Source organism: Methylobacterium sp. Leaf399 (assembly GCF_001424525.1).
Classification (GTDB): domain Bacteria; phylum Pseudomonadota; class Alphaproteobacteria; order Rhizobiales; family Beijerinckiaceae; genus Methylobacterium.
Genome location: NZ_LMQK01000023.1, coordinates 56,301 through 473,809, shown reverse-complemented (window position 1 = coordinate 473,809; position 417,509 = coordinate 56,301). Strand labels below are relative to the sequence as shown.

Here is a 417,509-nt window from a genome sequence, read left to right as displayed (position 1 = left end):
TCCTGGATAGCGTCGATCTCGGTCTGGACCTTGGCGCGGTCGACGCCGGGCTGCAGGGCGGTCTGCAGCTTGGCGCGCATGTTCTGCAGGTCGCCGATGATGCTGTTGAGGCCGTTGTAGGCGGTGTCGACGGCCGAGGAGCCGAGGCCGAGGGAGTCCTTCACGGCGCCCAGCGAGGCGTTGTCGGTGCGCACCGTGGTGGCGATCGACCAGTAGGCGGCGTTGTCGGAGGCGGTGGAGACGCGCTGGCCCGTGGAGACCCGGTTGCTCGTCATGTCGAGCGACTGGTTGATGGACTTCAGAGTCGTCAGGGCGGTCATCGCGGACCGGTTGGTCAACAGGCTGGTCATACGCTCCAGCGTCCTCCCGACGATCCGCGCCGACGTTACGCTCGGCTTGGAATACCCTCCCCGTTAGCCATAGTCGTCAGGTCTTGACCTCCGGTTAAGCCTGCCGCGCGCCCCAACCTCGGGTTGCCGGGGCGGAAGGCCCGGACCTCCCGTGAGCCGAGGGTCCGGTCCGCGGCATGGGCGGACGGCGATCGCGCCGCCGGCCCGTCCGAGACGCGCGCGAAGGCCTTCACGCCAGTCCGAGCTTCTCGGCGAGACCGATGCGCTGGAGCTTGCCGGTGGCGCCCTTGGGAATCTCGTCGAGGAACAGGATCTTGGCGGGCACCTTGAACGGGGCGAGGCGCTCGGCGGCGAAGCTGCGCAGGTCCTTCTCCGTCAGGCTCTCGCCCTCGCGCAGGACCACCGCCGCGCTGACGTCCTCGCCGAGCTTGTCGTGGGGCACCGCGAAGGTCACGCATTGCGACACCGCCGGGTGGTCCATCAGGATCTCGTCGACCTCGCGCGGCGAGATCTTCTCGCCGCCCCGGTTGATGATCTCCTTGAGGCGCCCGGTGATGGTGAGGTAGCCCTCGGGCGAGAGCGTGCCCTGGTCGCCGGTGCGGAACCAGCCCTGCGGCGTGAAGGCGGTGGCGTTGGCCGCCTCGTTGTTCTCGTAGCCCGCCATCACGTTGGCGCCGCGGATCACGATCTCGCCGGTCTCGCCCACGGGCAGCGGCTCGCCGTCGAAATCCACGATGGCGATCTCGGGCCCGGCGGCGAGGCCGACCACGCCCGGATAATGCGGCCGGGGCGGAAGCGGGTTCGAGGCCATCTGGTGGGCGGCTTCCGTCATGCCGTAGGCCTCGATCAGGGGCGCGCCGAACGCTTCCTCGATCTCCTTCATCACCTGCGGCGGCATCGAGGAGGAGGAGGAGCGGATGAACCGCAGCGGGTTGGCCTTGATGACCTCGGCGTTGCGGGCGGCGCGGCCGAGGATCGCCTGGTGCATGGTCGGCACCGCCGTGTACCAGGTCGGGCGCACCTCCCCCATCCAGCCGAAGAACTTGAGGGCGTTGAAGCCCGGGGTGCAGGCGACCTGCCCCCCCGCCGAAAGCGGCGCCAGGATGCCGGCGATCAGCCCGTGGATGTGGAACAGCGGCATGATGTTGAGGCCGCGGTCCTCGGCCGTGAAGGCGAGCGCGGTGCGGATGTTGCCGGCCGAGGCGCAGACGTTGGTCTGGGTGAGCGGCACGATCTTGGGGCGCGAGGTGGTGCCCGAGGTGTGGAGCACCAGGGCGATGTCCGAGGGTTCGGCCGGGCCGCCGGCCGCCGGGGCGGCGTCCGCCATCGGGAAGGCGAGGGTGAAGCTGCCCGCACCCCGGTCCGGGGTCGGCGTCAGGCGCACCACCGGGATGCCAAGCGCCTCGGCCACCGCGACCGCCGGCGAGGTCGAGCCCTCGGCCACCACCAGCACCTTGGCGCCGAGATCGGTGAGGTAGAACTTGAACTCGTCGGCCTTGTAGGCCGGGTTCAGGGGGGCCGAGGTCGTGCCCGCCGCCACGGCGATGAAGGCCGCGGCCATCTCCGGCCCGTTGTCGAGCACGATCGCGACCCGGTCGCCGCGTCCGATCCCGTGGGCGTTGAAGTCGGCGACGGTGCGCGTGGCCAGCGCCCGCAGGGCACCGTGGGTGAGGGGCACGCCGCCGGGGCTCGACAGCGCCGTGGCCTCGTCGGCGCCGGCCTGGATCAGGGCATGGAGGGTTGTGGCGGTCTCGGCCATGGATCTGTCACCGTCCTTAAGCAGGTTTCGCAAAAGTGGCCACCGGTTCTGCGTCAAAAACCTGGGACACATCAAAGACTTAAGCAGGGCGAGGCGCTGGCGCGCCAACCTGGACCCGCCTGAGGGGATCGACCGCGTCCGTCCGGGCCGTGCCCCCTCCCTGAGTGTGGGAGGGGAGGGGGGAGAAGCGTCAGGCCGGCGCGATGGCGAGACGCCCCTGCGCGCGATCGAGGCTCTGGGAGAGCAGGCGCATCAGGGCATAGACCGTGCCGATGTGCGGGGTCGGCGTGCCGGTGAGGCGGCCGAGTTCGATGATCGAGCCCACCAGCGCCTCGAGTTCGATGGGCCGGCCGGCCTCCACGTCCTGCAGCATCGATGTCTTGTGCGCGCCGACCTTCTCGGCGCCCGCGATGCGTTTTTCGATGCCGAGCTTGAACGTGACGCCGAGCGCGTTGGCGATGGTCTGCGCCTCGCGCATCATGTCGGCGGCCAGTGCCCGGGTCTCGGGGAACTGGCAGATGTCCACGAGGGTGGCGTGGGAGAGCGCCGAGATCGGGTTGAAGCTGAGGTTGCCCCACAGCTTGAGCCAGATCTCCGCCCGGATGTCGCTGGTGACCGGCGCGCGGAAACCGGCCTTGATCAGGCGCTGCGCCAGGGACTGCACCCGCGGGCTCATGCTGCCGTCGAGTTCGCCCAAGCCGAAGCGGTGGCCTTCGATGACCTGCACCACGCCGGGCTCGGTGAGCACGGCCGCCGGATAGACCACCGAGCCGATCACGTGCCTGGGGTCGAGGTGTTTCGCGATGAGGCCGCCCGGATCGGCGGTCTCGAGGTGCGTGCCGGCGAGATCGCCACCGTGGCCGCCCGAGAAGTACCACCACGGGATGCCGTTCTGCATCGTCACCACCATCGTCTCAGGGCCGATGAGGTGGTGCAGGTCGGCCGCGATCGGCCCGACCTGGTGCGCCTTGACGGTGAGCAGGACCACGTCGTGCGGGCCCGCCTCCGCCATCGAGGCCGTCGCCTTGAGGTTGGTGACGTGGATCTCGGATCCGTTCTCCTCGATCAGGCGCATGCCGTTCTCGCGGATGGCCGACAGGTTGGCGCCGCGCGCGATGAAGGTGACGTCCTCGCCGGCGTGGGCGAGCCGAACCCCGAGGAATCCGCCGATGGCGCCTGCGCCGACGATGGCGATGCTCATGTCACTGACCTTGCGTTCTGCTGGGCTTGGCGTTCTGCCGGGCTTGAAGACGGCCGGCGCGCGGAGGTTCCCCCGCCCGGGCCAGGCCGAGGGCGGCGGCACGGATATCACCCGCGGCGAGAGATGCCGGCCGTCGGTCGAAGCGCGGGTCCCCTCTCCTGGAAGGAGAGGGACAGGGTGAGGTGAGAGGTCTGTCCGGAGAGGTCGCACACCTCACCCCTACCCTCTCCTTCCAGGAGAGGGAGCCTCGGCGCGCACCCTTTGGTCGTCCACCGAGCGGTGCGCGAATCCGATGGGCGGGGATGGGCCGCGCGGCGGCCGCGGTGACGTTCCTCATGAAAACCGGTTCTCGAGCACGCCGATGCCCTCGATCTCGACCGCCACGGTCGCGCCCTTGGGGATCGGGCCGGCGCCGTTCGAGGTGCCGCAGGCGATGAGGTCGCCCGGCTCCAGGGTCATCCCCTGCGAGACCAGGGAGACGATCTCGGCGGGCTTGAGGATCATGTCGGAGAGCGGATAGCTCTGGCGCTCGCGACCGTTGACCCGGACCCGCACGGTGAGGGTGTCGGAATCGAGCCCGGTGGCGATGACCGGCCCGAACGGGCCGAACCCGTCGAGGCCCTTCGAGCGGGTCCATTGCACGAAGCTCGGGTCGGCCTTGAGAACGTCGAGGGCGGTCACGTCGTTGACGCAGGTGTAGCCGAAGATGTGCCCGGCCGCCGCCTCCACCGTGAGGTCGCGCCCGGCCTTGCCGACGACGATGCCGAGTTCGCCCTCGAACAGGATACGCCCGATCCCCTCGGGGACCGCCACCGCCTCGCCGCTGGCGCGGTAGGTGTTGGGCGGTTTCACGAAGAATAGGGGCGCCGCCGGCCGCTCCAGCCCCTGCTTGTCGGCCATCGCGTGGAAATTGTTCCACAGGGCGATGAGCTTGGAGGGGCGGCAGGGCAGGCCGGGCGTCACCGCCGCGACGGCGAGGGTCTCGCCGGTGGCCGTCGGCGTGCCGAACAGGTCGCCCGTGAACACCGCGATGGTGTCGCCGTCGAGGTGTCCGAAACCGTCCCGGCCCTCGTGCCGGTAGGAGATCCATCGCGCCATCGCCTCAGAGGCTCCGGGCGGGCGCGGAAGCGGGACGCACGGCGTGCATCGTCATGGCGTGCTCTTCCTCGTCGGCGGTGTCGCCAGCGGCGGTTCTAAAGATCCGGATCGTCGATTCAAGGCGCTATAGAGCATCGCGGCAGCATCGACCCTCATAAAAATTTTGTCGACCAAGGACAAAATTCTTTAGACCTGACGAAATCGTGACGTTCGACAGGTCATGCCGCGCCCTGCCCGCTCCTCATCGCTGCGCTGCCGCAAAACCGATCCCCGCAGTCGTCCGGGGAACAATCGGTGCGCTGCACCGTTCCGGTTGCCGACGGTGAGCGGGCACGGTGTGCGACGTCGCCGCCTCCTCAACCAAGGATGGAACGTTTCCCATGAGCAGCACCACGGACAAGATCAAGGGTCTCGCCAACGAAGCCGTCGGCAACATCAAGCAGGGCATCGGTTCGGCCACCGGCAACGAGAAGCTGCAGGCCGAGGGCAAGGCCCAGGAGCTGAAGGGCGAAGCCCAGAAGACCGTCGGCGACGTCAAGGACGGCGCCAAGAGCGCCGCCCAGACCGCGGCCGACGCCGTCAAGAAGATCTGATCGTCCCAAGACGATTAGATCCCCGACGAATCGCCGGACACGACGACCATGGCGCGGGGCGGCCTCGGTGCCGTCCCGCGCGGGACTGGGCCTGACTTCGTCGTACCCACGTTTGAACCACCTACGAACGAAGGATCGTTCAGCATGAACAGAGATCATCTCGAAGGCGGCCTGCGCCACCTCAAGGGCCGCGGCGAGACCGCGATCGGCGCCGTGACGGGCCGCGCCCGCCAGCAGGTCGAGGGCGCCTACGATCAGGTCGCCGGAGCCGCCCAGCACGCCTACGGCGATGCCCGCGACACCGCGCGGAACCTGCAGCGCGACGGCCGCCACCTCGCCGACGAGGCCGCCGACCGCGGCCGCGCCCTGCTCGACGACGTCCAGGACCGGGGCCGCGACCTGCGCGACCGGAGCCGGCACCTGGCCGACGAGGCCACCGACCGCGGCCGCGCGCTCTTCGACGACGTCCAGGACCGGGGCCGTCATCTCCGCCACGAGGCCGCCCGCCGCAGTCGCGCCGTCGCCGACCGCGCCGAGGAGAACAAGGCCGTGACGCTGCTGCTGGTGGCCGCCGCCGCCTTCGGCGCGGGCTGGCTGCTGCGCCGCACCCGCTGACCCGCGAACGACCGGCAGCTCACCGGTGACGAAAGGCGCCACCCGCATGCGCGGGGGCGCCTTTTTCGTCGGCCCGATAGGGCCTATGGCCGGTGGACAGCTTGGTCGCGAGGAGCGTCCCCGATGCCGATGCAGCCCTGGTCCGCCCTCACGACGCAGGAGATGCGTGCGCGCGACATGAGCCGCACGATCGCGGTGCTGCCGGTGGCGGCGGTGGAGCAGCATGGGCCGCACCTGCCGCTCTCCACCGATGTCACCATCGCCGAGGGCTATCTCGCCCGTGTCGCCGCCCTGGTCCCCGACGACCTCGACGTGCTGCTCCTGCCGGTGCAGGCGGTGGGCAAATCCGACGAGCACGACGAGTTCGCCGGCACGCTCACCCTCACCACCGAGACGGCCCTGCGCGCCTGGATCGAGATCGGTGCCTGCGTCCACCGGGCCGGCTGCGGCCGCCTCGTCATCGTCACCTCGCACGGCGGCAACAGCGCCCTCATCGACCTCGTCGCCCTGGAGCTGCGTGGGCGCTGCGGCCTCATCGCCGTCACCACCGCCTGGAGCCGGTTCGGCTATCCCGACGGTCTGTTTCCGGACGCCGAGGTCCGCCACGGCATCCATGCCGGCGGCATCGAGACGGCGCTGATGCTGGCGCTCGCGCCCGAGGTCGTGCGCACCGAGGCCATCGCCGACTTCGTTCCGCGCACCCTCGCCATGGAGCGGGAGTTCACGCATCTGCGCGCCGGCCGGCCGGCGGCCTTCGCCTGGAAGGCGGGGGACCTCAACCCCGCCGGCGCCATCGGCGACGCCCGCCTCGGCACGGCGCAGGCCGGTGCCGTCGCCCTCGACCACGGGGCGCGGGCCTTCGTCGCGCTGTTGCACGACGTCTCCCGCTTCGACCTCGCCCCGGCGACGTAACCGGCCACGGGTGGCGGGCGAACATCGGGCATCCCGTCCCGCGGTTCGAGAAAAGCCCTCTCCCATGCGCGCCCTCCTCCTCGCCCTCGCCGGGCTGACGCTCCTGTCCGCCCCCCTCGCCGCGGCCCAGCGGCCGGTGGTGGTCGAGCTCTTCACCTCGCAGAGCTGCTCGTCCTGCCCGCCGGCCGAGGCGGTGCTGACCGACCTGCGCGACCAGCCCGACGTCCTGGCGCTCGGCTTCCACGTCACCTACTGGAACCGCCTGTCCTGGCGCGACACCGTCTCCCTGCCCGCCGCCACCGACCGGCAGGAGGCCTACGCGCGAACCCTCGGCGAGACGCGCGTCTTCACGCCGCAGATGGTGATCGACGGCCGTCGCAGCGTCCTCGGCTCGCAGCGCGGCGAGGTCGCCGCGGCCATCGCCGAGGCCCGGCGCGCCTCCCCCGTCGCCGCGATGACCCTGGTGCGCAAGGGTGGCGACCTCGTCGTCGGCCTCGGGGCGGGCGCGGGCAGCGGCCGGATCGTCCTCGTCGGGTTCGACCGGGAGGTCCGCACCGCGGTCGCCCGCGGCGAGAACGCGGGGCGCGACCTGGTCCAGTCGAACGTGGTGCGCTCGGTGCGCGACCTCGGCGGCTGGACCGGCGCGGCCAGGACCGTGACCCAGCCTGCCCCGGCCGGGTCCGACGCCGCGGTGCTGCTGCAGGCGGCCGACGGTCGCATCCTCGGGGCCGCGCGCCTGACCGGCGCCGGGTCCTGATGGGGGTGGCATGGCGCGGGTTGGACAAGCGGAGGTGCAACCATGATGATCGCGTCCGTCGATCCGGGGCCGTCCCTGGCGACTGTCATGCGGAGCCGCGACAGGTCCACCATGGTGCTCGACGAGAGGCTGTCGTCCGCGATGGCCGCCGCCCAGGGCGGCGATGCCGCCGCGTATCGCCGCCTGCTCAAGGATTGCCTGCCGGTGATCGCGGGCATGGCACGGGCGCAAGGGGTGCGCCCGGATGCGGTGGACGACGTCGTGCAGGAGACCCTCGTCACCATCCACCGGGCGCGGGCGACCTACGATCCCGCCCGGCCGTTCCTGCCCTGGCTGCGCGCCATCACCCAGCGCCGGGCCATCGACGCGATGCGCCGTACCGGCCGCCGGCCGCAGGAGGTCCACGATCCCATCGCCTACGAGGCCCATGCCGATCTCGGGCCGGCGCCGGGCGCCCGCCTGGAGACCGGGGAGCGCGACCTCGCGCTGGCTCGGGCCGTGGCTGGACTCTCGCCGGGCCAGCGCGAGGCGGTGGAGCACCTGGCGTTCCAGGAGCGGTCCCTGGAGGAGGCCGCGGCCATCACCGGGCGCAGCAAGGGCGCGCTCAAGGTCAACCTGCACCGGGCCTTGAAGGCCCTGCGCGGGACGTTGTCGGGCACCAGAGGAGGGACCGATGTCTGACACGCGGAACATGACCCGCGTCGGTCGGGACGGTCACGACGATCTCGTCGAGGATCTGACCGGCCGGCTCGCGCCTGTCCGGCGCCTGCCCGCCCCGTGGCTGCGGGCGTCGTCCTGGCTCGGCGCGGCACTGGCGGTCGGCCTCGTCCTGATGCCGCTCGCCGACCTCGACGGACTCAGGGTGCGCATGGCGGTGCCGGACCTCGGGCTCGCCGCGCTCGGCGCCCTGCTCACCGCGCTGACGGCGGCCGTCGCCGCCTTCCACACCAGCGTGCCGGGCCGCAACCCCGCATGGGCGCTGCTGCCGCTGGGGCCGGCCGTTGTCTGGATCGGCGCCAGCGGCGTCGGTTGCCTGCGCTCTTGGACGGTGACCGGCATCGAAGTCGCCGACGCCCACGAGATGGGCGGCTGCCTCGTGTTCCTGCTGTGCGCCTCGGCGCCGCTGTCGCTCGCCCTCGTGCTGATGCTGCGCCGGGCCTGCCCGCTGCGGCCCAACCTCACCGCCGCCTTGGGGGGGCTCGCGGCGGCCGCGGCGGCGGCCGTGCTGCTGATCCCGTTCCATCCCCACGACGCGACGCTCACCGACCTCGCCATCCATCTCGTGGTGGTCGGCGCCGTCATCTGCGCCAACACCCTGGCCGGCGGCCGCCTCCTCGCGGGGCGCTGACGCGACGACACCCGGGACCCGCTTGACGGTCCCGGGCGATCGCGCTGCGGCGGATCTTCGCCACAGATCTTCGACATCAGCGCTTCAGTCTTGGAGCTTCAGTCTTGGGGGTTGGTCCTCAGGCGGCGGCGCGGCTGTTGACGCTGCCTTCGGCGAGGGTGGTGAGCACCGTGTCGGTGGCACGCTCCTCGTCCAGGGTCTGCTGCAACAGGCCGACGACCTCGTGGTGGCCGAGCTGCTTGGCGAAGGCGACCAGCGTCCCGTAGCGGGTGATCTCGTAGTGCTCCACCGCCTGCGCGCCGGCGATCAGGGCCGCATCGAGCACCTGCGGATCGTCGACGTCGCCCATGATCTCCTTGGTCTCGGCGATGATGCCGTCGATGGCGGCGCAATCGACGCCCTTGGCCGTCTTGCCGAGCTTGGCGAACACCTGGTCGAGGCGGCCGATCTGGGCTTCCGTCTCGCGCAGGTGGAGCTCGAAGCCGCTCTTGAGCTGCGCGTTGGTGGCCTTGTCGATCATCTTCGGTAGCGACTTGGTGATCTGCTGCTCCGCGTAATAGATGTCCTGCAGCATGTGCGTGAACAAATCGTCGAGCGTCTTGATCGGCTTGGAGAAAATACCCATGGTGTCGACCCTGTATGCTTGAGCTTGATCGGATTTGGATCGCGATCCAGTCCGTATCGTCGCTAGGGCAACGGGGTGGAGATTGCCGGGTTCCTCAGGCGGGCCGCATCTTAACTTGGGCAAAGACGATCAGGCGTCCTCGTCCGGGTCCTCGGTCTCGGGCGTCCGGCCCGGCCAGGTGACGATGCGGTCGAGCAGTTCGTCGGTGGTGAACTCCTCCTCGTTGCCCGAGACCCGGCCGCGCACCGAGATGCCGGCCTCGTGGACGCTGGCGGCCCGGCCGGTGACGAGGGGGTGCCAGTCGTAGAGGTCGCGGCCCTCCCGCAGGAGGCGGTAGGCGCAGGTCGGCGGCAGCCAGGGGATGGTGCGCACCGCCTCCGGCGTCAGGCGCACGCAGTCGGGCACCCGCTTCTGCCGGTTCCTGTAGTCGCTGCAGCGGCAGGCGTGGGCGTCGAGGAGGGTGCAGCCGACGTCGGTGGGGTAGACCTCGCCGGTGTCGTCGTCCTCGAGCTTGAGGAGGCAGCAGCGGCCGCAGCCGTCGCACAGGCTCTCCCATTCGGACGGCGTCATCGCCTCCAGGCTCTTGCGCTTCCAGAACGGCGCGGAGGCCGGATCGCTCGCCTGCCCGGCGGGAGTGGTCTCGGCGCGCGCGGCCGTGCGGATGCGCATCGGCGCCACCTTGAGGGTCACAGGAGGGAGATCGGCGATCGGCCGACTCTCGCCCTCCTGCCGCATGGCGCAGGCCAGAGCAAGCGTTGCCATCGGCGCGGCCGGATCCGTTCGAGGCCCCGGCCGGCGATGGGCGTCGTGGGACGCGGTTGGTGGTGGTCGACCGCCGTGGCATGGTGGGGGCATGCAGATCCCCACACTCCCCGACCACAGCGTGGCCGTCTTCGCATGCCGCAGCGAGAGGGACCGCTTCCGGTGGGCGGTGACGACCGCGGGGTATCACCCCTACCGCTCCGCAAGTTCGTATGCCTCCGCCGCCATCGCTCTGGCGGCGGGCATCTCCCACGCCCACTTCCTCGCGGACCAGCACCCGATCAGGTCGCGGATCAACGACGGGACCTGGATGTAGCCCCGGCACGGGCTCCACCCCAACCGTACCCGCCCAACCGTGCCCGCCCGATGGCGATCACGGCCCGATCGGTCGCCTCGCGCCTGCCGCGGGGCTTGGCTCAGGGCTCGACCGACCCGAACCTCCGAACGAAGCGCGGGCCGTCCCAGAGCTCCAGCACCCGCCCGTCGAGCATGGTGCGCGTGATCCCGAACGCTTCCTCGTCGTCGCCGGCCGCGAACATGCGGACGCGGATGACGTGTCCGCCCATGTCGAGCAGGAGCGCGCGGTAGCGATGCGCCTCCGGCAGCGCCCGCGGGAACGGGTGATCGGGCATGGGCGGGCCTCCGGCAGGAAGGCGGGAGCATCGAGGCTCTCTGTCATCGGCGCCTGACACTGCCAGCCCATGATCGGCGGACGCTAGCCGGTTTCGACCCGAAGTCCTACGCCTCATCGCGGACGGAGCCCGCGCTCCGCCAGGCGGCCCCGCCTGGGAAAGCCACGCCGCCGTCTTTGCCGCGCCCCAATCGCGGATCAATGTTAATGAAAGATTGCCGGGGCGCGGCGATGGACCGGAGCTGCGCCGGTCGCGTTGTTCCGGCATGAATGGTGGGCGGCACGACCCGGTCCGTCGGACCGGGTCGCCGTCGCGGTGACCGAGGACGAGAGACGTCGTGCGCCTGCCCCCTGCCACCGCATTGCTGACCCGGATCAAGCGAGGGGCGCTGGCCTTCGACGCCTGGGTGAACGCCAGCCTCTACGAGAGCGGCCGTTCGGCAGGGGAGGGGTACGAGACCTTCTTCCGGCGCATGAACGTGTTTTCCGTGCGCGGCTGGAAGCGCGGCGTCCTCGATCTCACCAGCGAGGCGATGACCCTTGGCACGGGCGGTGCCATCGCCATGCTCGCCCTGGCGCAGCCGGCCTTCAACCTCACCAGCGACAACTGGCTCAAGACCCAGGACCTCGCCGTCACCTTCCTCGACCGCTACGGCACCGAGGTCGGGCGCCGCGGCATCAAGCACGACGATTCGCTCAAGCTCGACGACTTCCCCGACACGATGATCAAGGCCCTGGTCTCCACCGAGGACCGGCGCTTCTACGAGCATTGGGGCATCGACCCCATCGGCACCGCCCGCGCCCTGGTCTCGAACTCGCGCGGCGGCGGCTCGACGCAGGGCGGCTCCTCGATCACGCAGCAGCTCGCCAAGAACCTGTTCCTGTCGAACGAGCGCTCCCTGGAGCGCAAGATCAACGAGGCGTTCCTGGCGCTCTGGCTCGAATGCCACCTGACCAAGAACGAGATCCTCAAGCTCTACCTCGACCGCGCCTACATGGGTGGCGGCACCTTCGGCGCCGTGGCGGCGGCGGATTATTATTTCGGCAAGCGGCTCAAGGACATCAGCCTCGCCGAGGCCGCGATGCTGGCCGGCCTGTTCAAGGCGCCCACGAAATACGCCCCCCACGTCAACCTGCCCGCCGCCCGCGCGCGGGCCGTCGACGTGCTCCACAACATGGTCGAGGCGGGCTTCCTCACCGAGGGCCAGATCCAGACGGCGCTGCGCAACCCGGCCACCCCGGTGACGCGGACCCGCGACATCACCGCCGACTACTACCTCGATTGGGCCTTCGGCGAGATCAAGGGCATGGCCGACGCGGGCCGCCTGCGCAGCGACCGCGTGCTCACCGTCAAGACGCCCCTCGACCTCGCCATCCAGAAGCGCGCCGACCAGGCGGTGGAGAACACCCTGCGCCAGTACGGCGACCAGTACGAGGTCGAGGAAGCCGCCATGGTCATCCTCGACCCCGACGGCGCCCTGCGGGCGATGGTCGGCGGCTCCGACTACGGCCAGAGCCAGTTCAACCGCGCCACCGACGCGCTGCGCCAGCCCGGCTCGTCGTTCAAGCCCTACGTCTATGCCGCGGGTCTCGCCGCCGGCCTGTACCGGCCCGAGACCCGGGTGGTCGACGCGCCGATCTGCATCGGCAACTGGTGCCCGCAGAACTACGGCCGCTCGTTCTCGGGCGCCACCAACCTCACGGTGGCGGTGGCCAAATCGATCAACACCATCCCGATCCAGATCTCCATCGCGCTGGGCAAGGCGCTTGGCATCAGCCACCAGGCCAACGCGGCCAAGGCCGGGCGCGCCAAGATCATCGATCTCGCCCACCGCATGGGCATCACCACGCCGCTCATCGACACGGTGTCGCTGCCGATCGGCTCGGCCGAGGTCAACGTGATCGACCAGGCCGCGGCCTATGCCGTGTTCGCCAACGGCGGGCGCAAGGCCAAGCCCTACGCGGCGATGGAGGTGAAGAACTCGGCCGGCGAGATCATCTACCGGCACGCCGACGAGAAGCCCGAGCAGATCCTGTCGACCCAGGTGGTGGCCGACATGAACTTCATGCTCAACAAGGTGGTGGAGGAGGGCACCGGCAAGCGCGCCCAGCTCGAGGGCATCAAGGTCGCGGGCAAGTCCGGCACCACCAACGCCTACAAGGACGCCTGGTTCGTGGCCTACACCGGCAACTTCGTCGGCGCGGTCTGGTTCGGCAACGACGATTCCACCTCCACCAACAAGATGACCGGCGGCTCCCTGCCGGCCATGACCTGGCGCGAGGTGATGGAGAGCGCCCACAAGGGCATCGAGCTCAAGCCCCTGCCGGGCGTGAAGGAGCCGGGCCGGCCCGCCCTGCAGGCGAGCGTCGACGCGGCCGCCGCCCCCGTCAACGCCGCGGCCAGTGCCGCCGGCAAGCTGTCGCGGCGCTCGTTCGAGGTCATCGGCGGCCTCAACGGCCTGTTCCGCACCGTGGAGGCGCGGCCCTCGCCCCGCGCCGGCTTCGAGCCGGTGACGCCGCTGGCCGAGGGCGCCCGCCCGGTCTCCGGCCGCATCGGGATGCCGTGACAGCGCCGCCGGACCGGTCCATGAGGGGGCGACCGGGTCGCCGGAGACCCTGGGGACGAGGAAGGCGCCGTTGGTGAGCAGGCTGGCTGAGATGGCCACGATCGCGGGGCGTGGCCGGCCGCTGGCCGAACGCGCCCGCTCCCTCCTGCGCCGGACCTCGAACGTCGGCCTGTTCGTCTACGCCTTGGCGCTGGGGGCGGGGCTGGGCCTTGCCAGCGCCGATTACGCCACCCGCGGCGGCTATCCCTTCGGCGGGGTCGTGGCCGGGTCCTGGACCGCATGGCCCCGGGCCGGGGCGGTGGGCGCCGATCCCTACACCCGGGCGGTGAACGCGCGGCGCGGCGAGATCCCGCTGGGCGTCGGCGAGGGCCTGCTCCTCACCGCCTCGCAGGACGCCGACGGCCGCGCCATCGACGCCGGCTGCACCTACGCCGTGGCCGGCACCACCCCCCCGGCCCGCGCCTGGACGCTGACGGTGGCCGGGCGCGGGCCGAGGCCCGCCGATGCTCCGCTCCTGCGCGAAGGCTTCACCTCCACCGAGATCCTGCGCGAGGCGGACGGCCACTTCGTCATCGCCCTGGCGCCGGAGGTCCAGCCCGGCAACTGGCTGCCGATGCCGCGTGCGAGCGGGCCGGTGCGCCTGGCGCTGCGCCTCTACGACACCCCCGTGGCCGCCAGCGCGGGCACCCTCGACCGGTCGGCCCTGCCCGAGATCCGCCGGACGGGGTGCCGTCCGTGAGCGCGAGAAAGCCCTCCGGGGGCGACACCGGCGAGGATATCGGCGAGGATTTCGGCATGAGCCGGCGCGGCCGCCTGTGGCTCGCCACCGCCTGCGGCCTGGTGCTGGCCGGGCTCGTCCACATCGTCGTGGTGCTGGCGATCCCGAGCCTGTCGGAATCCGACGCGCTGTCGCGGGCGCGTGCCGGCCAGGGCGGCGAGGGCGGCATGCGGATCTTCGCCCTCGCCACCGGCGACACGCCGCCGGCGGCCGAGGCGTGGCTGCCGATCCCCGATCCCGTGGTGGCGGTGGGGCTGTGCCCCTACGACCTCGCCGACGGGCCCCTGCGGGTGGCGGCGCGCACCGGGCCGCTGATGATGTCCGTGGCGGTCCACGGGCGCCGGGGCGCCTTCTATGCCGTCACCGACCAGGCGGCGGTGCGCGGCGCCCTCGACCTCGTGATCCTGACCCGGCGCCAGTTCGACGAGGCCTTGGCCAACGAGGACGAGAACGAGGTCAGCCGCGACGTGCGGGTGGTCGCGCCCAACACCAGGGGGTTCGTCGTGGTCCGGGTGATCGCCGACCTGCCCAGCCAGCGCGCCGCCGCCAACGCCGCCGTCCAGGCGGTGTCCTGCACCGTCGAGGGGGCGGGCGAGGACACCAAGGCCGGCGGTTAGGGGCCTCACAGCCGTCCCGGCAGCCTCCTTCCTGTCCCTCGCGAAGACAATCTTGTTTTTGCCGGTGCCCCGCGAAATCGTTTGCGCCGCTGCGACAACGAGCGCATGATTTTTGCTGATACCGATATTGAATCCGTGCCGGCGAAATCTCGGAATTGACCGCCGAATACACGGATCGCGCCTGGCGGCCATGCCGGGGCTTCAGGCAGGAGGATGTCGGCACGGTCCGGTCCCTTTGCGCCGCGACGCCGGGCCCCGTGACTGGGAGGACCGATCATGCGAGCGAAACGCGCCGACTTGGCCATGGTGCTGGCCATCCTGCTGGCTACCGTCGGCATCCTGGCGGCCTCCACGGCTTCGGCCGCGCCCAACTGCAACGAGGCTCCCTATGGCCAGACCTGCATGCGCTGCTACGGCTGGCAGGGCATGTCGGGCTGGGCCGGCCAGGCCTGCTACCGGGCTTCCAATCCGGGGGTGCGCTTCGCCTGTTCGATCTCCCGATGCGGTGCGGCGCGGCTGGAGTCCCGCGACAGGGACCGGTTCCGGGCGCAGCGACCGTTCGCGCGTCCCGACGGTGGCGCGCGCGACCGCCGCGAGATCTTCGACCGGTGGGGCAACCAGAAGCGCTGAGCGGTCCCGGCCGGGCGAAGGGCGTCAGCAGTCGAGGGTGGTGTCGCGCTCCCACTGGGTCAGGTGGCGGGCGTAGGCCTCCCATTCCTGGGTCTTGAGCTTGACGTAGGACGGCACGAACGGCCCGAGCGCCTCGCACAGGACCGGGTCGGACGCCAGCGCCCGCAGGGCGTCGAGGAGGTTGAGCGGCAGCCGCGCCACCCCCTCCAGGGTATGGCCGTGGGTGTACATGTTGATGTCGAGCGGCGGGCCCGGGTCGCGCGCGCGGCGCATCCCGTCGAGGCCGGCGGCCAGCAGCCCCGCCTGGAGCAGGTAGGGGTTGGCGGCCCCGTCGGCGAGGCGGAACTCGAAGCGGCCGCCGTCGGGGATGCGGATCATGTGGGTGCGGTTGTTGCCGCCGTAGGTCACGGTGTTGGGCGACCAGGTCGAGCCGGAGGTCGTGGTCGCCGCATTCAGCCGCTTGTAGGAATTCACGGTGGGGTTGGTCAGTGCCGCGAGCCCCTGGGCCGCATGCATCACGCCGCCGATGAAGTGGGTGCCCACCTGCGACAGGCCGAGCGCACGGTCCGGATCGGAGAAGACGTTGGTGTCCCCGCGCCAGAGCGAGACATGGGCGTGGCAGCCCGAGCCCGTCAGGTCCGCGAAGGGTTTCGGCATGAAGGTGGCGCGCAGGCCGTGCTTCTCCGCGATGGAGCGGGCCATGAACTTGAAGAAGGCGTGCCGGTCGGCGGTGACGAGGGCGTCGTCGTAGGCCCAGTTCATCTCGAACTGGCCGTTGGCGTCCTCGTGGTCGTTCTGGTAGGGCGCCCAGCCGAGCGACAGCATGGCGTCGCAGATCTCGGTGATGACGTCGTAGCGGCGCATCAGGGCCGATTGGTCGTAGCAGGGCTTGGCCTGGCGGTCGGCGGTGTCGGCGGGCGACAGGCCGTCAGGCGTGATCAGGAAGAACTCGCATTCGACGCCGGTCTTCATGCGCAGGCCGTCCTCGGCCGCCCGGGCGACCAGGGCCTTGAGGAGGTTGCGCGGCCCCTGCGCGACGGCCTCGCCCGCCATGGACAGGTCGGCGGGCAGCCAGCCGACCTCCGGCTTCCAGGGCAGCTGGATCAGCCCGTCCGGGTCGGGCCTCGCGAAGACGTCCGGGTCGGCCGGCGTCATGTCGAGCCAGGAGGCGAAGCCGGCGAACCCCGCCCCGTCCCGCATCATCCCCCCGATGGCGCTGGCCGGCACCAGCTTGGCGCGCTGGGTGCCGAACAGGTCGGTGTAGGAGATCAGGAAATAGCGGATGCCCCGCTCCCGGGCGACGGCTTCGAGGTCCGGCGTCATCGCAATGTCCTCTCCTGATCCAGGCGCATCGACCCTCCCCCGCAGAAGCGGAGGGTTCTAGAACCCCCTGCCCGGCACCCAGTCCGTCCCCGCAAGCGGGACCCGTGCCATCGCCGCCGCTTCGATGGTCAGCGCCACCAGGTCCTCCGGTTCGAGGTTGTGGAGGTGGCTCTTGCCGCAGGCGCGGGCGATGGTCTGGGCCTCCAGCGTCATCACCGCGAGGTAGTTGGCGAGCCGCCGGCCGCCGAGCACCGGGTCGAGGCGGCTGGCGAGCTCGGGGCGCTGCGTCGTGATCCCGGCCGGGTCGTTGCCCTCGTGCCAGTCGTCGTAGGCGCCGGCGGTGGTGCCGAGCGCCCGGTATTCGTCCTCGTAGGCCGGGTCGTTGTCGCCCAGCGCGATGAGGGCGGCGGTGCCGATCGCCACGGCGTCGGCGCCCAGCGCCAGGGCCTTGGCCACGTCCGCGCCCGAGCGGATGCCGCCCGAGACCACGAGCTGCACCGTGCGGTGGAGGCCGAGGTCCTGCAGCGCCTCCACCGCCGGGCGGATGGCGGCGAGGATGGGCAGGCCGACGTTCTCGATGAAGACGTCCTGGGTCGCGGCGGTGCCGCCCTGCATGCCGTCGAGCACCACCACGTCGGCCCCGGCCTTGGCCGCCAGCGCCGTGTCGTAATAGGGCCGGCTCGCGCCGACCTTGACGTAGATCGGCGTCCGCCAGTCGGTGATCTCGCGCAGTTCCTCGATCTTGATGGCGAGATCGTCCGGCCCGGTCCAGTCCGGGTGGCGGCAGGCGGAACGCTGGTCGATGCCCGGCGGCAGGTTGCGCATGCCCGCCACCCGGTCGGTGATCTTCTGGCCGAGCAGCATGCCGCCGCCGCCGGGCTTGGCGCCCTGGCCGATGACGATCTCGATGGCGTCGGCCCGGCGCAGGTCCACCGGGTTCATGCCGTAGCGCGACGGCAGGTACTGGTAGACGAGTGTCTGCGAGTGGCCGCGCTCCTCGTCGGTCATGCCGCCGTCGCCGGTGGTGGTGGTGGTGCCCGCCAGGGTCGCGCCGCGCCCCAAGGCCTCCTTGGCCTGGCCCGAGAGCGAGCCGAAGCTCATGCCGGCGATGGTGATCGGCGTCTTCAGGGTGATGGGGTTCTCGGCGAAACGCGCGCCCATCACCACCTGCGTGTCGCAGCGCTCGCGGTAGCCCTCCAGGGGATAGCGGCTCATGGAGGCGCCGAGGAACAGCAGGTCGTCGAAATGCGGCAGCTTGCGCTTGGCCCCCGCTCCGCGGATGTCGTAGATGCCGGTGGCCGCCGCGCGGCGGATCTCGGCCATCACGTCGGGGGTGAAGGTCGCCGACAGGCGCGGCCGGGTGCGGGGCGGCTCGCTCATCAATAGGCTCCCGCGTTGTCGACGGTGAAGTGGTAGAGGCGCCTGGCCGAGCCGTAGCGGCGGAATTCGGCCGGATCGACCTCGCCCGCGAGCCCCGCCGCGGCCAGCTTTCCGGCGAGCTCCGCCCGGTGCTCGTCGCGCATCGCCTTCTCGATGCAATCGGCCCCGAGGCTCGTCACCGCGCCGCGCACGTAGAGCCGGGCCTCGTAGAGCGAATCGCCCAGCGCCTCGCCCGCGTCCCCCAGCACCGTCAGGGTGCCCGACTGCGCCATGAAGGCCGACATGTGGCCGACCGAGCCCTTCACGACGATGTCGACGCCCTTCATCGAGATGCCGCAGCGGGCCGCGGCGTTGCCGTCCACCACCAGCAGTCCGCCGTGCGCGGTGGCGCCGGCCGCCTGGCTGGCATCGCCGCGCACGTGGACGCGGCCCGACATCATGTTCTCGGCGACCCCGACCCCGGCGTTGCCGTGGACGACCACCTGCGCCAGGGCGTTCATGCCCGCGCAGTAATAGCCGACGTGCCCCTCGATCTCGACGGCGATGGCCCGGTCGAGGCCGGCCGCGACGGCGTGGCGGCCGTCGGGGTGGCGCACGGTCCAATGCGTCTCGTTGGTGTCGGGAGGCAGTGCGTGGAGGCTGCGGTTGAGGTCGCGCAGCGTCGTTTCGCGCAAGTTCACCAGGGGCATCAGAGCAGGATGCCAAAAAGTGAGGCGCGGTTTTTGGGTTCCATCCTGCTCATTCCTCACCCTCGCTCCCAGGCATAGACGGTGGCGGGCTCGGGCTCGAACACGCGGGCGCCCTCGATGCCGGGCAGGCCGACCAACGCCCGGTATTCGGAGCCGAAGGCGACCCAGGCGTCGGTCTCGGCCATGATCGCTGGCTTGCAGGCGATGGGGTCGCGCAGCACCGCGAACCCGTCCTGCGTGCCCACCACGAAGGTGAAGAACCCGTCGAGGTCCGACAGGCTCGCCTCCAGGGCCCCTTTCAGCGAAGCGCCCTCGCGCATCCGCCAGGTCAGATAGCCGGCCGCCACCTCGGAGTCGTTGTCGGTGGCGAAGGTCAGGCCCTCGCGGCGCAGGCTCCGGCGCAGGGCGTTGTGGTTGGAGAGCGAGCCGTTGTGGACGAGGCACTGGTCCGGGCCGGTGGAGAAGGGGTGGGCACCGTTCGTCGTCACCGCGCTCTCGGTGGCCATGCGGGTGTGGCCGATGCCGTGGGTGCCCGCCATCGCCGACAGGGAGAACCGCCGCGCGACCTCGGCCGGCAGGCCGACCTCCTTGTAGATCTCCATGCGTTGCCCCGAGCCGACCACGTCGATGCCCGGATGGGCGGCGAGCCAGGCCCTGATCTCGCCCTCCCGCCCCTCCGGTGCCACCAGCACCGTGTGGGTGTCGCGCGCCTGCGATGCGAGGGTGAGGCCGAGGGCTGCCTGCAGGGCGGCGACAGCCGCCTCCAGGCCGGCGGCATCGGGACCGCGAAGCGTGATCTTGGCGCCCTCCGCCGGGGCGCCGTAGACCGCGAAACCGGCGCTGTCGGGGCCGCGGTCGGTCATGGTGCCGAGCATGCCCGCCATCAGGGCGCCGAGCCGCGGCTCCAGGTCCGGGTCCTTGAGAAAGAGGCCGACGATGCCGCACATCGGGAGGGGGCTTTTTTTTTCGAACACCGGCTCGCTGCCGTCGCCGAAACCCTAAGCCCGCCGGTTGTCGCCGGTCAATCCGAGGAAGGAATATTTCTTCACAGGAAAGTCGTCGCAGGCCGGTTCCGCTCAGTCCCGCCGGATCAGGCAGGCGGCGACCGCATAGGTGACGCTGGCGCCGCCCGCCTCGAAGACCTGCAACACCCTTCGCAAAGCGCCCGGCGAGAGGGCGCGGCGTCCGGCCGGCGTACCGGCGCCGATGGCGCGCAACGACCGCAGGAAGGCGCGGCCGTCCCCATGGGCCTCGACGAGGGGGGCGACGCTCACGCGGGTGGTGCAGCCGGCGAACGACATTGCGCGCAGTTCCGACACCTCGGGATAGGCCGGCGTTCCCGGCACCAGGCCGACCGCCGCATGCGCATCGGCCCACTCGCGAAAGGTGCCGGCGGCCAGCGTCGTCACCGCCAGGAGGCCGCCGGGGGCGAGGAGGCCCGCGAGCCCCGCCAGGGTCGCGGGCAGATCCTCGAACCATTGCGCGGCGAGGTTGGAGGCGACGAGGTCGAAGCCGGGCGAGAGGCACGGCGCTTCGGCGTCCATCACGAGGAAGCGCCCCGCGAACCCCTGGCCCATGCGGGTGCGGCAGCGCGCGACCATGGCGGGGGCGATGTCGGACACCACCATCGCGGCATCCGGCAGCGTTTCCCGCAAGGCCCGCGTCAGGAGGCCGGTGCCGCAGCCGATCTCGAGGACGCGCGGGGCCGGTGCGAGGGTCTCGGCCGCGATGGAGCGGGCGAGGCCGGCGGCGGCCACGGGCTGGATCGCCGCGGCGGATTCGTAGTCCTCGGCGCGGTCGAAGGCCCGGGCGACGGCGCGTTTCCAGGGTGGCATCGGAGATCCGGTCCATCCGGCGAGAGGGGAGGCGCCCCGGCAGCGGGACGCGGGAGGGGTCGATCTATGCCATCCGCCCCGAAAACGGCACCCGCTTCGGGGGGCGGCGCTTGCCTCATCCGGCATCGCGAAAGGCCCGGTCAGCGTCGCGTGCTGTAGGCGAACCAGAGGGCGATCGCGGCGAGCGCGAGGGACAGGGTGCGCCGCAGGACGCGGTTGCGGGCCGGGTCTTCGAGGAACGGCCGGGCGATCCCCGCCAGGGCGACGATGCCGGCGTGGATGGCGGTGGCGATGGCGACATAGACGACGGACAGGACCAGGGTCTGGCGCAGGACCGGTGCGCCTGCGTCGACGAAGCTCGGGAGCACCGCGACGTAGAACACCGCCGCCTTCGGATTGAGGAGGTTCGTCACGAGGCCGCGGCGGAAATAGCGGATGTCCGCCAACGGGGCTTCGGTCTCGACCGCCGAGGTCTCGGCGTCGCGCCAGCCGTCCCAGGCCAGCCACAGCAGGTAGGCGACACCGCCCCAGCGCAGGGCCTCGTAGGCGAGGGGCGAACCGGCGATCAGCGAGGCGAGGCCGAAGGCGGCCGCCGACCCCACCGCCAGGAGCCCCAGGGCGATTCCGGCGGTGGCGGCGAACCCGGCCCGCCGCCCGCTGCCCGCGCTCAGCACGGCGAGATAGGCCATGTTCGGCCCCGGCGTCACCTCGATCAGGAAGCAGGTCCCGGCAAAGGCGAGGAGGGTCTCGGCGGACATGGTGCTCCTTCCCCGGACCGCCCCGCGGTCAGGCGGCCAGCGCCGCCTCGATCATCGCCGCCGCCGACAGCGCCCGGCCGTCGTCGCCGAAGCGGGCTATGACCTGGACGCCGAGCGGCAGGCCCGGCCCCGGCACCGGGACGGTGACGCAGGGCACGCCCATCAGGGTCCAGAGGCGATTGAAGGTGGAGGCGCCGGTGCTGGTCAACCCGGCCGGGGCGCGGCCCGGCGCGGAGAGGGTGAGCAGCACGTCGACCTCGCCGAACACGTCCTTGAGGGCGCGCCGGCCGCGATGGGCGCTGCGGCGGGCCCGGTCGTAGTCGGCGGCGCCGATCCCTTGCGCCGCATCGAGCTGCGGCCCCAGCATCGGCCCCAGGGCGGCGCGATGGTGGGCGTATTCCCAGGCCAGCGCCTGACGCGCCTCGACATCCTGCACGATCCCGTGGGCGGCGAAGGCCTCCGCCAGGACATCCGGCAGGGCCAGGTCGCGCACGCTCGCCCCGGCGGCCTCGGCGGCGCGCACGGCCGCGGCGAGGGCGTCGTAGGCGTCCGCCTCGGCGGTGCCGGCGAACGCCTGGCGCACCACGCCGATGCGCGGCGCGCCGGGGGCTTGCGGGAGATCGATCTCGGGGCGGTCGGCCAGGAGCGCCAAGGCATGGGCGACGTCGCGCACGCCGGCCCCGAACAGGCCGAGCGTATCGAGCGCCCAGGAGAAGGTCTTGACGCCGACCATCGGCAGCAGCCGGAACGACGGCTTGACCGCCGCGATCCCGCAATAGGCGGCCGGGCGGATCACCGAGCCGCCGGTCTGGGTGCCCAGTGCCAGGGGCAGCATGCCGGCGGCCACCGCCGCCGCCGAGCCGGCCGAGGAGCCGCCGGGGGTATGGCGCAGGTCGCGCGGGTTGCGGGTGCCGGTCGGGTCGAGGCCGGCGAAGGGGCAGGTGGTGGTCTTGGCGAGCGGAACGGCGCCGAGCGCGCGCAGCCGCGAGACGATGGCGGCATCGGCCTTGGGCCGCCAGCCGGCGTAGATGGCCGAGCCCATCTCGGTGGGCATGTCGGCGGTGTCGATGATGTCCTTGATCCCCACCGCGATGCCGGCCAGCGGGCCGGAGGCGGCCACCACCGGATCGGGCAGGTGGCGCACCAAAGCGCCGACCTCCGCTTCGCGGGCGGCGATCGCCTCCTGGCACAGGGCGACGGCGGCCTGCGGCGAGAGGGCGCCGGAGGCGATGCGGGTGCGCAGATCGACGAGGGACAGCATGGCCCCTCCCGTGTTGCGCCGCGCACGATCTGTCAACAGCCGTCCACAGGCAGCGCGGCGACCGGCTGTCAGCGTTGACGCCCCGTTTACGCGATCGCTCGCATTGTCTCCGTCATGTGGCGTAGCGTTCTCGCGTTTTCCGCCCTTGCGCTGTCTGGCGCGGGGCTCACCGGCTGTGCGCTCAACAAGTTCGAGCAGCGCGAGCCCTGGCGCGACCAGGCCGAACAGGCCTGCCTCGCCAAGAAGCTCGTGGAACAGACCGAGTTCGTCACCCCCGCCAAGGCGATCGAGGGGCCGGGCACCTGCGGCATGCAGCAGCCGTTCCGGGTGACGCGGCTGGGCAAGGGCTCGGTGGCGCTCAAGCAGCGCATGACGCTGGCCTGCCCGGCGATCGCCGAGGCCGAGGCCTGGCTCGCCGACACCATCCAGCCCGCCGCCAGCCTGTACTTCGGGCAGCCGGTGGCCGAGATCAACGCCGGCTCCTACGCCTGCCGCGGCCGCAACAACCAGGTCGGCGCCAAGCTCTCCGAGCATTCGTTCGGCAATGCGCTCGACATCATGTCGTTCAAGCTCGCCGACGGCTACGTCATCACCGTCAAGGGCGGCTGGCGCGGCACGCAGGCCGAACAGGGGTTCCTGCGCGAGGTCTTCTACGGGGCCTGCCAGCGCTTCTCGACCGTGCTGGCGCCGGGTTCGGACATGTTCCACTACGACCACATCCACGTGGATCTCGCCCGCCACGACCCGCGCGGCCTGCGCCGGGTCTGCAAGCCGATCCTCAAGTTCGAGCCGCAGCTGAGCGCCGACGGCAGCGTCCGCCCCGCCACGCGCCGCCCCGCCCCGGCCTACCAGCCGGCGCCGCCCCAGGGACCGGTCGACCTCGAGGAGGACGACCCCTACGGCGCCAGCCCGATGTCCTCCCGGCAGGCGCCGCGCGCGCCCAACCCGGTCGCCCGCGCGCCCGTGGCTCCGTCGGCCTACGCCGCCGCACCGCCGCGCGCGCCGGCCCCGCGCCGTCCGGCCATCGCCGCCTACGAGGAACCAGCCCCGGGCTTCGCCGAGCCGCTGCCGCTCGCCGCGCCCGGCGCGATGCCGGGGCCGATCTACTAGAGATAAGGCCCTCCAGGCGCGGTTCGGACGGACAATCCGTGCCGATCCCACGGATTCCGGCGATCGGATTGTCCATGCCCCGCTTCGTGCGTTGACGGTGATTCCGTGTTTCAAGCATGGCTGAAGCTTCGAGCAGGAGCTTTGCGATGTTGAAGACGGCAGGCGCCCGGGGACATCGGGTGTCACCTCGGTCGGCCAAGACGGTTGAGTTGGCCAAGACGGTTGAGTTGGCCAAGACGAACCCGACCGGGGCGTCCGGCCGTGTCGCCGCCGCCACCGCCCTCGCCCTGTTCGCCGGCCCGGCGCTGGCGGCGGGCGAAATCCCCTTCGAGAAGGCCGGGGGCTGGGAGATCGAGCGCGCGGCGCGCGGCCCGGCCTGCATGATGAGCAAGTCCTACAAGGACCCGGCCGACGACAACGCCGGGAACGCCTTGGTCTTCGCCCTGGCGGGCGACAAGGTCGTGATGACGTTCGTCTACGAGCACTGGACCTGGGACAAGAACGAGAAGATCCGGGTCCCCCTCGTCCTCGACAAGACGACCGCCATCGCGAAGTCCGCCTGGACGGGCGATGGCCAGACCCTGACCGCGGAGCTGCCGGCCACCATCGTGCCGAACCTCCTGGCCGCCAAGACGATGATCCTGAAGCTGGACGGCGCCGACGCGGACTTCAACCTCGCCGGCTTCCCGCAGGGCTACGAGTCGCTGCGGCGGTGCGACAGCGCGCCGGCGGCGGTCGTCGCGGCTGCGGCGCCACCGGCACCGGCCCCGGCGGGGGCTTCCCCCGCAGCCGCGACCCCCTCCGCCCACGTCGCGCAGGCCATGACCTTCCCGGGCGACGGCGACGTTCCGCCTCAGGCGGTCTTCGCCCGCGATACCCCAAAGATCCTGGTGGCCGTCGAGGTGCGCGGCGTGAAGCCCGGCGACACCCTCACGGCGACCTGGGTCGCGGAGAAGACGGGCGCCGCCGCCCCGCCGAACTTCACGATCGCGTCGGTCGCGATCCCGCTGGGGGCGAGTCCGTTGGTCTCGTCCAGCGTCAGCAAGCCCGACACCGGCTGGCCGCCCGGTCAGTACCGGGTCGATCTGAGCCACAACGGCGGCCCGGTGGAGTTCCGCCAGCGCTTCGCGATCAAGGAATAGCCCCGCTGCCCGGATTCGCGCCCGTCACGGCGATGCCCGGTGGTGCCATGGCCGCACTGTGCCCGCCAAACCCCAGGCCGTCGCCAAAACGCGGTGCCCCGCCGCCGTGCGCTTGACAGCGGGGCGGTAGGGACCATCGTCCCGGGGAACCGAAAAAGCCCTCCAGCGGACGACGCCGGCATGCGCCCGAATCCCCTTCTCACCGCCTTCGCCCTCGGCCTGACCCTGGCCGGCGCGCTCCAGCCGGCCCTCGCCCGCTCGGCCCGCGAGGAGATCACCCCGGCCGAGGAGCGGCTGTTTCCCTTCGACGGCGACATTCCCGGCTGCCAGGACACCGCCGTCCTGGAGAAGGTCGCGACCCAGTTCGCCGAGAAGGAGGCGAAGTTCTGGAACTCCTCGCTCACCATCGTGTCCTACGACCGGGTCGAGCGTACCGCCTGGCGGCCCTGGGGCCTCGACACTTACCCGCGCCGGTTCTGCTCGGCGGTGGCCACCACCTCGGATGGAGTCCGCCGCAAGGTCGATTATTCGGTGCGCGAGGGGCTCGGCCTGATCGGGGCGGGCTTCGGCGTCGAGTTCTGCGTCCACGGCCTCGACCGCAACCTCGCCTTCGCCTACGCCACCGCCTGCCGCGAAGCCCGGCCTTGAGGCGCCTCGTCGCGCTGGCCGCAGCCGTCCTCCTGACGGGGCCGGCGCTGGCGCAGGGGTTCGGCGGCGGCTTCAACGAGGACCGCGGCGGCACGCCGGGCACGTTCGACTTCTATGTCCTCGCCCTGTCGTGGTCGCCGGCCTATTGCGAGGGCACGGGAGGGCGCCGGGACGGCGACGGCCAGTGCCGGCCGGGGCGCGGCCTCGGCTTCGTCGTCCACGGCCTGTGGCCGCAATACGCCCGCGGCTACCCGTCCGATTGTTCGAGCGTGGTGCGCGCGCCGACCCGCCAGGCGATCGAGGCCGCCGGCGAGGTCTATCCCTCGGAGGGGCTGGCCCGGCACGAGTGGCGCAAGCACGGTACCTGCTCGGGCCTCGACCCGACCGCCTACTTCCAGGCGGCGAAGCAGGCGCGCCTGGCCGTCACCATCCCCGACGCCTTCAAGAGCGCCAACGAGGAGCGGCGCGCCGCCCCCATCGAGGTCGCCCGCCAGTTCGTGGCGGCCAACCGCGGCCTGCGCCCGGACATGATGTCCGTCACCTGCACCCGCGGCCGGCTGCAGGAGGTCCGCATCTGCTTCTCGAAGGACCTTCGCGATTTCACGCCGTGCCCCGAGGTCGCCCGCCGGAACTGCCGGGCCGGCGAGGTGACGATCGAGGCGGCGCGGTAGGCGCATGAACTACCGCCACGCCTTCCACGCCGGCAATTTCGCGGATGTGCTCAAGCACCTCGTGCTGACGCGGGTGCTGGTGCATCTCCAGGCCAAATCCACCGCGTTTCGGGCCATCGACACCCATGCGGGGCTGGGCTTCTACGACCTGACCGGCGACGAGGCCGGACGCACCGGCGAGTGGCACGACGGCTGGGGCCGCCTCGACGCGCCGTTCTCAGGCGAGGTCGAGGCCCTGCTCGCCCCCTACCGGGCGGCGGTGGCGGCGGTGAAGGCCCGCCACGGCGGGTCGGTCTATCCCGGCTCGCCCGCCCTGATCCGCGAGTTCCTGCGGCCCGGCGACCAGGGCGTGTTCGTCGAGTTGCACCCCGCCGACGCCGAGGTGCTGCGGGCGCGCTACAACCAGGATTCACGCACCAAGGTGATGCATCTCGACGGCTGGACGGCACTCAACGCCATGGTCCCGCCGCCGGAGCGGCGCGGCGTGGTGCTGATCGACCCGCCCTACGAGGAACTCGGCGAGATCGACCGCCTCGGCGCGGCCCTCCTCAAGGCGGTCGCCAAGTGGCCGACCGGCACCTACCTCGCCTGGTACCCGATCAAGGACGTGGTCCTCGTCGACCGGATGGTCGCCGACCTCCACCGCGCGCTCGCCCGTCCCGCCCTGCGCCTCGACCTGATGGTGTCCGAACCCGACCCGACCCGGCTCAACGGCAACGGGCTCATCGTGATCAACCCGCCCTGGCGCCTGGCGCAGGAGGCCGACCTGTTCCTGCCCGCCCTCGCCGAACGGCTGGCACGGCGCGACTACGGCGCGTTCCGCTGCATTCCGTTCGGCGTGGAGGCGTGAGCGGCCTCGCCCGCCGTCATCCCACCCCCGCTCCCGCCAAGGCCCCGCCGATCACCACCAGCCAGGGCGGCGCCCGCCACACGACGAGGGCGAGGTACGCGCTCGCCGCCAGCGCGACGTCGGCGGGCCCACGGATGCCGCCGGTCCAGACCGGGTCGTAGAGGGCGGCGAGCAGCACGCCCACCACGGCCGCGTTGACGCCTGCCAGGATGCGGCGCGCCAGCGGCCGGGTCCGTAGAGACTCCCAGAAGGGCAGGGCGCCGAACACCAGCAGCACCGCCGGCAGGAAGATCGCGCCGAGGCACAGGAGGCCACCGATCCAGCCGTTGGGCTGCGGCCCCATCGCCGCGCCGAGATAGGCGGCGAACGTGAACAGCGGGCCGGGCACGGCCTGGGCGGCGCCGTAGCCGGCCAGGAAGGTGTCGTTGCTCATCCAGCCCGGCGGCACCACCGCGCCCTGGAGGAGGGGCAGCACCACGTGGCCGCCGCCGAACACCAGGGCGCCGGCCCGGTAGAACGCATCGACGAGGGACAGGCCCTGGCTCGGGACGGCGGCGGCGGCGAGGGGCAGCCCGGCCAGGAGGAGGGCGTAGAGGCCGAGGGAGACAAGCCCGGTGGTCCGGCTCAGGCGCGTCCGGGTCGCTTCCGCAGTGGCCGCCGGCGGCGTGCTAGGCAGGAGGGAGGCGCCGGGCAGGAGAGATGCGCCGGGCAGGAAGAACCCGAGGGCGGCGCCGAGCAGGATGGCGCCGATCTGGCCCGTCGTCCCCGGCAGCGCCAGGGCGAGGATCATGGCCGCCACGGCCAGCGTCGCCCGCGTCCGGTCGGGGGCGAGGGTGCGGGCCATCCCGAGCACGGCCTGGGCCACCACCGCCACGGTCACCGCCTTCAAGCCATGCAGCCAGCCGCCGCCGAGGCCCGCGCCGAGTGCCGTCAGCCCGTAGGCGAAGGCGATCAGCAGCAGCGCCGAGGGGAGGGTGAAGGCGGTGAAGGCCGCCAGCGCCCCGAGCGGGCCGGCGCGCAGGAGGCCGATGGCGAGGCCGACCTGGCTCGAGGCCGGGCCGGGCAGGAACTGGCACAGGGCCACGAGATCGGCATAGGCCGCTTCGTCGAGCCAGCGCCGGCGCTCCACGAACTCGGTGCGGAAGTAGCCCAGATGCGCGATCGGCCCGCCGAAGGCGGTGAGCCCGAGCCTGAGGAACGCCAGGAAGACCTCGCCGCCGCCGCCGGAAAGAGGGGCCGGCCTCACCGTCCACCGCAAATATTGACCATGATGCGCAATCGTCCCCCGCGAAGGGATTTAGCGGATGTCGCACTGCGGCCGGAACGGATAGCCTGCGGAACGATTATCCCCGTCAGAGTGCTCTTCCTTCCCAAGGTGCGCGCTTCGACAGCGGCCGGCGATCAAGTCTCAACAGCTTTCCGATCTCCGTCCCACCACTCGGCCCCGCCACCGGATCGCTCGCGATCCCTTCGCGGGGCCTTTTTCGTTTCCGCTCAGGCCGCGACGCGATTGTCGAGGGGAAACACCTTGGCGGGGTTCATCAGCCAGCGCGGGTCGAACACGTTCTTGACCCGCATCTGCTGGTCGAGGTCGGCCTGGGTGTACTGGAACCGCATCAGGTCGCGCTTCTCGATGCCGACCCCGTGCTCGCCGGTGAGGCAACCGCCGACCTCGACGCAGAGCTTGAGGATCGCGTCGCCCGCGGCCTCCGCCTTCTGGAGTTCGCCGGGCGTGTTGATGTCGAACAGGATCAGCGGGTGCAGGTTGCCGTCGCCGGCATGGAACACGTTGGCGACGCGCAGGCCGTGGCCGGCGCAGATCGCGCCGATCCGCTCGAGCACCAGCGGCAGCTGCCCGGTGGGGATGGTACCGTCCATGCAGATGTAGTCGGAGATCCGGCCGGTGGCGCCGAAGGCGGACTTGCGGCCCTTCCAGATCGCCGCACTCTCGGCCTCGCTCTGCGAGACCTTGAAGCTCGTGGGGTTGAAGCCCCGGGCGATCGCGACGATGCGCGCGAGCATGTCGGTGCACTCGGTGTCCGAGCCCTCGACCTCGATGATCAGCATCGCCTCGGCATCGCGCGGGTAGCCGGCCTGGGCGAAATCCTCGGTGATCAGGATCGCCTCGCGGTCCATGTATTCCATCGCCACCGGGATGATGCCCGCCGCGATGATCGCCGCGGTGCAGGCGCCGGCGTCCTCCACCGAGGAGAAGCCGAACAGGGCCGGGCGGGCGCCCTCGGGCCCGCGCAGGATGCGCACGGTGGCCTCGGTGACGATGCCGAGCTGCCCCTCCGACCCGCACACCAGGCCCAGCAGGTCGTAGCCGGCGGCGTCGAGGTGAGCGCCGCCGATCTCCACCACGGTGCCGTCGTGGGTGACGAGGGTGACGCCCAGCAGGTTGTTGGTGGTGACCCCGTACTTGAGGCAATGCGCCCCGCCCGAGTTCATCGCGATGTTGCCGGCGATGGTGCAGGCGAGCTGGCTCGACGGATCGGGGGCGTAGAAGAAGCCCTCGTGGGAGACCGCACCCGAGATGGCGAGGTTGGTGATGCCCGCCTCCACCCGCGCGGTACGGTCGGCGTAGTCCACATCGAGGATGCGGTTCATCTTGGCCACGCCCAGGATCACCGCGTCGGCCTGCGCGATCGCCCCGCCGGCCAGGGAGGTGCCGGCGCCCCGCGCCACCACCGGTACGCCCTGGGCGTGGCAATAGGCCATCACCGCCGAGACCTCGGCGGTGGTGGAGGGCAGCACCACGGCCAGCGGCATCTGGCGGTAGGCGGTGAGCCCGTCGGTCTCGAAGGCGCGGCGCTCGTCCTCGGTTACGATCAGCGCCTCGGCCGCCACCAGGGGCCGCAGGCCGGTGACGATGGCGTCGCGGCGGGCGAGGATGGCGGCATCGGGAACGGGGAAGGCGATCGTCATCGGGCGTTCTCCTCGGGGGCTCCTCGACGGTCCGTCCTTCAGCATTCGCTCATCATCGCCCGGCTAGAACGGGGCGTCCGAGGGCGAGGCGAAGCCGAACCTTGATCGGCATCCTAAAGCAGGTTGCGCGAAAGTGCGCGGCGGTTTTGCCCCGATCGTCATCGAGAGCGAACCTGTCGGGCGCCAAAGGGTTATCGAGCGGGTGCGGACTTCGGGCGTGGGGCGGCGAGGGCTTCCTTTCGCCGCAGGCGCCGGATCCCGGTGGTCCGCGTTCTCAGTTTCGACCTGTTCCAAACGGGCAAGCTCTGCCATAAGCCGGTCGGCCATAAGCAAGCGGCGGTTGCCGCACATGGAGGAATACATCGATGCGTCATCTCATTCTCGGCGCCGCCTTCGCGCTGCTCCTTCCCCTGTCGGCTCAGGCGCAGGATGCCGCCTCCGGTGAGAAGGCATTCGTGGCCTGCAAGGCTTGCCACGCTTTCGGCAAGAACGGCGTCGGCCCCAACCTCACCGGCGTCGTGGGCCGCAAGGCCGCCTCCGTCGAGGGCTACAGCTATTCGGCCGCTCTCAAGGATTCGGGCCTGACCTGGGACGAGGCCACCCTCAAGGAGTGGCTGATCGGCCCCGCCGCCAACAAGGTGAAGGGCACCAAGATGGTCTATGCCGGCCTCAAGGACGAGAAGAAGGTCGCCGACGTGATCGCCTACCTCGCCACCATGAAGTAAGCGCCGCCCTCGACGCGTCGGCCGGACATTCGATCCGGACCGACGTGCCGAGACCAAGCGTGCAGAGACCGGACGTCGAAGCCGTCTCCGATCGATCGGAGGCGGCTTTTTTCATGGTCCGGGGCGGCGTCCTCAGGGGTCTTCGGACTCGAGGCTGCCGTGCAGGGAGCCGCGCAACCCGACGAGCAGGTCGAGAAGGTCGCGGCGTGCCTCCGGGCTCATCCCGCTCATCCCGCCGGCCTTGGCGGGAATGCAGTCGAGCCGGCCCTCGAGTTCCCTGCCCTTGGCGGTCAGGAAGATGCTGACCTGACGCTCGTCGGTGCGGTCGCGGGCCCGGCGGACGTGGCCGGACGCCTCCATCCGCTTGAGGAGGGGCGTCAGCGTGCCGGAATCGAGGAAGAGGCGGTTGCCGATCTCCTTGACGGTCAGCCCCTCGCTTTCCCACAGCACCATCAGGACGAGGTATTGTGGATACGTGAGGTCGTGGCGCGTCAGCAGGGCGCGATAGGCGCGTCCGAAAGCGTGGGCGGCGGAATAGACCGCAAAGCAGAGCTGCGCGTCGAGCCGCTGGGCATCCCCGGCCGGGGGCGCCTCGGCGGGGGCGTCCTGCGCCGTTGCGATGGTGTGCCGGCCCGTCATGATCCGCCGTTCCGCCGGGCGATGTCGCCGCGATTTTTTGCATTCATTCCGGACCTTAGGGATATCCGGCATGCGGCACAATCCAGGGGCGGGGATCGTTCGGGCCAATCGGGTTCACCCGATCGCCGTTGGGGATCGTGTCAGAGTTCCGAACCCAGCGGACTGTCATCGCGTGCGGCCGAGACGGCCACGCTCCCATCATTCCGGTCTGGGGAGCAGGGCCCGGAATCCAGGACCACCACATGCGTACAAGACGGCTAGCGTCGGCGGCCCCAGGTTCCGGGTTCGCCTGCGCGGCGCCCCGGAAAGACGGGGAGGGTGCGTGACCGGTACGGCTCGCCGTTTCGCTCGGCGCGTCGTCGACCCGGGTTCGGAGTTCCACGGTACCCGTCCCTGGCACGGGCACGCCGTCGCGGTGGAGCGCACGCGCCCCCTTGCAACAAACTCGATTGCGCACAATCTGGTTCTGAGGCAAGGCGGCGGTCGGCGCGTCCGGTCACCGCATCGGCGCGGAACGGCAGGCCGCCCTCGGGCCTTTTACCGACGCCACCGTCCCACGCGACAGCCGGCCCCCGCGCACAACCAGGAGATCGACATGAAGGCTCTCTATACCGCCCACGCCCATGCCACCGGCGGCCGCGAAGGCTCCGCGGCCACCGACAACGGCGCGCTCAGCGTTGGCCTCTCCACTCCGAAGGAGCTCGGCGGCGGCGGCGGCAACGGCACCAACCCCGAGCAGCTGTTCGCGGCCGGCTACGCCGCCTGCTTTCTCGGCGCGATCAAGTTCGTGGCGGCCAAGGACAAGGTGAAGATCTCCGACAACGCCAAGGTCGAGTCCACCGTCGGCATCGGCCAGCGCGACGACGGCGCCGGTTTCGGCCTCGTGGTGACCCTCAAGGCGACCCTGCCCGGCGTCGACCCCGAGGTCGCCGCCGACCTCGTCAAGCGCGCCGACGTGGTCTGCCCCTATTCCCACGCCACCCGCGGCAACATCCAGGTCGACATCTCGGCGGCCTGATACGGTTTCCGCTTGGATCAAAAGCGGGAACCGTATCACCGAGCCCGCGCGGCGCCTGAGCGAAGCCCATTTCCGCATCACGAAGTGATCAACCGGAAATGGGATGAGGCGGCGGCCCGCGCTCAGTTGAGCTGCCAGAGCGCCGCGTTGAGAAGGGTCGCGAAGGCGACCCAGGCGGCGTAGGGCACCAGCAGCCAGGCGGCGATCCGGTCGTAGCGCCAGCTCGCCCGGATCGTCCACAGGATCATCACGAGCAGCGCCACCACCACGACGAGGCCCGCGCCCATGGCGTGGGCCGAAAAGAACACCGGCGTCCAGGTGGCGTTGAGGACGAGTTGCGCCGCGAAGGCGGCGACCGCCAGCCACCAGCCGCGCGAGGTCGGTCCGGTGCGGGGCCGCGCCCCGAGCAGCCGCCAGGCCGAGGCGACGATCATCAGGTCGAGGATCGTCCAGGCGACCGGAAACGCCCAGTTCGGCGGGTTGAAGCTCGGCTTCTGCAGGTGGGCGTACCAGCCCTCGATGTTGGGGGTCGTGGCCATCGACCCGATCACCGCGGTGGCGGTCACCGGCAGGATCGCCAGGGCGAGGCGCGGAAACAGGGGAGGCGGCGCGCTCGGCACCCTCGTGACGGTGGTCATGGAACCGCGGGTTCTCCAGATGGGGCGGGGCGGGCCCGCGCGTCACGCCTGAGCTTGCGATCCCGATCCCGTTCTGCAAGTCCCGATCGACAAGGCCCGATCGACAAGGCCCGATCGACACAGTCCGATCGACACCGCCTCGCCAGGAGCATCGACCATGACGCAGTCCGACCCGCCCGACGAGGCCGGCCGTCCGGTGTGGGCGCGGCGCAGCCTCGCCGCGCAGGCGATGGGCGCCGTCGACCCGGCGACGCGGGCGGTGGTGGCGCCGCTCCACGTCTCCACCACCTTCCTGCGCGATCCCGACAACGGCTACAGCTCGGGCTATTCCTACGCCCGGCCCGACAACGCCACGGTGCGCGACTGCGAAGCCGTGGTCGCGATGCTCGAGGGCGCGCCGGCCGCGATGCTGTTCGGCTCCGGCATGGCCGCGGCCACCGCGGTGTTCGGCGCCCTCGAACCCGGCGACCACGTGGTGGTGCCGCGCGTGATGTACTGGGGCCTGCGCCGCTGGCTCATGGCCGAGGCGCCGCGGCGGGGTCTCGAGATCGACGCCGTCGCCATGGACGATCTCGATGCCCTCAGGGCGGCGATGCGGCCGGGCCGGACCAGGCTCGTCTGGATCGAGACTCCCGGCAATCCGCTCTGGACCATCACCGACATCGCCGCGGCCGCGGCCATCGCGCATGAAGCCGGGGCGCGTCTGGCCATCGATTCCACCGCCGCCTCGCCGATCCACACCCGGCCGCTGGCGCTCGGCGCCGACATCGTGATGCATTCGGCCACCAAGATCCTCAACGGCCATTCCGACGTTGTCGCCGGGGTGCTCGCCACCGCCATCCGCGACGCCACCTGGGAGCGGATCGGGGCGATCCGTTCGGGGGGCGGGGCGATCCTCGGGCCGTTCGAGGCCTACCTGCTGATGCGCTCCCTGCGCACCCTGCCCCTGCGGGTGGCGGCCCAATCGGCCACGGCCGCCGATCTCGCGCAGCGGTTCTCGCGCCATCCCCGCATCACGGGGGTGCTCTATCCGGGCCTGCCCGACGACCCCGGCCACGCCGTCGCCGCCCGGCAGATGCAGGGCGGTTTCGGCTTCATGCTCTCGATCCGGGTGGCGGGCGGCGAGGCGGCGGCCATCGCCGCGGCGGCGCGGGTGCGGCTGTGGAAGCGGGCGACGTCGCTCGGTGGCGTCGAGAGCCTGATCGAGCACCGCGCGTCCGTCGAGGGGCCGGGCACGCCGTGCCCGCCGGACCTGCTGCGGCTCTCGGTGGGGATCGAGGACGGCGACGACCTGTTTTCCGATCTCGACGCGGCGCTGCAATCCTGACGCGATCGAATTCCCCCCTCGCGCGTTGGGGAGGGCCCTTCTCGCGAGACCGCCAGCCCATGACCCTCCACCGCCTCCTGACGAGCGCCGCCGTCCTCGTCGCGCTCGCCCAGCCGCTGCATGCGCAGGGCGCGCCCCCCGACCTCGACCTCGAGGCCACCTGCCGCTCGGCCGGGTCGATCAGCACCGGCACGCAGAAGGAGAGCCGGGACGGCTGTCTGCGCTCCGAGCGGGAGGCGAGGGACGAGGTCAAGCGCCGGTGGGGCGAGTTCACCCCGGCGGCCAAGACCCAATGCGGCAAGCAGGCCCAGCTCGGCGGTTCGCCGGGCTACGTCGAGATGGTCACCTGCCTCGAACTGGCCAGCGGCAACCAGGGCACCGGCACCGACGGCGTCAAGGGCAAGCCGAGCCGGACGACGCCGGTCCAGCCGGCTCCCGAGCAGCGCACCAACCCCATCGACGTCCTGGGCAGGCCCGCCGGGAAGTAGGACGACCGGCGGGTATCAGTGCGGCGAGCCCGCCCGCACCTCCTCCGGCCGCCAGACCGGCTCGCCGGCGCGGGTGGGGCGCCCCGGCTGCCCGCCCGCGGCGGCAGGGGCGCCGCCCCGGCTCTGGGCGAGATCGATGAGCTCGGGCGCCTGGGCGGTGTCGTCGGCGGTGAGGAACAGCCTGCGGGACCGCGCGGCGCGGCCGAGGTCGGCCCGGCTCGTGAGCACGCTCTGGGCGGGGCTCGTGAGAAGGGCGAGGGCGATCGGGCCCAGCCACAGGGCGAGCCAGAGGTCGCCGGCATAGACGAGGAGGCCTGCGAGCACGGCGCCCACCACCAGGGCGTCGGCCTGCAGGCGGCAGGCCTCGCGCCAGGGCACCTGGCGGTCGTCGCGGACCTGGACGTCCCAGCGCACCACCCGGCCGAGGAAGGTGGTGGCCACCGCCCCGGCTGCGAACAGCGTCATCACCGGCCACAGCAGCACCCAGACCACCTGTTCGAGAGCCGCGCTGATCAGCAGCGAGCGGGTGCCGCCGAAGGCCGCCCGGCGCTCGGCCGAGGCCAGGACGTGGCCGAGGCTGAGCAGTTTCGGCAGAGCCATCGTGCCGATGGTCAGGACGGCGAGCGCATGGGCGGCGGGGCCGGTGCCGGTCAGCCCGTAGGCGAGCAGGCCGAGGTCGCCGGTGAGGGCGGCCTGCGTGCCGGCGGCGGCCAGGAAGGCCAGCCACAGCGGGCAGGCGAGGTAGGAGAGGATGCCCACGGCCAGGTGCCAGCGACTGGCGCCGCGCAGGCCCGGCATGCCCACGACTCGCAGGTGCTGCATGTTGCCCTGGCACCAGCGGCGCTCGCGGCCGAGGAGATCGACGAGGTTGGTCGGCATCTCCTCCCAGGTGCCTCCCATCTCCGGCAGGAGGCGCACCTCCCAGCCGGCCCGGCGCAGGAGGGCGCCCTCGACGATGTCGTGGCACAGGATCTCGCCGCCCAGGGGCGCCTTCCCCGGCAGCACCGGCAGCTCGGCGTTCTGCGCGAAGGCCTCGATCCGCAGGATGGCGTTGTGGCCCCAGTAGCTGCCGTCCGGCCCCTGCCAGGTTTCCAGGCAGCGGATGGCCAGCGGCGCGTAGAGCCGCACCGCGAACTGCTGGATGCGGGCGAACAGGGTGTCGCGGCCGGCGGCGTAGCTGACGGTCTGGATCAGGCCGACCGCGGGGGCTTCCTCCATCAGCCGCACGAGGCGGCGCATGGTGGCCCCGGTCATCAGGCTGTCGGCATCGAGCACGATCATGAAGTCGTACTCGGGGCCGTAGGTCTTGCAGAACTCGGTGATGTTGCCGGCCTTGCGGCCGGTGTTGCGCTCGCGGCGGCGGTAGCGGAACCGCGGCAGGCCGGGCCCGTTCTGCGCCGCCCAGGCGGTGATGCGCGCGAACTCGTGTTCCTCCACCGCGGCGATGGCGCCGTCGCGGGTGTCGGACAGGACGAAGAGGTCGATGTCGTCGCCGTGCCCGCCCTCGCGCTGGAGCGAGCGGGCCATGACGCGCAGGGCGGAGAACACCGCCACCGCGTCTTCGGCATGGATCGCCACCACCGCGGCGGTGCGGCTTTCGCCCGAGGCCCGGGTCGGCACGGTGGCCGCGCGCCGTTCCAGCGCCGATTGGGCACGCGCGCCCATTCCCGCGGCGATCAGGCCGTAGAGGTACTGCCAGGCGACGAAGGACTGCCAGGTCATCACGAGGGCGAACAGCGTGAACACGCTCCAGCCGAGGGCGCCCACCGGGCGGCCGTAGGCGGCAAGGGCCAGCCCGGCGATGGCGCCGGCGGTGCCCAGCGTCGCCAGCGCCAGCGCCATCCGGCGGCGGGCCAGGGTCGCGGCGAGGCCGGGCTCGTCCCGGATCTCGGGCGCCTCGACCTCGGGGTGGCGCGCATCGTGTGGCGACCGGAGAAGCGACATGGCGGAACAACAATCGCGAGCGGGACAAGGCGGCTTGCAGCCTGGGGACGACATAGGGGCCGCACGCCTGAATGTCGCCCGAACGAGCGCGAGGGCTCGGCTTCAGGCGCCGGGGCGTCCATAACGCTCCCGACGCAGCGGATGACGAGGGTCCGACGATGGGACGACGAGCGACGGCGGCGGGGCGCCTCCTCCTGTGCGGCGCATTCCTGTGCGGCCCGCTGTCCGTGCCGGTCCGGGCGCAGGTCTCCGTGCCACCGACACCCGCGATGGAGTCGGTCGGCCAGGTCCGCGAAATGCTGGCGCCGGACCGGGCCGGGATCGCCTTGCGGATCGAGGCGACGGGGGCCACCGCCGAGGCGGCGAGCCGAAGCCTCGCGGCCAAGGTGAACCGGGTGCTCGGCGTCGTGACGGCGGCGGGCATCGCGGAGGCCGACACCGAGAGCGACGGCCCCACCGTCCAGGAGCTCTACGAGACGGTGCGCGACGAGCGCGGCCGCGAGCAGATCGAGAAGCGGCGCCGTACCGGATACAGCGCCGCCTACGGATTGACCCTCACCACGTCGAACCTCGCGGGCCTGCCCGAGCTGCTGCCCCGTCTGTCCGAGGCCGAGGGCCTCGTCAGCGGGGTCGAGTTCAGCCTGAGCGACGCGCGCAGCCGCCTCCTCGCCCTCGAGGAGCGCGCCGTGAAGGACGCGCTGGAACGGGCCGGCCGGCTGATCGCGGCCTCGGGCGCCAGGCCCGGCCGCATCCTGGCCATCGCCATCCCCGGCGACGAGGGCATGGACATGCGTCGGGCCGGCAGGCCCATGAAGGCGGCGGCCCCCGCGGCCGACCGCGAAATCCGCCTGCCGATCCGGCCCGGCCGCATCACGATCGAGGCGCGGGTGAGCGTGACGGTGGAGATCGTGGCGCCGTGAAACGATCGTCCGGCGATCGGATCGGTTCTTGCCGGCCGCCCTTGTCCGCACGGGCGGCCCCCGACATGAGACGGTGCGAAGCGTCACAGCCCCACGTTCGTTCGAAGCCTGCACGATCGTTCCGAGAAAGAACCGATGACGGATACCTCCCTCCCGCCCGATCCCGACGCCCTCTCCCGGCGCGGCCTGCTCCAGGCGGGTCTCGCCACGGCCGCCGGGGCGCTGCTGCCCGCCGCCGCCCTCGGCCAGGAGGGCGCGCCGATGACCTTCGAGGGTGTCGTCGCCCAGGCCCGCGCGCTGGCGGAGGCGCCCTACCAGCCCCAGCCCGACGACCTGCCGCCGGCCCTGGCCAAGCTCGACTACGACGCCTATCGCGCCATCATCTTCCGGCCCGAGGCCGCCCCCCGGCTCAACCGCCTGTTCTCGGTGCAGCTGTTCCACCGCGGCTTCCTGCAGAGGAAGCGCGTCGCCCTCTACCTTCAGAGCGACGTCGGGGCGCCGCGCCGGATCGCCTACGCGCCGGGCCTGTTCCAGCTCGGCGACAAACTCGCCGGCCGGAGCTTCTCGACCGAGCTCGGCTTTGCCGGCTTCCGGCTGCACTACGCCTTCGACCCGGCGAATGCCGGCCGCCAGGAGGAGTTCCTGGTTTTCCTCGGGGCCTCGTATTTCCGCTTGCGCGGCAAGGGCCAGGAGTACGGCCTGTCGGCGCGCGCGGCTGCGATCGACACCGCCAACCCCGGCCACCCGGAGGAGTTTCCCGACTTCACCGCCTTCTGGATCTGTGAACCGGAGCCCGAGGCGCGGGCGGTGACGGTGCTGGCGCTGCTCGATTCGCCGAGCCTGTCGGGGGCCTACCGGTTCGACATCGCGCCGGGCGACCCCTCGCGCATCACGGTCACGTCCTCGCTGCACCCGCGCCAGGCGATCGGGCGGCTGGGGATCGCACCCCTCACCAGCATGTTCCTGCACGGCCAGAACGGGCCGGGCGCGCGCAACGCCGTGCCCCTCGACGATTACCGGCCGCAGGTCCACGATTCCGACGGGTTGGTGGTGGCCACACCCGGCGACCGGGCATGGCGGCCGCTCGTCAACGGCCGGGCCGGGCCGCAGGCGTCCCTGTTCCGGGCCGACGACCTCGTGGGCTTCGGGCTTCTGCAGCGCGAGCGCCGCTTTGCCGCCTATCTCGACGTCCAGGCCCGGCAGGAGGCCCGTCCCGGCCTGTGGGTGGCCCCCCAGCAGCCGGGCGGCTTCGGGCCGGGCGCGGTGGAGCTGTTCGAGATCCCCTCCCGGGAGGAATACGCCGACAACATCGTGGCCGCCTTCGTCCCGAACGGACCGGTCGCGCAGGGCGCGCGCCTCTCCTTCGACTACACCCTGACCACGGTGGGCCAGGAGCCCGACCCGGCCATCCCCGGCGACCTGGCGCGGGTGGTCTCGACCCGGGTCGGGTCACCCGACCAGTTGCGCGTGGTCAAGCCGCCGATCCCCGGGCGTCGCCTCTTCGCCATCGACTTCGAGGGCGCGAACCTGCCCGACAGCGCGGAGGCCGACATCACCGCCAGCGTCTCGGCCAGCGCCGGCAAGATGGTCGATCCGGTGATGGAGAAGGTCACGCCCACCGGCGGCTGGCGCCTCTACGTCGAATGGCGTCCCCCGACCCCGCTGCCCCCCGGCGACATCGTGCTGCGCGCCCGCCTGATGTTCGGCGGCAAGCCGGTGAGCGAGACCTGGGACGCGGTGGTGTAGCGGTAGGATCTCGCGCTCAAAGCCTGTTTGATCCGTATTTCCAAGGCTTTCCCTCATCCTGAGGTGCCGCGAAGGCGGCCTCGAAGGAGACCTCCAGGGATCGCGGCGTCCCCTGGAGGTCTCCTTCGAGGCTCCTTGCCAAGGCAAGGAGCGCCTCAGGATGAGGGAAGGAGCCGGGACACGCTGTCTTGGCCCGCGGGGATGAGCTGATATCGTTGGTCGAACAGGCTCAATCCAAACGCCAGTCGATCGGCGCGACGCCGTTCCGCACCAGCCAGTCATTCGCCTTGTCGAAGGGTCGTGAGCCGGCAAAGTCGCGCAGGCGGTTGAGGGGCGAGGGGTGGCCGCTCTCGACGATGCCGTGGCGGTTCGTGTCGATCAGGGCGGCCCGCGCCCTCGCCGGGGCGCCCCACAGCAGGAACACCACCGGGCGGCCCTGGGCGGAGAGGTGGCCCACGACCTCGTCGGTGAGGGCCGACCAGCCGTAGCGCAGGTGCGCGCCGGCCTTGCCGGCCTCCACCGTGAGGGCCGTGTTGAGCAGGAGCACGCCGCGCCGCGCCCAGGGGGAGAGGTCGCCGGTGGGCGGCACCGGCGCGCCGCCGGGGCATTCGGCCAGGATCACCTTGAGGGAGGCCGGAAGCCGGCGCGGGCCGACGTAGGAGAAGGCGAGGCCATGGGCGTCGCCCGGCGTCGGGTAGGGGTCCTGTCCGAGGACCACGGCCTTCACCGCCTCGGGCGGCGTCAGCGCCAGCGCCGCGAAGATGTCGTCCGGGGCGGGCAGCACCGTGGCGCCCTCGGCGATGCGCGCATCGATTCTGGTTGCCACCGCGTCGGCCGCTCCGCCCTTGAAGAACGGCAGTTCCAGCCAGCCCGACCCGCAGGCGCGGAAGCGGGCGAGCGCGGTGGCGACGGGCCCCGTCACCGGATCACGATGCGGCCCTGCGCCTCCACGCCCAGGGGGGCCTTTTCGCGGATGAAGGCCATCACCTCGTTGGCGAGCAGCCTGCCGTCGCTCGGAGAGACCAGGGTGCGGCCTTCCGAGAGGGCGCTGTAGCCGTTGCCGCCGTCGAACAGGAAGCTGTTGGAGGCGACCGTGTAGCTGCGCGATTCGTCGAGGGCGCCGCCGGCGACGCTGATGGCGCTGATGCGCCGGCCCGGCGGCCTGGTGGCATCGACGGTGACGGCGAGACCCGAGACCTGCGGGAAGCGCCCGGCCGGCCGGCCGACCTCGCCGAACCCGGTCTCGAGCAGGCTGCGGATCTGGGCGCCGGTGAGCGAGACCAGCACGGTGGTGTTCCCGAACGGCAGCTCGCTCAGGATGTCGCGGCGGGTCAGCACGGTGCCGGCCGGGTAGAGCTTGTCGCCGCGGATGCCGCCGCCGTTGGTGATCGCGATCTCGGCCTTGTGGGAGGAGCGCAGGGCGTCGGCCACGAGGTTGCCGAAGCTGGACTCGCGGGCCCGCACCGTGGCGATCCGGCTGTCGAGTTCGCCCTCGGTGACGCCGACCGGCACGTCGAGCTCGCGCGACAGCCGCGATTCGAGGCGTGCCACCACCGCGGCGGCCTCCGGGTCCGGCGGCACGGTGCTGGTGTCGTGGATGCGAAAGCTCGGCCGCCACGCGACCTGCCGGGTCTTGCCCTGGCCGGTGACGGTGGCGAAGACGTCGAGGGCGGTGACGAAGCGGGCGTCGAAGCTCGATTCGACCATGGCGCGCTGGCCGTCATAGCGCACCACGAGGTCGTGGTCGTGGCCCGACAGCAGGATGTCGACGAGGCCGGTGGCCAGGATCGCCTCGTCGAGGGCGCGGCCGGTGTGGGCGACGCAGACGACGAGGTCGGCGCCGGCGGCGCGCAGGGCCGGGGCCTCCCGGGCGAGCGCCTGCAACTCGGGCTCGAACACGAGGTCGCCGGGGCTCGATTTCTCGGCGGTGGTGGAGAGGGTGAGGCCGAGGAGGCCGACCTTGACGCCGCCGAGGGTGACGAGAGTGCTGTCGCGCAGGCCGTGCAGCCGCTGGCCCCCGGCATCGCGCAGGTTGGCGGCGAAGACCGGGAAGTTCGCTTCGCCCATGCGCTGGACGAACACCGCCGGGCCGAAGTCGAATTCGTGGTTGCCGGGCACGAAGATGTCCGGCGGCGCGATGTTGAGGAGTTCGACGATGTGGGCGCCGCGGTCGAAGCCGGACATCAGCGAGGGCGACAGCGAATCGCCGGCGTGGGCGTAGAGCATCGGCACGCCGCGTGCCCGCTCGGCCCGCACCACGGCGGTGAGGCGGGGAAAGCCGCCGCGCCCCTCGTGCTCGGCCATCCGGTAGACGTCGTTGACGAGAAGGAGCGTGAAGGTCGGCTCCTGAACCGGCGCCTGAATCGCCGCATGCGCCGGCCCTGCGATGCCCGTCGCGAGGCCCGCTCCGAGACCGAGACCGAACGTCTGGCGGCGGTTGGGAGGGGACATGATGGCGATCGTCTCCGGAACGTGGTTGCGACCACGATGTGGTGAATACCTTATACCAGCGACCTTCGACCGCGTCCGGTCAAGGGCACCCGCACACCGGACGGGACAGGATCGCTGGTGGTGACCGTCGGTCTTAGACCGACGATCATGAAGGTCAGACAACAGCCGGGCGGCGGCTCCCGCGAAAAAACCGGCTCAGCGCGAGGAGAAAGTGTCGCGCACCGCCTTGGCATTGCGCCGCAGCATCGGCAGCACCCAGGCGCCCGAGGCCAGGAAGGCGCCCGGCGCCATCGGTTCGAGGTCCACCGCCAGGCGTTCGGCGAGGCCGGGGTTGGCGAGGGCCGGCATCGGCGCGTCGGTGCGCCGGTAGACCACCGTCGTGTCCTCGCGCCAGAAATCGGGATGCGGCACCAGGCCGGCGCGGCGGGCCGTGAGGTCGAGGGTCTGGCGCACGAAGCCGTGGACGTGGGCGAAGTGGAAGCGCTCGTGGGGCGGTTTGCCGGTGGCGGCCATGTTGGGCACGGCGATGTAGAGCAGCCCGTCCGGCTTGAGCCAGCGCACGAGGCGCAGGGCAACGTCGGCGGGATCGCGCAGGTGCTCGAAGACGTGGTGGGTGGTGATGACGTCGAAGTAGCCGGGCGCGAAGCGGTCGTCCTCGGCGTCGTCGAGGACCTCGATGCCGTGGTGCGTCCGGGCGTAGGCCGCGTAGTCGCGCCCCGGCTCGACGCCCACCGCCTCGCAGCCGAGCCCGCGGGCCGCGGCCAGGAACTCCCCCGAGCCGGACCCGAAATCGAGCACCCGCGCGCCGGGCTTGAGCTTGGGCGCCAGCAGTTCGGCCCGGAACGCCGCCTCGCGGGCGCTGCGCTTGAGATGGTGGCGCGGCGGCCCGCCGGCGAAGGCGAGCTGGTAGTCGGCCCGGTAGGCGTGGGCGTAGTAATGCGCCAATTCGTCGGGCGTCGGCATCGGGTCGGTGCGGATCAGGCCGCATTGGGCGCAGGCGACGGAGCGCAGCGTCTTCAGCCGGCGGTCGCTCTTGGCCACCACCACCGCCTCGGCCGAGCCGCAGAGATTGCAGGCCGTGGCCTCACCCCTGTACGGATAGCCGGTGAACGGCATGAAGTGGTTCAGGAAGTACCGGGGAGACGGCATGTCGCGCCTTGATCGATCGGGGCATCGCTGGCAGGGCCTGTGATCTAGTTAGATATGCACGGGTAGACAACCGTGCCCTATGTGGCCGGTCAGGCCGCCGCCGCGTCGGTGCCCCAGCGGGAAGTGTGATGAACGAACGCGTCGAACCGGCCCAGGTGAATCCGGCCCAACTGCAGCCGGCCCCGATGAAGCAGGCCCAGGTGCATCCGGCCTCGGCGCCGGTGAGCCAGCCCGTCGCCGGCACCCTGCCGCCCGAACATCCGGCCGTGCGTTGGGGCCGCGTCGGCGTGCTCCTGATGAACCTTGGCACGCCCGAGGGCACCAGCTACTGGCCGATGCGCCGCTACCTCAAGGAGTTCCTCTCGGACCGGCGCGTCATCGAGGTGCCGCGCCTGATCTGGTGGCCGCTCCTCAACCTCGTGATCCTGACCAAGCGCCCGGGTCCGAAGGGGCGCGACTACGCCAGCGTCTGGAACAACGAGCGCAACGAGGGCCCCCTCAAGACCATCACGCGCGGCCAATGCGAGCGCCTGCAGGAGATGATGGGCGACCGCGTCGTGGTCGATTGGGCGATGCGCTACGGCAAGCCGGAGGTGTCGCTCCGCCTGCAGGCCCTGCTCGACCAGGGCTGCGACAAGATCCTCCTGGTGCCGCTCTACCCGCAATACGCCGCCGCGACCTCGGCCACCGCCTGCGACCAGGCCTTCAAGGCCCTCATGCAGATGCGCTGGCAGCCCACCGTCCGGGTCTCGGCGCCCTATCACGACGACCCGGTCTACATCGAGGCGATGGCCCAATCGATCCGCGAGGGGCTGGCCAAGCTCGACTTCGACCCGGAGGTGATCCTGACCTCCTTCCACGGGGTGCCCAAGAGCTACCTCCTCAAGGGCGACCCCTACCATTGCCAGTGCGTGAAGACCGGCCGCCTCATCCGCGAGGCGCTGGGGTTCTCGCCCGAGCGCATGCGCACCACCTTCCAGTCGCGCTTCGGCAACGAGGAATGGCTCAGGCCCTACACCGACGAGACCGTGCAGACCCTGGCCAAGGAAGGCGTCAAGCGCATGGCGATCGTGGCGCCGGGCTTCACCGCCGACTGCCTCGAGACGCTGGAGGAACTCGACGGCGAGAACCGCCACTACTTCGAGGACAACGGCGGCGAACGCTTCGCCTATATCCCCTGCCTCAACGACAGCGACCTCGGCATGAAGGTCATCGCCAACGTGGTGAACCGGGAGTTGCAAGGCTGGGCGTGAGGGAAGGCCGTCAGCCGCAGGACGGCGGTGGTCGAGCGACGGCACCGCTTCGCGGCACTCCCTCGGCGGCGTCCCGGATCATCCCTCCCGTCGCTACGGGCATCCGGGAGAGGGTCGGGTTTCACGCGTCGCGCTGAAGCGCTGCTTTCCGGAAAGGCGTCTGCCCATACGCCGGGCGCCGCCCTTCCACCGCCGTGACGGTGCAGGGGGCGACGACGGGGAAAGACCTCTGTCGCCAAACACGGCCCGGGTTGATAAGGGCTCACCATCGACACGATGCCCCACCTCGAAGGCGGCGAGCGGACCCATGACGAGACCGGAGGCGGGCGGCGCCAGCGACGACGGCCGGAGGCAGGCGGCCCTGGCCGCCCATTTCGCCGCGCAGGGCTACGGCGCGGTCACGCCGCCGGTGCTGCAGCCGGTGGAGCCCTTCCTGGAACTGTCCGGCGAGGACATCCGCCGGCGCATCTTCGTCACGCAGGATGCGGCGGGCGCCGAATACTGCCTGCGACCCGAGTTCACGATCCCCGTCTGCCGCCATCACCTGACGCGCGGCCTCGGGGCCGGCGCCGACTACAGCTACCTCGGGCCGGTGTTCCGGCTGGCGCGCGGCGAACCCGACGAGTTCTTGCAGGCGGGCATCGAATCGATCGGACGCGTCGACGTCCCGGCGGCGGATGCCGAGGTGGTCGGTCTGGCGCTGGAGGGGCTGGCCCTGTTCGGCCGCACCGAGGTGGTGGTGCGCCTGGGCGACATGGGCCTCACCCACAGCTTCCTCGACGCCCTCGCGGTGCCCCCGGCCGCCAAGCGCCGCACCCTGCGGGCGCTCGCCGGCGGGCGCTCGCTGGACGAGGTCGCCAACGCGGCCAGCGTCGAGGACCCGCACGCGGGCCTGCTGTCGGCGATCCAGGGCCAGGACCCGCGCGGGGTGCGCGCCTTCGTCGAGGACGTGCTGTCCATCGCCGGCATCTCGCGGGTGGGCGGGCGCAGCGCCGGCGAGATCGCCGAGCGCTTCCTCGCCAAGGCCGCGGCCCAGGCCAACGGCGGCGCCGGACTCAACGCCGAGAACCGCGCCTTGATCGAGCGCTACCGGGCGATCGACGCCGATCCCGACCGGGCGGCGGGCCAGATCAGGGCCTTGGCGCGGGACGCGGGCCTCGACCATCCGCCGCTCGACGAGGCCATCGGCCTCGTGGAGGAGCGCACCGGCTTCATGGCCGCGCGCGGCCTCGAGGTGGAACGGTTCCGGTTCTCGGCCGGCTTCGCGCGCAACCTCGATTATTACACCGGCATGATCTTCGAGGTGACGGACACGGGCGCCGCCACGGTCCTGGTCGGCGGCGGCCGCTACGATGGCCTGCTGCAGCACCTCGGCAGCCCGGTGCCGGTGCCGGCGGTGGGCTGCGCCTTCTGGCTCGCCCGGATGGCGGCGTGAGAGGGACATGGTGATGCCGGACAGCCCCCAGATGCCCACCGCCCTCGTCCTCGCCGTGCCCTCCAAGGGCCGGCTGCAGGAGAACGCCTCCGCCTTCTTCGCCCGCGCCGGGCTGAAGCTCGCGCAGGGTACCGGCGCGCGCGACTACCGCGGTCGCCTCGTCGGCGTGCCCAACGTCGAGGTGCGCTACCTGTCGGCCTCCGAGATCGCGAGCCAGCTCGCCAGCGGCGCGGCGCATCTGGGCATCACCGGCGAGGACCTGATCCGCGAGACGCTGCCGGAGGCGAGCGGCCAGGTCGAGCTGATCACGCCGCTGGGCTTCGGCCAGGCGACGGTGGTGGTGGCGGTGCCCCAGGCCTGGATCGACGTGCGCGCCATGGCCGACCTCGACGAGGTCGCCGCAGAGATGCGGATCCGCCAGGGCCGGCGGCTGCGCATCGCCACGAAATACGTCAACCTCACCCGGCGCTTCTTCGCCGACCACGGGGTCGCCGACTACCGCATCGTCGAGAGTCTCGGCGCCACCGAGGGCGCCCCGGCGGCGGGCTCGGCCGAGATCGTGGTCGACATCACCACGACGGGCGCGACGCTGGCGGCCAACGCCCTCAAGGTGCTCGACGACGGCACCATCCTGCGCTCCGAGGCCAACCTCGTGGCCTCCCTGAAGGCCGAGTGGGGCGCGACCCAGCGGGCGGCCCTGCGCACGGTCCTCGGCCGCATCGCCGCGGAAGAGCGCGCCCGCATCGGCCGCGAGGTGCGCGCCGGAATGCCGATGAGCGGCGACATCGATCTGGCCGGTATCAGTGCCCTGCACGACGCCACGCTGCCCTACGGCGCGCCCACGGGCCGCGACGGCGAGATCGTGATGCAGTGCCCGGTCGACGCGGTGTTCGACCTGGCCGACGCCCTGGTGGCGGCCGGCGCCAGCTCGGTGAGCGTGCGCCGGACCGACTACGCCTTCACCGCCGAGAACCCGCTCCTCGACCGCTTGCTCGCGCGCCTGCCGCCGGCCTGAGGGCCGGCCGCCTACTGCGGACCCTGCTTGGCGAATTCGGCGAAGACCGCGCGCAGGGTCGTCAGACGGGCGTCGTAGGCCCCGCGCAGGCAGGCCTTGTCGCCAGCACAGCTGGCCCGTTCCTTCAGCCAGGCCTCCTGGTCCTCGCGCAGCTTGGCGTTGCCGCCCATCGGCAGCATCGCCCGCAGGATCTCGAACCGCGTCGCCATCTCGACGTCGCGGTCGTTGAGCCCGAGGTCGGCGCAGATCGCGACCTCGTCGGGCGTGCGGGCCTCGGCGCAGGGAAAGCTGGCGGCGGACGCCGGTGCCGCGCCGGACAGGGCGGCGGCCAGGACAAGGCCGGTAATGAAGGACGGACGCATGCTCATGGAGCGAGAACGGTGCATCGACCGATCCCGTTGCATCGACGTGGCGACCATCGTGAGAATCGGGGAAAGCCGACGCAGATGGCCAGCACCAGCACCGAACGTGCCCGGCAGACGATACCCTCGTCTGGGCGGCTGACGTGTAAGAAGTGAATGGTGGAGCCTAACGGGATCGAACCGATGACCTCTTCCATGCCATGGAAGCGCTCTCCCAGCTGAGCTAAGGCCCCACATTCAGTGGCCGGGACCCTCGTAAAAGGTCCGTCCCGGCTGTCGTTCCGGCTGGGCGTCTTGGGCGACGTCCGGCGGAGGCGGTTCTATATTCGGGCCGTTGCCCGGACTCAACCCCTTCGATGCCGATCGGAGAGGATTTTTTTAGCCGGCCTCGTCGGGGGAGGTCCGGGTCGACGAGACCGATCAGGTCTCCTCGTCGTTCTCGATGTCGCCGTCGATGAGGTCGGCCACGTCGTCGTCCCCGGCATCCTCCTCCTCGAGGAAGGTGTCGTCGGCATCGGCGGTGTCGCCGTCGGCGTCGTCCGCCACGGGATCGGCCTCGTCCTCGGCCGCCTCGACCTCGTCGAGGGAGACGATCTCGGGTCCGCCCTTCTCGGCCTCGACGTCCTCGTCGTCGTCGGCCGGCACCGCGGCGGCGCGGGCGGCGAGGGCGGGGGCGGCGATGCGGCTCGACGCGGCCGTGACCTGGTAGATCGTCCCGCATTTCGGGCAGGTCGCCGGATCGCGGTCGAGGTCATAGAACTTCGCGCCGCAGCTCATGCATTGACGCTTCAAGCCGAGTTCCGGTCTGGCCACGGGCGAAAACCTCTAAAGATGTGCGGGCTTGGGGGAGGGGGTCCGTTAGTCGGGCGCAAAGGTCCTGTCAAATCGCTCCTGCGCCGCGCCTGCCGGCCGCTCGCCGGTCCCGTGTCCGTCCCTCGTCTCTCCCTTGCCGGTCTTCGGCGGTCTGATGACGGCGCAGCCCCTGCGTGATAACCGGCGCCGAGGTGATCGGTCCGCCCCCGGCGCGGATCCGGCCGCCGACCCCGTCGCGCGCCGGCCCCGACATGACGTCGTGGTCCGGCGGTCGAGCCGAAAAGCAAAGCCCCGTGTCGCACGCCTCCGCTCCCCACCCCCTCACGGCCACGGCCGGCGCCCCCTTGCGCGGCGCCCTGCGTCCGCCGGGCGACAAGTCGATCTCGCATCGGGCGATGATCCTGGGCCTGCTCAGCATCGGCGAGACTCGGGTCGAGGGCCTTCTGGAGGGCGACGACGTCCTGCGGACGGCGCAGGCGGCCAAGGCCCTGGGCGCGGGCGTCGATCGCCTCGGCGAGGGCCGCTGGGTGGTGCGCGGCGTCGGCATCGGCGGCCTGTCGGACCCCGCCGGCGTCCTCGACTTCGGCAACGCCGGCACCGGCTCGCGCCTGATGATGGGCGTCGTCGGCGGCCAGCCGGTCACCGCCACGTTCGACGGCGACGCCTCCCTGCGCAAGCGCCCGATGCGCCGCATCCTCGACCCGCTGCTGCGCATGGGCGCGCAGGTGGTCACGGAAGGCGAGGGCGGGCGCGTTCCCCTGACCCTGCGCGGCCCCCGCGAGGCCATCCCCATCACCTACGAGACGCCGGTGGCCTCGGCGCAGATCAAGTCGGCGGTGCTGCTGGCCGGCCTCAACGCGCCGGGCACCACCACCGTGATCGAGGCGGCGGCCACCCGCGACCATACCGAGCGGATGCTGCGCCTGTTCGGGGCCGAGGTGGCGGTGACGCACACCGGCGAGGGCGGCCACGGCCGCACCATCGCGCTCACCGGCCAGCCGACCCTGCGCGGCACCGACGTGGTGGTGCCCGCCGATCCGTCCTCGGCCGCCTTCCCGCTGGTGGCCGCCCTGATCGTGCCGGGCTCGGACGTGACGATCGAAGGCGTGATGATGAACCCGCTGCGGATCGGCCTCGTCACCACGCTGATCGAGATGGGGGCCGACATCGAGCGGCTTCGCGAGCGCGAGGAGGGCGGCGAGACCGTGGCCGACCTGCGGGTGCGGGCGAGCCGCCTCACCGGCGTCGACGTGCCGCCCGAGCGCGCGCCCGCGATGATCGACGAATACCCCGTGCTGGCCGTGGCCGCGGCCTTCGCGCAGGGCACCACCCGCATGACCGGCCTGCACGAACTGCGGGTGAAGGAATCCGACCGTCTCGCGGCGGTGGCGGACGGCCTGGCGGCCAACGGCGTGGCGCATCTCGTGGAGGGCGACGACCTCGTCGTCCACGGCGACGGTACCCCGCCGCGCGGCGGGGGCACGGTGGCGACCCACCTCGACCATCGCATCGCCATGGCCTTCCTGGTGATGGGTCTGGCCAGCGCCGAGCCCGTCACCGTCGACGACGGGGCGATGATCGCCACGAGTTTCCCGAGCTTCCTGCCGACGATGCAGGCCCTCGGCGCCGCGATCGCGGAGTGAGTCGGATGCCGATGGTGATCGCGATCGACGGGCCGGCGGCCTCCGGCAAGGGCACACTGGCCAAGCGCCTGGCCGCCCACTACGGGCTGCCCCACCTCGACACCGGCCTGCTCTACCGGGCGGTGGCCCTGACGGTGCTCGACGCCGGCTACGACCTCGACGACAAGGCCGCCGCGGCCCGCGCCGCCGCGAGCCTGATCGCCGACCGCCTCGCCGACCCGCGCCTGCGCCAGCGGGCGATGGGGGAGGCGGCCTCGCGCATCTCCTCGGTGCCGGCGGTGCGCGCGGCACTGCTGGCCTGGCAGCAGCGCTTCGCCGGCGGCGAGAGCGGTGCCGTCCTCGACGGGCGCGACATCGGCACCGTGGTCTGCCCCGATGCCCGGGTGAAGCTGTTCATCACCGCGGCCCCCGAGGAGCGCGCGCGCCGCCGCCACCTCGAACTCGTGCGCCGCGGCGAGACGAGCACGCTGGCCGCGATCCTCGAGGACATCGTCGCCCGCGACGCCCGCGATTCCGCGCGCAGCACCGCCCCGCTCAAGGCCGCCGCCGACGCCGTGGTGCTCGACACCACCGATCTCGATGCCGACGAGGCCTTCGAGGCCGCCCGCGCGGTGGTGGACCGCATGCGCTCACACTGACGGCGGGCCGTCCTCGTCCGGCTGCCGCCCGTAGCGGTTGGGGCCGGGCGTGCCGGGACGCAGCCAGGTCTCGACCAGGAACCACAGCTCGAACCCCACCATCGCCAGGGCGGTGGCCAGTGTCTCCAGCGGATACGCCTCGGTGAGGTCCTCGATCGGCGCGAAGCCCGCCAGCGCCACCGCGCCGTAGGCCGCCAGCCACCACGGGCTGCGGTCCCTGTCGCGCAGGCGTCCGGCCGTGCGCGCGAGCACGGTGAGCGCCAGGGGCAGGAGGCCGGCCGCGGCGGCGATCGCCGGGCCGCGCCAGCCCTGCCCGGCCAGCCACACCGCCAGGCACAGCAGGACGGCCACGGCCAGGAGCGACCGCAGCATGTGTCGCCGGAAGGCACGGGCACCGATCCGCGGACGCGGATCGAACGCCGCCGCGAGCCGGTGATGGCTGAACCTGTCGATCATCGGTGCGGGCATCCGGGGGTGGACCTGACGGGTGGGCCGAGGGCGGCGGGCAGGGTGCGGCTCCCCTCGCCCACGGTGGGCTGGCGTCGCGAAGCCCGCCGATCGCACCGCCGACCCTCCTCGGGAGCGAAAAATGCTGCGGGATCGCGGGGTACGGCGCAGCTTGGCGCGTGCAAGGGGACGATAACCTGTTTAGGGACGATCCGCCCGGTGCTGTCCGGGCCAACAATCGATGAACTGGGGGTTTTTGACCATGATGGGAGTTTTGAGATCGGGTTTCGTCGCCCTGGCGATGGGTTTGAGCCTGCCGGCCCTGGCCGGGGGCCCGGGCACCTATTCGGTGAAGGGCAACAACGGCACCGCCGATACCGAATACGCGGGCACGCTGGTCATCACCCAGACCAGCAAGGACACGTTCCGGCTGAACTGGAACATCGGCGGCGACAAGTACGTCGGCTACGCGGTCGGTGACGCCCGCATCATGGCGGCGAACTTCACCAGCAGCGGGTCGAGCGGCACGGCGCTCCTCGTCGAGGACGACGCCGGCGGCTACAAGAGCATCTGGGCCTTCAACGGCGAGACCAAGCTCGGCGTCGAGATCATCAAGCCGAAGTAGGCTTGGTGTGCCATTTCCGGTTGATCACGTCGTGCTGCGGAAATGGGCTTCTCTCAGGCGCCGCGCGGGCGCGGTGATACGGGTCCCGCTTGATGCAAGCGGCAAACCGAATCACCCCACGCGAGGCCCCGCCGCCGGATCGGCGCGCGGGGCTACGGCACGCCCGCCCGCTTCGCCGCGGCGATGCGCTCGGCCAAAGCCGCGACCTCGGTCGCCAGCGCCTCGGCGGCCACGATCTGGACCATGTGGCCGATGCCGGGCAGCACCACGAGCTTCGCCTGCGGGATGAGGCCGGCGAGCGGCTTGCCCTGTCGTTCGGTCACCACCACCGGATCGGCATCCCCCGCCACGATCACCGTGGGCACGGCGAGGGTGCCGTAGCGCGGGGCCTGGCGCGCGAGGGCGTCGGGAAGGGCGACGAGATCCTGGACGTTGGCCCGCAGGGTCGCGGGCCGCAGCACCAGGGCCGCCCGGCTGGTGTCGATGTAGTCGTCCGGCGCCGCCTGCGGCCGGAACACCGTGCCGCCGACCCGCGGCAGGGCATAGAGGCCCACCGGGCTCGCCAGGGTCCGGCTGAGGACCCACAGCACCGGGGGTTCGAGCGCGAGGGTCCAGTACCAGGGCAGCGTGATCGCCTGCGGGAACGGCAGGGCCACCGGCGAGACCAGGACCAGGCCGGACACGGCGCCGGGATGGTGGAGGGCTATGGCCGCGGCCAGCGCGCCCGCCCAGGAATGGCCGAGCACGATCGCCGGTCCGGTCCCGAGCCTGTCGAGGGCCTGCGCGATGGCCCTGGCCTGCGCCGCCGGGGTCGCCATCGCGCCCCCGTTCAGGCGGTCGCTCCAACCGAAGCCCGGCCGGTCGAAGGCGATCACCCGGAAGCCCTGCGCGGCCAGGCGCCGCCCGACGCCCTCCATCGGGTCGGAGGCATTGGCCGAGGCCCCGTGCAGCAGCACCACGGTGCCCTTGGCCGAGGGGTTTGGCCCCGCCTGGATCGTGGCGAGGCGCCCGCCCTCCACCGTCACGAACGGCCCCTGCGGCGGCAAGCGCGCGCCGATGCGCAACTCGATGATCAGCGTGGCGACGGCTGCGGCCGCGAGCACGCCGGCCACCACGGCGAGCAGCCCCGCGGCGAGGCCCGCGATTCCCTGGAGGAGGCTCACCGACGCGCTACAGGTCGCGCCCGTCGACGTCCGGCACGAGCTTGTCCAAGGCGGATTTGAGGTTGGGCATGCGCGGGTAGAGAGCGGCGGCGCGGCGGAAGCAGTCCAGCGCCCGGCCCTTCTCGTCGATGGACATGTAGATCCGCCCGAGCGCCGCCCAGGCCTCGAAATGGCGCGGCTCGATCACCAGTGTCCGCTTGAGGTCGGAGATCGCGCTCGCGGAATCCTGCAGCAGCCAGAACACGGTGGCGCGCCGGTTCCACCCCTCCGACCAGCCGGGCTCGAGGGTGGTGGCACGGTCGAGCAGTTCGACGGCCAGGGGGAAATCCCGCCCGCTCATCGCCTGCCGGGCGCGTTCGGTGAGGAGGTCGGCCGTGGCGCTACCCGACCGGTCGAGGCGGCGCTCGATCAGGCCGGCGATGCCCTTGGCCTCGGCGTCGTCCTCCGCCGCCCTCAGGCGCGCGTAGAGCTCATCGAGGGTGAGGGGCTGGGCCTTGGGCGCGGGGGCCGGTTCGGGCGCCGCCGATGCCGGCGGGATGGCCGCCGGCACGACGGCGACGGCCCATCCCAGGCAGAGAAGCGAGGCGGCCGAGCGGGCGAGGAAGGATCGCGACATGGTGCGAGCATTCCCGCACCGGCCGGTTCCGTCAACGTGCCGCGCTGACGCGTCGATCCGACCCGCGTCGGTCGACGCGAGGGCCGGCTCAGCCCTGGCGGGCCTTGAAGCGCTTCTGGGTCTTGTTGATGATGTAGACCCGGCCCTTGCGACGCACGATCTGGTTGTCGCGATGGCGGCCGCGCAGAGACTTGAGGGAGTTGCGAATCTTCATCGGTCTCACGTCGGCCCGGTCCGGCCGCCTGTCCAAAGGGTCACGGGAACGGAGCGCCCATGGCCGCCCCGGCGATGAGTGCTGACGCATCGCGGAAAGGCGGTCGCCATACCAGCATTCGAGGCGGAAAAGCAAGGCTTTCGGCGACGCTTCGTGTCGGGGAGCTGCGGCCCGCGGTTCTCTCGCCGGCGCCGGCCGCCGGGGCAGGGCGGGGCGAAGGCCGCTACGGGCCGACCGGCCCGATGCCCGGCAGGGAGCCGCTGGACTCCTCCGTGAAGGTTCCGAACACGGGGTCCCAGGCCGCGATCGACACCGCCTCGTTGACCCCGTGGACGGCGAAGGGATCGGCCTCCACCAGGGCCCTGACCTCGGCTTCGTCGGCGGCGGAAAAGATCAGGAACCCCATGCGCTTCTGCGTTCCCTTGAGGGGGCCGGCGGCCTTGAGCACCCCGCGCGCCACGAGGTCGTGGAGGTAGTCCACGTGCGGGCGCAGGTGGCGCTCCCAGCCGTCGCCGTCGGGGTGGGTCAGGGTGACGATGAAGACCGGCATGGGACGTCCCTCAGCGCTCGCGCCAGGCCTTGGCGACCTGATCGGCCAGCGGTTTCGTCAGATACGACAGCACCGAGCGGTCGCCGAGCTGCATGAAGGATTCCACCGGCATGCCCGGCACGAGGCGGACCTTGCCCAGTCGCGCCTTCTGGTCCTCGGGAATCGCGATGCGGGCGGTGTAGAAGGTCAGGCCGGTCTTCTGGTCCTGGGTGACGTCGGCCGAGACCCGGCTGACGATGCCGTTGATCTCCGGCGTGACGTGCTGGTTGAAGGCGGCAAAGCGCAGGACCGCCGCCTGACCCAGGCGGACGTTGTCGATGTCCTGGGGCTGGATGCGGACCTCCACGGCGAGCTGGTCGGCCTCCGGCACGATCAGCATCGCCGGCTCGCTCGGGGTCACGAGGCCGCCGATGGTGTGGACGGTCATCTGATGGACCGTGCCGTCCTGGGGGGCGCGCATGTCGACGCGCTTGAGCTGGTCCTCGGCCGCGACCTTCTTCTCGACGTATTCCGACCAGCGCCCGCGGATCTCGGCCATGTCCTTGCCGACCTCGCTGCGCATGTCGGTGTCGATCTGGATGATCTGCAGCTCCGTCTCGGCGATCTTGCCCTTGGCCGAGGCGATCGAGGCCACGAGCTGGCCGCGCTCGCCCACGAGGCGGGCGCCGTCGCGCTCCAGGGCGTTGACGCGGGCCAGGGAGACCAGGTTCTTGGCGAAGAGCTCGCGCACGCCGGTGAGTTCGCCGCCGATGAGGGCGATCTCGCGTTCCTTGGCGGCGGCCTGCTCGGTGAGCCCGTTGATCTCCTGGCGCAGCTGGGCGACCCGCTCGCGCAACTGCGACTTCTGTCCCTCGCGCCCGGCCACCCTCGCGGCGAACAGCCGGCCCTCGCCCTCGATCAGATGGGCGACGGACGGGTCCATGTCCTTGCGGGCGACGAGCTCGGGCGGGAAGGTCACGACGGCGGCCCCGTCGCGCTCGGCCTCGCCGCGGGCGCGGCGGGCGGAGAGCTCGTCGAGGGCCTTGCGGACGATGTCGAGGTTGGCCCGCGTCTGGGTCTCGTCGAGGCGGATCAGGATGTCGCCGGCCTTGACCCTGGCGCCGTCGCGCACCCGCAGTTCGCCGACGACGCCGCCGGTGGGGTGCTGCACCTTCTTGACGTCGGATTCGACCACGAGCTGGCCCGGCGCGATCACCGCGCCCGAGATCATCGTGAAGGTGGCCCAGCCGCCGACGCCGACCACGAGGGCGACGCTCAGGCCCACCGCCAGGGCGAGGTGACGGCGGATCGAGCCGTGGGCGGCGTCCCGCGGCAGCGCCGGCGCGACGGGGGAAAAGGCGACGGTCTGGACGGCGGCGGTCATGGGGGGCGCTCTCTCGAAAAGGGTCAGGCGCTTTCCTGCAGCGTCACGGCGCCGGGGGTGGCCGCCCGCGGCACCGCCGCCTCCGCCGGCGCGGTGCGCAGGACGCGTTTCAGGACCTCGTCCTTGGGACCGAAGGCCTGGGCGCGGCCGTCGGCCATCATCAGGATCAGGTCGACGGCGGCGAGCGCGCTCGGGCGATGGGCGACGACGACGCAGATGCCGCCACGCTGGCGCACGCCGAGGATCGCCTGGGTGAGGGCGTTCTCGCCCTCGTTGTCGAGGTTGGCGTTGGGCTCGTCGAGGACGACGAGGAAGGGATCGCCGTAGAGGGCGCGGGCGAGGCCGACCCGCTGGCGCTGGCCCGCCGAGAGGCCGGCGCCGTTCTCGCCGAGCCGGGTGTCGTAGCCCTCCGACAGGCGCAGGATGAGGTCGTGGACGCCCGCCGCCTTGGCCGCGGCGATGATGTCGGCCGAGGACGCGTCGGGATCGAAGCGGGCGATGTTCTCGGCGACCGTGCCGCCGAACAGCTCGACCTCCTGCGGCAGGAAGCCGATGTGGGGTCCGAGGTCCGCGCTCGACCACTGGTCGAGGGCGGCCCCGTCGATGCGGACCTTGCCACGCAGCGGCGGCCACACCCCGACGAGGGCGCGCACCAGCGAGGACTTGCCCGATGCGCTCGGCCCGATGATGCCCAGGCCCTGCCCGGCCTTCAGGCCGAGGCTGAGGTCCTGCACCACGAGGCGCTGGGCACCGGGGGGGGCGATGCTGACGCCCTCCACGGTGACCGACTGGCTCGGGGCCGGCAGGGAATGGGGCTGGCCGGTGGCCGGGATGCGCGCGAACAAGTCCGACAGCCGCGCCCAGCTCTGGCGGGCCTGCACGAACCCCTTCCAGTTGGCGATGGCGAGCTCGGCCGGGGCGAGGGAGCGGGCCACCAGGATCGAGGAGGCGATGATGATGCCCGCCGAGGCCTGGTTGTTGATGACGAGCCAGGCGCCCAGCGCCAGCACCCCCGACTGCAGCGCCATGCGGAAGACCTTGGAGCCGGCGCCGTAGCCGCCGGCCACGTCGGCGACCTGCTGCTGCGAGTCCATGTAGTCGCGGTTGGCGACTCCCCAGCGGGTGGCGAGCCGGCCCTGCATGCCCATCGCCGCCAGCACCTCGGCGTTGCGCCGGCCGGCTTCGGCCAGGCCGTTGCGGCGCATGCCGTGGGCGGTCGAGGTCTGCGAGGGCTCCCGCGTCGAGCGGTCGGTGAGATAGGTCAGGACCGCCAGGATCGCGGCGCCGGCCACCGCGGCGACGCCGATCAGCGGATGGAACAGGAAGCAGATGCCGACGTAGATCGGCATCCACGGCAGGTCGAACAGGGCGGAGGGGCCGGTGCCCGAGAGGAAGGCGCGCAGCTGGTCGAGGTCGCGCAGCGGCAGTAGCCCGTCGCCGGGGGCGGCCCCCTTGAGCGGCGCCCTCACCACGATGTCGAACACCCGCGCGCTCAGGGCCTCGTCGAGGGCGGCCCCGACGCGGGCCAGGATGCGCGAGCGCAGCATCTCGAGGACGCCCTGGAAGGCGTAGAGGACGAGGGCCAGGACCACGAGGCCGACCAGGGTCGGCACGCTCCGGCTCGGGATCACGCGGTCGTAGACCTCGAGCATGAAGAACGAGCCGGTCAGATACAGGACGTTGATGAGCCCGCTCATCACGCCGACGCCGATGAAGGCCGCGCGGCAGCGGGCCAGGGCCGAGACGATCTCCGTCGATCCGCGCGTCTTCATGCTGCGCCCACCCGCCCTGCTGGTCCGTTCGTCCGACCGGTTCCTAACCGTCCGCCCGCATCACGAATATGACGTTGGTCACACACGTTAGCCGCCGAATCGATCGGACCGCCGATCGATAGCAGAAATTCGTCATCGCAACCTTAGGCCGGGCCGCCCCCGTGCCGCCGGCCGTGGGCCGTGAGTTTTGGGTGTCGGGTCTTGGGTCTCGGGCCTTGGGCCGTCACCGGTCGGCGGCATCCGCCGCACGCGCGGCGGGGCTCGGCCGGCGGCTCCGCCCGCCAACGCGAAAGGCCGCCGGACCTCGGGTCCGGCGGCCTCGTCGTCGTCGCGGGCCTTGGGCCGGGCGCGGCTACTGCGGCGGCTTCTGCTCGGGGGTCGGTGCCGCGGGCGCCGGTGCCGGGGGTGCCGGCTCGGTGGTCGCGGCCGCCGCCACCACCGGTGCGGCGAGTTCCGGGTAGGCGTCGATCACGTTGGCGCCGTTGAGGGGCTTGCTGACGCCGTTGTGGCAGGTGGTGCAGTTCACCTTGGGCACGTCGCCCAGGGCGCCGAGGCGGTTGGCCGGGAAGGTCGAGGTCAAGGGCTCCATGTAGTCGCCGTTGATGTCCCGGACCATCCGGATGCCGTGCCAGGCGGTGGTGCGCTGGGGCGTGCTCTGCGACCAGTCGGAGACCGCCCGGGTGTTGTGGCAGAAGGTGCAGTTGACCCCCAACCCCTGCGACATGTGGATCATCAGGCCGAAGGTCTTCTCGGCCTCCTGGATCGGCTTGCCCTTCGAGGTCGGCAGCGCCGTGGTGGCGTTCACGCGGATCGCGGTCTCGTCGATGTTCTTGGTCGAGAAGTACTCGGTCAGGGTGTCGTAGGGCAGCGAGGCGAGGCCCACCGAGGGCGAGGCCATGTTCTGCCCGTTGTTGCGGGGTACGAAGCCCGAGGTGGCATTGGGGCCGGGGTCGGTGAACCAGATGTTGGCCGGCACCGGCTGGCCGCGGTGGCAAGTGTAGCAGGTGACGCCGGCGCCGCCCACGTGCTTGTCCTTCCAGGTGCTGTTAATGTGCTGGGTCATCTGCAGCATCCGGCGGGCGACCTTCTTCTGGTAGAGGCTGTCGTCGGCCATGTTCTCGGTGTTGTGGCAGTAGGTGCAGCCCTGTTCGGGGGAGACCCACTCCGTCATCGAGGCCATCAGGCGGTTGAACTCGTTGGTGGTGATGTTCTGCAGGACCTGGACGTTCTCGTAGGTCTTGCCGGCGAGTTCCTCGCCCGGCTCCGCCGGATCGGCGGGGGCGGGCGCCACGTTGGCGGCCTTGACCTCGGCGGCGTCCGCCTTGGTCTCGACCTGGGCCATCGCGGTGCCGCGATAGCCGTTCTGGCTGGTGACGAGGGGCGGGCGGTCCCACCCGGCGGTCCCGAACATCGCGACCGTGAGGAAGAAGGCGATCGCGGCCCCGACGACGGTGAAGAAGACTCTCATTTGGCTGCCCCCGTGGCGCTCAAGGGATCGACGATCGGGGCGTAGACTTCCGGATAGCTCGGCGCGACGCCGTGCTTGACCGCCCAGAGGTACCAATTGTCGACGACGGTGCCGGTGAGCAGGATGCCGATGCCGCCGGTGAGGGTGGTGAGGACGGCAAACCACCAGGCCCAGCGGTGGATCGATTCCATGGTGGCGTTGAAGCCCATGGTCCAGCGCCAGAACAGGGCGGCGCGCTCGGTGGCCGTGCCGCGATCGACGATCTGGTCGATCTCACGCTCGCCGCCGAAGCGGCTCACCGCCAGGATGGTCGCCCCGTGCATGGCGAACAGCAGCGTCGACCCGTAGAGGAAGACGATCGAGAGCATGTGGAACGGGTTGTAGAAGAGGTTGCCGTAGCGCAGCGAGAAGGCGGCGGTCCAATCGAGGTGCGGGAAGATGCCGAAGGGCACCGCCTCGCTCCAGGAGCCCATCATCACCGGCCGGATGAAGCCGAGGACGAGGTAGAGCCAGATCGCCGAGGCGAAGGCCCAGGGGACGTGGTAGCCCAGCCCCAGGGCCTGGGCGCGGCGGAACAGGCGCACCCACCACAGCATCACCGAGGCGGTGAGGAAGAAGCCGGCGATCAGCCACCAGCCGCCTTCGTTGAGCGGGGGCAGCACCCGCAGGCCGTGCCTGGGCAGGGGCGGCTCGAGGGCGAGCCAGGGCAGCTGGCGGACGAACTGGATCGGGTCCCAGTTCACGCTGGCCCACATGTTGAGGCCGATGATCTCGAAGGCGATGAGACCGCAGGCCAGGGAGAGGATACCGAGGTATCCCCCGTAGATCGGCCCGACCTGGGCGTTGCCGATGAGGCCCATCAGGTAGCTGTTGAAGGGCTTGCCCCAGCGCTTGTCGGAGTCCACCGGAACCCCGAGGTCGGGGACGACCGGCCTGACCTGCACCGCTGTGAAGATGTTCTGGTAATATGCCATGGCGGGTGTTTCCCTTTCCGCTCGTCAGCGCCAGACCGGGAGATTGAGCCACCAGCCCCACCATTCCGGCCAGCCCTGGGTCCAGAAGGGTCCGCTGATGATGATGCACACGGCGCTCCAGAAGCCCGCCGAGAGCGCGAGGAACAGGCCGAGGCGGTGGATGCCCAGCGTGCCGATCGAGTAGCCGATGGTGTCGCGGAAGAAGGTGTCCTCGTGCTCGGGGGTCTTCACCACCTGGCCCTTGCCGGGGTTGGTGGCCGAGAGGATGAGCGAGCCGTGGAGCGACAGGGCGAAGGTCGTCGTGAAGAAGAACGACACCGCCAGCATGTGGGCCGGATTGTAGTGGAAGTGCAGGTACTGGTAGCCGGTGTTCGACACCCAATCGAGGTGGCTGAGGATGCCGTAGGGGAAGCCGTGGCCCCAGGCGCCCATCAGGAACGGCCGGATCACCACCAGCGCCACGTAGGCGAAGATCGCCACCGCGAAGGCGAACGGCACGTGGTAGCCGATGCCGAGCTTGCGGCAGATCTCGACCTCGCGCAGGGCCCAGGACACGAACGAGCCCACGGCACAGAAGGTGATGATCTGCCAGAGCCCGCCCTCCTTGAGCGGGGCCAGCGCCAGCCCGTACTTCAGGTCGGGGGGCGCGATGTTGATCTGCCAGATGTTCCAGGTCGGTCCCAGGGCGGCGCCGTAGACGATCAGCGCGGTGCCCAGCACCGAGAAGAACAGCGTCGTGACACCGAAGAAGCCGACGTAGAACGGCCCGACCCAGAAATCGAACAGGTCGCCGCCGACGAGGGTGCCGCCGCGGACCCGGTATTTTCGTTCGAAACTCAGCATCGCCATGGCGGAGACCTCGACTTGGTTTCCGGCGCGCTATGGGACTGCGGCGCCGGCATGGGACGCCTCGGGCGGGGCCGACGGAGTGTCGGCGCCCCGCCCGAGGCAGGCCCATCGATGAGGGGATGGGAGGTCGGCACGTCCGGACGGCGAACCGGCCCGGACGCGCGAGGGTGATCCGATCAGGTCGGAGTCGGGGCGACGATGGACAGCGCGTGCGCCGCCTTCTGGGCCTTGGGGCCTTCCAGCCAGTTGAACCGGTCGGTGCTGAGCAAGATGAAGTGGATCAGCAGCGCCAGGATGAACAGGAAGGTGAACAGGGCCACCAGTGTCCGGCGGGGATCGAAAAGAAGCCAAACCTTGTGCATGGTGTGCTCCTCCTTACGAGATCAGCGAGACGAGGCCGTGCGCGGCGCTCGTGACGGTATCGAGGGCGGCGTAGCCCTTGGGGCCGGGCAGCCACGGACGCCACATCCAGACGAGGATATGCGCGACCACGGCGACCGCCGTGAAGATGATGAAGCTCGTCAAGAAGATCGCGTGGAACTCCTTGGCTTCCGGCTCCGTCAGCCCGGACAGGCTGCTCGGTTTTTCGACTATTCCATTTGCCATTGCTGTGAGCCTCCGCTCTGACAAGCCGCGCCGATGCGGTGCGGCGGGTATCGCCGGGACCAGAGTGCGGCCCGGCGGATGGGGGATCCTTCGATGGGGGCGGCCGTGACGGCTGCGTCAGCCCATGAAGGCGAAGGGAATCGCTTGGACCGCCATGGCCTTGGCTTCGGCGAAGACCGAGCGGCGCTGGGCGGGCAGGCGGCGCGCGTCGGATGCGCCAGGCGCCAGGCGCTGGGCCACGGCCGCGATCAGGAAGAACGGGTAGGTCGCGGCCAGGATGACCCGGAACTGAATTTCGTCCTGGTGCTGGCGCGACGACATCGGGTTGAGCGTGCGTTGCATGACGTGGGGCTCCTGTTCGCGGGACGCGGTGCGCGGCGCCGGGAATGCTGTGTGCGGGAAAGCGGATGGAGGGGTGTGCGCGGGTGCGGCGGACGCGGTCATGCGGCGACTCCCTGCTTGAGCCCGTCGTGCGCGCGGGCGACGTGGGTCTCGGCGACCCGTTCGAGCCCCTCGCCGCGGGCGCCGCGTTCGGCGGCGTCGCGCAGGCGCTTGGCCATGGAGATCCGCACCAGGACCGGCTGGCGCTCGACGAAGTCGTCGAGCAGCGTGCGGGCCTCGTCGTCCCAGGGCAGCTCGCGGTGGAGCCGGGCCGGGGTCGCCTCGACCGCATCCATGTCGCGGGCGAGGGGGATGATGTGGAAGAGCATGTCGAACAGGGCGTTGCAGACCTCCTGGACGAGGTAGGTCGCCCCGGAGAAGCCCATGAACGGCGTGCCGGTGTGGCGCCGGATGATGGCGCCGGGGAAGGAGGCCGGCACGAACACCGCCCGGCAGCCGCTCTCGGCCGCGTACATGCGCTCGTTGAACGAGCCGAACAGCACCAGCGGCGGGTTGGTGGCGATGAGCTCGCGCACCGCCGCGTTGTCGGTCTTGGCGCCGGCCAGCCGCGAGACCGCGAAGGTGCAGGGCAGCCCCATCTCGTCCTCGAGGAAGCGGCGCACGCCCCTGGCGTAGGTCTCGGAGGCGACGATGCCGAAGCTCGCCGTCCCAAAGAAGTCCTGGGTCACCGACCGCCACAGGTCCCACACCGGCTTGATGGTGGTGTGCTTCTCGCGCTCGATGAACGGCTCGGGGTCCACCCCCAGGATCTCGCCGAGCTTGCGCAGGAACTTGGTGGTGGCGTGGATGCCGATGGGCGCCTGCAGGTAGGGGCGCTCCAGGGCCTCGCACAGCAGGCGGCCGAACTCGCGGTAGAGGCAGATGTTGGCGTCCGCGTTCACGAGCTTGGGCACGTCGGCCAGGTGCGATCCGAGCGGGAAGGCCAGGTTCACCTCGGCGCCGATGCCCTCGACGAGGCGGCGGATCTCGGCCAGGTCGGAGGGCATGTTGAAGGTGCCGTAGGCCGGGCCGATGATGTTGACCCGCGGCTTCTCGCCGTCCTTGCGGGCGGGCCGTGCAGGAATCCCCTTCTTGGCGAACTTCCTGGCGCCGTACTCCTGCCAGAGCCAGGACATCGCCCGGTCGGCGGTCTGCCACTGGTCCTCGTCGATGGTGCGCGGCAGGAACCGCTGGATGTTGGTGCCCTCGGGCGTCACGCCGCCGCCGATCATCTCGGCGATCGAGCCGGTGACGACCACGCTCGGCATGCCCGGGTCGAGGGTGGCATGGGCCCGCTTCATCGCGCCCTCGGTGCCGTGGCGGCCGAGTTCTTCCTCGGCCAGCCCCGTGACGACGATGGGCAGTTCGTGCGGCGGCAGCGCGTCGGTGTAGTGCAGCACCGAGGTGACGGGCAGGTTCTCGCAGCCGACGGGGCCGTCGATGACGACCTGCAATCCCTTGATGGCGGTGAAGACGTAGACGGCGCCCCAGTAGCCGCCGGCCCGGTCGTGATCGAGGACGAGCATCAGGCCATCTCCCCGATCGGATTGTGCGCGGGCTTCTCGCGCTTGGCCGAGGCGACGTTCTGGCGGAGCTGCGGAACCTCCTCCCAGATGCCGGCGGCATGGCCCTCGCCGACGCCGGCGAAGAAATCGCGCATCCGGTCGAACCGGGGCCGGTTGCCCAGCGCCGCGTTGATGACCTTGGCCAGCGACCCGGCGCCGGCGACGCCCATGAGCGGGCGGGCGGAGATGAGGTTGGTGAAGTAGAGGGCGGGCAGCGCCATCTCCTTGGCCTTCTGCACCACCGGGGTGGTGCCGATGGCGAGATCCGGCTTGAAGTGATGCATGGCGTAGAGGTCGTCCTCGAGGGAGGCGCGGTAGCGGACCTCGACCCCGCGGGCCTCGAGCCAGTCGCGGTCGGCCTCCGAATAGGGCGTCCTCGGGCAGGCGGTGCCGACGTAGCGCAGGTCGGCGCCGCTCTCGACGAGGAGCCGGCCCACCAGGAGCTCCGAGCCCTCGTAGCCCGAGAGGGTGATCCGGCCCGCGATCGGGGCGTCGGCGAGCACGCCCTTGATCATCGGCAGGAACCGGTTCTTGGCGGCCTCGACGGTGGCGCGGGGCACCGCGCAGGCCTCGCCGATCCGGTCGAGCCAGTCGGCGGTGCCGTCGTGGCCCACCGGGGCCGAGCCGACGATGGGGCGACCGGCCAGCGAGAACTCGCGCATGGACGCGGTGTAGAACGGGTGGATCGCCGCCACGGCCGCGCAATCGAGGGCGGCGTAGAGCTCGCGCCATTCGCGGGTGGGCACGACGGGACCGGCGGCCAGACCCAGCGGCTCCAGCATCGACCCGATCACGACGGGGTCGGCGGGGAACATCTCGCCGAGCAGCGCCACGGTGGGGCGCTCGGAGCGGCCGCTGCGGGGCGCCTGGACCGGGCCCTGCTCGACTTCGGTGCGGGCGACCTTGAGCATCGCGCCGGCCAGCACGTCCTTGGCTTCCGCGTGGGTGGGGACGCCGAAGCCCGGCACGTCGATGCCGATGATGCGGACCCCGTCGATCTCCTTGGGCAGGAGGCGCAGCGGCACGCCGGAGGCGGTGGGGACGCACAGGTTGATGACGACGACGGCGTCGTAGTCGGCGGGCTTGGCCACCTCGAACACCGCCTCGCGGATGTCCTCGAACAGCTTGCCCGTCACCAGGGATTCGGAATTGAAGGGCACGTAGCCCACCGTCCGCTTGGCCCCGTAAAAATGCGAGGTGAAGGTGAGGCCGTAGACGCAGCAGGCCGAGCCCGACAGGATCGTGGCGGTGCGGCGCATGCGCAGGCCGACGCGAAGGGAGCCGAAGGCGGGGCACATGCTCTGGGGCTGGTCGTGCGGCCCCTGCGGGTAGTCCGCCCGCAGTTGATCGAGGGTCTCGGACATGCCGGCGGCCTCGGCCGCCGCCGTCATCGCCGCCTTGCCGGAATGGCAGCCGAGGCCGTCGCCGGTGGTGGCGGCCAGGTTGACCGCCTCGGCCGGAACCGGGGGGGCGGCGAGCGTCGAGGCGGGGCGCTCCTTACGGGCGCGCAGGTCGGCGATGTCGAGGGTGACGGCCATGGTGCCCTCAAACCTCGTCGTAGATGACTTCGAGGGACGGCTTCACGACGTGGGCCGTGCCGCACATGTCCTCGAAGGTGGCGGGCACCAGCGTCACGCCGCGGCCCACCGCCTCGCCCTTGAACAGGCCGAGCAGGCCGTCCTGGCTGAGCGGCGTCGGGTGGTTGGCCTTGGCGTCGTGGACGTTCTGGGCGAGGTCGGCGAACAGCGAACCCCAGGGGCTCTCGGGCCGGCCGATGATCTCGTAGTTCGCGCTCTTCTTGCGGATGTCGTCGTCGGCCGGGATCGAGGCCAGGACCGGGATGCCGACCGCCTCGGCGAAGGCCTGGGCCTCGCCGGTGCCGTCGTCCTTGTTGATGACGAGGCCGCCGACGCCGACGTTGCCGCCGAGCTTGCGGAAGTATTCCACCGCCGAGCAGACGTTGTTGGCCACATACAGCGACTGCAGGTCGTTGGAGCCGACGACGATGACCTTCTGGCACATGTCCCGGGCGATCGGCAGGCCGAAGCCGCCGCAGACCACGTCGCCGAGGAAGTCGAGCAGCACGTAGTCGAAACCCCACTCGTGGAAGCCGAGCTTCTCCAGGAGCTCGAAGCCGTGGATGATGCCGCGCCCGCCGCAGCCGCGGCCGACCTCCGGCCCGCCGAGCTCCATCGCGTAGACGCCGTCGCGCTTGAAGCAGACGTCGCCGATGGCGACCTGCTCGCCGGCGAGCTTCTTCTTCGTCGAGGTCTCGATGATCGTGGGGCAGGCGCGGCCGCCGAACAGGAGCGAGGTGGTGTCGCTCTTGGGGTCGCAGCCGATGAGCAGGACCTTCTTGCCCTGCTGGGCCATCATGTAGCTGAGGTTGGCCAGGGTGAACGACTTGCCGATGCCGCCCTTGCCGTAGATCGCGATGATCTGCGTCTCCTTGGTGGCCTTGGTCGGCACCGGATCGGGCTCGATGCCGGCTTCGATGCGCAGGTTCTGGGACTGCATGGCCTCCGCGCCCTTGAGCGCGGCTCCGTTCAGCGGGATGTTCATGAACGGGTGCTCCAATCGAGGATCATCTTCAGGCACTCCGGCTCGCCGAAGGCCGTGCGATAGGCCTGCTCCGCCGCCGCCGTCGGGCTGCGATGGGTGATCAGGCCGTCGAGACTCAGGCGCCCGCCCTCGATCAGCGCCATCACCGCGGCGAGATCGTCCGGCTGCCATTGCGCGGCGACCCGGATGCGGGCCTCGCGCATGAAGGCCTGGGGGAAGGCGAAGGAGAGGGATGCTTCGTAGAAGCCCGCCAGCACGACCTCTCCGCCGGGCGCCAGCCGCCCGATCAGGGTGTCGAGGAGGCCCGCGTCGCCGCTCACGTCGGTGATGGCGGCGTAGTCGCGGCGCTCGTCGTAGACCGGGTCGATCACCGCGTAGCCGTGGTCGCCCGCGGCCCGGACCGGGTTGGTCTCCCACACGATCGGAAGGCCGCCGGCGATGGCGGTGAGGCGGGCGAGCAGGCGTCCGAGGACGCCGTGGCCGACGATGAGGGAGCGTTGGCCCGGAACCACGTGGCGCAGGGCGTGATAGGCGGTGGCGGCCAGGGCGATGAGGATGCCGCGCTCGCCGAGCGAGGCATCGACCGGCACCAGGCGCGAGCCGGCGCTGACGAGGTGGGAGGCGGCGCCGCCGAACAGGCCGCGCACCGGGCCGAAGCAGCGGGCGCCGGGAACGAAGACGGTCTGGCCGACCCGCAGGCCGGAGCCCTCGCCGGCCTCCACCACCTCGCCGACCGACTCGTAGCCGGGGACCAGGGGGTAGCCCATGCCGGGGAAGGGCGGCATCCGGCCCGACCAGAGCAGGCGCTCCGTGCCGGTGCTGATGCCGCTCCAGCGCACCGCGACCACGGCGTCGTCGTGGCCGGGGGCGTCGATGGCGAGGTCTTCGAGGCTGAGCCGCTCTGGCTCGTGGAGGACGACGGCTCGGGCTTGCATCGAATGATCCTCCCCGCCTTTTGCGTCCGGCTGGTTCTGTCTGTGTCATCCTAGATAGACACTTCGGAACGTCAACTCTTATTTACGGGCGCGAGTGTCAAGTTGGCTTGTCACTCGCGCCGGGATGCGTCTCAGACCGCCGTCGCGGTGACGAGCCGGGTCAGGAGCGGGCGGCGGGTGGCGATCTCGCGGGGCCGTGCGAAGCCCGCCTCGGCCAGCAGCGGCGCCAGCTCGGCCGGGCTGCGGCAGCGGCCGGTGCCCATGGCGAGGAGATAGAAGCCGAAATAGGCGTCGGCGATCGGCGCGGCCCCGGGCGTGCCGGCCATCGGCTCGGCGATGAGCAGGGTGCCGCCGGGTGCCAGCGCATCGCGGACCTTGCGCAGCAGGACCCGGACGGTGTCGTCGTCGTGGTCGTGGACCACGCGCACCAGGGAGATCAGGTCGGCCCCCGAGGGCAGGGGATCCTCGCGAAAACTGCCGCCGTGGGCGGTGGCGCGCCCGGCGAGGCCGGCGGCGGCGAAGTGGCGGCGGGCGCGTGCCGCCACGGGCTCGAGGTCGAACAGGACGAGGGAAAGGTCCGGCGCGCGGGCCGCGGCGGCGGCGAGGAAGGCGCCCTCGCCGCCGCCGACGTCCATCAGCCGCCGATGCGTGCCCAGGGGATAGGCGTCGAGGATGTCCTGCGCGATGAAGGCCTGGGAGGCGGCCATCAGGCCGCTGTAGGGCGCCACCGATTCGGGGCCGACCGCCTCGGGGCGGCCGCCGTCGGCATAGGGCCAGTAGGCGGACAGCCGGGTCGGGCCGGCCTCGCCCCGCAACAGGGCGACCGGATCGCGCAGGTCGTCGTAGAGCATGGCGTGATGCTCGACCATCGCGGCGATGGCGGGGTTGCCGATCAGCGCGGCGCCGAGGTCGGCCAGGGCGAAGCGGCCGTCGGGCAGGCGGGTGAGGAGATCGAGGGAGGCGGCGGCCTTCAGGAGGCGCAGGCAGCGCTCCGGCGGCAGGTCGAGGCGCACGGCGAGCCAGTCGACGGTGCGCGGCCCCGGCTCCAGCACGGCGAACAGGTCGAGGCGAACGCAGGCGAACAGGGTCTGCGAGTAGACGAAGCCGGCGCACAGGTCGAACAAGGCGCGGGTGTTGGCCCGCGCGATGCCGCGCGTCAGGGGAAAGCCCGCGGCCCAGCGTTGGAAGCCGGGCCGTGCCACCGTGCGGTGGCGGAAGGCGAGCCAGCGTTCGCGCCAGGAACGGGGCGCACCGGTCGCATGGAGGACCGGCGGCGCGCGGAGTTCCGGCATGTCCCGCTCACGCAACCGCGAAGAGCTTTTCGGAGGCGAGGCTCGGCGGGAGGAACAGGCGGGTCTGGGCGACGATCTCGGCGCGCAGGATCTCCGCGCCGGGGCAGGGCGGGATGACCTCCACCGCCTCGGCCACGAGGTGGCGCAGCCGGGCCATGGCGCCGCCGACCCCGAGCAAGGCCGCCGCGTTGGGGCGGCCGAGGGTGGCGTCGCGGCCCACCGGCTTGCCGATCTCCTCCTGGCGGCAGGCGACGTCGCTCAGGTCGTCGGCGACCTGGTAGGCCTCGCCGAGGCATTCGCCGAGCAGGCGCCAGGGCAGGGGGGGAGCGCCGGCCGCGGCCGCGCCGGTCACGGTGGCGGCGGCGAACAAGGCCCCGGTCTTGGCCTGCTGGTATTCGGTGAGGCCGACCGTGAGTTCCGATTCCCAGGCCTGGCCCGCCACGATGCCGACCGGCGAGCCGACCGCGCGGGCGACGAGGCCGACGAGGGAGGCGAGGCGGGCGGGATGGCGTGCGGCGCCCCGCGCCAGGGTCTCGAAGGCGAGGACGATGAGCGCGTCCCCGGTGAGCACCGCCAGGGGCTCGCCGAAGGCCGCATGCACCGAGGGCTTCTGCCGGCGCATCGGCGCGTCGTCGAAACACGGCAGGTCGTCGTGGACGAGGGAGGCGCAGTGCAGGAGCTCGATCGCGGCCGCGGCCGCATCGGCCCCGACCGGATCGTCGTCGCCGCAGGCGCGGGCCACCGAAAGGCAGAGCCGCGGGCGGATGCGGTGGCCGCCGGGAAAGACCCCGTAGCGAATCGCTTCCGCCAGGCGCGGTGGCGCACCGGGCGCCTCCGCATGGGCCACGGCATTGTCCAGGGCCCGCTCGATGCGCCGGTTGGCATCCATGTCCGCCACTCCCGTGTCTTTTCAAGTTGTCATTTCAAAGTGTCAGATTAAGTTGACACTCGTCAAGCCGTCTCGTGGCGGCGGCAGGGAGTGGACCGGGTGCAGGGTGACAGGGTCGTCGTCGTCGGAGCGGGGATCGCGGGGCTGGTGTCGGCGCTGCGGCTGGCCCATGCCGGGCTCGACGTCACCGTTCTCGAACGGGGGCCGAAGCCCGGCGGCAAGATGCGCAGCGTCGGGGTGGCCGGGCGCGCCATCGAGGCCGGCCCCACCGTCTTCACCATGCGCTGGGTGTTCGAGGAGATTTTTGCGGAGGCGGGCGCCGATCTCGGCGCCAGCGTCGCGCTCACGCCCGCCGCGATCCTGGCCCGCCACGCCTGGCGCGGTGACGGGCGCCTCGATCTCTTCGCCGACCACGAGGCGAGCGTGGACGCCATCGGCGCCTTCGCCGGGGCCCGCGAGGCGGAGGGCTACCGCCGGTTCTGCGCCAGGGCCGGCGAGGTCTATCGTACCCTGGAGGGGCCGTTCATCCGGGGCACGCGGCCCAATCCGGTCGAACTCGGGCGCCGGGTCGGCCTGTCGGGGATCGGCGACCTCTGGCGCATCCAGCCCTTCTCGACCCTGTGGGGGGCGCTGGGCGACTATTTTCGCGATCCCCGCCTGCGCCAGCTGTTCGGGCGCTACGCCACCTATTGCGGCGCCTCGCCGTTCGAGGCGCCCGCCACCCTGATGCTGGTGGCGCATGTGGAGGCGCAGGGCGTCTGGACCATCGAGGGCGGCCTCAGCCGGCTGGCGCAGGCCTGCGCCGATCTCGCCGCCGCGCGCGGCGCCAGCTTCCGCTACGGTGCCGATGTGGCGCGGATCGTGGTCGAGGGCGGCGCGGTGGCCGGGGTCGAACTCGCCGGCGGCGAGCGCATCGCGGCGGACGCGGTGGTGGCCAATGCCGATGTCGCGGCCTTAGGGACGGGCCTGTTCGGACCCGAGGCCGCGCGGGTCACCGACCCGGTGGCGCTCGCCGAGCGGTCGCTCTCGGCGGTGACGTTCTGCATGAACGCCCGGCCCGAGGGGTTTCCCCTGGTGCGCCACACGGTGTTCTTCTCGGACGATTACGCCAGCGAGTTCGCGGAACTGCGCAAAGGCCGGCGCCTGCCGGCCGATCCCACGGTCTACATCTGCGCCCAGGACCGTGGCGACGCGGCCGTGCCGGCGGTCGACGGCCCGGAACGCCTGCTTTGCCTCGTCAACGCGCCCGCCACCGGCGAGCGCCCCCTCGACCCCACGGAGTTGCGCCAATGCGAGACCAACCTGCGTCGTCGGCTGCAGGCCGCCGGACTGACGCTGAACGAGGAGCCGGGGATGGTGGTCACCGATCCGGCGGGCTTCGCGGGCCTGTTTCCGGCGACGGGTGGCGCCCTCTACGGCCGCGCCTCGCACGGTTGGATGGCCTCGTTCAAGCGGCCGGGGGCGCGCACGCGCCTGCCCGGCCTGTATCTGGCGGGGGGCAGCGTCCATCCGGGGCCGGGGGTGCCGATGGCGGCCCAGTCGGGCCGGCTGGCGGCCGACAGCCTCCTGGCGGATCTCCCGGCGGATCGGCCCTCGCGCCGCGCTTCGACACCCCGGTCGGGCCGGGTGGCTACGTCTGGTGGTACGTCGACGCCCTGAGCGAGGACGGCACCCAGGGGCTCACCGTCATCGCCTTCATCGGCAGCGTGTTCTCGCCCTACTACGCCTGGGACACGAGCCGGGACCCGTTCGCGCATTGCGCGGTCAACGTCGTCCTCTACGGCGAAGGCCGCAACAGCTTCTGCATGACCGAGCGCGGCGCGAAATCCCTGTCGCGGGACGCGCGCAGCATCCGCATCGGCCCGAGCGCCATGGCCTGGGACGGCACCAGCCTGACGATCCGCCTCGACGAGGTCACCGCGCCGATCCCCTCGCCGGTGCGCGGCACCATCACGGTGCGGCCGGGCGGAATCACCCAGGCGCCCCAGACCCTCGACGCCGCCGGCCGCCACCGCTGGTGGCCGATGGCGCCGGCCTCCCCCGTCACCGTGGCGCTCAGCGAGCCCGCGGTGAACTGGTCGGGCACCGCCTATTTCGACACCAACCACGGCGACGAGCCCCTGGAGGACGCCTTCTCGCGGTGGACCTGGTGCCGGGCCGACCTCAAGCCGGGGGCGGCGATCCTCTACGACGTGGTCCGCCGCGACGGCACCACCCAGAACCTCACCCTGCGCTTCGACGCCGACGGCACCGCCCGCGAGATCGCGCCGCCGGTGGCCGCCGAGCTGCCGAAGACCGGGTTCTGGCGGATGCCGCGCCCGACGCGCAGCGACGACGGCCGCGCCAGCGTGGTGCGGACCTTCGAGGACACGCCGTTCTACGCCCGCTCGCTCCTGTCCTCGACCCTGTGCGGGCGCCCCGTGAACCCGGTCCACGAGAGCCTGTCCCTCGATCGCTTCAAGAACCCGCTGGTGCGCCTGATGCTGCCGTTCCGGATGCCGCGCCCGTTCGGCGGATGAAGCGCCGGGACGTCAGTCCGCCTTGCGCTCCGCCGCGTTGCGCCTGCGGGTGGCGGCCCCCTTCCTGGCCGAGGCCGAGCGCTCCTCGGCGGTGCGGGTGGAAACCTTGGCCCGGCCCGAGCCGCCCGGCTTCTTGCCGCCGCCGTCGTCCTTGTTGACGGTGGCCCAGGCGCGCGCCTCAGCCTGCGCCTCGGGCACGCCGCGGGCCTCGTAGGACTCGGCGATGTGCTCGGCCTTGCGGACCTGCTTGTCGGTGTACTTCCCCTTGTCGCCCCGTGGCATCGCGCCGTCTCTCGTGTCGTCCGTGCCGCCTCATGCCATTTCCGGACGATCACGTCGCGATGCGGAAATGGGCATCGCTCAGGCGCCGCGCGGGCTCGCCGATACGGCCACCGCTTGAATCAAGCGGAGGCCGCATCAGTCGATCCCGGTCGGTCCGTCGAGGACGGCGCGGATGCGGCGGATCAGGTCGGTGCGGCGGTAGGGCTTGTTGAGGAGGTCGAACTCCGCCCCGTCGGCATCGGTCCGCTCGATGGCCGCTTCGGCGTAGCCGGTGGTGAGGAGCACCTTCAGCCGCGGGCGCAGGCGGCGGGCCTCGCGGGCCAGGGTCACCCCGTTCATGCCGCCGGGCATGATGAGGTCCGTGAACAGGAGGTCGACGGTCTCGGTCTGGTCGAGGATGTCGAGGGCCTCGCGGCCGTTGCGGGCGGTCAGCGTGGTGTATCCGAAGTCGCGCAGGATGGTCCGGGCCAGTTCCGCGACGTCGTCGCGGTCGTCGACGATCAGGACCGTCTCGGTGCCGGTCTGGGGGGCGACGGGCCGGGAGGCGATCGCCTGCATCGGCCGTTCGCCCTGCGCGTTGGCGGGGAAGGACAGACGGACCGTGGTGCCCTCGCCCAGCACGGATTCGATCTGCACCGCGCCGCCCGACTGCTTGGCGAAGCCGTAGACCATCGAGAGCCCGAGCCCGGTGCCCTTGCCCTCGTCCTTGGTGCTGAAGAACGGGTCCATCACCCGCGAGAGCACGTCCGGGGCGATGCCCGTGCCGGTGTCGCTCACCGAGACGCTGACGTGGCGCCCGCCCGGAAGGCCGGGCGAGCGGCCGCCGGCGTCGGCGTCCGCGGCCACGTTCTCGGTCTTCACCGTGACGCGGCCGCCCTCCGGCATCGCGTCGCGGGCGTTGATCAGGACGTTGAGGAGCGCGGCCTCGGTCTGGGTCGGGTCGATCCGGCTGGTCCAGAGGTCGGGCGCGAGGTCGAGGTCGAGGTCGATCCCGGTCCCGAGCGTCCGCGTGGCGAGGTCGCCCATGCCCTCGACGAGGCCGTTGAGGTTGACCGCGCGCCCCTCGAGATGCTGCTTGCGGGCGAAGGCCAGGAGCTGCTGCGTCAGCATCGTCGCCCGGTCCGCCGCCGCGCGGATGTTGTCGGTGGCGCGCCGCATCCGGCCGCGATCGCCGTCGGGTTTGTCCAGGGCGACGCCGAGGATGTCGACGTAGCCGACGATCACCTGCAGGAGATTGTTGAAGTCGTGGGCGATGCCGCCGGTGAGCTGGCCGAGCGCCTCCATCTTGTGGGCCTGCCCCAGGGCGTCCTCGGCGTCGCGGCGGCGCGAGACGTCGAGCTGGGAGCCGAAGAAGTACACCAGCTCGTTGGCGGCGTTGTAGACCGGCGCCAGGTAGAGCGCGTTCCAGAACGTGGAGCCGTCCTTGCGGTAGTTCAGGATCTCGGTGGCGAATTCCTCCCGCCGCGCGATCGCCCGCCGGATCTCGGCCACCGTCCCCGCATCCGTCTCCGGTCCCTGCAGGAACCGGCAGTTGCGGCCCACCAGCTCCTCGGGCGTGTAGCCCGTCATGGCGATGAAGGCCCGGTTGGCGAACAGGATCGGGTTGTCGGGCTGGCGCGGATCGCTGACGATCATCGGCATCCGCGTCGCTTCCACGGCCGCGAAGAAGAGATCGCTGTGAGGATCGGCGACCTCCGACGAGAACCCCGTCCGAACCCGCGCATGCATCCCGATCGGAGGCTTCTCGGGTGAGTCGTTCATGCTGTGCCGGCTTCTCGATCGGTGACGGGCGCCGGGTCGGGGCCGTCGCGGCGGCGCCCGACGACCTGACCGGTTGTTTCGTGTCGGCCTCGCTGTCGGGATGACGGCGGATGGCGCGGTGTTGCCCTGCGATAAGTCCCCGGGCCGATACCCGTTCCGATTGGTGGTCGCCTTCGAAAAAAGCGGGCGCCGCCTCTCGTGGAGGCGGCGCCCGGTGGATGGGGTGGAATCGGTTTCGCGCCGGGCTCAGGTGGCCGGCGGTTCGAACCGGACCGTGTCGATGTTGGCCCGCTCGAAGGCCTGCATCACGTGCTGGTAGGAGCGCTCCATCTCGGTGACCTCGTCGCCCTGGGTCTCTTCGGGTTTGAGGACGAACATCAGCATCGAGCGGCCGGTGACGTCGTAGGTGGCGCCGATGTCCACATGAACGACCTCCTGGCTGTCGGGCAGGTTGGTGTCGAGAAGCCGCGTCCAGGCGGCGCCGCCGACGGAGCCCGGCAGGATGAACGACACCATGTCGTGGTACGCGTTGTAGAGGAACAGCAGCGTCGCATCGCCGCCGCGCCGGTGGATGCCCGAGGCCTGAGCCCGGCCGTCGAGCAGCACCGCGATGGCGCGGGCGTCGCCCTGGCCCCAGTTCTCGGTGCTCATCTCGGCCCCGTCGGGCCGCAGCCAGGTCACGTCCTTGACGCCGAGGTCCTCGTCGTAGGCCGCGGTCAGGAACCGGCCGCGGGTGAGGATCGGCAGCGCCGTGCGCAGGTGCATCAGGCGCTGCGTGAACTCGGCGAGGTCGCGTTCGTCCGAGCCGATCGCCTCCCAGTCGATCCACGAGACCTCGTTGTCCTGGCAGTAGGCGTTGTTGTTGCCGCGCTGGGTGCGGGCGAACTCGTCGCCGGCCAGCAGCATCGGGGTGCCGCGCGAGAGGAACAGGGTCGCCAGCATGTTGCGCATCTGGCGGTTGCGCACCGCCTTGATCGCCGGATCGTCGGTGGGGCCTTCGACGCCGTAGTTGTAGGAGAGGTTGTGGCCGTGGCCGTCCCGGTTGCCCTCGCCGTTGGCCTCGTTGTGCTTCTCGTCGTACGACACCGTGTCGTTGAGCGTGAAGCCGTCGTGGGCCGAGATGAAGTTCACCGACGCCCAGGGCTTGCGCCCGCGCTTGTTGAACTTGTCGGCCGAGCCGGTGATGCGCGAGGCCAGCGACGGCAGCAGGCCCTCGTTGCCGCGCCAGTAGCCGCGCACGTCATCGCGAAAGCGGTCGTTCCACTCGGCCCAGCCGGGCGGGAAGCCGCCGACCTGGTAGCCGCCCGGGCCGCAGTCCCACGGCTCGGCGATGAGCTTGACCTGGTTCAGCACGGGATCCTGCAGGCAGGTGTCGAGGAAGCCGCCGCCCTCGTCGAAGCCGTGCGCCTCGCGGCCCAGGATGGTGGCCAGATCGAACCGGAAGCCGTCGACCCGCATCTCCGTCGCCCAGTACCGCAGCGAATCGGTGACGAGCTGCAGCACGCGGGGATGCGACAGGTTGAAGGTGTTACCCGTGCCGGTGTCGTTGATGTAGAACTGCTCCTGGCCCGGCAGCAGCCGGTAGTAGGAGGCGTTGTCGACGCCCTTGAACGACAGGGTCGGGCCCTTCTCGTTGCCCTCGGCGGTGTGGTTGTAAACCACGTCGAGGATGACCTCGAGGCCGGCCCCGTGCATGCGCGCCACCATCTCCTTGAACTCGGAGAAGGCGAAGTCCGGCACCGCCGCGTAGCGCCGCGCCGGCGTGAAGAACGAGATCGTGTTGTAGCCCCAGTAGTTCACCAGGTTCTTTTCCTGGAGGTAGTCGTCCTGCACGAAGGCGTGGACGGGCAGCAGCTCCACCGAGGTCACGCCCAGCGACTTGATGTAGTCCAGCACCGCCGGGTTGCCGAGGCCGGCATAGGTCCCGCGCAGGCGCTCGGGCACCAGCGGATGGGTCTTGGTGAAGCCCTTCACGTGGGTCTCGTAGAAGACGGTCTTCTCCCACGGCACGTTGGGCTTGCGGTCGCGGCCCCAGGTGAAGGCCGGGTCGATGACGCGGCTGCGGCGGGTGAACGGCGCGGAATCGCGCTCGTCGAAGGTCAGGTCGTCGCCGGTCTCCATCTGGTAGCCGAACAGGGCCGGGTTCCAGGTGATGGAGCCGACCAGGCCCTTGGCGTAGGGGTCGATCAGGAGCTTGTTGTGGTTGAAGCGGTGGCCGGCCTTGGGCTCGTAGGGGCCGTGGACGCGGTAGCCGTAGATGGTGCCGGGCCGGGCGTCGGGCAGGTAGCCGTGCCAGATCTCGTCGGTGTATTCCGGCAGCTCGATCCGCTCGATCTCCTGCTCGCCGGCCTCGTCGAACAGGCACAGCTCGACCTTGGTGGCGTGGGCCGAGAACAGCGCGAAGTTGACGCCCAGCCCATCCCAGGTGGCCCCGAGGGGGTAGGGTGCGCCTTCGCGGATGCGGGAACGGGCCGAACGGGTCTGCGTGGACGCCTTGGCTGCCTGGAACGTCGAATCGTCGGCCATCATTGCTCCGAAGGTCGGCTCCGTTCCGCTCCGGGCGGCGGACGCGAGCCTGAATCCGACGTGAACGCGTCCCGCCATGCCGAAGCTCCCGCGCACGAGAAATTATTGCTGCGTCGCACCGGGGACGATTGCGGCCGTCCGGGCTTTCGTCCAGTCCTGAGAACCGACGTCCCGTAAGGACCGCGCGCGGGTCGCGACGGCCTCGGGGGAGGAGACGAGTCATGACCGATCAGAGCTTCGAGGCGGCGGGCGAACTCCAGGCGCTGGCCGATCGGCACGGCGTCGGGCTCGATGCGGTCCGCCACCTGGCCCAGGCGCTGGAGGCGGGCCACGGCGCCATGGCCCAGTTCAACCATCCCGACCTCGGCGGCTTCGGGCAATGGTCGACGGGCGGCATGATCATGATCGGGCAGATGTTCGATACCGCCCTCAAGGCCCGCGTCGCCGCCCTGTGCGACGAGCTCAGCCGGTCCCTGCCGGCGTTAGGCCGGACGGGCGCCGCGGCGGGCCAGTGGTGGCCCGCCAACCTCGGGCGGCCCTCCACCTCCGGCGCCCAGAACGGCCTGCGCTACGCCTATTTCCCCGAGAGCCGGCGCCTGGCCGTCGAGTCAGACGGTGCGCTCTCGCTCTACGACACCGGCATCCACGACATCTCCGGCGTCTCGCTGTCGCAGGGCGGCGGCACCAGGCTGCGCTTCAGCGGCCGCGGCGGCCCCGTCGAGCTCGACCAGCTGACGCGCCTCGACGGCCAGGCACCGCCGCGCCCGCCCGAGTCCCGCCCGCCCGAGTCTCGTCCACCCGAGTCCCGCCCGCCCGAGCCGCGTCCGTTCTATCCCGACCCGGTGGTGCCGATGGCGCCGGCCCCCGAGGCGCCCCCCGAGCCCGCGCCGGCGCCCGAGACGGCGGGCGGCGACGTCCTCGCCACCCTGGAGAAGCTCGCAGCGCTTCACGCCAAGGGCGTCCTCACCGAGGCCGAGTTCTCGTCCAAGAAGGCCGAACTGCTGGCCCGGCTCTGATCCGAGACGGACCTCCTGGCGACGCCATGGACCTGCCGCGCGACCTCATCGACGTCGCCACCATCTACCATGAGCCCGTGGTGGCGGATTTCGCGCATGGCCGGGCCATCCTCGACCGGTTTCCGGACGCGGCCCGGATCGAAGTGCCCTCGCACTGGAACATCCCCACCCTCCACGGCAACGCGGGCGCGGTGGAGGATTGGGTCCGCATCAAGCGCTCGACCCTGGTGCTCGGGGTCAAGAAGGGCCTGAGCCTGCGCCCCAACGGCCGCAGCGCCCACTTCATCGCGCCCTCGACCTCGAACGGCTGCGCCATGGCCTGCGCCTATTGCTACGTGCCCCGGCGCAAGGGCTTCGCCAACCCGATCTCGCTGTTCGTCAACGTCGAGGCGATCGGCGAGGCGATCCGGCGCCACGCCGGCAAGCAGGGGCCGCTCACCGCCCCCGACACGATCGACCCGGAGCGGTGGGTCTACGACATCGGCGAGAACGGCGACCTTTCCGTGGACGCCCTCCTCGGGGACGGCGTGCGCGACCTCGTCGCCCTGTTCCGCGACATCCCCAACGCCAAGGCCTCCTTCGCCACCAAGGCGGTCAACCGCGACCTCCTCGCCTACGAGCCCCGGGGCAAGACCCGCATCCGGTTCTCGCTGATGCCCGAGGGCATCGCCCGGATCGTCGACGTGCGCACCGCGCCGATCATGGAGCGGATCGCGGCCATCGACGACTTCGTGGCCGCCGGCTACGAGGTCCACGTGAATTTCTCGCCGGTGATCCTCTACGAGGGCTGGGAGGCGGATTGGGGCGCGCTGTTCGAGGCCCTCGACGCCGGCATCGGGCCGGCGGCCAAGGCCCAGCTCAAGGCCGAGGTCATCCTGCTCACCCACAACGCCGGGCTCCACGCGGTCAACCTCGGCTGGCACCCCAAGGCCGAGGCGCTGCTGTGGCGCCCCGACATCCAGGAGGCCAAGAGGTCGGAGGGCGGGGGCGACAACCTGCGCTACCGTGCCCGCTGGAAGGCCCAGTGGATCGCGCGCTTCAAGGCGTTGATGGCCGAGCGCATCCCCTATTGCCAGGTCCGTTACGCTTTTTGAGTCCGCTACGCTGTCCGACCGAAGAAGGAGACCCGTCGATGAACACGCCGCCGATGAGCACGCATGAGGATTACCTGCGCGAGGCGGTGGAGCTCGCCGCCGCGAACGTCGCGCAGGGCGGCCGGCCCTATGGCGCCGTCCTCGTCCGGGACGGCGCGGTGATCGCCCGCGCGGCCAACGGCATCCACCTCACCAACGATCCCACCGACCATGCCGAACTGCGGGCCCTGCGCGAGGCGGGCCAGGCGCTCGGCACTCCGAAGCTCGAGGGCGCGGTGATGTACGCGAGCGGGCGTCCCTGCCCGATGTGCCATGCGGCGATGCGTCTGGCGGGTATCCGCGAGGGCTATTTCGCCAATTCCGCCGAGACCGCCGCCGGGTTCGGGCTCCTCGGTGCCGAGATCTACGCCGAACTGTGCCGGCCGCTCGACGAGCAGCCGATGCGCCTCGTGCATCTCGACGTGCCGGACGCGGCCGAGCCCTATGCCGCCTTTCGGGCGCGCCACCCGGCCAAGTCGTGAGTGCGCTTCAGTGCGTCCAGGGCGCGGTGCGGCTGAACTTGAAATTGTCGGAGTATGACAATCCCTTGCGCGGGATCGCCTTCTGCGGCTCGTCGATCCGGTAGGACAGGCCGGCGCGGGTGGCATAGGCCACCGCCTCCTCCTGCGTGTCGAAGGTGAGCCGCACCTGTTGCAGCATGTCGCCCGAGCCGGTCCAGCCCATGAGCGGATCGGTCTCGCGCGGCTCGGTCCGGTCGAATTCGAGGATCCACCGGTGCGTGCGGGCGAGCCCGGACTGGGAGGCATCCTTGGCGGGCCGGTAAATACGCGCGCTCGACATCGGACGGTTCAAGCCTTCGAGAGACCAACGGACGGACAGGCGGCGAATGGTCGGGGCGATAGGATTCGAACCTACGACCCTCTGGTCCCAAACCAGATGCGCTACCAGACTGCGCTACACCCCGACACGCTCGCGCGCTCCTGGGGCATAGAGTTTTCGCCCCCTCTGGGCAAGCGGCGTTCGCCCAAGCGGGCCGGGTAGCCTCGGCATCCCAGGCGCGCGAGCGCGGTCAGACCAGCATGTCGAGGACGCGCTTCTCGGTCTCGATGGAGGACCTCATGACCGCTGTGTTGAGTGCGACGGCGGCCTTCGATTCGATGAGCTCGATCGCGGTCGTCGAGAGATCGACCTGCGAGGCCTGCGGCAGGCTGGTGCCGAGGGTGGCGACGGTTTCGGCCGCCGCGGAATAGCGTTGCGTCGCCGCCGCCAGCCCGCCCGCCGAAATCGATACCGCGCTGATCATCGCCCTGTCCCCGGCCGCTCCGGGGACGACCCTGCCACGCCGGCCGTGAAGCGAGCGTCAGCAATGTCCGTCGCATTCGATCGATGCGGGCCTTCGTTCGACGAGGGGCGTTGACCTCGGCCGTCGCCGAGCCCACCTGCGCGCCCTGAGGGTGCGGACGGTGCACGTCCAAGGAGACGCGATGATCGACCTCTATTATTGGCCGACCCCGAACGGCCACAAGGTGACGCTGTTCCTCGAGGAGGCCGGCCTGCCCTATGCCATCAAGCCGGTGGACATCGGCAAGGGGGCGCAATTTGCGCCCGACTTCCTGGCGATCGCCCCCAACAACCGCATGCCGGCCATCGTCGACCACGCCCCGGCCTCGGGCACCGCGCCGGTCGCCCTGTTCGAATCCGGCGCGATCCTGCTCTACCTCGCCGAGAAGACCGGGCGGTTCATCCCCGCCGACCTGCACGGCCGCGCCGAGGTGCTGCAATGGCTGTTCTGGCAGATGGGCGGCCTCGGGCCGATGCTCGGCCAGAACCACCATTTCTCGCAATACGCGCCCGAGCCGGTTCCCTACGCCATCGACCGCTACGTCAAGGAGACCAACCGCCTCTACGGCGTCCTCGACCGGCGGCTGGCCGACCGCGCCTATGTGGCGGGAGACGCCTATTCCATCGCCGACATGGCATCCTACCCCTGGATCGTGCCGTGGGAGAAGCAGGGCCAGACGCTGTCCGACTTCCCGCACCTGTCGCGCTGGTTCGCCGACATCGCCGGGCGCTCGGCCACCAAGGCGGCCTACGCCAGGGCGGCGGCCGTCAACCCCGACTACGGCAAGCCGATGAGCGAGGACGCCAAGAAGGTGATGTTCGGCCAGACCGCCAAACGCGACGGCTGACCGAGGAGGGGGGCGGGCGGCCTTACCGCGCCACCGCTCCCACCATCGGCCCGAGCGGCCGGCTGAGGTCCGAGCGGCCCAGACTCGGGGCGTAGAGGCTCGACACGCTGCCGTCGAGGAACAGGGCGTTGCGGCAACCGAGATCGTCCTTGAACAGGCGGGCGAAGGCGCCGAACGTCACCGGCCGCTCCGAGATCGCGAACACCGCGGTGCGGCCGTCCTCGCGCACGCCGACCCCGTTGCGGATCTTTTGCGAGGGGCCGTCCGTCGAGATCTTCGGATGGATCTTGCCGTCCACCACCAGCATCGGGCCCGATTGCGTGGCGAAGTCGGGTTTCGGGTTGGTCTTGAGGTAGCGGCCGGTCTCCATCACCCCGGCGCGCTCGCCCTTCACGTAGAAGATGCCATTGGGCTTGAGGTGGAAGTTGCCCGGGCCGTTGGCGGTGGACACCCCCTTCAGCTCGCGCCCCTCCTCCACGTAGAGCCCCACCGGCGCCTGGCCCTTGTCGTACATGCCGGCATTCATCGCAAAGCCGAGCTGGCTCCCCTGCTTGGTGGCCAGGGTCGAGAGCGACGAATAGGGCAGCCCGTCCGCGTCCAGCCAGAACAGGCGCACGCGCTCGCGGCGCAGGTCCACCGTGCAGACCGTGAAGGTCTCGCCGTCGGACTGGACCGGCTTGCACGGTGTCGCCGCCTGGCCGGAGGAGATCGGCGCCAGGGTCAGGACGACCGCCGCGACCCACCCGGCACGCCGCCGCCGGACCCGCCCTGGGCGTTCGGGAGTCGCGACCCGCCGGGCCGGCGCGAGTGCCTGGGACGGGATGGGGCCTGCGATCATCGGGATGGGTCCTGCCGCATGAGTCCTGCCGCGTCGCGATCCGCTCCGCAGCCAGACGGGCGATGCGAACGGGCCTGCGATAGCAAGGCTGCGACCCCGGCTCAATCGCCGCCGCGCGGTTCGCGGCACGCCGCCGGCCGTCCCGGATCGGCCGATCCGTCACGGCCCGGTCGGCCCGGTTGACCTCATTCCGCCCACCCCCTATTGCAGGCCCGCTTCCCCATGCGCAGGACCCGCGGCCGCCGCCAGGCCCGTCCGTCATGGGGACGCGAGCGCGTAGCTCAGCTGGTAGAGCAACGGACTTTTAATCTGTAGGTCTTGGGTTCGAACCCCAACGCGCTCACCAATCTTTTCCGTCGCTCGGATCGTCCTCGTGAGACGCGAGGGACCGAAATGCTTCTTCGCCGCTTCGCCGCCGGAAGGGTGGGGCAAGCCCAGGTTAAGGAAGCTCGGTTACCATGATCGCCGCATGGGGGCTTCCGGCCTCGGCGTGGCGCGGGTCCGATTTGCTCGCGTGGGTTCGGTATCGCCGCGGGGCCTGGTGCGTTGCACCTCACGAAGCGACGGGCGTTGGAGGCGGGCCTTGGAGGATCGAGCGGGTGAGTGACGACGGCCACGGCCCGGCGGGACCGGAGGCGCAAGCCCCGGCGGCCTGGGAAATCATGCTGACCGAAGAGGGCGCCACCGAGGACCTCGGCCGCTTCCTCTCCGAGCTGCTCCAGCCCGGCGACATCGTCGCCCTCTCCGGCGGCCTGGGCGGCGGCAAGACCACGCTCGCGCGCGCCATCATCCGCGAGCTGACCGGCGACCCCGCCCTCGACGTGCCGAGCCCGACCTTCACCCTCGTCCAGCCCTACGAGGGCCGACACGGGCGCGCCATCGTGCACGCCGACCTCTACCGCCTGCGCAGCGCCGACGAACTCGTGGAGCTGGGCTTCGACGAGATGACGGAGGGGGCCATCACCCTGGTGGAATGGCCCGAGCGGCTGGGGTTTCGCGAAGGCCCGGTCCTGTCGGTCGACCTGTCGCTGCGGCCGCAGTTCGGCGACGGCGCCCGGTTCGCCCGCATGGACGGCACCGGCGGCATGCGTGGCCGGCTCCTGCGCGCGCGCTCCCTGCGCACCCTGCTCGAGCGCAGCGGCTGGGACGAGGCCACCCGCCTGCCGATGCAGGGCGATGCCTCCTCGCGGGCCTACGAGCGGCTCGTGAAGGCCGACGGCGCCAAGGCGGTGCTGATGATCTCGCCGGCCCGGGCCGACGGGCCGCCGGTGCGCAACGGCAAGCCCTACAGCGCCATCGTCAAGCTCGCCGAGAGCGTCCACGCCTTCGTCGCGGTGGACCGGGGCCTGCGGGCGCTGGGCTTCTCGGCTCCCAAGATCTACGGCGAGGACCTCGCCGCCGGCCTCCTCATCCTGGAGGATCTCGGGGCCGAGCCGGTGACCGACGCCAACGGCCCGCGGCCGGAGCGCTACGCCGAGGCGACGCGGCTGCTGGCGCGCCTGCACGGGACGCAGCTGCCCGGCGTGCTGCCGGTCGCGGACGGGATCGACCACGTCCTGCCCCACTACGACCTCGAAGCCCTGCTGTTCGAGACCGAGCTCCTGCCGGACTGGTATTGCCCGGCGATGCGCGGGGCCAGCCTGCCGGTGCCCGCCCGCTCCGAGTTCGTCGCCCTCTGGGCCGAGGTGCTGCGCACCGTCGTGCCCGCGCGCCCGACCTGGACGCTGCGCGACTATCACTCCCCCAACCTGATCTGGCTGCCAGGCCGCGAGGGGCTGGAGCGGATCGGGCTCATCGACTTCCAGGACGCGGTGCTCGGCCACCCGGCCTACGACGTCGCCTCGCTGCTGCAGGACGCCCGGGTCGACGCCAGCCCGGACCTCGAGCTGCGGCTGCTCGGCCTCTATGCCCGCGAGCGCCGCGCCCGCGAGCCGGAGTTCGACGTCGAGGACTTCGCCCGCGCCTATGCGGTGCTGGCCGCGCAACGGGCCACCAAGATCCTGGGCATCTTCGCCCGCCTCGACCGCCGCGACGGCAAGCCCGGCTATCTCGCCCACCTGCCGCGCATCGAGCGGTATCTCGCCCGCAACCTCGCGCATCCGGCGTTGACACGCCTGCGCCTCTGGCACGAGGAACACCTGCCCGCGCTGCTGGCCCCCCGCGACGCGACGCCGACCCCCTGATCCCACACCGATACGGCAGGACCCGCATGCCAGAGCCCGCCGCCCCCGCGATCACCCGCGCCTTCGTCCTGGCCGCCGGCCTCGGCACCCGGATGCGCCCGGTCACCGACACGATCCCGAAGTCCCTCGTCCCGGTGGCCGGCCGCGCGCTCATCGACCACGCCCTCGACCGGGCCGCGGAAGGCGGGATCACCGACGCGGTGGTCAACGTCCATTACCTCGCCGACCTCGTCGAGGCGCATCTGGCCCGCCGTGCCGCGCCGCCCGCGGTGACGGTCTCCGACGAGCGCGAAGCGCTCCTGGAGACCGGCGGCGGCATCAAGAAGGCGCTGCCGCTGGTGGGCGCCGACCCCTTCGTGGTGTTCAACTCCGATTCGTTCTGGCTGGAGGGTCCGCGCTCGAACCTCGCCCGCCAGATCGCCGCCTGGCGCCCGCAGGACATGGACATCCTGCTCCTGGTCGCCTCCGCCGCCACCAGCCTGGGCTACGACGGTAACGGCGACTTCGTGATGGACGCCGAGGGCCGGCTGCAGCGCCGCGGCGAACGCCAGGTCGCCCCCTTCATCTATGCCGGCGTCGCCATCCTGAAGCCCGAGCTGTTCGCCGACACGCCCGACGGCCCGTTTTCCCTCAACCTGCTGTTCGACCGCGCCGCCGAGCGCGAGCGCCTGTTCGGACTGCGCCTCGACGGCCAATGGCTCCACGTCGGCACGCCCCAGGCGATCGTCGCGGCCGAGGCACGGGTGAAGGCGAGCGCGCGGGTGCCGTGAGGATGAAGGCGGTGCCACGTCCGGAATAGTCGTCGCGCCGGCCCTCTTTGGCCGAATGACAGGTCATCATGCCCGCCTCCCGCGTCTTCACGATTCCCCCCGGAGTCCCCTTCCTCCCAACCCTCGCCGAGGCCCTCGTCGGGGGGCGGCTGGTGGGCGACCTCGGGGGCGATCCCCTGGCGCTGGCCGGCGTCACCCTCTACCTGCCGACGCGCCGCGCGGTGCGGGCGTTGTCGGGGTGCCTCGCCGAGCGCCTCGGCGGGGCCGCCCTGCTGCCGCGGATGATCCCTCTGGGCGAGGCCGACGAGGCCGAACTCGACCTCGCCGCGACGCCGCTCCTCGAGAACGGCCCCGATCCGCTCGCTCCGGCGATGCCGCCCCTGGAGCGGCGCCTGATCCTGGCGCGCCTGGTCCAGTCCTGGGCCGAGACCGTGGACCGCGCCCTCCTGCCCATCGACGACGACGTGCCCTTCCTGGTGCCGTCCTCCCCCGCGGACGCGGTGGCCCTGGCCGGCGACCTCGAACGCCTGATGGACGCGCTCACCGTGGAGGGCCTGCCCTGGGCCGAGATCGCCGGGGCCGTCGAGGCGGAATACTCGCGCTATTTCGGGCTCACCCTCGATTTCGTGCGCATCGCCGCCGAGAACTGGCCGGCGATCCTGCACGACCGCGGCCTCGGCGACCCGGTGGTGCGCTCGCGCCTGATGGTGATGGCCGAGGCCGACCGCCTGGGGCGCGAGCCCCCGGCCGGTCCGGTGATCGTGGCCGGCTCCACCGGCTCGGTCCCGGCCACCGCCCGGCTCATCGCCGCGGTGGCCGCCCTGCCGCGCGGGGCGGTGGTGCTGCCGGGGCTCGACCAGGACCTCGACGCCCCCGGCTGGACCGCCATCGACACCGGCGAGGGCGCGGAGCGGGAGATCGCCCACGGCCATCCGCAGGCGATCCTGCACCGCCTGCTCGGGCCGCGCGGGCTCGCCCTCGACCGCAGCGAGGTCGTCGTCCTCGGCGCGCCCTCGCAGGAGGCCCGCGCCCGCGCGGCGCTGCTGTCCCAGGCCCTGCGCCCGGCCGAGACCACCGACGCCTGGGCCGATCTCGCCGCCTCCGTGCGTGACGATCTCGCCCGCCGGGGACTCGCCGGGCTCGCGGTGGTGGAGGCCGCCGACGAGCGCCAGGAGGCCCTGGTCGCGGCCATCGCCCTGCGCGAGACCCTGGAGACCCCCGGTGCCACGGCCGCCCTCGTCACCCCCGACCGCAACCTCGCCATCCGGGTCGCGGCGGAGCTCGGCCGCTGGGGCATCGTGGCGGAGGATTCGGCGGGCGAACCCCTCTCGCGCAGCCAGGCGGGGCGCTTCGCCCGCCTCGTGGCGGAACTCGCCACCGACCTGAAGCCGGCAAAGCTCATCGCCCTGCTGGCGCATCCCTACGTCCGCCTCGCCATGCCGCGCTCGGACGTGGTGCGCGCCGCCGCCGCCCTGGAGATCGGCGTGCTGCGCGGCCCCGCGCCGGGGCCGGGCCTTGCCGGCATCGCCAAGGCTTTGGACGACCAGCGCGCCGCCACCGGCCGCCGGCCAAGGCCCAAGCGCCGCCTCGCCGACCGGGACTGGGACCTGGCCGCCGAGCTGATCGCCCGCCTGACCGACGCCCTGGCCGACTTCGTTGTCCCCGACGTCTCCGCGCCCGAAAACCTCGTGGCGATCGCCGGCCGGCACCGTGCCGCCTGCGACCGGCTGCTGGCCTGCCCTGAGACCGAGATGCCCGCCGATGGGTCGCTGGAGGGGCTCGACACCCTGTTCGACGACCTCGCCATGGCCGAGCCCGGCCTGATGCCGGGCACCTTCGCCGAGTACCCCGCCTTCTTCACCGCGCTCTGCGCCGAGCGGGTCGTCACCTGCGGCGGGCCGGCGCCGCACCCGCGCGTGCGCATCCTCGGCCTCCTCGAATCCCGCCTGATGGACGTCGACCGCGTCGTGCTCGGCGGCCTCGACGAGGGGGTGTGGCCGTCGCGCACGGTGACCGATTCCTTCCTCAACAGGCCGATGCGCGAGCGGGTGGGCCTGAACCCGCCCGAGCGCCGGATCGGCCAGAGCGCCCACGACTTCGTCCAGGCGCTGGGTTGCCGCGACGCGGTGATCACGCGGGCGGGCAAGCGCGACGGTTCGCCGACGGTGCCCTCGCGCTTTCTCCAGCGCCTGCGCGCCTTCGTCGGCGATGCGCGCTGGGAGACGGCGCTGGGGCAGGGACGGCGCCTCGCGGGCTTCGCCGACAGGCTCGACCACGGCGGCCCGCCGCCGCCGCGGCTGGCCCAGCCGCGGCCACGGCCCGATCCGGCCCTGTTCCCGCGCTCCCTCAGCGTCACCGAGATCGAGACGCTGGTGCGCGACCCCTACGTCATCTTCGCCCGCCACGTGCTCGGGCTCGAACCGCTGGAGCCGGTGGCGGCGATGCCGGGTGCGGCCGAGCGCGGCACCCTGGTCCACGACATCCTCGGCCGGTTCGCGGACGACCACCCCGAGGCGCTGCCCGCCGACGCCCCCGAGCGCCTCTACGCCCTGGCGCTCGACGCCTTCGGAAGCATCGCCGACACCTATCCCGAACTCTACGCGGAGTGGTGGCCGCGCTACGAGCGCATGGCCGGCCGCTTCCTCGACTGGGAGGCGCAGCGCCGGCCCGGCCTGCGGCGCGTCCATCCGGAGGTGTCGGGCAAGTGGGTGATCCCCCTGGGGACCGACAGCGTCACCCTGCGCGCCCGCGCCGACCGGATCGAGCTGGCGCGCGACGGGACCGCCTGCATCGTCGACTTCAAGACCGGGGCGCCGCCGAGCAACAGGGAGGTCTTCGCCGGGTTCTCGCCACAGCTCACCCTGGAGGCGGCGATGCTCAAGGCCGGTGCCTTCGCGGGGATCGCCGCCTCCGCGGGAACGCCGGACCTGCTCTACGTCCACGCGTCGGGCGGGCGCGACCCGTTCGTGCCACGGCCCCTCAAACCGCCGCGCGGCGATGCCCGCGGGGTCGAGGGCATCGTCGAGGAGCACACCGCCCGCCTGCGCGGCCTGCTCGCCCGCTTCCTGTCCGGCGAGGCCGCCTACACCTCGCGGCCCTACCCGAAATACGCCAAATCCTACGGCGATTACGACCACCTCGCCCGGGTGCTGGAATGGTCGCTCGGCGGCGAGGAGGACTAGGCCCATGAACCGCGCCTTCGTCGTCGACGCCCTCACCAAGGATAAGCAGCGGCGCGCCGCCGATCCGCGCGCCTCCGCCTGGGTCTCGGCCAATGCCGGGACGGGCAAGACCAAGGTGCTCACCGACCGGGTCGTGCGCCTCCTCCTCGACGGGGCGGCGCCGGCCCGCATCCTGTGCCTCACCTTCACCAAGGCGGCCGCCGCCAACATGTCGATCCGGGTGTTCCAGCGGCTCGGGCGCTGGGTCACCCTCGACGAGGCGGCGTTGTCGGCCGAGCTGGCGGAACTCACCGGGCAGGTGCCCCGGCGCGAGACCGTCAACCTCGCCCGCCGGCTGTTCGCCCGCGCCGTCGAGACGCCGGGCGGGCTCAAGATCGAGACCCTGCACGCGCTGTGCGAGCGGCTGCTGCACCTGTTTCCCTTCGAGGCCAACGTCCCGGCCCGCTTCGTCGTCCTCGACGACGACCAGTCGCGGGACGCCTTTGCCATCGAGACCGACAACGTGCTCGCCGACGCCATCGGCGCCCGCGCTTCCGATCTCGGGGCCGCCCTCGCCGTGGTCGGGCCCGAGGCCACGGGCGACGCCCTGCGCAAGGTCATCCGTGACGCGATCCGTGCGCGCCGGGTGATCGGCGACCCGCGCGGTCTCGACGCCGCCTTCTCCGCGCTCGCCCGCAGCCTCGGTCTCGGCGCCGGCGACACGGCCCCGGAGATCGAGCGGCGCATGCTCGACGACGGGCTTTCCGACTGGCCCGGCCTCGCCGCCCGCCTGCGCACGGGCAAATCCACCGACGAGCAGCTCGCCGACCTCCTGGTCCAGGCCGAGGCGGCGCGGGGAACGCCCGCGGCGCTCGGCCTGTACCGCTGCGTGTTCTTCACCAAGGACGGCGAGGGGCCGCCCAAGGCCGACCGCAGCCTCGGCACCAAGGGCGTGCCCGAGGACGCGAAGCAGGACCTCCTGGCCGAGCGCGACCGGCTGGCGCTGCTGCTCGATACCCTGCGCGCGGCGCGGACCCTGGAACGGACGCAGGCCCTGTTCACCCTGGCGCGGGAGATCCACCGCCGTGTCGAGGCCCAGAAGGCGCGTCTCGGCGCGCTCGACTTCGACGACCTCATCCACAAGACCCTCGACCTGCTGTCGCGGACCGGTGCGGCCTGGGTGCTGTACAAGCTCGACCGCGGCGTCGACCACGTCCTCGTCGACGAAGCGCAGGATACCAACCCGCAGCAGTGGGAGATCCTGCGCCTCGTCACCGCCGAGTTCGCCGCCGGCGAGGGTGCGCGCGACCGCCTGCGGACGCGCTTCGCCGTGGGCGACCCCAAGCAGTCGATCTACAGCTTCCAGGGGGCCGAGCCGCGCGCCTTCGAGGCGGTGCGGCAGGAATGGCGAGGGGCGGCACAGAAGGCCGGCCTCGCCTTCGAGGACGTCGAGCTGCAGCTCTCGTTCCGCTCGACGCTGGGCATCCTGGGTGCCGTGGACGCCACCTTCGCGCTGCCCGACCACTACCAGGGGCTGGCCTTCGACGACGCGACGAAGCCCGGCACGATCCACACCACGGCCCGCCGGGGCGCCCCCGGTGCCGTCGAACTCTGGCCGATCGTCGAGCCGGTGGACGAGGTCGAGCCCGATGCCTGGGCGGCCCCGGTGGATGCGCCGGAGGCCAACGCGCCGGCCATCGTCACGGCTCGTCGCATCGCCAGGGCGGTGCGGGGCTGGACCCTGCACGGCGACGAAACCGGCCGCGTCTGGCGCCCGGGCGAGATCCTGATCCTGGTGCGCAAGCGCTCGGCCGCCTTCGAGGAGGTGATCCGCGCCATGAAGGCCCTGGGCGTGCCGGTGGCCGGCCAGGACCGGCTCGACATCGCCGCCCATATCGCCGTCAACGACCTCGTTGCGGCGGGTCGGGCCGGGCTGCTGCCGGCCGACGACCTGACCCTGGCCGGGGCTCTCAAAACGCCGCTGGTCGGCCTCGACGACGACGATCTCGTGCGGCTCGCCGCCCGGCGCGAGGAATCCGAGACCCTGGAGGACGCCCTCCACCGCCACGCCGCCGCCGGCGATCCCGCCGCGCTGCGGGCGGTGGCCGCGCTGCGCCTCTGGATCGATCTCTCCGCCACCAGCGGCCCGTTCGGGTTCTACGCGGCGATCCTCGGGCCCCACGGCGGGCGCCGTGCCCTGGTGGCACGTCTCGGCGAGGAGGCGGGCGACGCCATCGACGTGTTCCTGGCCGCCGCCGCGCAGGTGGAGCAGGGCAGCGACGCGCCCTCGCTCGGCGGGTTCCTGACGCGCTACCTCGCGGCCTCCGGGCGCGGCGAGGCCGGCCACACCGTCAAGCGCGACCTCGAATCCGGCCGCGACGAGGTCCGCGTCATGACCGTCCACGGCGCCAAGGGGCTGGAGGCGCCCCTCGTGGTGATCATCGACGGTTGCGAGAAGCCGGGCGGCAACGATCCGCCGCTGCTGCCGATGTCGGCCGCCCGGGACGAGGCGCTGCCCCCGGTGTGGTCGAGCAAGAGCCAGGACTGCGAGGCCGCGGCCACCGCCAGGGCCGACCTGCAGGCCCGGGCCCGCGAGGAACACAACCGCCTGCTCTACGTAGCGATGACCCGGGCCGCCGACCGCCTCGTGGTCGCGCCCTATCGCGGGCGCACCGCCGCCGAACCGGCGGCCTGGTGCGAGATGATCCGCACCGGCCTCGAAACCGACCGCGGCGCCGGGCAGGCCCTCGAGACTCCCCACGGGCCGGCGACCCTCTGGCGCGAGGGCGAGGGCGCCGCGTCGACGGAAACGGACATTCTCTTGCCGGCGGCAGAGGTGGACGCGCCGGCCTGGCTCTCGGCGCCGGCACCCGATGAGATCGCGGTCGCGCCGCCCTTGAGCCCCTCGGGCGCGCTCGCCGCCGCCGACGGGCAGCGCATGCCGGCCCGGCGCCAGGCGGACCCGGAACCGCGCCGGCGCGGCGTTCTCATCCACGCTCTGCTCGAACATCTCCCCCGCCTCGACCCCGCCCTCCGCCGCGACGCCGCCACCGCCTTCGTGCGGGCACGCGCCCCCGCCCTCGACGACCATACCCGCAGGGCCATCGTCGCAGCGGTGCTGCGGCTCATCGAGGAGCCCGACCTCGCGCCGCTGTTTGCCCGCGAGGCCCGGGCGGAGGTGACGCTCACCGGTCGTGTGACGGTGGGGGGGCGCCTGCGCCCGGTCGTCGGCCGGGTCGATCGCCTGGCTGTGACGGAGGGCGAGGTCTGGCTCGCCGACTTCAAGACCGGCCGGCCGCCGCCGGACGACGCCGGCCCACCCCCGGCGGAGGCGGGTCAGATCGCGCTTTATGCGGCCCTGCTCGGGGAGATCTATCCGGGCCGCACCGTCAAGCCGATGCTGGTCTGGACCTCGGGCCCCACCATCCGCCGCCTCGATGCGGCGGCGGTGGCGGCTGCCCTGCAGGCTCTCGCGGAACGCGAAAGCTGAGGAGCGGGGCGGGGGCTTGTTGCTGCCGACGAGGGAGCCCTCGCCCCGAGGGGATCAGTTCCCCGAGGCCGGCGTCAGCTTGAGGATCTTGCCGTCCGGGCCATCGGTGAGGGCATAGACGGCGCCCTCCGGGCCGACCTTCACGTCGCGGATGCGTTCGTTCAGGGGCACCCGCTCCTCGGTGGCCACCGTGTCGCCGTCGAGCTTCACCACCACGAGGCCGCCGCTGACGAGGCCGCCGAGCAGGAAGGCGTCCGACCACGCCGGAAACAGTGCGCCCTGGTAGAGCGTCAGGCTCGAGGGACCGATCACCGGGTCCCAGTAGTAGACCGGCTGCACGGTGCCGGGCGCCTGGGTCTTGCCCGCACCGATCTTGCCGCCGTCGTACTCGATGCCGTAGCTCGCGTCGGGCCAGCCGTAGTTCAGCCCGGCACGGGGCCGGTTGAGCTCGTCGCCGCCGCGCGGGCCGTGCTCGGCCGTCCAGACCCGGCCCTCGGCGTCGAGGGCGATACCCTGGACGTTGCGGTGGCCGTAGGACCAGACCTCGGGCTTGCCCTTGTCGCTGCCGGCGAAGGGGTTGTCCTTGGGCACGCTTCCGTCGGGATCGACCCGGAACACCTTGCCCAGGCCGCTGGCGAGGTCCTGCGCCTGCACGCGGGGGCCCTTGTCGGAGCGCTCGCCCACCGTGATGAACAGCTTGCCGTCCGGCGCGAACACGAGGCGCGAGCCATAGTGCTTGTCGCCCTCGTAGGCCGGGGTCTGGCGGAAGATCACCTTGAGGTCGTCGAGCTTGGCGCCGCCGCCGTCCTCCACCAGCTTGGCCCTGGCCACGGTGGTGCCGTTGCCCTTCTCGCGCGGCTCGGCGTAGCTCAGGTAGACCATCTTGTCCGAGGCGAAGCCGGGGCTGAGGGCCACGTCGAGGAGGCCGCCCTGGCCGCGGGCATCGACCTTGGGCACGCCGGCGATCGGCTTGCCGAGGGTGCCGTCCTTGGCGACCAGGCGCAGGGTGCCGGCCTTCTCGGTGAGGATCATGCGGCCGTCGGGCAGGAACTCGAAGGCCCAGCCGCTGGCGATGCCCTGCGCGGCGGTGGCGGTGGCGACCTTGGTCTCGGTCGCGGGCTTGGGCGCACGGGTCTGGCCGGGGGTCATCGGCGTGTAGGAGGTGTTCGGGCTTTCGGTCTCCGCCGGCGTGCCCTGGGCCTGGGCCATCGCCGCGGAGCCGAGGATGGTGCAGGTGGCGAGCAGGATCTGTGTGAGATGCTTCACGTGGGATGGTCCTCCATGCGGCCGTGGCGGCCGCCCGCGGCGGGGCTCGCGCCTCGTCCCCACCGGGGCCGTCGAGGGCGCGACGTCACGCAGAGATGGGGCGGTCGGGGCTCCGCTTCGACCCCCGTCGCGCCGATACCGCGTCCGGCGGGTCGCCGGTTGGGGGAAACCGCCGCCGGGTGCGCCATCACTCACGCCCCGGCCGGCAAGCGCCTTGACCCGGTCCGGTCGCATCGCCACGTTCGTCGTCAGTCGCGGCGGCCGATGGATGAGAGGCTGTCCGTGAAATCGGAAAGGGATTGCGTGATGGCGACGGTAAAGGTGACCGACGCGAGCTTCGAACAGGACGTCCTGAAGTCCGTCGAGCCCGTGGTCGTGGATTTCTGGGCCGAGTGGTGCGGCCCGTGCCGTCAGATCGGTCCGGCGCTGGAGGAAATCGCCACCGATCTTCAGGGTCGCGTGAAGATCGCCAAGGTCAACGTCGACGAGAATCCCGGCATCGCCGCCCAGTACGGCATCCGGTCGATCCCGACGCTCCTGATCTTCAAGGACGGGCAGCTGGCGAGCCAGAAGGTCGGCGCCGCCCCCAAGGGCGACCTGTCCCGCTGGATCCAGGCGAGCGCGTAACCGCTTCCCTCCGGCAGCACGAGAATGCGAACCCGGCCTTCGAGCCGGGTTTTTTCATGCCCGAGTTTTTTCATGCCCGATCGCGATCGTCCGCGGCGCAGGGATGGATGCCGGGCGAGGGAGGGCGGTCTCGCGGGGTCGGCACCGGATGGCGGAGGCGCGCCGGGCCCTTCACCGCGCAGAGCGTGCGCCGCTGCCCCGGCGTCGGCGGCGGCGGCGCGACCGGCCCGATCGACGAAAGTCTTCCCGGTACCTTGGAGCCAATCCAAGATATCGGTGTTTCCCCCGGGCATCCGACGTCGACGGCTGGGCCCGCGCCCTGTCCGTTGCCCCCCGTCATGGGGCCGGACAGCGAGATGCGAAGGCCTGGAGACAGCGACGTGAATCGGAGAGACCTGATGGTTGGAGCGTCGGCTGCCGCGACCCTTGGCGCCGTCCCGACGGTTGCGGGGGCCGCACCCGCGTCGGCCGGCGNGGGCTGAAGCCGGCCGCCGCCCTTACGGCTCGATGTCGGAAAAGATCCGCAGATTACGACGTGAATCGGAGAGACCTGATGGTTGGAGCGTCGGCTGCCGCGACCCTTGGCGCCGTCCCGACGGTTGCGGGGGCCGCACCCGCGTCGGCCGGCGCGCCGGTGGTGACCGARGTSGCCCTGACGGTGAACGGCGAGCGYCACGCGCTCGCGCTCGACACGCGCACGACGCTGCTCGAYGCGGTGCGCGAGCAYCTGCACCTGACCGGGGCCAAGAAGGGCTGCGACCACGGCCAGTGCGGCGCCTGCACGATGATCGTCGGCGGGCGGCGCATCAATGCCTGCCTGACCCTGGCGGTGATGCATCAGGACGACAGCATCACCACCATCGAGGGCCTGGGCAAGCCGGGYGACCTGCACCCGATGCAGGCGGCCTTCGTGAAGCACGACGGCTTCCAGTGCGGGTTCTGCACSCCGGGGCAGATCTGTTCGAGCGTCGCGGTGCTGGCCGAGATCAAGGCGGGCATCCCGAGCCACGTCAGCGCCGATCTCGACGGGACCTACGCGGTCACCGAGGCCGAGATCCGCGAGCGCATGAGCGGCAACATCTGCCGCTGCGGCGCCTATTCCAACATCGTCGCGGCGATCGCCGACGTCGCCGGGAGGCCCGCATGAAGTCCTTCACCTACGAGCGCCCGGCCACCCCGGCCGCGGCCGCCGCGGCGGTCTCGCGCACGCCCAACGCCAAGTTCATCGCCGGCGGCACCAACCTCCTCGACCTGATGAAGCTGCAGATCGAGACGCCGGCCCACCTCGTCGACGTCAACGGCCTCGGGCTGGACACGATCGAGCCGACGCCCGAGGGGGGGCTGCGGGTCGGGGCGCTGGTGCGCAACACCGACCTCGCGGCGGACGCGCGCGTGCGCGAGGGCTACGGCGTCCTGAGCCGGGCGCTGCTGGCCGGCGCCTCGGGGCAGCTGCGCAACAAGGCGACGACGGCCGGCAACCTGCTGCAGCGCACCCGCTGCCCGTATTTCTACGACACGGCCCAGGCCTGCAACAAACGCCGGCCCGGCTCCGGCTGCTCGGCGCTCGACGGCATCAGCCGGCAACTGGCGGTGATCGGTGCCAGCCAGGCCTGCATCGCCACCTATCCGGGCGACATGGCGGTGGCCATGCGCGTGCTCGACGCCACCGTCGAGACGGTCGACGCCAAGGGCGGATCGCGCACGATTCCCATGGCCGAGTTCCACCGTCTCCCCGGCGACGAACCCGAGGTCGATACGACGTTGCGGCCCGGCGAGCTGATCACGGCGGTGACGCTGCCCAGGCCCGTGGCCGGGACGCACATCTACCGCAAGGTCCGCGACCGCGCCTCCTACGCCTACGCGCTGGTCTCGGTGGCCGCGATCATCGGCAAGGACGGCTCGGGCCGCGTCGCCTTCGGCGGGGTGGCACCGCGCCCCTGGCGCGTCGAGGCCGCCGAGGGCGATCTGCCGAGAGGGGCCAAGGCGGTGACCGACAGGGTCTTTTCCGGCGCCGCGCCGACCCGCGACAACGCCTACAAGCTGACGCTCGCCGAGCGCACGCTCGGCGCGGTGCTCACAGAAGCGAGGGCCTGAACCATGAAGTTCGACACCCCCGCGGGCACCAACCCGATCGACCGGCTCACGATCGTCGGCAAGGCGACGGACCGGATCGACGGCCCCGCCAAGACCACCGGCACCGCGCCCTACGCCTACGACTGGCACGACCCGAAGCTGAAGCCGGCCTACGGCTTCGTGGTGGCAGCGGGCATCGCCAAGGGGCGGATCGCGTCGATGGACCTCGGCCGGGCCGAGGCGGCGCCGGGCGTGATCGCCATCGTCACCGCGCAGAACGCGGGCAAGCTCGGCAAGGGCAAGCTGAACACGGCCAAGCTGCTCGGCGGTCCCGACATCGCGCATTACCACCAGGCGGTCGCGCTGGTGGTGGCCGAGACCTTCGAGCAGGCCCGGGCCGCCGCGGCCCTGGTCTTCGTCGGCTATGCCGCCGCCAAGGGCGACTTCGACCTCGCCGCCTCGACGGAGGCCGCCAAGAGCCCGGGCGACGTCCAGGGCAGTCCGGCCGACACCGCGGTGGGCGATTTCGCCGGCGCCTTCGCCGCCGCGCCGGTAAAGCTCGACGAGCGCTACGCCACCCCCGACCACGCCCACGCGATGATGGAGCCGCATGCCTCCATCGCCTCCTGGGACGGCGACAGGGTCACGGTCTGGACCTCGAACCAGATGATCGACTGGGGCGTGCGCGATCTGGCCATGACCCTCGACATCCCCAAGGAGAAGGTCCGGCTGGTGTCGCCCTTCGTCGGGGGCGGCTTCGGCGGCAAGCTGTTCCTGCGGTGCGAGGCCCTGCTCGCGGCCCTGGGCGCGCGCGCGGCGCGGCGGCCGGTCAAGGTCGCGCTGACGCGCCCGCAGATGTTCAACAACACGACGCACCGGCCGGCCACGCTCCAGCGCATCCGCATCGGTGCCGCCCCGGACGGCAAGATCACGGCGATCGGCCACGAGAGCTGGTCGGGCGACCTCCCCGACGGCGGGCCCGAGGCGGCGGTCATGCAGACGCGCCTGCTCTACGCCGCCCCCAACCGCATGACCGCGATGCGCCTTTCGGTGCTCGACCTGCCCGAGGGCAACGCGATGCGCGCCCCCGGCGAGGCGCCGGGGCTGATGGCGCTGGAGGTCGCCATGGACGAGATGGCGGAAAGGCTCGGGCTCGACCCGGTGCGGTTCCGCGAACTCAACGACACCCAGGTCGACCCGGAGAAGCCGGAGCGCGCCTTCTCGCAGCGCAGCCTCGTGGCATGCCTGCGCCAGGGCGCCGAGCGCTTCGGCTGGGCCGGGCGCGTGGCCAGGCCCGGCCAGGTCCGCGACGGGCGCTGGCTCGTCGGGATGGGGGTGGCGGCGGCCTTCCGCAACAACATGGTCGTGAAGTCGGCCGCCCGYGTCCGTCTCGACGCCGAGGGCACGGTCACGGTCGAGACCGACATGACCGACATCGGCACCGGCAGCTACACCATCATCGGCCAGACCGCGGCGGAGATGATGGGGGTGACCCTCGACAAGGTCGTGGTGCGGCTGGGCGATTCCGCCTTCCCGGTCTCGGCGGGATCGGGCGGACAGTTCGGCGCCAACTCCTCGACCTCGGGCGTCTATGCGGCCTGCGTGAAGCTGCGCGAGGCGGTGGCGGGCAAGCTCGGGTTCAACTCGGCCGACGCCGTGTTCGCGGACGGCCAGGTCCGGGTGGGCAACCGCGCCGTGCCGCTGTCGCAGGCCGCGCGCGGCGGGGATCTCGTGGCCGAGGACGCCATCGAGTTCGGCGACCTCGACAAGACCCACCAGCAGTCGACCTTCGGCGCGCATTTCGTGGAGGTCGGGGTCGACGCGGCCACGGCCGAGATCCGGGTCCGGCGGATGCTGGCGGTCTGCGCCGCCGGGCGCATCCTCAACCCGAAGTCGGCCCGCAGCCAGGTCATCGGCGGGATGACGATGGGGGTGGGTGCCGCGCTGATGGAGGAGCTCGCGGTCGACACGAGGCGCGGCTACTTCGTCAACCACGACCTGGCCGGCTACGAGGTGCCGGTCCATGCCGACATCCCGCACCAGGAGGTGGTCTTCCTCGACGAGGTCGACCCGATGTCCTCGCCGATGAAGGCCAAGGGGGTGGGCGAACTCGGCATCTGCGGCGTCGCCGCGGCGGTCGCCAACGCCGTCCACAACGCCACCGGCGTCCGGGTCCGCGAATACCCCATCACCCTAGGGTGTAGACGCCCGGTCCCGCCGGTTCGGCGACACCGGGGCCNCGCCGATGAAGGCCAAGGGGGTGGGCGAACTCGGCATCTGCGGCGTCGCCGCGGCGGTCGCCAACGCCGTCCACAACGCCACCGGCGTCCGGGTCCGCCACTACCCCATCACCCTCGACAAGCTCATCCACCGCATGCCCGACGTGGCTTGAACGGCGCGTTCCGGCGCAGGCGAAACGTCGTAGGGGCAGGGGGAGCGGCATGAAGTTCGAGACACCGGCAGGCACCAACCCCATCGACCGGCTCAAGGTCGTGGGAAAGCCCACGGATCGGATCGAGGGTCCGCTCAAGACGACGGGCACCGCACCCTACGCCAGCGACTGGCACGACCCGGAGGCGGGCCTGGCATACGGCTACGTCGTCGGCGCCGGCATCGCCAAGGGGCGGATCGTCTCCGTCGATACGTCGCGCGCGGGGGCCGCGAGCGGCGTGCTGGCGGTCGTCACGGCGGCCAACGCCGGCACCCTCGACAAGGGCGAGTTCTACGTTGCCCGGGCGCTCGCCGGGCCGGACATCGACCATTACCATCAGGCGGTCGCCGTCGTCGTCGCCGAGACCTTCGAGCAAGCCCGCGCCGCCGCAGCCCTCATCCGGGTCGATGCGGTCGCCACCCCGGGGCGTTTCGATCTCGCGGCGGCAAGGGAGACCGCCCCGGTGCCCAAGCCCGGCCAGTTCGGCGGGCCGACCGAAACGCAGGTCGGTGACTTCGAGGGCACGTTCGCCACGGCGCCGTTCCGGGTCGACGAGACCTACACGACGCCCGATCAGACCCACGCGATGATGGAGCCGCACGCCACCGTGGCTGCCTGGACGGGCGATCGGCTCACCCTGTGGACCTCCGTCCAGCTGATGGGCTGGGGCGTGCGCGACCTCGCCAGGACGCTCGGCATCCCGAAGGAACGGGTGCGGATGATCGCGCCCTACATCGGCGGGGGCTTCGGCGGAAAGGCCACGACCCTTTCCGACGCGGTCCTGGCCTCGCTCGGTGCCCGTGCGGCCGGACGCCCCGTCAAGGTCGCCCTGCCGCGGGCCTTGATGGCCAACAACCTCACTCATCGCCCGGCCACGATCCAGCGCGTCCGCATCGGCGCGACCGCGGACGGGCGCATCACCGCCATCGGCCACGAGAGCTGGTCCGGCAATCTCGCGGGCGGACGGCCCGAGAGCGCGGTCCTCCCGACGCGCCTGCTCTACGCCGGGGCCCACCGGATGACGCGCCTGCGCCTGGCGCAGCTCGACCTGCCCGAGGGCAGCGCCATGCGAGCGCCGGGCGAGGCCCCCGGCATGATGGCGCTGGAGGTCGCCATGGACGAGATGGCGGAGAAGCTCGGTCTCGACCCCGTCGCCTTCCGCATCCTGAACGACACGCAGGTCGACCCCGAGTCGCCGGAGCGCGCCTTCTCGCAGCGGCAACTGGTCGAATGCCTGCGCCGGGGCGCCAAGCGCTTCGGCTGGGACAGGCGCGTGGGTGAGCCGGGCCAGGTCCGCGACGGCCGTTGGCGCGTCGGCATCGGCATGGCCTCGGCCATCCGCGCGGCGCCCCTGACGACATCCGCCGCGCGCGTCCGGCTCGATGCCGGGGGTGTGGTCACGGTCGAGACCGACATGACCGATATCGGCACCGGCACCTACACCATCATCGCCCAGACCGCGGCCGAGATGATGGGCCTGCCCCTCGATCGCGTCGTGGTTCGGCTGGGGGATTCGACCTTTCCCGAAAGCGCAGGCTCGGGCGGCCAATGGGGTGCCGCCTCCTCCACCGCCGGCGTCTATGCGGCCTGCATGCGGTTGCGCGAGGCAGTGTCGAAGCGTCTCGGCATCAATTCCGGCGACGCCGTGTTCGAGGACGGCCTCGTCCGGTCCGGCAACCTCAGCGCACCGCTCGCCGGAGCCGCCAGCGAGGGCGATCTCGTGGCCGAGGACGTCATGGAGTTCGGCGGCCTGACGAAGCGTTTTGCGATCCAGACCTTCGGCGCGCACTTCGTCGAGGTCGGCGTCGACGTCGACACGGCCGAGATCCGGGTGCGGCGTATGCTGGCGGTGTGCGCGGCCGGGCGCATCCTGAATCCGAAGGCGGCGCGAAGCCAGATCATCGGGGGCATGACCATGGGCATCGGGGCTGCCCTGATGGAGGAACTCGCGGTCGATAAGAAGCGCGGATTCTTCGCCAACCACGACCTGGCCGGCTACGAGATCCCGGTGCACGCCGACGTCCCGCACCTCGACGCGATCTTCCTCGACGAGGTCGATGCGGCGGCCACGCCCCTCAAGGCCAAGGGCGTCGGAGAACTCGGCATCTGCGGGGCCGCGGCGGCGGTGGCCAACGCCATCCACAACGCCACCGGCGTGCGGGTGCGGGACTATCCCATCACCCTCGACAAGCTTTTGGATCGCATGCCCGACGCGGCCTGAGGGAAGCGAAGACGAAACAACCACGCGGTCGTCCTGTCGGAGCCCCCCGACGACCCGCCGTGACCCGGCAGGCGGCTTGGGTCGATCCCGCATTGCTGCCGCTCTCACGAGACCTGCGGAAGCCCCATCTGCTTCCTGAAGCTCCTGTCGAAGGCCATGGCCGGCACGAACCGGCGCAGCAGGCTGACCCGCCGCGCCACGGGCCCGGCGGTGTAGCGGCGCTTGGGCGTCGCCGCGGTGGCCGCCGTCACGACGACCTTCGCCACGACCTCGGGGGCGTCCGCGGTCGTCATGACCTCGCGCAGGAACCGGTCCCGTCCGGCGCGCTCGGCGTCATAGACGCCCAGCGGCCTGTCGGACCGGACCAGGTTCCGGTCGAAGGCCGTGCGCGTGAAGGCGGGTTCGACGAGTACCACCCGGATGCCCTGGCCGCGAACCTCGTGGTCCAGCGACTCGGAGTAACCCTCGACCGCATGCTTGCTCGCGCCATACAGCGCCATGTAGGGCGCGGGGATCAGTCCCTGTACCGAGCTGATGTTGACGATCCGGCCGCCCTTCTGGGCCCGCATGATCGGCAGGACGGCGCGGATCGTACGGACGACGCCGAACAGGTTGACGTCGAACATCGCCTGAGCCTGTTCGATGGAGGACTCCTCGGCGGCGCCGCTGATGCCGAAGCCGGCGTTGTTGACCAGGAGGTCGATGCGCCCCGCCTCGCCGGACACCGTCGCGATCATCGCGGCGACCGAGGCGTCGTCGGTGACGTCGCAGGTCAGCATCCCGAGGTCGGTACCGGCGTCCGACGCGGGCTTCCGGCTCGTTCCGTAGACGCGGTAGCCCGCGGCCCGCAGGGCTTGCGCCGTCGCCTGTCCGATGCCGGACGCCGCCCCGGTGACGATGGCGGTCTTGATGGAACTCTGGCTCACGGGGCTCTCCGCCGACGCGGCATTTCCTCCTGCCGCCCGGATAAATACATTACGGTCATAATTATAAAACTCAAGCCACGATTTGCGCGGCACGCCATGCCGCACCACAGCCTCGGCCCAGGAGCAGGATCACGCCAGCGAGGCGGTTGCCATCGCCGACGTGAACCGTGACGGGAAACCGTGGAACGGCCCATGGCCAAGTCTCCGCCCGCCACCGTCCTTTTCTGCCCTGGAGAGGAGCCACGGCTGATTCTCGCAGACCCCGAATCCTGTGATTCGCGACCGTCGCGCCGGCGATCGGAATCCTCGGTACGGCCCGAAGCGGTGCGGCGCGACGCACGGCACGACGATGCTCAACCGGCCGTCGCCTTCCGCGATGGCGACCGCCCCGCATCCGACGGACCTGAGCGACGACACCGGCATCAATAAGTTATGATCAACATTTATTATGGTGCGGTGGACTCGTCAGCAGCCGTGGGTTCGATCAGGGCATCGCTCGCGTGACCGGCCCCACCCCTGCGAGGCCGGCCCTCAGGGGGCGACCGAGGCATGGGGGGCGACCGAGGCATGGGGGGCGACCGCGGCATGCGCCGCCTGGAGGAGATCGTTCGCCAAAGCCTCGTCGTTGACGGCACGCGCCAGGACGACGGCTCCGACCAGCGTCGAGAGCGTCGCGAGGGAGCGCTGCCGGCGTCGCTCCCGCGATGCCTTCGGCGTCAGGTCGGCGAGGATCGCAGCCAGACGCTCGACGGCGTGGGTGAACCGGGTCCGGACCGGGCTGTCGGAGGCTTCCCGCGAAATGTCGTTGGCCAGGGCCGCCAGGGGACATCCCTTCCCGGGCGTCTGGACGTGCGCGAGGGAGAGATAGTTCGCGAGGATGGCGTCGACGGCTCCGCGCCGGTCCTCGGCGACCGCGGCGTCGAACGCTTCGGCTGCCAGTGCGTCCTTGTTGGCGAACTGGCCATAGAAACCGCCATGGGTCAGGCCGGCGGATGCCATGATGTCGGCGACACCGACGCCGTGAAGGCCGCGCTCGCGGAACAGGGACGCGGCGACCTCGACCACGCGCTGACGGTTGAGCCTGGCCTGCTCCTGCGAAACTCTCGGCATAGCGTGATCCTTCGGCGTTCCGACAACCCATATAGATGCGCTATGTCATCTAAAGAAGGGCCGGCCCTCGAGCCCTCCCCGCCAGGCCGCCTTCCCCGCCAGGCAGCCGTCCCCGCAAGGCCGCCGGCACCGACAGGCGACCGGCCTGCGGGGGAGGGCAGGAGCGCAGGCCGGTCGTCGTACCGCACGCCCGGTCGGCGCGCGATCCTTGGATGTCCCTCGGGGAGGGACATGGATCTCCTCCCGGTCGCCCTAGGATCTGGCCGGCAACGGCATTCCGTCCGCGCCCGATGCGACGACGTTCGCCCCCGGCGCCCGCGCCACCCGGAACCACAGGGCGTAGAGGGCCGGCAGGAACAGCAGGGTCAGCAGGGTGCCGACGCCGACGCCGCCGATGAGCACGTAGGCCAGCGCCCCCCAGAACACCGAGTGGGTGAGCGGGATGAAGGCGAGCATCGCCGCGGCCGCCGTGAGGATCACCGGCCGGGCCCGCCGCACCGTGGACTCGACGATGGCGTCGTAGTCGGACAGGCCCGCCGCCCGGTCGTGATGGATCTGGTCCACCAGGATCAGGGTGTTGCGCATCAGGATCCCCGACAGCGCGATCAGGCCGAGGATCGCGTTGAAGCCGAACGGCTGGTGGAAGAGCAGCAGGGTCGGCGCCGCCCCGACGAGGCCGAGCGGCGCGGTCGCGAACACCATGACCATCGTCGTGAAGGAGCGGACCTGGATCATGATGACCGTCAGCGTCACGATCAGCATGATCGGGAACACCGCCACCAGGGACATCATCGCCTTCTCGCTCTCCTCCACGGCGCCGGCCGTATCGATGCGGTAGCCAGGCGGCAGCTTCGCCCTGGTCGGGTCGAGCAGGGGGAGGACCTGCGCGTGCACGTCCGGCGGCTGCTTGCCGTCGAGCACGTCGCCCTGCACCCGGATGTAGGTCTCGCGGTTGTAGCGCTTGAGCACCGCATCCTCGCTGCGGGTCTCCAGCCGCGCGACCTGGGACACCGGCACCTGCCGCCCGTCCCGCGTCGCCAGGGTGAGGTCGCCGATCTCGCCGAGCGAGCGCCGCTCGGCACCGGGGCTGCGCAGCACCACGTCGACGGAGCGCAGGGTCTCGCGGACCTGGGTCGCGGGCGTTCCGTTGAGGTAGCTCTGCAGCTGTTGTCCGGCCTCCTTCGGCGTCAGGCCGATCAGGCGCAGGCGCTCCTGGTCGAAGGCGAGGTGCAGGTTGGGGGTCTTGTCGCCCCAGTCGAGATGGACGAGGCGCATGTCGGCGTTGGCCGCCATGACGTCCCGGACCTCGGCCGCAATGGCGCGGACGACGTCGAGGTCGGGGCCGACGACCCGGAAGGCGACGGGAAAGCGGATCGGCGGGCCGAACACGATCTGCAGCACGCGGACGCGCGCCTCCGGGAAGCGACCCTCGTCGACGAGGTTTCGGACTTTGCCGCGCAGGGCGTCGCGGGCCTGCGCGTCCACGGTCTGCACCACGATCTGAGCGAAGGCCGGGTCGGGCAGCTCGGGATCGAAGGACAAGACGAAGCGCGGCATGCCCTGGCCGATGTAGCTGGTGATCTCGCCGGCCTCGGGCAGGTCGCGCACGGCCGCCTCGACGCGTGCGACGCTGGCCTCGGTGGTGGCGAAGGCGGAGCCCGCCGGCAGGGTCACCTCGACGATGAGCTCGGCCCGCTCCGAGTTCGGGAAGAACTGCTGCTCGACACGGCCCATGGCGACGACCGCGCCCGCGAACAGCGCCACGATGATGCCGGCGGCCATCCACTTGTGGTCGACGGACATCCGCACGACGCGGCGCAGGCGCTCGTAATTCTTCGTGGCGTAGATCGCCTCGTGGCCGCCTTCCACGCGCCTGATGTTCGGCAGCAGCTTGACGCCGAGATACGGCGTGAAGGTCACCGCCACGATCCACGAGACGATCAGCGAGAACGACACCACCCAGAAGATGTTGCCGGCGTACTCGCCGGCCGTGGAGGCGGCGAAGCCCACCGGCAGGAAGCCCGCGATGGTCACCAGCGTGCCGGTCAGCATCGGCGCGGCGGTGGCGCTCCAGGCATGGGTCGCCGCCTCGATGCGGTCGGCGCCTTCCTCCATCCGCACCACCATCATCTCTATGGCGATGATGGCGTCGTCGACGAGGAGCCCGAGCGAGATGATGAGGGCGCCGAGCGTGATGCGGTCGAAGTCGCGGCCGGTGATCATCATCACCACGAACACCGCCGACAGCGTCAGGGGCACGGCGAGCGCCACGACGATACCCACGCGAAACCCCAGGGCGACGAGGGAGACGACGATCACCACGCCGAGCGCGGTGAAGAACTTCACCATGAATTCGTGGATGGCGTCGTCGATGACCTTGGCCTGGTCGGTGATCTTCGTGAACGTGATCCCCGTCGCCAGCGCGTGACGGATCGCCACCTCCTCGGCGTTCAGAGCCTCGCCGAGCTTGAGGCCGTTGAAGCCGGGCTTCATCACCAGGCCGAGCATCAGGGCCGGCTCGCCGTCGTTGCGGATCGCGAAGGACTTGGGGTCCTCGTAGCCGCGCTTGACCTCGGCGATGTCCCCGAGCTTGAGGCTGCGGTCGCCGGCCGCCACTGGCAGGTCGCGGATCGCGTCGAGGCCGTCGATGGCCCCGTCGAGGCGAAGGTAGATGCGGGGACCGGCGGCCTCGACGAAGCCGGCGGGCGTCACGTCGTTCTGGTTGGCCAGCGCCGCCAGCAGCTGCTGGCCGGTGATGCCGAGGGTGGCGAGGCGCTGGTAGGAGATCTCGACGAAGATCTTCTGGGCCTGTTCGCCCAGGATGTTGATCTTCTCGACGCCGGGCACGCGCAGCAGGCGCTGGCGCAGGTCCTCGGCGCGCGGCACGAGGTGGCGGTGCGGCAGGCCCTTCGCCTGGAGGGCGTAGAGGGCGAAGTAGATGTCCGAGAACTCGTCGTTGAACAGCGGGCCCATCACCCCGCGCGGCAGGCCGGAGCCCTGGTCGGAGAGCTTCTTGCGCGCTTGGTAGAACTCCGACTGGAGCTTGGCCGGCGGCATGTTGTCCTTGAAGATGACCTTCATCAGCATGAGGCCGGGCCGCACCGTGGTCTCGACGCGGTCGTAATAGACGAGTTCCTGCAGGCGCTTCTCCAGGGCGTCGGCGACCTGGCGCTGCATCTCCTGCGCGGTCGCCCCCGGCCAGGCGGCCGACACCGCCATCACCTTCACGGTGAAGGCCGGGTCCTCGGCCCGGCCGAGTTTCTGGAAGGCGAAGAACCCGGCGCCCGTCAGGGCGAGCAGCAGGAACAGCGTGACGGCCCTTTCCCGGACCGCCAGGGCGGAGAGGTTGAAGCCGGTCATCGGGCGACTCCCGTCGTGGTCGCGGGCGCCGGGCGCACGCTCTGGCCGGCCTTGAGGAGATGGGCGCCGAGCGAGACGATCCGGTCGCCGGGCTTCAGGCCCGAGGCGACCTGCGCGCTTTCCTCGGACAGGCGGGCGATGACGACGGGCTGCGCGGCGACGGTGCCGGTGGCGGCGTCGAAGCGCCAGACCGCCGAGCCGCCTCCGGAATCGAACAGGGCGGCCAGGGGAACCTCGACCGCAGCCGCACGCCCGGCATCGACGGCCTGGAGCCGAAGCGTCACGGTCGCGCCGAGCGGTGCGTCCTCGCCGCCCCCCGACAGGATGTAGCGGGCCCGGTAGGTCCGGGTGGCCGGATCGGCGGTGGCCGACAACTCGCGCAGATGCGCCAGATAGGTCGCCCCGCCCTCGGCATAGAGCGTCGCCGAGGCCGCCCCCCGCGCCAGGCGCCGGCTCGCCTCGGGCAAGAACACCTCGGGCAGGAACACTTCCGCCTCGCGAGCCCCGTCGCGGGCGAGCTTGACCACGGTCTGGCCGGCGGCGACCACCTGGCCCGGCTCGGACGGCACCTCCATGACGACGCCGTCGGCATCGGCCTGGAGCTCGGAATACCCGGCCTGGTTGGAGACCTGGCTCGCCTGGGCCTCGGCGTTGGCGAACTGCGCGATGGCCGCGTCGGCGGCGGCCTTGTTCTGGTCGTAGGTCTGCTTCGAGGTCCAGCCGTCACCGACGAGCTTGCGGCTGCGCTCCTCGTCGGCCTTGGCCCGGATCATCTGCGCGCGGGCGGCCTCGACGGAGGCCCGGGCCGCCGTGAACGCCAGGGTGAAATCCGTCCGGTCGAGGCGCATGAGCGGTTGGCCGCGCTTCACCCGGTCGCCCGGATCGACGAGGCGCTCGAGGATCTTTCCCCCGACCCGGAAGCCAAGGTTGCTCTCAGTGCGCGCCCGGATGACGCCGGTGTAGCGCGAGACGCCTCCCGTCCCCTGGGCGACCTCGACGGTCTGGACCAGCGGCGGCTTCGTGGGCACGGCGGTCTCCGCCGGCGAGCATCCGGCGAGGGCCAGTCCGGTGAGCCCGAGCACCCATCTCGTATCCATTGCCCGTCTCCCCGCGGCCGTCTCGAGGTCGCATTAAAATGATGTTTGACATCTATTATGGGGAATGGGCCGGCGTCAATCGTCGTTTCCGCTCGGCGACGAGCGAGGGCGCGCCTGCCATCGGGGCATATCGGGCGATCGGACGTCGCCTCCAGCAAGGCTCATGCGACATCGACAATTGAGATGTCGGATGAAATCTAATTCCAACGGTTTCTGGTCCGGGGCATCCCCCTCTCCGACACCGGTTCGCGACGAGCGTGCGTTTCACGACCGTCCGGTGTTTCCCACCGCCGGAACGAACGGGGTCGACCAACGGGGGCAGGCCGTTCGGCGAAGAAGCGCTCGCTCGTGACTGCGGCGCGGACCACGGCGGCTTCATCGGGATCGACCGGGCCGCGTTCGAGCCCCGAGTGCACGAGAGCCGGGTCGACGAGAGCCGACAAGCCGTGCGTTTGGCGGAGCGGGTTCGAGCGGCCTGGATCGGTCTCGGCGCACCCCGCCTTGCGGGTGGCCTTTTGGAGCGTGGGCCGGCAGAGGGTCTGCGCGCGGTGCCCGACCTCGTGGGCAATCACGACGTCGGGGGCGCCGACGACGAAGTGCCTGACCCGGACGGTCGACGGCCCCGTCGAAGCCGAGGCGATCCCTCGGCGTGGCCGGTGGCGGTCGGTCGAGGCCGAGAGGCTGCGATCAGGCCGCCGAGCCCATCGCCGCGCGCATCTTGCCGCGGAACACGTCGATGAGGACGGGCTTGCCGTTGCGGGTGGCGTGCCAGAAATCCCAACCGTTGCAGGCGGGCAGGCCCTGCACCAGGGCGCCGATCTTGTGGATCGATCCGGTGGCGGGGCCGGCGGCCAGGGTACCGTCGGGGCGGACCAGGGCGGCATGGCGGCCGCGGGCGTCGGTGAGCGTCTCGCCGGCGCGGATGTGCCCGGCCTCGAGGACGCTCAGGAAGGCGACACGCGGCTCGGCGCGCTTGGTCGGTGCCACCAGCAGGGCGGCCGTCGACAAGGGTTCGACCGCATCGATGCGGGCGCGGGCCGCCTCGGCGTAGACCGTCTCGCGCTCGATCCCGATGAAGCGGCGCCCCAGCCGCTTGGCGACGGCTCCGGTGGTGCCGGTGCCGAAGAACGGGTCGAGGATGACGTCGCCGGGGTTGGTCGCCGACAGGATGGTGCGGGCCAGGAGCGCCTCCGGCTTCTGGGTCGGATGCACCTTGAGCCCGTCGGCGCCCTTGAGGCGCTCGTCGCCGGTGCAGAGCGGGATGAACCAGTCCGAGCGCATCTGGACGTCGTCGTTGCCGCCCTTGAGCGCCTCGTAATGGAAGGTGTAGCCCTTCGACTCCGCCGAGCGGGAGGCCCAGATCAGGGTCTCGTGGGCGTTGGTGAAGCGCTTGCCGCGGAAGTTCGGCATCGGGTTGGCTTTCCGCCAGACGATGTCGTTGAGGATCCAGAACCCGAGGTCCTGGAGGGCGCCGCCCACGCGAAAGATGTTGTGGTAGGAGCCGATCACCCACAGCGTGGCGTTCGGCTTCATCACCCGGCGGGCGGCGGTGAGCCAGGCGCGGGTGAAGGCGTCGTATTGAGCGAAGCTCGAAAACTGGTCCCAGGCATCGTCGACGGCATCGACGCGGCTCTGGTCGGGGCGCAGCAGCGAGCCCTCTCCGAGCTGGAGGTTGTAGGGCGGGTCGGCGAAGACGCAGTCGACGCTCGCCGGCGGCAAGGCGTTCATGGCGGCGATGCAATCGCCGATGAGGATTTCGTCGAGGGGGAGGCGAACGGAGGGTACGAGACCCATCCGCGGCGCCGACACGAGCCGCCCGGTACGCGAGACACTTTTCCGGGCGGCGGTGCCGGCAACCGCGGTACGCGGGGAAGCCATGGCAAACACCGGTTACGCGACTGACAACCGGACCATGCGGCCGTTAAGGTAAAGGTCGGGTTGCCGGGTCGAGAAAAATACGTCTCGCTTTGGAGCGGCAAATTTTGCCGGGTCGAGGCTAAACCGCCATTTCACCACCGTATCACGCCGACGTGATACAGGCGGTTTGCCAGTATTCGCCATCCGTCAATACAGAAATTATCGAAGACTCCGCGATTTATGCATAGCGCTGAATACCGGATTGGGCCTTGGACCGAGCGATGTCGGTTCCGATCACCGCACCCTGCACATGGCCGGTACTTCCGGCGATCGCCCATGCCGCGGCAGCGCAGGTCCGGGGTTCCAGGGGGGAAGGGATGCCCGACGCGACCGTGCTCGCTTTCGAGGCGCCGAATACCGGCGACGACAATCACGGATCGTGGTTACAATGGCAGCGGTATAGAAATCACCCGACGATAATACTTGTTGTGATTTGAAAATCGGAATGTGTTAAAATTTGCTTAAATCACGGCATGATCCGCCATAATCGTGACGTCTTATTTTGGCCCCGATCAAATTCATTTTGCGCCGCCTCTGCAACAGCGCAAAGGACTGCGTGTGAACATCAAGTCTGCTCGTCGGATCGTCGTCGTCACCGGAACCGCTGCCGCCCTCGCCACCCTCGCTCAACCGGCCGCCGCGCAGAGCGGTGCCGCCTCGTGGTACGGATCGGGCGCTCGCACCGCCAACGGGGAACGCTTCAATCCCAACGGCATGACGGCGGCCCATCGCTCGCTGCCCTTCGGAACCCGTGTTCAGGTCAAGAACGTCCGCAACGGGCGCAGCGTCGTCGTCCGCATCAACGACCGCGGTCCCTTCGTGCGCGGCCGCATCATCGATCTCGCCCGCGGCCCGGCCCGGGCGCTGGGCATCGGCGGCGTCAGCCGCGTTGCGCTCGCCGTCGTCGACTGAGGTTACGATCGGGCTCGGCCGGCGTTGTCACGGCGTCGGCCGTCCCCCATCTCGGGGCCAGCCAATTGGAGCCCGAGCGCGCGATGTCGAAACCCCTGATCGTCGAAATCCCGCATGAACTGGGCCTCGCCGAGGCCCGGCGCCGCATCGCGGACGGGGTCGGAGGCCTCGACAGCACCTTCAAGAAGGCGGGCATCGCCGTGGAGACGATGGCCTGGACCGAGGATACCCTCGCCTTCGCCGTGGCCGCCATGGGCCAGAAGGTGAACGGCCAGGTCGACGTCAAGCCGCAGACCGTGCGCATCGAGGTGCGGCTGCCGCTGCTGTTGTCGCTGTTCGCGCAAAAACTCCAGAAGACGCTGGGCAACAAGGGCACCCTTCTTCTCACGAAGAAGTAGGCGGGAACCGAGCTTCGTCGCCACCCGTTCACGTTCCCCGTCTCGTCCCGAGGACAGTCACTCCATGTCGAACCCCACGCCGATCCCGGAGACCCCGGTCCCGCCGGCTCCGGTCCCCGAGACCCCCTACGAGACGCCGACCACGCCCGAGCCCGGGCCGTCGCCGGAGATCCCCGGGAACTCGCCCGTCGAGGCACCGGGTTTCCAACCCACCGAGATTCCGCTCAACGATCCGGGCATCGGTCCCGATATCGGTCCCGACCCCTCGCCGGCGGGTCCCGCAAACCCGACGATGTAGGGTGGGAACCGGCGGGAGGATTTGTTTGCGCGGGCCGGCGCTGCCATAAGCCGGCCCATGGCTTCTCCCCCCCTCCTCACTCTCCAAGACGTCGCGCTCACCTTCGGCGGCACGCCGCTGATCGAGCGCGGCGAACTCGCGATCTCCCCGGGCGAGCGCACCTGCCTCGTGGGCCGCAACGGCTCCGGCAAGTCGACGCTGCTCAAGATCGCGGCCGGACTGCTGGAACCCGACAAGGGCGTGCGCTTCGTCCAGCCCGGAACGACGATCCGCTACCTCGCCCAGGAGCCGGATTTCTCAGGGTTCGAGACCACCCTGTCCTTCGTCGAGGCGGGCCTCACCAGCGGCGACGACGCCTATCGCGCGCGCTACATGCTCGAGAGCCTCGGGATGACGGGGGCGGAGAATCCGCGCAGCCTTTCGGGCGGCGAGGGGCGTCGGGTCGCCCTGGCGCAGGCCCTGGCGCCGGAACCCGACATCCTGCTCCTCGACGAGCCGACCAACCATCTCGACCTGCCCGCCATCGAATGGCTCGAGGCCGAGCTCAAGGGGGTGCGCGGCGCCCTCGTCCTGATCAGCCACGACCGCCGCTTCCTCTCGGCGCTCTCGCGTACCACGGTCTGGCTCGACCGCGGCGTGACGCGGCGGATCGAGCAGGGGTTCTCCAGCTTCGAGACATGGCGTGACGCCTTCTTCGAGGAGGAGGAGCGCGACCGGCACAAGCTCGACCGCAAGATCGCCGACGAGGAGCACTGGTTGCGCTACGGCGTCACCGCCCGGCGCAAGCGCAACGTGCGCCGGCTGGGCAACCTCCACGCCCTGCGCAAGGACCGACGCGAGGACCGGCGGCCGGTGGGCACCGCCACCATGACCTCGACGGAGGCCGAGAGCTCCGGCGCGCTGGTGATCGAGGCCAAGAACGCGGCCAAGGCCTACGGCCCGCGCACCATCGTCGGCGATCTCTCGATCCGGGTGATGCGCGGCGACCGGCTCGGCATCGTCGGCGCCAACGGTGCCGGCAAGACCACGCTCATCAACCTGCTGACCGGCCAGCTTCCCCCGGACTCCGGCTCCGTCCAGCTCGGCACCAACCTCAAGATGATGCTCCTCGACCAGGCCCGGGCCGTCCTCGATCCGGCGATGACCGTCACCGAGGTCCTCACCGGCGGCAGCGGCGACACCGTCACCGTGGGCGGCGTCAGCCGCCACGTGGTTGGCTATCTCAAGGACTTCCTGTTTGCGCCCGAGCAGGCCCGCACCCCGGTGCGGGTGCTCTCGGGCGGCGAGCGCAACCGCCTCCTGATCGCCCGCGCCCTGGCGCAGCCGGCCAACCTCCTCGTCCTCGACGAGCCCACCAACGACCTCGACCTTGAGACCCTCGACCTGCTCCAGGAGATGCTCGGCGACTATTCCGGCACCCTGATCCTGGTCAGCCACGACCGCGACTTCCTCGACCGGGTGGTCGGCAGCGTCCTCGTCAGCGAAGGGGAGGGGATCTGGGCGGAATACGCCGGCGGCTACACCGACATGATCGCCCAGCGCGGGCAGGGCGTGGAGGCGCGAAAGGCCGTTACCGGCCCCAGGGCGAAGGCCGACCGCGCGCCGGAGACGACGAAGGTGGAACCGGCCAAGGCGGCCCGGACGAAGCTCAACTTCAAGGACCAGCACGAGCTGAAGACCCTGCCCGAGCGGATCGCCAAGCTCGAATCCGACATCGGCAAGCTGCGCCGGGTCCTGGCCGATCCGGAACTCTATGCCCGCGATCCGGCCCGCTTCGCGAAGGCCTCGGCCGCGATGGCCGATGCGGAGGCCGCCTTGGCCGCGTCGGAGGACCGCTGGCTCGCCCTGGAGATGGAGCGCGACGCGCAGGCCGGTTGAGCGTCGCGACGGCCTTCATGCTGCCGCGGAAATGGCGTCAGCGTCTCGGTCACCGCGGGCCCCGGGCCCGCTTTTCCATCGAGGTAACGTCGTGCCGTTCGCCCATCTGCGACGCTTCGGCTGGTCGGCCGGCCTGCCGGCCCTGGCGGCGGTCGTCGGCCTCGCCGGCGCCCTGGGCCTGCCGAGCCTCGAGCGCCGCCTCAAGGCCTCGGCGAAGGCCGTGGCCACCGCCACGGAGGAGGGCGGCGCCGAGCCCTGGCTGCGGATCACGACGCGCGGCCGCGACGTGGTGGTGAAGGGCGAAGCGCCCAACCCGGAGCTTCGGGCCGATGCCCTGGCCCGTCTGCAGCGCCTGCCGGGCCTGCGCCACGTGGTCGGCCCGCTCGGCCTCGTCGAGGAGGCCTCGCCCTTCGTCTGGACGGCCACCCGGGCCGCGCCCGACCGGATCGACCTGTCGGGCAATCGCCCGGCCGAGATCGGACCTTTGGCCCTGGCCACGCGCCTCGCCCCCGACATGCCGCCCCAGACGACGTTGAAGGACGAGGCGACCTCGGCCCGGGGGGCGCCACCGGAGTTCCCCGCCGCCTCCGCCTATGCCGTCGAGCAACTCGGCGCCCTCAACCCCGGCGGTGTGGTGACGCTGACCGACACCATCCTGTCCTTCAAGGGCGAGGCGGCCACCATCGCCGCCTACGATGCCCTGCGGCTGGCGCTCGCCCATCCGCCGGAGGGGTTCAGCCTCGGCACCATCGAGATCCTGCCGCCGAGGATCGAGGATTTTCGCGTGGCCGTCGCACGGTCCGCCGACGGCGTGGTGCTCACCGGCAACGTGGTCTCGGAGACGGCGCGGTCGGCGATCCTCGCCCGTGCCGCCGAGATCGCGGGCGGACTGCCCGTCGACGACCGGATGCAGACCGCGCGCGGGCTCGGTGCGGCCATCGACCCGGCCGCACTGATGGATGCCGTGTTCGGCCTGGCGGACCTCGTCCAGGACGGAACCGTGACCTTCGCCGGTTCACGGCTCTCGGTCTCGGGGGCGGCCATCGACGCGCAGGCGGTGGGCGAGATCGAGGCGTTCGTGAAGAACAAGCGCCCGACCGGCGTCGAGGCCGGGGCGCTCGCGTTGGAGACCAAGCCGCTCGCCCCCTACCGCGTCCTCGTCCGGCGCGAGCGCGAGATCGTCACCCTCAGCGGCCATGTCCCCGACGAGGCGACCCGGGCCCGGGTGCTCGCGAGCCTGCGACCGCGCTTCTTCCAGGAGCGCATCGTCGACAAGCTGCGGATCGCGCAGGGCGCCCCGGCCGACCTCGCCGCGGCGGTCGATGCCGGCGTCGGCGGCCTGTCGCTGCTCGCCAGTGGCCGGGTCGCGATCACCGATCGGGCCCTGACCCTCGTCGGCGACAGCCTCTATCGCGAGAGCGCCGCGCGCCTGGCCGCGGACCTGCCGCGCAAGGTCCCCGCCGGCTGGCGGGCCGAGGCAGCGATCAAGGCACCCGAGGGGCCGGTGCTGACCGATCCCGACAGCTGCCGCACCCTGTTCGCGCAGGCCGCGCAGGGATCGGCCCTGCGGTTCGCGCCGGGGAGCGTGGCCTTGCGTCCCGAGTTCTATCCTGTCCTCGACGCGCTGGCGACGCTCGCCAAAACCTGCCCGACCCTGAAGATTTCGGTGGCCGGGCACGGCGATCCGCCCGGCGCCAAGCCCGTGGCGGCGGCCCCCGCCGAGACGACGGTCGTTGAGGCTTCCAGCGACAAGGCCACCGCCGATCCGTCCACGAAGCCGGCGGTGGATGCGGCCGCCTCCGCGGCACCGGCGACGGTGCCCGCGCTGAAACCGACGCCGCCCAAACCGACGGCGCCCAAGCCCGCGCCGTCGCAGTCCGCGCCGTCACAGTCCGCGCCGTCGAAGCCCGCGAAGGAAACCTCGAAGAAATCCTCGTCGCCGAACCCCGCCCCGGCGAAGGCCGTCGTGGCCGAAGCGGTGCCGGAGGCGGAGCTGCCGCGCCAGCGCGCCACGGCCGTCGTCGACTACCTGCTCAAGGCCGGGATTCCGGACGATGCCGTGACCGCCGCCGGCGCGACCCGCCCGGCGCAGCAGGGCATCGGCTTTAGCCTCGATTCCTGAGGGTGCCCCCGAGCCCCCCACCGCGTGACACCGCAAGGACGCTCCCTTGGCACTGATTCTGACGCTCCTCTGGCCGGCCGTCTTGGCCGCCCTCGCCCTCGGCGTCCTGGTGGGCGCCCTCACCGGCTTGCCGCGAGAACGCGGCGCGGGACTCGCCGCCGCCGGCCTGGCCCTGGGCGCGGCCGTGCTCACCGGGCTCGCGCTCGTCGGGCCGGTGGCGGGGCGGCCCGGGTTCTGGATCGAGATCGTGGCGCTCTGCCTCGATGCCTACCTCGCCGGATGTCTGGTCGGGGGCGCCGTCGCGTTCGTACGGCGCCCGCGCGCCCAGGCCGGCGCGGTCGCGCGGCGTTGACGATGCGCAGGCTCCGGACCAGATACCCCGGCATCACCGGAAGATGGGACAGACAATGGAATACCTGCACACGATGGTCCGCGTCGCGGATCTCGACAAGGCGCTCGCCTTCTACGTCGAGACCTTCGGCCTGAAGGAGACGCGCCGTATCGAGAACGAGAAGGGTCGCTTCACCCTCGTCTTCCTCGCGGCCCCCGGCGACTACGAGACCGCCAAGGAGACCAAGGCCCCCCTCGTGGAACTCACCTACAACTGGGACCCGGAGACCTATTCGGGCGGGCGCAACTTCGGGCATCTCGCCTATCAGGTCGACGACATCTACGCCTTCTGTGCACGCCTGAAGGACAAGGGCGTCACCATCAACCGGCCGCCCCGCGACGGCTACATGGCTTTCGTGAAGTCGCCCGACGGCATCTCCATCGAGATCCTGCAGAAGGGCGAGGCCAAGCCGCCGCAGGAGCCGTGGGCGTCGATGGAAAACACCGGAAGCTGGTAGCCGCGCTTGACCTTTCGATCCGGCGCGGCGCACACCCGCGCCGGATCAGTCGGCCGGGCGGCCGCTCCGGTGCGAACCGGGGAGGAAAGTCCGGGCTCCATGGAGAGACGGTGCCGGATAACGTCCGGCGGGGGCGACCCCAGGGACAGTGCCACAGAGAGCAGACCGCCCTGTTGTCAGGGTAAGGGTGAAAGGGTGCGGTAAGAGCGCACCGCGGACGCGGCAACGCGGACGGCACGGCAAACCCCACCGGGAGCAAGACCGAATAGGGGCGACGCGCCTCTCCCCGACAGGGGAAGGGCAGGCCCTCTCTCCAGGCCAGATCGCCCGGGTTGGTTGCTTGAGGCGGTCGGTGACGACCGTCCCAGAGGAATGGCCGCCACGTCCGGAAGCTCGCTTCCGGGCCCTACAGAACCCGGCTTATAGGCCGGCTGATCCGCCTATCCTTTCGGCTGGCGCCTGCCACATCCGACATTTCGCTCCCCTCGGCGTAGCGGCATGCGATCCGTTCCAGGCCCTACCGCCCGTTCCCGGGCGTTGAGCCCCGCGCCTTGAGCCGGTGTGCGAAGGACGCGTTTCGCCCCAAAAACTTACGCTCGGTTAACCTTGCTGGGGTCTGATCCCGGACGGGCCGTTCATCGCGGCCGGTCGGTTTGACGATGCTCAGAGGCCCATGGTACCCGCCACCACCCCGTCAGCGGCGCGTGATCGATCGGCGGACGCACCCGGCCGCGGGCGATGCGTGCCGGCCCGTCGTCGCCGACCCGTTCGCAGCCCCTCACGCGGCATCGCCATGACCCGACACCGCGACCGCAGCGAGCGCCCCGCCGGCGGCGCTCCCCACGTTCCCGTCCTGCTGTCCGAGGTCGTCGCGGCGCTGAAACTGCCCGCGCACGGCGTCGCCGTCGACGCCACCTTCGGGGCGGGCGGCTACACCACGGCGATGCTCGCCGCCGCGCCCGGCCTCACGGTGCTCGGCATCGATCGCGACCCCACCGCCATTGCCGCCGGCGCCGATCTCGTCGCGTCCGCGCAAGGGCGCCTCATCCTGTCGGAGGGCCGGTTCGGCACCCTCGACACCCTCGTCGCCGCGCAGGGCATCGCGGCGGTGGACGCGGTCGTCCTCGATATCGGCGTCTCCTCGATGCAGATCGACCGGGCGGAACGCGGATTCTCGTTCCGGCAGGACGGTCCCCTCGACATGCGCATGGCGCTGTCGGGGCCGACAGCGGCCGACCTCGTCAACGAGGCCGACGAGGCTGACCTCGCCGACATCATCTATCATTACGGCGAGGAACGCCGCGCGCGGGTCGTCGCCAGGGCCATCGTCGAGGCCCGCAAGGCCGGCCCGATCACCACCACCGCGGCTCTGGCCGACCTCGTGTCCGGCGTGGTCCACGTCGATCCCGCCGCCGGCATCCATCCCGCGACCCGGACGTTCCAGGGCCTGCGCATCGCGGTCAACGACGAGCTCGGCGAGCTCGTCCAGGCCCTGCATGCGGCCGAGCGGATCCTGAAGCCGGGCGGGCATCTCGCCGTGGTGACGTTCCATTCCCTCGAAGACCGCATCGTCAAGCAGTTCTTCACCATCCGCGGCGGTCGCGCCGCCCAGGGCTCCCGCCATCGGCCGAGCCTGGAGGCGACCCCGACCGCGAGCTTCGCGCTCGCGACCAAGGGGGCGGTCCTGCCGGGCCGGGCCGAGGTCGATGCCAACCCGCGCGCGCGGTCGGCCAAGCTGCGTTCGGGCGAACGCACGTCCGCGCCCGCGCCGCCGCCGCTCGCCGCCATCGAGGCCCTGGCCAGCTTGCCGGAACGGGCTGCCAAGGGACGGGGAGGACGCCGATGATCCGCCTGCTCAACCTTCTCGCGGTGGTGGGCCTGATCGGCTCGGCGATCTACGCCTACTCGATCAAGTACGACACGCTCTACCAATCGGCCCAGGTCTCGAAGGCCAAGACTCAGCTGCACAAGGAGCGTCAGGCCATCGCGGTGCTGCGGGCCGAATGGCAGCTCCTGACCCGGCCCGACCGGCTGCAGGCGGCGGTGGAGCGCCATCTCGGCCTCGAGCCGATCGGCGTGTCCCATCTCGGGCGCCTGGCCGACCTCCCGGCGCGGGTCGACCGCGGCGATGAGATCGGCCGCCTCCTCTCGGCCACCGCCACGGCGACGCCGAAGGAAAAGACGGCCAAGCGCGGTGACGAACCGCGCACCACCGGGTCGATCGGAGCACCGGCGACCCGCACCATCTCGACCCGCACGCCCACGACGGCCTCGAGGTAGTCCCGTGTCCCAGATCCCCCCCGACGACGCCGCTGCGACCGATCCGCTGCCGGTCGAGGCCGAGCCCGCCCCGGCGCCTGCGCCCGCGGTCCATCCGGCGATGACCCTCGCCCGCTCGATGTTCCGCCTCGCCATCGAGCGGTCCTACACCCGGGTCGGCCTGGTGGGCCTCGGGTTCACCGTGGTGTTCCTGGCCATCGCCGCACGCCTCGTCTCGATGGCGGCCTTTCCCGAGCCCGACAGCGGCGAGCGCCGCGTCGCCGCGGCGGCCACCACCGCGATCCGGCCCGACATCATCGACCGCAACGGCGAGATCCTGGCCACCGACATCCGCACGGTCTCGGTCTTCGCAGAGCCGCGCAACATCTACGACAAGGACGAGGCGGTGGAACTCCTCACCGCCGTGCTGCCGGACCTCAACGCCACCGACCTGCGCGCGAAGCTCTCGACGAAGAAGGGCTTCGTCTGGGTCAAGCGCGAGATCACGCCCAAGCAGCAGGCCGAGGTCCATCGCTTAGGCATTCCCGGCGTCGGCTTCCTGCCCGACCACAAGCGGGTCTATCCCAACGGCAACGCGGCGGCCCACATCCTGGGCGTGACCAACCTCGACAACATCGGCATCGCCGGCATGGAGAAGTACATCGACTCCACGGGGCTGAAGGACCTCAACAGCCTCGGTTTCGTGGCCAAGGCCACCGACCTCAAGCCCGTCCAGCTCTCGGTGGACCTGCGCGCCCAGTTCGCGGTGCGCGACGAACTCGCCAAGGGCGTCGAGCACTTCAAGGCCAAGGCCGGCGCCTCCATGATCATGGACGTCAACACCGGCGAGGTCATCGCCCTCGTGTCGCTGCCGGACTTCGACCCGAACAACCCGGTCGACGCGCTGACCGACGACCGCATCAACCGCATGAACGTCGGCGTCTACGAGATGGGCTCGACCTTCAAGGCGATGACCCTCGCCATGGCCCTCGATTCCGGCAAGTACAACGTCAACTCGACCTTCGACACCCGCGGCGGCGTGCTGCGCTACGGCAAGTCGGTCATCCACGAATACCACGGCACCAACCGCACCATCACGATGCCGGAGGTGTTCACCCATTCGTCCAACATCGGCTCGGCCAAGATGGCGCTCGGCGTCGGCGTGCCCGGCCACAGGGCCTTCCTCAAGAAGATGGGCCTCCTCGACCGCCTGCGCACCGAGTTGCCCGAAAGCGCGGCGCCGATCGTGCCGCCGCGCTGGACCGAGATCAACACCATCACCATCGCCTTCGGGCACGGGCTCGCCGTCGCCCCGCTGCAGGCCGCGGCCGCGGTGGCGGCGATCACCAACGGCGGCGACCTCATCACCCCGACGTTCCTGAAGACCGACGAGCCGACGGCGCGGGCCAAGGCGACCCGCGTCCTCTCGCCCCAGACCAGCGAGGCGATGCGCTTCATCATGCGCCTCAATGCCGTCGAAGGCTCGGCGCGCAAGGCCTCGATCCCGCTGTACTACGTGGGCGGCAAGACCGGGACGGCTGAAAAGGTGATCAACGGGCGCTACGTGAAGAACCGTCTGTTCACCACCTTCATGGCGGCCGCCCCCATGGACAAGCCGAAATACCTGTTCGTCACCCTCATGGACGAGCCGCAGGGCCTGCCGGAATCGGGCGGCTACGCCACCGCCGCCTGGAACTCGGGCGTCGTCACGGGCCGGGTGATCGAGCGCGTCGCCCCCATCCTCGGCCTGCCGCCGCAGTTCGAGCCGCCGGTCAAGCCGTTCCCGCTGATGGTCAAGCTCGGCGCCTACCACGCCACCCAGCTGGACGCCCGATGAGCGGGCCGACGCTCAAGGACCTCTTTCCGGGGATCGACGGCGGGGCGGCTGCGCAACGGATCGTCGGCGGCATCACCGCCGACAGCCGCCGGGTCGTTCCCGGCGGCGTCTTCGTGGCGGTGCCCGGCACCCGCGTCGACGGGAAAGCCTTCACCGCCAAGGCGGTGGCGGCGGGCGCCATCGCGGTGGTCGGCGAGGGAGCCGCCCCCGGCGACCTGCCGCCCGGGGCCCTCTGGATTTCGGTCGACGACGCGCACCGCGCCCTGGCGCTGGCCGCGGCGCGGTTCTCCGCTCGCCAGCCCGGGACCGTCATCGCGGTGACGGGCACCAGCGGCAAGAGCTCGGTGGCCGACTTCGTCCGCCAGATCCTGTCGCGTCTCGGTCTCGCCTCGGCCAGCCTCGGGACCGTGGGAATCGTCACCGACCGCGGCGCCGAATACGGCTCGCTGACCACCCCGGATCCCGTCTCGCTCCACGAGACCCTGGCGCGGTTGGCGGACGACGGCATCACGCACCTGGCCATGGAGGCCTCCTCGCACGGGATCGCGCAGCGCCGGCTCGACGGGGTCGGGCTGACGGTGGCGGGATTCACCAATCTCGGGCGCGACCACCTCGACTATCACGCCACCGTCGAGGAGTACCTCGCAGCCAAGCTGCGGCTGTTCACGACGCTTCTGCCGAAGGGTCGCCCAGCCGTCGTCAACGCCGACGGTCCCTATGCCGAGCGGGCGATCTCCGCCGCCGCCGCGGCCGGTCACGAGGTCATGACCACGGGACGCGCCGGCGACACCATCCGGCTCCTCGACGCGCGGACCGAGGGGTTCGCGCAGGTGCTCGCCGTCTCGCATGCCGGCATCGAGCACGTCGTCCGTCTGCCGCTGGTGGGCGCGTTCCAGGTGGAGAACGCCCTGCTCGCGGCAGGGCTGGTCCTGGCGGCCGCCGGCGCGGACCGGGCGTCGGCGATCTTTGCGAGCCTGGAACATCTCGTGGGCGTACCCGGCCGGATGGAGCGGATCGGCGAAGTCGACGGCGCGCTCTGCCTCGTGGACTACGCCCACAAGCCGGAGGCCCTGGAGAGCGTGCTCACCGCCCTTCGTCCCTTCGCGACGGGCCGCCTCGTCTGCGTCTTCGGCTGCGGCGGCGACCGCGATACCGGCAAGCGCCCCCTGATGGGAGCGATCGCGGCCCGGCTCGCCGACGCCGTCGTCGTCACCGACGACAACCCGCGCACCGAGGACCCCACCGCCATCCGCGCCGCGATCCTGGCGGCGGCACCGGGCGCCGTGGAGATCGGCGACCGCGCGGAGGCGATCCGGACGGCCGTCCAGGGTCTGCGGTCCGGCGACGTGCTGGTGGTGGCCGGCAAGGGCCACGAGACCGGCCAGATCGTGGGCGCGCAGGTGCTGCCGTTCTCGGACCACGACGTGCTCCGGGCGGCGATCGCAGCCCGGTCGAGTTGAGCCGGGTGGCGGCGGGGGGCCAGGAAACGGCCCGGCCTCCACCGTTCGAAGGGGCTCTGTTTCAGGGCCCTTTGCGGCTCGACCGATGACGATGGCTCCGGAATTCGAATGGGATGACGGCCATCGAGCGAAGTGCGAGAAGCACGGGGTCAGCATCGGCGAGATCGAAGCGCCGCTTCGCGGCTCGCCACGGGTTGCTCCGGATGTGAAGCATTCGCCGACGGAGCAGCGGCTTCCGGCCACGGGACGCAATGCCGAGGGACGACCGCTCCTCGTCGTCTTCTACCTTGCGCGGCCGAACCATCCGGCCGCTGAGTGCCCGCTACATGCACGCCGGGGAGGCTGCGAGATATGAGGCGAGTTCCGGAGTTTGAGAGCGACGCGGAGGCGGAAGCGTTCCTGGAGAACGACCTGTCCGATCTCGATGTCTCTCACTTCAAGCCCGTCGACTTTGCGGCGGCGCGCAAGGCCGCTCAGGTCGATCTTCGGGTCCCGGAGTCGCTTCTCGCTGCCGTCAAGCTGCGTGCCGAGGCGCGCGGCATGTCCCACGGGCGTTCTATTCGCGAGCTCATCGAACGCGATGTCGCTCGCAACGCTCCGGAACCGGCTCTTGCCGATGCCGCCTCGGTCCGTGACGAGGCCGTTGGGTACCCCGCTGAAGGACAAGGACGGGCTTGGTGAACGCGTCTCCCCTCTGGACTCCCGAAGCCCTCACCGCCGCCACCGGCGGAACCGTCCACGGGCATGCCAAGCCCGTCACCGGGGCCTCCATCGACACCCGCACCCTCCAGCCCGGCGACCTCTTCTTCGCCATTGCCGGAGAAGCCCGGGACGGTCACGATTTCGTGCGTGCCGCATTGGCGCAGGGTGCCGGGATGGCCGTCGTCGACGCGGGCCGTGCCGAGGAATTCGCCGGGGCCGGGGCGGTCCTGTCCGTCGCTGGCACCGGCGCCGATCCGGTCCTCGCCGCCATGCGCGCGTTGGGGGTGGAAGCGCGCCGGCGCACCGCCGCCAGGATCGTCGCCGTCACCGGCTCGGTGGGCAAGACCGGCACCAAGGAGGCCCTGCGCCACGTCCTGTCGGCGCAGGGCGAGACCCACGCCTCTGTCGCCTCCTACAACAACCATTGGGGCGTGCCCCTCACCCTCGTCCGGATGCCGGCGAGCGCCGCCTACGGCGTGTTCGAGGTCGGCATGAACCACGGGGGCGAGATCGTGCCCCTCACCGCCATGGTCCGGCCCGACGTCGCCCTGGTGACCACGGTGGAGCCGGTGCACATCGAGCATTTCGCCTCGCTCTCGGCCATCGCCGACGCCAAGGGGGAGATCTTCTCCGGCCTCGTCCCCGGCGGTATCGCGATCCTCAACCGGGACAACCCGGCCTATCCGCGCCTGCTGGCCCACGCCCTCGCCTCGCAGGCGGGCCGGGTCGTGAGCTTCGGCGAGCACGCGCAGGCCGATGTCAGGGCCTCGCGCATCGTCGTCCGCCCCGACCTGTCGGTGGTGGAGGCGCAGGTGATGGGCACGCCCGTGACCTACCAGATCGGCACGCCGGGCCGGCACGTGGCCATGAACTCCCTGGGCGTCATGGCGGTCGTCCACGCCCTCGGGGCGGACCTCGCCCTGGCCGCCCTTTCGCTGGCGAGCCTGAAGCCGCCGGTGGGGCGCGGCGAGCGCACCGCCCTGGCCTTCGACGCGGGCGAGGCCTTCCTCATCGACGAGAGCTACAACGCCAATCCCGCCTCGATCCGGGCGGCGCTCAGCACCCTGGCCACCGTCGAGACCGGTCCGCGCGGGCGACGGATCGCGGTGCTCGGCGACATGCTCGAACTGGGCCACGCCGGCGAGGAGCACCATCGCGCCCTCGCCGATGCGGTCGAGGCGGGCGGGATCGACCACGTCTTCACAGCCGGGCCGCTGATGCGCCACCTGTTCGAGGCCCTGCCGATGTCCCGGCGCGGGCTCGCGGCCGCGACGTCGGCCGAGCTCGTCGATCCGCTGCTCGGGTTCGTCCGTCCCGGCGACGTCGTGATGGTGAAGGGCTCTAACAGCATCCGCATGGGCCGGATTGTCGAAGCCCTCAAAGCCCGCTACGCGAACCCCCAGCCACGCTGAGTCGTCCGGAACGACGGTTCGAGCGTTGCTTCGGCGGGGCGGGCGGCCTTGCCGGAGTCCGGTCTCCCGTCGACCTCAAACCGCCGCGATCGAGTCCTGGATGCTGTATCTCCTGTCGGACCTGAGCGGTACGCTCTCGGCCCTCAACGTCTTTCGCTACATCACCTTCCGCACGGGCGGCGCGCTGTTCACGGCGGGCCTGTTCGTGTTCTGGTTCGGACCGTTGATCATCTCGTCCCTGCGCCTGCGCCAGGGCAAGGGCCAGCCGATCCGCGAGGACGGGCCGCAATCGCACCTGCTGACCAAGCGCGGCACGCCGACCATGGGCGGCCTGATGATCCTGGCGGGCGTCGTGGTGGCGATCCTGCTGTGGGCCAACCCGCGCAACCACTACGTCTGGACCGTGCTGGCGGTGACCCTGGGCTTTGGCGCGATCGGCTTCTACGACGACTACCTCAAGGTGACGAAGCAGTCGCACAAGGGCTTCTCCGGCCGGTTCCGGCTCATCCTAGAAGCGGCGATCGCCATCGCCGCCTGCACCGTGATCGCGGTCTACTCCCCGACCTCGCTCCAGAACCACCTCGCCTTCCCGGTCTTCAAGGACGCCCTGATCAACCTCGGCTGGTTCTACGTGCTGTTCGCCGCCTTCGTCATCGTCGGCGCGGGCAACGCCGTAAACATGACCGATGGGCTCGACGGCCTCGCCATCGTGCCCGTGATGATCGCCTGCGGCACCTTCGGAGTGATCGCCTACCTCGTCGGCAACGTCTTCACGGCCGGCTACCTGCAGGTCAACTACGTGCGCGACAGCGGCGAACTCGCGGTGATCTGCGGTGCGGTGATCGGGGCGGGCCTGGGCTTCCTGTGGTTCAACGCGCCCCCGGCGCAGGTCTTCATGGGCGACACCGGCTCCCTGGCGCTGGGCGGCCTGCTCGGCACCATCGCCGTGGCGACCAAGCACGAGATCGTGCTCGCCATCGTCGGCGGCCTGTTCGTCCTCGAGATGATGTCGGTGATCATCCAGGTCGCCTCGTTCAAGCTCACGGGCAAGCGCGTCTTCCGCATGGCGCCGATCCATCACCATTTCGAGCAGAAGGGCTGGAAGGAGGCCCAGGTGGTGATCCGGTTCTGGATCATCGCGGTCATCCTGGCGCTCGCCGGCCTCGCTACGCTGAAGCTGCGGTGAGCGCGGCATGACCCCGTCCACCACCTTCGCCGGCCGCACCGTCGCCCTGTTCGGCCTCGGCGGGTCGGGCCTTGCCACCGCACTCAGCCTGAAGGCCGGCGGTGCCACGGTCGTCGCCTGCGACGACAGCCCCGAGGGTATGGCCCGAGCGCAGGCGCAGGGCATTGCCACCGCGGACCTGCGCGATGCCGACTGGTCGTCCTTCGCCGCCCTGATCCTGGCGCCGGGCGTGCCGCTGACCCATCCGGCCCCGCACTGGACGGTGGGCATGGCGAAGGCCGCCGGCATCGAGATCGTCGGCGACATCGAGCTGTTCTGCCGCGAGCGGCGCAAGATCGCGCCCGGCGCACCCTTCGTCGCCATCACCGGCACCAACGGCAAGTCGACCACGACCGCGCTCGTCGCCCACGTCCTGGCGCAGGCCGGCTTCGACGTTCAGATGGGCGGCAACATCGGCACCGCGATCCTCTCCCTGGCGCCGTCCGCCGAGGACCGCGTCCACGTCATCGAGATGTCGTCCTTCCAGATCGACCTGACGCCCACGCTCGACCCGAGCATCGGCCTGCTCCTCAACATCACGCCCGACCACCTCGACCGGCACGGGACGATGGAGAACTACGCGGCGATCAAGGAACGCCTCGTGGCGGGTGCCGCCCTGGCCGTCGTCGGCATCGACGACGCGCCGAGCCGCGCCATCGCCGGGCGCCATGAAGGCCCCCTCGTGCGCGTCCACGTCGGCGAGCCGGAACCGGGCTTCGACGGTCTGTCCGCCCACGGGGCGGCGGTCTGGCGCGGGGACGAGCGGATCGCGGATCTAACCGGCATCGGCTCGCTGCGGGGTGCCCACAACGGTCAGAACGCCGCCTTCGCCACCGCCTGCGCCGAGGCCCTGGGGATCGATGCGGCGGGCCTGCAGCGGGGTTTGAGCAGCTTCCCCGGCCTGCCCCACCGCATGGAGGAGGTCGGCCGCAGGGGCCGCGTGCTCTTCGTCAACGATTCGAAAGCCACCAACGCCGATTCGGCGGACAAGGCGCTCTGCGCCTTCCACGACGTCCATTGGATCCTCGGCGGCAAGGCCAAGGAGGGCGGCATCCAGCCCCTCGCACCGCTGTTCGGCCGAATCTCCCACGCCTACCTCATCGGTGCCGCCTCCGACGATTTCGCGAAGACCCTGGAGGGACGCGTCCCCTACACCCGGTGCGAGACCCTCGACGTGGCGACGCGCGCCGCGGCGCAGGCGGCCGCGGTGTCCGACGCCTCAGAACCGGTGGTGCTGCTGTCCCCGGCCTGCGCCTCCTACGACCAGTTCCGCAGCTTCGAGGAACGCGGCGACCGCTTCAGGGACCTGGTGCGCGCGATTCTTTAAGGATCGCCTTCGCCAAATCTCAATCATTCCCGGCGCCTGATACGCCCCTGTACCGGGGTGCGTTCCGCCCCGTGGAGTGCGTGAGCATGGCGTCGTCCATCGCCGCCCCCCCGTCGCGACTGCGGCAAGGGGCCGGGAGCCGAGGGGCCTGGGCTCGGGGAGCCTGGTCCGACGTCACCGTCCTCGGCGTCCTGCGCGGTGTCGCCACCGTCATGCTCGCCGCGTTCATCTTTTTCGCCTGCTTCGCCTTTTCGGACACCTCGCCCTACGATCTGGTGGCGATCCCCACCATCCTGCTCTGGCTGTGCCTCGGCATCCGCATCAAGCGCGGCATCCTGCCGATGGTCGTGCTGCTGCTGCTCTACGTCGGAGCCATCGTCGTCGGCCTGATGCCTTATCTCGACGAGGCGCTGCCGGTGGCCTGGACGATCCAGCTCGCCTACCTCGCCGTCACCGGCGCGTTCTTCGCCATGGTGTTCTCGGACGAGACCACGTCGCGGGTCGAACTCGCGCTGAAGGCCTACACCGCGAGCTGCCTGTTCTCGGCGGTGCTCGGCATCCTCGGCTACTTCGGGGTGATCGGGCGGGAGGGCCTGTTCATGGTCTACGGCCGGGCGGCGGGCACCTTCAAGGACCCCAACGTGTTCGGCTCGTTCCTGACGCTGGGGGCGCTCTATCTGATGCACGGCCTGTTTGCCGGCACCAGCCGCCGCCCGGTCCTGTCGCTGGCGGGGTTGATCGTCCTGATGGCGGCAATCTTCCTGTCGTTCTCGCGCGGCTCCTGGGGTGGCTCGCTGGTGGCCATCGCCGTGATGGTGGTCGCGATCTACCGCACGAGCCCCTCGGGCGCCCTGCGCCGGCGGATCGTCGTCCTCACCGCCATGGCCCTCTGCACCGGCGTGCTCGCCATCGGGGCGCTGTTCCTCGTGGGCGACACCGCCGAGACCTTCGCGAAACGCGCCGCGGTCACGCAGGACTACGACGAGGGCGAGACCGGGCGCTTCGGCAACCAGCTGCGCGGCCTGAACATGCTGGTGGAGGCGCCCCTGGGCCTCGGACCCCTGCGCTGGCGCAACACCTTCGCGCTGGAACCGCACAACTCCTATCTCGGCAGCTTCGCCAACGGCGGCTGGCTCGGCGGCGCGGTCTTCATCGGGCTCGTGCTCGCCACCGGCTTCGTCGGTTTCCGGCTGATGTCGCGGGCTTCGCCCTATCGCCGGCACGCCCAGATCGTGTGGCCGGCCCTGCTGATGTTCTTCGTGCAGGCGGTGCAGATCGACATCGAGAAATGGCGCCACGTCTACATGATGCTGGGCATGGTCTGGGCGCTGGAGGCCGCCAGACTGACGTGGCTGGCGGGGGGAGGGGACGACCACGCCGCGACGGCGGACAGGCCTCGCTGACGGGGACGGTCGCGGCCAGGGTTCGCGCACCTGGGCGCCGAGGTGATCCCACGGGGCACCACCGGCATTTCGGGGCACCGCGGGCGAACCCGAGATCCGGAGCTTCCGATCGCGCAAAACCCTGCGACGCCCGTGTTTCAGAATCCCGGGCTCCGCTACGCGGCCCCGTGACGACGGAGCACCGAGGGTCGTTCGAAAACCGAGAGGCGTCCGGCCCGATCGCCGAGCCGGGCGGTCTCATACCATTTCCGGCTGATCACTTCGTGATGCGGAAATGGGCGTCGCTCAGGCGCCGCGCGGGCTCGGTGATACGGTTCCCGCTTGATCCAAGCGCAAACCGCATCACCCCTCCGCCGGTTCTTCCTCCGCGTCTCCCGTCCACGCCGTCGCGAAAGCGGCGAGCTGGCGCGCATCGGCGAAGGCGAGCACCGACAGGATGCGCTCGGACGGCATCGCGCCAGGGTAGGGCGCGATCAGCACGGTCTCGGTGCTGAGCCGTGCGCCGGGGGCGTGCGCGTCGAGCCACGCCTGCGCCTCCGGGCTCAGGCTGTCCGGCTCGGTGGGGTGGCGGGCGCGGGAATCCCCGCGCAGCACGATCACGTAGGGCCCGAGGGCGGGGTTGCGGTGCTGCAACGCCTGGATGATGTCGATCATCGCGTCGCCCCTAATGCAGCTTCACGCGGGCCTCGGTGCGCCGGGTGAGCGCCCGCGCCACGGCGTCGAGCGCCGTCTTGATGGTGCCGTGCAGGGCCTGCTCGTGCATCTTGTACAGCGACCGGTACATGAACCGCGCGAACAGCCCGGCGATGAACATGTTCTTCCCCTGGATGAACCCCATCAGGTTGCCCACGGTGGTGTATTCGCCGAGCGACACCAGCGAGCCGAAGTCGCGGTATTTGAAGGGCTTCAGCGGCTTGCCGGCGATGATGTTGGGGATCTGCCTGATGAGGTGGCTCGCCTGCTGGTGGGCCGCCTGGGCGCGGGGCGGGATCGGCGCGTCGGCGCCGGCCTCCACGAGGTAGGCGTTGTCGCCGATCGCGAAGATCGCCGGGTCGCGGGTGGTCTGGAGCGTCGGCGTCACCACGAGCTGGTTGTTGCGGGTGGTCTCGAGGCCGCCGATGTCCTTGAGGAACGGCGGCGCCTTCACGCCCGCGGCCCACACCACCAGTTCGGAGGGGATGAAGCCGCCGTCGGCGAGCTGCACGCCGTCGGCCCGCACCTCCGTCACCCGGGCCTGGATCCTGACCTCGACGCCGATCTTGTTGAGAAGCGTCATCACCTCGCCCGACAGGCGGGCCGGCACGGCGGGAAGGATGCGGTCGGCCGCCTCCACCAGGGTGATCTTGAGATCCTTGGCGGGGTCGATCCGGTCCATGCCGGTGGCGGCCACGTCCCGGGTGGTGCGGTGGAGTTCGGCGGCGAGCTCGGTGCCGGTGGCACCGGCACCGATCACGGTGACGTGGAGCTGGCCGGGACGGACCGGCCCGACCTGCGTATGGGCGCGCAGCATCCCGTTCACGAGGCGCTGGTGGAAGCGCACCGCCTGCTCCTGCGTGTCGAGGGCGATGGCGTGCTCCTTCACGCCGGGCGTGCCGAAATCGTTGGTGGTGGAGCCCACCGCCATCACGAGGGTGTCGTAGGGGATCGCACGCACGGGGGTGACTTCGCGGCCCTCGTTGTCGAAGCTCGCCCCGAGCTGGATCGTCTTGGCGGCCCGGTCGAGGCCGGTCATCTGGCCGATGCGGTAGCGGAAATGGTGCCGGTGGGCGTGATGGAGGTAGTCCACCGCATGGTGGCCGACGTCGAGGCTGCCCGCGGCGACCTCGTGCAGCAGCGGCTTCCAGATGTGGGTCCGTGCGCGGTCGACCAGGGTGACATGTGCCGTCTTGCGCCGCCCCATCGTGTCGCCGAGCTTGGTGGCGAGCTGAAGGCCCGCCGCGCCGCCGCCGACCACCACGATCCGGTGCAGATTGTCCTCGGTTTCACCCGGTACCATGCCGTCCTCGCCCCTCATCCCCGATCGGCCGTTTCCGGCCGTTGTCTCGTTCAGGCCGTCACCGGTTCGTCGGTTCCGGCGATCGTTCGCGGCCCGGCGGCGACCTTACCCGCCAACCGTGAGCAAAATCCAAGCCCGCACTCAATTTCGCGCCCGGCACGTCCGTCGCGCCCGGCATAATCCCTGGCCGCGCCTGCACCAACTCGCGGATGGGGCACCGGGGTCCTGCCTCACGCCGGGGCGCCCGGCTGGCGCAGAGGGTGTGCCCTGGCGAAGGCCTCCTGCGACAGGCAATCCTCGGCGATCCGGCGCACGGTGGGATAGGCCGCGGTCTCGACACCGAAGATGCCGGTGCCGACCCAGAGGCTGACGAGGCAGAGGTCCGCGTGGCTGATCGCGTCGCCTTGCGCGTAGCGGCCGGTGCCGGCCTCCGTGGAGAGCCGCGTCTCCAGGGTGGCGAGGCCGCGCCCGAACCAATGCCGCACGAAGCCGAGCATCTCCTCGCGCGGAATGGCGTGCGCCTCCATCAGGCGGTTGCGCACCCGCGGCACGTAGAGCGGATGGGTGTCGCAGGCGACCACCTGCGCCAGGGACCGGGCCCTCGCCCGCGCCCGCGGCTCGGCAGACAGCAGGGCCGGCTCGGGATGGATGTCCTCGAGGTAGTCGAGGATCGCCAGCGACTGCGTCAGCGGCGGCCCGTCGCCGTCGAACAGCGCCGGTACCGCGCCCTGCGGGTTGATCGCCAGGAAATCGGGCCGCAGCTGCTCGCCGGCATCGAGGTCGAGGAACGTCTCCTCGTAGGCGATCCCCTTGAGGTTCAAGGCGATCCGCACCCGGAAGGCGGCGGCCGAGCGCCAGTTGCCGTACATCTTCATGCCGCGTCCTCCCATCCGTACCGGCCGAGGACCACGCCCGAGTTCGACCGGGACCGCAAGACGTCGCCCGTCGCGCAGGCGTTCGCCTCGCCCGTCATCCTGCATTTGGCAAGCGGTCCATCGTCGCGCATAGACGCAGGCGAGATCGACGCGGCCCGGTGGTCCGCGACGTGCCTGACGGGTGAACCTACGCCATGCAGATCGCAACGCCCTACCTGATGTTCCTCGGCGACGTGCCCGACCGCCTCGCCGCCAAGACCGCCTACGGTATCGCCGACTGGCGCCCGGAATGGTGCGTCGGGCAATTGCGCATGCCAGCTTGCGCCGCCGACCTCGGCATTCCCGACCTGACCCTGGCGGAAGCGGTGGAGAAGGGCTGCCGCACCCTGGTGATCGGCGTCGCCAACGCCGGCGGCGTCCTGCCCGACCATTGGGTCGACGAGGTCGTAGCCGCCCTGGAGGCCGGGCTCGACGTCGCCAGCGGCCTGCACGTGCGCCTCGGGTCGATCCCCCGGATCGCCGAGGCGGCGGAGCGCAATGGGCGCGCCCTCCACGACGTGCGCCACACCGACGAGACCTTCGACACCGGCAAGGGCACGCCCCGGCCGGGCCGGCGCCTGCTCAGCGTCGGCACCGATTGTTCGGTGGGCAAGAAGTACACGGTGCTGGCGCTCGAGCGCGGCATGCGGGAGCGCGGCCTCGACGCCGACTTCAGGGCCACCGGCCAGACCGGGGTCTTCATCTCCGGGCGCGGGGTGGCGATCGACGCCGTGGTGGCCGACTTCATCTCCGGTGCCGTGGAGTGGATCGCCCCGGCGGCGGCACCCGACCACTGGGACCTGATCGAAGGGCAGGGGTCGCTGTTCCACCCCTCCTTCGCCGGGGTCAGCCTCGGGCTGCTGCACGGGGCGCAGGCGGATGCCTTCGTGGTCTGCCACGAGCCGAGCCGCACCGCCATGCGCGGCGTCAAGCATCCGCTGCCCTCGATCCAGGCGGTGATCGACCTGACCGTCCAACTCGGCAGCCTCACCAACCCCGGCATCCGCCCGGTCGGCATCGCCGTGAACACCCAGGCCATGGACGAGGCGCCGGCCAGGGCGCTGCTGGCGCATCTGGCCGAGGCCCATGGCCTGCCGGCCACCGATCCGGTCCGGTTCGGGGTCGAGGGCATCGTCGACCGGCTGGTCTCGGAGTTCCCGGCCGGAGCTGCCGCGTGACCCGGCGCCTCGCCGTCGCCGTCGAGCGGTTTCCCATCGCGGGCGCCTTCACCATCGCCCGCGGCAGCCGCACCGAGGCGGTGGTGGTGGTCTGCACGGTGACGGAAGGAGCGGACGGCACCCGCGGATGGGGCGAATGCGTGCCCTATGCCCGCTACGGCGAGAGCGTGGAGAGCGTGTGCGCGCTCTTGGAGGCCCAGGCACATGCGATCGCGGATGGCGCCTCGCGTCTCGATCTGCTCGCGCTGATGCCGGCGGGCGCGGCCCGCAACGCGCTGGATTGCGCGCTGTTCGACCTCGAAGCCAAGCAGCTCGGCCGGCCGGCCTGGGAGATCGCCGGCCTCACCGCGCCGCAGGTCGCCACCACCGCCTACACCCTGAGCCTCGGCACGCCCGAGAGCATGGAGGCGGCGGCGCGCACCGCATCGGCGCGACCCCTCCTGAAGGTCAAGCTCGGCGGCGAGGGCGACCCCGAGCGGATCGCCGCCGTGCGCCGCGGCGCGCCGGACTCGCGCCTGATCGTCGATGCCAACGAGGCCTGGCGGCCCGACACGATCGAGGCCAACCTCGCCGCCTGCGTCGCCGCCGGCGTCGGGCTCATCGAGCAGCCGCTGCCGGCAGGCGAGGACGCGCTGCTGGCCGAGATCGCCCGCCCGATCCCCATCTGCGCCGACGAGAGCCTGCACGACCGCGCCGGCCTCGACGCGCTCAGCCGCCGCTATGACGCCATTAACATCAAGCTCGACAAGGCCGGCGGCCTCACCGAGGCGGTGATGCTCGCCCACGAGGCGCGCGCGCGGGGGTTCTCCCTGATGATCGGCTGCATGGTCGGCACCTCGCTGGCGATGGCCCCCGCGATGCTGCTCGCCCACCACGCCGACTACGTCGACCTCGACGGCCCGCTGCTGCTGACACGGGACCGCGAACCGGGCCTGCTGTTCGAGGGCAGCCTGGTCCATCCGCCCGCGGCGGATCTCTGGGGCTGATTTCGGGAGGGCGCCGCCAAGGGCGGACGTCAGGGCGCGTCCACCCCGCGCCAGGCCGGCCTGCGGTCGGCCGCCGCCAGCGTATCGCGGGAGCTCGTCGCGCCTGCCACCTGACGCGTCGCCTCGGCGGCGGCCTCGCGGATCGCCCGCTCGCGCAGGTCCGGCGGCAGGGCGTTCCACAGGCTCGCGGGCGATACGGCTGCTGCGCGCGGGCCGGCGTCGGGCGCATCGCGCTGGGCCGCGAAGTAGGAGAGGGCACCGATCACCAGTACCGCACGCAGGACAAACGACATGGGTCCGATCCGAAGCGGCGCCGCCCCGGGCGGCGATCCCGAGAGGCGGGACCGGGCTCGGACAAAGCGTCATGCCCCCAGGTTGCAGGGGCACGCCCGCGAGGGTGGCGCCGGTCTCGTAAAGCAGAGGTATCGGGGCGCCTAAAACAGGCGCGCATGGTGAACGCCCCGTTGTCGCTCGCGGCAAAGCTTCGTCTTGCCCCGAAAAGAACCTCGGCGTCGATGCGACTTGGTCATTCTCCGGAAAGCATCCGAAGACATTGGCCCATCGTGTTGCAAGACTCGCTTAAGTCGCCTCTGCGACGGTTCGGTCAGTCGAGTTCATGTCGAGCCAAGGGGCGTCGGGGCTGCCGGTCAGGTGTCTTCGCGCTGTGCGTGTCGGTATTGCGTATCTACAGTGCCCTGGCATCCCTGGTCGATGCGCGTCTGGCGGGACTCGTCCACGAGTCCGTGCTCGACGACGCCAGCGTCCGGTTCCGCCACGAGCGTTTCCTGGTGTCCCGGCTCGCGACCGGGGCGGTGATGATGGTGGGCCTGCCGCCCTACCTTCTCTGGCGCGGCGTGCCGTCGGGGATCGAGGCGGTGGCCATCGCCAGCCTGCTGCTTCCGGTCTGCGCCGCCGCCATTCTGTCGCGCACCGGCAGCCTGTGGATCGCCCACGCCCTGTCCTCGGCGGGTCTCGCCGGCCTCGTCGTCTCCATCGCCGCCATGACGGGCGGCGCGAACTCGGCCGCCGCGATCTGGCTGGTGGCGATTCCCCTCGAGGCCGTGGTCTCCGGCTCGCGCCGGGCGACGCTGGCCGCCGCCGTCATCGCGGCGCTCAGCGCCCTGGTGATCGCCGTCCTGCCGGTCTGGAGCCTCAGCGGGCCGATGCTCGAATGGTCGTCGCGGCTGGCCATGCCGGTCTTCGCCATCACCGCCATCGGTCACATCGCGGCCCAGGCGATCGACCACATGCGCCAGGAGGGCCGGTGGCGCGCCAAGGCCCGCGACAACGAACTGCGCGACCGCATGCTGCTCTCGGCCATCGACGACCTCGTCACCTGGCACGATCACAACGGGCGTGTCCTGGAGGCGAGCGCCTCGGCCTCGAAGTTCGTGGGCGCCGACGCCGTCCGGCTGCGCGGCCACGGCCTGCTCGACCGGGTCCACGTCGGCGACCGGCCGGCCCTGCTGCAGACCCTGAGCGACGTCGCCGCCACCGGCACGCCGGCCACGGTCCAGTTCCGCCTCCACCTCGATGCCGCCGCCATCCGCGCCGAGGGCGAGGCGCGGGTGATCCATGCCGAGATGCGGGCCCACCGGATCGACCGCGGCAACGGCGGCGTCGAGCACACGACGGTGGTCGCCGTCACCCGCGACGTCACCGAGCATCGCCGCCATGCGGCCGAGCTGGAACGCGCCCGCGCCGAGGCCGAGCGTGCCGACGAGGTCAAGAGCCGCTTCCTGGCCACCGTCAGCCACGAGCTGCGCACGCCGCTCAACGCCATCATCGGCTTCTCGCAGGTGCTGGCGGGGGAGGGCGCGATCAGCCTGGAGCCCGAGCGCAGCCGCGAATACGCCGGCATCATCGGCAGCTCGGGCCAGCACCTCCTCGACGTGGTCAACACGCTGCTGGACATGTCGCGGATCCAGAGCGGCCATTTCGACTACAACCCCGAGAGCCTCGACATCGGCGCCCTGGTCCGGTCCTGCTGCGACCTGATGCAGCTCAAGGCCGACGAGGCCGGCATCGCCCTCGTGCGGGTCGCCGTTCCGCCGGGTCTCGAGATCACCGCCGATCCGCGGGCCTGCCGGCAGGTGCTGATCAACCTGCTCTCGAACGCCGTGAAGTTCACGCCCGCGGGCGGGCGGGTCGAAATCGGGATCCGCCGGTCCGGCCAAGCCCTCGACCTCGTCGTCGCCGATACCGGCATCGGCATCGCCGCGGCCGACCTGCCGCGCGTCGGCGACCCCTTCTTCCAGGCGGGCGACGGGTATCGCCGTGCCCACGAGGGCACGGGGCTCGGACTGTCGGTGGTCCAGGGCCTCGTAGGCCTCCACGGCGGCAGCATCGCCATCGAGAGTACGATCGGCGAGGGCACGACGGTCACCGTGACCCTGCCGTTCGAATGCCGCAGCGGTGACGAGGACGTGACGCCGGCCCCCATCCGCACCGGTCCGCGGCGCGGGGGCGCCCAGGGCGGGCTGGTGCCGGTACGGCAGACGGCGGTGGCGATGCGGCGTCCGATCGGTCTGTTCGACGCGGTCAGCGAGCCGGTACGCGAGAGCTACGTACCGACGCGGTTGAGCGCATGACGCGGGGTCCTCGTCGCCGGGCGCGGTCGGACGCGCCTCTCGGGTTCGACCGCCGGCCGGTCGGAATTTTCTTCACGTGACGGTTCAGGAACAGACATCGATGCGCGAGCCGAGCGTCCGACGCGATCAGCGCGAGATCGCCATCCCCTCCGATGCCCGCGCCGATGCGCGGCCTCCCGCACGTCGGCGCGCCGCCTCGGGCGGACCGGCACGGGGCGCTTTCGGAAAGGGTTTCGCCGTCGTGGTCGCCGCCGCTCGCCTGTGCCGGCGCCGTCCGGCCGAGGTCCTGGGCGTCATCGCCGCCCTCGTCGCGGCCGGCGCGGTCTCGCTCAACGCCCTCGGTTCGCAGACCGGCCGCCACCCCGCACCGATCCTCGCCAACCTCTCCCCCAAGGTCGCGCCCGCCGCCCCGCCCAGGAAGGCGAGCGCCGAGAAGCCCCCCGAGAAGACGGCCCAGCCGGCGACGACCGAGACGGCCGCGAAACCCGAGGCACCGCGTCAGACCGGCCGCGACGGCATCGGCGACATCCTCAAGGCCAGCGAACCGTCCCGCCCGGGCGACACCACCGCGTCGGTGACGCCCAAGGCGGCGGCCTCGGGCGGCGACGCGGTGATCAAGGCCCAGAGGGCCCTGGTCAAGCTCGGCTACGGTCCCCTGCGGGCGGACGGGGTGATGGGGGCCGGCACCCGCGCGGCGATCACCAAGTTCGAGCGCGACAGCAAGCTGCCGGTGAAGGGCGAGCCCGCGGGGCGGACCCTGCGCGAACTCGCCTCCCGCGCCGGCCTGCCGCCGGGATAGTCGCATCCCGGCCGGGGGGTGCTATAGGCCGGCCCATGCCACGCCTGCGCTCCGACTTCTGGGTCTCCGCCCACCTGCGCCGCCTCGGCGTCGAGGGCATCGCCGCCGTCCAGCGACGGCGCGGCTCGCCCGAGGCCGGGGCGATCTTCGTCAAGGTCGATCGCCTCGACGGGACCGCCGACCTGTTCGGGCCCGCGCCGCAATCCCTGATCGACGAGGATTCGGCCGGCGAGCGCCTATTCGTCGCGCTGATGGCGGCGGCCTCACCCGTCGATGTCGAGGACAGGATCGCCAAGGAGCTGCGTTTCGACGGCGATCTCTGGATCGTCGAGATCGACGATCGGGACGGACGCCACCGGCTCGACCTGGCCGAGTGATAGGGCTCCCACTCGAATCGGGCGGACGCCGTCTCACCGAGCCCGCGCGAAGCCCATTCTCCGCACCACGACGCGATCGAACGGTGAGTGGTCCGGTCCCGACCGGGAGCCGTCCGTGCGCAGCCCTCAGGACTGCTTGCGCACCCGGCTCGGCAGCACCGGACGGATCGACGGCCGCTCGACGGCGGCGGAGCGGGACCGCACGGCGTCCGGCGCATGATAGGCCTGATGGGCCTCCGCCGCCCCGGTGCGCTCGGCCACTGGCGCATCGATGATGGCGGCGATGAGGTCGCGGGCCGCCGGGCGGCCGGTGGTGCGAAACAGCCTGACGAGATCGTAGACCCTGTCCACCGACCGGGCGACGGACTCGTTGAGGGTGAGGAAGACGTAGACCGCCTCCTCCTCGTGCAGGCCGGCGGCGCGCAGGGCCAGGGTGAGGAGTTCGTAGCGTCGCGACGGGTCGGGGACCGATGCGAGGAAGCCTTTGGGCAATCCGAGCAGGTCGCTCAGCGCCCCGACGAACCCGGCGATGTCCCGGCGGCCCGAGAAGCCCGTGAGGATGGCGCCCGCCTCGCGCGGTGCCGGCGGGCACGGCCGCAGGGCCGCGGTGCTCGCCACAGCCGAGGCGATCTCCTCCCGCACCTCGGGCGACGCGAACAGGAACAACGGTGCGAGATCGGCGGGCGACAGGTCGGGCCTCTGCAGGATTTCGGCGGCGAGGTCCGCGTCCTGGCGGGCGCGGTCGACGAGGCGGCGCAGCACCTCGCCCTGGAGGGCGACCCGGGTGTTGGCCGCCAGGGCCTTGTCGATCCCCGGCACCGCCCGCGTCGCGAGGTCGGCGAGCACGTGTCGGCTGAGATCCGGCCGGGCGGCGATGGCCGGACCGAGGTCGGCGCGATCGGCGACCGCGGCGTCGAGGATCTCCGCGTTGAGCACGGCCGCCTGGGCGATGACGATGTCCCGGATCGCGCCGCCGCGGGCGGCGAGCCTGGCCAGGACCGAGGACGGGGTTCCGGGAAAGGGGGCGAGCTTGCGGGCCACGGTCTCGGCGGTGGCGTCGTCGACGGTGGGAATCAGACCGCCGGCCAGGGCTTCGAAGGCGGCCACGGTGCGTGGGTCGCGGGTCTCCGTCGAGACGAAGAGATCGGTCTGCACGCGCAGGATCACCGGCTTCAGATCGAGATGCTCGACCCGGGCCAGTTCGATCAGACCGGAGAGGTCCGGCGCATCGTCGAGGGATGAGGACATAGGACTTCGATCACGCGGATGACGCACCGTCATGCTTATGGACGGGTAACGTGAATCGACCTTTAAGGGCGGGACCGAACCGGGGATCGAGAGCGGTCGTCCACCCTCGTCCACAGGGCGCCGCCGGCCTTCTCAGTCGCGGTGCCGGTCGAGGCGGTCGGCCAGGGCCGCGATGCGCGCCGCCGTCACGGCCACCGCGTCGGGGCTGGCGAGGGCGGCGATGCGCCCGGGATCGAGGGCGAGGCCGTCCCGCACCACCTCCGGCCAGCAGTGCGGCGTCGGCCAGGCCTCGCACACCACCGCGGCGCCCAGGGCCGAGAGGCGGCGCGCCTTGGCGGTCTGCTCCTCGAACGGGCGGGATTCCGGAAAGCAGACGAAACGCTTGGCCCGGGCCGCCACCGCCGCGACGACACCGTCGCCGCCGCCGCCGACCACCAGGGAGGCCCGCCCCAGGAAGGGCCCGACCTCCGGCACCCAGCCGTGCAGGTGGAGGTTGGCCGGAGGTGCCTCCGCCGGCGTCACCTCGCCCGAGACCGGGCCGAGGACGTGCCAGGCGCGCTCGGGGACGGCACGGGCGGCCGCCACGAGGTCGGACAGGGTCCCGCCCTCGCCGCCGCGCCCATAGATCACGAGGATGGAGCCGTCCTCGGCGGCGGCCGCCTGCGCGGGCAGCCCGAGGAAGCCGGCATGGATGGTCTTGGCGCGGACCCACTCCGGCATTCCGGTATCGTCGAGCGCTGCCGGAAACGGCGCGAGCAGCGCCTCGGCCGAGCGGAACGCCTCGAGATGCGGCGTGTCGGTACGGAGCCCGGCCAGACGCACCACCAGGGTCGGCACCGACAGCAGGCGCGCGAACAGCGCCACTTCGACAGAGACGTCGACGATCATCAGGACCGGATCGGCCTGCGCGACCCAGGCGGCGATGCGCGTCATTCGCTCCCGGATCGCCGGAACCCGCAGGGGAACGTAGTGGAAGGCCTCCGGGCGTCCGGCCTCGCCGTCGCGTCCATCGAAACCGTCGAGGCGGTCGTCAGGCAGGGCGAGGCGCTGATGGGCTGAACGCCCCGTCTCGGTGCCGATCAGCGTCACGGGCCGGTCGAGGGCGTCGGCGAGCAGGGTCGCCCGCTGCCAGTGGCCGGCGCCCTGGTGGTGGCAGTAGTAGCCGATCGGCCGCACGCTCACGCCGACAGCGCTTCGACGGGTGCGTGGAGAGCGGCGAGCAGGTCGTCGATGCCGGCGAGCGCCGCATCGAGGGGAACGTCGCGGACGGCCGGCAGACCGGAATCGCCGATCCTGGCCTCGAGACGTTCGACGAAGGCGATGTCGTTGACGCAGACCTCGACCTGCGCGGCGGCGATGTCCTCGGGCGACAGGCCCGCCGCGCGAAAGGCGGCCGGCGTGCCGGCCCACCACGCCCGCCGCCACGCGCGGCGGCGCTCGACCAGGGCCTGCCAGTGGCGGGCCGGCGGCAGGCAATAGGCGTCGCCGTCGCTCAGGACGCGGGCGCGGCGGGCCATCTCCGTGGCCATGCCGCCCTCGACACGGCCGGCGCGGCGGGCCGACACCGTGATGGACACCTCCGGGCAGTGCCGGACCCGGCCGCCGTGCAGGCGGACGGCGGAGACGAGGGCGTTGTCCTCGCCGCAGGCCAGCGGCGGCAGCCCGCCGACGGCGACGTAGAGGTCCGCCCCGAGCGCAAGGCTCGCGGCGACGTGGTCGCCGTGCCGCGGAGCGGGATCGTGCGGCGGCGGGTCGAGGGTGTCCTCGATCCGCCGGACACCGGCCCAGTAGCGTTCGATGGTGGCGTGCAGGGCCGCGAGGCCGGCGTCGCCGGTCTGCCCCTCTTCGTCGATGATGAGGCGTCCGCCCACGAGTTCCGCCTTGTCGAGGGCGCGCAGGTTGGCCATGACCCAGTTCGGCGGCGCCACGGCGTCGGCATCGGTGCTGAGAAGGACGCCGTCGGTGACGCCGTCCTCAACGAGCCAGGCCGCACCGGCGTCGAGTGCCATCCGGCGGGCGGTGCCGACATGGGCGACCTCGCGGGGCAGGGTCGCTTCCACGACGCGCAGGTCGAGGTTGGCGATCTCGCCGTCGCCGCGCATCCGCTCGACCACATCGAGCATGTCGTCGGTGCCGTTGTTGGCGAGCACCAGCACCCGCAGCCGGGCCTGGGGGCCCGCACCCTGCTGGCCGTTCAGGGAGCGCAGCAGGTGGGGCAGCACCTGCGCCTCGTTGCGGGCGGGCACGCAGACGGCGGCGCGCGCGAGGGCGGGTCCGAGGTTACGCATTGTCGAAGAGCTCCGCATGCAGGCCGGTCTCGACGCCGGCCGGGCGCGATGGCGCGAGGGCGCGCCCCGCCGTTGGGCGGATCATCTCCGCCCGATAAAGCGCCTCGTAGCGGTCGGTCATCGTGTCGGCGTCGAACAGATGCTCGGCCCGCCGCCGGCAGGCGTGCCTGTCGAGGTCCACCGCCACGCGGATCGCACGGCCGAGGTCGGCCACGTCGTCGGGCAGGGCGAGCGCGCCGCAGGAGCCGTCGAGGATGTCGGGGATGGCGCCGCGGGCGAAAGCGGCCACGGGAGTGCCGCAGGCGATCGCCTCCGCCACCACGAGGCCGAACGGCTCCTCCCAGCGCGGCGTACAGATGGCGACGTGGGCCTCGCCGACCCGCTGGGCCAGTTCCTTGTGGGAGAGGTGACCGAGATAGGTCACGTCCGGGCCGAGCCGCGGCAGGATCTCGTCGGTCCAATAGGGAATGTTGCTGACCGGGCCGGCGAAGACCAGCGGCAGGCCGGCGGCCCGCGCCGCGTCGATGGCGAGATGGGGCCCCTTTTCCGGCACGAGCCGCCCGGTCCAAATCGCGTGGGGCTGGCCCAGCGCCTTGGGCCGATACGCGAAGGCGTCGAGATCGATGCCGTTTCCGATCACCAGCGTGTCGCGCAGGGTCGGCTTCCACTCGGTGGCGAGGGTCTCGGAGACGACGGCGAAGGTCATGTCCTCGGCGCGCGCCCTCACACCCTGCACGAAGGGCTCGAACGGCGGCGTGTGCAGGGCCGTCACCATGGGGATGCGCAGATCCGGCGCCCGCAGCAGGGGGATGGGATGGAGGCTGTTGTTGTGGACGAGGTCGAAACCGCCCCGGGCGATGGCATCGATGATCGCGACATAGGCCGCCTCCTCCTCGGCATCGATCCGGATCGCCGAGGCGTCGTCGACCGCACTGCCCGTGGGCGGGCACACCGCCTCAACCCGGCACGTCGCCTGCGAGCCCTGCGAGGCGAACAGCGTGACGGCGTGACCGCGCGCCTGAAGGGCACAGGCGAGGAAATGCGTATGCATTTCCAGCCCCCCCGAAAACGGCTGGGCAATGGGATACTTCAGATGGGCAATCAGCGCGATCTTCACGGCACACCCGGCATGATGATCCCCATTCCCGACCCGGCCGGAACACCGGACGAGAGGGCGACACGCAAGAACACAGTGCGGGATCGCGCAGGAACGGCGGAGGTTGATCCGGCTGTGGACCGGATGGTCGGAACGAGGGTCGAACGTCACAGCCCTCGTGTGCCACCCTCATGCCGCGTCTCGCCTTTACCGCTGCTGAACGGCATCACCGGTCAAGCCATTGCGCGGCGGCAAAAAACCGGCGGGACCACACGCGCCAAGACGAATCGTCCCGAAAGCAACTCGGTCGTCGCTACGTAAGGCCTCGAATCCATGTCGCATTGCAGCATTGGAATATCGACATGTCTGACGAGCGTGCGGGCTTGCCAAGATCCGTTTTTGGAAAAGCCGATCGGAACCGATCTATTTCGGAGCCGTTTGTTGACCGGATCAAGAATTCTTGGAGGAAACATGTCTAAGCTTACCAGCCTCATCGGCGCCGGTGTCATCGTCGCCATGTCGGCGACCGCGTCTTTCGCCGCTCCCTGCGCCACCGGCACCGCCGGCCAGAAGGCCGCTCAAGACAAGAGCTCGAACGTCGAGCCGAGCTCGACCGCCAAGGTCACCCCCGGCGCCAAGGCCGAGTCGCCCGGAACGGTCGGTGCGATGAACAACGTCGGCGCCAACACCGCGACCTCCGCGGCCGATGTCGCCAAGCAGCAGGAAGGCAAGCCGACCGCCGCTCAGCAGGACGGCTGCTGATCGCCTGCCGGCGACCCACGTGCCGGCCATAGGACCCTGACGGAGGCCCGTCGATACAACGTATCGGCGGGCCTTCTTCGTGATGTGGGCGAACACCCGCATCGGCGACAGAAGCGGGTTAAACCAGGTTACTATTTAGTGTGTCATTTTTACAACGACCAAGACGACGAAGCGGCGAGCGCCGTGGCGTTCGGTCCTCGTCGATCATTTGATCGTCGCGAGAATTGGAGTCGCGTCGCGGTTGCGCTAGGACGCTGAGACTTCCGAGCGAGAGACCGAGCGTGCCGGATCGACACCCACGAATTTCCGATGCGCGACCGTCGCGTCAGCGTTCGTCCCGACAGGCCATCGTTCCGCGAGCGCACGGGCCGGTTCTTGCACCGACTTCGGGCGGTCTCCGCGGCGGGCAATCGTCGGCCTGCATCGGCCCCGGCGCATCGGTTCTTGGCGGATCATGACGGTCGTCGACGAGCAAAACCGGATCGCCAGTGAGATCCTGCGGACGCACGACGGGAGCGATCCTTTCGCGGCGGCGACCCGCGCGACCCGCATGCCGATGGTCATTTCGAACCCGCGCCTGCCCGACAATCCGATCGTGTTCGTGAACGATGCCTTCCTTCGGCTGACGGGCTACGCGCGACATGAGATCCTCGGGCGCAACTGCCGCTTCCTCCAGGGGCCGGCCACCGACCCGGGCGCCGTCGCCGCGATCCGCGAGGCGATCGCCGACCGGGTTCCGATCGAGATCGACCTCCTCAACCATCGCAAGGACGGCAGCGTTTTCTGGAACAGGGTGCTGATCTCGCCGGTCCTGGACGAGGACGGCGCGTTGAGCTTCTACTTCGCGTCGCAGTTCGACGTGAGCCTCGAGAAGGACCGCCTCGTCAGCCTCGAGCGGGACCGCGACGATCTCGAAAGCGAGGTGGCCCGCCGCTCGGCCGACCTCACCCGCAGCGAGAACCTGCTGCGCTTCGCTCTGAAGGCCGGACGCCTCGGCTCCTGGACCCTGGCATTGCCGAGCCTGCATCTCGTGACGTCCGAGGATTGCAAGGCGAACTTCGGCCGGGCGGCCGACGAGTCCTTCACCTACGAGGCGTTCCTGGCGTGCGTCGTGCCTGGAGACCGCGGCCGCGTTGCCGAAGCGGTCAATCTCAGCCTGGCCAACGGTATCGACTACGACATCGAATACCGCATCCTGCTGCCGAACGGCGAGAACCGGTGGATCCATGCCCGCGGCCAGCCTTTCACCGGCCCCGACGGCCGGCCCGAGACCCTCGCCGGCATCACGATGGACGTCACCGAGCGCAAGCGCGTCGAGGAACATCGGGTGCTGCTGGCCAACGAGTTGACGCACCGGGTGAAGAACACCTTCGCCACCATCCAGTCGATCGTGAACCAGACGCTGCGGTCCGCCGATTCGGTGGAAGGCGCCCGCAAGACCCTCGAGTCCCGTCTCGTTTCCCTGGCCGCGGCCCATGACATGCTGACGCAGGACGCGTGGGAGGGGACGACCCTGGGCGAAATCGTCGCCAAAGCGACCGGCCCGTTCCAGACGGGATCCGGCTCGCGCTTCCTCGTCGAGGGACCGCCGGTGCGCCTGCCGCCCAGGATCTCGCTGGCCTTCTCGATGGCGCTTCACGAACTGGCGACCAACGCCGTCAAATACGGTGCCCTCTCCAACGAGGACGGCCGGGTTCGCCTGACCTGGACGCTGACCGACGAGGGCGGCACCGAGCAGCTCGACCTGCGATGGGAAGAGACAGGCGGCCCCCCCGTCGTCCCGCCGACCCGCACCGGCTTCGGCTCCAGGATGATCGAGCGGGCCCTGTCGCAGGAGCTCAACGGTCAGGCCGAGATCGCGTACCGGCCCGAGGGCGTCGTGTTCGTCGCCCGGGCTCCGCTGCCCTCGATCGAGGCGGAGACGTCGCCGCAGGGGATGCCCGTCCCGGCCGGATCGGTGTAGGAGCGGGTCGACGGTCAACGAGGGGCGGAACCGGCACACATGGCGACACGCGGATTCACCGGGCGCAGGCCGGGCGACGAGGCGGCCGCCCGCCTGCCGCCGGGCCAGTACCTGACGCAGGATTTTCCCGTCCTCCAGATCGGGGCGACCCCGCGCATCGATCCGGACGGGTGGCGCTTCACCCTGAGGGAGGGGTCGAGGCCGCTCAAGAGCTGGACGTGGCCCGAGTTCGAGGCGCTGCCGCGCAGCCCCTGGACCGGCGACATCCATTGCGTCACCAAATGGTCCAAGTTCGACACCGCCTGGGAGGGCGTCACCATCGACGACCTCCTGGCCGACGCCGGCCTCGCGGCGCCGACGCGGTTCCTTCTGGCCGAGGGCTACGACGACTACACCACCAACGTGCCCGTGGCCGATCTCACCGGCGGCAAGGCCATGGTGGCGACACGCTACGACGGCCGGCCGATCACGCCCGACCACGGCGGCCCGGCCCGCCTGCTGGTGCCGCACCTCTACTTCTGGAAAAGCGCGAAATGGCTGAAGGGCCTGCGCTTCACGAGGGCGGACGAGGGCGGATTCTGGGAACTGCGCGGCTACCACATGTACGGCGATCCCTGGCGCGAACAGCGTTTCACCGGTGATTGAGCCGGCCCCCGCCCGCCCGCTTCCCTGGCACGAGGCCCGGATCGTTTCGATCACGCCCGTCGCGCGACGGGTGAAGGCCTTCCGCCTCGCGGTCTCGTTCGACCGGCCGGTGCTGGCGGGCCAGCACGTGGAACTGCGTCTGACCGCACCCGACGGCTACCAGGCCCGCCGCAGCTATTCGATCGCCTCCGCCCCCGGCGACGGCGTCGAGTTGATGATCGAGAGCGTCGGCGACGGCGAGGTCTCGGTGTTCTTCGACACGGTGGCCGAGGTCGGGGACGTCATCGCATTGCGCGGTCCCATCGGCGGCTCGTTCGTCTGGCAGGCGGCGGACGATGGTCCCGTGCTGCTGGTCGGCGGCGGATCGGGGGTGGTGCCGCTCCTGTCGATGCTGCGCCACCGCGCCGTGGCCGCGCCGGACGTGCCGGCGCTGCTGCTCTACTCCGTGGCCACCGCCGACGACGTCATCGTCGCGGACGAGTTGACGGCCAGGGCACGGAGCGAGCCGGGGTTCGACCTGATCGTGAACCTGACACGGGACGACACCGGCCGGCGCGTCGATGCCACGACCGTCGAACGGGCACTGTCGCGCCTGGGCGCGCCGCGCCACGCCTTCCTGTGTGGCTCGAACGCCTTTGTGGAAGCGGTCGCGAACCTTCTCCTCGACGCCGGCGTGCCGCCCGGCGTCATCCGCACGGAACGATTCGGCGCCTGATCACGGGCTGAAGATCAGCACCAGGTAGACGAAGAACATCACCAGGTGCACCGCGCCCTCCAGCATGGTGGTGCGCAGGCCCGAGAAGGTGATGGTGCTCAGGATCAGCGTCACCACCAGCAGCGTCATCTCGGTGGGGGCGAGGCCCAGCACCACGGTCTGGCCGGACACCATGCCGACGACGAGGATCGCCGGCACGGTGAGCCCCACCGTGGAGGTCGCGGCGCCGAGGCACAGGTTGATCGCCTTCTGCAGCTGGTTGCGGGCGATCGCCTTGAGGGCGCTGATGCCCTCGGGCGTGAACACGATGGCCGCGATGAGCACGCCGCCGAGCGCCGAGGGAGCGCCCAGCGCCTCGATGCCGTGGTCGAGGATCGCCGCCAGGCTCTTGGACAGGAGCACGATCGGCAGGATGTTGGCGATGAGGAGGGCGGTGTGCGTCAGCACCGAGCCGCCCGATTTGGGCGCGGTGGCCTTCGGCGTCTCGATCTCCGTTTCCGGTGCGGCCCCGGCCGCGGCCGTCTCGGCGTGGACGAAGAAGCTGCTGTGCCGCCCGGTCTGGATGAGCAGGAAGATTCCGTAGAGCGCCACCGTGAAGACCGAGAAGGCGACCGCCTGCATGACCGTCAGGGTGCCGCCGCTGGTCGAGGTGGTGAAATTGGGAATGATCAGCGCGATGGTGGTGAGCGGGATGATCACCGACAGGAAGGCCGAGGCGCCCTGGAGATTGTAGGACTGCTGGTGGTAGCGGAACCCGCCGATGAGGAGGCCGAGGCCGACGAGGCCGTTCATGACGATCATCAGCACCGCGAACATCGTATCGCGCCCGAGCGTCGGGGCGGCCTTGGCCGAGAGCATCACGGCGGAGACCAGCACCACCTCGATGATGACGATGGACAAGGTGAGCACCAGGGTGCCCAACGGTTCGCCCAGCCGATAGGCGATCTCCTCCGCCTCGTGCACGACCCCGAACGCCGCCCAGAGGATGACGGCGAACAGCCAGACGAACAGGCCGGTCGCCCAGAGCGGCGAGGACAGGTCGCCGAGCCAGCCGGAGCCGAACACGAAGAAGGCGGCCACGCTCGCCCAGGCGACCACGAGCCGCAGAATGTCCGTCATCGGCCGACCTTGTGTTGAGATGCCGCTTCGGCCGCCGGGCAATACCACCGCGGCCACGTGAGCACAGGCAAAACTGAGCACGGGCAAAAACGGGGACCGTCGAGCCATGCGCCGCGGGAGATAGCGCAACACGCCGGTTCCGGCTAGAAGCTGACGCTTCTGCAACCGTTTGCGTCCGGATCGCCGGCCCGATGGATGCGTGGTGCCACGATCCGGGCCCACCGTCGTCAGGGCGTGGTCCGACCTCGTCAGCCCCTGAAGGCTTCTGCCCCGTGTCCTTTCCGACCATGCCGGCCCCGCTCGCGCGCGCCCTGACCTCGCGCGACTACGAGGACCCGACGCCCGTCCAGAGCGCCGTGATCGAAGCGGCGGCCGCCGGCCGCGACCTCCTGGTCTCGGCCCAGACCGGCTCCGGCAAGACCGTCGCCTACGGCCTCGCCTTTGCCGCCGACCTCCTCGACGATGCCGAGACGCTCGGCGCCGCCGGCGCGCCCCTCGCCCTCGTGATCGCGCCGACCCGCGAACTCGCCCTGCAGGTGCAGCGCGAACTCTCCTGGCTCTACGCCGAGACCAACGCGCGGGTGATCGCCTGCGTCGGCGGCATGGACCCGCAGCGCGAGCGCCGCGCCCTGCAGGAGGGTGCGCACATCGTCGTCGGCACGCCGGGCCGCCTGCGCGATCACCTGGAGCGCCGCAACCTCGCCACCGACGCCCTGCGCGCGGTCGTCCTCGACGAGGCCGACGAGATGCTCGATCTCGGATTTCGCGAGGACCTCGAGTTCATCCTGTCGGTGACCCCGAAGGAGCGGCGCACCCTCCTGTTTTCCGCGACCCTGCCCAAGGCCATCGCCACCCTGGCCGAGCGCTACCAGCGCGACGCCCTGCGCATCGCCGTGAAGGGCCAGGAGCGCGGCCACGCCGACATCGCCTACCGGGCGATCCGGGTGCTGCCGCGCGAGATCGAGCACGTCGTCGTCAACACGCTGCGCGTGGTCGATGCGCCCACCGCCATCGTCTTCTGCAACACCCGCAATGCGGTGCGCCACCTCCAGGCCGGGCTGACCGAGCGCGGCTTCTCGGCGGTGGCCCTGTCGGGCGAACTCGGCCAGGGCGAGCGCAACGCCGCCCTCCAGGCCCTGCGCGACGGCCGCGCCAGGGTCTGCGTCGCCACCGACGTCGCAGCCCGCGGCATCGACCTGCCCACCGTCACCCTGGTGGTGCACGCCGACCTGCCCAACGACGCGGAGGTGCTGCAGCACCGCTCCGGCCGCACCGGCCGGGCCGGGCGCAAGGGCACCAGCGTGCTCCTGGTCCCGGCCTCGAAGCGCCGGCGGGCCGAGCAGATGCTGATGATCGCCAAGATCACCGCCGAATGGGACGCGCCGCCGACGGCCGACGAGATCCGGCGCCTCGACGGCGAACGCATGTGGCAGGACCCGATCTTCACGGAGGCTGCCAGCGAGGAGGACGTCGCCATGGGCGAGGCCCTGCTCGCCCAGCGCACGCCGCAGGAGCTGGCGGCGGCGCTGGCCCGCATCTACCGCTCGCGCCTGCCGGCCCCCGAGGACGTCACCGATCCCGGTGCCGGCCCCGCGCGGCGCTCCGAACGGCCGGTCTACGATCCCGCCGACACCGCCCGGATCGACGCCGAGGGGCCCTCGGTCTGGTTCCGGCTCAACCTCGGCCGGCGCGACAACGCCGACCCCCGCCGCCTCCTGCCGATGCTGACCCGCCGCGGCGGCATCGGCCGCCAGGAGATCGGCGCCATCCGCATCTTCGAGCGCGAGACCAAGTTCGAGGTCCGGGGCGGCGCGGCCTCGCGTTTCGCCGCGGCGTTTTCCAAGAACGGCTCGCCCGAGATCCAGGTGGAAGCGCTCCTCGACGGGGAGCCTGCCGCCGAGGCGAGGGGGCCACGGGCCGACGGCCCGAGGCACGAGGGCCCCAAGGGCTTCAAGAGCCCGCGTGCAGCCCGCCACGAGCGGGTCGCCGCCAAGGCGCCGCGCAAGCCCCGCTGAGGGCAAAGCCGCGCTGAAGGTTGGGCCTCGCCGAGCCGTACGGCGTCGGCTCAGAACTGCTTGGCGACCGCGTCGCCGAGGGACTGCACGCCTTCGACGAGCTTGCGTCCGCTCGCGGCGAGGGTCGGCACCTTGAGGCCGAACACCTCGGTCTCCTCTGCCTCGGGCGCCACCGGCGGGGGAGGGGCCTCGGCGGCGGGCGCCGCGGCCACACCCGCCGCCGGCTTCGGACGCGGGCTCGCCACGGCGACCTTCTTCGCGGGCCGTGGTGCCGGGGATGCGGCGGGCTCGAGGGCCGGGGACGTCGCCTCGGCCGACCGAGCCCGTACCGTCTCGCCCGGTCGCGGGGCGACGAGGGCCGCGGTCCGGGCGGTCGTCACCAGCGGCGCGACGCGCAACACATCGACCACGCCGGCGACCTCCATCTGCGGCAAGGCCCGACGCGGCGGTGCCGCCAGCGCGGCGGCGCGTGCCGCGGGCTCTTCGCGAGGGACGGAAACCGGAGGACCGGCAACCGGGAGGGCGGGGACCGGGGGGACAGTGACCGGCTGGGCCTGCCCGGCCGGCGGAACCACGGCGGGAAGCCCGTCCTTGAGATCGGGCCACGCCGAGGCCTGCCGCCCGATCGTGGCCTTGGCCAGCTGCGGTCCGGCGAGTTGCCCGAGCGTCGAATAGGCCGCCACCGAGAACCCGATCAGCCCGAGGCCTCCGAGGCCGGCCAGGACGATCGTGCGAAGCGCGGGCGACGGCCTCGCCCCACGGGCCGGCGCGACGCGGCGTGTCTCGGACGGCCGGCGTGTCTCGGAAGGGTCGATCGTCACGGACATCATCGGGATCACCCTCGAACCAACCGAACGTGCTTGACCGATACCGGCCGAGCACGAAAACGCGCGGATGCGGAACCCATCGCTCGAACGCTCGCCGTCCAGAAACGGGACTGGCATTCGTGCCACGCTCAATGGGGCGTCAAGATGTCGAGCCGGGATCGCACAGTCACCGCCGCGACCGACGCGCCACGAATCTGAATTACGTCCACAGGTTTAACGAGGGATCACCAACCACGACTTGTCCGGCCGAATCGCGATCGAATCCGCGCGGTCGGAGCGATTCGGCTCAAGGGAGACGGGCTGCACTCTGGGCCGCCACGACCTTGGCGACCATGCGGGCATGGCGTCCTGCGGCCGCGGGCATCGGCGCCCCGCACGCCAGGGCATCCTTCAGGTCCACCAGCTCGGGCACGCCCCAGCGCCGGAGAAGGGCTTGAAACGCCTCGTGCCGGTCGCGATGGACGCCTGGATCGGGCCCGCTCCGATCCAGGCTGGCGGGCGGATGCAGATGCGCGAAGGGCACGAGGCCGGGCGGGATCGGCGCCGTCGCGGCATGGGTCCGCGCGGCCCTCAGGACGGTTTCGTCGGCGAACAGGCGCGCCCCGTCCCCCGCGCAGAAGATCTCGATGCGACCGCCGGGGGATGTCGCGACCCGATGCGTGGGTGCCGGCGATTGCCGCAGGTTCGAGAGGGCGAGGGGCTCGCCGCAGGCCAGGCGCAGGGCCGCCACCGTGGCCGGGATGTCGCTACGCAGGCCGATCGCCGCCTGCCTGAGCCCGAGCCCGCCGTCGAACAGGATGGCGCCGCGGTCCTGGGGCCTCAGCGCCTCGCGGTCGGGACCGCATTCCGTGACCCTAGACCGGGGGGAAGCGGGGCAGGACGCCTCGGGCAGGCACAGGGCGACCGTGTGGCTCCAGGCGGTACCGAAGGCGGTTTCGTAGGCGACGGGCACGATACGGTCCGGCACGAGAGCGATGCCGCCACGGGCCGTGACGAGGCCGAGGCGACCGTCGTCGAGCCAGGCGACAGGCTCGCAGGGCCTTCGCGAAAACGTCGCCAGCGCGCCGAAGCCGCCGAGGCTCCAGGTCACGGCGGGGTCGGCCAGGGCCGTGGCCAGCAGGTCGGCGACGTCGCGGCGCTCCGTCGTCATGTCTCGCCCTCCCGCATCACGGACTTTCGTACCGTCGGCACTGGGGTACAAGCATCCCCGATGAACGCCATGTCCTCCCCCGGTCCCGCCGACGCATCGCATCCGGCGACGCCGGCCGCGCCGCGCTTCTGGACCACCTGGGCCACGCGCACGCGAATGATCGCCGTGGTCCTGGCGATCGACGCCATCGCTGCCCTCGTGTCCATCGGCATCGTCGTCGTCAACGCCCGCTCCGCGGTCACGGTGGAGATGGAGGCGTCCCTCGCCACCGTGGAGCCGCTCGTGAGCGATACGGTCGGCCTCGCCCAGGCCGAGGCCCCGGGCAGCCTGCTGCGCACCCTCGACCTGCGCTTCCAGGCCCTGCGCCATGTCCGCGTCGGCCTGTTCGACGCGCAGGGCCGAAGCCTCGCCACCGGGCCGTCGGTGCGGCGCGACCGCTATGCGGCCCCGGCGTGGTTCGCGGCCCTGATCGCGCCGCCGGTGCAGCGCCACGAACTGCCGATCGTCGTGGGGACCGAACGGATCGGCACCGCGCGGATCACCACGGAGCCCCGCGACGAGATCGACGAGATCTGGGGCTATGCCACGTCCCTGTCGCTGGCCAGCCTGTGCCTCAACCTCGCCCTCCTGGCCGCCCTCTACGTGGCGCTCGGGCGGGTGCTGGCCCCCCTCGGGCGGCTGGCCGACGGCCTCACCCAGCTCGAGCGGCAGGATTACGCCGTGCGCCTCGCTCCATCCGGCTCGCGGGAGGTCGCGGTCATCACCGACCGCTTCAACCGCGTCGCGCAGGCCCTGGAGGAGGTGCGGGCCGCCAACGGCCGCCTCAACCGCCAGCTCCTCACCGCGCAGGACGACGAGCGCCGCCGCACCGCGCTCGAACTGCACGACGAGTTCGGCCCCTGCCTGTTCGCCCTGGAGGCCAACGCCGCCTCGGTGAGCCGGATCGCGGAAGGCGCCGGCGAGCCCGACCGGCCGCGTCTGGCCGCCCGCGCCCACGACATCAGCGCCATCGTCGGCCAGGTCCAGGCCCTGAACCGCGACCTCCTCAACCGCCTGCGCCCGCACGGACTCGGGCAGGTCCCGCTGCCCAATTGCCTCGACCTGCTCCTGAGCGACTTCTCCCGCCGCCATCCCGAAACGCGGTTCTCGGGCGAGTTCGCGGCTCTGGGGCAGGGTTACGGCGATCTCGTCGACCTCACCGTGTTCCGCTGCATCCAGGAGAGCATGACCAACGCCGTGCGCCACGGCGACGCCCGCCATGTGTTTGCGCAGGCCGGCGAGGACGACGGGCGGCTGCGCGTCACCGTCACCGACGACGGCGCCGGCGTGCCCCCGGATCATTGCATCGGGTTCGGTTTGTCGGGGATGCGCGAGCGGGTCGAGGCACTCGGCGGCGACTTTCGGCTTGACACGGCCACACCGGGAGCGGTTGTGCGGATCTCGATCCCGATCGATCCCGAGCGGGGCGAGGAGACGGTTTCGGCAACGCCCGCATGAACGCCATCACCACGACCCACGAGCGCGTCCTCGTGATCGACGACCACCCCATCGTCCTGCAGGGCTGCCGGCGCGTGCTGGAGGATGCCGGGATCGAGGCGATCGCCGAGGCGACCAGCGTGCTGGCCGGCTACCGCCTGTTCCACCGCCTGCGGCCGGCGGCGGTGATCTGCGACCTCACCTTCCAGGGCAGCGGCCTCGCCGGCCTCGACCTGATCCGCCGGATGCGCCGGGCCTCGCCGCAGGTGCGCATCCTGGTCTTCAGCATGCACAACGATCCCGTGATCGTCGCCCGCGCCCTGGAAGCCGGAGCGTTGGGCTACGTCCTGAAGGACCACGCCTCGGCCGAACTGTTCGAGGCCTTCGCGCGGGTGCGGGCGGGCGAACCGCACCTCGACCGGCGCCTCGCCACCGAGGTCGCGATGCTGCGCATGGCGCCCCGCCGCACCCCCGAAGCCCAGCTCACCCCGCGCGAGCGCGAGATCCTGTCCCGTCTGGCGCAGGGCAAGGCCTACGGCACCATCGCGAGCGAACTCTCGGTGAGCTACAAGACGATCACGAACGCCTGCTCGCAGATGCGCCAGAAGCTCGGCGTGCGGACGCTGGCGGAACTGATCCACATCGCGGTGACCCAGGCGCAGCGTCAGGGGTGAGGGCGCGTCTACGCTGTGGACGAGCCAAACGGAGTCGGCGAGGCGTCGAAGGCCACACCCGACAAGCCTTGCTGGGCCGTACTCGATCTATCATCCTCAGACCCTGTCCAAAGGACGATCGTCGTCCGATCGAGGGACGAATGCGATGGCGAGTACGGCTTCTCCAAACGATCCACTCGACATGGCCGAGCAGGTCGCACGCGTGCTGCGGTCGAATGCCGAGACGGAAAAGTTCGTCGCCGAACAGCGTAAACTGATGGCGGAACAGGCCAAGCTCGCTGCCGAGGCCGACAAGCTCATGGCCGAGCGGATCGAGCTGGCAACGGAATCCGACAAGCTTTTGCGCGATCGCGCCTTGGCACCCGTCTCGATCGGATTTGCCGGAATGGCCGCCGGCGCCGCTATTTTCGGAGCCGCCGCAGCCTTCATGAAGCTTTTGGGGTCGTGAAGACCGGGGGTGTCATAGGCCCCCCATCCCGCACACGATCCCCCATTCCTCCTCGCTGACCGGCTGCACCGACAGCCGCGAGTTGTTGACGAGCACCATGGCGGCGAGACGCGGCTCGACCTTGATCGCCTGCAGGGTGACGGGCTTGGCCAGCGCCTCCACGGCCTTGACGTTGACCATGCCGAAGCGGCCGGTGGGATCGGAATCGTCCGGGTAGTAGGGGCGGACGACCGACACGATCCCCACCACCGCCTTGCCCTCGTTGGAATGGTAGAAGAAGCCCCGGTCGCCGACCTTCATCGCCTGGAGATGCAGCTTGGCGCCGTGGTTGCGCACCCCGTTCCAATGCGTCCCGGCCTCGCCGGCCGCCACCTGCTGCTCCCAGGACCAAGTCGCGGGTTCGGATTTGAAGAGCCAGTACGCCATCGGTGTCCTCGAAACGGTCGCACTTTCCTAGCGCGGCGCAGCGTGGCCGTCAGGCCCCCGCGAGGGCCCGATCCCAGTAGCGCAGGCTGTCGCGGTTGATCGGCGATCCGGCGTCGCGGTTGCGGTCGAGAACGAAGGCATGGAAGGCCGCCGCCGCTTCCTGGCCGACGAGATCGTGGGTGGCCGCGATGATCCGGCTGATGCGCAGGTGGTTGTGATCGCAGGCGCGAAGCCATCCATCGGTCCCGGCGTAGAACCGCGTCATCCGGTCGAGGGCGGCCAGCAGCCCGGCTCGGGCAGCGGGGTCGGCGCGGATGGCCTCGGCCTCGGCGGCGGTGAGCACCGGCGCGCCGGGGACGGCGCGGCTCGCCTCCGGCAGGGGAAAGCACCATTGGATGAAGTCGTGGACGCCTTCGATATGGGCGTCGTCGAAGGCGACCACCGCGTCGAGCGGCCGGCCCGCGCCGTCGCGGCCGGATCGCGCAAGGAAGGCGTGGAGCGGGCCGGCGGTCATTCCGCTTCCCCCCGCAGCGGCCGGGCGAGCAGGGCCGCGACCACCCGGTCGACGCTGGCGCTGCCCGCGACGATGCCCGCCACGGCCTCGGCCACCGGCATCTCGATCCCGTTTCGGCGCGCCAGGCCGACGAGGGCGGCCGCCGTGAAGGCACCCTCGGCGAGCTTGCCGCCGGAGGCCTCTTGCGGCGAGGCGCCGCGCCCCAGGCGCTCGCCGAAGGCGAAGTTGCGCGACTGCGAGGAGGAGGCGGTGAGCACGAGGTCGCCGAGGCCCGACAGGCCCATCAGGGTCTCGGGGCGGGCGCCGAAGCTGCGGGCGAACCGCATCAGTTCGGCGAAGGCCCGGGCGATCAGGGCCGCGCGCGCGCTCTCACCGAGGCCACGCCCGGCGACGATGCCGGACGCGATGGCGAGCACGTTCTTGCCGGCCCCGCCGATCTCGACGCCGCGCACGTCGTCGGTGTGGTAGAGGCGAAGGGTCGGCCCCGACAGGGAACCGGACAACCGCGCCGCGAGCGCGGCATCGCGGGCCGCCAGGGTGACGGCGGTGGGCAATCCGCGGGCGACGTCGGCCGCAAAGCTCGGACCCGAGAGCACCGCCACGGCGGCCCCGTCGCCGAGGACCTCGGCGGCGACCGCGCTCATGAAGGCGTCGCTGCCGCGCTCGATCCCCTTGGCGCAGAGCACGACGGCCGCGCCGGGGTCCAGCGCCGGTGCCAGGCCGGCCAGCACCCCGCGCAGGGTCTGGGCGGGGACGACGGCGAGGACGATGCCGGCCCCGCCCAGGGCCCGCGCATCGGCGGTGGCGCGGATGCGGTCGTGCAAGGGCACGCCCGGCAGGTAGCGGGCGTTCTCGCGGGTTTCCTGGAGGCGTACGGCGGCCTCGCCGTCGCGCAACCACAGGGTCACGGGCCGGCCCGCCACCGCCGCCGCGTTGGCCAGCGCCGTGCCCCAGGCACCGCCGCCGATGACCGCCACCTCGTCGCTCATGGGTTCATGGTTCATGGGCTCATGCTCCCCGCCGAAAAGTCGGCCGCCGACACGCGGTAGAGCACGTGCGGCGCCAGGCGGTCATCCGGCGGCAGGGCCGGATGGGCGAACTCGCCCGCCGGCACCATGCCGAGCCGCTCCATCACCCGTCGCGACGGCGCGTTGCCGGCGGCCGTGAAGGCCACGGCGGCAGCGACACCGCAGCGGCCGAACAGGTCGGCGAGGGCCAGCCGCGCCGCTCGGGTGGCGAGCCCCCGGCCCCAGGCGGACCGTGCCAGCCGCCAGACGACCTCCACGACGTTGCCGGGCCGCTCGGCACCGGAAAAGGGCATCGGCCGCATGAGGCGCAGGCCGCCGACGAAACCGACGACGCCCTCCTCCGCGCAGTCGAGGACCCAAGGGCCGAAGCCGTCGGCCGCGAACCGCCGGTCGTGGGCACGGGCCTCGGCGAGGCTGTCGCCGCGCGATCGCGGGGCGGGGAAGAAGCGCATCACCTCGGCATCGGCGTTGAGGGCGGCGAAGGCGTCATCGTCGGCGGGGGACCAGCGGCGCAGGGTGAGGTCGCCCTCGTGCAGGCAGGCCGGCACGGGCTTCGTTCTCAGCTTGCCGCGAAAGCCCAGCGAGCGCCGGTTCAGGAGCGCGAGATCGGCCTTGCCCGCCAGCACGGCCTCGCCGAGGTCCACGGCGCGCGAGAGGTCGTCGGCCGGCGTGTTGGCCCAGGCCGGTGCCGCCACGAACGCCCGCCACGGTCCGCCGCAGGCGTTGTCGAGGAGGATGCGGGCGAAACAGTGATCGCGGTCCACCGGCCAGTCCGGCCGTCGGGGCGCGGCCTCGGGCAGGCGCCGCTCGACGAGGTCGCGCCAGCGCGACCGGAGGCCGGGCTCGTCCCCCCCCGGGCTCACGCCGAGGCCACCGCCGCCTCGGCGAAGGGCCAGCGGGCGCGGGCCGGCGCGGTGAGGTCGTCGACGAGCCCGAGGCGCAGGCGTTCGATGCCGGCCCAGGCGATCATGGCGCCGTTGTCGCCGCAGAGGGCCAGGGGCGGTGCCACGAAGGCGAGTCCGGCCTCGCCGGCCTGGGTCGCCAGCGCCCGCCGGATCGCGCCGTTGGCGGCGACCCCCCCGGCCGCCACCAGGGCGGTGGGATGGCCGGCGACGGCCCCGAAGTCCCGCAGCGCCACCCGGAGGCGGTCGACGGTGACGTCGACCACCGCCGCCTGGAAGCTCGCGCAGAGATCGGCGATGTCGTTTTGCGCCAACGGGGCGATGCGCTCGGCCTCGATCCGCAGGGCGGTCTTGAGGCCGGACAGGGAGAAGTTGGCCTCGCGCCGTCCCAGCATCGGCCGCGGCAGGGCGAACCGCTCGGGGTCGCCGGTCTCGGCCAGTCGCTCGACTTCGGGCCCGCCGGGGTAGCCGAGGCCCAAAAGCTTGGCGACCTTGTCGAAGGCCTCGCCGATAGCGTCGTCGATGGTGGTGCCGAGGCGCACGTAGTCGCCGACCCCCCTCACCGCCACGAGCTGGGTATGGCCGCCCGAGGCGAGCAGCAGCAGGTAGGGGAAGCCGATGCCGTCGGTGAGGCGCGCGGTGAGCGCGTGCGCCTCGAGGTGGTTGACCGCCAGCAGCGGCTTGCGGGTCACGAGGGCCAGGGTCTTGGCGGTGACGAGGCCGATCAGGACGCCGCCGATCAGGCCGGGTCCCGCGGCCACGGCGATGCCGTCCATCTGCGCCAGGCTGAGCCCGGCCCGGTCGAGGGCGCGCAGGATCAGCCGGTCGAGCACCTCCACATGGGCGCGGGCCGCGATCTCGGGCACGACGCCGCCATAGGCCGCGTGCTCGGCGATCTGGCTGAGGATCTCGTTGGCGAGAATGCGCCCGCGCCCGCCCTCGCCGGGGCTGACGACGGCGACCGCCGTCTCGTCGCAGGTGGTCTCGATGCCGAGGACGATCATGGATGCGTGGTGTCCGCTGCGGCTGGGTCTGGCCGGCCCCCGTTCTATCGCCCGAGCATGCCGCAGGGCAACGCAGCCGGAATCGACGCCGGTGGGTCGCCTTGCCATCGGCCGGGCGGTCGCACAGGGTCTCCCGGTCCGAGGGGTCGCACCGGGGTCGGGGAGCATGAGGGTCTGGATCGCGCGGCCGGAGCCCGGCGCGTCCCGCACGGCCGCGCGCGTCAGCGCGCTCGGGCACGATCCGCTCGTCGCGCCGGTGCTGATGCTGGCGACCACCGGCGACGCGCCGCCGGACGGGCGGTTCGACGGACTGGTGGTGACGAGCGCGAGCGCGATCCTCGCCCTGCCCGGGCCGGCCCTGCCCGGCGACGGGACGACCCCCGTCTTCTGCGTCGGCGGCCGCACCGCGCAGGCCGCCAGGGATCGCGGCTTCCGATCCGTCCTCGACGCGGGCGGGGATGCCGCCGACCTCGTGCGGCTCGTCGCGGCGACGCTGAGGCCGCCCTGCCGCCTGCTCCACCTCGCCGGAGCGGAGCGCAAGGCCGAGCCCGGCCTCTCGCTGGAGCGGGCGGGCTACGCGGTCGCGATCCACGTGTCCTACGGCATGACCGCCGCTGCCGCCCTGCCGGCCCCGGTCGCCACGGCCCTGGCGGAAGGGCAGGGTGAGCCCGTCGCGGCGGCACTGCATTACTCGCGCCGGAGTGCGGAGGTGGCGCTGGCGCTGGCGATCTCTGCGGGTCGCGGGGGAGCCTTCCGGGCGCTCAAGCATTACTGCCTGTCGGCGGACGTGGCCGCGCCCCTGGTTGCGGCCGGCGGGCGCATCCATTTCATCGCGGCCCGGCCGAGCGAAGACGACCTCCTGGCAGGTTTGGCGAACGACGTTTGAGATACGGTCTCGCTCCGGCAAGCCTCGTGGTGCTAGGACGGGCAACAGAATCAAGACTGCCCGCGCCGGGCCGCGCAGCGAGGATCTCGCGCCGTGCCCGGTCGGGGAGCAGGCATCGGGAAGGGAGCAGGGTCTCGTGAAGCCACCCATCAACGATTCGAACCGGACCTCACCCGGCTCCTCGGCGCAGCAGGGGACAACCGGTGCGGGTGCGACCGGCTCTTCGTCGCGGCCCGACCCGACCGGAACGGACGCCGGCAAGACCGAAGTGGGCAAGTCGGAAGCCGGCAAGCCGGACCTGGGACGGCCCGGCCCCACGGTTTCGGGTGCCGCACCCACCGGAGCGTCGTCGCCCACCGGACCCGGCAAGGTCGAACCCGTGAAGGCCGATGGCCCGAAATCGGCGACGCAGGCCGGCCAGGCCGGCGCCTCGGGACCGACGGGAGCTTCGTCGACCGGCAGCGGCGGCCCGTCGGGCTCCACCGCCTCGCCGGTGCCCGGCGCCACGCAGAAGCCCGGTGTCCTGCCGGCGAAGCCGGACACCAAGCCAGGTGCTTCGACATCGGCCACGGCCGATGCAGCCAAGATGGGTACGTCGAAGGCAGACGCCGCGAAGCCCGATCCCGCCAAGTCCGATCCCGCGAAGTCCGGTCCCGCCAAGCCCGACCCCACCAAGCCCGACCCCTCGAAAGTGGACGCTGCCAAGGCCGATGGTGCGAAACCCGATCCGGCCAAGCCGTCCGCATTCGGCACCACCGGACGTGCCGGTGGTGACGCTGCGGATGGACCGATCATCGATCTGAAGGCGCGACGCGTTCCGGACGCGGGCGATGCGACCCGGCGCGAGACCACCGACAAGATGTCTGCGACCGGACCGAAGACCGCCGCATCCGTCGCCGGTGCGACGTCGAGCGCCTCCACTTCGAGCGCGTCTGCCTCGAGCGGCGCCACGTCGTCCGGGACCAAGCCGCCGTCGTCGGAAGCCGGACAGCGGACCGCGTCGGCATCCGAACCCAAGCCCGTCCCGGTTCGCAGCGGCGGCGCCGGTTTCGGCTCTATGGCGGCTGCGGGGCTGATCGGCGGCGTGATCGGGGCCGGACTGCTGTTCGGCGTCGAGCGCGCGGGCATCCTTCCCACCGCGAACGGCGACCTCGCCGGCCGTCTGGCAGCCCTCGACCAGACGGTGGGCACGCTCGCGTCGCGCGATGCCTTGGCGAGCCTCGACAAGCGCATCGCCGGCAACGAAGCCGCGCTCAAGCCGCTGCCCGATGCGGTTCGCAATGCCGAAACCGCCGCCCGCGAAGCGCTCCAGAAGGCGAGTGCGTCGCCGACCGCTCCGGCGGCGGAGGGATCCCCGGCAACCGCCACGATCCCGCCCGAACTCACCGCGCGGATCGACAGCCTCGACCAGCGCCTCGCCGCCCTGCAGGAGGAGCCGGGCCGCGACCAGTCCGTGGATGCCAGGGCCGCGCTGACCGCACCCGGCGTGCCCCCCGAACAGGTGACCAAGCTCGACGAGCGCCTCAAGGCGGTGGAAGGCAAGATCGACGGCGTCGCCAAGGCGCCGACCGGGCAGGCGGACCTGAATGCCAGGATCACCACGCTCCAGGGCGACGTCGACAGCCGGACCAAGGCGAACGCCGAAGCCGCGCAGGCTCTCGGCCAGAAGCTCGCGGTTCTACAGTCGAGCCTGGACGAGCGCGTGAAGGCGGCCACCGAAGCCGTCCAGTCCGTGACGGAAGCGAGCCAGAAGGCCGTGGACGCCAACAAGGCCCAGGCCGAGGAGGCCGCCAAGGCGGTGGCACGCCAGCTCCAGGCGCAATCGGACCGTCTCGCCGGCCTCGACAAGGCGGTGTCGGAACGCGCCGATGCCGGCACCGTGCAGGCGGCGTTGCGGGTCGTCTCCGCCGACAGGATCGCCACCGCGCTGTCCACGGGCGCTCCCTATGCCGACGCGCTGGCGTCGCTGCGCAACTTCGAGCCGGGCGATCCGGCCAAGCTCACCGCCGTGGCGGTGTTCGCCGACAAGGGCGCTCCCACCGCGCGCACCCTGGCGACCGAGTTCCGCGCCATCGCTGACAGGATGTCGGCCGCCCGCAAGGCCGCCCAGGCGAAGTCGGTGGCCGAGACCGGCGACATCAGCCAGCGTCTGATGAGCATGGCCGGGTCGATCGTGCAGGTTCGCAAGGTCGACACGCCGGCGAGCGAGGCCGCGCAGGACACCGATCCGACCGTGGCCGTCCAGGCCGCCCTCGACCGTGGCGCCATCGCGGAAGCGGCCAAAGCCTTTGCCGCGATGCCCGAGGCGGCGAGGGCCTCAGCCGGCGATTTCGGCACCAAGCTCGCTTCCCGTGCCGCGGCCGGCGAGGCCGCCCAGGCCCTGCTGTCGGACGCCTTCAAGGGACTATCCGCGCCGTCACCCCGTTGACCCAGGCCTCACCCGGTCGTTCGCCTTGCCACAAAGGGGTGCTCGCACCCCCGGCATCCGATTTCAGCGTGGCCTGCGCCAGCGGCACCGCTCCCAGGAGTATCTGATCCCATGTGGCGTGCCCTCGCCTTCCTGGCCCTTCTCGCCCTTGCCGCCTTCGGCGCCGTCTGGATCGCCGACCGACCCGGGTCGGTCACGATCGTCTGGAACGGCTACGAGGTGGCCACCAGCCTCGCCATCGCCCTCATCGGCGTTCTCGTCGCGTCCATCGCGATCGGCTTCGTCTGGGCGATCGTGCGGGGGCTCATCACCCTGCCGGACGCCCTGGTGCGCGGCTCGCGCGACCGGCGCCGGGCCAAGGGCTTCTCGGCCCTGTCGCGCGGGATGGTCGCGGTGGGATCGGGCGATCCCCTGGCGGCCAAGCGCCATGCCGGCGACGCCGAGCGCCTGCTCGGCGCCGAGCCGCTGGCCCTCCTGTTGAAGGCCCAGGCGGCGCAGATCTCCGGTGACCGCGAGGCGGCCGAGCATGCCTTCCAGCGGATGGTCAACGATCCCGAGACGCGGGTCCTCGGCCTGCGGGGGCTGTTCGTCGAAGCGCGCCGCCGGTCGGACGAGACCGCGGCCCGGGCCTACGCCACCGAGGCCGCGCGGCTGGCGCCCAGCGTGACCTGGGCCAACGAGGCCGTCCTCGAAGCCCAATGTGCCGATGGCGACTGGGGTGCGGCCACCGAGACCGTGGAGCGTCGCGCCGCCCTTGGACTCGTCGACAAATCCGTGTCGCGGCGCCAGCGCGCCGTCCTCCTCACGGCGGCCGCCCAGACCCGGGAAGCCGGTGAGCCGGAAGCGGCGACCGAGCGGGTGCTCCAGGCCGTCAAGCTCGCGCCGGAACTGGTGCCGGCCGCGGCGCTGGCCGGGCGTCTGCTGGCACGGCGCGGCGACCTGAAGAAAGCCGCCAAGATCGTCGAGGCGGCCTGGCGTGCCAACCCGCATCCGGATCTGGCCAAGACCTACATGAACCTGCGCACCGGCGATTCGGTGCGCGACCGGATGGCCCGTGCCGAGACGCTGGCCCGGATCTCGTCGTGGGATGCGGAGGCCCGCCTGGCCATGGTCCAGGCCGCGTTCGACGCGAAGGATTTCGCCAAGGCGCGCGAGACGCTGGCGCCGCTGCTGTCCGACCAACCGACGGTTCGCGCCTGCCTCGCCATGGCGCGGATCGAGGAGGTCGAGCACGGGCCCGCCTCCGGTCGCGCCAGGGAATGGCTGGCGCGCGCCACGCGTGCCCGTCGCGACCCCCTGTGGATCGCAGACGGGGTCGCCTCGGAGACCTGGGGTCCAGTGTCGCCGGTGACCGGCCGTCTCGACGCCTTCGTCTGGAAGACGCCCACCGACGTCCTGGCTCCTCCGTCCGGCGCGGACGAGGACGGGCTGGCGGAACTCTCCTCGCCGGCGCCCGAGGCCGCGCCGGAGCCGATCGCCGTCCCGCCCGCTCCGACCTCTCCCGCTCCCATGAAAAACGTCGGGCCGATGGCATCCGGCACGGCGACGCCGGTGGTGCTGCCCGTACCCGGTGCCGAGCCGAGCAAGACCCACAACGCGGCCTGATCCCTACGCCCGAGGTCGGACGATCATTCCGTCTCAAGCGCTCTGACGGGCGCCGGACGGTAACGCCCGACCGGTCGGTCAGAACGGCCGATCGGTCGGCAAGCGCGCTGCCGCGATCTCCTCGGGCGTCGGCGAGCGCAGGATCGCGATGTCGTCGCCGCGCGGGGTCGACAGGCCCATTCGGGCGAAGGCGTCGAGCCAGCCGTCCATCGGCCAGAGGCCGTGCCGCGCATGGAAGCGGCGGGCGTTGCGGACGATATCGCCGAAGTGCTGCAGCGGTGGGTCGTAGGCCTGGTGGTATTGGTGGAAAGCGCCGCCGCGAGCACTGAAGACGATCGGAAGCCCTGCCGCGTCCGCCCGGAACGCGAGGTCGGTATCCTCAGCGCCGTAGCCGTCGAAACTCTCGTCGAAGCCGCCGAGCCGGTCGAACGTCTCCTTGCGCACACCGAACGCGAGGGACCAGAACAGGCCGGGATTGTCGGTACGGGCGAGGCCCGATGGCGGGAAGTGCCTGACGGGATGGGTGAACCCCGCGCCACGCAGCCCCGGCTCGGTCCAACCGTCCTGGACGGCTCCGGCCGGGAGATAGCGGATCTCGCAGCAGATCAGGCCGTCGACCTCGGTGAGGTCCTCGTCGAGGCTCGCCACGAGATCCTGCGAGGGGATGCAGTCGACGTCGAGGAAGACGAGGTGCTCGGTCCGTGCCGCCCCGGCACCGGCGTTGCGGGCGCGCGCCAGGGGAAGGCCGTCGCTCGCCAGGACGATGCGGCGGACCGGGAAGCCGGGGTCGGGCAAGGGCGCGGGCGCGTCCCCCATCTCCACCACCACGCATTCGGCCGGGTGGGCTCCGCGCGACAGGCCCTCCAGCAGCCGTGCGAGGTGGTCGTCGCGTCCCTTGTTCAGGGTAATGACCGTGGCACAGCCCCTCATGCCTCGATCCTCGGCGACAGGAGGATGAAGATCTCGAACGGGCCGCAGAATCGGTCGATCATCTCGGGCGCGAGGCGAAACCCGCTGGGGTCGTCGGCGATGAGATCGCTGGTCTGCGAGCGATGGGCGAGGATGGCCCGCCGCTTGGCGGCGGAATGGGCGCTGACGTCGAGGCGCCATCCCTGCGGAGCCGCCCCGACCTCGCGGTCGGCCGGCAGGGTCCAGCCCCAGACGGGATAGGCGTAGAGGCCGACCTCGGGAAGCTGCCGCTGCGCCAGGGTGGCGATGGCCGCCGCGGCCGTGTGATCGCAATGGGGGTCGTGGGCCCAGGTGACGCAGATCGCGCCGGCATCGCAGTCGCGCGCCAGCGCCGCGATGGCATCCGCCGCCGCCTGCGCCTCCGGCCCCGTGCTCGGAACCCCGGCATCGGGCAGGCGCAGGAAGCTCACGGCCTCGCGCGGCAACCCGAGGATCGCGACGGCGTCCTGCGCCTCCGTCTCGCGCAGGGCGCGCAGGCGATCGGGCGGATGGGTCACGGAATGGGTGTGCGAACCGGCGCCGTCGCTGACGATCACCACCCGCACGTCGCGCCCCTCGCGCACCGCTTCGGCGATGAGGCCGCCGCAGCCCAGGCTCTCGTCGTCGGCGTGCGGGGCCACCACCACGAGCCCGCCATCGCCCAGGAGCGTCGGCAGGTCGCCGAAGGGCAGGGCCGTTGCGGCGGCGAGAAAGGCGGCGGCCTGCATCGGGTGGTTCGTCCTCTGATCTCTGTGATTCGTGGAGTCGCCGAAACTGCCACATCGACGAGACGGGCTGGAAGGGCGCCGCATCGGCGAATCCTGAACCGTACTGATCGGTCGATGAACGGGGCCGGAACCGCACGGCCGTGAATGCCTGGCCCGCCAGCGTGCAACGCTGCCGATGCAACACTTCGTGTGCGAGCGGACGCCCCCTTGCCCGCTCGCGGATATCCGGGTCTGGTACGCTTCAAAAATTGCGGGGGAGGACGGGATTGCCGACAGGTTCCATCGGGACGCAGCGCGTGGGACGGGACGGCCGTGCCGCGACGGGGGCCGCTTCGACCCGCCGGCAGGCCCTGTGGGCGGGCCTGTGCCTGTGCTGCCTGCCGACCCTCGGGCGGTCGGCCGAGGGTTTTTCGATGGACGAGGTCGGCCCCGGAATCTTCGTCCGGCGCGGCCCCGACACCGAGGCGACCGCCGACAACGACGATGCCATCGCCAACACCGGCTTCATCGTCGGTGACGACGCCGTCCTCGTGACCGAGAGCGGCGGCAGCCTCGCGGACGGAGCCTGGCTGCGCTCGCAGATCGTCCAGCGCACGGACAAGCCGATCCGCTACGTCGTGCTCACCCACGTGCACCCCGACCATTGCTTCGGAGCCGGCGCCTTCCTGCAGGATCGCCCGACCTTCGTCGGCCACCACGCCCTGAGTAGCGCGCTCGAATCGCGCGGCGAGTTCTATCGCGGGCGCCTCGTCGAGATCCTGGGCGCCGAGAAGACCGGTCCGGTCGTCCATCCGACGATGACGGTGGCCGACACCGCCGAGATCGACCTCGGCGGACGTACCCTGCGGCTCACCGCTCATGGGGTGGCGCACACCAACTGCGACCTCTCCATGCTCGACACCCGCAGCGGCATCCTGTTTCCCGCCGACCTCCTGTTCGTGACCCGCATCCCGTCCCTCGACGGCAGCCTCGTCGGCTGGCTGAAGGAGGCCGAGCGCCTCAAGGCAACCGGCGCCGCCCGTGCCGTTCCGGGGCACGGGCCGACCCTCGTGGATGTCACCCCCGCCATGGCCGACCTGACCCGCTACCTGGCGACCCTCCGCGACGAGACCCGCAAGGCGGTGGCGGGGGACGTGCCGATCGAGCGGGCGGTCGCCAGCGTCGGCCAGTCCGAGCGCGGGAAATGGGCGTTGTTCGACACCTATCACGGCCGCAACGTCACCCAGGCCTACAAGGAGCTTGAGTGGGAATGATGATGCGCTACATCTCTCTTCGAGGAGACGAACCATGAAACATCTTGCCGCTCGCCGTCTGGCCCTCGCCATCGGCCTGTCCGTCCCGGTCCTCGCCGGCATTGCCGCCGCCGGGCCGGTCCTCGCGCTCGGGGCGGGCGACGACGATTCCGAGCGGCTCGCCCGCTGGAAGGAGATCCAGACCACGATCTTCGGCGACCGCAAGGTGGAATCGACGGACACGCTGGTGTCGATCGACGCCCCCGGCCGCGCGATGGACGCCTCCCTCGTGCCGATCACCCTGAGCATGCCGCAGAAGGACAAGATCGCGGGTCTTCACCTGGTGATCGACGACAACCCGTCGCCCTACGCGGCGAAGTTCACCTTCGGACCCGCCGCGGATCCGAGCGAGATCAAGCTGCGGGTGCGGGTGAACAACTACACCAACGTCCACGCGGTGGCCGAGACCAAGGACGGCAAGCTGATGGAGGCGGTCCGTTTCGTGAAGGCCTCCGGCGGCTGCTCGGCGCCGATGGGCATGAGCGACGAGGAGGCGATGAAGGGCATGGGCGACATGCGCATGAAGTTCGCCGGTGAGGCGAACCCTGGAAAGTCCCTGGAGGCGACCCTCATGATCCGCCACCCGAACTTCAGCGGCATGCAGATGAACCAGGTCACCCGCGACTACACGCCGGCGCGCTACATCACGAAGGTCGAGGTCAGCCGCGGGTCGTCGCGCATCTTCACCCTCGACGGCGACATCTCGATCGCCTCGAACCCGGTGATCGGGTTTTCCTTCATCCCCGAGGGCCAGGAGCCGATCCGGGTGGTGGCCGTCGACAACCAGAATGGACGGTGGGAGCACAGCTTCACGGCGCCGACGGCCAGCAACTGAACGGGATGGCGCACGCCATGTGGAAACGGCGGGGCCGGGCACTCGCGGTGCTGGCCGCATCCTTCGCCCTCATCGCGGCAGGGCCGGCCGACTCGCCCGTCAACGTGCCGGAGCCGGACGGCCTCTGGACCGGTCCGGCACGCGGCTACACGCCGGCGACCCTGCAGGGGGCCAGGGTCGTCGACCTCGACGGGCTCGACGCCCTCATCGCTAGAGACAAGCCGGTCCTCATCGACGTGGCCCTGGCCGACCAGCGCCCGACGAACTTTCCCGCGGACCGGCCGTGGCTGCCGACCCACCGCTCGATCCCCGGCAGTGTCTGGATGCCGAACGCCGGTGCGGCCCCCCTCGACCCCCGCCAGGAGGCCGTCTTCCTCTCCCGCGTCGAGGCGCTGACCGGGGGCGACAGGACCCGGGCGGTGGTCACGTTCTGCCGGCCCGAATGCTGGGGAAGCTGGAACGCCGGCAAGCGCCTCCTGTCGGCCGGATACGCCAACGTCTATTGGTATCCCGACGGCATCGAGGGCTGGCAGGACAGGCATCCCACCACGGCGACGAAGCCCGATCCCGCGTGGGAGGCGAGGCCCAGGCTGGACCGGCCAGGCGAGCCGCTGCGCTGAGCCGTCCACGACCTGCGACAGGTGCGACTTTGCTCAACGACCTCAACGGGCTCCGCCGGACCGAACCGGTTGACATCCTCGCGATTATGGCGGAACAACAGCGCGCTTGAGGCAGAACGATGTCTAGGGAGCAAACGCCCGGTTGAAGGGCGCGGACGCGCGACGCCATCGCGACGTCCGCATCGGAGGCCGAGCCGGCGGGACGGGTTCGCCGGCCGGCCTCGCGGGTCCCACCCTCACGGCGTACCACCTGTGGAGATCCCGGCCATCGCGCCGGCCCTGCCGGTCGGCGACGAATGCCGAAGATGTAACGCCGCAAGACGACCGATTGCGGGACAATCGAGTGAGTGACCGATGTCGCAGCTTGTCACGTCACGGCGCCTGAGGGCCGTCGATCTGGCCGCGCGCAAGGCCGAAGGTCGCAAGATCATCGCGCTCACCGCCTACCACGCCCACACCGCCGGCATTCTCGATCCGCACTGCGATTTCATCCTGGTGGGCGATTCGCTCGGCATGGTGATGCATGGGATGGAGACCACACTGCCGGTCACCCTCGAGATGATGATCGTCCAGGCCCAGGCCGTGATGCGGGGCACCAGCCGCGCCCTCGTGGTCGTCGACATGCCTTTCGGCTCCTACGAGGCCAGCCGCGAGCAGGCCTTCATGAGCGCCGTGCGCGTGCTCAAGGAGACCGGCGCAGGGGCCATCAAGATGGAGGGCGGCGCGCGTTTCGCCGAGACCGTGTCCTTCCTCGTGGAACGCGGCGTGCCGGTGATGGGCCACATCGGCCTCACCCCCCAATCGGTGAACACCATGGGCGGCTTCAAGGTGCAGGGCCGGGGCGAGGCGGCCGAGCGCCGGTTGCGGGAGGACGCACGGGCGATCAGCGAAGCCGGCGCCTTCGCCATCGTGCTCGAGGGCATCGTCGAACCGGTGGCGCGGGCCATCGCCACCGATCCGGCCGTCACCACGGTGACCATCGGCATCGGCGCCTCGTCCAGTTGCGACGGGCAGATCCTGGTGCTGGAGGACATGCTGGGCTTGAGCGAACGGGCGCCGAAGTTCGTCAAACGGTTCGGCAGCCTGCGCGACCAGATCGAGGAGGCCGTGCGCGGCTACGCCGAGGAGGTCAGGACCGGCCGCTTCCCGGCCGACGAGCATACCTATTGACGCCGGCCCCAGCCTTGACGGCCAACCGGCGGTTCGGGATGATGCACCACGGCAATGGATTCTGCCGGGCCACATGGCCGAACCGCCCTTCGGGCTGATGATTCCTACCTTTTGCGGCTTCGCAACCAAGGTAGGCCCGTGCGCGAAATCCTCCGTCGCTCCTCCTCGTTCAACGACATGAGAGCCGTCGTCCGTCGCCGGCTGCTCGACGCGCTGGCCATGGTCCGCTGGTGGATGATTCTCGCGGCGATGGCGGCGACAGTCGGATCCCTGTGCGCCGCCTTCCTCTGGAGCCTCGACGCCGCGACGAAGACGCGGTTCGATCATCCGTGGCTGCTGTTCCTGCTGCCGGTGGGCGGGTTCGCGGTCGGGTGGCTCTACCATCGCTTCGGCGCGAGCGTGGAAGGCGGCAACAACCTCATCGTCGACGAGATCCATGCGCCCAACGCCGGCGTTCCGGCGCGGATGGCGCCCCTCATCGTGCTGGGTACCCTCGTCACCCACCTGTTCGGCGGTTCGGCCGGGCGCGAGGGGACGGCCGTGCAACTCGGCGGCAGCCTCGCCGCCACCTTCGGCAGGCTGCTGGGGCTGGACCCGCCCGGGATCAGGATCCTCCTGATGGCCGGGATCGCGGCGGGGTTCGGCGCCGTCTTCGGCACTCCCGTCGCCGGGGCGGTCTTCGCGCTCGAAGTGCTTGCCCTCGGGCGGATCGAATACGGCGCCCTGGCGCCGTGCCTCCTGGCCGCCGTGGTCGGCGACTGGGTCTGCCAGGCCTGGGGCATCCATCACGGCGACTACCGCATCGACTACCTCGCCGGCCCGGCCAAGGCCCTGGTGGTCGAGCCCGTCCTGCTCGCCAAGGTGGCCCTGGCCGGTGTCGCCTTCGGCCTCGCCGCGCTTGTCTTCGCGGAGGCCAACCATCGCCTGTCGGGCCTGTTCAAGCGGTTCGTACCCTACGGCCCGCTGCGTCCCTTCGTCGGCGGCCTGGCCGTGATCGGCCTCGTCTATGCGGTCGGCACCCGCGACTACCTCGGGCTCGGGGTGTCGGCCGCCGGTCCCGACGGACTCACCATCGCGAGCTTCTTCGGTCCCGATGTCCATCCCTGGAGCTGGGCCCTCAAGATCCTCTTCACCGTCGTGACCCTGAGCGCGGGCTTCAAGGGCGGCGAGGTCACGCCGCTGTTCTTCATCGGCGCGGCGCTGGGCAACGCGGTGGCGGGAGGGCTCGGCGCCCCCCTCGACCTGTTCGCGGCCCTCGGCTTCGTGGCGGTGTTCGCAGGCGCTGCCAACACGCCGCTGGCGTGCACGCTGATGGGCATCGAATTGTTCGGGGCCACCCACGGCGTCTATATCGCGACGGCCTGCGTCATGGCCTATCTCGCCTCGGGCCACCACGGCATCTACCTGTCGCAGCGCATCGCCGTGGCGAAGTCGGCCGGCGCGGCCTTCGCGGATGGGACCACCTTGCGCGAGGCGCGCCGTTCGCCGGTGCCCGCCGCGCGTTCGTCACCGCCCGAAGGCGAACGCCCCGCTCCGTAGGCGGGCGCCTGCGGGCGCAACGTCAGAACCGCATGCAAGCGAGACAGAAGCCGGTGAGCACGGCGAGGCCGAGGGCGAGGCTGGGGCCGTCCGTGATCGCGAACTCGACGGGATCGTCGTTCAGCGTGCCGCGCCCGCACAGGAGCCAGATCCGGCCGAGCCAGACGAAGACCGCCACCGGCGCCAGCCACAGGAACTCCGGGGTCACGTAGAAGGCCTGCCGGGTGGCGGCCTCGACGATGTAGAGCGAGACCATCAGCACCGCCGCAGCCGCGGTGGCCGTCCCGAACGCCAGCACCACCGGTCCGTCCTCGGCGACGTAGCCGCGGCCGGGAATCGCACCGGACGGGGCGAGGTGCCGGATCTCGCCGTAGCGCTTGGCCAGTGCCAGGGACGTGAACAGGAACATCGAGAGCACGAACAACCAGGCCGAACCGGCGACCCCGCAGAACACCACGCCGGCTACCAGCCGCGAGGTAAACAGGCCCGCCAGCGTCACCGCATCGAGCAGGGCGACGCGCTTGATCCGGAAGGTGTAGGCCAGGGTCGCCGCGAGGTAGACGGACAGGATGGCAAGGCTCGCCGGGCCGCTGGCGGCGGCGAGCCCCAAGCCGAGGCCGAGGCCGGACACGATTCCGACGAGGGCCGCGGGGATCGACAGCGCCCCGGATGCCAGCGGCCTGTGCCGCTTCGAGCGATGGGCGCGATCGTGGTCGAGGTCGTGCAGGTCGTTGAGGAGATAAGTCGCCGAGGCGACGAGCCCGAAGGCCAGGAATCCCATTGCCGCCATCAGCCAGGCCGAGCCGTCGAAGGCGCGCCCGGCCAGGACGAGGGGCAGGAAGACCAGCAGGTTCTTCGTCCATTGGTGCAGGCGGGCCGCCTTGACCCACACGCGTGAGCGGGACCGGACCGGCGGCGCCACCGCGTCGACAAGCCCCGGTTCGGCCGCCTGCCTCGCGGCTGCGCGGACCCACGGGGCGCCCTCGTCGGCGCCGGAGAACGCGACGAAACCGCCGGGGCAGCGCGTCCTGACGGCGGCTAGGCGGGCGAGTTCGGCGATGTCGTCGCCGCGCGGCGCCAGGATGACGTCGTCGGCCCAGGTCGTCGTGGCGCACAGGCGCCGCGCGAGGGCGGGGAAGGCGCTCGTCAGGATGAGGACTTCACGCCCCTCGGCATCGGCCCGGGTGGCCGCGGCCAGCATGCGCGCGTCGAAGAGGCCGGGGCCGGGGTCGACCGCGCCGCTTCGGTCGAACGCGTGGTCGAACGAACCGCGGCCCGGCAGCGCCACGGACAGGAGCGAGAGGACGCCGGACGGCCCCCCGCGCAGCGCACGGATCGCCGCCTCCGCCACGAAGGCCGGGGACAGCCCGGCACCGTCGAGATCGATCACAAGGGGGAGGGGGCGCTCGACGCGCAGCACCGGCACGGGCTCGGCCCACCCCGGCGTCGCGAAGACATCGTCGCCGACGACCGCTGCTCGTCCACCCACGCCCGGCACTCCCGATGGAGGGACATTCGGCGGTTTTTATCGGCGATCGCGCCTAACCCTTCCTTAAACCGCCCGTGAAAGCGTCAAGGCTCGGACGAACGGCGTCACTGGCGCATTGGGCTCCCCTTCGTGATCATCACACGCTTCGCGACACCGCTGGTCACCCGCGTCCTGCTCCTGCTCATGCCGGCGGTGGTGCTGGCCAAGGCGGCCACCCTCGCCGGGCTCACACGGATCGAGAAGACGGAGCTCACCGATTTCGAGACCTTCCATATCGTCGGGCGCATGATCTGGCAGGGGCGAGCGGCGGAGGCCTATCACGCCGGGACGATGCGGGAAGTGCAGCGGGTCGTGAGCGGCAGCGACACGTTCATGCCCTGGACCTACCCGCCGCCGTTCGATCTCGTGGTGGCCGGCGTCGCGCTCCTTCCCGTGAGCCTCGCCTATCTCCTGTTCACCGGGGCGACCCTCGCGGCCTTCCTGCTCGTCCTCAAGCGCATCGCCGGCGAGGCCTTCCCGGCGGTGCTGCTGGCGATCTTCCCGGCGATCGTCGTGACCATCGGCTGCGGCCAGAACGGCTTCCTGAGCGGCACGCTGATCGGTCTTGCCGCCCTGGCCTTCGCCGGGGGCCGAGCGCTCGCCGGGCTGCCCCTCGGGTTGATGGTCGTCAAACCCCATCTGGCCGTCGCCTTCGCGCTGCATGCGGTGGCGGCCCGGCACTGGCGCTGCGTCGGGCTCGCCGCATGCGTGGTCGCGCTCGCCTGCGCGGCCGCCACCCTCGCCCTCGGCATAGCGGTCTGGCCGGCGTTCGTCTCCGCCGTCGCCGAGGCGAAGGCCTTCCTGGTCGCCGGTTACTATCCGCTGCACCGGATGATCTCGGTCTACGCGGCGCTGCGCAGCCTCGCGGTGCCGGCGGGCGTCGCACTCGCCGTCCAGGCCGGCGTCGCCTTCCTCGCCCTGTCCGTGGTCGTCGCCACGATCCGGGGCCGGCGGGACACCGCGACGGTGCTGGGCGCCACGGCCCTGGCCGGCCTGTTCGTCAGCCCCTACGCCTACGATTACGACCTGACGCTCTACGGCATCGCCCTGGCCTTCCTGATGCCGGACCTGATCCGGCGTGCGAGCCCACGCGAGCAGATCGCCCTCCTCGGCTTGAGCCTCTTCACCTGCGGCTACGGCCTCCTCGCCTCGGTCTGGCACGACAGGAGGGTCGGGCAGGACATTCCGTATCCCGGAACGGCGGCGTGGCCGCCGAGCCTCGCCGGTTTCGCCCTACTGGCCATCGTCGTCCTGGTCTGGCGCATCCTCAGCCGTGCGGCGGGTCCGGTAGCGGCACCGGCCCGGCTTGGCGATGGCCTGCCCCTCGCCGGCGGCTTGCGGTGACGGACCGGCCCCGCGACATTGCCGGACCACTCGGCACCCTCTCCGGGTGGGGCCGCTATCCGCGCGCCGAATCGCGCATCCTGCGGGCGGAGGCCCCCGACCGTCTGCCGGGGCTCGTGGCCGCGGGCACCGACTACGTCGCGCGTGGCAACGGGCGTGCCTACGGCGATGCCGCCATCGGCCTCCACCAGACCGTGCTGATGCGGCGCCTCGATCGCTTCCGCGGCTTCGATCCCGACAGCGGCCGCCTCACCGTGGAGGCGGGCGTGCTGCTGGCCGACATCCTCGACGTGGTCGTGCCCCGCGGCTTCTTTCCGTTCGTGGTGCCGGGGACCCGCCTCGTCACCGTGGGCGGGATGATCGCCGCCGACGTACACGGCAAGAACCACCACCGCGAAGGCGGTTTCGGCGACCATCTCGACGCGCTCACCCTGCTCCTGCCCGACGGGCGCCCGCTTCGCTGCTCGCGGGAGGACAATCCCGAACTCTTCACGGCCACCGTCGGCGGCATGGGCCTCACCGGCCTCATCGTGGACGCGACCTTTCGGCTGCGCCCGATCGAGAGCGGCTGGATTCGCCAGGAAACCGAGGTCGCCACCAATCTGTCCGGCCTCATCGCCGCGCTCGATCGCAGCGCCGAGGCGACCTATTGCGTCGCCTGGATCGACTGCCAGAGCCGGGGAGGGCACCTCGGGCGCGGCCTCGTGTTTCGCGGCGAGCATGCGTCGGCCGCCGAATGCGCGGGCCTCGCGCCGCCCCGGGCGGCCGGCCGGGCCGCCGTGCCGGTTCCCGTCGACATGCCGTCTTGGACGCTCAACCGCCTGACGGTCGGTGCCTTCAACGCGCTCTACCATCGCCGCGGCGCGGCGGCGGCGCGACGGCCAGCCTACGTGCCCTGGCGGCAGTACTTCTTCCCCCTCGACGGCCTCTCCGATTGGAACAGGCTCTATGGCCGGCGGGGCTTCGTGCAGCATCAATGCGTCATCCCGCCGGGCTCCGCCCAACCCGTCCTGGCCGAGATCCTCGAGCGCGTGGCGCGCCTGGGGAGCGCCTCACCCCTGGCCGTGCTCAAGCGGCTCGGGCCGGGCAGCGGCCTCCTGTCGTTCCCGATGGATGGCTACACCCTCGCCCTCGACCTGCCGGCCAACGCCGCCGCCCTGGCCCTCCTCGACGAGATCGACCGTCTGGTGGTCCCGGCCGGCGGACGGCTCTACCTCGCCAAGGATTCCAGGCAGACCCGCGCCACCTTCGAGGCCGGCTATCCCGGCCTCGGCGAGTTTCGACGCCTGCGGCACGCGATCGGCGCCGAGGGTCGCCTGACCTCGCATCTTTCCGCAAGGCTCGGCGTGTAGAAGGCCCGGATTGTAGAAGGCTCGGAGTGTAGAAGGTTCGGCGTCGGGCCTCGATCCGCGCTCCTCATCATCTCCCTTGCAAGGTGCTCGACGATGGCCGGCCGCAAGACGCTCCTCCTGGTAGGCGCCACATCGGACATCGGTCGGGCGGTGGCGTCCCGTTATGCCCGCGAGGGCTGGGCGATCGTGCTCACGGCGCGCGACCCGAGCGCGGCCCGTCGCGACACCGACGATCTCAGCGTCCGCACCGGCGAGCCCGTCGCGGTCCTACCCCTCGACGTCCTCGCCCTCGATACCCTCGCCGCCTTCGTCGACGCGCTGCCGGTCCTTCCGGACACCGTGGTCTGCGTCGTCGGGGAACTCGGCGACCAGAATCGTGCCGAGGCCGACCCGGAGCATGCCGCACGGGTCATGGCCACGAATTACCTCGGGCCATCGCTGCTCCTCGGCATCCTGGCCGACCGCTTCGCGGCGCGGGGCCACGGCACGATCGTCGGGGTGAGCTCGGTGGCGGGCGACCGCGGCCGAGGATCGAACTACGTCTACGGCTCGGCCAAGGCCGGGTTCACCGCCTTCCTTTCGGGCCTGCGCAACCGGCTCGCCCGGGGGCCGGTTCGGGTCGTGACGGTCAAGCCCGGCTTCGTGCGCACGCGCATGACCCAGGCGCTGTCGCTGCCGCCGCTTCTCACCGCCGAGCCCGCGGAGGTCGGCGACGCCATCTACGCGGCGGCCGAGCGGGGCCGGGCCGACGTCGTCTACGTCCGTCCGGTCTGGCGCCTCGTGATGGCGATCATCCGCGCCATCCCGGAGCCGATCTTCAAGCGCCTTCGCCTCTAGGCCGGCGCGCCGCGCTCGCCGGTCGGACAAAGAGCGGCGACCCCGTTCGAGGTCCGGCTGTCTAGGAGCGCGCCCGGAAGAGACGCCGGCGATCGCACGGCTGTCGTCCTCGCGAGCCACGACGCATCCGGCCGCGCCCGCTCGTCCGGTCGACGCAGTCCGGAAGGACCTCGGCCCTCCCGCTCATCCGGCGTTCGATCCCGATGGGTCGCCGCACGCACCAGAATGACGGCCGGAGGTCGGGTCATGGCGCCGCCAGGAGCAGGGCCGTGCCTCGGCTGTCCTTCGGAACAGGTCGGGGACAGGTGCGGTCTGGCCGCATCGGCAGAGGCTCGTGTCGCCGCATCCTCGGTGAGGCGACCGGGGATGCCGTGCCGGAACTCCGCTCGACCTCATACCATTTCCGGGTGATCACTTCGTGATGCGGACATGGGCTTTGCTCAGGCGCCGCGCGGGCTCGGTGATCCGGCTCCCGCTTGGTTCAAGCGGGAACCGTATCACTCGGCCGCGTCGAGGCGCGGGCGCTCGACGTGGCTGCGTTCCCGCTTGACGAGTTCGGCGGTGCGGAACGCCACTTCGAGCGCCTGCTCCGCGTTGAGGCGCGGGTCGCAATAGGTGTGATAGCGATCCTGAAGGTCGTCGGCCGTCAGCGCGCGGGCGCCGCCGGTGCATTCGGTGACGTCCTTGCCGGTCATCTCCAGGTGGATGCCGCCGGCAATGGTGCCTTCGGCCCGGTGGACGTCGAAGAAGCCCTCGATCTCCTGCATCACCCGCTCGAACGGTCGCGTCTTGTAGCGGCCGGCCGAGATGGTGTTGCCGTGCATCGGATCGCAGGCCCAGACGACACTGCGGCCCTCGCGCTCCACCGCGCGGATCAGGCCGGGCAGGTGCTCGCCGACCTTGTCGGCACCGAACCGGCAGATGAGGGTGAGCCGGCCCGCCTCGTTGGCCGGGTTGAGCTGGTCGGCGAGGCGGATCAGGCCCTCGGCGGTCATCGACGGCCCGCACTTGAGGCCGACCGGGTTCTTGATGCCGCGGGCGTATTCCACATGGGCGTGATCGGGCTGGCGGGTGCGGTCCCCGATCCAGAGCATGTGGCCCGAGGTAGCGTAGTAGTCGCCGCTGGTGGAGTCGACGCGCGTCAGCGCCTCCTCGTAGCCGAGCAGCAGCGCCTCGTGGCTCGTGTAGAAATCGGTGGTTCGCACTTCCTGGTGGGTCTCGGGGTTGATCCCGATCGCCCGCATGAAGTCGAGGGCCTCCGTCATCCGCTCCGCGCAATCGGCGTAGCGCGAGGATTGCGGCGAATCCTTCACGAACCCGAGCATCCAGCGATGCGAATTCTCGAGGTTGGCGTAGCCGCCGGTGGCGAAGGCACGCAGCAGGTTGAGCGTCGCCGCCGATTGGCGATAGGCCTCCAGCTGTCGGCGCGGATCGGGCACGCGCGCTTCTTCCGTGAAGGTCAGGCCGTTGACGATGTCGCCGCGGTAGCTCGGCAGCACCACGCCATCCATCGTCTCGGTGGGCGAGGAGCGCGGCTTGGCGAACTGACCGGCGATACGGCCGACCTTCACCACCGGCGAGCCGCCGGCGAAGGTGAGCACCAGCGCCATCTGCAGGAACACGCGGAAGAAATCGCGGATGTTGTCGGCCGAATGCTCGTCGAAGCTCTCGGCGCAATCGCCGCCCTGGAGCAGGAACGCCTGGCCCGTGGAGACCCGCGCCAGGGACGCCTTGAGCTTGCGCGCCTCACCTGCGAACACCAGGGGCGGGAAGCTCGCGAGCTGCGTCTCAACGCTCTCGAGCGCGGCGGCATCCGGATAGGCCGGCACCTGCTGGATCGGCAGCTGCCGCCACGTTTTCGGTGTCCAACGCTCGCCCATGATCGTCTCCCGTCCACCTCTCGGCCGGCTTCGCTGAAGGGGAATCTCGTGTGAGGAGCGCGGCTTATAGAGCGGTTCGCGACCGGATGCGAGCGCGAACCGCCCTTGGTCCCACCGGCTGGGTCGGCCCCGACGCCCGGCGCGATCGAACGGCGGACGTGCGCCAACGCACAATCGACCGAGAGAACTTGTAACGTCGAGGGATGGCGATGCGAAACACTGAATAGATGCGGCGAAACCATCGCCGCAGGCTAGAAGACGAAAGGAATATTGCCATGTTCAAGTCGATCGTCGTCGCCGCCGCTCTTGCGGTCGTTTCCACCGGCGGCGCCCTGGCCGGTTCGCGGACCCTCTCCGTCTGGGGCGCGCAGGTCGACGTCCCGTCCTCACAGGTTCAGGCGCCCGCCTTCGATGCCCGTCTGAGCGAGCGCGGCGGTAGCCGGTTCATGGCGTATGGCGATCCCCGGAACGTCGAACCTCGGAATGTCGAGGCGGCGCGGGAGAACAACGGGTATCGCGACGACGAACACGCCCGCTGAGCGCGTCGGCTCCCGACCGAAGGGGCCGTTCATCCCATGGCATCGCCGTCCTCGATGGCGATGCCGAGCTCGGACAGGATCCAGAAGATCGCCTCGAGATCCTCCGCGGTGACGTCGCGCGGCGGCAGGGCTTGTTCGAGATCCTCGTAGGTCAGCCGCCGGACCTTCATGGCGTCGACCTTCAGGAGCAGCGAGTCGAGGGCGAGCCGCATGTCGTCGGAGAGAGCGTCGTGGCTGGGCAGACGCGACGCGCGCAGGGGATCGAGGGCTTCAGCGAGCAGGCGGTCGATGATCGCCTGCCGCCTCGTGTACGCATCGTCGTCTTCGGTCATTCAGCCTGTCGCCAGATCACGTCGCTGTCAGGGGCCCGCACGCACGATCCGGACCGGGATCGCCTTGGCGGCCGGCGTCATCGCCTGTTCGTCATGGTGCCCAAGCGGAATGAGCGGGTTCAGTTCCGGATAATAGCCACCGCAATTGCCCGGCGGGATCCCATAGGCGACGATCCGCAAGCCGCGCACGACCCGCTCGATGCCGTCGTGCGCCTCGGTGCGCACATCGACGCTCTCGCCGTCGCGAAACCCGAGGCGGTCGATGTCGTCGGCGTTCATGAACAGGATCGTACGGGTGCCCTTCACGCCGCGGAAGCGGTCGTCGTAACCGTAGACGGTGGTGTTGAACTGGTCGTTGGAGCGCAGCGTCATCAGGTCGAGGACGTCGGCATGGCGCTTGGGCATGTCCGGGTTCTCGTCCAGCCCCTCGGGCACCACGAAGGTCGCCTTCCCCGTCGGGGTCTCCCATTGCCGGGCGCGGGCGGGAACGGGCTTGCGCAGGCCGCCCGGGTCGAACATGCGGCCCTCGAGATCCTTGAACACGTCGGGGTACGTCGCCTCGATGGCCGCGCGGACGTTCGCATAGTCGCCGACCCATCCGTCCCAATCGACCTTCGGGTTCGGGGTCAGCGTCGCCTTGGCGAGTTCGGCCACGATCCAGGGCTCGGAGCGGACCTCGGCGCTCACCGGCTGCGTCACGCCGCGAGACCCGTGGAAGCAGGAGGTCGAATCCTCCATCGACACCGCCTGCGGCCCGCTCGCCTGGGCGTCGACCTCGATCCGCCCGAGGCAGGGGAGGATGTAGGCGGCCGCACCGTTGACGAGGTGGGAGCGGTTGAGCTTCGTCGAGATCTGGACGGTGAGGTCCATGTGCCGCCAGGCCTCCTCCATCCGCACCGTGTCGGGGATGGCGCGCACGAAGTTGCCGCCCAGCCCGATGAAGGCCTTCACCGAACGATCGAGGATGCCTTCGCAAGCCTCCACGGTGTTGAGGCCCTTCTCCCGCGGCGGCTCGAAGCCGTAGAGGTCCTTCAGCCTGTCGAGGGGCGCGAGCTCCGGCTTCTCGGTGATCCCCACCGTGCGCTGGCCCTGCACGTTGGAATGCCCGCGCACCGGGCACAGGCCGGCACCGGGACGGCCGACGTTGCCGCGCAGCAGCATCAGGTTCACCAGCATCTGCACCGCCTCGGTGCCCTTGCGGTGCTGGGTCAGCCCCATGCCGTAGACGCCGATCACGGCGCGCGCACGGGCGTAGACCGTCGCCGCCGCCTCGAGCGCCGACCGCGTGAGGCCGGAGCGCGCTTCCAGGGTCGCCCAGTCCTGGCCGTCGCAGAACGCCGCGAAGGCCGAAAAACCGTGGGTGTGCTCGGCGATGAACGCCGCATCGAGGAGGCGCGGGCGCCCGACCCGTTCGGCCTCGCGATCGGCCTCGATCAGCCACTTGCACATCGCGGTGATCGCCGCGATGTCGCCGCCGGCCTTGACCTGGAGATACTGCGTCGAGATCTCGGTGGAGGTCCGCGTCGCCATCTCCACCACCGACTGCGGGTTGGTGAAGCGCTCCAGCCCGCGTTCGCGCAAGGGGTTGAAGGTGATGATCGGAACGCGCCGCTTGCGGGCATCCTGGAGCGGATGCAGCATCCTTGGCGCGTTCGAACCGACATTCTGTCCGAAGAACAGGATCAGGTCGGTGGACTCGAAGTCCTCCAGCACCGTGGTGCCGACCGGGGACCCGATCGACGCCTTGAGGCCAACCGAGGTCGGCTCGTGGCACATGTTGGAGGAATCGGGCAGGTTGTTGGTGCCGTAGAGCCGCGCGAACAGGCCGTACATGTACGAGGTTTCGAGGGCGGCCCGGCCGGAAGTGTAGAGGACGACGGAGGCCGGATCGAGACCGCGCAGGGCCGTCCCGATCTGCGAGAACGCCTCAGCCCAGGTCACCGGCACGTAGTGGTCGGTTCCCGGGTCGTAGCGCATCGGATGGGTGAGGCGGCCCTTCTCCTCCAGCGCGTAGTCGGTCCAGGTCAGGAGTTCGGCGACCGAGTGCCGGGCGAAGAAATCGGGGCCGACGCGCTTGGCGGTCTGCTCCCAGGCCGTGGCCTTGGCGCCGTTCTCGCAATACTCGAACGCCGCGGGCTTCGCCGGCTTGGCCCAGGCGCAGGACGTGCACATGAAGCCGTCGGGCTTGTTCTGCTTCATGAGCAGCGCCGCGCCCGAGAGCGGGATCTGCTCGCGGGTCAGGATCTCGGCGAGCGACCCGGCGGAACCCCAGCCGCCGGCGGGACCGTCGTAGGGAGCGATGATCGGCTCGGCCATCTTGTCGGTCATGGGAACTTTCCGGCTCGCGGTTGCGCCAGGGCAACGGAGCCGGAAAGCCGGGTGTTCCGGCCGCGCCTACCCGACGCTCTGCGGCCTCTTGGTCACGGCGGGCACCCGCATGGTGACGAGTTCCTCGCCGGCGGTGGGATGCACGGCGATGGTGCGGTCGAAATCGGCCTTGGTGGCGCCCATGGTGACGGCGATCCCCACCGCCTGGATCATCTCGCCGGCGTCGTGGCCGAGGATGTGGACGCCGAGCACCCGGTCGGTGGCGACGTCGACGATCACCTTGAGCAGCATCCGGTCCTCGCGGCCCGACAGCGTCGCCTTCATCGGGCGAAAGCTCGACCGGTAGACGTCGATGGCGCCGTACCTCTCGCCGGCCTGCGCCTCGGTGAGGCCGACGGTGCCGATCTCGGGCGTCGAGAACACGGCGGTGGGAATCAGCCCGTGGTCCACCGACCACGCCTTGCCGCCGAACACCGTGTCGGCGAAGGCGTTGCCCTCGCGGATGGCGATGGGCGTGAGGTTGGCCCGGTCGGTGACGTCGCCCACGGCATAGATGGACGGCACCGCCGTCTGCGAGAAAGCGTCCACCGGGATGGCGCCGCTCCTGTTCGGAGCGATACCGACGGAATCGAGGCCGAGGCCGTCGACGTTGGGACGACGGCCGGTGGCGACCAGGACCTGATCGACCTCCAGGGTGTCGCCGTCGTCGAGGGTGGCGAGGATCCCTGTCGTGCGCCGCTCGAGGCGCGACAGGGTACGGCCGAGGCGCAGGTCCATCCGCTTGCCGTAGGCCTCGGCGAGCCCCTCTCGGACTTCGTCGTCGAAGCCGCGCAGCAGCTTGTCGCCCCGGTGCAGGAGGGTGGTGCGGCTGCCGAGCGCGGCGAAGACGCCGGCGAATTCCACGGCGATGTAGCCTCCGCCGATCACGAGGATCCGCTCGGGCCGCGTCTCCAACTCGAACACCTCGTTCGAGGTGATGGCGAGATCCATGCCCGGTACGTCGGGGAGCTTGACCGGTCGCGCCCCCACCGCGACGAGGATGTACCGGGCCCGCACCACCTTGCCGCTGTCGACGAGGCGCACCGCATGGGGGCCCTCGATCACCGCGCGCTGGGGCTCCACATCGACGCCCGCGCGCATCAGGTTGGTGTCGTAGATCGTCTCCAGGCGCGCCACCTCGGCGTCGCGGCGGCGCTTCATCACGCTCCAGTCGAAGCGCGGCTCGGGGACCGTCCAGCCGAATCCCGCGGCGTCCTCGAACTCCTCGGCGAAGCGGCCGGCGTAGACCATCAGCTTCTTGGGTACGCACCCACGGATGACGCAGGTGCCCCCGACCCGGTATTCCTCGGCGAGTTGCACCCGGGCACCGTGGCCCGCCGCGATCCGGGCGGCACGCACGCCGCCGGAGCCGCCGCCGATCACGAAGAGGTCGACGTCGAACGCATCCCCGGCGGGTGTGGGACGATCGGTCTGGGCGGTCTCGGCCATGGCGGGATCCTGCATTGCGGCATCGTCCTTCGCCCCGATGGCGACCGCGATCAAGCGCGACCCGTGGTCCGGATCCGGCGAGCCGGCGCGGGACCGACAGGGCCTACAGGCCGGCGGCGACCTTCAGGGCGGCGTTGACGCGGTCCTGCCAGCCCGGCCCGTCCTTCTGGAAATGCTCCAGGACGGCGCGGTCGATGCGCAGGGTCACCATCTCCCGGGCACCGGGGACGGCGGCACCGGCCGAGGGGGCGGGGGCGGCCGGGCGCGGCGTGTCCACGGATTTCGTGGTCGCGGCCTTGAAGGCGGCCTCGGCGGCCTGGCGCGGGTCGCTGGGACGTCGTGTGCGATCGAATGCCATCGCGTTCTCCTACAGACCCGTCAGGACCGCTTGCGCTTCGGGGCCGGCGGCGGCGCGGCGGCCTTGGCCTCGGCTTCCGCGGCTTCGTGAGCCAGGCGCAGGGCGCGCAGCTTGACGGTGCGCTCGTCGACGGCCTTCACGGACGCCAGATGCTCGGCCATCGCCTGGGCGCCTTCCTTGGCCATGCGTTCGGCGCGCTCGGCGCGCTCTTCGGAACGGGTCCGGGCGTCGGTCTCGTCGCTCATTGCAATCCTCTCTCGATGCCTCTCGTCAAACGCGACGGTGCGCCGTCTCCGGCGCGACCGCGGGCGCATGGCCGCCCCGATCGATGTCTGGCCGAACGTCGAAGGACCGTTCCACCCGGGTGCCCGAAAGGGCCCGCGAGGCGGAACGAGGCAGTCCACACACCCTGGCGCGGATCGGCTTTGGGCGGGATCGGAACGCCATAGCACACCGGGACGTGGAAACGCCAACGATCACCGCGCGTTCGCGGGTCTTATCCGCACGAATCGCGTGCGGGAAGTCCCCTTGCACAACCGGCGACGCCGGGATCAGCCGCGCTCGGCCCGCCGGGGCGCGATCCCCACCTGCCGGTCGCGGCCCGCCCCCAGGCCGCACAGGAGACTTCCCGACGCGATGGCGACGAAGAGGGCGGTGGGCCATTCCCAGCCGCCGCTGGCGTCGTGGGCGAGCCCGAACCCCAACGGCCCGAGGGAGGCGAAGGTGTAGCCCACGCCCTGCGACAGGATCGAGAGGCCGGCGGCGGCCTCCGCATTGCGCGCCCGCAGGACGATGATGGTGAGGCCGAGCCCGAACAGGCCGCCGAGACTGACCCCGAGCAGGATCGCGAGGACCGGCACGAGTCCCCTCGGCCCGAGGGCGAGGCCCGCGAAGACGGCGGCACAGAGGACGACGAGGCCGACGACGAAGGGGCGCTGGTCGCGCGCGCGGCTCGCCAGGGTCGGCACCAGGAGGGCGCTCGGCGCCTGCCCGAGGCTCATGATCGAGGTGACGAAGCCGGCGTCGACGGCGCTCAGGCCACGGGCCTGCAGCACCGCCGGCAGCCATCCGAACACGATGTAGGCCAGCGACGATTGCAGGCCCATGAAGCCCGTGACCTGCCAGGCGACCCGGTCCCGCCAGGGCGGACGCCCGGTGGTGGAGCGGTGGAGGCCGCTGCCCCGCATCGCCAGGGGCGCCCAGACGAGGGCCGCCACGAGGCACGGCAGGGCCCAGAGCGAGAGCGCCAGGGGCCAGCCGCCGCCGAGGCCATGCGCCATCGGCACGACGATGCCCGCGCCCGTGGCCGCGCCCAGGCACAGGATCATCGTGTAGAGGCCGGTCATCGGTCCGGCGTGCCGGGGGAAATCCCGCTTCACGAGGCCGGGCAGCAGCACGCCCGACAGGCCGATGCCGGCGGCGGCGAGGCAGGCACCGAGGAACAGCGTCGCCAGGGCACCGGTGCCGGCGAGGCCGCCGAGGCCGCGCAGGACCGAGCCGAGGGCGACGACGACGACCGCCAGGAGCACGCCCCAGTCGGGCCCGAACCGGCGGATCACCCAGGGGCCGAGCGCGCAGGCGAGCCCGAGGCAGAACACCGGAAGGGTCGTGAGTACGGCCGCCCCCGCCGCGGTGAGCCCGGTCTCGGCGCGGATGTCGTTGAGGAGCGGGCCGATGGTGGTGAGTGCCGGGCGCATGTTGAACGCGATCAGCATGATCCCGAGCCCGACCAGCACGGGGTGAGTGGCCTTTGCGTGGTGAGCGGTCACGCGCGGCGCCGCCCCGCGACAAGGGCCGCCACAAGGCAACCCGCGAGCATGACCGCGAAGGGAATGTCGCCGAGCGCCGCGTAGAGCGTCCGTCCCGACAGCCTCGCAGGGAGGGCGGCGTCGAGCACGCCCTCGACGCCGAGGGGCAGGCTGGCGGTGATCCGGCCGTGGCCGTCGACCACCGCGGACAGGCCGGTGTTGGCGTCGCGGACCAGGGGCAGCCCTTCCTCCACGGTGCGCAGGCGGGCCTGCGCGAAGTGCTGGCGCGGCCCCGGCGTGTCGCCGAACCAGGCGTCGTTGGTGAGGTTGAGGATGAAGCCGGGCACCGCCGGCGGCGCACCGGGTGGGGCGACCGGCACGATCGCGCCGGGGAAAATCGCCTCGTAGCAGATGGTGGCGGCGATGGGCGGCAGGCCCGGTACGGTCATGATGCGCTGGCTGGCGCGAGGGCCGGGGGTGAATCCGCCCGGGATCGCCACGAACTGGCGCAGGCCCACCGCCCGCAGCGCGGCGTCGAGGGGAGCGGGCAGGTATTCGCCGAAGGGAACGAGGTGCACCTTGTCGTAGACGTCGCCCAGCGTCGCCCCGGCCGACAGCGTCAGGATGGAATTGAAGAAGCGCGGCTTCTCGCCCGGCAACGGCTCTTCGACGCGCGCGGCACCGGTGATCAGGTGCTTGCCCGGCGGCAGCGCGGCGGCGATGCGGGCGAGTGCCCTGGGATCGCGCTGGATCAGGAACGGGAACGCCGATTCAGGCCAGATCACATGGGTGACGTCGGAGAGGCCGGTCCGGTCCGGGGCGGCGGCGCGGTCGCTCAGCTCGATATAGCGGTCGAGGATGTCCTCGCGGTTCTCGGGCCTGAACTTGGCGTCCTGGGGGAGGTTCGGCTGCATCAGGCGCAGGCGCACCCCGGGGACGGTGGGGTCCGGGGCAGCGGGCAGGCGCCAGGCGCCGAAGGCCGCCAAGGCGGCCAGACCGACGGCCGCGGTGGCACTCGGGCCATAGCGCCCACCGGCCCCGGCATCGTCGGCGAGGGTGGCGGGTGCGGCGGCGATGAGGACCGCCAGGAGGGTCAGCCCGTAGAGACCGAACAGGGCGGCCCCCTGCATGAGCCAGAGGTTCTGACCGAGCGCCATGCCGAGGCTGTTCCAGGGGAATCCGGTGAAGAGGTGGCCGCGCAGCCACTCGCTGGCGGCAAGTCCGACGCCGAGGGCGAGGATACGCCCGCCCCCCGGCGACCAGACCAGCCGGGCGAGGGCGAAGCCGGCGCCGTAGAACAGCCCGAGGACGGCCGGCAGCCCGATGACGCCGAGCGGCAGGGCCCAGGCGAACTCCTCCGCCTCGACGAGAAAGGCGGAGCCGAGCCACCACAATCCGGCGGTGAGATAACCGAAGCCCCAGGCCCAGCCGATGCCGGCGGAGGCGATGACGGTGCCGAGGGTTCCGCGCCGGCCGGTGACGGCTCCGTCCATCAGCCAGACGGCCAGGACGAGGGACAGGCAAAGGGCCGGCAACAGCCCGAACGGCGGCATCGCCAGGGCGCCGATCGCACCGGCCGAAAAGGCGAGCGCGAGGCGGCGCCAGCCGGAGGTCAGCATCACGCGGTGGGCGAGGGGTGCCAGCGGTCCCGGCGCCGGCCGGCCGATGCGGAGCGCGGGACCGGCGGCGTCGGAGTCACGGATCATCGGGATGGCGTCACGGCGATGAGATGTCCGTCGGCGCGGACGCGGGATGGCCGGGCGGCGGCAGGGCGAGGGGGACCACGTTGCCGATGCGCGCCTGCCCGTGCTGCAGGCGCAGGCGCTTGACCCGGCGCGGGTCGGCGTCGAGGACCTCGAACTGGAGGTCGCCGGGACCGCCGATGACCTCGCCCCGCAACGGCACGCGGCCGGCCAGGGTCACGATCAGGCCGCCGATGGTGTCGATGTCCTCGGCCATCTGGCCGAGTGCCGCGTCGAGGTCGATCCCCGTGGCCGCCGACACTTCGGCGAGGCCGGCCCGGGCATCGGCGATGAAGATGTCCGCCTCCCCGTCGACGCGCTGGACCAGACGGCCCTCGGCGACGTCGTGCTCGTCCTCGATGTCGCCGACCACCATCTCGATCAGGTCCTCGATCGAGATCAGGCCATCGGTCCCGCCGTACTCGTCGATGACCAGGGCCATGTGGGTGCGCGTGGCCTGCATCCGGACCAGCAGGTCGATGGCCGGCATCGAGGGCGGGACGAACAGGACCGGGCGCTGGATGCGCGTCGAGGCCAGGCTCGCGGAGAGGTCGACGTTCGCGAGGTCGAGGCCCCGCAGGGCACGGGTGCCGCGGCGCTGGCGCGGCGAAGCGGCCGGAGGCGCCTCCGCGCTCGTCATCGTCGCGGAGGCCGCCCGGCGTGGGCTCGCCTCGGCCCTGGCGACGAGATGGTCGACGAGATCGCGGATGTGGACCATGCCGCGCGGGTCGTCGAGGCTCTCCCCGTAGACCGGCAGGCGCGAATGCCCAGCGGCACGGAAGAGCTTCAGGAGGTCGCTCAGGCTCGTTTCGATGGACACCGCGATGATGTCGGCCCGCGGGATCATCACGTCGTCGACCCGCACCTTGTGCAGCCCAAGCACGTTCTTCAGCATCGCCCGCTCGATCGGCGAGAAGGCGTTCTCGCCGGAATCGGGCGTCGCCAGCGCGCCCTCGATGTCGTCGCGCAGGGAGTCGCGCGGACGCAGGTGGAAGACGTTGAGGAGGCGATCGTACCAGGGTTCGCGGGCCGGAACCTCGCGCGCCGGGGATTCGCCCTCGGTGGCACCGAGCGCGGCCTGGGCCGCGCCGCGACTTCGATCGTTCGTCATGTCTCTCTGGTCTGGGACGGTGGGCGGATCGGTCCGGGGTACCGCTCAATCCGCATAGGGATCGGGAATGCCGAGGCCGCGCAGGGCCGCGATCTCCAGGGCTTCCATGGCATCGGCTTGGGCATCTCCGGTCTCGTGGTCCTGGCCGAGGAGGTGAAGGGTACCATGGACGAGGAGATGCGCGAGGTGATGGGCGAGCGGCTTGGCCTGCTCCTCACTTTCGCGCAGCATCGTGTCATACGCAAGAACCACGTCGCCCAGCGGCGCCGGGCCCGCTGCATGGCCGGGTTGCGGGGGCGCGGGAAACGACAGGACGTTGGTGGGCTTGTCCTGCCCGCGCCAGGTGCGGTTGAGTTCGCGCACCGCGGCGTCGGAGGTCAGCAGCACGCTGATCTCGCGTTCGCCGGTCACCGGCTCGGGCGCCACCGAAAGACCGGCCTCGACGGCGCGAATCACATGGGACTCGATGTCGGCGACGACGCTCGTCCAGCGTTCGTCCTCGATCGCGACATCCACCTCGACGGCGCTCATGCCTGGGGCGACCGCCGCGCCAGGGACCCGCGGTCGCCGGCGCTCGCTCCCTGTGCCGCCTCGTAGGCCGTCACGATCCGGCGCACGAGGTCGTGGCGTACCACGTCGACGTCGCGGAAGCGGATGCGGCCGATACCCTCGACGCCGTCGAGGATACCGACCGCTTCGACGAGGCCGGACTTCTGGCCGGGCGGAAGGTCGACCTGGCTCGGGTCGCCGGTGATGATCATGCGCGAGTTCTCGCCCAGGCGCGTGAGGAACATCTTCATCTGCATCGAGGTGGTGTTCTGGGCCTCGTCGAGCAGGACCACGGCGTTGGTGAGCGTGCGTCCGCGCATGAAGGCGAGCGGCGCGATCTCGATGAGCCCGGTCTGGAGGCCGCGGTCGACATGGCGCGCCTCCATGAAGTCGTAGAGGGCGTCGTAGATCGGGCGCAGGTAGGGATCGACCTTCTCGCGCATGTCGCCCGGCAGGAAGCCGAGGCGCTCGCCGGCCTCCACCGCCGGGCGCGACAGGATCAGGCGCTCCGCGTGCCCCTGTTCCAGCAGGGAGACCGCATGGCCGACCGCGAGCCAGGTCTTGCCGGTGCCGGCCGGACCTTCCGCGAACACGAGCTCGTGGGTGCGCAGGGCCTTGATGTAGGCGTCCTGCGCCGGGTTGCGGGCGCGCACGGCGCCGCGCTTGCGGGTGGCGATCTGGTCGAACACCGGCCGGTCCGGCTCGGCGCTGATCTCGGCCGCCGGAAACAGCATGCCCTGCTGCGTCGTCTCCTTGATGGCGCCGTCGACGTCTCCGAGCGTCAGGGGCTGCCCGCTGGCGCCGACCCTGGCGTAGAGCCGTTCGAACACCCGCCGCGCCTTCTCGGCCGCATCGGCCGGGCCCTTGACGACGAGGTGGTTGCCGAGCGCGGTGGCGACGATCTCCATCCGGCGCTCGATGTGGGCGACGTTCTGGTCGTATTGGCCGAAGACGAGGCTCGCGAGGCGGTTGTCGTCGAAGGTCAGGGCGATCTCGACCTGTTCGGCGACTTCCGCCCCCCGTGCGGCCGGCCCACGCCCACGCAAGGGGCCGCCGCGTCCGGTCATGGGGTCTGGTGCGGCCATGCCATCGTCCTCATGGGAGCCATCGGGGTCCACGCTCACGCCGCCGCCGCTGCCTCGGACATCTCCCCGAACAGGGTGTTCGTTCCGGTCCGCGAGATTCGCACCGGCACGACCGTGCCGATGATCGCGGCCGGTCCGTCCAGTTGCACGGTGAGGAGGTGCGGGGTCTTGCCGACCACCTGCCCGGCGATCCGGCCGGCCTTCTCCACCAGCACCTCCACCGTCGTGCCGACGAAGCCGGCGTTGTAGGCGTGGCGCTGGTCGTCGAGGAGGGACTGCAGGGCGGCGAGGCGCTCGGATTTGACCGCCTCCGGCACCGCGTCCTCGCGCTCGGCCGCCGGCGTGCCGGGGCGCGGGCTGTACTTGAAGGTGTAGGCGCTGGAAAACCCGATCTCGGTGACCAGCCCCAGGGTCTCGGCGAAATCCGCGTCGCTTTCGCCGGGAAAGCCGACGATGAAATCGGACGAGAGCGCGATGTCGGGCCGCGCCTGCCGGACCCGCGCGATGAGGTGGCGATACGCATCCGCGTCGTGCTTGCGGTTCATCGCCTTGAGGACCCGGTCGGAGCCCGATTGGACCGGCAGGTGCAGGTAGGGCATCAAGGCCGGGATGTCGGCATGGGCCGCGATCAGGTCGTCGGCCATGTCGTTGGGGTGGCTGGTGGTGTAGCGCAGGCGCAGCAGACCGGGGATGCCGGCCAGGTCGCGCATCAGAGCGGGCAACGTGGCGGGCGCGCCGTCCCGCCCGAGCCCATGATAGGCGTTCACGTTCTGGCCGATCAGGGTGATCTCGCGGGTGCCGCCCGCCACCAGGGCCTCGGCCTCGGCACGGATCGCCGCCACGGTGCGCGAGACCTCGGCACCGCGGGTGTAGGGCACGACACAGAACGCGCAGAACTTGTCGCAGCCTTCCTGCACGGTGAGGAAGCTCGACACGGCGCTGGTGCGGCGGGCGGGGAGGTGGTCGAACTTGTCCTCGACCGGGAAGGCGGTGTCGACGACGCGCTTCGAGCGCGAGGCGGCCAGGAGGGCCGGCAGGTTGTGGTAGCTCTGGGGGCCCACCACCACGTCGACGGCCGGGGCGCGGGCCAGGATCTCGGCGCCCTCGGCCTGGGCGACGCAGCCCGCCACGACGATCCGCGTGTCGTGCCCGGCCTCGCGGCGTTCGGCCTTGAGGACGCGCAGGCGCCCGAGTTCGGAATAGACCTTGTCGGCGGCCTTTTCGCGGATGTGGCAGGTGTTGAGGATGACGACGTCAGCCTCCTCCACCGTGTCCGTCGCGGCGTAGCCCTCCGCGCCGAGCACGTCCGCCATGCGGCCGGCGTCGTAGGCGTTCATCTGGCAGCCGTAGGATTTGACGAAGGCTTTCTTCAAACGATGCGAGTCCCGAACCGGCAGGCCGCGCGCTCCCGCGCAGGCGTTCATGACCAGGGCGTTAGCACATCCGCACGGTCGCGTCCCGCGCCCGCGTTGTGACCGATCGCGCCGCCTACGCCGGCTCGGATCGCAGGCCGGCCGCCGACGTCAGGCCCCCGGCGTGTTGCGGCTGGGTGTGTTCGGGTCGACCGCTCCGGTTCCGCCGGAGAGCGGCGCGGACGCGGGCCTCGGCCATGGCGGTGGCGCGCTTGCGATCGGTGCCGCTCTCCACCGGGATCGGTTCGCCCCAGACCACGTGGACGTCGATGGGCCCACCCGATAGGAAGACCGAGAGGTGGGGCGCGAGCTCCATGTCGCCGTACCAGGCGATGTCGGGGCGCTCGGAGCGGGTCACGGCCATGCCGTTGCGGCGCGGGTAGGCGATCGCCAGGGGCTGCAGCCGGATGCGGGTGTGGCTGTTGGTCTCGGCGTCGATGGCGGCGCGCGCCGCACCGACGAGGGAAGAGCGGAACGGCAGCAGCCGGGTACCGTCGCCGGTGGTGCCTTCGGCGAACAGCACGATGAGGTCGCCCTCGGCCAGGCGCTCGGCCAGGGCGGCGTTGACGTCGGCCGTGGCCGCACGCCGGGCCCGGTCGATGAAGATCGTGCGCTGAAGCCTGGCGAGAAGCCCGACCAGCGGCCAGCCGGCGATCTCGGATTTCGCCACGAAGGACAGCGGCCGCAGGCTGCCGAGCACCAGGATGTCGAGCCAGGAGACGTGGTTGGCGAGCACCAGGGCCGGCTCGCCCACGGCGGGCGGCGTCCCGCTCTGGGTGACCCGCACCGAGAACAGCGCCAGGAAGAGCCGGTGGAACCAGGTCGGCAGGTGGGCCGCCACCCGGCCGCGGCCCAAGCGCAGGCTCAGCCATTGCGGGCCCACCAGGACCGCGAAGGCGAGGACGCAGGCGAGGAGCCGCAGGGCGGTGCCGAACCGCGTCATCGCCCGCCCGGTCGTCCCCTCGTCCCGGTCACGCTACGAAGGCCTTCATGGTGATGGCGGTGGCGCGGCTGCCGTCCTTGCGGGCGTAGTAGCCGGTCCGCTCGCCGACCCGCTCGAACCCGTGGCGGGCGTAGAGCTTGAGCGCGGGCACGTTGCCCTCGTCGACCTCGAGATGGACGCTGCGCACGCCGGCCTGCCCGAGATGCGCGAGGTGATCGCGCAGGAGGCGATGGCTGAGTCCGCCGCCCCGCACCGAGGGCGACAGCACCAGGGTCAGGATCTCGGCCTCGTCGGCGACCTTGCGCGACAGGACGAAGCCCTGGATGGCGCCGTTGCGCCAGAGCGCATGCGCTTCGGTCGCGCGTTCGCACAGCATGCGCTCGAACTCGTGCGCGTCCCACGGCCGGGCGAAGGCCGTGGCGTGGAGGTGGGAGAGGGCGCGCGCCTGCCCGGAGTCGCGCAGCGGCGCCACGTAGGGCTCGGCCCCCCAGGCCGACCACCAGGCCATCCACAGGTCGAGGGGCCAGAGCGGGGACAGCGGCCGGTTCATCGACGGGCGATCCTGGCGTGATCCTGGGGCGTGGCGTCGGGCCCGCGCAGGTAGAGGGGACGGGGCAGGGCCTGTTCGGGATCGGCCAGGAAGCCGAGGGAGGCGACCCAGGCGATGTCGGGGGAGGCCGTGCCGGCGATCGTCGTCTCGACGCCGCGGGCGGACATCGCGGCGGCCAGCATCGGTGCGCCGGAGCCCACCAGCGTGGCCCTGGTGCCGATCATCGCGGCGGCCTCGTCCAGCGGCACGAGGCTCGGGGGCACGATGATCCCGTCGGCCGGGTTCATCGCCTGGAGGTAGATGGACCCGTGGCGGGCATCGATGGCGGCGGCGATCAGGCCCTCGCCATGGGTCGCCAGAACGGGCGCCAGCAGGGCGGAGAGCGTGGTCACGCCCACGACGGGAATGCCCGTGGCGAGCCCGATGGCCCGGGCGGCGGACAGGCCGACCCGCAGGCCCGTGTAGCTGCCCGGCCCGACGGTCACGGCGACCCGGTCGAGGCTCTCGAAGCCGCCCTCGCATCGCGCCACCACCCGCTCGATCAGGGGGAGCAGGGCTTCGGCATGTCCGCGGACGAGGACCATCGATTCGACGGCCAGGAGCGCGTCGGATTCCTCCGTCGCGATGCAGGCGGAACAGGATTCGAGTGCCGTGTCGATGGCCAGGATACGCAACGTGACTCCCGCTCGGGCAACGGTGCACCGGGTCTCGATGACGTCGACCCGCCGCGGCAAGCGTAAGGGTAGGCCAGAACCGGCGCCGCGTCAGCGCCGCAGGAGGCGGTGCCGGGCGTTAATGGCCGGGGTGTTGCACAGGTGCTTCGCCGCGGCCTGCGGCGAAGACCGGATGCCGGATCCCCTGACGTTCAGACGGCGCGGACCTCGCGCACGTCCGGCAGGAAGTGCCGGAACAGGTTCTGGACGCCGTTGCGCAGGGTCGCCGTGGAGGACGGGCAGCCCGAGCAGGCTCCCTTCATCTCCAGGTAGACGATCCCCTCCTTGAAGCCGCGGAAGGTGATGTCTCCGCCGTCGCTGGCCACCGCCGGCCGCACCCGCGTCTCGAGCAGGTCCTTGATGGTGACGACGGTGTCGTGGTCGGCCTCGTCGTAGAACTCCTCGGCCTCGTCGTCTTCGGTCGACGTTCCTTCCGCCATGACCGGGGCGCCGGACTGGAAATGCTCCATGATGGCACCGAGGATGGCGGGCTTCACCTGCGGCCAGGCGTCGTCACCCTCGGCCTTGGTCACGGAGATGAAGTCGTGGCCGAAATAGACGCCGCTGACGCCTTGAACCGCGAACAGGCGCTGGGCCAGGGGCGAGCGGGCGGCGGCATCCGCATCGCGCGCCTCGAAGGTGCCCTCGGGCAGCACGACGCGGCCGGGCAGGAACTTCAGGGTCGCCGGATTGGGGGTGGCTTCGGTCTGGATGAACATGGGCTCTTCGATCCTCGTCCGCTGCGCCGGTTCAAGGCCGGCCGGGAACGGCGGCGGGAACGACCCGCCGCCACAGGTCATGTGGACCGTGCCGGGGATTTTCTCAACCGAGCGGGGCGGGACGATTTCGCCGGCGTCCACATCGACACGGGGCGATTCCTCCTGTATGGGCAGCGCCAACTCACAACAGGATGCCGAAATCCTGACGCGGGTGCCCCTTGCCGGGGCGCCTGGCGCGACGCGGCGGAGCATATCATGAACATCATCCAACAGCTCGAGCAGGAGCAGATCGCTGCGCTCGGCAAGACCATTCCCGATTTCCAGCCCGGCGACACGGTGACCGTGAACGTCAAGGTGAAGGAAGGCGAGCGCACCCGCGTCCAGGCCTACGAAGGCGTCTGCATCGCGCGCTCGGGCGGCGGCCTCAACGAGAGCTTCACCGTCCGCAAGATCTCCTACGGCGAGGGCGTGGAGCGCGTGTTCCCGATCTACTCGCCGCTGATCGATTCGATCGCGGTGGTCCGCCGCGGCAAGGTCCGGCGCGCCAAGCTGTATTACCTGCGCGATCGCCGCGGCAAGTCGGCCCGTATCGTCGAGCGCGCCGACCGCCCCGCCGAGAAGGCCGCCAAGGCCGACGCCGCCAAGGTCACCAAGGACGCCCGCAAGGCCGAGAAGGCCGCCAAGTCCGCGGCCAAGTCCGCCGCCGCGGAGTGAGCGGACCGCCCGGGCCGCTCACGGCCCGGGCCTCTATCGATACGAGGTGGAAGCCGGCTCCTGGAGCCGGCTTTTCTCGTCGGTCGAGCCGACGCCAGTCGCGTCGGTAAGCACAGCAATCGGGTGAAACCCGATTGTCGATCGTCCGGGCGTGAAGAGCGCCCCGCGGAGCGGGCGTTGTAGGACATCCGTCCTACAACGCGTCGAGCGGAGCGATAGCCAAGGTCGCGGAGGCGGCCGCCGGCGCTTGAGGCCAGTCAGAAACCGAGGGTGATCGGGTCCACCCGATTGCCCTACGTCGGGCGGCCGGAGCCATCGATCCCGCGCCCCGCGTCGGCGGCACGATCCTCAGGAGCGTCGGCCGGTCTGGGCGGTGGCCCTGCGCAGCGCCTCCGCCAGGGCCCCGCCCTGGTCCGACTTTTCGGCCGGCTTGGACGACATCGCGCGTGGATCGACCCGGCCGGCGGGCTGGCGCTGGCCGGAACCGGGCTGGGCACGGTCGATCGGGTCGTCGAGCCGCATCGAGAGGGCGATCCGCTTGCGGGGCACGTCCACGGACAGCACCAGCACCCTCACGACATCGCCGGCCTTCACCACCTCCGAGGGCGCCGAGACGCGCTTGCGGGAGAGGGCCGAGATGTGGACGAGGCCGTCCTGATGCACGCCGATGTCGACGAAGCAGCCGAAGGCGGCGACGTTGGTGACCACGCCCTCCAACTGCATGCCGGGCTCGAGGTCGGTGATCTTCTCCACGTCCTCGCGAAAACTCGCCGTCTTGAACGCCGGACGGGGGTCGCGCCCGGGCTTTTCCAGTTCGCCGATGATGTCGCGCACCGTCGGCACCCCGAAGCGCGTATCGGCGAAGGCTTCGGGCGAGAGCCGGCCGAGCACGGCGTCGTTGCCGATGAGGGCCGTGATGTCGCTCTTCGTGGCCTCCAGGATCCGGCGCACCACCGGGTAGGCCTCCGGGTGGACGCCCGAGCGGTCGAGGGGGTCCTCTCCGCCCTGGATGCGCAGGAAGCCCGCCGAGAGCTCGAAGGTCTTGGGTCCGAGGCCAGCCACCGCCTTGAGCGCCTTGCGCGTGCGGAACGGGCCGTTGGCGTCGCGGTGCGAGACGATGTTGGCGGCCACCGATTCGCCGAGCCCCGAGACCTTCGCCAGGAGTGCGGCGGAGGCCGTGTTCACGTCGACACCCACCGCGTTGACCGCATCTTCCACCACGGTGGCGAGAGAGCGCGACAGCTTGGCCTCGCCGATGTCGTGCTGGTACTGGCCGACCCCGATGGACTTCGGGTCGATCTTCACGAGTTCGGCCAGCGGGTCCTGCAACCGACGTGCGATCGAGACGGCACCGCGGTGCGAGACGTCGAGGTCGGGCAGTTCGCGCGACGCGATCGCGGAGGCCGAATAGACCGACGCCCCGGCCTCTGAGACCGAGACCTTGGTCATCCTCAGGTCGGGGTTGGCCGCGATGATCTCGGCCGCCAGCTTGTCGGTCTCCCGCGAGGCGGTGCCGTTGCCCACCGCGAGCAGGTCGACCCGGTGGAGGCGGCAGAGCCGGCCCAGCGTGGCGACCGTCTCCTGCCACCGGCGCTGGGGCTCGTGCGGATAGGTGGTCTCGACGGCCACGACCTTGCCGGTGGCATCGACGACGGCGACCTTGGTGCCGTTGCGGTAGCCGGGGTCGAGGCCCATCGCGGTCCGGCCGCCGGCGGGGGCGGCCAGCAGCAGGTCCTTGAGGTTGGCGGCGAACACCTTCACCGCCTCGGCCTCGGCCTTCTCGAACAGCCGGGTGCGCAGGTCGACCTTGATTCCCGTCCGGATCTTGGTGCGCCAGGCGGACCGGACGGTCTCCAGGAGCCAGCCGTCGCCGGGACGGCCCTTGCCCGAGATGCCGTGCCGGCGGCAGATCGCGAGTTCGAAGGCCCCCGGCGTCCCGGGCGGAGAATCCTCGCCCTCGGCGGCGAGGTCGATGCGCAGGAACTCCTCCTTTTCACCGCGCAGCAGCGCGAGGATGCGGTGCGAGGGCATCCGGTCCAGGCGCTCGCTCCAGTCGAAGTAGTCGGCGAACTTGGCGCCGGCGGCCTCCTTGCCCTTCGCGACCCTGGAGACCGCCTTGCCGGAGCGCCAGAAATCCTCGCGCAGGCGCCCGACGAGGTCGGCGTCCTCGGCGAAGCGCTCCGTCAGGATGGCCCTGGCGCCCTCGAGGGCCTCTTCGACCGTGGCGATGCCCTTGGCGGCCGAGACGAAGCCCACGGCGACCCGCAGCGGGTCGTTTTCGGGCGCGCCGAGCAGGGTATCCGCCAGGGGGGCGAGACCGGCTTCGCGGGCGGCCTGCGCCTTCGTGCGGCGCTTGGGCTTGTAGGGGAGGTAAACGTCTTCGAGACGCGCCTTGGTGTCGGCGGCGGCGATGGCGGCGGCGAGGTCCGGCGTCAGCTTGCCCTGGGCGCGGATGCTCTCGGTGATGGCCTCGCGCCGGCTCTCCAGCTCGCGCAGGTAACCGAGCCGCTCCTCGAGCGCCCGTAGCTGCACGTCGTCGAGGGAGCCCGTCGCCTCCTTGCGATAGCGGGCGACGAAGGGGACCGTGGCGCCGCCGTCGAGCAGGTCCACCGCGGCGGCCACCTGCGCCTCCCTCACCCCGAGTTCACGGGCGATCAGCAGGGTCACGGACGTCATGGGGCCTCCGGGTCGGTCGCGGGATCGGCGGGGACAGCTCTACCCCGACGACCCCGGCCGATCCAACCGGCCGCGCGGCATCCTTACCGATTCGTCGGACCGGCCGACCGCGACGGGATGAGGCCGGGCGGGACCGGGGCCGCCTCCGCCGCGGGGGACGGCCTGACGGGCGCCAGCCTGACGGGCGTCGGCGTGACCGCGGGCTTCGGCGAGGCGCGCGGCGTCACCGATCCGGTGGTGGTGACATCGGGACCCGGCGCGGCTGCCGCGGCCGGGCTGTCGATGCCGTAGATGTCGTCGCGGAAATGCGCCCGGCCGTCGGGCGTGGCGTAGCCGGTGAGATAGACGAAGGTCACCGGGATCTGCTTGGTGAGCTTGATGTCGACGCGCTCGTTGGTGGCGATGCTGGTCTCGATCTCGATCGGCCCCCAGGCCGAGCCGGCGCCGTGGGGACCGGGGGTCCCTTCGAGCAGCCAGCCGGCCAGTTCCTTCACCTGCGCCACCCGCACGCAGCCGTGGGAATGAAAGCGGACGTCGCGGGCGAACAGCGATTTCGACGGCGTGTCATGCATGTAGACCGCCTGGCGGTTGGGCATGTCGATGCGCACCTGGCCCAGCGAGTTGTCGAGGCCCGAATCCTGCCGCAGCGTGTAGGTCGCCGCCTTCTCGCCGGCCCAGTCGACGGTGGTGGGATCGACCTCGGTGCCGCCGGGGCCCAGGATGCGGATGCGCTCGCGGGCGAGATAGCCCGGATCCCTGCGCATGCGCGGGATGATCTCCTTCTTGATGATCGAGACCGGCACCGTCCAGGTCGGGTTGAGGTTCACGCTGGAGATGCGTGCCTCGATCCTCGGTGTCGCCTTGTCCGGCTTGCCGACCACGGCGACGTAGCGACGGACCACGACACCGCGCTCCACCGCCTCGACGGTGGCCGCGGGGATGTTCACCACGACGTAGCGGTCGCCGAACGCGAAGGTCGAGCCGAGCTGGCGGGCGGCCGAGGCGGAGAGCTGGCGCTGGCGCACCCGCGCCGGAACGTTGAGGGCGGCCACGGTCTGGCGGCCGACGAGACCGGTCTCGGGCAGCCCGTGCCGGGCCTGGAACGCCATCACCGCCGCCACGAGCGGCGCGTCGAGCGCGTCCGACACCGGGGTGTCGGGGGCGAGATCGCCGACCATGGCGAGATGCCGGCGCAGCGCCGGAACGGCGGCATCGCGGGCACCCGGCTTGATCACGAGGTCAGCGGGGAGGGTGCCCCAGCCGCCGGCATCGGCCATGGCCTGGTAGCGGTCGGCCATGCGCAGGGTATCGAGGAAGGTCGAGGCCGCCAGGGTCGGCAGTGGATCGGCCGAGACCCTGGCAATGACCATGGGCGGCAATTCGCGGGATTTCCGGGCGGGTGCCGGCTCGCCGGGCTTCGCCTCGGCCGAGGGCACCGGAGCCGGCATCTCCGGCGCCGCCCTGGCGGCAGCCGTCACGTCCGCACCGGCGACGACGGGCGGCGCCGGCTCGGCGTGCGCACCCATCGGGCCGAGCATCAGCACGGCGAGGGAGAGGCCCACGCAAAGGCGGGCGGAAACGGGTACGCGACGCGCAGACACGGGCAGGCCTCGTGATCGATCAGGCCCGGAAGGATGCGCGGCGGCTGGTTACCAAATTCCCATCCTGCACGCCGTGCGCGAGCCCGCTGCCCGTCCCGTCGCCGGACAGACCGGTGCCGGAGCGGGGTGCCGGAGACGGGATGCGAACCTATGTGAGACCGCGACAGGGATCGTGAGAGGTTTCACCATGGACGACGTGTTTCACGCCGGTCGCACCGCCATCGTCACCGGGGCGGCCAGCGGGATCGGGCTCGCCGCCGCCAGGCATTGCGCGAGCCGGGGCATGACGGTCTGGCTAGCCGATCTCCCGGGGGCGGCGCTGGAGGCGGCGCGCGACGAGGTCGCGGGGCTCGCGGCAGGCCCCGCCCTCGTCCATGCGCGTCCGACCGATGTGGCGAGCCGCGAGGCGATGGAGGCCCTGCGCGAGGCCGCCTGCGCGAACGGACCGCCCGCCTTCGTCATGCTCAACGCCGGGATCGAGGCCGGCGGCACCCTGTTCTCCGACGACGCGACCTGGCGGCGCATCCTCGGGACCAACCTGTGGGGGGTCGTCAACGGCATCCACGCCCTTGCGCCGGCGATGATCGAAGGCGGAGAGACCGGGGCCATCGTCGTCACCGGATCGAAGCAGGGCATCACCACGCCGCCGGGCAACACGCCCTACAACGTCTCGAAGGCCGGCGTGAAGGCGGTGGCCGAGGCCCTCGCCCACGACCTGCGCAACCGCGACGGCGTCCGCATCGGCGCCCACCTCCTCGTTCCGGGCTTCGTCTACACCGGCCTCACCAGGGCGCGCGGCGTGGCCGCCAAGCCAGACGGCGCCTGGACGCCGGAGGAGACCGTTTCGTTCATGGTCGCAGGCATGGAGCGGGGCGACTTCTACATCCTCTGCCCCGACAACGAGACGACGCGGGGCCAGGACGAGAAACGCATCGCCTGGGCGGCGGGCGACGTCATCGAGAACCGGCCGGCCCTGTCGCGCTGGCACCCCGATCATGCGGACGCCTTCGCCGCCTACATGGCCGGGTGACGGATCGGCACGGATGGCGACGGGCTTGCATAGCCCGGCTTCGAGGCCGGGCGGAGCGGGCGCGGGCGCGCGGCGGCTTTCGCTTGCACGACACGACACGGTATCCGACACCGTGCCGACTTCCGTCGATGGCCGAAAACCGTCCGTGACAACGCCCAGGAGCCGCCCTTGGCCACCATCATTCCCGTCGCCTCGTTCGATTGCGTCGTGTTCGGCGCCACCGGCGACCTGACCACCCGCAAGCTCCTGCCGGCGCTGTACTATCGCTTCAAGGACGGCCAGATCCCCGGAACCAGCCGGATCATCGGCGCTTCCCGCTCCGAGATGAGCGCGGAGGGGTTTCGCGAGCGAGCCCGCGACGCCCTCAAGAGGTTCGTTCCCGTCCCCGACCTGCGCGACGAGGTCCTGGCCGCCTTCCTCGATCACCTCGACTACGTGGCGGTGGACGGTGCCGGCGAGGAGGGCTGGACGACCCTGGCCGCCAAGCTCGCGGAGCGGCCCGATCAGGTGCGGCCGTACTATCTGGCGACCTCGCCGGACCTCTACGGCCCGATCTGCCGCAACCTCGCCGCCCACGGGCTGATCGGCGAGAAGTCCCGCGTCGTCCTGGAGAAGCCGATCGGCAAGGACCTGAAGTCGGCCCGCGCCATCAACGACGCCGTCGGCCAGGTGTTTCCCGAGGAGCAGATCTTCCGGATCGACCACTACCTCGGCAAGGAGACGGTTCAGAACCTGCTGGCACTGCGGTTCGCCAACACCATCTTCGAGCGGCTGTGGAACGCCGACGTCATCGATCACGTCCAGATCACGGTGGGCGAGACGGTCGGCGTCGAGGGCCGCGCCGGCTATTACGACACCTCCGGTGCGCTACGCGACATGGTGCAGAACCACCTGCTGCAGCTCCTCTGCCTGATGGCGATGGAGAGCCCGCTCACCCTCGACGCGAACTCGGTGCGCGACGAGAAGCTGAAGGTCCTGCGCGCCCTCAAGCCGATCACCCCCCACGACGTCCAGACGGTCACCGTACGGGGCCAATACGCCGCCGGCGCGGTGGCAGGACAGCCGGTGGAGGGCTACCGGACCGACCTGGGCGGCGAGACCCTCAGCCGCACCGAAACCTTCGTCGCCTTGAAGCTCGAGGTGCAGTCCTGGCGCTGGGCCGGCGTGCCGTTCTACCTGCGCACCGGCAAGCGGCTTCCGAAGAAGCTCTCCGAGATCGTGGTGCAGTTCCGCGCCTCGCCGTTCTCGATCTTCCCCGCCGAATCGTTCGGGCGCGAGCCCAACCGCCTCGTCATCCGGCTGCAGCCGGAGGAGGGCATCAAGCTCGAGGTCATGACGAAGGACCCCGGGCCGGGCGGGATGCGGCTGCGGCCGACCAACCTCGACATCTCGTTCGAGGAGACCTTCAAGCAGCGCTACCCCGACGCCTACGAGCGCCTCCTGATGGACGTGGTGCGCGGCAACGCGACGCTGTTCATGCGCCGGGACGAGGTCGAGGTGGCGTGGGCCTGGGCCGACTCCCTGCTCAAGGCCTGGGCCGACCGGCCGGAGCCGCCGCGCCCCTATCCCGCAGGAAGCTGGGGCCCCACCGCCGCCATCGCCCTGATCGAGCGCGACGGCCGGACCTGGCACGAGGATTTTCACTGACGACGTCCGCTCGCTGGGTAAGTGGGCGGCCCCGGACACTTGGCGCCAACGCCGGGGGCCCCGGCTGCGCGAAGAAGCGCGGGTCTCGCTGACCTCCGATACGAGGCGGTCCGCAGGTGCGACCATTCGACCCTGGGTGGCACCCCAGTCCGTCGAGACACCCCTCAGGTGCCGCCTGTGCATACCTCCGTGCAGATGCGGGTCTGCGTATTCGACCCTGCACGTACCGCTCGACACGGCGTCGGTTGAAGCCTAACGATGGCTGCACACGAAAACGTGTTTCAAGGCTCGGTACCAGCGCGTTGACAAATGACAAAAACTGAAAGCGCACCTGGTATCAATCGACGCTACCTGCACGACGAGGTCGTCGAACGGATGCGCGACCTGATCGTCTCCGGCCAACTACCGCCTCGCTCGCGCGTCAACGAGGGCGAGTTGACGGAGCGGTTCGGCATTTCCCGCACGCCGCTGCGCGAGGCCATCAAGATCCTGGCCACCGAGGGGCTGCTGGAACTCCTTCCCAATCGCGGCGCCCGCGTCGCCAGCCTCGCCCTCTCGGAGATCGAGGAGATGATCGAGGTGATCGCCGGGCTCGAAGCCACGGCGGCCGAGATCGCCTGCACGATCATCGGCGACGACGAGGTCGCGGCGATCGAGGCGGATCACGCCGCGATGATGGCGGCCTGGAAGCGCGGCGACCAGAGGAAGTATTTCGTCTACAACCGGGCCATCCACGAGGGCCTGATGTCGGCCAGCCGCAACGCGACCCTCAACCACATCTACGCCGGACTCTCGGGACGCATCCAGCATTCCCGCTACTCGGTCCACCAGACCGCCGCGGAGTGGGCCCAGGCCGTCGACGAACACGACCGCATGATCGCCCTGCTGCGCGCCCGCGACGGTAGTGCGCTCTCGACCCTCATGCGCGCCCACGTCCGCGCCCGGAAGGCCGTCATCGTCGCCAACTTCGTGGAGCCGGCGGAGGGGATGACGCCGGCCTGACCCGGCAGGGATCAGTCGGGCATCTCGCCGAGGACCGCACCGGTCTTCGGGTCGAGCTCGAACTTCATCTTGCGGCCGTCCTTGATCCCTTCGCCGTCCCAATGGCCGTCGTCGGCCTCCAGCTTGGTCACCTCCGAGTAGCCGGACGACAGCATCTGGCGCTTGACCGCATCGGCGGTCATCCAGTCGGGGCCGGGCTGGTCCGCGAGAGCCCCGCCGGACGCGACTGCTGCCAGGACGAGGGCGGCACCGTAAGCTTTGAATCTCATCATGGATCTCGGGTTTCCCGTGGCTGTTCGCGAAGAGATAGGGCGGGACCGGTCCGGCGTCCGGTCGTCGCGGGGATGGAGGTGGGGGCGCTTCAGCGGCCTGTCCAGTTCGGGGCGCGCTTGGCGAGGAACGCCTCCATTCCCTCGCGGAAATCGGCGCTGGTGTAGCAGAGCCGGATGAGGTCGTCGCCGGGGCGCTCGCCGTCGGGGCGGTCGTGGACGTCCTGGAGACGACGCAGGCCCTCCTTGGTCGCCTGCAGGGTCAGCGGCGCATGGCCCGCGAGCAGGGTGGCGAGGGCTCCGGTGCGGTCCCGCAGGGCGGCGGCATCCGCCACGACCTCGCCGACGAGGCCGATCGCCAAGGCCTCGTCTCCCTCGATGAGGCGCGCCGTGAAGATCATGTCCTTGACCCGTGCCGGACCGACGAGGGCCGACAGCCGCGCGAGGTTGCCGAGCGACAGGCAGTTGCCGAGGGTTCGTGCGATCGGAAACCCGAACCGGGCGTCGCGCGTGGCGATGCGCAGGTCGCAGGCCGCCGCGATCGCCGCCCCGCCGCCGGTGCAGGCGCCCGCGATCGCCGCCACGGTCGGCACCCGCAGCCGTTCGAGCGCCCCCATCACCTGGTCCATGAACCGTTCGTAGCCGATGGCATCCTCGGCCGTCTCGAAGCTTCGGAACTGGGCGATGTCGGTGCCGGCGGCGAAGGCCCGGTCGCCGGCACCGGTGATCACCAGGACCTTGATCGCGGTATCCGCATCGATCGCCGCGCAATGGTCGATCAGCCCCTGGTACATCGCGAACGTCAGGGCGTTGCGCGCCTGCGGCCGGTTGAGGGTGAGGCGGGCGATGCCGGCGGGATCGACGTCGAAGAGCAGTTCGGGGCTGTCGCTCATGATGGCCTGCACAGGGTGACGGGAACGCCCGACCCTAGCGCAAGTTGATGGGCGAGTTCACCGCCCGGCAGCCCGCGCGGGCGATGCGTCCTCGATCCGAGCGCACCGCTCCCCATTCGATGAGATGTCCAGCGCCATGCGCCCATCCTCCGCCACGACCCTCACCGTCGGATCGGCCCTGTTCCTTCTGGCCGGCCTCCTGCCGGGCGAGGCCTCGTGCCTGCGCACGGTCGCCAACAAGACGCCGCACACCGTCCTGGTGAGTCAGGACGGCGGCCCCGCCTTCACGGTGCGCGCGCATGCGAGCCGCCGCTTGCGCTACGACAGGTCCGGCGAGATCGCGGTGTCCGTCGTGTGCAGGGCAGGGGGCCGTTTCGCGGCGCCGCAGCCGCCAGCCTTCACTGCGCGCTATGCGGTCGTCGCCGTGCGCGATCGCTGCTGGGTCGATATCGACGGCGGCGGCACCGCACCGCTCGCCCTCAACGCGCCCCGCCAGGGCGACATCGTCGTGGCTCGGTACGGCCTGGCCTGCCCGTAGCCGCCCCCGATCAGTAGCGGGACGGCACGAACATCTCGGACGGGACCGGCTGGCGCGCGTAGTCGTCGTGGCGCACCCGCTCGGGCAGGACCACGGTGGGATGGGGGACCTCGCCGTAGGGGATCTGCGTCAGGAGGTGGTCGATGCAGTTGAGGCGGGCCTTCTTCTTGTCGACGGCCTCCACCACCCACCACGGCGCCTCCGGGATATGGGTGCGGGCGAGCATCACCTCCTTGGCCTTGGTATAGTCCTCCCAGCGGCGGCGGGACTCCACATCCATCGGCGACAGCTTCCACTGCTTGAGCGGGTCGTGGATGCGCATCTGGAAGCGTAGGGCCTGCTCCTGGTCGGTGATCGAGAACCAGTATTTCAGGACGATGATGCCCGAGCGGACCAGCATCCGCTCGAAATCGGGCACCGACTGGAAGAATTCCTCGTATTGCGCGTCGGTGCAGAAGCCCATCACCCGCTCGATGCCGGCGCGGTTGTACCAGGAGCGGTCGAACAGTACGATCTCGCCGCCGGCCGGCAGGTGGGCGACGTAGCGCTGGAAGTACCATTGCGTGCGCTCGCGCTCGCTCGGGGCGGGCAGGGCGGCCACGCGGCAGACCCGGGGGTTGAGGCGCTGGGTGATCCGCTTGATCGCGCCGCCCTTGCCGGCCGAATCGCGGCCCTCGAACACCACCACCACCCGCAGCTTCTGCGACTGGACCCAATCCTGCAGCCGGACGAGCTCGTGCTGGAGGCGGAACAGCTCGCGGAAGTAGAGCCTGCGGTCCATCTGCGGAGCGCGGGGATCGCCCGCGACGGCGTCGGCCAGGCGTTCGAGGCGCTCCTCCTCCATCTCCATCTCGAGTTCTTCGTCGAAGTCGTCGGCGACCTCCCTGCGGATCGCCTCGATGTCGAAGGTGCCTGCCTGCCGCCCGTGATCCATCGTCGTTCCAACGCCTCGAGGTCCCTCGGGCGCTTAGACCATGCCGATGTGACAGTTCGGCGAAACGCCCCGCCGTCGCGCACGCCGCGGCGGGCACCCCTGGATTCCGACGCCGACATTCTTTAAGGTTGATTCGCTACCTAGAGTTATTCTTGCGTGAGGACATCGATGAGCACCTGCAAGGGACGCGACGGCGACACCTGGGAGATCTACGCCAGCGGGACCGGCTGGCGGTGGCGCCGCACGGCATCGAACGGCAGGATCGTCGGCGCCTCCACGGAAACCTACGCCAGCAAGGCGAACTGCATCGAGAACGCGCGCCGCAACGGCATGGATTGCACGCCGGCGTAGGGCGCATGGTCGACAGGGGCCGGCCCGCGTCGTCTTCCGGCCACGCGAGTCGGCCTCGTCACGCACGGTAAGGGCGTCATCAAGGTGTCGCCGCTACGCGCGATGGAGCCGGGGACGGTTCGGCACTTTGCCGGCGAGGAACCGGCGGGGCCCGATGCCGCGACTTCTCACCGACGAGGCCGTCCTTCCCGGCCTGATCTTCGGGCTCCACTTCGACGGGCGGGGCCGCGCCTCGCTCCTCGAGCCCGGCGCCGACCTGCCGCCGCTCGATGCCGCCGCCGGCTTCGTGTGGCTGCACGTCGACCTCGTCGATGCGCGCCTTCACGGCTCCGTCGAAGCCGGGCGGCTCGGACCGCCGCGTCTGGCCGCGGCGATCTTCGCCCGTGACGGCCACCAGCGCGTGGTGGTCGATGGAGCGGCGTTCGGCCTCGTCGTCGCCGATCGTGAACGGGATTTTGCCGGCGCGCTGAGCGACGAACCCACCGGCCGGCTGCATTGCGTGCTCGGGCAGGGCTACCTCGTCAGTGGGCGCCGACACGCCACGGCCTGCGCGGAGGCCGCCCGCGACGCCGCCCTGGCAGGCCTGACGGTCACCTCGCCCGCCCGCCTGCTCGAGCTCTTCGTCGGCCACGTCGTCCAGGCGATGGAGGCGGGCGCCGTCCGCATGTCCGAGGAACTCGACGCCATCGAGGACCGGATCCTCGACGGGGCGGGTGCCGACGACACCGGTCCGTTGGCGCCGATCCGTCGCCGGGCGGTGCGCCTGCGCCGCCAGGTCGCCGGCCTCGGCGCCGTGTTCCACCGCCTGGAGGCCGAAACCGACGACGACGGCGACGCCTTGCCGGAGGCGGTAATGACCATGGCCGCCCGCGTCGTCCAGCGCATCGATTCCCTCGACCGCGACATGGGTGTGCTGGCCGAGCGCAGCCGCCTGCTCCAGGACGAGATCGCCGGCCGCACCGCCGCGCAGACCAACCGACAGCTCTTCACCCTCTCGATCCTGACCTCCCTGTTCCTGCCGCCGACCCTGGTGACCGGCGTGTTCGGCATGAACAGCAAGGGCCTGTTCCTCGCCGACTTCGAGAACGGCTCGACCATCGCCCTGGGGATCGGCGCGCTCTCGTCGCTCGCGGTGTTCCTCGTCATCCGCCGCCTCGGTGTCGCTGGTCGGCGCGGTTGATCCCCGGGCGCATTGCGCCCATCACCAGCACGCCGTCATCGCCGCGTCATCCCGCGTCGCAACGGTGACGATCCCACCACGGAGCCTTCCCCCGCATGGACTTCTTCCGCCGCTTCACCGTGCTGATGTGCGCGCCCAACTTCGATCCGGACGACCTCGAAGGCGTGCGCGTCCAGCAGATCCTCACCTCCATCGAAAAGCTCGGCTTCGAGGTGGTGCGCGCCCGGCGCGTCGAGGATGCGGCCATCGCGGTCCAGACCGACGCCGCCATCGGCTGCATGGTGGTGGATTGGGGCAAGCGCGGGCTCGACGGCAAGGCGGCGGCGCTGATCAACCTCATGAGGAAGCGCGGGCTCGAGATGCCCATCGTCATCATGGTCCGAAGGAAGCGCCTGGAGGACATCCCCGTCGAGGTGCTCGACTTCATCGACGGCTACATCTTCCTCGCCGAAGAGACCCCCGACTACATCGCCCGCGGCCTCGTCAGCCGCGTCAAGCAGTACGCCGAGACTCTCAAGACGCCGTTCTTCGGCGCGCTGGTGGATTACGCCGAGCAGGGCAACCAGCTCTGGACGTGTCCGGGCCACAACGGCGGCATCTTCTACAACCGCTCGCCCATCGGGCGGATCTTCGTCGAGCACCTCGGCGAGGCGGTGTTCCGCGACGACCTCGACAATTCGGTGCTCGACCTCGGCGACCTCCTCGTCCACGAGGGCCCGGCCCTCAAGGCGCAGAAGGAGGCGGCCGTCATCTTCGGGGCGGAGAAGACCTACTTCGTCCTCAACGGCACCTCGGCCTCCAACAAGATCGTCCTGTCGGCGCTCGTGGCCGAGGGCGACCTCGTGCTGTTCGATCGCAACAACCACAAGGCGGCCCATCACGGCGCCCTGTTCCTCGGCGGCGCCGTGCCGGTCTTCCTCGAGACCGACCGCAACTGCTTCGGCCTCATCGGCCCGATGTACCACGAGGCCCTGGACGAGGCCGCGATCCGGGAAAAGATCCGCACCAACCCGCTGGTCACCGACAAGGAGGCGTGGAAGCGCGAGCGCCCGTTCCGCGTCGCGGTGGTGGAGCAATGCACCTACGACGGCACGATCTACAACGCCCAGATGATCCTGGAGAAGATCGGCCACCTCTGCGACTACATCCTCTTCGACGAGGCCTGGGCCGGCTTCATGAAGTTCCACCCGCTCTTCGCGGGCCGCTTCGCCATGGGTCTCAAGAACCTCGACGAGACCTCGCCCGGCATCATCGCCACCCAATCGACCCACAAGCAGCTCGCGAGCTTCTCCCAGGCCTCGCAGATCCATACCAAGGACAGCCACATCCGCGGCCAGACCCGGCGGATCGAGCACCGGCGCTTCAACGAGACCTTCCTCGTCCACGCCTCGACCTCGCCGTTCTATCCGCTGTTCGCCTCCCTCGATGTCGGCGCGCAGATGATGAAGGGCCGCTCGGGCGTGGTGCTGTGGGACGACACCATTCGGCTCGGCATCGAGTGGCGCAAGAAGGTCCGCGCCATCCGCCGCGAGTTCGAGGAGAAGGAGGGCGACCCGCTGCGCCGCTGGTTCTTCGACCCCTTCGTGCCCGACACGGTGAAGGGACCGGACGGCAAGGTGCCGTGGGAGAGCATCTCCACCGACGAGCTCGCCAGCGACTCGAAATACTGGGAGCTGACGCCGGGCGCCTCCTGGCACGGCTTCACCCACGTGGCGCCCGACTACGCCATGACCGACCCCAACAAGCTCACCGTGCTCACCCCCGGCTTCGACCGGCGCACGGGGGAATACGCCGCGCACGGCGTGCCGGCCCCCATCGTCGCCCAGTACCTGCGCGAGAACCGCATCGTGCCGGAGAAGAACGACCTCAACTCGCTGCTCTTCCTGCTGACGCCGGGTGTCGAATCCTCCAAGGCCGGTACGCTGATCTCGGGGCTCGTGGCCTTCAAGCGCCTGCACGACGAGAACGTGCCGCTGGAGGACGCCATGCCCGAGTTCGTGCGGCGCCGGCCCAACCGCTACAAGGGCGTGCGCCTGCGCGACCTCTGCGCGGATTTCCACGCTTTCCACCGCGAGCACGGCACCAGCACGCTGCAGCGTAAGCAATTCGAGCCGGGGCACCTGCCCGAGATGGTGATGACCCCCAAGGAAGCGGTGCAGCAACTCACCCGCAACAACGTCGATTACGTGCCCATCGCCGAGGCCGAGGGCCGTGTGGCGACGACCTTGCTTCTGGTCTACCCGCCGGGCATCGGCACGGTGCTTCCGGGCGAGCGATTGGACGAGCGGGCCAAACCCATGCTGGACTACTTCAAGATGTTCGAGCGCTCGGCCAACCTCTTCCCGGGGTTCGAGGCCGAGATCCAGGGCGTGTTCCGCGATGTCGCCGCCGACGGCACCATCCGGTTCTACACCTACGTCATGCGCGAGGGCCGGGCGTGAGCCTGGCGGGGCCGCCCGTCGCGTCCGACCCGGACGTGGTCATCCGGCCGTCGTCGGACGCCGACGTGCCGGCGATGGTGGCGATCTACGCCCACCACATCCGCCGCGGCATCGGCGACATCGGCGATTTCGAGGAGGACCCGCTCCAGCCCGACGACCTCAAGCGCCGCCGCAAGGCGATGCGCAAGAAGCGGCTGCCGCATCTGGTGGCCGACCGGGACGGGGTGGTGGCGGGCTATGCCTACGCCGTGCCCTTCCGGAAGCGGCCGGCCTATCGCTACACCCTCAAGCACTCGATCTACGTCCACCACGACCACCTGAACGCCGGCATCGGCCGGCGCCTGCTACCGGCCCTGATCGAGGCCTGCGCCGCCGGCGGCTACCGGCAGATGATCGGCTACATCGACGCCCGGAACGAGGCCTCCCTGCGCCTCCACGAGGCCTGCGGCTTCACCCGGGTCGGGCTCCTGCCGGCGGTGGGCTACAAGTACGGCCGCTGGAGCGACAGCGTCATGGTGCAATGCGCCCTCGGCTCGGGGAGCGACGACCAGCCGGCGACCTGGAACCGCCCGGTGGCGGCCATCGTCGCCGCAGACGACTGGGTGAACCGGTAGGAGCGTCCCGCCCCCCGATCGCCGTCCGATCGTCGAGCGGTCCGGATCGGGGCGACGTCGACGACCCGATCCGTTCCAGAGGCAGCCTATGGCCGCGGGACCTACTGCTGCGCCCGGTTGATGAGGGCCTGGAGGGCGCGTGCCACCGGCTCGGTGATGGTCTTGCGGTACTTGCGGTGGACCAGCTGGCCGTTGTGATAGATGTCGTGCTCGACATAGAGGCGCTCGCCGTCCCACCGCACGACATGGTCGGAGTTGGTGGTTTCCTCGACGCCCAGATCCTCACGCAGGATCGCGCCACGGGGTTGGGTCAGCATGTCGGTCCTCTCAGGTCCAGGCGCACGCGATCCGGGCGCACGGGTTACAGGGGGCGGAGTGTAGAGGGCTCCTCGGCGGGACGCCACATCTCAGGGCTGCCGCCGACGTCGTGTTTCGTCCCGCACCACGGTCCACGCGCCGCCGTCGGCGAGACGGGTCAGCGCACCGTCACCTGGTCCTTGATGCGCTGGTAGGTCGACCGGCTGAGGATGCGCTTGGACAGGAGCTGGTCGACGGTGGCGTAGGGCCGCCCCCGGACGATCGCCTTGCCGATGGCGCCGCCACCCTGCAGCCCGTTCAGCTCGGCAAGGCTCGCGCTGTTGAGGTCCACCACCGCCAGCGCGCGCGGGCCTGTGGCGTCGGCGGCCGCGCCGGCGGCATCCTGGACGGGCTCGGCGCGAGGGGTCTGGTCGAACACGGTCGGAGCCGCGCGCTGCGGGACCGGTTCCGGCGCCGGTGGCGGCTCCGGAGGAGGGGGCGTCGGTCGCGCCGGGTTCGGCTCGGGTGGGCGCTCGGCGGTCCGCGGGTCGGGGCCGGCGGGCGCGCTGCGGACCTCGGGCGGCGGCGGCTTGGTCACCGGCGGCGCCTGGCTCGACGATGTCGCCGGAGCGTCCCGAACCGGGGAGATCTCCTGGCCGGACGACGGCCAGAAGATCTGGACCAGTGCCGCGAGCAGGGCCGCCACGAGGACGAGGACCGCGACGCGGACGAGGGCTGAACCGCTGAGCATCGTGTTCCGCTTCACGCAACGATAGTGCCGGACGCTACCACGAGCATCGGTGAGCCGTCGCGCCGCCGCATCCTCCATCCACCGGCAATCGCCGGCGTACACTCGGGCATCGTGCCGTGCACCCGCCGGCCGGCTGCGACCGGATGACGGGATCGACGCGTGGAAGCGTCCGCGTCATGGTCGCGGCCATGCTCTCACGCTCCTTTTTCGATCCGGCGAGGTTGCGCCGGGCCGCGGCCGGCCGCCTCGGGCCCCTGCGCCATCTGCCGGCCCTGGTCCGGCTCGTCTACGCCGCCAGCCCGCGGCTGCTCGTGGCGAGCCTCGCCCTGCGGCTGGTGCGCGCCTGCCTGCCCGTCCTGATCCTCTACCTCGCCAAGCTCATCCTCGATGCCATCGTCGTCGAGCACGGGCGGCCGCGCCCGTTGGGCTGGGACGCCTGGATCTCCGATCCGCATCGCGCCCGCCTCGCGGGGCTCGTGGCGATGGAGCTCGGGCTGGCGGTCCTGTCGGACCTGCTCGGACGGCTCAGCACCCTCGTCGACGGGCTCGTGGCCGATCTCTACGGAAACGCCGCCAGCCTGCGCCTCATGCGCCACGCCGCCGCCCTCGATCTCGAGCAGTTCGAGGACAGCGCCCAGCAGGACCGCATCGAGCGGGCGCGGCGCCAGGTCACCGGCCGCTCCAGCCTGATCACGCAGATGTTCGGCCAGGTTCAGGACCTCATCACCCTGGCCACCTTCGCCGCGGGCCTCCTGGCCTACGCGCCCTGGCTGATCCTGCTGCTGGCCGGCGCCTTGGTTCCGGCCTTCCTCAACGAGACCTACTTCAACCGCCAGGGCTACCGGTTGGCCTGGACCCGGACGCCCGAGCGGCGCCAGATCGACTACCTGCGGTACCTCGGCGCCAGCGTGGAGGCGGCCAAGGAGGTCAAGCTGTTCGGCCTCGAGCGCTACATCGCCGCCCGCTACCGGGTGATCGCCGACAAGCTCGTGGCCGACAATCGCTCCCTCGCCATCCGCCGTGCCGCCTGGGGCGGGGGCTTCGCCGCGCTCGGCACGCTCGCCTACTACACCGCCTACGCCACCATCGTCTGGCGCACGGTGGCCGGCGAGTTCTCCATCGGCGACCTCGCGTTTCTCGCCGGCTCGTTCCAGCGGCTGCGCGGCCTGATCGAGGGCCTGCTGCTCGGGGTCTCCCAGATCGCGTCGCAGGCGCAGTACCTCGACGACCTGTTCTCGTTCTTCGCGGTCGTTCCGACCATCCGGTCGCCGCCCGCGCCGGCGCCGTTCCCGCGTCCGATCGCGGAGGGGATCGTGTTCGAGGATGTCGGCTTTCGCTATCCGGGGACGCAGACCTGGGCGGTGCGTGGCCTGAGCTTCCGCCTTTCGGCCGGGGAAGTGCTGGCGCTGGTGGGCGAGAACGGCGCCGGCAAGACCACCATCGTCAAGCTCCTCACCCGCCTCTACGACCCCACCGAGGGCCGTATCCTCCTCGACGGGCGCGACCTGCGCGCCTACGACCTCGACGCGGTGCGCGGCGCCGTCGGCGTCATCTTCCAGGATTTCGTGCGGTTCGACTTCACGGCCTCGCAGAACGTCGCTGTCGGCCGGATCGAGGCCCGGGACGACGCCGGTCGGATCGCCGCCGCCGCCGGACGCAGCCTCGCGGACGGGGTGATCGGCCGGCTGCCCCTCGGCTACGACCAGCCGCTGGGCAAGCGCTTCGAGGGCGGCGTCGACCTCTCCGGCGGCGAATGGCAGAAGATCGCGCTCAGCCGCGCCTACATGCGCGAGGCCGAGATCCTGGTGCTCGACGAGCCGACGGCGGCCCTGGACGCGCGCGCCGAGTTCGAGGTGTTCCGGCGGTTCCGCGATCTCAGCAGGGACCGGACGGCGGTGATCATCTCGCACCGCTTCTCCACCGTGCGCATGGCCGACCGCATCCTGGTGCTGGAAGGCGGCCGGGTGCTCGAAACCGGCACCCATGCGCAGTTGCAGGCCCAAGGCGGGCGCTACGCCGAGCTGTTCGAACTGCAGGCGGCCGGATACCGCTGACGGCCGCGTCGTCGTGTCCGGATCACCCCCGCGCGCGGCCGCCCTACCCTTGCCGTCATGCAGCAGACAGCCAGACTCACCCGCGCCGATGGTCTCGCACGCCTGGAGCGCTTCGCCCCGCGCCTGGGCCGCGCCTATGCCGATACCCGCAACACCGACCGGGGACCCTCGGCGGAGCCGACGACCACCGCCTTGTCGCCGCACCTGCGTCGGAGGCTCCTGACCGAGCAGGAGGTGGTGGAGGCCGCCCTCTTCGCCCATGCATCGACGGCGGCCGAGAAATTCGTCCAGGAGGTCGTCTGGCGCAGCTACTTCAAGGGCCATCTCGAAACCCGGCCCGGCATCTGGGCCGACTACCGCCGGGGCGTGGTGGCCGGGCACGAACGGCTGGAGCGGGAATCGGGCCTGCGCAAGGCCTACGGGCAGGCGGTCGCCGGCGGGACCGGGATCGACGGGTTCGACGACTGGGCACGCGACCTCGTGGAGTTCGGCTGGCTCCACAACCATGCCAGGATGTGGTTCGCCTCGATCTGGATCTTCACGCTGCGGCTGCCCTGGGAACTCGGTGCCGACTTCTTCATGCGCCATCTCCTCGACGGCGATCCGGCGAGCAACACCCTGTCCTGGCGGTGGGTCGCGGGCCTTCACACCCGGGGCAAGCACTATCTGGCGCGGGCCGACAACATCCGTCGCCACACCGACGGCCGCTTCGACCCGAAGGGCCTCGAAGAGGCGGCCGACCCGCTGGACGAGCCCGCGTCCCGACCGGTGTCGAAGCTGGCGCCCGCCGACCCGAGCCCGCGCGGCGACGTCGCGCTCCTCATCCACCTCGACGACCTCCACCCCGAAAGCCTGCCCCTCGACGGCGCCCGCGTCGTTCGGGTCGGCGGCCTGCTGGCCCATGCGGACGGCGCGGCCGATCCGGTGATCGAGGCCGACCGCACGGCCATGGCCGACGCCCTGGCCCGAGCCGCAGCGCATTTCCAGTGCCCGGCCGACATCGCGGACGAGGATTTCGCGACCGGTGCGCCCGTCGTCGCCCCCTGGGCGCCGGTCGGCCCGTCGGCGGACGCCCTGCCGTCGGTCGCGCGCCTGCGCCGGCCCTGGGACGAGGCGATCTGGCCGCGCTCCACCCGGGGTTATTTCCAGGTCAAGGCGGCGATCCCCGAGATCCTGGCGGCCTGCGACGTTCCGATCCGCTGAACGCACGGGCCGGACCTGTCGCCGCAATGCCTCAGGTCGGCGCCGAATGCCGGGCCGGCCCCGCCGATGCGCGATGCCGTTTGCCCGGTGCCCGCCGGAACGGTACTATGGTCAAGCTCGTTCCGGACCCGGCCCCACGTCGGTCGCAACGAACGCAAGCTCTTCGGACGCGTGAGGATGACGATGGTTCGCCGCTCCGGTTGGGTCCGCGCGTTCGTGGCGGGCATGGTCGCGGCACAGGTGGGTGCCTGTTCCTCGATCCCCCGCGTCGGCTACAGCGCCGAGCAGGCCGCCGCGGCGGTGGTGCCGGGGATGGACCCGGGCGTTCGCGCCTATGCGGATGCTTCCGAGAGCACCTTCAACGGCATGGTGGCCCGGCAGGACGCCAAGACGTCGCGCTTCGCCTACCTCGCCCTGTCCGGCGGCGGCGGCGACGGTGCCTATGGCGCCGGCATCCTCAACGGCTGGACCGCCTCGGGCACGCGGCCCGAATTCTCGCTCGTGTCCGGGGTCAGCACCGGCGCGCTGATCGCGCCCTTCGCGTTCCTGGGGCCGGCCTACGACGCGACGCTCACCGAGATCTACACGAGCGGCATCGCCTCGACCCTGGTGCAATCGCCGAGCGTCACCAACGTCCTGTTCGGCTCCGGCCTGTTCGGCGACGGGCGCCTGCGCGACCTCGTCGGCCGGTTCGTCACCCCCGACCTCCTCGTGGCGGTGGCCGAGGCCCACGCCAAGGGTCGCCGGCTCCTCGTGGTGACCACCAACCTCGATTCGCAGCGGGCGGTGATCTGGAACATGGGCGCCATCGCCACGAGCGGCGGCCCCAACGCGGTCGGCCTGTTCCGGGACGTGCTCACCGCCTCGGCCAGCATCCCCGCGGTGTTCCCGCCCCAGCTCATCGACGTCCAGGACGGCCCCAAGGCCTTCCAGGAGATGCATGTCGACGGGTCGGTGGTGACGCCGGTGTTCACGCTGCCGCAGTCGTTCCTCCTCAAGGACGGGAGCCTGCGCGGCAAGGTCGGCAAATCCGACATCTACGTGGTCATCAACGGGCGCTTGGAGCCCGAATTCGACCTCGCCCAGAACAATACCCTCTCCATCGTCGAGCGGTCGTTCACCACCGCCAGCCGCTCGCGCAGCCGCGCCACCCTCGCTTCGACCTACGCCTTCACCCGTGCCAACGGTATCGGCTTCAACCTGACCTACATCGACGAGACGGCGCCCAACACCACCGCGGCGCGCGGCTTCGACACCGGCTACATGCGCAAACTCTACCAGGACGGTTACGAGAAGGGCCGCACCGGCTCGTTCTGGTTCAGGACCGTGCCGACCGCGCCGCTGGTGAAGGCCATCGTCGCCGCGCGGTGACCAGACCCGCGACGGCGGGCCTCGCACATCATGCTGCGCTGCGGTAGGAACGCGCGACAAGGCCGGCCCCTCGGCCCGCCTGCCGCTCCTGATTGTCCGCCATGCTCCAGATCGAAGACCTGACCTTCAACGCGTGGGGCCGCCGCTTCTTCGATCGGGCAAGCGTCTCCGTCCCTCCGGGCTCCAAGGTCGGCCTCGTGGGGCGCAACGGGGTCGGGAAGTCGACCCTGTTCAAGATCATCCTGGGCGAATTCCAGCCCGACAGCGGGACGGTGTCCCTGCCCAAGACCGCCCGCATCGCCTCCGTCGACCAGGAACATCCCGCGACACCGGTGAGCCTGATCGACACCATCCTGGCGGCCGACCTCGAGCGCGAATCCCTCAACCTCGAACTCGAGACCGCCGAGCCCGAGCGTATGGGCGAGATCTACGGCCGGCTCATCGAGATCGATGCCGACAGGGCCCCGGCCCGTGCCGGCGAGATCCTGGCGGGCCTCGGGTTCTCCGTGGCGGACCTCGCCCGCCCGATGGCGGAGTTCTCCGGCGGCTGGCGGATGCGGGTGGCGCTCGCCGCCGCGCTGTTCGCCGAGCCCGACATGCTGCTGCTCGACGAGCCCACCAACTATCTCGACCTCGAAGGCGCGCTCTGGCTGGAGGCGCGCCTCAAGCGCTACCCGCATTCGGCGCTGATCATCAGCCACGACCGCGAGCTACTGAACAACTCGGTCGACGCGATCCTCCACGTCGCGGGCGAAAAGCTCGAACTCTACACGGGCGGCTACGACGACTTCGAGAAACGCCGGGCCGAGAAGGCGCGGCTCCAGGCCTCGACGAAGGTGAAGCAGGAGGCCGAGCGCGCACACCTGCAGAGCTTCATCGACCGCTTCAAGGCGTCCGCCTCCAAGGCCGCCCAGGCGCAGTCGCGCATGAAGCGTCTCGCCAAGATGGAGCCGATCGCCACCACCATCGAGGAGCACGTGGCGCCGTTCCACCTGCCGTCCCCGAAGCGCCCGCTGGCGCCGCCGCTGATGCACCTCACCGACGCCACCATCGCCTACGGCGAAGACGCGCCGGTGCTGCGCGACCTCAACCTCACGCTCGACGTCGACGACCGGATCGGGCTCCTCGGCGTCAACGGCGCCGGCAAGTCCACCTTCGCCAAGATGGCCGCGGGGGCGCTGCGGGTGCGGGACGGGCGCATGGTACGCGAGGGCCGTGTCCAGGTCGGGTGGTTCCACCAGCACCAGATCGAGGCCCTCGACCCCAACGACACGCCGCTCGCCATCATCCGGCGCGAGCGGCCCGACGACAGCGAGTCCTCGCGCCGTGCCAAGCTGGCGAGCTTCGGCCTCGGGTTCGACAAGCAGGAGACGACGGTCGATTCGCTGTCCGGCGGCGAGCGGGCGCGGCTGCTCCTCAACCTCGTCGCGATGCAGGCGCCGCACCTGCTCATCCTCGACGAGCCGACCAACCACCTCGACATCGACAGCCGCCGCGCGCTTCTTGACGCCCTCAACGACTACGGCGGCGCCGTCATCCTCATCACCCACGATCGCTCGTTGATGGAACTCGTCGCCGATCGGCTCTGGCTGGCGGCCGACAACACCGTCAAGCCGTTCGCCGGCGACATGGACGACTACGCCCGTTTCGTCCTCGACCGGTCGAGGGCCGGCAAGAGTGCGCCGGGCCAGGGCCGGGAGAAAAAGAGCAAGCGCCGGGCGGCGTGACGCCCGGCGCGGTCTCCGTCACAGCGCCGACATCACTTCCGCAGGAGCTTCGTCACGAGCCGGCCGATGGCGTTGCTCGAATCGGAATTGCGGGTGTCGCGAACGACGGTGCGGTCCTCGGTGCCGAGGATCTTGGTGACGAGGCGTCCGATCAGGCTCATGGCTTGACTCCGTTTCGATCGATGGAGCGCCGGAACGACGGCGCAGCTTGACCATAACGGGTGAATGCCGGCGCCTGTTCCCGTTTCCCGCGGCATCGCGCTTGCTGGCTCCGCCATGGCCGCCGTAGACGGGCCGGGTGGGGGACCATGACCGACAAGTTGATCCATGCCGGTGCGAGCCTCGCGTTCCTCCTGTGCGTCGCCGTGCTGTTTTCCACCGACCGGCGGGCGATCCGGCCGCGGATCGTGTTCGCCGCGCTCGGGCTTCAGGTGGCCCTCGGCGCCCTCGTCCTGTTCCTGCCGGCCGGGCGGGCCGGCCTCGAGGCGGCCGCCGGTCTGGTCCAGACCGTCCTCGGCTATGGCGACCGCGGGGTCGCGCTCCTGTTTGGCGCCCTCGTCGAACCCAGGATGCTCGAACTCTTCGGTGGCTCGGGCTTCATCCTCGCCCTGCGCATCCTGCCGCCGATCCTCTACGTCTCGGCTTTGATCGCGCTCCTGTACCATTTCGGGGTGATGCAGGCCCTGGCCCGCGTCCTCGGGGCCGCGCTGCAGCGCCTCCTCGGCACCTCGCCGATCGAGACCTTCTCGGCCGTGATCACCGTCGTCATCGGGCAGAGCGAAATCGCGGTGGCGCTGCGCCCGTTCCTGATGCTGCTCACGGGGGCCGAACTGTTCGCGGTGATGTCGAGCGGGGCGGCCTCCACGGCGGGCTCGATCCTGGCGGGATACGCCGCGCTGGGCGTGCCGATGACCTACCTTCTGGCGGCGAGCGTCATGGCGATCCCCGGCGGGCTCCTCTACGCCAAGATCCTCGTTCCCTCGACGGAGCCGACGCGGGTGACCACCACCCGGGTCGAGTTCGGCGAGAGGCGTGCCACCAACGTGTTCGAGGCGGCGGCCGACGGCACCCAGAAGGGGCTCGCGGTGGCGGTCTCGGTGGGAGCGATGCTGATCGCCTTCGTCGGGCTCATCGCGCTCCTCAACGGGATCGTCGGCTGGAGTGCGGGCCTGGTCGGCTATCCGGCCCTGACCATCGAAGGGGTGCTCGGCGTCGCCCTGGCGCCGCTGGCCTGGCTGATGGGCGTGCCCTGGGAGCAGGCCGAGCTCGTGGGCGGCGCCATCGGCCAGAAGATCGTGTTCAACGAGTTCCTGGCCTACGCGCAGCTCTCGCCGACCCTGGTGGCCGGCACGCTGGACCCGCGCACGACCGCGATCCTGTGCTTCGCGCTGTGCGGGTTCGCCAACCTCGCCTCGATCGGCGTGCAGCTGGCGAGCTTTTCGGCGCTGGCGCCCGAGCGCAGGGGCGAGGTGGCGCGCTACGGCGTGCGCGCAATTCTGGCCGGCACCCTGTCGAACCTGACGAGCGCCACCATCGCGGGCGTCTTCATCGGCGCGTGAGGTCTTACGGTCGCCGGTCGGCGCGACCGCGATCCTCGATCGCCCGGGTGTTACGATCGAAGTTACGGGCCGCGATCCAGACCGAGGTCAAGCCGATGACGGAAATCGCCAGGGCGACGCCGGCGACCTGGAGCGCGTAACCGTAGGTCATGGCGTTCAATCCTCCGACCGGACAAAGCGCAACGTGATCTGTCCGACGAGATGTAGGCTTGTGGCAGCGGAAAGCAAAACCCAACCGCCGTCACGGAACACGTCGAGATGACGCTGAGCGAACGGCACCACGAAGGCTGCGCCGAAGGTTGCGATCGACAGGGAGTTGAACAGCGTCGCCAATAGCTTCACACCCTCGTTGAAGCGTTTGGCGCGGTGCTTGGCGTCTTCGGTCGGCATCGCGGCGTCAGGCCGCGATGCGTCGGTGCATGGAGGATACAGGCCTCACGCCGCCGCCAGGCGGCCGCTGACCTGAACCGGCAGTTCGATGTCGACGCCCAGGGTCGAGACCCCGACGCCGCGCTCCAGGCGGATCTGGACCTTGTCGCGCTCCACCGTGACGTGCTTGGCGATGACGGCCAGGATCTCCTCGCGCAAGAGCAGCACGAGGTCCGAGCCGCCGGCGCCGGCGCGCTCATGGGCGAGGATCAGTTGCAGCCGGTCGCGGGCGACCCGCGCCGTGGGGCGGCGGTTGAAAAGACTGAAGATGTTGAACAGGTTCATGCCGCCCTCCGCATGAGCAGTTTGTCCATGAACGACTTCTTCTCGGAGGGCACGGTCATCGCCACGGTCTCGCCGTTGAGGCGACGGGCCGCGTCGATGTAGGCGCGGGCCGGCGCGCTCTGCGGGTTGTTCATGGTCACCGGGCAACCGACGTTCGAGGCGCGCAGGACCTCCATGCTCTCGGGGATGATGGCGAGCAGCGGGATCGAGAGGATCTCGAGCACGTCGTCGATCTTGAGCATGTCGCCGCGCTCGGCGCGGGAGGGGTCGTAGCGGCTGAGGATGAGGTGCTTCTCCATCGTCTCGCCGCGCTCGGCCTTGACCGTCTTGGAGTCGAGGAGCCCGATGATGCGGTCGGAATCGCGCACCGAGGACACCTCCGGGTTCGTCACCACCACGGCGAGGTCGGCGTGGCGCATGGCCAGCGTGGCGCCGCGCTCGATGCCGGCGGGGGAATCGCAGATCACCCAGTCGAACTTCTCGCGCAGTTCCTCCATGACGCGGGCGACGCCGGCATCGGTGAGGGCATCCTTGTCGCGGGTCTGCGAGGCCGGGAGCAGCGACAGGTTCTCGAGCCGCTTGTCGCGGATGAGGGCCTGGTTGAGCTTGGCGTCGCCGTTCACGACGTTGATGAGGTCGTAGACGACCCGGCGCTCGGCCCCCATGACGAGGTCGAGGTTGCGCAGGCCGACGTCGAAGTCGACCACGGCGACGCTGGCGCCGCCCTGTGCGAGTGCCGCCCCGAGGGCGGCCGTGGTGGTCGTCTTGCCGACGCCGCCCTTACCTGAAGTCACGACCAGAATTTTGGCCATCGTGGGTCTGTTCCCTTATTCCAGAGCTGCAATCTTAATGGCGCTGCCGTCGAGCCAGACCTGCGCGGAACGTCCGCGGAAGGCCGGTCCCATGTCCTCGGCGGTGCGGACGAGGCGGTCGATCCCGAGGAGTTCGGGCTCGAACTTGCGGCAGTAGATGCGTGCGCGCGGGTTGCGGGCCGCACCCGCGATGGCCCGGCCGCGCAGGGCGCCGTAGACGTGGATCGAGCCGCCGGCCAGGATCTCCGCCCCCGAGGAGACGGACCCCATCACCGTGACGTCGCCGCCGCGGTGGACGATCGACTGACCGGACCGGACCGAGCCTTCGACGACCAGCGATGTCAGGTCGGCCTCCGAGGGCTCGACCGGGATCTCGATGGTCGCCACCGGCCGGCCGGCGGAAAGGAGAGGGGGGAACGCGAGATCGGAGAGGGCCGGGGCCGCACCCTCGATGCCGAGGATGCGAATCTTGCGGGCTGTCAGCCCGGCGAGCACGGCCTGCAGGCCGAGCCGGTCGGGAGCCAGGGTCGCCACGTCGAGGATCACCGGGCGACCGTCGAACAGGGTCGGCGAGCGCCTCAGCGAAGCGTCGATATCGACGAACCAGTCGTCGATGGGCGTCGCCGGAGTCAGGATCAGGGCCTTGAAGGCCCGGCCCCGAATCTGGACGGCACGGCGGGTGGGGGAGGTCTGGGTCACGGTCTCTCGCGATTCCTTACCCAATCATTGACGTCCCGCATGGTTACCGGATGGTTAACGCGTCGACCTCTCGCGGTCCCGGGACGGGGCAATCAACGCATTCGTGAACGTCGATCACCGACGCTGCCCGTGCCGGACGGTGCATCTTCCGGTGCCGCGAAACCGCGGCCCGTCGCGGGGCGATGCCGACACTGCCCTTGCCGGATGGGGCGCGACCTTATATTGCGGCGCGATAGCTCGATTGAAGGACCCGGCGTTGCCGGCCGCATTTCCGCGGTCTGTCGCGTGACGGGCTCGACTCGCTTCGGATACCCCATGAAGCTGCGCAACATCGCCATCATCGCCCACGTCGACCACGGCAAGACGACGCTCGTCGACAAGCTGCTGTCGCAATCCGGCTCCTTCCGCGACAACCAGCGGGTCGAGGAACGGGCGATGGACTCGAACGACCTCGAGAAGGAGCGCGGCATCACCATCCTCGCCAAGGCGACCTCGGTCGTCTGGAAGGACACCCGGGTGAACATCGTCGACACCCCCGGTCACGCCGACTTCGGTGGCGAGGTCGAGCGCATCCTGTCGATGGTCGACGGCGTGATCGTGCTGGTGGACGCGGCCGAAGGCCCGATGCCGCAGACCAAGTTCGTGGTCGGCAAGGCCCTCAAGATCGGCCTCAAGCCGATCGTCGCCATCAACAAGGTCGACCGTCCGGATGCGCGCATCACGGAAGTCGTCAACGAGGTGTTCGACCTGTTCGCGGCGCTCGACGCCACCGACGACCAGCTCGACTTCCCCATCCTCTACGGGTCGGGCCGCTCGGGTTGGATGGCGACCTCACCGGACGGTTCGCAGGAGGACGGCCTCGCCCCCCTGTTCGATCTGGTGCTGGAGCACGTGCCCCCGGCCAAGACCGAGGAGGGTCCGTTCCGGATGCTCGGCACGCTTTTGGAGGCCAACCCCTTCCTCGGCCGCATCATCACCGGGCGCATCGCATCGGGCACCGTGAAGCCGAACCAGGCGATCAAGGTGATGGACCGCGAGGGCAAGCTCGTGGAGACCGGCCGCGTCTCGAAGATCCTCGCCTTCCGCGGCCTCGAGCGGGCGCCGATCGACCTCGGCGAGGCGGGCGACATCGTCTCCATCGCCGGCCTCGTGAAGGGCACCGTCGCCGACACCTTCTGTGACCCGCAGGTGGACACACCGATCCAGGCCCAGCCGATCGATCCGCCCACCGTCACCATGTCCTTCATCGTCAACGATTCGCCGCTTGCCGGCACCGAGGGCGACAAGGTCACGAGCCGGATGATCCGCGACCGCCTGTTCAAGGAGGGCGAGGGCAACGTCACGCTCAAGATCGAGGAGGCCGCCGACAAGGACTCCTTTTACGTCTCGGGCCGCGGCGAGTTGCAGCTCGCGATCCTGATCGAGACCATGCGCCGCGAGGGCTTCGAGATCGCCGTGTCGCGTCCGCGCGTGGTGCTCTCCAAGGACGAGGACGGCGGCATCCTCGAGCCGGTCGAGGAAGTCGTGGTCGACGTCGACGAGGAATACTCGGGCGTGGTCGTGCAGAAGATGTCCGAGCGCAAGGCCGAGATGATCGAGATGAAGCCCTCGGGCGGCAACCGCCTGCGCCTCGTCTTCCATGCGCCCACCCGTGGCCTCATCGGCTACCAGGGCGAACTCATGACCGACACCCGCGGCACCGCGATCATGAACCGCCTGTTCAAGGCGTACGAGCCCTACAAGGGCGAGATGCCCGGCCGCCGCAACGGCGTGCTGATCTCCAACGACAAGGGCGAGGCCGTGGCCTACGCCATGTGGAACCTGGAAGATCGCGGTCCGATGATGATCGAGCCCGGCGCCAAGGTCTACCAGGGCATGATCATCGGCGAGCACAACCGCGAGAACGACCTCGAGGTGAACGTGCTCAAGGGCAAGAAGCTCACCAACATCCGCACCACCTCCAAGGACGAGGCCGTGCGCCTGACGCCGCCGATCCGCATGACCCTGGAGCGCTCCCTCGCCTGGATCCAGGACGACGAGCTGATGGAGGTCACGCCCAAGTCCATTCGCCTGCGCAAGATCCACCTCGACCCCAACGAGCGCAAGCGCTTCGAGCGTTCGAAGGAAGCGGTGGCCTGATCCGGGCCGACACCGACGTTTGAGAGACAAAAGGCCGGGCGCAAAGCCCGGCCTTTTTCGATTCCGAGCCGCCGGAAAGGCCTTCAGCTGCCGCCCGGGTCGGTCTCGCCATCCGACGACGGTTCGCCCTTCGGCCCATGGCCCGGCTTGCCGTCCGTCTTCTCGTTGGGGTCCATCACCGCATCGGGGGCGATGTTGACCGGTTCCTTCTTCGGCTCCGTCGCCTTGCCCGGCGGTGGCTCGGCGGCCTTATTCTCGTCGATCATGTAAACCTCCGTCCTTCGTCTTCCCGGTCTCGTGGTCGTCAACGATCCGGCGTTCTTCACCGCCGGGACGGGCCATCGTCTTGTCGGATTCGCCTTGGGACGAACCGCCCACGGGCACCGGCGCCCGGCCGGCAGGACCGTTCTCCGACCATTCGTCGCGACGATCGGCGTCGGACCGTCCGCCCGTGCCCTGGCTGGTGAGGGCAGCCTGCTCTGGCGTCGCATGGCCGCCGCCGACGGCGGGATCGCCTTGCGTACCGACATCGTCGGGCTTGCGGGTGACGGTGGCGCTTGGGGTCACGCTTGTGCCGGCCATGGCTCAGCCCTCGTCCCGGCCGACCGCGGCTGTCGCCCGATCGATCGCCTCGGAAGCCTCCTCGTTCTTGTCGAGATCCGTATCCGCCGTGCGCGCGGCATCCGCGAGGGTCTTGGCGCGGGCCTCGGCGTCGTCGGTCCTGGTCGGGGTGGTGCTATCGGTCATCGGATCGATCTCCTATCGGGAGGACAACCCGGGCCAGTCCATCGGGGTTGCTCCCCTGCGTCGTCGCTCCGAGACGGGAGCGACCGTCAGCCGGCCGAACGGACGACCTCGGGATCCGGCCTGAAGGCCACCAGGGTCATGTCGTCACGACGGGCCTCGCCGCCACGATAGGCCGTCAAGGCGTCATCGAGGGCGGCCACCTGAGCGCTCAAGGGCCGGTCGCGCACGTCGAGGAGGATGTCCGTCACCCCCCTGTGACCGAGGAGGCGTCGTCCACCGCCCTGCGGGTTTCCCATCTGGTCGCAGATGCCGTCGGTCATCAAGTAGAAGACCTGGCCGGGCTCGACGGGCGCCGTCACGTCCGCGATATCCGGCATCGTCTCTCCATGGCGCGGGTAGCCGATGCCGCGTCGCCCGCCCTTGATCCGGACGGCGCCGCCGGGTCCGATGGCGGTCAGCGACAGGCCGGCACCGGCGAACCGCAGGGTGCCCTCGGCTCGATTCCACAGGCAGATGCCGCAATCGAGGCCGTCGTCGGAATCCGAGCCGCGGCCGTCCTGGCGCAGCTGGGTCCGCACCATGCCGTCGAGGGCCGCCAGGATCTCCGCCGGCGAACGCAGGCCGCGTTCGTGCAGGATGCGATCGAGGGCGGTGGCGACGATCAGTGTGATGAAGGCGCCGGGCACGCCGTGGCCGGTGCAATCGGCCACCACGACGATGCTGAGGTCGTCGAACTGTTCCAGCCAGAAATAATCGCCGCCGACGAGGTGGAGCGGCTCCCACAGGACGGCGATCTCGACCCCCGCCTCGCTGAGGGCGAGGCGGTCCGGCAGCACGGAGGTCTGGATGCGGCGGGCATAGCCGATGCTCTCCATCACAAGGCGATTGGCGCCTTCGAGGTCTCGATGCGCCCTTTCGAGCTGCGCGAGCAGGGTCCGGGCCTCGTCACCGCTGCGAAGGCCGTCGACCATGCGGTTGAAGGCCGACGAGATCACGTCGATCTCGTTGCTGGCGCGGGCGGCGCCCCCGAGGTCCACCGACACCCAGCGCTTGTGCTCGACCTCGCGCATGGCGGCGAGCAGGCGCTTGAGGGGCGTCAGGACGTGGCGGCGGACATTGGCGTGCAGGGTGAGCACGAAGGCCATCATCAGGATCAGGCTGGCCCCGAGCGCCATCAGCGCCTGTTTCTCGGCATTGCCGCGCAGGGCCTCCGTCGACAGCCCGAGGGTCAGGGTACCCACCGGCGCCGGCTCGCCGGCGACGGTCAGCTCCGCCACCGTCTGGACTGTGTCCCAACTGCGTGTCCGCGGAGTCTCGCCGATGGTCATGACAGGGGCGCCGGCGGCGTCGGTCAACCGAGCGAAGCGAAAGGCGGGGTCGAGGGCCAGGGCCTGCACCTGCGGCCGGTAGATCTCCGGGTTGGCGGCCCAGTCGGGCCGGCCGATCGCCCGGGCGGTGAGGGTGGCGAGCAGGGTCGCACGCTCGCCGTAGAGGCGCATCGCGTCCGTGTAGTTCACCCAGGCGGTCCCGATCTGGGTCGCCAGCACCACCACCGCGATGACCGGATAGATGCGCAGGAACAGCGTGTGGGCCAGGCTGTCGAGGTCGCGGCCGCGGGCGGCGCCGCGCAGGGCGCCGGGACGCATGCCCGTCTCCGTCGCCTCGCCCGCGACGTCCGCGAAGCCGGCGAGCGCGACGAAATCGTCGCCCCTCAAGGGGCCGCCGCCACGGAGCGAGCGGTTGCGGCGCGGGACCGGATCGAGGGCGAGGTCGGGCGCGTCCGTCATCGGCGTCACACCATCCCGGGCATCGGCTCGGCGGCGTCGCAGACGCAGTTCCGGCCGGTGTGCTTGGCGAAGTAGAGAGCGGCGTCGGCCCGGCGGAGTGCCGCCTCGATGGATTCGCCCGCCACGGCCGCCGCGGCACCGACGCTCACGGTGATCGACAGCGTCGCGCCGTCCCAGGCCACCTCCGTCGCGGCGACTGCCTCGCGGATGGTTTCCGCCACGGCGAGCCCCGTGAGCCTGTCCGCCCCGGGAAGCAGCACGGCGAATTCCTCCCCGCCCATCCGCCCGATGACGTCATCGGGCCGCAAGCGGTCGCGACAGGCCGCCACGAACGCCTTGAGGGCGGCATCGCCGGCGCCGTGGCCGAAACCGTCGTTCAGGCGCTTGAAACGGTCGAGGTCGAGCATCAGGACGCAGATCGGCGCCTGCGAGAGCCGATGCCGCGCCCATTCGCGCTCGCCGACCTCGAGGAAGTGGCGGCGGGCATGGGCGCCGGTGAGGTCGTCCATGTCGGCGAGGCGCCGCAGCTCGCCTTCGAGGCGCGTGCGATGCCGGATCTCGCCTTCCAAGGCCTCGTTGAGCGACTGGAGGTCGCGTCGCTGCTCGGCCAGGCAATGGTTGGCCTTCTGCAATTCGGATTGCATGCGGTCGCTCATCCGCACGAGGCGCTTCTGCTCGCGCAGGCTGCGGCGGTAGGAATCGGCGAGGCTCCTGACCCCCCCGGCCATCTCGGTGAGCCCCGCCAGCATCTCCGTCGTGCTGACGAGGACGGCCTCCTCGGCATCGTAGAGGCTGAATTCCTCCACGGCAGGACCCTGGATGACGGGACCCTGGATGACGGGACCCTGGATGACGGGCCCCTGGATGACGGGCCCCTGGACGACGGGAGCCTGGACCATCGCCGCGCCGGCCTTCGCCCTCATCGGCGTGCCTCCTCGGCCTGCGGCGCCGTCACGAGGTCGAAGCTGCCGTAGGAGAAATCGGAGGCGAAATCCTCGCCGGCTTCCTGGATGGTGTCGTCGCCCTCGGCGTAGAACCAGCGGATGGCCACCGGCCGGCCCTCGGCGGCGGCGTCTTCGAGCGCCATGAACAGGTTCATGAGCGCCTTCGCGCTGGAGCTGTTGAAGTAGGCCAGGGCGACCTCCACCGTCACCGCGTCCTCGCCGCCCTGTCCGAGATAGGCGCGCAGCGATTGCAGCAGGGGCCCGAAAAAGGCCGCGGCATCCTCCGGGTACGATTCGCCGCGGATCCGCAGCAGGCCTGCGGAAAAATCGAAGTCCACCGCGGGCGATCGGTCGGTGGCGGGGATTTGAATTCTGTCCATCGCAGAACCACCGTCTAGATATAGGCTTTGAGGCAGAACAGGCAGCGGTCGCCGGCAATGTCGTGGAAGTCGTATTCGACCGGCGCGCTCGACCGCCGGGCGATCTCGATGAGGCCGATGCTGCCGCCGAGGCTGCCTTCGTCGGGCGCCTGGCGCAGCTTCTCGCGGTAGAAGCGCTTCAACTCCTCGCTCGACAGGCCGACGATGTGCGCGAGCCGGCTCCTCAGGGTCGGCACGTCGGCCTGCGGCACCTCGTTGCCGCACACGACGAAGAACCGGCCCTCCTCGACGCCGACGACGATCATGCCGCCGCTGACGAGGCCGGTCGGGCCCGGCGCCTTGTCCTGCGGCCGCGGCAGCTTGTCGGCCGAGTACCGGATGATGTTCTGCGCCTGCTCGACGAAGATCGAGAACACCCGCTTGGCGACGGAGGCGTCGGTCTCGCCCTGGCTCATGCGCAGTTTCAGGACTTCGCCGAGCGAGAACAGGACGTTCTCGGAGAGGTCGCCACCGAAGGACAGGATCACGCCGCCGCGCCGCGACGCCTCATGGAACGTCAGGAAATCCTGCGCCAGCATCACCGCTCCCCGCGTCTTGCACCGTGCCCGCCGCCTCGCGGCCGCAACGATGCCCGTTCCAAATAACGGCACAGACGTCTAACAGAGGGTTACTGCGTTGCGGAATGCGCTGATCAATCATGCGCCATCCTGCGCTGCCATAAGGCAAATTCGTATTCACGCACCGTCGTATGGGGACTGAGCGGTCCATTTCGCTCGTCGGTCGGCGCCATCGGACCACGATGCCCTCGGCCGTACCGGTCATGTGCAAGGCGCGGGCCGGATTTCTCCGGCCGGCGCGGTCGATCCGACGACGACCGGCTCCGTCCGCATGGAGCCGGCGACCCGGCCGAGGCAGGCTCGACCGGGACGTCCCTCAGCCGATGCCTTCAAACAGCGCCGAGGAGATGTAGCGTTCGGCGAACGAGCAGGCGACGGTGACGATGCGCTTGCCCCGGAACTCGGGACGTTCGGCGAGCTTGAGGGCGGCCGCGACGTTGCCGCCGGTGGAGATGCCGCCCGGAATGCCTTCGAGCCGCGCCACCAGGCGGGCGGTATCGAACGCTTCCTGGTTGGAGACCGTGATGACCTCGTCGACGACGTCGCGGTGCAGGTTCTCCGGGATGAAGCCGGCACCGATGCCCTGGATCTTGTGCGGGCCGGGCTGGCCGCCGGAGATCACGGGCGAATCCACCGGTTCCACGGCCACGACCCGCAGGCCCGGCAGGCGCGGCTTGAGCACCGAGCCGACGCCGGTGATGGTGCCGCCGGTACCGACGCCGGCGACGAAGGCGTCGAGCTGCCCGCCGGTGTCGCTCCAGATCTCCTCGGCGGTGGTCTTGCGGTGGATTTCCGGGTTGGCCGGGTTCGAGAACTGCTGGGGCATCACCGCGCCCGGAATCTCGGCGAGCAGCTCCTCGGCCTTGGCGATAGCGCCCTTCATGCCCTGCGGGCCGGGGGTCAGCGCCAGCTCGGCACCGAGGAAAGCGAGCATCTTGCGACGCTCCAGGGACATCGTCTCGGGCATGACCAGGATCAGGCGGTAGCCGCGCGCGGCCGCCACGAACGCCAGGGCGATGCCGGTGTTGCCGGAGGTCGGCTCCACCAGGGTGCCGCCGGGCTTGAGCCGACCCGATGCCTCGAGGGCGTCGATCATGTTGACGCCGATGCGGTCCTTCACGCTGGCGATCGGGTTGAAGAACTCGAGCTTGAGCAGGATCTCGGCCTCGATCCCGCGCTCCTTGGTGATGCGGTTGAGGCGGACCAGGGGCGTGTTGCCGATGGTCTCGGTGATCGAACCATAGATCCGGCCGTGGCCGACCTTGGCGGAAGAGGACGTCTCGGCCATGGGGTCTGATGCTCCTGGAGGGACGGCCGCCGCGCGGGCGACCCGTCCGAAGATCGGAAGGCGCCGGGATATCGCGTCGCCCCGCGGGAGGCAATCGCCAACACTGCGGGAACGACAACAACCTTCTGTATCGATAAGCTTTTTCCGCGACCGTAGAAGAACTGTTGCGATCGATTGGGGATTTGAAGGAGATCGATCTACCGACCCCGATCCGCCGCTGGGTCGAGGCTGGCTCCCGCCTGCGTCCAGGCTTCCAAGAAGCCTGCGGCCATCGCGTCGATGCCGAAGGCGCGCACGATCCGGGCCCTGGCCGCAAGCCCGGTCTCGCGGCGGGCGATCGGGGCGAGGGCGCCGAGGTCGGCCAGAGCCGAGGCCACGGCGGCGGGATCGCCGGGCGGGACGAGCCGGCCGCTTCCGGAGAGGATGAGGCCGGCATCACCCACCCGCGTCGCCACCGGCACCAGGCCGGCCGCCATGCCTTCGGCGAGGGCGTTGGAGAAGCCCTCGCCGAAGGCGGACGTCGAAAGGACGATGTCGGCGGCCGCATAGAGGCGGGGGAGGTCGTCACGGCGCCCGAGGGCGATGGCGTTGGGCGGCAGGGCCAGTGTCTCGGTACCCGCACCCGCCAGGACGAACCGTAGCTGCGGCACCAGCGCGGCGGCGGCGAGCACGGCGCCGTGGTCCTTCATCGGGTCGAGCCGGGCGGCGTGGATCACCACGACCGCATCCTCGGGGATGCCGAGTTCCGCCCGGATCACGGCTCGGGCCGCCGTATCCGGACGGAAGCGCACCGTGTCGATACCGTTGGGGATCACCGCGAGGCGGCGTGGGCGGTAGCCGAGGCCGCAGTGGAAATCGGCACCGGCCTGGCTGTTGGAGACGACGAGGCCGGGCCAGCCGGACAGGGCGCGGCCGATCCGCAGGAGGCGTCCGTAACGGGCGTGGTCGATGTCGGAATTGCGCCATCCCCAGGCGAGGAGGCTGCGGCGCGGCGCCCCTGCCAGCCGGTGGGCGAGGGCCGCGAACAGATCGCCGTGATAGAGCCAGCCCTGGATCACCGCCGGCCGCAGGCGGCGGATCAGCCGCGACAGGGACAGGAGCGAGGCCGCAGCCCCGGCGAGCCCTCCCGGCGCGAGGACATGAACGGTGACGCCGGCGGCGGCCAGCGCTTCGGCGTTCTCGCCCCCCCGCGTCAGGCTCACCACGTGCTGGGGCAGGCCGCGCGCCTGGAGCGAGCGGCAGAGGGCGACCAGCATGGTCTCGGCGCCCCCCGTGCGCAGGCCGGAGATGACGTGGAGAATGGGGCGCAACGCCGTCAGGCCACCATGGCGGCGGGATCGCCCATCCGTCTCAAAGCACCGACAACACGATCAGCGTCGCGAGGACAGGCGTCGCCGCGGCGATCCAGGCGGCCATCCAGTCGACGCTCGCCACGAAGACGTAGCGCGACGCTTCTCGCGAGCCGTGCCGCAGGACGCCCGCGCCACCGGTGCCGTCCGAGGATAAACCGATCATGCGCCGCGATCCCGTCATGGGACTGAGGAAGGCGCCGATCGGGTTGAGGGGGGATGAATCGACGGGCCGGACCGTCGATCGTCGTCAACGGGCGGTTAAGCGCCCCGGCCGGTCCGTTCAGAGCGCGCGGTCGAAGCGTAGCTCGCCCTTCTGGCTCTTGATGATGAGTTGCGAGCCGACGATGTCCCATGCCCCGGCGGTACGCAGGGCGATGAAGAAGTCCTGCTCGGAGGCGCCGACGCCCTTGTCGCAGGGCTTCTTGGTGAGGGCCAGCGGGCCGACCGCGAGGTTCTGGTCCTTCAGCGGGAAGGCGGTGGCGGCGAAGGTGTTGCAGCCGCCGTAGCCGCGGGCACGGTACTGCTTGTCGATGATGAAGCTCGGCCGGTCGTTGCCGTTGAAGGGCTTGCCGTTCAGGCTCACCGCGGTCCAGGTGGAATCGAGCGGAAAGATCTTCTCCTGCGCCTTGGCGGCGGGGACGTACTGCTTCTTCTCGGGCTTCTCGCGGTTCTCCTTGCCGAAGCCGGTGACGTTGTTGTTCATCTGCGCCTGGGCGGCATGGCCGGCCATCAGGGTCGTGCCGGCGATGGCCCAGGCCATGGCGGTGCTCAGCATTGCTTTCATCGGTCGGCCTCCTCTGTCGCCGGCAGCGCGTCGATCGTCCGATGCCCGGGATCGGCGCGACGACGCGGGCGCCCGTGTCGTTGTCTTCGACCGGATCGCGTCGCCCATCGGATAAGATTCCAGCACAAATATGGTCAAGGGCGCGACCCGTGCTTTTCGCGATCTCTCCCGCCTCGATTTCCATTGCCCTCGAACATCGACGCGGCCGGCGTTACCGCACGCGGTGGCCCAAAGACTCTGAACGATCCGGCCGTGACCTCGTTGTCCGGACGACATCACCGCAACAGGACGGAGTGGGCGACGTGGCCGGATCGGACGAGAGCGCACAGGACGGTATCGGGCTGGCCGTCATCAGCCCCGCCCAGGCGCGGGCGGCCCGGGCGCTCCTCGGGTGGTCGCAGGCCGAGGTCGCGAGCAAGATCGGCTTCTCGGAGGAGACGATCCACGATTTCGAGGCCGGCTACGGCAACATGCCGTCGGGTCAGGTCGAGGCGCTCAAGAGCGCCCTCACGACCGCGGGCATCCTCTTCAGCAACGGCAGCGAACCGGGGGTCAGCCTGAGCCGGCGCGGCCGGGACGAGGGAACCCGGGCCGACGACCTCACCACCGAGAACGATCGCTGAAGTCAGGCGCCGCCCTTGGCGAGCGCCTTGAGGTCGTAGCCCGGATCCGCCGCCCGGTCCGGTGTCAGGTCGAGGCCGAGGGCGAGGATGCGGCGAGCCGCCATGTGGTCCGCGCCGCGATCGACCGTCTCGACCGCACTGAGACGGCCGGACCGGTAGCGGAACACCGACAAGCCGGTGGAGGCCGGTCTCACCACCTCCTCGTCGGTGGGGGCCGACAGGCCGGCGATCTGGAGCTTGTGCGGGCCCTGGTCGCTCCAGAACCACGGAACGGCGTCGTAGGGCGCCGGCCTGCCGAGGAGGCGGGCGGAGAGGCAGCGGGCCTGGTCGACCGCGTTCTGGACCGATTCGATGCGCACGACGTCTCCGCCAGGCAGTCCGGCGGCGAAGCGAGACGGGAAGCGGGCCACGTCCCCCAGCGCCGAAACGGCGGGATCGCCGGTGGCCAGGAGAGCGTCGACCAGGATGCCGTCGGCGGTGGCGAGGCCCGCCTGCGCGGCGATCTCCTGGTTCGGGATCACACCGATGCCGACCAGGACGAGGTCGGCCGGAAGGCTGGTGCCGTCGGCGAGATCGACCGCTGCGACCCGGCCGTCCCGCCCGGCGATCGACCGGAGGCCGGCGCCGAAGGCGAACCGGACCCCGGCACCCTCGTGCGCGGCGCGGAAGAAGGCCGCGGTCTCGGACGAGACCGCGCGAGCCATGGGCCGGTCGGCGGCCTCGACGACATGGACCCCGAGACCGCGCGCGGCGCAGACCCCGGCGAATTCGAGACCGATGAACCCGGCACCGACGATGACCACCGACCGCGCGGTCGCGAGGTCGGCCTGCAAGCGGTCGGCATCGGCGAGCGAGCGCAGCTGGTGAACGCCGGCAAGGTCCGCGTCGGCGAGCGGAAGCGACCGGTTGCGCGAGCCCATCGCCAGGACGAGATGGTCGTAGGCGAGGGGGGCGGCGCCATCGAGGTGGACGAGGCGCGCCACCCGGTCGATGGCCAGGGCACGCGATCCCGGCCGATGGTCGATGCGGTGCTCGATCAGATAATCCCGCGCGCGCAGCGCCAGGCCGGCCGCGTCCACCTTGCCGGCCAGGTAGGCCTTGGAGAGGGGAGGGCGCTGGTAGGGCAGGCCCGGCTCGTCGCCGACGAGGGCGAGAGGGCCGGAGAATCCGCCCTCGCGCAGGGATGCGGCGACCTGGAACCCGGCCTGGCCCGCACCGAGGATGACGATGCCGGCTGTGCTCACGCTTCGAACCCCGAGGGCGCGCGCCCGGCGGAGGTGTCGAGGGTGGGCAGCCAGCGCGCCCCCTCCTTGACCACGAAGTCCCAGCAGGCGGCGGCTGCCGGGCCGAGCACCTTGTCGGCGCGGCGGACCGCGTACCAGTCGCGCCGGATCGGCAGCCCGTGGACGTCGAGGAGGATCAGGCGGTGGCTCCCGACCTCCGCCGCCACCGTATGGCCGGAGATCAGCGCGATCCCGAGCCCCGCCATCACCGCCTGCTTGATCGTCTCGTTGGAGGCGGAATCGATCCCGAGCTTGGCGCGCTTGATCATGACGCCGGACATGAACTCCTCGAACACCGTGCGGGTGCCCGAGCCCTCCTCGCGCACGAGGAAGGATTCGTCCGACAGGTCCGCCCGCGTCAGCCCCGAGCGGCCGGCCAAGCGATGTCCCGGCTGTGCCACCAGCACCAGCGGATGCGCGCCGAAGGTCTCCGCCTCGATGGCGAAGTCGCGCGGGGGGCGTCCCATGATCGCGAAATCGATGGCGTAGTTGCGCAGGGCGTCGACGGTGTCGCCGCGGTTGCCGACGGCGAGATTGATCTCGACGGCCGGGTTCTGGGCGCAGAACCCGGCGATCACCTGCGGCGCGAAATACTTGGCGGTGGAGACGACCCCCATCGCCACGCGCCCGCCGCCGCCGCCCTTGAGGATCTCGAGGCGTTCGGCGCAGGTCTCCAGCACCGTGTTGATGCTGTCGATCGCCCAGAGCATCTCGCGCCCGGCGTCGGTGGGTTTCAGGCCCGTGGGCGTGCGGTCGAACAGGAGCAGCCCCGCCTCCTCCTCGAGCTGGCGGATGCGGGCATAGAGCGCGGCGGAGGTGACGTTGAGCTCCTGGGCCGCCCGCGTCATGGTGCCGAGGCGGGATACGGCGGCGACCGCCTGGAGCTGCTTCAGGGAGAGGTTGCGCATGCGGCGGTTCTTAGTTTTTTTGGGAAGGGCCGCAAGTTTTTTCAGAATTCCTATCGGCGAGGGTTTGCCTCATGCGGCCCGCCGATTAAGCCCGCAGGTCAGATGACGGGCACGGCGAGGTGCTCGACGCGGAAACGGGCGGGCGGTGTCTCCGGCGTCCGAATGGTGTGAGAGGGACGGGATTTCATGTCGACAGCGTCTCAGGAGATCGGCACCCACCTCGATGCCTGCCTCGCGCAGGCGGTGGCGGCGGACGCACGGATGGCGGATGTCGCCGCGGTGATCGCGGCCTGCGCCGCCGCCGCCATCGACGTGAGCGCGGTCATCGGCCGCGGCGCGCTGGGCGGGGACCTCGCCGCGCAGGGCGAGCACAACAGCGACGGCGACGTGCAGAAGGCGCTGGACGTGCTCGCGCACGAGCGATTCACCGAGGCGCTGCGCGGCGCGCCCGTGGCGGAGGTCGCCTCCGAGGAGGCCGAGGGGGTCATGGTGCTGAACCCCGGCGCGCCGCTCGCCGTGGCGATCGATCCCCTCGACGGGTCGTCCAACATCGGCGTCAACATGGCGGTGGGCACCATCTTCGGCATCCGCCCCGCGGTGGTGCGCGACGGCGACCCGATCGCCTCCTTCACCGACCCCGGTACGGCGCAGTTGGCGGCGGGCTTCATCACCTACGGGCCGGCGACCTCCCTCGTGGTCACCCTGGGTGCCGGCACGCAGATCTATACCCTCGACCGCGAGGCCGGCGCCTTCCGCCTCACCCACCCTCAGCTCACGGTCCCGGCCCAGAGCAACGAATACGCGATCAACGCCTCGAACGCCCGCCATTGGGACACCCCCGTGAAGGCCTATATCGAGGATTGCCTGCGCGGCACCGAGGGCCCGCGCGACCGCGATTGCAACATGCGCTGGCTCGGCTCCCTGGTGGCGGACGCGCAGCGCGTGCTCATGCGCGGCGGCGTCTTCCTGTATCCGGGCGACAACCGGAAGGGCTACGCGCAGGGGCGCCTGCGCCTCCTCTACGAGGCGGCACCCGTCGCCATGCTAATGGAACAGGCGGGAGCCGGTGCCACCGACGGCGAGCGCCGCATCCTCGACATCGCCGCCACCGGCATCCACGAGCGCGTGCCGCTGGTGTTCGGCTCGGCCGAGGAGGTGACGACCGTCGCCACCTACTACGGCGGCCGCAACCCCGCCGCGGGCCGCTCGCCGCTGTTCGGCCAGCGCGGCCTGATCCGGAGCTGAAGGCGGGCGCGGTCAGCACACCATGTCGGCGCGTCATCCCATCATCTCGGTGACCGGCTCCTCGGGCTCGGGCACCACCTCGGTGCGCAACACCTTCGAGCAGATCTTTCGCCGCGAGGACGTCAGCGCCGTCTACATCGAGGGCGACGCCTTCCACGCCCTGGACCGCATCGCCATGCGCAAGGCGATGGCCGAGGAGCCGACGCTCAGCCACTTCGCGCCGCGCGCCAACCTGCTGCCCGAGCTCGAGGAGGTGTTCCGGCGCTACGGCGAGTCGGGGGGCGGCCGCACCCGGCACTACGTCCACGACGCGGCGGCCGCCGAATGCTACGGCACGCCGCCGGGGACCTTCACGCCCTGGGAGGAATTCCCGCCGGGCTCGGACCTGCTGTTCTACGAGGGCCTGCACGGCTGCGTCGTCGACGACAACGTCGATCTCGCCCGCTACGCAGACCTGAAGATCGGCGTCGTGCCGGTGATCAACCTCGAATGGATCCAGAAGCTGCACCGGGACCGCTCGTTCCGCGGCTATTCCACCGAAGCCGTCACCGACGTGATCCTGCGGCGCATGCCCGACTACGTGCAGACCATCTGCCCGCAGTTCACCTGGACCGACATCAACTTCCAGCGCGTGCCGATGGTGGACACCTCGAACCCCTTCATCGCCCGCTGGATCCCCACCGCCGACGAATCGATGGTGGTGATCCGGTTCAAGGACCCGCGCGGCATCGACTTCGCCTACCTGATCTCGATGATCCACGGCAGTTTCATGAGCCGGGCCAATTCCATCGTCATCCCCGGCGGCAAGCTCGATCTGGCGATGCAGCTCATCCTGACGCCCATCATCATGCAACTCGTGGAGCGCAAGCGCCGCATGGCGTGACGCTGACGACAAATGAGGCCCCCTCCATGACCGGCCCGATCATCGCGCCCTCGATCCTTTCGGCGGATTTCTCCAAGCTCGGCGAGGAAGTCCGCGCCATCGACGCCGCCGGGGCAGACTGGATCCACCTCGACGTGATGGACGGGCACTTCGTGCCCAACCTCACCTTCGGCCCCGGGGTCATCAAGGCCCTGAGGCCGCACAGCCGGAAGCCCTTCGACGTGCACCTGATGATCGCCCCGGCCGATCCCTATCTGGCCGCCTTCGCGGAGGCCGGGGCGGACGCGATCTCCGTGCACGTGGAGGCCGGGCCGCATGTCCATCGCTCGCTCCAGACGATCCGGGCGCTGGGCAAGCGGGCCGGCCTCGCCCTCAACCCGGGCACGCCGGCCGCCATGGTCGAACCGCTGATCGACATGCTCGACCTCGTGATCGTCATGACAGTCAACCCGGGCTTCGGCGGGCAGAGCTTCATCCCCTCGACGCTGGAAACCGTGGCGCGCATCCGCGCCATGGCGGCGGGACGCGCTATCGACATCGAGGTGGACGGCGGCATCACGCCCGAGACGGTGGGGCTGGCGGCGGCCGCCGGCGCCAACGCCTTCGTGGCCGGCAACGCCGTCTTCAAGGGCGGTCCGGCCGGCTACGGCGACCGCATCGGCGAGATCCGCGCCGGGGCGCAGGACCGCATGGGCCGCGACGGCACGCTGTCATGCTGAAGGCGCTGATCTTCGACGTCGACGGGACCCTGGCCGAGACCGAGGACCTGCATCGCCAGGCCTTCAACCTCGCCTTCTCGCAGATGGGCCTCGACTGGGCGTGGTCGCCCCGGACCTACGCCGACCTCCTCGCCGTGATGGGCGGCAAGGAGCGGCTGGCCCACTACATCGCCACGGAACGCGGGGACGAGGCCGAACGCCTGGCGCCGCTCCAGGGCGAGATCCACGCGCGCAAGACCCGGCTCTACGGCGACCTCGTGGAAGCCGGGCGCCTCGCCCTGCGTCCCGGCATCGCCCGGCTGGTGGCCGAGGCCAAGGCCGGCGGCGTCCGCCTCGGCGTCGCAACGACCACCACCCGGCCGAACGTCGACCGCCTGCTCGCCGTCAATTTTCGCGATGGCGGCATGGGCGTGTTCGACGCGATCGCCTCGGGCGACGAGGCCGCGCGCAAGAAGCCGGCTCCGGACGTCTTCCTCCTCGCCCTGGAGCGCCTGGGTGTGGCCGCGTCCGAGGCCATCGCGTTCGAGGATTCCGCCGCCGGCATCCGCTCCGCCCGCGACGCCGGCCTGCCGGTGATCGCCACCCGCAGTCGCTACACCGAGAGCCATCGCCTCGAAGGCGCGTTCTCGGCGGTCTCGGACCTCGGAGAACCGGGCCAGCCCCACCGGCACATCGACGGGACGGCCTGGCCCGACGGGGTGGTCACCCTCGCGGCCCTCCAGGCCTGGCACGCGGCGGCCTCGTAGCCGGCGCCCCTGTCCCGGCAGCCCCCTGTTCCGGCAGACCCTGGGCCTTGCGGGGAAACAGGGTCAGCCCCGCCAGCACGCCGAGGATCGCGGCGAGGCCGAGGGTGCGGCGGCCGCGCGGCCTGTCTACGGTCGTCCGGCTCGTGTCCATGGCGATCACCTTCGCGTTGCCTCTGCGCCGGCAGCCGGCCTATAACCCGCGCCATCCCCAACGTGGCGGCGTCGAGGAAGGGTCCGTCCGGGCCTTTGGCGTCCCGTCGCGATCCCGAGATGCGCATTCCGCAGACGAAGGTCACGCCATGGCCGGCCATTCCCAGTTCAAGAACATCATGCACCGCAAGGGCCGCGTCGACGCGGTCCGCTCGAAGCTGTTCGGCAAGCTCGCCCGCGAGATCACCGTGGCGGCCAAGCTCGGCCTGCCCGACCCGGCCATGAACGCGCGCCTGCGCGCCGCCATCATCGCGGCCCGCGCCGAGAACGTCCCCAAGGACAACATCGACCGCGCCATCAAGAAGGCCAGCGGGGCGGACGCCGAGACCTACGACGAGGTTCGCTACGAGGGCTACGGCCCGGGCGGGGCCGCGCTCATCGTGGAGGCGCAGACCGACAACCGCAACCGCACGGCCAGCGACGTCCGCTCGGCCTTCACCAAGGCCGGCGGCAATCTCGCCGAGACCGGGGCCGTCGCCTTCCTGTTCGACCATGTCGGCCTGATCGCCTTCGGCCCCGAGGTCGCCGACGCCGAGGCGATGCTGGAGGCGGCGATCGAGGCGGGCGCCGACGACGTGCGCTCGGACGCGGACGGCCACGAGGTCACCTGCGCGCAGGATTCCTACGGCGAGGTCTCGAAGGCCCTCGAAGCCCGCTTCGGCGAGCCGCGCCGCACCACCCTGGTGTGGAAGGCGCAGGCCCCCATCGCTGTGGACGACGAGACCGGCGAGAAGCTGATCCGCCTCGTCGAGGTGATCGAGGACCAGGACGACGTCCAGAACGTCTACGTCAACTTCACGCTTTCGGACGCCCTCATGGCCAAGCTCGAGGCATAACCGCCGGTCTGGGTCGATCCCGGGCGGCAGGATCGATCCCAGGTGGCAGGATCGGTCAGGCGCTGAGCGCCACGGGCGTGCGATGGACCTCCACGAGGCGGCCGTCCTGCACCCGGAAGGCGCGGTCGACCTGGTCGAGCAGCATCTCCGAATGGGTCACGAAGATCTTGGCTGCCGGAACCCGCTTCAGTCCCTCCACCAGGGCGAGTTCGGTGGCCGGATCGAGGTTGGCGGTGACCTCGTCGAGGAGCAGCAGGCGCGGCGAGCGGCAGAGCGCGCGGGCCAGCAGCAGCCGGCGGCGCTGGCCGGTGGAGAGGATGCTCGATTCCTCCGACACCAGGGTGGCGAAGCCCTGCGGTAGCCGCTCGATCTCCTCGGCGAGGCCGACGCAGTCGAGGGCCTTGACCATGGCCGCCTTGGTCACGTCGGGATCGAACATCGCGAGGTTGTCGGCCACCGTTCCGGCGAAGACGCCGTCGTCGGCGAAGACCGCCCCGAGGTTGGCCCTGAACTCGCGCTTGCCGAACTGGCTGATCGGCTGGCCGTCGATGAGCAGGCGCCCTTCGGCCGGTTCGTGCAGGCTCGCGATGATCTTGAGGAGCGAGGACTTGCCCGAGCCCGAGAGGCCGAGGATCGCGATCGACTCCTTGCGTTCGAGGTCGATGGAGAGGTTCACGTTCTCGAGGAGCGGCCGGTCGGCCCGGCCGAACCGGACCATGACGTTCTCCAGGCTCACGGTGCGCCGGATGCGCCGGTCAACGGCGGCGGCATCGGCGTGGGGCTCGGCCTCCTGCCCGATGACGTCGTCGAGGCGCTTGAAGTGGACCTTCATGATCGAGAACTGCAAGAGGTTGGTGGCGAGCAGGTTCACGATCTCGAAGAAGTGGTTCCGCAGGGCGAAGAAGGCGTAGAGCATGCCCACCGAGAGCGTGCTCTTCATGACGCCGGTGACGCCCATGTAGAGGGTCAGCACCGTGCTGAGCACGATGGCGATGTGGATGAACAGCTCGGTGGCGATGGCCGCCTTGCGCGCCTGGAAGTCGGTGTTGGCGAAGCGCACGAAACTCTCGAACCAGCGCATGGTGAAGAGTTCGGAGGTGTTGTGCGCCTTCAGGGTCTGGATCCGCCGCAACCCGTCGATCAGGAGCGAGCGCTCCTGGGAATGGGCGTCGAGGGAGGCGTCGGTGTAGCGGCGCAGGGCCGGGAACGAGACGAAGCGCAGGGCGAGCACCGCCACCAGGGTCAGGAGCGAGACCATGGTCATCGCCGGCGAGTAGTAGAACATCAGCCCGACGATCAGGATCGACATCAGCGCGTCGGCCACGGAGGCGACGAGGCCGCCCACGAGACTCGCCTTGACGTGCTCGATCGAATCCAGCCGCACCACGAAGTCGCCGGGATGGCGCGACTCGAAGAACTTCAGCGGCAGCCGCATGGCATGGCCGACGACGTTGCGGGTGAAGGCGATCTGCAGGAGGATCGACGAGCGCAGGGTGATGTAGTCGCGCAGGCCCTTGGCGATGGCCTCGAACACCAGGAAGAACCCGAGGCCGATGGTGAGCACGGCCAGGAGATCGAGGTCGGTCTGCGGGATCACCGTGTCGAGGGCGATCTCCAAGAGGATCGGGGTCGAGAGCGACAGGAGCCCGATCGCCAGGGACACGATGGTGACCTGGCTCAGGACGTTGCCGAGGCCGCGGATCGAACGGAACAGCTCGAAGAAGCTCGTGGCCGACTTCGACTCGACCTTGCTGAAGTCGATCCGCGGTTCGAACTCGAGGGCGACGCCGGAGAAGTACCGCTCCATGTCGGCGCGCTGGTAGAGGCGCAGGCCGAACTGCGGGTCCATGACGTGGAAGGTGTCGCCGACGATGCGCTCCAGCACCACGAAGTGGTTGCCCTGCCAGTGCAGCAGCGCCGGCAGCGACAGGTTGGCGAGTTCGCCGACGTTGGCGAGGCCGTAGCCCTGCGCGTCGAGGGAGAGGGCGCCGGCCACCTCGACGATGTTGGCCAGGGTCATCCCGCTGCGCGAGAGCGGGAACAGGGTGCGCATGTAGGTGAGGTCGACGTCGTGGCGATGATAGTTGGCGATCATCGCGAGGCAGGCGAGGCCGCACTCGTTGGCCTCGCTCTGCAGGATCGGCTTGACGGCCCGGCGCCGATTCAGGAACGACATGGTCCGATCAGCCCCGTCCGCGCATGGCCCGGATCGGGTCGAGGACCCAATCGATCAGGCGCCTGCGCTCGATCACGATATCCGCCGAGAGGGTGGAGCCGAGGGCGATGGTCTCGTCCCGGCCGTAGGCGTGGATCACCTTGGTCTCGGGCCTCACCTCGACGCGGAACACCGACTGCTGGGCCGAGGCCGTGGCCGCCGCGGGGCGCCCGTCGGCCATGCCGTCCTTTTCCGAGGTGACGGTGGGCGCCTTGATCGGCGAGGAGGCGATGGCGGTGATGGTGCCGTGCGAGACGCCGAAGACCTTGAAGGGGAAGGCGTCGTACTTGAGGACGACGCGCTGGCCGACCTTGGCGAGGCCGATGGCACGCGATGGCACCTCGAGCACCACCACCGGCTCGGCGGCGGGATCGCCGACCACGGCGACGACCTGGTCGGACTGGACCGCGGCTCCGGTCTCCGCGAGCAGGCTCGCCACCTGGCCGGCGAAGGGCGCCAGCACCTGGATCTCGGATTGGGCCTGGGTGCCGGCGAGCTGGGCCTCGATCAGGCTGAGCTCGCTGGCGATGGTGGACAACTGCCCCTGCTTCTCCAGGACGAGCTGCTGGAGGGTGCGCACGCGCTCGGTGCTCTGCTGGGTCAACTCGGCCCGGCGCACCCGGATCTCCGAGAGCTGGCGGGCGTAGTCGAAGGCGGTGCGCTCGTAGCTGTTGAGCGCGTCGCGGGTGGCGTAGCCCGCGGTCATGTACTGGCGGACCCGGCGCACCATCTGCTCCTGGCGCTCGAGGGCCCGGCGGATCGCGTCCTCGTTCTGGATCGTCGCCTTGATGACGCTGTCGAGGGTCTGGGTGAGCTGGCTGCTGTCGCCCGCGCTGGAATCGAGGAAGCTCGTCAGGCGCGCCTGGCTGGCCAGCAGGTTGTCCCGCTTCTGGCGCAGGCTCGCGGCGGCGGCGCCGACGGTGGAGACGCCGTTACTGGTGACTTCGCGCAGGCGGATCGTCATGATCGGCTGGCCGGCCGCCACCATCCCGCCCTGGGGGACGTGGATCGTCTTGACCACGCCGTTGACCTGCGCATCGAGGCGCGACAGCCCCGACGAGGCCGAGGTGTAGCCGCGCACGGCCTCGGTGCGTGCGAAATGCCCGAACGTCATCACCATGACGAGGACGACCACGAGGGCGCCGCACAGCATCGCGAGCCAGGTCGTGCCCCTGTCCTGGCGGACGTGGATCGATGAGCCCAGGGCCCTGGCGGCACCGCCGAGGGACGGTGCCGGCGCGTCGGGGGCGGCGGAGGTCATTCGGCGGCATCCGTGGCGAGATCGGGCAGGGGGGCGAATTCGGACAGGCGCGGCCAGAAGTGCCATTGCCCGGGTGCGCGCAGGATCGCCGTCTCCACGTGGCGGGAGACGAGGCCGGCGATGCGCAGCCGCTCGGCGCGGCCGACGTCGACCACCTCGAAGGCGCGGCCCACGTGCACGGTGTCGCCGCTCAGCGACGAGGTGACGGCGAGCGGCACGACGGTGGCGTTGGCGACCCGCGCCAGCGAATCGATCCCCAACGCCAGTCGCATCGGCCGGCCGAGGAGCTCGACGTCGATCGGGCCGCCGTAGCTCGGAGGCAGGTCGACGAAATAGATCACGACGGCGCCCTGGCGCACGAACCGCACCGCCTCGGCATAGCTCGCCTTGTCGGAGACCTGCAGGAACCGCATCTCGATGCCGATCTCGCGGATGCGCTCCATCACCCGGGTATCGGCCTCGTGGTCCTCTCGCGCCCGCAGGATCAGCATCCGCCGTCCGGGAAAGAACGTCCTCATGGTGGCCGCGAGGCCGAAGACGTAGTTACCCATGTGAAGGGGGGCCAGGATGACCGGATTGCCCGATGCCGCCGTGCGGGTGAGGATGCCGGCACCCTCCGTCACCACCCGGCGCGAATCGGCGATCAGCTGGTCGGTGCTGCGCACCAGCAGCGCCAGCCATTCGAGTTCGGTGAGGGTGTCGTGAAAGGCGATCTCGCGGTCGAGCCGCTTGGCGTCACGGGTGCCCAACCGCAGGGTGTGGCGCAGGAGGCCGTGGAGATCGAAGTCGGCCTTGCGTCCCGCGATCCTGCCGGCGGTCCAGACCGCACGCAGGGCGTGCCGCCGCGCCGCGAGGGGCAGGCTGGCAATGCGTCGTGAGAGGGCAGGAATGTCGTCCATGATGGCGACATGCCTAGCCTAACGGGCTTTGCGACAGGTTAAGGCGGCGCCCAGCGCAACCCTCGCGTTGCAACCGGACGCCGCCGATTCGAGATCGGTGCGTGCGGGTCCGCCGACCCGCACGCGAGGGAATGCGAGGTCAGGACTTGTCCTTGCCCTTGCCGCCCTTGCCATGACCCTTGTCGTGGCCATGACCGTGGCCGTAGTCCTTGCCACCGCCGCCGGACACGGTCTGCAGGGTCTTCAGATCGAGCTTGCGCATGTCATCACTCCTGGGGCTAAACGGCGTTAACACATCGTTAACTCCACCCTCTTGATGACCGACGATTCGTGCCCTGTCGAGATCATGCGACGGACGATACAGGGCCTTATTGCTACTTAAGTAATATAAGCCTGAACTCTATTGAGTGTCGCGCGCTCGACATTGCTCTCACCAAGACGGGAAGGCGGTGTCGGCAGACGGCCTCGGTGTCGATCGGTCCGGGGGCCGGAGCCTCGACCGGACCGGTCTCGGTGCCGATCAGGACTTCTTCGACGAGCCGCTGTTCGAGCTCTGGTTCGAGGTGTTGCCGTAATAGACGGTGTTGCCGTTGCCGTTGATGGCGACGCCGTGATTGGTCGCCTGAGCGGCGCCGCCCGAGATCGCGGTCAGGGTGGTGAGGTCGAGCTTGGTCATCGGTCCGATATCCTGAGTTGTGAGGGAGGGAGGAAAGGGCGCCCGTGGTCCGGGTGCCCGGCAGAGGTCGGATCGCGGCTAAGCGCGGATCAGCACTTCTTCGACGAACCCTTGTTCGAGCTCTGGTTCGCGGTGTTGCCGTAATAGACGGTGTTGCCGTCACCGTTGATGGCGACGCCGCCGTTGCTGGCCTGCGCGGCGCCGCCGGAAATCGCGGTCATGGTGGTGAGGTCGAGCTTCGTCATCGGTCCGGTACCCTGGCTGTGAGAGGGGGAGATCGAGGGGCGCCCGTGGGCCGGGCGCCCGGGAGACGTCGGATCGCGCTGAAGCGCGGATCAGGACTTCTTCGACGAGCCGCTGTTGGAGCTCTGGTTCGAGGTGTTGCCGTAATAGACGGTGTTGCCGTTGCCGTTGATGGCGACGCCACCGTTGGTGGCCTGGGCGGCGCCGCCCGAGATCGTGGTCATGCTGGTGAGGTCGAGCTTCGTCATGGCGTTGTCTCCGCGGAATGGGTCATTGAAAAAGGATGGGGGTTCGTCCCGAGGCCGAGCCGTCGTCGACGGTTCACGTCGACGAGGCCGGCCGGTCAAGGGCGTGTCGAGCGGTCGGTCGCGGGGAGCAAAACCACGCGACCTGTCCTGATCAGGACTTCTTCGACGAGCCGCTGTTCGAGCTCTGGTTCGAGGTGTTGCCGTAATAGACGGTGTTGCCGTTGCCATTGATGGCGACGCCGCCGTTGCTGGCCTGGGCGCCACCGCCGCCGGCATAACCACCGCCCGAGATCGCGGTCATGGTGGTGAGATCGAGCTTCGTCATGGTCATCTTCCCGTTCGTCTGTCGAAGTCAGCGCCGCGCCAGCTCCGTGACGCCTTATTGCTACGTTTTTCAGTGTTCGTCTACGACAAATGCGACGTTACGCATTCTATGATTAATCTACCTAAGTACATCGAGAATTCGACTACGCAGTTCAGGCTCTGACAAGGTTAACGCGTCCGCGCCAGTCTGTTGAGGTCGCGCATTCATGCCTGGGCAGGGCGGCCCGTCTTCGGTCGCGTGGATATCGGCGGACAAGCTCCACGACGGCCGCCGCCCGCGCGGAGCTGCAGGCAGGGAAGGGAAGGGCAGGAAAGGACCGACGCTCATAAACTCTTCACCCTGTCGCAAGCGCCGGACACATCCCCGCTTTACACAGAACAAAACAGGAACAAAGATCGCGGGATCACCCGAAGGAGCGACGACGATGATCAAGCGCACGATCGTGACCGGCATGGTCGAGTTCACGGCCTTCGGGCTGCTCGCCGGTGCGCTGGCGGCGTGGGCGGTGGCGCTCGCGCCCCTGCGTTGAGCGCGCGCCGCTCCGGTGCCGACCCGTCCTCTCCCGTCGGCGGATCACGCCTGGACCGGGCTGCGCGATCCGTGGCGGCGAAGGCACAGCCGGGCTCCGTTCCACAGGCAATCGCAGGACCGGTGCCGGTGGTGGGTAGACGGGTAAGGACGACTCGCGATCCTGGCGCCATGACGCTCAAAGATCCCGGCTTCGTCCATCTCCACGTCCATTCCTCGTTCTCCCTGCTCGAAGGGGCCCTGAAGGTCGGCGACCTCGTCAAGGCCGCAGCGGCTGACCGGCAGCCCGCCCTGGCGCTCACCGACACCAACAACCTGTTCGGGGCCCTGGAATTCTCGGAGAAGGCGGCGGGCCTGGGCATCCAGCCGATCGCCGGCCTGCACCTGTCGGTCGCCTTCGAGTCCCCCGACCCGATGGCGCGGGTGGCCCATGTCCCGGCGAGCACCGTGGTCGTCCTCGCCCAGGACGAGCGCGGCTACGGCAACCTGCTGCGGCTGGCGAGCCGGGCCTATTTCGACGGCCCCCTCGGAGAACCGCCCCGGATCGCCGCCCAGGCCCTCACCGAGGCCAGCGGCGGGCTGATCGCGCTCACGGGAGGCCCGTCCGGCCCCCTCGACACCGCCCTGCGGGCCGGGCGCAGCGAACTCGCCGCCAGGCGCCTGGAACGGCTCGTCGGGGCGTTCGGCCAGGACAACCTCTATGTGGAGATCCAGCGCCATGGGCTCGACGAGGAGCGGATGGTCGAGCGCGAACTCATCCGCCTCGCCGACGGCCACGGCCTGGGGATCGTGGCCTCGAACGAGCCGTTCTTCGGCAAAGCCGACGACTACGCCGCCCACGATGCGCTGCTCGCCATCGCCGAGGGCCGCCTCGTCTCCGACGAGCGCCGCCGCCGGCTGACGCCGCGGCACGCCTTCACGACCCGGGCCGAGATGGCACGCCTGTTCCACGACCTGCCGGACGCGCTCGCCGCCAGCATCGAGATCGCCATGCGCTGCGCCTACCGGGTCCGTACCCGCAAGCCGATCCTCCCGAACTTCGCCCGCGTCCAGGCCGAGGCCGTCGCCGGCGACGCGACCGACGACGTCGGCATCTCCGGGGTGGCCTCGGAGCCGGACGAGCTGCGGCGCCAGGCCGAGGCCGGCCTCGACCTGCGCCTGGCCGCCCACGGCCCGGCACCCGGCATGACCGAGCAGGTCTACCGCGAGCGCCTCGCCTTCGAGCTCGACGTCATCGTCGGCATGAAGTTTCCCGGCTACTTCCTGATCGTGTCCGACTTCATCAAATGGGCCAAGGACCACGACATCCCCGTCGGACCCGGCCGCGGCTCGGGCGCGGGCTCGCTCGTGGCCTACGCGCTCCTGATCACCGACCTCGACCCGCTTCGGTTCGGCCTTCTGTTCGAGCGCTTCCTCAACCCCGAGCGCGTCTCGATGCCGGATTTCGACATCGACTTCTGCGTCGAGGGGCGCGAGCGCGTGATCCAGTACGTGCAGGAGCGCTACGGCGAGCCTCAGGTCGCCCAGATCATCACCTTCGGCACCCTGCAGGCGCGTGGCGTGCTGCGCGACGTCGGGCGCGTGCTGGAGATGCCCTATGGGCAGGTCGACAAGCTGACCAAGCTGGTGCCGCAGAACCCGGCCAATCCCGTCACCCTGACCCAGGCGATCGAGGGCGAGCCCAAGCTGCAGGCCGCCATGGAGGAGGAGCCGGTGGTGGCCCGCCTCATGGGGATCGCCAAGAAGCTGGAGGGCCTGCACCGCCACGCCTCGACCCACGCCGCCGGCGTGGTGATCGGCGACCGGCCGATCGAGGCCCTGGTGCCGCTCTACCGCGATCCCAAGACCGGCATGCGGGTGACCCAGTTCAACATGAAGTGGGTCGAGGCCGCCGGCCTGGTCAAGTTCGACTTCCTGGGCCTGAAGACCCTGACGATGCTGCGCTGCTGCACCGATCTGCTCAAGCAGCGCGGCATCCACGTCGATCTCGCCTCGCTGCCGCTGAACGATCCCAAGACCTACGAGCCGATGAAGCGCGGCGAGACGGTGGGCGTGTTCCAAGTGGAATCCGCCGGCATGCGCAAGGCGCTCGTGGAGATGCAGGCCGACCGCTTCGAGGACATCATCGCGCTGGTGGCACTCTACCGGCCGGGCCCGATGGCCAACATCCCGGTCTATTGCGAGCGCAAGCTCGGTCGCGACGCCGGCAACGAGGCCGCCTGGTATCCCCACCCCAAGCTCGAGCCGATCCTGGCCGAGACCTTCGGCATCATCGTCTACCAGGAGCAGGTGATGGAGGTGGCCAAGGTGCTGGCCGGCTATTCGCTCGGCGACGCCGACATGCTCCGCCGCGCCATGGGCAAGAAGATCAAGGCCGAGATGGACGCCCAGCGCGACCGCTTCGTGAAAGGCTCGGTGGAGCGCGGCCTGACGGAGTCGAAAGCCAACGAGATCTTCGACCTCCTGGCCAAGTTCGCCGACTACGGCTTCAACAAGAGCCATGCCGCGGCCTACGCCCTCCTGACCTACCAGACCGCCTATCTCAAGGCGAACCATCCGGTCGAATTCCTGGCCGCGGCGATGCAGCTCGACATCGACGTCACCGACAAGCTCGCCGAGTTCCGCCAGGACGCCCAGCGCCTGAAGATCACGGTGGAACCGCCGTCGATCAACACCTCGGGCGTCGGCTTCGAGGTCCACGACGGGCGCATTCGCTACGCCCTGGCGGCGATCAAGGGCGTCGGACGGGCCGCCGTGGAAGCCCTCGTGGCGGCCCGCGGCGACAAGCCCTTCGGCGACCTCGCCTGCCTCGCCCGGCGGCTCAACCCGCGCCACGTCAACAAGCGCACCCTGGAGAACCTGGTGGCCGCCGGCGCCCTCGATCCGATCGAGGTCGACCGGGCGCGGGCGTTCGCCGCGGTGGAACCGATGATGAAGCTGGCGCAGGGGGCGGCCGAGGCCGAGAGCACCGGCATCGCCGACATGTTCGGCGGCGTCGTGGCGCTGGGCATCGAACTGCGGGTGCCGCCCTACGAGCCTTGGCCGATGGCCGAGACCCTCAAGAAGGAATACGAGGCCATCGGCTTCTTCCTGTCCGGCCACCCCCTCGACGAGTACGGCGCGCTCCTCGAAAAGCTGCGGGTGCAGACCTGGGCCGAGTTCGGCAAGGGCGTGCGGGCCGGCACCACGAGCGTCGCCAAGGTCGCGGCCTCGGTGCTCGACCGGTCCGAGCGCCGCACCAAGAGCGGCAACAAGCTCGGGATCGTGACGCTCTCGGACCAGACCGGCCACTTCGAGGCGATCATCTTCCAGGAGGGGCTGAACCAGTTCCGCGAGATCCTGGAGCCGGGCCGACCCCTCGTTCTGCAATTGCAGGCCAACCTCGAGGGCGACGACGTGCGCGCCCGCATCCTCTCGGCCGAACCCCTCGACGAGGCGGTGGCCCGCCACCAGAAGGGCATGCGGGTCTACCTGCGCGACGAACGCCCGCTCGGCAGCGTCCACCAGCGCCTGCAGGTGCGCGGCGAGGGCGAGGTCTCGTTGATCCTCATCCTCGACGGCGGCGAACGCGAGGTCGAGGTCAAGCTGCCGGGCAAATACCAGGCGACGCCACAGATCGCCGGGGCGCTGCGGGCGGTGCCGGGTGTGGTGCAGGTGGAGGTGAACTGAGCGCCGGCGCCGGCCGGGAAGCGTCCGTCAGGACTGGGCCGCGTTCCCGAGGGTCTCCAGCTCCGGGAACGGCTCCGTCCGGTGCCCTTCGCAGACCTCGACCTCGTCCTCGACCACCTTCAGCACGCCGCCCTCGTCGCGAATCACGACCTTGGGGCGCTCGCCGTTATCGAAGCTGCGGCCCTTCATCCGGCTCGACACGCAATAGAGCGTACGCCCGCCGTCCTCGAACGGGCCGGAGAGGCGGCTCTTTTCGAAGCGAACGGGAATGACGGAGATCGCCCCGAAATCGGTCTGGCGCAGGGCCAGCGCCGCCACGCGCTCGCGCAGGGTCGCGGTCGGCGAGGGCGGTGGCGGCCCCGTCCCGCTGCAGGCGGACACAAAGAGACCCAGCGTGATCGGCACATGTCGCAAACGCCATCGGGACCGCATCGAAACCTCGCCGCTTGGCGGACGACGATAGCGGTACGCCCGCTTTGCGGGAATACGAATCGACGACACAACCGCGTTCCTTCTTTGGAAATCGGAGTGCCATAAGAAAACGGCGGCCCCCGTGGGAGCCGCCGCTATCACCGTCCCGTCGATAATCGCGGCGTGTCAGTGCGCCACCACGATCGCCCCGTCGTCGTCCGCCACCACCGGCTTGACCGCCGGCAACGGCTCGTCCCACTCGATCGCCTCGGGCACACGCACCAGGGCGTGCTTGAGCACCTGATCCATCCGCGAGACCGGGATGATCTCCAGCCCGTTCTTCACGCTGTCGGGCACCTCGGCGATGTCCTTGGCGTTCTCCTCGGGGATCAGCACCGTCTTGATGCCGCCGCGGAGAGCCGCGAGCAGCTTCTCCTTGAGGCCGCCGATCGGCAGCACCCGACCGCGCAGGGTCACTTCACCCGTCATCGCCACGTCGCGGCGCACGGCGATCCCCGTCATCGTCGAGATGATGGCGGTGGCCATGCCGATACCGGCAGAGGGACCGTCCTTCGGGGTCGCCCCCTCGGGAACGTGGACGTGGATGTCGCGACGGTCGAACAGCGGCGGCTCGATGCCGAAGTCGACGGCCCGCGAGCGGACGTAGCTCGCCGCGGCCGAGATCGACTCCTTCATCACGTCGCGCAGGTTCCCTGTCACCGTCATCTTGCCCTTGCCGGGCATCATGACGCCTTCGATCGTCAGCAGTTCGCCGCCGACCTCGGTCCAGGCCAGACCGGTCACCAGACCGACCTGATCCTCCTCGTCGATCTCGCCGTAGCGGAACTTCGGAGGACCGAGGAACACCGGCAGGGTCTCCTCGGTGACGGCCACGGCCTTCACCTTGGTGATCAGGATTTCCTTGACCGCCTTGCGGATCAGGTTCGACAGCTCGCGCTCGAGGTTGCGCACGCCGGCTTCGCGGGTGTAGCGGCGAATCAGCATCAGGAGCGATGCGTCGTCGATCTGCCATTCCTTGACGTCGAGGCCGTGCTTCTTGAGCGCGCTCGGGATCAGGTGCTTGCGCCCGATCTCGACCTTTTCCTCCTCGGTGTAGCCGGCGATACGGATCACCTCCATGCGGTCCATCAAGGGCGCAGGGATGTTGAGCGTATTGGCCGTCGTCACGAACATGACGTTCGAGAGATCGTAGTCGACCTCCAGGTAGTGGTCGTTGAAGGTCGAGTTCTGCTCGGGGTCCAGGACTTCGAGCAAAGCCGCCGACGGATCACCACGGAAGTCCATGCCCATCTTGTCGATCTCGTCGAGCAGGATGAGGGGGTTGGAGGTCTTGGCCTTGCGCATCGACTGCACGATCTTGCCGGGCATCGAACCGATGTAGGTCCGGCGGTGACCGCGGATCTCGGCCTCGTCGCGCACGCCGCCCAAGGACATCCGCACGAACTCACGGCCGGTCGCCTTGGCGATCGACTTGCCGAGCGAGGTCTTGCCCACGCCGGGTGGGCCGACAAGGCAGAGGATCGGGCCGGTGAGCTTGTTGGCCCGCTGCTGCACGGCCAGGTACTCGACGATCCGCTCCTTGACCTTGTCGAGGCCGAAGTGGTCGTTGTCGAGCATGCCCTGGGCGCCGAGCAGGTCCTTCTTGATCTTGGACCGCTTGCCCCACGGGATGCCGAGCATCCAGTCGAGGTAGTTGCGCACCACCGTCGCCTCGGCCGACATCGGCGACATCTGGCGCAGCTTCTTCAGCTCGGCCACCGCCTTCTCGCGGGCTTCCTTGGTGAACTTGGTCTTCTCGATCTTGTCCTCGAGCTCGGCGAGCTCGTCGCGACCGTCCTCGTCGCCGAGCTCCTTCTGGATCGCCTTCATCTGCTCGTTGAGGTAGTACTCGCGCTGGGTCTTCTCCATCTGCCGCTTGACGCGGGTCCGGATGCGCTTCTCCACCTGCAGAACCGAGATCTCGCTCTCCATCAGCGACAGCACGCGCTCTAGGCGCTGCGCCACCGTCGGGATCTCGAGGATCGCCTGCTTGTCGGCGATCTTGACGGCCAGATGCGAGCCGACGGTGTCGGCGAGCTTCGAGGGCTCGTCGATCTGCGTCACGGCCGAGACGACCTCAGGCGAGATCTTCTTGTTGAGCTTCACGTAGTTCTCGAACTCCGAGATCACGGAGCGGGCCAGGGCCTCTGCCTCGACGCGATCGCCGAGCTCGTCGGTCAATGTCTCGGCCTCCGCCTCGTAATAGGCGTCCGACTTGCTGAAGCGGGTGATCTGGGCGCGTCCGGCGCCCTCGACCAGCACCTTCACGGTGCCGTCGGGCAGCTTGAGAAGCTGGAGCACGCTGGCCAGGGTTCCGATCTTGTAGATCGCGTCGGTGGCCGGATCGTCGTCGCTGGCGTTGATCTGCGTGGCGAGCAGGATGTGGCGATCGGTGCGAACCGCCTCCTCCAGGGCACGGATCGACTTCTCGCGGCCGACGAAGAGCGGCACGATCATATGCGGGAATACGACGATGTCTCGCAGGGGCAGGACGGCATAGGTGCCCGTCGATCCCGGGACCACCGGCTGGCGCGATTTCGATTGGGTCATAAAGGACTTCCTCATGATTGACGCCGGGCAGCCGCCTCTCAATGAGGAGCAAGCAACCTGCCAGGGGCCGACCGGGCCGCGAGGGGGTCGGAAGCAACGGAGACGATGCGGCTGGCGGCGCGGCACCGGACCCCAGACAGTGGGCGTGCGGCCATCGCGCTAGCCTTCAAATGGTCCCTGCGGCGAGGGTCTTCAAGCGGCCCGCCAGCCTGCCGGCCCCTCATGCGACAAGGGGGCCGGCTCGGGATCGCCCTCAGGCGCTGACGCTGGCGGGCACGTCCTTGTTGCGGTCACCGTGGATGTAGAGCGGGCGAGACTTGCCCTCCACCACCTCGGGGCCGATCACCACCTGCTCCACGGAATCGAGGCCGGGCAGGTCATACATCGTCTCGAGCAGAATGGTCTCCAGGATCGAGCGCAGGCCGCGCGCACCGGTCTTCCGCTCGATCGCCTTGCGGGCGACCATGGAGAGGGCCTCGTCCTGGAAGGTCAGGTCGACGTTCTCCATCTCGAACAGGCGCTGGTACTGCTTCACGAGCGCGTTCTTGGGCTCCTGCAGGATGCGCTTGAGGGCGACCTCGTCGAGGTCCTCCAGCGTCGCCAGCACCGGCAGACGACCCACGAACTCGGGGATCAGGCCGAACTTCAGCAGGTCCTCGGGCTCGACATTCCGGAAGATCTCGCCGGTCCGGCGGTCGTCAGGGGCCTGCACGGTCGCGCCGAAGCCGATCGAGGTGCCCTTGCCGCGCGCCGAGATGATGCGCTCCAGCCCGGCGAAGGCGCCGCCGCAGATGAAGAGGATGTTGGTGGTGTCGACCTGCAGGAACTCCTGCTGCGGGTGCTTGCGGCCGCCCTGCGGAGGCACGGAGGCGACGGTGCCCTCCATGATCTTCAGGAGGGCCTGCTGCACGCCCTCGCCGGACACGTCGCGGGTGATCGAGGGGTTGTCTGACTTGCGGCTGATCTTGTCGATCTCGTCGATGTAGACGATGCCGCGCTGCGCCCGCTCGACGTTGTAGTCGGACGCCTGGAGCAGCTTCAGGATGATGTTCTCGACGTCCTCACCGACGTAGCCGGCCTCGGTCAGCGTCGTCGCGTCCGCCATCGTGAAGGGCACGTCGAGGATGCGGGCGAGCGTCTGGGCGAGCAGCGTCTTGCCGGAGCCGGTGGGCCCGATCAGCATGATGTTGGACTTGGCCAGCTCGACGTCGTTGTGCTTCGAGGCGTGGGCGAGGCGCTTGTAGTGGTTGTGCACCGCGACCGAGAGCACCTTCTTGGCGAAATCCTGGCCGATGACGTAGTCGTCGAGGACGCGGCGGATCTCCTTGGGCGTCGGCACGCCGTCGCGCGACTTCACGAGAGAGGACTTCGACTCCTCGCGAATGATGTCCATGCACAGTTCGACACACTCGTCGCAGATGAACACCGTCGGGCCCGCGATCAGCTTGCGGACCTCGTGCTGGCTCTTGCCGCAAAACGAGCAGTACAGCGTGCTCTTCGAGTCGTTGCCGCCAGTCTTGCTCATATCGGTCTCCGATGTGCGGACATGCGGCCAGCCTCCGGCACGCACGGTTCGCTCAGATGTAATGGCATCCGCCTAAAGAAACAGTCACCTGCGCGCTTCTGACGAGAACGTCCCGGCGAGGAGATGCAAGCACGCTGCCGCGGCAGGATCAAGGCGGACCCGCCCGTTCCCGTCGCGGCAAAGGATTACGCCCGGCGTCAGGCGGCGGCCGGCTCGGGACGCTTCTGGATGACCTCGTCGATGAGGCCGAACTCCTTGGCCGCGTCGGCGGTCATGAAGTTGTCGCGCTCCAGCGCCGTCACGATGGTGTCGTAGTCGCGCCCGGTGTGCTTCACATAGATCTCGTTCAGGCGCTTCTTGAGCGCCTCGATCTCGCGGGCGTGAATCAGGATGTCGGTGGCCTGGCCCTGGAAGCCGCCGGAAGGCTGGTGGACCATGATCCGGGCGTTGGGCAGGGCGAAGCGGTGCCCGGGGGCGCCGGCGGTGAGCAGGAGCGAGCCCATGGAGGCGGCCTGGCCGACGCACAGCGTCGTCACCGGGCAGCGGATGAACTGCATCGTGTCGTAGATCGAGAGGCCCGAGGTCACCACGCCGCCGGGCGAGTTGATGTAGAAGGAGATCTCCTTCTTGGGGTTCTCGGCCTCGAGGAACAGCAACTGGGCGACGATGAGCGATGCGCCGTAATCTTCCACCGGGCCGGTGAGGAAGATGATCCGCTCGCGCAGGAGCCGCGAGTAGATGTCGAACGCCCGCTCGCCGCGGCTCGACTGCTCCACCACCATGGGCACGAGCGCGCTGTTATAATAGTCGACCGGATCTCTCATCATCGTGCCCAGGCTCCCAGGGGAATCCGGCCGCGAACCCACTCGCGGACCGGACGTGCAGCGAACAACGGCGACCGTTATGGGCGCCTCAGTTAAAAAATCCGCCCGCAGCCCCTTCGGAGGAGAGCGTCGGGCTCAGTCGGCCTTGTCGGAGGCCGGGGCGGGCTCGGCCTTGCCGTCCGCCTTGTCCTCGTCCTCGTCGGCGAACAGCGTCTCCTTCGAGACGGGCTCCTCGACGAGTTGGACCTGGGCGAGGACATGGTCGACGACCTTCTCCTCGAACAGCGGCGCGCGAAGCTCGGCGAGCGCCTGTGCGTTCTTCCGATAGAAGTCCCAGACCTGCTGCTCCTGCCCCGGGTATTGCCGGATGCGCGCGATCAGGGCCTGGTTCACCTCCTCGTCCGTCACCTTGATATCGGCCGTCTCGCCGACCTGCGCAAGCACCAAGCCGAGACGGACGCGGCGCTCGGCGATGCGGCGGTATTCCGCGGTCGCCTTCTCCTCGGTGGTGCCCTCGTCCTCGAAGGTCTTACCGCGGGTCTTGAGATCCTGCTCGACCTGGGCCCAGACGGCGGCGAACTCCTGGTGGACGAGGCTCGGCGGCAGGTCGAAGCTGTACTTGCCGTCCAGCGCGTCGAGGAGCTCCTTCTTCAGCTTGCGCCGGGACTGCGCCTCGAAGTCGCTGCCGATGGCGGCGGAGATCGCCTCGCGGAGCTTCTCGAGGGAATCCATGCCGAAGCCCTTGGCGAACGCGTCGTCGAGGGTGACCTCGCCGGGCGCCTGGATGGCGGTGACGGTGACGTCGAACTCGGCGTCCTTCCCGGCCAGGTGCTCGGCGGCGTACTCGGCCGGGAACGAAGCCTTCACGAGCCGCGCCTCGCCGACGGTGGCGCCCACGAGCTGGTCCTCGAAGCCGGGGATGAACTGGCCGGAGCCGAGCTCGAGATCGACGCCCTCGCCGGTGCCGCCCTCGAAGGGGGTGCCGTCGATGCGGCCGACGAAGTCGATGGTGACGCGGTCGCCGGTGGCGGCGGCCTCACCCTCGGCTTTCGGGCTGAACGGCCGGCCCTGGCTCGCCATGCGGCCGATCGCCTCGTCGACCTCGGCCTCGGAAGGCGTGACCACGAGCTTCTTCAGGCTGACGTCGGAGAGGTCGGCGAGCTCGAAGCTCGGCAGCACTTCCAGCGCCACGTTGAAGGCGATGTCGCCCTTGGCGTCGAGGGCTCGCTCCACCACCGACTGCTCGCCGGGGAACTCGATCTTGGGCTCCAGCGCCAGCTTGAGGTTGTTGTCGGTGACGATCCGCTGGTTGGCCTCGTTGACCGCGTTCTGCAGCACGTCGGCCATCACCGAGCGCCCGTAGAGCTTGCGCAGGTGCGCCACGGGCACCTTGCCGGGGCGGAAGCCCTTGATCTGGGCCTTGTCCTTGAGCGTGGACAACTCGCTGTTCAGGCGATCCTCGAGCTCGTGGGCCGCGAAGAGAACCTGAAACTCGCGCTTCAAGCCCTGGGACAGTGTCTCGGTCACCTGCATGGTCGTCTTTCCGCTGTCGTCCGTGTGATCACGCGAATGGGTCTCGCCCGGCCTCGCCCCCGAACACGGGTCGCGGCGGCCGACGACAGCGAGAAACGCACGGGCCGGTGGTACGACAGTTACGGCAGGCCGGGCCGGCCATCGCTATGAGCCATTCCGTTCCCGACGGCGGGGCTGGTGCGGGCGGAGGGGCTCGAACCCCCACGACTCATCGTCACTGGAACCTAAATCCAGCGCGTCTACCAGTTCCGCCACGCCCGCAAGCGTCCACGCCCGGCGCGCATCCCGCCGCCAGAGCGCGGCTCTATAGCACGCACGATCCGGCCCGCAGCAAAAAACTTGCAGGCCCCAGGGCCCCGTGCGCCGGCCGTTTGGCGGATCGCGCCGACGCCGTCTACAAGCCAGCCGCATCGCAGACGAGGCCGCGAGGACCCATGCCAGAGAATCGACCCGGCCCGTCCACCGTCGCCGCCCCGTGCGGTCCCTCGCGGCGCGCGGTGCTCGGGGCCGGCGCCCTGGGAGCGGGGCTGGCCGTGTTTCCCTCGGTGGGCGGCGCGCAGCCCGCGACGCCTGCACCCGAGCCGCGCAACCTCGTACCCGGCGCCCTCAAGGCCCGTCTCAAGCCGGAACCGGCACCCGAGACCGCCCTGTGGGCCTTCGACGGCAAGGCGGCACCGCCGGTGGTGAGGACGCGGCATGGCGAGCCCGTGCGCCTGAAGGTCGAGAACCGGACCAACAAGCCGCTCTCGCTCCATTGGCACGGCGTGCGCAACCGCAACGCCATGGACGGCGTCGGCGGGGTGACGCAGCCGCCGATCGCACCGGGCGCTGACTTCACCTACGCCTTCACGCCCCCCGACGCCGGCACCTTCCTGATGCGGCCCCTCGTGGTCGGCGGATCGAGCGAGCCGTCGGGGCGGGGCCTCGCCGGAATGCTGATCGTCGAGGAGAAGGTCCTGCCCCCGGTCGACCGCGACATCCCCCTGCTGATGCAGGACTGGCGGCTCGACGACCAGGCCGCCCTGCTGGCCTTCGGCCAGACGCCCTTCGCCGCCGCCTCCGGGCGCCTGGGCAACCTCGTCACCGTCAACGGCCGCCCGACGCCCGAGGCGATCGAGGCGCCGCCCAATGCTCGGCTGCGCCTGCGGCTGGCCAACGCCTGCAACGCCCGTGCGACCCGCATCCGCTTCGACGGGCTCAAGGTCTACGTCGTGGCCGTCGACGGCCAGCCCACCGACACCTTCGAGCCCCTGCGCGCGACGCTGCCGTTCGGCCCCGGGACCCGCTACGACCTGCTGGTCGACCTCCCGAGTTCGGCTGTCAGCGGCGCGATCACGGCGCTGATCGGGGAAGGCCTGGCGCTCGCCAGCATCACCACCAGGGGCGAGCCGGTCGCCGGAAACCGCTCTCCGATCGGACCGGTGGGCGTCAACACCCTGCTACCGGCCGAGGTGAAGCTGCAGAACGCGGTGCGGCGCGACATCGCGATCACCGGCGGCGCCAGGATCGACAAGGCCAAGCCCGAGGTCGAGCCGAGCTATTCCGGCGATCCGGCCCGGATCTGGGCGATGAACGGCGTCAGCGGCGCAGCGGGCCAGCCGCCGCTGTTCACCGTCAAGCGCGGTCAGGTGGTGGTCCTGGCCATCAAGAACGAGACGGCCTTCACGCAGGGCCTGCACCTGCACGGCCACGCCTTCCGCCTGCTGCACAACCTCGACGACGGCTGGGAGCCCTATTGGCTCGACACGTTCCAGCTGCCGGAAGGCCGCACCGCCCGCATCGCCTTCCTCGCCGACAATCCCGGGCGCTGGCTGATCAGCGCGGCGGTGCTGGAGCGCTTCGACACCGGGTTGTGGACGTCGTTCGAGGTGGCCTGACGATCGGGACAGGGACGCCGGCCACCGTTAGATCGGGCGATCACGAGGCTTGACCGTTCCGGATGCCCGACGCCAATGTCCGCCTGCCGCGCCGGGACGCGGCGGTGGCCGGAAACAGATCCATGCGTCTCGACGGCGTCGCTTTCCTCCTGGCGGCCATGGTGCTGGCGGGACCGGTCGCATCGGTGCCGGCCGCCGCGCAGCTGGCGATCCAGGTCCTGCCCGGCGAGACGGCGGCTCCCGCGGAGCCGTCCGACGGCCCGTCTGCGGGGACACCGGGTGCGCGGTCGGCGCCGAAAGCGTCGAAGCCGCGGGCCAAGCGACCGCCTGAGCCGAGCCAGCCGATCACGATCTACGAGGCACGCATCGAGGCTGGCGACCTGCGGATCTCGGGGAGCCTGCGCAAGGGCGGTCTCGTCGTGGTGCTCGACGACGACATCTCGGTGATCGCCGACAAGCGCGGGCGCTTCTCGTTCCGGCTGCCCTATCTGCCGCCCAACTGCGTCGCCACGCTGAAGGCGGGCGAGGACGAGCGCGAGGCGGTGGTGGCCAATTGCGGCTCATCGGGACCGCAGGGGGTCGCGGGTGTGGCCGGTGCTCCGGGGGCGAACGGGGAAGCCGGCGTCAAAGGTGAAACGGGTCCGAAGGGCGATCCGGGTCCGAAGGGCGATCCGGGTCCTGGCGGCGAGCCCGGCGCGAAGGGCGAGGCCGGACCGCAAGGACCGCCCGGTCCCAAGGGCGAACGGGGCGAGCCCGGTCCGCAGGGGCCCGCCGGGCCGCAGGGCGTGGCGGGGACGGCCGGGGCCGACGGTGCGGCGGGGCAGGCGGGTGCGGCCGCCGTCGTGGCCACACCGGTCCCATCGGCGAGCGCGTTCCGGCTCCTGAGGCTCGAGAGCTGCCCGGTGGGCGGCTGCGAGATAACCTGCGAGACCGCGGAGGTCCTGGTTTCGGCCTATTGCCTCAAGGCGCGCAGCCCGACCTTCATGCAGAGCGGCGGGGCGCCGAGCGCCGCCTGTCCCGCCGACAGCCAGGGCATGATCGGGATCTGCGCACGCCTATGACGGGGGCCTGACCGCCTCTTCGCCGAGCCAGGCGAGAAGCCCTTGGGCCGCGGCGCGCCCGGTGGCGAAGGCGGCCTGGAGCAGGTAGCCACCGGTGGGCGCCTCCCAATCCAGCATTTCGCCGGCCACGAAGGTGCCGGGCCGGGCGGTGAGCATGAACCGGTCGTCGAGGCCGGCGAAGGCGACGCCCCCGGCGGTGGAGATCGCCTTCTCGATCGGTTGCGGGGCGCGCAGGCGGACGGGCACCGCCTTGACGAGGGCGGCGAGCGGCACCGGGTCGTCGGGCAGCGTGCGGCCGGCGGCCTCGTAGACGAGCGCCGTCGCCACAGGGCTCAGGCCCGCGGCCTTGCGCAGGGTGGTGGACCGGGACTGCCCGGATTTCGCGGCGCCGAGCCGTTCGACCAAGGTCCGATGGGCGAGGTCCGGCCGTAGGTCGAGGTGGATCACGGCCTCGCCGCGCGCGGCGATCGCCTCCCGGATCGGGCGCGAGAGCGCGTAGACCGCCCCGCCCTCGATGCCGTCGGCGGTCACCACCGCCTCGCCGCGCACGGTGGTGTCGCCAAAGCGCAGGGCGATGCGCTTCAGGGGCTCGCCGGCGAAGCGGCTACGCAGGTGCTCGGACCATGCCACCGTGAAACCGACGTTGGCCGGCTTCAGGGGTGAGACGGGCACGCCGTGGCCTTCGAGGAGCCGGACCCAGGCGCCGTCCGAGCCGAGGCGAGGCCAGCTCGCGCCGCCCAGCGCCAGCAGTACCGGCCCCGAATGCCGCGTCACCGGTCCGTCGGGGGTCTCGAAGGCGGCACCGCCGGCGTCGGACCAGCCGACGAAGCGATGGCGGGCCCGGATCCGCACCCCGAGGCCGTTGAGGCGGGCGAGCCAGGCCCGCAGCAGCGGCGAGGCCTTGAAGCTCTCGGGGAACACCCGGCCGCTCGAACCGACGAAGGTCGGCTGGCCGAGGTCGTGGCACCAGGCCCGCAGCGCGTCGGCTGGGAAACCCTCGACCGCCCGGACGAGGCCGGCCGGTGCCGGCCGGTAGCGGGCGAGGAAATCCGTCAGCGGCTCGGAATGGGTGAGGTTGAGGCCGCCGCGCCCGGCGATCAGGAACTTGCGGCCCACCGACGGCATCCGGTCGTAGACCGTCACGGGGTGGCCGGCCCCAGCCAGCACCTCGGCGGCGAAGAGACCGGCGGGGCCGGCCCCGATGACGGCGATATCGGTCGGCGGCACGTCTTGCATGCCCATGCGGAGCCGCATCGGCACCCGTCCTGTCAAGGAGAACCGCAAGGCTCCCGGAGAACCGCAAGGCTCCCGGACACCCTTGATTCCGCCGACAGGCCTTCCCAAGTCCGCGACATCGGCTGCGGGCCCCTCTGGCGGAGCGCGTTTTCATGCCTCCGTGATGTCGGAGCCGATGCTTTCCTCTCCCTTGAAAAGCATCGATGGTGCCTGCGCATGCCCGAATTTCTCTTCGTCGAATGGCTCGGCAAGCCGATCTGGATGTGGCTCGGCTTCCACGCGGTCGTGGTCACGCTGCTCGCCTTCGACCTCGGCGTTCTCCACAAGGACAAGAACCACGTCATCGAGGTGCGTGAGAGCCTGCTGCTCACGGCCTTCTACTTCGGCCTCGGGCTCGCCTTCGGCGGATGGGTCTGGTGGTATTTTGGCGGGCAGACGGCACAGGAATACGTGACCGGCCTCGTCGTCGAGAAGTCGCTGTCCATGGACAACGTCTTCGTCATCGCGGTGATCCTGACCTCGCTCGGCATCCCGCGGGCGGCCCAGCACCGCGTCCTCGTCTGGGGCATCCTCGGCGCCCTCGTGATGCGCGGGCTGATGATCGGGCTCGGCGCCGCCCTGGTGCACCAGGCGGCCTGGATCCTCACGGTGTTCGCGGCCTTCCTGATCTTCGTGGGCGTGAAGATGCTCGTCTCGAAGGAGGAGACCGAGGCCGTCGACATCAACGACAACCGCGCCGTCAAGGTGCTGCGGCGCTTCTTCCGGATCACCCCCGAGTTGCACGGCCAGCAATTCGTCGTGAAGAAGCCCGATCCCGAGACCGGCAAGATGGTGCGCTGGCTGACGCCGCTGGCGCTCGGCCTCGTCCTCGTCAACCTCGCCGACGTGATCTTCGCGGTGGACAGCGTGCCGGCGATCTTCGCGATCACCACCGACACCTTCGTGGTCTACACCTCGAACATCTTCGCGATCCTGGGGCTGCGCGCGCTCTATTTCGCGCTCGCCGCGATGGTGGACCGCTTCGCCTACCTCAAGACGGCGCTCGCCTTCATCCTGATCTTCATCGGCCTCAAGATCGTGGTGGCGGATACCTTCGACCTCGTCCACCTGCCGCCGTGGGTGTCGCTGCTCGTCACCGTGACGCTGCTGACCGGCGGCATCGTCTACAGCCTGTGGCGGACGAGGGGCGGCGCGCAGGACGGAGACGAGGTCGCCTCGTCGGCGCGGGCTCGCTGAGGGTCCGCATCGCGGTCCGACACCCGCCTGCCCGCCGGTAACGGCGTCGCAGGCGAGGGGGACCGATCGTCACGTCACGGCGATGGCGGTGGGGGCCTGTCTCTGGCGGCGATGAGGTCGCGCAGGGTGGTGATGGTCGAGGAATCGGCGATGCCGTCGACCCGCTCCTGGCGGAAATGGCGCTGGAAGGCCGTCACCACCGCCAGGGTCCGCGCGTCGAAGGTGCCGGTCACCGCAAGGTCGTATCCGTAGAGGGCGAACATCGCCTGGAGCGCCTCGATCGGCTGGCCGGCGTCGCCCTGCGCGAAGAAGCGCCCGTCGCGGATCGGGGCCGGCGGCACATGGTGCCCGACGCCCTCCCTGGCGAGGCGGTCCCAGGGAAAGCGCTCGCCGGGGTCTTCCTTGCGCTCGGGCGCGATATCGGAATGGGCGAGCACGCCGGCCGGACGGATCGGCCAGCGCGAGACGAGGTCCCGGCACAGTGCGATCACGGCCGCGATCTGGACGTCCGGGTAGGGCGGCAGGCCGCCGTCGTGGCCGGGATTGACGATCTCGACGCCGAGCGAGCGCGAGTTCACGTCGCGCTCGCCCGCCCAGGCCGAACGGCCGGCGTGCCAGGCGCGGCGGCCTTCCGGGACCATCTGCATCGCCCTACCGTCCTCCAGCACCACGTAGTGGGCGGAGACCTCGGAGAGCGGGTTGGCGAGGCGCTGGATGGCGGCGGCGGCCGAATCCATGCCGGTGTAGTGCAGGATCAGGAGGTTCGGCGGCCCGCCGATGCGCTCGCCGTGGTTGGGCGAGGGCACCACGCTGGTGGCGACGGCGCTTTCCGGGGTCGCCTTCACCGCAGGCCCCGCTCGGTCGCGATGCGGTCGTAGGCGGCGTTGATGGCCGCGAGCCGCCGGGTGGTGATGGCCACCGCCTCCGCCGGCAGGCCGCGGGCGATGGCCCGGTCGGGATGGTTCTCGATCACCAGGGCGCGGTAGGCCGCCTTGATCGCGCCGTCCTCGGCGTCCGCTTCCAAACCGAGCACGAGGTAGGGATCGTCCGACAGGCGCATGTGCCGCGCCGCGATCCGCCGGAAGGCGTGCTCGTCGTAGCCGAAGATCTCGGCGACGGCGCGCAGGTAGCGTTCCTCCGCCTCGTGGATCGCCCCATCGGCCTTGGCGATGTGGAACAGGCCGTCGAGCACGTCCTCGAGCATCTGCGGCTCATCGTGGAAGACCGAGGCCATCTGCCGGGCATAGGCCTCGAAGCCGCTGGTCGTGCCCTTGGCGAGGTCGAACAGCCGCGCCACGCCGGGGCGGGCATCGGCGTCCACCGCCACCACCTTGTCGAAGGCCTCGACCTCGGACTCGGTCACGACCCCGTCGGATTTCGCCATCTTGGCGGCGAGGGCCACCAGACCGGTGGTGAAGACCACGTCGCGCGGCGTCGTGCCGAAGATCGCGCCCTCGCGGTCCACCAGGAAGTGCCCGGCCGCGAGGCCGACGAGCCCCCCGAGCGGCCCGCCGATGGCGAGCCCGAGGCCGGCGCCGCCGAGCTTGCCCCAGATTCCGTCGCTCATCGCAGGGGCCGGTCGGTGTGGACGGGAGGGAAATCGACGGTCATCGTCTCGGCGCGGGAACACGGCATCGGGCGCAAGCCATACACCGGAGCACGCAGGCGCAAAAGCGATAGCGCAGATGCGAGAAGGGGCCGGAACCGTCGGTTCCAGCCCCTCCTTCGCCGGCCGTGAAGACCGGCCGATCGGCGCGATGGACTCAGCGGCAGTACACGTCGCCGTAGGCGTCGCGGTAGGTGCCGTAGGGGCAGCGCGGCGCGCTGGCGGCGCCGACGATGGCACCGCCGGCTCCGCCGATGGCGGCACCGGCCAGGGCGCCGCCGGCGCGGCCGGTGGCGGCTCCGCCGATGGCGGCTCCCGCCAGGGCGCCGAGGCCGGCGCCGCCGAGGGCGCGGTCCTCGGGAGTGTTGCAGGCGCCGAGCGAGAGGGCGAGGGCGCCCGCGAGGGCCGTGGCGATGAGCTTCTTCATGATGGCGGAGGTCCCTTGTGCAGTGAATCGGGTCCGGCTTTGCGCCGTGATGGGTCAGGCTCGACGATCCGGCGGATCACCGCGCTGGGATGAGCTTAGCCGTACAGGCTCATGAATGCACCCTGGCGGCATTCGGTTCCGCCCATGCTTTCCGTTCGCATGGAAAACCCTTTAGAGAGGCCCGATCCCCACAGGTCCGGGGCCCGTCACCGAGGACATCATGCTGCGCGCCACCACCATCGTCCGCAAGCCGGCCGTCCGCCCGGAGACCGTGGTCGACACCGTGATCCTCGACCACGCCGCCCGGCAGGCGACGACGGGCGAGATCACCGGGCAGGGGGGCCTGGGCCTCACCCTCGCCCTCACCGCGACCACGGGGCTGGAGGACGGGGACGCCCTGCGCCTCGACGACGGCCGCCTGGTGGCGGTGCGCGCGGCGGCCGAACCGCTGATCGCGGTGCGGGCCGAGAACCCGGCCCGCCTCATGCGCCTGGCCTGGCAGCTCGGCGGCAACCACGTGGCCGCCGAAATCGGGCCCGACGTGCTCTACGTCCCGGCCGACGCGGCGGTGGCCGAGCTCGTCCGCGGCCAGGGCTGCACCGCGCAGGCCGTCTCGCGCGCCTTCAAGCCCGAGCGCGCCGCGCACGACCACAGCCAATGCGGCCACGATCATCACGCGCACGATCACCAGGCCCACGCCGGTGACGGCCACCAGGATCACGGGCACGACCACGCGGCTCACGACCGCGGCCACGTCCATGGCCCGGACTGCAAGCACGACCACTGAGCCGTCGTCTGCAACCCATCCGAAAAATGCATCTCCTGGAGGAATAAAGCGCGCTACCATGGGCTCATTGAGGTACAAACCCTGACCGCTTGGCTTGGACCGAACGGACCTGCGAAAAGACGGCCTGGTTCATTTTGCCTTCTCGACGGCCTAGGAACGAGATTTCGATATGGAAACGAAGAATGTTTGGTCTCCGGTATCGGAGCGAAACAGAAGACTGACTTTCGGGGTCGATCCGGCCATTCACATGGGCGTGGAAATCGGAGCACTCAACAACCCGATTATTGCTCCTGAATTCGGCATCTGCGAATATGTCGACTATACGGACGCCGCCAATCTGCGCAAACAACATGCCGCCCTACCGGACCGGGTTGCCGGTATCGTTGACGTTCATCACGTCTGGAGCGGAAACGGTTCGTTGGCAGACATCGTCGGAAACGGGAACCGATACGACTTCGCGATCGCCAGCCACGTCATAGAACACGTACCGAACACCTTGGGATGGTTTCGCGGCATCCATGAGGTCCTGCGCGCGGGGGGTACCTTTAACCTCGCCATCCCCGACAAGCGGTACACCTTCGACGTCAACTGCCCGGTGAGCACCATCGGGCAGTTGATCGAGGCCGATCTGCTCGGGTATTCGAAGCCGAGCATTCGCCAGATGGTCGACCATTGCGTCCACATCGCGAAAATCGAGCCCGGCGACATCTGGAAGAACCAGATCGATCCCAAGGGTCTCGCCCCCTACAATGGCGAGTTCGCACTTTGGATCGCCGAGACTCAGGCCAAACAGATCGCTCAAGAAGGGCAATATTTTGATAGTCACTGCTGGATATACACCCCGCAATCATTTTTGAGTCTCATTCGACAGGCAGTATTGCTTGAGCGTTTTGATTTTGAGATTACTAACTTCTTGAACACAGAACCTGACGAGTTTGAATTTTTTGTTTCGCTCCGCAAGTCGACAGACCCCGCTAGTCGCGAGGCACTGAAGATGCGTCAAATCACGGCAATCGATACTTTCAAGAGGAGCATCGAACACCAGCAATATCGGGCAGCACTTACAGCCGGACACGGGTAGGGACGCCGCTCAGGACCTTCGCAGTTGGAGCCTTGAGCGACAGATAACGCTACGGTGAGCCTGGCTGCAGTACAGACATAAGCTGCGCGAGAAACGCACACTCGGCGTCGCTCAACAACGTTGTGTACGGAAGAGTCTTGCGAGCAAGCTTGGCGCGGGCAGCGGGTGTGCAAATCGGTTTCCTGAGTGCGCGTCGAACACTTCCGCAACACTCGCGATCCCCGCCGTTCACTCAACAGTTGAGCGGTACGGCCTGCTATAATGCAAAGTTAATCGCGACAGGGCAGTGAAGATTGCTCAGGCCCTCGCAGGGGTGTTGCCGATGAGTTATGTTTATAAAACGAGAAACCCGGCGCGTCCGTGAGGACAGCCGGGCTCAAGTATTTAATGTCTTCTTTGCCTATCGCAGAAGCACGTCGGCAGCCGTTACGGCCGCTTCGAACATCTCGACTTTTGCCTCCGGGACAAGCACGTGATTCCAGGCCCCCAAGTCGAAAGCGACGACTTCCTCTCGCATCGCCATCCCATCCCGATGCAACCGATAGCGGCGGAAGCCGTCTTGGTCGGCGATCTCGTTGATCAAAACTGTATCGGCCGCGTGCAGCACTTCGATGAACAGGATTGGCTTTGCCTCCCGTATAGTACGCCGCGCGCCCGCCAGCACCGCAGGTTCGTGACCCTCAACATCCAACTTAATGAGGGATGGGGCGGGCAACCGCATGTCATCAAGGCGCCGCGTTGATACCGACACTGATCCAGCAAAGTTTTGGAACTCTGAATTCAACGAACAGCTGGTTTCCATCAAGCCGTGGCCCGCATCAGGAACATACAACGGGGCCCTTCCATTAGCGTCGGATAACGCTACGCGATGCAGAAAAATCCGGTCTCGAAAATCATTTGCCGCAATCGTTTTCTGCAAGATGTCGATCACTGGCGGATAAGGCTCGAAAGCTTGCGCAGTAAGATCAGGGTTTGCCGCGCACGCAAGCAGCGTATAAATCCCGTTATTTGCACCAATATCATAGAAGACGCTTTTGCCCGCAGCGCGAGCCAAACTGGTGAATACAGCAGGCATTGGACGTTCAAATGAGCCGTCCGATACCTGACCTGCAACAGCGTCATGTACTGCCGGAGGAAATATCTTGAACCATTGGCCCAAAAATTCGAACGTGATCACTTCTGACATGCCGCCTCCAATTCGCAATGGGAGCGGTTATTCCAGCGCAGGCATGCATCGTCAATCGGCTGTGATGCAATTGCCAGTTACACCTTAGCCGAGCATTGCGTGCCGGGCAGGGCTATGGCGGGACGGGGATGGTAGGCGAACGCGGTCATCCTGCGTAGAGATTATCTCTTGCGCGATGAGTTAGACCCTGGATCGCCTTCACCATCTTGCGGTTTTCCTGGTGGCGATCCTCAGCAATGCGTATCTCGAGGAGGCGGCCTTCGAGCTCTCGGGTTTCGCCGCGACCTCTTTTGGTCCGCGTTGCCATCTGGATCTCGGGCCTGAACGTGAAGCAGTCGTGCAGGCCCTGATTGATCTGCCCGTCCCTTTTGGCGATCACCTGCGCATGGTATCCGGTCGTTCCGTTTGTCTGCCTTCTCCCAGCGATCGTCCCCACGCTATGCCGGCACAGCATGCGGCGTCGGGCTACAGCACTGCTGTACCGGTCGCAGCGAAACGGGTGAAAACCGACCAAAACAGCCGCAAACGGTACAGCATGGAAACGACGGTAAGTGACTAACGCAGTTAAAAAAAACAACGATTTCAGTCCATACCGGTTATCCATTGCACCGATGATGGATTGGACGGACCGTCACTGCCGGTCGTTCCACCGCGTCCTGTCGCGGCGGGCGCGGCTCTACAGCGAGATGGTCACCACCGGCGCCGTGCTCCATGGGCCGCGCGACCGGTTACTCGCCTTTTCCCCGGCCGAGCATCCGGTGGCGGTGCAGCTCGGCGGCTCGGACCCGGCCGACCTGGCGAGAGCCGCCCGCATCGCGGCGGACTACGGCTACGACGAGGTCAACCTCAACGTCGGCTGCCCGTCCGACCGTGTCCAGGACGGTCGCTTCGGTGCCTGCCTGATGCGCGAGCCGGGGCTGGTCGGCGATTGCGTCGCGGCGATGAAGGCGGCCGTCCGCGTCCCGGTGACGGTCAAGTGCCGCATCGGGGTCGACGACCAGGGCGAGGAGGCCCTCGACGCCCTCGCCGAGGCGGTGGTCGCGGCGGGCGTCGACGCCCTCGTCGTCCATGCCCGCAAGGCCTGGCTCCAGGGCCTCTCGCCCAAGGAGAACCGCGACGTGCCACCCCTCGACTACCCGCGCGTCGCCGCCCTGAAGCGGGCGCGGCCGACCCTGCCGATCGCCGTCAACGGCGGCATCGCCACGATTCCCGACGCGCTCGGCCATCTGAGCGCGGTCGACGGGGTGATGATCGGCCGGGCGGCCTACGGCGACCCGGCGATCCTCCTCGAGGTGGACCCGATGCTGTTCGGCGAGGCGGCGCCGGTGGCCGACGCCTTCGCGGCGGTCGAGGCCTTCGCGCCGACGATCGCCGACGCCCTGGCCGAGGGGGTCCGCCTCCACACGATCACCCGGCACATGCTGGGCCTGTTCAACGGGCGGCCGGGCGCGCGCGCCTATCGCCGCCACCTCTCCACCGTGGGCACGCAGTCCGACGCCGGCCTCCGGGACCTGCGCGACGCGGTCGCGATGGTCTCGCGCGAATGGCCCGAGGCGACCCGCGCCGCCTGAACGGTCAGGGCGCGCGAAGGGTCAGCCGGTCGCCGCGGACCTCGTAGGAGCCGAGGCGGCTGAGAAAGCTCATGCCGAGGAGATTGTCGGACAGGGCACCCGGACGGCTGATCAGCGCCGAGACCCGCCTCAGGGTGATGTCGCCCACCGCGAGGCTGTCGAGGTAGGCCGGCGCGGCCACCGTGGTGCCGTTGGCGGTGGAGATCCGCACGCTGAACTCCGACTCCTTGGGCGTCAGCGAGAGGGCGGCGGCGTTCTCGGCGGTCAACACCACGGCGCTGGCGCCGGTGTCGAAGACGAAGGTCTGCACCCGCCCGTTCACCGCCGCCCTCACCTGGAAGTCGCCGCCCGCCCGCCGGGCGATGGTGACGCTGCCGCCCGGCCCGGTGGTGGCGCTGCCGGGGCGCAGCTCGCCCACGATGCGGTTGCCGACCTCGCGCGCCTCGTCGCGATAGGCGTAGGCGCCGACGCAGGCGAGGCCGAGGAGGCCCCAGATCGCCAAGGCCCGCAGGTTCTCGCCCATGCGGCTGCGGAACTCGCCCCAGAACCCGGCCGCGATCATCGCGAGCAGCGCGCCGCTGCCGGCCAGCCCCGCGAGCTGCTCCGGCTCGAGGCCGATGATCCGCCCCTCGCCGTGATTCAGGACGAGGGCCACGAGCACGATGCCGAGCACCCCGATGGCGAGGTAGATCATCGTGCCACCTTGCGGCGCTGGGCGGCTCTCAGGCGCTCGGGCAGGGTCGCCATGATCGCCCGGCGCCTGGCCTCCGGCATCCCCCCCCACAGGGCGATCTCGTCGCGGGTGCGGCCGCAGCCCTCGCAAAGCCCCAGCCCATCGTCGAGGACGCAGAGCTTGGTGCAGGGGCTGGAGGCTTTCTGGACGAGGCTGATCATGACCCGTTCCATGCCGGGCCGCGCGGCCGGGATCAAGTCGAGGGCATGGCCTCAGGCGGGGGTCGCGACAAGGAGACCGAGGAGGGCCGCGATCTCGGCGAGCTGCTGACAGGCCCCGACCACGTCGCCGGTCTGGCCGCCGATGCTGCGCCGCGCGAGGCCGGCGACGCCCCAGGCGGCGAGGGCGCAGCCGCCGACCATCAGGGCGAGAGCGGCGACCGGGAGACCGAACGGCAGGCTCAGACCCGCGAGACCCAGGCCGAGCACCACGGCGATGCCGAAAGTCCGGCGGCTCGGGCGTCCCACCGCGGCGCCGGCGCCCCCCGGCCGGGCCGGATCGAGCGCCACCAGGGGATACAGCGCCGCCGTGCGCGACAGCGCCGCGGCCAGGACCAGCGCCACCGCGGCGACGGCATCGATCCGGTCGAGGAGGGTCGCGAGCGCCCCGATGCGCAGGGCCAGCGACAGCATCAGGGCGACGCCGCCGTAGGCGCCGATGCGGCTGTCGCGCATGATCTCGAGACGGCGCTCGCGGGTGGCCCCGCCGCCGAACCCGTCGGCGACGTCCGCGAGCCCGTCCTCGTGCAGGGCGCCGGTGACGAGGACGCCGGCCGCCACCGCCAGGGTCGCGGCCAGGAACGGCCCGAGCCCGAGCGCCCAGGCGCCGAGCAGCACGAGCCCCGAGGGGAGTGCCAGGACGAGGCCGGCCAGCGGCAGCATCCGCGGCGCGGTGCGGAAATCGGGCACGCCGTGCGGGTCGCCCTCGCCGGGCAGGCGCGGCACCGGCAGCCGGCTGTAGAAGCGCAGGCACGCGGCGAGGTCGTAGGCGGCCCGAGCCCCGGGAAAGCCGGGGTCCGCGATGTCGCGCGCATCCTGCGCCATGGTCGGCCCGCCTTCACCCTCGCACCTGCGAAAGCTATAGCGGAGCGACAGCGCGCCGCCATCCCGGCCCGACCCGCGCGAGGGATGTCGCCATGACCGTCGAGACACCGTCCGAAGAAGGCCCGTTCGCGGACATCCGCTGCCTGATCGCCACGATGCCCGGCCCGGACGGCGACGCCCTCGCCATGGTGCGCGAGCGCGACGCGATGCTGACCAAGCCCGCCGGCGCCCTCGGTCGCCTGGAACGCCTGGTGGAATGGCTCGCCGCCTGGCAGGGCAAGGGCCGGCCGAGCCTGGACCGGCCGCTGGTCTGCGTCTTCGCCGGCAGCCACGGGGTCGTCGCCCGCGGCGTCTCGGCGTTCCCGCCGGAGGTGAACCGGCAGATGCTCGACACGTTCGCCGCCGGCGGCGGAGCCATCAACCAGATCTGCGCCGCCTACGGCCTCGGCTTCAAGGTGTTCGATCTGGCCATCGACCTGCCCACCGGCGACATCTGCGCCGGCCCCGCCTTCTCCGAGAAGGACTGCGTGGCGACCATGGCCTTCGGCATGGAGGCGGTGGCCGCCGGCACCGATTGCCTGGGGCTCGGCGAGATGGGCATCGGCAACACCACCATCGCCGCGGCGATCTACGCGGCCCTCTACGGCGGCGAGCCGGCCCATTGGGTCGGCCGCGGCACGGGGGTCGACCAGGCCGGGCTGACCCGCAAGACGCAGGCCGTGGCCGACGCGCTCGCCCACCACGCCGGCCACCTCGACGATCCTTTGGAGGTCCTGGCGCGCCTGGGCGGCCGCGAGATCGCCGCCATGGCCGGCGCCATTCTCGCCGCCCGCCTGCAGCGGGTGCCGGTGGTCCTCGACGGTTACGTCGCCACCGCGGCGGCGGCGGTGCTCCACGCCATCGACCCGGCGGCCCTGGACCATTGCCTCTCCGGCCACGTCTCGGCGGAGGGTGCCCATGCCGACGTGCTCGACCGGCTGGGACTGGTGCCGCTGCTGGCCCTCGGAATGCGCCTCGGCGAAGGCTCAGGCGCCGCGATGGCGATCGGCGTGCTCAAGGGCGCCCTGGCCTGCCACCGCGACATGGCGACGTTCGCGCAGGCGGGGGTCGCGGGTCCGGCCTGACCGCATCGACCGGGGCGGGTCTTTCGCGACCGCGGCGAACCGGACGGTCGCCGACAGGCGGCTCGTCGAGACCTGCTTTGAAGCGAGGCTTGCCCCGGAGAGACGCTTGCCCTGGAGAAACGCCGGGCGACGAACCGTTTTAGGCTCCCCCCGGCTGGGACGGCACGAGACCGGGTGCAGCCGACGGTTTTAATCCGGCCGCTCATGTGCCTGCGCGCACGTCATGGATGAGATCGGCACCCCATATCTGGCTTACACAGTGAGAAGCGGACCAAACAGTTGGTTCGTACTGTCAAGGAGCTAGCAAGCCATTATGAAGACCCGTATCGCCGCTATTGCCACCGCCCTTGTCCTTGGCGTTGCTCCGATCTCGTCCGCGATGGCTTTCGAGAGACCCTCTCGCTACACGACCTTCTCGCCCTACGATGTGGAGACCACGGACTCGATCAATGACGTCCGTCGCCCGCCGGCGTATTTCGGCTGTCCGATGAGTTCGGCCGCCGAAGGCAATGCCAACCAGCAGAACTTCCCCGTCCAGCAGTACGGCCAGACCTCGGGCGGCAACCGCTGCTGATCCGGCCCCTCGGAACGAACGGATGCTGTTGAAGACCTTCACCTACGTCATGGCCGCCGTCTGTGCGGCGGGCCTGATCGTCACCGTCTATCAATCGGCTCACCTGCTGCTCGCCGCCTGAGCCCGAACCGATCCCGCGGAGGGGCCGCCTGCAACGGCGGCCCCTCCGTTCGCCTGTCTAGCTATCGCCCTCGTCGGGGATGTTCAGGGTGACGCCGCAGGCCTTGCAGTGGACCGCGTCGGGTTCGTGGCGCTGGAGGCCGCAGGTCGGGCAGGGAAAGCGCACCTTGTAGGGGCGGAAGAGAACCTGCGCGAGGCGGAAGAACAGCGTCACGCCGCAGATCATCACGAAGACCGAGATCAGCCGGCCGGTCGTACCCGGCAAGGTGATGTCGCCGTAACCCGTGGTCGAGAGCGACGTCACCGTGAAATAGAGTGCGTCGACGGGGGTGGCGATGGCGGGGTTGCTGCCGTGCTGGGTGACGTAGATCACACCGGTCATCACGAACACGAACACCACGAGGTTGGTGCCGGCCAGGATCGCGTCCTCGTGGCGGCGGAACAGCGCGCTGTCCTTCCGGAGGCGGTCGAGCAGTTCGTAGGTGCGCAGGAGCCGGAGCGTGCGCAGGATGCGCAGGAAGCCGGCGCTTTCGCCCAGGAGCGGAAGCAGGAACGACGCGATCGCGGCCAGATCGGCCCAGGTGGTGACGCGCAGGAACTCGCGGCTGGGCCGCGGGCTGACGACGAGGCGAGCCACGAAATCGAGCAGGACGATCAATCCGAGCACGATGTCGAGCACCGCGATCCAGCCCGTGCGCGGCATGAACGACGACACGATGACGAACAGGATCGTGGCCACGTCGAAGACGAGCAGGCCGTAGCGGAAGCGATGCGCCCGGTCGGTGTCGCCCTCGTAGAGTTCCTTCAAGCGCGTGGCGTACCAGGTCATGAGGTCCCGACAGGTGTGTGTGGTCGCCCGGCGCCCGCAGTGGGATGGCCCGCGCCCCCAGGAACGTCTGTCGTGATGAAACCGGCGGCCGGAGGCGTCGCGTTTTCCAGAAAGCGAGACGAATGTCATCCACCCGACACGAAACCGAGTCCCGGCAAACCAAGTGCCGGCTCGATGCGAGGGGCCGCCCACCGACGGTCTCGGAATTCGCGTCGCACCCCGTTCGTGATCGCGATGCGACCGTCGCAGTGGAGCGCCGAATCTCACCCGGGCCCGTTGAACCTCGCATGAAACGCTGACAGGGCTGACACATGCACGCGCCAAGCCCCATTCGCCGCCCGTTCTCAGCCCTGCGGGCGATGCTGCACAACGAAGCGAGCGGCGGCCTCGTCCTCATGGCGAGCGCCGCCCTGGCCCTGATCGTCGCCAACTCCGCGCTGGCGCCCGCCTATTTCGCCACGCTGAAGGCCTATCTCGGGCCCTTGAGCGTGCTCCACTGGGTCAACGATGCCCTGATGGCGGTGTTCTTCCTGCTGGTCGGCCTCGAGATCAAGCGGGAGGTGCTGGACGGGCGCCTGCGCACCTGGCCCGATCGCGTCCTGCCGGGGGTGGCGGCACTGGGCGGCATGGTCGCCCCGGGCCTCGTCTATCTCGCCGTCAACTGGCACTCGCCGGAAACCCTGCGGGGCTGGGCGATCCCGGCGGCCACGGACATCGCCTTCGCCCTCGGCGTCCTGGCCCTGCTCGGCTCGCGCGTGCCGGTCTCGCTCAAGATTTTTCTCACGGCATTGGCGATCATCGACGACCTCGGCGCGGTGCTGATCATCGCGGCGTTCTACACCGCCGAACTGTCCCTGCCGATGCTCGGCGGGGCTGCGGTCGCCTTCGCCGTCCTGTTCGGCCTGAACAAGGCCGGGGTCAGCCGACTGACGCCCTACCTCGTGGTCGGGGTGGTGCTCTGGGTCTTCGTGCTCAAATCCGGGATCCACGCGACGATCGCGGGCGTGCTCCTGGCGATGACGATCCCCCTTCGCCTCAGCATCGGCAAGCCCGACGATCCGACATCGCCGCTGCACAAGCTCGAACACATCCTGCACCCGTGGTCGTCGTTCCTGATCCTGCCGATCTTCGGCTTTGCCAATGCCGGCGTGTCGCTGGCGGGAGTCACCGGCAAGATGATGCTCGACCCGGTGACGCTGGGCGTCGCCCTCGGCTTGTTCCTCGGCAAGCAGGTCGGCGTGTTCGGGTTCGTCCTGGTCGTCGTCAGGCTCGGTTGGGCGCAACGGCCCGCGCATGCCAGCTGGCTACAGGTCTACGGCGTGGCGCTGTTGTGCGGGATCGGCTTCACCATGAGCCTGTTCATCGGCCTCCTGGCCTTCGCCGACTCGCCGGAACTCGAGGCCGAGACCAAGATCGGCGTGCTGGCCGGCTCCCTCGTCTGCATGGCGCTGGGCGCGCTCGTGCTGCGGTTCGCGCCAGGTGGTTCCCGCCCGGCGAAAGTCGCGGCGGCAAGGCCTAACCCCTGAACGGCCGACGGAAGGCGAGCTCGTACGCTGCGTCGGCGCCGGCAAAGGAAATCCGCCGGTGCGTGAGCCGCGTGGAAGGACCGGCGTATCGTCGGCGAAGGGCCGGCAACCGCGCCGGAGGCGTTCGGTCAGGCCGCCGACCGCCGAGCCCCGTCCATCCTCGCCTCGGGCACGAGGCCGTCGACCTCCAGGTCCACGGCCGGCAGGGTTTCCATGACCCGGCTCGCGGGGAAGGTCACCACCACCTCGGTGCCCTCGCGCGGGCGCGAGGACAGCTGGAAGGTGCCACCGTGGAGGTCCACGAGGCCCTTGACGATGGGCAAGCCGAGGCCGGAGCCCTGTTCGGCGGTCTTGATCGCGAGGGAACCGCGGCCGAAGGACGACATCACGGTACCGATCTCGTCCTCCGGAATGCCCGGGCCGGTATCCTTCACGCTGACGTATTGGCCTCCGGACCCCGTCCAGCCGACCTTGATCGTGATCTCGCCGCCCGGCGGCGTGAACTTCACGGCGTTGGAGAGCAGGTTGAGCACGATCTGGCGCAGGGCCCGCTCGTCGGCCCACAGGCGCGGCAGCGTACCGTCGATGAACTCGCGGAAGGTCTGGCCCTTGCTGCGCGCCCGCAGCCCGACCATGTGGCGCGATTCTTCCACCGCCTGGGCGAGTTCCGTCGCTTCCTCGTTGAGCTCGTAGCGGCCCGCCTCGATGCGCGAGAGGTCGAGGATCTCGTTGATCAGGTTGAGGAGATGGAGCCCGCTCTCGTGGATGTCCTTGGCGTATTCGCCGTAGGACGGCGCCACGTGCGGGCCGAACACCTCGTTCTTCATCACCTCCGAGAAGCCGAGGATGGCGTTGAGCGGCGTGCGCAACTCATGGCTCATGGTGGCCAGGAAGCGCGACTTGGCGAGGTTGGCCTCCTCGGCCCGGCGCCGCGCCTCGTCGGAATTGGCCTTGGCGTGCTCGAGTTCGCCGAAGATCGCGTCCTTCTCGGCCTGGGACTGCAGGGCCTCGACGGTGGAGACGTAGACCCGGCGCCCGACCACCAGGAAGAACACCTGCGAGCCCAGCGCCATCGTGACGAGGATGATCGTGTCCATGTCGTGGGAGATCGTCAGGAGACCCAGCGCCGCCAGCATCAGCGGGACCAGGGCCGCGACGGCCGCCGCCGGCAGGGTCGCCGCCAGCATCGTCGCCACCGCCGCCACGATGACGAGGCCGAACAGGACGAAGGTCTGCGCCTCGCTCGACCCGACCAGGACCATCAGGCCCCAGGACACGCTCTGGACCGCCTCGGACACCACGAACGCGCGCCGCCAGCGGTCCACCGAGACCGTCTCCGGGTCGGCGGCCAGGAAGCGCCGGGTCAGCCACATGGTCAGCGCCACCGACGCCACCAGGCAGATCGCCCAGCACAGGGAGAAGCTCAGCGGCACCCAGAACGCCGAAGCCCCCGCCACCGCGGTGGCGAGCAGCGCCTGCGGCAGGCCTGCGCCGGCCCGGTACTGCGCGTAGATCCGGATGAGTTCGTAATCGAACGCTCGTTCGAGACCGCTCGTGGAGGTGAGGCGCTCCCGGGCCGAGCGGATGTCGCGCGCGATCTCGCGTCGCCGAACGACCTCCTCGACGGAGGGCCCACGCCCGCGTTGCACCATCTCCGCCGTCAGATCGGTCATCACCGTCTTGAAATTTGAAGTGATCGATGTCGCGGGCGGGAAACCACGTCTGCCGCCCGACCGAGGCTCGAACCTGCGCGGGATGTGTTAAGAACGGCTGAGGGAGATCCCGTCGATTGTCCGCAATCGGGACGGGATGCACAGGGCGACGGAGGCGGGACGCCCCCCCGAATCATGTGCGCGGGCGCACATGAGAACGGGTTGGCCGGGACTAGCCTCGGTACCGTCGACCTTGAGCGACTCGAACAAGTCCGGAGACGCGGGATGCTGACACTCACCGTCAATGGCGTGGCGCACCAGATCGACGCCGATCCGCAGACGCCACTGCTCTGGGTCCTGCGCGATCACCTCGACAAGACCGGCACCAAGTACGGCTGCGGCATCGCCCAATGCGGTGCGTGCACCGTCCACCTCGACGGGCAACCCGTGCGCGCCTGCCAAACCAAGGTCGGCGACGTCGGCACCGCCGCCGTCACGACCATCGAGGGGGTTTCAGGGCGCGTGGCCGAGGCGGTCCGCACGGCCTGGCGCGGCCTCGACGTGGTCCAGTGCGGTTATTGCCAGTCCGGCCAGATCATGTCGGCCATCGGCCTGCTCTCGTCGACCCCCAAGCCCACCGATGCCGACATCGACGGGGCCATGGACGGCAACGTCTGCCGGTGCGGCACCTACCAGCGCATTCGCGCGGCGATCCACGACGCCGCCCGCACCCTCGCTTGACGGCGCCTTTGCCCGATCGATCCCGCGCACGCCCTACGTTTCCCAGAGGACTGGAGCCCGAGCCATGCTGAAGGTCCATCCGACACCGCCGGCCGCCACACCCTCGCGCCGGGCCTTCCTCGAAGGTGCCGCCGCCACCGGTGCCGTGCTGATCGGCTTCCACCTCGATGCCGGCAAGGCCGTGCGGGCCGCCGCCGGTCCGGATCTCTCGACGCTGCCGGCGCAGCCCAACGCCTTCGTGCGCATCGCCGCCGACGACACCGTCACGGTGATGATCAAGCACCTCGACATGGGGCAGGGCAACACCACCGGGCTCGCCACCATCCTCGCCGACGAACTCGACGCCGATTGGGCTCAGGTTCGCACCGCCTTCGCGCCGGCCGACGCCACCCTCTACGCCAACCTCCTGATGGGCCCGGTCCAGGGCACCGGCGGCTCGACGGCCATCGCCAACTCCTGGTTCCAGTTGCGAAAGGCCGGAGCGGCCGCGCGCGCCATGCTGGTGGCCGCGGCGGCCGCGCGCTGGAAGGTTCCCGCGAGCGAGATCACCGTGGCGTCGGGCGTCGTCGCGCATGCGGCGTCGAACCGGCAGGCGCGATTCGGCGAACTCGCCGAGGCCGCCGCGAGTCAGCCGGTGCCGCAGGAGCCGCGCCTGAAGGACCCGAGCCAGTGGCGTCTCATCGGCACCAAGGTCGCGCGCCTCGATTCGGCGGCCAAGACCGACGGCAGCGCCGTCTACGCCCTCGACATTCGCCGCCCCGGGCAGGTCACCGCGGTGGTCGCCCATGCGCCGCGCTTCGGCGGCGTGGTCGCGGCGGTGGACGACAAAGCCGCCCGCGCGGTGCCCGGCGTCATCGACGTGGTCAGGATTCCCACCGGCGTCGCGGTCATCGCCAAGGATACCTGGTCGGCGATCCGGGGCCGCGAGGCCCTGGTGCTGACCTGGGACGACGCGGGCGCCGAGACGCGCTCGTCGGACGCCATCCTCGCGTCCTATCGCGAGATGGCGCGACGCCCCGGCCTCGTCGCCTCAGAGCGCGGCGACCCGGAAGCCGCGATCAAGGGCTCGGCCAAGGTGCTGGAGGCCGAGTTCACCTTCCCCTATCTCGCGCATGCCGCGATGGAACCGCTCAACGCCACCATCGAGCGGGCGAGCGACGGCGGCTACGACGTCTATGCCGGCTGCCAGCTACACTCCGTCGAGCAGGCGGTGATCGCCGGCACGCTGGGCGTGACGACCGACAAGGTCAGGCTGCACACCCAATGGGCCGGCGGCTCGTTCGGGCGCCGGGCGACGCCGGGGGCCGACTACCTCGCCGAGGCCGCCGCGATCCTGCGCGCCACCGGGGCCAAGGCGCCGGTCCACCTGGTCTGGACCCGCGAGGACGACATGGCCGGCGGTTTCTACCGGCCCACCGTGCTCCACACCCTCAAGGCCGGTCTCGACGCCAAGGGGGCGATCACCGGCTGGACCCACACCATGGTCGGCAAGTCGATCCTGATCGGCTCGCCCTTCGAGACCATGATGGTCAAGAACGGCGTCGATGCGACCACGGTGGAGGGCGCCTCCGACACGCCCTATGCGCTGCCGGCCTTCCGCTTCACGGTCCACAACGCGCGCGAAGGCGTGCCGGTGCTGTGGTGGCGCTCGGTCGGGCACACCCACACCGCCCAGGTGATGGAGGTCTTCATCGACGAACTCGCCCAGGCGGCGGGGGCCGATCCGCTCGCCTTCCGCCTCGGACTGCTCTCGTCGGCGCCGCGCCTGTCGGGCGTGCTGAAACTCGCCGCGGAAAAGGCGGGCTGGGGGTCACCGGCGGCCAAGGGCAGCGGGCTCGGCATCGCGGGGCACGAGTCGTTCGGATCCTACGTCGCCATGGTGGCCGACATCACCGCCGAGGATGCCAAGGTGAAGGTCAACCGCATCGTGGCGGCGGTGGACGTCGGCATCGCCGTGAATCCGGACGTGATCCGCGCGCAGGTGGAAGGCGCGGTGGGCTTTGCCCTCTCCTCGGTCCTGCGCAACCGCATCACCCTCAAGGACGGCGTCGTGCAGGAGCGCAACTTCGACGCCTACGAGCCGACCCGCATGAGCGAGATGCCCCTGGTCGAGGTCCACATCATGCCGTCCACGGCCGCCCCCACCGGCATTGGCGAGCCGGGCGTGCCGGTACTCGCCCCGTCGATCTCGAACGCGATCTTCGCGGCGACGGGCCAGCGGCTGCGCTCGCTCCCGCTCGACCTCAGCGGCATGAAAGGCGTGTGACGGGCAACCCCGCCCACGACCCCGGGTCTATCCGGGGTCGTGGGCATGAAGGGCTAAGGGGAACGGTTCTCCCGTCCGCCGGCGCTTCGGGACTCAGTTTCCCGTCGGCGACTCGTCGTCCTGGCGAATGCCGTAGCGGGATTCGAGGCCCGGGCTCGGCCGGGTCGGCCGCTCGGGCGACTCGCCGCGGCTGCGCGTATCGGCGTGGCTTCGGACCCCGCGCTCGCCGGGGTCGCGGCCGACCTTGCCGATGAGATGGACGAGGTCCAGGAACTCGTCGGCCTGCCGGCGCAACTCGTCGGAGACCATGGCAGGCTGGGTCTGGATCGAGGACACCACCGTCACCTTCACGCCGCGCCGCTGCATCGCCTCGACCAGGGAGCGGAAGTCGCCGTCGCCGGAGAACAGCACCATGTGGTCGATGAACGGCGCCAGCTCGAGGGCATCGATGGCCAGCTCGATGTCCATGTTGCCCTTGATCTTGCGGCGGCCGGAGGAATCCGTGAACTCCTTGGCGGGCTTGGTCACCACCCGGTAGCCGTTGTAATCGAGCCAATCGATCAATGGCCGGATCGAAGAGTACTCCTGATCCTCGATCATGGCCGTATAATAGAAAGCCCGGATCAGGTTGTCCCGGCCTTGAAATTCCTTGAGGAGTTTTTTGTAGTCGATATCGAACCCGAGTGTCTTGGTGGCGGCGTAAAGGTTGGCGCCGTCAATGAATAATGCACTACGTTGCTGCGTGGTCATGGAATAACCTGTCAGAAAATAACAATGGATAATATTCGATGTCTTGCCGGACCAAGGTCCGCAAAAGCATCGAGATAGGCATCGGCCGCAATATCGATCCACTCTCCGCCGTCATGATTGGAGCAGCGAAAGACTTGACGATCTATACCGGCCGGCAAGGAGTGCAATATTTTCAATCGCCAAGTTTGGTATCTGTACCCTAAAGCACGTCTTAATGTCAACGGTTTATCAAATGTTAGCTTTTATTTCTGGCGTTTTTACTTACTACAGGTTGCTATTTTAGGGTGTGTGCCGGTTTTCGCGTGTATTCCGCCAGGCGAATCGACGATTGTAGCGGTGAACGATCCGCTCTACGGGGCGGCGGCCACGCGGCTTCCGGGCTTCACCGCGGGAATGGCTGCGAGTTCCGGCGGCAGGGCGTGGGCGGGATAGGCCGGGATGTCGAGGGTGACGAGGCTCGCCAGCGGCAATCCGATCTCGCCGCGCCCGCCGGAGCGGTCGATGAGGCAGGCGGCACCGACCACGGTCCCGGCCTCCCCGGAGAGGGAGGCGAGGCATTCACGGGCCGAAAGGCCGGTGGTGACGATGTCCTCGACGATGACGGCGCGGGCACCGGCCGGGATGGAAAAGCCGCGGCGCAGCATGAAGGGCCCGCCGGGATCGCGCTCGACGAAGATCGCCTTGGCGCCGAGATGGCGCGCCGTCTCGTAACCGGGAACGATGCCGCCGATCGCCGGCGACACCACGATGTCGATCGCGCCGAAGGTGTCCCGGATCACGGTGGCGAGGACGCGGCACAGGCGCTCGGTCCGCGCCGGATCGGAGAAGATCGCCATCTTCTGGAGGAAGACGCCCGAATGCAGTCCGGAACTGAGGACGAAATGCCCCTCGAGCAAGGCGCCGGCGTCGCGGAACTCGGCAAGCACGTCGTCGGGTGTCATGAAAGCGGCTCCGGCTGCCCTGCTGCATCGCCCGGGCTTGTGGCAGTGCCGTCCGCGGGTGGCAAGGCGAGCGTCCCCGTCAGCCGTTGACCCGGTCGACCTTGCTCACCGCCCGTTTGCCGCGCAGTTCCGCGATGATGGCGTTGAGGTGCTTCAGGTCCCAGACCGAGAGGTCGATGACGATCTCGGTGAAATCCTGGGTGCGCCGCTTCATCGAAAGATTGTCGATGTTGCCGTCGTGGTCGGCGATCACTTGCGAGATCTGGGCGAGCACGCCCGGTTCGTTGATGGATTGCAAGGCGAGCCTGGCCGGGAATCGCTCGTTGCCGCCCGCCTCCACGTCCCAGCGCACGTCGAGCCAGCGTTCGGGCTCGTTGTCGAAGGCCGCCAGCGCCGCCGACTGGATCGGATAGATGGTCACGCCGACGCCCGGAGTCAGGATGCCGACGATGCGGTCGCCGGGGACCGCGCCGCCGTTGGGGGCGAAGGTGACGGCCAGATCGCTGTCGAGACCGCGAATCGGGATCGCCTCGGAGTGGGTCACGTCGGGCATCGCCCCGTCGGGGAAGGTCAGACGCATGGTCTGGTCCTTGGCCAGACTCAGCCGCCCCGCCCCGCCGCCGGCGGGCTGCTGCAGGGGCGAGGACGACCCGAGCCGGCGCTCCTCCTTGAAGTCGGGATAGACCGCCTTGACCACATCGCCCGAGAACATCTCGCCTCGGCCCACCGCCGCGAACACGTCCTCGGCCGAGACGCGGGCAAGGCGGGGCAGCGCGCCGCGCAGCTTGTCCTGCGTGAAGCTCTTGCCGGCCCGCTCGAAGGCGCGGTCGAGGATCTGGCGGCCGAGCCCGGCGTATTGCCGGCGCACCGCGACGCGGGTCGCCCGCCGGATGGCGGAGCGCGCCTTGCCGGTGACCACGAGCGACTCCCAGGCCGCCGGCGGCGACTGTCCGTCGGAGCGGGCGATCTCGACCTCGTCCCCGTTGGCGAGTTCGTAGAGCAGCGGCGCCATGCGCCCGTTGATCTTGGCGCCCACCGCCGAATTGCCGACGTCGGTATGGACGGCATAGGCGAAATCGATGGGGGTGGCGCCGCGCGGCAGGGCGATGAGGCGGCCCTTGGGCGTGAAGCAGAACACCTGGTCCTGGAACAGCTCGAGCTTGGTGTGCTCCAGGAATTCCTCGGGGCTGTCGCCCTCGGCCAGGAGTTCGATGGTGCGGCGCAGCCACTGGTAGGCGCCGCTCTCGGTGGCGAGGCGCGGGTGCACCCCGACCTCCTCCGTGTCGCCCGCCTCCTTGTAGTGGGCGTGGGCGGCGATGCCGTATTCGGCGATCTCGTCCATGGCGGCGGTGCGGATCTGCAGTTCGACGCGCTGGCTCTTGGGGCCGATCACGGTGGTGTGGATCGACCGGTAGTCGTTCTGCTTAGGGGTCGAGATGTAATCCTTGTAGCGGCCCGGCACCATCGGCCAGGTGGTGTGGACGACGCCGAGCGCCCCGTAGCAATCGTCGAGGCGCTCCACCACCACGCGGAACCCGAAGATGTCGGAGAGCTGCTCGAAGGCGATCGACTTGCGCTCCATCTTCGACCAGATCGAGAACGGCCGCTTCTGCCGCCCGCTCACCTGCGCGGTGATCCCGCGCGCCGCGAGCTTGGCGGTCAGATCGCGCTCGATGCTGTCGACCAGCCGTTCGGACCGGGCCGAGAGGTCGGAGAGCCTCTGCGTGATGGTGGCGTAGATGTCGGGCTTGAGGTTGCGCAGGGCGAGGTCCTCGAGCTCCTCGCGCAGCTCCTGCATGCCCATGCGGCCCGAGAGCGGCGCGTAGATGTCGAGGGTCTCCTCGGCGATCCGCACCCGCTTCTCGGGCGGCATGTGGTGGAGGGTCCGCATGTTATGCAGGCGGTCGGCGAGCTTCACGAGGAGCACGCGCACGTCGGCGGCCACCGCCAGAAGCAGCTTGCGGAAGTTCTCGCCCTGGGCCGCCCGCTTCGAGACGAGGTCGAGCCGCTTCAGCTTGGTCAGCCCGTCCACCAGGGCCCCGATCTCGGGGCTGAAGATCTCGCGGATCTCATCGAGGGTGGCGGCGGTGTCCTCGATGGTGTCGTGGAGCACGGCCGCCACGATGGTGGCGTCGTCGAGCTTGAGGTCGGTGAGGATCGCGGCGACTTCCAGGGGATGGGCGAAGAACGGATCGCCCGAGGCGCGCTTCTGGGTGCCGTGCGCGCGCATCGCATAGACGTAGGCGCGGTTGAGGAGGCTTTCGTCCGTGGCGGGGTTGTAGCGTCTGACCCGCTCGACGAGCTCGTACTGGCGCATCATCCGCCGTGTTCACCTTCCCTGATCGTCGCCGGCCCCGGTCACCACCGCCCGCGGCCGCCCGTCATTTGTTCCGCATCGCCGCGAGGCGCGCCAGACCCATGGCACCGCAACCCTGCGATAATCGCGCGTCGCGACGAAAAAACCCGGCGCCAGGGCCGGGTTTCGTCGTCGCGACGGAGGTCTCGGATCGAGAAGGCGCTATTCGCCCTCTTCCTCGGTCTCGGTCGGGGGTGCCAGGTTCTCGAGGCCGCGCAGGAGGTCTTCCTCGCTCATGCGGTCGAACTGCACGGCGCTGTCGTCGCTCGTGGAGGGCGGGGCCACCGAGGCGGCGGCCGGGGAGCTCGACAGCAGCGGCACGGTCTCGGCCTCGGGCTCGTCGACCTCCACGTACTTCTGCATGGAGTGGATGAGCTGTTCCTTGAGGTCGTCGGCGGTGATGGTGGCGTCGCCGATCTCGCGCAGGGCGCAGACCGGGTTCTTGTCGCGGTCGCGGTCGATCGTCAGGGGCGCCCCGGCGGCGAGCAGACGGGCACGGTGACTGGCGAGCAGGACGAGCTCGAACCGGTTCTCGACCTTGTCGATGCAATCTTCAACGGTGACGCGAGCCATGGCGGACGGCTCCTTCTTTGAAAACGGATGTTGGGGCTGAGCATGGCTCTTACACCGCATGACGCCCTGCAACAAGGAGCGTGCGAGACGAGCGGAAAGCCGCTTCTCCACGATCGGCGTGTGCGATGAAGCCCGGTGGCCATGATCGACAAATGCCGGCGGCATCGCGGCAACCGCCCCCTGCAGTGCCATGTTGACACAGGTGGCCGGCGATGCGACTGCGCCGCCCTCTCGGGCCGACCCGCCGGGGCGATCCTGGGGCGACCCCGAACGACGACGAGGACCGATGACGCGGGCATGCATCTTTCCAGGGCAGGGAAGCCAGTCGGTGGGCATGGGTCGGGCCCTGGCCGAGGCCTTCCCTCAGGCACGTCTCGTGCTGGAGGAGGTCGATGCGGCGCTGGGAGAGAGCCTGTCGCGCCTGATGTTCGAGGGGCCGGCCGACACGTTGACCCTGACCACCAATGCGCAACCCGCGCTGATGGCGGCGAGCCTCGCGACCCTGCGCGTGCTGGAGGCCGAGCGCGGCCTCGACCTGAAGCGCGACGTCGCCTGCCTCGCCGGGCATTCGCTCGGTGAATACACGGCCTTGGCCGCGGCCGGCACGGTCACGATCACCGACGCCGCCAGGCTGCTGCGGCTGCGCGGCGCGGCCATGCAGAAGGCGGCCGGGCCGGGGCAGGGCGCCATGGCGGCGCTGATCGGGCCTGATGCCGAGACGGCCGGAGCGATCGCGGCCGAGGCCGCCGAAGCGGACGTCTGCGAGGTCGCCAACGACAACGGCGCCGGGCAGGTGGTGCTGTCGGGCACCAGAGCGGCCGTCGAGCGGGCGGTCGCCATCGCACAGGGGCGCGGCGTCAAGCGCGCCGTGATGCTCAACGTCTCCGCCCCGTTCCACTGCTCGCTGATGGGGCCCGCCGCCGAGGCGATGCGCGCCGCGCTCGACGGCGTGCGGCTCCAGCCTCCCGTCGTGCCGATCTACGCCAACGTCCTGGCGGCCCCCGTCACCGATCCGGAGGCGATCCGAAATGCCCTCGTCGCCCAAGTCACCGGCACGGTGCGCTGGCGCGAGAGCGTGCTCGCCATGGTCGCCGCGGGGGTCGACAGCTTCCACGAGATCGGCGCCGGCAAGGTGCTCACCGGCCTCGTCAAGCGAATCGCCCCCGAGGCGAAGGCCGGCGCCATCGGCACGCCCGAGGACGTCGCCGCGTTCCCGGACCTGCGCTGACGCGCGGGCCCAGACCCAACAACCCGAGGGAAGCCCCATGTTCGACCTGACCGGCCGCAAGGCCCTCGTCACCGGCGCCACCGGCGGCCTCGGCGGCGCCATCGCCCGCGCGCTGCATGCGCAAGGGGCCGTGGTCGCGATCTCCGGCACCCGCAGCGAGGCCCTGGACGGGCTGGCCGGCGAACTCGGCGGCGACAGGGTTCATCCCCTGCTGACCGACCTCTCCGACAAGGCGGCGGTGGAGGCCCTGGTGCCGGCCGCCGAGGCGGCCATGGGCGGCCTCGACATCCTGGTGAACAATGCCGGCATCACCCGCGACAACCTCTTCCTGCGCATGAAGGACGAGGAATGGGACGCCGTGATCGCGGTCAACCTCACCGCCGCCTTCCGGCTGTCGCGGGCGGCGGTCAAGGGCATGATGCGCCGGCGCCACGGCCGCATCGTCAACATCGGTTCGGTGGTGGGTGCCACCGGCAATCCGGGCCAGGTCAACTACGCCGCCGCCAAGGCGGGCCTCGTGGGGATGACGAAGGCGCTGGCGGCCGAGGTCGCCACCCGCAACCTCACGGTCAACTGCATCGCACCGGGCTTCATCACCTCGCCGATGACCGACGGGCTCAACGACAAGCAGCGCGAGACGATCCTGACGCGCGTGCCCATGGGCCGCCTCGGCAGCGGCGGCGACGTCGCCGCGGCGGCGGTCTACCTCGCCTCCGACGAAGCCGGCTACGTCACCGGCCAGACCCTGCACGTCAACGGCGGCATGGCGATGTATTGACGATCCGCCCCGGCCTCGATTGCTGCGCCGCACACCGGACGAAGACCTTAGAATTCGCAGAAAGACCACACCGATGAATGGCTTGTGAACGGCCCCTCGCCAGCGCCGGAACCCTATGCTACCACCCCGCCTGCCGTGCTTGGGGGGTTGACGGATCAGCGTATAGCGGGTTTGCAGAACCCCGCGCGATCGGACACACGCCGCCTCCGACGAACGTCGGATCTGAGGAGCGGCCACGGCGCCTTCACCATCACGATCGAATAGCTAAGGACCAAGAACGATGAGCGATATCGCTGAGCGCGTGAAGAAGATCGTTGTCGAGCACCTGGGCGTCGAGCCCGAGAAGGTGGTCGAGGGGGCGAACTTCATCGACGACCTCGGCGCCGACAGCCTCGACACCGTCGAGCTCGTGATGGCGTTCGAGGAAGAATTCAACGTCGAGATCCCGGATGACGCCGCCGAGACGATCCAGACCGTCGGCGATGCCGTGAAGTTCCTCGAGAAGAACTCCGCTTGAGACGTTGAGACGGAGCGGCGCCTGGAACAGGGTCGAACGACCCCGGGCGCCGAACGTTTGACGAGTATGACGGGACCGGTTCGGGATAACGCGATGCGTCGGGTGGTGGTGACGGGTTTGGGGATGGTGACCCCGCTCGGGAGCGGAGTCGAAGCCACCTGGAGCCGGTTGATCGCCGGGGACAGCGGCGCTGCCAAGGTCACGGCCTTCGACGTCGATGACCTCGCCTGCCGCATCGCGTGTTCGGTTCCCCTCGGCGACGGCAGCGACGGCACCTTCGATCCCGACCGCTGGATGGAGCCGAAGGAGCAGCGCAAGGTCGATCCGTTCATCGTCTACGCGATGGCGGCGGCCGGCCAGGCCCTCGACGACGCCGACTGGCACCCCAAGACCCACGAGGATCAATGCGCCACCGGCGTGATGATCGGTTCGGGCATCGGCGGCATCGGCGGCATCTACGACGCGTCGGTGACCCTCCACGACAAGGGCCCGCGGCGCATCTCGCCGTTCTTCATTCCCGGACGCATCATCAACCTCGCCTCCGGCCAGGTCTCGATCGCCCATGGGCTCAAGGGCCCGAATCACGCGGTGGTCACCGCTTGCTCCACCGGCGCCCACGCCATCGGCGATGCCGCCCGTCTCATCCAGTTCGGCGACGCCGACGTGATGCTGGCGGGGGGCGCCGAATCCCCCGTCAACCGCCTCGCCATCGCGGGTTTCGCGGCCTGCCGCGCCCTGTCGACGGGGTTCAACGACGACCCCGCCCGCGCCTCGCGGCCCTACGACAAGGACCGGGACGGCTTCGTGATGGGCGAGGGCGCCGGCGTCGTGGTGCTCGAGGAATACGAGCACGCCAAGGCTCGCGGCGCCAAGATCTATGCCGAGGTCGTGGGCTACGGGCTCACCGGCGACGCCTACCACATCACCTCGCCCGCCCCCGACGGCGACGGCGCCTTCCGCTGCATGACGGCCGCCGTGAAGCGGGCCGGCATCGCCCCCTCGGCCATCGACTACATCAACGCCCACGGCACCTCGACGCCGATGGGCGACGAGCTCGAACTCAAGGCCGTCGAACGCCTCCTCGGTGAGAGCGCGGCCAAGGCTTCGATGTCGTCGACGAAGTCCGCCATCGGCCACCTCCTGGGTGCCGCCGGCGCGGTCGAGGCGATCTTTTCCGTCCTGACCATCCGCGACGGGGTCATCCCGCCGACGCTGAACCTCGACAATCCCTCCGTCGAGACCGCCATCGACCTCGTGCCGCACGAAGCCAAGCGCAAGCGGGTCGACGTCGTCCTGTCGAACTCCTTCGGGTTCGGCGGCACCAACGCCTCCCTGGTGATGCGCCGCGTCGAGGCTTAGCCCGACGGCGGATCGCTCACGCGGGGACGGTTTCCGCCGTCGCGACCGGGAGACCGGTCGCTGGACGCCACGCGAGACCGTCGCGCGCCGCCGCGACGAGATCGGCGTGGATCGCGGGATCGGCGAGCCAAGCATCCACCCGCGCACAGACCAGCCTCTCCGTCGACCGCTGCGCGTAGAGGCCGTAGCTCTCCGCGATGAAGCCGGAAAGGCTCATGGTGCGGGACCGTCCGGTCTTGGCAAATTCCGGCGTCAGGAAGAGGGCGCTGCCCGGGACGCCGTAGTACTCCGCGATCTCGGGGTAGACCGGCCAGGTCCCGAGGCGGATGAACTCGTCGGCGAGATAGGCATCGAGGTCGCAGTCGCCGTAAGCGATCCCGGCCTTGTCGAGGAGGCCGCGGGCGAGGTCGGCGGCCACGTACATCTTGGGATGGTTGGTGGCATGCATGAAGCAGCCGCGGCGGGTCCAGCGGGCGAGGTCGGCCTCGAGGTCGTAGCCGGTCTGTTCGCCGAGCAGGCGCAGGAAGGCCACCGATTCCGTCCAGCCGTCGAAGTATCCCAGGCGCCGGTAGACCGCGGCCGTGAACAGCCGCCGCGTCTCGTCCGGATCGAGGCCGGCCCGGAACCCGAACAGGGCCAGGGCCGAATGCGACCGCCCCATCGGACCGACGAGGAGGTTGCCGTCGCCGGGCACAACCTCTTCGCCGATGTGCACGAGGTCCGGATGAAACGCCGGAAACACGATCGACGGCATCAGGATGAGGTTGGCGCTGGCCCTCAGGGTCTCGATGTCGCCGCCGTCCTTGAACGCCGGCAGGTAGGTGTTGGCGAAGACGACGTCGCTCTCCTGGGCCGCCTCCACGAGGTCGCTCATGCGGGCGAACGTCTTGGCGGCGCTGAAGGCGGAGACGAAGGTCACGGAGGCGCCCGGCAGGATGAGCCGCATCGCCCGGGCGACCGCCGCACCCTGGCAGATCCCGATCACCAGGATGCGCGGCGATCCGGTGGCGCTCTCGGGAGCGAGGCGGGAGAGGGCGCCGCGTTGAACCCTTCGCAGAACGTCGATAATCGGCATGGTCGGGTTGTCTCACCATTGCCTGACGAGAACAAGCATCGGCCCCTTGAGCGCCGTACCGCGATCGCAGGAGGACCCATGGCGTCCGATCGACCGACAGCCGACCCCTTCGCGACGAACCCCTATTCCGCCTTGCCCGACCGTCGATCCTGGCGGAAGGCCGTGGCCGGAACCCCTCCCTTCGCCCTCGACCCCACCGGCGCCGCCGGCTTCCGGCTGACGCGGACCGAGCGCATCGCCACCGCCGGGAGCTGTTTTGCCCAGCACGTCGCCCGCGCCCTGAAGGCGGAGGGTTTCAATTTCCTCGTCGTCGAAACGCCGTCGGCCGGCACCGCCACCACCGCATCCGCGGACGGGGAGGGGGATTTCTCGGCGCGCTACGGCAACATCTACACGACGCGCCAGCTCGTTCAGCTGTTCGAGCGCGCCTTCGGTACCTTCGCGCCGCGCCTGGAGGCCTGGCAGCGTGCCGACGGGCGCTTCGTCGATCCGTTCCGGCCGCGGATCGATCCGGACGGCCACGAAAGCCCCGAGGCCGTGGCGACGGCCCGCGAGGTCCATCTCGCCCACGTCCGCACCCTGTTCCAGACCCTCGACACCCTGGTGTTCACCCTGGGCCTCACCGAGGGATGGCGCGACAGCGCAGATGGCGCCGCCCTGCCGCTTCCGCCCGGCGTCGCCGGCGGGATCTGGGACCCCGCCGAGGTCGGCTTCGCCAATGCCGGCGTGGCCGAGATGACCGCCGACATGCTCGCCTTCGTCGATGCCCTGCGCGGCGTGAACCCGGCGGCCCGGGTCATCCTCACGGTCTCGCCGGTGCCGCTGGCCATGACCTACGCCGACCGCCACGTCCTGGTCGCCAACGCCTACAGCAAGGCGGCCCTGCGGGTGGTCGCCGAGGAGGTCTGCGCTGCCCGGCCGGAGGTGTTCTATTTCCCCTCCTACGAGATCGTCACGGCGCCGACCACGCAGGGGCGCTACTTCGCCGACAACCTGCGCGCGGTGACCCCGGCGGGCGTCGCGCACGTGATGCGCTGTTTCATGGCCCACGCCGCGCACGAGGGCGCGCGGGCGGAGGCACCGCGCTTCGACGTCCGAAGCGAGAACCAGCGCACCGCGAAGGTGGTGTGCGACGAGGAGCTGCTCGATTCCTGACGATCCCGACGAGGGCGTCGCCGGATCGCGTTTTGGCCATAAAAATCGCTAGACTCCGGCGATCGATGCCAAGCTTGACGGTGGTTGCGGCGCAGGGCCACGTGAGTGTGGCGGCGATCGGCGCTTCCGAAATCCGCACAGGGTGTTCATGTTCCGCAGACGCCAGCCGCCAGCGCCCTCCGCTCCCGCGGACGAGCCGGCCCAACCGATCCGCCTCTCGCCCCGCAGCCCGAGCGAGGCCATCAAGCCCACCGCCGCCCCGGCGCCGCCGACCCGGCCCGAGCGGCGCCGGGGTGGCCTCGTCGGCACCATCAGCGGCCTGCTCACCCTGTTCGTCGTCGTGGCGATCGCCGCGATGATCGGCCTCTCGGTCTTCCAGCGGCAGACCCGCGAGCCGGGTCCGCTGCCGGCCGACAAGGTCGTCGTCATCCCCTCGCGCAGCGGCACCAGCGAGATCGCCGAAGCCCTGACCCGCGAGGGCGTGATCGCCCATACCGGCCTGTTCGAGATCGCCGCCCGCCTCAGCGGCAAGGCCCTCAAGGCCGGCGAATATCCATTCAAGGCCCATGCCAGCCTCGCCGACGTCATCGACGTGCTCGCCGCCGGACGGCAGGTGCAGCACGCCATCACCTTCCCCGAGGGGCTGACCAGCGAGCAGATCGTCGCCCGGCTCAACGACGACGACGTGCTGGCCGGCGACATCAACGAGATCCCGCCCGAGGGCGCGCTCCTGCCCGACACCTACAAGTTCGAGCGCGGCGCCACCCGCCAGCAGATCCTCAACCTGATGCGCACCAAGCAGCGCGAGGTGCTCAACCAGATCTGGGCCCGCCGCAACGCCGAGGTCCCTGTCAAGACGCCGGCCGAGATGGTGACGCTCGCTTCCATCGTCGAGAAGGAGACCGGCCGCGCCGACGAGCGCCCCCGGGTCGCCGGGGTCTTCGTCAACCGCCTCAACAAGCGGATGAAGCTGCAGTCGGACCCCACCATCGTCTACGGTCTGGTCGGCGGCCGCGGCACCCTCGGGCGCGGCATCCAACGGTCCGAGATCGACCGGCCGACGCCCTACAACACCTATGTCATCGAAGGCCTGCCGCCCGGCCCCATCGCCAATCCCGGCCGGGCCGCCCTCGAGGCGGTGGCCAATCCCTCCCGCACCAAGGACCTGTTCTTCGTGGCCGACGGCACCGGCGGCCACGCCTTCGCCGAGACCCTCGAAGGCCACAGCCGCAACGTGGCACGCTGGCGTCAGGTCGAGCGCAGCCGCCAGTCACCGGCGACCTCCGACGCGGCCCCGGTCGACAAGGCCGAGCCGCCGGTGGAATCGGCCGCCGGCGCCAAGGCCTCGGCCTATGCGCCGGGCGGGGCGAACTTCGCCCTCGGCGCCGGACAGGACACCACGGCGCAGAAGTCCAAGGCCTTCGACGCCTCGGAAGGCACGAAGCTCGACCCCCTGCGCAACAAGACCTTCGACCTCAATTCGGCCAAGTCGGTGCCGGCCCTGCGCCAACCGTGACCGAACCGGCGCCGCCAGAGGCGACCCTGTCGAGCATGACCGGGTTCGCCCGTGCCGCCGGCACCACCGGCCCCGTGCAATGGGCCTGGGAGGTCCGCAGCGTGAACGGGCGCGGCCTCGACATCCGCCTGCGGGTTCCCACCGGCTACGACGGCGCCGGCGAGACCGCCCGCGTGGCGCTCCAGCGTGCGCTGACCCGCGGGCAATGCCAGGTCACGCTGTCGATCACCCGGCCCGAGACGCCGCCGCGCGTGCGCATCAACGAGACGCTGCTCGCCTCCCTGGCCGCCTCCGTCGCCCGGGTGCCGCTGCCGCCGGGGATGTCACCGGCCACCCTCAACGGTCTGCTGGGCATCCGTGGCGTGGTCGAAGCCGACGAGGAGCCCGCGGCCGATGCCGAAGCGCTGTCGCGGGACCTGGCGCAGGCCGCATCGCACCTCGTGGCCGATCTCGTGGCGGCGCGACGGGACGAGGGCCGCCAACTCGGCGCGATCCTCGCAGGACAGATCGCGGCGATGGAGCGCCTGACCCGGGCCGCCGAGGATTGCCCGAGCCGCAGGCCGGAGGCCGTGCGGGCGCGCCTGGCCGCGGCGGTGGCCGCGCTCGCCGGTGCGGGCGGCCTCGACGGCGACCGGCTGCATCAGGAGGCGGTGCTGCTGGCGGCCAAGGCCGACGTGCGCGAGGAACTCGACCGGCTGCAGGCACATCTGGCCAGCGTCAAGGACCTGGTAGTCGGCGGCGGCGGCATCGGCCGTAAGCTCGACTTCCTGGCCCAGGAACTCGGGCGCGAGGCCAATACCCTGTGCGCCAAGGCGGGCGACGTCGCCCTGTCGCGGATCGGACTCGACTTGAAGGCCGTGGTGGAGCAATTCCGCGAGCAGGTTCAGAACGTCGAATAGGTCCCGGGACACATGGCAGGCACAACCATCGGGCGGCGCGGGTTCATCCTGATCCTGTCCTCGCCCTCGGGGGCGGGCAAGACGACCCTGACCCGGGCCGTGGCCGGCGACCCGACCTGGGGCCTCGATCTCTCGATCTCGGTGACGACCCGGCAGCGGCGCCCGTCCGAGATCGACGGCAAGCACTACACCTTCATCGACCGCGAGGCCTTCGACAGCCTGCGCGCCCGCGACGACCTCCTCGAATGGGCGGAGGTCCACGGCAACTTCTACGGCACGCCGCGGCGCCCGGTGGAGCGGGTCCTGGCCGCCGGCCGCGACATGATCTTCGACATCGACTACCAGGGCACGCGGCAGGTGCGGGGCAAGCTCGCCGACGACGTGGTGACCATCTTCATCCTGCCCCCGAGCATGGCCGAGTTGCGCAGCCGCCTCGAGCGCCGGGCCGAGGATTCGCCCGCCACCATCGAGAAGCGCCTCGCCAACGCCCGGCTCGAGATCCAGCGCTGGAACGAGTACGATTACGTGCTCGTCAACGACGACCTCGACGAGGCCTTCCGCTCTCTGCAGGGCATCCTCACGTCCGAGCGCCTGAAGCGATCGCGGCGCACGGGATTGACCGAATTCGTCGAGGGCCTCCTGAACGAGCCGGACGCCGGCTGAGCCCGTCGTCGGAAAAGCGAGCCTCGACGACGGCGTCAGATCACCGTCCCACGGCGCGCTTCCAGGCTCTGCCACACCATGAGGGCCGGCAGGCCCAGCACCACGTCCGGCACGCGCTTGACCAGGGAGAGCGCCAGCGCCGTTCCGGCGTCGAGGCCGAACAGTCCGCCCACAAGGACGAAGCCGCCCTCCTGGATGCCCAGACCGCTGGGGACCGGGAAGGCCATCGCCTTGATCGCCTGGGTGAGCGCCTCGATCACGATCGCATCGGCCAGCCCCGCTCCCTCGACGCCGAGGCAGACGAGGGCGATCCAGATCTCCACCGCCCCGAGGAACCAGGCCGCGACGTGCAGCACGGTCGACCACAAGAGCGGCCGTCGCCGTCCCGCCGCCCAGACCCGGTCGAGGGCATCCTGAACGTCCCCGGCCTGCGCCGGGGCGCCGGGCTTGGTCTCGGTATCGGCACCGCCGCCGTCCCGCGTGAATCGCCGGCCGAGGTCGCCCACGAGGTTCGTGAGGCGCCTCAGGGCTCCTGCGCGCTGGAAGGCGAAGAACGCCGCCAGCACGATCGTCATCGCCATGAGGGCGTTGGACGCCCATTGCGCCAGCAGCGTCGCCTCCTCTCCCGGCACTTGGTGGAGCAGGACCACGCCGACCACCGCGAAGGCCACCAGCGCCCCGGACTGGATCAGGAGATCGACCAGGATCGAGGCCGCGGCGAAGGTGCCGGCCGCGCCCCAGAACGTGAGGAGCCGGCCGCCGACGATGTCGCCCCCCACCGAGGCCACGGGAAGCAGGGTGTTGATACCCTCGCGCACGAACCGCAGGATGACGAAGGCCGCCTGGGGCACCGCGGCGATCCGGTCGAGGAGGCAGGCCCACCCGAGGCCGCACAGGAGCAGGATGACCATCCGCACGAGGACGATGGCGGCGAGGCCCAGTGGCCCGATGCGCGCGAAGGCGGCGCCGATGGCGGTCGTGTCGTTGGTCGCCACGAGCCAGACGGCGAGGCCCAGGCCGATCAGGGTTGCCGCCAGCGGCAGGCGCCTCAGGATCGCCCTGGTCGCGGTGGAGGCCAGCCCCGCCCCGGTGCGGGCATTCGTCATGGGCGTGCGATCCCGGTCGCACGTGGGAAGCGACGGCGCATGTCCTTCACCGGCGGCTCCTCCGACGTCGTGCGACGGCCCGTGAGCCCGGACGGGCTGGACGTCGATTCCATCGTGCAGCGATAGGGACGCTTTGGGGCCAAAAGTCGATGGGCGCGCCCGGGCTCGTGGTCCCGGATCGGCAGAGGGGACAGGATGGGCACGCATCGCCCGGTCCCCGAAACGAAAAACCGCGTCCACCGGAATGGACGCGGTTTTCGATGTCGACCCTGCTGCCGAAAGCGGGATCGCTCCGGGTCCGACCCGTCAGTGACGGTAGTGCTGGATCCGCGTGGTTCGAAGTCCGGCCAGGCCGTGCTGGTCGATCGAAAATTGCCAGCTCAGGAACTCTTCGGTCGTCAGCGTGTAGCGTTGGCAGGCTTCCTCGAGGCTGAGGAGCCCGCCACGGACGGCGGCGACGACTTCGGCTTTACGGCGGATGACCCAACGACGGGTCGTGGTCGGAGGCAGATCGGCAATCGTCAACGGGCTTCCATCGGGCCCGATGACGTACTTCACTCTCGGGCGGTGCGGTTCGGTCATGATACGCTCTACAACTCGACTGACCTGTCGAGCCCTGAGGTTAGGCGCGCCCACTTAAAATATCTTGAAACGGATCGATCGCATCTGAACCGACGTTGACCGTGTCATGTGGATAACCCTGCGCCGATGTTCCGGACGCTCGAAACGGGCAGGCGCGAGGCCCCCACGAGCAGCACCGGTTCGGTGCCCGTGAGGTCGATCGCATCGACCTTTCCGGTGAGCTGGGTATCCACCGAAACTTTGGCGCCGGTGGCGTCGACGGCGTCGACCTTGATCGAATAGGTGCCGTTGGCCGAGCTGAAACCCGACGAGGTGCGGCCGTCCCAGGCGAAGGTCTGGGCACCGGCGGTGAGCGCCTTCGTCTGCGTCGCCACCACGTTTCCCTTGGCGTCGCTGATCGTGATGGTGGCCTGCTTGGCCGCACGCGCCGGCGTGAGGCTCCAGTTCGCCGCCCCGTCCTTGAGCTGCGCGGTCCGGCCGTCGGCGGTGACCGTCTGTCCGATGAAGCCGGTGGCCGAGGCCGCGCTCGACGACTTGGCGTTCGACAGGATCGAGTCGAGGCGGTCGTTGGATTTGAGCTGCTGCTCGACGCCGGCATATTGCACCAGCTGCTGCGTGAACTGGTTGGTATCCAGGGGATCGAGCGGGTTCTGGTTCTTCAGCTGCGTCGTGAGCAGCGTGAGGAACTGTTGAAAGTTGCCCGCAATCTCCTGCTTGTCGGCCGCGACCCCGGTCAGGGCTGCGGTGTTGGTACTGGCGAGCGAACTGATGCCGGCGGTCATGATGGCGATCCTTCAGATCCGGATGTCGATGCCGGCGATCCCGCGCAGCATGCGCGGGGCGGCGTAGTCGGGAAGGGGTTGGGCGGCTGCGTCCGCGCCGGCCGGCCGGGTGCGGGCCTCGCCGGGCCGGGACTCCGACCGCGGGTCGCCGGATCCCTGCCCCCCGGGACCGCCGTCGCCGCGCAGGGACAGGTCGATGCCGGAGCCGGCGTCGAGCCCGGCCTGGGACAGGGCCTGCTGCAGGTTGCCCGCGTCACGCTGGAGCAGGGCCAGGGTCTCGGGGCGGTCCACCACCACGCGGGTCGTGACCGTGCCGGTGTCCTTGTCGATGGCGAGCGTCACGTCGATACGCCCGAGGTCGATCGGGTCGAGGCGAATCTGGAACTGGCTCGATCCCGACAGCGAGCGCAGGCCGATCGTCATCGGCACGGCGCCGATCGGAACCGGCGGGCCCTGGTGCGGGGTGGTGGCCGATGGGGTCGAGGCCGGACCGCCCGGGGCTGCGGCGACGCCCGCGGCGGCCACGCCCGCCACCGGTGCACCATACGCCGGCGTGCCCGCGACCTCCTCTCGCGGCGCCGCAGAACCCAGTTCCGCGGCGAACGACGCGGCGGCTGTCGGAACGGCGGAGCTCGCGTCGGCCGGATCGGTGGATGGCACGGCCGGGCCGGCAGCGTCCGACGCTGGGGCGTGGCCCTCGGCCGTCTCGGCGCCTGCGGCGGACCGCCCGGCAGCGATGGGGGCTGGGGCGTCGCCCTGCGAAGCGGCCGGGACTTCGGGTCCGGCGAGGAGGAGGGGAGCGTGCGCGCTCGCGTCGGGCGAAGCCGCCTTGCCGGACGTCGCTTCGTCGTGCTCGCGTTCGGTCTCTCCGTCCGCGGCAGGCCAGGCGTCGCCCTGCTCCGGATCCGGCTCGCCGGCCGGCATCCGAACGCCGGATGTCGGCGTTGGAAAGAAGAACGACGGCAGCGGCAGGGTCGTCGGCGATGCCTCGGTCGAAGCCTCGTCCTTATCCTCGTCCTCGTCGGCGGCGGCGATGTCTTTGCCTTCACCCGAGACCGTCGAGACGGGGGCCTGGCCGGACACCGGAGCCCCGGTCGAGCCGGGCACCGGCGGCGGACCGGCACGAGGCGAACTCGCCGAGGCCGCCGCATCGCATCTCGCCGAAGCCGCAGCGGGATCGGTGTCCCGGACGGGCGGCCTCGCGATCGGGCCCGGTCTGCGTTCATGGACCACGAGACCGGGCCCGACCGGTTCGGTACCGGAGGCGCGGCGCGTTCCGTCGAGCGCCGCTCGTGATGGAACCGCTCCGGCATCGGCCGTCCTGGCCGACGTCGCGGCGGTCTCGGTCGACGCGGGGGGGCGGGCGCGCGCTTCGGCCGCCCGCGATGCCTGCCGGGGAGCCGTCGGGTCGTTCGCAGCGTCGGCCCCGGCGAGGGTGAAGCGTTCGACGACGGTGGCCTGGCCGGCAGCATTCGAGCGCGCGGGGGTCCGCGAGGGTTGTGGCGTCCGTGCATCCGTCTCGTTGATCCGCATCGTCATCCGTCTCGCCCGGCCTCGGCAAGAGGTATGGCAAGGGCCGAGCCAGATAGACGGCCATTCAAGCCACTCGAAAACAACGGTTTTTCGGAAACGCCGGCTCGGCGTACGCAGCCGGACCCTGCCGAATCTGCCGCGGATCGGCAGGATCTGCCGACCTCCCGGTGCCGACCGGGCCGCCATGACGGATGCGGCGGCGAAACCGCCGCCATCCCTGGAACTTGCGGGGCGGGATCGCTATAGGAAGGGAGCGGGCGAACGGGTCCGTTCCCCTTCCGGGCACCGGCAAGCCGCGACACGATGAATTCCCTCGACCTTCCCAAGGCTCCGCACGAGACGCGGGTCGTCGTCGCCATGTCCGGCGGCGTCGACTCCTCCGTCGTGGCCGGGTTGCTCAAGCGCGAGGGCTACGATGTCGTCGGCGTCACGCTCCAGCTCTACGACCACGGCGCCGCGACCCATCGCAAGGGCGCCTGCTGCGCCGGCCAGGACATCGACGACGCCCGCCGCGTCGCGGAATCCCTCGACATTCCGCATTACGTCCTCGACTACGAGGACAAGTTCCGCGAGGCGGTGATCGATCGCTTCGCCGAGAGCTACCTCGCCGGCGAGACTCCGATCCCTTGCGTCGAGTGCAATCGGTCCGTGAAGTTTCGCGACCTGCTGGGCCTCGCCCGCAGCCTCGACGCGGATGCCCTGGCCACCGGCCATTACGTGGCGAGCCGGCCGATCGCCCCGGGCGCGCCTGAACGGGCGCTGTACCGCGCCCTCGATCCGGCGCGCGACCAGAGCTACTTCCTCTATGCCACCACCCCGGAGCAGCTCGACTTCCTGCGCTTTCCCCTCGGCGAGTTGCCCAAGGACGAGACTCGTCGCCTGGCGCGCGAACTCGGCCTGTCGGTATCGGACAAGGCCGACAGCCAGGACATCTGTTTCGTGCCGCAGGGCCGCTATGCCGACGTGATCGCCAAGCTGCGCCCCGACGCGGCCAGGCCGGGCGACGTGGTCGACCTCGACGGCCGGGTGCTGGGGCGGCACGAGGGCATCATTCATTACACCGTCGGCCAGCGGCGCGGTCTGCGCCTGGCGCTGGGCGAGCCGCTCTACGTGATCCGCCTGGAGCCCGACGCGGCCCGGGTCGTGGTCGGCCCCCGGGCGGCGCTGGCCACCAGCCGCATGCGCTTGACCGACGTGAATTGGCTCGGACCGATGCCGGCCGCCGGCATCACCGACATGCCGGTGGCGGTCCGTGTGCGCTCGACCCGCGAGCCCCGGCCGGCGACCCTGAGCTACAGGCCCGCGACGGGTGAGGCCGATGTCGTGCTCGGGCTGCCCGAGGACGGGGTCTCGCCGGGCCAGGCCTGCGTCCTCTACGCCGACGACGGGCCGCGGGCTCGCGTCCTGGGCGGCGGCACCATCCGGCGGATCGACGCCCTGCAGGCGGGAACCGCCCGCGCCGCCTGAACTCCTTCCCCGACTCCCCAGATACGAGGTCGACATGCTGAGCGAGCCGCAGGCCGGTCCGAGCACCGCGCTGATGCGCAAGGCCTACGCGCGGTGGGCGCCGGTCTACGACGTGGTCTACGACAAGCTGACCGAGCCGGCCGCCCGCGACGCGGTCCAGGCGGCGGTCGCCTGCGGCCCGCGCATCCTCGAGGCCGGCGTCGGGACCGGCCTGTCGCTCGGCTACTACCCGCCCGGCAGCTTCGTGTGCGGGGTCGACCTGTCCGAGGACATGCTCAAGCGGGCGCGCCGCAAGGTCCTGCGTCGCGGGCTCTCGCATGTGCGCGGCCTGCAGGTCATGGACGTGTGCCGCCTCGGTTATGCCGACGGCAGCTTCGATGCGGTCGTGGCGCAGTTCCTGATCACCCTGGTGCCGGACCCGGAGGGGGCGCTCTCGGAGTTCCTGCGCGTGGTGCGGCCGGGCGGCGAGATCGTGCTCGCCAACCACTTCGGCCAGAGCGACGGCCCCATGGCCAAGGTCGAGGAGATCGTGGCGCCGCTCTGCACCAAGATCGGCTGGTCCTCCGACTTCAAGTCGACCCGGATCGAGGCCTGGGCGCGCAGGAACGGCGTCGAGTTCATCGGGGTCGCCCCGACCTTCCCGGGCGGTTTCTTCAAGATCCTGAGGATGCGCAAGCCGGTCTGACCGGGCGCGGCGACCCAGGAGTGCGCATGAGGAGCGTCGGCGACCTGCGCTGGCGTGGAGGGGCCGCCCTGCGCTGGCTGCCCTTCGCGCTGCTCGTGGCGGCCTCCGTCGGCGTACTCGTGTCCGGGGCTTCCCGTTTCGTCGACCTCGACCAACTCCTCGCGTCCCGGGCTTGGCTGTCGGCGGCGGTCGCCGAGAACCCGGCCCGCGCGATGGCAACGGCCTGGCTCGTCTACGTGGGTTGCGTCGTCGTCTCGGTGCCGGCCTCCCTGTTCCTGACGATGATCTGCGGCTTCCTGTTCGGCATGACCGCCGGAGCCTGCCTCGCCGTCGCCGCGGCCTCGACGGGGGCGGCCATCGTGTTCTCGATCGGGCGCTGGGCGGCCGCCGACCTCCTCGCCCGCAGGGCCGGGCCCCGGCTCGCGGCCCTCGCCGACGGCTTCCGGCGGGACGCCTTCGGCTACGTCGTCGTGCTGAGGCTCCTGCCCGTCTTTCCGTTCTGGCTCACCAATCTCGCCCCGGCCGCCTTCGGCGTGCGGCTCTCGACCTTCGTCCTCGCGACCGTGGTGGGCCTGACCCCCGGGGCCTTCGTCTATGCGGCGGCGGGAGCGGCCATCGAGGATATCGTGGCCACCCACGAAGCGGCCAGGGCGGCGTGCGTGGCCGCTTCCGGCCTCGATTGCGACGCCGCGCTGTCGTTCGGGGCGTTCGCGACGCCGAAAGCGGTGGCGGGGCTCGTCGCGCTGGCGGCCCTGGCGCTCGGTTCGGTGGCGCTCAAGCGTTGGTTCGACCGGCGCCAACGGCGACGCGGCGCCTGATCACGACCGCATGGGGGGGGCGGGCCATGCGGCGAGAATCCCATCTCGCGGTGCACCTTCGTCAACGTCGTGCGATGATGGTATCCTGACGGTCAGAGCATGACGACCGCGCATGCGGTCGATCGTGTATAAGACTATCTTGCCGGACTTGGCCCCTCGACAAGCTATCGTCATCCCTGTGCCGTCGAATGGGGTCGACGGTCGGCTCGCGACACGATGGCACGAAGCGATAACGACCGGTATGGACATGACTGCAGCCATCGACGTCGCCAAGACAGATCCCTCGCCCGCGCAACCCGACCGTCGGGAAGTCGGCGCCCGTGCGGAGAGGTGGTTCGACTTGTCGGGCCGGCTGTTCGTCGCCGTCTTCGTCTTGGTTTTTACCATCGGACTTCTCGTGGCGATCGCAGTGATCGTCCAGGTTCGTCGTGACTGGCTGTCGGAACGCCTCAATGCGGCGACGATCGCGGCCATCGCCGTCGAGTTCGCGCCCGTCGGGAGTCCACAGGAGGACAGGATCCGGCTGCTGCTCGACACCCTCGGGGCCAGGGCCATCGCCGTCGAGACCGTCGGCGTCCGGCGTCTCATCGGCAGCGTTGCCGAAGCGGACGCCGGCAGCCGCAAGCTCCACATCGGCGTCGAAGGGGTCGCCGCCGCGACGGCCGCGGCCGGAACGCTCGTCTTCGACGGGTCGATGCGGACGCTTTGGGTCGTCGGTCACGGGAGCGCGCGTCACACGTCCGCCGTCGAAGACCGTCCGGCCCCGCGCGCCCAGCTTCCTCGCGTCGAGGTCCTGGTCGACGAAACGGAGATGCGGTCCTCGATGATCGACGTGGCGGTCCAGCTTGTGGTCGCGGCCCTGCTGTCGGCGCTGGCGATCGCAGGTCTCGTCTCCGTTGTGGTGACCCGCCGTGTCTCGCGTCCGGTCCGCCGGCTGATGGCCAACGTCGGCGCCTTCGCCAGCGACCCCGAAGGCATCGGCCGCAACATCGTCCCGTCCCAGCGCAAGGACGAGATCGGCCGGGCGGAGATCGCCCTGGCGCAGATGCAGGGGGCCCTGGCGGGCGAATTGCGGGAACGGCGGCGCCTGGCCGGGCTCGGGCTGTCGGTGAGCAAGATCAACCACGAGCTCAGGAACCTGCTGACGACCGCGCAACTCCTCGGCGACCGCCTCGAAGGAGTCGCCGATCCGGTGGTCCAGCGTGTCGCTCCCCGCCTGATCGCGACCCTCGATCGGGCGATCCGGTTCTGCGAGGCGACGCTGGCCTACGGCCGCGCCACCGAGCCGTTCCCGCAGCGGCGCCATGTCCTGCTCGCCCCGATCCTCAGCGAGATGGAGGATCTGGCCGGGCTGAGCCACGATTCCCGGATCGCGATCCGGACGCGGGCGGAAGCCGGGCTCACGGTCTTCGTCGACCCCGAGCAGTTCTCGCGCGCGCTGATCAACATCGTGCGCAACGCGGTCCAGGCCCTCGATGCGGCGGGAACCCAGGAGGTGTCCCCCCTCGTCACTGTGACCGCGCGCCGCGACGGCGGGCGCGTGGTCATCCTGATCGCCGACAACGGCCCCGGTCTGCCCGAGAGCGCGCGGGCGACCTTGTTCGCGCCCTTCCAGGGGTCGATGCGGGCCGGCGGCAGCGGACTCGGCCTCGCCATCGCCTCGGAGCTGGTCCATCTCAACGGAGCGACCCTCGGCCTCGACGAAGGTACCACCGGCGCCTGCTTTCGGATCGTCATTCCCGACAGCTATGCTTCGGGCGAGGGTGACGCGAAGGTCGCGTGAGGGTGGTCGAACGATGCCGTGCGCAGGACCGTGTCAGGGGGTCACGCGATGACGTCGCGGCGTGGAGAATGGCCGGCGACACTGACGGTTAACCAGCCTGAGCGATCGCCGAACTGTAGACCGGTCGTCGATGCCTATTCGGCCGCCAGTGCGAGGCCGGGGACGGTGATCCCGATGTCACGCAGGAGTTCGGCGTCGGCGTCGGTTTCGTTGTTGGCGGTGGTCAGGAGCCGCTCGCCGTAGAAGATCGAATTGGCGCCGGCGAGGAAACACAGGATCTGGGCCTCGCGGGTCAGTTCCTTCCGGCCGGCGCTCAGGCGCACGCGCGCGCGCGGCATCACGATCCGCGCCGTGGCGCACATCCGCACGATGTCGAGGGGATCGACGGGCGGACGGTCCTCGAGGGGGGTGCCGGGCACGGCGACGAGGGCGTTGATCGGCACGCTCTCAGGATGCGGCGCGTGGTTGGCGAGGACCTGGAGCATCCCGGCCCGGTCGCTGATCGCCTCGCCCATGCCGACGATGCCGCCGCAGCAGACGCCGATGCCGGCCTCGCGCACGTTCTCCAGCGTCGTCAGCCGGTCCTCGTAGGTCCGCGTCGAGATGATGTCGCCGTAGAAGTCCGGGCCGGTGTCGAGGTTGTGGTTGTAGGAGGTGAGGCCGGCCTCGGCCAGGCGCCCCGCCTGCGAGGCCGTGAGCATCCCCAGCGTCACGCAGGCCTCCATGCCCATGGCGCGGACCCCCCGCACCATGGCGAGGACGGTATCGAACTCCGGCCCGTCCTTGGGCTGGCGCCACGCCGCCCCCATGCAGAAGCGGTGGGCGCCCGAAGCCTTTGCGGCGGCGGCCTCGCGCAGCACCGTATCCACCGGCATCAGGCGTTCGCGCACCTGCCCGGCCTCCTTGTGGTGGGCCGATTGCGGACAATAGGCGCAGTCCTCCGGGCAACCGCCCGTCTTGATCGACAGGAGGCTCGCCCGCTGGATGTCGGCGGGATCGTTGTGCGCCCGGTGGACCTCGGCCGCCCGATACACGAGATCGAGCAGCGGCAGGTCGTGGATCGCCTGGATCTCCGCGACGGTCCAGTCGTGCCGGATCGCCGGGGATGCGTGGGACGGGGCGGAGGCGGAGGCGGTCTCGATCATCCGCCTAAGAGGCCAATCCCGGCCGGAAAATCAAGCCGATGGCGCAGTCGCCCGAGCCCGACCGAGCCGACTCAGTTCGTCGGCTCGCCCGCGGCGACCTTGGCCGTCCAGTCGTCGAAGGCGACCACCGTCTGGCGTTGCCGCCCGAGCCCCGCGATGCCGAGGCTGACCACGTCGCCGCTCTTCAGGTAGCGCGGCGGCTTCCGGGCGAGGCCGACGCCGGGCGGCGTACCGGTGGTGACGACGTCGCCGGGCTCCAGGATCATGAAATGGGACAGGTAGGCGACGATCTGCGCCACCCCGAAGATCATCGTCGCGGTGGAGCCGGTCTGCATGCGCTCGCCGTTGACGTCGAGATGCATCGCGAGGTCGTCGAGGGCCGGCACCTCGTCGAGGGTGACGAGCCAGGGCCCGAGGGGACCGAAGGTCGGGCAGCCCTTACCCTTGGTCCAGGTGCCGCCGCGCTCCATCTGGAATTCGCGCTCCGAGACGTCGTTGCAGATGCAGACGCCGGCCACGTAGTCGAGCGCCTCGTTGGCGTGGACGTAGGAGGCCGTCGCGCCGATCACCACGGCGAGTTCCACCTCCCAATCGGTCTTGGCCGAACCCTTCGGAAGGATGAGGTCGTCGTTCGGCCCGCAGATGCAGGACGGTGCCTTGTTGAACAGGATCGGCTCGGAGGGGATCGCCGCGCCGGTCTCGGCCGCATGGTCGGCGTAGTTCAGGCCGATCGCGACGAAGTTGCGGGTCCCGCCGACGCAGGGGCCGAGCCGGGTACCGGCGTCGACCGGCGGCAGGCTCGCCGGGTCGATGGCGCGGATGCGCTCGAGGCTACTCCGGGACAGGTGGCGACCGGCAATATCCCGCACGATCCCCGACAGGTCGCGAATCGTGCCGTCGGCATCGATCAGACCGGGCCTCTCGTCGCCCCTCGCTCCATGGCGGACCAGCTTCATCTTTTTCGCCTCTCGTTAACGGTCGATTAGGGAAATTGGGCCTCTCCGCCCGAGGGCAAGGCCGAAACGCTGGCGACGCGACCGAACCTGTTGCACGAACCACACGGGCCCCACTCAACCGGACATCACCTGCGCGTTTTTGTCCGGCACCTGCATCATCCTGCAGAATGTTTAGATGTGAACCAATTCTCGACTCACGGTTTCGATATCCGAGAAAGATGACTCGCTACGAGGAAAAGCGATATCTCATCTCTATAACCGAAACAAATATCGATTTTTTTCAAGACGAACGGAGGGATTGCGAAGTCACGGGAGGCGCGGCAATCATGTTCCCAAGGCGGCGGCGCGGGGGTTTGGCTCGGGCATGCGAACGCCAGACACAAGAGCCAAGGCTGGGGAACGGGTCATGATCGGACATCTTCGGGGACTGGCCATCGCGGGCCTGTCGGCGACGGCCCTCACGGCGGGCTGGGGCGAGGCGCAGGCCGGCGCCTTCGCGATCCGCGAGCAGAGTGCACAGGCGCAGGGGTTGGCCTTCGCGGGCGCGGCCTCGGGCTCGGGCGGCGTCTCCTCCATGTTCTGGAACCCCGCCACGGTGACGATGGCGCCGGGCTTCGTGAAGGAGCAGAACCTCAGCTTCATCAACCTCTCGGCGCGGATCACGCCCCAGGCCGGCACCAGCCCGGCCTTCGCCGGCCTCGGTGGCAGCGGCGACATCGGCCAGGGCGCCATCGTACCGGCCGGCGCGACGTCCTATCAGCTCAACGATCGGATCTGGCTCGGGCTCCAGACCGGGGCGCCGTTCGGCCTCGTGACCAAGCCGCGCAACACCTGGGCCGGCGAAGTCTACGGGCGCTCCAACCGGATCTTCTCCCTCTCCTTCAATCCGGTCATCGGCTACAAGGTCAACGAGTGGTTGTCCGTCGCCGCCGGGCCGAACATCGAGTATTTCCGCCTGACCTTGCGTCAAGCCACCGGCGTGCTCGCGGGACCTCCCTTCAACGTCCCCACCGTCGCCCTGCCCAGCACGTCGCTCAAGGGCGATTCCTGGGGTGTGGGCTTCACGGCCGGCGCGCTGATCACGGCCCCCACCGGCACCACGCTGGGCGTCGGCTACCGCTCGTCGGTGCACCATGAGATCGAGGGTGCCGTCGGCGTGCCGCTGGTGGCCCTCGCCGGCAGGGCCGGTCAGGTCAGGGCCAACTTCAACACCCCCGAGAAGGTCACGGTGGGCCTGACGCAGGCGATCAACCCGGTCACCCGCGTCAGCTTCGGCTTCGAGTGGGACAACTGGTCGAGGGCCGGCGACATCGGCATCGTCCAGCGCAGCTCGGGCCTGACCATCTCGTCTCTGCCGCTCAACTACAAGGACGGCTTCACCTATTCGGTCGGCGCCGAATACGACTGGTCGCCGAACCTGACCGTGCGCGGCGGTGTCGCCTACGAGATCTCGCCGATCGATTTCGAGAACCGCTCCGTGCGCCTTCCCGACAGCGACCGCTTCAACGTCTCGCTGGGTGCGAGCTACCGCTGGAACGAGAAGCTCACCCTGCTGCTGGCCTATTCCCACCTGTTCCTGGTCGGCGACAGCAAGATCCTGGCGGGCGCCGGGCGCGACTACAACGAGCGCCTGCTCACCGGCCAGAGCATCGCGTTCGCCGCCGACACCCGCGGCAGCGCCGACATCGTGTCCGTGGGCTTCCGCTACGTCTTCGGCGAGCCGGTGCGTCCGGTGGCTCCGATCGTCCGCAAGTACTGAGCAAGGCCTGAAATCGGCACCGGCCGCGGAGGAATTCCGCGGCCCGGCGCCGGCGGCAGGCTGCGACGTCACGCCTTCATGCGGACGTAGGTGCCCGGTGCGGGCCCGAGCGAGGGAAGGCCGGCCGCACCCGGGACGCGCGCCGGAACGCGGGCGGGCGCCTGATGCTCCAGCCAGGAGAACCAGTAGGGCCACCACGATCCCCTGGTCTCGGTGGCGGCGGCCAGCCAATCCTCAAAACGGCCCTTGGCCGGCCCTCCGGTCCAGAAGCCGTATTTCGGCTTGTCGGGCGGGTTGACGACGCCGGCGATGTGGCCGGACCCGGCCACCACGAGGTCGACCTTGCCGCCGAATTTCGACGAGCCCTCGAACACCGACAGAGCCGGGGCGATGTGGTCCTCGCGGGTGGCGAGGTTGAAGACCGGAACCTTCACCTTCTTCAGGTCGAGGCGGATGTTGCCGATGGTCATCTTGCCCCGCGCGAGGGTGTTCTCCAGGTAGCAGTTGCGCAGGTAGAACGAGTGGTTGGCCGCCGGCATTCGGGTGGCGTCGGCGTTCCAGTAGAGCAGGTCGAAGGGCAGCGGCTTCTTGCCCTTGACGTAGTTGTTGACGACGTAGGACCAGATGAGATCGTTGGGCCGCAGCATGTTGAACGCGGCGGCCATGCCCGACCCCTCGAGGTAGCCGCGTTTCTTCATCTTGGCCTCGATGGCGCTGATCTGCCCCTCGTCGGCGAACACCTTGAGATCGCCGGCGTGGGTGAAATCCACCTGCGTCGTGAGGAAGGTGGCGCTCTTGATGCGCTTGTTGCCGGTGGCCGCCTGCATCGCCAGGGTCACCGCCAGCAGGGTGCCGCCGACGCAGTAGCCGGCCGCGGCGATTTCCGTCTCGCCGGTGGCGACCCCGATGGCGTCGATGGCCGCCTCGATACCCTCGCGCATGTAGCTCTCGAAGTCCTTGCCGGCATGACGCTCGTCCGGATTGACCCAGGAGATGCAGAACACGGTCAGGCCCTGCGAGACCATCCAGCGGATCAGGCTCTTCTGCGGGTTGAGATCGAGGATGTAGAACTTGTTGATCCACGGCGGCACGATCAGGAACGGGCGCTTGAGCACCGTCTCGGTGGTGGGCGCGTACTGGATCAGCTCGATCAGGTCGTTGCGGAACACCACCTCGCCCGGCGTCACCGCCATGTTGACGCCGACCTCGAAGTTGGAGGGGTCGGTCTGGCGCACCCGCAACTGCCCCTTGCCCGCCTCGATGTCCTCGGCGAGCATCTTCATGCCGCGCACGAGGTTGGCGCCGTTCTCCTCCAGGGTGTGGCGGATGAGCTCGGGATTGGTCATCACGAAGTTCGACGGCGACAGGGCACCCGCGATCTGGCGCAGGTAGAACTGCGCCTTGTGCCGTGTGTGGTCGTCGATGCCGTCGGCTTCGACCACGAGCTCCTCGGCCCAGCGCGAGGTGATCAGGTAGCTCTGCTTGATGAAGTCGAAGACCGGGTTGGCCGACCAGTCGGCGTGCTTGAACCGGGTGTCCTTGGGCTCGGGTTCGGCCACCGGCGGCACCGCCTCGCCCTGGAGCCGATGCCAGGTCGAGCCCCACAGCGCGATGAAGGCCTCGCTCAGCTTGGCCTGCGCCTGCATCGCCTTCTGCGGATCGACCATCCAGCTCTCGGCCACCGTGCCGAGGGTGCGGACCACGTCGTTGACCTCTTCCGGGGGCTCGATCGGCTCGGGAACGGCAAGGGCGCCCGGCTGCGCCACCTTCGGCGCCATGTAGAGGGCGGCGGCGCGTCCGAACTCCTCCATGAACTGACTGGCGTTGCGGGACAGGGCCTCGATATCCGGCCGCGGCGTGGTGCTGTCGATGCTCACGCGTGCGAGTCTCCCTGAGTGTCGGCCTTGTCGCCTGCCACCGTGCCGGGTCCGATGCGGTGGGGCTAGCCTCGTTTCCGCCAAATTAACGCGCGAGTGCGACGGGACGCTACGGGATTCGCACCGCTTTCTCGCGCAGGACCGACATGCTCCGGCTCGCCGTCCCCGCCCTCGTCGTCCTGGCTCTGGCGGTCACAGGCTGTTCGGGCGACGTCAGCCCGCTGCGCCAGGCCTACATGGCGCCTGCGGCCAAGCCCGTCGTGGCGCCGGAATTCGTGGCCGGCTCGCGCAAGGCCGACGAAACGTTCCTGCCGGTGGGCGTCTCGGCACCGGCGCGACCGATCCGCGCCCGCTCCAGCGAAGGCGCCAAGGCGCTGGCGGCCGAACTCGAAGGCGCGCGCGGCGCCAACGAAGCCAAGGGCCGGGCCGCCGAGAGCGCGGCGCGCGCCACCAAGCCCGCCAGCGCGACGCCCTAGACAGGGTCGCGTCGGCAGGCCAACGCTTCACCCTGCTCAGGTCGTTGGTCTGTCGCAGGTTTTCGACGCAAGGCCGGTGACCGCTTTTGCGAAACCCGCCTAGAGATTCCGGGTCGGCGTTTGGGCCGCGTGGTGCTAGACTCCCGCCGATGTCAAAGCGATGACAGATCAGCATGGACGGGCTCGCCCGTTCCGATGGACACCGTGAAGGCCATGACCGACTTCCACCGCATCAAGCGCCTGCCGCCCTACGTGTTCGAGCAGGTGAACCGGATCAAGGCCCAGGCCCGCGCCAACGGCGCCGACATCATCGACCTCGGCATGGGCAACCCGGACCTCGACGCGCCCAAGCACGTCATCGCCAAGCTGGTGGAGACCGCCGGTCGGCCGCGCACCGACCGCTACTCCTCGTCGAAGGGCATCGCCGGCCTGCGTAGGGCCCAGGCGAACTATTACCAGCGCCGCTTCGGGGTCGGCCTGAACCCTGACACGCAAGTGGTGGCCACGCTCGGCTCGAAGGAAGGTTTCGCCAACATGGCGCAGGCGATCACCGCGCCGGGCGACGTGGTGCTGGTGCCCAACCCGAGCTACCCGATCCACGCCTTCGGCTTCCTGATGGCCGGCGGCGTCATCCGCTCCGTCCCGGCCGAGCCGACACCGGCCTTCTTCCCGGCGGTCGAAAAGGCGATGCAGCACTCGATTCCGAAGCCCGTGGCGATCGTGGTCTGCTACCCTTCGAACCCGACGGCCTACGTCGCCTCCCTCGATTTCTACCGGGACCTCGTCGCCTTCGCCAAGCGCCACGAGATCATCATCCTGTCCGACCTCGCCTATGCCGAGGTCTATTTCGAGGGCGAGCCGCCGCCTTCGGTGCTGCAGGTGCCCGGCGCCATGGATTGCACCGTGGAGTTCACCTCGCTCTCGAAGACCTTCTCCATGGCCGGCTGGCGCATGGGCTTTGCGGTCGGCAACGAACGGCTGCTCGCCGCGCTCACCCGCGTGAAATCCTACCTCGACTACGGCGCCTTCACGCCGATCCAGGTGGCGGCCACCGCTGCGCTCAACGGTCCGGAGGATTGCATCGTCGAGATGCGCTCGATCTACAAGAAGCGCCGCGATGCCCTGATCGAGTCCTTCGACAAGACCGGCTGGAAGATCCCGAGCCCATCGGCTTCGATGTTCGCCTGGGTGCCGATCCCCGACAAGTTCAAGGACCTCGGCAGCCTCGAGTTCTCCAAGCTGCTTTTGGAGAAGTCGGATGTGGCGGTGGCTCCCGGCATCGGCTTCGGCGAGCACGGCGACGCCTTCGTGCGCATCGCGCTGGTGGAGAACGAACAGCGCATCCGGCAGGCGGCGCGCAATATCCGGCGGTTCTTCGAGAACGCCGACCGGACACTGCACAACGTCGTCCCCATGGCCAAGGCCGGGTGAGCACGCCGACCGCCCGACCCGGGATCGCATCGTTTTTCGCCCTGCCGACAACCTTGTTGCCGGCAGGCGACACGTCTGCGCAAACGACGATGCCGGCCATGCGCGGGTGGCGCACATGCTTGTCATGTCGTGGAGGGCGGATGCAGGGTCCTGCGATGCCGAACGGCGGGTGATCCGAGGATGGTATGCGTCGACTGAACCTGACCGTTTCACTGCTGCTGGCCGCATCGGCGGGCGCGTGTGCGCCCAATCCGATCGTCGCCCGCGATCCCGTCCCAGCTCCGGGACCCGGCGTCGCCTATGTCTGCGACACGCGGCCCCTCGTCCTGAACGCGATGTCGAGCACCTGCGAACCGGTCGAGCGGCAACCGCAGGTCGTTCTTCGCAGAAAGGGCTGATGGATCACACCATTTCCAGTTGATCACTTCGTGATTCGGACATGGGTTTCGCTCAGGCGCCGTGCGGGCTCGGTGATACGGTTCCCGCTTGATCCAAGCGGAAACCGTATCAGCCATGAAAAAGGAGGCCGGACCAACGGTCCGACCTCCTCCTCGACGACGATCGACGGCCGCGATTAGCGAGCGGGCGTCGGGTTCGAGGGCTTGGGCGCTACGGTCGGGTCGCCGGTGACCATCCCGTTGCTGCCCGGCGCCATGCGCGCGCCCGGCGCCACGGCGGTCCCGGTGGTCGAGGGCGCGGCCTCCATGCTGTCGCCCTTTCCGACGACGCCCGACTTCGAACCGGCCGCGTTAGTACCGACGCTGTCGTGGGTGGCCGGGCCGCTCTGCGCAAAGGCGGCGCCGGAGAGGCCGACGAGGACGGTGGCGACGGCGAGACTCGTGCTGCGAATCATGATGAGATTTCCACGGTTGTGATGGGTTGCTGGCCTATCAACGCGGCATTCGCCGTTTCGTTCGGCAGCGATTGCCTTGATTGACGCCAATGCCAGACCCGATCACGCGGCTAGGCCCGACTACTCGGCCGAGCGGGGAATGAGCGCCGTGCGAGGACCGCATGTGATAGGCTCCCCGCAACCGACCGCCATTCAACCCGTCGTCTCGCGGAACGCCGACCACCGCCCAGGACATTGCCGATGACATTGCCGATGACACGCTTTCCGAAGACTGCTTTCTGCGCGTCACGCCCGCACGGAATGCGACCGTCCGCCTGGACGTTGGGCGCGATGCTGGCCTGCGCGATTCCGTTCGCGGCCGGTTCGGCCGAAGCCCAGCAGGGTCGTGCGCTCGGCGCCTACGGTCCGGTCGTGTTGCGGGTCGACCGCGATACCGGCCAGCCCATCGTCGGACCCGAACGGCAGGATCTGCGTGCCGTGCGCGCGGTCCCCGTCCCCACCGTCATGAACGGAAGCGGGTTCGGCCTGTCGGGCGTCGACTACTACAGCGACGGCCTTCACGAGGGCCCGCTGCGCACCGGCAGGCGGACCAACGACTTCATCCTGGCGCCGGCCCTCCGGCCCGAACGGAGCCGCTGACGCTCCACCGGCCCTGCAGCGCCGTCAGACCGGTGCGGCGACGATAGCCAGGGGCAGCTCGATCCGGACCCTGGTGCCGGACGGGCTCATCGGGCCGATGGTCGTCTCTGCGCCGAGCTGGCGCGAGAGCGTCTGGATCAGCGACTGGCCGAACGTGCTCAGCCGCGTCGCGGTGGGCGAGACGCCGACCCCGTCGTCCTCGATCACCGCGACGATGCAGGCCGCCTCGCGCGCGATGCTCACCGCCAGCGTCCCCGGCTTGCCGGGGGGAAACGCGTGCTTGAGGGCATTGGTGAAGAGCTCGTTGAAGAGCAACGCCAGGGCAGCGGACTTGCCGGCCTGAACCAGCACCGGCATCAGGTCGAGCCGGACGCGGATGTCGGTGCGGCCGGTCGCCCCGACGAGGTCGTCGAGAAGATCGCGGACGTAGTCGGCCACGTCGAACCGGGAGACGTCGCCCGACCGGTGCAGCCGGTGATGGACGGTGCTCAGGGCCTCGACGCGCGAGAGGGTATCCAGCAGGCTGTCGCGAAGGCGCAGGTCAGAGCGATCGAGACTCTGCAGCAGGATCATCGCGGAGACCATCTGCAGATTGTTCTTCACGCGATGGTCGATCTCGTGGACCAGTGTCGTCGCGGTCTCGAGGGCGGCGGCCAAGGCGAGATTGGCGTGGCGCAGTTCGTCGGTCTGCCGGTGCTGGTCGGTCACGTCGACCTGGGTGGCGAAGAAGTACCGGACCTCGCCGGACTTTCCGCGAACCGGGCTCAGGGACAGGACATTGTGGAAGGCCGACCCGTCCTTGCGATAGTTGACGAGCTCGACCGTGAGATCCACTCCCGCCGCGATCGCGCGGCGGATGTCGGCGATGGCGGCGGCGTCGCTGTCCGGTCCCTGGAGAAAACGGCAGTTGCGACCCATCACCTCCAGGAGGGAGTAGCCGGTCAGGCGCAGGAAGGCGTCGTTGGCGAAGACGATGGGGTGATCGGGCAGAGTCGGGTCCGTCATCACCATGGCGATGCTCGACGCACGCATGGCCTCCGCGAACGGATGGGTTCGATCCAGATCGATCGACGGCATGGTCATCTCGTGCCGGGCCTCGGCCTCGCTCCGCTCGGCGGCACGCCGCGAAGCGTGCCGAGCCGTTCGCCCGACGATATCGGGCCATCGTGGGTTAAGCCGATCGATCGTCGCCCGATAGTGTCCGACGACATGGTTTACTGCCGACGACCGGTTTACCGCTTGTTTTACACAAAGAAATCGCGTCGGAAGGAAGGCATCGGGCATCGGACCGACCGGAGGAGAAATTCTGAATTCAGGTCTTCCGCCTCGCCGACGACCGATCAGCCCCGGCGCGAGGGTCCGAAGGAGGGGAGGGCGCGGGGGCCGCGGGAGATGCGGACCGCGTCGTGCGCTGCGATCCGGGCGATGCGAGCGGCGGCGGCGTTTACACCCCCGCCGGGCGGCGCTATCACACCGCTCCCCGCCCAACGCTGTGTGAAACACCTGATGCGCGCCGAGATCGAACAACTCTCGGATGCCGCCAAGCAGTCGATCGGACTGCTGAGGAGGCATCTTTGACTGGGATACCGTCGAGAAACGACTGGCGGAGCTGAACGCGGCCTCCGAAAATCCCGACCTCTGGAACGACGCCGAGGCCGCACAGGCGGTGATGCGCGACCGAACCCAACTCGACGAGGCGGTCAGCGCCATCAAGAAGCTGTCGCAGGACCTCGAAGACGCCGCCACACTCATCGAACTCGGTGAGATGGAGGGTGACCAGGCCACGATCCTGGAAGGCGAGAACGGGGTCCGCGCCGTGGAGGCGGAGGCCGCGCGCCGCCAGATCGAGACGCTGCTTTCGGGCGAGGCCGACGGGCTCGACACCTACGTCGAAGTCCACGCGGGCGCCGGCGGCACCGAGAGCCAGGACTGGGCCAACATGCTCCAGCGCATGTATGCGCGCTGGGCCGAGCGGCGGAAATACAAGGTCGAGATCGTCGAATGGTCGGACGGCGACGAGGCCGGGATCAAGGGCGCCACGCTCCTGGTCAAAGGCCACAACGCCTACGGCTGGCTCAAGACCGAATCCGGCGTCCACCGCCTCGTGCGGATCTCGCCCTACGATTCGAGCGCGCGCCGCCACACCAGCTTCGCCAGCGTGCGGGTCTACCCACTGATCGACGACCGCATCGTCATCGAGATCAAGGAATCGGACTGCCGCATCGACACCTATCGGTCGTCGGGCGCCGGCGGCCAGCACGTGAACACGACCGATTCGGCCGTGCGCATCACCCACAATCCCACCGGGATCGTGGTGGCGTGCCAGCAGGAACGCTCGCAGCACAAGAACCGCGCCACCGCCTGGAACATGCTGCGCGCGCGCATGTACGAAGCCGAGCTGAAGAAGCGGGAAGAGAAGGCCAACGCGGAGAACGCGGCCAAGACCGACATCGGCTGGGGTCACCAGATCCGCAGCTATGTGCTGCAGCCCTACCAGCTGGTGAAGGACCTGCGCACCGGCACCCAGTCCACCGATCCCGATGCCGTCCTCGACGGGTCGCTCGACCCGTTCATGGAAGCGTCCCTGGCCCAGCGGGTCTATGGCGGGGCGGGCGAGGTCGAGGACATCGACTGATCGGTCTCGAGCGCCGTCGGTACCACGGCTCTCAACGACCGGCGTCGGACCAGGACTCGGCAGCGGCTGCCGCGCGCAGGAACCGCTGCGGATCGACCGGCTCGCCGTCGATCCGTGTCTCGTAGTGGAGATGGTTGCCGGTCGATCGTCCGGTGGAGCCGACCCGCCCGACGATCGCACCGGCCGCGACCGTCTGCCCGATGACCACCGCCAGCGACGAGAGATGAGCGTAGCGGGTCGCCAACCCGTTGCCGTGGTCGATCTCGACCATGTTGCCGTAGCCGCCGGCGTAATCCGCCGCCGTCACCCGTCCCGCCGCCGTGGCGCGGGCGGGTTCGCCATATTCGGCCCTCATGTCGATGCCCGTGTGCATGGCGAGACCGCGGGTGAAGGGGTCGAGGCGCGGGCCGAAGGTGCTGGAGGGCGTGAAGGCGCCGGACAAGGGCTGGCGCAGGGGGAGGGCGGCGGTGGCGCGGCGCCACTGCTCCTCCTCGGCCAGGGAGCGCTGCGCGTCCGACAGGGCGATGCCGAAGGGGTCGGCGGCGAGCGGCACGAACGGACCTCCGAGCCCGACGCCGGCCTGGCGGCCGAACCGCGAGGGATCGAGGCCGAGGCGGGCGACGACGCCCCTCATCCGGCGGGCATTGCTGCCGGCCCTCGCGGCGATGCGGTCGAGGGCGCGCGACTGCAGGGCCGCGAGGCGATCGAGGCGCTGCTCGACACTGGCCAGGGCCGGCCCGCTTTCCAGGGCGGAACGCCGGCCCTCGCTGCCGTCGTCCTCGCGCATCCTCAGCTCGAGGGCGTCGGGGGTGGGGAAAGGTTTTGCGGGGTTCCGCGCCGTCGCCCCGGTCGGCGAGGGGGGCGCCGCCTCTACGGGGTCGGCCGGCAGACCCGAGGACTCGCCGGCGAGGTTGGACAGGAGCGACTGGCGCCGCTCCAGGGCGGCCTGGCGGTCGGCGAGGTCGCTGATCCTGCCCTCGACCGTCGTGCGCACGGCGGCACGCTCCATGGCCGCCCGGTCGAGCTGGAGCCTGAGGGCACCGATGCGCTCCTCGTAGGTGTATTGCATCGCGCTCTGCTGCGAGATGAAGCGGGCCAGCGCCTCGTCGTGGAACACGAGGTACCAGGTGACGGCACCGGCCCAGAGCACGGCGGCCGCCAGCGATACGGTCAGCACCCGCAGGCGCCGGCGCTCGTCCCGACCGCGAGCACTACCGCCGACCTTCGTCGTGTCGGTGCGTTGAAGGAACGAGAACGGACGAGCGGCGAGACGCATCACTGGGGACCTGAGCCACGTGAGCGTCAGTTGAGGCCATTAGGGTTAAGGAACGGCAAAAAGGCCGGCCCGGTCCCGTGGCTCGGGGTCAGGCCAGCGCGCGGGCCGCCTCGAGGACCGCCTCGGCATGGCCGGGCACCTTCACTTTCGGCCAGACCTGGGCGATGCGCCCGTCACGGTCGATCAGGATCGTGGTCCGCTCCACGCCCATGTAGGTCTTGCCGTACATGCTCTTCTGGACCCAGACGCCGTAGGCCTCCAGCATCGCCTTGCGCTCGTCGGAAGCCAGGGGGAACGTCAGCCCGTACTTCGCCCGGAACTTGTCGTGGCTCTTGACCGAATCCGGGGAGACGCCGACGACGACCGTCTCGGCGGCCGCGAACGCCTCGCCGAGGGCGTTGAAGCCCTGGGCTTCGAGGGTACAACCGCTGGTATCGTCCTTGGGGTAGAAGTAGAGGATGACCTTGCGGCCTCTGAGCCCGGTGAGGGTGATCGTCTCGCCACCCGCACCGGGAAGTTCGAACGCGGGGGCGGCTTCGCCGACGACGAGGGGCATCATGCCTTCCTTTCGGCCGATTGATGGTGTGGCCATGGACGGGGTGTTACCGGCGCCGACGGACCGGACGACCGGGGCGGGGAGGCCCCGGCCAGGACGCCACGGCCACGGTGGGCCGAACACGACGGACGGATGGATATCTCGGGTCGGGACGCCGATCCAGCGGCGCAAGGATTGATGGTTCAGGAAACCGCCCACGGACCGCGCCGTACGCGTCGGCCCAACCGCCTGCGCCCGTTGCGATGGTGCGCCCTCGTGATGGTTCTGCTCGTCGTCGCGGTGGGCGGCGGCATCGTGCGCCTGGCATCGGGACCGCTGCGCATCGAGGGGCTGTCGGAGCAGGTCACCGCGGCGATCGCGTCGCGGATCGGTCCGGGCTGGCGCGTCGCCCTGCGCGACAGCGCCCTGCAGCTCGACGCCGAGCGATCCCTCGCCCTGGAGGTGAAGGGGCTCGATGTCATCAATCCGGAAGGCGCCCTCGTGATGAGGGCGCCGGCCGCGGTGGTCAGCATCGATACCTGGAGCCTGCTGCGGCTCTCGGTGCAACCGCGCTCGATCGAGTTCCGCGACCTGCAGATGACGGCCCTCGTCCATCGCGACGGGTCGATCGCCTTCGCGGCCGCCTCGCCGGGACATCCTGGCGAGGCGCAGCCGCATACGCTCCCGAGCGTCGACGCGGCGCGCGGCGTCGTCTCGCCGCTCTCGGCCTCCGTCGCCTCGATCTTCGGGATCGTTCTCGATTCCGCCGGGGTGGTCGGCGCCCTCGACCGGGCCCGCATCACCAACGGCAAGCTCACCCTCATCGACGACGACGCCCGCGAGCGGGCGGTGTTCGACCGGGTCAACGCCCTGTTCAGCCGGGATGTCGCCCGCAACGCGCGCATCTTCGAACTGCGGATCGACGGCCCGCACGGGGAATGGCGGCTCGGCGGCAACCTGCAGGAAGCGGCCGGCGACCTCGCAGCGACCGGTGGCGACCCCGACGAGACCGACGCCACCCTCAAAACGACGCGCGGCGCGCGGCGCAGTGGCGTCATCACCCTCGACGACCTGCCGGTCACCGATTTCCTGCTGCTGTCGGGCCAGTCGAAACTGCCCGTGACCACCGACCTGAAGCTCTCGGCCAAGGCCGACGTCGTCCTCGACGGAGGCCGCATCGAGAGCATGCGGGTGGGGCTGCACACCGGCGGCGGCAACCTGCTGATCGAGGAGAAGGACTTCAACCCGGTCACCATCGAGAGCCTGCGCGCAGCCGCCACCTGGGACGAGGCCGCCCGATCGATGCAGATCGAGGAGATCGACTATCGCGGCGCGGGCAACGCCGTGCGCCTCGCCGGCGCCTGGACGGCCGGCCCCGCCGGTGCGGAGACGGATTGGTCCCTGGCCTTGTCGGGGCGCGACGCGGTCCTGCGCGGAGCCACGCCAAAGGACCAGCCGGTCGCCGTCGCGAAGCTCGACGCCAGGCTCGTCGGCCGGGCCGGCGGCATCACCATCGACGACCTCACCATGGAGGCCGGCGGCGGCCGCGGCCGGATCACCGGCAGCATCGGCACGGCCGCGGACGACGACGGGCTGACGCTGCACATCACCGCCGGCGGCACGGACGGACGCACGGCCCTGCGCCTGTGGCCCGAGCACGTGGCCCCGCCCGCCCGCAACTACCTCGTGGACAACCTGCGCGGCGGCAAGGTCGAGGCCGTCGACATCGTCGTGGACATGAGCGCAGCGGAGCTCGCCTCGGCCACCCGTGGCGAGCCGATGCCGGACAATGCGGTCAACATCCGCTTCTCCGTGGCCGACGCGGTCCTCGGCGTCTCGCCGGACGCGCCACCCTTGAGCCAGGGCAGGGCCACCGGAACGATCACCGGGCAGAGCACGACCATCAAGGGCGTCACCGCCGAGATCCGCATGGCGGACAACCGCAGCCTGGCCATCTCCGACGGCTCCTTCGTCATCAAGGAGATCACCCCCGACAAGGTGGTGGCGCAGATCGGGCTCAAGCTCGGCGGCGGGGCCGACGGATTGGCGGCCCTCCTGCAGACCAAGATGTTCAAGAGCGTCACGGGTGCGGACATCGAGCCCGCCAACGTCAAGGGCCACGCCGACCTGAGGATCGATTTCCCCCTCGACCTCAAGAACATGCCCGATCTGGCCGACCTGCCGGCGACCATGACCGGAACGCTCACCGACCTCAGCTACGACAAGGCCTTCGGCAAGGACCGCCTCGACGCCGGCCGGTTCACGGTCGCCTACGACCGCAACGGCTTCACGTTGAAAGGGGACGGAAAGGTCGCCGGCGCGCCCCTCACGGTAGACCTGCGCCAGCCCAAGGCCGGCGGCGTGGGCGAGGTTCTGGTCAACCTGTCCCTCGACGAAGCTCTGCGCGCGCGCAAGGGCATGCCGGTGGCGCCCCAGCTCAGCGGTTCGATCCCGACCCGGATCACGGTACCGATCGGCCGCAGCGGCCCGGCCAAGAGCCATATCCGGGTCGAGGCCGATTTGACGAAGGCGGGGATCGACGTCACCGGCCTCGTCAAACCGGCCGGCAAGGCCGGACGCCTGACCTTCACGATGGTCGATGGCGGCCAGGGCGGCGGCATGGAACTGCGCGACATGATTCTCGACGCCGCGCCGGGCTCGGCCCGCGGCAACGTGGTGCTCTCGGCCGACGGGGGGCTCGAGCGGGTCGAGCTCTCGTCGCTCAAGCTGTCGCCGGGCGACGACATGCGGCTGCAGGCCGAGCGGGCCGGGGCCGGCTACAAGCTCGTGGTCAAGGGCCAGGTCGCCGATGCCAGGCCGTTCCTGAAGAGCCTCGGCGGTCCCGACGGGAAGCCGTCCAAGGACGGCGCCGTCAAGGACGTCGATGCCGACGTCACCCTCGCCATCGTCACCGGCTTCAACGGCGAGGTCCTCACCGGCGCCACCTTCCGCGTGACGACGAAGGGCAAGGACATCCGCAGCGCCCAGTTCGCCGGCAAGTTCCGCGGCACGCCCTTCCAGGCCCAGATCTCCCGCGGCGAGCGCGGCGTGCCGACCCTGGCGGTGGAGGCCGCCGATGCCGGCGCGACCCTGCGCTTCGCCGACATCTACCGGCGGATGTATGGCGGCAGCCTGTCCATGAGCAGCGCCCTGAACGATGGCCCGCAGGCCGGGGTCGTGCGCATCACCAACTTCACCCTGCGCAACGAGCCGGCCCTGTCGAGCATCATCGCGCAGGGGCCGACCACCAGCGAGGTCGTCGATTCGCGCGGGCGCAAGCAGGTCGTCCAGGGCCAGGGCAGCGAGGTCAGCTTCGACCGGCTGCGGGCCAATTTCACCCGCACCGGATCCCGCGTCGACTTCACCGACGCGGCGATCTCGAATGCCGCGATGGGCTTCACCCTGAGCGGCTTCCTCGACACCAGCCGCGAGCGCACCGACGTGAAGGGCACCTTCGTGCCGCTGTACGGGCTCAACAACGTGGTCTCGCAGCTGCCGCTGTTCGGGCAGCTCCTCGGCGGCGGCAACAACGAGGGGCTGTTCGCCCTCAACTTCCGCGTCTCGGGGCGCCTAACGTCGCCGGACGTGAGCGTCAATCCGCTCTCCGCCCTGGCGCCGGGCATCCTGCGCAAGCTCTTCAGCGCGGGCGGCGAGGGGCCCGAGACGACGGGCAACAACGGACAGCGCGGCCGAAGCGACGGCGAACGCTGACCGCCGCGGCCCGGGGATCCTTATCCGTCGAGGCGCTCGTCGCCCAGGAACTCGATGCCGAATCCCGACAGGCCGACGTAGGAGCGCGACGAGGTCGCCAGGTTGCGGATCGAGGCGATGCCGAGATCGCGCAGGATCTGCGCGCCCAGCCCGACCTCTCGCCACTGGCGCACCCGCTGGGCCTCGACGCCTTCGTCGACCACCCGCGAGAGCGGAACGCCGGCGCTGCCGTCGCGCAGGTAGACGAGGACCCCGCGTCCCTCCTTGGCGAAGCGGCGCATCACGGCCTCGATCTGCTTGCCGCCCTCCATGACGTCGGCGACCACGTTGGACCGGTGCAGGCGCACCAACACGTCGTGGCCGTCGCCTATCCGGCCGTGGACGAAGGCGAACTGCTGCACGGTCTCGAAGGGGGTGGTGTAGGCGTAGCCGGTCATCTCGCCGAACTCGGTCTTGACCGGGAAGCTGCCGACGCGCTCCACTAGGGTCTCGCGCGCCTGGCGATAGGCGATGAGGTCGGCCACCGAGACGCGCTTGAGGCCGTGCAGGTCCGAGAACGCCTCGATCTGAGGGCCCTTCATCACCGTGCCGTCGTCGTTGGCGAGTTCGCAGATCACCCCCACGGGGGGCAGGCCGGCGAGCTTGCACAGGTCGACCGCCGCCTCGGTATGGCCGGAGCGCATCAGGACGCCACCCTCCTTGGCGATGAGCGGGAAGACGTGGCCGGGACGAACGAAGTCGTCCGCGCCCATGTTGCCGTTGGCGAGCGCGCGCACGGTGTTGCAGCGCTGCTCGGCCGAGATGCCGGTGGTGAGCCCGTGCTTGACGTCCACCGTCACCGTGAAGGCGGTGCCCAGAGGCGCGTCGTTGGAGGCGACCATCGGCGAGAGGTGGAGCCGCCGCGCCTCGGCCTGGGTGAGCGGTGCGCAGACGATGCCGCAGGTGTTGCGGACGATGAACGCCATCTTCTCGGGCGTGCACAGGGAAGCCGCGACCACGAGGTCGCCCTCGTTCTCGCGATCGTCGTCGTCGGTGACGACCACGATCTCGCCGCGGGCATAGGCCTCGATGGCCTGCAAGACGTTGGTATGGGGCACGGGGCTACTCGTCGTCGATCCGGTTGCACGCCTCTCCCGTCACGGGACGGAGAGGGATGTGGGGACGGCCGAGACGATGCCTGCCAAACCGAGACAGCACCGACCGCCGATCCGTCCCGCGCACCCGCGCCGGGCCGCCCGGCAGGGTTCGCAGATGGGCTCAGCCGGGTTTCCCGACCTGCCCCCGATGGCGCAGATAGTGATCCGCCAGCACACATGCCATCATCGCCTCGGCCACCGGCACGGCGCGGATGCCGACGCAGGGGTCGTGGCGGCCCTTGGTCACGAGGTCGACGTCTCGGTTGTCGCGGGTGACGCTCATGCGCGGGGTCAGGATCGACGAGGTCGGCTTCACCGCGAAGCGGCAGACGATCGGCTGGCCGGTGGAGATGCCGCCGAGCACGCCGCCGGCGTGGTTGGCGAGGAAGGTCGGCCCGCCGCCGTTGCCCGAGCGCATCTCGTCGGCATTGTCCTCGCCGCGCAGGGCGGCGCTCGCGAAGCCGTCGCCGATCTCGACGCCCTTGACGGCGTTGATCGACATCATCGCGGCGGCGAGATCCGCGTCGAGCTTGCCGTAGATCGGCGCGCCGAGGCCGGGGGGGACGCCCTCGGCCACCACCTCGATCACCGCGCCCACCGACGAGCCGTCCTTGCGGATGCCGTCGAGATAGCCCTCGTAGAAGGCGGCCGCCGTGGCGTCGGGGCAGAAGAACGGGTTGCGCGCGACCTCGTCCCAGTCCCACCTGGCGCGGTCGATGGCGTGCGGCCCCATCTGGACCAGGGCGGCCTGGATGATGATCTCGCCCGGCAGCACCCGGCGGGCGATGGCCCCGGCCGCCACCCGCGCGGCGGTCTCGCGCGCCGAGGAACGGCCGCCGCCGCGGTAGTCGCGAAACCCGTACTTGGCGTCGTAGGCGTAATCGGCGTGTCCCGGCCGGTAGCTGTCGCGGATCTCGGAATAATCCTTCGAGCGCTGGTCGGTGTTGGCGATCTCCAGGGCGATCGGGGTGCCGGTGGTGAGCTGGACGCCGCCGGTGCGGTCGTCCGCGAACACGCCCGACAGGATGCGGACCTCGTCGGCCTCGCGGCGCTGCGTGGTGAAGCGCGACTGGCCGGGCTTGCGCCGGTCGAGCTCGGCCTGGATGTCGGCGGCGTCGATGGGGATGCCGGGGGGGCAGCCGTCGACGACGCAGCCGAGGGCCACGCCGTGGCTCTCGCCGAAGGTGGTGACGCGAAAGAGATGGCCGAAGGTATTGTGCGACATGTCCCTCCCGCTCTAGCGCGGGTTTCCCCGCAGGGCCAGCACGGGCACGCGACTCAGGGGCGCGACAGCACGCCCCCGGTCATCGCCTCGCGCACGCCGGTCGTGCTCGGGAAGGTGATCGGCAGCCCCTGCATCGAGCGCACGGCTAGGTGCGCGAAGGCCTGGGCCTCGAGGTAGGCCGAGGACCAGCCGATGGCGTCCGCCGTCGTGATCTCGGCGCGCAGGTGGTAGTTCAGGAGCCGCACCAGCTCGCCGTTGCGGGCGCCGCCGCCGGCGACGATCCAGCGGGTGGGGATCTCGGGGGCGTGGTCCAGCGCCCTCGCCACGGCGCGGGCGGTGAAGGCGGTGAGCGTGGCCGCACCGTCCTCGGTGGAGAGCTGCCCGGCGAGCTTGTGCGAGAACCAGTTGCGGTCGAGCGACTTCGGTGGCTTTCGCGCGAAGAACGGATGGATCAGGAGCCAGGCCAGCAGCGGCTCGTCGGGGCGTCCGCGGGCGGCGGTGCGGCCGCCGTCGTCCAGCGGCCGGCCGGTGCGCTCGCGCATCCAGTCGTCGATCAGCGCGTTGCCCGGCCCGGTGTCGAAGGCGACCACGTCGCCGTTCGAGGCGATCAGAGTCGCATTGGCGACGCCGCCGATGTTGAGGATGCCGAGCGCCCCGCTGAAGCCGGAGGCCTTGGCCAGCGCCTTGTGGAACACCGGCACCAGGGGCGCCCCCTGGCCGCCGGCCAGCACATCGGCGTGGCGCAGGTCGGAGACGACCGGGATGCGCAAGCGCCGGCTGAGCGCGGCACCGTCGCCGATCTGCACGCTCATGCGCTGGTCGGGCCGGTGGACCACGGTCTGGCCGTGGAAGCCGATCACGTCGATGTCGGCGGGCGTCAGGCCGTTGTCGGCGAGGAACGCCTCCACCGCCTCGGCATGGGCGGCGGTGACGAAAGCCTCGGCTTGCGCCAGGCAGCCCGGACGCTCGTCGCGGTCGGTCACGCCCTCCGAGTCGACGAGCGCCCGACGCAGGAGTTCGCGATCCTCGTCCGTATAGGCGCGGTAGCCGGTGGGACCGAGGGGTTCGAGATAGCCGTTGTGGCTGTGGACGACATGCACGTCCTCGCCGTCGGTCTCGATCAGCGCCACGTCGACGCCGTCCAGCGAGGTCCCGCTCATCAGGCCGATCGCCCGCACCATCGCCATCCGCCGTGCCTTTCCCAGTCCGGGCTGCTAAGAGCCCGCTCCACCATTGCGTGACCAGCGGGCTAGCACGCGGGCGTGGGCGTGTCGCGCCACCGCTCCGGGCCCGCCCCAGACGAGACGGCTTGATCCGATGTCCGCCCTGACCTCCGACTTCCTGCGCATCCTCCAGGAGCGCGGCTTCATCCACCAGTGCTCCGACCTCGACGGGCTCGACGGCGCCCTGAAGGCCGGACGGATCACCGCCTACATCGGCTTCGATTGCACCGCCGCCTCGCTCCACGTCGGCTCGCTCGTGCAGATCATGATGCTGCACTGGCTCCAGGCGACAGGCCACAGGCCGATCGTGCTCATGGGCGGCGGCACCACCCGCATCGGCGATCCCACCGGGCGCGACGAGGGCCGCAAGGTGCTCTCGGCCGAGGACATCGAGGCCAACAAGGCCGGCATCGCCCAGGTGTTTTCGAAGTTCCTCACCTTCGGCGACGACGCGGCCCTGATGGTCGACAACGCCGAATGGCTGAGCGGCATCAACTACCTCGACTTCCTGCGCGACGTCGGCCGGCACTTCTCGATCAACCGGATGATGTCGTTCGACAGCGTGCGCCTGCGCCTGGAGCGCGAACAGGAGCTCTCGTTCCTCGAATTCAACTACATGCTGCTGCAGGCCTACGACTACGTCGAGCTCAACCGTCGCTACGACGTGACCCTGCAGATGGGCGGCTCCGACCAGTGGGGCAACATCGTCAACGGCCTCGATCTCGGCCGGCGGATGGGCACCAAGCAGCTGTTCGCCCTGACCACGCCGCTCTTGACCACGTCCTCGGGCGCCAAGATGGGCAAGACCGCCGCCGGCGCCGTCTGGCTCAACGCCGAGATGCTGAGCCCGTACGATTACTGGCAGTTCTGGCGCAACACCGAGGACGCCGACGTCGGCAAGTTCCTGCGCCTGTTCACTCTTCTGCCGATGGCGGAGATCGCCCGGCTCGCCGCGCTCTCGGGCGCCGAGATCAACGAGGCGAAGAAGGTGCTGGCCAGCGAGGCCACCGCGCTGATGCACGGCCGCGAGGCGGCGGACGCCGCCTCCGAGACCGCGCGCAAGACCTTCGTCGAGGGCAGCGTGGCGCAGGACCTGCCGAGCGTCGCGGTGCCCCGCGCCGCCCTGGAGACGGGGCTCGGCGTCCTCACCGCCTTCGGTCCCGAGCAGGCCGGGCTGGTGCCCTCCAACGGCGAGGCCCGGCGCCAGATCAAGGGCGGGGGCCTGCGCGTCAACGACCTCCAGGTCACCGACGAGAAGGCGGTCCTGACCTTGGCCGACGTGACGGCGGACGGGGTGATCAAGCTCTCGTTCGGGCGCAAGAAGCACGTGCTGCTGCGGGTGGGGTAGGGCGGCTCAGGGTCCCCACGGAAATCAGTGCGTCGATCCACCGAGCTTTGACAGGTCGAATCGCGTCGCGAGACGACGCACTGATTTCCGTGGGAGCCCTTACCGCCCCATCAGCGCGTCCATGTGGGCGGCGACCGAGCGGCCAAGGCCGGTGAGGTCGTAGCCGCCCTCGAGGATCGAGACGACCCGGCCGCCGGCGTGGCGGTCGGCGATCTCCATGAGGCGGCGCGTCGCCCAGCCGAAATCGCTCTCGTCGAGGCGCAGGTGGGCCAGCGGGTCGAGGCGATGGGCGTCGAAGCCCGCCGAGATCACGACGAGATCCGGCGCGAAGGCGGCCACGCGCGGGAGGATGCGAGCCTCGAAGGCCTCGCGGAACACCGGGCCGTCGTCGCCGGCCGCGAGCGGCACGTTGACGATGGTGTCGTGGTCGCCGCGCTCGGAGGCTTTTCCGGTTCCCGGGTAGAGCGGCATCTCGTGGGTGGAGGCGTAGAGCACCGCCGGGTCGTCCCAGAAGATGTCCTGCGAGCCGTTGCCGTGGTGGACGTCCCAGTCGATCAGAGCGACGCGGGAGGCGCCGAAGGTTTTTCGCGCATGACGGACGGCGACCGCGGCCGTGTTGAACAGGCAGAAGCCCATCGCCTGGGCGCGCTCGGCATGGTGCCCGGGCGGACGCATCGCCACGAAGGCGTTCGCGCAGCCCCGCGCCATCACCGCATCGACGGCGTGCACGGCGCCGCCCACCGCCCGCAGGGCCGCCTCGAGGGTGCCCGGCGACATCAGGGTGTCGTTGTCGATCTGGACGAAGCCCTCCCGCGGCGACCGCTCGACGATGGCGCGGACGTAGGCCTCGGGATGGGCGAGGGCGACGACGGCGGGGTCGGCGAGGGGAGCCTGCGCGCGCAGCAGGCTGGCGAAGCGCTCGTTCTCGAGGACACGCTCGATGGCGCGGATGCGGTCGGCGGATTCCGGGTGGCCGGCGGGCATCGCATGGTCGAGGGCCGCGGAATGGCTCACGTACAACGTCGTCACGGCGTCCCCCCGGCGGCTCATCGACCGCTCTGTCACCCTGCCGCAACAACCGAAGCAATTGCGCAACGGTTCGGCCGCTCGACCCTACGCCGAGACGACGCGAGAGGTTAAGATTGTTTTCATCCCGACGAACACGGTCCTCGAACCTGAAGGCGGGCTTTTAGACAGGCACGTCCATGCGCTTTCCCGTTCCGGTCATGATGGCCGTCCTCGCGTCCGCCACCCTCGCGGGCTGCAACAACCGGACCGCGCAGACACCGCCGGTGGTCCAGGTCGCCGCCGCGACCCCCGCGGTCCCGTTGTCGCCCGAAGCCCGCGACAAGGAATGGATGAAGCTCGCCCCGCAGGGCGGCGTCGACCCGAAGATCGCCCGCACGATCGTCGACAACCCGACGAAGGAAGCCCCCGGGACGATCGTGGTCGTCACCAAGGAGCGCAGGCTCTACTACGTGCTGCCGGACGGCAAGGCGGTGCGCTATCCGGTGGCCGTCGGCAACGCCGGCATGGCCTGGGCGGGCACCGCCAACATCGACCGCAAGAGCGAGTGGCCGGACTGGAACCCGCCGCCGGAGATGCTGGCGCGCCGCCCCGAACTGCCCAAGCGCCTGGAGGGCGGCCCGACGAGCCCGATCGGCGCCCGCGCGCTCTATCTCGCGGAAGGCAAGAAGGACACGCTGTTCCGCATCCACGGCACCAACGAGCCCGAGAAGATCGGGCAGGCCGTGTCCTCCGGCTGCATCCGCATGCTCAACGAGGACGTGGTCGATCTCTACGATCGCATCCCGATCGGCACCAAGGTGGTGGTGCGCTGAAGACGGGGCGGTCCTATTCGGCTTCCGAGGGCCAGTCTTTACCGTTCGTTAAGCATGTTTTGGTCAGGTGCTGACAGAACGCGAGGACACAGCGATGTCGGAAGCCGCCCGTCAGTACCCCAGCCAAGAAGCCCCCGCCCGGCAGGCGCCCGGCCCCCTGCGGGACTGGCTGACGGCCATGAAGGCGGCCACGGCTCTTCCCGCCGAAGCGGCGGCCGAACCGGCCCCGCAGCAGGCGGCCTCGTCGTGGTCGCCCCGGGTCGTCACGCCCCCGGCCCCCGCGCAGCCGGCATCCGAGGCCCGGCCGACCGCCTCTCCCGACGTCGAGGGCGACGTCGCCGACCTCATGGCCGAGAACATGATGCTCAAGGCCAAGCTGCGCATCGAGGAAGACCGCTACAAGGACCTTCAGTCCATACTCGCCCAGGAGCTGCGCGACCTGCGCGCGCACATCGACAGCGAGATGGACGAGCTCAACGAGATCCGCGCCGAGCGCGACCTGTGGATGGCGCGGGCCGAGGCCCTGGCCCAGCCGCTGTTCCAGAAGCGCTGAAGCGGTGCCGGCCGCGGGGTAGGACGCGGCCACCGGGCATCACCACCGATACGACGAAGGGCCGCCCGATCGCTCGGGCGGCCCTTCCATTGCCGAACCACTCGTGTCCGGCCGAACGTGGCTGAGTTGCTCTGGCGAGATCAGTCGATCAGGCCGGAGGCGACGGTCCAGGTCCGGTGAGCCGGGGAGAGCGGCTGATGACAATGAGACACTGGATCACCTCCTTTCGTTCGTTGCGATGACAGGAAGGTAGGCGGCGAATGCGGCGTTGAAAAGCCCTGCGGCGGGCCTGCGCGCTCTCGCCGCTGGCCCGGCGGCGATGCGGGTGGCTCCCCCGGCCGCGGCGGCGTAAGACGTCGGCATCGTCATCGTCGACCGACGGACCAGCCCAAGGCGCCATGCTGTCGAACACCACACGGCCGGACCCCGGCGACGGCGGGATCGCCCCCGAACCGGATACCGCCCTCGATCCCGATGCCATGCGCCGGCCCTTGAGCGACGCGTGGTACTGCGTCGGTCGCTCGGACGCCGTCTCGGGCACCCGTCTGAAGGCGGTCGACCTCGACGGGGAGCAACTCGTCCTCGGGCGCGACGCCGTTGGGCAGCCCTTCGCCCTGCGCGACCGCTGCCCCCACCGCGGCATGGCCCTGTCGAAGGGTCGCTTCGACGGCGAGGGGCTGACCTGCCCGTTCCACGGGTGGCGCTTTGGCCTCGACGGCCGCTGCCGCGACGTGCCGACCCTGTCCTCCTCCGACCAGGCGGACTTCTCGAAGATCGCGGTCCAGCGTTTTCCCGTCCGCGAGAGCGCCGGGTTCCTCTGGGTCGATCCCTATCTCGGTCCGGCCGGCGGCGACGTTCCCGCCCCGCCGGAACTCGGTTTCGAGGCCGCGGGCATGGCCGTGGTCGAGCTCGTGGTCGAGGCCTCCTTCGACCTCACCACGCTCAGCCTGGTCGATCCGGGCCATGTCGCCTTCGTTCACGACTCCTGGTGGTTCAGGCCCTCGAAGACCCTGCGGGAGAAGGTGAAGACCTTCACGCCGACGCCGCACGGTTTCACCATGACGAGCCACGGCACCACCACGAGTTCGCCCGTCTACAAGCTCCTGGGCGGGGCGCCCCAGGTCGAGATCGAGTTCCGCCTGCCGGGCGTGAGGCTGGAGCGGATCGAGGCCGGAGCGAAGCGCGTGGCCAACTACACCTTCGCCACGCCGCTCGGCCGCAACCGCACGATGCTGACGAACGCGCTGTACTGGAACATGCCGGCCCTCAGTCTCCTGAAGCCCGTCGCCGGCGTGCTGATGCGCCAGTTCCTGACCCAGGACCAGCAGGTGCTCCAGCATGCCCAGGCCGGACTCGACCGCAAGCCGACCATGGTCCTGTTCGGGCAGGGCGACCTGCCCTCGCAATGGTACTTCCGGCTGAAGCGCGAGGCCCTGACCGCGCAGGCGGAGGGAAGGGCCTTCCGCAACCCGTTGGCCCGGCAGGAACTGCGCTGGCGCTCGTGAAGGGGCCGGCATGCGGCTGAAACCTTTCGCCCCGCCGTTGCGTAGGCGGGATGTCCGGGTTCGAGCCGAGGGGCCAGTCGCTTGCCGCAGCACTATGTCGTCCGGCGCTCCCGCCTCGGGCGGTTCAACTTCACCCTGCTGGCCAACCACGGCCGCATCACCGGCGTCGTGACGGTTCCCACCGAGAACCGGTCCAAGGCCGAGGTCGAGCAGGCGGCGCACGACAAGATCCGCGCCCTGGCCGCCGAACTCGCCGCAGCGACCTCGGCGCCGACCTGAGCGGCCGCACGCGACCGCGCCTTGACGACGGACCGGCCGTGGCCATCTCGTTTCTGATGAAACGGCGAAGCCTGATCGCGACCATGAGTGCGGCCACGATGATGACCCTCGGGGGTGTCGGCTATGCCGCGCACCGCCGCGGGCGCAACCCCTATTACAGGGGGCCGCAGAGCGACCACTTCGACGGCCTGCGCTTCCACTCCCCGCAGCAGCCCGCCGACAAGGAGTTGGGCGACCTGTTGCGCTGGCAGCTCTCCCGTGCCGGAGAGGCGTGGCCGCGCCAGTTCCCCAGCCCCTACGCGCCCGACAAGCCGCCCGAGCGTTCGAAGGCCCTGCGGGTGACCCTGATCGGGCACGCGAGCTACCTGTTCCAGGTGGCGGGCCGCAACATCCTGGTGGACCCGGTCTATGCCAAGCGCGCGAGCCCGCTGCGCTACGCCGGTCCCAAGCGCGTCAACCCGCCCGGGATCGCCTTCGCCGATCTGCCGCCGATCGACGTGGTTCTGATCACCCACAACCACTACGACCACCTCGACGGCCCCACCGTCGCCCGCCTGTGGCAGGAGCACCAGCCCGTAGTCGTGGCGCCGCTGGGCAACGACGTCATCCTGAAGAGCTACGACGACACGATGGCGGTGATCGTGCGGGACTGGCACGAGGCGGTCGACCTGGGCGGCGGCGTCACCGCGCATCTGACCCCCGCCAACCACTGGTCGGCCCGGGGCGTCAACGACCGGCGCATGGCGCTGTGGTGCTCCTACGTCCTGACCGGTCCGGACGGCGTGATCTATCACTCCGGCGACACCGGTTTCGGCGACGGCGCGATCTTCCGGGATGCGCGGGCGCGCTTCGGAGCACCGCGCCTCGCGACCCTCCCGATCGGCGCCTACGAGCCACGCTGGTTCATGGAGAGCCAACACATGAACCCGGCCGATGCGGTCGACGCCGCCGTCTTGCTCGGCGCGCATGAGGCCCTCGGGCACCACTGGGGCACGTTCCGTCTCACGGACGAAGGGATCGAGCGGCCGGCGGAGGCCCTGGCCGTCGCGTCCTCGGAGCGCGGCGGAACCGTCCCGTTCGTAGCGATGCGGCCGGGCCAGGTCTGGCGGGCGTGACGCAGGTCTGGCAGGCGTGACGCAGGTCTGGCGGGCGTGATGCAGGTCTGGTCGACGTAGCGTATTCGGCCCGTCGACGGCCGGATCGCCGCCACGAGGACTGTCGAGGCGACAGTCCTCGTCTCGGATCGCCAACCGCGTGAATGGTTAATTAGGACTTCGTCTGCAGGTTATCCCGCAGGGAGGGCCGTCCTCCGCGCGGACCGTCCGATGCCGTTCTCCCGAAGCCTTACCGCCAAGATCATCCTCCTCGCGGCGGTCGCGATGACGGCCCTGTCGGGATTGCTGTGGCTGGCGACGGCCGGGGAGGTGGCCGACCAGCTCGACCTGCGCCAGCGCCAGGAAGGCGAGCGCCACCTGCGCACCCTGGCGCTGGTGTTCGATTCGCGGGTCGACGGCAGCCGGCTCAAGCTCGACGGGGACAGGATCGCCTCGGTCTCGGCTCCGAGCCTCGCCGCCCTGTCCGACATGGCCATCGTCGACATGGCGGTCGCCTACGCCGGCGGGACGGCCACGGTGTTCACCTACGACAAGGAGCGCGACGCCTTCGTGCGCCGCATCACCACGGTCAAGAAGGAGAACGGAGAGCGCGCGGTCGGGACGGCGCTGGCCTCCGACCATCCCGCCCAGGTCAAACTGAGGGCCGGCACCGATTATCGCGGCCGTGCCACCCTGTTCGGGCGCGAGTTCTTCACCGTCTACCAGCCGACCTTCGACGGCGGCGGCCAGGTCAACGGCGTCCTGTTCGTGGGTCTGCCCCTCGACCCCTACACCGCGCTCTATCGCTCGACCATGACCACCATGGCCCTGGCGGCGTTCGGCATCACGCTGGTCGGCTGTCTCCTGGTCGGCTTCGTCGCCATGCGGCTGCTGCGCCCGCTGTCCGCCATCGCCCGTCGCACCGGGACGCTCGCACACGGCGACATCGACAGCCCGATCGGCTTCGAGACGCGCCGCGACGAGGTCGGGTCGATCGCCCGTGCCCTCGACGGCCTCCTCGACACGAGCCGGCAGGCCCGCATGCTGGAGGCCGACCAGCGTGCCGCCTCCAGCGACGACCGGAGTCGTCGCGCGCGCCTCGACGGCGAGATCGAGCGGTTCCGCAGGACCGCCTCCGATGCGGTCCGAAGCTTCGGCGACCGCATGAGCGCGATGCGCGGGCGCGCCACGGACATGGCCTCGCTGTCCAACGAAGCCTGCCGCGCCGCCGAGGGCGCCGCCGCCGGCTCCCGGGAAACGTCCGCGCACGTCCAGACCGTGGCGAGCGCCTCCGAGCAGCTGTCGGCCTCCATCGGCGAGATCGGCGCGCGCATCGCGCACGCCAAGCGCGAGGTCGAGGGGGCTTTCGAGGAGGCCGCCGCCACCAACCGCCAGATCGGCGATCTGTCCGCCACCACGCAGCGGATCGGCGACGTCGTCGGCCTGATCCGCGCCATCGCCGAGCAGACCAACCTGCTCGCCCTCAACGCCACCATCGAGGCGGCGCGCGCCGGAGACGCCGGACGCGGCTTCGCGGTGGTGGCCTCCGAGGTGAAGCAGCTCGCCAGCCAGACCGCCAAGGCCACCGACGAGATCGCCAGCCAGATCGCCTCGGTGCAGATGTCGACGGGCACCGCCGTCGACGCCATCGGGCGGGTGACCGGCCGCATGGCGACGATCAGCGCCACCACCGCCGACCTCGCCGATGCGGTCACGGCCCAGGGTGCGGCCACCGGCGAGATCTCGCGCAACGCCGGCGAGACAGCCGGCACCGCGGTCGCTATCGCCCGCGACCTCGACACCGTCACCGGCGTCTCCCAGCGCACAGCCGCCATGGCCATGAGCGTGCAGGAGACGGCGACCTCGGTGGAGACGGTGGCCGCGGGGCTGGAAGCGGAGATCGACCGCTTCCTGCGCGCCGTCGCCGCCTGACGCCGCCCCGCAAGCGGGACGGCGTTCCGCGCCTCGGGTTCCTAGAAGTAGGACCGCAGCGGCCCGCGACGGCGCACGTCGAGGGTGGCGCAGTGGAACGAGCCGCCGAACGGCCCGTACGACAGGAACGGCGCCGGGATCGGATCGAAGCCCCAGTCCTTGAGGGCCTTGATCAGCGTCGGCTGGCTGGCGTCGACGACGATCTTCTTCTCGTCGATGGCCAGCACGTTGATCGAGGTCCAAGGCGAGCACATCGAGATCTTGCTCATGAAGCCCTCGACCGGGTCGGGCCGCGGAGCGATCAGCACGTCCCACTTCTTCAGGACCGCCGGCAGCTTCTCGACGTCGATGTAGTCGGGGTTCACCAGCACCTTGCCCGGCGCCAGCGGCATGAACGACGAATCGATGTGCATCGGCTGCGGGCAGCGGCTCTCGATCTCGTGGATGCGGAACCCCGGCCCGAGGTGGCGGCGCAGCCACTCGATGCCCATCAGGTTGGTGACGTTGGAGCGGGTCACGAAGAGGTCGCGCCCGCAGCGCACGAAATCGGCGGCGTCGAAGACCGGCTCGAACTCGTTGACCGTGAACTGCATCGGCTCGCCGGCCGCCAGGTTCGGCACGCGGTAATCGTAGTTGTAGAGCTTGTCGGACAGTTCGGGCCGCGGCGCCGAGGTCCAGCGGGCACCGGCGCGGAAGTATTCCTTGAACAGCGACCGGTAGGCGTCACCCTCGAAGTAGCGCGAGCGCCAGCACATCGGCGACTCGATGATCTCGTCGCCGATGACCAGGTAGGGGTCGCGCGGACAGGCGACGCAGAAGCCGCGGGAGGACCAGCGCGGAGCGTTGTACTTCTTCGAGAAGTCGATCGAATCGGGCCGGCGAACCTTCACGCCTTCGCCCGCCAGGATCGAGATGAAGTTGTCGAGCTCCTGCTGGGCGAGCTTCTTCATGAACTTCGGGTAGCGGAAGCCGGCCGCGAACCGATAGAACGGCTGCGCCGCCCGCGGCAGGTTGAAGATCACCGTCAGGTGGTGGGAGGGGATCGTCGCGCCGTCGAGGCTGCCGACGATGACCTCCTCCAGCGGGTCCCACTCGTTCCAGGCCATCACCGGGCTGTGCGGCACCGGCGTTCCGGTCCGATCGGTGGACGCGTAGGCGCCGATGCGCGCGTCGTCGCGCACGGAATCGTCCGCCGTGATGTGGGAATCGCGGTCCATGTCTCTGATCATCCCCTAAGCGTCCGGCGCGGCGGTTTGTCCTTCGAGTCCCGGGCTGCCTGAACCATGGGTTTCGGGCAGCCCGACCTGTGCCGCTTTGATCCGCACTGTGTCCCCGGGGTGATAGACAACGCCGCGCAAAGCTGCAACTTGCCTCGATGCTCATCGGTCCCGGCGGTCACTAGTCGAGCGGTATCGCAGCGTTACCACGACCTCTCATCTTCGCCGCCGGTCGAAAGGGGATCATGAAGCGACTGACGACACTGGCTTTGATCGTCGGCCTCTGCACGGTCGTCGGCCTATTCCTGTCTTCCGGCCCGGAAGACGTGGCGGCCGCGGTGGCGAGCGCAGGCTGGGGTGCGCTGATCGTCGTCCTCGCACGGGTGTTCGCCGTCGGCTGGGCGGGACTCGGCTGGTTCGTGATCTTCCCCAAGGCCGATCGGCCGAGCCTGTGGGACTGCGTGGTCCTCCGCTTCGTGCGCGAGGGCATCAACACCCTGCTGCCGGTGGCCCAGGTCGGTGGCGACCTGGTCGGCGCCCGCCTGCTGACCCGGCGCGGCCTGGGCGGCGGGCTGGCCGGTGCCAGCATGTTCGTCGACCTGATGACCCAGGCGGTGACGCAGTTCCTGTTCACCATCGCGGGGCTGGCCGCCCTGATCTGGATCGCCGGCGACGGCCCGGTGGTGCGGACCGTCGCCGGCGGCCTCGTCCTGGCCGCCCCGGCACTCGCCATCTTCTTCGTGATCCAGCGCCGCGGCGGGCATCTCCTCGTCCAGCGCCTGCTCAACCGTTTCGCCGCCGGCCGCGACTGGCGGGCCCTGGGGGCCGTCGACGTGCTCTACGAGGGCCTGCGCCGCCTCTACGGCGCACCCATGCGGGTGGGAGCCGGCATGGGCGTCCATCTCGTCGGCTGGCTGATCGGCACGGTCGAGGTCTACGTCGCCCTCCATTTCATGGGCTATCCGGTCACCATCCTCGAAGCCATCGTGATCGAGAGCCTGGCCCAGGCGGTCCGCGGCGCAGCCTTCGCGATCCCCGGCGCCCTCGGCGCCCAGGAGGGCGGACTCATCGCCCTGTGCGCGATCTTCGACATTCCGGCTGAGGTCGCCCTGGCCCTCTCCCTCGTCAAGCGCCTGGCCGACCTCCTCGTCGGCGTGCCCGGATTGTTCGCCTGGCATGCCCTCGAGGGCCGTCCCGGGAACGACCCCGAGCGGGGAGGGGCCGTGGCCGATTCCCATCGCGGCGACCGCCAGACGGCCCCCTACGAGGCTGCGAACGAGCCGGGCCAGGCGCCGTCGTCGCCATCGGCGCAAGCCGACGGTGGGAGACTCGCAGAGAAGGGAAGCCTTGCCGAGACAGGAAGGCTCAGAAAGTGCGCCTGAGGGACGTCCTGGCAGGGGTGGCGTTGGCGGCGGCCCTCTCCCTCTCCGGTCTCACGACCGTCGCGGCCGCCGACGATCCCGCGGTGGCGACGGTGACCGCCGTCTATGCCAGCTTCGAGACCGCCCTGAAGGGCGGTGGCGGCATCAAGGACCGTCTCGCCGCCATCGAGAAGACGATGGCCGAGACCTTCGACTTTCCGGCGATGGTACGGGTCGCGGTCGGCCCGAAGTGGAAGAGCTTCACCCCCGAGCAGCAGGGGGCGCTGACCGAAGCCTTCGCGCAGTACTTTTCGACGACCTACGCCAATCGCCTCGCGCAGGCCCAGGGCGGCAAGTTCACGATCAAACCGGCCAGCGAGCCGCGCGGGACCGGCCGTTCCGTCGAGACCGAGGTCGCCAACGGTGACGGCGACACCTCGCAGATCGACTTCCTCGTGGGCGCCGGCAACCGGGTCCAGGATGTGTATCTCAACGGCAACGTCAGCGAACTCGCTGCCATGCGGGCGAGCTTCGGCGACAGTTTGAAGGCCGGGGGGGCTAACGAACTCCTCAAATTCCTACGAGAACGGACGACGGGAATGCTCGCCGCCAAACCGGCGCCTTGAATTCCGGCGATCGACGATCTCGTGCCGCCCGTCGGCACTCCTCACGCGCCCCGTGACCCGAGCGAATTTCCATGGACCTGACCTGGCTGTCTTCGCTGTGCCTGCTGCTGGCGTTGGCCGGTTGCGTCTACGGCCTCGGCGCGGCGCATCTGGCCGGCCGCTTCGCCCGTCGGGCGCCGGCCGCCCTGCCGGACGCGGCGCCGCGACCGTCGGTGACGCTGCTCAAGCCGCTCTGCGGGATCGAGCCCAACCTCTACGAGAACCTCGAGACCTTCTGCCGTCAGCGCTACGCCGGCCCGGTCCAGGTGGTCTTCGGCGTCCAGAGTGCCGCCGACCCGGCGATCGGGGTGGTGCGTCGGCTGGCCGATGCCTATCCGGCGGTCCGGCTCGACCTCGTGATCGATGCGCGCCAGCACGGCGCCAACCGCAAGGTCTCCAACCTCATCAACATGGCGAGCCACATCGCCCACGACGTGGTCGTTCTGGCCGACAGCGACATGGTGGTGCGGCCGGACTACCTCGAGCGCATCGTCGCCGAACTCTCCGTCGAGGGCGTCAACGGGGTCACCTGCCTCTACCACGGCGTCCCGGCCAACCGGAGCGTGTGGGCCCATCTTTCGGCGCTGGCCATCGACGTTCAGTTCCTGCCCAACGTGGTGATGGGCACGGCACTCGGCCTCGCCCGCCCGTGCTTCGGCTCGACCATCGCCTTCACCCGGGCCGCCCTCACGCGGATCGCCGGCTTCGAGACGTTCCGGGACGATCTCGCCGACGATTACGCCATCGGCGAGGCCCTGCGCGCGGACGGCGGCGTGGTCTCGATCCCGACCTTCACGGTCGGCCACACCTGCGTCGATACCGATCTGGCCGGCCTGTGGCGGCACGAGCTGCGCTGGAACCGGACCATCCGCAACGTCGATCCGCTCGGCTATGCCGGGTCCATCGTCACCCATGCCTTTCCCCTCGCCCTGATCGGCGCCCTGATCCCGGGTGCCGGGCAGCATGCCCTGGCCGTGGCCGCCCTGGCGCTCGCCTGCCGCATCGTCCTGTGCGTGCGCCTCGAACGGGCCTTCGGCCTGCCCGCGCACCCGTATTGGCTGTTGCCGATTCGCGACATCCTCTCCTTCGCGAACTTCGCCTGGAGCTTCGTCTCGGGTGCGGTGACATGGAAAGGTCACGATTATCGGGTGGTTGCGGACGGCACCCTGATCCCGGAACGAAGCCTCGGCCGCGACGCTGGCGCGACGCCGCTCTGACGCCCGCCGCTCACTCGACACCCGCCCATCCCGTACTCTCGCTGAGGCCTTGAACCCCATGCGCACGCTCTTCCTCCAGGCCCCCACCTTCGACGGTTTCGACGGCGGCGCCGGTTCCCGCTACCAGGCCAAGCGCGAGATCAAATCGTTCTGGTACCCGACCTGGCTGGCCCAGCCCGCCGCCCTGGTGCCGAACTCGAAGCTGATCGACGCGCCCCCGCACAACATCAAGCTTAACGAGATCGTGGCCCAGGCCAACGACTTCGACCTCGTGGTGCTCCACACCTCGGTTCCGTCCTTCAAGTCGGACGTGAAGACCATCGAGGCGCTGAAGGCGGCCAATCCGAAGCTCATCGCCGGCCTCATCGGCGCCAAGGTCGCCGTGGATGCCGCCGGCGCCATGGCCCAGGCGCCCTGCGTCGACTTCTGCGCGCGCAACGAGTTCGACTTCACGGTCAAGGAAGTCGCCGACGGCACGCCGATGTCGGAGATCAAGGGCCTGTCCTACCGGGACGCCGACGGTGTCGTGATCCACAACGTGGACCGCGAGATCATGACCGACATGGACCAGCTGCCGTTCGTCACCAGCGTCTACAAGCGCGACCTGGAGATGGAGAAGTACTTCATCGGGTACCTCAAGCACCCCTACATCTCGTTCTACTCCGGCCGTGGCTGCAAGAGCCGCTGCACCTTCTGCCTCTGGCCGCAGACGGTCGGCGGCCACACCTACCGCACCCGCTCGGTCGCGCACGTGATCGAGGAGATCAAGTACTGCCTGAAGGAGTTCCCCCAGACCAAGGAGTTCTTCTTCGACGACGACACCTTCACCGACAACCTGCCGCGTGCCGAGGAGATCGCCCGCGAGCTCGGCAAGCTCGGCGTGACCTGGTCGTGCAACGCCAAGGCCAACGTGCCGCGCGAGACGCTGAAGGTGCTCAAGGAGAACGGCCTGCGCCTCCTGCTGGTCGGTTACGAGTCCGGCAACCAGCAGATCCTGAACAACATCAAGAAGGGCATGCGCGTCGAGGTCGCCGAGAAGTTCACGAAGGACTGCCACGACCTCGGCATCGCCATCCACGGCACCTTCATCGTCGGCCTGCCCGGCGAGACCCGCGAGACGATCCAGGAGACGATCGCCTTCGCCAAGCGCATCAACCCGCATACGATCCAGGCCTCGCTGGCCGCGCCCTACCCGGGGACCTTCCTCTACAAGCAGGCGGTGGAGAACGGCTGGCTCGACGTCGCGAACGCCGAGCTCGTCGATGAGAACGGCGTCCAGATCGCGCCGCTTCACTATCCGCACCTGTCGCATGCCGAGATCTTCGCGGCGGTGGAGGAGTTCTACCGGAAGTTCTATTTCCGCGCCCCCAAGATCGCCTCGATCGTCTCCGAGATGGTCCGCTCGCCCGAGATGATGAAGCGCCGCCTGCGCGAAGGCGTCGAGTTCTACCGCTTCCTCAAGGAGCGCCAGGGCACCGCCAAGGCCGCCTGAGCGACCGAATCTCTCCATTCCAACGGCGGCCGGGCTGAAGAGCCCGGCCGTTCTGCATTCGAAAGGGGTCCGGGGCCGAGGCCCCGGCGGGCGCAGGGCGAAGCCCGGCTCTGCGTGCCGTCGCAGGGTTTTGCCCCGCACCTGCGGGTTGGCTTGCACCCTCGGCACCCGGAGATGCCTCGTGAAGCGATTGGTTGTCACAGCCGACGATTTCGGCTTGAGCCTTCAAGTCAACGACGCCGTGGAGCAGGCCCATCGCGAGGGGATCCTCACGGCGGCGAGCCTGATGGTGTCGGCACCGGCCGCCACCGATGCGGTGGCGCGGGCGCGGCGCATGCCGTCGCTGCGCGTCGGACTGCATCTGGTCATGGTCGAGGCCTGGCCGACGCTACCGGCGTCGGACCTGCCCGACCTCGTCGGTGCGGACGGACTCATCCGCCGGGACATGGGCCGGCTCGGCCTCGATCTGGCCCTCAAGCCGAGCGCCCGCCGCCAGCTCTCGGCGGAGATCGCGGCGCAGTTCGAGGCCTACCGGGCCACCGGCCTGCCGCTCGATCACGTCAATGCCCACAAGCATTTCCATGTGCATCCCCTGATCGCCGGCCGGGTGCTCGCCATCGGCCGCGGATACGGGATGCGCGCCATCCGCGTCCCGCGCGAGCCGCGGGCGGTCCTGCGCGCCGCCGAACCCGGATGCGAGCCGAAGGCGGCCCTCGACATCGCGCCCTGGGCCGCGCTGCTGGCCGTGCGAGCCCGCCAGGCCGGCCTGCTGATCCCGGACCGCACCCTCGGGCTCGCTTGGTCCGGTGCGATGACGCCGGCCCGGGTCGCCGGCCTGTTGCGACACCTGCCGGACGGGCTGACCGAGCTCTACACCCACCCCGCCACCGGTGCGGGCTTTCCCGGCGAGGCGCCGGGCTATGCCTACGCCGCCGAGCGCGACGCGCTGGTCGCACCGGACGCGATCACGGCGATCGAGCGAGCCGGAGCGGTCACGGGCGGCTTTTCGGATTTCTCCTGATCCGACCCCGACCGTCGCGCCGGACGAGCCTTCGCGACGGTCGGGATCCGTGTCTCTCGCGGACGGCAGGCCGGTAAGGGCTATTTCACCGCCATCGGCTCGGACCGCGCCGGCTTGCGGCCGGGGACAGCGTCGTCGCCTTCCGGGCGCTTCGGGTCGGGCTGCTTCGGCGGAGGGCCGAGGAAGGCCGGGACCACGAAGAAGGCCGCCACCAGGGTGAAGAACAGCGACAGGGCCAGCAGCTTGCCCATGCTCGCCGTCCCCGGGTGGCTCGACAGCACCAGCGAGCCGAAGGCGGTCCCCGTGGTGAGCGCGGAGAAGAAGATCGCCCGCGTCAGGCTCGAGGCCAGCATGTCGACCACGCCGGCCCGCCAGGCGATGACGTAGTAGATGTGGAAGGCCACGCCCACCGCCAGCATCAACGGCATCGCGATGATGTTGGCGAAGTTGAGCGGCATGCCGACGATGTGGAGGGCCATCAGCGTCCACAGCGTCGCCAATACCAGGGGGCCCAGCGTCATCGCCACGTCCCAGGGTTTGCGCAGGGCCACCGACAGGATGATGAAGATGAGGACGAGCGCGGTGAGCGCCGCCTGCACGAAGGCGCCGAGGATCGTGTAGCTCGACGAGGTCGTGGCCACCGGCGCACCGGTGGCGTGGGGCGCGACGCTCTGCACCTCCTTGGCGAACCGGCGCAGCACGACGTTGTCGTTGGCGTCACCGCTCGGATGGACCTCGATGCGCGAGCGGCCGTCGCTGGTGATCCACTCCGCCTTGAGCTGCGGCGGCAGGGTGGCGATGGACAGGACCTGCGGGTTGAGGAGGCCACCGAGGCGGGTCAGCAGGGTCTTCAGGTCGGTCGTGATCGCGACGTTGGCCGCTTCGCGCATGGCGGCGGAGCCGGCGGCGAGCTTCTCGAGGGTGGCCGCGAGCTGGCCGGCCGCCTTGGCGCCCCCGGACGGGCCGGTGGCGATGCCCTTGAGCGCGGTGGCCCCTTCCTTGAGGGCCTTGACCGTATCGGCATCCGTGGGCGGCGGCGGCTTGCGGGCCGGGTTGAGGATGGGGCCGAGCAGCTGGGCCGCCTCGATGACGATCGCGCGCTTCTGCTCCTGGTCCGGCGGGACGAAGGTCTGGATGTCGATGACGCGGGCCACCGAGGGGAGGGCGCGCAGTTTCGCCGCCAGCTCGGGCACGGCCTCGACGGAGGGGGCGATGACGTCGATGAGGTTGGGGCTGGTCTCGGGATCCTTGATCAGGTCGAGATAGGTGGCGATCGATTCGACCTTGGGGCTGCGCAGGTGCATCGGGTTCGAATCGAACGGCAGCTTGAACAGCAGCGGGATGCCGGCCACCGTGATCAGGCCGACCACGATCAGCACCGCCTTGCGATGTTCGATGATCCAATGGTCGACGCCCGCCATCCAGGCGGTCTCGACGGCACGCTTCTCGATGCGCGGCTTCATGACGGCGATGAGGGCCGGGAGCAGCGTCAGGGAGAACAGATACGCCACCACCATGCCGACGCCGGCGATGAGGCCGAGCTCGGACACGCCGCGAAAGGCGGTGGGCAGGAAGGCGAAGAAGCCTGCGATTAACGAGATCGCGGCGAGGGTCAGCGACCAGCCGACGCCGCGGGCCGCCGCCCGGATGGCGGAGGGGATGTCGGGCTGCTCGAACCGGTCGGCCCGGTAGCGCACGGCGAACTGGATCCCGAAATCGATGCCGAGGCCCACGAACAGCGCCGCGAACGCCACCGAGATCGGGTTGAGCTCGCCGACCATCACGAGGCCGAGGGCCGCGGTGACGATGAGGCCCGAGAAGGTGGTGATCATCACGGCGACCACGAGGGCGCCGGACCGGAGCGCAAGCCACAGGAACAGCAGGATGGCGCCCACCGTCACGAGGTTGTTGAGGAGCGCGTCGTCGGCCAGGGTCGCGAACTCGTCGTCGGAGACGGCGACGGGGCCGGTCAGGCGCAGGCGCAGACCATGCGCGTCGTCGATCTTGAGGTCCTGGGCGATGCTGCGGATCAGCTTGGTCGCCTCCGCCCCCGGTTGCAGGGCATTGAAGTCGAGGACCGGCTGGATCATCACGAACTTGCGCAGTTCGGTGCTCTGGGTCTTGCCGTTGGAGAGCAGGAGCTGCCACGAGAGCCGTGCCGGCTTGCCGGCCATCACCGCCTGCAGCGTCTCGTCGATCCGGGTCATCGGACCTTCGAGGTCTTCGATCTTGGCGTCGCCGCTCTTGATGCCCCGCGCGCCGAGGCCGAGGACGCGCATCAGGCCGCGCAGGGTCGGGTCGGCCGCGAGCGGCCCGAGCAGGCCCTGCTGCTGGATCAGCTGTTCGGTGGTCTTGGTGAGCTCTTCCTGCGACATGAGCAGGAAGCCGTTGCGGTCGTAGAACGGGCCGCCATCGGGCCGGTAGACGGTCTCGATCCGGTCCTTGTTGCCGGCCAGGGCCTTGGCCAGAGCGGCGGCCGCCTCCTCGGCGGTCTCCGGGGTGCTGCCGTCGATGACGGCGACCAGCGTGCCGGTGCGCTGCGGGAACGCCTTCTCGAAGTTGATCTCGTCCTGGCGCCAGGGAACGTCCTTGTCGATCAGCCGCTCGACATCGGTGTTGATGCGGAACAGATGAGCGGCGAGACCGACGCTTGCCACCGTGAGGACGGCGATCAGACCGATGACGAGCCAGCGACGCTGGACGGAGAACGCAACGAGCCGTTCGATCACGAGTACCCTGCCTGCCTATCGGGGCCGTCCTGGACGCGCGGCCGCATCGGAACGCCCGGCTGCATGAGAAGGATGCAGTCCGGACATGAGCGTTCCTGAGGGCGCCGGACTAGCACCTGTCGCTCCGATCCCCGAATCCGGTAAGGCCATGGGCCGAACCCGACGGTGGATCGAGAGCGCGTTCGTGTCGCGAGTGCATCGCGACGGAGTCGGGGCTGAGTACGTCGCTGGGACGCGAATTGCAACGAAACGTCAACCACGGCCACGGGAGCAATGGCATGGGAAAACGGACATAGGAGCACGGGCCGCGCTGCCGCACCGCACCCACGCTTGCGCGCTCGCCGGACGGAAACGCGGCCGGCGCGCCCATGAAGACGGCGCGGAGCTGGCATGGCGCCGCCGCATGCCGACGTCCCCCGCGCACGATACCTACGAGGCGTTAGCGCTGCGCGACGCGCTCGTGAACGCGTGCATCCGGGCCTCGGACTCCGCCGCCGCGGCGTCATGGCCCAAACGGACCGTCCTCGACGAACGCATTCTGTGACACGCTTGCGCCACGATCGAAAACAACACACTGCCGGCTCGTGTCCCCGACCGGTTCCGGCCTAGTCCGCTGGAAATCGACAATTTTTCACGCTAAGCAGCCCGTTGAAAAACGGGGCCAGAACAGCAAAGGAGCCGCGCCTTGGGCATTCCCCTTCGGTACGTCGCGAAGATTGGCGGCTACATCCTCAAGCAGCACCTCACCGGTCGCAAGCGCTATCCGCTCGTGATGATGATGGAGCCGCTGTTTCGCTGCAATCTCGCCTGCGCCGGCTGCGGGAAGATCGACTATCCGGACGAGATCCTGAACAAGCGCCTGCCTGTCGCCGACGCGCTCGAATCCGTGCGCGAGTGCGGCGCTCCCGTGGTGGTGATCGCCGGCGGCGAGCCGCTGCTGCACAAGGATCTGCCGCAGATCGTCGAGGGCATCATCGCGCAGAAGAAGTTCGCGATCGTCTGCACCAACGCGCTGCTGCTCGAGAAGAAGATCAAGGAGTACAAGCCGAGCCCGTACTTCACCTGGTCGATCCACCTCGACGGCGACAAGGAGATGCACGACGGCTCCGTGTGCCAGCGCGGCGTCTACGACAAGGCCGTGGCCGCCATCGCCAAGGCGAAGGAGATGGGCTTCCGCGTCACCATCAACTGCACCTTCTTCAACAACTCGTCGCCCGACAAGATCGCCGACTTCTTCGACAGCGTGACGAAGATGGGCATCGACGGCATCACCGTCTCGCCCGGCTACGCCTACGAGCGGGCCCCCGACCAGCAGCACTTCCTCAACCGCAAGGCGACCAAGGACCTCTTCCGCGGCGTCTTCCGCCACGGCAAGGAGAAGGGCCGCGAGAAGTGGACCTTCCAGCAGTCGGGCCTGTTCCTCGACTTCCTGGCCGGCAACCAGACCTACCATTGCACGCCCTGGGGCAACCCGACCCGCACCGTGTTCGGCTGGCAGAAGCCCTGCTACCTGCTCGGCGAAGGCTACGCGGCCACCTTCAAGGAGCTGATGGAGGAGACCGACTGGGATTCCTACGGCACCGGCAACTACGAGAAGTGCGCCGACTGCATGGTCCATTCGGGCTACGAGGCCTCCTCCGTGGTCGATTCGGTGAAGAAGCCGTGGAAGCCGCTGATCCACGCGATCCGTGGCATCAAGACCGAGGGTGCGATGGCTCCCGAGGTCAGCCTCGAGAACCAGCGCCCGGCCGAGTTCGTGTTCTCCCGCAACGTCGCCGAGAAACTCTCCGAGATCAAAGCCTCGGGCGTCGACACCAAGCGCGAGGCGCGCAACCGCACCGCCGCCTGAGTCGACCCGATCCGACGAGACGGGACCTCGCTCCCGTCTTGTCGGATCGACCGTCGATGGACGTCAGACAAACTCCGTTCGATTGCTCCGCGATGCGGATTTTGCCTTCGCTCAGGTGCCGCGCGGGCCCAGTGATACGGCTCCCGCTCGATCCAGGCGGGAGCCGTATCACGCGTCGTTTTGACCCCGGTTATCCTCCGGGAAACGCCCGCCGGCACCGAACGCTGTCGCGACCCGGTCTCCGGCCAAGAGGTCCGGGCGTCGCTCCCGAGTGATCCGCAAGGCGTTCTGCGATCGCCACTCGGCGATGGCGGCGTGATTTCCGCCCAAGAGGATGTCCGGGATGGTCCGGCCTTCCCACTCGCGCGGCCGGGTGTAATGCGGATATTCGAGCCGCCCCGACTCGAAGCTCTCCTCCACCCCCGACGCGACCTTGCCCATGACGCCCGGCAGCAGGCGAACGCAGGCATCGAGCAGCACCAAGGCGGCGATCTCGCCGCCCGAGAGCACGTAGTCGCCGATCGAGACCTCCTCGAGTCCGCGCCCTTCGATCACCCGCTCGTCGACCCCTTCGAACCGGCCACAGACGATGACCGCACCGGCGCCTTCGCTCAAGGCCCGAACCCGCGCCTGCGTCAGCGGCCGGCCCCGTGGGCTCATCAGCAGCCGCGGGCGCGTATCCGCGGCCACGCCGTCGATGGCCGCGCCCAGCACGTCGCAGCGCAGCACCATCCCGGCGCCGCCCCCCGCGGGCGTATCGTCGACCGCCCGATGGCGGCCGAGGCCGTGCTCGCGGATCTGGCGAGCCTCCAACGCCCAGATCCCCCGCGCCAGCCCCTCGCCCGAGAGGGAAAGCCCGAGGGGTCCGGGGAACATCTCCGGATAGAGGGTGAGAACGGTCGCATGCCAGGGACGTGTCGTCATGACGCCTGATGGCGTGATGACCGTCATGGGGTCAATTCCCCGGCCGGCCTCGTGTCGCCGCACAGGCCACGTCACCAACGAAACGGTCGGGGCAACGGTGATGCCGGATCCGGTGGCGGGTCAAGGCGTCGCCGGCGACGCGCCCGAGCGTGGGCGAACCGGCTTGCGAGCCGCGGCGTCGGCGGTCGCGCGATCCTGACGCGGTCTCGAAGGAACCTACGCCGGCCGGAGGCGACCAGTCCCGGGCGCCGCAGGCGCACACCCTTTTCCCTCGCCTGCGCCGGGTACCGGCCCAATTCCCACGACGGCCGGCTCGGGTCTCGCCCACCTTTGGACTCGGTGTGCGAAGACGCGCTTCCGATCTTTCAGGAGTCCGTCGACCACAGGTTGGGGCCGGGAGCCCGGACACCAGCACGCCCCGCGCAGAACCGCGTCGTCGATCGCAGGCCGAGCGCACACGCGTCAGAGCGCGGCGCTGCGGCGTTCGTCGAGATCGCCCGTCACCGTGGTCATGAAACTTCCGACCGAGCGCGCGAGATCCGCCGCGACCGCCTTCAGCGTCTCGGAAGCGGCGAGCGCCGTGTCGGCATGGTGACGGGTCTCCTGCGTGGCGCGTTGAACGTTCGCCGCACCCGCATGCACTTCGGAACTGCCCCGTGCCACCTGTGCCACCGTGCGGGAGATTTCCTGCGTCGCGGCTTGCTGCTGATCGACCGAATCGGCGATGGCGTTCGTCAATACATGCACCTCGTGGGTGGCCTTCGCGAACGCCTCGACGGCGGAGACCGTGCGAGCGCTCGACGCCTGGATGGCACCGACTTGGCCGAAGATCTCGTCGGCCGCCCTCATGGTCTGGGCCGCGAGCGCCTTGACCTCGGTCGCCACCACCGCGAAGCCCTTGCCGGCGGCGCCGGCGCGGGCTGCCTCGATGGTCGCGTTCAGAGCCAGGAGATTGGTCTGGTCCGCAACCGACTTGATCAGGTCCGTCACCGCGCCGATCTGTCCCGCCACCTCGGCGAGTTGACCCACCTCGCCGCTGGTGGTCCGAGCCATCTCTGTCATGCGCGCGATGAACTGTCGCGTCCGCTCCGTCTGTCCGGCGATATCGGAGATGGAGGCGCTCAACTCCTCGGCCCCGGCCGAGACGGAGAGTACGTTCCGCGCGGTGGTCGAGGCGATCGATGCGGATTAGCTGGCCTGTTCGCTCGACCGTGCGGCGACGTCGCTCAGAGCGACGGCGGTGTTGCGCATACCGGAGGTCTCGCGCTCGACCTGACGTCCGATGTCCGACAGCGTAGCGCGGAAACCTGCGACCAGGTCGCCGAGCTGACGCCCTTGGCTCGCCTGCAGCGCGTGCTCGCGGAGGGCGGCCTGCTCGAACCGGCTTTGAGCGGCGGCGCTCTCGGAGGCCTGTAACGTCGCGGCGTCCGCCGCATCGAGCGCCCGGGAAAGCTGCCGCGCCGCCAGGACCAGGGCGCCGGCCTCAGCGATGACGACGACGGCGTGGAGCAGCACCCGCAGATAGTCCGCCCCGTTCGGGAACACCGCCGCCGGGTAGGCCACGTTCAAGGCGAGGTGATGGACGGCCACGACCGCCGCAGCGACGAGGATGGAGGACCAGCAGCCCCACCCTGCAACGATCGCGAGGGCGGCGAAGAAGACCATGTGCGTGTCGATCTGCCAGGGCGTGTCCGCCGTCGTCAGCACCAGCAGACCGACCATCGCCATGAGTGCGGCCGAGGTGAGATGGCGTGTGGCCAATGCCGGGCCGAGGCTCCGCGCGCAGGCGGCCGATCCGGCGACGAGGAGGCCGCCTAGGACCGTTGGCGCCACGATCGCCGTGCCGAGGGACCAAGCGAGGGCCATGACGACAAGCCACAGAGCGGCGAGAACGCCGAGCATGATGGGCGTGAAGGCTTGGCGTAGACGGTTGAGACTGTCGCCGTTCATGGCTGGGAAGGGCCTGTGACCATAGGGGTTGGCCGGGTGCCCGGCAGGCAAGCGCCGAGCGGACCGGCGGCGAGGACAAGAAGGGTGCCGGACCGACGCAGGTTGGCCGCCAAATCCGGCGTGTCGCCGGCGAGCACGGCCACGTGGCCGCCGGGCGACAGCCACAGGAGACGCGCACCCGATGCGGCTACCGCGTGGGGCATCGGAGCATCGGGGAAAAGTGTGAGCGCCACGACCGGCTCGCCGGGTCGTGGGGCCAGCGCGAGGGCGGCAGGGATCAGGCCGCAGGCCATCACCAGCCCGCAGGTGGTCGCCATAGCCCATAGGCGAGGTCGTTCACGCGCGGGAGCGCCTGTCGCTAGTGCCCGCACTGCCTGCCCCCGCTCGACTGCCCCTGTACCAAGAGAGCAGGACAGCTTCATTACGCATAACGACTAACGTTTGCTTAAAGCCTTGTTTTTATCAGAACCTGAGACAGCATCGAGAGAGGCTTCCTTCCGAAAAGCTACCCCTTTGTCCAACGGGATGATCCGCCCGCACGCGGTGGTACGGATCCAGGGTGTCGTCGCTCAATATGATCGGCCAGATTCAAACCCACCGCTGGCAGTCTCGGCGAGGCAGACGGCGGCGATATCGTGTGCGGCCGAGCGGCCGGAGCGGGTGGCGATACGACGGACACCATGGGATTGGGATTGTCCCGGGGTTTGATGGCGATCGAGCACGCCTTCGAGCGAGGTGTTCGTCCGGAGCCCGAGGCCCGTCCCGCATACCCGGCCGCAGAGGGTCGATCCGGTCCGCGCCGGCCGCGACGCCTCCGGCTCCCGACCTCGTCGACCGCATTGTGTGGCGATCGCCCCGAACCGGCTCCGGGTGGCCGACGTCACCGACGTTCCCATGGCTGCCGGCTTGCCTCTCCCTCGCCGTCGTACCCGACGCCTTCAGCCGCCGGATTGTCGGTTGGGCGATGGCCAATCACCTGCGTCCTGATGGGTTTCGATCACTCGGACCGGGGGCCTCGGCACACGTCACTGTGGCCTTCGGCAGGCGATGCCAGGAAGCGGGCGGGCGCCCCACGATGGGTCCTGTCGGCGACGCCTACGATACCGCGATGGCTGAGAGCGTGTTCGCTTCGCGGCCGTTCCGGTCGCGACCCTCGATTGCGAGTTGCCCGCCCGCCGTCGCTGCCGCTCGCAGGCCGAGGCACGGAGGGCCCGCTTCGGCGACAGCGAAGGCTTCTACGATCCGCTGCGCCGGCCACGGCGCTCAGATACCGCTCGCCCGTCGTCTACGAGCCGGAGACGTGGCCGGACCGGTGATCCGAGCCCAGCCCCCTGACCGTCACCAGAAACCGGCTGATCCCAGCGCCGGAAGGTCTGCCGGCTCGGCTCGATAGAGACAGGCCCAGCGTTCGTCGAAAGCGGCAACGCGTTCGTGAGCCTCACGATCGCTCCGGCGGCGTGGTCCGACCCTCTACGCCGCCTGGCGTTTCTCCTGCTCCGTGAGGGCGACGGCGTGCAGGCGCTTCGCTTCGATGCGATCTCTGGTGCCGAGGCTGACCTCTTCCTCGCGCCTGCCCACGAGCGCGCGCAGGTCGAGAGGCACGGCAAGGCGCAGGTCGTGGCGGGCAGCCTAGCGATGCTTCCAGGAAAGCGTCGTCATCAACGCAGTCGTACCACCCGCGTGTACAAGCCGGAAGGTCCCAGTCACCGGTTTTGTAATTCGTCGTGGCCGCTCAATACTGAGGAGAGCGATGGTGCCCAGGGACGGAATCGAACCGCCGACACTGCGATTTTCAGTCGCATGCTCTACCAACTGAGCTACCTGGGCAGAGGCGAAACCGCTCGGCGGCTCGACCTGAAGCGGGCGTATAAGGAGTGATGATCGTCCTGTCCAGCCTTGTCCGCGGCGAGGCGTACTGGTGCGTCGCGATTTCATGCGGCTGCGGTTTCGAACCTGCTCGTCGATGCGCAGGGTCGGGGTTCGACCGGGACGCATCGGGCTGCCGGTTCGGGGAGGATGCGGCCCGGGTCGTTGCCGTCACCTCAGGTGAGCGACCGCGTCTGGCCCGGTGGGAAAGACCCCAGCCGAAGAAGGGCAGCGAATGTGACGGCGTTTGGCACGACAAATGCTCCGTCGCGTGTCGGCGTCGGGAGTGACGTGCGCCGCAGAGTTTGCATCAAGCTTCGCATCGCTAACGCACGAGAGATTCGAAATGACCAAATATAAACTGGAGTATATATGGCTCGATGGATACACTCCGGTGCCAAACCTCCGCGGCAAGACGCAGATCAAAGAGTTCGATAGCTTTCCGACACTCGAGCAGCTCCCGCTCTGGGGCTTCGACGGCAGCTCGACCATGCAGGCCGAGGGCGGCAGTTCGGACTGCATGCTGAAGCCCGTCCGCCATTTCCCCGACAGCACCCGCAAGAACGGCGTGCTCGTGATGTGCGAAGTCATGATGCCGGACGGCAAGACCCCGCATCCTTCGAACAAGCGCGCCACCATCCTCGACGACGAGAGTGCTTGGTTCGGGTTCGAGCAGGAGTATTTCTTCTACAAGGACGGCCGTCCGCTCGGCTTCCCGACGTCCGGCTACCCGGCACCGCAGGGCCCCTATTATTGCGGCGTCGGCTACAAGGAGGCCGGCCCGATCGCCCGTAAGATCGTCGAGGAACATCTCGACCTCTGCCTGGATGCCGGCATTAACCACGAGGGCATCAACGCCGAGGTGGCCAAGGGCCAGTGGGAGTTCCAGATCTTCGGCAAGGGCTCCAAGAAGGCCGCCGACGAAATGTGGGTCGCCCGTTACCTGCTGCAGCGCCTCTGCGAGAAATACGAGATCGACATCGAGTACCACTGCAAGCCGCTCGGTGACACCGATTGGAACGGCTCGGGCATGCACGCCAACTTCTCGACGGCGTACCTGCGCGAGACCGGCGGCAAGGCCTATTTCGAGGCGCTGATGGCGGCCTTCGACAAGAACCTCGACGACCATATCGCCGTGTACGGGCCGGACAACCACCTGCGTCTGACCGGCAAGCACGAGACGGCGCCGTGGAACAAGTTCAGCTACGGCGTGGCCGACCGCGGCGCGTCGATCCGCGTGCCCCACAGCTTCGTCAACAACGAGTACAAGGGCTACTTGGAAGACCGCCGGCCCAACAGCCAGGGGGACCCCTACCAGATCGCCTCGCAGATCCTGAAGACTATCGCCTCGGTCCCGACCGGAGCGGAGGCCTCGGTGTCCGCGGCGGCCTGACCGCGAAGAGCATCCCCCCTGGCGATATGGCTCGCCGGGGGCCGGGTGCGGGGCCGTGCCACGCACGACTTAAGGGTGGACTGCCGGTCGGCAGGACCACCCTTTACTGAATGGCCAGGGCTTGGATCGTCGGACGACGGGATCGTCGGGGTCGAACCGGCGCGGTGGCATCGTCGGTCTGTCGATGAGCTTCGCGATCGATGGTCTACCGCGTTACGAAACCACCGGGACCATTCCGTTTGATATGCCTCGAGGGCGTCCACCCCGTAAGGACCCGCCCTGGGATTGAGCATTTTCCCAAGCGAAACGCCTCATAATCGGGCATTTTGCCACGTTCCTGTCGGGTAGCCGGTCGATCGGCTCGTCTGCGCTGCGCATGAGGCATCACCGGCCGTCAGGACACGATCGATCAGGCGGGTAGCGTCGAGGGACGCGCCAAGCCGCGGCGCCGGGGTCAGCCGGCGAAGATCGACCATCCGAGACGCTTCGTCAGCATCTCCAGCGCGATCCGCCCGAGATGGGAATTGCCGGCGGCGTCGAGGCCCGGCGACCAGACCGCGATCGAGGCCTTGCCCGGCGCGACCGCCAGGATGCCGCCGCCGACCCCGCTCTTGCCGGGGAGGCCGACCCGGTAGGCGAACTCGCCCGATCCGTCGTAATGGCCGCAGGTCATCATCACCGCGTTGATCCGCCGTGCCCGCTCCGGCTGGACCACGGAGAACCCCGTGGAGGGGTTGCGGCCGGAGTGTGCCAGGAAACGGCCGGCCATCGCGAGTTGGCGGCACGACATCGCGATGGCGCAATGATGAAAGTAGACGCCCAGGGTGAAGTCGACGGGATTGTCGACCACGCCGAACGATTTCATGTAGTAGGCCAGCGCCATGTTGCGGAACCCGGTCCGCAGCTCCGAGGCCGCGACCGCTTCGTCGATGGTGATGGTCGGGTCCTGCGCCAGGAACTGCATGAACCGCAGGATCTCGCCCAGCGCCTCGCGCGGCTGATGCCCGGACAGGATCACGTCGGTGACCGCGATGGCGCCGGCATTGATGAAGGGATTGCGCGGGATGCCGCGCTCCCGCTCCAGCTGGACGATAGAGTTGAACGGGCTACCGGAGGGTTCGCGCCCGACCCGGCGCCACAGGCGGTCCCCCACCATGCCCAGCGCCAGGGTCAGGGTGAACACCTTCGAGATGCTCTGGATCGAGAACGGCGTGTCGCTGTCGCCACCGGCCGCCACGTGACCGTCGGCATCGATCACCACCATCCCGAAGGCGCGCGGATCGACGCGCGCGAGTTCTGGAATGTAGGTCGCGACCTCGCCCCGGTCGGACCGGTCGCGCAACTCGTCGGCGATGTCCCTGACCACGTCGTCGAGAGAGGGCACGGCGCGATTCATCGTCACTCGGGGCTCGGGAGCGGAAGGGCGACAGCCCTGTCAGGGACGGTCGCGCAGGCGGACATCTGCGTTGCCGCTCCTGCAATTGTCGTTCTCGTGTGGGCGGAAGGCGACCGAATCCGACCCGGGCGGTGCATGGGCGAAGGCCGGCCTCGCTGGCGGCTGCGGATGGCAGCGTGACCCGCCACCGCCCTTCTTCGCCGGCCGCCTTTCGGGCGGCCCGTCACATGCCGGTGGCGCCGGTGCGCTCGTAGGGGCGCGGGCTGGCGCCTGCGGCCTTGCGCAGGGACGCCACGGTCTCGGTCGACGCCTCGTAGGTGAGTTCGCGCAGGCGGGCCGGCGTCGGTGCGGGCATGCGCACCAGCACGGTGGTCCCCATGCCCTCCTCGGAGCGGATGCGGAGGCGGCCGCCGTGCAACTCGACCATGGAGCGTGCGATGGCCAGCCCGAGGCCGGAGCCCTTGTAGCAGCGCGTGAGGTTCGCCTCGACCTGCTGGAACGGCACGCCGAGCTTCGAGAGCGCGGCCTTCGGAATGCCGATGCCGGTATCGGAGATGAAGATGTTGATGCAGTCGCCCGCGGGCTTGGCCTTGACGACGACGCGCCCGTTGCTGGGCGTGAACTTCACCGCGTTCTGGATCAGGTTCACGAGGATCTGCTGCAGGGCCCGTTCGTCGGCCAGGACGGCGAGATTGGGCCTGACGCAGATGTCGAGGGCGAGGGACTTCGCCTTGGCGGCCTCCGTCACCAGCTTTACCGCGCCGTTCACGGCCGCGACCACCGCGACATCGCGCACCGCCAGCTTCACGCGGTGCGATTCGATACGCGACATGTTGAGGATGTCGTCGATGACCGACAGCAGGTAGTCGCCGCTCGAGCGGATGTCGCGGCAGTATTCGGCATACCGCGGCGAACCGAGCTTGCCGTAGATCTCGCTCTCCATCAGCTCGGCGAAGCCGATGATCGCGTTGAGCGGCGTGCGCAGCTCGTGGCTCATGTTGGCCAGGAACTCGGACTTGGCCTGGTTGGCCCCCTCGGCCTGGGCCTTCTGGTCGAGGTAGCGTTCGGCGAGGTCGGCGAGCTGCTGGGTCTGGAGCTCCAGGGTCCGGCGCGACCGCTTGAGGTCGCGCACCGTCGCCATCAGCTCGCGCTCGGATGCCACGAGCTGCTCCTGGTGCAGCTTGAGGGTGGTGATGTCGGTGCCCACCGAGACATAGCCGCCGTCCTTGGTCCGCCGCTCGCTGATCTGGAGCCAGCGACCGTCGGTGAGCTCGGCCTCGAAGGTCCGTGCGGTGGCGCCGGCCGATTCGATGTCCCGCAGTTCCCGCCGTACCGGCGGCAGCGCGACCTGGCCCATGATCTCGTGGTAGCGCCGGCCGGGGGTGGCGTCCTCGAGGCTGAGGGCATGGAGGTCGCGAAACTTCGAGTTGCACAGGACCAGCTTGTTGCCGGTGTCCCACAGGACGAAGGCCTCGGAGATCGCCTCGACCGCGTCGCGCAGGCGCATGTCGGCGGTGGCGTTGGATTCCGCCAGTTGGCGCTGCTCGCTGACGTCGACGGCGATGCCCACGAGGTGGCGCCCGCCGTCGGCCGTGTCGGGGACGATCTCGGCGCGCGTGCGCAGCCAGATCCAGGTCCCGTTGGCGCCGCGCACCCTGAACTCGTGGTCGACGGTGGACTGGCTCGCCGCGAGCTGGCGGGCGAGGCTGTAGAGGTCGCCGTCGTCGGGATGGACCAGGGCGTTGACGTCCCCGAACGACAGGAATTCCCGCTCGCGGGTGTAGCCGAGCAGGGCGTACATCGAGTCCGACCAGTAGATGCGGCCGCGCGGGATGTCCCAGTCCCACAGGCCGCAGCGGCCGCGCCCGAGGGCGGTGTCGAGGCGTTTCTTGATCTGCTCGCAGATGCGGTCGCTGGCATGGGCGCGGCGCGTCTGCAGGGCGTAGGCGAAGCCGATGCCGACGATCACGAGGGCGGCCGAACCGAGCAGCGTCGCCTGCGTCCGCATGCGGTCGCTCCAGGCGGCGGTGACGTCGACCACCGGCTGCAGCACGGCGACCTGGCCGCGGCCCGCCGGCAGGCTCTTGAGGGAGGCGATCACGCTCTCGCCGCCGGGCAGGGTCAGCGTCATCACGCCGGCCCGCTCGCCGAGCATGCTGAGAGGATGGGTCTCGCCGAGATAGGCGCTGAGGGTGCCCTGCGCCTCGATCGTGCCGGGATGGCTGGCGACGATCCGGTCCTTGTCGTCCGCGACCAGGATCCGGCGGCCGGCCGGGAGGAGAGAGGCCGGGAGGAGGCGGCGCAGGCGGCCCTTCACGTCGGCCTGCAACGCGAGGCCCGGGTTGCCGATGTCGGACAGGCCCGCGGCGGCGAGGTGGGCGAAGGCTTCGATCTCGGTCTCGGCCACGCGCAAGGCATCGTCGCGCTGGCTCTGGAGGTGCAGCACGGCCACGGCCGCCATGCTGATGAGAAAGGTCGCCAGCACCGCCGGGACCGCGTAGCGCAACCAGGTCTCCATCCGCACGAAGCGGGCATGGATGGCCTTGTCCGGCCGATGGATGCCCAGGATGGTGTCCGCGCGCGCAGAAGCGGCGAGGGAAGCGGCTTCCGCCTCCGACATTCTCAGACCTCGCAAACCCGGTGGGTCGTCTTCAGCGCGATGTCGGCCCGCGCTTCGAATCGCTTCAAATAGACATTTCCACAGCCGATTTGTCCACGGCTTTAATGGGTCGTTTTCCTTAATCGCAGATACCCGGCGGATGCGTCACAACGCCGTTTGGCTTTATTTTTCAGTGACTTAAATGGCCGGCAAGACTGCGCGTCAGGATATCGCCGAGGTCGCGCGACAGGGACTGCATGCAATTGAGATCGGCCAGAGTCGCTTTTGCAACGCTCCGCCGTCCGGGCTCGAGCATCCGCCACGATCCGAAGGCGGTGAGCAGGCGCGCGGCCAGTTGCGGATTGGCGCCATCGACGGTCAGGGCCATGCGCGCGACCAGCGCGAAGCCGCGGCCGTCGGGGCGGTTGAACTGGGTCGGATTGGCGACGCCGAAGCTGCCGATCAGCGCGCGGACCCGGTTGGGATTGGTCGTCGCGAAGGCCGGATGGCCCTGCAGCGCCGCGATCCGGTCGAGGGTCTCCGGTTCGGGGATGGTCGCCTGGATCGCGAACCACTTGTCGAGGACGAGGGGATCGTCCCGGTAGCGATCCGCGAAGGCGGCCAGGGCGTCCTCGCGCGCCGCACCCGGGATCAGGGCGAGGGTGGACAGGCCGCCCAACCGGTCCGTCATCGTGGTGGCGAGCCGGATCTGTTCTCCAGCGAGGTCGGCGCCGAACACCGGATCTCCCGCCGCGATCAGATCGAGGGCGGAATTGCGAAGCGCGCGCCGGCCGGCGGCGGCCGCTTCCGCGCTGAAGGCGGTGCCGGGCGGGTCGGCCAGGGTGGTGCGCAGCGCGACGAGACGCCCCGCGAGATGCCGCCCCAGCCGTTCGCGCAGGGCGCGCCGGGCGCCGTGGATCGCGTCGGGGTCGATGTCCGCGCCGATCTCGTTGGCGACGTCGCCCTCGCTCGGCAGGCCGAGGACGAGGGCGGCGAAGGCGGGATCGCCAAGGGCGTCCGTGTCGAGGAACCCGCCGATGGCCTCCACGAAGGCCGCCGCATCGGCTTCGGCCGCGTCGCCGCGGCTGGCGGCAACCATGAGGTGGAGCGCCATCGCCTGAGCGGCCTGCCAGCGATTGAACGGATCGGCGTCGTGGCGCAGCAGCGTCAGGTTCTGCGCCGTGGTCAGGGGTGGCACCAGCTTCACCGGCGCCGAGAAGCTCCGCAGCAGGGACGGCACCGGCGCCTCGGCGACATCCGTGAAGGTGAGGCTGTCGGTCGCCGCCTCCAGGACGAAAACCCCGTCGACGACACTGTCGCAGCGCGGTCCGGCCAGGGGGCCGTCGGCGCCGACGAGGCCGAGGCGGATCGGAATCACCAGGGCCTCGCCCTCCGAACCCGGCAGGCTCTGGGTGAAGGCGAGGCGGTAGCTACGTGCTGCCGGGTCGTAGTGCTCCTGCACCGTCACCCGCGGCGTGCCCGGCCGCTCGTACCAGCGCGCGAAAGCCGACAGGTCGCGTCCCGTCACGGCCGCGAAGGCATCGAGGAAATCCTCGACGGTGGCCGCCCTGCCGTCGTTGTCGGAGAAGTAGCGGTCCATACCCGCGCGAAAAGCCTTCGCGCCGATGAGGGTGCGCAGCATCCGCACGATCTCGGCTCCCTTCTCGTAGACGGTGGCCGTGTAGAAGTTGTTGATCTCGGCGTAAGCCTGCGGCCGGACCGGATGGGCGAGCGGCCCGGCGTCCTCGGGAAACTGGCGGGCTCGCAAGGTCTTGACCTCGCCGATGCGGTGGACGGCCCGCGAGCGCATGTCGGACGAGAATTCCTGGTCGCGAAACACCGTCAGCCCTTCCTTGAGGCAGAGCTGGAACCAGTCGCGGCAGGTGACCCGGTTGCCGGACCAGTTGTGGAAGTATTCGTGGGCGATGATCGCTTCGATGTTGGCGTAGTCCGCGTCGGTGGCGGTGTCGGGGCTAGCGAGGACGTATTTGTCGTTGAAGATGTTGAGGCCTTTGTTCTCCATGGCGCCCATGTTGAAGTCGGAGACCGCTACGACGTTGAACACGTCGAGATCGTAGGCGCGGCCGAACGCCTCCTCGTCCCACCGCATCGATCGCGCGACCGCGTCGAGGGCGTAGGCCGCCCGCTCCGCCTTGCCGGGCTCGACGTAGACCGCGAGCGTGACCTCGCGGCCCTCCATCGTGGTGAAGGCCCGATCGAGCCGGTCGAGGCGCCCGCCCACGAGGGCGAAGAGATAGGCGGGCTTCGGGTGGGGATCGTGCCAGACGGCATGATGGCGACCGGGGCCCGCCTCGCCGGCCTCCACCAGGTTGCCGTTGCCGAGCAGCACCGGCGCCTCGTCGCGGTCCGCCTCGATCCGGGTGGTGTACACCGATAGGACGTCCGGCCTGTCGAGGAGGTAGGTGATCCGGCGGAAGCCGTCGGCCTCGCATTGGGTGCAATAGACCCCGTTCGACCGGTAGAGCCCCATGAGCCGGGTATTGGCGGACGGGTCGATCCGGGTCTCGATCTCCAGGGTGAAGGGCGCCCGGGGCGGATCGGCGATGGTCAGGCCGGTGGCATCGACGGAAAAGGATCCCGCGTCGAGCACCCTGCCGTCGAGGGCGATGCGGACGAGGACGAGGTCCTCGCCGTCGAGCACCAACGGTGAGCCGATGCGGCCGGCCGGGTTGGGACGCAGGCTGAGGCGGGAGACCACCCGGGTCGCGGTGGGATGCAGCACGACGTCGAGGTCGACCCGGTCGATGAGGTGGTCGCTCGGCCGGTAGTCCTCGAGGCGGATCAGGGTCGGCATGTCGGTGCGCATCACGGATCAGTCTTCCTGCGGCGGCGACCGGAGTGGCCGTGTTCGGGTCTACGGGTACCGTCCGGCGTTGCGGCGGTTTCCCCGAGCCCGGTCGAGATCTCCGTCTTCTCGCATGAGGTCGCCGACCATTCACAGCGCCGCGACCCGTATCCCATGGGCGCCGCCGGCCCGCCGCCGCGACGGCGAGCGGCGTCCATTTCCCTCGGATCGATCACGACACGGGTCGGATCGGAACCCTTGCAGAACACTTAAAGAACGGCTAGCCTGTTCGTGATTTGTTTCTGCGATGTCGTGTCGCGGTTGGTGTCGCGAGAGTGTGGGTCGTCGGATGTTGACGCGCAAGCAATTGGATCTGCTGCAGTTCATACAGCAGAGGATGCAGGAGAGCAGTGTTCCTCCCTCCTTCGACGAGATGAAGGACGCGCTCGACCTCAAGTCGAAATCCGGCATCCACCGTCTCATCACCGCCCTCGAAGAGCGGGGCTTCCTGCGGCGCCTGCCCAATCGCGCCCGGGCGATCGAGGTGATCCGGATGCCCGAGAGCCTCGGCGGCACCATGCCGGTCCGGTCGGACGCACCGGTCGAGGCACGGCGTTTCACGCCGAGCGTGGTCGAGGGCGGCAAGGGTCGGGACCAGTCGGGACAGAGCCATGCGCCGGTCGCGCGGCCGACCATGGCCAAGCCGCCGATGGCGCGTGTCACCGACGAGGCGGGGCGGCCGGTGATGGTGCCGGTGATGGGGCGGATCGCTGCGGGAACACCGATCTCGGCGATCCAGGAGCAGAGCCACACCATCGCGATGTCGCCAGACTTCCTGTCGGGCGGCGAGCATTACGCCCTCGAAGTGCGCGGTGACTCGATGGTGGAGGCCGGCATCCTCGACGGCGACCTCGTGGTCATCCGCAAGCAGGAGACCGCCAACACCGGCGACATCATCGTCGCGCTGATCGACGACGAGGAAGCGACCCTGAAGCGCCTGCGCCGCCGCGGTTCGTCCATCGCCCTGGAGGCGGCCAACCCCGCCTACGAAACCCGGGTGCTCGGCCCCGACCGCGTTCGCATCCAGGGTCGCCTGGTCAGTCTCGTGCGGCGCTACTGAAGCCGCTCCGCCGGCGACGACGAAGGGGTGTCGGGTACCGTTTCGTCGTCGGTGGCTTCCGGTGCCGTCACCGGGTCCGGCGTTGGTGCCAGGCGTGGCGCCACCGTGGACGGTCGCCAGGGTTTGGTGATGCCGGGCGCACGCGCGGTCGTCAGTGTCGGTGCCCCGTCCGTCAGGCGGATCGCAGTAGCGCCGTGGTCCCGCAAAAAGCGTCTGTCGACGATGACGGCGGCGGCACAAGCAGTCGGCGCTTCGAGACGCGAGATCAGGATATCCGCCCGGACGCAGTCCTCACGAAAGCCGCGGCGGTCCTTGAGCAGCGCGATGCGGCGGCCGTCCTGCGCCTCCATCGTGCAGCCGAGCCGGTCGCAGCGCGCCGGGGATGCGGCGATGACGTCCTTGGCCTGGCGCGAATCGCCATCCGCCTTCAGCCATTGCTCCATGACGAAGGCCGGCGGTCGCCCGAGCGCGGCCAGGCGGCCCGACCGGTCGCGAACGGCGGCTCCCGCGCCCTCCCGGTCGACGTAGATGTCGTTGCGCATCGGGATCGCCGCCAGGGCGACCCCGATGGCGGCCGGCAGCAGTCCGAGCCAGCGAAGGCTTGAGACGGGCAGGGCGAGGACGATCAGGGCGGCGGCCAGACAGGCCAGGGCACCGGCTCCGAAGGCGGGCACCATGACGCTGGCGTGGCCGAAGCCGCTGATCCAGGCGGAGATCGCGAGCATGCCCTGCACGGCGAGCCCCATCAGCCACCACACCGGCTGGTCGAGGGCGAAGGGGTAGGCGAGGATCCCGAGCACCGCCGCGGGCATCACCGCCAGCGAGACCAGCGGCAGGGTCAGGGCGTTGCCGACGAGGCCGAACGGCTGCACCGCCTGGAAGTGGTAGGTGGAGAAGGGTGCGGTGGCGATCTGCGCCACCAGGGTCGTCGCGAGGGTTCCGACGACCGCCGCGGCGACGGTGGCCATCGCGCGGGCGACGCGGCCGTCGGCCTCGCGGCGCAGGCCGCTTCCGTCGAGATATACGGCGCAGGCGATGAGGCCTGCGACGGCTCCGAACGACATCTGGAAGCTCGGGCCGAGCAGCCCCTCCGGCTCGCGGGCGAGCGCGATCAGGGCCGCCAGCGCCAGGTTGCGCATGCTCAAAGCGGGGCGGTCGACCAGGATCGCGCCGAGCATCACCAGGGTCATGATCCAGGCCCGCTCGGCCGCGATGTCCCAGCCGGAGAAGACGCAATAGGCGGTGACGCCGACCATCGCGAAGGCGGCGGCGATCTTCTTGATCGGTGTCCGCAGGGCGAGGAAAGGCACCGCCGCCAGGATCGCGCGCACCAGCCAGAACACCACCCCGGCCGCCAGCACCATGTGGAGGCCCGAGATCGAGACCACGTGATAGATCCCCGCGTCCCGCAGCACGTCGTTGGTCTGCTGGTCGATGAGGCCGCGTTTGCCCGTGACCAGGGCGGCGGCGACCGCACCGGCCTGTCCGCCGATGGCATCGGTGATCCGCCGGGTGAGGGCGTTGCGGGCGTCGTCCACCGCCGCGGCCGCACGCAACCGGACCGGCAGCGGCCCGGGGGGCGGCTTGACCTCGATCTTGCCGACGAGGGAGCCCACCGCGCCGAGGCCGCGGAAGAAGGCGTCGCGGCCGAAGTCGTACCCGCCCGGCCGCGCCGCTTCCGGCGGCGGCAGCAGGCGCGCGTTGGCGGCGATGAAATCGCCCGGCTTGAGGGGGCGGGATGCCTTGTAGGAGGCGCGCACCCGGGTCGGCCGGGCCTCGGCGGCGAGGCTGCCGAAGCTCTCGACCCGGATGATCAGGCGCGCACCCTCCTCGCGCTCGTCCAGGGATTCGATGAACCCGGTGAGCGGCGCGATCGTGGTGCGGGCCAGGATCGGGCTCGCCACCGTGGCGACGCGCCAGGCCCCGGCCGCAAAGCCGAGGAGCGCGGCCACGAGCCCGAGGAGGAGCGCCCGCAATACCGGCCGGGCGGCGCAGACGGGGACGAGGGCCGCGAGGAGGGCCGCCGATCCCAGGGGCGCCGCCAACACGGGCTCGCCGACGGTGGCGGAGAAATACACGAGGATGCCGGCGCCGAAGGCCACCGCGAGCCAGGGAAACAGCCGCCGCCGTTCGGCCTCCAGCGAAACGCCCGCGACGAACCAGTGCCGCAATGCGGGGAGCCAGGCGGCGAGACGGCGGGGCGACAGGGCGGCGATCCGCCCGGCCGTCCGCGCCCCAGCCTCGCCCCGCGCCATGCCGACGGTCTCCCGATCTCGCCTTCGCCGGACCCCGCCGCCCCGGATGGCGTCCGCGGGCACGCCATGGCCCGGCCCGTTCCTTAACGTCCCCGCCCGCCCATGCTACAGGGCCGCAGCCCGGCGGGTCGACCCGCTCGATCCTCCTCTCCCCACACAAGTCAGACCGCCCGATGTCGTCAGCCGTCGTCACCCGTTTCGCGCCTTCGCCCACCGGCTACCTGCACATCGGCGGAGCCCGGACGGCGTTGTTCAACTGGCTCTACGCGCGCCGCTTCGGCGGTCGCATGCTGCTGCGGATCGAGGACACCGATCGCGAACGCTCGACGCAAGGGGCGATCGAGGCCATCCTCGACGGCCTGCATTGGCTCGGCCTCGATTGGGACGGCGACGTCGTCTACCAATACGCCCGCGCCGACCGGCACCGCGAGATGGCCGAGAGCCTGCTCGCCTCGGGCCACGCCTATCGCTGCTACGCCACGCCCGAGGAACTCACCGCCATGCGCGAGGCGGCCCGGGCGGAGGGACGGCCGATGCGCTACGACGGGCGCTGGCGCGACCGCGATCCCTCCGAGGCGCCGGCCGGCGTCAAGCCGGTGATCCGCCTGCGCGCCCCTTCGGAGGGCGAGACCGTGGTGGAGGACGGCGTGCAGGGCCGCGTCGTCTGGCAGAACCGCGACCTCGACGACCTCGTCCTGCTGCGCTCGGACGGCAATCCCACCTACATGCTGGCGGTGGTGGTGGACGACCACGACATGGGCGTCACCCAGGTGATCCGCGGCGACGACCACCTGACCAATGCCGCCCGGCAGAGCCAGATCTATCAGGCGTTCGGCTGGCCGGTGCCGGCGATGGCGCATATCCCCCTCATCCACGGGGCCGACGGCGCCAAGCTCTCGAAGCGCCACGGCGCGCTCGGTGTCGATGCCTACCGCGACCTCGGCTACCTGCCCTCGGCCCTGCGCAACTACCTCGTGCGTCTCGGATGGAGCCACGGCGACCAGGAGATCTTCTCGACGCAGGAGATGACGGAGGCGTTCGATCTCGGCGCGATCGGCCGCTCGCCGGCCCGGTTCGACTTCGCCAAGCTCGAAAACCTCAACGGCATCTACATCCGCGGCGCCGAGGATTCGGCGCTGGTGGAGGCGATCGACCGCATCCTGCCCGCCCTCGGGCCGTCGCGGGGCATCGCCTCGCCGATGCCGGCGCCGCTGAAGGCCGCGCTCACGGCGGCGATGCCCGGCCTCAAGGAGCGCGCCAAGACCCTCGTCGAGCTTCTCGACAGCGCCTACTACCTTACGGCCGCCCGCCCGCTGGCGCTCGACGACAAGGCCGCCGCCCTCCTCACCCCGGAGGCCAAGGCGCGCCTGGCCGCGGTCCTCCCGGTCCTCGAGGCCGTCGCGGAGTGGACCGCCGCCGCGACCGAGGCGGCGGTGCGCCAGTTCGCCGAGGCGAACGGGCTCAAGCTCGGGCAGGTCGCACAGCCGTTGCGGGCGGCGCTCACCGGCCGAACGACCTCGCCGCCGCTGTTCGACGTCATGGCCGTGCTCGGGCGCGAGGACAGCCTCGGCCGCCTGCGCGACCGGATCGAGGCCGCCTGACCCGTCACGGTTGCGGCCCGGATTTCGCTTGATGCGACGGGGGGATCGACGGTCGCGAGTTGAAGGCCGGGGGCCGATCCGCTAACCCGGTTCCGGTGTTCGCAACTGCAGCATAAGGGTGCAGGCGGAACCTGGATGCCGGTGGTCGCTTCGTCGTCAGGCGGGCCGGCTTCACACCATCAAGCCTCGGTCCGCCCGCTGCCAGGAAAGGGTCCACGTCTCCATGAGCGCATCCAGCACGATTACCGTGGGCGACAACCAGATCGAGCTTCCGATCAAGACCGGGACCATCGGTCCCGACGTCATCGACATCGGCAAGCTCCACGCCAAGACCGGCGTCTTCACCTTCGATCCCGGCTTCACGTCGACGGCGTCGTGCGAATCCAAGATCACCTACATCGACGGCGACGCGGGCATCCTGCTCTACCGCGGCTATCCCATCGAGCAGATCGCCGAGCAGGGCGACTTCCTCGAGACCTGCTACCTGATGCTGTTCGGCGAGTTGCCGACCCCGGCCCAGAAGGCCGATTTCGACTACCGGGTCACGCGCCACACCATGGTGCACGACCAGATGAACCGCTTCTTCCAGGGCTTCCGCCGCGATGCCCACCCGATGGCGATCATGGTCGCCTCGGTCGGCGCGCTCTCGGCGTTCTATCACGACTCCACCGACATCTCAGACGACAAGCAGCGCATGATCGCGTCCCTGCGCATGATCGCCAAGATGCCGACGCTCGCGGCGATGGCCTACAAGTACTCCATCGGCCAGCCGTTCGTGTATCCGAAGAACGATCTCGACTATACGTCGAACTTCCTGCGGATGTGCTTTGCGGTTCCGTGCGAGGATTTCGTCGTCAATCCGATCTTCGCGCGCGCGCTCGACCGGATCTTCGTGCTGCACGCCGACCATGAGCAGAACGCCTCGACCTCGACGGTGCGGCTCGCCGGTTCCTCGGGTGCCAATCCGTTCGCCTGTATCGCTGCCGGCATCGCCTGCCTGTGGGGGCCCGCACACGGCGGCGCCAACGAGGCCGCGCTGAAGATGCTCGAGGAGATCGGCACGCCCGACAACGTCGCCAAATACGTCGCCAAGGCCAAGGACAAGAACGACCCCTTCCGCCTGATGGGCTTCGGCCACCGCGTCTACAAGAACTACGATCCGCGCGCGCGCATCATGCAGAAGACCACCCACGAGGTGCTCGGCCAGCTCGGCATCAAGGACGACCCGCTCCTCGAAGTCGCGGTGCAACTCGAACAGATCGCCCTCAAGGACGAGTACTTCATCGAGAAGAAGCTCTACCCGAACATCGATTTCTACTCGGGCATCACCCTGAAGGCGATGGGCTTCCCGACCTCGATGTTCACGGTGCTGTTCGCACTCGCCCGGACCGTGGGCTGGATCGCGCAATGGGCCGAGATGATCGAGGACCCCTCCCAGAAGATCGGCCGGCCGCGCCAGCTCTACATCGGCCCGGACAAGCGCGAATACGTCCCCATCGACCAGCGCGGCTGAAGCGGGGCTGCCACGTCCCGCCGGCGCCGGACCCGCGAACCGGCGCCGATCAGGCCTTGGGCGACACCGCCGCTCCGGGTCTCACGGGCCGTGCCCGGTGCGGCAGGCTCAAGCGGTCCGCATACGACGCCTGCGCCACCGCCACGAAGGGGCCGTTGCGGTAGTAGAGGTCGTAGTGGCCGTAGGTGATGGCCTCGCCCGACGAGACCAGCACGCGGCCGCCGGCGCTCGTCAGGACATGGTCCCCGGCGGCGGTGTCCCATTCCATGGTCGGGCCGCAGCGGACGTAGATGTCGGCCTCGCCCGACGCGATCAGGCAGAATTTCAGGGCGGAAGCGGCCTGGAGCCGCCGACCGACCGGCAGCCTCGCCAGACACGCCTCCGTCTCGATATCGCCGTGGCGGCGACTGACGAGGGCGACGAGCCCGTCGTCGGGTTGCCGCCTGACCCCGACCGCCGAGGGTGCGCCGGGGCGGCCGCAGACGATCGGCGCCTCGAAGGCCTCGACCCCGGCGCCCCAGACCCGGCCGAGCCCGGGAGCGGCCAGAGCCGCGGCCACCGGCCGGTCGCCTTGGACGAGGCCGATGTTGACCGTGTACTCGCGGTTGCCGGCGAGGAAATCGCTGGTGCCGTCCAGGGGATCGACGAGGAAGAACAGGTCGGCGGGGGGGCGGTCGTGGCTGCTTTCCTCGGCCACCACCGGGATGCCCGGCCAATGACGGGCGAGGGCGGCGACGATCAGCGCCTCGGACTCGATGTCGGCCGAACTCGCGGGCGACCCGTCCGGCTTGATCACGTGCGGGCAGTCGCCACCGTGGTAGGCGCGCAGGATTTCGCCGGCTTCGCAGGCGATCTCGGTGAGGGTGGTCGCGATGCGCGCGCGATCCTGCGCCAGAAGGGTCATCCTCCAGACATGGTATGCGACGGCCCTCTTGTCGACCCGGGCCGGGTCGGCCGTCCTGCCGCTTTTCAAAGCATCGGAGCGCGGTTATCGGTGCGTTAAGACAGTCCCGCACACATCCATCGTCCTATCGCAGCCCGACCTCTGCGCGGAGAGCGCCATGACCGCCGTCACCCTCGATGCCCTCGACCTCTCGGCGCTGCTGTGCTCGCGCATCTGCCACGACGTCATCAGCCCGGTCGGTGCGATCGTGAACGGCCTCGAGGTGCTGGAGGACGAGAGCGACGCCTCCATGCGCGAGTTCGCCCTCGACCTGATCCGCAAGAGCGCGCGCCAGGCCTCGGCCCGGCTGCAGTTCACCCGCATCGCCTTTGGGGCGGCCGGCTCGGCCGGGGCCTCGATCGACCTGGCCGACGCCGAGAAGGTGTCGCGCGGCATGTTCGGCGACGAGAAGACCCAGCTCACCTGGAGCGCGCCGCAGGCCCTCTACCCGAAGAACAAGGTCAAGCTGCTCCTCAACCTCGTGGTCATCGCCACCAGCGCGATTCCGCGCGGCGGGGTGATCGACGTGCAGGTGACGGGCGACGGCGAGGCGCCGACCCTGGTGCTGCGCGCCAAGGGCTCGCACGCCCGTATCCCGCCGCATGTGGAATCGCTGATCGCCGGCGCGCCCGAGCACGGCGTCGATGCCCACGGCATCCTCGCCTATTACGCCGGCCTGGTGGCCAGGGCGGCGGCGATGGACGTGCGCTTCTCCATCGACGGCGACACCGTCACCATCCGCTCCGAGCCGAGCGCGGCGGCCGCGGAGGAGGCTCCCATCGTCGGCGTCCCCCTCGACCTCGGACCGCCGGACACCGCCCTGGCCTGAGCCCATCGCGGGGTCCATCAGAGGCGGGCGAGATCTCGTCCCGGTGACGGCGCCACCGTCATCCCGGCGGTTTCACGTGAAACAATTCCTACCAGGCGTGCCCGGCCGGCAGCGGCGGCAGGCCGAGGTGGCGGGCAACGGTGGCGCCGATATCGGCCAGGGTCTCGCGTCGCCCGACCGGGCCGGGGGGCACGTCCGGGCCGAAGGCCAGGATCGGGACCTGCTCGCGGGTGTGCTCTGTGCCCGCCCAGGTCGGGTCGTTGCCGTGGTCGGCGGTGACGATGCACAGGTCGCCGGCGCCCAGCACGTCCAGGATCTCGGGGACCCGCGCATCGAAGGCCTCTAGTGCCGCGGCATAGCCCGGCACGTCGCGCCGGTGGCCGTAGTCGGTGTCGAAATCGACGAGGTTGAGGAAGACGAGGCCGCCCTCGGTCAGGGCGTCGAAGGCGTCCAATGCGGCGTCGAGCCCGGACTCGTTGCCGGCGGTCTTGACCTCGCGGCCGGTGCCACGATGGGCGAAGATGTCGCCGATCTTGCCGATGCTGACCACGCCGCGCCCGGCCGCGGTGAGACGGTCGAGGAGAGTCTCCTCGGGGGGCGGCGTCGCGTAGTCCTTGCGGTTGGCCGTGCGGCGGAAGCCGGCCTCCGGCGTGCCGGTGAAGGGCCGGGCGATGACCCGCCCGATCCGGTAGGGGTCGCAGAGGTCGCGGGCCAGGCGGCAGAGACCGTGCAGCCGCTCCAGTCCGAAACTCTCCTCGTGGGCGGCGATCTGGAAGACGCTGTCGGCGGAGGTGTAGCAGATCGGCCGGCCGGTGCGGACGTGCTCGGCCCCGAAGCTGTCGATGGCCGCGATCCCCGAGGCATGGCAGTCGCCGAGGATGCCCGGCAGCCGGCCGGCGGCGACGAGGGCGCGGGTCAACTCGGGCGGGAAGGCCGGTCTCGCATCCGGGAAGTAGCCCCAGGGCTTCTGCATCGGCAGGCCGGCGATCTCCCAATGGCCCGAGGGGGTGTCCTTGCCGGCGGCGATCTCGACGGCATGGCCGTAGGCGCCGGCAATGGGGCCTTCCGGCGCCAGCCCCGGCGGGATCGCCCCGGTGGCGCCCTGAGCGGCGAGGCCGAGGCCGAGCGAGGCCAGGTGCGGCAGGCGCAAAGGGCCCGTGCGCAGGCCCGGCCGGTCGCCCCGTCCGCCCGCGCAGGCCTCGGCGATATGGCCCAGCGTGTCGGAACCGGCGTCGCCGTAGGCGGCGGCATCGGGTGCGCCGCCGATGCCGACGGAATCGAGGACGATGAGGAAGGCGCGGGCCATGACGGTCTCGTCCTGTCAGGCCGGAACCGGGTCGTCGACGGTCTCGGTCTCGAGGTCGAAGGCGGCGGCGAACAGGGCCCGGGTGTAGGCGGTCTGCGGATCGGCGAAGATCGCCTCGGCGCTCCCCTCCTCGACCACGCGCCCGTTCTGCATGACGAGGACGTAGTTGGCGAGCGCGCGGACCACCTTGAGATCGTGGCTGATGAACAGGTAGGCGAGCTTGCGCTCGCGCTGGAGGTCGCGCAGCAGCGTGACGATCTGCGCCTGTACGGAGCGGTCGAGAGCGGAGGTCGGCTCGTCGAGCACGACGAAGCGGGGCTTGAGCACGATCGCCCGGGCGATGGCGATGCGCTGGCGCTGGCCGCCGGAGAATTCGTGTGGGTACCGGTCCATGGTCGCCGGATCGAGCCCGACCTCGGTCAGCGCCTGGGCGACGATGGCGGTGCGCTCGGTCCGCGAGCGCGCCTGCCCCTGCACCACCAGCCCCTCGCTGATGATGTCGGCCACGGTCATGCGCGGCGACAGCGAGCCGTAGGGGTCCTGGAAGACCACCTGCATATCCTTGCGCAGGGGCCGCATCGCGGACACGCTCAGATCCTCGATCGCTCGACCGAGGAAGACGATCGGCCCCTCGCTGGCGGTGAGCCGCAGCAGCGCCAGGCCGAGCGTGGTCTTGCCCGAGCCCGATTCCCCCACCACGCCCACCGTCTCGCCCTCGCGCACGGCGATGGAGACGCCGTCAACGGCCCTGACGTATCCGGTGGTCCGCCGCAGCAGGCCCTGGCGGATCGGAAACCACACCTTCATCGGCCCGGCCGCCAGGACGACGGGCGCAGCCGTGGGCACCGGGTTGGCCCGGCCCGTCGGCTCGGAGGCGATCAGGCGGCGGGTGTAGGCGTGCTGCGGGTCCGCGAAGATGCCGGCCACCGGGCCGGCCTCGACGATGCGCCCGGCCAGCATGACGCAGACGTCGTCGGCGATGCGTTTCACGATGCCCAGGTCGTGGGTGATGAACAGCATCGCCATGCCGAGCCGCTTCTGGAGGTCGGCGAGCAGGGTGAGGATCTGGGCCTGGACCGTGACGTCGAGGGCGGTCGTCGGCTCGTCGGCCACCAGGAGGTCGGGCTCGCAGGCGAGCGCCATGGCGATCATCACACGCTGGCGCTGGCCGCCCGACAGTTCGTGCGGATAGGCCCCGAGCCGGCTCTCCGCATCGCGCAGGCCCACGAGGGCGAGGAGGTCGAGGATGCGCGCCCGCGCCGCCTTGCCGGAGAGACCGCGATGCACCTCCAGCACCTCGCCGATCTGGCGCTGGATGGTGTGGAGCGGGTTCAGCGAGGTCATCGGCTCCTGGAACACCATCGTGATGTCGGCGCCGCGGACCTTGCGCAGGTCGCGCTCGGGCAGGGTCAGCAGGTCGCGGCCCTTGAACAGGATGCGCCCCGACGGGTGGACCGCGCTGCCGTCGAGCAGCCGGAGGATCGACAGCGCCGTGACCGACTTGCCCGACCCCGATTCCCCCACCAGCGCCAGGGTCTCGCCGGCGCGGATCGTGAAACCGATCCGGTCGACCGCCAGGGTCTCGCGCTCGCGCGAGCGGAAGGCGACCGACAGGTCCTGGACGGAAAGCAGGGGGTCGGTCATCGGCACCGGCGGTGGAGGGAACGGGAAGGCGAGGGCTTATAGCGCGCCCGCGCCCGCTCCGCGATGCGTGCCCTCGCGATTGATCGCCACCCCGATCGCGCTACAACGCGGCGTGATCAGACCCTTCGCCCTCCCCAGCGCACCCGCCGCGGTGTTGGCCGCCCTCGTCCTGGGGATCGGGTCGAGCCAGGGCGCCCGTGCCGAGGCCGGCGGCGAGACCGTGGAACAGGCACTGTGCCGGCTGATCGAGGGTGCGGCCCGGAGCCATGCCCTGCCGGTCCCGTTCCTCACCCGGCTGATCTGGCGGGAGAGCAGCTTTCGCGTCACCGCGGTCAGCCCCGTCGGCGCGCAGGGGGTGGCGCAGTTCATGCCGGGCACGGCGCGCGAGCGCGGCCTGACCGATCCGTTCGACCCGGAACAGGCGATCCCGCACGCGGCCCATCTCCTGGCCGACCTGAACCGGCGGTTCGGAAACCTCGGCCTGGCGGCGGCGGCCTACAACGGCGGGCCGGGGCGTGTCTCGGCCTGGCTCGCCGGCACCGGCGGCCTGCCGGCCGAGACCCGCGGCTACGTGCTGGCGATCACCGGCGCCCCCGCCGAGGATTGGCGCGGCGCGGCCGCGTCGACGCCGGCAGACCCCTCCGAGGCGAAGGACGCGACCGCTCCGAATGCCGGCACCGTGACACCGGACAAGACCGTGACACCGGACAAGACCTGCCTGCAGGTCACCGCCGACCTACGCATCGCCCGGCGGGGCGACCGCTTCGCCCTGGGCGGCACCGAAGGCCCGGCCGCCCCCTGGGGCATCCAGCTCGCCGGCAATTTTTCCAAATCCCTGGCCCTGGCGAGTTTCTCGCGGGCGCGGTCCCGCTACGCCGGGGTGATCGGCGAGGTCCGCCCGATGATCATCGGCACCCGCCTGCGCAACCGCGGCACCCGCGCCTTCTACCGCATCCGCATCCCCGCCGAGAGCCGGGCCGCGGCCGATGCCCTTTGCACCCGGATCAGAGGCGTGGGCGGCGCCTGCCTCGTCCTGCGGACGTGACCGGTCCGAGAAAACGTATGGGCCTCTCGCCACGCCATCGAGACTCCCGCTCGAAACCATGGCGCTCCTTTCGCCCAGCCGCTCGGGTCAAGCCCGCGCTCCGGGCGCGAGGCGGACATCGCCCGGGATCCGGCGTGCCGCAGGCGGACATTCGACGAGACCGCCTGCGTTTGCGCCTGTGGCTCACTCTGTGTAAACGCAGGCGTTCATAATCATGACCTACGGGCGAGCCACAATGGGACTGTCACTATCGACGTCGCATCGAACCTTCTTGGCGGCATGGTTCGGCTGTCTAGCCATCGTATCCGCATCGCGGGCGGAAGCCACGGATTATGGAATCAACTTCAGTTTCTTGAACGTCGTGGCTGAAAACGTCACTCTCTGCTCGACCAGCAAAAATGCGACCATCAAGGACGCCGCGTTTCTGCCGAAGTACGACCAGCCTGAAATCCGCACGCAAGTTCAAGCTCAGCTCGAAACGATGCGCAAATCCGGGTTTTCGACGGTGAGAACGATCGTTTTCTTCGGACCACAAGCGAAGGTCCAAAAGAACTGGTTCGATGTCGTCAACGGCGCCGCCGCCGGGGCCGCGATCGCGAATTACGCCACGGATGTGAAGCGCGCCGGCTTCAAGAGCCTGACGATTGCACTCGGTCCGCAGGGTACGATCCATCCCGCCTGTCGTCGAACGGCGTGGGGGGATTGTTACGACCAGTCCCTGTTGCCGACCGTCGTCAAGTTCGTCGAGGACTCGCAACGCCAGATCAAAGTCGACGAAACGTTCAAGGTCAATTTCGACCTCTTCAACGAGGGCTGCACGCCGGCCGATTTCTCGCCTGAACTCAAAGACGTGTACGCGAATTTCACCGCCAGCCTCGTCAAGCAGGCTCGTCCCGACATACCCTCGACCGTGTCTTGCCCCGTCAATCGTTTCACGAAGAGCGTGAAAAGCATCGACAGCGTCTTTTCCGCAGGCGGCAAGAAGCCGGCATTCTACGATGTCCACATCTACGATCGCGGCAAACCGTTCGACGCGGCGACGCTCGACAGCATCGCGGCGGAAGTCAAGCAACGTCGCGCCCAACTCGTCGTGGGCGAATTGAGCTTCGGAAGCCGGCAGTTCACCGACATGATGGTGGGTGAATTCTCGAAGGCAGGCGTGGCTCCGTCCAGTCTGGTCTTCTGGCCGCTCCGCGGTGGTGCCTCGATCTGCCAAGTCGACGTGGCGCCTCCGTATGCTCTGAAGGACGCGATGGGGAAGCAAGACCAGCCGCACTGATCGTCAAGACAAGACCGGCATGGAGCAGGCACGAAATGCAAACACCGATTTCAAATCCGTATACGCTCGATGTCACGTTTCGGTCGTTCGGTGAATGGCAGACCTGGCTCGCCGAAAACAAGTTCGCCGGTGATGCCTCGCACGCCAGAGCGATCGGCCAGCGGGTCTTGGCGAACGGTTTCGTCGAGCCGTTGACCAACAGGAAGGTGCTGTCACACGAAATCGAGGGCAGCATCGAAAACTTGAGGGAAAACCTTGTCTTCGACGGGGTCAACTCGAGACAACGCGCGGTGATGTATTGCCTCGACGAGCAGCTTCGCACGCGCTCGATCATGGTGAAGATCTACTCACCGGAAGCCGTGACGAAACTCGCGCTGCGTCTCAGAGGACGCTATCCGATGTTCTACGGGTCGGAGTTCACGACGAACGAGCAGACCCGCAAGACGATGTTTCCGATACCGCAGGAAGACCTCACCGGCCTGTCGTTCCCGTCGGCGACGTTCGACTTCGTCATGACCAACGAAGTGCTGGAACACGTCCCCAGCCTGGATGAGGCGCTCGGCGAAATGGCGCGCGTGCTCGTCCCCGGGGGCATGCACATCGGCACCCACCCGTTCCTCTTCATGCGGGAGGAGGGTGAACGCAAGGCAAAGCTGCTGGCCGACGGCGAGATCGAGTACATCACCAAGCCGGAGTATCACGGCGACCCGTTCAATTCTGGCGGCTCGCTCGTCTTCGAACTGCCCGGGTGGGATATTTTGGAGCGCGCCAGGAAAGCCGGCTTCAAGGACGCGTATTTCCGCTTCATGGCCTCCGAGCAATACGCCTATCTATCGGACAACACCGGAATTTTTGTTTTGTACTGCGTCAATTGACCGGCGCATGTTTCCGGCTTCGTCCTTTCCTCGATAGAAACGTTGAGATGTTCGGCATGGGGGTGGTCAATGGGTAGTCCGATTTTCATCGTTTCCTACAACAGACCTCAATATCTGAGGCAGACACTCGAGGGTTTGCGAGCGTCCGTCGACCTTTCGTCCGATCCGGGACGGGATGTGTGGTTGTTTCAGGATGCGGCCTACAGCAGCTACTACGATGTCGTTAAGACCGACCCCAAGTTGATCGACGAGTGCGTGGAAATCTTTCACCGCATCTTTCCGCAGGGAAAGATGCGTCGTTCATCGAGCAATCTCGGTATCGCGCTGAACATCGATGCCGCGGAGCAATGCGCCTTCGTGGAGCACGACAACGAGGCGGCGATCTTCTTCGAGGACGACCTCGTTCCAAGCCCACGATACATCGAGATCCTCGATCGCCTAATCGAGCAGGCGCTCGGCGACGAGCGCATCGGCATGGTCTCCGCCTACGGATCCAATGTCGTCGTGACGGTGGAGGCGCAGGAGCGGTCGAAAACCGCCCTGGGCAGAATGCACCACAACTGGGGGTTTGGCCTGACGCGACGGCATTGGAGGGAGCGAAACGAACTCGTGCGTCCCTACATCGATGCCATCAGTCTCGTCGATTACTCGGACCGCCCGTATCTTCCGATCTACAAATTGTGGCTTTCGCGCGGTTACGGACCACTGCCGTCGAATCAAGATCTTTTCAAGAATGTCGCTACGAACGAGCTCGGTCGGGTTCGAATTTCGACGGCAACCGTCAACGCGAAATATATCGGCGAAGAGGGTGAGCACTATACACCCGATCTCTATAACTCGATCGGTTTCGATAAGACTGAAATATTTGACTATAAAAACGATGCCGTCGAACTCGATCAGCTTTCTGCCGAAAAGTATGAAAAGTTCCTCGAGATCGACCGCAATGCGCTGACCTCTCGCAAAATGCCGCCTCTGACCTTGATCCAGAGCGGGCTTCATCTCGATTTGGATTGGGCCAAGCTGCCCTGTGCCGAAAAAAGCGGTGTCAAAGTCTTTTTTCCCGTGGGGGCAATGCCTGGCATGTGGATGAAGTCGAAGGTCAGTATTCCGTTTGAATGCAAAGGCATCACCCGGATCGAGATCGTGGCCGACATTCCCAAAGGGGAGATCTCGAGTTTCAATCAGGTCTCGACCTCGTTCCCAGGCGGTGAGACGATTCCGCACGACCTCACGATCAACGAAGCTCAGACGATGATCACGATCACGATGACGGTACCCGAGCCTCCGTCAGAACGGTTCGCCGTCGACATCACGACCCTGCCGACGTTGTCTCCGTTCATGAAGGGCACGGGTGCCGACCGCCGTCAGTTGGTCTGGAAATTGAGGACGATGACGGTCGAGGCCGGGTCCGGCACGGCCACGTTCGCGAACAAGGACCTGGCCGACTTGTTGAGTGGAACCGAGGCGGCGATCGGTTGATCCATCCGTGTCGATCGGCGAGGAGTGTCGCATCGTGACAGCAGGTTCCGCCGATCCGAAATCCCAAACCGTGGGGAATGCAACCGTGGAAAACGACGCTCACGCCGGTACCGTTCAAGAGAAGATCGTGACGTCGCTGTTTTCGATTTTCATGGGGCGTGCCCCCGGCCCGAACGAGATGACTGCGATCGCACGGCTGATCGTCGATCTCGATTCTCTCCCCGCCGTCCTCGAGCGTTTCGCGAACACCGACGAGTTCAAGAATCGCAAGTCGCCCGCCGCGCAGCAGAAAAGTACCGTGCCCATCTTCGCTCCGGCCGGGCACTTCTATTCGCCGGTCGTCGACCCGACGACGTTGACGTCGACGATCACCCCGTCACGCCAGCGTCGCGAGCCTGAAACGCTCGTCGGGCTCGATCTCGACATCGCCAAGATGACGCAATTCTGGCGGGACGACCTTCTGCCGTATGCCAAAGACATTCCGTTCGCCGACGAACCGGACGGTCACCATCGCTATCACTACAAGAACCCGGCGTTCTCCTACGGCGATGGGACGGTTCTCTACGCGCTCCTTCGGCGCTTCAAGCCGAAACGGGTCATCGAGGTCGGATCCGGCTATTCCTCGGCGTGCTTGCTCGACGCCTCCTCGGGACCGGGTGGGTTTCCGTGCGAGATCACGTTCATCGAGCCGCATCCGACCCTTCTCAAATCGTTGATCCGCGAGGACGATATCCAGCGCGTGACCATTCTCGAACAGGGGATCCAGTCAGTCCCGCTCAGCTGTTTCGAGACTCTCGAAGAGGGTGATTTTCTCTTCATCGACAGCACGCACGTCTTGAAGACAGGTTCCGATGTCGCGTTCGAATTGGCAGAGGTGCTTCCTCTGATCAAGCCGGGCGTCTTCATCCATTTTCACGACATCTTCTACCCGTTCGAATACAGCCACAGCTGGGCGGTTGCCGAGAATCGGTCGTGGAATGAGATCTATGGTCTGCGCGCGTTTCTGGCCTTCAACAAAGAATTCGAAGTCGTCTTCTTCAACGATATGTTTCTTCAGCTTCGCGTCGACGTCATCAAGGCGGATTGCCCGAGCTTCCTGAAGAACTCCGGCGGCTCGATCTGGCTGCGCCGCCGCGGCGTGTCGGATGGGACGAGGTGATGGGGACCAAGGAGTTCCGGCTCTCGGGCCCCATCGCGGAGGACCTGGGCGGCGGCGGCGAGCGGTTCGTGCCGCGAGGTAGCGTCGACGACACGGCGTTGGAACATCTGCACCGCTACCTCGCCTGCAGCGATCTGGTGCGGGGAAAGCGGGTTCTCGACGTGGCGTGCGGCGAGGGCTACGGCACCGCCCTGCTGGCCCAATCCGGCGCCTCCGAGATGTTCGGGGTCGATGTCTCTCCCCAGGTCGTCGACCATGCCGTCCGGACCCACGGTCAATGGGCGACGTTCTCGGTGGGCGATGCGCTGAACCTGCCGTTCGGCGACGGCAGTGTCGACGTGGTCGTCTCGTTCGAGACGATCGAGCATCTAAGCGACCAGCGGCTTTTCGTCAGCGAGGTCGATCGCGTCCTGGCGCGGGACGGGATCTTCATTTGCTCCACGCCGAACCGGGACGTGTATTCCTACGCCAGAGGCGGCGTACCCAACCCGTTTCATATCGAGGAAATGAACCTCGATCAGTTTCGAGCGATGCTGGCGAAGCATTTCCCGACGATCGCGTTCTTCGGCCAGGAGATCATCTACGGGTCCGCGATCTGGAGTTTGGAAGACGGCGCCTCCTCCGAGGCCGTCTCGTTTCTCTCCAACCCCTCTCTGTCGCGCGTCCGCAAGCAGGCCGGGCGTCCGCCGACCTATCACATCGCAGTCGCGGCGAAATCCGGCGAGGCGGCTGGCATCCCGCCGTCGACCCTGAGCGTCGACGTCTTGACGAATCCCGTCTCCGCTCTGCTCGGCGGCATCGCCGAGAGGGACAGTGAAATCCTGCGCCTGCGGACCGAACTCGCCAGACGCCCGCCCGCGCCGATGGGCGATGGCGTGTCGCCATAGGGTTCGGGTCGGCCGATCGAGGATGGCCGGGCACCGTGGGAGCCCCCTCCCGGTGCGACCGACACCGGTCGACCGGACGACGGCGATTGCTTGGGTCGCGCGGCGGGTTTGATTTGTCGCGGCGCCGGGCGGGTGCTAGCAGCGGGCGATGACCACTCGACCACCCTCACGCGGCGGCGCCGGGCGCAAAGGTGCCGGCGGCAAGGATGCCAGCGGCAAGCGCGCGGGCCCCGGCCGTGGCGCCAAGCCGTTCCGGCCGGGCAAGCCCGGGCGTTCCGAGGCGTTCCGACGTCCCGACCGCGAGCGCACGGGCCCGCGCACCAGCGCCCTCGATGCCGCACAGCGCGCCGCACAGGTCCGGGGCGACGAATCGGCCAAGCGTGCGCCTTGGCGCCCGGGCGATGCGCCCGATCCCGGCCCCGAGGCGGAGGCGCGCCCCGTCCGGGCGCCCCGCACCCGTGCGCCTCGCGCCGAGGCGGCCGAGATCGCCGACGCTCCGCGGCCGCGCCGTGCCGCTGCCACGGCGCAGGAGCCCGCCCCCGAGGGGCCGACCCGGCGCGAGCAGCGCGCCGCCGCCTCCGCCACCCTCGCCTCGGGGGTGCAGACCCTCGTGGTGGAGGAGGACGAGGCCGAGATGCGGATCGACCGGTTCCTCACCACGCGGTTCCCGCAGCTGCCCTTCACCCGCGTCCAGAGCATCGTGCGCAAGGGCGAACTGCGGGTCGACGGCAAGCGCGCCAAGCCCAACGACCGCCTCGCGCCGGGCATGAGCGTGCGCGTCCCGCCGCTCAAGCTCGATCCGGTGGCGGACCGCCCGCGCAGCCTCGCGCGGGACGCGAACGACGCCGACTTCATCCGCTCGTTGATCCTCTACGAGGATGCGGAGATGATGATCCTGAACAAGCCCTTCGGCCTCGCGGTCCAGGGCGGTTCGGGTACCGTGCGCCACGTCGACGGCCTGCTCGAGGCCCTCACCGGCAAGGACGGCCAGAAGCCGCGCCTCGTCCACCGCCTCGACAAGGACACCGCCGGCTGCCTCATCGTCGCCAAGACGCGGCTGGCCGCGGCGACGCTGGCCAAGAGCTTCCGCTCCCGCTCGGCCCGCAAGGTCTATTGGGCGCTCACCGCCGGCGTGCCGCGCGTCCACCAGGGTCGGATCTCGACCTATCTGGCCAAGGAGGAGCCGACCGACGCCGACGCGCGCATGCGGGTCGCCAGCCACGGCGACGAAGGGGCAGCCCATGCACTGACCTATTACGCCATGGTCGACAACGCCGCCCAGAAGCTCTCCTGGCTGTCCCTGAAGCCGGTGACCGGCCGGACACACCAGTTGCGCGCGCATGCGGCGCACATCGGCCACCCCATCGTCGGCGACCCGAAGTACTTCAGCATCGAGAACTGGGAATTGCCCGGCGGCATCCAGAACCGGCTGCACCTGCTCGCCCGCCGCATCGTGATCCCGCATCCGCGCACGGGAAAGCCGGTGGACGTGACCGCGCCCCTGCCGCCGCACATGGCGCAGAGCTGGAACCTGCTCGGGTTCGATGCGTCGCGCTACGACCCCATCGTCGAGGCACCCGAAGCCTGACCGGCGGGCCCGATGCCGCAGGGTGCCGGGAACATGCTTGGCAATCGCCGTGCATACCGTATCCTCGCGGCCGGCGGGTCGCAGACGTGGTCCCGCTTCGGCGGCCCTGTGGCGGAGTACCGATGCATCGACCGACGATCCCCCCCCGCGCGCGCCTCACGGGTGCGGCCCTTGCCGGCGGCATGCTGGTCGGTGCGCTGATGTTCGGGCAGGCCTCGGCGCAGACCCCGCCCGCCCAGCCTCCCGCCGTGACGCCGCCCGCGACCGTGCAGCGACCGGCCCAAGCCGCGCCGCCGGCGGCCGCGACGGCGCCCGTCCAGCGGCCCCTCCCCGGCGCGCGGCCGGAAAAGCGGCGGCGCAACTCCTACGCCAGCTGCAACCGGCAATCGCACAACCGCGGCCTGCGCGGCGGCGCCCGGCGGCGCTTCCTGGTGCGGTGCAAGCTCGGCTACGAGCGGCCGAGGGCCAATCCCGCCTCGCCGGCCGCACCGGCCCGGCAGCCGTGATGCGCGTCGCGGTCGATCGGCCCGACGCACCGTGAGGCTCGTGGTCTTCGATGTCGATGGAACCCTCGTCGACAGCCAGCATCTCATCGTTGCGGCTCAAGGCGTGGCCTTCGCCGAGCACGGGCTGGCGTGCCCCGAGCGGCGCGAGGCGCTCTCGGTGGTCGGCCTGTCGCTGCCGCAGGCGTTCCGCCGTCTCGTGGGCGAGGATGGGCCGATCGAGGGGTTGTCGGAGAGCTACAAGCGCGCCTTCAACGCGCTGCGGCTCGACCCGGACTACGAGGAGCCGCTGTTTCCCGGCATGGGCGACCTTCTCGCCAAGCTGCATGCGCGCAACGACGTGCGCCTGGGCATCGCCACCGGCAAGTCGCGCCGCGGCGTCGAGCATCTCATCGCCGCCAACGGCTGGGAGGGCTGGTTCGCCACCACCCAGACCGCCGACGACGCGCCCTCCAAACCCGACCCGGCCATGCTGCGCCAGGCGATGGACGAAGCCGGGGCGGTGCCTTCGGCCACGATGATGATCGGCGACACCACCTACGACATGGCGATGGCGGTGAGCGCCGGCGCCGCCGCGATCGGCGTCGCCTGGGGCTATCACAGCCCCGGCGCGCTGTTCGGGGCGGGCGCGGTGACGGTGGTGGACCATGCCGGAGCCCTCGCCGACCTGTTCGGCGGCCCCCTGCCGCCCGCCTGAGGCACCTCGTCCTCCGTCGAAAATCCGGTTCCCCCAGATCTGGTCCTTCATGAACGACGACACCCTGTCCGACTGGCTCGGTGAGCCCGATCCGTCCTCCGCCCGCGATCCGCTGAAGGCGGTGCGCGAAGGGGGGCGTCCGGCCCTGCCCAAGCGCTTCTACGAACAGGCCGGATTCGCCGACGCCGGGGGCGGCTTTCGCCTCACCCTCGATGGGCGCTCCGCCAACACGCCCGCCAAGAACCCGCTGACGTTGCCGACACGCGCCCTGGCCGAAGCGGTGGCGGCGGAATGGCAGACGCAGGTCGCGGTGATCGACCCCGCACGGATGCCCCTGACCCGTCTCGCCAACACCGCCATCGACGGGGTCGCCCCCCGCCGCGAGGCGGTGGTGGCGGATCTGGCGGCTTATGCCGTCACCGACCTCGTCGCCTACCGGGCAGGCGAGCCCGAGCGCCTCGTGGCGATGCAGGCCGCCGCCTGGGACCCGGTGCTGGACTGGGCATACGAGGCGCTCGGCGCCCGCTTCATCCTGAGCGAGGGCGTGCGCCACGTCGACCAGCCCGAGCGGTCGATCCGCATCCTGGAGGAGGCGATCGCGGCGACCGAAGGACCGTTCCGGCTCGCCGCCCTCCACACCATGACGACCCTCACCGGTTCGCTCCTGATCGCGCTCGCCGTCCTGCGCGGCCGCCTTAGCCCGGAGGAGGCGTGGGAGGCCGCCCATGTGGACGAGACCTACCAGGCGGCGGTCTGGGGGCCGGATGAGGAGGCGCAGGCGCGGATGACGATGCGCAAGGCGGAGTTCGAGGCGGCCGCCCTGACCGCGCAATACGCCGGCTGAGGGAGCCCACAGCCCGTTTTCCACCGGAGCGACCCGTGCTAAGGCCGACCCAGGACCTTACCGCCAAGCCTGTACCGGCAATGCCTGTACCGGCGCGAGTGAGGTCGTGACCGTTCCAGTGCTCGAGGCCAGACCACCATGAAGGACATTCTCGACCGGCTCGAGGAGCGGCGCGCCGAGGCACGCCTCGGCGGCGGCGAAAACCGCGTCGCGGCCCAGCACAAGCGCGGCAAGCTGACGGCGCGCGAGCGCATCGAACTCCTGCTCGACCACGGGTCGTTCGAGGAATTCGACATGTTCGTGCAGCACCGCTCCACCGATTTCGGGATGGAGAAGCAGAAGATCCCCGGCGACGGCGTCGTCACCGGCTGGGGCACCGTCAACGGCCGCACCGTCTTCCTGTTCTCGAAGGACTTCACGGTGTTCGGCGGCTCCCTGTCCGAGACGCACGCGGCCAAGATCATCAAGGTCCAGGACATGGCGCTGAAGATGCGCGCCCCGATCATCGGCATCTTCGATGCCGGCGGCGCGCGCATCCAGGAAGGTGTGGCGGCGCTGGGCGGCTACGGCGAGGTGTTCAAGCGCAACGTCGCGGCCTCGGGCGTGATCCCGCAGATCTCGGTGATCATGGGGCCGTGCGCGGGCGGCGACGTCTATTCGCCGGCCATGACCGACTTCATCTTCATGGTGCGCGACACCAGCTACATGTTCGTGACCGGCCCCGACGTGGTGAAGACCGTCACCAACGAGGTCGTCACGGCGGAGGAGCTCGGCGGCGCCAAGGTCCATACGACGAAGTCGTCCATCGCCGACGGCTCGTTCGAGAACGACGTCGAGGCGATCCTGCAGATCCGCCGCCTCCTCGATTTCCTGCCGGCCAACAACGTCGACGGCGTGCCGGAGATCGAGAGCTTCGACGACCCCTTGCGCCTCGACAAGGGCCTCGACACCCTGATCCCCGACAACCCCAACACCCCCTACGACATGGGCGAGCTGATCCGGCGCGTCGCCGACGAGGGCGACTTCTTCGAGATCCAGGCGACCTACGCCCGCAACATCATCACCGGCTTCGGCCGCATCGAGGGCCGCACCGTCGGCTTCGTGGCCAACCAGCCGATGGTGCTGGCCGGCGTGCTCGATTCGGACGCATCGCGAAAAGCCGCCCGCTTCGTGCGCTTCTGCGACGCCTTCTCGATCCCGATCGTGACTTTCGTGGACGTGCCGGGCTTCCTGCCGGGCACCGCCCAGGAATACGGCGGCCTGATCAAGCACGGCGCCAAGCTGTTGTTCGCCTACAGCCAGGCCACCGTGCCGCTCGTCACCATCATCACCCGCAAGGCCTTCGGTGGCGCCTACGACGTGATGGCCTCCAAGCACGTCGGCGCCGACCTCAACTACGCCTGGCCGACCGCGCAGATCGCGGTGATGGGCGCCAAGGGCGCCGTCGAGATCATCTTCCGCAGCGAAATCGGCGACAGCGACAAGATCGCGGCGCGCACCTCCGAATACGAGGATCGTTTCCTGTCGCCGTTCGTGGCGGCCGAGCGCGGCTACATCGACGAGGTGATCATGCCCCATTCGACCCGCAAGCGCATCGCCCGGGCGCTGGGCATGCTGCGCACCAAGGCGATGGAGCAGCCCTGGAAGAAGCACGACAACATCCCGCTCTGATGCCAGAGCCGCTGCGCCGGCGTTTCGCGGCATCGCTTTTCCATGCCGAGGAATCGCCGCGGCATGTCATGATCGCGCCCTCGAACCACCGGAGGACACCGTCATGGCGCAGGAAAACAAGCGCGGCAGCCGCGAGGCCAAGAAGCCCAAGAAGGTCGTGACCAAGACGAACGCCGCAGCGCCCTCCACCAAGGACATGGTCAGCTCGGCGGTGAAGGCGGCCAAGAAGTAGGTCGCTACTCCACGCGATTGCCCTCGACGACGTTGCCGGTGGCATGGTCGTCGTCGTCGAGGCTGCTGCCGAACGGATATCCGGCATCGGCGTCGCAGTTCATGGTCCAGCCCCAGCCGCCGCGCGAGCCGACCTTGACGGGCTCGGAGCGCCACAGGCCGGTCTGGCGGAAGCTGTTGCCGGTGATGAGGTTGTCCGACGGCGTCTGGTGGCGGACCGTGCCGCCCTCGCCGCAGTTGCGGTAGAGGTGGATGCCGCCGCGAGACCCGAGCACGAAGCGGTTGCCGGTGATGGTGTTGCGGGCCGAACCGTCGACCGCCACCATTTCACGGCCCGCCGAGACCGCGAAGGTGTTGTTCGTGATGGTGTTGCCGCCGCTCTCGGCGTCGAGATACAGCGCCACCGCCGAGGAGGTGCCGTCCAGCGTCGAGCCCGACAGGGTCACGCCGGTGACGCCGGGCGCCAGATAGAGCGGGATTGCCCCGAGCGCGGTGAGGCGGGAATCGAGGATGCGGATCCGGCTCGGCGCCGCTCCCTGCGCCCGTTCGGTATGCCCTGGCCGGCGAGAGGATTGCCGCACAGCATCGCCCTGGCCGTTGAGCCCCATGCCCCAGATCCGGACGTTGCCGAGGATCGTACAGTCGCGCAGGGTCACGTCCACCGGCCGCTCCCAGTGCGGCGAGCCGGGGGTCGGCTGGCGCGAGCGGATCTCCACGGCGAAATCGCTGAACGCCGGCGGGGGATCGGTCCGGCCGAGGGTCGCCCCGGCGCAATCGAGGGTCACGCCCGAGGCCGCACTCCCTTCGAGGAGGATCTTGCGCGCGATCCGGTCCCCGGGACGCAGGCGGATCGAGCAGGTGAGGGAAACCGTGTCGTCGTCCGGACCCGGCGGCGCCAGGAGCCGGGCCCTGGCCTCGGCGCCGCAGGGAGGCGAGGCCGTCGCCGGTGCGGTGAGCGAAACGGACACGACCAGGGCGGCCAGGAACGGGACTGCGATCATCGCCTGCACCTGCCCCCGTAATGCGGCGGAAGACCGGCTTTCGCCGCCAGCGGGCGATGGACGACGCCGTCGGCCACGGCTGGTCTCATGACATTTCCGGTTGATCGCGTCGTGATGCGGACATGGGCTTCGCTCAGGCGCCGCGCGGGCTCGGTGATACCGTTCCCGCTCGATCCAAGCGGAAACCGTATCGCCGGGAGATCGTCACCCCCTCGGCCCGGTCGATCACGACGCGGTGTTCAGTCGGCGATGGCGATGATAGGGCTCGACCCGGACGGCTCGATGACATCGGCCGGAGGCCGACCAACCGTCGATAAGGACCGCAGTCGGAGTGTCCGATAAGCTCCCCATTGCTGCCATCGCGCTGCCGCGCCTGCGATTCTCCCGCGATCCGAGGATCGTCGGCACGGAACACGACCCGCTGTTCGAGGCCGTCTGCCAGGTCGCGAGATCCCTGTTCGACCTCCCCGTCGCCGCGGTCTCGCTGGTCGCGGCCGACCGGGTCCGGTTCGGGACGGTCTGCGGCCCGTCCCTCGACGGGGCTGGCAAGGACGACCCGTTTTCCCGTCATGCCATCGCGTCGGACGACGTCTTCGTGGTCGAGGATGCGAGCCGCGATCCGCGCTTCTCGCGGCTGAAGCTCGTCGCCGGGCCACCGGGCATCCGCTTCTACGCCGGCGCCGCGCTGACCCTGGAGTCCGGGCTGCGGGTCGGAACGCTCTGCGTCCTGGACGTGACGGCACGCACGTTCCGCGCCGATCGACGCCGCCGCCTCCGGGATCTGGCCGCGGTCGTCTCGGCGCACCTGCAAATCCATTCCCTGGGTCCGCATCCCGATCGGAGCGCAAAGGCGCGGGATGCCGGAGAACCGCATGGCCGGACATCCGACGCCGAGGCCGACGATGTCCTTCCGGTGGCGCGACGGTTCGGGGAAGTCGGGCACATCCGTCTCGAATGGCCGACCGGCGACCGGGCCTGGTCGGCCGAGGCGCGCCGGATCTACGGGTTCGGTCCCGACGAGGCCGCGCCGGGCCTCGACCAGATGCTCCTGCGCCATCATCCCGACGACCGCGAGCGGGCGCGCGCCATCGTCGCCGCGGCGAGTGCCGCGAGAAGGGGCTTCCATTACGAGGCGCGGATCGTCGGGCCCTCCGGAGACATCCGATCCGTCGTGGTCGGTGCCACCTGCGAAACGGCCGTCGACCGGCCCGACGCCTTCGTCATCGTCACCGAGGACGTGACCGACCCGCCCGACTGCGAGGCGAGACGCGCGGTACGCGAAAGCCAGGCCCGGCTCATCGTCGAAGGCCTGACCGTCTGTGCGATCTCCCTGCTCGACCCCAATGGAATCGTGATCGACTGGCACGCCGGCGGCGAGCGCATCTTCGGCTACAAGCCGGAGGAGATCGTCGGCCGTCATCTGTCGCACCTGCGTCCCGACGACGACCGGGCCGACGCCTCGGCGAAGGCCATCGTCGCGGCGGCACGGGCGAGGGGCCGGGCGGAAGTCGAAGGCTGGCGCCAGCACAATGACGGCACGCGCTTCTGGGCGAGCGACCTCCTCGAACCGCTGCGCGACGGCGCGGGCCGCCTCGTCGGGTTCGTCTGTCTCAGTCGCGACGTCACGAGCCGGAGACAGAGGGCCGAGGCGCTGCGGATCAGCGAGGCGCGCTATCGCCAGATGGCCGACAGCGCCAGCGACATGATCGTGCGGCTCGATCGCGAGGGCCGACGCACCTACGTCTCGCCCGCCTCCCGAGCCCTCATCGACTACGCCCCGGAAGAACTGATCGGCCTGAGCCCGCGCGACGGCATCCATCCCGACGACGTGCCGGCGTTCGATCGGATGATCGCGGGCCTCGTCTCCGGCGAGCGCGACCGGGCGGTGGCCGTGAGCCGGCTGCGCCACCGGGACGGGCGCTGGATCTGGGTCGAGGCCTCGCTGCAGATCCAGCGGGACGCCCGGGGCAGGCCGGACGGCTTCATCACTGCGGTCCGCGACACCTCGCAGCGTCGCCGGGCCGAGGAGGCCCTGCGCGAAAGCGAGGCCCGCTACCGCATCCTGGCCGACACCCTGCCGCAGATGGTCTGGATCATGGACCGCGACAGCCGCGACACGGTCTATGCCAACCGCCGCTTCGAGACCTACCACGGTCGGATCGGGACCACCTTCGTGGATCGGCTGGCCTGCTACCATCCCGACGACCGCGCTCCGATCGAGCGGGCCTGGAACGACGGGACGATCGCCTCGGACGGTCGATGGGAGGCCGACGTGCGCCTGGCCGGGGAGGACGGTGCTCATCGCTGGCACCGGCTGGTGATCGTTCCGATCAGGCGCGACGGCGAGGTTGTGAACTGGCTGGGGACCGCCCTCGACATCCACGACGCGGTGACCGACCGCGACGCCCTGCGCCAATCGGCCGACCTGTTGCGGATCGCGCAGACGGCGGCCGGCGCGGGCACCTGGGACGTGGTGTTCGCCGACGGCGCTATCGCCGCGGTCATCCTGTCCCCCGAGAGCGCGGCCATGCACGGGCTCGAGGGCGACGGGCCGGCGACGATGACCGCCGACACCTGGAGCGGGCTCGTCCACCCCCACGATGCCGACCTCGTGTGGGCCGCGGTGAGGCGCGCCGTGGAGACCGGCGAGAGCTACTCGGCCGAATTCCGCGTGCTGCTGCCCGATGGCGGCATCCGTTGGCTCCACGGGATCGGGAGCGCGTATGTCGATGCGCAGGGCCATCCCCTGCGCATGGTCGGACTGAACTTCGACGTCGACCGGCGCAAGCACGCCGAGGCGGTGCTGATCGAGGCCGGCCATGCCGCCGAAGCGGCCCGCATCGAGGCGGAGGCGGCGAATGCCGCGAAGTCCGATTTCCTGGCGGCCATGAGCCACGAGATCCGGACCCCGCTCAACAGCATCATCGGCTACACCGAGATGCTGCTGGACGAGCCCGGGCAGGGCGCGCCGGACCGGATCAAGCTCGGCCGCATCCTCGGTTCGGGCCGCGCGCTGCTCACCATCGTCAACGACGTCCTCGATTTCTCGAAGATCGAGGCCGGCCGCGTCGAGCTCGAACCGGAGGCGTTCTCGCTGTCCGCGCTCGTGGCCGACACCATGGCGATGATCAGCGGCCTCGTGGCCGACAAGCCCCTCGCGTTGCGGACCGACATCGACCCGGACCTGCCACGGACACTGGTGGGAGACCAGAACCGCCTGCGCCAGGTGCTGTTGAACCTCCTCAACAACGCGGTGAAGTTCACTCACGCCGGCGAGGTGGTGCTCACCCTGCGCGGGGAGAGACGCAAGGCGGGCACGCTGCACCTGCGCTGCGAGGTCGGCGACACCGGCATCGGGGTTCCGCAGGACAGGCGCGACCGGCTGTTCCTGCGCTTCAGCCAGGTCGACGGCTCGATCTCGCGCCGCTTCGGAGGAACCGGACTCGGGCTCGCCATCAGCAGGAGCCTCGTCGAACTGATGGGCGGGCGGATCGGGATGGAGAGCCGGCCGGGGGGGGGCTCGACCTTCTGGTTCACGGTGGACCTCGCGATCGGCGCTTCGGTACCGGCGGCGGCCGATGTCGCGCCCCATCCGGCCGCAGCGCACCGCCCCGCCAGGATCCTGCTGGTGGAGGACGTGATGACGAACCAGGAGATCGCCATGGCGGTCCTGGCCGGTGCCGGGCACGAGGTCGACGTCGCCTGCGACGGCGCCGAGGCGGTCCATGCGGCCCAGCGCACCCTCTACGACGTCATCCTGATGGACGTGCAGATGCCGGTCATGGACGGCTTGGAGGCCACCGCCCGCATCCGCGCGATGGGTGGACGCCGAGCGACCATCCCGATCCTGGCGCTGACCGCCAACGTGCTGCCCGATCAGGTGGCGGCGTTCAAGGCGGCCGGCATGGTCGACCACGTCGGCAAGCCGTTCCGAAGGGCGGAACTGCTCGCGGCCGTGGCCCGGTGGACCGCGTCCGAACAGGGCACGGCGGCCGGCCCCGCCGCGGTCGACCGCGCGACCTTCGACGAACTCAGGGACCTGCTCGGGGGCGAGAAGCTCGCCCGGATGCTGTGCGATCTCGACGGCGTCCTCAGGACCGGCTTCCTGCTCGAACCGGCCACGCACCAAACCTTCGCCGACCCGGAGCGCGACCTGGCGGGGATCGCGCACAGGCTCATCTCCTCGGCGGGCATGCTGGGGTTCACGCCCCTGTCGGAGACCTGCCGGGCCTTCGAGCGCGCCAGCCGGGCCGGCACCCTGACACAGGGCGACATCGAGGAGGCGGCAGAGGCGAGCCGCCTGGCGCTGGCCGCGATGGCCGGCCTGCACCGCGACCTCGGCACCCCCGTCGCGGCGCAACCGGTGCGACAGGCGTCCTGACCACCACCGGCGACGGGCGCTCATCACGGCGCCCGTGGGGGGCATCGTTTCCGATCTCGCACCGGCGACGGGCGACGCCTACGTCGTCGCGGCGATCTGCCCGGAGAAGGGCAGGGGGCCGGTCTCGTCATACCCCGCTGCGACGCCTCGGCGATCAACGCGCACCGCGCCGAGATCGGCCGCAGCGTCGATCCCACCGCCCACGCCGTGCTCATCCTCGACGGAGCCGGCCGGCACAGCGCTCACGGCCTCGCCGTGCCCAGCAAAGTACGGCCGAGCAAGGGGCATGCGCGCGGTCGAACCGAGACGGGCCGCCCCGCAAAGGGCGTTGGACTGTACCGACGAAGGGTTTCACCCCAGAATTGAGTGTAAAATTGCAACGTTTTATTAACGGAACGGTTTTTGCTGCACCGCCGTTGTGAGCGGGTGTCGGCACGGCGCCGGCACGAAACGATGTCGTCCGTGGCTTCCGGTCCTGGGTAATGCGATGTCGTCGAGATCGGGATGGCATCGCGCGCTTTGGTAAAAGCGCAGCCTTACAACATGAACGCCGAATATTATGAGGTCGATGCGCTCTTCAGACCGGGATCGCTTCTGGCAATATAAGTCAATCTTGATCAATTATGCTCACTTCGTATAAATATAACCGGTTTGATTTTATCGAACACTTGTATTACCGTTAACGATCTGCACGACGTCGAGCGATTCGAAATCGCCATATCATCGGCAGAGCGCGAGGAAACACTACCGACGCGCGTGGCCCCGAACGACTTCAACCCTTGAAGCATCGGGACTGTCGCACCCCCGCCGGACTTCCGTTTCTTCTTGCAAGGGCCCTCCCCATGACCCCGAAATCCTCCACCTCCGCTTCGGCGGGGCCTCTTGTTGCGCCGCACAACGGGCACAACCGAAATCATACGCGGATGGTCCGCATCTCCGCCTATTCCGTCGCGACGGTGCTGGCGTTGCTGATGACGACGGCGACCTTGCCGCCGCTGTTGGCCGACCAGTCCGACCGGGCGGTGATCAACGCGCCGATCAGCCTCCTCACCGCGCCCATCGCCGGCGAGATGACCGAGATCGCCCCCGGCATCGGGCAACGGCTGGCGCCCGGCGAAACCGTGGCGCGCATCCACAACGCCCGCATCGACCGCACCACCCTGATCACCCTGGACGGCAAGGTCTCCGAACTGCGCGGCTCCCTTCTCGCTGCCCGGCAGAAGCGGGAATCCGACGAGGCCTACGTCGCGGCGCTGGATGCCGAGATCAAGCGGCAGGTCGAGCAGACCGTGGCCAAGCTCGAAGGCGAGGTGACGGAGGCCAGGGCCCGTGTCGGGGTGGCCAACGCCGAGGGTCAATCGACCAAGGCGGTGGTCGACCGCCAGCAGTCGATGGTCGACCGCAACGCCGCCAGCATCGATCTGGTGCGCCCCACCCAGTACAAGCTCGAGGCGGCCCGGTTCGACAAGGATGCCGAGAGCGCCAAGCTCGCGCAGAAGTCCGCCGAACTCGCCGCGGTGCGCAAGAACGTCTTCGTCGGCAACCAGTCCAACAGCCTCGCCGTCCTCACGCAGAAGCGGCGCGACCTCGCCTTCGACGCCCAGCGCCTGGCGATCGAGGAGACCCAGCTCACCTCCAGCCTGAAGACCCAGACGGCCCTGCTCGACGCGGAGCGCAAGCGCCTCGACAGCCTCACCGACGCGCAGTTGCGCGCGACGAACGGCGGCGTCGTCCTCAGCCTCGGCGCAGCGCAGGGGCGCCACGTCAATCCCGGCGATTCCGTCGCCACGCTGGTCGATTGCGAGCAGGCCTTCGCGGTGGGCATCTTCTCGTATCGTCAGGCGCAGGATCTCGCCGTCGGCACTCCGGTGACGATCTCGTCCGCCGGTTCGAGCGAGCCGCAGCCGGGCCGGGTGAGCGAGATCCTGCCAAAGACCAGCGACAAGACCGACCAGCAATACGCGGTGCCGTTCCCCCAGACCGAGCGGCGCGAGATGTACGTGCTCGTCAGCCTCGACCGTGCCGAGGGTGATGCATCCACCGATCGCCCGCGGCCGCAGGCCCGCACCAGTCCCTGCTCCGTCGGCCAGTGGGTGACGATCACCCGCGAGAACGGCTGGATCCCCTCGGCCTCGGTGGCGTGGAAAGCGGTGGCGTCGGGCTTCACCGGCCCGGAGGCGCAGGCCGGCTGGACGGCCGTCAGCACGAACGTCCGCGAGGTCGCCGTCACCATGTCCCACGGCATCCGCAGGGTCGCCGCCTGGATCTCGCCGGTGAGCGATGCGGATGCGGCCCGCGACGAAGGCCACGACGGTCGCCGGGCCGAGACTCTGCGGTGATCGTGCGGATCGCCGCCGTCGCCCTGATGCTGGCCGCCATGCCCGCGGCGGCCGGCCCGCGCCACCCGACCGCCACGCCGCTCTGCGCGGCGCTCGGCGCGGGCGTCGATGCGGCCGGCTCCGGCCCGGTGTTCGTCGCCAGCTACCGGCCGGGGGAGGGCGAGGCGGAATTGCCGCTTCCCCTGCGCCAATCGGCCTTCACCTACGACAACGCGCTGGCGGCCATCGCCCTGGTGGCCTGCGGCGACGTCCCCCGCGCCCGGCGGATCGGCGACGCCCTCCTGCATGGGCTGTCCCACGACCGCACCTTCTCGGACGGGCGGGTGCGCAACGCCTACCGCGCCGGCCCCGTCGGCGACGGACCGCCGCCGATGCCGGGCTGGTGGGACGCTAAGAAGAACCTCTGGGCCGAAGACGCCTACCAGGACGGCACCGCCACCGGCAACGTCGCCTGGGCCGCCCTGGCGCTCCTCACCCTCGACCAGGCCGCCCCCGACGGCGGCTACCGGACCGGTGCGCGCCGGATGCTCGGCTGGATCGGCGAGCACACCCGCGACCGCCGCCCCCCGGAAGGGTTTTCGGGCGGGGTCGACGGGTTCGACCCGGTGCAGACGCCGCTCGCCTGGAAGTCCACCGAGCACAACCTCGACGTCCACGCCGTCGCCGCCTGGCTCCACCGCCTCGACGGCCGCCCGGAGGACGCCGCCACGGCGAAGACCGCCCGCGGCTTCCTCGATGCGGCCTTCGTGGCCGATCCCGGCCTGTTCCGCCTCGGCACCGTGCCGGACGGCGCCCTGCAGCCCATCGCTCACACCGCGCTCGACACCCAGCTCTGGCCGCTGATCGGCGTTCTCGGGGCGCCCGCGTCCTGGCGGGCCGCCTACGCCTATGCCGAGGCCCACATGGGGGTGCCCGGCGGCTTCGACTTCAACGAGGATCGCGACGGACTCTGGATCGAGGGGACGGCGCAGGCGGCACTGACCCTGCGGGCGCTCGGCAGGGTGCCGGAGGCCATGCGGCTCCTCGACGGGCTGTCAGGGCAGGTCTCGCCATCCGGATACCTCTACGCCGCGAACGTGGCCCGCCTCACCACCGGTATCGCCATCGGCCCGGCGAGCAAGGAACCGGACTTCTTCTACTTCCGCCGGCCGCACCTCGGCGCGACCGCCTGGGCCGCGCTCGCCGCCACCGGCTGGAACCCCTTCACCGGCCGGACCGCGGAGTAGACGACGATGTTCGAAGCCCCCACCGACGTCGCCGCGGTTCTCACCCTGGATCTCGGCATCCTGCTCGGCATCCTGGTGATGGCGGGCCTGCTCGACAGGGCGAGCGCGGCCTCCCGCGTCCTGTTCGGCGCGGTCACCGCCACCTTCATCCTCTGCTACGCGCTCTGGCGCTGGCACGACACGCTGCCGCGGATCGAGCCCGGCCTCGACAAGCTGTGGCCGTACCTGTTCTTCGGCTTCGAGATGGTGGCGATCCTCTACACGCTGATGTCGATCGTCATCCTGGTCCGGTTCAAGGATCGCTCGGCCGAGGCCGACCGCGAGGGCGCCAGGCTCGCCGCCAGCGGCGAGTGGCCGGCGGTGGACATCTTCATCTGTACCTACAACGAGCCCCTCGACGTGGTCGAGAAGTCGATCATCCCGGCCCTGGCCGTGGACTATCCCAACGTCACCGTCTGGGTCTGCGACGACACCCGCCGCGCCTGGCTCAAGGATTTCTGCGAGGAGGTCGGGGCCAATTATCTCACCCGGGCCGACAACGAGGGCGCGAAGGCGGGCAACCTCAACAACGCCCTGCGCCTAACCGAAACACGCAGCAACGCGCCGATCATACTCGTGCTCGATGCCGACTTCGCGGTGGCGCCCAACATCCTCAAGCGGGCGGTGGGGCTGTTCCACGACCCGCGCTGCGCCGTGGTGCAGACCCCGCAGTTCTTCTTCAACGCCGATCCGATCCAGCACAACCTGATGGCCGCCGACGCCTGGGTCGACGACCAGCGCATCTTCTTCGACGTGTTCCAGCCGGCCAAGGACGCCTGGGGCTGCGCCTTCTGCGTCGGCACCTCGTTCCTGGTGCGCCGGGACCGCGTCAACGAGATGGGCGGCTTCCCCCACGACGCGATCTGCGAGGACATCAACCTCACCTATTCGCTGATGCGCCACGGCTACCGGACCCATTGGCTGAACGAGCGCCTCAGCGCCGGCCTCTCGGCGGAGGGCCTGCCGGAGTACATCACCCAGCGCACGCGCTGGTGCCTCGGCACGATCCAGGTGGCGCTCCTGAAGCAGGGCCCGTTCCGCGGTCCCGGCTATGCGATGCGGGAGCGGCTGCACTACCTGCACGGGGTGCTGAACTGGCTGTGCAAGCCGTTCATCGTGCTGATGCTGGTGGCCCCGTCGATCTACTGGTTCTTCGACATGCCGGCCTTCTATGCCGACTACCTGTCGTTCCTGCGCTACGGCCTGCCGGCGCTGCTGGCTTTGTGGGTCTACAGCGGCTGGGTCTCCGGGCGGCGCACCCTGCCGCTGTTCATGGAGGTGACCCACATCATGACCGCGCTGGCCATCACCGTCACGCTCGTCTCGGCGGCGATCCGCCCGTTCGGGCGGCCCTTCAAGGTGACCGACAAGGGCGGCGACCGCTCGGTCTCGACGGTGCGCGGACGCATGGCGGCGGGCTTCGGCGGGATCGCACTGCTCTCGGCGGCCTCGATCGTGTGGTCGTTCGTCTCGCCCGTCGGAGCCACCGAAATCTCGCCCCTCGACTACTTCAACCTGATCTGGGCCGGCGTCGCGATGGCGTTCACCTTCGTCGCCTTCCTCGTCTGCTTCGAGCGGCCGCGGGGCGCCGAGGAATTCGCCGTCGACGAACCGGCCGAGATCCAGATCGGGGGTGCCACCTACGACGGGACACTGACGAGCCTCGGGATGACCACGGCGCACCTGCGGCTGCGGGGCGACCCCGACATCCTCGTCCCCGGCGATGCCCTGCGGGTGCACGTCGCGCCGGCGGGCTGGATCGCCGCGCGGCTCACCGCCTCCGCCGACGGGACGCTTGCCGTCGGACTGGAGCCCGACCGGCGCCAGCGCCACAGCCTGATCCTGCGGCTGTTCACGACCGACATCGACCCGATCGCCCGCACCGCGAACCTGCGGGTGGCCCTGCGCGGCCTGATCCACCGGTGCTTCCAGGCGGCCTAGCGTCCGGACGTATAACGGTGGCGCGAACGGCGCGGGTGTGATTCGGGGTATCTGTGAGAGGAGCCAGTAGACCAGGTTTGGCTGACGGAGGTGCAGCTTGCGAAGGATCGCGGCGCATTCGCCCACGGACACGCGGGGCATCGAGCGGGCGGATGATCGGTCGCCTCGAGGACTTCTGCCGCATCGCCACACGCCACGACCGCGTGGAGACCAACGATCTCGCCGCCGTCTGCTTCGCCGTAACGTCGGCGGCTGGTTATGAGGCCGGCAGCTGAAGACCTCTGACTCAGGAAGAACACGAGAGCGACTGCAATCGGTTGTACGAGCTCTCGACCACCTCCCATGCGTGCACGGGAAAGCCTCGACCTCGCCGCCGGAAATCGAACCCGGCGGCGAGTTCGGTCACGTGGCGGTTCAGCAGTCGTTGCTGCCGGGCTTCACGACCTGGCCCTCGGCAGGCTTCTTTTCGCCGGGGGCGGGCTGCGTGTTCGCGCCGACGTTGTTCATCGCGCCGACCGTACCGGGCGATTCCGCCTTCGCGCCGGGCGTCACCTTGGCATCGGAGGCGCCGTCGACCTTCGAACTCTTGTCGGCGGATGCCTGGCTGCCCTGGCTGTTGGTGGTCGTTCCGACGGCACAAGGGGCCGCCAGGGCCGTGGCGGCCGTGAGCGTCGAAAGGGCGGTGGCGGCAACCAGTGTGCGAAGAAGGGTCATCTGTGGTCCTTGGATGAGTGTTCGTGACCGTCAACCAAGGGAAGGTTCGGCCTGTTCCTCCAGCGTGGCGTCACAAGCTTTGCCCGCGGCGGCGTTCCAAAGATGCGCGATGGGTCGCCGAGCCGAAGGGCGACAAGCCGGGACCAGGGTTCGGGGGATCGCGTCGCGCCTCACGGTCGCGGCCGGTGGTTCCCGGCGGACGGCCTCACCATTTGCAGGGGGACCGGAAACAGCGACCGAGAGCCGAGCATGCGCATCACCCTCCTGGCGACCGCGGCCATGCTCCTGATGGTGCAGTCCGGACCTTCGACGGCGCAGCCCCGTGGGGGCGCCGACCCTCATGGGGCGCAGTGGCACCATCGGTCGATGGGCGCGAAGGTCGGACGCGGTGCGGCGAACGCAGAGATCGTCGGTCGCAAGCCTCGCGTCTGCCACAGGCCCGATGTCGGGCGCTTCTCCCGGCTCGTCCCCTATTCCTGCTGAGGCGGCGCAGGACGGGAAGACATCGAGCCGGGCACGCTCAGCGTCCGATCCTCGTGGGCTTCACGTGGAGGAAGCTGCGTTCGCCGATCGCCGCCTCGGCGATCTGGTCGATGGCGTCCAAGAGCTCGGATACCCTCCTGGGCTCCGTCGTCCGCACCAGCGGTGCGACATGGACCCGGCGCGTATCCGTCCGGCCGGCGATGAGCTGAGCCTCGCTCAGGCGATCGAAATTGCGTCCGGGCATGATCACTCCTCGTGGAGGGAGACTGTCCGCAACATGGTTAACCGTTGGTTACCGACCTCGGCTGCGCAGCGGCCCCGGGCAGGGTTCGTGACAGTGGCGACCGGCAGTCCGATCAGGTCGCGGCGAGGGGATGCAGCCGCAGCCGTCCGGCGTTGTGGCCGGCCTCGAACCACGCCCGCTCGGCCTCCCACGGATGGCCGGCCCAGCCTGCGAACCCGAACCCGTAGACGTCGATGGGGGGCAGGCAAGCGGCCCGGTCCTCCAGGACGGCGAGCGCGACGAGAAAGCCGGTGCTCGGGTTCGGGGAGGCGCAGCCGCGCGCGACCAGCAGGTGCCGGGCGCGGTCATGCAGCGTCGACGGCAGGAGCCGGACCGGCCGGTCGACGAGGCGACCCTGCAACGGCGCCGTCCAGCACACCCGCTCGTGCGCCCCTTCCTCGTCCGGTGCGAGTTCGGGAAACGGCAGCAGGAAGCCGCCGGACTGCCTGACGACCGGGCGATCGAGGAAGCCCCCGTCCTCGACCCAGGCGCGCGCCTGCCCGCCGCGATTGACGAGGGCGAGGACCGTCACCCGCGAGCCCGCCGCGCCGCCGAACCCGCAAGCATTGTTGAAGCGCACCACGCAATCGGCCGCGTCGATCGCCCGGCCCCGGTCGCCGATCTCGCGTGCATTGCCGACGATGGCGACGCGCGATCCGTCGAAGGCGGGGAACGGCGGCATGGGGACGGATTCCTCGAGGCGGTCTGCGACCTTTGAGACGAAACGCGCCACCCTGTCATGCGCGCCGAGCCTCGACGGTGTACGCAAGGTCGCGCCGCGGGAGCGCGGACGGCAGAGAGGAAGCACCATGCGACGTTGCTTCGTCTGCCTGGCCGATACCCTGGCGCCGACGCGACGGCACATCGTCTATGCCGATGGACGCCAGCGGGTTTTCCCGATCGTCTGCGCCTCCTGCGGCGTCGTGTTGGAGGAGGGGGCGGACCACGAAGCCTGCCGCACGCATCTCGTCCGGGCCCTGGCCGGTCCGACATTCCGCCTGGCGCCGGAGGCCCCCTACGGCCTCGACGTCTACACCCTTCGCACGGCAGCCACCGCGCTCGGGCGGGGAATCCGCACCCTCTGCGAGGCCGATCGCGCGGCACTACTCCGGCCGCATTCCGACCGGGCCGGCCGTGGCGAGGTCTATGACCTCGCATCGGCGCAGCCGGGAAAGGTCTCCCTCGGCCTCCTGTGCCGTCCCGGCGATCTCGATACCGTGCTGGGTGGCATCGCCGGTCACGCGGCCTGGACCTCGGACGTGGCGATCCTCGTCGATGCCCCCGAGCGATCGCCGGCTCCCGCCACCATCGCGGGCTTTCCGGCCGGGGCCGTGCGGATCGCAGCCCGACCGCTCGGCGGCGATTTCGCGGCCCAGCGCAATGCGCTGCAGGACCTGGCACGCAGCCCGTGGATGCTCCAGCTCGACGCCGACGAGGATCTCCCGCCCGCCGTGGGAGACCTGCTGCCGGCCCTCGTCGACCTCGCCGAGGACGGAGAGATCCTGTCGATCGGGCTGCCCCGGCACAATCGCGTCGACGGGGTGCTGTCGGACGTGCATCCGGACGTCCAGTATCGCCTCGCGCGTGCCGGCCTGCGCTACCGGGGGCGGGTCCACGAGCGGCCTGACCTCGGTGGCGACTGGCGCCGCAGCTTCATCGCGCTCCACGGCGCCATCGAACACCGCCTGTCCCGGGCCCATGTCGCGGCGCGCTCCCGGCGCTACGAGGCGATGGACCCCGGCCGGGGGCGGCCGGAGGAGGAGGAGGCGCTGCTGCGCCCCTACCGGCCCTGACGCGCCGCCGCGATGGCCCGTTCGTAGAGGGCCAGCGTCTCGTCACCGAGCCGCGCCCGGTCGAAGGCGCCGGCGGCCGCGAGCGCCCTGTCCCGCAGCGTCAGGCGCAGGGTGGAATCGAGGAGCAGCGGTCGCACGGCGTCGGCGAGGGCGGCACCCGTCGCCTCTCGCGCCAGGAGTCCCGCGCCCGGGCCGCCGACGAAGGCGCGGGCGCTGGCATCCTCGGCACAGGCCACCACCGGGCGGCCGTAGGCCAGGGCCTCCTGGTAGACGAGGCCGAAACTCTCGTAGCGCGAGGGGGCGAGGACCGCATGGGCCGTGGCGTAGGCCCTGTCGAGGGCGGCGGCGTCGATCCGGCCCAGCGGCCGCAATCGCCGCCGGGCCGATGCCGGGCAGGCCACCGGCAGGTCGGCCGCCGCCACGCCGACGAGGGCGATCTCGAAGGGGGGCAGCCTCCCCGCCTCGCAATCGGCGTCGAGGATCGCGGCGGCCGAGAGCAGGAGGTCGAAGCCCTTGCGCGCCTCGGCCCGGCCGACGAACAGCAGGCGGACCGGACCGCCCTCGACCCCCGGGTAGGGGGCGGATCGGCCACGCTCCTTCATCTCCGGGGGAAGGCTCAGGCCCGCCACCGCGTGAGGCTGCTCCGGACGAAGGCCGTAGAGCGCCGTCATCCGTGCGGCATGATCGGCGGTGTTCGAGATCAGTCCGGCGCTCCGCCTGGCCTGCCGGCGCTCGAGCCGGTCGGCGGCCAGACCGTCGAGGCGGTCGCGCAGGGATGTCGGCGGCCCGCGCGTGAAGGCGGCGGGCGTCGAGTTGCGGGTCACCAGGGGCGGCCCGGCCCCGCCCGCGAGGAGGGCGGCCGGCGCGTACCAGTTGGTCGCCTCGATGCAGTCGAACGGTCGGCGGGCATGGGCGTGCAGCACCGCCCGGCGAAACGCCAGCGGTGCCGCGAGATGCCCGGCCGATCCCCACAGCCGCAGCCGCGCGAGGGGCGAGCCGGGCGGGAGGCCGATGCCCTCGATGGCCACCCCGCCGGCCTCGCCCGCGCCGATCCGGTCGAGGGTGAACACGGTGACATGGACATCGCGCCCGCCGAGGCTTTCCGCGATCTCGCGGGCGGCGGTGGAGAGGCCGCTCGTGGCCGGCGGATAATCCCAGGCGAGCAGCGCCGTGCGCAGGCGAGCGCTCACGCCGCGAGCAGCCGCCGGTAGATCGCGAGATAGTCCGCGGCCATGCGCGCGGCGGTGAAGCGCGCCTCGAAGCGGCGGCGGACCTGCGTGCGGTCGAGCTCTCCCACCCGCGCCACCGCCGCGACCGCCTCGGCCTCGGAGGAAACGACGAAGCCCGTGATCCCGTCCTCGACGATCTCGGGCACCGAGCCGCGGTTCCAGGCGATCACCGGCGTGCCGCAGGCCATGGCCTCGATCATCACGAGGCCGAACGGCTCGGGCCAGTCGATCGGAAACAGGAGGGCGCGGGCGTCGCCGAGAAGCAGCCCCTTGGCGCGGTCGTCCACCGGGCCGACGTAGACCGCATCCTCTCCCAGGAGCGGGCGGACCGCCCGGTCGAAATAGCCCGGGTTTCCGACATCCACAGTCCCGGCGAGGCGGATGGGAAGGCCGGCCGCCCGCGCGACGCGGATCGCCGTATCGGGCCGCTTCTGGTCGGTCATCCGCCCGACGAAGGCGAGGCCGCCCTCGGGGTCGGTGCGCAGGGCGTAGCGGTCGCGGGCGATGCCGTGGTGGACGATGCCGGCGCGGTTCGGTGCCGGAATGCCGGCCTCCTGCGCCGCCGAGATCGCCGCCACCGGCAGGTCGGGAAAGCCGGAAAAGAACAGCGCCCGGTCACGCTCGTCCACGCGCCAGTGCACCGTCGTCAGGCTGCGGCATCGCCGCACACCCAGCACCGCGGCATGGGCGAATTCACCGTGGCAATGGACGATGTCGAACGCGTCGAGGCGGCGGGCAAGCGCCTCCATCTGCAGCGCTTCCAGGGCCGCGGGCACCCCCGGCGCGACCTTGCCCTCGCGGGCCTCGAGGGCGGCGAGGCTGGGATAATCCCCGACGCGAGGGAGATCTGTCACACTGTCGGAGGGGGCGAACAGGGTTACCTCGACGCCAAGACCCCGCAGCGCCACGCCCAGATCGTGAACGACGCGCTCCGTGCCTCCATGATGGAGGGGCGGGGTAGGGAAAATATTGGGTGCGACCTGTGCGACCCTGATCATCGGCTGTACTTTAGCGTTGGAATTAACATTTGGTGATGCACTGGCGCTCGTTTTGACGCTATCGCGCTGACGATGTTCGTTCTTCACGTCGCACTTCAAGGATGTCTTCGTGGTGACGGCGTCGCCTACGGTCTCACCGCGGATACGGGTGGGCACATCCGCTACCTCCTCGACCTCGTTCGATCCTGCGCACAGGATGCGACCGTGGACAGGATCGTCGTCGCGACCCGCCTGTTCGACAGCACGCTGGGGGACGCCTACGCCGTGCCCGAGGAGGCGGTATCGGGCAAGGTGACCATCGTGCGACTCGCCAGCGCGTCGCCGGGCTACCTGCCGAAGGAAGACCTCCACGCGGAGGTCGCGAGCTTCGCCGACGGACTCGTCTCCTGGATCGCCGCGCAACCGACGGCACCGGACGTGATCCACGCCCATTACGCCGATGCCGCCGCCGTCGCCGCGCGGGTCGAGGACCGCCTCGGCATCCCCTTCGTGTTCACCGCCCATTCGCTCGGGCGGGTCAAGGCCGCTGCGATGGGGCATCGCGCGGACGCCGACCCGCGGCTCGCGCATCGGATCGCCGCCGAGGAGACCGCGCTCGCCCGCGCCGCCCTCGTCGTCGCCTCGTCCCGCGACGAGGCCGAGGTGCAATACGCGGCCTACGCCGCCTACGATCCCGGCCGCATCCGGGTGGTTCCGCCGGGCAGCGACCTCGCGCGCTTCCAGGGGGCGCAACCCTGCCCGCGCGTCGACGCGACCATCGACCGGTTTTTGCGCGCCCCCCTCAGACCGGCCCTGCTGGCGCTCGCCCGGCCGGTGGCGCGCAAGAACCTCGCCGCCCTGGTGACGGCCTACGGCGAGAGCCCCGACCTCCAGGCGCGGGCCAACCTCGTCCTCGTCGCCGGAACTCGCGGCGACCTCGACGACCTCGACGGCGGCATGGCCGGGACCATGCGCGAACTCCTCGCCCTCATCGATCGCTACGACCTCTACGGCCGGGTCGCCTACCCCAAGACCCATCGCCCCGAGGACGTGCCGGCGCTCTACGCCTATGCCCGGGTGCGCGGCGGCGTGTTCGTCAACCCGGCCCTGAACGAGCCGTTCGGCCTGACCCTGCTGGAGGCCTCCGCCGCCGGCCTGCCGCTGGTCGCCACCGACAGCGGCGGCCCCAACGACATCGTCGAGACCTGCGGCAACGGCCTTCTGGTCGATCCGCGCGATCCCGGCGCGATCGCGCGGGCGTGCCTGCGCATCCTCGACGAGCCGGGCCTGCGAGACCGCTTCGTGGCCGGCGGCGCCCGGGCGGCGGCGGCCTACGACTGGGACCGCCACGCGGCGCGCTACCACGCCCTCCTGCGGGCGCTGGGCTCGGCCGAACCGCCCCTGCGCGATCCGCGCCAGCTCCTCATCTGCGATATCGACAACACCCTGGTGGGCTGCGACGCCGGGCTCAGCGCGTTCCGGCGCTGGCGCAGCGAGCAGGAGGGCCTCGCCTTCGGGGTCGCCACCGGGCGCTCGTTCCACAGCGCCATGGCGATCCTGGAGCAGCAGGCGAGCCCGCGCCCGCAGGTGATGATCACCTCGGTGGGCTCCGAGATCTATCACCTCGACCCCAACGGCGTCAGCTACTCCGTCGACCGGCCCTGGCGCGAGGCGGTCTCGCGCGGGTGGGACCGGACCGCCGTGCGAGCCGCCCTGTCCGACCTGCCGGACCTCGTGGCCCAGGGGCCGCTGGAGCAGCGCACGCACAAGCTCAGCTATTTCGGGGATGCCGATACCGTCCGGCGGGTGCGGACGCGCCTCGACGCCGCCGGCCTGCCCGCCTCCCTCATCCACAGCCACGGCCGCTACCTCGACGTGCTGCCGCCCCTAGCCTCGAAGGGCACGGCCGTCGACCACGTGCGCACCCTCTACGGCCTCGGCGAGGGCAACGTGTTCGTAGCCGGCGATTCCGGCAACGACGTCGAGATGCTGCGGGCCGGCCGTCAGGCGATCATCGTGGCGAACTTCTCCGACGACCTCGCGAGCCACGCGGCGCTCGGCCATTCCTACGTCGCCCGCGCCTCGCATGCCCGCGGCGTCATCGAAGGCGTCGCGCATTTCCGGAAGACCCTCGCCCATGTCGCCTGAGGCCGGGGGCCCGGCCAGCGTGCTCACCCTGGTCCGGGGCCGGGACGCGCACCTGCGCAACCTCATGCGCGGGCTCGCCCGCCAGACGATGGCGCCATGCGAACTCGTGATCGCCTGGATGCAGCCGGAGCCGGTGCCCGACCTGCCCGACCCGGGGTGCCGCGTGCGCCACGTGTTCGTTCCCGGCGAGCCGATGCCGCTCGCCGCCGCCCGCAACCGCGCCGCCGAAGCGGCGCGGGGCGAGCGCCTGATCTTCCTCGACGTCGACTGCATCCCCGGGCCGGGACTGGTCGCGGCCTATGCGGGGGCGGCGACCGACGGGCTGCTGCTCGGCGAAGTGCTCTACCTGCCCGAGGGCGCGGTCGGGCCCGACCTCGATGACGCGCGCCTCGACCGCCTCGGCCGGGTCCATCCGGCCAAGCCCGCGATCCCCGCCACCGGCCTGCGCCCGGAGCCCGACGCGAAGGAACTGTGGGGCCTGTCCTTCGCCCTGCCGGCCGCCGCCTACGCGGGCCTGGGCGGCATGGACGAGGGGTTTTCCGGGTACGGCGCCGAGGAGACCGATTTCGCCGTGCGTCTGGCCGCCGCCGGCCTGCCGACGCACTGGGTCGCGGGCGCCCGCGCCTACCACCAGCACCATCCGGTGCACGTGCCGCCGCTCCACCAGTTCGACCACATCCTGCGCAACGCCGCCCGCTTCCACGCCCGGCACGGCACCTGGTGCATGGACTACTGGCTCGGCCAGTTCCGCGACGCCGGCCTCATCGCATGGGAGCCGGACGCGCCCGAGATCCGGCGGCTGCGCGCGCCGGAGCCGGCCGAGATCGCCGCCGCCCTGCAGCCCGGCACGCGCCTGTTCTCCTGAGTTTCGAGTTCCATGACAAAACCCATCGCCTTCTTCGTCCACCACCAGGGGCGCGGACACGCCAACCGCACCCGCGCCGTGGTCGCCGAATTCTCACGCCACCGGCCGGTCTCCGTCCTCACCGCCGACCCGGGCCTGTTCGACGGATTTGCCCGCGACATCGAGATCGTCGGCCTGCCCGACATGATCGGCGCCAGGGTCCCGACGCCGCGCCTGTTCGCCGAGCCGACGCCGAGCGTGATGCATTGCGTGCCCCTCGGCGTGACGGAGACCCGCCGGACCATGCGGGCCATCCTCGACCACCTCGACGACCGGGGCATCGGCCTCTTCGTCGTCGACGTCTCGGCCGAGATCGCGCTGCTCGCCCGCGCCGCCAGCGTCCCGGCCGTGCAGATCCGCATGCACGGCGACCGCTCCGACATCGGCCATATCGGCGCCTACGAGGCGTGTGTGGGCATGCTCGCCCCCTTCGACCCGCGTCTCGAGCAGGACGACTATCCGGATTACCTGCGGGCCAGGACCTTCTACAGCGGCGGCCTGTGCACGAGCGTCGACCCGGTGCCGACCCGGGCCGAGGCCCGCGCCCGCCTCGGCCTCGACCCGGCCCGGGAGATCGTCGTCGCCGTGACCGGGGGCGGGGGCAGCGGCACGCCCTACGCACCGCTCACCGTCGCCGCGCGCGCCGTCCCCGACGCCCTGTGGCTGACCCTCGGGCCGACCCACCGCGAGGGCCACGAGACGGATTTCTCCAACCTGCGCGAACTCGGCTGGGTCGCCTCCGTCACCGACCATCTCGCGGCGGCCGACATCGTCATCGCGTCGGCGGGCGACAACACCATTCACGAGGTCGCCCGCGTCGGCGGACGCCTCGTGGTGATGCCCGAATGGCGCTATTTCGGCGAACAGACCCGCAAGGCCGAGGCCCTCGTGCGCCTCGGCGCCGCCGTGCAGGCGCCGCGCTGGCCCGGCGATCTCCAGGGCTGGCGCGACCTCCTCGACCGGGCCCGCGCCCTCGACGGCGAGATCCTGCGCCCGCTCCACGCCCCCGAGGCCGCCGCCCGCGCCGCGGGCTGGCTCGAAGGCCTCACCGACGACCTCTGGGCCGGCGCGCCCGCCGCCTGATCCTCGACTCCTCGATCCGGAACCGTCCAGCATGCCGAGCGTGACCGTCGTGACCCTGGCTCAGGGGCGCCCGACCCATCTGCACAACCTGGTGCTCGGCCTGACCCGCCAGACGCAAAGCCCCGTCGAACTGATCGTGGCGGTGATGCAGGACCTGCCCTACGATCTCCCCGAGGCGCCGTTCCCGATCCGCCAGATCGTCGTGGGCGGCGACCGGCTGCCCCTGGCCGCCGCCCGCAACCGCGCCGTGGCGGCGGCCGCCGGCGAGCACGTCGTCTTCCTCGACGTCGACTGCATCCCCGCGCCGGACCTGGTGGCCGACTACGCGCGCCGGCTCGACGAACTTGACGGCCTGCTGATGGGCGAAGTCCTCTACCTGCCCGGCGGCGCCACGGGCGGCGCCTGGCGGAGCGAAGACTTCGGCCCCCTCGCGCAGCGCCACTCCGACCGGCGCGGCCCGCCGGCCGAGGGCATCGAGATCTGCACCGACTACCGGTGCTTCTGGTCGCTCAACTTCGCCATGCGGCGGGCGACCTTCCTCGCCGCCGGCGGCTTCGACGAGCGCTATACCGGCTATGGCGGCGAGGACACGGACTTCGGCAAGACCCTCGACGGGTACGGCATCCCCATCGCCTGGATCAGGGGCGGGCTCGCGCACCACCAGTATCACCCCCACCACATGCCGCCGATCCACCACCTCGACAGCGTCGTGCGCAACGCCGAGCTGTTCGAGGCGAAATGGGGCTACCGCACCATGGGCCACTGGCTCTACGCCTTCCGCCTCATGGGGCTGATCGACGATGCCCCGGGCCGGCCGATCCGCATCCTGCGCCGGCCCGATGCCGACGACCTCGCGCTGACGGGCCAGCAGAGCCACCAGCCCTACGCCAACACCGCCACGGTGATCCGCCTCCTCGACGCGCGGATCGCCGCCGCCGCATCCCCGGCCGAGACCGCGCGCGTGCCCGCATGAGGATCGCCGTCCTCGCCCACGTCCGCCAGCCGATCGCACCGCCGTTTCGGGGCGGCATGGAGGCCCACAGCTGGCACCTCGCCGAGGGCCTGCGCGCCCGCGGCCACGACGTGGTGCTGTTCGCCTCGGGCGACAGCGACCCCCGCTTCACCCTCGACGCCGTGATCCCCCGGCATCAGGAGGCGACGTTCCCCGGCCAGGAACACACCGGCGACCCGGCCCTCGTCGCGCATCTCGACGCCGGTTACGCCGCCGCCTGCGACCGGATCGCGGCGGGCGGGTTCGACGTCGTCCACAACAACAGCCTCAGCCGCCTGCCGCTCGCCCGCGAGCGCACCCGCCGGGTCCCCACCGTCACCTCCCTGCACGTTCCGCCCTACGACGCCCTGCGCTGGTTCGTGCACGACAGCGTGGTCCCTGGCCACCGCCTCACGGTGACCTCGCACGGCCAGTTGCGGGCGTGGTTCCCGGACGGGGCGCCGCCGCAGGCCAGCGTGCTCCACAACGGCATCGACCCGGCGGACTGGCCCTACCACGACCGAGGCGACGGCAGCGCGGTCTGGTGCGGGCGGATCACCCCCTACAAGGGAACCCATCTGGCGATCCAGGCCGCGCGCCGGGCCGGCATCGCCCTGACGCTGTTCGGCTCGACGGAGGATGGCGCGTATTGGGAGAGCAAGGTCCGGCCCCGGCTCGGCGGCGCGATCCGCTACGGCGGCCATCTCGACGGCCCGTCCCTGGCGGCGGAGGTCGGAAGAGCCTCCATTTTCCTCTTCACGCCGTGCTGGGACGAACCGTTCGGGCTCGTGGCCATCGAGGCGATGGCCTGCGGCCTGCCGGTGGCGAGTTTCGACCGGGGGGCCGCCCGCGAGGTCATCGGCGAGGCCGGCGCCTTCGCTCCGCCCGACGACGAGGCCGCCCTGGCGGACGCCATCGGCCGCGCCTTCGCGATCCCGCGACGCACCGCCCACGATCGCGTCCGCCGTCATTTCACGCACGATGTCTGGCTGGACGGATGCGAACGGTTCTACGCCGCCGCCATGCAAGACGGGACGCCCGGCGCGCCTCAATCGTAACCGGGATCGACGGTGGCGATAGCGCGCCGCTCCGCGGCCCTCGTCTCCCTGGATCCCGGATCACCCTCCGCCGGCGCTCCGGGCGTCCGGGACAGGGCGGCGTTTCATCCACGAGGGATCGCCAAAGCCGGTGGGCTCGGTGCCGGAGCGGCGTCGAAATCCGCATTGCGACGCCATCCGGGGAATCTTCGTCACGATCGGCCTCCCGCGTCGCATGAACGGGTTGCGCCGCGCCGGTCGCTTTTTCGTTGCCGATCCGTCTCACCCGTATCGACGACCGACCTTCCGGGCTAGGCGTCGAACGCCACCGACAGGATCCGAATTTTTCGGAAGACCAGTTTAGGCGTCTCTCGACGTCTGCGAACAATACGATGTTCTTCGAACACGCGTCGTTACAATTTTCATCGCCGCGCTCCTGCGAAACGCGCAAGCGCAGATTTCATTTACCCGCGTTTCACCGGCTCGGCCGTACATCATGGCGAGACGACAATCGAGGCGCGGCAGAAACCTCCGCCACCGCGTGTCGTCCGATGGAAGCGGCGGTATCCCCGATGGTTCGGACAAAGCCTATTGGGTTCGTGAGGGCAACCGGCCCGGCTTTTTCAAACGACACCCGATTCATCGCAATGCGAGCGTCATTCGCCGCATCACGACAGACGACGGCATTCACGAACCCGACGCCGCAGCCTGCGAACCTTGAGGGCCAACGATGAACCTTTCGACCGTTGTCGACGTCAAGCGACCGACATCGCTGGACGAGATCCAGGGCTGGCACGACGGCTACTCGTGGCTCGCGGGCGGCACCTGGCTGTTCGCGGAACCGCAGGTGGCGGTCGATACGCTGATCGATCTCGAGAGACTGGGCTGGGCGCCGCTGACGGCGACCGACGCCGGCCTCGAGATCGCCGCGACCTGTCGCGTCGTCGATCTGCACGGGTTCGAGGGTCCGGCGGCCTGGCGCGCGGTGCCCCTGTTCCGGCAGTGCATCGACTCGTTCCTGATGTCGTTCAAGGTCTGGAACGCCGCCACCATCGGCGGCAACGTCTGCATGTCGCTGCCGGCCGGCGCGATGATCTCGCTGACCGCGGCGCTGGAGGGCGTCTGCACGCTGTGGCCGCGCGAGGGACAGGCGCGCACCGTCCCGGTGGTCGATTTCGTCACCGGCAACCACGCCAACGTCCTGGGCAAGGGCGAATTGCTGCGCAGCATCCACCTGCCCGCCGCGGCGCTGACGAAGCGCACGGCCATGCGGCAGGTCTCGCTGACCCGCTACGGTCGCTCGGCCGCCCTGATCATCGGCACCGCCGGCGACGGCGGCGCGGATTTCCTCCTGACGATCACCGCGGCGACCCCGAAGCCGGTGCAGCTGCGCTTCGCCACGCTCCCGTCGGCGGACGCGCTGCGCCGCGCCATCGACGAGCGCCTGCCGGCGGACGCCTACTTCCACGACGTGCACGGGACGGCTCCCTACAAGCGCCACGTCACGCAGTACCTGGCCGAACAGATCCGTACGGAGCTCGCATGACTGAGTATTCCATCAACGGCCGCGCCTACGCCGCCGAGCCGGCGCCGGGCCAGTGCCTGCGGACCCTCCTGCGCGACCTCGAGGTGTTCGGCGTCAAGAAGGGCTGCGATTCCGGCGATTGCGGCGCCTGCACGGTGCACATCGACGGCAAGCCGTTCCACTCCTGCCTCGTCCCGGCCTTCCGGGCCGAGGGGCGCGAGGTCACCACCATCGAGGGCCTGTCGCCCTGCGGGCACAAGCATGCGCTCCAGCAGGCGTTCCATGACGCGCAAGGTTTCCAGTGCGGCTTCTGCACCGCCGGCATGATCATGACCGCCGTCACCCTGACGGAGGCCCAGAAGAGCGACCTGCCGCATGCCCTCAAGGGCAACCTGTGCCGCTGCACCGGCTACCGCTCGATCAAGGACGCGCTCAACGGCGTGTGCAACATCGAGGCCGATCTGGCCGGCAAGGCGCTGGGGGCGAGCCTGCCCAATCCGTTCACCGACACCATTCTCACCGGCACCGCGCGCTACACGATGGACATCGCGGTGGCCGACCTGCTGCACCTGAAGGTCCTGCGCTCGCCCCACGCCCACGCACGCATCGTCGGCATCGACAGGCAGGCGGCCCTGGCCGTGCCCGGCGTGGTCGCGGTCTACACCTGGGAGGACGTGCCCGGGCGCCGGTTCAGCTCGGCCCTGCACGAGGACCACCTCGTCGATCCCGACGACATCCTGCTCCTCGACAACGTGGCGCGGTTTTCCGGCCAGCGGGTGGCGGCCGTGGTGGCCGAGACGGAAGCGGCCGCCGAGGCGGGGTGCCGCGCGCTCCACGTCGACTACGAGATCCTGCCGGCGGTGTTCGATCCGGTCCTGGCCATGCGGCCCGACGCGCCGATCCTGCACGACAAGGACTACGTCGCGGGGAGCAACAACATCTTCTGCACGCTGCAGGGCGAGATCGGCGACGTGGCCAAGGGCTTCGCGCAAGCCGACGTCGTCCACGAGCAGACCTACTCGACCTCCCGCGTCCAGCACGTGCACCTCGAGACGCACGGCTCCATCGCCTGGAAGGGCGAGGACGGCCGCTGGCACGTGCGCACGAGTTCGCAGGGGCCGTTCGCGGTGCGCCAGAAGCTCGCCTACGTCATGGGGCTCTCGCCCCGGGACCTCCACGTGTTCACGGAGCGCGTCGGCGGGGGCTTCGGCGGCAAGCAGGAGATGGTCTCGGAAGACCTCGTGCTGTTCGCCACGATGAAGCTCGGCCGCCCCGTGAAATGGGAATGGACCCGCGAGGAGGAGTTCATCGGCGCCACCACGCGCCACCAGATGACCACCCGCGTGAAGATCGGCGCCCGCAAGGACGGCACGCTGACGGCCCTCGACGTCGAGGTGTTCTCCAACACCGGCGCCTACGGCGGCCACGGCAGCGAGACCCTGGCGGCCGCCATGGCGAGCCCGATCGCGGCCTACCGCTGCGCCAACAAGAAGGGCATCGGCCACGCCGTCTACACCAACATGACGCCGGGCGGCGGCTTTCGCGGCTACGGCGCCTCGCAGACCACCTTCGCGATCGAATGCGCCATCGACGAACTCGCCCGCCGGCTGGGCATCGATCCCTTCGCGATGCGGCGCCTAAACGTGGTGCAGCCGGGCGACAACATCGAATCGATCTGGAAGGAGGCGTCCGACGCCAGCTTCGGCAGCCACGGCATCGGCGAGTGCCTCGACATCGTCGAGCGCGAGCTCGCCAAAGGCAACGGCGTCGCCAAGCCCGAGGGGGCGGATTGGGCCGAGGGCCGGGGCGTGGCGCTGGCCATGCTCGAATGCGGCCCGCCCACCGAGCATCGCTCGGGCGCCGAGATGCACCTCAAGGCCGACGGCACCTACTTCCTCGCCTGCGGCTCCACCGAGATGGGCAACGGCATCACCACGGCCCACAAGCAGATCGCCGCCTCCATCCTGGGGACGCGCGCCGACGACGTCGGCATCATCAACGCCGACACCGACCGCACCCCCTACGACACCGGCACCTTCGCCAGCACCGGCGTCGTCGTCGCCGGCAAGGCGGTCCATCTGACGGCCGAGGCCATGGCCCAGGACATCCTCGACTTCGCCAGCCGACACACCGGCGTGCCGATGGACCAGTGCCGCCTCGACAACGACGGCGTCATCTGCGGCAACCGCCGCATCTCGCTCGTCGATCTCCACGCCGAGGGCGCCAAGGTCGACCATCGCTTCACGGTCGGCCGCCGGGCCTATCTCTCGCCGCGGACCATCGCCTTCAACGTGCAGGGCGTCCGCCTCGCGGTGCACCGCGTCACCGGCGAGATCCGGGTCTTGCACAGCGTCCACGCCGCCGACATCGGCTTGCCGATCAACCCGATGCAGTGCCGCGGCCAGCTCGATGGCGCCGTTTCGATGGGCTACGGCTGGGCGCTCGTCGAGAACATGGTGCACGACGACGAGGGGCGGATGGTCAACCCGCAGCTGCGCAACTGCCGCATCCCGACCCTGGCCGACACGCCCCACACCGACATCTTCTTCGCGGAGACCACCGACAGCATCGGGCCGCTCGGCGCGAAGTCCCAGGGCGAATGCGGCATCAACCCGGTGGCGCCCGCGGTCTCGAATGCGCTCGCCGATGCCACGGGGGTGCGCTTCGCCCACCTTCCGTTCACGCCCGACCGCCTCTTCACGCAGCTCGCCGGCCGATGAGCGCGCAGTCCCGCAGCGTCAGCATCGTGACGCAGACCTCCGTCCGGCCCGAGAGGACGGAAGCCTTCGCCCAGTGGCAGGGCGGCACCAGCGCGGTGATCTCGACGTTTCCGGGCTTCATCGAGCAGCGGCTGATGCCGCCCCACCCGCCGCTCCAGGTCGATTGGGTGATCCTGCAGCGCTTCGTCAGCGTGGAGCACGCCAAGGGCTGGCTGGCCTCGCCCGAGCGGCAATCGCGCATCGAGGGCGCCGCCCCGATGCTGGTGGGGCGCGACGACGTCCACATCGTCAGCGACGACGCCAGTGCGGCCCGCACCGCACCGGCCTCCGCCGTCATCAGCACCCGCGTGAAACCGGGGATGGAGGCGCAGTATCGCATCTGGGAGCAGAAGGTCGCCGCCGCCCAATCGAAGGCGGCGGGCCTGCAGGGCTACCGGTTCGAGCCCGCGGTGCCGGGCGTGCAGGAGGACTATGTCGCCATCCTGCGCTTCGACAGCGACGCCAACCTCCAGGCCTGGCTGGATTCGCCCGAACGCCGGGCCTTGATCGAGGAAGCGGCTCCGCTGACGGCGGAGTTCCACACCCGCCGGGTGCAGAGCGGCTTCGAGCAGTGGTTCCGCGATGCCACGCCCGAGGGCGCGCCCGCGCCGGCCGCGTGGAAGATGAACATGATCGTCCTGCTGACGCTCTATCCCACCGTCTTCCTGTGGGGCCTCTTCGTCGGTACGCCGTTCCTCTCGCGGACGTTGAACCTCGATTTTCCGGTGGCGCTCTTCATCGGCAACGTCTTCAGCGTACTGCTGACCGCGAAACTGGTGCCCTGGACGGCCAACCGCCTCGGCTGGTGGCTGTCGCCGCCGCCGGACAGGCGGGCCATCCTCGACATCCGGGGCGCGGGCCTGCTGGTCGCGGCCTACGTCGTCATGATCCTGATCTTCTGGAAGGTGCTCTGATACGGTTTCCGCTTGGATCAAGCGGGACCCGTATCACCGAGCCCGCGCGGCGCCTGAGCGAAGCCCATGTCCGCATCACGGAGTGATCAACCGGAAATGGAATGAGCCGAGCGCCGGTGGCGATCGGATCCGGCCGAGACGGCATCGGCGACGCCTTCTCGAAGCCGCCACCGGCCAAAGAAACGCAACGGCGGCCTGGACCCAACCGGACCGCGACACAGGGCATGGGGACACGTTCGGGAATGATGCCAACGCTCGCTCTCACGCCTCGTGGAGGCCGGTCCGGCCCAAGGGGCCTCAGGGTTTCGGCGGCCCTCCTCGCCGGGGGCCTGGGGCTGGGCGGCCCGGTCGGGGACGCCCGTGCAGAGGCGATCGAGGGTCCCGTCGCGGCCACGCCTGTGAAGGCGGCGGCCCCACCCTCGTTCTTCAGCTTCTCCGACACCATCGTCAGCTACCGCTTCCAGGGCCCGTCGGCGGAGCCTGGTCTCGGCGTGCGGCGCCCGGACGGCACCCCGAATGGCCGGCTGGAGCCCCGCGAGGTGCCCAAGAACGTCGTGAATGTCTTCCACACCAACGCATGGACCTACGGCACCAACCTCCTGTCCCTCGACATCCTGCGCTCCGGCTCGCAGGACCCGGCCGGCGACAGGTTCGGGAGCTTCCAGGGCGTCGGTGCGACGGAGGTCTATCTGATCTACCGCGGGACCTTGAGCGCAAACCAGATCTTCGACACCGACGTCTTCGGCATCCCCGGCCTCGTCAAGGACATCGGGCTGTCGTTCGGGGCCGACGTCAACACAAAGGACACCACCTTCAACAGCCAGAAGCGGGCCGGCACCTTCGGCCTGAACTTCGCCTTCGACGTGCCGGCCGGCTACCTGAACCTGAAGGTCCAGGGCTACAAGGAATTCTCCCACAACGGCTTTGCCGCCGGCAAATTCCGCAGCGTCGAATACCTGATGACGCCCGAGTTCGAGGTCACCTACTCGCTCCCGCTGACGTTCACCGGACTGCCCCTGTCGCTGGCCGGCTTCAACACCGTCATCCTGCCCAAGGGCCGCTACGGCGTCACCAACGAGAACCGGACCCGGGTCGAGTTCGTGTCCCAGACCAACCTGGTGCTCGATGTCGGGCAGCTCGCCGGCGGAAGGCCCAACCAGCTCGAGGTGTTCGCCGGGTTCCAGTACTGGCACAACAAGTTCGGCGCCGACCCGCGCCGGACCGTCAACACCGAGGAAAAGGCCCTGATCGCGGGGGTGTCCTACCACCTGAGATGAGCCCCCGCCGAGCCCCGTTGGCGGAGGCCGCCGCCGGTTCAGGGGCGATCGGCGCGAAGCTCGCCGGGCGCGTGGCCGAACCGCTTGCGGAAGGCGCGGTTGAAGGTCGGCACGTCGGTGAAACCGCAGGCATAGGCGATGGTGGCGATCTTCGGCCGGTCGCCGGTCGGCGACGTCAGGCGCCGGTGCGCGCGCAGGAGGCGCGCCTCGCGGATGGCCGCCGCCACGCCGTCGGTGTCCGAAAACGCCCGGTAGAGATGGGCGCGGGAGAGCCCGAGCACCGTGTGGATCTCGTCGGGGTCGAGGCCGGGGTCGTGCATCCGCCGCGCGATATGGGCGCGGGCGAGGGCGAGGACCGCCTCGCGCGAGACCTGCACGCCGGATGGAGCGTGCGGATCCCGGGCGAGGTTACGCAGCATGTGCAGCACGCCTTCCACGGCGATCCGCGCCTCGTCCTCGCAGAGCCAGGCGACCGACGCGGCGAAGGCGCGAAAACAGGTCTGGAACGCGCCGCTCGCGGCCTCATCCGCGATCAGGCGGCCTGCGAAGGCATCGGCCTCGCCGACCCAGGCCTCGAAGGTCCGGCGCGGCACGGCGAGCCGTAGTTCCTCGTAGTCGCAGTGCGTGCCCGCCACGAAGGGCCGGTTGCGCGACAGGAAGCTGACGGTTCCGGCTCCGATCCGTCCGCCGCGGCCGCGTTGCTCGTGATACCCGAGCCCGTCGAGCCCCAGGCCGACCACCACCGTCTCCGGGGCGTTCCGGTCGACGTGGCGGCGCCCGAACGTCAGCCCCACCGGGCTGCTGACCGTCCGCGTCATCACCCAGTCCGCCTGTGCGACGGCGAGGCGCCTGGCGCGGAACGGGCCGTCCGGACGCACGCGCGCCACGTCGCCGAAGGGGGCGAGGGCCGTGGAGCGCCAGAACTCGAACGCCCACCGGGCCTCGACCCGATCCGTCGTTTCGATGACGCTGGGAACGATCGCCAATCGCGACACGTGGCAAACTCCGGGGGGCGGCGGACGGATGGTCCCGGTCGGACGTGGTCCTGCAGATACCGGTGCGACGGGGTGTCGTTCCAGGTCACCCCGGTACCACACGGAACCGGTGCGATCCCATCGGGATGATTGCACGCCTCCTACGACGGCCGCCGCCTTCGGGAGGCAAGCCGAGGGCCACCGCTCCCGATGCGTGCGAGCCGGTAGGGGGTCGGGCAAAACCGGTCGCCGTCGCGCCCTCTCGAACCGGACTTTAACGGGTCCGGTTGCAGTGGTCGGAGGCAAACCTCATCCGGCGCTCCGTCGGCCCGCCGCTTCCACGGACGCCCTGCCCATGAACCCCTACCTGCTGCTCGCCTTCGCCATCAGCGCCGAGGTCACGGCCACCCTCGCCCTCAAGGCCGCCGACGGGCTGACCAAGCCGATCCCCACGATCATCGTGGCGGTGGGGTACGGCACGGCGTTCTGGCTGATGTCCAACAGCATGAACATGCTGCCGATCGGGGTGGTCTACGCCATCTGGGCCGGGGTCGGCATGGTCGGTGCGGCTCTCGGCGGCGCACTCCTGTTCGACGAGCCGATCTCCGTCACCATGATGGCCGGCATCGCCGTCATCGCCCTGGGCGTGGCGATCCTGGCATCGGGCCAGACCGCGCATCACTGAACGGGCGACGCGCGTACCACCGCCGCCATCGTGACCGCCGGGCGTCGCCGCACGTACGGCCCCACGTCGTCGTCCCGCGAGAAGGGTTGCCGTCAGGTGCATCCGTCCCCCAAGCGGCTCATTTCGCGCCTCGGCCTGCCGTTGCTCGGCCTGGGGGGCCTCGCATGGGCGGCCACGGCCGTCCTCGGGGTGCCGAATCCGGTCACCCTGGCGGCCCTGGCCGTCGTCGAACCCTCCGCCGCCGGAGCCTGGTTCGCGAGCCGACCGGTGGCGGCGTCGCGCACGCCGCGGATCCTCACCCTCGCACCCCGCCCGATCCTCGATCGTGTCCCCTGGAAGGACACGCTCGTCCCCCTCGGCGCCATGCTGGCGGCAACGCACACCAATGCCCTCCTGGTGACCCAGGACGGCGTCCTCGTCCACGAATGGTACCGTCCCGGCTTCGACGCCGAGACATCGTTCCCGTCCTGGTCGGTGGCGAAATCGGTGGTTTCGCTGCTGGTCGGACGGGCGATCGCCGATGGCCGGCTGAAGGAGACGGACCACGTCTCCGACCTCCTGCCCGACCTGCGCACGGCTCCGGTCTTCGGCCGCATCACCGTCGGCGACCTCCTCGACATGACCAGCGGCCTCGCGGTGCCGGAGAACTACGACCCCTGGCACCCGCTCGTCGGCACCGCGGGGATGTACCTGACGCGCGACCTGCGAGCCTTCGTGAGGGAGCACGCCGTGCTGTCGTCGAGCCCCGGCAGCACCGGGCAGTACCGCAGCATCGACACCCAGGTCCTGGGCCTGATCCTCGCCGAGGTCCACGGCAGGCCGCTTTCCGACCTCCTGTCGGAGCGGATCTGGAGGCCCATGGGGGCACAGGCGGACGCGAGCTGGAACCTCGACCGGCCGGGCGGGACGGAGAAGGCGTTCTGTTGCCTCAACGCGGTCGCCCGCGACTTCGCCCGCCTGGGACTGATGGTGGCCGACCACGGCGCGGTCGGCTCGGCGAGCGTCGTTCCGCGGCGCTGGATCGAGCGGATCGAGACGCCGGCGCGGCGGGAGGTCGACGGCTGGCCCTACTCGGCGCAATGGTGGCACGTGCCGGAGGGCGACGAGGACATCTCGGCCATCGGCGTCTACGGCCAATACGTCTACGTCAATCGCGATACCGGGACGGTCATCGTCAAGCTCAGCGACCACGGCGCCGAGCAGGACGAGGCCGACACGCTCGCGGTGATGCTGGCGATCTCACGCGACCTTCGGCGCCGCTGAGGCCTCGGCCGCCGCCAGCACGCCGCGCTTGCGCGCGACGGTCTCGGCCCGCCAGTTGCGCAACAGCCGCCGCCTGACGCCCTGCCAGCGGACGGCCGGGACCGGCGCGACGGGATCGACGAGCGCGCTCAGCGCCCGCGCATAATCGAGCACGAGGCCGGGCGTCCAGGTCATCGCGCCCGCGCCGTTGCGCATGAGCGCGGCCGCCCAGAATTCCGGGCTCAGGGCCGCCTGGGCCAGCCTGCGCCACGGCGTGCCGTCGCGGCTGAAGCTGCCCTCCACCGCGGCGTCGAGGGCGTTGGCGACCCCCGTCGAGCAGTTGCGCCCCACGAGGTTGTAGGTCGCGTCCCGGCGGTACGCCTCCCAGAAGGTGCGCAGGCGGGCGCCGTCGACGCCCGTGAGCGTGACCGTGACCGTGGCCTCGCACCAGTCGTCGGCCTCCTCGCGGTAGCTCGGCAGGAAACGGCCCGAGACGTTGTTCTCGGGGCCCGCACGCAGGGTCGCGCGCAGGTTGCCCGGCGACCGGTCGATCTCCACGGCGGGGTAGTGGCTCACGTACAAGGGCCCGTCGCCGCCGGGCCGCCCCGCCAGCTCCAGCGCCGCATGGCCGGTGGAGATGTGGCCGCCGCCGTTCACCGAGACGACGTAGCGATGCACCAGCCGCCGCCGGGCCGGGATCGTGGCCGTGCCGGTGGGCGTCCAGACGTAGACGGTGAGGGCGTCCGATCCGCTCGCCGGGGTCGAAGCCGGCATCTGTTCGGGCTCGCGCCGCAGGCGCAGGCCGAGCAGCGCGACCTTGATCCCGGCCAGAACCAGGAAGGCGCCGATGCTGAACCCCACCGTGCCGGCGTACCAGGTCGGCCAGGGCTGCAGGGTCAGGATCCCCAGGACCACGCCGAGCGCGCCATGCGCCACCGACCCGCGCCATCCGGGAAAGCGCAGCACCTGCGAGAGGACGATCCGCGACAGGCCGTCGAACAGGAAGGCCGTACCGAACAGCATCGCCAACAGGAACGTGCTCGAAGAGGACGCCAGGATCGTCAGCACCGCGACCACGAGGAGCAGCCCGGCCTTGAGAAGGCGCAGGCGCCGGGCGGCGCCGGTGGCGACGAGGCCGCGCACCAGCGAGCTCACCGCCTCGATCACGAGAAGGAGGCCGAACCAGCGGTCCGGCACATGCGTGGCGCCGTCGAGGGCGTCGATCACCAGGGCGCCGCCCAGCGCCGCCCAGGCCAGGCCCGCGCCCGTGACGAGCCCCCAGCGCCGATGGACCGCCTCGCGTCCGACCAGCAGCAGCCAGAGGGGCAGTGCCCCCGGGCTCGGCGAGGCGCCGGACGAATCCGCGAACATGCCCTCGACCGAATCGCTCCCGCGCTTGGCCGACGCGAGACCCGACAGCCCCTGTTCCTTCGGGCTGAGCGGCACCGCGGGCGGCGCTCCGTCTCGGGGTGCGGCGTCCCCTGCCGGGGCGGCACCGGGCGGCTGGGATGGCTGGAACGACAGGGTCACGCGTCACCTCTCCCCGAGCGCGGCATCGGCGGCCGGCAAGGGTGCTTCGGGGCAAGGGTGCTGTGGGGCAAGGTTGCTTCGGAGCAAGAGACTTCGGGGCAATAGCTTGCAGGGCAATAGCCTGCAGGAAAGGACAGATGGATGAAGAAATCGTGGCGGCCACGCCCTTTTCCCTCGGCATGAGGGACCTTTGTCGACCGACCTCGGGTGCCGGGACGTTGGTGTCCGGCGGACCGGACAGGCCGCGCGGCCCGGCGAGCACAGGGCGTGGACGCCGTCGCCGGCCACCGGCGAACACCGAGGCCGGCGGCAGGGACAGGCCGCCACGCGGCGGGCTCGCGCCGCCGCGTCAGGGCGCGGGCACGACCTTGACCGGAGAGGCGCGGAGCAGGGCCTCCATGTCGACGGCGAGGGCGGCGGCGACCTCCGCCAGGGCCTTGCGCTCGACGTCGCTGATGCCCTCGTGGTCGGCGACGTCGGCGGCGATGAGGAACACGTTGTTGCGCTGCTCGATGTCCCGGTCGACGATGGCGGCCACCCGGCCGAGGTTCTCGGCGCGCCCGGCGCGGGTGCGGGCCCGGGCAATGCCGTCGAACAGCTCGGTCTCCAGCATCAGCGTGTCGTAGCCCTTCTGCAGGATCGGGTTGGCGCGCATGCCCGCCAGGGCGGTCTCCACCTCCTCGTCGTCGACCTCGCTGTCGGCGACGATGACGTTCGAGGCCGCGGAGACGGCGGCCAGCATCAGCGCCTTGTCGCCGACGTAGGCTGTGACGCTCTGGGTGAACCGATCGACGAGATCGTGGAAGAGGCTCATCGTGAACTCCTGGACGGATGGGTCGGCGACGGCTGGATCGGCCTGAGGGTCCTTCTGTCGGAATGGGGCAGCGATGGATAGGTCTCGCGCCGCTCGCGACCGCGAGAGTGGATCGGGCCAAGGGTCGTTGGGCCATGGATCGTCGGGCAGGGGTCGATCGGGACAGACCGCCCGGGGCGGCGCGACGGAGGCCGGATCGGGCGGGATTGGCGTGAAACCTGCTCGACCCCGGCGGTCATCGACGGCGGCCGCCGTTGATTGGACCGGCGATCGACCGATCTATCCCAGGAGATCGCCCGTCGCGGCGAAGATCGTGAACGGGCTTTTTCACGCGCGCAAGGCAGGCTCGCCCCCGGGGCGGGGGCCTGCAGGGGCGGAGCCCGCAAGGTAGGACATGGCAAGGTAGGACATGGCAAGGCAGGACACGGCATGACCGAGCTTCACCCCGAGATCGCCGCCGTCACCGAGCGGGTCGTCTCGCGCTCCCAGCGTTCGCGAACGGCCTACCTCGACCTGATCGCCCGCGAGCGCGATTCGGGCGTCCATCGGCCGATGCTCAACTGCGGCAACCTCGCCCACGGCTTTGCCGCCTCGGGCGAGGACAAGCCGGCGATCAAGGCGGGCCGGTCGATGAACATCGGCATCGTCACCGCCTACAACGACATGCTCTCGGCGCATCAGCCCTACGGACGCTACCCGGAGCAGATCAAGCTGTTCGCCCGCGAGGTCGGGGCGACGGCGCAGGTGGCCGGCGGCGTGCCGGCGATGTGCGACGGCGTCACCCAAGGCCAGCGCGGCATGGAGCTGTCGCTGTTCTCGCGCGACACCATCGCGCTCTCCACCGCCGTCGCCCTCAGCCACGGCATGTTCGACGGCGCGGCGCTTCTCGGCATCTGCGACAAGATCGTGCCGGGCCTCCTGATCGGAGCCCTGCGCTTCGGCCACCTGCCGATGATCCTGATCCCGGCCGGGCCGATGCCCTCCGGGCTCGCCAACAAGGAGAAGCAGCGCATCCGCCAGCTCTATGCCGAGGGCAAGGTCGGGCGCGACGAACTCCTGGAGAGCGAGTCGGCCTCCTACCACGGGGCCGGCACCTGCACCTTCTACGGCACCGCCAATTCCAACCAGATGATGATGGACGTGATGGGCCTGCACATGCCCGGCGCCTCCTTCATCAATCCGGGCACCAAGCTGCGCCAGGCGGTGACGCGGGCGGCCGTCCATCGGCTCGCGGCCATCGGCGCGCAGGGCAACGCATACCGGCCGCTGGGGCTCTGCGTCGACGAGAAGGCGATCGTGAACGCCGTGGTCGGCCTGCTCGCCACGGGGGGCTCCACCAACCACGCCATCCACCTGCCGGCGATCGCCCGCGCCGCCGGCATCGTCCTCGACTGGGAGGATTTCGACCGGCTCTCGGCGGTGGTGCCGCAGGTGGCCAAGGTCTACCCCAACGGCTCGGGCGACGTGAACCACTTCCATGCCGCCGGCGGCATGAGCTACGTCATCGCCAGCCTGATCGACGCCGGGCTGTTGCACGACGACATCCTCACGGTGGCCGGCACGCGCCTGCGCGACCACGCCCGCGACCCCAAGCTGATCGAGGACGACCTCGTCTTCGAGGACGCCCCCGACCGCTCGCACGACGAGTCGATCCTGCGCGCGCCGGCCAACGCCTTCAAGGCCGACGGCGGCATGCGGCTGGTCCAGGGCAACCTCGGCCGGGCCACCTTCAAGACCAGCGCGGTCGATCCCGAGCGCTGGACGGTGGAGGCCCCGGCCCGTGTTTTCGACGACCAGGACGACGTGCTCGCCGCGTTCAAGGCCGGGGAACTCGAACGCGACGTGGTGGTGGTGGTGCGCTTCCAGGGCCCCAAGGCCAACGGGATGCCCGAACTGCACAAGCTCACGCCCCAGCTCGGCGTGCTCCAGGACCGGGGCTTCCGGGTGGCGCTGGTCACCGACGGGCGGATGTCGGGGGCGTCGGGCAAGGTGCCCGCGGCGATCCACCTGAGCCCCGAGGCCCTGGGCGGCGGCCCTCTGGCCAAGCTGCGCGACGGCGATCGCGTGCGCCTCAGCGCGGAGGAGGGGAGCCTCGTGGCCCTGGTCGATCCGGCGGAATGGGCCGCCCGCGAGGACGCGGTGGCGCCCCCTCCGGCCTTCGGCACCGGGCGCGAGCTCTTCGCCTTCATGCGCCAGGGGGCGGACGGGGCCGAGCAGGGCGCCTCCGCGATGCTGGCGGCGGCCGGCCTGTAAGTCGCGCCTCCGCCCTCCCCGCGACAGGGGAGGGCACCGACACCTTCAGCCGAGGATACTTCCGATGTCCGCCATTGACGCCCTGATGCGCTCCGTCCCCGTGATCCCCGTCCTCGTGGTGGAGAATGCCCGCGACGCCATCCCCATCGCGCAGGCGCTGGTGGCGGGGGGCCTCATCGCCCTCGAAGTCACCCTGCGCACGCCCGCCGCCCTCGAGGTCATCCGCGAGATGGCCACGGTGGAGGGGGCCGTCGTCGGCGCCGGCACCGTCCTGAACGGCAGGGACCTCGACGCCGCGCTCGCGGCCGGCGCGCGTTTCGTCGTCAGCCCCGGCCTCACCGATCCGCTGACCAGGGCCGCCCTCGACAGCGGAATTCCCTATCTGCCGGGCATCGCCAATGCGGCCGACATCATGCGCGGGCTCGACCACGGGCTCGACCGGTTCAAGTTCTTTCCCGCGGAGGCCGCCGGCGGCCTGAAGGCGCTCAAGGCCCTGGCAGGGCCGTTCGGTCAGGTCCGGTTCTGCCCCACCGGCGGCATCACCGAGGCCTCGGCCCCGGAGTGGCTCGCGTTCAAGTCCGTGCTGTGCGTCGGGGGGAGCTGGGTGGTTCCGGCCGGCACCCCGGACCCCGACACGATCCGGCGCAACGCCGCGGCGGCGGCCGGGCTGCGCACCGCCTGACGGGCACTGCGGATCGCGGCGTCGGCCCGACGTTTCGACGGCGACATTGCCTTCGATCGCCGCCAGACATCCGCCTTTCACCATGCGTCCATCGCGGTGCGCGAAAACACGACAGACCAGGGAACCCGCCGCCTATGCCCACGCTTGTATGGCAAAAGTTATCGCGCAGGTAAGGGTTCCATCATGAAGACCTTGGCTACGGCCCTCGCGGGCGTTCTCGGTGCAGGCGTCATCGGGATCTGTGTTCTCGGCGCGTCGCCGGTCACGGCAGCGCCCTACGATCCATTCGAGACCAACGCCGGCGAGGAATACTACTCGGATCCGGCCTACGACCCCTATACCGCGCCGCGCGGCGTCGAGCCGGGCTACGGATCGCGGGGCTATTCGGTCCAGGCGGCACCCCAGGCGCAGGTGGCGCCGATCCCCCGCGAGCTCGTCGCGTTCAGTGCCAACTACAAGCCGGGCACCATCGTCGTCTCCACCGCCGAGCGGCGCCTGTACTTCGTGCTGCCGGGTGGCGAGGCGATCCGTTACGGCGTCGGCGTCGGGCGCCCCGGCTTCACCTGGTCCGGCACCAAGACCGTGACCGCCAAGCGCGAGTGGCCGTCGTGGACGCCCCCGGCCGCGATGCTGGCCCGTCGTCCCGACCTGCCGCGCTACATGGCCGGCGGTGTCGAGAACCCGCTCGGTGCCCGTGCGATGTACATCGGCAATACCGAGTACCGCATCCACGGCTCCAACGAGCCCGACACGATCGGCCAGGCGGTCTCGTCCGGCTGCATCCGGATGACCAACGAGGATGTCACCGATCTCTACGAGCGCGTGAAGGTCGGCGCCAAGGTCGTCGTCCTGAACTGAACCGCGGTTCTTCCGAACTTGCAGAACGGCCGCGTCGCCCTCACGGGGCGGCGCGGCCGTCTTGCGTTCCGATATCCTACGGGACCACCCGTCCCACCGCCGTCTGCGGCGCGCTGAAGGAGGCGATCGGCATGTCGCAGAAGCAGCGGGCGCCGAGCGGCCTCGGCCCGGGCAGCGGGCAGGAGAACGGCTGCAGCCCGGAGATGCCGGACTGGACAGCGTCGCAGTTCAGTCCAACGGCGCGGCGGCGCGGCGGCGGACGGTCGTAGCCGTCGTCCTCCTGGTAGCGGGGCGGCGGCGGACGGTCGTAGCCGCCGTAGTACTGGGCGCTGGCCGTCTGCGATCCGATCGCGCTGGCGAGGATCACGGCGCTGAGACCGATTCGATAGGCAAGACGCATGGCTGTGGTCGCCCCTGTGAGGATCCGGCCCCCGAGAACGCGATGTGCGGGCCGCGAGGCAGGCGTTATGGCCCCGCCATGCCGGAAAAAAGGCGGCGCCCGGCGCCGGACCCCGAAAAACCCGTCGGACACGAAAGGGCCCGCCCCATGGCGTGGGGCGGGCCGGCCGTCACGGACGGATCACGGACGGACTTGGGTCCGCGAATCAGTTGGTGGCGTTGCGGGCGGCGTTCTGCATGTCCTCGCCGGCCTTGCGAGCCTGCTCGGTACCCTGCTCCATCGCCTGGCGGGCCTGCTGGGCGCCCTGCTCCATGGCGGACTTCGCCTTCTCGGCGCTCTGCTGCATCACCGACTGGGCGAGGCCACCGAACTCCTTGGCCTGGGCCTGGATCGCGGCGAACTGGTTGCGCACGAACTCGGCCTGGTGCTGCATCGCCTCCTGGACGTCGCGGGAGCGCACGAGCTTCTGGGCGAGGTCGAAGGCGGCGGTCACGTTCTGCTCGGCGAACTCGAAGCCGCGGGCCGACATGTCCTGGGCGCTGGTGCGGGCGGTCTCGGTGGAGCCGTGGACCGTCTCGGCGGTCTTGCGGGCGGCGCCGATGAAGGAATCGAAAGCCTTGCGAGCCTGATCGACACTCTTCTCGGCGAAATCGCGCATCTCGGCGGGAACCTCGTAGGACGGAATGTTGCTCATGATCGTCTCCTCGGACTTGCTTGTTGATGCATCGTTGTGCGCTGCACAATAACACGCTCGTTCGCCTATGACAGCCGGGCCGAGCGCATTAAGGTTGACATCGCGTAAACGTGTGTTGGCTCCCTTAGGTGCCGACATCCTGGTGCGCAATGCCGTACTAACGGTCGCAGACCGCATTGGTGTGACGCAAAACGGGTTTGAATGTCCAATCGGGAGCAGCGCGAGGATCGCGATGGTGGCGCCGATGCCCTCGGCGTGGTTTTGGCGCGGTGGGCCGACGACCGCCGGCTCGGCCCGCTCCTGGCCGCGCCCGGCTGCGCGCTGCTGATCCTCGACGCGGCTGCGGAAGCGATCCTCCATGCGTCCGAGGCGGCAGCACCCCTGCGGGCGGGACTGGCCGGGGCCGGCGATCGCATCGACCCTGCGGTCGGGCTGAAGGCCCAGGTCGGCCGGATCGGGCTGAGCGGCGACGGTCCGGCCCTGGCCCGGCTCCAGTTCGATCGCCGCCGTATCCAGCCCTCCGCCACCTGCCTCGTCGTCAGGGCGGACGGGGAGGGCGGCCCCGTCATCGCGTTGATCGTCACCGGCCGTCTCCCCCGCCTCCGGCCCGCGGCCGAAGCGCCGGTCGGTCGGCGGGTCGTGCCACCCGCGGCCCAGCCGGAACCCGAGGCGGAGCCGACGATACCGGCCGAGGGGCCGGCGCGCTTCACCTGGCGCAGCGACGGCGAGGATCGCCTCGGCGCGATCGCAGGCCCGGCCGGTGCGCTGGTGCAATCGGCGATGCTCGGCGCATCGTGGCAGGGCCTCGCCGAATCGCGGGTGCTGACCGATGCCGAGGGGTTGCTCGCCGCGCTGGCGCAGCAACGGACCTTCAGGGCGATCTCCCTCGTCCTGCGCCGGCCGGGCTCCCCGGCTCGGTTCGAGATGGAGCTTTCCGGGACGCCCCTGGCCCGCGCCGGGCAACCGTTCTCGGGCTACGGCGGCTTCGGGCTGCTGCGCCCGCTCCCCGTCGACGAGCGCCCTGCCGAGCCGCCGGACGATTCGGCTCCGCAGGCTTCGGATCCGGTGACGGAGCCGGCCGTGTCCGTGATCGCCGACGGCCCGACGCCACCGCCGGCGGACGAGCCCGTCGAGATCGGAGCGGCGGCGTCCGATCCGCATCTGTCGGGCGACGAGCACGATGCCTTTCGCGAGATCGCGCGGGCGCTCGGCGCGCGCTTCGCCGGCGACGAACCCGACCGGACCGCGGAAAGGCGCGACGGTCCCGGCGGCGACGTGATGCCGTTTCCCGCCCCCGTTCCGCGGGCGCCCGAACCGGACGCGCCCGGCGACGAGGCGCGCGCCGATCCGATCGCGATCCTGGTCCGGCTCCCGGCGGCGGTGCTGGTCTGCCGCGCCGGACATCCGATCTTCGCCAACCCAACGATGCTGACGCTGGCGGGTTTCGCCGACATCGACGGCCTGGTGGCCGCCGGGGGGCTCGCGCGCCTGTTCCATGGCCGGCCACCGGAGGACCTGGCGCGGGTGGAAAGCCCGGCGCTGCTGTTCCGCCGCGAGGGCGGCAGCGTCGGCGTGTCGGTGTCGCGCTGCGAGATCCCGTGGCAGGGCGGATCGGCCGAGCTGCTTCTGATCCGCGAGGTCGCCGCCGAGGCCCCCGACGTCGCCCTCGCCGCGGCGCGGGTGGCGCAGGACTTCGCGGGACGCCGGTCCGCCGAGGTCCTGGCCGTGCTCGACAGCCTCGACGACGGCGTCGTCACCCTCGATGCCGCCGGCCGCATCCTCGGCGTCAACAGGCCGGCGGCGCGGCTGCTCGGCCTCGATGCGCGCGAGGTCGTCGGCGCGGGGGTCGCGTCGCTGTTGTCCGGCGTCACCCACCGCCCCGGCGCGCGGGTGCCGGACGGCGCGGAGCCGCGCCAGGTCGTCGTCGAGGGCGCGAACGGCCCGCTCACCCTCCAGATGCGCCGTGTCCCCCTGAGCGGGGCGGGCGAGAGACGATCGCTCCTGCTGCTGCGCGCGATGCAGACGGAGGCGGAGCCGGACCGGGCGGCGGCCGGGCTGAAGTCCGAGATCCTCGCCAAGATCAACCACGAGGTCCGCCCCCCCATCGACGGCATCCTCGGCTTCACCGACGCGATGCTCACCGAGCAGTTCGGCCCCTTGGAGAACGAGCGGTACCGGGAGTGCCTGCACGACATCCGGGCGTCCGGGGAGCACGTGCTCGCCGTCGTCAAGGATCTCGCCGATCTGGCGAGCCTCGAGGCCGGGCGGCGGGACCTCGCCTTCACCGAGGTGCCGCTCAACGACATCGTGTCGAGTTGCGTGGCGATGATGCTGCCGCAGGCCGCCAGGGACCGGATCGTGATCCGCACCAGCTTCTCCGAGAACCTGACGCGCCTCGTGGCCGACGAGCCCTCGGTGCGCCAGGCGGCCCTGAACGTGATCGCCAACGCCATCCGCTTCACCCAGGCGGGCGGGCAGGTGATCGTCTCCACCACCATGGCCGACCGCGGCGAGATCGCCCTGCGGGTCCGCGACACCGGCGTCGGCATGACGCCCGACGAGGTCGAGACCGTGCTCGAACCCTACCGCAAGACCGACGCGCCGACGCCGCGGGGCAGCACCGGCCTCGGCCTGCCGCTGACCAAGGCCCTGGTGGAGGCCAACCGCGGGCGCCTGCGCATCACCAGCCACAAGGACGAGGGCACCCTCGTCGAGATGCTGTTCCCCCCGGCCCTCAGCGCCTGAACCGGCGCCCGCGACGCCCTTGCCAGGGCGCCCGGGCCGTGGTTCGCCCTCCGGTACCGGTCTGGACCGGTGCGGGGCGGGGAGCGAGCGGCATGGCCAGATCTGCGGGATGGATCGCCGGCATCGCCGCGATGCTGGCGGCCACGACCGCCTTGGGCGAGCCGCTGGTGGTGGCGCTGCTGACCGACCGCACCGGGCCGGCGGCCGCGAGCGGCACCCGCATCGCCAACGGTGCGCGCGACTACCTCACGATGCTCGACCGGCGCGACGGCGGCGTCGCGGGCCGCCCCCTCACGATCCTCGAATGCGAGGTCGGTGCCGATGAGGCGAAGGCCGCCGCCTGCCACGGACAGGCCGTGGCGGCCGGCGCCGTCGTGGTGCTCGCCACCGAACGGGCGACAACGCGGGCGCTGGCCGCCGTCGCCGGGCGAGCCCGCGTTCCGCTGCTGTCCCTGGCGGACGGGTTCGCCGTGGCCACCCGCGGCGACGTGATGCCCTGGCTGTTCAACCCGTCGGACGCGACCCTGGGCGGCATCACCGTCGCCGTTCGTGCCATCGCCGATCTCACCGGCCGCGAAGCCGACCTGACGGGCCTCTCGATCGGGCTGGTCCACGACGCCGAGACGGCGGATCCCGCCTCCCTCGACGTGATGCGCGACCTCGCCGCCCGGCTCGGCTTCACGCCGAGGTTCTACGCACTGTCCGGCGAGGCCGGCGGCCTGCGCGACCTGGGACCGCAGCGACCGGACTATCTGGTCCTGCTCGGGCGCGGCCCCAAGGCGGACACGGCCGTCGAGGACGCCCTGGCGGCGGGCATGCCGCCGGACAGGCTGGTGGCCCTGCACTGGCCCGACGACACCGTGCTGCACCGGCTTGGCACGGGCGCGCGCGGGTTCCGCGAGGTCAGCCGCCACGCCTTCGGCGACCACTTCCCGGCCTTCGACGAGATCGACGTGCACGTCATCGACCGCGGCCTCTCGCGCACGCCAAAAGACGGTTCCGGCGAACCTCTCTACAACCGCGGCGTCTACGGCGCGGTCCTGCTCGCCGAGGCGATCCGGGGGCATGGGCGAACACAGGGCGGCCTCACGGGCGACGGGATCAGGCGGGGGTTCGAGACCCTGTCCATCGACGGCATTCGCTGGAAGGAGCTCGGGCTCGCGGGCTTCGCCCGCGCGGTGAGCTTCGATTGCCGCGACCACGGCGGCCGTCCCGCCCTGTCGCTGCAGACCTGGGACGGGGCCAAATGGGCGCCTTCGGTGGCGCCGATCGCGCAGGAGCGCGCCCTCGTCGATGCCCGCCTCGACACCCTCGTCATCGCCTTCCGCGCCGCCCATCCCGACTGGCCGGCCCGGACCGAGCCCTGCGCCGATCGCAGCTGACGCCGCCGCCGCGATCGTGACCGGCACTCCGGGAGGGAGGGTGGCTCAGCACTTGTCCCGATTGACGTTTTTGCCCTTGCCGCCGCCCTGTGCGCACGCCTAAGAACGGCACTGGAAGCACCGGCTGCGCGCGTTGTCGCGATACGATCGGGCACCGGGAACAGGGAAACGCGCGATGGACGAGAAGGTCGTGGACGTCAGCCCGGCATGGAGCGACGGCGCCCGTGTCGACAACGCCGGATATCTGGCGATGTACGAGGCGTCGGTGAGGGACCCGGAAGCGTTCTGGGCCGAGCACGGCAAGCGCATCGACTGGTCGACGCCCTATTCGCGCGTCAAGGCCACGAGCTTCGCTCCCGGCAACGTCTCGATCAAATGGTTCGAGGACGGCCGCACCAACGTCGCCGTCAATTGCATCGACCGCCATCTCAAGACCCGCGGCGATCAGGTCGCGATCATCTGGGAAGGCGACGACCCGAACGAATCCAAGCACATCACCTACCGGGAGCTCCACGCGGAGGTCTGCCGGATGGCCAACGTGCTGCGCAACCGCGGCGTCTCCAAGGGCGACCGGGTCACCCTCTACCTGCCGATGATCCCCGAGGCGGCCTACGCGATGCTGGCCTGCGCCCGGCTCGGCGCCATCCATTCCATCGTGTTCGGCGGATTCTCGCCCGATTCGCTGGCCGGCCGCATCGAGGGCTGTGCCTCCAAGCTCGTCATCACCGCCGACGAGGGCCTGCGCGGCGGCCGCAAGGTCCCGCTCAAGACCAACGTCGATGCGGCGCTGGCCCGGCTCGGGCCCGGTGCCGTCGACCACGTCGTGGTGGTGCGCCGCACCGGCACCTCCGTGCCGATGGAGCCGGGCCGCGACGTCTATTACGACGAGGCCGCCGCCCAGGTCACCGACGATTGCCCGGCCGAGCCCGTGGAGGCCGAGCATCCGCTCTTCATCCTCTACACCTCGGGTTCCACCGGCCAGCCCAAGGGCGTGGTCCACACCACCGGCGGCTACCTCGTCTACGCCGCGATGACGCACGAATAC

Annotated in this window: 373 protein-coding genes, 5 tRNA genes, 1 other RNA gene, 4 pseudogenes and 1 riboswitch (1 of these 384 only partly in view); of the genes and pseudogenes, 196 read left to right on the top strand and 187 right to left on the bottom strand. The window is 70.3% G+C overall.

Going from position 1 to position 417,509, the window contains the following annotated elements; translation table 11 throughout:
* From ASG40_RS13270 to ASG40_RS13255, 4 genes are all read right to left on the bottom strand, one after another.
* Window positions 1–350 (bottom strand): flagellin N-terminal helical domain-containing protein (locus ASG40_RS13270; protein WP_443136613.1); only part of this gene is annotated, 350 nt, incomplete at its 3' end.
* A gap of 229 nt (window positions 351–579) precedes the next feature.
* Window positions 580–2,109: an acyl--CoA ligase gene (locus ASG40_RS13265; protein ID WP_055886322.1), complete on the bottom strand. Its 1,530-nt coding sequence runs from the start codon at window positions 2,107–2,109 to the stop codon at window positions 580–582.
* A gap of 190 nt (window positions 2,110–2,299) precedes the next feature.
* Entirely contained in the window at window positions 2,300–3,310 is a 1,011-nt protein-coding gene (locus ASG40_RS13260; protein ID WP_055886319.1) for a ketopantoate reductase family protein, read from the bottom strand.
* A 333-nt stretch (window positions 3,311–3,643) separates the two neighbouring features.
* Window positions 3,644–4,408: a fumarylacetoacetate hydrolase family protein gene (locus ASG40_RS13255; RefSeq protein WP_055886317.1), complete on the bottom strand. Its 765-nt coding sequence runs from the start codon at window positions 4,406–4,408 to the stop codon at window positions 3,644–3,646.
* 380 nt (window positions 4,409–4,788) lie between these two features.
* On the opposite strand from ASG40_RS13255, the gene ASG40_RS13250 reads away from it, so the two are divergent.
* The 6 genes from ASG40_RS13250 to ASG40_RS13225 all read left to right on the top strand — a co-directional run bounded on the left by ASG40_RS13250 (window position 4,789) and on the right by ASG40_RS13225 (window position 8,633).
* Window positions 4,789–5,001 (top strand): CsbD family protein, encoded by a 213-nt coding sequence (locus ASG40_RS13250; RefSeq protein WP_055886314.1) that lies wholly within the window; start codon window positions 4,789–4,791, stop codon window positions 4,999–5,001.
* Between the two features lie 144 nt (window positions 5,002–5,145).
* On the top strand, window positions 5,146–5,616 hold the full coding sequence (locus ASG40_RS13245; RefSeq protein ID WP_055886311.1) for a CsbD family protein: 471 nt from the start codon (window positions 5,146–5,148) through the stop codon (window positions 5,614–5,616).
* A 123-nt stretch (window positions 5,617–5,739) separates the two neighbouring features.
* Window positions 5,740–6,528, top strand: a complete 789-nt coding sequence (locus tag ASG40_RS13240; protein WP_055886308.1) for a creatininase family protein — start codon at window positions 5,740–5,742, stop codon at window positions 6,526–6,528.
* A 64-nt stretch (window positions 6,529–6,592) separates the two neighbouring features.
* Window positions 6,593–7,285 carry a DUF1223 domain-containing protein gene (locus ASG40_RS13235; protein ID WP_055886306.1) on the top strand — a complete coding sequence of 231 codons (693 nt, stop codon included), beginning with the start codon at window positions 6,593–6,595 and terminating at the stop codon, window positions 7,283–7,285.
* 111 nt (window positions 7,286–7,396) lie between these two features.
* Complete coding sequence (locus ASG40_RS13230; protein ID WP_055886493.1) at window positions 7,397–7,966, top strand: RNA polymerase sigma factor; 570 nt, start codon at window positions 7,397–7,399, stop codon at window positions 7,964–7,966.
* Window positions 7,959–8,633 carry an NrsF family protein gene (locus tag ASG40_RS13225; RefSeq protein WP_244480610.1) on the top strand — a complete coding sequence of 225 codons (675 nt, stop codon included), beginning with the start codon at window positions 7,959–7,961 and terminating at the stop codon, window positions 8,631–8,633. Before ASG40_RS13230 ends, ASG40_RS13225 begins: the two co-directional genes overlap by 8 nt.
* Window positions 8,634–8,751: 118 nt before the next feature.
* On the opposite strand, the gene ASG40_RS13220 is transcribed toward ASG40_RS13225, so the two are convergent.
* Entirely contained in the window at window positions 8,752–9,258 is a 507-nt protein-coding gene (locus ASG40_RS13220; RefSeq protein WP_055886300.1) for a YciE/YciF ferroxidase family protein, read from the bottom strand.
* A gap of 129 nt (window positions 9,259–9,387) precedes the next feature.
* Entirely contained in the window at window positions 9,388–9,927 is a 540-nt protein-coding gene (locus tag ASG40_RS13215; protein ID WP_055886490.1) for a YcgN family cysteine cluster protein, read from the bottom strand.
* Window positions 9,928–10,111: 184 nt separating this feature from the next.
* On the opposite strand from ASG40_RS13215, the gene ASG40_RS13210 reads away from it, so the two are divergent.
* Window positions 10,112–10,336 carry a hypothetical protein gene (locus ASG40_RS13210; protein ID WP_055886294.1) on the top strand — a complete coding sequence of 75 codons (225 nt, stop codon included), beginning with the start codon at window positions 10,112–10,114 and terminating at the stop codon, window positions 10,334–10,336.
* A gap of 100 nt (window positions 10,337–10,436) precedes the next feature.
* Here ASG40_RS13210 and ASG40_RS13205 read toward each other — a convergent pair whose 3' ends face one another.
* On the bottom strand, window positions 10,437–10,652 hold the full coding sequence (locus ASG40_RS13205; RefSeq protein ID WP_055886291.1) for a hypothetical protein: 216 nt from the start codon (window positions 10,650–10,652) through the stop codon (window positions 10,437–10,439).
* Between the two features lie 337 nt (window positions 10,653–10,989).
* On the opposite strand from ASG40_RS13205, the gene ASG40_RS13200 reads away from it, so the two are divergent.
* The 4 genes from ASG40_RS13200 to ASG40_RS13185 all read left to right on the top strand — a co-directional run bounded on the left by ASG40_RS13200 (window position 10,990) and on the right by ASG40_RS13185 (window position 15,243).
* Window positions 10,990–13,218, top strand: coding sequence for a transglycosylase domain-containing protein (locus tag ASG40_RS13200; RefSeq protein ID WP_055886289.1), 2,229 nt, complete (start codon window positions 10,990–10,992; stop codon window positions 13,216–13,218).
* Window positions 13,219–13,309: 91 nt separating this feature from the next.
* Entirely contained in the window at window positions 13,310–13,957 is a 648-nt protein-coding gene (locus ASG40_RS13195; protein WP_055886286.1) for a DUF1214 domain-containing protein, read from the top strand.
* 56 nt (window positions 13,958–14,013) lie between these two features.
* Window positions 14,014–14,613, top strand: coding sequence for a DUF1254 domain-containing protein (locus tag ASG40_RS13190; protein ID WP_055886487.1), 600 nt, complete (start codon window positions 14,014–14,016; stop codon window positions 14,611–14,613).
* Between the two features lie 276 nt (window positions 14,614–14,889).
* Window positions 14,890–15,243, top strand: a complete 354-nt coding sequence (locus tag ASG40_RS13185) for a hypothetical protein (RefSeq protein ID WP_156387710.1) — start codon at window positions 14,890–14,892, stop codon at window positions 15,241–15,243.
* 24 nt (window positions 15,244–15,267) lie between these two features.
* Here the strand turns inward: ASG40_RS13185 and glnT are convergent, their stop codons facing one another.
* The 7 genes from glnT to ASG40_RS13150 all read right to left on the bottom strand — a co-directional run bounded on the left by glnT (window position 15,268) and on the right by ASG40_RS13150 (window position 22,489).
* Entirely contained in the window at window positions 15,268–16,566 is a 1,299-nt protein-coding gene (gene glnT, locus ASG40_RS13180) for a type III glutamate--ammonia ligase (protein WP_055886281.1), read from the bottom strand.
* A gap of 57 nt (window positions 16,567–16,623) precedes the next feature.
* On the bottom strand, window positions 16,624–17,946 hold the full coding sequence (locus ASG40_RS13175) for an FMN-binding glutamate synthase family protein (protein ID WP_055886279.1): 1,323 nt from the start codon (window positions 17,944–17,946) through the stop codon (window positions 16,624–16,626).
* Window positions 17,946–18,635 (bottom strand): protein glxC, encoded by a 690-nt coding sequence (locus tag ASG40_RS13170; RefSeq protein WP_055886276.1) that lies wholly within the window; start codon window positions 18,633–18,635, stop codon window positions 17,946–17,948. Before ASG40_RS13170 ends, ASG40_RS13175 begins: the two co-directional genes overlap by 1 nt.
* Window positions 18,636–18,691: 56 nt before the next feature.
* The gene (locus tag ASG40_RS13165) at window positions 18,692–19,582 is read right to left on the bottom strand and encodes a class II glutamine amidotransferase (protein WP_055886273.1); all 891 of its coding nucleotides are present in this window, start codon (window positions 19,580–19,582) and stop codon (window positions 18,692–18,694) included.
* 129 nt (window positions 19,583–19,711) lie between these two features.
* Window positions 19,712–20,470: a methyltransferase domain-containing protein gene (locus tag ASG40_RS13160; RefSeq protein WP_055886271.1), complete on the bottom strand. Its 759-nt coding sequence runs from the start codon at window positions 20,468–20,470 to the stop codon at window positions 19,712–19,714.
* 140 nt (window positions 20,471–20,610) lie between these two features.
* Window positions 20,611–21,228 (bottom strand): LysE family translocator, encoded by a 618-nt coding sequence (locus tag ASG40_RS13155; RefSeq protein ID WP_055886268.1) that lies wholly within the window; start codon window positions 21,226–21,228, stop codon window positions 20,611–20,613.
* A gap of 28 nt (window positions 21,229–21,256) precedes the next feature.
* Window positions 21,257–22,489 carry an amidase gene (locus ASG40_RS13150; protein ID WP_055886265.1) on the bottom strand — a complete coding sequence of 411 codons (1,233 nt, stop codon included), beginning with the start codon at window positions 22,487–22,489 and terminating at the stop codon, window positions 21,257–21,259.
* 114 nt (window positions 22,490–22,603) lie between these two features.
* Here ASG40_RS13150 and ASG40_RS13145 point away from each other — a divergent pair, with 114 nt between their 5' ends.
* The 5 genes from ASG40_RS13145 (at window position 22,604) to ASG40_RS13125 (ending at window position 26,910) form a co-directional block, all read left to right on the top strand.
* Window positions 22,604–23,599 (top strand): extensin-like domain-containing protein, encoded by a 996-nt coding sequence (locus tag ASG40_RS13145; RefSeq protein ID WP_055886262.1) that lies wholly within the window; start codon window positions 22,604–22,606, stop codon window positions 23,597–23,599.
* Between the two features lie 209 nt (window positions 23,600–23,808).
* Window positions 23,809–24,741 carry a hypothetical protein gene (locus tag ASG40_RS13140; protein ID WP_156387709.1) on the top strand — a complete coding sequence of 311 codons (933 nt, stop codon included), beginning with the start codon at window positions 23,809–23,811 and terminating at the stop codon, window positions 24,739–24,741.
* A gap of 180 nt (window positions 24,742–24,921) precedes the next feature.
* A complete protein-coding gene (locus ASG40_RS13135; RefSeq protein ID WP_055886259.1) occupies window positions 24,922–25,389 on the top strand; it encodes a hypothetical protein in 468 nt (155 codons plus the stop codon).
* Window positions 25,386–26,060, top strand: a complete 675-nt coding sequence (locus ASG40_RS13130) for a ribonuclease T2 family protein (protein WP_055886255.1) — start codon at window positions 25,386–25,388, stop codon at window positions 26,058–26,060. Before ASG40_RS13135 ends, ASG40_RS13130 begins: the two co-directional genes overlap by 4 nt.
* 4 nt (window positions 26,061–26,064) lie before the next feature.
* Entirely contained in the window at window positions 26,065–26,910 is an 846-nt protein-coding gene (locus ASG40_RS13125; RefSeq protein ID WP_055886252.1) for a 23S rRNA (adenine(2030)-N(6))-methyltransferase RlmJ, read from the top strand.
* Between the two features lie 16 nt (window positions 26,911–26,926).
* Here ASG40_RS13125 and chrA read toward each other — a convergent pair whose 3' ends face one another.
* Together chrA and ASG40_RS13115 are read right to left on the bottom strand one after the other, a co-directional pair.
* Complete coding sequence (gene chrA, locus ASG40_RS13120) at window positions 26,927–28,156, bottom strand: chromate efflux transporter (protein WP_200944262.1); 1,230 nt, start codon at window positions 28,154–28,156, stop codon at window positions 26,927–26,929.
* A gap of 248 nt (window positions 28,157–28,404) precedes the next feature.
* On the bottom strand, window positions 28,405–29,838 hold the full coding sequence (locus tag ASG40_RS13115) for an FAD-linked oxidase C-terminal domain-containing protein (protein ID WP_055886247.1): 1,434 nt from the start codon (window positions 29,836–29,838) through the stop codon (window positions 28,405–28,407).
* Window positions 29,839–30,203: 365 nt separating this feature from the next.
* Between ASG40_RS13115 and ASG40_RS13110 the strand changes: the two genes are divergently transcribed.
* The gene (locus tag ASG40_RS13110; protein ID WP_055886245.1) at window positions 30,204–30,563 is read left to right on the top strand and encodes a c-type cytochrome; all 360 of its coding nucleotides are present in this window, start codon (window positions 30,204–30,206) and stop codon (window positions 30,561–30,563) included.
* A gap of 132 nt (window positions 30,564–30,695) precedes the next feature.
* On the opposite strand, the gene ASG40_RS13105 is transcribed toward ASG40_RS13110, so the two are convergent.
* Window positions 30,696–31,202, bottom strand: coding sequence for a MarR family winged helix-turn-helix transcriptional regulator (locus ASG40_RS13105; RefSeq protein ID WP_082524054.1), 507 nt, complete (start codon window positions 31,200–31,202; stop codon window positions 30,696–30,698).
* Between the two features lie 595 nt (window positions 31,203–31,797).
* On the opposite strand from ASG40_RS13105, the gene ASG40_RS13100 reads away from it, so the two are divergent.
* Complete coding sequence (locus ASG40_RS13100; RefSeq protein WP_055886241.1) at window positions 31,798–32,220, top strand: organic hydroperoxide resistance protein; 423 nt, start codon at window positions 31,798–31,800, stop codon at window positions 32,218–32,220.
* Between the two features lie 122 nt (window positions 32,221–32,342).
* Here ASG40_RS13100 and ASG40_RS13095 read toward each other — a convergent pair whose 3' ends face one another.
* Entirely contained in the window at window positions 32,343–32,858 is a 516-nt protein-coding gene (locus ASG40_RS13095; RefSeq protein ID WP_055886239.1) for a TspO/MBR family protein, read from the bottom strand.
* Between the two features lie 157 nt (window positions 32,859–33,015).
* Here ASG40_RS13095 and ASG40_RS13090 point away from each other — a divergent pair, with 157 nt between their 5' ends.
* Window positions 33,016–34,185, top strand: coding sequence for a trans-sulfuration enzyme family protein (locus ASG40_RS13090; RefSeq protein WP_055886235.1), 1,170 nt, complete (start codon window positions 33,016–33,018; stop codon window positions 34,183–34,185).
* 59 nt (window positions 34,186–34,244) lie between these two features.
* Window positions 34,245–34,673: a hypothetical protein gene (locus tag ASG40_RS13085; protein WP_055886233.1), complete on the top strand. Its 429-nt coding sequence runs from the start codon at window positions 34,245–34,247 to the stop codon at window positions 34,671–34,673.
* Window positions 34,674–34,688: 15 nt separating this feature from the next.
* Here ASG40_RS13085 and mdoH read toward each other — a convergent pair whose 3' ends face one another.
* A complete protein-coding gene (gene mdoH, locus ASG40_RS13080) occupies window positions 34,689–36,617 on the bottom strand; it encodes a glucans biosynthesis glucosyltransferase MdoH (RefSeq protein WP_082524053.1) in 1,929 nt (642 codons plus the stop codon).
* Window positions 36,618–36,775: 158 nt separating this feature from the next.
* Here mdoH and ASG40_RS13075 point away from each other — a divergent pair, with 158 nt between their 5' ends.
* Both ASG40_RS13075 and ASG40_RS13070 read left to right on the top strand, forming a co-directional pair.
* Complete coding sequence (locus ASG40_RS13075; protein ID WP_162243313.1) at window positions 36,776–37,537, top strand: SIMPL domain-containing protein; 762 nt, start codon at window positions 36,776–36,778, stop codon at window positions 37,535–37,537.
* Between the two features lie 261 nt (window positions 37,538–37,798).
* Window positions 37,799–39,283 carry a glucan biosynthesis protein gene (locus ASG40_RS13070; RefSeq protein ID WP_055886482.1) on the top strand — a complete coding sequence of 495 codons (1,485 nt, stop codon included), beginning with the start codon at window positions 37,799–37,801 and terminating at the stop codon, window positions 39,281–39,283.
* Window positions 39,284–39,512: 229 nt separating this feature from the next.
* Here the strand turns inward: ASG40_RS13070 and ASG40_RS13065 are convergent, their stop codons facing one another.
* The 3 genes from ASG40_RS13065 to ASG40_RS13055 form a co-directional block, all read right to left on the bottom strand.
* The gene (locus tag ASG40_RS13065; protein ID WP_055886227.1) at window positions 39,513–40,205 is read right to left on the bottom strand and encodes a uracil-DNA glycosylase; all 693 of its coding nucleotides are present in this window, start codon (window positions 40,203–40,205) and stop codon (window positions 39,513–39,515) included.
* On the bottom strand, window positions 40,202–41,734 hold the full coding sequence (locus ASG40_RS13060) for a bifunctional metallophosphatase/5'-nucleotidase (RefSeq protein WP_055886224.1): 1,533 nt from the start codon (window positions 41,732–41,734) through the stop codon (window positions 40,202–40,204). Before ASG40_RS13060 ends, ASG40_RS13065 begins: the two co-directional genes overlap by 4 nt.
* Window positions 41,735–41,929: 195 nt before the next feature.
* On the bottom strand, window positions 41,930–42,883 hold the full coding sequence (locus ASG40_RS13055; RefSeq protein WP_055886222.1) for a class I SAM-dependent methyltransferase: 954 nt from the start codon (window positions 42,881–42,883) through the stop codon (window positions 41,930–41,932).
* A gap of 185 nt (window positions 42,884–43,068) precedes the next feature.
* On the opposite strand from ASG40_RS13055, the gene hemH reads away from it, so the two are divergent.
* The 3 genes from hemH (at window position 43,069) to hisG (ending at window position 46,586) form a co-directional block, all read left to right on the top strand.
* Window positions 43,069–44,136 carry a ferrochelatase gene (hemH, locus tag ASG40_RS13050; protein ID WP_082524061.1) on the top strand — a complete coding sequence of 356 codons (1,068 nt, stop codon included), beginning with the start codon at window positions 43,069–43,071 and terminating at the stop codon, window positions 44,134–44,136.
* 307 nt (window positions 44,137–44,443) lie between these two features.
* A complete protein-coding gene (locus ASG40_RS13045; RefSeq protein ID WP_055886218.1) occupies window positions 44,444–45,571 on the top strand; it encodes an ATP phosphoribosyltransferase regulatory subunit in 1,128 nt (375 codons plus the stop codon).
* 13 nt (window positions 45,572–45,584) lie between these two features.
* Window positions 45,585–46,586 carry an ATP phosphoribosyltransferase gene (gene hisG / locus ASG40_RS13040; protein WP_055886480.1) on the top strand — a complete coding sequence of 334 codons (1,002 nt, stop codon included), beginning with the start codon at window positions 45,585–45,587 and terminating at the stop codon, window positions 46,584–46,586.
* A gap of 11 nt (window positions 46,587–46,597) precedes the next feature.
* Here hisG and ASG40_RS13035 read toward each other — a convergent pair whose 3' ends face one another.
* The 3 genes from ASG40_RS13035 to ASG40_RS13025 form a co-directional block, all read right to left on the bottom strand.
* Window positions 46,598–46,954 (bottom strand): lysozyme inhibitor LprI family protein, encoded by a 357-nt coding sequence (locus ASG40_RS13035; protein WP_082524051.1) that lies wholly within the window; start codon window positions 46,952–46,954, stop codon window positions 46,598–46,600.
* 151 nt (window positions 46,955–47,105) lie between these two features.
* Window positions 47,106–47,181 (bottom strand) — tRNA-Ala (locus ASG40_RS13030).
* A gap of 187 nt (window positions 47,182–47,368) precedes the next feature.
* Window positions 47,369–47,761 carry a TIGR02300 family protein gene (locus ASG40_RS13025; protein ID WP_082494409.1) on the bottom strand — a complete coding sequence of 131 codons (393 nt, stop codon included), beginning with the start codon at window positions 47,759–47,761 and terminating at the stop codon, window positions 47,369–47,371.
* 293 nt (window positions 47,762–48,054) lie between these two features.
* On the opposite strand from ASG40_RS13025, the gene aroA reads away from it, so the two are divergent.
* Window positions 48,055–49,404: a 3-phosphoshikimate 1-carboxyvinyltransferase gene (gene aroA, locus ASG40_RS13020; RefSeq protein WP_055886211.1), complete on the top strand. Its 1,350-nt coding sequence runs from the start codon at window positions 48,055–48,057 to the stop codon at window positions 49,402–49,404.
* A gap of 5 nt (window positions 49,405–49,409) precedes the next feature.
* A complete protein-coding gene (gene cmk, locus ASG40_RS13015) occupies window positions 49,410–50,042 on the top strand; it encodes a (d)CMP kinase (RefSeq protein ID WP_055886208.1) in 633 nt (210 codons plus the stop codon).
* Here the strand turns inward: cmk and ASG40_RS13010 are convergent.
* Complete coding sequence (locus ASG40_RS13010) at window positions 50,034–50,498, bottom strand: DUF805 domain-containing protein (RefSeq protein WP_055886206.1); 465 nt, start codon at window positions 50,496–50,498, stop codon at window positions 50,034–50,036. The two genes, cmk and ASG40_RS13010, sit on opposite strands and share 9 nt — an antisense overlap.
* A gap of 265 nt (window positions 50,499–50,763) precedes the next feature.
* On the opposite strand from ASG40_RS13010, the gene ASG40_RS13005 reads away from it, so the two are divergent.
* Entirely contained in the window at window positions 50,764–51,114 is a 351-nt protein-coding gene (locus tag ASG40_RS13005; RefSeq protein WP_055886203.1) for a hypothetical protein, read from the top strand.
* 152 nt (window positions 51,115–51,266) lie between these two features.
* Here the strand turns inward: ASG40_RS13005 and ASG40_RS13000 are convergent, their stop codons facing one another.
* The 18 genes from ASG40_RS13000 to ASG40_RS12915 form a co-directional block, all read right to left on the bottom strand.
* Window positions 51,267–52,277 carry an alpha/beta fold hydrolase gene (locus ASG40_RS13000; RefSeq protein WP_055886201.1) on the bottom strand — a complete coding sequence of 337 codons (1,011 nt, stop codon included), beginning with the start codon at window positions 52,275–52,277 and terminating at the stop codon, window positions 51,267–51,269.
* A 7-nt stretch (window positions 52,278–52,284) separates the two neighbouring features.
* Window positions 52,285–52,893, bottom strand: a complete 609-nt coding sequence (locus ASG40_RS12995; RefSeq protein WP_055886198.1) for a tetratricopeptide repeat protein — start codon at window positions 52,891–52,893, stop codon at window positions 52,285–52,287.
* Window positions 52,894–52,981: 88 nt separating this feature from the next.
* Window positions 52,982–53,107 (bottom strand): type B 50S ribosomal protein L36, encoded by a 126-nt coding sequence (ykgO, locus tag ASG40_RS12990; protein ID WP_055886195.1) that lies wholly within the window; start codon window positions 53,105–53,107, stop codon window positions 52,982–52,984.
* A 223-nt stretch (window positions 53,108–53,330) separates the two neighbouring features.
* Window positions 53,331–53,657, bottom strand: a complete 327-nt coding sequence (locus tag ASG40_RS12985) for a YciI family protein (RefSeq protein WP_055886185.1) — start codon at window positions 53,655–53,657, stop codon at window positions 53,331–53,333.
* A gap of 10 nt (window positions 53,658–53,667) precedes the next feature.
* Window positions 53,668–55,020, bottom strand: a complete 1,353-nt coding sequence (locus ASG40_RS12980) for an HlyD family type I secretion periplasmic adaptor subunit (protein WP_055886181.1) — start codon at window positions 55,018–55,020, stop codon at window positions 53,668–53,670.
* A gap of 23 nt (window positions 55,021–55,043) precedes the next feature.
* Window positions 55,044–56,792 (bottom strand): type I secretion system permease/ATPase, encoded by a 1,749-nt coding sequence (locus ASG40_RS12975; RefSeq protein ID WP_055886179.1) that lies wholly within the window; start codon window positions 56,790–56,792, stop codon window positions 55,044–55,046.
* A gap of 352 nt (window positions 56,793–57,144) precedes the next feature.
* Window positions 57,145–58,260, bottom strand: coding sequence for a photosynthetic reaction center cytochrome PufC (gene pufC, locus ASG40_RS12970; RefSeq protein WP_055886176.1), 1,116 nt, complete (start codon window positions 58,258–58,260; stop codon window positions 57,145–57,147).
* The gene (gene pufM, locus ASG40_RS12965; RefSeq protein WP_055886173.1) at window positions 58,257–59,234 is read right to left on the bottom strand and encodes a photosynthetic reaction center subunit M; all 978 of its coding nucleotides are present in this window, start codon (window positions 59,232–59,234) and stop codon (window positions 58,257–58,259) included. The genes pufC and pufM overlap by 4 nt, the downstream gene beginning before the upstream one ends.
* A 24-nt stretch (window positions 59,235–59,258) precedes the next feature.
* Window positions 59,259–60,083, bottom strand: coding sequence for a photosynthetic reaction center subunit L (gene pufL / locus ASG40_RS12960; protein ID WP_055886171.1), 825 nt, complete (start codon window positions 60,081–60,083; stop codon window positions 59,259–59,261).
* Between the two features lie 176 nt (window positions 60,084–60,259).
* Window positions 60,260–60,445 carry a light-harvesting antenna LH1, alpha subunit gene (gene pufA, locus ASG40_RS12955; RefSeq protein ID WP_055886168.1) on the bottom strand — a complete coding sequence of 62 codons (186 nt, stop codon included), beginning with the start codon at window positions 60,443–60,445 and terminating at the stop codon, window positions 60,260–60,262.
* A 13-nt stretch (window positions 60,446–60,458) separates the two neighbouring features.
* Window positions 60,459–60,689: a light-harvesting antenna LH1, beta subunit gene (gene pufB / locus ASG40_RS12950; protein ID WP_055886165.1), complete on the bottom strand. Its 231-nt coding sequence runs from the start codon at window positions 60,687–60,689 to the stop codon at window positions 60,459–60,461.
* A 117-nt stretch (window positions 60,690–60,806) separates the two neighbouring features.
* On the bottom strand, window positions 60,807–61,031 hold the full coding sequence (locus ASG40_RS12945; protein WP_055886163.1) for a hypothetical protein: 225 nt from the start codon (window positions 61,029–61,031) through the stop codon (window positions 60,807–60,809).
* Between the two features lie 98 nt (window positions 61,032–61,129).
* Complete coding sequence (bchZ, locus tag ASG40_RS12940; protein WP_055886160.1) at window positions 61,130–62,596, bottom strand: chlorophyllide a reductase subunit Z; 1,467 nt, start codon at window positions 62,594–62,596, stop codon at window positions 61,130–61,132.
* Entirely contained in the window at window positions 62,596–64,173 is a 1,578-nt protein-coding gene (gene bchY / locus ASG40_RS12935) for a chlorophyllide a reductase subunit Y (protein ID WP_055886157.1), read from the bottom strand. Before bchY ends, bchZ begins: the two co-directional genes overlap by 1 nt.
* Window positions 64,174–64,180: 7 nt before the next feature.
* The gene (locus tag ASG40_RS12930) at window positions 64,181–65,197 is read right to left on the bottom strand and encodes a chlorophyllide a reductase iron protein subunit X (RefSeq protein ID WP_055886154.1); all 1,017 of its coding nucleotides are present in this window, start codon (window positions 65,195–65,197) and stop codon (window positions 64,181–64,183) included.
* Window positions 65,194–66,132 (bottom strand): chlorophyll synthesis pathway protein BchC, encoded by a 939-nt coding sequence (bchC, locus tag ASG40_RS12925; RefSeq protein ID WP_055886151.1) that lies wholly within the window; start codon window positions 66,130–66,132, stop codon window positions 65,194–65,196. The genes ASG40_RS12930 and bchC overlap by 4 nt, the downstream gene beginning before the upstream one ends.
* 131 nt (window positions 66,133–66,263) lie before the next feature.
* Complete coding sequence (locus tag ASG40_RS12920; protein WP_055886148.1) at window positions 66,264–67,424, bottom strand: methyltransferase; 1,161 nt, start codon at window positions 67,422–67,424, stop codon at window positions 66,264–66,266.
* Window positions 67,425–67,431: 7 nt separating this feature from the next.
* Window positions 67,432–68,313, bottom strand: a complete 882-nt coding sequence (locus ASG40_RS12915) for a polyprenyl synthetase family protein (protein ID WP_055886146.1) — start codon at window positions 68,311–68,313, stop codon at window positions 67,432–67,434.
* Window positions 68,314–68,412: 99 nt separating this feature from the next.
* On the opposite strand from ASG40_RS12915, the gene crtD reads away from it, so the two are divergent.
* Both crtD and ASG40_RS12905 read left to right on the top strand, forming a co-directional pair.
* Window positions 68,413–69,972, top strand: coding sequence for a 1-hydroxycarotenoid 3,4-desaturase CrtD (crtD, locus tag ASG40_RS12910; protein WP_055886476.1), 1,560 nt, complete (start codon window positions 68,413–68,415; stop codon window positions 69,970–69,972).
* Entirely contained in the window at window positions 69,969–70,832 is an 864-nt protein-coding gene (locus ASG40_RS12905; protein ID WP_055886472.1) for a carotenoid 1,2-hydratase, read from the top strand. The genes crtD and ASG40_RS12905 overlap by 4 nt, the downstream gene beginning before the upstream one ends.
* A 12-nt stretch (window positions 70,833–70,844) precedes the next feature.
* On the opposite strand, the gene ASG40_RS12900 is transcribed toward ASG40_RS12905, so the two are convergent.
* From ASG40_RS12900 to glgX, 3 genes are all read right to left on the bottom strand, one after another.
* Entirely contained in the window at window positions 70,845–71,114 is a 270-nt protein-coding gene (locus ASG40_RS12900; protein ID WP_055886142.1) for a hypothetical protein, read from the bottom strand.
* 135 nt (window positions 71,115–71,249) lie between these two features.
* The gene (locus tag ASG40_RS12895; RefSeq protein ID WP_055886139.1) at window positions 71,250–72,875 is read right to left on the bottom strand and encodes a hybrid sensor histidine kinase/response regulator; all 1,626 of its coding nucleotides are present in this window, start codon (window positions 72,873–72,875) and stop codon (window positions 71,250–71,252) included.
* 246 nt (window positions 72,876–73,121) lie between these two features.
* The gene (glgX, locus tag ASG40_RS12890) at window positions 73,122–75,404 is read right to left on the bottom strand and encodes a glycogen debranching protein GlgX (protein WP_443136612.1); all 2,283 of its coding nucleotides are present in this window, start codon (window positions 75,402–75,404) and stop codon (window positions 73,122–73,124) included.
* Window positions 75,405–75,622: 218 nt separating this feature from the next.
* On the opposite strand from glgX, the gene ASG40_RS12885 reads away from it, so the two are divergent.
* The 3 genes from ASG40_RS12885 to ASG40_RS12875 are packed head-to-tail and all read left to right on the top strand — an operon-like array spanning window position 75,623 to window position 78,032.
* Window positions 75,623–76,417, top strand: a complete 795-nt coding sequence (locus ASG40_RS12885; protein ID WP_055886138.1) for an SHOCT domain-containing protein — start codon at window positions 75,623–75,625, stop codon at window positions 76,415–76,417.
* A gap of 26 nt (window positions 76,418–76,443) precedes the next feature.
* Window positions 76,444–77,511 (top strand): spore photoproduct lyase family protein, encoded by a 1,068-nt coding sequence (locus ASG40_RS12880; protein ID WP_055886136.1) that lies wholly within the window; start codon window positions 76,444–76,446, stop codon window positions 77,509–77,511.
* 53 nt (window positions 77,512–77,564) lie between these two features.
* Window positions 77,565–78,032 carry a nucleoside deaminase gene (locus ASG40_RS12875; protein ID WP_055886467.1) on the top strand — a complete coding sequence of 156 codons (468 nt, stop codon included), beginning with the start codon at window positions 77,565–77,567 and terminating at the stop codon, window positions 78,030–78,032.
* A gap of 7 nt (window positions 78,033–78,039) precedes the next feature.
* Here the strand turns inward: ASG40_RS12875 and ASG40_RS12870 are convergent, their stop codons facing one another.
* The 3 genes from ASG40_RS12870 to ASG40_RS12860 all read right to left on the bottom strand — a co-directional run bounded on the left by ASG40_RS12870 (window position 78,040) and on the right by ASG40_RS12860 (window position 78,814).
* The gene (locus tag ASG40_RS12870; protein WP_055886133.1) at window positions 78,040–78,351 is read right to left on the bottom strand and encodes an ETC complex I subunit; all 312 of its coding nucleotides are present in this window, start codon (window positions 78,349–78,351) and stop codon (window positions 78,040–78,042) included.
* A 47-nt stretch (window positions 78,352–78,398) separates the two neighbouring features.
* Window positions 78,399–78,475: transfer RNA gene (locus ASG40_RS12865), tRNA-Pro, on the bottom strand.
* 105 nt (window positions 78,476–78,580) lie between these two features.
* A complete protein-coding gene (locus ASG40_RS12860) occupies window positions 78,581–78,814 on the bottom strand; it encodes a hypothetical protein (RefSeq protein ID WP_055886130.1) in 234 nt (77 codons plus the stop codon).
* Between the two features lie 181 nt (window positions 78,815–78,995).
* On the opposite strand from ASG40_RS12860, the gene ASG40_RS12855 reads away from it, so the two are divergent.
* Window positions 78,996–79,700, top strand: coding sequence for a glutathione binding-like protein (locus tag ASG40_RS12855; protein WP_055886127.1), 705 nt, complete (start codon window positions 78,996–78,998; stop codon window positions 79,698–79,700).
* Between the two features lie 22 nt (window positions 79,701–79,722).
* Here ASG40_RS12855 and ASG40_RS12850 read toward each other — a convergent pair whose 3' ends face one another.
* Complete coding sequence (locus ASG40_RS12850; protein ID WP_082524049.1) at window positions 79,723–80,538, bottom strand: phosphodiester glycosidase family protein; 816 nt, start codon at window positions 80,536–80,538, stop codon at window positions 79,723–79,725.
* Between the two features lie 270 nt (window positions 80,539–80,808).
* Between ASG40_RS12850 and ASG40_RS12845 the strand changes: the two genes are divergently transcribed.
* From ASG40_RS12845 to addA, 5 genes are all read left to right on the top strand, one after another.
* Window positions 80,809–80,884, top strand: a tRNA-Lys gene (locus ASG40_RS12845).
* A gap of 316 nt (window positions 80,885–81,200) precedes the next feature.
* Entirely contained in the window at window positions 81,201–82,721 is a 1,521-nt protein-coding gene (tsaE, locus tag ASG40_RS12840; RefSeq protein ID WP_055886460.1) for a tRNA (adenosine(37)-N6)-threonylcarbamoyltransferase complex ATPase subunit type 1 TsaE, read from the top strand.
* A gap of 26 nt (window positions 82,722–82,747) precedes the next feature.
* Window positions 82,748–83,491 carry a nucleotidyltransferase family protein gene (locus ASG40_RS12835; RefSeq protein WP_055886119.1) on the top strand — a complete coding sequence of 248 codons (744 nt, stop codon included), beginning with the start codon at window positions 82,748–82,750 and terminating at the stop codon, window positions 83,489–83,491.
* A gap of 68 nt (window positions 83,492–83,559) precedes the next feature.
* Entirely contained in the window at window positions 83,560–86,673 is a 3,114-nt protein-coding gene (gene addB / locus ASG40_RS12830; protein ID WP_055886118.1) for a double-strand break repair protein AddB, read from the top strand.
* Window positions 86,674–86,677: 4 nt separating this feature from the next.
* Window positions 86,678–90,142 carry a double-strand break repair helicase AddA gene (gene addA / locus ASG40_RS12825; protein ID WP_055886113.1) on the top strand — a complete coding sequence of 1,155 codons (3,465 nt, stop codon included), beginning with the start codon at window positions 86,678–86,680 and terminating at the stop codon, window positions 90,140–90,142.
* Between the two features lie 54 nt (window positions 90,143–90,196).
* Here the strand turns inward: addA and ASG40_RS12820 are convergent, their stop codons facing one another.
* Complete coding sequence (locus tag ASG40_RS12820; protein WP_055886457.1) at window positions 90,197–91,351, bottom strand: PQQ-dependent sugar dehydrogenase; 1,155 nt, start codon at window positions 91,349–91,351, stop codon at window positions 90,197–90,199.
* A gap of 363 nt (window positions 91,352–91,714) precedes the next feature.
* Here ASG40_RS12820 and trxA point away from each other — a divergent pair, with 363 nt between their 5' ends.
* The 5 genes and pseudogenes from trxA (at window position 91,715) to paoC (ASG40_RS12795) (ending at window position 98,760) form a co-directional block, all read left to right on the top strand.
* On the top strand, window positions 91,715–92,035 hold the full coding sequence (gene trxA, locus ASG40_RS12815; protein WP_055886110.1) for a thioredoxin: 321 nt from the start codon (window positions 91,715–91,717) through the stop codon (window positions 92,033–92,035).
* Between the two features lie 553 nt (window positions 92,036–92,588).
* Window positions 92,589–93,182, top strand: coding sequence for an aldehyde dehydrogenase iron-sulfur subunit PaoA (gene paoA, locus ASG40_RS21265; RefSeq protein ID WP_055886107.1), 594 nt, complete (start codon window positions 92,589–92,591; stop codon window positions 93,180–93,182).
* On the top strand, window positions 93,179–94,129 hold the full coding sequence (locus tag ASG40_RS12805) for an FAD binding domain-containing protein (RefSeq protein WP_055886106.1): 951 nt from the start codon (window positions 93,179–93,181) through the stop codon (window positions 94,127–94,129). Before paoA ends, ASG40_RS12805 begins: the two co-directional genes overlap by 4 nt.
* Before the next feature lie 3 nt (window positions 94,130–94,132).
* Window positions 94,133–96,347: pseudogene (paoC, locus tag ASG40_RS12800) on the top strand (aldehyde oxidoreductase molybdenum-binding subunit PaoC); the annotation flags it as partial.
* 202 nt (window positions 96,348–96,549) lie between these two features.
* The gene (gene paoC, locus ASG40_RS12795) at window positions 96,550–98,760 is read left to right on the top strand and encodes an aldehyde oxidoreductase molybdenum-binding subunit PaoC (protein ID WP_055886104.1); all 2,211 of its coding nucleotides are present in this window, start codon (window positions 96,550–96,552) and stop codon (window positions 98,758–98,760) included.
* Between the two features lie 104 nt (window positions 98,761–98,864).
* Here paoC (ASG40_RS12795) and ASG40_RS12790 read toward each other — a convergent pair whose 3' ends face one another.
* The 5 genes from ASG40_RS12790 to ASG40_RS12770 all read right to left on the bottom strand — a co-directional run bounded on the left by ASG40_RS12790 (window position 98,865) and on the right by ASG40_RS12770 (window position 107,131).
* Complete coding sequence (locus tag ASG40_RS12790) at window positions 98,865–99,686, bottom strand: oxidoreductase (RefSeq protein WP_055886102.1); 822 nt, start codon at window positions 99,684–99,686, stop codon at window positions 98,865–98,867.
* Between the two features lie 531 nt (window positions 99,687–100,217).
* Window positions 100,218–100,796 carry a TetR family transcriptional regulator gene (locus ASG40_RS12785; RefSeq protein WP_055886099.1) on the bottom strand — a complete coding sequence of 193 codons (579 nt, stop codon included), beginning with the start codon at window positions 100,794–100,796 and terminating at the stop codon, window positions 100,218–100,220.
* A 252-nt stretch (window positions 100,797–101,048) separates the two neighbouring features.
* Window positions 101,049–104,156, bottom strand: a complete 3,108-nt coding sequence (locus ASG40_RS12780) for an efflux RND transporter permease subunit (protein WP_055886097.1) — start codon at window positions 104,154–104,156, stop codon at window positions 101,049–101,051.
* Window positions 104,153–105,253 (bottom strand): efflux RND transporter periplasmic adaptor subunit, encoded by a 1,101-nt coding sequence (locus ASG40_RS12775; RefSeq protein WP_055886094.1) that lies wholly within the window; start codon window positions 105,251–105,253, stop codon window positions 104,153–104,155. The genes ASG40_RS12780 and ASG40_RS12775 overlap by 4 nt, the downstream gene beginning before the upstream one ends.
* A gap of 687 nt (window positions 105,254–105,940) precedes the next feature.
* Window positions 105,941–107,131: a site-specific DNA-methyltransferase gene (locus tag ASG40_RS12770; protein ID WP_200944260.1), complete on the bottom strand. Its 1,191-nt coding sequence runs from the start codon at window positions 107,129–107,131 to the stop codon at window positions 105,941–105,943.
* A 621-nt stretch (window positions 107,132–107,752) separates the two neighbouring features.
* On the opposite strand from ASG40_RS12770, the gene ASG40_RS12765 reads away from it, so the two are divergent.
* The 17 genes from ASG40_RS12765 (at window position 107,753) to ASG40_RS12690 (ending at window position 125,251) form a co-directional block, all read left to right on the top strand.
* The gene (locus ASG40_RS12765) at window positions 107,753–108,082 is read left to right on the top strand and encodes a septal ring lytic transglycosylase RlpA family protein (protein WP_244472401.1); all 330 of its coding nucleotides are present in this window, start codon (window positions 107,753–107,755) and stop codon (window positions 108,080–108,082) included.
* An 83-nt stretch (window positions 108,083–108,165) separates the two neighbouring features.
* Window positions 108,166–108,480, top strand: a complete 315-nt coding sequence (locus ASG40_RS12760; RefSeq protein ID WP_055886091.1) for a polyhydroxyalkanoic acid system family protein — start codon at window positions 108,166–108,168, stop codon at window positions 108,478–108,480.
* Window positions 108,481–108,544: 64 nt separating this feature from the next.
* A complete protein-coding gene (locus ASG40_RS12755; protein WP_055886089.1) occupies window positions 108,545–108,778 on the top strand; it encodes a hypothetical protein in 234 nt (77 codons plus the stop codon).
* Window positions 108,779–108,835: 57 nt separating this feature from the next.
* Window positions 108,836–110,656: an ABC-F family ATP-binding cassette domain-containing protein gene (locus tag ASG40_RS12750; protein ID WP_055886085.1), complete on the top strand. Its 1,821-nt coding sequence runs from the start codon at window positions 108,836–108,838 to the stop codon at window positions 110,654–110,656.
* A 91-nt stretch (window positions 110,657–110,747) separates the two neighbouring features.
* Window positions 110,748–112,778 (top strand): BON domain-containing protein, encoded by a 2,031-nt coding sequence (locus ASG40_RS12745; RefSeq protein ID WP_055886083.1) that lies wholly within the window; start codon window positions 110,748–110,750, stop codon window positions 112,776–112,778.
* Between the two features lie 46 nt (window positions 112,779–112,824).
* Entirely contained in the window at window positions 112,825–113,130 is a 306-nt protein-coding gene (locus ASG40_RS12740; RefSeq protein ID WP_055886080.1) for a hypothetical protein, read from the top strand.
* A 55-nt stretch (window positions 113,131–113,185) separates the two neighbouring features.
* Complete coding sequence (locus tag ASG40_RS12735; protein ID WP_055886078.1) at window positions 113,186–113,626, top strand: VOC family protein; 441 nt, start codon at window positions 113,186–113,188, stop codon at window positions 113,624–113,626.
* 45 nt (window positions 113,627–113,671) lie between these two features.
* An RNA gene (gene rnpB / locus ASG40_RS13275) (RNase P RNA component class A) lies at window positions 113,672–114,065 on the top strand.
* 354 nt (window positions 114,066–114,419) lie between these two features.
* On the top strand, window positions 114,420–115,472 hold the full coding sequence (gene rsmH, locus ASG40_RS12730; protein ID WP_055886074.1) for a 16S rRNA (cytosine(1402)-N(4))-methyltransferase RsmH: 1,053 nt from the start codon (window positions 114,420–114,422) through the stop codon (window positions 115,470–115,472).
* Complete coding sequence (ftsL, locus tag ASG40_RS12725) at window positions 115,469–115,906, top strand: cell division protein FtsL (RefSeq protein ID WP_055886071.1); 438 nt, start codon at window positions 115,469–115,471, stop codon at window positions 115,904–115,906. The genes rsmH and ftsL overlap by 4 nt, the downstream gene beginning before the upstream one ends.
* Before the next feature lie 46 nt (window positions 115,907–115,952).
* Window positions 115,953–117,722, top strand: a complete 1,770-nt coding sequence (locus ASG40_RS12720; RefSeq protein WP_244472400.1) for a peptidoglycan D,D-transpeptidase FtsI family protein — start codon at window positions 115,953–115,955, stop codon at window positions 117,720–117,722.
* Complete coding sequence (locus ASG40_RS12715; RefSeq protein WP_055886068.1) at window positions 117,719–119,182, top strand: UDP-N-acetylmuramoyl-L-alanyl-D-glutamate--2,6-diaminopimelate ligase; 1,464 nt, start codon at window positions 117,719–117,721, stop codon at window positions 119,180–119,182. The genes ASG40_RS12720 and ASG40_RS12715 overlap by 4 nt, the downstream gene beginning before the upstream one ends.
* A 351-nt stretch (window positions 119,183–119,533) precedes the next feature.
* The gene (locus tag ASG40_RS12710; protein WP_082524047.1) at window positions 119,534–119,863 is read left to right on the top strand and encodes a CopG family antitoxin; all 330 of its coding nucleotides are present in this window, start codon (window positions 119,534–119,536) and stop codon (window positions 119,861–119,863) included.
* A complete protein-coding gene (locus ASG40_RS12705) occupies window positions 119,860–121,296 on the top strand; it encodes a UDP-N-acetylmuramoylalanyl-D-glutamyl-2,6-diaminopimelate--D-alanyl-D-alanine ligase (RefSeq protein ID WP_055886065.1) in 1,437 nt (478 codons plus the stop codon). The genes ASG40_RS12710 and ASG40_RS12705 overlap by 4 nt, the downstream gene beginning before the upstream one ends.
* A 100-nt stretch (window positions 121,297–121,396) precedes the next feature.
* Entirely contained in the window at window positions 121,397–122,482 is a 1,086-nt protein-coding gene (gene mraY, locus ASG40_RS12700) for a phospho-N-acetylmuramoyl-pentapeptide-transferase (RefSeq protein WP_055886061.1), read from the top strand.
* 7 nt (window positions 122,483–122,489) lie between these two features.
* Entirely contained in the window at window positions 122,490–123,848 is a 1,359-nt protein-coding gene (murD, locus tag ASG40_RS12695; RefSeq protein WP_055886058.1) for a UDP-N-acetylmuramoyl-L-alanine--D-glutamate ligase, read from the top strand.
* 86 nt (window positions 123,849–123,934) lie between these two features.
* Window positions 123,935–125,251 carry an O-antigen ligase family protein gene (locus ASG40_RS12690; protein WP_082524046.1) on the top strand — a complete coding sequence of 439 codons (1,317 nt, stop codon included), beginning with the start codon at window positions 123,935–123,937 and terminating at the stop codon, window positions 125,249–125,251.
* Between the two features lie 342 nt (window positions 125,252–125,593).
* On the opposite strand, the gene ASG40_RS12685 is transcribed toward ASG40_RS12690, so the two are convergent.
* From ASG40_RS12685 to maiA, 3 genes are all read right to left on the bottom strand, one after another.
* Complete coding sequence (locus tag ASG40_RS12685; protein ID WP_055886056.1) at window positions 125,594–125,905, bottom strand: hypothetical protein; 312 nt, start codon at window positions 125,903–125,905, stop codon at window positions 125,594–125,596.
* Between the two features lie 10 nt (window positions 125,906–125,915).
* Window positions 125,916–127,247 carry an NAD(P)/FAD-dependent oxidoreductase gene (locus ASG40_RS12680; RefSeq protein ID WP_055886443.1) on the bottom strand — a complete coding sequence of 444 codons (1,332 nt, stop codon included), beginning with the start codon at window positions 127,245–127,247 and terminating at the stop codon, window positions 125,916–125,918.
* Between the two features lie 230 nt (window positions 127,248–127,477).
* Window positions 127,478–128,122 (bottom strand): maleylacetoacetate isomerase, encoded by a 645-nt coding sequence (maiA, locus tag ASG40_RS12675; RefSeq protein ID WP_055886053.1) that lies wholly within the window; start codon window positions 128,120–128,122, stop codon window positions 127,478–127,480.
* A 194-nt stretch (window positions 128,123–128,316) separates the two neighbouring features.
* Here maiA and dgcN point away from each other — a divergent pair, with 194 nt between their 5' ends.
* The gene (dgcN, locus tag ASG40_RS12670) at window positions 128,317–129,339 is read left to right on the top strand and encodes an N-acetyltransferase DgcN (RefSeq protein ID WP_055886050.1); all 1,023 of its coding nucleotides are present in this window, start codon (window positions 128,317–128,319) and stop codon (window positions 129,337–129,339) included.
* Window positions 129,336–130,325 carry an N-acetyl-D-Glu racemase DgcA gene (dgcA, locus tag ASG40_RS12665; protein ID WP_055886047.1) on the top strand — a complete coding sequence of 330 codons (990 nt, stop codon included), beginning with the start codon at window positions 129,336–129,338 and terminating at the stop codon, window positions 130,323–130,325. The genes dgcN and dgcA overlap by 4 nt, the downstream gene beginning before the upstream one ends.
* Window positions 130,326–130,354: 29 nt before the next feature.
* Here dgcA and ASG40_RS12660 read toward each other — a convergent pair whose 3' ends face one another.
* Complete coding sequence (locus tag ASG40_RS12660; protein WP_055886045.1) at window positions 130,355–130,618, bottom strand: hypothetical protein; 264 nt, start codon at window positions 130,616–130,618, stop codon at window positions 130,355–130,357.
* A 375-nt stretch (window positions 130,619–130,993) separates the two neighbouring features.
* Between ASG40_RS12660 and ASG40_RS12655 the strand changes: the two genes are divergently transcribed.
* The 3 genes from ASG40_RS12655 (at window position 130,994) to ASG40_RS12645 (ending at window position 134,092) form a co-directional block, all read left to right on the top strand.
* Window positions 130,994–132,916: a sensor histidine kinase gene (locus ASG40_RS12655; RefSeq protein ID WP_055886042.1), complete on the top strand. Its 1,923-nt coding sequence runs from the start codon at window positions 130,994–130,996 to the stop codon at window positions 132,914–132,916.
* A 100-nt stretch (window positions 132,917–133,016) separates the two neighbouring features.
* Entirely contained in the window at window positions 133,017–133,715 is a 699-nt protein-coding gene (locus tag ASG40_RS12650) for a peptidoglycan-binding domain-containing protein (protein ID WP_055886039.1), read from the top strand.
* 35 nt (window positions 133,716–133,750) lie between these two features.
* Entirely contained in the window at window positions 133,751–134,092 is a 342-nt protein-coding gene (locus tag ASG40_RS12645) for a DUF1491 family protein (RefSeq protein WP_055886035.1), read from the top strand.
* Window positions 134,093–134,218: 126 nt separating this feature from the next.
* Here the strand turns inward: ASG40_RS12645 and ASG40_RS12640 are convergent, their stop codons facing one another.
* The 4 genes from ASG40_RS12640 to ASG40_RS12625 form a co-directional block, all read right to left on the bottom strand.
* On the bottom strand, window positions 134,219–135,340 hold the full coding sequence (locus ASG40_RS12640; RefSeq protein WP_055886032.1) for a DUF2336 domain-containing protein: 1,122 nt from the start codon (window positions 135,338–135,340) through the stop codon (window positions 134,219–134,221).
* A 132-nt stretch (window positions 135,341–135,472) separates the two neighbouring features.
* Window positions 135,473–136,522 carry a glycosyltransferase gene (locus ASG40_RS12635; RefSeq protein WP_244480609.1) on the bottom strand — a complete coding sequence of 350 codons (1,050 nt, stop codon included), beginning with the start codon at window positions 136,520–136,522 and terminating at the stop codon, window positions 135,473–135,475.
* A complete protein-coding gene (locus ASG40_RS12630; protein WP_055886030.1) occupies window positions 136,519–137,628 on the bottom strand; it encodes a glycosyltransferase in 1,110 nt (369 codons plus the stop codon). Before ASG40_RS12630 ends, ASG40_RS12635 begins: the two co-directional genes overlap by 4 nt.
* The gene (locus ASG40_RS12625) at window positions 137,621–138,745 is read right to left on the bottom strand and encodes a glycosyltransferase family 4 protein (RefSeq protein WP_082494544.1); all 1,125 of its coding nucleotides are present in this window, start codon (window positions 138,743–138,745) and stop codon (window positions 137,621–137,623) included. The genes ASG40_RS12630 and ASG40_RS12625 overlap by 8 nt, the downstream gene beginning before the upstream one ends.
* On the opposite strand from ASG40_RS12625, the gene ASG40_RS21505 reads away from it, so the two are divergent.
* From ASG40_RS21505 to ASG40_RS12605, 5 genes are all read left to right on the top strand, one after another.
* Complete coding sequence (locus ASG40_RS21505; RefSeq protein WP_162243309.1) at window positions 138,722–139,045, top strand: hypothetical protein; 324 nt, start codon at window positions 138,722–138,724, stop codon at window positions 139,043–139,045. The genes ASG40_RS12625 and ASG40_RS21505 overlap by 24 nt on opposite strands.
* 78 nt (window positions 139,046–139,123) lie before the next feature.
* Entirely contained in the window at window positions 139,124–139,486 is a 363-nt protein-coding gene (locus ASG40_RS12620) for a hypothetical protein (protein ID WP_244472391.1), read from the top strand.
* A gap of 454 nt (window positions 139,487–139,940) precedes the next feature.
* Window positions 139,941–141,449 (top strand): HWE histidine kinase domain-containing protein, encoded by a 1,509-nt coding sequence (locus tag ASG40_RS12615; RefSeq protein WP_055886026.1) that lies wholly within the window; start codon window positions 139,941–139,943, stop codon window positions 141,447–141,449.
* A gap of 39 nt (window positions 141,450–141,488) precedes the next feature.
* Window positions 141,489–142,094, top strand: coding sequence for a sulfite oxidase-like oxidoreductase (locus tag ASG40_RS12610; protein ID WP_055886023.1), 606 nt, complete (start codon window positions 141,489–141,491; stop codon window positions 142,092–142,094).
* Window positions 142,087–142,809, top strand: coding sequence for an FAD-binding oxidoreductase (locus ASG40_RS12605; protein WP_082494543.1), 723 nt, complete (start codon window positions 142,087–142,089; stop codon window positions 142,807–142,809). Before ASG40_RS12610 ends, ASG40_RS12605 begins: the two co-directional genes overlap by 8 nt.
* Here the strand turns inward: ASG40_RS12605 and ASG40_RS12600 are convergent, their stop codons facing one another.
* Complete coding sequence (locus ASG40_RS12600; protein ID WP_055886020.1) at window positions 142,810–143,928, bottom strand: calcium:proton antiporter; 1,119 nt, start codon at window positions 143,926–143,928, stop codon at window positions 142,810–142,812.
* Between the two features lie 272 nt (window positions 143,929–144,200).
* Between ASG40_RS12600 and ASG40_RS12595 the strand changes: the two genes are divergently transcribed.
* Window positions 144,201–145,943 carry a DEAD/DEAH box helicase gene (locus ASG40_RS12595; protein ID WP_055886017.1) on the top strand — a complete coding sequence of 581 codons (1,743 nt, stop codon included), beginning with the start codon at window positions 144,201–144,203 and terminating at the stop codon, window positions 145,941–145,943.
* A 50-nt stretch (window positions 145,944–145,993) separates the two neighbouring features.
* On the opposite strand, the gene ASG40_RS21260 is transcribed toward ASG40_RS12595, so the two are convergent.
* The gene (locus tag ASG40_RS21260) at window positions 145,994–146,773 is read right to left on the bottom strand and encodes a hypothetical protein (RefSeq protein WP_055886013.1); all 780 of its coding nucleotides are present in this window, start codon (window positions 146,771–146,773) and stop codon (window positions 145,994–145,996) included.
* 283 nt (window positions 146,774–147,056) lie between these two features.
* Window positions 147,057–147,920: a DUF6925 family protein gene (locus ASG40_RS12585; protein WP_082524044.1), complete on the bottom strand. Its 864-nt coding sequence runs from the start codon at window positions 147,918–147,920 to the stop codon at window positions 147,057–147,059.
* A 69-nt stretch (window positions 147,921–147,989) separates the two neighbouring features.
* Between ASG40_RS12585 and ASG40_RS12580 the strand changes: the two genes are divergently transcribed.
* The 3 genes from ASG40_RS12580 (at window position 147,990) to ASG40_RS12570 (ending at window position 150,518) form a co-directional block, all read left to right on the top strand.
* Window positions 147,990–149,417, top strand: coding sequence for an ATP-binding protein (locus ASG40_RS12580; RefSeq protein ID WP_244480608.1), 1,428 nt, complete (start codon window positions 147,990–147,992; stop codon window positions 149,415–149,417).
* Window positions 149,414–150,070 (top strand): response regulator transcription factor, encoded by a 657-nt coding sequence (locus tag ASG40_RS12575; protein ID WP_055886011.1) that lies wholly within the window; start codon window positions 149,414–149,416, stop codon window positions 150,068–150,070. Before ASG40_RS12580 ends, ASG40_RS12575 begins: the two co-directional genes overlap by 4 nt.
* 181 nt (window positions 150,071–150,251) lie before the next feature.
* Entirely contained in the window at window positions 150,252–150,518 is a 267-nt protein-coding gene (locus tag ASG40_RS12570; RefSeq protein WP_244480607.1) for a hypothetical protein, read from the top strand.
* Window positions 150,519–150,530: 12 nt separating this feature from the next.
* On the opposite strand, the gene ASG40_RS12565 is transcribed toward ASG40_RS12570, so the two are convergent.
* The 5 genes from ASG40_RS12565 to tsaD are packed head-to-tail and all read right to left on the bottom strand — an operon-like array spanning window position 150,531 to window position 154,392.
* Window positions 150,531–150,944: an EVE domain-containing protein gene (locus tag ASG40_RS12565; protein WP_055886004.1), complete on the bottom strand. Its 414-nt coding sequence runs from the start codon at window positions 150,942–150,944 to the stop codon at window positions 150,531–150,533.
* 49 nt (window positions 150,945–150,993) lie between these two features.
* Window positions 150,994–151,458: an opioid growth factor receptor-related protein gene (locus ASG40_RS12560; RefSeq protein ID WP_055886003.1), complete on the bottom strand. Its 465-nt coding sequence runs from the start codon at window positions 151,456–151,458 to the stop codon at window positions 150,994–150,996.
* Window positions 151,455–152,447 carry an NAD(P)H-dependent glycerol-3-phosphate dehydrogenase gene (locus ASG40_RS12555; RefSeq protein ID WP_055886000.1) on the bottom strand — a complete coding sequence of 331 codons (993 nt, stop codon included), beginning with the start codon at window positions 152,445–152,447 and terminating at the stop codon, window positions 151,455–151,457. The genes ASG40_RS12560 and ASG40_RS12555 overlap by 4 nt, the downstream gene beginning before the upstream one ends.
* Window positions 152,448–152,458: 11 nt before the next feature.
* Window positions 152,459–153,349 carry a GNAT family N-acetyltransferase gene (locus ASG40_RS12550; RefSeq protein ID WP_055885997.1) on the bottom strand — a complete coding sequence of 297 codons (891 nt, stop codon included), beginning with the start codon at window positions 153,347–153,349 and terminating at the stop codon, window positions 152,459–152,461.
* Complete coding sequence (tsaD, locus tag ASG40_RS12545) at window positions 153,346–154,392, bottom strand: tRNA (adenosine(37)-N6)-threonylcarbamoyltransferase complex transferase subunit TsaD (RefSeq protein WP_055885994.1); 1,047 nt, start codon at window positions 154,390–154,392, stop codon at window positions 153,346–153,348. Before tsaD ends, ASG40_RS12550 begins: the two co-directional genes overlap by 4 nt.
* A gap of 166 nt (window positions 154,393–154,558) precedes the next feature.
* Here tsaD and ASG40_RS12540 point away from each other — a divergent pair, with 166 nt between their 5' ends.
* The 3 genes from ASG40_RS12540 (at window position 154,559) to ASG40_RS12530 (ending at window position 159,311) form a co-directional block, all read left to right on the top strand.
* Window positions 154,559–155,278 (top strand): uroporphyrinogen-III synthase, encoded by a 720-nt coding sequence (locus ASG40_RS12540; RefSeq protein ID WP_055885992.1) that lies wholly within the window; start codon window positions 154,559–154,561, stop codon window positions 155,276–155,278.
* Window positions 155,279–155,414: 136 nt separating this feature from the next.
* Window positions 155,415–157,706, top strand: a complete 2,292-nt coding sequence (locus tag ASG40_RS12535; RefSeq protein ID WP_055885989.1) for a hypothetical protein — start codon at window positions 155,415–155,417, stop codon at window positions 157,704–157,706.
* 111 nt (window positions 157,707–157,817) lie between these two features.
* Complete coding sequence (locus ASG40_RS12530) at window positions 157,818–159,311, top strand: heme biosynthesis protein HemY (RefSeq protein WP_055885987.1); 1,494 nt, start codon at window positions 157,818–157,820, stop codon at window positions 159,309–159,311.
* Window positions 159,312–159,389: 78 nt separating this feature from the next.
* Here ASG40_RS12530 and ASG40_RS12525 read toward each other — a convergent pair whose 3' ends face one another.
* Both ASG40_RS12525 and ASG40_RS12520 read right to left on the bottom strand, forming a co-directional pair.
* Window positions 159,390–160,241, bottom strand: coding sequence for a glycosyltransferase family 2 protein (locus tag ASG40_RS12525; RefSeq protein WP_055885984.1), 852 nt, complete (start codon window positions 160,239–160,241; stop codon window positions 159,390–159,392).
* On the bottom strand, window positions 160,238–160,987 hold the full coding sequence (locus tag ASG40_RS12520) for a PIG-L deacetylase family protein (protein WP_055885982.1): 750 nt from the start codon (window positions 160,985–160,987) through the stop codon (window positions 160,238–160,240). The genes ASG40_RS12525 and ASG40_RS12520 overlap by 4 nt, the downstream gene beginning before the upstream one ends.
* A gap of 296 nt (window positions 160,988–161,283) precedes the next feature.
* On the opposite strand from ASG40_RS12520, the gene ASG40_RS12515 reads away from it, so the two are divergent.
* The 5 genes from ASG40_RS12515 (at window position 161,284) to ASG40_RS12495 (ending at window position 166,443) form a co-directional block, all read left to right on the top strand.
* Entirely contained in the window at window positions 161,284–162,240 is a 957-nt protein-coding gene (locus tag ASG40_RS12515; RefSeq protein WP_055885978.1) for a quinoprotein relay system zinc metallohydrolase 2, read from the top strand.
* Between the two features lie 34 nt (window positions 162,241–162,274).
* Window positions 162,275–163,114, top strand: coding sequence for a quinoprotein dehydrogenase-associated SoxYZ-like carrier (locus ASG40_RS12510; RefSeq protein WP_055885975.1), 840 nt, complete (start codon window positions 162,275–162,277; stop codon window positions 163,112–163,114).
* A gap of 17 nt (window positions 163,115–163,131) precedes the next feature.
* Window positions 163,132–163,734: a rhodanese-like domain-containing protein gene (locus ASG40_RS12505; protein WP_055886432.1), complete on the top strand. Its 603-nt coding sequence runs from the start codon at window positions 163,132–163,134 to the stop codon at window positions 163,732–163,734.
* Between the two features lie 354 nt (window positions 163,735–164,088).
* Window positions 164,089–164,904, top strand: coding sequence for a 3-methyl-2-oxobutanoate hydroxymethyltransferase (gene panB, locus ASG40_RS12500; protein ID WP_055885971.1), 816 nt, complete (start codon window positions 164,089–164,091; stop codon window positions 164,902–164,904).
* A gap of 41 nt (window positions 164,905–164,945) precedes the next feature.
* A riboswitch (Fluoride riboswitch) is annotated at window positions 164,946–165,018 on the top strand.
* A gap of 24 nt (window positions 165,019–165,042) precedes the next feature.
* Window positions 165,043–166,443, top strand: coding sequence for a voltage-gated chloride channel family protein (locus ASG40_RS12495; RefSeq protein WP_443136611.1), 1,401 nt, complete (start codon window positions 165,043–165,045; stop codon window positions 166,441–166,443).
* A gap of 22 nt (window positions 166,444–166,465) precedes the next feature.
* On the opposite strand, the gene ASG40_RS12490 is transcribed toward ASG40_RS12495, so the two are convergent.
* Window positions 166,466–167,932, bottom strand: coding sequence for a UbiA family prenyltransferase (locus ASG40_RS12490; protein WP_162243312.1), 1,467 nt, complete (start codon window positions 167,930–167,932; stop codon window positions 166,466–166,468).
* A gap of 129 nt (window positions 167,933–168,061) precedes the next feature.
* On the opposite strand from ASG40_RS12490, the gene ASG40_RS12485 reads away from it, so the two are divergent.
* The 3 genes from ASG40_RS12485 (at window position 168,062) to ASG40_RS12475 (ending at window position 171,504) form a co-directional block, all read left to right on the top strand.
* Entirely contained in the window at window positions 168,062–169,315 is a 1,254-nt protein-coding gene (locus ASG40_RS12485) for a glycosyltransferase family 87 protein (RefSeq protein ID WP_156387706.1), read from the top strand.
* A complete protein-coding gene (locus ASG40_RS12480) occupies window positions 169,312–170,667 on the top strand; it encodes an FAD-binding oxidoreductase (RefSeq protein WP_082524040.1) in 1,356 nt (451 codons plus the stop codon). The genes ASG40_RS12485 and ASG40_RS12480 overlap by 4 nt, the downstream gene beginning before the upstream one ends.
* Window positions 170,668–170,760: 93 nt before the next feature.
* Window positions 170,761–171,504 (top strand): SDR family oxidoreductase, encoded by a 744-nt coding sequence (locus tag ASG40_RS12475; RefSeq protein WP_055885959.1) that lies wholly within the window; start codon window positions 170,761–170,763, stop codon window positions 171,502–171,504.
* A 497-nt stretch (window positions 171,505–172,001) separates the two neighbouring features.
* Here ASG40_RS12475 and ASG40_RS12470 read toward each other — a convergent pair whose 3' ends face one another.
* Window positions 172,002–173,384, bottom strand: coding sequence for a class II 3-deoxy-7-phosphoheptulonate synthase (locus ASG40_RS12470; protein ID WP_055885958.1), 1,383 nt, complete (start codon window positions 173,382–173,384; stop codon window positions 172,002–172,004).
* A gap of 275 nt (window positions 173,385–173,659) precedes the next feature.
* Between ASG40_RS12470 and ASG40_RS12465 the strand changes: the two genes are divergently transcribed.
* Window positions 173,660–173,923, top strand: a complete 264-nt coding sequence (locus ASG40_RS12465) for a hypothetical protein (RefSeq protein WP_055885955.1) — start codon at window positions 173,660–173,662, stop codon at window positions 173,921–173,923.
* Between the two features lie 29 nt (window positions 173,924–173,952).
* Here ASG40_RS12465 and ASG40_RS12460 read toward each other — a convergent pair whose 3' ends face one another.
* The 15 genes from ASG40_RS12460 to ASG40_RS12390 form a co-directional block, all read right to left on the bottom strand.
* Window positions 173,953–174,255 carry an RNA polymerase sigma factor region1.1 domain-containing protein gene (locus ASG40_RS12460; RefSeq protein ID WP_055885952.1) on the bottom strand — a complete coding sequence of 101 codons (303 nt, stop codon included), beginning with the start codon at window positions 174,253–174,255 and terminating at the stop codon, window positions 173,953–173,955.
* Window positions 174,256–174,282: 27 nt separating this feature from the next.
* Complete coding sequence (locus ASG40_RS12455) at window positions 174,283–176,583, bottom strand: FdhF/YdeP family oxidoreductase (protein WP_156387705.1); 2,301 nt, start codon at window positions 176,581–176,583, stop codon at window positions 174,283–174,285.
* A 66-nt stretch (window positions 176,584–176,649) separates the two neighbouring features.
* Complete coding sequence (gene gor, locus ASG40_RS12450) at window positions 176,650–178,071, bottom strand: glutathione-disulfide reductase (protein WP_055886424.1); 1,422 nt, start codon at window positions 178,069–178,071, stop codon at window positions 176,650–176,652.
* A gap of 103 nt (window positions 178,072–178,174) precedes the next feature.
* Window positions 178,175–178,429 carry a BrnA antitoxin family protein gene (locus tag ASG40_RS12445; RefSeq protein WP_055885949.1) on the bottom strand — a complete coding sequence of 85 codons (255 nt, stop codon included), beginning with the start codon at window positions 178,427–178,429 and terminating at the stop codon, window positions 178,175–178,177.
* A gap of 20 nt (window positions 178,430–178,449) precedes the next feature.
* Entirely contained in the window at window positions 178,450–178,674 is a 225-nt protein-coding gene (locus ASG40_RS12440) for a hypothetical protein (RefSeq protein WP_055885946.1), read from the bottom strand.
* A 306-nt stretch (window positions 178,675–178,980) separates the two neighbouring features.
* The gene (locus tag ASG40_RS12435; RefSeq protein WP_055885943.1) at window positions 178,981–180,198 is read right to left on the bottom strand and encodes a CynX/NimT family MFS transporter; all 1,218 of its coding nucleotides are present in this window, start codon (window positions 180,196–180,198) and stop codon (window positions 178,981–178,983) included.
* A complete protein-coding gene (gene lnt / locus ASG40_RS12430) occupies window positions 180,195–181,883 on the bottom strand; it encodes an apolipoprotein N-acyltransferase (protein ID WP_082524039.1) in 1,689 nt (562 codons plus the stop codon). Before lnt ends, ASG40_RS12435 begins: the two co-directional genes overlap by 4 nt.
* Window positions 181,884–181,893: 10 nt before the next feature.
* On the bottom strand, window positions 181,894–183,030 hold the full coding sequence (locus ASG40_RS12425; protein ID WP_055885942.1) for a hemolysin family protein: 1,137 nt from the start codon (window positions 183,028–183,030) through the stop codon (window positions 181,894–181,896).
* A 45-nt stretch (window positions 183,031–183,075) separates the two neighbouring features.
* On the bottom strand, window positions 183,076–183,561 hold the full coding sequence (ybeY, locus tag ASG40_RS12420) for an rRNA maturation RNase YbeY (protein WP_055885939.1): 486 nt from the start codon (window positions 183,559–183,561) through the stop codon (window positions 183,076–183,078).
* The gene (locus ASG40_RS12415) at window positions 183,558–184,646 is read right to left on the bottom strand and encodes a PhoH family protein (RefSeq protein ID WP_055885936.1); all 1,089 of its coding nucleotides are present in this window, start codon (window positions 184,644–184,646) and stop codon (window positions 183,558–183,560) included. Before ASG40_RS12415 ends, ybeY begins: the two co-directional genes overlap by 4 nt.
* A 53-nt stretch (window positions 184,647–184,699) precedes the next feature.
* Window positions 184,700–186,037, bottom strand: coding sequence for a tRNA (N6-isopentenyl adenosine(37)-C2)-methylthiotransferase MiaB (gene miaB, locus ASG40_RS12410; RefSeq protein ID WP_055886418.1), 1,338 nt, complete (start codon window positions 186,035–186,037; stop codon window positions 184,700–184,702).
* Between the two features lie 115 nt (window positions 186,038–186,152).
* Entirely contained in the window at window positions 186,153–187,019 is an 867-nt protein-coding gene (locus ASG40_RS12405; RefSeq protein ID WP_082524038.1) for a lysophospholipid acyltransferase family protein, read from the bottom strand.
* A gap of 28 nt (window positions 187,020–187,047) precedes the next feature.
* On the bottom strand, window positions 187,048–187,569 hold the full coding sequence (locus tag ASG40_RS12400; protein ID WP_055885933.1) for a GNAT family N-acetyltransferase: 522 nt from the start codon (window positions 187,567–187,569) through the stop codon (window positions 187,048–187,050).
* A complete protein-coding gene (gene tsaB, locus ASG40_RS12395; protein ID WP_055885930.1) occupies window positions 187,566–188,243 on the bottom strand; it encodes a tRNA (adenosine(37)-N6)-threonylcarbamoyltransferase complex dimerization subunit type 1 TsaB in 678 nt (225 codons plus the stop codon). The genes ASG40_RS12400 and tsaB overlap by 4 nt, the downstream gene beginning before the upstream one ends.
* Window positions 188,244–188,434: 191 nt before the next feature.
* Window positions 188,435–189,001 (bottom strand): NifU family protein, encoded by a 567-nt coding sequence (locus tag ASG40_RS12390; RefSeq protein ID WP_055885927.1) that lies wholly within the window; start codon window positions 188,999–189,001, stop codon window positions 188,435–188,437.
* A gap of 255 nt (window positions 189,002–189,256) precedes the next feature.
* Between ASG40_RS12390 and rplS the strand changes: the two genes are divergently transcribed.
* Window positions 189,257–189,715, top strand: coding sequence for a 50S ribosomal protein L19 (rplS, locus tag ASG40_RS12385; RefSeq protein ID WP_055885924.1), 459 nt, complete (start codon window positions 189,257–189,259; stop codon window positions 189,713–189,715).
* A 348-nt stretch (window positions 189,716–190,063) separates the two neighbouring features.
* Here rplS and ASG40_RS12380 read toward each other — a convergent pair whose 3' ends face one another.
* Together ASG40_RS12380 and ASG40_RS12375 are read right to left on the bottom strand one after the other, a co-directional pair.
* Entirely contained in the window at window positions 190,064–192,391 is a 2,328-nt protein-coding gene (locus tag ASG40_RS12380) for a Tex family protein (protein ID WP_055885920.1), read from the bottom strand.
* 83 nt (window positions 192,392–192,474) lie between these two features.
* Window positions 192,475–193,992, bottom strand: coding sequence for a L,D-transpeptidase family protein (locus ASG40_RS12375; RefSeq protein WP_055885918.1), 1,518 nt, complete (start codon window positions 193,990–193,992; stop codon window positions 192,475–192,477).
* A 187-nt stretch (window positions 193,993–194,179) separates the two neighbouring features.
* On the opposite strand from ASG40_RS12375, the gene ASG40_RS12370 reads away from it, so the two are divergent.
* The 3 genes from ASG40_RS12370 to ASG40_RS12360 all read left to right on the top strand — a co-directional run bounded on the left by ASG40_RS12370 (window position 194,180) and on the right by ASG40_RS12360 (window position 197,671).
* Window positions 194,180–195,022, top strand: coding sequence for an SDR family NAD(P)-dependent oxidoreductase (locus tag ASG40_RS12370; RefSeq protein ID WP_055885912.1), 843 nt, complete (start codon window positions 194,180–194,182; stop codon window positions 195,020–195,022).
* A gap of 168 nt (window positions 195,023–195,190) precedes the next feature.
* Window positions 195,191–196,669 carry a glucose-6-phosphate dehydrogenase gene (zwf, locus tag ASG40_RS12365; protein WP_055885909.1) on the top strand — a complete coding sequence of 493 codons (1,479 nt, stop codon included), beginning with the start codon at window positions 195,191–195,193 and terminating at the stop codon, window positions 196,667–196,669.
* A 309-nt stretch (window positions 196,670–196,978) separates the two neighbouring features.
* A complete protein-coding gene (locus ASG40_RS12360; protein ID WP_055885906.1) occupies window positions 196,979–197,671 on the top strand; it encodes a GntR family transcriptional regulator in 693 nt (230 codons plus the stop codon).
* An 11-nt stretch (window positions 197,672–197,682) separates the two neighbouring features.
* Here ASG40_RS12360 and ASG40_RS12355 read toward each other — a convergent pair whose 3' ends face one another.
* The gene (locus ASG40_RS12355) at window positions 197,683–197,943 is read right to left on the bottom strand and encodes a PepSY domain-containing protein (protein ID WP_338011776.1); all 261 of its coding nucleotides are present in this window, start codon (window positions 197,941–197,943) and stop codon (window positions 197,683–197,685) included.
* An 89-nt stretch (window positions 197,944–198,032) separates the two neighbouring features.
* Complete coding sequence (locus ASG40_RS12350; RefSeq protein ID WP_055886411.1) at window positions 198,033–198,833, bottom strand: enoyl-CoA hydratase/isomerase family protein; 801 nt, start codon at window positions 198,831–198,833, stop codon at window positions 198,033–198,035.
* Between the two features lie 136 nt (window positions 198,834–198,969).
* On the opposite strand from ASG40_RS12350, the gene ASG40_RS12345 reads away from it, so the two are divergent.
* Entirely contained in the window at window positions 198,970–199,371 is a 402-nt protein-coding gene (locus tag ASG40_RS12345; RefSeq protein WP_156387704.1) for a hypothetical protein, read from the top strand.
* Window positions 199,372–199,381: 10 nt separating this feature from the next.
* On the opposite strand, the gene ppk2 is transcribed toward ASG40_RS12345, so the two are convergent.
* Window positions 199,382–200,305, bottom strand: coding sequence for a polyphosphate kinase 2 (gene ppk2, locus ASG40_RS12340; protein WP_055885899.1), 924 nt, complete (start codon window positions 200,303–200,305; stop codon window positions 199,382–199,384).
* 168 nt (window positions 200,306–200,473) lie between these two features.
* Here ppk2 and ASG40_RS12335 point away from each other — a divergent pair, with 168 nt between their 5' ends.
* The 4 genes from ASG40_RS12335 to ASG40_RS12320 all read left to right on the top strand — a co-directional run bounded on the left by ASG40_RS12335 (window position 200,474) and on the right by ASG40_RS12320 (window position 204,891).
* Complete coding sequence (locus ASG40_RS12335; RefSeq protein WP_055885897.1) at window positions 200,474–200,656, top strand: YegP family protein; 183 nt, start codon at window positions 200,474–200,476, stop codon at window positions 200,654–200,656.
* A gap of 154 nt (window positions 200,657–200,810) precedes the next feature.
* Window positions 200,811–201,836, top strand: coding sequence for a CorA family divalent cation transporter (locus ASG40_RS12330; protein ID WP_055885894.1), 1,026 nt, complete (start codon window positions 200,811–200,813; stop codon window positions 201,834–201,836).
* Window positions 201,837–201,931: 95 nt separating this feature from the next.
* Entirely contained in the window at window positions 201,932–204,277 is a 2,346-nt protein-coding gene (locus tag ASG40_RS12325) for an Orn/Lys/Arg decarboxylase N-terminal domain-containing protein (RefSeq protein WP_055885891.1), read from the top strand.
* The gene (locus tag ASG40_RS12320; RefSeq protein WP_055885890.1) at window positions 204,274–204,891 is read left to right on the top strand and encodes a GNAT family N-acetyltransferase; all 618 of its coding nucleotides are present in this window, start codon (window positions 204,274–204,276) and stop codon (window positions 204,889–204,891) included. Before ASG40_RS12325 ends, ASG40_RS12320 begins: the two co-directional genes overlap by 4 nt.
* Window positions 204,892–204,992: 101 nt before the next feature.
* On the opposite strand, the gene ASG40_RS12315 is transcribed toward ASG40_RS12320, so the two are convergent.
* Both ASG40_RS12315 and ASG40_RS12310 read right to left on the bottom strand, forming a co-directional pair.
* Window positions 204,993–205,208, bottom strand: coding sequence for a hypothetical protein (locus ASG40_RS12315; RefSeq protein ID WP_055885887.1), 216 nt, complete (start codon window positions 205,206–205,208; stop codon window positions 204,993–204,995).
* A 158-nt stretch (window positions 205,209–205,366) separates the two neighbouring features.
* Window positions 205,367–205,939, bottom strand: a complete 573-nt coding sequence (locus tag ASG40_RS12310; protein ID WP_055886408.1) for a ComEA family DNA-binding protein — start codon at window positions 205,937–205,939, stop codon at window positions 205,367–205,369.
* A gap of 188 nt (window positions 205,940–206,127) precedes the next feature.
* Here ASG40_RS12310 and ASG40_RS12305 point away from each other — a divergent pair, with 188 nt between their 5' ends.
* The 4 genes from ASG40_RS12305 to ASG40_RS12290 all read left to right on the top strand — a co-directional run bounded on the left by ASG40_RS12305 (window position 206,128) and on the right by ASG40_RS12290 (window position 212,294).
* Window positions 206,128–207,993, top strand: a complete 1,866-nt coding sequence (locus tag ASG40_RS12305) for an ABC transporter ATP-binding protein (protein WP_055886406.1) — start codon at window positions 206,128–206,130, stop codon at window positions 207,991–207,993.
* Between the two features lie 57 nt (window positions 207,994–208,050).
* Window positions 208,051–209,196 carry an FAD-binding domain-containing protein gene (locus ASG40_RS12300; RefSeq protein ID WP_055885884.1) on the top strand — a complete coding sequence of 382 codons (1,146 nt, stop codon included), beginning with the start codon at window positions 208,051–208,053 and terminating at the stop codon, window positions 209,194–209,196.
* Between the two features lie 183 nt (window positions 209,197–209,379).
* Window positions 209,380–210,567 (top strand): patatin-like phospholipase family protein, encoded by a 1,188-nt coding sequence (locus ASG40_RS12295; protein ID WP_055886403.1) that lies wholly within the window; start codon window positions 209,380–209,382, stop codon window positions 210,565–210,567.
* A gap of 101 nt (window positions 210,568–210,668) precedes the next feature.
* The gene (locus tag ASG40_RS12290; RefSeq protein ID WP_055885882.1) at window positions 210,669–212,294 is read left to right on the top strand and encodes an ABC-F family ATP-binding cassette domain-containing protein; all 1,626 of its coding nucleotides are present in this window, start codon (window positions 210,669–210,671) and stop codon (window positions 212,292–212,294) included.
* A gap of 32 nt (window positions 212,295–212,326) precedes the next feature.
* Here ASG40_RS12290 and ASG40_RS12285 read toward each other — a convergent pair whose 3' ends face one another.
* A complete protein-coding gene (locus tag ASG40_RS12285) occupies window positions 212,327–212,455 on the bottom strand; it encodes a hypothetical protein (RefSeq protein ID WP_055885879.1) in 129 nt (42 codons plus the stop codon).
* 147 nt (window positions 212,456–212,602) lie between these two features.
* On the opposite strand from ASG40_RS12285, the gene ASG40_RS12280 reads away from it, so the two are divergent.
* Window positions 212,603–213,853: a NupC/NupG family nucleoside CNT transporter gene (locus tag ASG40_RS12280; protein ID WP_055885875.1), complete on the top strand. Its 1,251-nt coding sequence runs from the start codon at window positions 212,603–212,605 to the stop codon at window positions 213,851–213,853.
* A gap of 4 nt (window positions 213,854–213,857) precedes the next feature.
* Here the strand turns inward: ASG40_RS12280 and ASG40_RS21255 are convergent, their stop codons facing one another.
* From ASG40_RS21255 to minC, 5 genes are read right to left on the bottom strand one after another with little or no spacing between them, the layout of a single operon-like run.
* Window positions 213,858–214,004, bottom strand: a complete 147-nt coding sequence (locus ASG40_RS21255; protein ID WP_156387701.1) for a hypothetical protein — start codon at window positions 214,002–214,004, stop codon at window positions 213,858–213,860.
* A gap of 5 nt (window positions 214,005–214,009) precedes the next feature.
* A complete protein-coding gene (locus ASG40_RS12275; RefSeq protein ID WP_055885873.1) occupies window positions 214,010–214,243 on the bottom strand; it encodes a hypothetical protein in 234 nt (77 codons plus the stop codon).
* A 45-nt stretch (window positions 214,244–214,288) separates the two neighbouring features.
* On the bottom strand, window positions 214,289–214,567 hold the full coding sequence (minE, locus tag ASG40_RS12270) for a cell division topological specificity factor MinE (RefSeq protein ID WP_055885872.1): 279 nt from the start codon (window positions 214,565–214,567) through the stop codon (window positions 214,289–214,291).
* The gene (gene minD / locus ASG40_RS12265; protein ID WP_055885869.1) at window positions 214,564–215,379 is read right to left on the bottom strand and encodes a septum site-determining protein MinD; all 816 of its coding nucleotides are present in this window, start codon (window positions 215,377–215,379) and stop codon (window positions 214,564–214,566) included. The genes minE and minD overlap by 4 nt, the downstream gene beginning before the upstream one ends.
* A gap of 15 nt (window positions 215,380–215,394) precedes the next feature.
* Window positions 215,395–216,078, bottom strand: coding sequence for a septum site-determining protein MinC (gene minC, locus ASG40_RS12260; RefSeq protein WP_055885867.1), 684 nt, complete (start codon window positions 216,076–216,078; stop codon window positions 215,395–215,397).
* A gap of 315 nt (window positions 216,079–216,393) precedes the next feature.
* On the opposite strand from minC, the gene typA reads away from it, so the two are divergent.
* A complete protein-coding gene (gene typA, locus ASG40_RS12255; protein ID WP_055885865.1) occupies window positions 216,394–218,217 on the top strand; it encodes a translational GTPase TypA in 1,824 nt (607 codons plus the stop codon).
* Window positions 218,218–218,300: 83 nt separating this feature from the next.
* Here the strand turns inward: typA and ASG40_RS12250 are convergent, their stop codons facing one another.
* From ASG40_RS12250 to ASG40_RS12210, 11 genes are all read right to left on the bottom strand, one after another.
* Window positions 218,301–218,483 carry a hypothetical protein gene (locus tag ASG40_RS12250; protein ID WP_055885862.1) on the bottom strand — a complete coding sequence of 61 codons (183 nt, stop codon included), beginning with the start codon at window positions 218,481–218,483 and terminating at the stop codon, window positions 218,301–218,303.
* Complete coding sequence (locus tag ASG40_RS20635; protein WP_200944259.1) at window positions 218,467–218,799, bottom strand: hypothetical protein; 333 nt, start codon at window positions 218,797–218,799, stop codon at window positions 218,467–218,469. The genes ASG40_RS12250 and ASG40_RS20635 overlap by 17 nt, the downstream gene beginning before the upstream one ends.
* Window positions 218,800–218,802: 3 nt before the next feature.
* Window positions 218,803–218,964, bottom strand: coding sequence for a hypothetical protein (locus tag ASG40_RS21250; RefSeq protein ID WP_156387700.1), 162 nt, complete (start codon window positions 218,962–218,964; stop codon window positions 218,803–218,805).
* 86 nt (window positions 218,965–219,050) lie between these two features.
* Entirely contained in the window at window positions 219,051–220,751 is a 1,701-nt protein-coding gene (locus ASG40_RS12245; RefSeq protein ID WP_055885861.1) for a SpoIIE family protein phosphatase, read from the bottom strand.
* 5 nt (window positions 220,752–220,756) lie between these two features.
* Window positions 220,757–221,674, bottom strand: coding sequence for a GGDEF domain-containing protein (locus ASG40_RS12240; protein ID WP_244480606.1), 918 nt, complete (start codon window positions 221,672–221,674; stop codon window positions 220,757–220,759).
* Window positions 221,671–222,075: a DUF1987 domain-containing protein gene (locus tag ASG40_RS12235; RefSeq protein ID WP_055885858.1), complete on the bottom strand. Its 405-nt coding sequence runs from the start codon at window positions 222,073–222,075 to the stop codon at window positions 221,671–221,673. Before ASG40_RS12235 ends, ASG40_RS12240 begins: the two co-directional genes overlap by 4 nt.
* Window positions 222,076–222,089: 14 nt before the next feature.
* The gene (locus ASG40_RS12230; RefSeq protein ID WP_055885856.1) at window positions 222,090–222,653 is read right to left on the bottom strand and encodes a SiaB family protein kinase; all 564 of its coding nucleotides are present in this window, start codon (window positions 222,651–222,653) and stop codon (window positions 222,090–222,092) included.
* Between the two features lie 355 nt (window positions 222,654–223,008).
* The gene (cysK, locus tag ASG40_RS12225; protein ID WP_055885853.1) at window positions 223,009–223,980 is read right to left on the bottom strand and encodes a cysteine synthase A; all 972 of its coding nucleotides are present in this window, start codon (window positions 223,978–223,980) and stop codon (window positions 223,009–223,011) included.
* Window positions 223,981–224,177: 197 nt separating this feature from the next.
* Entirely contained in the window at window positions 224,178–225,290 is a 1,113-nt protein-coding gene (locus tag ASG40_RS12220; protein ID WP_055885850.1) for a glycosyltransferase, read from the bottom strand.
* Between the two features lie 40 nt (window positions 225,291–225,330).
* The gene (locus ASG40_RS12215) at window positions 225,331–225,495 is read right to left on the bottom strand and encodes a hypothetical protein (RefSeq protein WP_156387699.1); all 165 of its coding nucleotides are present in this window, start codon (window positions 225,493–225,495) and stop codon (window positions 225,331–225,333) included.
* 117 nt (window positions 225,496–225,612) lie between these two features.
* On the bottom strand, window positions 225,613–226,116 hold the full coding sequence (locus ASG40_RS12210) for an META domain-containing protein (RefSeq protein ID WP_055885843.1): 504 nt from the start codon (window positions 226,114–226,116) through the stop codon (window positions 225,613–225,615).
* 302 nt (window positions 226,117–226,418) lie between these two features.
* Between ASG40_RS12210 and ASG40_RS22220 the strand changes: the two genes are divergently transcribed.
* The gene (locus ASG40_RS22220) at window positions 226,419–226,739 is read left to right on the top strand and encodes a helix-turn-helix domain-containing protein (protein ID WP_244472386.1); all 321 of its coding nucleotides are present in this window, start codon (window positions 226,419–226,421) and stop codon (window positions 226,737–226,739) included.
* A gap of 2 nt (window positions 226,740–226,741) precedes the next feature.
* Here the strand turns inward: ASG40_RS22220 and ASG40_RS12200 are convergent, their stop codons facing one another.
* Together ASG40_RS12200 and ASG40_RS12195 are read right to left on the bottom strand one after the other, a co-directional pair.
* On the bottom strand, window positions 226,742–227,983 hold the full coding sequence (locus ASG40_RS12200; RefSeq protein ID WP_055885840.1) for an NAD(P)/FAD-dependent oxidoreductase: 1,242 nt from the start codon (window positions 227,981–227,983) through the stop codon (window positions 226,742–226,744).
* The gene (locus ASG40_RS12195; RefSeq protein WP_055885837.1) at window positions 227,980–228,930 is read right to left on the bottom strand and encodes a LysR family transcriptional regulator; all 951 of its coding nucleotides are present in this window, start codon (window positions 228,928–228,930) and stop codon (window positions 227,980–227,982) included. Before ASG40_RS12195 ends, ASG40_RS12200 begins: the two co-directional genes overlap by 4 nt.
* Before the next feature lie 186 nt (window positions 228,931–229,116).
* Between ASG40_RS12195 and ASG40_RS12190 the strand changes: the two genes are divergently transcribed.
* The 5 genes from ASG40_RS12190 (at window position 229,117) to ASG40_RS12170 (ending at window position 233,569) form a co-directional block, all read left to right on the top strand.
* Complete coding sequence (locus ASG40_RS12190) at window positions 229,117–230,175, top strand: class 1 fructose-bisphosphatase (protein ID WP_055885835.1); 1,059 nt, start codon at window positions 229,117–229,119, stop codon at window positions 230,173–230,175.
* A gap of 22 nt (window positions 230,176–230,197) precedes the next feature.
* Window positions 230,198–231,058: a phosphoribulokinase gene (locus ASG40_RS12185; RefSeq protein WP_055885832.1), complete on the top strand. Its 861-nt coding sequence runs from the start codon at window positions 230,198–230,200 to the stop codon at window positions 231,056–231,058.
* Window positions 231,059–231,084: 26 nt separating this feature from the next.
* Window positions 231,085–231,777, top strand: a complete 693-nt coding sequence (rpe, locus tag ASG40_RS12180) for a ribulose-phosphate 3-epimerase (RefSeq protein ID WP_055885828.1) — start codon at window positions 231,085–231,087, stop codon at window positions 231,775–231,777.
* Window positions 231,771–232,523 carry an HAD-IA family hydrolase gene (locus tag ASG40_RS12175; RefSeq protein ID WP_055885825.1) on the top strand — a complete coding sequence of 251 codons (753 nt, stop codon included), beginning with the start codon at window positions 231,771–231,773 and terminating at the stop codon, window positions 232,521–232,523. The genes rpe and ASG40_RS12175 overlap by 7 nt, the downstream gene beginning before the upstream one ends.
* 299 nt (window positions 232,524–232,822) lie before the next feature.
* Window positions 232,823–233,569, top strand: a complete 747-nt coding sequence (locus ASG40_RS12170; RefSeq protein ID WP_055885823.1) for a YebC/PmpR family DNA-binding transcriptional regulator — start codon at window positions 232,823–232,825, stop codon at window positions 233,567–233,569.
* A 55-nt stretch (window positions 233,570–233,624) separates the two neighbouring features.
* On the opposite strand, the gene ASG40_RS12165 is transcribed toward ASG40_RS12170, so the two are convergent.
* The 8 genes from ASG40_RS12165 to ASG40_RS12150 all read right to left on the bottom strand — a co-directional run bounded on the left by ASG40_RS12165 (window position 233,625) and on the right by ASG40_RS12150 (window position 239,436).
* The gene (locus ASG40_RS12165; protein WP_156387697.1) at window positions 233,625–235,745 is read right to left on the bottom strand and encodes a peptidase domain-containing ABC transporter; all 2,121 of its coding nucleotides are present in this window, start codon (window positions 235,743–235,745) and stop codon (window positions 233,625–233,627) included.
* A 7-nt stretch (window positions 235,746–235,752) separates the two neighbouring features.
* Complete coding sequence (locus ASG40_RS12160; protein WP_055885822.1) at window positions 235,753–237,045, bottom strand: HlyD family secretion protein; 1,293 nt, start codon at window positions 237,043–237,045, stop codon at window positions 235,753–235,755.
* Window positions 237,042–237,944: an LpxL/LpxP family acyltransferase gene (locus ASG40_RS12155; RefSeq protein ID WP_055885817.1), complete on the bottom strand. Its 903-nt coding sequence runs from the start codon at window positions 237,942–237,944 to the stop codon at window positions 237,042–237,044. The genes ASG40_RS12160 and ASG40_RS12155 overlap by 4 nt, the downstream gene beginning before the upstream one ends.
* Before the next feature lie 139 nt (window positions 237,945–238,083).
* A complete protein-coding gene (locus ASG40_RS22420; protein WP_274533832.1) occupies window positions 238,084–238,206 on the bottom strand; it encodes a hypothetical protein in 123 nt (40 codons plus the stop codon).
* 258 nt (window positions 238,207–238,464) lie between these two features.
* A complete protein-coding gene (locus tag ASG40_RS21240; RefSeq protein WP_156387695.1) occupies window positions 238,465–238,620 on the bottom strand; it encodes a hypothetical protein in 156 nt (51 codons plus the stop codon).
* Between the two features lie 89 nt (window positions 238,621–238,709).
* Window positions 238,710–238,865: a hypothetical protein gene (locus tag ASG40_RS21235; protein ID WP_156387694.1), complete on the bottom strand. Its 156-nt coding sequence runs from the start codon at window positions 238,863–238,865 to the stop codon at window positions 238,710–238,712.
* 90 nt (window positions 238,866–238,955) lie between these two features.
* Window positions 238,956–239,111, bottom strand: coding sequence for a hypothetical protein (locus tag ASG40_RS21230; RefSeq protein WP_156387693.1), 156 nt, complete (start codon window positions 239,109–239,111; stop codon window positions 238,956–238,958).
* 151 nt (window positions 239,112–239,262) lie between these two features.
* Complete coding sequence (locus ASG40_RS12150) at window positions 239,263–239,436, bottom strand: hypothetical protein (RefSeq protein WP_156387692.1); 174 nt, start codon at window positions 239,434–239,436, stop codon at window positions 239,263–239,265.
* Between the two features lie 699 nt (window positions 239,437–240,135).
* On the opposite strand from ASG40_RS12150, the gene dnaE reads away from it, so the two are divergent.
* Window positions 240,136–243,633 (top strand): DNA polymerase III subunit alpha, encoded by a 3,498-nt coding sequence (gene dnaE / locus ASG40_RS12145; protein WP_055885812.1) that lies wholly within the window; start codon window positions 240,136–240,138, stop codon window positions 243,631–243,633.
* Window positions 243,634–243,660: 27 nt separating this feature from the next.
* Here dnaE and ASG40_RS21790 read toward each other — a convergent pair whose 3' ends face one another.
* The 6 genes from ASG40_RS21790 to ASG40_RS12115 all read right to left on the bottom strand — a co-directional run bounded on the left by ASG40_RS21790 (window position 243,661) and on the right by ASG40_RS12115 (window position 250,797).
* A complete protein-coding gene (locus ASG40_RS21790; protein ID WP_200944258.1) occupies window positions 243,661–244,134 on the bottom strand; it encodes a hypothetical protein in 474 nt (157 codons plus the stop codon).
* Between the two features lie 96 nt (window positions 244,135–244,230).
* A complete protein-coding gene (gene lon, locus ASG40_RS12135) occupies window positions 244,231–246,654 on the bottom strand; it encodes an endopeptidase La (RefSeq protein ID WP_055885806.1) in 2,424 nt (807 codons plus the stop codon).
* Window positions 246,655–246,907: 253 nt separating this feature from the next.
* Window positions 246,908–248,179 carry an ATP-dependent Clp protease ATP-binding subunit ClpX gene (clpX, locus tag ASG40_RS12130; RefSeq protein ID WP_055885803.1) on the bottom strand — a complete coding sequence of 424 codons (1,272 nt, stop codon included), beginning with the start codon at window positions 248,177–248,179 and terminating at the stop codon, window positions 246,908–246,910.
* 197 nt (window positions 248,180–248,376) lie between these two features.
* Window positions 248,377–249,003 carry an ATP-dependent Clp protease proteolytic subunit gene (locus ASG40_RS12125; RefSeq protein WP_055885801.1) on the bottom strand — a complete coding sequence of 209 codons (627 nt, stop codon included), beginning with the start codon at window positions 249,001–249,003 and terminating at the stop codon, window positions 248,377–248,379.
* A 135-nt stretch (window positions 249,004–249,138) separates the two neighbouring features.
* A complete protein-coding gene (gene tig / locus ASG40_RS12120; RefSeq protein WP_055885798.1) occupies window positions 249,139–250,536 on the bottom strand; it encodes a trigger factor in 1,398 nt (465 codons plus the stop codon).
* Between the two features lie 175 nt (window positions 250,537–250,711).
* Window positions 250,712–250,797 (bottom strand) — tRNA-Leu (locus tag ASG40_RS12115).
* A gap of 173 nt (window positions 250,798–250,970) precedes the next feature.
* Here ASG40_RS12115 and ASG40_RS12110 point away from each other — a divergent pair.
* Together ASG40_RS12110 and ASG40_RS22415 are read left to right on the top strand one after the other, a co-directional pair.
* The gene (locus ASG40_RS12110; protein ID WP_055885795.1) at window positions 250,971–252,413 is read left to right on the top strand and encodes a multicopper oxidase family protein; all 1,443 of its coding nucleotides are present in this window, start codon (window positions 250,971–250,973) and stop codon (window positions 252,411–252,413) included.
* A 62-nt stretch (window positions 252,414–252,475) separates the two neighbouring features.
* Window positions 252,476–253,474, top strand: a complete 999-nt coding sequence (locus ASG40_RS22415) for a collagen-like protein (RefSeq protein WP_274533831.1) — start codon at window positions 252,476–252,478, stop codon at window positions 253,472–253,474.
* On the opposite strand, the gene ASG40_RS12100 is transcribed toward ASG40_RS22415, so the two are convergent.
* Window positions 253,469–254,710, bottom strand: a complete 1,242-nt coding sequence (locus ASG40_RS12100; RefSeq protein ID WP_055886395.1) for a TIGR03862 family flavoprotein — start codon at window positions 254,708–254,710, stop codon at window positions 253,469–253,471. The two genes, ASG40_RS22415 and ASG40_RS12100, sit on opposite strands and share 6 nt — an antisense overlap.
* Before the next feature lie 216 nt (window positions 254,711–254,926).
* On the opposite strand from ASG40_RS12100, the gene ASG40_RS12095 reads away from it, so the two are divergent.
* Window positions 254,927–255,946 (top strand): TerC family protein, encoded by a 1,020-nt coding sequence (locus ASG40_RS12095; protein ID WP_055885792.1) that lies wholly within the window; start codon window positions 254,927–254,929, stop codon window positions 255,944–255,946.
* A gap of 74 nt (window positions 255,947–256,020) precedes the next feature.
* Here the strand turns inward: ASG40_RS12095 and ASG40_RS12090 are convergent, their stop codons facing one another.
* The 3 genes from ASG40_RS12090 to ASG40_RS12080 all read right to left on the bottom strand — a co-directional run bounded on the left by ASG40_RS12090 (window position 256,021) and on the right by ASG40_RS12080 (window position 257,979).
* Window positions 256,021–256,791 (bottom strand): N-acetylmuramoyl-L-alanine amidase, encoded by a 771-nt coding sequence (locus tag ASG40_RS12090; protein WP_055885789.1) that lies wholly within the window; start codon window positions 256,789–256,791, stop codon window positions 256,021–256,023.
* Window positions 256,788–257,513 (bottom strand): J domain-containing protein, encoded by a 726-nt coding sequence (locus ASG40_RS12085; RefSeq protein WP_055885786.1) that lies wholly within the window; start codon window positions 257,511–257,513, stop codon window positions 256,788–256,790. Before ASG40_RS12085 ends, ASG40_RS12090 begins: the two co-directional genes overlap by 4 nt.
* A 196-nt stretch (window positions 257,514–257,709) precedes the next feature.
* Window positions 257,710–257,979 (bottom strand): hypothetical protein, encoded by a 270-nt coding sequence (locus ASG40_RS12080; RefSeq protein ID WP_055885784.1) that lies wholly within the window; start codon window positions 257,977–257,979, stop codon window positions 257,710–257,712.
* A 220-nt stretch (window positions 257,980–258,199) separates the two neighbouring features.
* Here ASG40_RS12080 and ASG40_RS12075 point away from each other — a divergent pair, with 220 nt between their 5' ends.
* A complete protein-coding gene (locus ASG40_RS12075; protein WP_055885781.1) occupies window positions 258,200–258,766 on the top strand; it encodes an urease accessory protein UreE in 567 nt (188 codons plus the stop codon).
* Between the two features lie 169 nt (window positions 258,767–258,935).
* Window positions 258,936–259,847 carry a class I SAM-dependent methyltransferase gene (locus ASG40_RS12070; RefSeq protein WP_156387691.1) on the top strand — a complete coding sequence of 304 codons (912 nt, stop codon included), beginning with the start codon at window positions 258,936–258,938 and terminating at the stop codon, window positions 259,845–259,847.
* A 400-nt stretch (window positions 259,848–260,247) separates the two neighbouring features.
* Here ASG40_RS12070 and ASG40_RS20630 read toward each other — a convergent pair whose 3' ends face one another.
* Window positions 260,248–261,033 carry an FkbM family methyltransferase gene (locus tag ASG40_RS20630; protein ID WP_082524036.1) on the bottom strand — a complete coding sequence of 262 codons (786 nt, stop codon included), beginning with the start codon at window positions 261,031–261,033 and terminating at the stop codon, window positions 260,248–260,250.
* 220 nt (window positions 261,034–261,253) lie between these two features.
* Here ASG40_RS20630 and ASG40_RS21225 point away from each other — a divergent pair, with 220 nt between their 5' ends.
* Window positions 261,254–261,592 carry a hypothetical protein gene (locus tag ASG40_RS21225; RefSeq protein ID WP_156387690.1) on the top strand — a complete coding sequence of 113 codons (339 nt, stop codon included), beginning with the start codon at window positions 261,254–261,256 and terminating at the stop codon, window positions 261,590–261,592.
* Window positions 261,585–262,604 (top strand): tRNA dihydrouridine(20/20a) synthase DusA, encoded by a 1,020-nt coding sequence (dusA, locus tag ASG40_RS12060; protein WP_082524035.1) that lies wholly within the window; start codon window positions 261,585–261,587, stop codon window positions 262,602–262,604. The genes ASG40_RS21225 and dusA overlap by 8 nt, the downstream gene beginning before the upstream one ends.
* A 4-nt stretch (window positions 262,605–262,608) precedes the next feature.
* On the opposite strand, the gene ASG40_RS12055 is transcribed toward dusA, so the two are convergent.
* From ASG40_RS12055 to cobS, 3 genes are read right to left on the bottom strand one after another with little or no spacing between them, the layout of a single operon-like run.
* Window positions 262,609–263,298: a retropepsin-like aspartic protease family protein gene (locus ASG40_RS12055; RefSeq protein ID WP_055885770.1), complete on the bottom strand. Its 690-nt coding sequence runs from the start codon at window positions 263,296–263,298 to the stop codon at window positions 262,609–262,611.
* On the bottom strand, window positions 263,295–263,498 hold the full coding sequence (locus tag ASG40_RS12050) for a DUF1289 domain-containing protein (RefSeq protein WP_082494548.1): 204 nt from the start codon (window positions 263,496–263,498) through the stop codon (window positions 263,295–263,297). The genes ASG40_RS12055 and ASG40_RS12050 overlap by 4 nt, the downstream gene beginning before the upstream one ends.
* 51 nt (window positions 263,499–263,549) lie before the next feature.
* Window positions 263,550–264,380 (bottom strand): adenosylcobinamide-GDP ribazoletransferase, encoded by an 831-nt coding sequence (gene cobS / locus ASG40_RS12045; RefSeq protein ID WP_055885764.1) that lies wholly within the window; start codon window positions 264,378–264,380, stop codon window positions 263,550–263,552.
* A gap of 92 nt (window positions 264,381–264,472) precedes the next feature.
* Here cobS and cobT point away from each other — a divergent pair, with 92 nt between their 5' ends.
* Window positions 264,473–265,504 carry a nicotinate-nucleotide--dimethylbenzimidazole phosphoribosyltransferase gene (cobT, locus tag ASG40_RS12040; RefSeq protein ID WP_055885761.1) on the top strand — a complete coding sequence of 344 codons (1,032 nt, stop codon included), beginning with the start codon at window positions 264,473–264,475 and terminating at the stop codon, window positions 265,502–265,504.
* A 313-nt stretch (window positions 265,505–265,817) separates the two neighbouring features.
* Window positions 265,818–266,078 carry a hypothetical protein gene (locus tag ASG40_RS12035; RefSeq protein ID WP_055885759.1) on the top strand — a complete coding sequence of 87 codons (261 nt, stop codon included), beginning with the start codon at window positions 265,818–265,820 and terminating at the stop codon, window positions 266,076–266,078.
* 178 nt (window positions 266,079–266,256) lie between these two features.
* On the opposite strand, the gene ASG40_RS12030 is transcribed toward ASG40_RS12035, so the two are convergent.
* Entirely contained in the window at window positions 266,257–267,027 is a 771-nt protein-coding gene (locus ASG40_RS12030; protein WP_055885756.1) for a potassium channel family protein, read from the bottom strand.
* Between the two features lie 311 nt (window positions 267,028–267,338).
* Here ASG40_RS12030 and nhaA point away from each other — a divergent pair, with 311 nt between their 5' ends.
* The gene (gene nhaA, locus ASG40_RS12025) at window positions 267,339–268,553 is read left to right on the top strand and encodes a Na+/H+ antiporter NhaA (protein WP_055885753.1); all 1,215 of its coding nucleotides are present in this window, start codon (window positions 267,339–267,341) and stop codon (window positions 268,551–268,553) included.
* Between the two features lie 128 nt (window positions 268,554–268,681).
* Here the strand turns inward: nhaA and ASG40_RS12020 are convergent, their stop codons facing one another.
* Window positions 268,682–270,226 carry a sensor histidine kinase gene (locus ASG40_RS12020; protein ID WP_055885751.1) on the bottom strand — a complete coding sequence of 515 codons (1,545 nt, stop codon included), beginning with the start codon at window positions 270,224–270,226 and terminating at the stop codon, window positions 268,682–268,684.
* 264 nt (window positions 270,227–270,490) lie between these two features.
* Here ASG40_RS12020 and ASG40_RS12015 point away from each other — a divergent pair, with 264 nt between their 5' ends.
* Window positions 270,491–270,946, top strand: a complete 456-nt coding sequence (locus ASG40_RS12015; protein WP_055885748.1) for a (2Fe-2S)-binding protein — start codon at window positions 270,491–270,493, stop codon at window positions 270,944–270,946.
* Between the two features lie 64 nt (window positions 270,947–271,010).
* Entirely contained in the window at window positions 271,011–273,212 is a 2,202-nt protein-coding gene (locus tag ASG40_RS12010) for a xanthine dehydrogenase family protein molybdopterin-binding subunit (RefSeq protein ID WP_055885745.1), read from the top strand.
* A 93-nt stretch (window positions 273,213–273,305) separates the two neighbouring features.
* On the opposite strand, the gene ASG40_RS12005 is transcribed toward ASG40_RS12010, so the two are convergent.
* From ASG40_RS12005 to rpoZ, 4 genes are all read right to left on the bottom strand, one after another.
* Window positions 273,306–273,962 (bottom strand): LabA-like NYN domain-containing protein, encoded by a 657-nt coding sequence (locus ASG40_RS12005; RefSeq protein WP_055885742.1) that lies wholly within the window; start codon window positions 273,960–273,962, stop codon window positions 273,306–273,308.
* Between the two features lie 350 nt (window positions 273,963–274,312).
* Window positions 274,313–274,903, bottom strand: coding sequence for an orotate phosphoribosyltransferase (gene pyrE / locus ASG40_RS12000; RefSeq protein WP_055885739.1), 591 nt, complete (start codon window positions 274,901–274,903; stop codon window positions 274,313–274,315).
* A 79-nt stretch (window positions 274,904–274,982) separates the two neighbouring features.
* Window positions 274,983–277,223 carry a RelA/SpoT family protein gene (locus ASG40_RS11995; RefSeq protein WP_055885736.1) on the bottom strand — a complete coding sequence of 747 codons (2,241 nt, stop codon included), beginning with the start codon at window positions 277,221–277,223 and terminating at the stop codon, window positions 274,983–274,985.
* A gap of 198 nt (window positions 277,224–277,421) precedes the next feature.
* The gene (gene rpoZ, locus ASG40_RS11990; RefSeq protein WP_055885734.1) at window positions 277,422–277,832 is read right to left on the bottom strand and encodes a DNA-directed RNA polymerase subunit omega; all 411 of its coding nucleotides are present in this window, start codon (window positions 277,830–277,832) and stop codon (window positions 277,422–277,424) included.
* A 286-nt stretch (window positions 277,833–278,118) separates the two neighbouring features.
* Here rpoZ and fabD point away from each other — a divergent pair, with 286 nt between their 5' ends.
* From fabD to fabF, 4 genes are all read left to right on the top strand, one after another.
* Entirely contained in the window at window positions 278,119–279,060 is a 942-nt protein-coding gene (gene fabD, locus ASG40_RS11985; protein WP_055885731.1) for an ACP S-malonyltransferase, read from the top strand.
* A 37-nt stretch (window positions 279,061–279,097) separates the two neighbouring features.
* Window positions 279,098–279,838, top strand: a complete 741-nt coding sequence (fabG, locus tag ASG40_RS11980; protein WP_055885727.1) for a 3-oxoacyl-[acyl-carrier-protein] reductase — start codon at window positions 279,098–279,100, stop codon at window positions 279,836–279,838.
* 280 nt (window positions 279,839–280,118) lie between these two features.
* Window positions 280,119–280,355, top strand: coding sequence for an acyl carrier protein (locus ASG40_RS11975; RefSeq protein WP_018044468.1), 237 nt, complete (start codon window positions 280,119–280,121; stop codon window positions 280,353–280,355).
* Window positions 280,356–280,448: 93 nt separating this feature from the next.
* The gene (gene fabF / locus ASG40_RS11970; protein WP_055885724.1) at window positions 280,449–281,714 is read left to right on the top strand and encodes a beta-ketoacyl-ACP synthase II; all 1,266 of its coding nucleotides are present in this window, start codon (window positions 280,449–280,451) and stop codon (window positions 281,712–281,714) included.
* A 16-nt stretch (window positions 281,715–281,730) separates the two neighbouring features.
* Here the strand turns inward: fabF and ASG40_RS11965 are convergent, their stop codons facing one another.
* Window positions 281,731–282,789, bottom strand: coding sequence for a WcbI family polysaccharide biosynthesis putative acetyltransferase (locus ASG40_RS11965; RefSeq protein WP_055885722.1), 1,059 nt, complete (start codon window positions 282,787–282,789; stop codon window positions 281,731–281,733).
* A 78-nt stretch (window positions 282,790–282,867) separates the two neighbouring features.
* Between ASG40_RS11965 and ASG40_RS11960 the strand changes: the two genes are divergently transcribed.
* From ASG40_RS11960 to gmk, 4 genes are all read left to right on the top strand, one after another.
* On the top strand, window positions 282,868–283,944 hold the full coding sequence (locus tag ASG40_RS11960) for a GSCFA domain-containing protein (protein WP_055885717.1): 1,077 nt from the start codon (window positions 282,868–282,870) through the stop codon (window positions 283,942–283,944).
* A gap of 148 nt (window positions 283,945–284,092) precedes the next feature.
* Window positions 284,093–285,460 (top strand): endolytic transglycosylase MltG, encoded by a 1,368-nt coding sequence (gene mltG, locus ASG40_RS11955; protein WP_055885714.1) that lies wholly within the window; start codon window positions 284,093–284,095, stop codon window positions 285,458–285,460.
* A gap of 35 nt (window positions 285,461–285,495) precedes the next feature.
* Entirely contained in the window at window positions 285,496–286,359 is an 864-nt protein-coding gene (locus ASG40_RS11950; protein ID WP_055885712.1) for a YicC/YloC family endoribonuclease, read from the top strand.
* A 12-nt stretch (window positions 286,360–286,371) separates the two neighbouring features.
* Window positions 286,372–287,022, top strand: a complete 651-nt coding sequence (gene gmk, locus ASG40_RS11945) for a guanylate kinase (RefSeq protein ID WP_055885709.1) — start codon at window positions 286,372–286,374, stop codon at window positions 287,020–287,022.
* A 35-nt stretch (window positions 287,023–287,057) separates the two neighbouring features.
* On the opposite strand, the gene ASG40_RS11940 is transcribed toward gmk, so the two are convergent.
* From ASG40_RS11940 to ASG40_RS22205, 4 genes are all read right to left on the bottom strand, one after another.
* A complete protein-coding gene (locus tag ASG40_RS11940; protein WP_055885706.1) occupies window positions 287,058–288,128 on the bottom strand; it encodes a lysylphosphatidylglycerol synthase domain-containing protein in 1,071 nt (356 codons plus the stop codon).
* Window positions 288,129–288,434: 306 nt separating this feature from the next.
* Complete coding sequence (sciP, locus tag ASG40_RS11935) at window positions 288,435–288,710, bottom strand: CtrA inhibitor SciP (RefSeq protein WP_055885701.1); 276 nt, start codon at window positions 288,708–288,710, stop codon at window positions 288,435–288,437.
* 104 nt (window positions 288,711–288,814) lie between these two features.
* Window positions 288,815–289,492: a flagellar hook assembly protein FlgD gene (locus tag ASG40_RS11930; protein ID WP_055885698.1), complete on the bottom strand. Its 678-nt coding sequence runs from the start codon at window positions 289,490–289,492 to the stop codon at window positions 288,815–288,817.
* A 12-nt stretch (window positions 289,493–289,504) separates the two neighbouring features.
* The gene (locus ASG40_RS22205) at window positions 289,505–291,211 is read right to left on the bottom strand and encodes a flagellar hook-length control protein FliK (RefSeq protein ID WP_082524034.1); all 1,707 of its coding nucleotides are present in this window, start codon (window positions 291,209–291,211) and stop codon (window positions 289,505–289,507) included.
* A 117-nt stretch (window positions 291,212–291,328) separates the two neighbouring features.
* Between ASG40_RS22205 and mnmA the strand changes: the two genes are divergently transcribed.
* The 4 genes from mnmA (at window position 291,329) to ASG40_RS11905 (ending at window position 295,778) form a co-directional block, all read left to right on the top strand.
* Complete coding sequence (mnmA, locus tag ASG40_RS11920) at window positions 291,329–292,492, top strand: tRNA 2-thiouridine(34) synthase MnmA (protein WP_055885693.1); 1,164 nt, start codon at window positions 291,329–291,331, stop codon at window positions 292,490–292,492.
* Window positions 292,493–292,526: 34 nt separating this feature from the next.
* Entirely contained in the window at window positions 292,527–293,177 is a 651-nt protein-coding gene (locus ASG40_RS11915; RefSeq protein ID WP_055885691.1) for a methyltransferase domain-containing protein, read from the top strand.
* Between the two features lie 26 nt (window positions 293,178–293,203).
* Window positions 293,204–293,995 carry a TVP38/TMEM64 family protein gene (locus tag ASG40_RS11910; RefSeq protein WP_055885688.1) on the top strand — a complete coding sequence of 264 codons (792 nt, stop codon included), beginning with the start codon at window positions 293,204–293,206 and terminating at the stop codon, window positions 293,993–293,995.
* Between the two features lie 247 nt (window positions 293,996–294,242).
* Complete coding sequence (locus ASG40_RS11905; protein ID WP_055886393.1) at window positions 294,243–295,778, top strand: sensor histidine kinase; 1,536 nt, start codon at window positions 294,243–294,245, stop codon at window positions 295,776–295,778.
* Between the two features lie 134 nt (window positions 295,779–295,912).
* Here ASG40_RS11905 and bioB read toward each other — a convergent pair whose 3' ends face one another.
* On the bottom strand, window positions 295,913–296,923 hold the full coding sequence (gene bioB / locus ASG40_RS11900; protein WP_055885685.1) for a biotin synthase BioB: 1,011 nt from the start codon (window positions 296,921–296,923) through the stop codon (window positions 295,913–295,915).
* Window positions 296,924–296,994: 71 nt separating this feature from the next.
* Window positions 296,995–297,879, bottom strand: coding sequence for a fumarylacetoacetate hydrolase family protein (locus ASG40_RS11895; RefSeq protein ID WP_055885682.1), 885 nt, complete (start codon window positions 297,877–297,879; stop codon window positions 296,995–296,997).
* Window positions 297,880–298,285: 406 nt separating this feature from the next.
* On the opposite strand from ASG40_RS11895, the gene ASG40_RS11890 reads away from it, so the two are divergent.
* A complete protein-coding gene (locus ASG40_RS11890; RefSeq protein WP_055885679.1) occupies window positions 298,286–299,638 on the top strand; it encodes an OmpP1/FadL family transporter in 1,353 nt (450 codons plus the stop codon).
* 68 nt (window positions 299,639–299,706) lie between these two features.
* Here ASG40_RS11890 and ASG40_RS11885 read toward each other — a convergent pair whose 3' ends face one another.
* A complete protein-coding gene (locus tag ASG40_RS11885; protein WP_200944264.1) occupies window positions 299,707–301,449 on the bottom strand; it encodes a PHA/PHB synthase family protein in 1,743 nt (580 codons plus the stop codon).
* Window positions 301,450–301,661: 212 nt separating this feature from the next.
* Between ASG40_RS11885 and ASG40_RS11880 the strand changes: the two genes are divergently transcribed.
* The 3 genes from ASG40_RS11880 (at window position 301,662) to ASG40_RS11870 (ending at window position 303,820) form a co-directional block, all read left to right on the top strand.
* Window positions 301,662–301,991, top strand: coding sequence for a hypothetical protein (locus tag ASG40_RS11880; protein ID WP_055885672.1), 330 nt, complete (start codon window positions 301,662–301,664; stop codon window positions 301,989–301,991).
* Window positions 301,992–302,204: 213 nt separating this feature from the next.
* On the top strand, window positions 302,205–303,422 hold the full coding sequence (locus tag ASG40_RS11875) for an LL-diaminopimelate aminotransferase (protein ID WP_055886389.1): 1,218 nt from the start codon (window positions 302,205–302,207) through the stop codon (window positions 303,420–303,422).
* A gap of 185 nt (window positions 303,423–303,607) precedes the next feature.
* A complete protein-coding gene (locus tag ASG40_RS11870) occupies window positions 303,608–303,820 on the top strand; it encodes a hypothetical protein (RefSeq protein ID WP_055885669.1) in 213 nt (70 codons plus the stop codon).
* A gap of 176 nt (window positions 303,821–303,996) precedes the next feature.
* Here the strand turns inward: ASG40_RS11870 and ASG40_RS11865 are convergent, their stop codons facing one another.
* Entirely contained in the window at window positions 303,997–304,275 is a 279-nt protein-coding gene (locus tag ASG40_RS11865) for a hypothetical protein (protein ID WP_055885666.1), read from the bottom strand.
* 300 nt (window positions 304,276–304,575) lie between these two features.
* On the opposite strand from ASG40_RS11865, the gene ASG40_RS11860 reads away from it, so the two are divergent.
* Window positions 304,576–304,914 (top strand): hypothetical protein, encoded by a 339-nt coding sequence (locus ASG40_RS11860; RefSeq protein WP_082494530.1) that lies wholly within the window; start codon window positions 304,576–304,578, stop codon window positions 304,912–304,914.
* 24 nt (window positions 304,915–304,938) lie between these two features.
* On the opposite strand, the gene ASG40_RS11855 is transcribed toward ASG40_RS11860, so the two are convergent.
* Window positions 304,939–306,198 (bottom strand): PAS domain-containing protein, encoded by a 1,260-nt coding sequence (locus ASG40_RS11855; RefSeq protein ID WP_200944257.1) that lies wholly within the window; start codon window positions 306,196–306,198, stop codon window positions 304,939–304,941.
* A 222-nt stretch (window positions 306,199–306,420) separates the two neighbouring features.
* Between ASG40_RS11855 and prfB the strand changes: the two genes are divergently transcribed.
* A protein-coding gene (gene prfB / locus ASG40_RS11850; protein ID WP_156387689.1) for a peptide chain release factor 2 occupies window positions 306,421–307,549 on the top strand; the annotation gives its coding sequence in 2 pieces (ribosomal slippage) (window positions 306,421–306,489 and window positions 306,491–307,549; 1,128 coding nt in all).
* 31 nt (window positions 307,550–307,580) lie between these two features.
* On the opposite strand, the gene ASG40_RS11845 is transcribed toward prfB, so the two are convergent.
* Both ASG40_RS11845 and ASG40_RS11840 read right to left on the bottom strand, forming a co-directional pair.
* Complete coding sequence (locus ASG40_RS11845; RefSeq protein WP_082524033.1) at window positions 307,581–308,825, bottom strand: peptidoglycan DD-metalloendopeptidase family protein; 1,245 nt, start codon at window positions 308,823–308,825, stop codon at window positions 307,581–307,583.
* Window positions 308,826–308,913: 88 nt separating this feature from the next.
* A complete protein-coding gene (locus ASG40_RS11840) occupies window positions 308,914–309,381 on the bottom strand; it encodes a peroxiredoxin (RefSeq protein WP_055886386.1) in 468 nt (155 codons plus the stop codon).
* Between the two features lie 177 nt (window positions 309,382–309,558).
* Here ASG40_RS11840 and ASG40_RS11835 point away from each other — a divergent pair, with 177 nt between their 5' ends.
* Window positions 309,559–313,071: a YhdP family protein gene (locus ASG40_RS11835; protein ID WP_055885655.1), complete on the top strand. Its 3,513-nt coding sequence runs from the start codon at window positions 309,559–309,561 to the stop codon at window positions 313,069–313,071.
* 20 nt (window positions 313,072–313,091) lie between these two features.
* Here ASG40_RS11835 and ribB read toward each other — a convergent pair whose 3' ends face one another.
* From ribB to ASG40_RS11820, 3 genes are all read right to left on the bottom strand, one after another.
* Window positions 313,092–314,168, bottom strand: coding sequence for a 3,4-dihydroxy-2-butanone-4-phosphate synthase (gene ribB / locus ASG40_RS11830; RefSeq protein ID WP_055885654.1), 1,077 nt, complete (start codon window positions 314,166–314,168; stop codon window positions 313,092–313,094).
* Between the two features lie 160 nt (window positions 314,169–314,328).
* Window positions 314,329–315,432 (bottom strand): chorismate synthase, encoded by a 1,104-nt coding sequence (aroC, locus tag ASG40_RS11825; RefSeq protein WP_055885651.1) that lies wholly within the window; start codon window positions 315,430–315,432, stop codon window positions 314,329–314,331.
* 53 nt (window positions 315,433–315,485) lie between these two features.
* Entirely contained in the window at window positions 315,486–316,619 is a 1,134-nt protein-coding gene (locus ASG40_RS11820) for an anhydro-N-acetylmuramic acid kinase (protein WP_200938207.1), read from the bottom strand.
* A gap of 130 nt (window positions 316,620–316,749) precedes the next feature.
* Between ASG40_RS11820 and tyrS the strand changes: the two genes are divergently transcribed.
* On the top strand, window positions 316,750–318,003 hold the full coding sequence (gene tyrS, locus ASG40_RS11815; protein ID WP_055885648.1) for a tyrosine--tRNA ligase: 1,254 nt from the start codon (window positions 316,750–316,752) through the stop codon (window positions 318,001–318,003).
* Between the two features lie 99 nt (window positions 318,004–318,102).
* Here the strand turns inward: tyrS and ASG40_RS11810 are convergent, their stop codons facing one another.
* The gene (locus tag ASG40_RS11810) at window positions 318,103–319,032 is read right to left on the bottom strand and encodes a histone deacetylase family protein (RefSeq protein WP_055885644.1); all 930 of its coding nucleotides are present in this window, start codon (window positions 319,030–319,032) and stop codon (window positions 318,103–318,105) included.
* Between the two features lie 176 nt (window positions 319,033–319,208).
* Here ASG40_RS11810 and ASG40_RS11805 point away from each other — a divergent pair, with 176 nt between their 5' ends.
* The 6 genes from ASG40_RS11805 to ASG40_RS11780 all read left to right on the top strand — a co-directional run bounded on the left by ASG40_RS11805 (window position 319,209) and on the right by ASG40_RS11780 (window position 325,207).
* Window positions 319,209–319,844 carry a L,D-transpeptidase gene (locus ASG40_RS11805; protein ID WP_055885641.1) on the top strand — a complete coding sequence of 212 codons (636 nt, stop codon included), beginning with the start codon at window positions 319,209–319,211 and terminating at the stop codon, window positions 319,842–319,844.
* Window positions 319,845–319,938: 94 nt separating this feature from the next.
* Entirely contained in the window at window positions 319,939–320,397 is a 459-nt protein-coding gene (locus ASG40_RS11800) for a hypothetical protein (RefSeq protein ID WP_055885638.1), read from the top strand.
* A gap of 398 nt (window positions 320,398–320,795) precedes the next feature.
* Window positions 320,796–321,902: an aromatic ring-hydroxylating oxygenase subunit alpha gene (locus ASG40_RS11795; protein WP_055885635.1), complete on the top strand. Its 1,107-nt coding sequence runs from the start codon at window positions 320,796–320,798 to the stop codon at window positions 321,900–321,902.
* Between the two features lie 81 nt (window positions 321,903–321,983).
* Entirely contained in the window at window positions 321,984–322,181 is a 198-nt protein-coding gene (locus tag ASG40_RS11790) for a hypothetical protein (RefSeq protein WP_055885633.1), read from the top strand.
* Window positions 322,182–322,237: 56 nt separating this feature from the next.
* On the top strand, window positions 322,238–323,296 hold the full coding sequence (locus ASG40_RS11785; RefSeq protein WP_055886382.1) for an MBL fold metallo-hydrolase: 1,059 nt from the start codon (window positions 322,238–322,240) through the stop codon (window positions 323,294–323,296).
* Between the two features lie 210 nt (window positions 323,297–323,506).
* On the top strand, window positions 323,507–325,207 hold the full coding sequence (locus ASG40_RS11780) for a methyl-accepting chemotaxis protein (protein WP_055885631.1): 1,701 nt from the start codon (window positions 323,507–323,509) through the stop codon (window positions 325,205–325,207).
* A 41-nt stretch (window positions 325,208–325,248) separates the two neighbouring features.
* On the opposite strand, the gene ASG40_RS11775 is transcribed toward ASG40_RS11780, so the two are convergent.
* Window positions 325,249–326,424, bottom strand: coding sequence for a hypothetical protein (locus ASG40_RS11775; protein ID WP_055885628.1), 1,176 nt, complete (start codon window positions 326,422–326,424; stop codon window positions 325,249–325,251).
* Window positions 326,425–326,669: 245 nt separating this feature from the next.
* Here ASG40_RS11775 and ASG40_RS11770 point away from each other — a divergent pair, with 245 nt between their 5' ends.
* From ASG40_RS11770 to hpnK, 5 genes are all read left to right on the top strand, one after another.
* A complete protein-coding gene (locus ASG40_RS11770) occupies window positions 326,670–327,806 on the top strand; it encodes a flippase-like domain-containing protein (RefSeq protein ID WP_082494527.1) in 1,137 nt (378 codons plus the stop codon).
* On the top strand, window positions 327,797–328,411 hold the full coding sequence (locus tag ASG40_RS11765) for an MlaC/ttg2D family ABC transporter substrate-binding protein (protein WP_055885625.1): 615 nt from the start codon (window positions 327,797–327,799) through the stop codon (window positions 328,409–328,411). Before ASG40_RS11770 ends, ASG40_RS11765 begins: the two co-directional genes overlap by 10 nt.
* 71 nt (window positions 328,412–328,482) lie before the next feature.
* Window positions 328,483–329,667 carry a bacteriohopanetetrol glucosamine biosynthesis glycosyltransferase HpnI gene (hpnI, locus tag ASG40_RS11760; protein ID WP_055885622.1) on the top strand — a complete coding sequence of 395 codons (1,185 nt, stop codon included), beginning with the start codon at window positions 328,483–328,485 and terminating at the stop codon, window positions 329,665–329,667.
* A 58-nt stretch (window positions 329,668–329,725) separates the two neighbouring features.
* On the top strand, window positions 329,726–331,159 hold the full coding sequence (gene hpnJ, locus ASG40_RS11755) for a hopanoid biosynthesis associated radical SAM protein HpnJ (RefSeq protein WP_055885619.1): 1,434 nt from the start codon (window positions 329,726–329,728) through the stop codon (window positions 331,157–331,159).
* 181 nt (window positions 331,160–331,340) lie between these two features.
* Window positions 331,341–332,180 carry a hopanoid biosynthesis-associated protein HpnK gene (gene hpnK / locus ASG40_RS11750; protein WP_055885616.1) on the top strand — a complete coding sequence of 280 codons (840 nt, stop codon included), beginning with the start codon at window positions 331,341–331,343 and terminating at the stop codon, window positions 332,178–332,180.
* A gap of 80 nt (window positions 332,181–332,260) precedes the next feature.
* On the opposite strand, the gene ASG40_RS11745 is transcribed toward hpnK, so the two are convergent.
* Window positions 332,261–334,909, bottom strand: coding sequence for an MMPL family transporter (locus tag ASG40_RS11745; protein WP_055885614.1), 2,649 nt, complete (start codon window positions 334,907–334,909; stop codon window positions 332,261–332,263).
* A 685-nt stretch (window positions 334,910–335,594) separates the two neighbouring features.
* Between ASG40_RS11745 and hpnH the strand changes: the two genes are divergently transcribed.
* The gene (gene hpnH, locus ASG40_RS11740) at window positions 335,595–336,758 is read left to right on the top strand and encodes an adenosyl-hopene transferase HpnH (protein ID WP_055885609.1); all 1,164 of its coding nucleotides are present in this window, start codon (window positions 335,595–335,597) and stop codon (window positions 336,756–336,758) included.
* A gap of 168 nt (window positions 336,759–336,926) precedes the next feature.
* Here the strand turns inward: hpnH and trmD are convergent, their stop codons facing one another.
* The 3 genes from trmD to ASG40_RS21780 form a co-directional block, all read right to left on the bottom strand.
* Complete coding sequence (trmD, locus tag ASG40_RS11735) at window positions 336,927–337,682, bottom strand: tRNA (guanosine(37)-N1)-methyltransferase TrmD (RefSeq protein ID WP_055886380.1); 756 nt, start codon at window positions 337,680–337,682, stop codon at window positions 336,927–336,929.
* Window positions 337,683–338,144: 462 nt separating this feature from the next.
* The gene (locus ASG40_RS21785) at window positions 338,145–338,807 is read right to left on the bottom strand and encodes a methyl-accepting chemotaxis protein (RefSeq protein WP_055885606.1); all 663 of its coding nucleotides are present in this window, start codon (window positions 338,805–338,807) and stop codon (window positions 338,145–338,147) included.
* Window positions 338,808–338,870: 63 nt separating this feature from the next.
* Complete coding sequence (locus ASG40_RS21780) at window positions 338,871–339,584, bottom strand: hypothetical protein (RefSeq protein ID WP_200944255.1); 714 nt, start codon at window positions 339,582–339,584, stop codon at window positions 338,871–338,873.
* Between the two features lie 862 nt (window positions 339,585–340,446).
* On the opposite strand from ASG40_RS21780, the pseudogene ASG40_RS22575 reads away from it, so the two are divergent.
* Together ASG40_RS22575 and ASG40_RS22570 are read left to right on the top strand one after the other, a co-directional pair.
* A pseudogene (locus ASG40_RS22575) lies at window positions 340,447–340,608 on the top strand (IS3-like element ISMxa1 family transposase); the annotation flags it as partial.
* 60 nt (window positions 340,609–340,668) lie between these two features.
* Window positions 340,669–340,948: pseudogene (locus ASG40_RS22570) on the top strand (hypothetical protein); the annotation flags it as partial.
* A 154-nt stretch (window positions 340,949–341,102) separates the two neighbouring features.
* On the opposite strand, the gene ASG40_RS22410 reads toward ASG40_RS22570, so the two are convergent.
* Both ASG40_RS22410 and ASG40_RS11720 read right to left on the bottom strand, forming a co-directional pair.
* Complete coding sequence (locus tag ASG40_RS22410; RefSeq protein WP_274533830.1) at window positions 341,103–341,234, bottom strand: DUF6538 domain-containing protein; 132 nt, start codon at window positions 341,232–341,234, stop codon at window positions 341,103–341,105.
* Between the two features lie 149 nt (window positions 341,235–341,383).
* Window positions 341,384–341,459, bottom strand: a tRNA-Phe gene (locus ASG40_RS11720).
* Between the two features lie 385 nt (window positions 341,460–341,844).
* Between ASG40_RS11720 and ASG40_RS11715 the strand changes: the two genes are divergently transcribed.
* Complete coding sequence (locus ASG40_RS11715; protein WP_055885602.1) at window positions 341,845–342,891, top strand: glutamine synthetase beta-grasp domain-containing protein; 1,047 nt, start codon at window positions 341,845–341,847, stop codon at window positions 342,889–342,891.
* Between the two features lie 454 nt (window positions 342,892–343,345).
* Here the strand turns inward: ASG40_RS11715 and ASG40_RS11710 are convergent, their stop codons facing one another.
* From ASG40_RS11710 to pepN, 3 genes are all read right to left on the bottom strand, one after another.
* A complete protein-coding gene (locus ASG40_RS11710) occupies window positions 343,346–344,287 on the bottom strand; it encodes a glutaminase (RefSeq protein WP_082524030.1) in 942 nt (313 codons plus the stop codon).
* 223 nt (window positions 344,288–344,510) lie between these two features.
* Entirely contained in the window at window positions 344,511–346,907 is a 2,397-nt protein-coding gene (locus ASG40_RS11705; RefSeq protein ID WP_055885599.1) for a PAS domain-containing sensor histidine kinase, read from the bottom strand.
* A 169-nt stretch (window positions 346,908–347,076) separates the two neighbouring features.
* The gene (gene pepN, locus ASG40_RS11700; protein ID WP_055885596.1) at window positions 347,077–349,713 is read right to left on the bottom strand and encodes an aminopeptidase N; all 2,637 of its coding nucleotides are present in this window, start codon (window positions 349,711–349,713) and stop codon (window positions 347,077–347,079) included.
* A 328-nt stretch (window positions 349,714–350,041) separates the two neighbouring features.
* On the opposite strand from pepN, the gene lexA reads away from it, so the two are divergent.
* Complete coding sequence (lexA, locus tag ASG40_RS11695) at window positions 350,042–350,812, top strand: transcriptional repressor LexA (RefSeq protein ID WP_055885593.1); 771 nt, start codon at window positions 350,042–350,044, stop codon at window positions 350,810–350,812.
* Here lexA and ASG40_RS11690 read toward each other — a convergent pair.
* Window positions 350,806–353,067, bottom strand: coding sequence for a ComEC/Rec2 family competence protein (locus ASG40_RS11690; RefSeq protein ID WP_055885591.1), 2,262 nt, complete (start codon window positions 353,065–353,067; stop codon window positions 350,806–350,808). The genes lexA and ASG40_RS11690 overlap by 7 nt on opposite strands.
* Before the next feature lie 173 nt (window positions 353,068–353,240).
* Between ASG40_RS11690 and gltX the strand changes: the two genes are divergently transcribed.
* Window positions 353,241–354,668, top strand: a complete 1,428-nt coding sequence (gene gltX, locus ASG40_RS11685) for a glutamate--tRNA ligase (protein ID WP_055885588.1) — start codon at window positions 353,241–353,243, stop codon at window positions 354,666–354,668.
* 223 nt (window positions 354,669–354,891) lie between these two features.
* A complete protein-coding gene (gltA, locus tag ASG40_RS11680) occupies window positions 354,892–356,181 on the top strand; it encodes a citrate synthase (protein ID WP_055885585.1) in 1,290 nt (429 codons plus the stop codon).
* 49 nt (window positions 356,182–356,230) lie between these two features.
* Here gltA and ASG40_RS11675 read toward each other — a convergent pair whose 3' ends face one another.
* Entirely contained in the window at window positions 356,231–357,085 is an 855-nt protein-coding gene (locus tag ASG40_RS11675) for a 3'(2'),5'-bisphosphate nucleotidase CysQ family protein (RefSeq protein WP_055885582.1), read from the bottom strand.
* A 157-nt stretch (window positions 357,086–357,242) separates the two neighbouring features.
* On the opposite strand from ASG40_RS11675, the gene chpT reads away from it, so the two are divergent.
* Window positions 357,243–357,953, top strand: coding sequence for a histidine phosphotransferase ChpT (chpT, locus tag ASG40_RS11670; RefSeq protein WP_055885579.1), 711 nt, complete (start codon window positions 357,243–357,245; stop codon window positions 357,951–357,953).
* A gap of 88 nt (window positions 357,954–358,041) precedes the next feature.
* On the opposite strand, the gene ASG40_RS11665 is transcribed toward chpT, so the two are convergent.
* The gene (locus ASG40_RS11665; protein ID WP_055885578.1) at window positions 358,042–359,259 is read right to left on the bottom strand and encodes a phosphopentomutase; all 1,218 of its coding nucleotides are present in this window, start codon (window positions 359,257–359,259) and stop codon (window positions 358,042–358,044) included.
* Window positions 359,260–359,274: 15 nt separating this feature from the next.
* On the bottom strand, window positions 359,275–360,903 hold the full coding sequence (locus ASG40_RS11660; protein ID WP_055885575.1) for an ABC transporter ATP-binding protein: 1,629 nt from the start codon (window positions 360,901–360,903) through the stop codon (window positions 359,275–359,277).
* Between the two features lie 112 nt (window positions 360,904–361,015).
* Here ASG40_RS11660 and ASG40_RS11655 point away from each other — a divergent pair, with 112 nt between their 5' ends.
* The 12 genes from ASG40_RS11655 (at window position 361,016) to ASG40_RS22405 (ending at window position 373,162) form a co-directional block, all read left to right on the top strand.
* Window positions 361,016–361,948, top strand: a complete 933-nt coding sequence (locus ASG40_RS11655; protein WP_443136610.1) for a lytic transglycosylase domain-containing protein — start codon at window positions 361,016–361,018, stop codon at window positions 361,946–361,948.
* A gap of 271 nt (window positions 361,949–362,219) precedes the next feature.
* A complete protein-coding gene (locus tag ASG40_RS11650) occupies window positions 362,220–363,227 on the top strand; it encodes a hypothetical protein (RefSeq protein ID WP_162243310.1) in 1,008 nt (335 codons plus the stop codon).
* A gap of 35 nt (window positions 363,228–363,262) precedes the next feature.
* Window positions 363,263–364,102, top strand: a complete 840-nt coding sequence (locus ASG40_RS11645; RefSeq protein WP_055885567.1) for a class I SAM-dependent methyltransferase — start codon at window positions 363,263–363,265, stop codon at window positions 364,100–364,102.
* Between the two features lie 183 nt (window positions 364,103–364,285).
* Window positions 364,286–365,581: a hypothetical protein gene (locus tag ASG40_RS11640; RefSeq protein ID WP_338011775.1), complete on the top strand. Its 1,296-nt coding sequence runs from the start codon at window positions 364,286–364,288 to the stop codon at window positions 365,579–365,581.
* Window positions 365,582–365,615: 34 nt separating this feature from the next.
* Window positions 365,616–366,740 carry a class I SAM-dependent methyltransferase gene (locus tag ASG40_RS11635; RefSeq protein ID WP_156387686.1) on the top strand — a complete coding sequence of 375 codons (1,125 nt, stop codon included), beginning with the start codon at window positions 365,616–365,618 and terminating at the stop codon, window positions 366,738–366,740.
* The gene (locus ASG40_RS11630) at window positions 366,740–367,627 is read left to right on the top strand and encodes a class I SAM-dependent methyltransferase (RefSeq protein WP_055885549.1); all 888 of its coding nucleotides are present in this window, start codon (window positions 366,740–366,742) and stop codon (window positions 367,625–367,627) included. The genes ASG40_RS11635 and ASG40_RS11630 overlap by 1 nt, the downstream gene beginning before the upstream one ends.
* Before the next feature lie 148 nt (window positions 367,628–367,775).
* Entirely contained in the window at window positions 367,776–369,215 is a 1,440-nt protein-coding gene (locus ASG40_RS11625; RefSeq protein WP_055885546.1) for an RluA family pseudouridine synthase, read from the top strand.
* Window positions 369,216–369,337: 122 nt separating this feature from the next.
* On the top strand, window positions 369,338–369,721 hold the full coding sequence (locus ASG40_RS11620) for a hypothetical protein (RefSeq protein WP_055885543.1): 384 nt from the start codon (window positions 369,338–369,340) through the stop codon (window positions 369,719–369,721).
* Between the two features lie 31 nt (window positions 369,722–369,752).
* Window positions 369,753–370,415 (top strand): HAD-IA family hydrolase, encoded by a 663-nt coding sequence (locus ASG40_RS11615; RefSeq protein ID WP_055885540.1) that lies wholly within the window; start codon window positions 369,753–369,755, stop codon window positions 370,413–370,415.
* 49 nt (window positions 370,416–370,464) lie between these two features.
* The gene (locus ASG40_RS11610) at window positions 370,465–371,259 is read left to right on the top strand and encodes an ATP12 family chaperone protein (RefSeq protein WP_055885537.1); all 795 of its coding nucleotides are present in this window, start codon (window positions 370,465–370,467) and stop codon (window positions 371,257–371,259) included.
* A 138-nt stretch (window positions 371,260–371,397) separates the two neighbouring features.
* Window positions 371,398–372,930 carry an acyl-CoA carboxylase subunit beta gene (locus tag ASG40_RS11605; RefSeq protein ID WP_055885534.1) on the top strand — a complete coding sequence of 511 codons (1,533 nt, stop codon included), beginning with the start codon at window positions 371,398–371,400 and terminating at the stop codon, window positions 372,928–372,930.
* A 103-nt stretch (window positions 372,931–373,033) separates the two neighbouring features.
* On the top strand, window positions 373,034–373,162 hold the full coding sequence (locus ASG40_RS22405) for a hypothetical protein (protein ID WP_274533829.1): 129 nt from the start codon (window positions 373,034–373,036) through the stop codon (window positions 373,160–373,162).
* 4 nt (window positions 373,163–373,166) lie between these two features.
* On the opposite strand, the gene ASG40_RS11600 is transcribed toward ASG40_RS22405, so the two are convergent.
* Window positions 373,167–374,162 (bottom strand): right-handed parallel beta-helix repeat-containing protein, encoded by a 996-nt coding sequence (locus tag ASG40_RS11600; RefSeq protein WP_156387684.1) that lies wholly within the window; start codon window positions 374,160–374,162, stop codon window positions 373,167–373,169.
* A 331-nt stretch (window positions 374,163–374,493) separates the two neighbouring features.
* Here ASG40_RS11600 and ASG40_RS11595 point away from each other — a divergent pair, with 331 nt between their 5' ends.
* From ASG40_RS11595 to ASG40_RS22400, 6 genes and pseudogenes are all read left to right on the top strand, one after another.
* Window positions 374,494–378,543 carry a PAS domain S-box protein gene (locus ASG40_RS11595; protein ID WP_055885527.1) on the top strand — a complete coding sequence of 1,350 codons (4,050 nt, stop codon included), beginning with the start codon at window positions 374,494–374,496 and terminating at the stop codon, window positions 378,541–378,543.
* A gap of 67 nt (window positions 378,544–378,610) precedes the next feature.
* Window positions 378,611–378,813 (top strand): annotated as a pseudogene (locus ASG40_RS22200) (IS630 family transposase); the annotation flags it as partial.
* Window positions 378,814–379,466: 653 nt separating this feature from the next.
* Window positions 379,467–380,882, top strand: a complete 1,416-nt coding sequence (locus tag ASG40_RS11585; protein WP_055885521.1) for an HlyD family efflux transporter periplasmic adaptor subunit — start codon at window positions 379,467–379,469, stop codon at window positions 380,880–380,882.
* Between the two features lie 38 nt (window positions 380,883–380,920).
* Window positions 380,921–382,108, top strand: a complete 1,188-nt coding sequence (locus tag ASG40_RS11580) for a hypothetical protein (protein WP_055886374.1) — start codon at window positions 380,921–380,923, stop codon at window positions 382,106–382,108.
* Window positions 382,109–382,114: 6 nt separating this feature from the next.
* Complete coding sequence (locus ASG40_RS11575) at window positions 382,115–384,088, top strand: glycosyltransferase family 2 protein (RefSeq protein ID WP_055885519.1); 1,974 nt, start codon at window positions 382,115–382,117, stop codon at window positions 384,086–384,088.
* Window positions 384,089–384,240: 152 nt separating this feature from the next.
* Entirely contained in the window at window positions 384,241–384,363 is a 123-nt protein-coding gene (locus tag ASG40_RS22400; protein WP_274533833.1) for a hypothetical protein, read from the top strand.
* A gap of 139 nt (window positions 384,364–384,502) precedes the next feature.
* Here ASG40_RS22400 and ASG40_RS11570 read toward each other — a convergent pair whose 3' ends face one another.
* From ASG40_RS11570 to ASG40_RS11555, 3 genes are all read right to left on the bottom strand, one after another.
* The gene (locus ASG40_RS11570) at window positions 384,503–384,802 is read right to left on the bottom strand and encodes a hypothetical protein (protein ID WP_055885516.1); all 300 of its coding nucleotides are present in this window, start codon (window positions 384,800–384,802) and stop codon (window positions 384,503–384,505) included.
* 520 nt (window positions 384,803–385,322) lie between these two features.
* Window positions 385,323–385,529: a hypothetical protein gene (locus ASG40_RS11560; protein ID WP_055886372.1), complete on the bottom strand. Its 207-nt coding sequence runs from the start codon at window positions 385,527–385,529 to the stop codon at window positions 385,323–385,325.
* 112 nt (window positions 385,530–385,641) lie between these two features.
* Window positions 385,642–386,250 carry a hypothetical protein gene (locus ASG40_RS11555; protein ID WP_055885510.1) on the bottom strand — a complete coding sequence of 203 codons (609 nt, stop codon included), beginning with the start codon at window positions 386,248–386,250 and terminating at the stop codon, window positions 385,642–385,644.
* Window positions 386,251–386,377: 127 nt separating this feature from the next.
* Between ASG40_RS11555 and ASG40_RS11550 the strand changes: the two genes are divergently transcribed.
* The gene (locus ASG40_RS11550; RefSeq protein ID WP_055885506.1) at window positions 386,378–387,361 is read left to right on the top strand and encodes a hypothetical protein; all 984 of its coding nucleotides are present in this window, start codon (window positions 386,378–386,380) and stop codon (window positions 387,359–387,361) included.
* Here ASG40_RS11550 and ASG40_RS11545 read toward each other — a convergent pair.
* Both ASG40_RS11545 and ASG40_RS11540 read right to left on the bottom strand, forming a co-directional pair.
* The gene (locus ASG40_RS11545; RefSeq protein WP_055886369.1) at window positions 387,349–388,539 is read right to left on the bottom strand and encodes a glycosyltransferase family 4 protein; all 1,191 of its coding nucleotides are present in this window, start codon (window positions 388,537–388,539) and stop codon (window positions 387,349–387,351) included. The two genes, ASG40_RS11550 and ASG40_RS11545, sit on opposite strands and share 13 nt — an antisense overlap.
* Before the next feature lie 8 nt (window positions 388,540–388,547).
* Window positions 388,548–389,588 (bottom strand): glycosyltransferase family 4 protein, encoded by a 1,041-nt coding sequence (locus tag ASG40_RS11540; RefSeq protein WP_055885503.1) that lies wholly within the window; start codon window positions 389,586–389,588, stop codon window positions 388,548–388,550.
* Window positions 389,589–389,660: 72 nt separating this feature from the next.
* Between ASG40_RS11540 and ASG40_RS11535 the strand changes: the two genes are divergently transcribed.
* The 9 genes from ASG40_RS11535 (at window position 389,661) to ASG40_RS11495 (ending at window position 402,205) form a co-directional block, all read left to right on the top strand.
* Window positions 389,661–391,715, top strand: a complete 2,055-nt coding sequence (locus ASG40_RS11535) for an HAD-IIB family hydrolase (protein ID WP_055885500.1) — start codon at window positions 389,661–389,663, stop codon at window positions 391,713–391,715.
* Window positions 391,705–392,580: a glycosyltransferase family 2 protein gene (locus tag ASG40_RS11530; RefSeq protein ID WP_200944254.1), complete on the top strand. Its 876-nt coding sequence runs from the start codon at window positions 391,705–391,707 to the stop codon at window positions 392,578–392,580. Before ASG40_RS11535 ends, ASG40_RS11530 begins: the two co-directional genes overlap by 11 nt.
* Window positions 392,581–392,592: 12 nt before the next feature.
* On the top strand, window positions 392,593–393,702 hold the full coding sequence (locus ASG40_RS11525) for a glycosyltransferase (protein WP_055885497.1): 1,110 nt from the start codon (window positions 392,593–392,595) through the stop codon (window positions 393,700–393,702).
* Window positions 393,703–393,733: 31 nt separating this feature from the next.
* Window positions 393,734–394,675, top strand: coding sequence for a glycosyltransferase family 2 protein (locus ASG40_RS11520; protein WP_055885494.1), 942 nt, complete (start codon window positions 393,734–393,736; stop codon window positions 394,673–394,675).
* The gene (locus tag ASG40_RS11515; protein ID WP_055885491.1) at window positions 394,672–395,751 is read left to right on the top strand and encodes a glycosyltransferase; all 1,080 of its coding nucleotides are present in this window, start codon (window positions 394,672–394,674) and stop codon (window positions 395,749–395,751) included. The genes ASG40_RS11520 and ASG40_RS11515 overlap by 4 nt, the downstream gene beginning before the upstream one ends.
* Window positions 395,752–396,460: 709 nt before the next feature.
* Window positions 396,461–397,276 carry an FAD binding domain-containing protein gene (locus ASG40_RS11510; RefSeq protein ID WP_055885490.1) on the top strand — a complete coding sequence of 272 codons (816 nt, stop codon included), beginning with the start codon at window positions 396,461–396,463 and terminating at the stop codon, window positions 397,274–397,276.
* The gene (locus ASG40_RS11505) at window positions 397,273–399,975 is read left to right on the top strand and encodes a molybdopterin-dependent oxidoreductase (protein WP_055885487.1); all 2,703 of its coding nucleotides are present in this window, start codon (window positions 397,273–397,275) and stop codon (window positions 399,973–399,975) included. Before ASG40_RS11510 ends, ASG40_RS11505 begins: the two co-directional genes overlap by 4 nt.
* Complete coding sequence (locus tag ASG40_RS11500) at window positions 399,972–400,928, top strand: antibiotic biosynthesis monooxygenase (protein WP_055885484.1); 957 nt, start codon at window positions 399,972–399,974, stop codon at window positions 400,926–400,928. The genes ASG40_RS11505 and ASG40_RS11500 overlap by 4 nt, the downstream gene beginning before the upstream one ends.
* 245 nt (window positions 400,929–401,173) lie before the next feature.
* Window positions 401,174–402,205, top strand: a complete 1,032-nt coding sequence (locus tag ASG40_RS11495; RefSeq protein WP_082524055.1) for a hypothetical protein — start codon at window positions 401,174–401,176, stop codon at window positions 402,203–402,205.
* A gap of 38 nt (window positions 402,206–402,243) precedes the next feature.
* Here ASG40_RS11495 and ASG40_RS11490 read toward each other — a convergent pair whose 3' ends face one another.
* Window positions 402,244–403,200, bottom strand: coding sequence for a helix-turn-helix domain-containing protein (locus tag ASG40_RS11490; RefSeq protein WP_055885481.1), 957 nt, complete (start codon window positions 403,198–403,200; stop codon window positions 402,244–402,246).
* A 334-nt stretch (window positions 403,201–403,534) separates the two neighbouring features.
* On the opposite strand from ASG40_RS11490, the gene ASG40_RS11485 reads away from it, so the two are divergent.
* Together ASG40_RS11485 and ASG40_RS11480 are read left to right on the top strand one after the other, a co-directional pair.
* Window positions 403,535–403,864, top strand: a complete 330-nt coding sequence (locus ASG40_RS11485) for a DMT family transporter (RefSeq protein ID WP_055885479.1) — start codon at window positions 403,535–403,537, stop codon at window positions 403,862–403,864.
* Between the two features lie 96 nt (window positions 403,865–403,960).
* Window positions 403,961–405,127, top strand: a complete 1,167-nt coding sequence (locus ASG40_RS11480; protein WP_055885476.1) for a serine hydrolase domain-containing protein — start codon at window positions 403,961–403,963, stop codon at window positions 405,125–405,127.
* On the opposite strand, the gene ASG40_RS11475 is transcribed toward ASG40_RS11480, so the two are convergent.
* Both ASG40_RS11475 and ASG40_RS11470 read right to left on the bottom strand, forming a co-directional pair.
* Window positions 405,104–406,636 carry an HdeD family acid-resistance protein gene (locus ASG40_RS11475; protein WP_244472379.1) on the bottom strand — a complete coding sequence of 511 codons (1,533 nt, stop codon included), beginning with the start codon at window positions 406,634–406,636 and terminating at the stop codon, window positions 405,104–405,106. The two genes, ASG40_RS11480 and ASG40_RS11475, sit on opposite strands and share 24 nt — an antisense overlap.
* Before the next feature lie 349 nt (window positions 406,637–406,985).
* Complete coding sequence (locus ASG40_RS11470; protein WP_055885472.1) at window positions 406,986–407,450, bottom strand: tellurite resistance TerB family protein; 465 nt, start codon at window positions 407,448–407,450, stop codon at window positions 406,986–406,988.
* 429 nt (window positions 407,451–407,879) lie between these two features.
* Here ASG40_RS11470 and edd point away from each other — a divergent pair, with 429 nt between their 5' ends.
* The 3 genes from edd (at window position 407,880) to ASG40_RS11455 (ending at window position 411,243) form a co-directional block, all read left to right on the top strand.
* A complete protein-coding gene (edd, locus tag ASG40_RS11465; protein ID WP_055885469.1) occupies window positions 407,880–409,703 on the top strand; it encodes a phosphogluconate dehydratase in 1,824 nt (607 codons plus the stop codon).
* 64 nt (window positions 409,704–409,767) lie between these two features.
* Complete coding sequence (gene eda / locus ASG40_RS11460; RefSeq protein WP_055885466.1) at window positions 409,768–410,385, top strand: bifunctional 4-hydroxy-2-oxoglutarate aldolase/2-dehydro-3-deoxy-phosphogluconate aldolase; 618 nt, start codon at window positions 409,768–409,770, stop codon at window positions 410,383–410,385.
* Between the two features lie 183 nt (window positions 410,386–410,568).
* Window positions 410,569–411,243 carry a L,D-transpeptidase gene (locus ASG40_RS11455; RefSeq protein ID WP_055885463.1) on the top strand — a complete coding sequence of 225 codons (675 nt, stop codon included), beginning with the start codon at window positions 410,569–410,571 and terminating at the stop codon, window positions 411,241–411,243.
* Window positions 411,244–411,319: 76 nt separating this feature from the next.
* Here the strand turns inward: ASG40_RS11455 and ASG40_RS11450 are convergent, their stop codons facing one another.
* Together ASG40_RS11450 and ASG40_RS11445 are read right to left on the bottom strand one after the other, a co-directional pair.
* A complete protein-coding gene (locus ASG40_RS11450; protein WP_055885461.1) occupies window positions 411,320–411,643 on the bottom strand; it encodes a hypothetical protein in 324 nt (107 codons plus the stop codon).
* Window positions 411,644–411,848: 205 nt separating this feature from the next.
* The gene (locus tag ASG40_RS11445; protein WP_055885459.1) at window positions 411,849–412,337 is read right to left on the bottom strand and encodes a phasin; all 489 of its coding nucleotides are present in this window, start codon (window positions 412,335–412,337) and stop codon (window positions 411,849–411,851) included.
* 201 nt (window positions 412,338–412,538) lie between these two features.
* On the opposite strand from ASG40_RS11445, the gene ASG40_RS11440 reads away from it, so the two are divergent.
* The 3 genes from ASG40_RS11440 to acs form a co-directional block, all read left to right on the top strand.
* Window positions 412,539–415,082, top strand: a complete 2,544-nt coding sequence (locus ASG40_RS11440) for an ATP-binding protein (protein WP_055885456.1) — start codon at window positions 412,539–412,541, stop codon at window positions 415,080–415,082.
* 92 nt (window positions 415,083–415,174) lie between these two features.
* A complete protein-coding gene (locus ASG40_RS11435) occupies window positions 415,175–416,464 on the top strand; it encodes an ABC transporter substrate-binding protein (protein WP_244480603.1) in 1,290 nt (429 codons plus the stop codon).
* 175 nt (window positions 416,465–416,639) lie between these two features.
* A protein-coding gene (gene acs / locus ASG40_RS11430) for an acetate--CoA ligase (RefSeq protein ID WP_055885454.1) crosses the window boundary here: on the top strand, window positions 416,640–417,509 show its beginning. It continues 1,080 nt past the right edge of the window; only the first 870 of its 1,950 coding nucleotides appear in the window; the start codon lies at window positions 416,640–416,642; its stop codon lies off the right edge, out of view.

Coding starts and splice junctions, on each gene's coding strand:
- ASG40_RS12650 (WP_055886039.1), top strand. CDS start 133,017: ATGCGCGAGCCGAGCGTCCGACGCGATCAGCGCGAGATCGCCATCCCC.
- ASG40_RS11575 (WP_055885519.1), top strand. CDS start 382,115: ATGTTCGAAGCCCCCACCGACGTCGCCGCGGTTCTCACCCTGGATCTC.
- ASG40_RS12860 (WP_055886130.1), bottom strand. CDS start 78,814: ATGATCAGCGCGGTATCGATTTCGGCGGGCGGGCTGGCGGCGGCGACG.
- hpnJ (WP_055885619.1), top strand. CDS start 329,726: ATGCGCACGCTCTTCCTCCAGGCCCCCACCTTCGACGGTTTCGACGGC.
- ASG40_RS11450 (WP_055885461.1), bottom strand. CDS start 411,643: ATGCGTCTTGCCTATCGAATCGGTCTCAGCGCCGTGATCCTCGCCAGC.
- ASG40_RS13245 (WP_055886311.1), top strand. CDS start 5,146: ATGAACAGAGATCATCTCGAAGGCGGCCTGCGCCACCTCAAGGGCCGC.
- ASG40_RS13210 (WP_055886294.1), top strand. CDS start 10,112: ATGCAGATCCCCACACTCCCCGACCACAGCGTGGCCGTCTTCGCATGC.
- gmk (WP_055885709.1), top strand. CDS start 286,372: ATGGCAGGCACAACCATCGGGCGGCGCGGGTTCATCCTGATCCTGTCC.
- pepN (WP_055885596.1), bottom strand. CDS start 349,713: ATGCGCACCGACATGCCGACCCTGATCCGCCTCGAGGACTACCGGCCG.
- bchC (WP_055886151.1), bottom strand. CDS start 66,132: ATGCAAGCCCGAGCCGTCGTCCTCCACGAGCCAGAGCGGCTCAGCCTC.
- tyrS (WP_055885648.1), top strand. CDS start 316,750: ATGTCCGCCCTGACCTCCGACTTCCTGCGCATCCTCCAGGAGCGCGGC.
- rsmH (WP_055886074.1), top strand. CDS start 114,420: ATGACCCGACACCGCGACCGCAGCGAGCGCCCCGCCGGCGGCGCTCCC.
- pufA (WP_055886168.1), bottom strand. CDS start 60,445: ATGCACAAGGTTTGGCTTCTTTTCGATCCCCGCCGGACACTGGTGGCC.
- rpoZ (WP_055885734.1), bottom strand. CDS start 277,832: ATGGCTCGCGTCACCGTTGAAGATTGCATCGACAAGGTCGAGAACCGG.
- ASG40_RS12915 (WP_055886146.1), bottom strand. CDS start 68,313: ATGGATGCCAACCGGCGCATCGAGCGGGCCCTGGACAATGCCGTGGCC.
- ASG40_RS12820 (WP_055886457.1), bottom strand. CDS start 91,351: ATGGCCCAGGCCCAGGGCACGCCGGCGGAGACCGAAAGCCCGAACACC.
- dnaE (WP_055885812.1), top strand. CDS start 240,136: ATGACGCTCAAAGATCCCGGCTTCGTCCATCTCCACGTCCATTCCTCG.
- ASG40_RS13195 (WP_055886286.1), top strand. CDS start 13,310: ATGGCCACGATCGCGGGGCGTGGCCGGCCGCTGGCCGAACGCGCCCGC.
- ASG40_RS11910 (WP_055885688.1), top strand. CDS start 293,204: ATGAGGAGCGTCGGCGACCTGCGCTGGCGTGGAGGGGCCGCCCTGCGC.
- ASG40_RS12775 (WP_055886094.1), bottom strand. CDS start 105,253: ATGGATACGAGATGGGTGCTCGGGCTCACCGGACTGGCCCTCGCCGGA.
- ASG40_RS13215 (WP_055886490.1), bottom strand. CDS start 9,927: ATGCGCATCCGCACGGCCGCGCGCGCCGAGACCACTCCCGCCGGGCAG.
- mdoH (WP_082524053.1), bottom strand. CDS start 36,617: ATGTCGCTTCTCCGGTCGCCACACGATGCGCGCCACCCCGAGGTCGAG.
- ASG40_RS13085 (WP_055886233.1), top strand. CDS start 34,245: ATGACCCTCCACCGCCTCCTGACGAGCGCCGCCGTCCTCGTCGCGCTC.
- ASG40_RS11855 (WP_200944257.1), bottom strand. CDS start 306,198: ATGCCCGATGCCTTCCTTCCGACGCGATTTCTTTGTGTAAAACAAGCG.
- ASG40_RS12880 (WP_055886136.1), top strand. CDS start 76,444: ATGGACCTGCCGCGCGACCTCATCGACGTCGCCACCATCTACCATGAG.
- ASG40_RS11440 (WP_055885456.1), top strand. CDS start 412,539: ATGTCCAATCGGGAGCAGCGCGAGGATCGCGATGGTGGCGCCGATGCC.
- pufC (WP_055886176.1), bottom strand. CDS start 58,260: ATGAGAGTCTTCTTCACCGTCGTCGGGGCCGCGATCGCCTTCTTCCTC.
- ASG40_RS12380 (WP_055885920.1), bottom strand. CDS start 192,391: ATGACGTCCGTGACCCTGCTGATCGCCCGTGAACTCGGGGTGAGGGAG.
- ASG40_RS12010 (WP_055885745.1), top strand. CDS start 271,011: ATGCTGAAGGTCCATCCGACACCGCCGGCCGCCACACCCTCGCGCCGG.
- ASG40_RS12055 (WP_055885770.1), bottom strand. CDS start 263,298: ATGATCTACCTCGCCATCGGGGTGCTCGGCATCGTGCTCGTGGCCCTC.
- ASG40_RS12280 (WP_055885875.1), top strand. CDS start 212,603: ATGACCGACAAGTTGATCCATGCCGGTGCGAGCCTCGCGTTCCTCCTG.
- ASG40_RS11870 (WP_055885669.1), top strand. CDS start 303,608: ATGCGTCGACTGAACCTGACCGTTTCACTGCTGCTGGCCGCATCGGCG.
- ASG40_RS22415 (WP_274533831.1), top strand. CDS start 252,476: ATGCCCGACGCCAATGTCCGCCTGCCGCGCCGGGACGCGGCGGTGGCC.
- ASG40_RS12210 (WP_055885843.1), bottom strand. CDS start 226,116: ATGAAAGCAATGCTGAGCACCGCCATGGCCTGGGCCATCGCCGGCACG.
- ASG40_RS12095 (WP_055885792.1), top strand. CDS start 254,927: ATGCCCGAATTTCTCTTCGTCGAATGGCTCGGCAAGCCGATCTGGATG.
- ASG40_RS12005 (WP_055885742.1), bottom strand. CDS start 273,962: ATGACCACGCAGCAACGTAGTGCATTATTCATTGACGGCGCCAACCTT.
- ASG40_RS12615 (WP_055886026.1), top strand. CDS start 139,941: ATGACGGTCGTCGACGAGCAAAACCGGATCGCCAGTGAGATCCTGCGG.
- ASG40_RS11505 (WP_055885487.1), top strand. CDS start 397,273: ATGACTGAGTATTCCATCAACGGCCGCGCCTACGCCGCCGAGCCGGCG.
- ykgO (WP_055886195.1), bottom strand. CDS start 53,107: ATGAAGATTCGCAACTCCCTCAAGTCTCTGCGCGGCCGCCATCGCGAC.
- ASG40_RS12755 (WP_055886089.1), top strand. CDS start 108,545: ATGTCGAACCCCACGCCGATCCCGGAGACCCCGGTCCCGCCGGCTCCG.
- ASG40_RS12870 (WP_055886133.1), bottom strand. CDS start 78,351: ATGTCGAGCGCGCGTATTTACCGGCCCGCCAAGGATGCCTCCCAGTCC.
- addB (WP_055886118.1), top strand. CDS start 83,560: ATGCCCGCCTCCCGCGTCTTCACGATTCCCCCCGGAGTCCCCTTCCTC.
- ASG40_RS13060 (WP_055886224.1), bottom strand. CDS start 41,734: ATGTCCCCTCCCAACCGCCGCCAGACGTTCGGTCTCGGTCTCGGAGCG.
- ASG40_RS11795 (WP_055885635.1), top strand. CDS start 320,796: ATGCTGTCGAACACCACACGGCCGGACCCCGGCGACGGCGGGATCGCC.
- ASG40_RS12520 (WP_055885982.1), bottom strand. CDS start 160,987: ATGCAGGCCGCCGCCTTTCTCGCCGCCGCAACGGCCCTGCCCTTCGGC.
- ASG40_RS12085 (WP_055885786.1), bottom strand. CDS start 257,513: ATGAGCGACGGAATCTGGGGCAAGCTCGGCGGCGCCGGCCTCGGGCTC.
- eda (WP_055885466.1), top strand. CDS start 409,768: ATGTCCGCCATTGACGCCCTGATGCGCTCCGTCCCCGTGATCCCCGTC.
- ASG40_RS12510 (WP_055885975.1), top strand. CDS start 162,275: ATGAAACATCTTGCCGCTCGCCGTCTGGCCCTCGCCATCGGCCTGTCC.
- ASG40_RS12295 (WP_055886403.1), top strand. CDS start 209,380: ATGGTTCGCCGCTCCGGTTGGGTCCGCGCGTTCGTGGCGGGCATGGTC.
- ASG40_RS21230 (WP_156387693.1), bottom strand. CDS start 239,111: ATGACGAAGCTCGACCTCACCAGCATGACCACGATCTCGGGCGGCGCC.
- ASG40_RS12580 (WP_244480608.1), top strand. CDS start 147,990: ATGTCCTCCCCCGGTCCCGCCGACGCATCGCATCCGGCGACGCCGGCC.
- ASG40_RS12900 (WP_055886142.1), bottom strand. CDS start 71,114: ATGCCACGGGGCGACAAGGGGAAGTACACCGACAAGCAGGTCCGCAAG.
- ASG40_RS13220 (WP_055886300.1), bottom strand. CDS start 9,258: ATGGGTATTTTCTCCAAGCCGATCAAGACGCTCGACGATTTGTTCACG.
- ASG40_RS12525 (WP_055885984.1), bottom strand. CDS start 160,241: ATGAGGGGCTGTGCCACGGTCATTACCCTGAACAAGGGACGCGACGAC.
- ppk2 (WP_055885899.1), bottom strand. CDS start 200,305: ATGGATCACGGGCGGCAGGCAGGCACCTTCGACATCGAGGCGATCCGC.
- ASG40_RS21250 (WP_156387700.1), bottom strand. CDS start 218,964: ATGACCGATAGCACCACCCCGACCAGGACCGACGACGCCGAGGCCCGC.
- ASG40_RS12505 (WP_055886432.1), top strand. CDS start 163,132: ATGTGGAAACGGCGGGGCCGGGCACTCGCGGTGCTGGCCGCATCCTTC.
- ASG40_RS11885 (WP_200944264.1), bottom strand. CDS start 301,449: ATGGAGGAGTTCGGACGCGCCGCCGCCCTCTACATGGCGCCGAAGGTG.
- ASG40_RS12080 (WP_055885784.1), bottom strand. CDS start 257,979: ATGAAGAAGCTCATCGCCACGGCCCTCGCGGGCGCCCTCGCCCTCTCG.
- ASG40_RS11895 (WP_055885682.1), bottom strand. CDS start 297,879: ATGAAGCTGGTCCGCCATGGAGCGAGGGGCGACGAGAGGCCCGGTCTG.
- ASG40_RS12150 (WP_156387692.1), bottom strand. CDS start 239,436: ATGACGAAGCTCGATCTCACCACCATGACCGCGATCTCGGGCGGTGGT.
- ASG40_RS12710 (WP_082524047.1), top strand. CDS start 119,534: ATGAGGCGAGTTCCGGAGTTTGAGAGCGACGCGGAGGCGGAAGCGTTC.
- ASG40_RS11775 (WP_055885628.1), bottom strand. CDS start 326,424: ATGGACCGCGATTCCCACATCACGGCGGACGATTCCGTGCGCGACGAC.
- ASG40_RS11435 (WP_244480603.1), top strand. CDS start 415,175: ATGGCCAGATCTGCGGGATGGATCGCCGGCATCGCCGCGATGCTGGCG.
- ASG40_RS12100 (WP_055886395.1), bottom strand. CDS start 254,710: ATGCAAGACGTGCCGCCGACCGATATCGCCGTCATCGGGGCCGGCCCC.
- ASG40_RS12735 (WP_055886078.1), top strand. CDS start 113,186: ATGGAATACCTGCACACGATGGTCCGCGTCGCGGATCTCGACAAGGCG.
- ASG40_RS11965 (WP_055885722.1), bottom strand. CDS start 282,789: ATGCCGATTATCGACGTTCTGCGAAGGGTTCAACGCGGCGCCCTCTCC.
- ASG40_RS12560 (WP_055886003.1), bottom strand. CDS start 151,458: ATGACCGCCGGCCCGCTCCACGCCTTCCTTGCGCGATCCGGCCGCGAC.
- ASG40_RS12425 (WP_055885942.1), bottom strand. CDS start 183,030: ATGACGAACGATCGAAGTCGCGGCGCGGCCCAGGCCGCGCTCGGTGCC.
- fabG (WP_055885727.1), top strand. CDS start 279,098: ATGTTCGACCTGACCGGCCGCAAGGCCCTCGTCACCGGCGCCACCGGC.
- ASG40_RS11485 (WP_055885479.1), top strand. CDS start 403,535: ATGAACCCCTACCTGCTGCTCGCCTTCGCCATCAGCGCCGAGGTCACG.
- ASG40_RS11785 (WP_055886382.1), top strand. CDS start 322,238: ATGAAACGGCGAAGCCTGATCGCGACCATGAGTGCGGCCACGATGATG.
- murD (WP_055886058.1), top strand. CDS start 122,490: ATGACCCCGTCCACCACCTTCGCCGGCCGCACCGTCGCCCTGTTCGGC.
- ASG40_RS11710 (WP_082524030.1), bottom strand. CDS start 344,287: ATGAATCGCGCCGTGCCCTCTCTCGACGACGTGGTCAGGGACATCGCC.
- ASG40_RS13205 (WP_055886291.1), bottom strand. CDS start 10,652: ATGCCCGATCACCCGTTCCCGCGGGCGCTGCCGGAGGCGCATCGCTAC.
- ASG40_RS22205 (WP_082524034.1), bottom strand. CDS start 291,211: ATGGCGGCCCGGTCGGCACCGGGAGGTCGGCAGATCCTGCCGATCCGC.
- ASG40_RS12230 (WP_055885856.1), bottom strand. CDS start 222,653: ATGCTGGCGCAGGATTTCCTGACGTTCCATGAGGCGTCGCGGCGCGGC.
- ASG40_RS12070 (WP_156387691.1), top strand. CDS start 258,936: ATGGAAACGAAGAATGTTTGGTCTCCGGTATCGGAGCGAAACAGAAGA.
- ASG40_RS11625 (WP_055885546.1), top strand. CDS start 367,776: ATGACCACTCGACCACCCTCACGCGGCGGCGCCGGGCGCAAAGGTGCC.
- dgcN (WP_055886050.1), top strand. CDS start 128,317: ATGCAGATCGCAACGCCCTACCTGATGTTCCTCGGCGACGTGCCCGAC.
- ASG40_RS11510 (WP_055885490.1), top strand. CDS start 396,461: ATGAACCTTTCGACCGTTGTCGACGTCAAGCGACCGACATCGCTGGAC.
- ASG40_RS12360 (WP_055885906.1), top strand. CDS start 196,979: ATGACAAAAACTGAAAGCGCACCTGGTATCAATCGACGCTACCTGCAC.
- ASG40_RS11905 (WP_055886393.1), top strand. CDS start 294,243: ATGACTGCAGCCATCGACGTCGCCAAGACAGATCCCTCGCCCGCGCAA.
- ASG40_RS11770 (WP_082494527.1), top strand. CDS start 326,670: ATGAAGCGACTGACGACACTGGCTTTGATCGTCGGCCTCTGCACGGTC.
- ASG40_RS13230 (WP_055886493.1), top strand. CDS start 7,397: ATGGTGCTCGACGAGAGGCTGTCGTCCGCGATGGCCGCCGCCCAGGGC.
- ASG40_RS11585 (WP_055885521.1), top strand. CDS start 379,467: ATGGTCCGCATCTCCGCCTATTCCGTCGCGACGGTGCTGGCGTTGCTG.
- ASG40_RS13150 (WP_055886265.1), bottom strand. CDS start 22,489: ATGCTGTCCCTCGTCGATCTGCGCACCCGCATCGCCTCCGGCGCCCTC.
- aroC (WP_055885651.1), bottom strand. CDS start 315,432: ATGTCGCACAATACCTTCGGCCATCTCTTTCGCGTCACCACCTTCGGC.
- pufB (WP_055886165.1), bottom strand. CDS start 60,689: ATGGCAAATGGAATAGTCGAAAAACCGAGCAGCCTGTCCGGGCTGACG.
- rpe (WP_055885828.1), top strand. CDS start 231,085: ATGACCGGCCCGATCATCGCGCCCTCGATCCTTTCGGCGGATTTCTCC.
- ASG40_RS12275 (WP_055885873.1), bottom strand. CDS start 214,243: ATGCCGACCGAAGACGCCAAGCACCGCGCCAAACGCTTCAACGAGGGT.
- ASG40_RS12390 (WP_055885927.1), bottom strand. CDS start 189,001: ATGTTCATCCAGACCGAAGCCACCCCCAATCCGGCGACCCTGAAGTTC.
- ASG40_RS13190 (WP_055886487.1), top strand. CDS start 14,014: ATGAGCCGGCGCGGCCGCCTGTGGCTCGCCACCGCCTGCGGCCTGGTG.
- ASG40_RS11515 (WP_055885491.1), top strand. CDS start 394,672: ATGAGGATCGCCGTCCTCGCCCACGTCCGCCAGCCGATCGCACCGCCG.
- ASG40_RS11500 (WP_055885484.1), top strand. CDS start 399,972: ATGAGCGCGCAGTCCCGCAGCGTCAGCATCGTGACGCAGACCTCCGTC.
- ASG40_RS12465 (WP_055885955.1), top strand. CDS start 173,660: ATGTTCAAGTCGATCGTCGTCGCCGCCGCTCTTGCGGTCGTTTCCACC.
- maiA (WP_055886053.1), bottom strand. CDS start 128,122: ATGAAGATGTACGGCAACTGGCGCTCGGCCGCCGCCTTCCGGGTGCGG.
- ASG40_RS11630 (WP_055885549.1), top strand. CDS start 366,740: ATGGGGACCAAGGAGTTCCGGCTCTCGGGCCCCATCGCGGAGGACCTG.
- ASG40_RS12885 (WP_055886138.1), top strand. CDS start 75,623: ATGACCGATCAGAGCTTCGAGGCGGCGGGCGAACTCCAGGCGCTGGCC.
- paoC (WP_055886104.1), top strand. CDS start 96,550: ATGAAGTTCGAGACACCGGCAGGCACCAACCCCATCGACCGGCTCAAG.
- lon (WP_055885806.1), bottom strand. CDS start 246,654: ATGACCCAATCGAAATCGCGCCAGCCGGTGGTCCCGGGATCGACGGGC.
- ASG40_RS13035 (WP_082524051.1), bottom strand. CDS start 46,954: ATGAGCATGCGTCCGTCCTTCATTACCGGCCTTGTCCTGGCCGCCGCC.
- ASG40_RS11580 (WP_055886374.1), top strand. CDS start 380,921: ATGCCCGCGGCGGCCGGCCCGCGCCACCCGACCGCCACGCCGCTCTGC.
- ASG40_RS11600 (WP_156387684.1), bottom strand. CDS start 374,162: ATGATCGCAGTCCCGTTCCTGGCCGCCCTGGTCGTGTCCGTTTCGCTC.
- mnmA (WP_055885693.1), top strand. CDS start 291,329: ATGAATTCCCTCGACCTTCCCAAGGCTCCGCACGAGACGCGGGTCGTC.
- ASG40_RS11800 (WP_055885638.1), top strand. CDS start 319,939: ATGTCGGAAGCCGCCCGTCAGTACCCCAGCCAAGAAGCCCCCGCCCGG.
- ASG40_RS21780 (WP_200944255.1), bottom strand. CDS start 339,584: ATGCTCGGCGTTCTCGCCGCTCTGTGGCTTGTCGTCATGGCCCTCGCT.
- ASG40_RS11865 (WP_055885666.1), bottom strand. CDS start 304,275: ATGATTCGCAGCACGAGTCTCGCCGTCGCCACCGTCCTCGTCGGCCTC.
- ASG40_RS12195 (WP_055885837.1), bottom strand. CDS start 228,930: ATGCGCAACCTCTCCCTGAAGCAGCTCCAGGCGGTCGCCGCCGTATCC.
- ASG40_RS12660 (WP_055886045.1), bottom strand. CDS start 130,618: ATGTCGTTTGTCCTGCGTGCGGTACTGGTGATCGGTGCCCTCTCCTAC.
- ASG40_RS12330 (WP_055885894.1), top strand. CDS start 200,811: ATGCCGCGACTTCTCACCGACGAGGCCGTCCTTCCCGGCCTGATCTTC.
- ASG40_RS12555 (WP_055886000.1), bottom strand. CDS start 152,447: ATGAGCGACGAGGTGGCGGTCATCGGCGGCGGTGCCTGGGGCACGGCG.
- trmD (WP_055886380.1), bottom strand. CDS start 337,682: ATGACGACACGTCCCTGGCATGCGACCGTTCTCACCCTCTATCCGGAG.
- cobT (WP_055885761.1), top strand. CDS start 264,473: ATGACCGTCGAGACACCGTCCGAAGAAGGCCCGTTCGCGGACATCCGC.
- ASG40_RS13235 (WP_055886306.1), top strand. CDS start 6,593: ATGCGCGCCCTCCTCCTCGCCCTCGCCGGGCTGACGCTCCTGTCCGCC.
- bioB (WP_055885685.1), bottom strand. CDS start 296,923: ATGATCGAGACCGCCTCCGCCTCCGCCCCGTCCCACGCATCCCCGGCG.
- ASG40_RS20635 (WP_200944259.1), bottom strand. CDS start 218,799: ATGGCCGGCACAAGCGTGACCCCAAGCGCCACCGTCACCCGCAAGCCC.
- ASG40_RS12285 (WP_055885879.1), bottom strand. CDS start 212,455: ATGAGCCTGATCGGACGCCTCGTCACCAAGATCCTCGGCACCGAGGAC.
- bchY (WP_055886157.1), bottom strand. CDS start 64,173: ATGGCCGTCACCCTCGACATCGCCGACCTGCGCGCCCGTAAGGAGCGC.
- ASG40_RS12075 (WP_055885781.1), top strand. CDS start 258,200: ATGCTGCGCGCCACCACCATCGTCCGCAAGCCGGCCGTCCGCCCGGAG.
- fabF (WP_055885724.1), top strand. CDS start 280,449: ATGCGTCGGGTGGTGGTGACGGGTTTGGGGATGGTGACCCCGCTCGGG.
- ASG40_RS12920 (WP_055886148.1), bottom strand. CDS start 67,424: ATGCCGGAACTCCGCGCGCCGCCGGTCCTCCATGCGACCGGTGCGCCC.
- ASG40_RS11880 (WP_055885672.1), top strand. CDS start 301,662: ATGCTCCGGCTCGCCGTCCCCGCCCTCGTCGTCCTGGCTCTGGCGGTC.
- ASG40_RS12855 (WP_055886127.1), top strand. CDS start 78,996: ATGATCGACCTCTATTATTGGCCGACCCCGAACGGCCACAAGGTGACG.
- ASG40_RS13095 (WP_055886239.1), bottom strand. CDS start 32,858: ATGACCACCGTCACGAGGGTGCCGAGCGCGCCGCCTCCCCTGTTTCCG.
- ASG40_RS12370 (WP_055885912.1), top strand. CDS start 194,180: ATGGACGACGTGTTTCACGCCGGTCGCACCGCCATCGTCACCGGGGCG.
- ASG40_RS11540 (WP_055885503.1), bottom strand. CDS start 389,588: ATGATCAGGGTCGCACAGGTCGCACCCAATATTTTCCCTACCCCGCCC.
- ASG40_RS11875 (WP_055886389.1), top strand. CDS start 302,205: ATGACCGACTTCCACCGCATCAAGCGCCTGCCGCCCTACGTGTTCGAG.
- ASG40_RS12250 (WP_055885862.1), bottom strand. CDS start 218,483: ATGATCGACGAGAATAAGGCCGCCGAGCCACCGCCGGGCAAGGCGACG.
- ASG40_RS12110 (WP_055885795.1), top strand. CDS start 250,971: ATGCCAGAGAATCGACCCGGCCCGTCCACCGTCGCCGCCCCGTGCGGT.
- ASG40_RS12680 (WP_055886443.1), bottom strand. CDS start 127,247: ATGGTACCGGGTGAAACCGAGGACAATCTGCACCGGATCGTGGTGGTC.
- ASG40_RS13105 (WP_082524054.1), bottom strand. CDS start 31,202: ATGACGGGCCGGCACACCATCGCAACGGCGCAGGACGCCCCCGCCGAG.
- ASG40_RS12160 (WP_055885822.1), bottom strand. CDS start 237,045: ATGACCTCCGCCGCCCCCGACGCGCCGGCACCGTCCCTCGGCGGTGCC.
- ASG40_RS21240 (WP_156387695.1), bottom strand. CDS start 238,620: ATGACCAAGCTCGACCTCACCACCCTGACCGCGATCTCGGGCGGCGCC.
- ASG40_RS12355 (WP_338011776.1), bottom strand. CDS start 197,943: ATGATGAGATTCAAAGCTTACGGTGCCGCCCTCGTCCTGGCAGCAGTC.
- hisG (WP_055886480.1), top strand. CDS start 45,585: ATGCCGGACAGCCCCCAGATGCCCACCGCCCTCGTCCTCGCCGTGCCC.
- edd (WP_055885469.1), top strand. CDS start 407,880: ATGACCGAGCTTCACCCCGAGATCGCCGCCGTCACCGAGCGGGTCGTC.
- ASG40_RS21255 (WP_156387701.1), bottom strand. CDS start 214,004: ATGACCTACGGTTACGCGCTCCAGGTCGCCGGCGTCGCCCTGGCGATT.
- ASG40_RS12155 (WP_055885817.1), bottom strand. CDS start 237,944: ATGGACGACATTCCTGCCCTCTCACGACGCATTGCCAGCCTGCCCCTC.
- glgX (WP_443136612.1), bottom strand. CDS start 75,404: ATGATGGCCGACGATTCGACGTTCCAGGCAGCCAAGGCGTCCACGCAG.
- ASG40_RS12645 (WP_055886035.1), top strand. CDS start 133,751: ATGCCACGCCTGCGCTCCGACTTCTGGGTCTCCGCCCACCTGCGCCGC.
- ASG40_RS12540 (WP_055885992.1), top strand. CDS start 154,559: ATGAGGGTCTGGATCGCGCGGCCGGAGCCCGGCGCGTCCCGCACGGCC.
- sciP (WP_055885701.1), bottom strand. CDS start 288,710: ATGACCGAACCGCACCGCCCGAGAGTGAAGTACGTCATCGGGCCCGAT.
- glnT (WP_055886281.1), bottom strand. CDS start 16,566: ATGACGCCGGACCTCGAAGCCGTCGCCCGGGAGCGGGGCATCCGCTAT.
- ASG40_RS12165 (WP_156387697.1), bottom strand. CDS start 235,745: ATGTCGTTCCTGAATCGGCGCCGGGCCGTCAAGCCGATCCTGCAGAGC.
- fabD (WP_055885731.1), top strand. CDS start 278,119: ATGACGCGGGCATGCATCTTTCCAGGGCAGGGAAGCCAGTCGGTGGGC.
- ASG40_RS12185 (WP_055885832.1), top strand. CDS start 230,198: ATGTCGGCGCGTCATCCCATCATCTCGGTGACCGGCTCCTCGGGCTCG.
- ASG40_RS12175 (WP_055885825.1), top strand. CDS start 231,771: ATGCTGAAGGCGCTGATCTTCGACGTCGACGGGACCCTGGCCGAGACC.
- clpX (WP_055885803.1), bottom strand. CDS start 248,179: ATGAGCAAGACTGGCGGCAACGACTCGAAGAGCACGCTGTACTGCTCG.
- ASG40_RS13055 (WP_055886222.1), bottom strand. CDS start 42,883: ATGCCGTCTCCCCGGTACTTCCTGAACCACTTCATGCCGTTCACCGGC.
- ASG40_RS12035 (WP_055885759.1), top strand. CDS start 265,818: ATGAAGACCCGTATCGCCGCTATTGCCACCGCCCTTGTCCTTGGCGTT.
- ASG40_RS22420 (WP_274533832.1), bottom strand. CDS start 238,206: ATGCGCAAGCTCGATCTGAAGACCCTGCAGACCGTGTCCGGCGGCGGT.
- ASG40_RS12290 (WP_055885882.1), top strand. CDS start 210,669: ATGCTCCAGATCGAAGACCTGACCTTCAACGCGTGGGGCCGCCGCTTC.
- ASG40_RS13255 (WP_055886317.1), bottom strand. CDS start 4,408: ATGGCGCGATGGATCTCCTACCGGCACGAGGGCCGGGACGGTTTCGGA.
- ASG40_RS12875 (WP_055886467.1), top strand. CDS start 77,565: ATGAGCACGCATGAGGATTACCTGCGCGAGGCGGTGGAGCTCGCCGCC.
- cobS (WP_055885764.1), bottom strand. CDS start 264,380: ATGGCGCAGGATGCGCGCGACATCGCGGACCCCGGCTTTCCCGGGGCT.
- ASG40_RS11555 (WP_055885510.1), bottom strand. CDS start 386,250: ATGCCGCCGTTCCCCGCCTTCGACGGATCGCGCGTCGCCATCGTCGGC.
- ASG40_RS20630 (WP_082524036.1), bottom strand. CDS start 261,033: ATGTCAGAAGTGATCACGTTCGAATTTTTGGGCCAATGGTTCAAGATA.
- ASG40_RS11820 (WP_200938207.1), bottom strand. CDS start 316,619: ATGGCGATGGTGCGGGCGATCGGCCTGATGAGCGGGACCTCGCTGGAC.
- ASG40_RS11675 (WP_055885582.1), bottom strand. CDS start 357,085: ATGACCCTTCTGGCGCAGGATCGCGCGCGCATCGCGACCACCCTCACC.
- pyrE (WP_055885739.1), bottom strand. CDS start 274,903: ATGACACCCGACGACGTGCTTGCCGAGTTCCGCGACGCCGGCGCCTTG.
- mltG (WP_055885714.1), top strand. CDS start 284,093: ATGTTCCGCAGACGCCAGCCGCCAGCGCCCTCCGCTCCCGCGGACGAG.
- ASG40_RS13110 (WP_055886245.1), top strand. CDS start 30,204: ATGCGTCATCTCATTCTCGGCGCCGCCTTCGCGCTGCTCCTTCCCCTG.
- ASG40_RS12345 (WP_156387704.1), top strand. CDS start 198,970: ATGCGCCCATCCTCCGCCACGACCCTCACCGTCGGATCGGCCCTGTTC.
- ASG40_RS12630 (WP_055886030.1), bottom strand. CDS start 137,628: ATGCGTAACCTCGGACCCGCCCTCGCGCGCGCCGCCGTCTGCGTGCCC.
- ASG40_RS11940 (WP_055885706.1), bottom strand. CDS start 288,128: ATGACGAATGCCCGCACCGGGGCGGGGCTGGCCTCCACCGCGACCAGG.
- ASG40_RS12475 (WP_055885959.1), top strand. CDS start 170,761: ATGGCCGGCCGCAAGACGCTCCTCCTGGTAGGCGCCACATCGGACATC.
- ASG40_RS11530 (WP_200944254.1), top strand. CDS start 391,705: ATGTCGCCTGAGGCCGGGGGCCCGGCCAGCGTGCTCACCCTGGTCCGG.
- ASG40_RS12030 (WP_055885756.1), bottom strand. CDS start 267,027: ATGACCTGGTACGCCACGCGCTTGAAGGAACTCTACGAGGGCGACACC.
- gltA (WP_055885585.1), top strand. CDS start 354,892: ATGAGCGCATCCAGCACGATTACCGTGGGCGACAACCAGATCGAGCTT.
- ASG40_RS11835 (WP_055885655.1), top strand. CDS start 309,559: ATGGTTCAGGAAACCGCCCACGGACCGCGCCGTACGCGTCGGCCCAAC.
- ASG40_RS13155 (WP_055886268.1), bottom strand. CDS start 21,228: ATGTCCGCCGAGACCCTCCTCGCCTTTGCCGGGACCTGCTTCCTGATC.
- ASG40_RS13185 (WP_156387710.1), top strand. CDS start 14,890: ATGCGAGCGAAACGCGCCGACTTGGCCATGGTGCTGGCCATCCTGCTG.
- ASG40_RS13250 (WP_055886314.1), top strand. CDS start 4,789: ATGAGCAGCACCACGGACAAGATCAAGGGTCTCGCCAACGAAGCCGTC.
- ASG40_RS11560 (WP_055886372.1), bottom strand. CDS start 385,529: ATGCCCGGACGCAATTTCGATCGCCTGAGCGAGGCTCAGCTCATCGCC.
- ASG40_RS11570 (WP_055885516.1), bottom strand. CDS start 384,802: ATGACCCTTCTTCGCACACTGGTTGCCGCCACCGCCCTTTCGACGCTC.
- ASG40_RS22405 (WP_274533829.1), top strand. CDS start 373,034: ATGGCGCAGGAAAACAAGCGCGGCAGCCGCGAGGCCAAGAAGCCCAAG.
- gltX (WP_055885588.1), top strand. CDS start 353,241: ATGTCGTCAGCCGTCGTCACCCGTTTCGCGCCTTCGCCCACCGGCTAC.
- lexA (WP_055885593.1), top strand. CDS start 350,042: ATGTTGACGCGCAAGCAATTGGATCTGCTGCAGTTCATACAGCAGAGG.
- ASG40_RS11860 (WP_082494530.1), top strand. CDS start 304,576: ATGCGACCGTCCGCCTGGACGTTGGGCGCGATGCTGGCCTGCGCGATT.
- ASG40_RS12930 (WP_055886154.1), bottom strand. CDS start 65,197: ATGAACATCCCGCTGAACGGAGCCGCGCTCAAGGGCGCGGAGGCCATG.
- lnt (WP_082524039.1), bottom strand. CDS start 181,883: ATGATCCGTGACTCCGACGCCGCCGGTCCCGCGCTCCGCATCGGCCGG.
- ASG40_RS13165 (WP_055886273.1), bottom strand. CDS start 19,582: ATGTGCGGCATCGTCGGCCTCTTTCTCAAGGACCCGGACCTGGAGCCG.
- ASG40_RS12610 (WP_055886023.1), top strand. CDS start 141,489: ATGGCGACACGCGGATTCACCGGGCGCAGGCCGGGCGACGAGGCGGCC.
- ASG40_RS12585 (WP_082524044.1), bottom strand. CDS start 147,920: ATGACGACGGAGCGCCGCGACGTCGCCGACCTGCTGGCCACGGCCCTG.
- ASG40_RS12240 (WP_244480606.1), bottom strand. CDS start 221,674: ATGAGGGCGAAGGCCGGCGCGGCGATGGTCCAGGCTCCCGTCGTCCAG.
- ASG40_RS21505 (WP_162243309.1), top strand. CDS start 138,722: ATGGGCAATCAGCGCGATCTTCACGGCACACCCGGCATGATGATCCCC.
- addA (WP_055886113.1), top strand. CDS start 86,678: ATGAACCGCGCCTTCGTCGTCGACGCCCTCACCAAGGATAAGCAGCGG.
- tsaE (WP_055886460.1), top strand. CDS start 81,201: ATGCTGACCGAAGAGGGCGCCACCGAGGACCTCGGCCGCTTCCTCTCC.
- ASG40_RS13260 (WP_055886319.1), bottom strand. CDS start 3,310: ATGAGCATCGCCATCGTCGGCGCAGGCGCCATCGGCGGATTCCTCGGG.
- ASG40_RS12235 (WP_055885858.1), bottom strand. CDS start 222,075: ATGGACAGAATTCAAATCCCCGCCACCGACCGATCGCCCGCGGTGGAC.
- pufL (WP_055886171.1), bottom strand. CDS start 60,083: ATGGCGATGCTGAGTTTCGAACGAAAATACCGGGTCCGCGGCGGCACC.
- ASG40_RS11535 (WP_055885500.1), top strand. CDS start 389,661: ATGTTCGTTCTTCACGTCGCACTTCAAGGATGTCTTCGTGGTGACGGC.
- ASG40_RS12460 (WP_055885952.1), bottom strand. CDS start 174,255: ATGACCGAAGACGACGATGCGTACACGAGGCGGCAGGCGATCATCGAC.
- ASG40_RS12985 (WP_055886185.1), bottom strand. CDS start 53,657: ATGCCGGTCTTCATCGTCACCCTGACCCACCCCGACGGCGACGGCTGG.
- ASG40_RS13070 (WP_055886482.1), top strand. CDS start 37,799: ATGACCTTCGAGGGTGTCGTCGCCCAGGCCCGCGCGCTGGCGGAGGCG.
- ASG40_RS11525 (WP_055885497.1), top strand. CDS start 392,593: ATGACAAAACCCATCGCCTTCTTCGTCCACCACCAGGGGCGCGGACAC.
- ASG40_RS12305 (WP_055886406.1), top strand. CDS start 206,128: ATGCTCTCACGCTCCTTTTTCGATCCGGCGAGGTTGCGCCGGGCCGCG.
- ASG40_RS11495 (WP_082524055.1), top strand. CDS start 401,174: ATGCCAACGCTCGCTCTCACGCCTCGTGGAGGCCGGTCCGGCCCAAGG.
- minE (WP_055885872.1), bottom strand. CDS start 214,567: ATGAACCTGTTCAACATCTTCAGTCTTTTCAACCGCCGCCCCACGGCG.
- ASG40_RS12315 (WP_055885887.1), bottom strand. CDS start 205,208: ATGCTGACCCAACCCCGTGGCGCGATCCTGCGTGAGGATCTGGGCGTC.
- ASG40_RS12310 (WP_055886408.1), bottom strand. CDS start 205,939: ATGCTCAGCGGTTCAGCCCTCGTCCGCGTCGCGGTCCTCGTCCTCGTG.
- ASG40_RS13170 (WP_055886276.1), bottom strand. CDS start 18,635: ATGCCCCTGGTGAACTTGCGCGAAACGACGCTGCGCGACCTCAACCGC.
- ASG40_RS13090 (WP_055886235.1), top strand. CDS start 33,016: ATGACGCAGTCCGACCCGCCCGACGAGGCCGGCCGTCCGGTGTGGGCG.
- bchZ (WP_055886160.1), bottom strand. CDS start 62,596: ATGCTCGTCCTCGATCACGACCGGGCCGGCGGCTACTGGGGCGCCGTC.
- ASG40_RS12975 (WP_055886179.1), bottom strand. CDS start 56,792: ATGAAGACGCGCGGATCGACGGAGATCGTCTCGGCCCTGGCCCGCTGC.
- ASG40_RS12245 (WP_055885861.1), bottom strand. CDS start 220,751: ATGACGGACGCGCCCGACCTCGCCCTCGATCCGGTCCCGCGCCGCAAC.
- ASG40_RS11805 (WP_055885641.1), top strand. CDS start 319,209: ATGCGCTTTCCCGTTCCGGTCATGATGGCCGTCCTCGCGTCCGCCACC.
- ASG40_RS13145 (WP_055886262.1), top strand. CDS start 22,604: ATGTGGCGTAGCGTTCTCGCGTTTTCCGCCCTTGCGCTGTCTGGCGCG.
- ASG40_RS11890 (WP_055885679.1), top strand. CDS start 298,286: ATGATCGGACATCTTCGGGGACTGGCCATCGCGGGCCTGTCGGCGACG.
- ASG40_RS11665 (WP_055885578.1), bottom strand. CDS start 359,259: ATGGCCCGCGCCTTCCTCATCGTCCTCGATTCCGTCGGCATCGGCGGC.
- ASG40_RS21260 (WP_055886013.1), bottom strand. CDS start 146,773: ATGATGTCCGTGACGATCGACCCTTCCGAGACACGCCGGCCGTCCGAG.
- ASG40_RS12995 (WP_055886198.1), bottom strand. CDS start 52,893: ATGTCGCGATCCTTCCTCGCCCGCTCGGCCGCCTCGCTTCTCTGCCTG.
- ASG40_RS13045 (WP_055886218.1), top strand. CDS start 44,444: ATGACGAGACCGGAGGCGGGCGGCGCCAGCGACGACGGCCGGAGGCAG.
- ASG40_RS12015 (WP_055885748.1), top strand. CDS start 270,491: ATGCTGACACTCACCGTCAATGGCGTGGCGCACCAGATCGACGCCGAT.
- ASG40_RS11780 (WP_055885631.1), top strand. CDS start 323,507: ATGCCGTTCTCCCGAAGCCTTACCGCCAAGATCATCCTCCTCGCGGCG.
- hemH (WP_082524061.1), top strand. CDS start 43,069: ATGAAGCAGGCCCAGGTGCATCCGGCCTCGGCGCCGGTGAGCCAGCCC.
- ASG40_RS11915 (WP_055885691.1), top strand. CDS start 292,527: ATGCTGAGCGAGCCGCAGGCCGGTCCGAGCACCGCGCTGATGCGCAAG.
- ASG40_RS11840 (WP_055886386.1), bottom strand. CDS start 309,381: ATGCCCCTCGTCGTCGGCGAAGCCGCCCCCGCGTTCGAACTTCCCGGT.
- ASG40_RS12405 (WP_082524038.1), bottom strand. CDS start 187,019: ATGACGCGGTTCGGCACCGCCCTGCGGCTCCTCGCCTGCGTCCTCGCC.
- typA (WP_055885865.1), top strand. CDS start 216,394: ATGAAGCTGCGCAACATCGCCATCATCGCCCACGTCGACCACGGCAAG.
- ASG40_RS12125 (WP_055885801.1), bottom strand. CDS start 249,003: ATGAGAGATCCGGTCGACTATTATAACAGCGCGCTCGTGCCCATGGTG.
- ASG40_RS13225 (WP_244480610.1), top strand. CDS start 7,959: ATGTCTGACACGCGGAACATGACCCGCGTCGGTCGGGACGGTCACGAC.
- ASG40_RS12760 (WP_055886091.1), top strand. CDS start 108,166: ATGTCGAAACCCCTGATCGTCGAAATCCCGCATGAACTGGGCCTCGCC.
- ASG40_RS12050 (WP_082494548.1), bottom strand. CDS start 263,498: ATGATCAGCCTCGTCCAGAAAGCCTCCAGCCCCTGCACCAAGCTCTGC.
- ASG40_RS12350 (WP_055886411.1), bottom strand. CDS start 198,833: ATGAGCGACAGCCCCGAACTGCTCTTCGACGTCGATCCCGCCGGCATC.
- ASG40_RS11845 (WP_082524033.1), bottom strand. CDS start 308,825: ATGCGTCTCGCCGCTCGTCCGTTCTCGTTCCTTCAACGCACCGACACG.
- ASG40_RS12300 (WP_055885884.1), top strand. CDS start 208,051: ATGCAGCAGACAGCCAGACTCACCCGCGCCGATGGTCTCGCACGCCTG.
- ASG40_RS12835 (WP_055886119.1), top strand. CDS start 82,748: ATGCCAGAGCCCGCCGCCCCCGCGATCACCCGCGCCTTCGTCCTGGCC.
- ASG40_RS13160 (WP_055886271.1), bottom strand. CDS start 20,470: ATGCCACCCTGGAAACGCGCCGTCGCCCGGGCCTTCGACCGCGCCGAG.
- ASG40_RS11610 (WP_055885537.1), top strand. CDS start 370,465: ATGAACGACGACACCCTGTCCGACTGGCTCGGTGAGCCCGATCCGTCC.
- ASG40_RS12945 (WP_055886163.1), bottom strand. CDS start 61,031: ATGCAACGCACGCTCAACCCGATGTCGTCGCGCCAGCACCAGGACGAA.
- ASG40_RS11470 (WP_055885472.1), bottom strand. CDS start 407,450: ATGAGCCTCTTCCACGATCTCGTCGATCGGTTCACCCAGAGCGTCACA.
- mraY (WP_055886061.1), top strand. CDS start 121,397: ATGCTGTATCTCCTGTCGGACCTGAGCGGTACGCTCTCGGCCCTCAAC.
- ASG40_RS11445 (WP_055885459.1), bottom strand. CDS start 412,337: ATGAGCAACATTCCGTCCTACGAGGTTCCCGCCGAGATGCGCGATTTC.
- ftsL (WP_055886071.1), top strand. CDS start 115,469: ATGATCCGCCTGCTCAACCTTCTCGCGGTGGTGGGCCTGATCGGCTCG.
- ASG40_RS11715 (WP_055885602.1), top strand. CDS start 341,845: ATGACCAAATATAAACTGGAGTATATATGGCTCGATGGATACACTCCG.
- ASG40_RS12400 (WP_055885933.1), bottom strand. CDS start 187,569: ATGAACCGGCCGCTGTCCCCGCTCTGGCCCCTCGACCTGTGGATGGCC.
- ASG40_RS12600 (WP_055886020.1), bottom strand. CDS start 143,928: ATGACGGACATTCTGCGGCTCGTGGTCGCCTGGGCGAGCGTGGCCGCC.
- ASG40_RS12190 (WP_055885835.1), top strand. CDS start 229,117: ATGTCGACAGCGTCTCAGGAGATCGGCACCCACCTCGATGCCTGCCTC.
- ASG40_RS12570 (WP_244480607.1), top strand. CDS start 150,252: ATGGCCGAGCAGGTCGCACGCGTGCTGCGGTCGAATGCCGAGACGGAA.
- ASG40_RS12335 (WP_055885897.1), top strand. CDS start 200,474: ATGAGCACCTGCAAGGGACGCGACGGCGACACCTGGGAGATCTACGCC.
- ASG40_RS11960 (WP_055885717.1), top strand. CDS start 282,868: ATGGCGTCCGATCGACCGACAGCCGACCCCTTCGCGACGAACCCCTAT.
- ASG40_RS12565 (WP_055886004.1), bottom strand. CDS start 150,944: ATGGCGTACTGGCTCTTCAAATCCGAACCCGCGACTTGGTCCTGGGAG.
- ASG40_RS13135 (WP_055886259.1), top strand. CDS start 24,922: ATGCGCCCGAATCCCCTTCTCACCGCCTTCGCCCTCGGCCTGACCCTG.
- ASG40_RS12575 (WP_055886011.1), top strand. CDS start 149,414: ATGAACGCCATCACCACGACCCACGAGCGCGTCCTCGTGATCGACGAC.
- ASG40_RS13240 (WP_055886308.1), top strand. CDS start 5,740: ATGCCGATGCAGCCCTGGTCCGCCCTCACGACGCAGGAGATGCGTGCG.
- ASG40_RS12895 (WP_055886139.1), bottom strand. CDS start 72,875: ATGAACGACTCACCCGAGAAGCCTCCGATCGGGATGCATGCGCGGGTT.
- ASG40_RS11455 (WP_055885463.1), top strand. CDS start 410,569: ATGAAGACCTTGGCTACGGCCCTCGCGGGCGTTCTCGGTGCAGGCGTC.
- ASG40_RS12455 (WP_156387705.1), bottom strand. CDS start 176,583: ATGACCGACAAGATGGCCGAGCCGATCATCGCTCCCTACGACGGTCCC.
- ASG40_RS13075 (WP_162243313.1), top strand. CDS start 36,776: ATGGGACGACGAGCGACGGCGGCGGGGCGCCTCCTCCTGTGCGGCGCA.
- ASG40_RS12170 (WP_055885823.1), top strand. CDS start 232,823: ATGGCCGGCCATTCCCAGTTCAAGAACATCATGCACCGCAAGGGCCGC.
- ASG40_RS13125 (WP_055886252.1), top strand. CDS start 26,065: ATGAACTACCGCCACGCCTTCCACGCCGGCAATTTCGCGGATGTGCTC.
- ASG40_RS22400 (WP_274533833.1), top strand. CDS start 384,241: ATGATCGGTCGCCTCGAGGACTTCTGCCGCATCGCCACACGCCACGAC.
- tsaD (WP_055885994.1), bottom strand. CDS start 154,392: ATGATCGTCCTCGGCATCGAGACCACCTGCGACGAGACGGCGGTCGCC.
- cysK (WP_055885853.1), bottom strand. CDS start 223,980: ATGGCCGAGACGTCCTCTTCCGCCAAGGTCGGCCACGGCCGGATCTAT.
- rplS (WP_055885924.1), top strand. CDS start 189,257: ATGAACATCATCCAACAGCTCGAGCAGGAGCAGATCGCTGCGCTCGGC.
- ASG40_RS13115 (WP_055886247.1), bottom strand. CDS start 29,838: ATGACGATCGCCTTCCCCGTTCCCGATGCCGCCATCCTCGCCCGCCGC.
- ASG40_RS13175 (WP_055886279.1), bottom strand. CDS start 17,946: ATGAGCGAGCCGCCCCGCACCCGGCCGCGCCTGTCGGCGACCTTCACC.
- ASG40_RS12785 (WP_055886099.1), bottom strand. CDS start 100,796: ATGCCGAGAGTTTCGCAGGAGCAGGCCAGGCTCAACCGTCAGCGCGTG.
- ASG40_RS13010 (WP_055886206.1), bottom strand. CDS start 50,498: ATGATCGACAGGTTCAGCCATCACCGGCTCGCGGCGGCGTTCGATCCG.
- cmk (WP_055886208.1), top strand. CDS start 49,410: ATGCCGATGGTGATCGCGATCGACGGGCCGGCGGCCTCCGGCAAGGGC.
- ASG40_RS13100 (WP_055886241.1), top strand. CDS start 31,798: ATGAAGGCTCTCTATACCGCCCACGCCCATGCCACCGGCGGCCGCGAA.
- ASG40_RS11520 (WP_055885494.1), top strand. CDS start 393,734: ATGCCGAGCGTGACCGTCGTGACCCTGGCTCAGGGGCGCCCGACCCAT.
- ASG40_RS11975 (WP_018044468.1), top strand. CDS start 280,119: ATGAGCGATATCGCTGAGCGCGTGAAGAAGATCGTTGTCGAGCACCTG.
- ASG40_RS11645 (WP_055885567.1), top strand. CDS start 363,263: ATGCAAACACCGATTTCAAATCCGTATACGCTCGATGTCACGTTTCGG.
- ASG40_RS12020 (WP_055885751.1), bottom strand. CDS start 270,226: ATGACCGATCTGACGGCGGAGATGGTGCAACGCGGGCGTGGGCCCTCC.
- ASG40_RS11550 (WP_055885506.1), top strand. CDS start 386,378: ATGCGACGTTGCTTCGTCTGCCTGGCCGATACCCTGGCGCCGACGCGA.
- ASG40_RS11605 (WP_055885534.1), top strand. CDS start 371,398: ATGAAGGACATTCTCGACCGGCTCGAGGAGCGGCGCGCCGAGGCACGC.
- ASG40_RS12530 (WP_055885987.1), top strand. CDS start 157,818: ATGTGGCGTGCCCTCGCCTTCCTGGCCCTTCTCGCCCTTGCCGCCTTC.
- hpnI (WP_055885622.1), top strand. CDS start 328,483: ATGGACCTGACCTGGCTGTCTTCGCTGTGCCTGCTGCTGGCGTTGGCC.
- minD (WP_055885869.1), bottom strand. CDS start 215,379: ATGGCCAAAATTCTGGTCGTGACTTCAGGTAAGGGCGGCGTCGGCAAG.
- panB (WP_055885971.1), top strand. CDS start 164,089: ATGTCGCAGCTTGTCACGTCACGGCGCCTGAGGGCCGTCGATCTGGCC.
- ASG40_RS11995 (WP_055885736.1), bottom strand. CDS start 277,223: ATGATGCGCCAGTACGAGCTCGTCGAGCGGGTCAGACGCTACAACCCC.
- ASG40_RS11930 (WP_055885698.1), bottom strand. CDS start 289,492: ATGACCGCCGGCATCAGTTCGCTCGCCAGTACCAACACCGCAGCCCTG.
- ASG40_RS12440 (WP_055885946.1), bottom strand. CDS start 178,674: ATGAGCGACGAGACCGACGCCCGGACCCGTTCCGAAGAGCGCGCCGAG.
- ASG40_RS12780 (WP_055886097.1), bottom strand. CDS start 104,156: ATGACCGGCTTCAACCTCTCCGCCCTGGCGGTCCGGGAAAGGGCCGTC.
- tig (WP_055885798.1), bottom strand. CDS start 250,536: ATGCAGGTGACCGAGACACTGTCCCAGGGCTTGAAGCGCGAGTTTCAG.
- ASG40_RS12685 (WP_055886056.1), bottom strand. CDS start 125,905: ATGATCGACATCATCCAGGCGTTGCAGCACCGCAACCCCGCCCTCGGG.
- ASG40_RS12750 (WP_055886085.1), top strand. CDS start 108,836: ATGGCTTCTCCCCCCCTCCTCACTCTCCAAGACGTCGCGCTCACCTTC.
- ASG40_RS12415 (WP_055885936.1), bottom strand. CDS start 184,646: ATGACCGGACGCGGCGGCCCCTTGCGTGGGCGTGGGCCGGCCGCACGG.
- ASG40_RS13265 (WP_055886322.1), bottom strand. CDS start 2,109: ATGGCCGAGACCGCCACAACCCTCCATGCCCTGATCCAGGCCGGCGCC.
- ASG40_RS12980 (WP_055886181.1), bottom strand. CDS start 55,020: ATGACCGCCGCCGTCCAGACCGTCGCCTTTTCCCCCGTCGCGCCGGCG.
- ASG40_RS12690 (WP_082524046.1), top strand. CDS start 123,935: ATGGCGTCGTCCATCGCCGCCCCCCCGTCGCGACTGCGGCAAGGGGCC.
- ASG40_RS12640 (WP_055886032.1), bottom strand. CDS start 135,340: ATGTCCTCATCCCTCGACGATGCGCCGGACCTCTCCGGTCTGATCGAA.
- ASG40_RS12445 (WP_055885949.1), bottom strand. CDS start 178,429: ATGGCATTCGATCGCACACGACGTCCCAGCGACCCGCGCCAGGCCGCC.
- ASG40_RS11620 (WP_055885543.1), top strand. CDS start 369,338: ATGCATCGACCGACGATCCCCCCCCGCGCGCGCCTCACGGGTGCGGCC.
- ASG40_RS12805 (WP_055886106.1), top strand. CDS start 93,179: ATGAAGTCCTTCACCTACGAGCGCCCGGCCACCCCGGCCGCGGCCGCC.
- ASG40_RS11660 (WP_055885575.1), bottom strand. CDS start 360,903: ATGACCGACCCCCTGCTTTCCGTCCAGGACCTGTCGGTCGCCTTCCGC.
- chpT (WP_055885579.1), top strand. CDS start 357,243: ATGACCGCCGTCACCCTCGATGCCCTCGACCTCTCGGCGCTGCTGTGC.
- ASG40_RS21235 (WP_156387694.1), bottom strand. CDS start 238,865: ATGACGAAGCTCGACCTCACCACCATGACCGCGATTTCCGGCGGCGCC.
- ASG40_RS12215 (WP_156387699.1), bottom strand. CDS start 225,495: ATGATCGGTTTATCCTCGGACGGCACCGGTGGCGCGGGCGTCCTGCGG.
- gor (WP_055886424.1), bottom strand. CDS start 178,071: ATGGCCGAGACCGCCCAGACCGATCGTCCCACACCCGCCGGGGATGCG.
- ASG40_RS12325 (WP_055885891.1), top strand. CDS start 201,932: ATGGACTTCTTCCGCCGCTTCACCGTGCTGATGTGCGCGCCCAACTTC.
- ASG40_RS11690 (WP_055885591.1), bottom strand. CDS start 353,067: ATGGCGCGGGGCGAGGCTGGGGCGCGGACGGCCGGGCGGATCGCCGCC.
- pufM (WP_055886173.1), bottom strand. CDS start 59,234: ATGGCATATTACCAGAACATCTTCACAGCGGTGCAGGTCAGGCCGGTC.
- ASG40_RS12770 (WP_200944260.1), bottom strand. CDS start 107,131: ATGGCTTCCCCGCGTACCGCGGTTGCCGGCACCGCCGCCCGGAAAAGT.
- ASG40_RS12715 (WP_055886068.1), top strand. CDS start 117,719: ATGAGCGGGCCGACGCTCAAGGACCTCTTTCCGGGGATCGACGGCGGG.
- nhaA (WP_055885753.1), top strand. CDS start 267,339: ATGCACGCGCCAAGCCCCATTCGCCGCCCGTTCTCAGCCCTGCGGGCG.
- ASG40_RS12470 (WP_055885958.1), bottom strand. CDS start 173,384: ATGGGCGAGCGTTGGACACCGAAAACGTGGCGGCAGCTGCCGATCCAG.
- ASG40_RS11705 (WP_055885599.1), bottom strand. CDS start 346,907: ATGTCGGAGGCGGAAGCCGCTTCCCTCGCCGCTTCTGCGCGCGCGGAC.
- trxA (WP_055886110.1), top strand. CDS start 91,715: ATGGCGACGGTAAAGGTGACCGACGCGAGCTTCGAACAGGACGTCCTG.
- ybeY (WP_055885939.1), bottom strand. CDS start 183,561: ATGAGCGCCGTCGAGGTGGATGTCGCGATCGAGGACGAACGCTGGACG.
- ASG40_RS12850 (WP_082524049.1), bottom strand. CDS start 80,538: ATGATCGCAGGCCCCATCCCGTCCCAGGCACTCGCGCCGGCCCGGCGG.
- ASG40_RS11950 (WP_055885712.1), top strand. CDS start 285,496: ATGACCGGGTTCGCCCGTGCCGCCGGCACCACCGGCCCCGTGCAATGG.